This is a genomic window from Silvanigrella aquatica, assembly GCF_001907975.1.
Taxonomy (GTDB): domain Bacteria; phylum Bdellovibrionota_B; class Oligoflexia; order Silvanigrellales; family Silvanigrellaceae; genus Silvanigrella; species Silvanigrella aquatica.
In genome coordinates, this window is sequence record NZ_CP017834.1 from 1 (window position 1) to 389,960 (window position 389,960).

The window sequence follows — 389,960 nt, forward strand, 5'->3', positions numbered from 1 at the left end:
ATGTTAGAACGAGAATCAAATCAAATTTTTTCTGAAAAGCTCCGCGCCCGCTTTATTGAACTGGGACTTTCAAAACAAACTGCTGCTAAAATAACTAAACTTATAACTCCTGTAAAATTAGAAGGTTACACTTTGGTTTCCTATTGCGCAGAACCTTTTTATAGGGATCACATCATCTCCCCCAAAAAAGATGAAATTGAAAAAATTGTCCAAGAATGCTGGGGTAAAGAGTACACTTTTAAAATTGAATCTCCTAGTCATGAAGAAGATGTTCCCAAAATTAAAAATTCAAAAAATCCTTCCTCTGATTCCCAAATCACACTTTTCCCAGAGGAAACAAATTATATTCCAGAAAAGAAGAAAAAACTAAAAAATAAAGGTCATTTTGAAATACCCGCCTCTTCAAAAGCAGATGAAAATCCTTCTTCAGAAGAAAACTTTCAACCTCCTGTTAATACAGAAAAACCACGAACCCTTGATGCTACTCAAAATTTTGGAACATTTATTCGTTGCGAAAGCAACTTGGTTGCTTACTCAGCATGCGAGGCTGTGGCAAAAAATCCGGGTAACTTATCAAATCCTTTATTTATTTATGGAGCCACAGGACTAGGTAAAACACACTTACTCCACTCTGTGGGTAATGAAATTATTCAAAAAATTCCCAATGCAAAAATTCTTTACATCACAAGTGAAGATTTTGTGAATGATGTCATTCACAAAGGAATTCGAGTTGGCAAAATGGATGAAGTACGTGCAAAATATAGTGCTTGTGATGTTTTATTAGTGGATGACATTCAATTTCTTGAGAAAAAAGATGCTTGCCAAATAGAATTTTTCCACACTTTTAATGAACTTTATCAAAAGAGAAAACAAATCGTTATCACGAGCGATAAATTTCCTAAAGATATTCCAAATATTGAAGAGCGCTTAAAAAGTCGATTTTTACAAGGATTGCTTGTTGATATTGAACCACCTGGTTTTGAAGATCGCGTTGCCATTATTGAAACAAAAGCGAATTTAATTGGTTTAAAAATCAATCAAGAAATCTCTTTTTTAATTGCTACACATGCAAAAACAAATGTGCGAGAAATTCAAGGGCTGCTTAAAGATCTCTTAATGAATCAACACATGACTGGGAGAAGCCCCACAATTGATTCTGTAACCACGATTTTAAAGAGACGTTTTCCTACGGGAAACATGGAAGCCTCAATCGATACAACGGCAATTCAAAAAGTTGTTGCCAATCATTTTCAAATTAAAATGGCCGATTTAATGGGGCCCAGTCGGCAACAAAAATTTGTTGTCGCACGTCATATTGCTATGTTTTTAGCCAAAGAAATGATCGGTCTCCAAATTGTTGCCATTGCAAATGCATTTGGAAAAAAAGATCACACAACTGTGTTACACGCCATGTCTAAAGTAAAAGAATTACTTGATAAAGATGATGATTTTAGAGGAAGCTTTATACAAATTAAAAGAAAAATTGAACAGTTAATGCAATCTAATTAATTTGCACATATTTACCAGAAGCAGCTCTAAAAATTCTATCAAATATGGCATTTAATTCTTCATTATTTTCTGACATTAAATTTGGTAGTAATATATATTTTGCGTTTTTAATCGATTCTGCTTCTCGCAAAAATTGAAATAAATTACGACTCGCCTCTTGGGGATTTCCCGATTCAGAAAGATCAAAATATTTTAAAAATAATTTACCTAAATTTTTATGACTCGCATTAAAGTCAATCATAACAGCGTCTTTAAAGATATCACTTGAAAATAATTGACTATTTTTATCAATTAGTTCTTTTTTTTGCACTATAAAGGCTTCAAGAGAAGGTGCATAATGCGTAAGCAATTGACCAGGCGCTTCCATTCCAGATGAAAGATGCTCTCCTATATTGCTTATCTTAATTTCTCTTTTAATAATTTTAACCTCTACAGAAACACCCTTATCTTGCAAAACTTTTTTAATTTGCAATGAACTTATAGCTCCAGGACGTAATATAGATAGGCTTTTTTTTTCAGAAATTTTAACAACTGTGGATTCAATTCCAATATCACAACTTTGATTATTATCTAATATAAATAAGTTAGGGTAATCCCCTAAATCATCTAAAACATGCTGAGCTTTTGTGGGGCTCACATGCCCAAATCGATTGGCACTGGGAGCAGCAAGGGGCAATTGCGATTGCTTTAATAAACTTTGAGCAACTTCTCCGATGGGAATGCGCAACGCAATAGCATTGCCGCCTGCCGTGATGAGTTTTGAAATATTTTTAGAAGCATTCACGATTAAAGTTAAGGGACCTGGCCAAAAAGCTTCACCTAATATGTCAAAACATTGTCTTTGAAATGAGGTCATTTCTGTTAGACTTTCAGCTTGAACCATTGAGTTTATGTGAACAATAAGGGGATCGGATTTTGGCCTTCCTTTTGCATGAAAAATCTTTTCTAAGGCCTTATCATCCAGTGCATTTCCGCCTAGTCCATAGACAGTTTCCGTTGGAAATGCGACTAATTCTCCTCTTAAAAGAGCTTTTACACAATAACTTACTGATTCGTCAGAGAAACTTAAAATTTGTGCCACAATCCACTCCGATTTTTTATACATTTCGAGTTCTTAATCGACTTATCCACATGTTATCCACATAGAAAGTGATCACCCTTAGTGATCGCATTTTTTCCATATTTTAGAATGATTTTCAAGGTTTTTGCAAAAAGTTATCCACATCAAAATCAAAAGTTATCCACATACTCACATACAAAAAAGAGGACTAAAACCCACTTTTGGTTAGCAACATATTTCTCTTTTGGCAATGTGGATAACTCTGTGGATAAGATGTGGATAACCTGTGGATAACTCAAATGCCTCTTGATTAAGCAAACAGTTATCCACATAAATTTCCTTTTATCCACATTGTATCCACATGTTTTCCACATCTTATCCACATGATTTTGAGCTTTAAATTTTACCATTAGTGTATGAAAAATAACAGGTTGATCACTTTCAAACCCAAGTTATCCACAAGAAAGGGGGTAGCCTACTACTACTTCTAATAAAAAAGTTTTTAAATTTCTTATAAAGTGTATAAGAAGTGTGACTCAAGTACTCATGCTTGAACAGCTGTTGACAATAGGTTAAGCAAATTATTGCATAGGTGAATTTTTTCAAAGGTGGACACATGTTTAAAAAGAGCAGATATTTTTTTTCATCCGACGTCCAAAGTATAAGCCCTGAAATTTCTGCTGAGTTTGAAAGGGATAAATTAGCAAATGCGTTGTTATCAGTAAGTGCAGCTCAAATTGATCCCGATATCGGTTGGGTACAACTTACCTTTTCAGGCGATCAAAAGGTTGTTATTTCATCAATCAGTCATAACCTCGCAATCAAATGTGAAATAGCAACGCCTTATACAGGACAAGGAACTATCAAAGTATCAGGAAAACAGTTTTCTGATTATGTAAAACAACTCCCTTCATCAAAGGTTTATTTAAAAGCGGATTTACCTTCTCGTATTCAATTGAAATGCGGAAGAAGTTCTGCAAAAATACAGCTAGTTCATGATCAATCTCAAAGTAAAATTGATATTCCAGAAGCGGGAACACGAATCACTGTAAAAGGAAGTCATATAGATCGTTGGGTTTCAAGCTTTAAGGACTTTGTTTCTGTAGATGACAATCGTTTTTACGCAAACGGTGCTTTAATTTGGGCAGAAAAAAATTCTGAAAATACTCCAATTATTAACGCTGTGGCTAGTGATGCCTTGCGATTGGCAAAAGCAACTTTAAACGAAGGCATTCAAATTGACAATTTAGACTCGAGTCAAGTGCTTGTGCCAAGAAAAGCTCTTGAGGAATTAAGAAGAGTCGCTTCCTTAGAGCCTGAAAAGGAATTTTGTATCAAATGGCATGAAAAAGAGCTCTTTTTCTCTGTCGAATCAGAAGAATATACTATGTTTGCAAAGTGCATTGCGGGACAATATCCTCCGTATGAAGCGGCATTGCCTCAAAAAATAAATACTGAAATTCAGTTAGATTTAAAAGCAATTCAGGATAGCGTAAAACGTTCTTTGCTTTTTGCAGATAAAAATAAAGTGATGAAATTTCATTTTGAAAATGCTCTTTTAACGATGGCAAGTTCGACTCCTGGCCAGAAAGAGGGCGAGGAAGTGATAGAAATGAACGCATCTATAGCATCTCCTTTCGAAGTGAACTATAACGGTTCTTTGATTATGGGTATTTTAGGGGTTTTATCCGGTTCACGAGTCCAATTTGCTTGGGAAAACATGAATAGACCTGTTAAAATTACCGGGGAAAATCAAAGAGGGCTTGATGTCTTTTATCTTCTTGTACCAGCCCGTTTTTAAAATTGTTTTATAAGTTTTTAATTTTAGATTAAAGAAAAGAGCTATGTTTAATAAATCCAATTTATTCGTTTGCGATCCAGGAAATTATGAAAAAAAAGATGACGGATATGGTTCTTCAAATATCACTGTTTTGGAAGGATTAGAGGCCGTTCGTAAACGTCCTGGGATGTACATTGGCAACACAGGCACAGTAGGTCTTCACCATTTGATTTATGAAGTGGTTGACAACTCTATTGATGAGTTTTTAGCGGGTCATGGATCTCAAATTGAAATCACCCTACATCTCGATGGAAGCGTTACTGTTGCCGACAATGCGCGTGGGATACCTGTTGATAAACATCCTTCAGGAAAAAGCGCACTTGAAGTTGTTATGACAATTCTTCATGCGGGCGGAAAATTTGATAATGAAATTTATAAAACTTCAGGCGGTTTGCACGGTGTGGGTGCTTCTGTAGTAAATGCTTTATCGAGTTATTGCCGCGTAGAAGTGAAAAAAAATGGCGGCGTTTATGAGCAAGAATACAAATGTGGTATTCCTCAGTTTGATGTACGGAGAATAGGCGACACAACAGCCCATGGCACAACAACAACATTCAAACCCGATGGCACTATTTTTCAAGATACTACCGAATTTAGTTTTGATTATTTATGCTCACGACTTCGTGAATTATCCTTTTTAAACAAAGGAATTTGTATACGACTTGTTGATGAAGTCAAAGATAAATCTGAAGAGTTTAAATATGAAGGCGGGCTTGTTAGCTTTGTTGAATATTTAAATAGAAGTAAAGTGGTTATTCATCCTAAACCTATTTACATGAATGTTGATAAAGACGAAACTATCATTGAAATCGCATTGCAGTGGAATGACAGTTATTCCGAAAGTGTTTATTCCTATGCAAATAACATAAATACAGCGGAAGGTGGCGCTCACCTTACAGGATTGAGAGGCGCCTTAACGCGTGTTGTTAATCAATTAGCTTCAAATGACAAAGCTGTTCAAAATTTGAAGGAAGGATTATCTCCCGAAGACATTCGTGAAGGTTTGACGGGAGTTGTTCATGTCAAACTTCGTGATCCCCAGTTTGAAGGACAGACTAAAAATAAACTTGCCAATTCACGGATCAGAACACTAGTAGAAAGCTCATTAAATGAAAAATTGAGTGATTATTTTCATGAAAATCCTGACGTAGCAAAGAAAATTGTATCTAAAATTGTTGATGCAGCACGTGCTCGTATTGCGGCACGTAAGGCAAAAGAATTAACTCGTAGAAAAAGTGCGCTGGATTTAGGCGGACTTCCTGGTAAAATTGCAGACTGCCAAGATCGCGATCCGGCAAATTGTGAGTTGTTTATTGTGGAAGGGGATTCTGCGGGCGGTTCGGCAAAACAAGGGCGTGATAGAAAAACACAAGCTGTATTGCCCTTAAAAGGTAAAATATTAAACGTTGAAAAAGCAACTACAGATAAAATGCTTTCTAACCAAGAAATCCGATTGCTAGTTCAAGCTTTAGGAACGGGTATTGGACGGCATGATAATGATGTTGATATTTCTAAACTTCGCTATCATAAAATCGTCATCATGACGGATGCGGACGTGGATGGAGCCCATATTCGAACTTTATTTTTAACCTTTTTCTATAGACAAATGAAAGAAGTTATTAAAAGAGGACATCTTTATATCGCCCAACCACCTTTATATCGCTATAAGAAAAGTAAAATAGAACATTATCTTAAAGATGAAGGTGCTCTCGATAAATTTTTAGTTGAAACATCTATGCAGGACGCAGTAATTATTGATGCTAATGAAAAGACATTAGAATTATCTGTTGTTAAAAATATGCTTTCTTGTGTCGAAAGAAGAAATCGTATTACAAATATTTTAGCACGTAGAAGAAGTTCTGTTGTAGTTAATTATTTAGCAAATTATACTAAATTAACTCCTGAAATTTTTTATAATAAAACAGAGTTTGAAAATTTTGTAGAAGAATTAAAACTTCATGTTCTTAAATATGGTCATGTCTATGCAAAAGTTGATTTTGATAATGAACACAATAGATATTACGCTATTTTAGATATACAACTATCTGGTAAACCTTATCATTTTAAATTAGATTTTGACTTCATTAGTTCGTCAGAGTTTGAAGAGTTGAAAAGACTTTCTATGCAATTAGATTCTACTTTCTCTCTTCCTTTAAAGTATTCTCACGATAAAAAAGCTAAAATAATCCCATCTTGGGTAGATTTAAGAGAATTTTTACTTTCAGAAGGTAAAAGTGGAGCGTATATTCAGCGCTATAAAGGTCTTGGTGAAATGAATGCGGAACAATTGTGGGAAACGACAATGAAGCCTTCTACAAGACAATTTCTTCAGGTTACAATTGAAGATGCCATGGCTGCTGATGATATTTTTTCTATGCTTATGGGTGACGATGTTCCTCCAAGAAAAGAATTTATTGAATCAAACGCTTTGAATGTCAGAAACCTTGACGCTTAATTAAAGTAAAAAGTTGGAAAATAATTATGTTACAAGAAAAAATAGGTATTGTTTCAGCAAATATTAATGATGAAATGAAAAACGCTTATCTTGATTATGCGATGAGTGTTATTGTAAGTCGTGCTCTTCCTGATGTGCGCGACGGCATGAAACCTGTTCACAGGCGTGTTTTATATGCTATGTATGAACAAAATAATATGCACAATAAACCTTTTAAAAAGTCAGCGCGTATTGTCGGTGATGTATTGGGTAAATACCATCCCCATGGTGATAGCGCCGTTTATGGTGCATTGGTTCGTTTAGCACAAGACTTTTCTATGCGCTATCCGCTTATTGAAGGTCAAGGGAACTTTGGTTCTATCGATGGCGACTCTGCTGCTGCGATGCGTTACACCGAAATTCGTTTGGCTAAAATTTCCGAATCACTCATGGCATCGATTGAAGAAGATACCGTAGATTTTGGCCCCAACTATGATAACAGTGAAGTTCAACCTCTTGTTTTGCCAACTGTTTTACCACAACTTTTAATTAATGGACAAAGTGGTATTGCTGTCGGGATGGCCACAAATATACCTCCTCATAACCTAGGAGAGATCATTGATGCCTTAATTCATCTCATTGAAAAGGGCAAAACAACAGTTGAGCAGTTGATGCATTTTATTAAGGGTCCCGATTTTCCTACTTATGGAATGATTTGTGGACTTAAAGGAATTCAAGATGCTTACCGCACGGGGCGTGGCAGTATTGTTGTCAGAGGTCGTGCTGTTGTTGAATCAACTAAGGGAGGTCGTGAACAGATTATTGTCACTGAGCTTCCTTATCAGGTAAATAAACTCACTTGGATTGAAAAAATTGCAGAGCTGGTCAAAGACGAAGAAGTTCAAGGAATTTCAGACATTCGTGATGAAAGTAATAAAGAAGGCATACGCGTTGTCATTGAAATTAAAAAAGGTGAAAATGCTGAAGTTATTTTAAATCACCTTTACAAGAGAACACGCCTACAAGACTCTTTTGGTGTGAATATGGTCTGTATTGTAAGAGGTGTTCCGCGTTTACTTAATATAAAAGAAACTTTGGAATATTTCTTAGAGCACCGCTTAGAAGTGATTACACGCCGTACCACTTATCGCTTACGTAAAGCTGAAGAACGTTTGCATATCTTGGAAGGTTTAAAGATTGCTGTCGATAATATTGATAAAGTTGTTGCCACAATACGCGGTGCTGAGAGCCGCGACGATGCTAAAGAAAAATTAATTTCAGCTTATTCTCTTTCAGATAAACAAGTGACTGCTATTTTGGATATGCGTTTGGCTCAATTAACAGGCTTGGAACGCGACAAAATTATTGCTGAATATCAAGAAACATTAGCAATTATTGCCGATTTAAAAGACATATTAGAAAAGCCTGAAAGAGTGAAATCTATTGTTAAAGAAGAATTTATCAACTTAAAAAAATTACACAGCGATCCCAGACGTACAGAAATTGCAGTTGATGCAGGAGAAGTCGATATCGCAAGTTTAATTCCACCCGCTGATGTCTTTGTTACTTTTTCAAGTACGGGATATATTAAACGTGTTAATCAAGATGAATTTAAAACTCAAAACAGAGCAGGCAAAGGAAAAACAGGAGCTGCATTAAAAGAAAATGATGTCGTCAGGTTTACATTCCATGCTCATACGCACGATTATGTTTTAATGTTCTCAAATTTAGGTAAAGTTTATAGCTTTAAAGTTTATGAATTGCCAGAAGCTTCTGCTACGGCCAGAGGAAAATCTATAAATCAAATTTTAACAATGTCTAGTAATGAACAAATTACGGCAATGCTACCTGTTAAAGAATTTGCAGAAAATAAACATATTTTAATGGTAACAAGACAAGGAACTATCAAAAAAACCGAATTATCTTCATTTTCAAATATTCGTTCTGGCGGTTTAAGAGCCGTTACTTTAGAAGATGGTGATACTCTGGTGTCCGTAAAAATCACTTCTGGTAAAGATGAAATTGTGATTGCCACAGCAAATGGGCAAGCCGTTCGCTTTGATGAAGATGATGTTCGCAGTATGGGAAGAACCGCTAAAGGGGTGCGAGGCATCACTCTTGACGATGAAGACAAAGATTATGTTGTTGCTGCTGAAGTTGTAAAACCAGAAGAAAGTTTACTTGTTGTAACAGAAAAAGGTTATGGAAAACGAAGTAAATTAGAAGAATATAGGAAAACAAGCCGTGGTGCCAAAGGCGTTAAAGCAATTAAAATTAGCGAGCGCAATGGCAAAGTCATAAGTATGATGTCAGTTCCATCAGATGGTGATGTTATGTTTACGACGAATACAGGCCGCGTATTAAGAATTTCTGTTTCTTCATTAAGAGTCATGGGACGCGTAACACAAGGTGTTTGTTTAATGAGAATTCTTGAAGATGAAAAAATAGTTTCTGTTTCAATGCCAAGTGAATTTGATGAGACTCCTGTTACACCTATTGAGTCCAACGAAGAAGTTGAGTAAAAAGTATGAAAAAGTTTTTAATTGTTTCATTTGTATCTTTTTTAACGGGATTATTTTTTTTTATTTCTTGCGGTAGAAGACCTTTAGCTCCTCCTATAGGTAATAATTTATCTTTTCCAGGAGCGATGGCGGCCTTAAATTCAAATAATTTTTTGCTTTTAAATACTTCTGCAAATGGTGATTATTCTGATGGCAGTATCCAAACATATACTGTTGATAATTCAGGTAATGCTACATTAAGCAATGTATTATCTATTCCTGCACACGCGACTGAATTTGCTGTAAGTAATGATTCAAAATTGGTCGCTTTATCTTTTGATTCTAGTTATACAACAACACAAGTACAATTTTACAATTATACTTCTTCCACTAACCCAACATCATTGCCTAATATTACTCTTAATTTGCCTTCATCAAATGGCAAACAATCTGTAAAAAAATTAGGAATTTTTAAACGATCTGGCGACAGTTCTTATTATGTATATGGAACCATTCTGACCTTTCAAAACGATGATAACACTGGGGGCAATGTCCCTCCAAGAACATTTTTAGCGAAGGTAGCTAGTAATTTTTCTACAAGTCAATTATTATTTGTTCTTTCTTATGGATTAAATGATCCGAGCTCTTTAGCACAGCAGTCTTCTTCGTTAAATAGTGCCATTTCTTCAAATGTTGTTCAATATACCTTTGGTTCTATAGCTCCCACATATGATGCAACACATGATTTATTTATTGCCTTTCCTACGGGGACAATTGGAGGATACAATGGGTCTATAAATGAATATCCTGGATTACCCAATCCTCTAACTTATTTTTCGGGCAAAACTAATGGTAATGTAACATTATGTAATGGTAAAAACTGCCAAATTCAACCTGATTATCGTTCTACTTCAATGATAGTTGTCGATTTAAATGCATTGATTACAAGTGGAAATCCATTAAATAATTCAGCATTTTTTGTGCCACTAGGCTGGAATCAAAATGGAATGCCTTATGCATCCGTTTCAAAAGGGACTTCTATTATTGATCCAAATAACACTTCCAATAGTGATAAAAATTCATTTACTTTTCAAACTGGTTTTTGGTCGTCATACTGGGCAAACACCCCAAATAATGGAGCGGGTGCTGTGGGATGTTTTACTACTGCTGCATCATCAAATTCAAACCAATATACGGTATTGGGAGATAATACCCTCTTTGTTGTGAAATCAGGAACAAATGGGGGGAATGATTTATCGTCTAATGATGGGAAAGTAGGTAATGGTAATGAGGTGATGGCACTTACGGGATTGGATATTTTAAAAGCGAATATCAATTCAATTAGAGCATCTCGCGGAGGTGTTATTTCTTCGGGTGAATCCGATTTTGTAAATATCTCTAAATATCAAATAATTGATCCTTATAATACAATATATAATCCAACCCTAAAAAGCTCTTGGTTAATTGGTGATTCTTCTACTCAAAACGCAGGTCCTTTAACTCCTTTTATGTACTCAAGAACATCAAATGTTTCTAATTTTGATACGACTCCAACGGGTATTGGAAATATGAGTGTGTTAAATTTCGGTTCTAATCAATGCCTGCCTTATTGGGCAAGAAATACTGCAGTATCTGGATCAATGGGGCGAGATTCAGCTTGGTTAACCGCAAATCCGGTAGCGCTCGCGCAAGGTAGTAATTCGACATATCCTAAATTAAATAATGATCCGACACAGCCTTCAGTTTTTGCTTTCCCTACAGCATCTGGCGCACAAACGTGTACAGATGTGTTTGCAGGAACCACTTCGACACCAAAAATTTTCTGTGTGAATTATTTGAATTCTAGTATAACAAGATATTCTGTATCTCAATCGAGCACTGTATTTACTTCTTATTAAATTGGATGGTTGGTATGAAAATATTTATAGATTCAGCTGATATAAACGAAATAAAAGAAGTTGCAGAACTTGGCGTCTGCGATGGAGTTACGACAAATCCGACATTGATAGCAAAATCAGGACATGATTTTAAAACAATTCTGTTAGAAATTATAAATATCATTCCAGGTCCTGTCTCTGCTGAAGTGATTTCAACAGATGTGAAAGGTATGTTAAAAGAAGCTGAAGAATTAGCTAAAATAGCGAACAGCATCGTTATTAAATTACCTTTAACTCAAGAGGGATTAAAAGCCTGCAAACACTTAACAGGGAAAGGCATTAAAACAAATGTGACACTTTGTTTTAGTGTGGGACAAGCGCTTTTGGCTGCTAAAGCGGGTGCTACCTATGTTTCTCCTTTTATTGGCAGACTTGATGACATAGGAGAAGAAGGAATTCGCTTAATTTCTGAAATTCGAGCATTGTATTCTGCTCATAAAGTAGAAACCAAAATTTTAGCAGCGAGTATTCGCAATCCAAGACATGTTACCGATGCTATTATTGCAGGGGCGGATATTGCTACAATTCCTTATCATGTTTTGCTGCAGCTCTATAAACATCCTTTAACAGATAAAGGACTTGCTCAATTTATTGATGACTGGAAGAAATCAGGGCAAAAAAGTATTTTATCTTAATTCATATATAATAAATTAAAGTATAGTAAGTTAAAAAATGAGCGTATTTATATTTACAGGAAATCAAGGAAAACTATCTGAGTTTCAACAGATGTTTTTAAATAAACAAAATGTTATCGGTCTTAAAGAGTTAAAAAAAATTTCAGAAATCGGTATTGTTGAGCCTATTGAAAACTCAGATTTTTTTCTTTCAAATGCTTTCATCAAAGTATTTGCAGCAGTTCAATATGTTTTAAAAAATAAAAATCAATCATTATTTCAGGATATCGATAAAATTATAATTGATGATTCTGGATTATGTGTCCCCGCTCTTCATTTTAAACCTGGTGTGCATTCTGCAACATACGCAGGTGAACCTAAAAATGATATTCATAATAGATTAAAACTTATAAATGAAATAAATAAAAATAGTGCTGCCTATTTTGTTGGAAATGAAAAAAGATTACCTGCTTTTTTTGTGTGTTTTTTATTTGAGATTGTTTTTTCAAATAATCAAGAAAATTTATTATTTATCAATAATTATTCATTCAATGAAGCAAAATATTTTGTAAATCAAAAATTAATAGAAGTGGAAACCAATTTATTAGGCAATGTAAATATGAAGAGTGAAGGAGGTTTTTGTTCTGTAGAAATTCCTTTTTCTACATTTTATAAAGAATTCCCTTCCGATTTATTGATTCATGTTCATTATGGTTTTTGTATAGGCGAAGTTTCTACTCAAGAACAAAATCTCATTGAAGGGGCAGGACATGGTTATGATGCGCAGTTTTATTCCAAAATGAATTCGAATCTCTCATTTGCAAGCATAACTATGGAAGAAAAAAATAAATTGAGTCATCGTGCTTTTTCTATGAAGGCATTTCAAGAAAATTTAACGCAAAAAAAATAGAAACGAAATCATACTTAAAAATGATTTATTCCTCTTCTAATTCTGTTATGCGGGGGCCCCAAGAAGCTTGCTTTGCTTCGACAAGAGGAATATCTAATGATTTTTGATAAGAGCCATCTTTTGTCATAATATAAAGCTTTTTAGGTCCATTGCGGCTGCCATTGGGATTTCGATCTGATTGAAATAAAATAAACCTGCCATCGGGGGACCAAGTTGGTTTTTCGTTATCGCCTTGGTTTAAAGTTAAGCGCTCTATGTTGGATCCCGTGGCATCAATTCGAAACAAATCCCAGCGGTCAATATCCCTATCGTAGCTAGCAAATGCTAGAGTTTTGCTGTCGGGAGTCCAGCTAGCTGACGCATTGTACCATCCTGCGTAAGTGATTCTTGTGTTGGTATCATTGCCGAGATCTTTAATAAAAATCATCGGTTTACCAAATTTTGTGCTGGTATAGGCAAGAAGTTTGCCATTTGGAGAAAAAGAGGGTTCTACTTCAATAGAGCTGGTATCAATAAGTGTTTTCTTATTTCTTCCAAATTTATCAATTGTAAAAATATGAGTCGATTTTTCATCTTGAGATGTTGCAGAAAATGCAACGGTATTCCCATCGGGAGACCATGAAGCCCCTGAGCTGTTTTGCATATTAGAAACAAGTTTTGTTTCTCGTTTTGTAATTAAATTATAATTATATATTTCAGGTTTACCCGATTTAAATGAGGTATAAGTTATTTTCGTTCCATCAGCAGTCCATGTGGGGCTTAAATTAACAGAATTATTAGTTGTGATTTGTTTTAAATTGCCGCCATCAAAATCGGCAACATAAATTTGTCCATTGGCGTTCAATTGTTTTTTTCCAACAAAAACAATTTGTGACATAAAAGGTCCAGGAGTGCCTGTTAACGCGCCTAAAGTGACATCACCAAATCTTCTTAATGCGATATCTGTCGATTTTGAACTTAAATTCGTATAAAGTTTTCCTATAACTTGATTTTGTGATTTTACATCAAAAAGTCTAAATTCAAGGTTAAAACGTCCTGCATTTGTGGAAGCTGTAAATTTTCCAAACAACACATATTCAGCTTTTAAACTTGTCCATTGTGAAGATTGAAAAGGAAAAAGAGCTGCGTTATTGGGAGCGGTAAAAGCAGCTTGTGGAATAAATTCAAACCAATTTGTGAAAGCAAATAAATTCTGAATTCTTTTTGTAAACAAATTTAATTCTTGTGAACTTAATGAAATGTTTTTATCTTCTAAAACAAAAGTAGGAATAGCGATTCGAATTTTTTTAACACCCGGAGCACCCACATCAATGGTATTATCTAGTTTTCCTTCGGGAACAATATCATCTTTATTTGCTATTTTAGTGAATGATTGAGTTTCGGATTGATTTTTTATAATGGTTGCTGATTTTGAATCAAATGAACTTGATTTTTCACTAGTTGAAAAAGAGGAAGATGTTTGAGCAAAGCTATTGTTTGATATATTCATTATAATAAGAAAACTCATTAATAATTTTATATAGAACTTTTTCATATTCATACCATTCCTTTTTTATTGCACACTTTTAGCGGTATATATTGCTTCAAATCTCTTTGGTGGATTTATGTCTTTGGGTGGAGGTTCTGAGACAGGGAAAGCGCTTTCAAGAGAATTCAGGACCAATTGATCAAATTCACTGTTACCACTGGATTTTACAATTTGAGGTTTTCCAAGTAAATGTCCATAGGGATTTATTACAAATTCTACTTTTACTTTTAAGCTGGAAGGAAAAGTATTTCCTTCTGAAGTGCTCCAATTCAGCTTAAGTTGTCTTCCAATATAGGCTTTATAACTATTATAGCTTTTGCTGCTTACTTTACCTTCTAATACGCCAGAAGGGGAGTCAGAAAAAGGACTATCGGGTATGTCACTTGGAGATGAGAAGGGAGAAGTAGGAATATTATTTGGTACAACTTTTTTTGTTCCATCGGGTTTAGCAATATCTTTTTCTGTGATTCCTTCTTTTTTTAAACTTCCTTCCTTTCTTGAATCCATTTCTTTTCTTTTTAAATAGTCATCTAATTTCACTTTTTGTTTGTCTTTGTCAGGGATAGGGCCAATAGGTTTATTTATTTCTGACTTTTCTTTACTTTCTTTATTATCTTGAGGTTTTAATTTGTTTTGTTTTTCTTTAAATACAAGTGTTTCTTGGTTATTTAATGTAGGTGGTTGCTCTTGAGGTGCGGGTGAGGTATCGGGAGTTATATTTTTAGTTAATTGGGGAAGCTCGCGAATTGTTTTTTTTGCTTCGGTTTCGCCTAGATCTGTTTCGTTAATTTTCTGAGCAGTTTGAGCCGCATTTTCGCTTAATCCAAATGTGACTTCCACAATTTCTGGTTTTGGAGATTGCAAGTTGTTAAAATAAGAAGTCACAAAATAAAAAACAATCAATAAAATATGAATTGCTATTGCAATAACAAGGTGACTTGGTTGTGATTTATAGTATTCTTCAACTTCAATGGGAGAAAGAAATGGAATTTTTAAACTGTTCGCTTTAATGTCAATTTCCGGTTGAATTAATTTTTTATTGAGTGGCAGTTCTGATATTTTTAAATATTTAGGACCTGTTACTGGATAGTCGTCTATACTATCGTTTGTTGATCTTGAAAAGAGGACATTATTTTTAACTGTATAAGATGTTTTGCTAAATTTTAGCATAACTTTCTCATCAACTTCTGGAAAACGATAATTTTTGATTTCTAAATGAAAGTCTTTATCCATCATTTTTTATCACGTTTGTTTTCACCAACCATTCCAATTCTTTCCACTCCTGCTCGTTGTGCCGCCGTCATGGCAATCATAACTTTTCCATAGGGAACACCATCATCGGCACGAATAAAAAGAGCAGGAACTTCGGTTTGTTTAATTGATTTTTTAATTTCAGCGACTAAATTAGTTTCTCGAACTTGTGTTTTCCCTAAATAAAAATCACCCTTTTTATTAATTGATAATACAAGTGATTCTCCAGATAAGGAGAGAGGTTTTGTTTGTGTTGTTTTAGGAAGTTGAACATTAACACCCGAAATAGCAAAGGGGGCTGTTACCATAAAAATAATAAGTAAAACAAGACAAACATCGACAAAGGGAGTCATATTAATTTCAGAAATAAAATTTGTTTTACGTTTACTTTCGTGAAAACTGTTTTCATTATCTAATTGAAATGACATTTGTTTAAATACCTTTAATGGTTTGGTTCTTGATCAGATTTTATAGTATAATGTCTTTCTAAGATATTAATAAAATCTGAAGAAAAACCATCTAATAACACAAGATGCTTTTTTATTCTGTTGATTAAAATATTATAGAAAATAACTGCAGGAATAGCGACAAATAATCCAAGAGCAGTAGCTATTAATGCCTCTGAAATTCCAGGGGCCACCGCCGCTAAACTGGAAGCGCCGCTTGAACCAATATCGTGAAAAGCGCGAATGATTCCCACAACAGTTCCAAAAAGTCCAATAAAAGGACCTGCAGATGAACACACAGCTAAAATACTTAAATTGCTTCCAAGATGTGTTTCTTCGAGCATTTTTTGTCTTGAAAGGGTTCTTTTAACGGTATCAAAGGGAATAGAGCCTGTGGCGCCTCTTTTTTCCCGTGTTTGGAGGACACGGATCATTTCATTAAAGCCCGAACGAAAGACTTCACGAGCGGGGCTGTAATCCATATCTTTTACTCTTAAATTGAGTTCAGATAAGCTTTTTGCTTCCCAAAAGTTAGAGAGAAATCTTTCAGATAAATTATGTAAATTGCTTAAGGAGCGTAGTTTTCCAATGATGACAACCCAAGCCCAGACGCTCATAACGGCAAGCAATATCATGATTGCGAGACCAACGGGGCCACCATTAAGTATAATGGAAAACCAATCAATTTTTGAAGATTCTGCAACAGTATCCATTAAAAAAGCCTTCCAAAAATAAATTATAATTCATTTTGAGAAATTACTAAATCCTTTTGCATAGCAAACTGTAAAATAGCTTTAGCAATTTCTTCTTGAGTTGATTTTGTGGAATCGAGTGAAATCGCATCATGCGCCGCTTTTAAAGGCGCAATAGCTCTATTCAGATCACGTTCATCCCGTTCATGAATCTCACGAAGTAATTCCTTTATATCAGTTTTTTGGCCATTTTGATTTAATTCTTTCCATCTTCTTTCTGCTCTCTCTTTTGCTGACGCGGTCAAAAATATTTTAAGAGGTGCATCAGGAAAGACAACAGTGCCCATATCTCTTCCGTCAACGACGGCACCATGATTATTTAAAACAACTTTTCGTTGAATAGGTAGTAATCTTTTTCGCACGCTATCTTCTTGAGCCAGAATACTTGCAAGTTCCGAAACAAGAGGAGCTTTAATTTCTTGAGTGATTTCACGTTCACCGATAAATACTTTTCCTGTTGAAGATTCTTGCCGGTATCGTTCACTTATAAAAGATATAAATCTTTCAATGTTTTCTAAATCTGTGTCTTTTATATTTGCTTCATGAAAGAGGAGTGCCAGAGTTCTGTAAATAGCTCCTGTTGTGACATATATCCACCCTAACTTAGAGGCAACTATGCGGGCAACGGTGCTTTTTCCTGAACCTGCAGGGCCGTCAATGGTAATGACTTTTAGTTTTTCTGGTACATGACTAATTGAGTTTAGCATTTTTGAGCCTCTATTGAAGACCTAGAGATTTCTCCACATCTTCCCATGGTTCCTGCCACCCGGAAATGCATGGTTTTTCTGTATAAGGAGAAGGGATACTGGGCATTTCTTTAAAAGAGCCCATTTTAAAATACTTTTTAACTCTATCAGCCTTGAGTTCTTCTTTACTTAATTTTGAAAGTTGTTCTATATTTTTTTCTAAAACATTTCCAATCGATTGAATTGCTTCTTTGCTTCTCCAGTGTGCACCCCCAAGAGGCTCTTTTATAATGCCATCAATAACATTATTTTTTAAGGCCGTATCTGCAGTGAGCCCTAAAAGATTAGCGGCTCTGTCAGCTTGAGTGCCATCTTTCCATAATATAGAAGCGCATCCTTCGGGAGAAATGACGCTGTAAGTTGAATATTCCATCATAAATGTTTTGTTGGCAACCCCAATAGCGAGAGCTCCTCCGCTTCCTCCTTCGCCTATGACGATAGAAATAATAGGGACAGAAAGGCGGCTCATGACCATGATATTTTTTGCTATAGCTTCGCTTTGTCCGCGTTCTTCCGCTTCAATACCTGGGTAAGCACCTGGTGTATCAATAAAAGTAATAATGGGAAGCTGGAATCGTTCCGCAAGATTCATGAGGCGCAGAGCTTTTCGGTATCCTTCAGGCTTAGGCATGCCAAAATTACGCTTCATATTTTCTTTTGTGCCACGTCCTTTTTGATGTCCAATAATGACAACTCTTTTATTTCGAAATAGGGCAATTCCTGTTACCATAGCTTGATCGTCAGCAAAGTTTCTATCGCCATGTAATTCAATGAAATCCGAACATAATTGGCTAATAATATCTAAAGTATAAGGTCTATTCGGATGACGAGAGAGTTGAGTAATTTGATAGGGTGTTAAATTAGAAAAAATTTCTTTTGCTAAAAGTTCAAATTTATTTTCTAAGATTAAAATTTCTTCATTTAAGCCTTTTGTATCTTCGTTTTTATTTGGTAAAATTGCGGATTGTTGAGCTGCCAAACGGAGATCTGATATTCTATTGTAAAGTTCAAGAAGGGGTTTTTCAAGCTGTAAAATGTCCATATTGTTTTAATCCTCTTAAAGTACTGGTATGTCACAATGAGTACAGCTCAAAACCAACTTCGAGCATTGTTAAAGTTGGTAGCAAAATTGAGCCTAATGGTCAAAAAAACCGAGGTAGTTTGATATGAGCCAAAATGACCTTTTAAAACAACAAGAAGATTTGAAATATAATATGCAAGACATGATTGCAGATACGACAAGTATAAGTTGGGTTGATGGAGCCAATGGAAGATTATTTTACCGCGGAATAAATATTGCTGAGTTAGCTGCTCATGCTTCTTTTGAAGAATCAGCTTGGTTACTTTTAACGGGAAAACTTCCCTCAAAAAGCAGGCTTGATGGCTTCCAGTGGAGTTTGAGCAATATGTCTCATTCTCAAGAAAAAGTAATTAGAATTATAGAGGAATTTCCACAGCATTTAAGTCCCTTGTTGGTATTGCAAACCGGTTTGGCATCTTTAGCTTGTATTGATAGAAGTGATGATGATTTTGAGGAAGAAAATCAGATTGAAAAAGCAATGCGGATTATTGCTCAAACTCCTGTTATTCTATCAGCTGCTTACAGACATTATTTAGGTGTTCCTTTATTGGAACCGCGATCAGATTTAACTTTTGTTGAAAATTTTATATATATGCTTTTTGGCAGAATTCCGACTAAAAAGCAAAGCAGATGTATGGAAATTGCTCTTATTATTCAAATGGATCATGGTTTTACACCTTCGACATTTACAGCTCGTGCTGTTGCTTCTACGATGAGTAATTTTTATTCTGCGACTAGTGCTGCTGTTGGCGCATTAAGTGGTGTTTTGCATGGCGGCGCCAGTGAACTTTCTGTGGAAATGTTAAAAAAAGCAAAAATGAGTGGTAATGTTATACAATATACGAGAGATTTATTGAACTCCGGGGGTAAGATTATGGGTATGGGTCACCGTGTCTATAAAACTATTGATCCCAGGGCTATTATTTTGAAAGATATTTTATCTCAATTGACTTCAAAAGACGAAAAAGAGAGTGATTTGAAATTATTGAATCAAATTGAAGAAGAGGCGCGTAAGTTTTTTCAAGAAAAAATGCTGCCTGTTTATGTCAATGTCGATTTTTGGAGTGGATCTGTTTATAAAAAACTAGGAATTCATCCTGTTTTATACCCCGCAATTTTTGCTGCGGCGCGTATGGTAGGTTGGTGTGCTCATATATTAGAACTAAGACAAAACAATAAAATTTATAGTCCTAATTCAAAATATATTGGTCAAATTAATGTTCCTTATGTCCCTATTCATCAAAGATGAGAAAATTATTTGTTTTTTTAGGAGCGAATTGAGTGTATTTTTTATATGAATTTTTTCAGTATTTTTTATATTTTCTTATGTTGTTTTTTTCAAAAATTATTATGCATAAGAAATTTAAAAGATTTTGTGAACTCAGGAATCCGTCCCTATTTTTAAATGAAATACAGAATGCAAAATTAAGGATAGCTTCTGAAAATTTATCCCATAAAAGCTTTCCTATTTATTGGTTTCATGTAGCAAGTGCGGGAGAAATGGAACAAGCTATTCCTGTGGCAAAAAAATTAAATGATAAATTGGGAGCCCGGTTCTTTTTGACATATTATTCACCAAGTGCCGAACCTTTTTTAAAAAACTTTCCTGCGATTATTGGTAGTGCGGGATTGCCTGTTGATATTCATAAATATTACCAAAAATTATTTGATAATATTAAAATTGAAAAAATGTTTTTTGTTCGTTATGATATTTGGCCTAGTTTATTTAATTCATGTATAAAAAATAAAGTAGAACTAAATTTAATTTCCGCATCAGCTAAAAAAACAAGAAAAGGTTTATTAGGTTTTATAAGTGAAAGTTGGAATAAAAAATATTATAGTAATTTTACAAATATTTTTGCAGTATCTTTAGATGATTTTAATTATTTTTCTAAATATACTCCAAAAAATAACGTGTTTTTATCTGGAGATGCAAAATGGGCGCGAGCTTATGAAAGAGCTCTTTATGGTGGAAATAAAAATTTAATATCTGAATTTTCAAAATTTTATAGCTACTGTTCAGCACAAAAAGAAGTCTATTCAAAAAAATGCATCGTTTTTGGCTCACCTCATTTAGAAGAACATAAAATTGCTTTGAAGTGTGCTTCAATAAAAGAAAAATTTTTTATTATTTACGTTCCTCATAATGTGGATGATAAAGCTTGTCAAAGTGTGCTGGATGATTTTTATTCTTTGGGAATTAAAGCTGTATTATACTCTGAACTTATTATTAAAATTCAAAATGAAATTGTAATTAAAAATAGTAAAGAAAATACTGATAAAGAATTTATTAAAAATTTGGATATAGAACATAATGATTTAAAATTACCAAATCATATTTATAATTTAAAAAAATCTAATAAATTTTCCGCTGAACTTATGAATTATTGTGAAGTCATTATCGTCGACAAGGTCGGTTTTTTAGCTGAAATTTATGAGCTTGGTGACATTGCAATTGTGGGTGGTGGTTTTGATGGTCAAATTCACAATGTTTTAGAGCCTGCCGCCCATGGTGTTCCTGTACTTATCGGAAATGTATATTTGCGCGCTCGTGAAGCAGGTGAGCTTGTAAAAGCGGGAGGGGCTATTTCTTTTCAAAATAGAAATGAGTTGTTCCAATTTCTTGTTCACTGGGTTAGTTTGATAGAGAAGGGGACTGACTCAACCCATCCAGCTAAGCGTTTAGGACTTGCTAAAGCAAAGACGTTACAGCTGTTTAAAAGTATTCCTGATACAAGTGAAATTATCTTGCAAGCCTTTTTAAAAGGTAAAATAAATATCGGCTAGGTAACTTCATTTGTGTTTGGATTTTTGAACCTTTTTAAAAAAAGAATATGAGTCATGGTCGCTAAGCAATTAGTTATAAATAGCACCTCTTATGAGACACGAGTGGCTCTAATAGAGGGTGGTCAGGTTTCGGAATATTATATTGAACGAAGTCGAGATAGAGGTATTGTTGGAGGAATTTATAAAGGAAAAATAATACGTGTTTTACCAGGTATGCAAAGTTGCTTTGTTGATATTGGTTTAGAACGCGCTGCCTTCCTTTATGGAGGGGATATAAAACCTGAAGGTTCCCATGAATTGCCTGAATATTTTGATGAAGAAGGTAAGCATGAACATGCTCATCAAGGAGATGAAGAAGAAGGCAGTGAAACGAATCCGCCTAAAACTTTGCAAAAAAACTATAGAATATCAGATCTTGTAAAAGAAGGTCAGGAAGTTTTAGTTCAAGTAGCAAAAGATGCCATTAGCACAAAAGGTGCTAGAGTAACAACTTACTTAAGTTTACCTGGCCGTTACGTTGTTTTGATGCCGAGTATTAATCACATCGGTGTCAGCCGCCGCATCCAAAGTGAAGAAGAACGCAATCGACTTCGCTCCATAGTTCAAAAAATAAAACCAGAGGGTGCTGGCATTATTGTGAGAACAGCAAGTGAAAATGTTCCCGATGAAAAAATAATTGCAGATATCGATTTTTTAGTGAAACTTTGGGAGTCTTTGCGTGTTAAAAGTTTAAAATCAAAGTCACCTTGTTTAGTTCATGAAGATCTCGATTTGGTTTTCCGCGCTACACGTGATTTGATTTCAAGAGATTTAGATCGCATTGTCATCGATGATAAAAAACGTTACGAAGATCTTGTTCGCTTTTTGAATCGTTTTAGCGTGAAATTGGGTGCTCAAGTTCAACTTTATCAAGGTGAAACTCAAATTTTTGATGCCTTTGGCATTGAACAAGAAGTTTCTCGGGCTTTGGGTTCAAAAGTTTGGTTAAAATCTGGCGGCTATTTAATTATTGAACAGACAGAAGCACTCGCGGCTATTGATGTGAATACAGGTCGCTTTGTAGGAAATAAATCTCTTGGCGATACCATTGTTAAAACAAATCTAGAAGCAGTAAAAGAAATTGTCCAACAGCTTCGTTTGCGTAATATTGGCGGCATAATTATTCTTGATTTTATTGACATGGATCGCAGCGATGATCGCGATAAAGTCTTTCAAGCATTAGTAGAAGAACTCAAAAAAGATAAAGCTAAAACGACTGTATTGCGCATTTCTGAAATGGGTCTTGTTCAAATGACTCGAAAAAGAACTGAAGAAAGTTTAATGCAAAAATTAACTGTGGACTGCCCTTATTGTGATGGAAATGGTCACGTGAAAAGTCCTTCAACGGTGTCATACGAAGTTATTAGAGAGTTGCTTAGAGAGTTTTCCAGATCAAATCATGAAGGGTTTGTTGTAAAAGCCCACCCTCAAGTTGCTGATAGATTGCTTGAAGAAGATAAAATATTTATCGATGAATTAAAATCCAAACATTCAAGAAAAGTTGTGGTAAAATCCTTTTTAGATTATCATTTAGAGCATTTTGAAATTGCACCTATGCGATTTGAGTAATAACAATATTAATCTTTATTTAATTTTTGTAAGATAAAATATTGAAATATATTTCTTTTATTCTCTGTATACCCCATTGTATTTAATATTTTTAAACGATAATAATTCGCGATGTAGGGTATATCAGCCAATGTAGAAGTATGACCTAATACGGAGTCCAAAAAGTTTCTTCCAAAAAATAGACTGCCAAAAGAAAAAAATTACTTTTCAGGTTTTAAAAAGGATTGTAATATTAATATTAAGATTCTCCAATTTTGGTAATTAAAAATGAGTTCGGCAAATAGATTATAATAACTTTTTTTGGTGTAAATATGAAAAGAAAAATAAAATGTCACAGATCTGTAAGTGTTTTATTTAATAGAAATATTAGTCATTATATATTGGGATTGATAAAACAAAGCATGTGTTCTTATTTGTTTTTTTGTAAGTTAAGTCACCATTATTAGATAGTGCTAATCCTTTTGATATGCTTAAACCTAATCCTGTTCCTTTTCCTAGCTCTTTAGTGGTAAAAAAAGGTTGCATAATACGACTGACAATTTCATCGGGTATTCCACAGCCCGAGTCTTTAATTGATACATTTAAAAAATTTTCATTTTTACTGACATCTATTTCAACCCATTTTTCACTAAGTTCACTAATGGCATCTATTGAGTTATTTAATAAATTTAATATAATTTGTGATATTTCTGAAGGTCTACATTTTATTTTATAATCTACGAGACAGTTTAATCGTAGTTCTATGTTTTTATTTTGGAATTTTTCGTTACAAAAACTTATAGTATCTTCGATTATTTTTAAAATAGTTGAAATTTCCATTTCATCAAATTCAGAATTTCTGGAAAAAGATTGAAGTCCTTTTAATATTTTTACAATTCTATTTACAGTTGATTGAATTTGATTCAAATCTTGTATAAGATTTGGATCATCAATATTTTTCATTTTTAGCTTTGCTTTTATCAATTCTGATTTGCTAAATATAATAGCTAGCGGATTATTAATTTCATGAGAAATTCCAGCAGCCATTTCTCCTAAAGCAGCCATTTTGCTATTTTGGAAAAGTTTTATTTGAGTTTCTTTTTGCTTTGTAATGTCGAATCGAATTGATAAATATTTTTGAATTTTTCCATCATAATCTTTTATAGGAGTAATAACTGTTTGTACCCAATAAAAATTACCATTTTTATTTTTATTTTGAATTTCACCACTCCAAATATTTCCTGAGCTAATTGTCTTCCACATGCTTAAAAAAAACTCTTTTGAATGATATCCTGAGTTTATAATTCGATGATCCTGTCCTAGAAGTTCTTCTTTTTCATAACCAGAGATAATACAAAAATTCTCATTAATAGAAATAATTTTACCACGAGAATCTGTAATGGCAACAATAGATGAGGATTCAATTGCTTTAATAGTTTCTTCTAATTCTTTTTCTACCAATATTTTTTTTGTTATATCTTCTGAGATACCTAAAATAAAATTTTGATTCTTCTCGTGTTTAATTTTCAATGGAATTTTTCTTGTGCGTAATATGAGTTTTTTATTTTTTTTGCTTAAATTAATTTCTTCTTGAATTTCTATTGTTTTTTCTTCTGAAATAACTTTTTGATCTGTGAAACAATAGTTTTTATCATTTTCATGTGGTAGAATTTCAAAAGATGATTTACCTAAGACTTCTTCTCTGGGAAGCTCAAAAATAGTTTCAGCTCCTTTACTCCAGAGAATTATTTGAGAATTATTTTGAGTATCTTTTAAATATAAGGCAATAGGAATATTCTCTAATATGCTTTCAAAAATCATATCACGCCATTCAAGCTCATTTTTCGAAATAACTGCAATTTCTAATTCTTTTGCTAAAATATTAAGCCCGGTCGTAATTTTTTGAATAATTGTATCATCAATATTAGGTGTAAAATTTTTTTTAAAATTTAATGCACTTATTGCTTGAATTATTTCATAAATATTTTCTAAGTTATTTTGATAAATATATTTTTCTTTTAATATGTTTGTATAGTATATGAGTTTTTCTGTTATAATATTTATTTGTAGTTCTTTATTATTGGTTTTTATTTTGTTGAGATCTTTAAGGATATCATCTATATTAAATTCAGGTGATTTTTCTGTTAGACTCACTTTGTTTTTTACCTTTTATAGATAATTATATATAATTTAACAAATTTTATTTTATATTGATATATAATTTATTATTACGTCAAGTTTGTGATAAAAAATTTGTGTAGTAGGAATAATTTGCAGTTAGTTTAATATATGATCTTACTTAAGAAACCCCTGCGCAGGTAGGAGAACGCTCCATTTTACCATTTTTTTTATCCCACTCTTCTTGAGTCAGTGTATGAAGTGAGCAGGCGCGAATTTTTGAAATTTCTTCTTTTATAATTTCATTTACAAAACGGTGCCTAATTAAAAGGCTTTTGTTTTCAAAAGAAGGGGAAACAATCTCAATACGAAAATGGGATTCAGAGCCTTTTGGCACGCTGTGCCTATGGCTTTCATTTTCTACTTTTAAATAAATAGGCTTTAATTTTTCTTGTAATTTTGTTTCGATAGAGGATTTAATACTCATCATGTTACCTTGATAAGCCTATAGCCATTGGGGTTAGATATATCAAATGGTGCGGACGGAGAGACTCGAACTCTCACACCAAAGGCACTGGCTTCTAAGACCAGCGTGTCTACCAATTTCACCACATCCGCTCGTTCCCCTTCTGTATATGAGAATTTTACTTAGTTCAACCCTATTTGCTGATAAAAACTAAAAAAATTATTTTTAAATGCTAAAGAACTGAAATGAACGCTGTTTTCGTGTAAAGGCTTTTGGGCTTGTTGTGAGATTTAGAATGGCAATGACTTCAGTTGTTTTATGAGGAGTCACTGTGATGATGAGAGAGCTTAATCTTTCTAGCACCATAAATAAACCAAGTCCTGCTCCCGCCGCTTCTTGCTGCAGGCGAACCATTGCTTTACGGTCGCTCGCAAATAAAAATTTTAAGTATTTATAAACAGTTTCTTTGCTAAATGAGCCAAAAGCGTCTCTGACTCCTATAGCCAAATATGTTCCATCGAAGCTCCATTCTACTTGTACCGTTTCTTGGGGCAGTAGTGCGATGGGGACTCTCCTATCGACGTCTTGGAGTTTTGGGTTGGCATCCCAGATGGCATTCATCAGCAGTTCTTCTTGAACCTCAACTCCAAATTGAGCATAAGCATCCGTTGGTCGACCTAAAACGTGTGATAATCCTTTAATAAATTCATATAAGGCATCACGAAACCATTGTCTTTGATCGCTGTGGGATAAGACGTAGCGATGAACATAGGCTCCATAAGAAACACACTTATCAACTCCAAAATATTTTTTTTCTCTAATTTTTCTAATGGTACTCATGAGTTGTAAATGAGGGACATGCTCTTGGTTACAAGAAAGCACATGACCAAAAAGCATGAGGCCTTCGCTATCAACTATTTTGTCTTTCGTTTCTTCATCGACCAGTAATAAATTTTCAATTTTAATTGATGGAATGAGTTCATGTTCTTTAAGTTTTTTTTCTTCAATTTTATCAGTTATAAATAGAGTTTGTTTACAGCCATTTTCTCCTAATTTTTTAATTTCATTAAGCGTATTTTCTTTAGATGCAATAATAGGATTGATGGCGCAACTTTTAAATAAAGCAATTAATTCTACGCGATAGAGCTCACTATCGACATCGATTACAGCATCAAGATTAAAACTAACAGAATCCATGATAGAAAATCCTTAATTTATTTTAAATTTTCTATAAAATAAAAATATGATTCAAAATCCACATCAGACTCAATACTGCAACCCTCTTTTTCGCATTTGGGGAGGTCATATTCGAGTTTTTTTCCTAATGTATATTCCTTACCAAGTTTCATCACAAATATTTTTTGTTCACCGCAATTTTCGCAATATGCTGGTATTTGAAAGCTTTCAACTCTAGCATTATTTGATAAAAATTCTTTAACCATATTAAATTGCATAACAACCGATTGAGGGCAATTATAGTAAATGGGATTGATTTTTAATTTTCCGATCCAAACAATCCACTCTCTAACACCACAGCTGTTTATGGTTCTTACATTACTTAAATCAAATTTTACTTGACCTGATGGCAACCCAAAATCACCTAAGTTGCACGATTCAGTAATGTCTCCAGTGACAAAATATATGCCATCCTTTAACTGAACATCCACCTTGCAACCCCCTGAAACAAATCAAATAAATTAATTCAATAAATCTACTGTAAGCCGGGCAACGTATCTTCTATCGGTTATTGAGCCGTTGCTCAAAGGAACCGTTTCTCCATATGTGGCAACATCTAAAGTCGCAAAGATGATATTTAAAGATATCCCTGCACTAAAAGTCTGCATTCCATAACCAGCTCTTATGGATACGGGAGCATCTGCTCCCGTATAGGAGCCAAAACTCAATTCACACCCTGCACGTATCTTATCTCGGTCATTTACACGGGGATCATTAATTCTTTCTTCTTCAATAGAAATGAGGGCGCCAACATTTTTTCCTAAGTTTGGATTTATGCTGAATCCAGCTCTAGTATTCATACGTACAATCTCGTTAACTGAGGAACTATTTGTGGCATTATAAATGGTATCACCCATATCAAGGAACGAAATCCCAATTTTGGGGTTCCATGAGTTTTGAAAAGGAATTAAAATCCCCGAATCAAATGCGAGACCATCGGTATGGTTAAGGCTGCTTTCAGCATTTTGGGATGATTGAGTTATAAGACCATTTGAATTGCCTTCAATCGTATTTGAAACGGTTTCTCGTACCATGAATCTTGTCCCGAATCCTATTATTAAGTTTTTTAAAAGAGGCAGACTAAATCCGGCAACGGGGCCATATTGATCTTGATTGAAAACTGTAAAAGTTCTGTCATAAGTGAGAGGATTTGAGCTTGTTGAGTACGCACTTGTTTTGGGGGAGTTTAAATCTGTTGTATAGCCTGAAATATAGGAATCAGCGAGATAGCCTATTTGAAAATGCCCTATTACAAGGTTAGGAAATAAACTTGCGCGAACAAAAACAACTTGGTTTTTGTTCGCGTCGGCAACAGATTGTCCTATTATATTTGAAGGAAATTGATAGGAATTAAAATAATCGTTTATTAAGCCCGCAGTATATGCATTTGTTGATATTGTAATATCTGGAAATGAGGCATTTTTTACAATTGACTTTGATTTGTTTCTGTGATCAGTATATCCAATGCCGGCAGGGTTATCAAACAATGCGTTTTCGTCGTCAGCAACACCAACAAAGGCATTTCCCATGCCTAGTGGTCTTGCACCAAGGTGTGTGTCAATGGGAGGTATTTCAATGGGGTTGTTAGCAATAGCTTTGTATTGAATTAAAATTAAGATGAAATAAACTAAAAATTTAGTTTTTAATAATTTTATATTCAATACAATCTCCATTTGTTTTTATAGGTTGGTATATGTTCTCGGTCTTTTTTTATTTCAAATTAGATAACATTGTTATTGAGGTGTGTCGTGTTACCTCCAACTGACTACTGGGTTCGTGTGCCTGAGGGGCAGGCTCTTTTACACGTTGCCAAAGTCAGAAAAATACCTTGTCACGAGCTATTTTTAGCTGCGGCAGGAAAAGCAGCGGATCATAAATTACCTGCTGATGAACTTATTTTAATTATGAACTTTGCAAAAGCAGCATGCAAAACAAAAAATCCAGATATTATTTGGCAAATTGCACTTGTAGAATCAGGATTTAGAATGCGTATCGTACATATAGAAGGTAAAAAAGTATTAACGGGTTTAAACGCTGTTTCTTATTTAAAAAAGGGATTACTTAAAAATAAAAATGTTGACATTGGTCCCTTGCAAATAAACTGGAAAGCAAATGGATCTAAATTTAATCATTCGCCAATTGATTTTCTTAGTGGCTCCTTTTCTGTTGATTTTTTATCTCAAAATATTTTAAAGTCTTATGTGAGATCCTGTGGTATGAAATGGATTAATTGTTATCATTCTTATAATCAAGACAGAGGTTGGGGATATCGAAAAAAAATAGATTCTTCAGGCTTTAAACTAAAAAGTATTTTATCAACTTATTTATAAAATATAACTTCAATAAGCACGTATTTCTTAATTAAATTTTTTTAATAAAATTTCAATAATATAAATATAAATAACTTGTAATTTTTATAGTTTAATTTAAATTAATATTATGTTTGAAGGAGAGGTAAATGCCCGAGCCTAATTTCTTAGTCACTTTTTTAGTACTTATGGTTTTAGAGTTTATTTTAGGTTTTGATAATGTTTTAATGATTTCAATTATTTCTCAGCGTGTTGCGGAAGAAAAACAAAAATTGATTCAGTTTTTAGGATTGACTTTTGCAGCCTTAAATAGAATTGCTCTTGTTTTTTTTATATCTTGGTTTACATCCTTAAGTACAGTTCTTTTTTATATTAATAATCTTGATATTACAATAAAAGATCTCATTTTTTTTATAGGCGGAGCATTTTTAATATGGAAGTCTTTTAAAGAAATATATTATATTATTGAGTATAAAAAAAGTAATATGAACCAGCAAATTAATAAAACAAAAAAATATTCATTTTTAACTGCAATTTTTCAAATAATAGCACTCGACGCTGTTTTTTCAATAGATTCCGTTATTACTGCAATAGGTTTTACAGAAAATGTTGTTGCTATTATTTTAGCTATTCTTTTATCGGTTTTCTTTATGATGTTTTATGTCAATAAAATAAATATTTTTATAAAAAATAATGCTTCTATAAAAATATTGGCTTTGGGATTTATGTTTGTTATTGGTGTTGTTTTATTTTTAGAAGTATTTGATGCAAAAATACCAAAGTATTATTTAGGAGTCACTTTGGTGTTTGCATTAATCATTCAGCTTCTTCAATTGAGATATCAAGAAAATAAGAAGAAATTTAAGAAAAGAAGTTTTATTAGAACATTCTATAAAAAAGTTTTATAAAATGTTTAGCACTTCTTCACGTGATAGTGTAAATTTATCGCCTATCATTTGATTCAATTGATCTTCAGAAGCATTATCTAAAATTTGAGCTGCTGTTTGTGTTTTATCGATTAATGATTTCTTAATGTATTCATCTACAGTTTCTAATCCAACTAAATGAATGACCAAGCATTTTTCTGATGTTTGACCAATACGGTGGAAACGTGCTTGTGACTGAATGTAGCTTCCCGCATCAAAATTTAAATCCATATATATCATAGTATCGGCTTGCATTTTACCATCTTTTGGTAAAAGGGTGAGACCTTCTTTAGCGGATTGTGGTGTTGCTATAAATAAACGACATTCAGGATTGTTTTGAAATTGTTCGACACTTTGTGAGCGTTCTTCAATTGACATTTCTCCTGTGTGTGCCACAGCACCCCAATTTTCTGCATACATTTCTTGTAATGAATTGACATTACCAACAAAGTGGCTCCATAAAATAATTTTCTTCGTATCATCGGAAAAAATATCATTTAATATGTCATCAAGTTCGGAAAGTTTTGCATTAGGTCCTGTATATTTAGGATCAATTAATTTTGGATTTGAGGCGATCTGAGATAAACGTAACAAACGAACAACAATATTATTTGCCTGCATTGAATATTCTTCTGGACTCATATTTTCGATTTCACTGCGTACGGAGTCTCTCATTTTAGCATAAATTGTTTTTTGTTCTGCTTTTAATTCAATAGAGTAATCTTTATAAATTATAGGAGGTAAATCGAGAACTTCACTTTTTAAACGACGCAAGCTTGTGGCTTGAATTCTTTTTCTAAGCTCTTCTCCATTACGAACACCAATAAATTTTTCAACTTTAATTTTTTTTCTACCTTGGTTAATTTCAATGATGTCAATATAACAAAACGTATTTTTGAACGCAGGAAAACTTGAACCAAATGTATTTCCATTATCCATAACAAAATATTGGGCAAAAAGGTCAATAGGTCTATTCGCAATAGGTGTTCCAGTGGCAATGACGCAGCGCTTTGCGGCATTTCGAATGAATTTTGCACAAACTGTAGTTTGTGCAATAAGGTTTTTAATTCTTTGACTTTCATCAAATACAACCATTCCTTCGCCTTGCTGAATCCATTCTGATAAAGCTTCTTTTTCTAAACGTATTCCCTCATAATGAATAATAAAAATAGGCGAATGACTATTCATTAATTTAGCTCTTTGCGCAGGTGAACCTTCAATAACGGTGTATGGAATAGAAGTCGCTAAAGAAACTTCTTCTTGCCAAGTACGCACAAGAGATTTGGGAGCCACAATTAAGCAACGATCAATGGATTTATTTTGCAATAACATAGCAACAGAGGAGGCAATTTGAAAACTCTTTCCGCAACCCATTTCGTCTAATAAAGCACAAGCAGCATTTTGTAATAAAAACTCCATACCTGTAATTTGGTGGGAATAAGGTTTTCTTTTAAATGGGAATTTATTGATTTGTTGTTTGATAACATTTAAATTTTGAATTTGTTCAGCAGTAATATTTGTACTTCTTGCAGAATTGTCCAGCATTGCCTCGCTGCCAATGCTTGGTAAAAATTCAGAGCTCAAATCAAACTCTTCAAACCAGCTTTCACGTAAAATAAGTTTTCCCAGCTTATTTGGAGCAATATTTGCATAATATTTGCCATTAACAAACTCTAACAATGCGGAATAAGCTTCATCTGTGATTTTAAAACCTTTTCCTAAAATATCGAAAAGGTCATCGAAAGCGCCTATGAAAACCTTCCACGTACGGCTGTCTGGATCCCACTGTCTTTCATTTCTATCAAGACCTTTGATGCGATCGATAGTATTTTGATTGTAATTAAAGGTGATTTTAAAATTTCCGTTTTCTAAATCAACAATCGTATTGGTTTTTAAATATCTTCCTTCTTCGTAAATTTTAGAAATATTCTTGACTATGCGGTCGAGGTGTTTTGATTGTAATGCAGGCGCAAGATTAATTTTAGCATTTTTGAGAATTAAGGTGCCTACAATCTCTTGTTTTTCAAATTTTGGTTGTTCCAAGACAGTTGGTTTTATTTCATTTTTTTGTTCATTCATAATACCAAATGCAAGGCGTATAGGCCCTTTGGGTGGTTTTGGGCGATATGTATTCTTGTTGTTACCTTTAAATCCCATGTTTTAGTTCTCCAAAGCTGCTTATTAACAGTCTTAACGCAATGCAAATAATTTAATTCGACTCAATGTACTCTATTCCTGGAGGAGTATAAAACTCATTTTAACACCAGTAGACATTACCAACCGCATTCTTTAAATTACCAAATGGCACATGCCAATCAAAAAATGATGTGCTAATGAGTAAAAGGGCTTCTTGTCCCTTGGAGATTTAGTTATGGATAAAATTGTTTGTGTTGGCAAGAATTACATCGATCATGCAAAAGAACTTGGAGATGCCATACCGGAAAATCCTGTTCTTTTTATAAAACCAAAGAGCATATTGCGCGCGGCTATTGATCATGAAGAACTTTCTTTAGTCATTCCTCAGGTTTCAAGTTCGTTGCACTATGAAGCCGAAATTGTTCTCCGCCTTGATAAAGGTGGTTATCAACTCGATCTTAAGGAAGCAGAAAAAGCCATAGGTGCTGTTTCAATTGGCTTAGACATGACCTTAAGAGATCTTCAAGCAAAACAGAAAAAAAATGGTCACCCTTGGACGACGAGTAAGGTTTTTCCAGACAGCGCAGTAGTCGGTCCATGGCTGAGAGTTTCCGAGTTTTCTAATTATCTCGATGAAAAATTTACTTTTTCCTTAGACGATAAGATTAAACAAGAGGGCTTTGGAAAAAATATGATCATGAACCCTATCGAGTGTGTCTCTTACATTAGTAAATTTTTTCCGTTGGTTGCGGGAGATCTTATTTTTACGGGAACACCTGCTGGTGTCGGACCTGTTGTTGCGGGACAAAAAGGTGTCTTAAGTTTTGGAGCGATTCGCTATTCCGTTCTTTGGGGAATTTAAGTTTTATTTATCATATTAGATCTTTAATATTTATAAATTCTATAAATAATCTAAATATAAAAAATTATAAAATAGCATTCATTCTTCAGTTATAAAATGTTTGTGGCATAAAGCTCTTCATTTTTTTATTTTAATTTTTATTCAGGCCTATTTGTTTTATAAAAAAGGAATTAAATATGTTGAAGAGAATGGCATTGCTCCCAAATTTAGTGAAATACAGTACATTATATTTGGTGGCGGGATCACGAAGCCTCTTAAAGTAGGCCTAATTTAGAAATAAAAAATTAATCAAACTTTTTTGGAAATAATTCCATATTATAACTTGGAACAAATTCAATTAATTTAGAGTTTTGTATAATGGAGAGCGTAAAACACCATGTATTTTTTAAAATAATAATATGGGTGCATATAAAAGAATGTTGTAATTCATTCAAAGAGTGAAAATTTTGATTTTTATCAAGAAAAAAATAATTTTTATCGTTGCTTAAATAAATATAGTCTTGATGATAAATATTGTCTCTAAAGATTATATTAACGTGGTCTGATTTTCTGACTTCCATATCAACGGGAAGGTTTTTTTCTCTTAATTTCTGTATACCGGAACAATCATCTAGATCAACATTTTTAGAAGTTAATAAGATTACAGAGCCCTGATTTTCTTCTACTCCTATTATGTAATCCCAATTATTCCAAGATTTTTTTCCGACATATGTAGCAACTTGTCCTTTAGAATTAGCATTTGATTTTATTTTATACAGTTTGCAGTATTCTAGTGGACTTCCCTGAATATCGTATAAAATCTCATGAATTCCTATTTTTTCACCATATACTCTTTTGAGAGCTATTTTGTCAGAGTCACTAAATTCATAATTTTTCGAGAGGATACTCCCATCTAATTTAGCTAGAGTTGGTTTATTTGTATTACCACTAAATGCGTAGGAATCATAGTGCATAATAGATTCTGTGTCGTATTTGCTTATGTATGAAAGAGCACCTTTTTCAAATTTTTTTAAATTTTTAGATGAATTTTTCTTAAAATTTTCATTAATATTTTTTTCATTTATTATGATATAATAATCTCTATCATGACGACTTTGCTCATGCTCAAAGCCTAAAATATGCATAAATTTGTGCCTAATTATGCGAAGCGTTTCTTTATTATTATCTTTTTTAAAACATGAGTCAGGTAGATTTCTTTCATCTGTATAAGTAGAGCTTAAATTTAGAAAACCGCCATTGTATTCTATACTTCTGCCAACAGAAGCAAAGCAACCTACCAAGTCTCCATTTAACTTTGAGCCTGAATTGTTTGTTATATTTAAATAATATTTATTTTCAAGATTTTCTGTTTTATTATTTTTCAATTCAATAAAGCGGATTTTTGCAATATCTTTTATTTCATTCATAACAAATAATATTTTATTTTTATTCTCTTCGGAAAATGGATTTTTAGAATCAAAACGATAATATATTGTTCCATTCCAATGAAACGAATTTATTTTTAATACCCCATTTTGATATTTTTCTTTAATTTCAATATTAGGTAAAATATTTGCCGATCTTTTAATTATATTTTTTGATTTTAAAATTAAAATATCTCCTTCAATTATTTCAAATTTATCTTTATTAATAATTGCTTTTGCATAATTACATAAAGTTAAAACAAATAATAATTTTAAATATATACAAATTTTAAAAATTATCTTCATTGATATTCTCCTTAAAATAAGGTGATAAATTGAATTTTACTTTCTTCAAAATAATTTTTTTCTAAGTAACACCATCCCATTCGGGAGCCAAGGCATTGAATTGATTTTGCAATTTCATCTAGAAAAATGGGCTCTAATTTCATATCTAAATACAAATAACGAGTTAAACCATCACTTATATTTAAATAATTGTATTTATCATAACTAGGCTTATTAAATCTGAAAAAAATGGGGGCATTTTTTTCAACATCAAAGTGAAACAAATTATATTTTTTTAATTGATTTATTTTTTCACAACCACTGGGCTCATTTGGTTCAATAATAATTGTAGAATATTGATATTCCGATTTTATTATATAATCCCAACCATTTATATTCCAATGTCTTTTCTTTAAATAAGATATGACATAAGGGCTTTTTTCAATAAATCTAATTTTATAGGGAACGCAGTATTGAACTGGGTTTGCATTTGAATCGAGAAATACGTGATCTCTATTTGCACCATAAAGTCTTTTTAGAGTTATTTTATCTTGTATACTTAATTTTTCATTTTTAAGTATAATATCATCATTTGACTTTGTAATAACGGGCTTAGAATTTAATCTCGATTCTTTTGTTGCACAGGCAAATGAATCATAGTGCATTATTGATAAATAATCATAGTCATCCATGATGAGGTGATTTTCATCAGTAAGGGGTGCAAAATTTTTAGCCTGTTCTGGTGATTGGCAAATATTACGAGCATTCCTTAAATGAAGCTTAATATATGCCATTTGATCTGCCCTACTATGTTCATGTTCAAATCCCAATACATGTAAGAGTTCATGTATTATTATTCCATCTATAGGAAAACCTTTTTTAGTCATAAGGCATGAAAATTCTTCATCTTCAACGCTATAATTTGAGCTTAAATTGACCTGGCCTATACCATAGTGCATTCCAATAGGAGCGTAGCATCCACCACCTTCTTCAAAACTTCCCACTATATTGGTTATGATAATGTATGAGGGATAAGGATTTGTATTTAAATCTTTTTCTGTTAATTCAATAAATTTTATATTGCCTTCATTTTCAATTTTTTTCATAGCATTACGAATGATATTTTTTTCAGCAATGGAGTGCGAATCAGTATGGTCAAATATAAAAAAAACCTTACCGTCAGTCCATTTTGGATTTGCAAGTGAAATGAGGGATCTTTTTGAACGAACAGAATTATTATATTCAACTTTAAATAAATTTTTTTCCACAATTGCACGAGTATCTTTAGCAAATGAAAATGAAGATATTTTTAATAAAAAAAATATTTTAAGTATATTAATACATTTATTAAAAGACATTATATTTTCCTTTATGGTTTTCTTGGAATTTAAATATGATTCAAAGATCATTTATTAAATGTATTTATTTTTTTATCATTAAAAAAATAAATGTCAATATTAATTTATTAATAAATATAAAAAAAATAAATGGATATGAAAACTATAGCGAATGAATTGATGTGAATTTTTATCTTATAATTATTTAGATAAGTTATATAAAATTAATTATAAGTCAAAACGTTTTTTTGATAAGGAATAAATTTTTAAAGTCAGGAATATATTAATAATTTTCAAATTGGAAAAGTCACTATGGTTTTAAATCAATGGAGTTATTTTGCTCTTTATCAATTGTGCATATTTTTGATGGAGTTGATAAATGCTGACAAAGATAATCAACTAATTTTTTTCTATAGAGGTCATCTTTATATACAAATGCTGAACAATGGCCTCCCCATTCTATTTCCCAAAGCTCTTTAGGGTTTGGAGCTGTGTCATATAATTCTTTGCCAGATTCAAAGGGGACAACGGGATCGTTTGGGCTGTGAATAAATAACAAAGGAACATGAATACTTTGAATTGTATCTACAGGACTTAATTCGTCTGATACAAGAAAACTTAATGGCCATTGTAAAGGCCACGTAAGCCAAATACTTGAGAGTTTTTGCCGCGTAATTTTTCGATATGAGGCAAAAGAACTGTCAATGATAATGGCCTGAACACCTTCAATAGGATTATCTGCATAAGCGGGTAGGGCAACTGCGCCTCCTAAGCTCTGTGCAATGATAAATATATCTTTTGTTTTTGAATTTCTTCGTGCCCATTGAAGCGCTGTTTTGGCATCGAGAAATAATCCATTGCGCGAAGGAGTGCCCGTTGAAGAGCCATAACCACGATAATCAAATTCGATGATGTCAAATCCCTTATTTGTAAGCCAAGCTAAATACATAAAATGTGTGGTGATATTTTCCGCATTTCCATGGAAGTGAATGATTGTTGCTATGGGCTTTTTATTTTTTGCATGAATAAGCCATCCATTAAGTTTATTATCATCATTTGTCTCAATGGTAATATTGTCAAATTTTAAATTAAATTTTTCGGGTGTAAAACGGACTTCAGAATCTGGATAGTAAAATAGATGATTACATCCCATTAAATTAAAAGTAATGAGTAAAATAATGAGGATATAAATATTTCGAAAAAATAAAGTCATTTTCAAAATCCTAATAGAGAATTATAATCAATTCATTTCAATCTTGAGTCATTATTTTGGCATCTCTAAATTGAGCATCCTGAATTAGAGTAGCTTTTAAGTAATAATTTATACAGAATTTACAAGTATGTGCAAATTTAAAAAATTTGGAAAGGGGAAGGTTCGAATGATTCGAAGTAAATATTATCCACTAATTATAGCAGGACTTTTATCTTCAGCAGCAGTATTTGCTAAAACACCTTTTGGAATGGCTGGATGCGGTTTAGGTTCAATTGTTATGGGTTCAGATGGAAATCAAGTATTTGCTTCAACAACGAATGGCACGTTTGAATCTCAACTTTTTGGAATCACATCAGGCACTTCAAATTGTCTTGAACCTTCAAAGCAGGCGGCTTTAAGCGCTCAACAAAAGTTTATGGCTGAAAATTATTCCATTTTATCAAAAGAAATGTCTCAAGGAGATGGAGAAACTTTAAAAGCTTTTTCAAATACTTTTGGTTGTAAAAAAGAAGTTTTTGATCATTTTGCATCACTTATGCAAAGTTCATATTCTCAAATATTTATTGCACCAGGTAGTATGGCCGCTTTGGATGTTGTGCAATCTCAAATTAAAAATAATCCTCAATTGGCAAGCGGATGCTCTCTCGTAATTTAATTTATTTTATTTACATTAAGTCAATTAGGAGATTCTAATATGAAATTAAAAAAATTAATTCAAAATTCATTAATTGGATTTGTTTTTATGTCAACTTTTTATTCAAACTCTTGGGCTGAAAATCCTTTTGCAAAAAAAGGTGATTATAAAGATATGGATCAATGGGGTATGGGTGGATGTGGTTTGGCATCTTTATTTATAAAAGAAAAAGATATGTTACCCCAAATTGCAGCGTCATTTGTAAATGGAATTTCAGGATCTACTCAATCTTCAGCAATAACAACGGGATCTTCTAATTGTGTTGCCTCTCGAAATGACTTAGCAGCAAAAGAACAAGAAGTTTTTATTACTGTTAATTTATCAAGTTTGTCGAAAGAAGCAGCTCAGGGAAGTGGCGATCATATTTCCGCTTTAGCAGAAGTTTTTGGATGTCCTAATGAACAATTTGCTAAGCTAAGTCAAACAAAATATCAACAAATTTATTCCCAGAATGAACCAACGGTTGTTCTTAAAAACTATTTAAAGGAAGTTAAATCAGATCAAAATCTGTCTAAAATTTGCTTAAGAATTATTTGATAATGGGTCTACCTAAAATTAAATTAATTTTCTTAATATCTATATTTTTTATATTGATTTTTTTGTTTTTAGATTCAAAAAAAGTCAGCGGAAAAAATTTAACTTACACAGATGAATTAATTGCCGATGCGACTTCAAAAAAACTATGGGAAACGAGAGCGTGGAAAAAAATTTTATTTATACCTGATCGTTTTTTAAGTTTAAATCAAAAAAGTCTAATAAGTGAAAAATCTTTTTTTTTATCAGTAGATGGAAAAAATAATCCTGAACACGAATTAATTGCATCTTTGAATTCATTTCAGGAAAGTATTCCAATAAATCCTCCAAAAGACTATATGCATCCACAATGTAAACACCCTGCTCGTTTTTATTGGTTAGTAAATGAATTAAAAATCGATGATAAAAAATTTGTTTTTCAAAAGTGCCCAGAATTGCATAAATTTATTGATTATTTGGATTATGAAGGCGTTTCATTAGTTTTTTCAAATTATATTGCAGATGGACCCGGTTCTTTATTTGGGCATACCTTTTTAAGGCTTCATAGAAATACAAATAATAGTTCAGAATCTGCAATTTTAGATGATATCGCAAATTTTTCAGCATTTGTTCCCGCAATAAAAGGTTTATTATATCCTATAAAAGGACTTGCGGGGGGGTATCAGGGACGCTTTTCTGTAATGCCCTATTATCAAAAAATTCAGGAGTATAATAACTATGAAAGCCGTGATCTGTGGGAATATAAATTAAATTTAACAAAAAATGAAATTAGAATGCTTGAGCTCGTTCTTTGGGAAATGGGTTCAACTTATATTGATTATTACTATTTGGATGATAATTGTTCTTATGTCATGCTTGCTTTACTTGAAGCGGCAAAACCTGATTTATATTTAACTGGAAAAACTTTAATTTATGCCATTCCCTCAGATACGATTAGAATAGTTACAAAAACTCCTAATTTTGTAACAAATATTACATATAGACCATCTGTTCTTTCTCGATATTTAAATAGAATGGCAGTATTAAGTAAAAATGAAAATAATTTTGTAGAACAAGTTTTATCAAATTATGATTCTTTATCTAGTTTAGATTTTAAAAATTGTGATAAGTTTTGTAAAGCAAGAGTTATTGATGCTTCTCTTGAATATATAGATTATAAAGAAAAGCTTGTTGGTTCAAATGAGCCTATTATTTATCAAAATTTGAGAAATAAATTATTAATTGCTCGTGCAAATGATGCGGTAAAATCTGAGCCTCTAAAAAATGATCCTCAATCGAGCCCTCCCCATTTAGGTCATGATTCTGGTTTATTATCATTAAATTTAGGTTCTTCTTTTTCTGGAGATGTCTTTTCTGATATTCGTTTTCGTCCCGCTCTTCATGATATTGAAGCGAACGAAAATGGATATAGCAATGGTTTAGGGGTCGGATTTTTAGATACAATTTTAAGAGCAGATTATAAAAATAGTCTTATTTATTTAAAAAATTTTCATTTGTTAGAAATTACTTCCTTACCTGAACAAGTACCAAATATTGATTTTTTAGCATGGCATTTTGATACAGGATATGAATATGGATTTGGATATGGCGATGCTGCTTCGCAAGGAAGAGAATATTTAAAATTAGGAATTGGTTCTGCTTTATTTGGATTTCAAAACCAGTTTTTGTTATTTTCTATTGTAGAAGCAGATGTTGGTTATTCAAAAGATTTTGGAGCACATATAGGCCCCACTGTTTTACTTGGAGCCATGGCGAAATTGTCTCACTCTTGTAAAATAGTTGCAAAATCAGAGTTATCAAAAAGATTTAATAAAGATAGAAATATTGATGCTATGGAAAACTCTTTAAATCTTTCCTATTTTATGGTGCAGAATTTTGAAACTCAATTAAGTCTTACGAATAAAGAGGGCGTATCTGAAGTATCTTTAGGTCTTAGAATTTATTTTTAAGAATAATTGAAGCTATTTATTTTTTTAATCGGAAATATTATTTAGTTCTCTAACTCCCCGATTTTTATTCCATGTAACTTCATTTTTATTTATGATGATTTGAACCCATCTCGATAAGATAAATAATAAATCGGAAAGTCTATTGATAAAAGGAATAATATTTAAATTAATTTCTTTTTCTTTAGATAAAGTCACAGTTAAGCGTTCTGCTCTACGGCAAACCGTTCTAGCCAGGTGAAGATAAGAATTTAATAAAGTACCTCCTGGCAATACAAATTCGTGTAAGGGAGGCAGCTGATTTTGGCAATAATCAATTATTTTTTCCAATTGCTTCACATCTATTTCACTAATTGTGATCATGTTATCCCAACGGGCTGAAAGAGGTGTTGCTAAATCGGAACCTAAATTAAATAAATCATTCTGAATGGCAATTAACCATGAGTCTAATAGTTTTTGTTCTTTAGCGGGAATGGTATTTATATTTTGTCGGCATATTCCAATAATACTATTTAATTCATCAATTGTGCCATAGCTTTCTAGTCTTAAATCGTCTTTTGAAACGCGACTTCCATCGGCTAATCCCGTTGTACCTTTATCACCTGTTTTCGTGTATACTTTGACTAAGCGCATGTTTCATCCTTAATGATAAGGTGTTAAATACGATGCAAATTATCTGTTACGTAAATAGGGCTGTCCCAGCGCTCTTGGAGCTCTGCTTTTGCCAACAAAACCAGCTACAATGACTATTGTTAGAATATAAGGAATGATTTGTATGAATTGTGGCGACACTAAAAAATTCCAGAACTGTGTGACAAAAGGGATGTCAGCAGTGAGTTTGGGCATTTGAATGCCTTGTAAAAAAATTCCAAGAGCATCAAAAAATCCGAATGCCAGACATGCTAACGCGGCCGCAATGGGGCGCCAACCCCCTACAATGAGTGCGGCAAGTGCCATATAACCACGACCTGCCGTCATATTACGTGTGTAGCTACTGGATAGGCATATTGAGAGAGTTGCTCCACCCAATCCTGCTAAAAATCCAGAAAGTAACACACCGCTCCAACGGGTTCTAATTACATCAATCCCAGATGTTTGCAGAGCATCGGGATGTTCTCCAGCAAATTTGTGCCACATGCCGTAAGGAGAATATTTAAACCAAAGCCAAATAAGACCCATAATTACCCATGCCGCAATAATCGGGCCATGAATAAAGCGATTCCCCATAGGAATTTCTGGTGTAGAACCTGTATTTTGAAATAATATTTGCGATATAAAGGGGACTGTACCCGCTGCCAAAATTGTAATGGCAGTACCTGTTACAATTTGATTTGATTTGAAATTAATTACAAATAAACCGTATAATGCCGCCATTAACATTCCCGCGAGGCCACCACACAGGAAACCTAAAAAGGGAGAATGGGTGAGAGTCGTTACAGCAGCTGCTGTAAATGCCCCAGCAAGCATTTTTCCTTCAAGAGCAATATTGATAATTCCGCTGCGTTCGCTCATTAAACCGCCTAAAGCAGCGAAAATAAGAGGGGCGGACATGCGAATTGTAGAACCGCCAATTGAAGATAAGTTATTGAGCCATTCCGTTAATTCCATCACTATTTAGCCTTTTTTCGAGTTAATATCTTTTCCCATAAACCATCAGCGGAGACTGCAAGAATAATCAGAGCCTGTAGAACCAGAGCGAGGTCTGATGTGACATTTTGTGTATATATTTCAAGATCGCTGGCTCCTTTTTGAAGAATACCAAATAAAAGTCCTGAAAAAATGATGGCAATAGGATTACCTCTTGCCAAAAATGCAACCGCAATTCCGGTAAAACCATATCCTGGAGAAAAATCGAGTTTGAAACATTCGGAACGGCCTAAAATTTCTCCTACTCCCACGAGACCTGCCATAGCTCCTGCTACGACCATAGTAAGAATTTGAGTTCTAGAAATGCTGATTCCCGCAGTTGATGAGGCTGCATCATTTTCGCCTACGCAGCGAATCTCATAACCAAGAGGAGTTCTGTAAAGAAAAATCCAGGCTGTGATTGCTAAAAATATTGATAAAAATAAGGCATAAGTGACGGGTGCTCCTTCAAAATAAGAGAATGCTTCGAGAACATAATAATTTGAAATAGGCACAGTTTGTGGATTTTGAGTATTAGGATCTTTTAATAAGTAAACAGTTACGTAACTTGCAATACCAGCAGCAATAAAGTTAAGCATAATTGTTGTTATAACTTCATGAGCACCACGTTTTGCTTTTAAATAACCGGCAATTCCTCCCCAAATTCCACCAGCGGCAGCAGCACAAAGCCCTGCAAATAAAGGGGCAATATAAGGATTTACAGTTGGGAATTGCGCGCCTACGATGGCAGCGGCAAGAGCTCCCATAGTGAGTTGTCCTTCTGCGCCAATATTGAACATTTTGGCTTTAAAAGCCATTGCTACAGAAAGACCTGTTAATATGAGAGGCATGCTGTAAGTGAGCGTCATGCCTACATCGTAAGGAGTCCCAAATCCTGATTTTGCGAAAATAACAAAAACGTCCAGAGGATTTTCACCAGCAATAGAAGTAATAAGTAAGCCTAAAATAATTGCAAAAATAGTGGCGATAATGGGGCGCAAGATTTTCATTGTGTCTTTCTCCCCTCGGAAAGTCCGCCACACATTGCTAATCCTAAAGCGTGTTCATCCACTTCATTGCGTTTATATTCCGCAACAATTTCTCCTCCGTACATAACCAAAATCCTATCTGATAAAGTAAAAATTTCGTCTAATTCAGAGGACACAAGAAGAATTCCAACACCTTTGTCACGTTCTGCTACGATTTGTTTATGAATATATTCAATGGCACCAATATCAACACCGCGAGTAGGATTGGCAGCAACAATAAATTCAGGTTCTTTGCCAAATTCTCTAGCAATAATTATTTTTTGTTGATTTCCACCAGAAAAACCAGAGGCATTTAACTTAGAATTTCTTGGTCTCACATCATATTTTTCCATTTCGCTTTTTACGGTTTTTTGAATTTCTTTTATTTTTTGAAGAAATCCGTAGCGAAATTTTTTCTCCCAATGTCTTCCTAAAATATAATTTTCTTCGGCGCTCATATTCAATAATAAGCCATTTTTATGTCTATCTTCAGGAATAAAGCCAACAATGAGATCAAGCATTTCAGAGCTTTTTTTATGTTTAACGGCTTTTCCAAGTAAGTTGATATCGCCAGTAGCATGGCTATGTGAACTGGTTTTTTTTCCAAAATAATTTTGAGGATGAAATATAAGATCTAACAATTCAGATTGTCCATTCCCTTCCACGCCGGCAATACCAACAATTTCACCGCCACGGACTCTCATGGATAAATTATTTAAAAGATTTCTTTTAGAATCTTTTGTGAGATAATCTTTCAAAGTAACGTTTTTAAGTTCTAAAACAGGTTTGTTTAAGTTTGATGCTATAGGTATTTCTGGTCTTAAATTAACATTGCGTCCCACCATCATGGAAGCAATTTTTTCTTCAGTAGCTTCCGCTGTTTTTATTTCACCAACAACTTTTCCTGTTCTAAAAACAACAATATTATCTGTAAAATTTAAAACTTCTCTTAATTTATGAGTCACAATTATTATTGTTTTTCCTTCATTTTTAAGTTTCTTTAAATTTTCAAATAATTCATCGACCTCAATTGGAGTAAGAACAGCTGTAGGCTCATCAAGAATTAAAATGTCAGCATTTCTATAAAGTAGTTTTAAAATTTCAATTCGTTGCTGCATGCCAACAGGGAGTTTTGAAACTTTTACATTTAAAGGAACATTCAAACCATATTTGTTTGCAATGGCTTGTATTTCTTTACGCGCTTTTCTTCTATCAATGATATTAAAAGGAACAGGAAGAAATGGGATTTTAAGCGTATGCTCTTCGTCACCAAGGATAATATTATCAAGTCCTGTGGCCGTTTCTGCCAGCATGAAATGCTGATGAACCATGCCAATTCCATTTTTGATGGCATCTCGCGGAGATGCCCAATGCTGCGGCTTGCCATTTACAAGAATTTCGCCTTCATCTTCTTTATAAAGCCCGAATAGTATTTTCATGGCGGTGGATTTGCCGGCGCCATTTTCTCCTACTAATGCTTGAATAGAGCCTTTTTTGACAGAAAAACTGATTTGATCATTGGCAACAATGGAGCCAAATGACTTTGTGACCTTGCGAAACTCTATGGCGAGTGAAGTGTCCTCTAATTGATTTAAAGTTTTCATTTTCTACTTATCTTAATTGGGTTTAAAAATATAAATAAGGCTCATTAATTCTTTTTACCAACGGTATAATAATCTGGAACTTTAATTTTATTTTCAATGATTTCATTTTTAATACGTTCAATCTCTTTCAATTCTTTATCGGTATATAATTTCTCATTGTGTTTATCGTGGGACCAATCAATACCGCTGTCAGCAAAACCATATTTTATAACACCGGTTGTAAATTTATTCTCAACAAAGTCTTCAATGGATTTATATACTTTATCATCTACCTTTTTTTCCATACTGGTGAGTACGAGTCCTGGGGCAATATGATTTTGGTTTGAATCTACTCCAATAATAAATTTAGTTGACGATTTCTTATTTTTATTAACTTCCGCTACAGCATCAAAAACTCCTTGTGAGGAGCCTCCCGCAGCAACAAAAATAACATCATTGCCCTGGTTGTACTTTGAAAGTGCAATTTCTTTTGCTTTTGATGGGTTATTCCATGCTGATGATGTAACACCCACATAAGTTTCTGTAATTTTAATTTCAGAATTATATTTTTTGACGCCAGCTTCAAAGCCCATAGCAAATCTTTTGATTAGAGGAATTTCCATGCCACCAATAAAACTTACTTGTTTAGTTTTTGTTTTCATTGCGGCAATGTAACCTACAATAAAACTTCCTTCATGTTCTTGAAATGAAATTGATCTTACATTGGGTTCGTTTATTAAGGAGTCTACTAAAACATACTTTTGTTTAGGAAAGTTTTTTGCTAATTTGCCTACGGTATCAGCGTTATTAAATCCGACAGCAATGACAAGAGCACAATCTCCACTTGAGAAAGAGCGGATAAATTGTTGAGATTGAGTGTCTTCTCTTACGGTAACATACTTACTATCTGGCGATATATTTAACTTTTTATTATTGATTGCTTTTGTAAAACCTTCAAATGCGGATTGATTAAAGGATTTATCATCTTTGCCGCCTTTATCGAGAACCAAACAAATTTTAGGTTTTTTATTACTTGCTGCGAAAGAGGTAAGTGAAAAAGGTATTGCTAAGAAAAAGGAAGATGCAACAAAAAATTTTTTATTTAAGACATTTAAAAATTTCATTTCAGTTTTTTGCCTCTTTGCTAGTCGTTATGATTTTATCTAATACAAGCTCTTTTTTAATTTCATTTATTTTTTTAATTTCATTTTCAGAAAACAAATTTTTATTATATTTATCGTAAGCCCAATCTATACCTTCATTGGATAAGCTGTATGAATAAGTGCCTGTTGTGAACTTATCATCAATGAGCTCTTTTACCGCATCTACAACAGACTTTTCGACACCTTTTGTCATGCTTGTTAATATAATTCCGGGTTTAATCCAGTTTTGGTTTGAATCACATCCAATAGCATATTTTTTAGAATTTGGTTTGCTTGCTTTTTCTGCTGCGTTAAACACGCCTAGGCCTGAGCCACCTGCAGCATGAAATATTATATCTGCGCCTTGATTAAACTGATTTAAAGCCAGTTCCTGGGCTTTTGTCGGATTATTCCATGCTTCTACAGAGACACCAACATAACCAACCATAACCTTTATTTTAGGATTTACATGCTTTGCTCCAGCTGTATAGGCCGTTTCAAATCTATGAATGAGAGGGATATTCATGCCGCCAATCATACCAACAATGCCTGATTGGGATTTAATAGCTGCTATGGCGCCCATTAAAAAAGCTCCCTGCTCATCTTTGAAAACAACCGAGCGTACATTTTTGTAATCTACAGTGGTATCAATAACCACAAATTTTTGATCAGGATATTTAGGAGCTATTTTTTTTATGGCGTCGGCATTATTAACTCCAACTGAAAATATAACGGAGCATTTTCCTTTAATAAAAGAACGAACAGATTGATTTAACTGTCCGTCTTCTTTGGCTTCAATGACTTTGCTGTCTTTGGCAACAGGGAGAGTTTTAAAAGCTTTTTCGAAGCCGTTATACGCTTCTTGATTAAAAGAATTGTCGTCTTTTCCTGCTTTATCAAGAATCATACATATTTTAGGGGCTAGAGGCTTAGTTTCAACTTTTTTAGGATCAAGTAAAGCTTTGGCGTAAATAGAAATCGGTATTACTGATACAGAAATAGCAGGTAGTATTTTTTTCATAAAAGTAAACACCTTAACTGTTAAAGAATTTTATTTTTTGTCCAGCTTGTAATAGTCTGGCACAGTGATTTTACCAGTCATAATTTTTTCTTTAATACTATTAATTTCTTTAATTTGCGATTCTGTAAAGAATTTTTTGTTATGTTCATCGTAAGCCCAGTCCACACCGCCGTCTTTTAATCCATATACTGTATGGTTTGCTGTAAATTTATTTGCAACAAAATCTTTCACAGAATTGTAAACTGCGTTGTCCACTCTTTTTACCATGCTTGTGATAATCACATCGGGTTTAATCCAATTTTGATTTGAATCAACACCAATAGCGTAATACTTTTTCTTTTGTTTTGATTGTTTATTCATTTGTTCTGCAGAGTCAAAGACACCTTGTCCCGAATTGGCGGCAACTTGAAAAATCACATCAGTGCCTTCATTGTACTGCGATAGAGCTAGTTCTTTTGCTTTTGCAGGGTTATTCCAAGCATCATGAGTAACACCCACGTATCCTGTACCAACTTTTATTTTAGAATTGACGTATTTAGCGCCTGCTGAGTATCCTGTCTCAAAGCGACGAATAAGAGGAACATTCATCCCTCCAATAAATCCTATTTTTCCAGAAGTTGACTTCATGGCCGCAATAGCGCCCACAAGAAAGGATCCGTCGTGTTCTTGAAATGTAATAGAACGGATATTCTTTGCTTTATTTTTGTCTTCCATGTTGATGTCGACGGCTAAGAATTTTTTGCTAGGGTATTTTGTAGCAAGATCGGGGAGGTGGGCTGCGGGAGTGAATCCGATGGCGATGATCAAATCGCAATTCACTGAAGTGGCAAAGCTTCTAAAAAACTGAGTAATTTGTGAGTCATTTTGAGGTTCTACAAATTTGCTTTTTTCGTCAATTGCAAAATCTGTTTTGGCTTTGTTAAACCCCATTACCGCGGATTCGTTGAAAGAATGATCGTCTTTTCCACCTTTATCAAGAACCATGCATATTTTAGGCTTATTTAGAGGCTCTGTCTTTTTGGATGTTTTTAAAGAAGTTGCAAAAGAAGAAAGATGATTTAGGCTATATGTGCTTAAAATTGTAAAAATAAATATTCTTGCTTTTTTGATCATACGATAAGAAAACACGTGGGATCCTTTCGGAATTAAGTTTCTTGGTAAAATGAATTACTTAGCCATATAGGCAAGAACCTGAAAAGGCATAGCACAAATGAATCAAATGTTTCTAGGACTTTTTTTTGATTCCCTAATCCTTTAAACTTTTAGGTATTTTTTCTGTGGCAGAATCATTTATGAAAAAAAACGGATTGTGTGTTGACTAATCTTTTTTGATTTTGTACACCACAGAACACTCTGGCAAGCGAGTTTACTCTCGAACTGCTAAAGTCACACGCGCGGTTAGCTCAGCTGGATAGAGCACCAGACTACGAATCTGGCGGTCAGGCGTTCGAATCGCTTACCGCGCGCCATATTTTTTTCCCTTGGGAGCGATGGGTGAGTTGGCTTAAACCACGCCCTTGCTAAGGGCGCGAAGGGGAGACTCTTCCGAGGGTTCGAATCCCTCTCGCTCCGCCACCTTTTAAAAATAGGTGTGAATTGTTCTTCGATTATTCCAAATCTAAATCCAATCTAAACAATAACGACCTTTACTTTATGAGCAGATGTATTGACTTAGCAAAGCAAGCTGCTGATATTGGTGAAGTGCCTGTAGGCGCTCTCATTATAGATTCCCAAGGTCAAATTATTTCACAAGCTTATAATTTAAGAGAATCCCAGCAAGTTGCTACCGCCCATGCGGAGCTTATTGCTATTGAGCAAGCATGCAAAAGTCTTTCTCGCTGGAGGCTTCAGGACTGTACGCTCTATGTCACTTTAGAACCTTGTTTTATGTGCGCAGGTGCGATTATTCTAGCACGTATTCCACGAGTTGTTTTTGCCGCACATGATCCTAAAGCAGGAGCAGCGGGAAGCCTCGCTCATGTTTTGGATGACAGCAGGCTCAATCATAAGTGTGATATTGTAACTGGCGTTTGTGCAGAAGAATCCTCTGTTCTTTTAAAATCCTTTTTTAAAATGCGCCGAAAAAAATAAATCATACTTTTGATATCATGTCGTCTATTGTGTAAAAGACAGAGTCTCGATTTTGTTTTTTAGTAAATGTATTTTATCCTAAGGTTGGAGAATAAAATTGTGCAGCAGACTCAAGAATCATTAAAAAAAATCACAATAGGAGTTGTTCTTGCTGCGGGTATGGGCAAAAGAATGAACTCAAATATTCCCAAAGTTGCTCATGTTTTATTCGGAAAACCCCTTGTTATATGGGCTATTGAGTCCTTAATTCAAGCAGAGGTTTACAAAATAGTTGTTGTTATTTCACCTAAGCAAAAGATGGTTGAAGAAATTATTTCTAATTATTCCTTTGAAAAAAAGGTTGAAGTCAAATTTGCATATCAAGAAAACCCTTTGGGAACAGGACATGCGGCGCGTTGCGGGTTAGATGGTGTTGAGAAATATTTTGCTGGTGCAATTAAAAATCAATCTAATTTTAATATCCTCATTGCTTATGGAGATACTCCTGCGGTACAGGGTGCAACATTTATCAATTTTTTAAAATATCATATTGAGCAAAATAATTCTTTTACTATTCTTGTTTTTCAAGCGAAAAATCCTTACGGTTATGGAAGAATTATCACCGATAATAATAAGAATTTTGTTGCTATTTGTGAAGAAAAAGATTGCACAGATGAGCAGAAAAAAATCACATTGAGTAATTCCGGATTTTTATGCGCTAATTATAAAGAAATGAAAAAAATATTACCTTTATTAAAGAATGAAAATGCAGCGAAAGAATATTATTTAACTGATATCCCCTTGCTCTCAAAAAATGCCGGAGGAAAAATAGGTTATATGATAGGTCATGACGAAGCAGAATTTTTAGGAATCAATTCTCAAGAACAATTATTAGAGATGGAAAAAAAATTTCAAGAAAAATATTCAGAATAATAATATTTATAATTTAAAATAAAGAGGTATTAAAATGTGTGGTGTGATAGGATATGTTGGCTCTAATGCAACTCCTGACTTTTTTTTTAGAGGACTTGAGCGATTAGAATATCGTGGGTACGACTCATCTGGAATTGCTATGATAAATTCTGATGGTGTTTTTATTGAAAGAGCTGAAGGAAAACTAAAGAATTTAAAGCCAAAATTAGCTTATCTGCCCGAATATGCAAAAATAGGAATGGGTCACACACGTTGGGCTACACATGGTAAACCCTCTGAAGAAAATGCACACCCACATCGGTCGGAAAATATCATTCTTTTACACAATGGTATTATAGAAAATTACAAACCATTAAAAGAATTTTTAATATCTCAAGGCTATCAATTTCAAAGTGAAACAGATACAGAAGTGGCTGCTCATCTTTTAAATTATGAATTTAAACAAAATAGTCATATTAAAAATCCCTTAGAAAGAATGAAAAAATCTCTTTATTCCTTGGTCTCTAAAATTCGTGGCGCCTTTGCTTTTGGTATTTTATGTACAGATGTTCCAGATACTCTCTTTGCAGTGAAATATGGTTCTCCCGTTCTTCTTGGCCTTGGAGAAGGTGAGAATTATATGGCTTCAGGTTTAACCGCTTTAGTTGATCATACTTGTAATGTGATATTTATGGATGACAATGAAATTGCTTATGTGACCGCGAATAATATTGAAATAGTTGACTTTTCAGGAAATCCTGCAGAATCACACGTTGTAGAAGTGGAATGGCAAGGCCATATGATTGATCGTGGTGGATTTGATCACTATATGCTTAAAGAAATTCACGATCAACCAATTGCCGTAGCAAAAACCATTGAAAATAGATGTGATATTGAAAAGGGGCAAATTAATTTACGTAAGATGACTCTTTTTAATACAAAATTAAAAGAAATAAATCGTATTCAAATTATTGCTTGTGGAACAAGTTATTATGCAGGATGTCTCTCACGTTACTTTATTGAAAAATTTACAGGTATTCCGGTTGATGTAGAGTTAGCAAGCGAATCTCGTTACCGTACTCCAACTGTGAATGTCCACACTCTAAGTATAGCCGTTTCGCAAAGTGGTGAAACTATCGATACTCTTCAAGCCATAAAATTTGCAAAAGCGAATAAGGCACAAACCGTAGCAATGGTGAACGTTCCTGGAACTTCTATAGGGCATGAGTGTGACGATGAATGTATGCTTTATGCAGGACCAGAAGTAGGAGTGGCAAGCACAAAAGCTTTTTCCGCTCAATTAAGTGCATTAATTTTGCTTGGACTTACTATTGCTCAAGAACAAGAAAAGCTACCAAAAGAAAAAATTGCAGAATATATTAATGAGCTTGTTAAAGTACCAAGTTTCATAGAAAAAGTTTTAACTCTATCGAGTAAAATAAAAGAAATTGCGAAAAAATATTGTGATGTGAATAGTATTCTTTTTATTGGCCGCGGATATCAATGGCCAATAGCTCTAGAGGGCGCGTTAAAATTAAAAGAATTATCTTATATCCATGCTGAAGGTTATGCGGCGGGCGAATTAAAGCATGGTCCTATTGCGTTAATTGATGAAAATATGACTGTGGTATGCTTAGCGCCAAAAGATCAATATTATGAAAAAACAATTAGCAATATAGAAGAAATTCGTGCGCGTGGTGGTAAAATACTTTCTGTGGGTACAGAAGGTGACACTGAACTAAAAAATATTTCAAATGATTTTATTGGAATTCCGGAATGCTCCGAAATTGTTTTACCTTTTTTAACCACTGTTCCCATGCATTTATTTGCATATTGGATTGCTGTTCATAAGGGAACAGACGTCGATCAGCCAAGAAATTTAGCGAAAAGTGTTACGGTGGAATAATAGAAATTGTAAATAAACAATGACGATTTTATAATAGGATTTATTTATGGGCACAAAATATCGAGAAGTCATATTGCCTGAAAAGAAAAAAATTGTAATGATCGCTCATGATAACAAAAAAAAAGATTTATTAGATTGGGCTGTTTTACATAGCGATAAGCTTGCGGAGCATCATCTTTATGCTACAGGAACCACGGGTAAATTATTAGAGCGGGAAACGGGGTTTAAAGTAACTTGTTTTGAAAGTGGCCCTTTAGGGGGCGACATGCAAGCGGGTTCATACATAGCCGAAGGAAAAATAGACATGGTTCTTTTTTTCTGGGATCCTCTTGCAGCACAACCTCATGATCCCGATATTCGAGCTTTATTACGGGTGGCTGTAGTTTGGAATGTGCCTATGGCATGCAATCGTGCCACAGCCGATTTCTTAATTAACTCCCCCTATTTTTCTTCAGAGTACACAAAACAAGTTATAGATTTTACAGTGTATAAAAGCAGAAAAACAGATTGATTCTATTTCTTTAAAATAAAAAATCATTTAATATCTATCTATCCAAATAAAACTTTTTAGAGTTCATAGGATCAATCATATCATCCATTATTTTATTTATAATCTTTTGTCCTTTTGTTATCACATCATCTGTTGTGGGTTTATAAACGTAATCAGCAATAACTCCAACTCCTTCAATATATTGTTCCAAACGATTGTCATTTATGCGTTTTATTTTATTCCAAGCAAAGCGAATTTCACTTCCTCTAGGAAGAGCTTTTCCGTTTGGTATCATTGAAGTCGTTGTGCCTAATTCGTCAATAACAACGGGCTTTAAAAAATCTGCCCACTCAATAACATTAGCGCCTCCTCCTCCTGTGTGCATTGTTTCACTAAAAATTCTTGCTATTTTATAATCCTTAAAAATGGAAGTGAAAACATCGCATGCTGAAAAACAATTGCTATTTGTCAATACAGCAATGGGTTTATTCGTCAGAATAGGCTTTAATATATCGTTATTTTCTTTGCTATAATCAGAAGGTAAAGAATCATTTTCATCACCATCGTATCTATCAGCAGCTTGGAGCAAAACTTTTCTTTTAGATACATCATAGGGTCTTTCTTTAATAATTTTATCCATTAGTTGAATTGTATCTAAAATAGGATTAGGAAGGGGATCGTTTGAGCCTTTTCTTCCAAAATATCGTGACATTTCTAGGTTATAAAATGTATCTCTGTTTGTTTTTGAAACGAGAGGTTTTACTTTAATATTTTCTACAAAAGTTGAAGTAAACATATTTGCAATTAATTGAGGAAAACTTCCGTATCCTCCACCATTTTCACGGACATCAAATATGACACCAGAAATATTATTTTTATTTTTATCAATAAAATTTTTTATAGAATAGACTTCTTCATGAATTTTTTTACGGGATGTGACATAATCATTTAGGTCGAAATTTCCATTTGGAATAAAAGAGTTTATTCGTATAAGTGCAAAATTTTTCCCATTTCTTTCAATTATTTTTGATATAATATTTAAGTTCGAATCTTTATTATTTGAGTCATAAAAGTCACGAACCGATTCTTCAATGTTTTTTTTGTTATAATTCAAAACATATGAATTATAATTTAAATTATTGGTGATTTTATTTTGAACTAAATTTAATGATTTACTATTTTTTAATGTAGCACAATTAGGAGCGTTTGAAATATAACTTTGCCAAGGAAATGTATATACAACGATAATACCGTCGGATGCTCTTTTAATTCGTAAAGTAAAGCGACCTTCGGGGGGGTGCATATAGCCCCCATTTCTTGAAAAGAATTTTTGTACTGCTCTGGTTTTATAGGCATCTTTATTTGCCCCTCGACCCAAATAACCCAGAATTTCTATGGCATCTTTGCTTGACATTTCATCGCTGGAATAACCTTCGACACCTAAATTTCCAATGGATAATATTTCATCTAGAGGTTGCAGCTCATTAAAATTTTTAACATCATCGGGATCTGTAAAATTAGGATTATTTGTTAATTTATTGGCAATAACTAACTTTTCATTTTTTCCATTTTCATCGTATGAAAGTTTTGTACTAATAGGAAAACCCGATATGAAGCATCGGGCAGGGTAGGGGTAAATAAAACCGGTATGCAGATCTCTTATATTTCTAAAAATATCCATAGTACTTGTTAATAATTCTTCAGACGACATATTTTTATTTAATTTATTTGCTTCTTCAAGAGCATCGTAATTATAATCTTTTATTTTTTGAAGACGGTTGACATAATAATCATTAAAAACAATTTGCACAGAATTCACTAAATTGCTTTTTTCTTCGATAGAAAGCTGAGGAAGTGTCCATTTTGTAATTGAATTTTCAGACTTGTAATTTTGATTTGTGAGATCTTGATTACTATGATTTAAATTAGAATTATCATCATTTTTTTTACATGAAATTATGAATATTGATGCAATAATAATTGATTTAGTAAATTTTGGTGATTTTTTTTTGAACATGGGAGCCCCTATTTATATAAATTTATTTCAAGTTTAATAAGAAATTTGTAAAAATAATAGTATATTTAAAATTTTTATTTGTCAACAAGATTTATTTATTAAATAATAATAAATTTTAAGTTGTTTTTTGGAATATATTTTTATTTTTTTGAAGAATTCATAAAAACAAGGCTTTCCCAAGCATTTTTTCGCGTATAATTAAATACCTTTTCTAAATTATCAAAAGTATTTTCGCAGAGCTGAAAAATTTCTTTTGGCATATTATTGTAATCTTCGCTTCCATGCATCATCATAGCTGTTTTTATTTTCTTAATTTCTTCTTCTTTACTTTCATAAATTCTCTTTGCAATTGTTGATAGTTCAATCTCAAAAACCTTAGCAAAATTTAGTTCATCCAAGGGACGTTCGACGCGCCAAGAAGCAATTTTTGCAACTAATCTTTCCCTTATTTCTCTTTTATTACCGGTTGCTCCCATCAGAGTTTCCATTTCTTCCATGGTATTTTCATTGGGTTCTTCGTTTCTGCCAGTAATATCATTTAGAATTTTTTCTTTTTTAATGTAGGCTGTAACATTTCTCATGTATCTTTGTAGTGCTTTTACATATTGCAATTCATCATATAGGTTTAAAGCAGATAAAAATTCTTTATGAAAATGAATGGCATATTGTGTTTTTATATACTTGATAAATTCTCTATAATCATGATAACCACCGCGTGGTTCAAATTGTAAATAATCATAAATGGTGCGATCGCGTGTTAGTTTCTCAATCTCGTCAAATAAAGCAATTGCTGATAACGAATCATGTCTTTCATTTTGTGCTGCAAAATAAAGTAACATTTTCATTTCTCGTGGACTGGCACCAAATCTTCCTTCATAGGCAACGGAACTTTGACTTTCTTTTAAAATATCTTCTACGTTCTTTTTAAGTAAGCCTTTTTCAATTTCTGTATAAGTATTTGATGGTTCATTGCCATCATAAAGAGCTTGTTTGTCGTAAGGGTCAAGTCTTGCAATTAAATTTCTTAATCCCGGATCATAATAATCAGGATCAGGTTGTCTTAATCTTGTTAATACAGCCCATTTTGCAAGTAAAATAAGGGAGTGCGGGCCAATTTTTTTTGTTTTTTCAATTATTTTTATATCTTCTTCATAAATTTTTTGCTCAAGTTTTGCTGATAGAAGATAAGGAACTCTGACTAATTCAAATCTTCCTTTAAACGACGGCCAATCTGGTGAATTTTTAAATGCGTCTAAATGTTTTTCGTTTGTACTCGCCATCATAATCATATCAAGATCAGCAATCCCACTGGGTAAATTTATGTTCATTTTTTCTATTGTTGTTAAGAGATATTTAAATGCTTCAAGAGGGCGTTTCAATAAATCAGCAAATTCTATAAATCCTCTATTCGCATCAATTAATTCACCTTGCGGCTCAAAAATTCTTATATTTTGAAGAGCAGGTGGAATATTTTGCATATTCCGTTCCATTGTTACTTGTCTATCTTGAGCGTCAATAGCCATTTGAGGCTCAACGGAGGCAATACCAACGCGATAGCGGCTGCTATAAAAAAATCTTTCCACTTGAACATGGCGTAAAACTTTTTCAAGATCGCCTTTATAAGCAACTAAAAGTGAATCAAATATTTTTTTACTTTTAGCACCTAGCGCGCCTTCTTCTAAGTAAACAGGAATGTCTTCTGCATATAAATTATTTTCTGTAAATTTTTTATAGAGTTCAATACGTTCTTTTTTAGGCATAATGAAAAGAGGATTTTCTTTCATTTCACTCACTATTTTGCACATAATTTCATCATCTTCTAAATGAGCAAAACTTTTATTTCCATTTTTAGTGGGACTTTCATCGCCAAATCCAATGTGTTTGCTAAAATTATCGCCTAAACCTTCATAGCCAATTTTATCCGATGGAAAAATCCAATTAAATTTGTAGACAACGCCATGTTCTGTTTTGGAATATTCTTCAAGGGCATGGGCAAGAGCTTCGGCGGTCGATGATTTGCTAGAACCATTGGGGCCGTGAAGTAAGACAAGCTTATCGACTTTTCCTTGTCTGACAAATTGCTCTAAAACACGATATATATTTTCATGTGCCTCTTCCTGACCAATGATGGCGGGTTTGTTTTTACCCCTGACTCTCTCAAATAATTTGAAATGCCTTTTGGTGATATTATGAGCATATTTAACTTCACTCACTCCGAAATATTTAAACATATCGAGCATGTATTCTGCTGAATTACGTATTAATTTTCTAGGTTCTTTGCTAAATACTTCTAAAAATTCGTCATAGGAAAGAATATATTTTTGTTCTTTAAATTCTCTTTTCACGCTATCGGAAAGGTTGCTTATCAGCTCTTTGGAATGCATTGATGCCATTTCTTTTTTTCTCCTTCTTTCGATCTAAAAAAAAATGCCTGTATCTGTTAACCTCGAACCGTTCTCATGGAATGATAGAGTAAGAATTGATTTCTTGTAAGAGCACGATCCCTCTTTGGATCGTATTATTTGTCGAAAGGGGTAAAGGGTTGAAAAAGAAATTTGTAATAGACACAAACGTGTTGTTATCCAATCCAAGTGCCATTTTCTCTTTTGAAGATAATGATGTGTATATTCCTATCTCCGTTATTGAGGAGTTGGACACATTTAAAAAAGGACTCAGTGAGACTGGGAGAAACGCAAGACATTTTTCGAGAATATTAGATGATTTGCGTGAACGGGGTTCTTTAAGTATTGGAATTCCTCTCTTTAATGATCGAAAAGACAGTGGAAAAGTATATGTTGTTCTCGAATCCGATATGGCACTTTTACCGGCACATTTTGAAAGAAAGCCCGATAATTTAATACTGAGTGTCGCACTTATATTAAAGAAACAGGTTGGAAATATGCCTGTTATTCTTATTACAAAAGATTCAAATTTACGTATTAAGGCTGACGCTTTAGGTGTGAGTGTTTCTGACTTTGAGGCTGACAAAGTAAATATTGAAGAATTATATACTGGTATTGTTGAATTTGAAGTAGAATCAGAAATATTAAAAAAATATTTATCTTCTGGTTCTGTTTCTTTAGAAGAATATGAATTGATGCCCAATCAATATGTTATTCTTCGTGATGCTAAGGATCCACTCCAATTTGTTTATGGTAAATATGATCACGTGACAGGAAATCTTAAAAATTTAAATTTAGGTGGTAAAGACTTTGTCTGGGGAATTTATCCCAGAAATTTAGAGCAAAGTTTTGCCTTAGATTTATTGCTTGACGATGATGTTAAGCTTGTTACATTAGTGGGAACTGCTGGTACAGGTAAAACATTACTTGCGATTGCAGCGGGACTTGAAAAAACAACCGATGAGTCAAAATATCAAAAACTATTAGTGAGCAGACCTATTTTTCCCTTAGGTCGAGATGTTGGTTATTTACCAGGAACTCTCGAAGAAAAATTAAATCCTTGGATGCAGCCTATTTTTGATAATTTAGAATTATTATTAGGTGGAGTTTCGCAGGGGAGACAAAAACGTCTTTCGCAGAGTTATCATGAATTAATCAATCAAGGAATTCTTGAGGTAGAGCCGTTAACTTATATCCGGGGACGCTCCATTCCAAATCAATATTTTATTGTGGATGAAGCACAAAATTTAACTCCTCATGAAATTAAAACTATTTTAACGCGTGCTGGTGAAAATACAAAAATTATTTTAACAGGGGATCCCTATCAAATTGATAATCCCTATGTCGATGCCGCATCAAATGGTTTAACTTATGTTGTGGAACGGATGAAGCAGGAAGCCATTGCGGGACATGTTTCTTTAGTGAAGGGAGAACGTTCCGCCTTGGCAACTATTGCGGCGACGTTATTATAGTTTTATATTGAAACTATTTTCTAAAATATTTTATTTATCAAGACATGTTTGCTGCTTTGACTGAAACAATTTTATTTAATTCATCTGATAATTTTGTGAGTTCTTGCGAACATTTTAGAAGATGACTAGCATAATTGTCTGTCTGTTCTACAATTTTATTCATTTTTTGACTTGTTTGTTCCATTAAAACAAGAGCATTTGTCGCTTCTTTACTTCCTTTGGATTGTTCCATATTGGCAGTGCTAATTGTTTCTGCCATCTCACTGGATTCTGTTGCCATTTCAACGACACTTGTTAGCATTTCAAGAGAATTTTTTGTGTTTTTCAAACCAATCTCTAATGATTTTGAAACTTGTTCAATGGCAGTCGAAAAATTTTCTTTAAATATTTGGTTGAGTTCAACTACTCTTTGATTTGATGTTGACACTATAGATGAAATTTCAATGGAGGCGTTGCCACTTAATTTTGCTAAGTTTCCTACTTCTTCTGCGACTACGGCAAATCCTTTTCCGGATTCACCGGCACGTGCTGCTTCAACAGAGGCGTTAAATGATAATAGTTTTGTTTGAAAAACAATATCATTAATGACTTTTGTTTTTTCAGATATTTGATTTATTATTGAAGCCACTTCTTTCATTTTTTCTAAATTTATTGCGATTGTTTCTTTCATTCCATTTTGTGCAACTTTGATTTCTTTCATGGCTTCGTTTAGGGATTCTAACGAATTTAAACTTTGCTCAACAGTTTGTTTTGTTCTTGCAGATAATGAGGATGATTGTTTTGCAGATGCCGCTGTTTTCGCAATCATTTCGTTCATTTGGGTCATTGCTGCGGCCGTTTCATGGATTGATGAGGCTTGGCTTGATCCTGCAGAGTTGAGCACTTGAGAAGTCTCATTCAATTCGTTTGCTGTTGACATAAGTTCATCAGTTTCTTCTTTGAGTGTTTGTATCACCTGCTGAACGGGTAATATGACTTTGATAAGTTGTTGTGTTCCTGACCATAAAGAAACAAAAATAGCTAAAATCGTGGCAATAGCAAACCAAAGAAGATTTTCATTTCTGACTTTTCTTACTTCAATGGCAATATCGTCTGCATAAACGCCGTGACCAATCATCCAATTCCATGGTTTGAATAACTTAACATATGAAGTTTTTGGCTGTGGTTCAGCGGAACCCGGTTTAGGCCACATGTAATCGACAAAACCTGAGCCATAGTTTTGTACAGTTTGTACCATTTCTTGAAAAATTTTTTTCCCCGTAGGGTCTTTCATATCAGAAAGATCTTTTCCTATTAAATTAGGTATGAATGGATGCATAATCATTGTGGGATGCAGGTCATTAATCCAAAAATATTCATTGTTACCATATCTTAAAATTTTTAATTCTTCTGAAGCGAATTTTTGAGCTTGTTGTTCTGATATTTCACCTGATTTTTCTTTGTCATAATAAAATTGCAACGTATTAAACACAGCTTCTAGTGCGGTTTGAACGGAGTTTTTTTTAGATAATTCAATGCGCGCCTGATAAGAAGGTAACGTAAAAAAAAGAAAAACCAGCATTAAGGGTATGGCTGCTAAAACCGCAAAACCTATTGAAACTTTTAGTGAATGAATATTATTTAAAATCTGTTTTAGAATATGCATGATTATTACCTCGACAGTTTTTACATTTTAATGATATATATAAAAAATATTTCATTTAAACTGAAATTGGTATAATTTTGACAATATTTAAAATGAATTTAATTAATATTAGTTATTTGTTTGTAGTGATTAAATTTCCTAGAATTAATTCGGAAATTCTTTCCAGATCATCAAGAGTATAGTAGCTGATTTCAATTTTACCTTTATTCGTATCACCGGTAATTTTTACTTTTGTACCAAGAAGACCTTTGTATTGATCGCATATGTATCTCAGATCGGGAGATATGGAATCCGTAAGGGTTTTTTGATTTTTTTCAGAGCGCAGTGTTTTGACCAGATCTTCCGTTTGTCTGACCGATAATTTCTTTTTAACAATGATGGAATGCGCTTTTAATTGTAATTTTTCATTATCAAAAGAGCATAAGGCTCTTGCATGACCTGATGTAATCACCTTTGTATGTAAATCGTTTTGTATTTTCTCAGGTAGAGAAAGCAAGCGGATCGTATTTGCTATAGTCGCTCTGCTTTTTCCTATGCGTGTCGCAAGAGCTTCTTGAGAATAGTTATGCTCTTCAATGAGTTGCTTAAAGGAATGCGCTTCTTCCAATGCAGAAAGTGATTCTCTTTGAATATTTTCAATGAGGGCAAGCTCTAGTTTTGAATGGTCGTGGAGTTCTCTGACAATGCAGGGAATTTTATCAAGTCCTGCTATTTTTGCGGCGCGCCAGCGTCTTTCACCAGCAATAATTGTTACCTTATCGTTGTTATCTGTTGAAACAATAATAGGTTGCAAAATACCATAGGTTCGTATGCTTTGTGCTAAATCTTCTAGACTTTCAGGATCGAAATTGTATCTCGGTTGATTTTCTAAAGGCATAAGAGAATTTATTGAAATATATTCAATGATTTGGTTTTGGTAGTAGTTTTTAGATTGGTCTGAAAATTTTTGATTGAAGGTCATCGCTTTTTGCTTTTCGTAATTTTGGGGTTCTGATCCATTGGCAGTTGTGGTCATAATTTCATCTCCTCTGGACAAATGAAAAGTCTAAATCGAGTTCTCATTTGAATACAAGTGATTCAGGAATTACTTAAAAAATTTAGTGTAAACAATAAATTATAACGAAATGTTTCACGTGAAACATTTTTCTAATGCTAAATTCATTTTCGCATAGCTTGAAAATGAGGAGTACACCACGCGAATAGGTAAATATGACCTAGTTGGAAAATCTTTGGCTTATGAAAAATTAAAAAAATACAGATCATGCTAAATAATTAAATATTTTCATTATCTTATAGCAAAATGTTTCACGTGAAACATTTTCAAACTTTTTTAAACAGTCATTCCTTTTTTTCTTTCAACGGAGTCGAGATTTTCTTACCAAAATAAAAGAGAGGGGTAAATAAACAAATATTTTCTGTAGCTTGTGACGAAATGTTTCACGTGAAACATTTTCAAACTAGAACAATCGTAAGTTCATCGTGTCAATACCTCAGAGTTCATAGGGATGTCATACCGAAACATAACTAGATAAACGAATAGGTTTTATTATTTCAAAATAGAATTTTATATTGAATTTCAAAATGAAGATTTAAAAAGTCTTTTTTATTTTAGGATATTAAATTTCATGAAGAGTATCGGCGTTAGATGTGTAGAGCTGTTTCGTACATTGAAATATCAAATGTGAGTCTTAATTTCGTAAGGGGATTTCTATGACTTCACAAAGACCTAAACTCATCTCTATATTAATTAAAAAAAAGCTCTATGAAGAAATCGAACAAATCATTTCAATTATAAAGCAAGGATTTGATGTCCATGTAAGAACTGAATTTCAAGAGGTTGAAAAACTACTCATTGAATTGCTTGAAATTGAATTGAGCGTCAGCGGTCTAGAATATCGATTGATATCAGATCCTCAGTTTTTAGAAATAGATTTTGATCAACTGGCCTTCAGCAATGAATATTCTATTCAACCAACCGTATTTGTGAACGCCAAATCTTTAGAGAGCGGTTCGGGGTTTGTAAAATTTATGGTCAGATCTCCAGATCACTTATTATGTTCAACTTCTTCTGCAATAGAAAAAATTTTAAAACATTTTGGGATTTTAATTTATTTAGATGTTTTTGATTCGAATAAATTATCGCGTCTCAGACAAATTGCTAAGTTTATGGGATTGCGCGTTCTTGTTGATGCCGTCATTCAGACTGCTTATTTAGGAGGCTTTTTGGGGGATTCTGAAAAGGCCGGGTATTACCTCGAAAACCTACAAACTCAAAATGATGATTTTCATAGCAAAAACGAAATTTCTATTGAAAGGTGTGCAGAAAAATTTTTTTCGTATGTGCTCATACGTAGTGAAGAAGCGCATACTTTTTTAAAATCAAGTTTAAGCTACTATGCAGTAAGACATCAGGGTTTCACTATGACGCGAGCGAGCCAAGTTCTTCAAATTTCAAGGACGACTTTGCAGGAACACCTTAAATTAGCGGATCAACTTGGGGTGTCGAATTTTTTTGATGGTTATCGTGAAAAAACAATTTAATTGAAATTTTAATTGCAAATTATGTGAGCGAGGGCTTGCAGAAACTCAAAGTTCACAGTAATAACAAGGCCAGATAAAGGAACGAGCGGGTGCTGCTTGGGTTGCCGAACCTAAACAACACCGTTTTTGTTTTAGATATTTTATTTTCTTTGGATTATTCAGTGCTTCGCGCTGAATTTGCGCTGAGGTGGAGTAAATGGCAGGCTCTCTAGATATATATCCGTTTCATGATACAGAAGGTGCCATACGTTTTGGTATCCAGATTGGAATTTTTTTGGTCGGAGTTGTAGTTGCACAGAAGTATATTATTGCTCCTGCGGTGCGTCTTCATAATGAACGTAAAAAAAGAACAATCGGATCTGCGGAAGCATCGCGTCTGGAACATGATCGGGCTAGAAAACTCGAATTAGAATACTTGGCTCACCTCAAAAAGGGAGCTCAAGACGCTAAGAGTTTAAGAGATCAGGAAATTCTAGCGGCACAACAAGCAGCTAGTAAAATTATTGCGGACAATCAAAATAAAGCAGAATCGTACTTAAATGACGTACGTAATAAGCTTGAGCTTGAAATGGCAGAGGCGAAATCTAATTTACCAGGTAAGGTGAATGATCTCGTTTCTACAATTTACAAAAAAATTGGATTAGCTGTTTTACTTGCCTTTTTTGTAGGACAGTTTCATCATACTCCGGCAATAGCTGCGGGTGGTGGTGAGGTTTCTTTCTGGTACAGTATATTTTGGCCTTATTTTCAATTCGCTATATTTCTTGTCGCTCTTGTCTTTTTTGCGAAAAAACCCATAACAGCTATGCTTGAGAAAAATCGTAGCGAGTTAAAGGCGCGTCTTTCTGAAGCGAGAGAAGCTGCGGTATTAGCAGAGCGTAAATCAAAAGAGTTCGAAGTAAAAATTGCTTCGTTGGAAAAAGAAATTGCAGATTTAAAAGAGCAAAGTCTATTAGACGCTAAAATTGAACGCGATAAAATCATGACTGAAGCAACAATAATGTCAGAGTCTATTTTAAAAGATGCGGAACGAGCAGCGTTAGAACTTATCACACGTAGCCGTGAAGAAATTCGTCAAGAATTATTTAATCTTGCTCTTCGTCAAGTTGAAAAAACACTGACCCCTGAAAATCTGACGTCGCTTGATTCTAAATTCAAGTCTGAAACAATGGACGGAATTAAGACGCTGAATTGATTTTTAAATCTCATCAATTCAGTTTTTCTGTGGAGTTTTATTAAGTATGAATAAATTTTCAGGCCCTTTGGCAAGACGTTATGGAAATGCGCTTTTTGAATGCGCCATTGACGCGGCAAATAAAGAGGATTCCAGTCTATTTGATCAATATATAGATTGTTCTCGCATATTATTGTCCGTTTTTGATAAGAAAATGAGATCTTTTTTTATAAATCCAACTTTATCTTATGAAGAAAAAATCAGTCTTCTTGATACTGTTTTGGATAAAGTATTTTCTGGAGGTAAGAAAATACCAACAGATTTATTCGGTTTTTTAAAGATCATGCTTGAAAATAATCGTTTTTCTGAGCTTCCTGCTGTGTTAAAAAACTTTCTGCTTAAAGCGGATGAGCACAAAGGTGTTGCTCGAGTTAAAATTATCTCGGCAAGTCATCTTAACGACGCGGGAACGGTTGATTTTAGTTCTGTTCTTGAGTCTGCATTAAATAAAAAAATTATTATTGAGGCCGAAGTGGATGAGTCATTGCGCTCTGGTTTCATTATTAAAGTTGGAAATACAAACGTAGATGCGAGTTTGCGGTCTCGTCTTTTGAATCTTAAAGAGTCTTTGAGTTAGGAGTTGAATTCATGGAGCGTATCCGAGTTGATGAAATTAGCGAATTATTAAAACAAAAAATTCAGGCTTTTGGTCAAAAGGCGGATGTGTCTGAAGTAGGACGCGTTGTTTCTATTGCAGACGGCATGGCGAGCATTTTTGGTCTTGAAAAAGCAATGATAAGCGAGCTGATTCAATTTGAAAACGGGGTAAAAGGAATTGTTCTTAACCTCGAAGAATCAAGTGTGGGCGTTGCTGTTTTTGAAGGCGCCGATACAGTACGCGAAGGCATGCAAGTGCGTCGTACGGGCAAAGTAAACAGTATTCCCGTGGGACCACAGCTATTAGGTCGTGTCATCAACGCTCTTGGTGAACCGATTGATGGCCTTGGCGATCTCAACACGACTGAAACAGCTGTTGTTGAAACCAAAGCCCCTGGTATTATGGCACGTAAGAGCGTCCATGAACCTATGCAAACTGGAATTAAGTCCATTGACTCCATGATTCCCATTGGACGTGGACAACGTGAGCTTATCATTGGTGACCGTCAAACAGGTAAAACAGCGATTGCTGTCGATACGATTATCAATCAAAAAGGCAATGGTGTGAAATGTGTTTATGTCGCTATTGGACAAAAATACTCGACTATTGCTCAGGTTGTTGAAAAATTACGCCGCGCAGGAGCTCTTGAGTATACAACGATTGTTGTTGCGGGCGCTTCTGAAGCAGCAACTCTTCAGTTTATGGCGCCTTATACAGGCTGTACTATTGGTGAGTATTTCCGTGATCGCGGTGAACACGCGGTTGTTTTCTATGATGACTTAACAAAACATGCGCAAGCATATCGTGAGTTATCTTTGTTACTTCGCAGACCGCCAGGTCGTGAAGCGTATCCTGGGGATGTTTTTTATCTTCACAGCCGTCTTCTTGAACGTGCTTGTAAATTAAATGATGAGCTCGGTGCAGGAAGTCTAACAGCATTTCCAATTATCGAAACTCAAGCAAATGACATTTCTGCATATATTCCGACAAACGTAATTTCTATTACGGATGGACAAATCTTCCTTGAAGCCGACTTATTTAATGCAGGTATGCGTCCTGCTGTGAATGCGGGTCTTTCAGTTTCCCGTGTGGGTGGCGCTGCTCAAACAGCTGCTATGAAGCAAGTGGCAGGAAACCTTCGTCTTGAGTTGGCTCAATATCGTGAGTTAGCTGCATTTGCGCAATTTGGTTCCGATCTTGATGCTGCTACGCGTAAGCAAATCAGCCGTGGGCAAAGATTAACCGAACTGCTTAAGCAAGCTCAATATTCTCCATTGCCTATGGAAAAACAAGTTCTTACGATTTTCGCGGCAATTAATGGCTATTTAGACAATATTGAAGTGCGTTTTGTAGGTGCTTTTGAACGTCAAATGCTTAATTATTTTGAAGCTACACATAAGAAAATTTTAGATGAAATTGCATCCGGTAAGAAGATGAACAACGAGTTGCAAGCGGAAATTAAAAAAGCCCTTGACGATTTCGCAAAGAGGTTTGAGCCAAATGCCAGCAAGTCTTAAGGATCTTCGCAGTAAAATAAAGAGTGTTAAAGGCACTCAGCAAATTACAAAAGCCATGAAGTTAGTTTCTGCTGCGAAGTTTGGACGTGCGCAGCACAATGTGGTGAATTCAAGACCTTATGCTCATTCACTCGCACAGTTAACTTCTAAAATTGCAGGAGTTCTAAACGGTGGATGCAATCATCCGCTTATGAACGCATCTTCTTCGAAAGTGGCTGCGGTACTCGTTATTTCGTCAGAACGAGGTCTTTGTGGTGGTTATAATGCCAATGTGACTAAGCAAGCAATTAAAACAATTTCAGAACTCGAGTCTGAAGGTTTTAAAGTTGCGGCAGTGTGTATAGGCAAAAAAGCATTACAAATATTAAGCCGTAGACGTAAACTTCAATTAAAAAGCAAAGACGAGCCTCTTTATCTGACTGAAAATGATTATTTTAATAATCCGCAAGTTTTAGTTTCAGAAAACGGGCTTGCTTCTATCACGACACAATTTGATAAACCAACCCATGCTATGGCTACACGTTTATCTAATGCTTTTGCTCAACTTTACTCAGATGGTAAAATTGGAAAATTTGTTGTTGTATATAATAAGTTCCAGTCTGCTATGTCTCAAACTCCAACCTCTGATGTCGTGTTGCCTCTTCATATTGGAGCTACTTCCATTGAAGCTGAGCCCATTTTTGAGCCTGAAGTGGATGAGTTGCTTTCATTAGTTGTTCCTCGTTATATGGCTTCAAGATTATTCCAAACGCTTCTTGAGGCTATTGCTAGTGAGCACGGTGCACGAATGACCGCAATGGATAATGCCACGAGAAATGCTAAGGAAATGGAGCGCAAACTCCAAATTACTTACCAACGAGCTCGACAAGCGGCAATTACTAAGGAACTTATTGAAATTATAAGCGGTGCTGAGGCATTGTAATTTTAAAAAATTTGGAGTTTTTTATGTCAGGATTAGGAAAAATTATTCGAGTTATGGGACCAGTCGTTGACGTGCAATTTTCGCATGGAAACCTTCCTGAAATTTATTACGCATTACGTACAACAAATACTTCTATTAATAATGAAAATGAAAATCTTGTATTAGAGGTTGCTCAACATCTCGGTGAAAATACAGTCAGAACAATTGCAATGGATTCAACAGAAGGTCTTTGCCGTGGTGTTGCCGTGCGCAATACAGGTGAGCAAATTTCTGTGCCCGTTGGAGACGCCGTTCTTGGTCGTATTTTAAACGTTGTTGGTGAACCTATTGATGGTAAGGGTGCTGTTCCTTCTGAACACCACTATCCTATCCATCGTAAGGCTCCTGATTTCACACGCCAAAGTACAAAACTCGAAATGCTAGAAACAGGCATTAAAGTTGTGGATCTCTTAGCGCCTTATCAAAAAGGTGGTAAAATTGGACTTTTTGGTGGTGCGGGCGTTGGTAAAACAGTTCTTATTATGGAATTAATTAACAACATTGCGAAGCAACACGGTGGTTACTCTGTATTTGCGGGTGTTGGTGAGCGTACGCGTGAAGGAAATGACCTTTATCATGAAATGAAGGATTCCGGAGTTCTAGATAAAGTGGCGCTTGTCTACGGACAAATGAACGAACCGCCAGGAGCGCGTGCGCGCGTTGCCCTTTCGGGTCTTTCTGTTGCAGAATATTTCCGCGATGAACAAAATCAAGACGTGCTCTTTTTCGTAGATAATATCTTCCGTTTTACTCAAGCGGGTGCTGAAATTTCTGCTTTATTAGGTCGTATTCCTTCTGCGGTGGGTTACCAACCCAACTTAGCAACCGAAATGGGTGATCTTCAAGAGCGTATTACTTCGACAAATACAGGTTCTATTACATCTGTTCAGGCTATTTATGTTCCTGCAGATGACTATACAGACCCTGCTCCTGCAACTGCATTTGCGCACCTTGACGCTACGACAAACTTGGATCGTTCCTTAACAGAAAAAGGGATTTATCCTGCCGTGCATCCTTTGAACTCGACAAGTCGTATTCTTGATCCGCAAATTGTAGGTGATGAACACTACAATACCGCTCGTAAAGTTCAGCAAATTTTACAAAGTTACAAAGAATTACAAGATATTATTGCTATTCTTGGTATGGATGAGCTTTCTGAAGAAGACAAACTTGTTGTGGCAAGAGCGCGTCGTATTGAGCGTTTCCTTTCTCAGCCTTTCCATGTTGCTGAAGTCTTTACAGGAAATCCAGGATGCTATGTTAAAGTTGCAGACACCGTACGCAGTTTTAAAGAACTGTGTGAAGGAAAATGGGATCATCTTCCTGAGTCCGCATTTTATATGGTTGGAAGTATTGACGAAGCTGTAGAAAAAGCGAAGAAAATGGGCGTTTCTGTCTAATTTGGGGTGTTGAATTATTATGGTCGAAACAAAAGGCAATATGAGAGTTGTTATTTTAACTCCCAATAAACGTCTCCTCGATCTATCGGGTGTGACCGAGCTTTACCTACCGATTGAGAATGGTGTTATTGGGGTTTTGCCTGGCCATGCTCCTATGGTTTCTGCAGTAGGAACAGGAGTTGTTATTTATACACTAAATGACAGTTCAGGCTTTTTTAAAGTTGCTGGTGGAGTTGCTGAAATTACCGGTGGCTCTGTGAACTTATTAGTTGATGTCGGTGAAGAAGCTTCTCAGATTGACTTTGATAGAGCTCAAAAATCTCTTGAAAGAGCGCAAGGAAGACTTTCTGATAAAGCATCAGAAAATATCGACGTAAAAAGAGCGGAAGCAGCGCGTCTCAGAGCACTTGCGCGTCTTGAAGCTGCAGAATTGTATCGTGGTAAAAATTCCCAAGATAAGAAATCTGTATAAAAGATATCGATTTTTCTTTTGTCAGTAATTTTTTTGATTGGAGTGTGATTACTTTACAATTTTTATTATTGTTAGTGTGCTAGTATTAATGGAAGAGTTTAATAAAGCTCTTCCTTTTTTATTCGATGGATCTTAAAAGCGGTGTGAATAATATGGCCTCACAACAAGATTTATTAGATGAAGCTAACTACAAGGATAATTCTTCAGATATTGTTTGGCTAGCTATTGATTCGAGGTCAGCACAATCAGGAGTGGTTTCTGGAATTTCAAGATTTGTGATTGGATTAACGAGAGCATTAGCGGTTGAACTTGACAAAAGAAAGCATATTTTAACTCAAAATAAAAAACGATTAAAGATTTTAATTGTTTCAAAGTCTGAACCCGCCCCGTGGGTTGTTGAGCTTGTCCATAAATATCCTCAAGTAGCTTCTTTTTGGAGTGGCGGGCCTGGTTCTTTACAAAAATCATATGATAAACCTATTTGGTTATGGCCAACCTTTGCTCTAAAAAGAATTCAAAGGCTAACAAGTAATCATGTTATTTGGTTTGCACCTGCCAATTTTGATAGGCCATTATTTGTCTCAAGAAATAATATGGCGCAACGCGTGATTCAAGTTGTGCATGACAGTATTCCTTTTATGCCTGTAAAAGGAGTTGGTTTTATATTTAAGCGTCAGTTTCGATTTTTAGTCAAAAGAGCGTTATATAGATTGCCTTTTGTGACTACAGTATCAAATCACTCTGCAAAAATTCTTCAGGGATTGGTGAAAAAACGATCGGCACCTCTTTACGTTATCGGAGATGCGGTCGATCTGAGTTTTGGAAGTAAATCACGAATTACTGATGAGAAAAAACTATATTCAAAAAGAAAAAAATTTATCGAAAATCTTTCTCTTGAAAAAGACACAGAGAAATTAAATTATTTTATTGAAAAAGTTTTTCAAGGTGATTGGGTATTAGGAGTGGGTAGAAATCAAAAATATAAATGTTGGGATATTGCCGCACAAGCAGTTATGAAAGCAGCAACCGATGCCTCATTAAATTTATGGTTTATTCGCATTGGAGCTGATCAAAAAGAAATTTCAGGTTATATGAAAAAAGGCCCTGTTAGGGAAATTGGAAAAATTAAATTTTTTGAAAATTTAAAAATTATTGTTTTACCTGTTCTTTCAGATGCTGAATTAGCTGAAGTCTATAGATTATCTAATTTATTAATACATCCCTCCGTTGCAGAAGGGTTTGGACTTCCTCCTTTAGAAGCCGCATTAAGTGGAACTCCTGTCATTTTTCGAACCTCTACTGCTGTCGATCATCATTTTCCTGAGGGTACTTTTCCAAATAATTTTTGGTGTGGTATTGAGTCGGGTTATCTCAATGTTTGGTCAAAGCAAATTGAAAAAATGCTATTGGATAAAAAGGATTCTGAATTTTATAAAAATTTATTTAAAGCAAAATCAACTCGAGAATTTATTGTTGAGCGCGCCCATGGTAGAGCCTTTGAGTGGAGCGAATCAGCTGTTTCTTTGCTCAATTGGATTTTAAGAGATGAGGGCATTATTAAAAAATTTCAAAATTAAGTAATCTAGTTTTATTCGTTTAATAATAAAAAATGGAGTAGCAATGAAATGAAAACGGGGGTTTTATTTTGGGGCTTCAGAAACATAAATTTAGTCGCTGAATGTTCAAAACTACTAAAAAAAAACCATAGTATTAAAGAATTTTATATTCAAATATCTATTCATGAAAAAACAATTTCTCTTTTAGATATTTTTCCTGAAGAAATTATTCGCTCTGATTACGATGATTTTAATTTTTTTTATAAATGGATCTCTAGAAATCATAAAAAAAATATAATGATAATTATTGATTTCTGGCATTTTTTATCGAGTAAAAACTTTTTAAATCAAATAGAAATACTTAAAAAAATTTTTAATGAACCTTTTCATTTTTTAATTTGTTGCCCTCGGTTTTATCATGAGCCTTTAATTGATAATCATAACAAAAAGTTAATAAGTATTGTCGACAAAACATATGAGTATTTTAAAAACATTCAGCAGCTATATGAAGTTTCATTAAATAGTTCTTCATCAATTTCTATGTTTTCTTCTCCTCCCTGTATGACTCTTTTAAATACTTTGTGTGGCCAAGATTTATTTGAGATAAAAAAAATGAGTATTTTTAGTTTTGTGCCTTCTATTTTAAAATCTTTTCCTTCTTTATTTATTAGTCAAGAAAAGTATTTAGAAGGTATTGAGCAAAAAATAATGGAACTTTCTAATTCAATTTATGCTGTCAAAAATAAAAATGAAGAGAATTTTCCATTTTACAATTCATTAGCTGGAGATGTGCAAAATATTCATAATAAAATCCAGAATAATAATAAAAAATTGAGAGTAAAAGGTATATTATTAACTGTATCTTTGGAAAGATTTTACAATATAAGGTCGAGAGATGATGGAAAGTTTTTATTATGGCTTATTTATTTAGCTATTTTAGAATATAGGCAATCGATATCTCTCTCAAGTGCTGAGGAAAAAGAAAAAAAAGCAATGAGCTTATTTTCAAGCGTTACGGTGTGAATCATCTTTTCTGCGCATAAATGCAGGCGTTTCAAAATCAGAATCATCAATTTCAATATCAGATAACTCTTTAGCGAGTTTTAAAGCTGTTTCCGCGGCATCTTCCTGAGAGTGCTCCTCATTTTTTGTCGCAGAAGCGCCCATCACTTTATTTGTTTCATGTGATTTATGAGCTGCATTTTGTTGATTTGCCATATCGAAAGTCCATTTGGTCAACTCTTCAAGATCAGAACTGTTTTCATTTTTAGAGTTTTGTTGACTCTGTTGATTTTGATGCTGATTTGTCCAAGATGAAGTCATTGGATTTTCATGAACTTTTGATTGAGATTGAGAAGCAGAATTCTGTGTTATGGGAGATCTTGCTTCGGTATTTGAAATATTAGTGTTTCTAAAAAGATTACTAGTTTGTTGAGTTGTATGAGAATTATTTATTTCATGTGAATTAATTGGTCTATTATTTGCAATTGTGTTTTGTGAATTCATACCTGAATTATTGAATCCAGGTTGATGTTCTCTTCCGAATTGTTGCCTTTGAAAATGGTTCGGCGCACTTTGTTGTTGGTTGAATTGCGATTGAGAATGTTGTTGTTGCGGAATTCCTTGATTTGGACTCCTGACCTCGTAGGGATTTACTGCAGGAATATTTTGCGTAAAACCGGATTGGGGGCGTTGCGAATTCATACCAGCAAATGCTTGCTGAGGATTTTGATTTGTGACGTTTTGCGGAATGAATTGTCCTTGCGGAGGTAAATTGGCAAATCCGTGAGCCGTGTCAGGAAACGACACGCGCGCTTGATCAAAACCAGTTGCAATCACAGTGACACGGATAGTGTCGCTCATAGATTCATCAATAACAGCACCAAATATAATATTGGCTTCTTCATGTGCCGCTTCTTGAATGAGAGTGGACGCTTCACTAATTTCATGAAGAGTCATTGAGCTTGTTCCTGTGATATTAATTAAAATTCCAGTTGCGCCTTCTATATCTATGTCTTCAAGAAGTGGAGAATTAATAGCAGCCCGTGCCGCTTCAGCCGCTCTATTTGAGCCTGTTGCTGTGCCAATCCCCATGAGTGCCATGCCCATTTCCGACATAATTGTTTTTACATCGGCAAAGTCGACGTTCACTCGTCCTGGAATATTAATGATATCTGAAATGCCTTTTACAGCATTTAATAGAACTTCATCAGCAAGTTTAAATCCTTCAAGCATAGACATTTCTGGGGGAGCAATGCTAAGCAGACGCTGGTTTGGAATTGTGATGAGGGTATCCACCGATTGGCGTAAAGCCTGAATACCATGTTCTGACTGTTGCTTTCTTCTTTTACCTTCGAATGTAAAAGGTTTCGTTACGACGCCCACAGTCAGTGCGCCTAATTCCCGTGCTACTTGTGCAATAATAGGAGCAGCACCTGTTCCTGTTCCGCCGCCCATGCCTCCTGTTACGAAAACCATATCAGAGCCACTTAGCACTTCTTGTAAAATAGCTTTGTCTTCAAGAGCGGCATTGCGACCCATTTCTGGGTTTGCACCTGCACCTAAACCTTTTGTTAATTCTCTACCGAGTTGAATTTTAATGGGAGCGAGGTTTGATTGAAGAGCTTGGACATCGGTATTGGCAGCAATAAATTCGACGCCTGTTAATCCTGATTCAATCATTGTATTGAGAGCGTTTCCACCGCCACCACCAACTCCAATTACTTTTATGATAGCGTTTGATGAATATTTGTTATTTTTATCCGCTCTATCACTCATTTTTAAAATCCTCCATGTTTTTCATAACATATTAATATTAATAATTATCTTGAAGCAAATGGTTCTTTTAATCTATGCCATATTTTTGTTGCGAATGAACCAATTCCAGAAGATTCTTCAGTTTGAAATACTGAATTTTCACCATGAATTGTTGCAAAAAGAGTAGATAAAGTACCCACTCCTGCAGCCCAAATTGGCGATTTTAGTCCCTCTGTTGCTCCAGCAATATTTATGGGCATTCCAACGCGTGCATGTAATGAAAATATTTCTTCAGTTGCCAGCGCCATTCCACTTAAAAGAGCACCGCCTCCTGAAAGCACAATTCCTTTGGATGTCCGGGTTATAAGTTTTGATCTTTTTAAGTCAGCGTATATTGTATTTAAAATTTCTCTTACTCGGGGCTCAATAACGAGATTTATTTCTTTTCTTGTGACAAAACGTGTTGTGTTACCGTCAGTGCTGCCTATTTCAATTTTTTCATTTGCATCTTTTGTAGAAAACTCAATAGCTTTACCAAGTTCTTTTTTTACTCTCTCGGCTTCGGCTTGAGTTGTTCTTAATCCAATCGAGAGGTCTTTTGTAATATGATGTGATCCAATAGGATATTCTTTTGAATAAACAGGAATATTTCCTAAATAAACAGCAGCGTGTGTTAAATGAGCACCAATTGACAATGATATGCAGCCAAATTCTTTTTCATCTTTAGTTAAAATACCTTCTGCCGCAGCGAGAGGTTCGAAAGCAAAACTTTGTACGCGAACTCCCGCGTTATTACAGGCTCTTACAATGTTGTGTAAATCGGCTTGAGGATAGAATACTCTGTGGTGCATGATGGAAAGGGATGAGCCTTGCATTCCAATAGGATTTTGAATTCCATGTTTGCCGTCGACAGAATATGAGCTTGGGATCATATGAATAAAGTCATAACCCATAGGGGGTTTTTGATTTCTGACAGCGGCAGAAACTCTTTCCAAATCGGAAACTCGAATTTCTTCGCCTTTAATGGAACATGTTTCAATATGATTATCGAACTGAGCAGCGGTTCCTGCAATGCAAGCACGAACAGATTCAATTTCAATTCCTGATTGTCTTTCCACTTCATCGATGGCTTCCAAAATGGAAGCCGTAACGGCATCAATACTTGATACCACTCCTTTTTTTATTGCTCCATTGTTAGCAATACGAGCTGCTCCTAAAATTTGAAGGCGCGAAGAATCTTTATCGTTTGAAAAGAGATCATCGTTTGAGCTATGGGCAAATTTGTTTTCATAGCTCGCAGCAATAAGGCTCGTATGTGTTGAACCAAGGGAAAGTGAAATACAAATATTTTTATTAAGAGATGTTTTCATGTCAATTTAACTTTGCATGCAAAATGTTTAAAAAGCATTTTGTGAACGCGCTCTCTATAAACTTACACAAACAAAAATTAAAAGTCATTAGCAAGGATTAAAAATCACATTTGGCTAGATTTTGGATTTGGGGGTTGAAATTTAAAACTCGCCTTATCGGTAAAGTCGAGATCGATTTTATTAGGATAAATATTTTTATTTCCAAGCTCTTGAAGAATTCTTTTTAATCTTTCCATTTTTTCATTTATGTTGTTTTCTCCGAGCAGCGCTAAGAAAAAATCACTATCAATTTTGTCATTTTGAGGTTTTATTGTTTCAGTATTTTTTAATAATTTAGTATTGTTATTTTCAGTGTTTTTTTGAGATAATAATTGATTATTTCGATTTATTTTTAATGTGAATCCGGAGTTGGAATCCCAAGCGATTTTAGCCAATGAATATCCTGTCCCGATTTTGAGCATTTCAGAATTAATAAAGCGTGTTTGAGACATCAGCCATGGAAAATTGACTGAGCTATTTGTTTCAATATAGGAATTGTTCGAATCAATTTTATTGTTTTTTTTATTTTTTATATTTGAATTTTTGGATTTCCAATTTATTTTCAATTCAGGTGCTTCTAGCTTTAGTAAAGAAGCGTAATCTTGGGGTAAAGGATTTTTAGCAATAATTTTCATATTATTACTAATAATATAACGTTCTCCATTTTTTGCTTCGATAAGCATAATAGGAATTTGCATTATGGCATTTATTTGTAATTTTCCATCTAGTCCAAGTCGAATCCAGTATTGATCAATGATATCTTTTGAAGCTAAAATTGAGTTGATTCTATGAATAAATTCCGATCTTTTTTCATTTGCTTTTATAGCTTTATCAAGTTCTTGTTGTATTTCTGTATTTAAAATGTGAGTTATTTGCTTATTATCAGTTTCAATTTGAATGTGTGTGGGAAGTATTTTTTCACTATATGTTCCTACAAAATAAGTTCCAATTTTAATAAAAGAAAGACAAAGTATACAAATTGATAGAATGTAAGTCAAGCGTGGTTTGCTTTTAAAGAATAAAAAAACAAATGAAATTGATTTTTTTATATAAACGTATAAATAAAATAAAGCTAATAAATACCATTTATTGAAATTGGGTTTTTTTTGCTTCTTAGTTCCCTTGCGGCTTCTTAAATCAATTTTTTGAGAAGCAAGCAAATTAACTTTTCTTTGTTTTTTATTTACGCTCAAAATTTAATTTCTCCAATAACAAATGCCCAACTTGTCGGACATCTCCAGCACCTAATGTCAAAACGACAGCACCTTTTTGAGGATCTATTGATTTTAAAATTTCAAATACTTTATCGCTTGCATGATTTAAATTATCAGCAATTATAGTTGAATTTGATGTATTATTAAAACTATTTAATTTAATTTGATGTGCAATGTGAGGGGTATCAATGCCTTGAATTTCTTGTTCACCAGCAGAATAAATAGGTGTAATAATAACGCGGTCAGCATCGTGAAAGCATCGAGAAAATTCATCCATTTGATATTTAAGTCTGGAATAACGGTGTGGTTGAAAAATTGCTATGATTTCTCGATCAGGAAAGCTTTCTTTTGTACCTTTTAAAACGGTTTCAATTTTTTTAGGATTGTGAGCATAGTCATCCACTATTAAAAAATTATTGATATCACCAATAACTGTAAATCGATGTTGTACGCCTTCAAATTGAGATATGGATTTGCATATTTTATTTATATCTAAATCAAGTAAAGTTGCAACTGCAAAAGTAGCTAATGAATTTGTTAAATTATATTGCCCTGGCATTTTTAAAGTGACTTTGGGAAATGATTTTCCAAAAACGACAGGAGTATATGTTGTTATCATTCCGTTTGTTACTTTATCTGTTGCTGATACATCTGCATCTTGACGCAAGCCATACGTTATTAATTTCCGTCTAATTTTAGGTATTACAAGTTGCACAATGGGATCGTCTATGCAGGCGCAGACAGCCCCATAGAAAGGAACTTTATCAAGAAATGTTTCAAATGCTTTTACAATATCTTCGAGTTTATCGTAATGATCAAGATGATCTCTATCTATATTTGTAATAATGGCAATAGTCGGAGTGAGTCTTAAAAAACTTCCGTCGCTTTCATCTGCTTCAGCTACAAATAAATCACCTTTTCCTAGTTTAGCATTGCTTTCAAATGAATTTAATTTACCGCCAATGACAACAGTGGGATCGAGACCTACATCATGTAAGGAGGAGGCTAGAATACTTGTTGTCGTTGTTTTCCCGTGGGTTCCTGCTACAATAACACCATATTTTAATCTCATTAATTCACTTAACATTTCGCTGCGATGAATAATAGGAATACGAGAATTTTGCGCTTCTATGATTTCAGGATTATGTTTATTAATAGCGCTGCTTACAACTAATACTTGCGCATCTTTAATATTTTCTGGCTGGTGGCCAATAAATATTTTGGCTCCCATGTGTTTTAATTTTTCTGTAATTTGAGATTTTTTAATATCACTTCCTGAAACTTTATAGCCTGAGTTAAGGAGAACTTCAGCAATTCCGGACATGCCGCTACCACCAATACCAACAAAGTGAATTTTTTTAATTGCATTAAACATAATTTTATAAACCTTAAATCGAATTATTATTTTGAGTATAAATTCTTCTTGATATTTGTGACATAAGTCCAATAATAAAAAAGTTTGCTATTAATGCCGTGCCGCCATTTGAAATAAAAGGAAGTGGCAAACCTTTGTTCGGTAAAGCGCCCGCAACAACACCCATGTTAATAATGGTCGTTGTTACCAGCATGGCAAAAGCACCTGTAGCAAGAAGGCGATCGCGTAAATCTTTGCCATATAAAACAAGCCTTAGAATGGCATAATATAATACAGAATATAAAATTGCTAACACTAATATGCCAATAAATCCCATTTCTTCTGTAATAACTGCGAGAATAAAGTCGGTATGAGCTTCGGGAAGGAAAAATAATTTTTGTTGACTTTCCCCAATACCTCTTCCAAATAATCCGCCATTAGCAACAGCTACAAAGCTTTGAATGACTTGAAATCCTGAACCAAGGGGGTCTTTAAAGGGATCTAAAAATGTCATGATACGTGTTATACGGTAAGGTTCAGCCAATATAGCTGATGTCAATCCAAAAATTAATACTCCAAAAATTCCTGCAAAATATCTTTTTGGTAATCCATTCATAAATAATATGCTAACAATACCTGATATAACAACAACAGTTGTTCCAAAATCTTTTTGAGCAATAATGGAAATAGGAGCTAATCCAAGGCATCCCCATTCCATCCAATTAGGCAAACGAAAGGGCTCATTTTTTTGATAAAATCCAGGTTTTGAAGTGATAATCCACGTTAAATAAAGTATGGCAAAAACTTTTAAAAATTCTGAGGGCTGTAATGGAGGAAGAATCCATAGATTAATCCATCGAGGGGCTCCACTTACTGTGCGTCCAATATATGGAAGATGCGTTGCAAAAGCCATTATAACTAAACCAAAAAATATATATTTAATATATTTGTAGAATGTTTCCAATGGAAACTTAGCTCCAATAAGGGCAGCAATGAGGGCAGGTATTAAATAAAAAGTTTGTTTTTTTGCATAATAAAATTCTGTTCCAAAATGTTGCGCAGAATATACAGAAGAGGAGCTATAAACAAATAAAATTCCAAAACCAGTCAGAGCGATAACGGGAACCCAAAGGACATTCCCACCATAGGTCATCCAGGTACTAGGTTTAGAGACATCGAGTATATTTTCAATTTCTTCATTTTTAAAGTTTTTTTTATTTAATAATTCTTTTTCAGTTAAGTTCACGATGATTTTCCTTTAAATGAGAGAGAGCCCATTTGCGAAAAACATGACCTCTGTGTTCAAAATTTTGAAACTCATCAAAACTACTACACCCAGGGGATAATAATATGATTTCATTTTCTTTTGCTTCATCTAGAGCTAAATTTGCGGCAGAAATGAGATTATCAGAGGATTTTGCGATATAGTTTTTACTTTTCAATAATTCGTTTGAAATTAAATTTTTTGCTTTACCAAAAGGGTAAACTTTAACTAAATTTTTTGTAAAATAAGGGGTAATAGGTAAGTAACTATCGCCTTTCGGTTCACCACCAAGCAGCAAGCGAATGGGCGATTGGAAAGAGTTCAATGCCACAAGAGTGCTTTCAACATTAGTAGCTTTTGAGTCATTAATAATAAGTAGTTTTTTTTCTTTACGGTTATTATCCTTATATATTGTTATTCCATTTGAAATTTTTTCAAGACGATGTGGCAAATGTTCATATTTTGATGACGTCGCGCTCCATTGATTTAAAATAATATTTTCTGAAATGCCTATATGCAGAGCCATTAAACTTGCACAAAGAATATTTGTCATATTATGCTGACCAGGAAGGCATGAGTTTTCAATAGTCCATTTTTTTTGTAGATTTTTTAAATTAATTGAAATGTTAATATGTCCATTTTCAAAGTTATATTTTGCATAAACAAATTCAAAATTATTTAAAAAAACTAAATTTTCAAATTCTAAATTATTTAATTCTTGGTATGTAGGGCAAGGTAATGTTTTTGAAAATTCAAATTTATCGATTAAATTATTTAATTTAGATTTTGTAAAATTATTTTCATCTTGAACTGATTCCTCTAATAAAATGACACGAGCGCGTGGTAAACTTAGACCTAACTTTAAGACCAACTTCATAATTTTTTTATCAATTATGGCAATTCCTGAGTCGTGAGTTAATAAAATAAGACGCCATTTTGCTTTTAAATATTCTTCTAAATTTTCATAACGACTTAAATGGTCGTTTTGTAAATTTAGCAATGCTGTACATAAAGGTCTTATAGAATATGTTGTCTCAAGTTGATAGCTACTTAATTCCATTGCAAATAAATTTGTATTTGGAAACTCTAATAAAGTCTGTGAGAGTGAAGTCCCAATATTTCCACATGCTTTTGTATTATATTGAGATTGTGCAACAAGTTGTGCTAAATAATGAACTGTTGTGCTTTTGCCATTTGTTCCTGTAACAGCAAGACAAATATCATCTGTACTCATAAACCAAGAGGCCACTTCAATTTCACTAACGACTGGAATATTATTTTTTTTACAAAGTAATGATATTGGTTTACTTTGCATAATTCCTGGAGATAAAACCATAATATCGCATTCGTTTTTTATTTTTTCAAAGGAATGTCCATTTTGTTCAAAGGGAATATTTAATTCAATTAATTCATTTTGAATTTCATTTAATAATGGATTGTCATCAGTAATGAAAACATTAACACCATGTTTTTTTAATAACTTTGCAGCTGAAATTCCGCTTTTTGCAGCTCCAGCTATAAAAAAATTTAAATTTTTAATGTCATGGCGAAAACTCATTTTAGTTACTTTCTATCTTAATTTCAGAGTAAGAATACTTAAAAGTGCAAGTATAAAACTGATTATCCAAATTCGAACAGTAATTTTTTGCTCCGGCCATCCTTTTTTTTGATAATGGTGATGAACGGGAGCCATGCGAAATACTCTTTTGCCTCGTGTTTTAAAGGATGCCACCTGAATAATGACACTCAATGCTTCTGCTACAAAGATCCCACCCATAAGTACAAGTAAAATTTCGTGACCCGTGATGACGGCAACGGTTCCTAGAATCCCTCCCAGAGCCAATGCTCCCGAGTCCCCCATAAAAATTTGCGCAGGGAAGGTATTGTACCAAAGAAATCCTATAGAAGCTCCTATGAGTGCAGAAAGAAAGACGCTAATTTCTCCTGATCCTGGAATGGTGTGATAATAGAGATATTTTGAAACAACAATATTTCCTGTTACGTAACTCAGTATCATGAGAGTGAGAGCGCATGTGATTACGGGACCTATAGCAAGCCCATCTAAGCCATCTGTTAAATTAACAGCATTACTTGTTCCAACAATAACTAAAATAGCGAACGGTGCATAAAAGATGCCGAGATTAATTATCACATTTTTTAAAAATGGTATATTTACAGAAGTTGGGTATAATGTGTAAGAAATGGGTACTGACAAATGAAACGAAGACCATAAATGCCAAGAAATTGCTGCTGTTCCAAATATCAAAAGTCCAAGCATTTTCTTTTTGCTTGATAATCCTGCGGTGTTTTTTTGGGTTATTTTTAAATAATCATCAAGAAATCCAACATAGCCAAAACCAACTGTAACAATTAATAGTGTTATGAAATGCCGATTTGTAAGATCCATCCATAATATAACACTTAAAAGTGTTGCAAATATAATAATGATTCCCCCCATTGTAGGAGTACCTTTTTTAAGCATTTGCTCTTCAAGGCCAAGTTCACGAATGGGTTGTCCTGCTTTTAAAGATCTTAAAATTCGAATTGCTTTAGGATATAAAAACATGGAAACTACAATACTTGTAATAAGAGCCAAGATGGCGCGACTTGATAAATAGGAGAACGCTTTTAATCCAGAAAATTTTGGATTGATCATAATAAGTTTCATTATAAGTAAGTAGATCATCCTGTTTAGTTCTCCCCATGTAATATAGAAAGTGCAATTTGCGCATCAGAAAACGGGTATTTTGTATTACCAATAATTTGATAATCCTCATGTCCTTTTCCCGCAACAAGAATAAGATCAAATTTATTTGCAGAATGAATGGCAAGCTGAATTGCCTTTTTTCGATCGACTTCTCTTTTACAGTGATTCTGATTTACAATTCCCGCAAAAATATCATCAATAATTTTATTTGGTTCTTCTGTTCTTGGATTATCCGATGTGATTATCACTTCATCGGAGAGTGATGAGGCAATTTGTCCCATAAGGGATCTCTTTGTTTTATCTCTGTCTCCCCCGCAGCCAAATACGGTTATTAGTTTTCCGCGTCCTTCTTGATTTAATACCTTTTTGCAAACTTGAATGGCTTTTTCAAGGGCATCGGGGGAGTGTGCGTAATCAATAAGTACAGTAGGGGATTTGTTTTTGTTATTTGAGTGAATGATTTCAAGTCTGCCTGGAATATTTTTAATATGCTTTAATGTTTGAGAAATTTCGCGAAGGGAATATCCTTTACTCAGGCATGCCGCGATAGCACAAAGCAAATTATCAAATTGAAATTCACCTATAATTGCGGCGTGAAATTCTGCAGTTTCAATAGTTTGAAGTTGATTTTGTAACCTTAAAACTCCTGAAACTCCAGAAAGAGATGATTTTTGGTTTGTAATGCTAATATAATAGAGTGATTTATATTTTTTATCAAATAAAGATATAAAATGTTCAGCATTATCTTCAAAACCAACGCCAATTAATTTTCTTTGAGAACCGGCTGCCTTTTGTGCAAATTCCTTCCATTCCGAATTGTGGGTGCATATGATAGCAGTTCCTGTTTCTTTAAGAATTTCAGTAAATAATTTTAATTTTGCATTTCTATAGTTTTCCATATTTCCATGGTAGTCAAGATGATCTTGTGTCAAATTCGTAAAAATTGCAGCATCTATACTCCAGTTGCCTAATCTATTCTCCATCAACCCATGTGATGTGACTTCCATTATAATATCGCTTATATTATTTATTTGAGAAAGATTTAATATTTGTAAAAGTGAAGGATAATCAGGTGTGGTTACATGGCTTCCCTCTAAAGTTTCGGAGCCAAATTGAATTCCTAAAGTACCAATTCGAACATTAGTATTATTGGATAATATACTTAATATTTGTGAACAAATTTGTACTACAGAGGTTTTGCCATTTGTACCGGTAACCCCAATTGAAAAAAAATTATTTTTTTCAATTTTAAATTGATTTTCAAGTAATATATAAATTGATTTTTCAATGTTATGAACAGGAATAAAATTTTCGTGCGATAATATAAAGTCAATTTTTTCATTTGAATAATTGTGCTTAAATGCAAGTATTTTTATGTTTTCCGGATTTCCAATAATATAATTATCCGAATTTAAAATATCTTCAGCTAATAAATGCCCATCAAATTTTTTACCTGCGCGCGCAATATAGATAAAAGAGTTTTTTTTGTATTCATTCTTTTTTTCAGAATAGGAATTTAAATCTTTTGAATTTATAATTAAATTAAATTTCTTTGTATTTTTGCTTAAGCTTGGTTTATTTTTGATTATTAGATTAAATTGTTCAAATATGACAATAACTTCTTTTAAAGAAATAAGGGGGAGTTCTAGTTTTAACGGAAGCGACATTGAATTAAAATTCCTTTGTTTGTGTCTCTTTTTGTTTTGGCTGAATTAAGACTGTATTGTCAGATTTTTTTTGTATGTCAGAAATATTTTTCTTGTTTTTTTTGAGATAGGCATTTTCATAGCTTTTGACGTTATAAATTCCTTGTGAATTTAAGTACTCTACTGTTTTTTTTCCAATTTCTGCAAATACAGGTCCCGCAAGAGGGCCTCCATAGGCGGGTCTCACTCCTGCTTCATCGATGACAACAACGATGACTAGTTTGGGATCATCAGAAGGAATAACGCCTTCAAATACAGCTGTTCTTCCTGAGTAAGCATGATCTTTACTTGACCAAATTTGTGCCGTGCCTGTTTTTCCTGAAACTAAAATCCCCGGAATGCGCGCAGGAGCACCTGTTCCGCCTTCTTCTTCAACGACAGATTCCATCATTTCTGCAATGGTTTTGCTTGTTTTAGGATTGATATATTTTAGAGGAGGGCCAATTAAATCATTTTCATTTTTTTCATCGATAGCAATTAAGTTAACACCATGATCAACGCCATCGCCAACAATTATGGAAAGCCCATGGGCAAGTTGTAAGGGAGATATGGCAAAACCTTGTCCAAAAGCCATGTTTGCAAAATTCATTTCGCGCCATGTACTCACTTTTTTTATTCTTCCGCCCCATTCGCCTGGTAAACCTGTGCCCGGTTGACGTCCAAAACCAATTTTCATCAGTGCATCATAAAAGGTATCGCGCCCTAATTTTTGAACGACTTTATAAGCACCAATATTGCTACTTACTTTTAATATTTCTTCCGGTGTAATCCATCCGTGTGCGTGAGTATCATGAATGATTCCTCCGGGCAAAGTCATTTGACCATTTTCGGCATAAATTTTTGTATCTTGTTTAATTAATCCTAGGTCAAGTGCTTTAGAAATCCACATTGGTTTTACTACTGATCCTAATTCTATGGCATCCATAACAGGACGTAGTCGGCGTGAAGAAGGATCATTTTCAGGGGGGCTATTTAAGTCATAAGTAGGATAACTTGCCATAGATAAAATTTCACCTGTTTGTACATCCATGACAATAGCACTACCGCCTTTTGCTTTCGATTTGATCACTCCTTCTCTTAAGGCATTTTGAGCAAATTCTTGAATGGAAAGATCTATGGAAAGTTTGAGATTAGGTGCTTTTTGTTCTGGTTTAGAGGCATCATTTGGTGTTACCATGACAAGGCGTCCCCTGGCATCTTTCATGACTTCTGATTTAATGGGTTTTATATTCAAGCGAGAATTGTATATTTTTTCAATTCCTTCGAGACCATTTCCGTCTGTTCCTACAAAACCAATGAGTTGAGAAGCGAGGTCTTTTTCTGGATAAACACGTTTCGGCTCATCAATCACACCAATAAAATCTTGCCATTTTTTTAAAGATCCCATTTTATTAAATTCGGATTGGCTGATTTGTCTTCTTAGCCAAATAAAGTTCCTTTTTTCATCTGAATAAGCAATTAATGTGTTCAGGGGAACTTGAATTTGATGTGCTACTTTTTTTAATATTTCAACATCTTCTGGCATTTTTCTTGTTAATAAAAAAATACTCGGTCTAGAAATACTGACTGCTAAAACTCGTCCATTGCGATCGGTTATTGTGGCTCTTGGTTTTGCTAATGTTAAATTTGTTTCAAATTGCCTCGATCCTGTTTCAATGAGTCTTGTGCGTAGTGGAGTAGGAAAAAAAGTAATCCAAGCGTATCGGATGAGTATTAAAGTCAAAAATAAACAATAAATAGCGGCCATAGCGTAAGCACGAATATTGAAATTGGGTTCATTTTTTATTTTGGTTGGGTCAAAATAGTATCTTATTCTTTTAAATACACTCGATTCATTAATTGATTTTCCTACCATTTTGTTACCTTTAAATTAGTGTAACACTTGCTCTGATCTTAAAACGCGTTTGGGATCGGGTAAAATATATTTGGGTTTTCCAAAATTGTCTTTTTGAGAAAGCAAATTGTCTCGCACATTTCTCTCAGTTGATGCTAAATCAGATAGCAATTCAATTTGTCTTTGTCGCAATGATTTTTCTTTTGACTTTAAGGACGCGATTTCATAACCAACTGAATATGTTTTTGATCTCATTGTAATTACAATTACACCTACAATAATAGTTAAAAAAATAATTGCAATAATAGCATCAAATCCTTTGAAAAATTTTAGCATAGATCAAGACTCCACTTCTTTAGAAAATTCAAAACAGCGCAGTCGTGCGGAACGGGATCGGATGTTAATTTGACATTCTTCTTCAGAAGCTGTGATTCCGCCACGGGGGACTTCCTTCCCAAAGCTACTATTATGATTTTCTTCTAAATGAAGCTGCATATGCAAGGGGATAGAAAATTCTTTTTTATTGTTTTGTTTTTCAAGTGCATTTTTTCCTTTTTGCCAATTCCGCATGGCATGCTTTACAATGCGATCTTCAAGGGAGTGGAAGGAAATAAAAGCAACTTTGCTATGGAGTGCCATAAGCTTAGGCACATTTTGTAGGAGTTGATGAATGGATTCTAGCTCCTTATTGACTTCTATGCGGAGAGCCTGAAAAGCTCTTGTTGCAGGGTGTATGCGGCTGTTTGGATAGGCAAGAACTTGTTTGATGTATTTTGCAAGCTCAACTGTACTTTCCAGGGGCAATTTTTTTAATTTTCGATCTTGGACAATGGCTTTTGCTAATTTTCTTGCTTTGGGCTCCTCGCCATATTCGAAAAAAAGACGAATGAGATCTTCTTCGGAATAAGTTTCTAGTAAATCTTTTGCAGTAAATTCTTTACTGGTATCCATGCGCATATCGATAGGGCCATCGTGAATGAGTGAAAATCCTCGAGTTCCTTTGTCTAATTGGGGAGAACTCACACCAAAATCAGCATAGAGCCCATGTATTTTTTGCCCAGGAAAATTTGTTCTCATAACATCGAAAAGATTTTTAAAATTTTCATTAAATAGTGAAAAAGTAAAATTTTTATATGTGTTTTTTAGGTTTTTTAGCTTCTCATTTGAGAAATTTAATGCAGAAATATCTTGATCAAATCCAACAATATGCAGTTTAAAATTAGGAAATAATTTGTCATTTGCTATACGCTCTACTAAATGAGAAGCGTGTCCTGCGCCTCCTAATGTGGCATCGACTATGATCAATTTTTGTTCCGTATTATGATTCAATAACTTTTCTAAAGAGAGTATATTTTCTATTGTTTCGTTCTTTAATACGGTAATGTGATTGAATTCTTGATTCATTGAAAACCTCATTTTGGTTTCAAAAGTAATTGATTTGAGTGTCTTTTTTAACATTTAGTCAAAAACGTGGCACACTCATATATGCCTAAAGTATTCAACTTCATTTTATCAAGTCCGATAATGGCCAAGTAAAAGAAATTTACAGTTTGGGGATAAAATGTGCCATGAAGAATAATTTTATGCAAAGAATTGCGACTAAATATAGAAAATGTCAATCTATACTCATTGGAATACTCCTATCCCTAGCACTATATGGGTGTATGACTTCATCAGAAAATAATAAAGAAACTCCTCAAATTACAGCTGAAGTTAAAGAAGAGCCTAATAATAAATTATCTCCAGATTATGCGGAAGGCCTTGTTCCTCCTGCAAATCAAGAAATATTAATGCCCTACTATGTAAAAGCGGGAGATAATTTGGCGAAAATTAGTAAAAGAATTTACGGAGAAAGTAAATCTTGGAAAAAAATTGCAGAATTAAATCATCTTATAGACGCAAATAAAATTTATGCCGGTGATGTTATTTACTATACAGTGACTGATAGATCAAAAATATTTGCAGAAACATACGAAAATGCTCCTAAGGCAAAAATAATTGTAAAAAAAGGAGATACTCTTTATCAAATATCTAAAGTTGTATTTGGTAAAGCAAAAGACTGGCGAGTTCTCTGGAAAGAAAATCCACAAATCATGAATCCTGATAGGATTAAAGTAGGCACAGCTATTTATTTTAGACCAAAGGCTCTTACGGCAGATGCTAGTGCTATTATTAGTAATGAAAAAGGAAATGATAACAAAGAAACACCAATGCAAAAAAATTCAAGCGATGAAATTTTAAATTCAGATAATAACAAAAATAATAATCAAAACAACAGCGCTCTAAAAGAAGATGTTAAGACTGAGGATAAAGTCTCAGATGAAATTAAATCAGAAAGAGATAATAGTGCAAAAACAGATAGCCAGGAAGATAAAGATACTAAAAATAATTCTACAGATAAAAATGATCTCAATAGAGAGTAATATATAATATTCAAATTCAGTTTAATGTTGTTTTATGTCGCATTCATAATTGCAAAATAAGTAAAGCTGCAAAAATACTTATTAAAATTAAAAATGCCAAAGTAAATAAATGATTAAAATGACAAATAACTAAAAAGTAAGTTAGATTAAATTTCTATAAAATAGAATTTAGTTATGATTAATTTTTATTCATTATTTTTACTGTCTTTTTTGAAATTAATTACTCTTCTTGAGATGATATGATAATCAGCTAAATCTTTTAATTGGTCATTTTCATAAAGAGGTTCTGGTTTTGCATGAGGATTGATCACATGAAAGTGAGTGATATGCTCTTGTTGAAAAGTTCTTTTAATAAATTCATATTCATCAACGTAACGGATATCATCTATAATAGCAAGATCTAAATTTAAATGGTCTCTATTATAAACAATCAAATCAACAAGTTGTTTTGCCCAATAAATTTTATTTTTCGTTTTTTCTTCATCGCCTTTTTCATCAAGCATTTGGTGAACTGTTTTTCCTGTTTCCTTTACAATGGTAGAGTCTTTAAATCTTGGATTTTTATTATACCAATCGTATTTTGGGTATTTGACTAGAAGATCTTTACGAATCATATTGGCAATGGAAAATAATTCATGTTTTCCACTGGCAATTTTTTTGGACAAATAAGTTTTTCCGGCTCCATGTCCATCTCCAGAAATAAAAATTATTCTCATAATGTCTCCATTTAATATTAAATATCTTACAATAGGAATAAAAATTCATTGTTTGTTGAAGCTGGTTGTGAAGAACTGTTCTCGGTAAATTCGTTTAATGAAATAAAATTATTTTTAATATTATTTTTATCTTGGTCATGAAAGGAAATAATAATCTTCTTATCATTTATATTTTCTTGTATTTTATAATTATTTTTTTTAATGAACTCAAAAACTTTTTGCGGTGTTATATAACAATAATTTACAATACTTTGGTTTCGGTAATTTTTTAAATCTTTATTTTTTATAATATTTTTATCAAAAAATTCAATACATTCTAAATAATTTTGAGGCGTTCCAATATCAAACCAATATCTATTTTCTGGGTATGGAAGGTTTATTATATTTTTATGAAGCGAAATTAATTTGCGATAGTATATGTCAATGCTCGATTTTTTTTCAATGGGGACTTGATTTAAAATATCCCTGCTCAAAATTTGGTGGTTTGTAAATACTTTCGCAATACATTTTTCTTTCTCATCAAATTTTTCACCAAATCCTTTAATATATTTTTCATCTTGAGCAACCCATGTGGCATCTTTTCGTGCTTCTTTAATTTTTTTTGTACACATGAGAGCATAATCATCTGAGGATTTATTTTTCCATTTTTCAATCATTTCTTGCAAAGGAAAATCGGCAACAATATCTCCAGAAACAGCAATGACATCCTTTGAATTTTCTGATTTATTTTTTACTATTTCATGATAAATTCGGGCAATGCCGCCGCCGGTTTCTAATATTTCTTCTTCATGCCAAAAGACAATTCGCGAAGGGTCATAGCCAAAATATTTTGCTGCTGCCATCAATTCATTTTTGACTTCTATATGTAAATAATGAGTATTACAATGAACTTTTTCAAATCCAGCCTGAAAAAATAATTCGATATTTAAAAAAGCCGCTGGCTTACTGATAATAGGGCAAACAACTTTAGGAATGTAATTTGTAAGAGGTTTTAAGCGTGTTCCAAATCCAGCACATAGAACGATAGGTATAAATTGCTTTAAATCGTTTTGAGAAAACATGTATATCCTAAAATTTCAAAAATTATTTTTAATGAGTTTATTGAGTTTTTGTGACAACTCTCCTGAATATAAACTTTCAATAAGTTGAAATAAATGGGGCATCATACTTTTTAAATCTGTTTCTGCATGAGTTCGTGCTTCTGCCGAGAAGAGTATTTCAAGAGTATGCTTTATGTACTGCAAATAACCTGGTTTTCCTTTTTTTGTTGCAAGATATCCAAAGCTTCCAATGGCTTTAATGTTTCTTTGCAATCCCATAAGTAACAATTCTAATTGAAAACTTGTTTCGGAAATAGGGTTTAAATTATTTCTTTCTCGGGCATGATTCATTTTTTCAAGGTAAAAATCAAATAAATATTTTCTTGTTTCCCAAGTGATGTGTACATAGCTATCTCGTACTAAGCTAACAACATCATAGGAATGAGGACCCATACGGGCATCTTGAAAATCAATCCAGTATATTTTATTATTATGAACCATGATATTTCGCACATGGTAATCCCTGTGGCATAAAACTCTTTCACAAGCATCTAGTTTTTTTGCAAGTAAATTTAAATCTTCAAATAAGCCTTTATGCTCTTTATTATTTTCATTGATATTTAGGTCTAAAAAACCATTTAAAAAATGAGTTACAAAAAAATTCAATTCATAATATAATTTTTCAAAATCAAAGTATCTATTCATCGCGGGATGGTCAATATTACGATGAGGATATTGTGCTTGAATAAGCAAGCAAAGAGATTCTTTATAATAATCAATAGATTTTTGACAAGCAGGATTTTTTACATCTAAAATTGGAGTTTCTAAAGTTGAGCTTAAAAAAGTATCTCCTAAATCTTCTGTCCAAATGCAGGCGTTTGTTTCATCTATTTCGATTATATTTGGTAGAGGCAATTCCATTTGAATAAGAGCATTATGCATACCTATCCAACTGATAGGATCGCCTCCATAGCCTCCTTCCCATTTAGGAAATTGCATACAAATTGCTTTTTTATTGTCATTGATAAGTCTAAAAAATTTTCTATCACTTGCGTCTCCTGCAATAAGAATTAAAACAGGATCTTTATTTGCAATAATTTGATCGGGATTTAAAACTTTAAAATTTTGAATTTTTAGCATAATTTGATCCGATTCTATGTCAAGGGAAAGAATGCTTGTCATTTTGTTTCCTTAGTGTAGGACGGCTTGGGAAGCATTTAAGGTCGTACGCTTTTGCAAGTGATCCCTTATAGTAATTGTGTTATATAGATGTGTATTTCGTCAACCCTTGCGAAAGGTTTCGTAGTGGCAAGCATTTCTGTTCGTGGTGCGCAAGAGCATAATTTAAAAAATATTGATGTGGATGTTCCTAAAAATAAATTAGTTGTTTTTACAGGTGTGAGTGGTTCTGGAAAAAGCAGCTTGGTTTTTGACACTATTTATGCAGAAGCCTTTCGGCGCTTTGCCGATTCAAGCCAAACTCCAATTTATGTTATGGGAAGCTCAAATTGGTCTAAAATGGCGCGTCCTCGCTTTCGTGCCTTATCAGGACTCCCTCCTGCTCTCGGACTTTCTCAAAAACAAGGCGTTGCAGGTAAGCTATCTACAGTGGGAACCATTTCGGGGATAAGTGATCTCCTCCGCGTTTATTATGCCGCCTTTGGTGATGTCTATTGCCACAAATGCGATATTCCATTGCGTTCAATTTCTTTTCCAGATCTTTGTAAAAAAGTATTTGAGGACTATGAAGGAAAGAAAATTAAAATTATTGCGCCTATTTGTGAAAAGCGGAAGGGTGGATTTGCCGATGAAATTGAAAAATTTCGAGAATTAGGATTTTCAAAATTACGTGTTAATGGTGATAACTACGATTTACAAGATGATAATGAAAAAATAAAAATTGATGCGAAAAAATTAAATACTATCGATGTTATTATTGATTACAGCATTATTTCTCAAGAAAAAAAACAAAGAATAGAACGTGCTTTATTACAAGCGCTAGAACATGGAAAAGGAATTGTTAAAATAGAGTATTTAACTGAGGAAATAAAATTTAATACAAAGTCCAATTGCCCTCAATGTGGCGAAAGTGCTCCCAAATTAGATCCTCGTTATTTTAGTCATTCCTCTCTAGGAAAATGCTTAAAATGTGATGGCAATGGTGCTCAACATAATGCTTTATCTGCTGATTTATTTCCTTGTAAACAATGTTTAGGATCACGATTAAATCCCGATTCGCCCATTGTCAGGGTGTGTGGAAAAACTTTTAAAGAAACACATATGATGACCATGCAGAAACTTCAATTATTTGTCATGCACGAATTAAAATCTCATGTGCAAAATGATAAATCAAAATTGAAAGTTTATTCTGAATTATCGCGATCGATTTTTAGTATTCATCGTTTGGGATTAGGGCATTTGAATTTAAATCGTGCAGGGGGCAGTCTTTCGCCAGGCGATTTGCAGCGCCTCCGTCTCGCCTCCATGATCTCAAATAAGTTAACAGGAGTTTTGTATGTTATTGATGAGCCTTGCCAAGGTTTAACAGCTCAAGAAGTTAAGCAGCTGACTTCTGTTTTGCAAGAAATTGTAAAAGAAGGCGCAACGGTACTTGCCGTGGAGCATCACCCTGTTTTTTTAGCTTGTTGCGATTTTTTATTTTTAATGGGCCCGGGCGCAGGTGTGCATGGTGGACAAGTTGTTGCCACAACCACTGCCCTGCCGGATTTGGATGTATTTCTTGCCAAAGAACATTCTGTAGCAAATAAGACCAATTTTGAATCTCGAGAGATCTTTCAGGAGAAATTACCAAGACAAGCCAAGGCGAATTCAAAAAAACGAAATCATGCTGTTTCATCGCAGCTCCCTTCTAAGAATGCAGTTGCTGCTCTTATCTTTTCGGATGTTGCGGTCAGAAACTTAAAAGTAAAAAAAATACAAATAAAACAAGGTGTTATTACTTTGTTTCGAGGTGCTTCTGGGTTTGGAAAATCCTCCTTTTTAGAACTTTGCCTCCTTCCCGCCCTCTATTCTTTAGGAGGGAAAAACCCCGATGCGGAACAAGATATTAAAATTCCATTTAAAGAATTTTGTAACCTTAGTGCCTCACCCGATATTTGCGTAAATATTGTCGGATATGTGAAACCAGGAAGCGTTACGCGCAGCTCAAGGCGCAGCGTTGCTTCCGCACTTGAAGTGATAAAACCTTTAAGGGAGATTTTTTCACAACTTCCTTCAAGTCAAGTCATGGGCTTAATGGAAAGTCATTTTTCATGGAATTCAAAATTAGGACAATGTGAACACTGCGCAGGAAAAGGCTATATTGAATTGCCGCAACGATATGCAGAGCCTGTGCGTGTAGAATGTGAATTATGCTTAGGTGCCAAATTAAATTCGAGAAGTTTGTTACCTCGATTTAAAGGATTTAATTTGGCAGATGTAATGAATTTTACACTTGAACAAGCATTAGAAGTTTTTGAAAACCATCGCATTATAGCGAATCGGATATTTAGAGCATGCCAATTTGGTCTCGGATATGTGCAGCTAGGGCAAGGGATGGATTCTCTTAGTGGAGGAGAATTGCAAAGACTGAACTTAACAATTGAATTAAAACGTGCCAATTTAGAAGGAGCTTGGTTTATTTTGACTCATCCCAGTACGGGTTTGCATGGCCCTGATATTTCTATTTTAGGAGAACTTATGCGCGTCATGACAGGACGTGGAGCAACATTTATTTTAGTTGAAAATCGTGAAGAGTTTTTGCCTTTTGCAGATCATATTGTTGAGTTTTGAAATTAGATTTTTAGTGTGACTTTCTCTTTTTTAATCTGTGGCCATTTTTTTAATTTCTTGATTTATTTTCAATCATTTCGGTTAATTTATTTTTAAAACTATCAGGAGCATCAATATCAAAAATAATTGTTGGTTTATCGTTTCCTGTAAAAATACGAATATTTCCTGCACCAACTAATCTTTGAACAATACCTTGTTTTAACAAAATATCATTAATTTTATTTAATGGAAGCTCTGTTTCTGATTTGGCAATGATTCCATTTTCAATATAGACTCTTTGATTTGTGACAATATATTTTTTAGATTTATTTTGAAGCCATTTGTAAACAAAGGGCATAAACAGTATAAAAATAAAAAATAATTCAAGGGAATAATTTTTGTTGACATTATTGAATCGATTTATAATTAAATTTAATATTGTAATTATAAGGATAAGAATAGATAATCCTGCTAGAATTTTGCTTAATAAAAAAGCTGATCAATGAAAATGGGCTTCCGCCTCAATCTTTTCTCCATCTCTCAATCGAATAGGCATGATTGTCTCCTATACAAAAATGCAAACCTTAATTATTTCTTCAGAATATACTAAAGTATTTCTTTCGAAATTTGCAATATAAATTTTTACATATTTTTTAGATAAAAATTAGTATTTAAAAATTTTATAGATATTTTTCTTCTTTTATTATTTTTTAATAATTAAATCATGAAGATGATTTCGTTTATGGACTCTGCGCACTGGAGAAAATAAAAGAATAATCTGAAGCGTATTTTGCATTGTTACCTTTGACTTTCTCTTCACCCTTATAATTTTTTAATTGTAATAACTTTAATATATTTTGAGTCTCTAAAATAAAGTGATTTTTACTTTTTGACTTAGTGGAACTGACGTCAGCAATAGAAGCATATTGATGACAAAATAAGCAGCTTTTTGTTTCCTGGAAATAAGTTTCCATAGTGGTATTTGCAACTATGGTATCACTGGGCTGTTGATTGCCATCTGTCAGTGGCACAGGCGCTCCCGGTTGTATTATTTGGGGACTATTTGCCCATACTACATTCACAAGTTGATAATTTAAAAACACAGAATTTTTATTTGCTGGAGCAATCACTTGATTCCAAACCCATTTGTTTAAATCGGCAACAGGGTTGACAGTAGTGTTACTTATAGGTGTCATACGCATTACTTGAATAGGTGCCTCATAGGGATCTTGAGGATAAGTAGGAAAATAAGGTTTTTGAGGAGTGGCACTAGGTGGTTGCGCATTAGGGTAGCAATGGTAATGATCACTATTTGGATTGCAGTTTAAATTATAAAAAGTATACCAAGGTAACAAATTATTTTTATTATTTTTAATGTCTGGAGAGTTATTAACATGTTCAAAAGTTGCCCAAATAAATTGGGGAGAGCGTTTTGTTTTATGTATAATATGTAAACCTGTAAGTCCCACAGTTACTGTTTGTGGTGTTTTATTATTAGGATATCTTACGACGGCTTTTGATATCTTAAAATACGGCCAGGTTTTGGAGTCAGGTAATTCTACCCAAGATGCTTTTAATTCAATAGATCCTATTTTTCCATATTGAGAAAATGTAGCAGACCCATCTGGTAAATTAATCCCTTGTGTTGTAACAATTTTTTGCTGCGTATTCGCATTATAAAGTTCATTTTTATTAATATAATTAAATTCATCTTCATTGACTCGAATTTCATATAGTGCGAGTTTTTTCGCTTGGGAAGTTATCCAAGAGTTTGCACCCGCTTGTTCATAGGACTCTAAATTTAATATATCAGAATTGTTTTTATTTTTTGAAATAGAAGCTAATATTTTATAACCATGTTTTGAATTAGGCAAAGTAGATTTTAATTTTGATTTCCATTGTGGGGGTAAATTTTGTTTGCTGCACCAAGCTGCAGGTTTTTGTGCTTTTTTTAAAAATATTTCTGATGTTTCTTTATAAGTTTCCCATACCACAGGAGAGGAATTAAGAGCAACTCCAAAATTCTGAGGAGTTTGATTATCATCTGCTTCACAGGTTTCTGCATTTGCTACCCAATTTAATGAAATAAATTCTTGCCAAGCAAGACAGTTGGCATTTACCTGCGAATTGGGTGCTGACATATCAACAGGTATGTTTGGGCTTAATTTTGGCGGTAAAGTACAATGCCCAGGAACGGGTTCATCAGCTTGTGCTTGTGAAATTAAAAAATTTTTATTTTCATAAAATTTAATTGAAATTATTTCTAAAAATAAAAATATAATTAAATAATATTTTTTCATGATTTATTCTTCTCTTAAATACAGACAAAAATTTTTGTCTGTATTAGCTAAAGTTTAGGAATGAAAATGTATTTAAGTAACTGCTAATATTTTTATTCTTTATAACTTTGGAAAGACATTGATAAACCCAGGTGCAACTGTATCTTCAGGCATATTATTTCCTGGATTTTCAACTTGTATTCCGTAAATTCCTGTAGGAGTATTTTTATCTATATTAACAATTAATGTTAATAAATTATATGTATCGGGATAGGAGTTTCCCGGAGGTGCATAGGTGACTTCTTGCAATCCTGAAGTTTTCTCAACTGTAATTTGAATACTAGGATGCGATGCTTTCACTTTAGGAAGTGAATTATTTTCTCCTGTAACAGCAGTGCTACATATCAAAACTATTCTTAAATTCTGATCCCCTTGCCTCACGGGAACGGGAACGATGACCGAATTTGTCGCTAGTGACATGGGAAATCCAACAGGATTTGTTACTTTTGTATTATAATAGGCTTGCCATAAGTTTTCATACATCATTTGTATGGGTTGAGCTTGTGCTGCGGGTAAATTCTTGTCTGAAGTGGGGTTGTTTAAGCTAACGCAGCAACTTACAGGCTCCAATTCTTCTTCTGTTAATGCGCGTGCAAATAACCCGACATGAAATGTTTGTGCTATTTGACCAGCCCATTGAAGCGGTGATGTGATTCCATTTGCAGTTATTTTAATGTCACTCACTGTTTTCGTGACCCCTGCCTTTATCCAAGATTCAGGTATTTGAAATGCCGCGTGTAATATAAAGTTGCCCACAAAAGGACTGTTGGTAACGGGGTCAATTAAAATTTCATGACCACGAATGATGTGCCAGCAATCTGAAACTTTTGCATTTGTAGGGAGTTTGGGATCATCAAATAACTGATAATTGCTAAAATTTGGCATTTGAATATATAAGCCAATAGGATTTGCTAAGGAAACACGTGAGGAAGGAGGTCCTTCAACCACTTGATTGACAGATTGTCCAATAAAAGGGTCACTATTGCGGTAAGATTGTCCATATTGGCTGCAGCAAATCAATGTTTGTGGATTTATATTTCCTATGTTTCTTTGCACCGTAGCCGCGCCGGCTAATCCCACTTCGGTCTGTAAGGTATTTGGCGAACTTGTTAAATGCATAGCGCCGCCAGAAGAGTTGTTACCACGAAGAGAATATGGCCCCGAATTCCATTTATTTAAAGGATTGTAAGCTGGTTTTTGAGTAAAGGGATCTATGACATTTTTTCCAGTCGCAGGATCTTTTAAATAGAGATCCTCAACGTTGACTTGGATTAAATAAGCACTATTATCTGGCAAGCCATAATTTAATGTCTCTTGATATTTTTGTGCAACTGCTTGAGGGCTGACGCGCCATAATGTGTACCAATATTCTGGATTTTCACATACAAAATCAACACGAGTGATTTTATTTTCAGAGTTTCTTGTCACGCTCCATTCGCAATACTCGTCTTGCCATCCCCTGGGTCCGTAAGGACCATATTTTTGCAGATCACCCTTCCAATCAGGTGTGGGGCAAAGTTTAGTAGGGATATCTTTAAAAGTAATTGTTGTTCCTTTATCTTGGCAAAAGCCAGTATCTGCTAATTCTAAAAGTTGTTGTTGATTTAATTTATAATCATTTGTGGATGGTTTATTATCGCCAAGATAATATAAAATTCTGTGTGGAAAAGCTTCCCAAGAAACCGAAATAGCAGGTGTGCCTTTAGGAATGTCTGTTATACTTAAATTATAATAGTAATTTTGAAGTGAAGCAGGAACAAAGTTTCCCTCTTCATCGGTGTGTCCTTGATTCCAGGGATTTCCCGTAATAGATTGTTCTGTAAATGCATTTGCATTTAAATTCCATTGTTTATTTAATTCTTGTTGTAATTCACCATTGAGATCTTCTATAAATGCGGGCGTTGAAAAGGTGCTATAATTTTTATCTTTTTCTTCTGAGAGTTTTTCAAATTCAATTTCTTTCTCACCCTCAAACATATTTTCAGTCTTTATGAAATTATTACTCATAGGTTCTCCAGTAAATGGTCAGAAAAAAAAAAATAAAAAAGCAGACTAAAATATTAAAGCAGTTGCATTTATAAAAAGAAAAATAGGAGCGTCAATTTTTCAACGTCAATTTTGTCAGTTAATTAAATTATCTTTAAATAATTTTTTTTTAAAAATAAATATAAGTCATATAGGTAGAATTTTACTAAGACTTTTTTTCATTCAGTCGATTTATTTTCTCATCAAATTCAATTCTTAAAATAGCCTACCGAATGATGTAAAGCATTAAAGATTTTTATAAACCGCAGGAGGTTTGTATGTTCAATGGAAAACTTGTTTATTCCATTCCGAAGCTTGAAATTGATTCAAATTCTTTTTGGAGAGAAATCAATCCCTCTCCTAAATCATGCTCAAGCTTAATCAAACTCCTTGAGGTTTATGCCTCGCATGAAAACTGGGAGCAGGTGATAAATTTATCTTCAAGAGCCGTTCTGCATTTAAGTAAAAATTTTGATAGAGCTGATTTTTATCATATTTGGATTTGTGCACTTAAAGAAACATTTGATTCAAAGTCTTTGATTTCTTTGGGCAAGCATTTAATTAAAATGCGTGATTTTCATCCTGTTTTTTTGTCACTGGCATTAATTGCATTTCATTTTGCCTCTTGCCATAGATCATCACGAAAAATTTATCTATATTTGAATAAATGTAAAGGTGTTGAAAATAGATTTGCATTTGAAGCTTGTGGTTTGTATTTGGCAAGCTTAAAAAAATCAGATTTAAATAAACAAGGTATGATGTTGCTCAAAAAGGTATGCTCAGAAAAAAAATCGAGCTATTTTAGTTGGAGAAATTATTTAAGAGCACAGTCTGAAAATGATTTGTTACAGGAAATGACAGGTACATATAATGCTATTCATGAAAAATTTCCATTTGCTCAAGAGCCTTATTTAGTGGCGTCACTTATTGCCATAGATGAAAAGGATTGGAATGAAGCAATTAGAGTATTAGCTCAGCTAATAAAAGACAATCCAAATAATTCAAATGCTATATTAGCTATGGCTCAATGTTATGTAGAAGTGGAAGAATATGTCAAAGCTATAAGTTTGCTTACTTTAAAAAGTGACTTATTTTTAGATACGGATTACGATTTTCATTATTTGATGGGATCAACTCTAAAGAAAGTGATAGAGAAGGAATTTGATGCAGAATTGCAAAAAATTGCATTGAATCATTTAGAAAAGAGCTATCATATTTTAAGTCGTTTAGGCTTTTCTTTGCAAGGTATTAATGCGGAATTAAATTCATTGCGTGATTTATATAATATAACTTCACAAACTGATATGAATCTTATGAATATGCATCCAGAAAATGTTATTGAGTCTGAAAATTTGTACCAAGAAAGAAAAGCAGGATAAATTAGTAAGAGTTAATTAATTTTCTGTATTCATTTGTATTTAAAAAACGCGCTGCTTCATTATCTATCATTTTAATTATTTTATCATCAATTTTTTTGTTGTAAATAGCATATAATTCCATTTTTTTCAGGGGTTTTCCAATTCGAATGATTCTGTCAAAGTTAGATATTTTTTGCTTTTTATATTCTTTCATTTGATTTTCATTTGTAACAAATAAACTGGCGTCATTATTTATGACAGCTAATAAGCAAGATTTTTCGTCAAATTGACTCATTTTTTTAAGTTCGTTTTTATTAATCATATTTAAAAAAACGTCTTCAATATAATAGCCTACTGCTCCACAGTAAGTCCCATTTCTAAAATCATATGCGTTTTTAGTATTGCGATAATTTGAGTTTGAATAAATATATATATCAGAACTGGTTAGACTTATTTTGGAGTATTTGACCTCAGACGCCCTTTCTTTGGTGGGTGCATAAGGAAAGGAAACATCAAATTTTTCATGTTTAAGCATTTCATACCCTCTTGCCCACGGAAGAAATTCAATGGTATAAGGAATTTTAATTTTTTTTAAAATTGTGGTGTAAATGGAGGTAAACAGACCTCCATTTTTTAATTTTTCATCTGTGTAAGGTAAAAAATCATTTCCTGTGACAATTTTGAGCGGTTCAATACCGAAAATTTTTTGATATGAAATTAATAAAATAACAAATAAAATACATTTTTGGTATTTTTTAAAAAAAGTCATAGCTACTCCAGTTAAAAATTTATTTTTATTATTATAATTGTTAAATTGAAGAATTGCTATATTTAGTCAGAAAATTGAAATGATTTATTTATAAAATATCAATTAATGACTAAATTGAAAGGGTCTTATATTTGCTTTCAGTTTTTTACGTTCCGAAAGGAGATACTCTGAAAGCCTTTCATTGAATTTAATATCTTGTAATTTGGATTTCCAGTGACCAAAGTTCTTTAATAAGTCGCTGTCTTCGCTAAACGTCGCACCTAGATATTGAAAATAAAAAACAGAGCTTCCTAAAATAAAAGGACCAACCACTTGATTCATGCTCAGATTGGATATTTTTTCGCGAATGGGTGCGGGCAATTCTGCAACGGGGCGTGGAGGTAGAATACCTTCCGTTTGTGTCGCGTCAGAGGCCATAGAATATTCTTTTACAAGTTTAATAAAGCTTTCCCCGTCCTCAATTTTTTTAGATATTATTTTGATGAGTTCAGAGTTCAAAGGGTCGGTTTGTTCATTTTCAGGAATTTTAATGAGAAGACTTCTGAGTTTTACAGAACTGACTTGTTTAATGCTGCCTGTTTGCTGCAGATAAAAACTTTTTACTTCGTCATCACTGACGCTTACAAGAGAGCTGATCACGCGCCCAATAAGTTCTTGCTTCAGAACTTCATTTTTGAATTCCTGACGATATTCTTTCATTGATTTACCGCTTTTTGCAAGCTGGTTTTGTAATTCCTCTTCTGAAAATCCACGTTGTTTTAAGAAATTATCAATCTGTTTTGAGAGATCATCTTCACTGACATCAAGGCCGAGTTCAATGGCTTTAACTTGTAATACTTTTTGATTGATAATCGATTCCATGATTTGGCTTGCTTGTTGAGGAACGAGATTTCCGCCATAAAGTCTTCCATTTGGTGAAAGTCTTGTTTGTCCATTTGTAGAAATAAAAATGGCCTGTTGTAAGTCACTTAATAGAATGACTTGATCGGCGATTGTGGCAAGCACTCCGTCTAATGTGTTTGCATCAAACGGCGTTGTGGGGGCGAGAGAGGTTATTATTTGCGAAGAATTGGGGTGAATATCATTCTTTTTTGATGTTGTGCATGCTGAAAACAGGGAAAAAGAGCATACAATAGCCGTAAAAATTTCAATCTTTTTAATGTTCATCGATAACTCCGAAATAATATCCTACTTCAACAGGAACCAGGAATAACTCCGAATTTTATTTAAACCATTACTTACAGAAATGCAAAGGAACTTAATATTGTTCTAAAAAGGTGCTATTAATGCTTAATATTATTTTAAAAAGTCCTTTTAAAATAACTATTTATATGGATATTTAACAATATTAAAAAATAACTCCGATAAATTAATGTAGGAGTTATTTATGAGAGTTAATGTTTTTTCGCCTCTATCATATACGTGGGAAAGATTTGCGGAGCTTCAGCACCAGTATGCTATGGCAAGACGTAGAAGAGATGATAGACATTTTGATAAACTTGTCGAGACTAGAGAACACGATAGAATTAATGAATATATGGTAAATAAAGATATCATGTATAGAAAAGCTTTAGACAAAAAAATTAAAGATAAAATGGCTTTTAAAGAAGTTTTAAAAAAGGCTCATGAAAAAGAATTAAACAGAATAAGCTTTGAAAGAGACTATTTAGATAATTTATTTTTAATAGGATTAAAAATAAAAGAACATGTTAAGTATTTAAATTACCTTAGAAAAGCCTCTTTTGATAAATATTTATTAGAGCTCGAAACTGAAAGGGCGCTGCATTATAAAAATGACTTATTATACAAACATGAGTTCAAAAAAATAGATAGAAAAAGAAGAAATAATGAGAAAATCTAAAGAATAGATGTATTAAATAATCCTTCTAGCTCTGTAAAATCAACCCATTCTCCTTCACCTTTTTTGTTATGCAACCAGTATGAAAATAACTCCATGTCGGAACAAATATCATCTGTAAAAACAATAGGTGCAAGTGGGGAGATAATTTCTTCAATATAGTTTTCAAAAAGTCGTGTAAAGTAACGGGAGCTTTTTAATCTTTCGCTTTGCTCAAAAGGCAATCGAGTCTTTTTAACAACTCTTCCTCTAGCAACAATGGCGATATCAAACTCTTTAAAATCATTATTTGATATTAAGCAAAGCCCTGATTTGGGAATTTGTTTTTGGAAGTTAATGCCAATTGATTCTGTAATATGCTTGATTTCTCTTAAAAGATTTAAGCTTCTTAACCATTTTGAAAAGTTTTTAATTGCTTTAATTTTTTTATTTGATTTTTCTAAGCTTATTATTTCATCATTAATGTTTCCATTTAATAAGGATATAATAACGCGTAAATGAGCAAAACGCTCTTGCATAGTAAAAGTATTATGCTCAAAAGGAAAATGAGTTACAATCTCCTGAATTTCATTTAAGGCACTTTTTGGCTGTAAAAAAGGTCCAAAACAGTAACCGACTCCCTCTTTTAAGTGACCTATTCGAATACAGGTAGTCATATCATCGTCACGGCGTCGTGAAATTTTAAATTTCTCAGAACGTGAAATATTATTTATGCGTCTCGTTCTTGTAATTGGAATAACGGTATCATCCTGCTCACCAAAGGTAACGTAGAGGTTAGAGTTTTCTTTATTTTCACTTATATATGTGTCATCTTCTTCTGACTCTAAAAGATGAAGTTCGCCATGCTGTGGAATAAAAAAAGGAACTTTTTCGGGAAAAGCACGTGCATAGTCGAGCATGTCATCAGGAATAAATATTTGTAAAAAATTTTCACTGCGACTTTGACTTTTACGGGGATCAATGGAAAGAGAAATTCTTTTTAATTCTCTTTTTTCTTGCATTAAGGCATCGAGTAAACTGCTGCAGCGTTCAAATTTAAAGCCTGAAGCATCGACAATAATGCGATTCATTTCTCTATCCATGCCAATTTCTGTTAACTGCTGTAAAGATTTTCTTATACTTGGTGTTGCTGTTAAATATGAAATTTCATGGTGTGAATTTAATACAAATAATAGCCCGGGAGTGCCAGGAAAATTATCAACAACTGCAGGATTTATTCCCGGTCCTAATTTTCGAATGGTTTCTGCATCAGATTGCAGTTTTAAAATATCATCGCATGTTTTAATGCCATTTTTTTCACAAACATCCAAAATTTTCCAAAAAATATGAGTTGTCATTTCCGCATCAGCAAGAGCGTTATGTGCGTCAATAACAGGAATATCAAAAAATTCTGCAACTCCTGATAATGTTTTAGAAGGCGTCTCAGGAAGAATATTTGAAACTAATAAATGAGTACAAAAAAAGAAATTTTTAAAATCTTCGTTTTTAAATTCTTTCATATGGTGCGATAAATAAGCAATATCGCCTTGTGCGCCATGTGCAACCAAAATAGAATTGCCAATAAATTTCATGAATTCATCGAAAACTTCTTGAATCGTTGGCGCATTCACTACCATTTCATTATTGATCTTGGTAATTTTTTGCACAACGCTAGGTATATGTCTCTGTGGATTGACTAAAGTCTCAAAGCGGCTCACTTCTTTGCCATTTGTATATTTAATGGCACCAATCTCAATAATAGAGCTGTTTTGTGGGTTGCCCCCGGTTGTTTCTAAATCAAAAAAAACAATGTCCATTTGTGATGGTAAAAGATTGAGCCATTGTGGACGATTGGGATTTGCCATCATTTCTGAAGGAAGTGATGGTTCTTTACGTAGTGTCTTATATGCAGGCTTAAAGGAACGGTTGTTCTTATTTTGAAATGTCATTTGGTATCATTCCAGAGAATTAAAAGAATGGGAATCGCTTTCAAAAGCATGACGTAGCCCAAACCCTATTCTCTCCCATAATATCACTTGTCCGTCAATAACGCATTTAGCTCACTGATGTTAATGGTTTGGTACTCTGCCGCGAGAAAACTGTTTTTAAAAACGGACTGTGCTTCTTGTAAAATTTTTGTTTCTAAGTACTCATCTGAGCTTTCCGGTTCATGATGAAATATGGCGTAATATTTTACCTCGCCATTTTTGGCGATAGTTGCTCCCGCTTTGGCTGTAGAATGTCCCCAGCCAATATAATTTTTGTAATTGCTGTCTGAGTATGTGGAATCATAAATAAACAAGTCACAACCTCTTATGAACTTTTCAAGTTCAACATCTTTATGAGTGCCATGTTCATGATCGGTTGCATAAACGATGTTACTTTTGCCATCGGGGCTCCAAATTTTGTAGGCAAGGGCTTCTTGGGGGTGGTTTAAAGATTGAATTTCTATTTTAATATTTTCTATTTGTATGATTTTTAAAGAGTTTAATTCATGAAAAAATATGTTTTTTAAAGCAGGGAGTTGGAAAAATTCTATTGGAAAAAAAGGGGCGCTAAAAAATTTTTGCAATATTTCTTTTAAAGAATTCCCAAATTTAGCCTGCCCATAAATGTGAATTTCACAATCTTGTCTAAAAAAAGGGATGAATTTTGTAAGACCTATGATATGGTCATAGTGCATATGCGTTAAAAAAAGGTGAAAAATCCTGTCTCCGCGTAATAGTGCGTTCTCGGCACATTGTATAATTCCCGTGCCGGCATCTAATATAATTGAATTATTTTTTTCAGAAGCGATAGCAAGGACTTCAACACACGAGGTATTTCCTCCGTATTTTAGCATGTTTTCATTAGGAATAGGAATGGTTCCTCGGACACCCCAAAAAGTAACAAATTGTTCGATTTTAGAAGCTCCTTCAATTATTGACTTATTTTGTTTTTTTTGAGATTTGACCCTATTCGGGACTGGGACCACAAATTCTCCTTCCGCAATCCAATATTACATGCTAGGGCAGACTGTTTGAAGTTGGTACCTAGGCTTTCCGTCCTTCTGTACAGATGTGATATCCGCTTTATATTTGAATACTCTCAATATAAGACTGCCTGTTTCTAGGTATTTAGGTCAAGGAGTTGGTTAAAAATGTTTATACTTCGCATGCCAAAAAATTTATCTCAAAATATGCCCGAAGTGAGTCCGACCCCTAAAAGGGAAGAACTTTCTTCAGGAAATCATATTCCTTGGAAGCCCTCAACGGAGACGGCTTTGGCTCCTGCGCTTTTGGATATAGACTGGCTTACAGCACAGCCTTTATTGCCATTTTTAGCCCAAGTAGCGCCCGCCCATCTGCTTTATCGAAGCATTATGTCTCATGGCATGGAAGACTCCATAGAGGTGATTGAATGGGTTCGCGGAGAGCAACTGCAGAAAATATTTGATTTTGACATTTGGGAGCATTCATTTGAACTGCAAACAAATGATATTTCAACAAATAAATTTCTTTCTTGGCTGCGTATTTGGATGGAAATAGGTGCTGACTTTGCCGTTCATCGCATGATTGAATTGGAAGAAGAAACCATCGTCTTAATTTTTTCAAAATTATTTGAAATTATTCCTGAGGGAGTATCTCAAGTCACTGAAGATATGACAGAAAACTGGTGGAAAACAGCAGATAATAAATTTTATTTAAGAATGCGCGATGAAAATGAAGAAGCCTTTGAGCTTTTAAAGCCCTTTGTCGATGCTCTTTATCAAAATAATGTCCGCATTGCAGCCTCTGTTTTTGCGCATGCCGCTATGCTCGTGCGTCAAGAGTCTCTCGATTTTGGTGTGCGCTGGAAAGCAGCGCGTTTAGCAGATCAGGGCTTTGTCTCTAGAGAAGATGCCTTAAAAATACTGGCTCCGAAAAAAATTGAGTCCTTAGTTAAATCCATAAAGGAAGCAAAGGAATTAGAGGAGAAACGGAGAGAAGCATATGAAAAATATCCTTCTAAGCAAACCGCTGCTATTTCTCAAAGTGATACAAATAATCCCGATTTATTTGATAATATCGTGCATTTTTTAAGCTCTTTAGAACCAGAAGAAGGTGTGCGCTATATGCAGCTTGCTTTAGGTAGTGAGAAATTAAAGCAAATTACAGGTTCGCAAAATATTGATCCTTCTTATTTTTATGAAGATGAAGACTTTATTTCTGAGTCTGCAGAAAATATTATTCAACTCTGCAATAATTTATTAATGCGTACTGAATTAGTAAACACAAGAAAAATAAATAAACAAAATCTTCTTATTGAGCAAGCATTTTGCGAACTGGCTCAAACAAATTTAACAGAAGCAGTTTACTTAAAAGACCGGGTGGCCAGATTATCTAATGTCTTTGTTTCAGGAATAATGAATTCGATTGATAATGATTCTTTAGCGCGTTCCCTTTCTGTGGTTCGTGGTATATTAAATATAGGATTGGAAATTTGTTTATTAAGTCCTCATGAATACGGCTTGAATTTAGAAGCAAAAGTTGATGAAGTTGAGCAAGCTGTTTTATGTATTCAGCAACTAGGACCAGAATATTTATTTCAACTAGGATGGAACATTTTAATTTCTTTACAGCTGGACTTAGCAAAAGAGATTGTAAAACTTGATTTAAATCATCCTAATTATAAAAACAAATTAAAGTCGATGCGCAAAATAAACTTGAGCGATGCTTCTTCTTTAACGATCTCTTTGGATAAACTTGTTGAAAATCAAAGATATCCTGATATGAGTGCCTGGCTCAGTTCCGTGGAATCGGAGCTTCCTACGGCATTATTCTTGGTACTTGAATCATTGTTTGGTAGGGTTCCCATGTGTTCAGAGCTTCTTTTCGATGAAAAAATAAGTGGAGCGATGAAAGTTACGACAACTTTTAAACCTTTTGAGACTCTTAATGAAATAGAGAAAGCAAAAGCTTTTATTCATAATTTTCATTATAACTTATTGGTAGAGTAAATTAATATATGCAAAAATTGACATACATTTCTATTGAAAAAGTAGATCCTATTTGGACACAAGATGAACTTTTGAATATTCAAAAGATTTTACTTAAAAAGCATATGGTTTATCTTGATAATGAAACATTTGAAATTGAAGCAGGCGTAACACAAACGCAAATTCAAATTCGTGTTTCTTTATTAAGAAATGATAAAAGCTTATATTATCCTATTGAATGTGTTTTTGTAAAAGAAACAACAGAAAAAATAAAAGAGTCTGAAATTGCCGTAACAATCATGGATTATCTTGATTTATATTGGTCTAGTTATTTCTTAGAAGAAAGAAATATATTTATTCCTCTCGATTGGAGTAAACACGAATTTGAGGGCATTTCTTTTTATATAAGAGGATTTGTTCGAAATCTTCAATTAGAGGCTTCAGCCGATGATTTTTTACAAAAACATGGACATGGTGAATACGATATTCAATCTATTTCTTCAGAGACTTAGCACATGAAAAAAAGAGTTTTAGTAGCCATGTCAGGTGGTGTCGATAGTTCCGTTGCTGCGGCTCTGCTCGTGGAACAGGGCTATGAAGTCATAGGTGTGACAATGCAATTATGGGATTATTCACAAAATGAATCCAGTTGCGATCCCAATAGTAAGTTTGACACTTGTTGTAGCCTTGATGATGTTGCCGATGCTAGGCTTGTTGCACATAAATTAGGAATTCCATTTTACGTCTTTGATTACCAAGACGATTTTAAAGAAAATGTGGTCGATTATTTTACCGATGAATATTTAAAAGGGCGTACGCCAAATCCTTGTGTTGCATGTAATACATTTTTAAAATTTGATCATCTTCTCGATCGTGCGCAAAGACTTGGTTGTGATTTTGTTGCTACGGGGCACTACGCTCAAATTCATTTTAATGAAATTTACGGGCATTATAAATTGTTAAAAGGCAATGATTCACAAAAAGATCAAAGTTACTTTTTATACTCACTTACTCAAGAACGCCTTGAAAAAGTTTTATTTCCGGTGGGTAATTTATCAAAACCAGAGGTGCGTGTTATCGCAGAAAAGTATGGTTTGGTGAATGCGGCAAAAAAAGAAAGTATGGAAATCTGTTTTATTCCAAATAACGATTATGCAAAATTCATTTCTAATCGTGTTCAAGACTCCGATCTTATTAAAGGAGACATTCGACATGAAGAAGGACAATTGCTAGGAGTGCATGATGGTATTCATCAGTTTACTGTTGGGCAAAGGAAAGGATTAAAAGTTTCTTTTGCAAATCCCTTATATGTAACTCGTATTGATTCTGAAACAGGGACAGTGTTCGCTGGTGAAGAAAAGTATCTGTATCGCTCTGGATTTTCCTTTAAAAAGTTTCATATGGTGCGAGATTTTGGAAACGACATCGATTTTGAAGTTAAAATTCGCTACCGCTCCGCTCCATGTCAAGCAACTTTAGAAAAAAATGGGGATTTTGTATCTTTAAGGTTTAAAACGCCTCAAAAATCTGTAACACCAGGACAAATAGCCGTTTTATATTGTGATAATGAAGTTGTCGGGGGTGGATTTATTGATAAGGTCTTCCTCTAATGTTGGAAAAACGACTCACACTTTTGAGAACTCAATTTCGAGATTTAAACTTTGCTAAATTAAGTCGCGTATTTCCGCAAATTGAAGCAAATATTGATAAACTTGGTGAAATTCAAGAACATAGATATCTCGATAAAAAATTAGCAGCTATTTCTTTAGTCCATCGTTCTTCATTAGTTTATTGGCCTACAGATAAATCAGGTATTTATTCTAATGAAAGACTCGAGTTTTTAGGTGACGCATTTTTAAGTTTCTTCATCGCCTCAGAGGCTATGATTGAGCATAAAACATTGCAAGAAGGTGATTTATCCCGTTTACGCGCTGCTTTGGTGGGTACCGAAAATTTAGCTTTAAAAAGTAGGGATTTGGGTATAGGAGACTGTTTGCTTGTAGGTAAAGCAGAAATGAATTCAAATCCTCAAAGACGCGACAACGTGTTGGCCGATGCTTTTGAGGCTGTTACCGCAGCTTTGCTTCTTGACGCCGGCGAAGAAAAAGCACATATGTGGCTGCTCAAAGTTTTTTCAGATGATCTGAAAACGGGTCAAGATATACTTTTAAAATTTGATTCGAAAAGTAAGCTTCAGCAGTGGACGCAAGGAATTATTGGAGTTCCCCCTGTTTACAGGACAATTGGGACTGAAGGCACTCCGCAGGAAACATTTTTTATTGTTGCCGCTTTTATAGGAAATACGGAAATTGGCAGAGCTTCTGCCGCCAGCAAACGAGAAGCTAGTAAAAAAGTAGCTGAACTCATAGTAGAAAAAATAGAATCAGGAAAGTTAACAAAAGATATGATAATTAGTTTTTTTGGAAGGGAAAAATGATAAAAAAATGCGGATATGTGGCTCTACTCGGTAGGCCAAATGCAGGTAAAAGTACCTTTCTAAATGCCGTATTAGGCACAAAGCTGGCTGTTGTCAGCAATAAACCACAAACAACTCGAAATAAAATATTAGGCGTCTTTACGGAAGCGGATAGCCAAGCTCTTTTATTGGACACTCCTGGGATACATAAAACTCAGGGATTGCCAAAAATGAACCAAGTTATGAATAAAGTTGCTTGGAGTGTGCTGAGTGATGCTGATTTAGTTTGTTATTTAATTGATGTCACTCAAGGCTGGTCAAATGAGGATGCTCTTTGGCTAGAATCGATTTTAAAAAAGTTCGAGAATAAGCTTCTCCTCCTTGCAACTAAGACAGATAAGGTTAAGATAGAGGAAGTAGAGCAAGGAAGGCTAAATATATTAAATCGATTCCAAGACCTTTTTGAAGGAATTAAGGCGTCGGGTGAGTTAAAATGTCAACTTATTGGAGATCAGCCCCAGCTTATTTCCTCTAAAAGGCCTGAAGAAATCACTTCAATAAGACAATTTATTTTATCCCAAATGCCTCAAGGTGAGTGGCTGTATGGTGAAGATGATCTCACTGACAGACCACAACGCTTTGTTTGTGCGGAAATTATCCGTGAACAAATATTCCGTCAGCTTGGTCAGGAATTGCCATACAAAATAGCTGTTGTTATTGATTTATTTGAGCATAAAAATAATGTAACAAATATTTCGGCAACGGTTATTGTCGATCGTGATTCCCAAAAAGGAATTGTTATCGGAAAACGAGGTTCTCGCTTAAAAAGCATTGGGACTGAGGCAAGAATTTCACTCGAAAAACATCTTGATAAAAAAGTGTTTTTAGAGCTTTTTGTTAAAGTAAAGCCCGGATGGACCGAAAATATAAATATGCTTTCAGAATTTGCTGATTTGCAAGAACCTAGTGATTCAAAATAATTATTTTTCAATAATGTTCACTAGCATAATAGGCAAGTTTTTCCTTGCAAGTTACGTTTGAGATACTTGTTTTGTGGAATTTATTATGGGATTATAATAGAAGTGAGACACTCTCTCCTTCTTTACGTCCAAGTTTCTATTTAATTGCATAGGATTTTTTATATTGAGAATCTGCCTGTAAAACTAATTTATTAAATATTGTTTATTATTGTTACTTTATATTGGAGTATCGTCGTGATTTATTTTCACTCTCGTAGGTCTATTTCTTTGTCACTTTTTGAAGAGTCTTCTAAAAATGCGACTGCGGAAGGCACGCCTGTGAAACGAGGAAGGGGGCGTCCCCCAAAATTAAAAGCTGTTGTGTCCGAAATTTCAGATAAAAATGAATTTATTCCAGCGTCTGTTTCCTCTGAAATAGAATCTCATCATGACCCTATTAAAGAAGTGGAGAATGTTGTGTCATTAACCTCTGTAGATGAAGAAGCAATCGTAGATGAAAATGAAAGCAATTCTGAATTAAATTGGGATTCTGCTCCCGAACAAGCATTCGAAACAGAAGAACAAACTCAACAATTTGCTGAAAATTATGAAGAAGAATATGTTGAAGAAGAGGAACATCACTCTTCTGAAGTGAGAGATTTTTCACAAAATAATGTGGCCTTAAGCTTTTCTTGGTCACTTATGAATCAACTACGGCAGATGTCTAAGATGGAAGGTATTGCCGTTGAAGATTTATTAGTTGAACTTGTTGCCGAAGGTGTTGCGAAACGTGTGTTTGAAGATCAAATGCGCCCTGCTCCAAGTCACTTGATGACCAGAACAGGTTATGTGCATTCTGATGGTACACAAGCTGCTCCGCAACCCCACTTAAGTCATCATATGATGAACAACAATAGGCAACAACCCAATAATCTTCAAAATAGAAATAGATTTGGATTTCAACAAAGAAATAATACGACACAGCATCCACAGCAGATGATGAATCGTAACTCTGTGAACAATAGAAATTATCAACAACATAATAGCAATAATCCAAGACAAACAAATAATAATAATAATCAAAATGGATTTCGAAACCAATATAATAATAACGTGAATAATAATAACAATAATAACAATAATAATAATACGCAGCAGCAACGTTTTAATTCACGGCCTAATTATCAAAACTCACAAAGGTTTTATGAAGATCAATCTTCAAATTCACAGCAAACGGGTAATAATTACAGACAACAACGAGATACCAATAAACGTTAAATAATATGTCAAAGAAAATAGCTATTACTGGTGGCATTGGATCTGGGAAATCATCTCTCGCCAAAATTCTTGCTCAAAAGGGTTACTGTGTTTGGGATGCAGATGTTTTTTCTAGAGAAGTTTTATTTTTCCCAGAAGTTCAAGCTAGAATAAAAGCAATTTTTGGGAACTCAGTATTTATTGGCGATGGTCAATTAAATCGTGAATTAGTAAGGTCTCAAATTTTTGCAAATGCGAAATTAAAAAAATCGCTTGAAAAAATTATTCATCCGGCAATTCACGATCTTTTTAATTCAAAATATAGAGAACTGCTTAAAGTAGCGTCTACAGCTTGGGTTTTTTATGAAGCTTCTTTAATACTTGAAAAAGGAAGAAAATCTTTTTTTGATTTTTGTGTTGTCGTTGTTGCAGATGAGAATGTGAAACTCAGGCGCTTAAGTGAAAAGAGAAATTTGCCAGAAGCCGAAGCGAGAAAAATTATGGCTACGCAAATGTCTGACAGTGAAAAAATTTCCCATGCGGATTATGTTATTGATAATTCAGCTTCTCTTGATTTACTTGAAAAAAGTGCAGAAAAATTGATTCTTTATTTAAGTGAAAAATTTTCTTCCCCATAAAACATTGACACATACAATATGTAACTGTGACTTCAATATTGTCATGCATTTTTGTATCCTTTTTATAAGAATTTAATTTTTTTAAAAGGATTTTTAAAAATGTTTGAAGTTTCTTGTGCCGCCTGCCAAGCTTCATTTGAATATAGCCCTGATGATTATATTCATTTATGTCCCTTTTGCTCTGCAGGTTTTATAATAGATCCTGACGAAGGAGCAAAAGATTTAATTGGCGATCACTATATAATTCCTTCTAATATTCAAAAACAAAATGTTGATGAAATTTTTGAAGAATGGATAACAAAACGCTATCACAATCCCTCAAGTATAAAAAGTGAGTTTACTATTTTAGGGTCATATGGAGTGATGTTACCTTATTGGGTTGTTTCTGTTGAAGCTCACACCTTTTGGAGTGGCCACAGTGCGAAGAAAAATTTATATCCAGGCCGTGTGAGAGATTTAGCTTCGGGCTTTTTAAAGGAAGAAGGACGCTTCAGTAGACGCTATCGATGGGCTATTTTGGCAAGAAAATCACCAAAAGAGCATTGGGGAATGGAAAGACTGCACCATCCGCGTGAAACGGTCATGGTAGATTGGGAGGGCTTCCCTCTAGACGAAACAATGGGTGCTCCTGATGAAGGGGTAAAGCCCATTTACGAGTCAAAACTTCCTTTTAAATATGAACAAGCAACTGATATCGCAGTGGCAAGTATACAAACAAAAGAATCTTCGGCTGTTTCTAGAGCAAAAGATCAAATAAACGAATACCATAGACGTATGACGAAAACAAAAGTGGGTACCTTGTATGAGCATCGTACGGAGATAGAGGTTGTTGGATTGCATGTGGTGCACATCCCTTTCTGGTATATTCGCTATTCCTTTGCGCCTAAAAGCATGTTTAAATTTTTTACGACGGCAAGAGAACGGCGTCTTTTAGTACAAGGTTATACAAAAGCAGTTCTTGATGCCGAATTACCACTAAACTCATCAGATAAAGTGATGACAAATATGTTTATTGCAGGAACATTAGGATTTATTTGTTTAACTTTATCTGTATTTGTTAATTCTTTATTTTATATTTTATTTGTTATTTTTATGTTGGTTGTGATTTTATCTACTTGGAAAATTATTTCACGTGAAAAAGTGGATACGGACAACATTAAAGGGAATGAAAATCAAGAACCAGCAGGTGGTTGATATTTTTATATATTTATTCTTTAATATCATACATAAAAGAAATATTTGAATAATTTTCTTTAAAATGATTCATATGAATAGAACCGTTTATTCGTGCTAATGAAGTGCCCGTTTCGGCGTTAACCATAAGTCCAATTTCACCATGAAGCCAGTCTAAAATCATAGATGAACCTGTGCCAATTAAGTTTTCAGTTCTTTCAAAAACATTTTTTTGGAGAGGAACGGGAAGTGACATTAAAAAAGAAATATATGGATTTTGTGGGCTCCATTTTCTTTTAGTTCCATTTATTTTAAATCGTGCCGTAACATGAATTTTATTTTCTATTTGTGTGTACATTGCTTTTTCTACAGTGATTGAAGCAATATCTTCAGCTGGTGACATTTGGCTAATAATAGGAAAATAGTTTCCAGATTGGATTTTTATATTATCTTTAGAAGGGAGTTGATGAATTACTGTATTATAATTCCCTTCAAGTAATTTTTGCTCTTGTTCAACTTTAATAGCTTGTTCAAGAGTTGCAATTTTACGATTTGTTTCCAGCATAAATAATTTTAACTGTTTACTTAGACATTCGAATCGATCCTTTTTTAATAAGCTATCGCAATTTTCAATTTGACCATATGCGTTTAAAAAAATGATCGAAGAAAAAATAATCAGCATAAGATATTTCATAAGAGATCTCCTAAAAGGGTCTTATTTGACAGGTTTTAAGATTATCGAAAGAGTATTTATTTTTACAAAAAATTATTCAAGTTTTTAAGATAACCAATAATTTATTATTTTATTTTAATATAATTGGTTAAATACATTTATTGTTTTTTTAATTCTGTTTGTAATTAAATTGTAATTTATTTTTAATAATTATTAAATCATTTATTTAATATACAAAATATTTGCTTAATATGAGCTATTAAAAAGTCAGCTATAATTCAAAGGGAATTCTAATGAAATCAAATCTTATTACGAAATTCATTCCTTTCATGCTCTTGATAACAGTGTATAGCCAATCATCCTCTGCAAATGAACACCGAATTGGATTATCGCTCGGAGGAATAGCATGGGGTAATGGGTTGCTTAGCCTAAGTTACGATCAATCCGGTTTGTTTACTCAAAAAAATTGGTCACTAGGTGCTGAATTAGGAACTCTTTGGCATGGTTTTGTCATAGCTCCGCGAGCTCTATATTGGCAAAATAAAAATATGTCTGGTTTTTATGGGGGACCGAAAGCTTTAGTGGGTTTTGCTAGCAGCAGAAACTATCATTATTACTGCTATAACTGTGAAAATCGCAACCACACCTTTGTCGGATTGGGTGGAGAAGGGGGATGGTTGTATCGCTTTAAAACAGAGCCCAAAGGGCTCGATTTAGGTGGTGGCATCGATGTCGTAGCTACAAACTACCATATTTGGGCTTCTTTAAAATTTACCGTGGGTTACTTAATTCCATAAGAATATTTTCTAATTGATCTTTGCTTTCAAAAAAAATCCTAATTTCTCCATTGCCCATTTCATGGAATGAAACGCGGCAGTGCACTTTGAGCCTTTTTTTTAATTTTTGTTCGGCGTTAAGTGCTTCATTTAAATTATAAATAGGGTTTATGTTTTTTTCTAAGAGATGCACCTTTTTTTTATTCATAATCTGTTTATTGGTTCTTTTTAAGTTTGGCTTTGTTCCTGCTCCTTGTTCAATCAGTCTTTCAACTTCTAAAATTAATTTTTTAAATCCTTCTTTTTCACATTGTCTTCGCTTTGCAGCAAAGGTATCAATGAGTATCTTTCTTGTAAAAATATCGGGGTAAGTCTTAATCTTAGTTTGAATGTCACGGGGAATGCGCGCAAGCCATATGGCTCTACTTATGGTTTGAGGATTTTGCCCGCTTTCTTTTGCAATGTCTTTGACAGAATTGCCCGAAATCCAGGCTTTTCTCCACTCTTCTCCTATTTCGAAAAATTTAATTCCTGATTGCTTTTTTGTCATGCTTCTCTCCTCTAAAGTCATCTTATATTCATCTTTTTTGACTTTCAAGTTTCAAATTATCTTTAATTTACAAGGATTTTTAAATACAATGGGATTATAGTATGAGTTTTACGTTCCTTTTTTTACGGGAAAATTTAAATTTTAAAACAATTTGCTATATTTTAGTGCGGGGTGAATTTTAGCCGATTTATTTAAAGTAACAAAAATTAAAATTCATTATTCCAATTTGTTTCTTTAATTTTATTTAGAATTATTGAAACACTGTCTAAACATACAAAAGTAACAGAATTAATTTCGTCATTTATATTAAATAATATTCACATTATCAATTACTTTCATCTTAAGATTGAGTCGTTTAGATTTAAAAAAATTAAATCGAGATCTTGAATTATAATTAAAATTGTATTAATAATTTTTTTATTTAAATAAATGTTTTCCTAATTTTTATCAAAGGAAAAAACTTTATGGTTCCATTATTAACTTCTAAATTAAACCCTGTGCTAGGGACATTTCAGCTCTGGGGAATTGCTGTGGGCTTAGTTATTTCTGGAGAATATTTTGGTTGGAGTTATGGTTGGGGTAGTGCAGGTACATTAGGGTTTTTAATTACGACATTAATAATTTCAGTTATGTACTTTACCTTCATTTTTAGTTTTACGGAGCTAACGACAGCCATACCCCATGCCGGAGGGCCTTTGGCTTATGCAAAAAGAGCTTTTGGGACTTATGGGGGATTTATTGCTGGTTTTGCTACTCTTGTTGAGTTTTTATTTGCACCACCGGCAATCGCGTTAGCAATTGGTTCTTATTTAAGTGTTCAATTTCCAGAATTCAATGTGAAGTGGATAGCCACATTTTGTTACTTTATATTTATGGCATTAAATATTTTAGGGGTTAGTATTGCAGCAACGTTTGAATTGTGTGTTACATTATTAGCTATTTTTGAATTATTTATTTTTATGGGAGTTGTTTCGCCTAGTTTTTCATTATCTAATTTCATGCGAAATGGTTGGGCAGGGCAAGATCATTTTAGCTTATCTGCTTTGGGAGGAATTTTTGCGGCCATTCCCTTTGCCATTTGGTTTTTTCTTGCCATTGAAGGAGCTGCTATGGCGGCAGAAGAAGTTAAAAATCCAAAGAGAACAATTCCCATTGCTTATATTTCAGGAATTTTCACATTAATTATTCTTGCCCTTGGCGTTATGATTTTTGCAGGAAGTGTGGGCGATTGGAGGACTCTATCAAATATAAATGATCCCCTTCCCAAAGCTATGCAAATTGTTGTGGGAAATCAAAGTGGTTGGTTGCATATGTTGGTCTGGCTCGGATTATTTGGTCTTATTGCTTCTTTTCATGGAATTATTATGGGATATTCTAGGCAAATATTCGCTTTAGCAAGAGAAGGTTTTTTACCTTCTTTTTTAGCAAAAATTCATCCTACATTTAAAACTCCTTATTTGGCTATTTTATCGGGAGGGATATTTGGAATAGCTGTTATTTTTAGTGATGAATTTATTGTTATTAGTGGGCAAGCGCTAAGCGCAAATATTGTTGTTATGTCGGTTTTTGGTGCCATTGTTATGTATATTATTTCTATGCTTTCTTTATTTCAATTGAGAAAAAAAGAACCTCACTTACAAAGGCCTTATCAAACACCCTTTTATCCTTATTTTCCTATTATCGCACTTATTTTATCTTTTATAAGTTTATGTTCACTTATTTACTTTCACTTATTGCTAAGCCTTATTTTTTTAGGGTTATTTGTTTTATGTGGAATATGTGTCATTGTATTAAGTACAATACAAAAAAACAAAAAAAATAAGGTTGAAATAGCTATTTAATATTTTCTATTTAGAATTACTTTTATGATGATCTATTATTTTATTATAAATTTCAAGTGATTCTTTTTTACTTAAAGCGCTTTTTTGAGCTAAAATAAATATGAAAAGACTCGTTATAGCAATAATAATAAATTCCATTTGCATACTTATAATTGCTTTACCTCCGCCATAAGTACCTAAATAGGAAATAACACCTGAAATGATGAGATATAAAATCAACCAAATAAAAGATTTAAAATGTAATTTTTCATGATTTGTTTTTTTATTTCTCAAATGAGAGAATGAAAAAATAATAATTCCAATTAAAGCAGCGAACTCAAGTTTCCATACGGTGCACCAACCAGTCCATTGCAGCATGAGATTGCATATATAGAAGGCAATAAAAGAAATCACATTTGCGTAAGGCAGTTTAAAAGGTCTTTCTAAATGAGAAAGATGATTTCTAAAAATAGGTAAACAAAGAGGACCGCTCGCTAAGGTTAAAATGATAGCAGCAGATAAAAAAGCAATCATGGATTGCCACCCCGAAAATGGTAAAAATAGCAGCATGCCAACGACAAAGTTTGTAAAAATAGCAATCCAAGGAATAGAAAAGCGGTTTACCTTAGAAATGATTTTAGGTGCATCACCCTGTAAACTTATGGAGTATAAAATGCGTGAGGAAGATGCTATAAATCCAACAGCAGTACCAAGTGGAGAAATTATGGCATCAAAATATAAAACTTTGACCATAAATGTGAATCCCAGAGCTATAAAAATTCCCGCAAGAGGCCCCGCATCTCCCGAAAAACTAATTTGATCCCAGCCATTTTTAATAGCAGAAGGTTCTATGGCAAGAATAAATCCAAGTTGTAATATAGTATACAGCACCATACATGCAAAAAGAGAGCCGAATAAGGCAAATGGGATTGATTTTTGTGGATTTTTTGCTTCTCCTGCTAAGAAAATAGCGGTTTGAAATCCAAAAAAGGAAAAACTTACTCCACCAGATGCAATTGATGAAAGAATTCCAGAAAATCCAAAGGGAGCAAAACCAGAGTCGGTTAAATTCGTGGGATGAATTTGAGTTGTTAAGAGAAGATAAGCAGCTCCAATAGGGATAATGAGTTTCCAAATGACTACAAATTTATTGGATTCCGCCATAATCTTAACGCCAATCATATTGATAATAGAAAGTACTGCCATAAGTGCTGTGGCAAGTAAGAGGCCTTTTCCTGTGAGAGTTTCTGTGTTGCCCACCTTTTCAGAGATGTTGGGGATATAGGTTGAAGCATATTGAAATATGGCAAGAACCTCGATGGGAGCAACGACAACAGTCCACAGCCATGTGATCCAAGAGAAAATGGAACCTGTCATTTTTCCATGACTTATATGTGTATAAGCTGTAGAACCTCCACTTAAAGGTAACATCGTGGACAATTCTGCTAGAGTCAGGGCAATGATCGCGACGCACAATCCTCCTATTATCCATGCAAAAATTCCTGCAGGACCTGCTAGTTTTGCGGTATAAAAAGAGCCAAATAGCCATCCCGATCCGACTATGGAGCCAATGGATAAAAAGAGAAGACTGGTTTTGGAAATGTTGCGTTTCAATTGCATATTCTCACTTGCCTTTTGAAATGTTTGTAGAGTGTTTAGTCCTTTTTAGGTTAAGACTAAAACGACTTTGAAAGGCTTGTATGCAATAAAATACTTGGCCTGTCATCCAAATCGTTCGTTTTTTTGAATAATGTTATTTAAGTAAGGAATATATATGCTAAAATCCAAGAGCGCAAAAATTACAGCATCGTATAATGGAGAGCGATTTGATATTGCGGCAGCTGCACTTTTCGAAGATTTAAGTCGTAAGAAAATCAAAGCCATAATTGACGCTGGTGGAGCATATATTAACAAAAAAAGAATAGTTGTTGCTAAGACATTGGTGAAAATTGGTGATAAAATAGAAGTATTTTGGGAAGAAAAGAGCGAAAACTCGGAATCTCAAATTGCTAAAAGTGCCTTTCATTTAAAAAATACAATTGGTACTTTTATAGATGATAAAACACTTATTTTTGAAAATAATGATTTTTTTGTTGTCAATAAACCTGCAGGCATATCTTCCCAGGCAACTCTTTCTTCTAGCAAAGATACTATTTTACATGCTCTCTCTGTTTATGACTCAAAAACATTTGATTTGAAAAAAATGTTTTTAGTACATCGCTTAGATAAAGACACTTCTGGTTTAATGATTATTGCTAAAAATAAAGAAACTCAAAATAAATTTGAAGAAATTTTTAGAGATAAAAAAATAAATAAATCTTATGATGCGCTTTGTTTTAACATACCCAAAAATTTAGAAGGTGAAATTAAATTTTCTATTGCAAAAGATAATTCAAGAAAAAATAGCTATTTTGCTATAACAAATCCAAATTCAAAAATGAAAGATGCGAAATCGGCAGAAACAAATTTTGTAGTTCAAAAAATATATAAAAGTAGTAATATTTCTTTCATTAGATGTAATCCAAAAACAGGAAGAACTCATCAAATTAGAGTTCATTTATCTGCAATAGGTTGCCCTTTATTAGGAGACAAAACCTATTCACAAAACATTTATGGACATAAATATGCACAAATTGCGCTAAGACATATGCTTCATGCTATTAACTTGAGTTTTGAATTTAATGGTGAAAATTTTGATTTTACAGCTCCATTACCAGAAGATTTTGAACGTATAATAAAAATTTTAGAATCTACTCAATAATTTTATATCTGATATTTTGTCGCTTCAACTTGAAAATACTCATAGATAGTTTTATTAAAATGTATCTTGTTTATTTGTTTATTGGAAAGGGCAACCTTACAAAAACATCATCTTGGTTCATGAAGGGGAGGATTCCATAATGGCTTATAAGCTCATCACTGTCCCACAAGGCGGTTCTCATATTAAAGCAGATGCAAACGGAAAAGTTGAAGTTCCTGATAATCCGATAATTCCTTATATTGAGGGCGATGGAACGGGACCCGATATTTGGAAAGCATCTCAAATGGTTTTTGATGCTGCTGTTCAAAAAGCTTATGGTGGTAAAAAGAAAATCCATTGGATGGAAGTTCCTGCCGGAGAAAAATCATTTAATTCCAATGGAAATTGGCTTCCTGATGAAACAATTGATGCTATAAAAGAATATCGTGTTGCTATAAAAGGCCCTTTAACCACTCCTGTCGGTGGCGGTATTCGAAGTTTAAATGTAGCTCTTCGTCAAATTCTCGATCTCTACCAATGCGTGCGTCCTGTGCGTTGGTACACCAATGTGCCTTCTCCTGTTAAAGAACCACAAAAAGTAAATATGTGTATTTTCCGTGAGAATACCGAAGATATTTATGCTGGTATTGAATTTAAAGCAGGTTCTGACGAGCAAAAAAAATTACGCGAATTTTTAGCAAATACTTTAGGTAAAAAAGTGCGTGAAGATTCTGGTTTAGGTATTAAACCTATCAGTGAATTTGGTTCAAAACGCCTTGTTCGTGCTGCTATTAATTATGCAATTAAAAATAAATGCAAAAGTGTTACCATTGTGCATAAAGGTAACATTATGAAATTTACAGAAGGTGCATTTCGCGATTGGGGCTATGAAGTTGCTAAAACAGAATTCCGAAATGAATGTGTCACTTGGGAAGAGTGCAATGGCAATGTTCCTGCGGGTAAAATTTTAATTAAAGATGCTATTGCGGACAATATGTTCCAACAAGCTTTATTGCGTCCTGATGAGTATGAAGTTCTTGCGTGTACAAACTTAAATGGCGATTATTTATCTGATGCTCTTGCTGCACAAGTGGGCGGTCTAGGCATCGCTCCTGGAGCAAATATTGGTGATGGCTATGCCCTTTTTGAAGCAACTCATGGAACAGCTCCAAAATATGCAGGTCAAGATAAAGTCAATCCAGGTTCCGTTATATTAAGCGGAAATATGATGTTTGAATATCTCGGTTGGAATGAAGTTGTTACATTAATAGAAAAAGCATTTGAAAAAACTTTGGCACAAAAAGTTGTGACTTATGACTTCGCTCGTCAACTTCCTGGTGCAAAAGAAGTAAAGTGTTCCGAATTTGCAAAGGCAATTATTTCAAATATGTAATTTTTATGAAGCTTGGAGTGTTTTGAAGCTTTTAAGCAAAACAAAAATTTTATATAATAAATACTCTCGCCTGCTTCCGTGGGCGAGTTTAATTTGGGGAATTGGTTCTAGTTTTTTGTTGACTCGAGATTATTCCAAAGCAACACGATTGGGAATATTTACCTGCGCTTTTTTTATTCTTATTATATTAATGTCAACTTGGTATAGTTACATCAATAGCATATCTTCTCAAAATCGATTAAATAAATTGCATTTAGGTTTGCATAAGAAAAAAGAATTATTTGAGTTTATTGGCCTTACAGCAACGCAATACTTCATTCAATATATTTTTATGTTCTGTATCCCTTTTCTATATTTTAAAGAAGAATGGATATGGCTCTTTTTTTTAGTATTTTTTGTTGGAATGACTTTATGGGATCCCTTTTGGGTTCGATTATTTAAAATCCAATTTTTTAGACTGCTTTTACGCTTAATAGCTTCTTGTTTGGTTTTTGGATTTTTATATGCGGTATTATTTCCTACTTATTTAGATTTCTATTATGTCTTTTTTTCAATAATTTGTTTTATTGCTATTTTCCCTTGGAATTCTTTTGTCATAAATAGAAAGATTAAAGTTTCTGAAATGAGTGCTTCCTTTATATTAACGCTGATTATTGCGTGTCATCCTTTTATTCCCTCCGATTATCAATTTCCTGTTATTTCAATATGGATTGAAAACAGTAAGTTTTCATTTAATAAACCAGGAAAGGAAACTTTTAAAATCATAAAAGGAAACATAATTTCAAGAAATGAATTGATGCTCAATTTATCAAACGGAAAAAAACTTTGTGCTATTACTCCTGTTGTTGCTCCATTAGGCGTTTTTTCTGTAGTTTATCAAGAATGGTACGTTGACAATAAATTCCTTGAAAGTATTGTTCTACCTAAAATATCTGGTTCAGAAATTCTAGAAAAATATAATACCTTCTCATGTAAAAAATATTTTATGAAATTAGAAAATGCTAAAAAGTTAACAATAAAAACATATTTAAAAAATGGTATTTATGTAGGAACTCAGTCTCTCATCATCTCAGATTGAGCTTCTTCTAATGCTTTCATGTCATTCTCGCTTAAAGAATATCCAATGCTATTTAGCATCTCGGCATACAAGGAAAAATCATGAATTTCTTGTGCGAATTCTTCTTTAAGTTCTTCATCTGTCAAATGTTTTTCCTCTAAAAAACATTGCAAGCCTTCTTGAGTACAAAGCGCTGCTAATAATAAAGGCAAATGTCCCAATGTACTTCGGCCTAACAATTTTCGTTCGAAATCTCTAAGATTGTCTTGAATATGTGAGCCATTCATGATGACGGCCTCAATGCTACGGTGACCTAATTTTTGTTCACATAGTTTAGGTGAGTCAATACTATTATAAAATTCACAAATTAAAGGGCGCATGCCATATATCCCACAGTGTCCTGCAAATTGCGATGTGTTTTCTTTTACAAAAAAGGGACAAGGTAACAGCTGGGCGAGGAATTTTTTTTGATCGCGATCTAAAAAAGGCAGCCGACCCTTACTTTGCACAAAATTAAAATACTTCTCAACATAGTGAAACAATTTTTTAGCAAGTTCTTCTAGAGGTGTACCTTCTGCCAGAACTCTGTTTAATAAGACAAACGCTTCACCAGCAGTGACAGGGACTAAAGGAAAGTGACAACAGGCACCACAGCCTTTTGTGCAGCCTAATTTTTCCGAAGTCTGTGAAGCCAAAAATTCTGCTGTTTTTTGAGATGCAGCATGCTCATGAGTTTCATACTTTGTCATGACAAAAGGAATCAAATGCTGAATTGCTGTTGAATACTCCATATCCACCTCCACGAAGACTGCTTAGCACATCTCGCCTTTAACTTGGTTTAGTACAAGAGTTCAAGACATTTTATTATGGCGAATTTAATTTAAATTTTTAAACAGGGCTCAAATGATTTTAGGTCAGATTTTTTTTAATTTGTTTTGAAAACATAATTTCACGTATTAAATATTTATATAGATTACCAAAAATATTAAAATTAATTATTTTTGTTGTATTGACAAAAATTAACACATATTTTAGATATGTGAGATGTGAAATTCATTTCACGCATAATATTTTAAAAATTTTATTAAAATTAATTATTAAAAGCAATTGTATATGGGGGCATGTATGGCTCAATTTTTACGTTATTTTAAATTTATTTTAGTACTCCAATTGCTAATAAATTTTAAGGCTTATTCCACTGTAAACATAATTTCTTGGTGGGATTATTTAGATAAAGAGACATTATCTAAAGTCGAAAAGCAATGCAATACCACTATTTCGAATGACGAGTACTACTCCAGTGAAGAGCTTTTAAGAAGAATAAAAAATCATAAATATTCCATTGTGATATTTCCAGGTGATGTCTACAATTTAATTTCGGAAAATATCATAAAAAATGGGATAGATATGTCAGATGTGGTTGAAAAATATGATCCTAAAATATTGAAAATTTTTAATGAAATAAAGTTAAATAGAAATGTAGGTATGTTTGCCTTAACAACGACGGGATTTTTATATAATCCCAAGCAAATTGAAATTGAAAAGACAGATTTTGTAGAGGAAGTTTTTAAAAAAGCTAAAAATAAAAAAATTGTTTTGATTGATAATTATTTAGAGTCATTATACCTAATATCAAGAAATAATAAAATATTAAACTCTGAAGAAGGTATTCAGAAGTTTAGCAACTTAATTGAAGGAACTCATCATATCATTTCTAATGATTATACTAAAATTATAAAGCAAAACGATTTTGCCTTTGCTTATTCCTGGGCAGGAACTGCCATTGAAATGATTGCAAAAAATCTTGATTTAAAGTATATATTATTACCCGAGGTATCATATATTGCTGCGGATTTTATTGCCGCAAATAATAATAACCAACAAACCAAATGTGTGCTAAAAAATATTGCTTCGCGAAATGTGCTCGACCCCATATTAGCAAGAACATTTTATTTTTCTCCATATGGCTTGCCGAGTAAAATAGAAAATAAAATATTTGCAAGAGAGTATGAAAATTTTATTTATAATAATCATAAATTAAACTGGTTGCCCTTCCCATCAAAAGCAGATTATGACAAACAACTTAATTTATGGCAAAAGATTAAAATATCAATGAATAATAAAATTGATTGATATGTTATTCTATTTTTCGGAATTCGTATGAAAAAAATAATAATTTTGTTATGTTTTTTTTTAAGATTTATGCATTTGCATCTGTGAACATCATTTCGTGGTGGGGTTATATAGATTATGAATTAATTTCACAATTATCTTTAGAATGTAAATCTAAAATATCATATGATGAATATTATTCTATAAAAGACTTTTTGCGACGTTATAAAAAACATAATTATTCTATTATTATTTTTCCAGCACAAATTTATAATTTAATTTCACAAGAGATTAATGACAAAGGTATCAACTTGAATGACATTAGAAATGAGTATCATCCTGAAATACTAAACTTGTTCAATAGACAAGTTTATACAAAAAATGTAGCCATTTATTCATTGGGAATTACAGGCTTTATTTATAACCCATTGCATATTCATATTGATAGAAATGATGAAGTTAAAAATATATTTCAAAATGCAAAGGATAAAAAAATTGCGGTTATTGATGATCCTATTGAATCCCTTCATCTTATATCTCAATCTACTGAAAATGGAAACGACTTTGAAGTAGAAAAAAATTTTAACAACTTAATAAAAGGAACAAAATATTTAATTACAAATGACACAATAAAAATAGTGAAAGACAAAAATTTTGCCTTTGCCTACTCCTGGGTTGGCACATCACTAAAAAGAATGTCTGAAAATCCTCATTTAAAATTTACTTCAATTCCAAAATTGTCATATATATCAGCCGATTTTATTGCAACATTGGACAAAAATAAAGATACCGAATGTGTGGCAAAAAAACTTGCCAGTAAAGAATTTTTAGATCCCGTTTTAACAAGAACATTTTATTTTTCTCCTTATGGTATTCCGGAAAAAATCCAAGATAAGAAATATTTATCAGAATATGAAGATTTTATTGATAATCATCATTTATTAAAATGGCTACCTGTACTTAAAAAGGAGGATTATCAAAAGAAAATAAATTTATGGGAAAAAATAAAAATTGATATGAGCAATAAAATTTAACTGGAGGAAAAATGCAAATAAAATCAAATAGAAAAGTATCACTAACAGTATTTGTGTCATCGTTTTTAATACAAAACGCTTATGCAAATGTAAGCATCGCTTCTTGGTGGGGTTATATTGACAAAGCTACAATCGAGAAATTAGAGAAAAAATGCCATACAAAAATCACACTTGATGAGTATTATACCAATGATGAGTTTATAAATAATTATCAGAAAAAGGATTACGCGGTCGCTATTTTTTCCGGATCTGTATACAAATATATTATTGAGGATGTTGAAAAAAAAGGAATTTCCTTTGAGAAAATTACTAAAAACTATGATAAAGCGGTATTACATGAATATGAAAACAGAAATTATTCAAAAAAGGCCGCTCTATTTTCATTTACCTTAAGTGGATTTTTGTACGATAAAAACAAGCTGAAAATAAATGAAAATGACAGTGTTCAGAAAATATTTCAAACAGCAAAAAATAAAAAAGTGATATTTCTTGATGAATCTATGGAGTCCTTAAAAACGCTTTCCACAATTAAAAATATTTCAAGTGCGACTGAGGGTGCTTTGACCTTTCATGCACTTGTAAAAGGCTCACATACTGTTATTACCAATGACATAGAAAAATATGTGAATGATGCTGATTTCGGACTAGCCTACGCTTGGGTCGGTGAAGCCTATAAATTGATAAATAAAAATAATTCATTGGAATTTAAACCTGTACCTGCAATTTCTAATGTGTCTTTGGATTTCATTGGGACATTAAATAAAAATGAAGATACAGCCTGTGTAGCAGAAGCATTAGCAAGTAAAGAAACTCTGGATTCGTTATTGGCTCGTGATTATTATTTTTCTCCCTTTGGAACCATGGAGCCACAAACAGACATTTTATTTAAAAAAGAGTCAGTGCGTTTTTATGAAAATTTAGGCATTTCAAAATGGATGCCTCATCCTAGTAAAGGTGAATATCAAGAAAAAAGTGCATTATGGAAAGATATTAAATTAGAGTTAAAAAATTAAAATAATTATTTAAGGTTAAAAATATTATTATAAAAATTATAAAAATAAATATAAAATTATTATGAAAATAACTTACCAATAATTTAAGTATTACTTAATAGAGATGTCCAATAAAAAATTTGAAATATTGACAAAAATTTATTGATTTTATATGGTTGAATTAAATCATATAAATTTTATTTTATGGTTTAACACAAATTGAGGGATTTTATGAAAATAAAAATGTTATTGCTATTTATACCAAACTTACTTTTTTTTACAAATGCTTATTCTTCTGTGAACATGATAGCGTGGTGGGAATTTATAGATAAGCAGACAATTTCAAACTTAGAAAAAAAATGCAACACGCAAGTTTCTATGGACGAATATTACTCTGCAGATGATTTCCTGCGCCGTACAAAAAAACAGCATTATTCTGTTCTCATATTTCCTGCGGAGGTTTATAATATGGTAGCAGATGAAATTTCGTCCCAGGGTTTAAATTTTGAAGATGTGACTAAAAATTATCATCCTAATGTGCTAGCACTTTTTAAACAGCAAAATTTATCAAAAAATATTGGTATTTTTTCTATGGGCATAACTGGTTTTTTGTACGATCCTAGCCAAATTCAAATTTCTGAAGATGAAAATATTCCTTCAATATTTAGTAAAGCAAAAAATAAGAAAATTTCATTACTTGACGATCCTATGGAATCTTTGCATTTGGTGAATAAGGATAAATCTTCGTCAAATGTAAGTAAAGACTTTGCGGAATTTAAAAATTTAATTAAAGATAAATATTATATTATTACCAATGATGTCGACAAAATTACAAAAGAAGAAAAATTTGCCTTCGCATATATGTGGATTGGTGATGCTGTTCGCTCTGTCAATAAACATCCTCATTTAAAATTTGTTTCCATTCCGAGTCCGGCCTATATTTCTGCCGATTTTATTGCCACATTAGATAAAAGCAAAGAAACCGAATGTGTAGCTAAAAATTTAGCGAGTCAGGAATTTTTAAATCCTATTTTAAATAGATCCCATTATTTTTCACCTTTCGGGTCAACAGAGTCCTTTAAAAATAAGGAATTTAGTGCAGCATATGTGAACTTTATTGATAATCATAAAAAATTTATTTGGTTAAAGGCGCCAAATAAAGAAGAGTATAAAAATTATATCAAACTTTGGGAAAGCGCCAAAATTGAAATGAATAATAAGCTATAATTTTGGTGCATAATTTGAGAGTAATATGATATTTAGAAAAAGTTATGATGAAAATGTAAATTTAAATAAGATTAAAAAAAATTTAAATATCATAACGTTCATCTCTATATTTTCAATTTCATTCTTAATTATAATTATTTCTCTAATTGGCACATTTCAACTTCGCAATCAAAATTTAAAACTCATTTCTGAAAAAAAAGAACAGGTTTTTAAAATTTATTTACAAGACCTGTTTCAAAGATTATTATTGCTTTCAAATTCTCCTCCTTTTATAGATTATTTATATTCAGGAACCATTTCCCGGCAAGAATTAGAAAATGATCTGTTAAAAAACATGGGGCATTATGTTCGAGAAGAAATTATCGGCTACCAAATTTATGATCCTTCATTTGAAAGAATAATTTCAGTAGGGAGAACAACAGGCTCTGAAATACTTTTAAATTTATGCTATATTAATAATAGTTTAAATGCAAACATAGGCCGTTGTGTGGCAAAAATTCATGTTTATTTAGATCACGAATTGGTGCTAAAAAAAATTAAGGAGATAGAACCTTCTGCCTCAATATGTACTGACTGTTCTGCTTTTCAAATAAAAGATCATCAGTTTATTAATAATTTTGAAATAATAGGTACGAAGAATTTTAAAATTCCATTTACTCTACATATTAATGACTATAGTCAAATGCTAGTTTTTATTTTAGCTTCATTATTTTTGATGATGATAATTAGTGGTTTGAACTTTTATTTTAATATTAAATTTATTAATAAATATTTATATTTCCCCTTAAAAAAACTTTTTGATTATGTCAAAATGGGTTCAAAAAATGACAATTTCATATTAGAGGAAGTAAAAGAAATTGTTGAAAAAATAGATGAACTTAAAAATGAAATTAGGCAAAATGAGAAAATTAAAAAACAAGATGAAATTGTAAAACTGGCTCAAGTGGCACACGACATCAAATCTCCATTGGTCGCATTAAATGCTTTTGCGGCAAATGCCTCAGAGCTTCCAGAAGAAAATAGAATATGGGTTCGTAATGCCATACAACGCATGCAAGACATTGCAAATAGTCTGATATTGAAGCATCAAGAAATTAATAATAATGCGGATGAGACGATTATTGATGAAGCCTTGGAGCCGTATTCTGTGCAGTTGTTAACTTGTCTTATAAACGCCCTGGTTTCTGAAAAAAGAATGCAGTATCGCGATTTTCTTGGTGTAGAAATTCTCGAAAATTTTAGTTCCAGTTCCTATGGTTTATTTGCCAATATTCAGCCTAAGGAATTTAAACGTGTTATTTCCAATTTAATAAATAATGCGGTGGAGGCTTTAAATGAAAAAGGAAAAATTACTTTAGATCTTCAACTTTCCTATGATAAAGTTATTTTTAGCATCACAGATAATGGGCGTGGTATTCCTCCCGATGTTCTTCCTCTGCTGACTCAAAGAGGGGCGACCTTTTCCAAAGAAGGTGGTAGTGGTTTGGGTTTATTTCATGCGAAAACCGTATCGGAGCGTTGGGGAGGGCAATTTGAAATTTCATCGGAAGTGAATGTGGGAACAAAAATTTTAATTACGCTGCCCAAAGCTTCTGAACCCCAATGGTTTATTTCCACATTAAATATTTATTTAAAGTCTACAGTTGTGATTATTGATGATGATGCCTCCATACATAATATTTGGAATGAGCGTTTTCAAAATATTTTAAAAAAAGAATATCATATTAAAATCATTCATTTTACAAATCCAACTGAAGTTATAAAATGGCATACAACAGAAAAGGAAGGTGATTTAAAAAATATTTTATATTTATGCGATTATGAATTTATCAATCATAAATACAATGGAATTGATCTCATAAATAAATTAAATATTTTAGAAGACGCTATTTTAGTAACCAGTCGATTTGAGGAAGAAGGTTTTCGTGATAAATGTGAAAAACTAGGAATTAAAATGATTCCTAAAAACTTATCTTATTATGTTCCTATTAAAATTATTGTAGAAAAAGAAAAGCCTCATGCCATATTAATAGATGATGAACTTTATGTACATTCTATTTGGAATTTATCTGCAAAGGAAAGAAAAATAGTTTGCTATCAAAATCCAAATATATTTTTAAATGAAATAGATAAATATGATTTTGAGACTCCTATTTATATCGATTCTTGTCTCGCAAATGAAATTAAAGGTGAAGAAGTCTCAAAAAAAATATTTGATTTAGGATTTACAGAAATTTATCTTGCCACTTCTTTCGATAAAAATCATTTTCCAAAAATGCATTGGATTAAGGGTGTTAGGGGCAAAGATCCCCCTTGGGTCAAGTAATAGTTTTTAAATTATAAAAGTTTTTCATTATAAAATGATTTTGAATCTAGATAATTTCTTACTTCACCTTCACTTCTTACATTATCAAGTTGATTAAAGTCCAGGTCTGCTATGATCCAACAACTCTCATCTATTTGGCATCGTGCTAAAATACCATTTTCAGGAAATCCCGTATCGGGCGGGGCGTAACATGCGGAGTAACCTTGACTGTTTTCAATAAGTTCACAACCTGTCACGTGGCAGGTGATTGAGGACACTAAAACAAACATTTGGTTTTCTAAAGCACGTGCTTGCGCTCCATTCTGAACGCGCGTCATTCCTCTCAGTCCATCGGTGCAAGAGGGAACAAGTAACAGATTCATACATTTAGCTTGTGCATAATGTTGAATGAGTTGTGGAAATTCGGAATCGTAACAGACTTGAATACCTATATTTGCTTGTTGAACTTGAAAAATTTCCATTTGCTTTTTTTTGTTTTTTAAACCAATGGTATTTCTTTCATAGGGTGTTGGGGTTAATTTATCTTGATAAGCGAGCATTCCTTTTTTAGGAGAAATAAACCAAGTTCTATTATACAGTTCATTTTCTTCTATAATAGGGAAGCTGGGTGTTACAATATTTATGTTTTTTTCGAATGAAAGGCGTTCAAAAAAACTTAAAAATTCACTTTTCCATTCTTGCATATTTAATATTTGTTGATGCAGAGAAAGGGACAAATAATTTTCTTGCGTAAATACCAATTCCATAGAACCATATTCTGGTAAAAGAGCAAGAAGTGGTGTTTCTTTTGTCAATTCATCAAACAATTGAATTTGTTTGTTTTTCCATTGAGAAAGAGTTTGTATTTTTTCTACAATATATTGTGCTGCCGCAATTTTCATTTGGAACGATATCCTTTTTTAAAGTGCAAAATTAAAATCTTTTTAATTTTTTAGTCCAAAATTGCATTGCTTTTTGAGATTCTGTGGCTTCATCAAATTCTTTCCAGGAAAATGTGGTGACAATACCTTCGGCTGGTGCATATCTATGACTCAGCCAAAGTGATTCAATATCAAAATAATTTGTTGGCTTTTGATTTAAATACTTTGGATTCTTATTTCTATCAACATGGAAAAATGTAATTAGATTCACATTTTTGAAAGATAGTGCGAATAACTCACGGTGCATAAAAAAGCGGTGGCCTGTTCCTAATCCTCGAAATTGTGGTATGATCACACTGTCACCAAAATACATAATATTATTTAAATTATAACCTCTTTTTAAAAAAGGAGCTTTTGCTTCTTCGTAGGAATCACTTAATAAAATGGCCGTAGCTGCGCCAATCATTTCATTTTCTTTAAAGGCGGCAATAACAGTGGCATTGGGGCTCTTTAAATAATTGCTTAAGTATTCTTTTTCATAACTCAAACTGCCATCGTAAAAATAAGGATATTCTTTAAATACTTCTATACGTAATTTTGCCATTTCATCGATGTGACTTTTAATATCCTCTTTGTAAAGAGGCTTTATCATAATATTATTTTTAAGCGGCATAATTTGTTGCAGCCATTCTTTAACATTGTAATAATTTGAAACGCGCGTTATTTTTCCATTATGAATTTCAAAAAAACAACCTACACTCAATAAATACTGTTGTTCGCTTGCAGGAGGTAGTCTTGGTGCAGTTTTTTTATAAATGCCCGACACAAAAAATTCAGAAGACACTCGAGATCCATCTTCAGAAACCTGAATAGATAAATTATCTATTTTTTCATCATAATATTGATCCATATTATACATGAATTCTAAAAATGTTTCTTTGCCAATTTCAATTGAGCCATTATTGATGTCATGAATAATCTTTTCGCTCAGGAGATCTACCATTTCTTTATATTTTTTATTATTAAAATTTGCATAATATAATTTAATCAGTTGGAGTGAGTCTTCTTGCTTATTCATGAATACATCCTTATATTCTGTAATAAAAAAGTTGAAATATGCAGTCCATTAATAATCAGGAATGCACTGAATAAATTATATTTACTTTTTATTTTATGCAATATTAAAAAAAGCTATTTCCAGTGGGCTTGGTTAAAATAAGCGGTTCATTGTCTGTTACGACAATAGAATGCTCAAATTGTGCGGCACGATGATTTTTGCTAATATATAATGTCCACCCATCTTTACTTTCTTTGGCAAAGTGACTTCCATTTGAAATAAAAGGTTCCACTGTGATAACGGTTCCTTTTTTTAATGTTCGTTTTTCTTTTTCTTCAAAAACGGAGGCGATAAATGTGGGTTCTTCATGTAGGGATTTTCCTACACCATGGCTCCCTAAATTTTCAATAATAGTATAATTATATTTTTTAGCTGTTTTTTGGATTGCTCTGCCAATGGAAGAAATTTTTTCATCACTTTTTGCCGCTTTAATCCCAGCGTACATAGCCTCAATGGTGGCTTGGCAGAGTCTTTCATAATGCGGATTGACCTCAGCTAAGGTAAATGTTCCACCGGTATCAGCAAAATAACTATCAAGTTCTGCAGAAACATCAATATTAATAATGTCTCCCTTTTGCATTTTTGTTTGGGAGGGGATACCATGGGCAATATGATGATTGATAGAAATGCATGTATATCCAGGAAAATTGTAAGTTAATTTAGGAGCGGAACGTGCACCAAAGCGATTTAAAAATTGGTTGCCCAGCTCATCTAGTTCTAACGTCGTCATACCTGGTTCTGCTTTTTGTTTCATATAAACCAAAGTATCTGCAACTATTCCTCCTATTTTTAAAAGTTTATTCAGATCCTCTTCTGTTTCAATAATCATATAAGCACCATATTTAATTTGAAAAATATTGAAATAATGTCTATTTTCCCCCAATTTCTTCCTATATAGTATTTAAAGGGGTTCTGCTACCCATGCGTCAGAATTTAAAAGGGAGCTTTCTAGGCATATGAAATATCGTTCAAGGCTTTATATTCTTTTCGTTTGGGTATTTTTTGCAATTATTATCGCAATTGCAGGAACGTGGATTGAAAACCATATTGTAAGTGATGGTGCTGCTTTTAGTAATAAATTTTTTGGCAGTTCTGTTTTTTTATTTTTTTCAGCAGTGAATATCAATGTCATTTTGCTTTTATTATTTGTATTTTTAACTTTTCGCAGCGGTGTTAAGTTAATTGTCGATAATTCACAAGGTGCCTTTGGGAGTAAATTAAATACAAAACTAGTGACTGCATTTTTATTTTTTTCATTATTACCTACTGTTGTTCTTTTATATGTTTCAACAAAGTTCGTAAATACAAATTTTGAAAAATGGTTACCTTCTAATTTTGTGGAAGCAACTGAAGAAACACTAAATAGTGAAGCTATGTATCAGACACAAATAGCTTCACTATTTTCAAATCAAAATCCAGTCAAAGAAAATTTTTTAAATTTTGATTTTGTAAAAGATAAAAGAAAAGATAAATTAATATATATTTCTAAAAAAGAGGAAAAAAATGAAATATTAATTACAGAAGCAATAGAAAAAAATTATTTACAAATTAAAGAAAAACCAAATTGGTTTGAATTTGGTAAAGAACGAATGATATTAATCAGGTCAAATTCAACTTATGTTTTTGGGATAATATCTCCTAAAATGCTTCATCCGCAATGGCTGATGCTAAAATCAGAATATCCTGAATCGCAAAGCGCTTCAAAAATATTAAAACTTTCCTACTATGTTATGTTAGGTGTTATTACGCTACTTATTGTCTTTTCGGCAACATGGTTAGGTTTTACAATTGCGCGAGAAATAACAGTTCCTATGCAAATCTTATCAAATGCAACGGAAAGCGTGGCTCATGGAAATTACTCTGTGAAAATTGATGATATTGTTTCTGATGATGAAATGGGGAAACTGGCATTAAGCTTTCGTTCGATGGTATCTGACTTAAAACTAGAAAAAGAAAGAGTTGATATCTACTCAAATGAAATCAAAAGAAAAGCGGACGATTTATTAATTAAATCGGAATATAATGAGGTTTTGCTAAGAAATGTAAATGCGGCTGTTATTGCTCTCGATCAAAATTTAGTAATTGAATCCTGGAATCACCGTGCTGAGAATTTATTTCAAATTAATGAATATGATGCTATTGGTAGGCATATTTCTCACATTATAGATCCAAAAATATTTCACACAGCTTTTGAGCCTCCTTTAATTGAAATATCGGAATCTCCTAAAAAAAGAATTGAATTGGAATGGGCCGGTAAAATTAGTGATTTTGATTATCAATTGCAAATTGCCGTAAGCATGTTACTTTCACCTCGTGGTCAAGTTGTGAAAATTATATTTATTAATGACATTACAGAGCTTGCTAAAGTGCAAAGAATGGCTGCTTGGCGTGATGTGGCAAGAAGAGTTGCTCACGAAATTAAAAATCCGTTAACACCCATTAAGCTCGGCGCTCAGCGTATTGAAAGAAGATTTTCAAATCATTTTGAAGGAATCGATCACTCTATTTTTAAAGAGTCTTTACAAATAATTTTACAAAGTACAGAAAGTATAAAAATTCTTGTCGATGAATTTATTAAATTTTCGAGAATGCCTCAGTCGTATTTGCAAGAAGGTAACATTGCGGAATATGTTTATATGTCCTTGCAAGGATTTGTCGGAAATTCTGAAAATGTACCTATGGTTTTTGAATTAAAAATTGATAATCAAGTTATAATTGTAGAGAATGAGGAGAGGTTAGAAACTTTGCCGATCATTAAATGTAATTTTGATAGAGACCAAATTGTAAGATTGTTGGTTAATTTGATTTCAAATGCAGTTACTGTGTCCCAGGGAAATGGATATTCCGTGATTGTTTCGTTAAAATTTCAATCTGGGGATGATTCTGTGAGAATTATGGTAAGAGATTTTGGAGAGGGATTATCTCCAGAAGTGAAGCAAAGATTATTTGAACCATATTTCAGCACAAAAAAAACGGGCACGGGTTTGGGGTTGGTCATTGCGAAGCAAATTGTAGATGAGCATTTTGGTAAAATATATGTTGAAGAAAATCATCCAAAAGGTACAGTCTTTATCGTTGAAATTCCTGCTGTGAAACCGAGGAGCAATGGGGTTAATTTAATTTGAATACAACAAATATTCCAGGAAAAATACTAGTAATTGATGATGAAAAAGATATTTGTTCTACATTATCTGGTATTTTGAGTGATGAAGGTTACAAAGTTATCACGGCAAATTCTGCAGAAGCCGGACTTAAATTGGCAAAAAGAGAGTGGCCCGATGTTTGTTTTTTAGATGTCTGGCTTCCTGACTCCGATGGAACGGAAACTTTAGAAAAGCTGAGAGCCGTTAATCCTGACATCTATATTATTATGATGAGCGGTCATGCAAATATTGAAACTGCTGTGAAATGTACGCGTTTGGGAGCCACTGATTTCATAGAAAAGCCTTTAAGTCTTGAAAAAGTACTGTTAAATGTTCAAAATATTTTGCATTTAAAAGATCTTAAATTTGAGAATCAAAATTTAAAAAACAGGGTTGAAAAAAAGTATACTCTTCTTGGAAATTCGCAAGAATTAAGGGAAATTGTAGCTACTGTTGAAATGATTGCAAAAAAAAATACGACAATATTAATTACGGGAGAGAACGGTACTGGAAAAGAAAATGTCGCACGATTAATACATGAAAAATCGAATCGTTCTACAAAACCATTTGTCGCTATAAACTGCGCTGCTATTCCCGATGAGCTTATTGAAAGCGAGCTTTTTGGCCATGAAAAAGGAGCCTTTACGGGCGCCCATTCTGCTAAAAGAGGGAAGTTTGAACTTGCTCATAATGGGACGTTATTTCTTGATGAAATAGGCGATATGAGTTTAAAGACGCAAAGTAAATTATTGCGCGCTCTGCAAGAGCAAAAAATAGAGCGTATTGGTTCTGACGAAACAATTTCTGTTGATGCAAGAATTATTGCAGCAACAAATAAAAATCTTGAAGAAGAAATTAAAAAAGGAAATTTTAGGGAAGATTTATATTATAGAATAAATGTTATTCCCATTATTTTACCTCCATTAAGGCAAAGAAAAGAAGATATAGAGCTTATTTCATCGCATTATTTGTCCTTATTTTCTGCTGAAAACAGCATAAAAAATAAATCACTTTCTCAAAGTTCTATTAATATATTAAAATCATATTCATGGCCAGGTAATGTGAGAGAATTAAAAAATATTATGGAGCGATTGTCTATAATGGTTAAGTCTGATGTTATTGAACCTAGCCATTTGCCTTCACCTATCAACACAACTCGTCAAGAAAAAAATGAAGAATTTGAAAGTTTATTTCTACCTCTAGATTTTAGAGAAGCAAGAGCTCGTTTTGAGAAAGTATTTATTCTAAAAAAACTGGAATCTTTTGATGGTAATGTTTCAAAAACCGCTGATGCCATGGGTATGGAAAGAAGCCATCTGTATAGAAAAATGCGACAATTCGATTTGATTGCTGAAAATGAAAAAAACTCAGAAGAGGAAAAAGTGGAATGAAAACATTAATAAAAATAATAATTTTATTTATAATTTCTGTTTTCGCCATTCATTTCATGTATTCTAATAATATAATCGATGTCAAAAATTTATTAAAAGCTTTTGAAAGCCATAAAAAATTAATTTTATTAGTCGCTTTTATTCAGATTTTAAATTGTTTATTTATGACTTTTCGTTACTTTAGTTTATTGAAGATTTTTAAAATTAAAGTTGATTTTCAAAATGTTGTTGCAGCTACTTTTGTAAGCAATGGCATTGGTCAATGGCTCCCAGGTTCTATGGCCTTTATTGAAGTGTTACGAATTGGATTAATGCTTGGTGCTGATAAAGATTATAATTTTAAAGCCAATCAAATTGAAAAGTCAGAGGTGAAAGAAAATTTAGAGGAATTAGCAATACGTTCAAAGCTTGCCGCGGTATCTATTATGGACAGGTTAATTGGTCTTTTAGTGATGCTTATTTTTGGATTGATTATGACAGCACTAATCTATTTAAAAACGGAACAAGGAAGTATAGCATCAAGTAATTTAATAGCTTTTTTTATAGTTACCTTTTTATTTTTCATATTTCTGCTTGCTTTACCTCTTTTCTCAGGACGGCAATTTTTTAGGAAATTGTTCACAAGAATAGAACGTATTGTATTATCTTATTTAAGAAATAGCTTTTTAAATAAGTTGATTAGAAAACTCTTTGTTGAAACCAATTCATTATTGGATGCTCTTGCTTTAGGGAGTCGCAAAATATCCTATTTTTGGAAGCCTGTTTTTTTTAGTATCATTTGTTTGCTTTTGGCGAGTTCAGGGATGTTTTTTTCAGGAATGGCAATTTCAGGTCGCGTCCCCTTTGAAGCAATTTTAGCGACAATGTCTATACTATCAATAGCTTCTATTCTTCCTATTGGGCTTGCTGGTATGGGGGGAATGCAAATCATTGCTGCCATTGTCTTTTCTCTATTTGAAATTTCTTCTCAAAACGCAGTTTCTGCTCAATTGCTTCAGACCGCTGTCAATCTTTTGGCTATATCCCTAATGGGCATATTATTTGCGAGATTGAGTGCAAAACAAATACGTGCCATTGTATTATCTAAGAAAAGTGAAAACTTTCTCACCAATAAAAATATGTGATGACGCCCCTATTAGGGGATCATTTTTTAAAAAATTATTCACCATTTTTAGAATTTTGTGCTATAATAACTATATAAAGAGTTTCTATGGATAATGTATCTCGTGTCAGGTTGTTGTAACTCTAAGTGTTTGAAATATTTAATTTTATTTTTAACGGTGCGAAAGGATTCACATCCTTAATATATGTTTAAGAAAGGAGGTGGCAAAATGCAAGGAAAAGTCTTTGAAAACAACTTCATAGAAGGCATGGATTTTGAAAAAGTAGAAAATCTAAGACAGATTTACGAATGGATTCAATTGCATACGGAAATTTGCCATCTTTACGCGCAGTTAAGTGATGAGCAGGAAAAAGCCAAATTTAAGGACAAAGTAGAAGCCTCCATGAATAGAGGTAAACTGCTTTTAGAAACAGTATTTTCGGACTCTAACCAGCATCATAAGCCACCTTTAATCCCACTTTCTGGTATGAACCGATTTGCCAATAATATTGCAAATCATGATTTGAGAGCCATAGGAAAACATGAAAGTGTGACAAATGTTTTAACAAATTCTTTTAAGTCAGAGCTAGGAACAGTGGCAAATGTGAAAAAAAGACCTATGCCAAGTCGTACTTATCTCAGGAAAAAATAATCTTTTAAAATCGGATACCAGTTTTTGATCATTTATAGTTTGCAGATGGAGTCTTTTTGATTAAGAAAAGACTCCATTTTTTTTCATGCTAAACTCGTTCTTGATTGCTTCCGGAGCTATTTTTTATTTTTTTGGAATGTATTAATGAAGAAGATATTAAGTTATATTATAATATTTTTTGTGTCATTTTTAATATTAACCTCTTTATTTAAATTAATTAAAAATTTATCTTTATTTCAGGAGAAAAAAACAACGTTTTCTTTTGGTTCAAATAAAAATATTGAAAATGTGCATCGTCAATCAAAATGGGTTCAAAATGATTATTTTTTGCCAAATCATGCTTGGCAATATTTCAAGTTAAATGATGAAATTAAAGTTGGAAAAAAATATTATTTGATTCAAAAAATATTCGATAATAAAATGTGCTTTTTTGGAGTTTTTTATCTTAAAAAGCTTCATAATGAATTCATAGTATTAAAATCTGAGCAAAAATATAAAGTATCTAAAATAGAGCAATATGCGAAAATAAAGTCAATTCGTATGATTACTTTATTAGCAAGTGAAAATGATGCCGTTTCTTTGCGTCAACTTGAAAATTGTAAAGATTGGACATACATTGAAAACTTATAATTTATTTATAATTTTAGTTGTGGTATTCTCAAGTAGGAATATTTTTGCTAGTCACTTCCCAAATTATGAAAATAAAACAATACATGTGATTTTAAATAAATGTAAAACCCTTCCTCATAAAAAAATTCTTGAAATTTCTTCTTATAATAGCCAAATATTAAAAGTTGAAAAAGACTTTATTACCAATAAAATATGTCTCAAAGGAAATAAAGTTGGTTCTACGAAATTAAGCATGCTATTATTGGGAAGTTCGGGAGAAGATACTTGGCATGTCCAAGTGATTTCCCCCCTAGCGAAAAAAAAGGGTAAGAGTAAAAGGCTTAAACCCAGCTCTAAAATTTCCAATTTTGATAAAGAACTTGGAAATCCCTATTCTATGCCGGGATGGCAATAAGAAGACCTTTTTGGCGCTTGCATTCGCTTTGTGCAATTGATAATGCCTAAGAGTCTGTTATTTTTCAATGAATTTAGATTGTTTTTGGAGAGAGAAAGTTGTTTGGATTCAGTGGCGGCGAAATACTTCTTATAGCACTCATTGCGCTTATTCTTTTTGGAAATGATAAGCTACCGGATAATATGAAAAAAATGATTAAAGGCTTAAATCAAGCGAAAAAAATGGCAAAAGAGGTGCAAGTCTCATGGCAGGATGTCAAAACAGATGTTCAAAGAAGTATAAATTTTGAAGAAGAAAAAGAAGAAATGCGGGCATTAATGGAATCCGCAACCATTGATATCAATGAAGAATCCTTCGCTAAAGAACACTATCCTATTCCTGCTAATTTTGCTGTTCCACAGGAAGAAATTGATGCTTTTCAGGAAGAAATTAACGCAAATAATCCTGAAAACGCAAATCATTTTAATGTCAATAAATTGGAAAACTCTGAAGAACTAAATATCGCTTACTTATCTGTCAATGACTTTATGATGTCATCTGAATTTGTAGGCCCGCGTCCTTAAATAGCCATTTTCATGACAATTTTTTTTTAATATTTATTACCGATAATTTTTTTAGGAATGCTTCAAAATATTATTGCGGGATAATTCATGGATTTGAAATTAAAAGCTTTGTATATTTTATCCCTAACAATCCCTACCATTATTTTAATTCTATATTTTTTCAATTCTTTTAAGAAAAGTTTTCATAAAAATAAAAAAAAGATTCGCATCATTATTTTTAATAGACGATTGAATAAAGTTAGAAACTTTGAAAAACTATCTGAAATGATTATGAAAGATATTTTGGAAGCATTAAAAACTGAAAATAATTCACATGAGCAAGCTAAAGCGCTACTGCCTTTACTCCTTGATATTCGAAAAACTGGAGAAAAATTGCTGGCGCAGCAACATTTTTATCATACTGTTTTATTTCCCTCAGGAGAAGCCCGAATTAAACCGAGGGTAGAACGATTGATTCACGTTGAAAAATTGTTAAAGTCACTTCCCAGGAAGGGCGTTTCAAGTGAAAATTTATATGAAAAGTCCCAATAATTAGAAGGATGTTTTTAAATTATGGAAAATGTTAGTAATTTTCCCGTCAGAATGAAAAGAAAGCCCGATGAAGTTTGGTATTGCAGAGAATTTTGGAATGGAGATTCTCGGGATGGACAGTTTTTAAATGGTGATGGATATCATTATTTTGAAATGCTTGGTGACGGAATTGTGCAGAAAGCTTATGAATACTATGAAAGTGACGAGGGGGAGGAAAAAGTCACTCCTACCCCGGAACTTGTTGGGATTAATTGGTTTGAGTTTTTTGGATTTGAGGACGAAGAGCTGTTAGAGGTTGTTTTAGAACATGAATTTGCTCATATAGAACAATTAGTTAAAAAGTCTTAAGGCAAACCCCTTGCCATCAATCATTTGGGCATTAAATTTTTATAAAATCAAGTTCATTCAAATGTTCTTGATTAGGAATTGGAGAACCAAATGAAGTATTACGATATTTTAGGTGTAAATAAAAATGCAACTTCTGATGAGATTAAAAAAGCTTATCGTAAGATGGCTATGCAGTATCATCCTGACCGAAATCCGGGCAATAAATCGGCGGAAGATAAATTTAAAGAAATGTCTGAAGCTTATGCTGTCTTGTCAGATCCAGAAAAAAAACGTCAATACGATATGTTAGGAGATGCGCGCTTTACACAGCAGCAAGGCGCTGGATTCCAAGAAGATATTTTTAAAAACATGGATTTTGATAGTATTTTTAGAGAAATGGGGTTTTCTGGGTTTGGTGGTTTCAATGGAGGCGGGCGTTTTAGTGGCTTTGGCGGTGGAAGGACTTCACAGCAGCAGCAACGGTCAAGTGCGCGCCGAGGTGGCTTTCGATCTGAACCTGAGGATTATTCTCGTTTTGATATTGAGCACGATCTTGAAATTGGATTTATGGATGCTTACAACGGAGCTGAAAGATATGTGAGTTTCTCCTTGAGTAATGGCGAAAGCATTTCAACAAGGATAAAAGTACCTGCAGGAATTGAAACGGGTAAAAAGTTAAGAGTACGCGAGCACGGACGTACGGCTCCCGATGGCCGTAAAGGGGATCTTTACTTAAATGTAAAAGTGATGCCTCACCCCGAATTTGTTCGTAAAGAAAATGATATTGAAGTTGAGACGAAAACTTCATTTTCTTTACTTTGTTTAGGTGGAACGCTCGATGTCAATACGCCTCAAGGAATAAAACAAATTAAAATACGTTCAGGAATGCAAAATGGAATTAAAGTACGCATGAGAGGTCTGGGATTTTCTATTATGGGAACCTCTGAAAGAGGTGATTTATACGCAATACTTTCCGTTAAGGTTCCAACTTCTGATGAAATTACTGATGAGAATCGTGAGATCTTTGAGAAACTGCAGAAAGCTGGTTTTTAAAACTTAACTCTGTTAAGGTTCCATTCACGTTTATAAAATTGATTTAAATATAAAATCATTTTTATTAATTTACTCTTAAATGAAAAGGATAGCGTATGACAATGAGTTACGTTATTGAAGAAGATATTAATTCTGTTAAATCGAGATTGAGTAATCTTATAGCACAAGAAATTAAAAAAGATTATGTAAAAACTTCATGGAATAAGAATGAACTTATTATCAAAATAGAAAAAATGGGGACAAGTGAAATTTCCATTGAACTTAAAGATGATAATGGTACTGTGAATATATGTGAAGTCAGGCGCAAAATTGCAATGATGCACAAGCCTTTTGCCAGTGAAGTTGAAAAAATGGTTGATGACATACTGGGCAATAAGTTAGGAGCACAGAGGGCTTAATTCAATTGAGTCTCAATATTTTATTTAAGAAGTTGCCTTTTCTTAAGGAAGCTGTTGCTTTTTTTATTGCAGCTTCTCTTTCATCATGCACATCAATAAATACTTCAAACCTATCAGACAATGAAAAAGAAATTCTTGTAAAAAACGAAATTCAAGAATTGTATCTTAATAAGGTACCTAAGGAAGACTTTGCATATTTAGATTCCATTTATTTGGTTTTAAATGCTTACCAAAAGCTTAAAGAAAATAAATTTGATAACGCAAAAAAAATATCAGAAAAAATACTGAATACTGAGGGGTTAACGGCATCAATATACAAATATGCATTTAAAGCTCATTCTGTTTCAATGGTTCTTTCCATTAACGACAATTCTGAAAAAGATTCCATTTTAAAAAAGCTAGATTTTATAAGTTTTCAAAATAGACAATGCAAATATTTATGCGATAGCGTTGGTTGGAAAGAGCTTGCCAAAGAAGATCCTTATCTGTTTTCGCCGCTAGGTTATAATAATATTTTATTATCTGATGATACATTTGCAATAATCAATCATGAAAGACCGAGTTGGTTAAATAAGAGTATTTTTTCAAGTATTCAAACAAATGTGACATATCAAAAAAATTTAAAATATAAGAATATTGCTTTAATAATAAAAGAAGATGACTTAATTAAAAATAATGTTCAAAATCATGATCATGATTTTGAACAAAACAATGAAACAAGTGATGAAAAAGAAGCAATGTTACTTTTTTTAAATGGTGAATTTAATAAATCTATTGAATTATTTTTAAAACTTGCGAGTGAAACAAATGATTCTGCTTTTAAATCGATTTATTATTATTGGATTGGAAGGTCATACACGGCTCAAAGTAATTTTATTGAGGCTAAAAAATATTATCTTATGTCAGGTGCTGAAAATCCTCTAGGATTGTATGATGCATTATCTGGACAAATGATTAAAAGTCCTTCTGGTAGAGCCTCTTTATTAGATCATACTCCCTTTCGGTCATGGGAAGAAGAAATTTATACTTGGATGAGCTATCCAAGCTTTTCTTATAATAATAAATTGATTAATTCATTAAAAGCATCTTCCTTATTTTTTGCTAAAATTAGAATTGAAAATAAAATTTCTAGAATTGATGATTACCAAAAGTATATTTTATCTAATAATAGCATTGATATTATGATGCTAAAAGATGAATTAAATTGGCTTACAAAAAAGTGGGAAATAGAATATATAACCTGGCCTAAAAGAGGAAGTCCTGAAATTATTGGAAATAATATCACTTGGCTAAATTATGTTTCTGGAAACTATTTGCAATCTATTCGGCTAGTTTCTAAAATTAAAGATACTTTAAATCGTTATTCTGAAAATAATAATTTTCTTTATTTTTTATATTATCCTCAATTGCACAAAGACGAAGTTATAGAAGCCATTTCTGATTGCAACGTAGATCCTGATATGATGTATGCTATTTTTCGGCAAGAAGGTTATCTATTTCAAAAAGTTCAAAAAGAAAGTATCTACCATAAAGTATGTAATTTCAGAGAAAATCTTGAAAAATATAAGTATAATCTTATTTCTGCACTGAGCGCCTATCGAGCCGGGTTTGCAAAAACAGATTTATGGCTTCATAATAATTTAAATATAAATGATGACGCTGTCTTTATGGAATTTATACCAGATACAAAAATAAAGGATTTTGTCCAAGGCTCTATGAGAAATTATTATAACTTTAAATGGATTTATTTTAAAAAAAATTAATTTAAATATGAGAGAGAAAATGGCTGATTTAAAAATATTATTAATCGATGATTCTAAATCAATTCAAACATTTGTTGCAGAGTGTTTCTCAAATGATCCCGATACTAAATTCTTGACTGCCAATAACGGAAAAATGGGATTGGAAATTCTTGAAGAGGAACCTGATGTTGATATCGTCTTTTTAGACTGGGAAATGCCTGTTATGAATGGAATTGAAACGTTAGATGAAATCAAAAAGCATCATTCCAAAGTTATTGTTATTATGATGACTTCTAAAAATGGTGCTTTTGATATTCAAAAAATGTTATTACATGGAGCAACAGATTATATTATGAAGCCTTTCACACGTGACAATATCTTTGATAAATTACAGGAAATTTTAACAAAAAGATCTTTAAAAAAGTAATTAATATTTAAAAATTATGTTAAATGAATAAAAAATTTATTTAACAAATTAAAAATGATTGGAATTTTCGATGGCTTGGTTGTATTTGTTAATAGCGGGTGCTTTAGAAATTGTTTGGGCTATTAATTTAAAAAATGTGGATGGAATTTCTAAACCAGTTCCTCTTTTAATTATGTTTTTCTCAATGGTATTAAGTTTTATATTTTTAAGTATGGCTCTAAAAAACTTACCTATTGGTACAGCCTATGCTGTTTGGACGGGAATTGGAGCTGTGGGTGTGGCTATTTATGGAATTCTATTTTTAGGAGAATCAGCCCATTTTTTAAGAATATTATGTCTATTTTTAATCATAATTGGTATTATTGGATTAAAATTTATAGGTACGGTAAAGTAACTTACTTTACCGTATCCATGGCAAAAGGGAATTTTTCTTTTTCAACAAGTTTTTGAGCAATATCTTTAATTACATCATCGTGATTGACTCGAATATTATAAAGACTTTGATTTACTCTTGCTTTGGCATCACGAATGATTAATTTTGCCATGGATAATTCTGTTTGATTTTTTTCAACACCACCATGTTTTTCAAGAACCGAATTAATTCGAGATAAAACCGAAGCAATAACATAGGTATCTATAGCAATATCTGCAAGACGAGCTAATTGTAGCTGTTCATCGACTAGCTTATGTCCATAAGAGCGAATTAACTTTGAAGATGTTGTTGCAAGTGCTTGTGTTGCTGCAGACAATCTTTCACATTCTTTTTCAAGAGCAGGGTGAAAGCCTTCTAATTGTTCTGCCACGACATTCTTTTTAACTTCACTAAAGGCAAATTCAGATAGAAATCCTATTTTTTCTATTGCGCTATTTAAGAAATCTAAGTTTTTTGGTCCTTGGAAAGTTTGTAATTCTTTGTTGAGTCGTTGATATTGTGAAGCTGTTTCTTTAAGTCCTGTCATCGCAATAAATAATCTTAATATTTCATTTGTTCCTTCAAAAATAAGTCCAATACGGCCATCTCTCAATTTTCGTTCAATGCCATATTCAACCATATAGCCATTGCCACCATGAATTTGCATTGCTGTATTTATTGTTTTCCAGCCTGCTTCTGTAACAAATACCTTACAAATAGCAGCCTCAATACTATAATCGGAGTCACCTGAGTCTACTAAATTTGTTGCAAAATAAGTGGCCGATTCCGATGCATAAATATTCATGGCCATATCAGCAAGCATGGATTGAACCAATCCAAAATCGGAAATGGAATGTCCAAATGCCTTACGATTTTTTGTATAAACAATGCATTCATCCATAACTGATTTCATGGCTCCTAAAGCACCGCCAGCAAGTCCCATGCGACCTTGATTTAAAATTCCCATGGCAATTTTAAATCCGTCACCTGGTTTTCCTAAAATATTTTCTGCTGGTACTTTAACGTCTTTAAAATACACTTCAACGGTTGAGGATGCTTTAATTCCTAATTTATGTTCTTCTGGACCATTAGAAACTCCTCCCATATCTCTTGTAACAATAAATGCGGTTATTTTGTCTTCACCGTTAATTTCTTCTTTTGCAAAAACGGTAAAAAACTCAGCAAATCCACCATTGGTAATCCATAATTTTGAGCCATTTAAAATATAATGATCACCATTTTTTACCGCACGAGTTTTTATTCCAGCGGCATCAGAACCTGCTGTGGGTTCTGTTAAAGCAAAGGAAGCTACCGTTTCTCCTGTTGCCAGTTTGGGCATATATTTTGCTTTTTGCTTTTCGTTACCATAAAGATAAAGACCTTTTAGGCCAATAGAGCTATGCGCACCTGCTGTTAATGTAACAGATGCATCGTGTTTATTTAATAATTCTAATGTGCGTGTATAAAGAGTTTGAGTAAATTCACTTCCTCCAAAGGCTTCTGGAATAATTAATCCAAACAATCCCATTTCTTTCATGCCTTCTATGATTTCTGGAGGTAATTTTTTCTCCTGGTCAAATTTCAGGCTATTTACATTTTGTTTCATCCAATCATTTATGGAATTTGCCATCAACATATAATCATTTTCTCTATTTGTATTAAAAAAAGGATAATGGTGAAGGGATTTTTCTGGAATATGCCCATTAAAAATGTTTTTCATAAAACTAAATTTTGTATTACCTGACATTTTACCTCCAATTGATTTTAAAAGATTTTCTCTATTAGAATACCCTTTTCTTTTTTTAAATTATCTGATCCCTTAGCTTAGAGCAAATTTAGGAATTCCTTTATTGCATCGCATGCCAAATTGTCTTGTATTTTAACTTAAGCCATTGCAGCTTTTTTAAATTACACATAGTTTTAAGGAATGGAGAATTTCCCGTTTCGTTAATTTATATGGAGATAGATTATGGCTATGTTCGACTTGAATGAAACACAGAAGCAATTATATGAAATGGCAAAAGACTTTTCTAATAAAGAAGTCTGGCCAAAAGCAAAAGAATTAGATGAAACAGCGAAATTTCCAATGGACTTATTAAAAAAAACACATGAATTAGGAATGCTAAATGCTTTTGTGCCCGAAGAAGTAGGCGGGCTTGGCCTTGAGACATTTGGACACTGCCTCATTTCTGAAGCTCTTGCCATGGGTTCAGCTGGATTTTGTACGGCCGCTCTAGCGAATGATTTGGCATCTGTGCCCGTCATTTTATCTGAAAATAAGTTGGTCTGGAAGGAGTTTCTCGCTCCTATGGTGGACGAATGCCTTATGGCTTCTTATTGTGTCACAGAACCAGGAGCGGGCAGTGATGTGGCGGGAATTAAAACAACGGCTAAAAAAGTAAAAGACAAGTACGTTATAAATGGTTCAAAAATGTGGATTACCAATGCTAATTATGCAAATTGGTTTTTTGTATTAGCAAAAACCGATCCCGCGGCAGGTCATAAAGGGATGACGGGTTTTGTTGTTCCTGCAAAAACGCCGGGTGTTACAATTGGAAGAAAAGAAGACAATATGGGGCAGCGGTGCAGTGATACTCGCGGCGTAACATTTGATAATGTTGAAATTCCTGAAAAATACTTGCTTGGAAAAGAAGGTGATGGATTTAAGCTTGCTATGGGGGCGTTTGACAGAACTCGTCCAGCGGTTGCGGCTCAGTGCGTTGGGCTTTCCCAAAGAGCTATGATGTGTGCCATTGATTACGCAAAGCAGCGCTCTGCATTTGGAAAAGTTATTTCGGAAAATCAAGGCATTAGCTTTATGATTGCCGAAATGGCGCGAGATATTGAAGCAGCACGGCTTCTTGTTTGGAAGGCAGGCGTTGAAGTTGATGAAGGGCGTAAGAATACTTATTTTGCTTCACTGGCAAAAATGTTCGCAGCTGACGCTTGTATGAGAATCACAACCGATGCTGTGCAAATTTTTGGGGGATATGGATATAACAAAGAATATCCCGTCGAAATGCTTATGAGAGATGCTAAAATTTTTCAAATTTTTGAGGGAACTTCTCAAATACAACGCTTGATTGTTGGAAGATTATTATTGGGAAATTAAACTTTCCTTTGTTTAAAATCTGAATTGTGTTAGACACTCTCCGGTTGAGCTAAGGGTTTTTTGACTTTAGGGAGTGTGTAATGAAACCATCAGAAGCTAAAATTGGTATTGTTGTAGCAAGGTTTAACGAAGTCATCACGTCAAGGCTTGCCTCAGGCGCGCGCAATCTTCTTTTACGAAGAGGCGTGAAAGCAGAAAATATCATTGAAATTGAAGTTTCCGGAAGCTTTGAAACTCCTTTAGCCGCACAACTTTTAATTGATCAAAAAAAGGTTCACGGTATTGTGGCCTTAGGGGCAGTTATCAAAGGAGCAACAGATCATTATAATTATGTTTGCTCAGCAACATCTTCCGGCCTTATGAATGTTCAGCTTTCACGTTCGGTACCTGTTTGTTTTGGTATTTTGACTTGCGATACCATGGAGCAAGCGATTGACAGAGCCGGCGGTAAAGCAGGAAATAAGGGAGCAGATGTTGCAGATACTGTTTTAGAAATGATCATGCTAAAATCTTCTCTATTAGGAAACTCATTTTTATGATTGAAAGCACAACTGCTTTAAAACCAGCAGATTTTAAACAAATTCGAAGATGTGCGGTACAGTTTATATACCAGCAGGATGTCAACCAACAATTTGTAATGCAAAGACAAGCGTTAGATCAGTTTATGAGACAGTTTGAAGTTGCGGAACAACAAAAAGATTTTTTAAGATCTCTTTTAAATGCTATATTTGATCAAAGTAAAACAATTGATGCTCTTATTGAAAGCAAAGCTAAAAATTGGAAAATATCACGTATTGCAAAGGTTGATTTAGCTGTTTTGAGAGTCGCTACGATTGAGCTTTTAGAACGCACAGATACAGATGTCGGTGTTATCATTTCAGAAGCTGCTGCTATTGCTCAAGAATATGGATCTTCAAATTCGGCAGCATTTGTAAATGGAATTTTAGACGCGATTGCTAAGTCTGTACGTACGAATTAAAAGCATTTTTAACATTTGCATATAAGGCAAATTTTTAAATGAGAGAAATTCATTTGCTGGAAAATAATGAAGCCTGTGCGCGTTTCGTGGTTTCACGAGCTGCGCAGGGTTTTTCGCCTGAAACTTTTCTTGGTATCGGCGCTTTTGCAAGTCATGTTCCAAATATAGGAAAAGGTATAGTCGTTCGATCCAGCCCCGCATTTTTTGAAAATGAATTATCAGACAGTATTGTTCAAGGTCACTTTTCTGCGTTTGAAAAAGAATCTTTATTAATGCAGGTGACAATGGGTGAAATAGGTAATTTTCCTATTTCACGTTGGTTTTTAGTGGGACAGCACTTGAGTATTTTTGATGCTCCAAAAGTTGATGTCAAAAGATATTTGCCAACATTAGATCTTATTAATGCGCGTAGTATTGAAGATTTTGTTCAAATTTATCTTGGCAATTTATTCCCTCATATTCAAGAAATAAGAGCTCAATCTGTTTTATTTCTATTCGATATTAATATGTTTAGTCATTATCTAAAATCATTTTTTACTTGGTTATCTTCTTATTTACGTATGTCTGAACTAACAGGTCTTATTATAAATCCACTAGATTCCGAAGTGCAAAAAAAAATAACCTCAGAATTTCTTTGGTATTTGGCAGATTCTGCTTTGCATCCTTGTATTGGGTTGTATCCTTCTACACAAATATGTTTCCATTATCTTATTCAATCTGCACGTAGTATTTCAAAATATGGGAATTTTTCAGAAGAGCTTATATTTAAACTTTGATAAAAAGTGAGTTTTTCATGAGACAAAAAGCTGATGAGAAAAGAAAAGCATTGCGTCATAATGTCGAATTTATTGTTTCAATATATAAAAACGGGAAACTTGTTGCGCCAAATAATCGTATAAAAAATTTATCAGTTCTTGGTTGTTTGATTGTAGTTGCTAATAAATATAAGTTTAAAATTGGCGATAAAGTTATATTAAAAATAGAAGAACAACAGTTGCTAAAAAAATTTAATTTATTGCTTGATTCTATTCATGCAATAGTAAGACATTTTGACAATCATAATGAAGCTTATATGGGATTAGAATTCATGAGTATAAATGATGATGAAAAAATTATTATCGAGAAAATCATTGAAAATAAATCATTACTAAAGAGTTTTCCAAAGTCATGGCAATTAAAACTATAATATACTTCAAATTATTTATTATTCCTTAATTTTTATGTTAAAGGCTATGATAATATTATCTAACCAAAATATATCTGATGTAATATTGTTGGGGTCGTAAATATACTTAAATCCTTTAATAGAGTAAATTTCGGGAAAAATTAGATTACTTTTTTCATAATCATTAAATAAATTTTTTATTTTTGCAATTTTAATATAATTATTTTTTAGTGTTTTTTGAGTATTTAAAATCTCATCAGATTTCGTAATAACCCATAAATCATTGTTTTCACGAAATAATCCTAAATTGTTTATATCTGTTAGAATAATATCTTGAACTTCTAAATCGTCGTTATAAAATGGTTGTAACTCAGTATTTTTTTCATAAATATTTATAATGTCATAATTTTCGTTTTGATTTAAAAAATCTATTTTATTTATTATGTAAGTATCTGAACCTATTCCTCCAATAAGTTCATCAACTCCTTCGCCGCCAGCTAAAATATCGTTCCCGGCTCCGCCATATATTTTGTCATTTCCTTTATTCCCATATATAAAATTATCTTCTATTGAACCAATAAATAAATCATTGTATTGAGATCCAAATAAATGAGTAATGTTTTGAGTTTCTGGAAGATTATTTTTTGATAAAATATTATTATTATTTATTAATTTTTCATATATTTTTTTGTAATTATTATTATTTATTATAGCGCTATCTTTTTCAATTTGTAATTCATTTTGCTTGATAAAAATAAAATTATTATCAAGAATTTTATTTGATTCAATATTTAAATTTTTTAGTGAAATTATATTTGTTCCTTTTCTTCCTATAATTTGATTTATAAAAATATTATTACTTATATAAAAGTCATTTATTTCAAAGTAGTCATTATTATTTCCACCAATTAAATGGTAAAAATGTTGTCCCTTATTAATTGAAAAATAATTTTTAAAATTTTCATCTCCTTTAATATATGATATTGATTGACCATGCTTGAATTGATCATTTATACCAACATAGATTAAATTCGAGTGCTGACTAAGTGGGACGTCTTTAGCTAATTCATCATCTAATTCGATTGTTTTCATTGAAGAAAATTCTTTAAATAAACTTGTATCACAGTAAAAAGTGTCGTCATAATATTTATAAGAGTTTATCCAGTAATAATCATTATTTTTATCGGAAATTTTTTCATATTTCTTGATATTAAATGCATTCTGATTTTTATACATATAGACATTTAGTTCATTATACAAAGAAGTCATTTTCAGATTTTCTGGATAAATATTATGACTCTGGCATTGATGAGTTTGATCTATTAATAATTCACCTCCAGAGGTATGACTGCTACAGCCCGATAAGTTGCAGTTACTTATAGTAACTTTTCTTTCAGAAAAAGGATAATGAAAGCTTATTTTTGGAATAATGATTTTTGTAAAATAAAAATCATTATTAGTGTTTTTATTATACTCATTAACTTGATTTTTTATTTTACTTTCTATTGCTAAGACGGCATTTGCATAAGAGACACCAGGAATGTGACTATGATCAAATTGCATGCCAAAGGTCATAAGACTAAAAGCACCTAAGATGGAGGTTGTTTTTTCATCGACTCCCAATTCAATTAAATCTTGATGCATTCTTACAGTAGAGTAAATACTATGTCCTGAGATTAACATAAAACTGGTAAAGCCTCCTATAACTCCTGCAAGTGGAGAAAATGGTGTTAATATAACGGAATAAAGAGTAATATGTGAGTCCGCTAATAGAACAGCTCCAGCAACTTGTAAATCTCGTTTCTTTTTTCCTGCTTCTTTTGAAGATTCTTTAAAGTTATTTATTGCTTGCCAGACATTTAAACCCGCTGCCATTAAATTAAGAGCAATCTGACCGGATGATAATTTTCTTATAATTTTAGGATATGATTTTAATAAATCTCTACTTCTAATATTATCTATAAATAAATCACTATTAGTAAAAGCAATTTCTAAGCTATCGTGTGAAGTGCCTGCATGATCTCCTTCAACCAGCATTTGTTCAATATTCTGAATTTTACCGGTTAGAAAGAGGAAATTAAATCCAGTACTACTTCCTAAGAGAGCTTTATTTAGAGAATTGCTGTTTTTTTGATTAAAAATGGAGTTTGGATTTTTAGAATTTGCAATAGTTTCTGGGAATTTATTTAATTCAAATTGTTTTGAATAACTTTGAATATCTTTAGTTTTATTTTCTTGGCTATTTAGTTTATAATAAATTTCTCTAAATAATTTTAAAATATTGTTTCTTTCGTTAATTTCATCTATAGAATCTTTTTTAGAATTATTTAGAATATTTTGAGAAATATATTTAAAAATTTCAGAAATTACTAATTTTTTTGATACTGAAATATTTTCATAATTTTCAATATCATTTATAAACTGATCTCTATTAAAAAAAATAGTAATTTTTTTGTTTTCTGGTGTTATTATGTGAAATTTATTTTTTTTGTTTTTAACAAATTTAAATACGAATAAATGTTTTTTATATTCAAATGTATTATTTAAATTTATCTTATTATCAAATATCGTGTGATTGATAATGTTATTTTCAAATGTAATATAATTTAATGCTGCATGAAATGATTTTTCATTTGATTCATTCTTTAATACTGATATTTTTTCAATAATTTTTAACTCTATATCTTGACTAAATTCAATAATATCAGAGTAATTAAATAATGCTTCTATTTCATTTGATAAATCTTTAAATGAAATTTTTTCATAATTACTCAAATTTTCTAAATAAAATTCACCATGTTTTTCTTGATTTGTAATAAAATTTAAATGTCGGATCATATTTCTGAAAAATAGCATATCTTTTTCATTATTATTTTTTTTAAGATATATTAGATGTTGCTGTATCTGTTCTAAAATTTTGATATTTTTATCCCTAATTTCATTTTTATTTGGAAAAATACTATTTAAATATTTTAAATAGTAAATATGATATGGCGATAAAGTTAAAAGATTATTTCTTACTTTATTGATTATTTCTTCTCTACTAATAAATTCATATTTATTTAATATGAAATAAATATTTTTCCATACATATACGTCCGATTCTTTTTGAAATAGTTTATTCAGCAATTCTATTCGACAATAAATTTTATCTAATGATGTGTCATTTTCTGAAATTTTAGTATCATATTTGCCATTAATTATTCTCTTGATATTGTCATTAATAGAAAAAGTATAGTCATCATATTTATCTTCAAAATAATTTTTTTTATTAATATCGATTTTGTAGTTGTTAAAAAGATCAGAAGAATCATTTAAACCATAGGAGCTTCCAATCAGCAGCGATAGTTCTTGAATTGTTAAAAAAATTTCTCCTATTGATTTTATTCCATATGAAAATTGAAATTCATTATAATAGTTATTCACAATATTTTTAATATAATCATGATTTTTATCATTAGATTTATTATTATTAATAAATTGGATCCAGTCTTCTAGAGTGTATTTTTCATCTTTCTTTAAATTCATGCTTTCAATTTCAGATAAAAATTTTGAGATATTATCAGCAGTTTTCAATAATTCTTCTGTTATTCCAATTGAATTATTAAATTTATTATTATTAAAATTAAAGTACAATTTATTTTTAAAGGTATATTCCATTAAATCTGTATTATTTTTGCTTGTATATGCTAAAATTTTAAAATATATTTGATAAATATAAGTTTCATTTTCTATGTTATATGAGTTATATAATTTGCTAAGATTTTTTTCTTGATCAATTATAAATTTTTTTAAGTATTCTATTTTATTAATTAAATCATGATTATTTTCAATATAATATTCACGTGATTTTGTTTTTGAAATGTCTTTAATTACATCGGTTATATTTTCTGGTAGTTGAATTAAATAATTGGATATATATATTTCTTTTTGTTTTATTCTTCTTCTTTCGTGGCTCATATCAGATAGAAATATTTCAATATTTTTATCTGAAAAATTTATAGATAGTTCACCAAATTTTTTAATAATTCTTAATTTTAAATTTAAATTATATATAATTGAATTTATTAAATAAAATGGAATTATCCTTTTTTTATTTGATAAATTAACTAAAGATTCTTTTAAGCATAAATCTTGTATAAAAATATCTAGAAGAATTTCATTCATTTTTATTTTTAAATCTATATATTCTTTATTAAAATTATCTTGTTTTATTTCTAAAAAATTAAGATAACCAGGATAAAATGATATTTCATATGCAGAAAATGCTAATTTATTATTTGTAAAATTTTTAGAGAAAAATTCTGCTAAATTTGTGTGTTCTTTTTTTTGAAATGATTCTTCAAAAAAGAAAGGAGAATATGAATTAATTAAAGGAATATCTTTATCCCTTAAAATATTAAAAATCACTGAATTATTATATTTATTAATTATATTATAACTGTTTACTATTGATTTTTTTAAAGATATTAAATCATCAAAATAAATTTTTTCGCTTAACCAGTTAGAACTTAATTCAAAATTATTTTTTCCATTATTTAAATTATTTTTAATTATGACATTATATTTTTCTTCTATATAATTAACTTCTTCATTTTTTGTGCTAATCGCTTCAAATGTATCATAATTATTTTCAGAACACCACGTTTGCATTTCATAAATTAAAATTGTAAATGCAGCAATAACTTTTGCAATTTTGATCATTGGTTATTCCAATTCCAAGATTATTTATTTTTATTTTTTAAAACAAAGTAATTTTAAGTTAAAAGCATATTGATGCACAAATTTACGTTACATTAACTCAACTTAGAGAAAATTTAAAGTCTTTTTATAAAAAATATTTCAATTTAGATTTGGTTATTAAATATTGTAAACCTCAAAGCTCTCTTCTTCTTGAATTCCCAAATCAGAATTATCTGTTGGTGCTTTTAGTAGTTGGAGTAAATCATCACGTGAGAGGTGTTTAAAGACTTCTTCGTCTTCCTCAACAAATCTTTCAAAGATCATTTTTTTACGGCTTATAATTTCATCAATACGCTCTTCTAGCGTTCCTTTGGTTACTAGCTTGTAGACTTGCACGTTGCGCACTTGCCCTATTCTGTGAATACGATCTGTTGCTTGATTTTCTTTTGCCGCATTCCACCATCTGTCAAAATGGATGACCACGCTTCCTGCTGTAAGGTCGATTCCTGTACCTCCTGCGAGCAGTGAGCCTATAAACACTTTCACGTTATCATCTTCTTGGAATTCACGGACGATTTGGCCTCTGTGCACAGACTGTCCCGTTAAGGTGACATGTTTAATGTTTTTCGCATTTAATCTTTCAGATAATTTTGCAACCATTTTAGCGTATTGTGAAAAAACAACGACTTTTTGATTACTTTCTAAAGCTTCGCTTAATAATTCATCAAATACTTGAAGCTTGCCACTTCCCACATGAATGTATTGTGGATCAATAATTCCAGGATCGTTACAAATTTGTTTTAATAAACTTATTAAACTAAAAATATGGATATAAGGTATTGGGCTTTTATCGTTTTGCAGATCGTCAATAAGTTTTTTACCTTTAAGATTTATAGCCTCATTGTACAGTTGTTTTTGTAAAGTGTTTAAATGACAATATCTAATATCTTCAACTTTATCAGGTAAATCAGTTAAAACTTCGAGTTTATTTCGGCGCATTTTGAAAGGATGAATGAGGCGGTGTAATTCTATGTCTGCAATAGGATCAGATTTTTGCTCATTTATCATATATTTCTTTTTAAATTCGGTATCTGAGCCTAAATAACTAGGAGCAATATAATCAAAAAGATTTTTAAGTTCCATTAAGTCGTTTTCAAGTGGTGTTCCTGTTAAGCATAAACGCATATTGCTATTTATTTTGCAGGCTGCTTTGTATGTTCGTGTGCTTTGATTTTTAACAAGATGTGCTTCATCTAGAATAACTAAATTCCACTTAAATTGCATAATAATTTGAATATCTCTCAATAAAATTCCATAACTTGTTACAAAAGCGTAATTCGTATTTTTATTTTTTTGAATTTTTGTGAGATGATTTTTTCTTAAGGGACCGTGGTAACAAATGCTTGTGACATTGGGAATGTATTTGTCCATTTTATCTAGCCAATGATCGATTACGCTTGTGGGGCAAACCACTAAGGTAATGGAGCCTTCATTATTTTTTGTGATGCTAGAAATAAGTCCCATTGCCTGATGAGTTTTTCCCAAACCCATTTCATCAGCTAAAAGACCACCCAATTGATTTGTATATAACCACCATAACCATTTTAAACCATCCTCCTGGTAGGGGCGTAGCTTTAATTTAGTTTCTTTTAAGGAGGGAAGCTGTAATTTATCACGTGCTATGAGACCCGATCGGATTTTATCAATGACCGAACTTTTGCCTTTTACTTTGCTTTCGCTGCCAAATTGTTCATGAAATCGGACAAACTCTAAAGTTGAGAGTTTGATTTGACCATCGTCTTGTACTTTATTTTTAAGCCAATCGAGTTCAGAAGTTATTTTAATAAAACCTTTTTCAGTTTCTAAGTATTGTTTTCCTTCTGCTCTTGCTTTTAAAATTTGAAATAAGGTTCCTGATGTTGCACTAACATTTTTTTCTTCCGAATTTGAATTAAATTTAGCATCTATCAAAATAGAGCCATCAAGTGATTTATTTAAAGTAAATTCAGGTATAGTGATTTTTTTATATACTTTTATTTTAGATAAATTATCGCTAATGACAATATCAGCAGTTTCTTTAAGTCTTGAAAAATCGCTTTCAATTAAATTTGCCGCTGTGTCACCTTCGACTACGCCCACTTTAGGATATTCTTGCCATCTAGAAATTTGAGTTGTATTCATTTTATCTTGAAAAGGAATGTACCCAATTTTTTTAATAAATAATCCTATTTTACCAATGTGGATTTGGTTTAAATCTGAAACAAATAATTTCTTTATGATCTTATTATCTTTAATAAGAGCAATGCTTTTTTGAATTGAAAAACCCGATTTTCCATTACTTTTTACATTAAAATATCTTTTTGCTATCACATTATGGCTGATAAGTTTCAATACATTTTTAGAAGCTTTTTCAAAATATTTAGAATTAAATAGGAGTTTACAAGTATCATCAATCCCAAATCGATAATTGATTTTTTTTGAGCTATCGATTTGGACAACAGCGTTTAACCAAGGTTCTTCTTTATCAATATCTATAGATACAAGTTCTGTAACAGAGGAAGAAAAAATATTTTCTAAATTGTTACTTTCAAGCATTTGTTTTGCATCGTTAATAATTTCCCATTTTTCTTGAGAACTAAAAATAGTATCTTTTTTTTCGGGAGCAGATTGATTTTGATGCTTTAAATTTAAAGAATTTAAATGAAGTTCAGAACCTCCTGTTCCCAAATTCATTTTTTGTAAATAGGGTGCTTTTTCTTGATCAAGATAGATACAAAATGCAGCAATATGTTGACATTGCTCGGCACGCCTCCGATTGGCTTGGCATGTGCATTCCATCCATTGTACAAACCTGCCATGGGAATGAAGTTTCATACGGACTTCATAATTTTCGCCTATCCCAGCTTTAACTCTACAGCTAAATAATTCGCCGTAAGCTTGAAAATTATGTATTCCGCCCGATCTATAAATTGAAATCCCATTTTGCCAATTGCTAGAAGGGAATTGTGTAAATACAAAGTCTATAAAAGAATGAGAAGTCATTTTTATTCTGTCTAATAGTTACTTTAAAATCCACGATGAAACATAGATTAAAAAGTGATAATTTAAAAAAATAAGGAAGTCGTTAATTGCTTCTACTTGCAACCCTACTGTCACTACGTTCAAATTTGAGATAATCGGCCAATGTCGTTTGAGCAACGGAGCTCGCACGAATGACCCAATTTTGCGGACTCGCCACCACAGTCCCTATGGCAATGCTGTTAGGACTATTTAAGGGAGCAATACCACTAAACCAGGTATATAGAACATCTCTATTTTCAGGGTCGAGCAGAGTTCCTGTTTTTCCACCAATTTCATTAGCGTCTGCACGTGTTCCCGCTTTATGAAATGTTCTCCGGCTTGTTCCTGATGATATTGTTGCGAGCATCAATGTTTCAATTTTTGACGCGGTTTGAGCAGTTATAACACGGCCAATTTGCATTGGCTTAGCACGATAAACTTCCTTCCCATCAGAATTATATGCTGCTTCAATAAGATAAGGAGCCATCATGATACCATGATTGTTGACGGTTGCAGATAAAAGAGCGGCATGAATAGGATTTAAACGAGTTGCACCAAAGCCAGCTCCTGCTTCGGCAACTTCTTGTGGTGTTGCGGTATCGGGATCGGGCAATAGAAACATGCTTGTTTGCAATTTAACATCGCTTGGAATGGGTTTATTAAATAAAAACTTTTCAGCCATTGATTTTAAGGAAGAAAGACCTACGTCATAAAGAGCTATGCGTGCAAAAGCGGTATTGCAACTGGAACCAAACGCTTTGGCAAATGTTAATCTTTGAGAATCTCGTGCGGGATCGGCGAGCCAATTGCCATTTCTTAAAGAACCACAGCCTCCCCGAAAAGCGATTTCATCGTAGGGGTTTAAATTTCTTTTTTCAATGGCAGCAGCTGCGGTAATGATTTTCATAAGGCTTGCAGCAGGAGCGCGGGAACTTACGGAAACAATGGCGTTACGATTGCCTCCATTTTGGGATAAAGCAAGTATTTTACCTGATTTAGGGTCGAGAATTGCTGTTGATCCATTGAGAATGCGAGATTGGCTTAAATATTTTTCTGAAGCATCCTGTAATTGGGGGTCAATGGTCAATTCGAGTTTATAGTTTTTATAATAGGAATAAACTTTGCCATTTTTAATAAACATTTTTGTTGCAACTTCAGGCCAATCTATTTGCCCAAAAGGCGTGTTAAATGCAGCGCCATTGTTGTTCAGGGATTCTCTGGGGTCAGTAAATGCTTTTACTTTGACAGCATTTTGTGAGTATTTTGAACGAATTAAAGAGCTGCCTGAGTAAGATGAAAAGAGAATAGGTTGAGCTGTTACGAATATGGTTTTACCCTCACCTTTAGCAAAATTTTCAACTGCTACTCTTTTATGTTTTGAACGTGATTTTGATTTGGAATAGTAAATTTTTTTAGGCTTTAAATGAACTTTTAACTTCTGATTTTTTTTAGATTTTTTAGCGCTCGCAATCTTATTTTGATTAGAATATAAAATTGTTACGTTTTCTGCAAATGCTACTTGAAAATTTGAAAAACATATTCCAATTCCAACAAAGGGAATGAGGATGTTTCGAAAGGCTTTTTTTACAGGTATGTTATTTAAAAAATCCATCAGAAATTCCTCAAACTACATTTTATGAATTGTATCACAAACACGGTTCATTTTGGATCGCGTTCCTCAAATATTCAAATCTTTTTTTGTGAGAATCCAGCAATTTAAAGTAAATACGACGAGTTTCTTTTGAAACACGATAGGCATTACCCTCTTTGATTGGAATTCCCATGATTCCCTATTTTGGGGTATCTCAAAAACATCTTGATAACTTGAAATACCATGACCAACAAGTATTTTCGGCATTTCTGAGAAAATTGAAAGATAAATATGAGCATTTTTACCAGAAAGTTCTAAAATTTGGCTCAAAACTCTTTTGCGCATCTCTGCCATTTCTGAAGTTGATAAAGGTAAAGAGACCTTTTTAAAAACTCCAATTATGGTTTTTCCTTGTGGAATAAGCTGCTTATCAATTTCATCTTTATCTACTTCTGAAAATTGAAGATTTTCAAAGGGAATGGGCACTTCAATAACTTCAATACGAGGTAACAAATGCGAGGGGATCATCCATGATAAGTAAACAAAAGGAATGGAGCTATAAAGGCCTTTACTGGCTTCGCCTTCAGATGGAAAAACGGGATAGATCATGGGAAATTTTTTAATTTGATCATGATTGTCACCGCAATAACACATTTTTTTCCTTGATATAAGGAGGTTATCACGAAAAAGATAAGCCAGTCTTTCAAACGGCATAAGTTGCGTATGAGGGAGGCGGCTCAGAATATGGTTTGCTGCAATATGTGCCACATTTGTCATTCTGTTGTCCTAATACATTTTGTAACTAACATTTTTTAATGCAAATTTATACTTTTATATTACGAGCTTTTACAGCATTTTTCAAAATGAACCATATGAAATTTTGAGGTGAAGAGGTGTTTTCAAAAATGAAAGATACGAAGGTCTTGTCGTCAACCCAAAGTGTTGATAACGTTTCAAAAAAATATAAAGGAGTGCCCTTTTCACTCTTGGGAAGCCAAACATTTTTTCAAGGCAAAGTCATCCTCAAGGGAGAAGCTCGTCTCGCGGGGCATATTGAAGGTACAATTATTTCAGAAGATGTTCTCATTATTGAAGAATCTGCTTTAATTAAAGGGGAAATCCACGGCATCGTGGTTGAAGTCAGTGGGGTATTTGAAGGAAATTTGCATGCTGCTGAATTGCTGCGTCTGACGCCTACGGCGCGCGTTGAAGGCGATATTGCTGCTTACAAATTAGTAGTCGAAGAGGGGGCCAAGCTCTTAGGAAAATTATCATCTTTAGATCCTCCTAGGCATTTAAAAGATGATATTACTTTAACAGTTGTGTCTTAGACTCATCATATTCTTCTTTGAATCAGATCATTGTGGGGTTCTCTGTTAAGGGAGATTGAATTTGAATTCTGAAAAATCTGCCGGAAAAGATTCTATCAAAGAACTTTACAGTGAATCGAAGCATAGAATACGACTCATTTTAGCAATGTTGGGGCGTTATGCGCCTGATAAGCCTAATTCTCTCCCGGATGACAAATCTATTGCCACGATATCTAATTTAATCAACAGCATTATGAGTGCGGCTCAATTTGAATCTGAAAATAACTATCGCAATGCCATAGTTGATATTTCAAATTGGATGAATTGCGCTTTTAATAAGGAATATTTAGAAAAAAATGAAGCGCTTTATCCAAATCCTTTATATGCTGTTCGCAAAGGTGGTGAAATTCTTCACTCTTTGTTACATCGAGATTTGAGAAGAAAACAATTTTCATCTGAAGAGGATGAAATGTATAGAAATTATCTTACGATGATTTCCTCTCTTCCTGACCCCCGAAATAAAAAATTGGATCAAGAATCCGTCGATGGTATGATAGATGATTTATTAAAAACAAGTTGAAAATGCTTCTCAATATAATGAAATATTTAACTCAAAGTTGATTTTGAATAAGATCTTCATTACAGTTAATTGCTGTGTTTATTCCAGTCTTTCTAATAATCTTCAATCGGAAAATAAACATGAAAAACATTAAATATTTCTCTAGGTATGCTTGGTTCTTTCTTGCCTTTAATTTTTACGTGATTTTAGGGGGAGCTTATGTTAGAGCTACAGGATCGGGAGCGGGTTGTGGTGAGCATTGGCCATTGTGTAATGGCAATGTTGTTCCGCAGTTTTCGACTGCGCATACCATGATTGAATATACCCACCGCGTATCGAGTGGTATTGTCTTAATTGGTGCGATTATTTTGTTAATTTGGTCGTTTAAGGTAACTGAAAAGCAGAATCCTATTCGCACTTCCGCTGTTGTCGCTTTTGGATTTGTTATATTTGAAGCACTTTTAGGTGCTGGTCTTGTTTTACTTGGTCTTGTTGCAAAAAATGATTCTTGGTTTCGTGCTATTGTTATGTCATTACATTTAGTTGGTACATTTATGTTAATTGCTTCAATTGCATTAACAGCAGCATGGTCTTCTGGGTTTGGTACTTTCAAAAAGAGCGCGCAAAGTAAAAAGATTTTACCCATTTCATTTATTATTATTGGTATGTTTATTGTTGGAATGTCTGGTGCAATTACAGCGCTTGGAGATACTATATTTAAACCTAATTATATTGGTGAAGGTCTTATTAATGATATTCATAGTGGAGATCATTTTTTAAAATCTCTTCGAGTTTATCATCCAATTTTTGCAGTTATTATTTCATTATATACCGTTTTTACAAGTTGGAGTATGGTAAATAAAAATTCTTCAATTTTATTAAAAAGGTTATTTTTAAGTATTGCTCTTATTTTTTCTATTCAAATTATTTCAGGTTTTATTAATATTGCTCTTATGGCACCTGTCTGGATGCAAATATTTCATTTATTAACTGCAGATTTGACCTGGATATTTTGTGTTTTATTTAGCAGTCAGGTTCTGTCCGAGGAGATACCCGTTGAAAAATCGTTCCAACACGCTTAAAATATTTATTCTCATTTTAATTGTTTCGCTTTCTACTTTTTCAACTGATACGTATGTCCCTTCCTTGCCTCACATGGTAACAGATTTAAATACGACGCAGCCCTTAATACAATTAACCCTTAGCTTTTATATGATTGGTTTTGCTATTTCCATGTTAACATGTGGTTCTTTATCCGATCGTTATGGCAGACGCCCTATCCTTCTTGGCGGAATTTCAATTTATTTTATAGCAACATTAGCTTGTATTTTTGCTACAAATGTTTGGATACTTATTATTGCGCGTTTCTTTCAAGCTCTTGGCGGATGCTGTGGTATTGTTATAGGTAGAACCATTGTCCGTGATGCTTTTGAAAAAAAGGATCAAGTCAAAGTATTTACCTATATTGCTACAGGTATGGCTATTTCGCCTGCTATCGCACCTATCGTGGGAGGCGCCATGCAGAATTATTGGGGATGGCGATCTACTTTCATTTTACTTCTGGTGATTTCCTTTTCAATATTATTGCTTACTTATTACAAATTAGAAGAAACGAATCATAACTTAAACCCTAAAGCAACGTGCCCTATTAATTTATTTAAAAGTTATGTTAGTATGATAACAAATAGAGCTTATATGGGTTATACTTTAGCAATTACTTTTGCATGGTGCGCTTACTTCTCTTTTATTTCGTCTTCTTCATTTATTTTTCAAGATGTGATTGGAGTTTCACCCATTATTTATGGAGTGATATTTGGATTTGTTTCCTTAGGCTATATATCGGGAACGGTTTTAGCAAGAAAACTATCTAATAAGTTTCAAATAGATAATCTTATTTTTATAGCGACCTTATTTTGTTTTGTGGGTTCTTCTATTTTATTTTTATTTGCAATATTCAATTTTATTTCGGTATTTGTCATTTTATTTCCTATCATAATTATGATGATTGGTATAGGTATTATATTTCCTTTAACCCAAGTTGGAATGATGGATATTTTTCCAAAAATGCTCGGTATTGCATCAGGTTTATTTTTCTTTATTGAAATTATGACTGGTGTGTTAGCTGGTTATGCAGCTGGCTCGTTTAAAGCCCAATCCCAACTTCCCATGGCTTCAGTCATGCTCATTTCATCTGTTTTATTAGTGACGTCATTTTATTTTTTAATACTAAGGAAGAAATTAAATTTTATAAAATAATTTAATTTAAAAATATAATAAAAAAATGTCCTAAAGAAACATGATTTTCTTTAGGATTAAATTGAAATATTTTTATTTAAAATTAATTTACGCGATTTTAATTCCTACAGTTAAGCCTTCTCCTGTAGGAAGTATAGTAGCTCTAAATTTCGGATTACGCATAATACGAGCATTAAAATCTCTTAAAGCATTTACTTTTTGAGCAAGTTCTTTGTCTTGAATATTAGTATTATGAATATTACCCCAAGCAAATGTATTGTCTCCAATTATGAGTCCGCCAATTTTTAAATTTTTCTCAGCCCAAGTGAGATAATCTGGGTAGGATACTTTGTCGGCATCTATAAAAACAGCATCAAAAGGGCCCTCTTTTTCTATGGTTTTTAAGTTTTCGAGAGCAGGGCCTACGTATTGCTTTATCAAATGTGAAACATCGGCTTTTTGAAAGGATTCTGCTGCTTGAGCCGCATGTTTTTCTTCAAGCTCAAATGTATGTAATACGCCGTCTTTTTGAATACCACGGGCAATTGGTGTGATCCCCGAAAAGTGGACGGTTAAATTTCATAATTTTTTTCATACTCTAATGGTGCAAGATAATCAAGGGCAGAGTGCGCACGAATTCGATTATAAAACACCTCAATATATTCTATAATCGAAGATTTTGCTTCTTTTCTAGTAAGAAAATTGCATCGATGTACCAATTCTTTTTTTAGAGTGGAAAAAAATGTTTCTGTAATAGAATTCTCATAGCAGCTATTGCTCATGCTTTGATGAAAATGATTTAATTTTAAATATTTTCTAACTTCTTTACTTGAATATTGTGATCCTTTGTCACTATGAAAAATTATTCCATTTGGAAAATGAGATCTTTTTTTGTATGCCATGTTTAGTGAATTCAAAACAATTTCTCTTTTTAGATTATCTTGCATGCTCCAACCAATTATTGCTCTTGAAAAAGTATCCAATATTATGCACAAATAAACCCAGCCCTCTTTCGTTGGAATATAAGTAATATCGCTGGTCCAAAGTTCGTTGGGCTTATAGGAAGTAAAATCCCCTGAAATTAAATTCGGAAAATGTATCGCTTGCCTATCAACCTTTGTTGTTGTTTTAAATTTAGGTTTGCCGACCCCATTCAGATTTAGTTTCTTCATAATCTTGGATATTCGTTTTTTTCCAACTTTAATAAATGACTTTTTAAGTGTTGATAAAATTCGCCGTCTTCCATATGTACCCCTTGAAGAAGTATGTATTTTTTTTATTTCTTCTTCAAGGCTAAACTCAAATTGATGATTTTTATCTTTACACTCAAGCCATTTATAAAATCCACTTTTAGAAACGCACATTACTTTGCAAAGTAAAAGAATAGGATAATTAAGCTTCTCTAGCAATATAAACTCGTATTTTAATCGAGTTGCTTTGCAAAGAAGCTTGCCGCCTTTTTTAGGATTTCATTTTCCTTTTTTAAAAGCTCGTATTCTCGCTTTAGCTTTTTCAATTCGTCAGAGTTTTTCTTTATATTTGAATTTTCCTTTTCGCCAATAGAACGCTTCCAGCTATTCAGAGTGGGGTAGGAAACCTCAAACTCCCTAGCTATCTGAGCCATGCTTTTAGGGCTATTTTCTAAGACTTCAAGGACTTGGTTTTTAAACTCAAGAGAATATTGACTTTTAACTGATTTCTTCTTTACCATGGGACAACCCTTCTATATGAACGCCTAAGTTCATAGCATATTGTCCACTAAAAGGAATCACTTTAATTTATTACTCTCTATTGATCAGTATTGACTTTCAATAGGATTAGTTATTTAACTCTTTTTTCTTTTAAGAATGAGAGGAATTAAAATGAAATATATTTTAATCTGCATGCTAATATTAATATTATCTTTTAATAAAAACACTTTGCATGCATCGGATTTTAACATTGAAGAAAACTCAGGATTTTTAAATTTACCATTTGAATTAAAAATACAAATTTTTAATAATTTAGATTATAAAGAATTATTAGCCATGGCAGAAATAAATACCTCTAATAAACAAGATATTGTTGAGTATTTAAGTTATATTTACAAAGTTAAAGACAATAAAAGGGGAGTTTTAATAAATAAAAAATTTGGTGAGCTATCTAAAAGTTTTATTTTGAATTTAGCTAATTATATAAGCGGTGAGTCAATAACACATATTGAAGGAACAACTCATAATTTATTAAACGAAATTCCTATTTATTTTTCAACTTTTCCCGCAGAAAAATTGAAAAATGTAAAATCTGTTAAAATAATTCCCGATCAAGCTATTCTGCTTGAAATTAAACAAAAAAATTTAAAGAAAAATATTGAAAATCAAAGACAATTTTCACAATATATTATCAATAATAGACCCGATTTAAATAGAGATCGAGGGCTATTACAAAAAGCTGATTTAGAAATATATTCAATCTATAAAGATCTCCCTGTGGTAAAATATTTTGAAGATAAGGTTTACTTAATTGACGTATTAAAAGAGAAATTTCCTACTTTAGAAAATTTATATATTGAGCATGAAAATACAAATTCAATTGATCATTTGATTTCAGGGTTTAATAATGAAAATTATCCACTTCTTACTTTGAGACCTTTGTTTCGAATCAATGCCAAATATAATTATCTTTATATTCTCAAATTTTATGATACTCAATTTTTAGATAAAATAGGTCAATTCAAGAAACTTAAAAAGCTTACATTAATGAATATGCCCAAAAATGTTTATTTAGATTTTTTAAAAGAATTAGATAAACTTGAGTCCCTTAAAATACAAGGCGGAAACATTCTACTGAAAAATTTAAAAAACTTAAAATCAATACAAAATATATATTTAAAAATATCATTAGATGATAATGCATCCTTTTTCTTTAGGCAGTATCTAAGAAAATATGAATTTTCATCATTTTTAAATATATATTATAAAAGGAAAAATAATTGGAATCAAATCATTGATGTTGATTGCTTAGAACACGATTTTTATCGCTTTGAATCGAGACTTTCTTTTTAATGACAAATTATATTCAGTCTAGGCGCTTTAACTTAAAGTTCTCTGATTGAGCTCATACCCTAATGATAACTTATTTTATTTGTTTATTTATAAAAATTTTTCTATAATTTAATAATTTTTAAATTTACAGATTAATCCTAGTTTTTACATTTCTTAATAATCATCTGCGGCGAAAATTTTTTTAAAATTTAAGAAATTCTGAGATTATATGTCTCATTGTTGACTTTTTATAAAATAAATTATTTAAGTATATTTTTAGTTTAATAGATAAAGGATTGAAAATGAAATTTATATTAGTAATCCTAATGAGTTTTTTTTTAACATATAATATGAATCTATTGTATGCTTCAGATTCTAAAGTTACAGAAAATTTAGAATTATCAATGCAATTAACATTCCAAGAATTTCATAAGTTAGATTATGAGGAACTTTTAAATTTGGCAAACACAAATTTAACTAATAGAAAAGATATTATTGATTACTTAGAATATACTAGTAAAGCAAAACATCAAGAAGGAAAACAAATAGATGGTATAAAAATAACGAAATTTTCAGAAAATTTTATTTTAAATTTAGCTTATTATTTAAAGGATGAGCCAATTCCATATATTGAAGGGACAACCCGAAATTTATTGCTTGAAATTCCTCTTTATCTAAAAATTATTCCATCAAAAATATTGAAAAAAATAAAATCTGTCAAAATAATTCCAGATCAAAAACTTATAATTGAGATATATAAAGAACATCAGAAAAGTAAAATTCTAAATCAAGATGATTTTTGGAGTTATATTTACAATAAGAGGTATGATTTATTTCTTAATAAACATAATTCAAGAGAACATGCTTTTGAAATTTATAGAATTTATTATCATCTTCCAGTAGTTCGATTTTTTGAAAATAAAATTGGCTTAATTGAACTATTAAATGAAAATTTTCCTAATTTAGAATTTTTATATATTGAACATGAAAATATAACTTTAATTCATAATTTAATTTCAGGTTTTAGTCTTCCAAATATTGAAAAAAAAATAATACAATATATAAGTAATGATCCCTTAGATAGATATCCTATGTTGGGTTATTATGCATATGTGCTCGATTTGAATAATAAATCTTTTTTGGGTAAGTTAGAAAATTTTCAAGAATTAAAAGACATTAAATTAATCAATCTTCCTAGCAATGTTTATTTAAATTTTTTACAAAATTTAAATAAAGTTGAAGTCATTGATATAGAAGGAGGATTTATTAGATTAAAACATTTAAGAAAATTAAAATCAATACGAAATATTTCTTTAAAAAGTCATCGAATTGATCCTTCAGAATCTAGTCCCATTTTTTTTTCGAAGCAATGTTTAGTAAAATATGAATTTGTAACATTTCTAAATAAATTTTATAAAGGAAAAATTTCTTGGGATAAAATTATTGATTATAGCCTTTTAGAATCAGACTATAATACCTTTAGGAATGGCAATTATCAGCTTGATGATCCCACTTGCAAATGTTCTATACAATAAAATTAATATTATCCTTTGTCACACTTTTAAATTACCAATAATCCGCTTGTATTTTAATATCAGAAAAGACGCGGCATAAACAAGCAAGGCGCTCCTTTTCTGATTTTTGATTTTTTATGAGCGTTTCCTTTTCAAAATCATTTTTCTCAGAAATAGAATTCATATCACTAGAGATTACTTTAACGTGACAAGCGCCGCACACGCCTACACCCGAGCAAGCCGCTCCAATGGGAAGTCCTCTTTTTCTTAGAAAAACCCAAAGATTTGTCCCCGCCCTCATATCAAACTCATCTATGGTTTTACCCAGTTTATTTAATACGGTAATTTTAACTGATTTAGATAATATTTCAGCAGAAGGGATTTTTTCCATGGCTCATTCTTTCATAATCTAAAAATTTGCAGGTCTTTTTTCAATAAATGCTTGCATGCCTTCATGAGATTCTTCTTTTAGAAAAAGATTGCCAAATTCTTTTGATTCTAAAGCACAACCCGATTCTAAATGACAATGCAATCCCTGTCTTATGACTGTTTTGGCAATGCGTATCGCTGTGGGGGCATTTTTAATAATTTTATCAGATAATTGATCTGTGAAAGAATTCAGTTCTTCCTGTTTTACAACGTGATTGACGAGAGCGCATGAAAGGGCATCGGCAGCGCTGTATTTTTCTGCCGAAGAAATCCACTCAATAGCTTTTGAAGCTCCTATACGGCGAGCTAGACGCTGTGTGCCACCAAATCCAGGAATGAGTCCTAAAGTCACTTCTGGTAATCCGAATTTTGCTTTTTCAGAGGCAACTATAAAATCACATGCTAAAGCAAGCTCAAGACCTCCTCCTAAAGCAAAGCCTTGAACGCGGGCAATGACAATCTGAGGAAGGTTTTCTAATAATGAAAATGTTTTGGAACCAAATTCAGAAAAATCTTGTGCTTCTTTGTTACTTTTAAATTCTAACATTTCTTTAATATCTGCGCCTGCAACAAAGGCTTTTTCTCCTGCACCGCAGACAATGACAACTTGAATATCAGCATTGTTTTTTAACAATAAACAGTGGTCATGAATTTCTTTCAATACTTGAAAATTTAATGAGTTCAGAAGAGTAGGTCTATTAATTTGAAGAATAGCTTTTTTGCCATTGAATTCTAAGCTGGTAAATCTATCGCTCATAATTTCTTCTCCTAATAAAAAATGCCATAAGAAAAACTCTATGGCATTTTTACTTCATTAAAAATAATCAGGCAATTTTTGATTATTTTTAATTTTTAGAAGCTAATTCACTATTAATCACTTTTTCAAATTCAGCTTTAGGTAAGGATCCCATTAACTGAATTCCATTGATATAAAATGCGGGAGTAGCATTTATCCCAAGACTTTGTCCGTATTCCATTTCCGCATTAATTTTGTCCCGAACGGAAGTATCTTTACGACAATTATTAAACTCATCTAATTTTAAGCCAATATTTTGAGCAAGTTTATTATATGTTTCTTCACCTAATTTATTATGATTTTCAAATAAGCCATCGTGCATTTGCCAGTATTTATCTTGTTTATTAGCACATTCTGCTGCAATGGCAGCAGGAATGGCTTCGGGATGAATTTGAACCAAGGGATAATTTTTAAAGACGTAACGAACTTTGCCTTTGTATTTTTTTAATACTTCTTCAACTGTTGGTTGAGCTGTCGCGCAATAAGGACATTGGAAATCGGCAAATTCGACAATGGTAATGGGAGCGTCTTTAGGGCCTTTTGAAGGTGAATTGCCGATATCGATGTTTACTTTTGGAGTTGAGGGTTTACTTGCTCCGGTGACTTCAATATCGCCTTCAGATACGGCTTTTGCTACCAAATCTCTAAAGTAGGAACCAGCCGCTTGATTTTGCAAATAAGGCTTAACTAAGGCTTCCTGTTGTTCGAAAGTTTTTCCTTTAAGCTGTGCATTATCAGCATTTTCTTTAATAAATTGTTTAATTTGCTCAAGAGATATTGATGATTTCTCTTGAATAAACATTCGTTCAGCAGCGCTTGCGTTCGTTAAGTTTTTCTTCTTCATATAGTCTTTAACAATTTCATCGAAATATCTTTTTGCTAAAATATTTTCTATGGCTTTATGGGTTTGACTTTCTGCTTCAAAAAGAGCTTGTTTTTCCTGAGTTGTCAGTTCCGTTCTTTTCAATGTAATGCCATTGTATTTCCCAAGAACATCAGAAGTCGCAGCTGAATTTTTATTATTTCCTGGAGCAGATGATGAGAATCCAGGTAAATTATTTGCAATTTTTTTGTAATCGTGAAAAAATAAGGGAATTGAGCCAACAATTGCTGCGGCAATAAATATTCCGCCAATTATAAACTTTCCTGAAGACATGAAACACTCCTTTAAACGCATAAAAAATCACGCCCAATCTTTCTTATGCACTTAAGAAGGGCGAATCAAGCATAGACTACATATTTTGCACATTTTTGATATTTTCAGCAAGCTCCTTCGCGTATCTCATTTCTTCGTTTTTACCGTCGAGTTCAGGTAATTTTTGAGCTTTTTTGAAAAGCTCTAAGGCTTCCTGTTTATTTCCTGTTTTTTCTTTTAATACTCCTAAATACATTGTATTTATTCGAAAATCAGGGCAGGAATCTATTGCTTTTTCAAAATATTCTTTCGCAATTTTTTTATCCCCAAAGGAAATGATGCCGCCAGGAACTTCTTGATAGTATCTCCCCAGAATTCTTAAAGGACCGCACCACTGATAGGTGGGGTCAATTTTTACGGCTTCAAGTAAGGCGTCGCGTCCTGGTTTGGCGTTATTGAGAGCAGAAAAAATTCCTTTTTCAAGACCATAAGAGCCCAAATTTATAGCATACCAGTAATGGCCTTCTACCCTTTTAGGTTCCAACTCTCTTGCTATTTCACCTGCAGTATAACCCATTTTAAAAACTTTTAATTTTTCTTCTTTTTGTGATTTTTGAATGAGAGTAAAATTTCCTGAATAATAGACTAATCGGGCAAGGCGCCAATTGATTTCAAAATCACGAGGCAATTTCGGATCACTCAATAAAAACTCAGCTATTTTTTTAGCACCCTCTTTTGTTTGTCTCTGCTCCCATAAATCATCAAGGAAGGAAACGCTTAACTTATTTTCCTGAATCGTCATTTTCATTTCATGAGAATTTTCTTGAAGAAGCGCTTTATTTTCTTCTGCAAAAGCATTGTAAAATATTGTATTTATGCTAACAATTGAGACTAAAATCTTTAATTGAAATGAAACGTTCATGCTAACTCCTCTCAAAATGGGGCATTTCAATGCAATCAAGTTATATTTTTTTTAAGCATCTGTAAATAATGAAGTGTTTCAAATTGAAAATGTGATTTTTATTTTCTTCCTATTTTTCAACTCATCTGATCACTTTCTGAACAACAAAAGTTTTAATGTTAATTTAATCATATCTAAATTTATTGAGAGTTAAATATTTAATTCTCTCATTTCTTTTAACTTAAAGGATTTAGGTTTGGAACAAAATAAATTATTAGATATTAAGGTTGATTATGTTTTTAAAAGAATTTTTGGAGAAAATGAAGATATTTTTATAGATTTTGTAAATAAAATATTATATTTAGAAAATGAAAATAAAATAATATCGGCTCAATTTATAAATACGGAGATGAATAAAAACAGTCTTTTAGATAAATCATCCAGGTTTGATGTCCTAGCTCATTTAAATGACGGAAGTTACTTAAATATAGAAGTGCAAATGTGCTGTACCCATGAATATGATAAAAGATGTTTGTATTATTGGGCAAAGTTATATGAAAATCAATTAAAAAAAGGAGAAGATTATAATTTGCTGCGACCTGCAATATGCATTCATGTTTTAAACTTTAAACTTTTCAATGAAAAAGATTCTTTTTTGACAAAACTTAATGTTGTGGATATGGAAACTCAAAAAATATTTTCCAATGATTTTCAAATCATCTTTTTAGAAGTTCCCAAACCACTCAAAGCATCATATAATGAACTTGCAAACTGGATGCGCTTTTTGAAAGGCGCTCAAAAAGAGGAGATTATTGCCATGGGTAATCCCGTAATTTTAAAAGCACAAGAAAAGTTAGAATATTTAAGTCACGATCCAGAAACCAGAGCCTACTATGATTCCAGGCAAAAATATTTGCATGATTATGCCACAGAAATTCGTTATAGGGAGGAGAAAGGCCGTCAGGAAGGCCGTCAAGAAGGAGTGGAAGTGGTGGCTAAAAATCTAATTTTAAAAGGCATGCCAATTGATTTCGTTGCTTCAGTGACAAATTTATCTATGGAAGAAATTAAAAAAATTTCAGAAAATTAAAGAACTCTCATTTCTGCATTGAACTTTGCGAAGTGGGAGAAGTATAATAGGTAGAAACTTTTTTATACACCGAATTTGTTTTAAATATTCTTCAATAGAGTTTTTTATAGAGTTCATGATTATCATTTTATTAAATTTTTATTTATAAAATTGAAACAAACTTCTTTAAACTCCTTAGGTTTTTCCCAAGGAATCCTGTGTCCCGCATCTGCAATAATTTTTATTTCAATTGTATTAATTAATTCTTTCATTTCCATAGTGACATTTGCAAATTTACTGTCTTTATCACCTGCAAGCCAAAGAATTGGGATATGTAATGATTTTATTTTCTCTCTTAAATTTTCTTGTTTTCCTAAAGAAAAATCCGTCAACATGGATGCCACTTCATTTTTATTAAATTGTTTTTCGTCGCGGGTGAGGATATTTTTCATATTCGAAAATACCCCTTGAGAATTCCACGACTCCATTACATTTTCCCATTTTTCATTTAAAAAGCGATTAGCCCAAGCAATGTCATTTGCAATACGCGCTTGTTTTTCAGCTTCATGAGAAAGCCCCGGATTTGCAGAAACAATAATAGCAGCATCCCATTTATTGCTTTGAATTAAGGCGTGAAGAGCAAGTCTTCCCCCCAGTGAATATCCTATAAGAATATTCTTATTCTTTATAGGCTCTTTAAAAACAGAAGAGTTGAACTTCATTGCCCATAAAACAAACTTTGAATTTTCGTTATTGGAATGAGGTGACATATAATCTGAAATGGAATGAAATTTATAATTATATTCATTCATGTCTTCTTTAAAAGAATCCCAGTCGGAGGGAAATCCTAAAAATCCGTGAATAAAATGAACTTTTATCATGAGATTGTCCTATTTTTATGATTCCAATTTAAGATTATATATCTTCACTAGATTATTATTTTTTTCCCTTTGATATTATTTCTAATACCGTTTCTTAAAGAAAAGCTTAATTCGTAATAGACAGATCTGGCCTCACAGGTATATAAACTGAAAATACCTTTTTGTCTAATTTATTTTGATTCAGGGTTTAAAGATTAATTAAAAATGGATTTCAAATTTTACCAATCTAATATTGAATACGGAATAATAAATTTCATCTTTTTAATTGTTGCATTCCTTATTGTAAAAGTAAAAATAAATAAATGGGTGGGATACCGTACTTGTAAAAGCATGTCTTCTTTATCCAATTGGCGCATTTTAAATAAAAAATTAGCAAAGTATATTGCTATAACGCAGATAATTAGTTTATTTCTCAATTTTATTTTGTTTTTATTAAAGTATATTAATATAAATTTGGGAAAAGAAATATTTTTATTGCTCGATATTTTATTGTTAATTTATTTTGTCTTTAGCATATTCTTTTCTTTTGCATTAACGACTCTTCAGGAAGATAAACTTTGATTTTAATTTAAAAAATAATTTTAAATAGCTTGCTCAGTTTGTTTTTTTAATTTGTCTTTAATTTGGATTTTAAAGTTTTCTAAACTTGTTTTGTCGAAATGAGGTTCATTTTCAATTTCTTGTAATATTGATTTAAAATTTAAACCGTCCTCATTTTTTTCTAAACTAGATTTAATTTTCTCTTTAGCAGAATCAGAAAAATTTATCTCAATTTTGCGAATCATAAAAAAGCAAGGGTCGAAAAAACCTACATTATTGGTTAGCCAAGGATTTTCATCTTTAAGGATGAGAGAAGTTCCTGTTAGTTTAGTTCTAAAATTTCCTGGGAAGATACTTCTTGTATCGTGTGGGGTTTTCAGTTTTAATTTAAAATTACCTTCTTTAAATTCCCCATTTTCAAATCGGCTACCGCAAGTGCTTCTCGAATAAGAAACTCTAAATTCCATAGGCAATGTAAATACTTTTGTTTTAGTTAGTGCTTTATTTGTATAATTAGAAAAGTCACAATTATAATATTTATTTTGTGACTTTAAGCATGAAGGTTGAATCAAATCTTCATTTAAGAAAGGCTTAATGTCTGTATTATGCATAATAAATTCGGAATTATCCTTAGGAATAGCCTCTTCAAGACTCTCAATTGGTGCTTCTTCATCGACTTTTTTTGGTTCTTCGATTTTCTTTTCTTCAATTTTTTGTTCTTTATTATTGGCTTTATTTTCTTTGTCGCCATTTTTTCTACATGAAAATAAAAGTTGTGAGATAGCTAAAATAGTTATGGGAATTAAAAGTAAATTCTTTTCTTTCATGATAGCACCCTGTTTTATTGTATAAATATATTTATCTATTATTTTCAAAATAAATGAAAATAATACTTAATTTTTCTCATGATAAAATTTAAAAATCAAACTCCTAAAAAACTTATTTATATTTACTTTTATCTATAAAATGTTATATTTTTAAAAGCTGCGCTAAAATTTTTTCCATTAAATTATCCAGAAAATATAAAAAATATTCATGAAACGGGAAATACATATTTCATGAATTGCAATAAAAAAATCCCCAATCACATTCTATGAAAGGAGATTTTCTAAATCTAAAAAACAAAATTTAATTAAACATGTTTTTTAAGTTCTTCTACTTTGTCGAGCTTTTCCCATGGGAAGTGGCTGCGGCCAAAGTGACCATAGGAAGCGGTTTCGTGGTAATTGAAGCCGTTGGCTTTAGGATTTAAAAGATCGAATGTTTTTACAATGCCTGCGGGAGTCATATTAAATACTTTCTGCACCGCATTTTCAATTTTAACGCGGTTTACTTTTTCAGTGCCATAGGTATTTACATTTACGCTGACAGGTTGCGCCACACCAATAGCATAAGCAATTTGTACAAGAGCTTTGTCAGCTAAGCCTGCGGCAACAATATTTTTTGCAATATAACGACCCATATAAGCAGCAGAACGGTCCACTTTGGAAGGATCTTTTCCTGAAAAAGCACCGCCGCCGTGAGCGCCGTGTCCGCCGTAGGTATCAACAATAATTTTACGACCAGTTAAGCCGCAGTCACCTTGTGGCCCACCGATAACAAACTTTCCAGTAGGATTAATATGATACTTAGTATTGGAATCAAGTAAATTTGCAGGAATTGTTTTTTTAATTATATTTTCAATAACGAAACTGCGAATTGTTTCTTGGTTGACGTCATCGGTGTGCATTGTACTGACAACAACGGTATCAATTCTTTTCATTTTACCATTGTGATATTCAACAGTCACTTGAGATTTGGCATCAGGACGTAACCAATTTACACTGCCTTCTTTGCGTGCTTTAGATAAATTCCGCAAAATAGAATGGGCATATTGTAAAGTAGCAGGCATAAATTCTGGTGTTTCGTTAGTAGCATAACCAAACATCATACCTTGGTCGCCGGCGCCTTGTTCTTTATGTAAACCTTCGCCTTCATTTACACCTTGTGCAATGTCGGGAGATTGTTGATCGACAGCAACAATGACGCCACAGCTTCTGTATTCAAATCCATTGTTGGGATCGTCGTAGCCAATTTCTTTAATGACATTGCGTGCGATGTCAGAATAACTTTTTATTTTACGATTTAATTTTGCTTCGTTTGCATGAACTGTTTCTGGATTTAAAGTAATTTCTCCAGCAACAACAACCAATCCTGTTTTGCAAAGTGCTTCACAAGCAACGCGTGCTTTGGGATCGAAAGTTAAGAGTTCATCGAGAATTCCATCAGAAATTTGATCGGCAACTTTATCGGGATGTCCTTCGCTGACGCTTTCCGATGTAAAATATGTAATTTCTGGTGAAGAGGAATAAAGAGAGAGCGAGCGTTGAAACATATTCAATTTCCTTTCATATCAACCGCTGCAAAACAGTTACTTTATCACTTCAAAAGTAACAAAAAAGTCATAGAAAATTTAATTACGGGCAATCCATAAGCCGGATTCTGTTTAAAACTACAATTTCTCTTGACGTTACGTTGCCGCAACATTCTTTGCAGCCAACCCGAGTGTAAAACGAGCCGAGCCAGCTCTCCACCCCTATTTGGCTTTGCTTCGGATGGGGTTTGCCAGACTGACTGTCACCAGCCAAGTCCGTGAGCTCTTACCTCACGTTTTCACCATTGCCAGCCTTGCGGCTTCGGCTGTGTGTTCTCTGTTGCACTTTCCGTCGGGTCGCCCCGCCTGGTCGTTAACCAGCATCCTGCTCTATGAAGTCCGGACTTTCCTCACTCCTACCAAAAGTAGGTCGCGCTGTAGTTGAATTACCCGAATTGACACCATTAATATCTCCACAAGGTCAAAGCAAGGAAGTTTTCAAAATATTTTTATAATTTTCATAGAACAAGGATTTTCAATATTAATTATTATTTTCGTATTTATTAAAGCAATTTATCCTCTGTAGCATATTTCTCTTTTTAATTAAGAAAAGTTTCAAAAAGTTGCATTAAAGAGCAACTGTCGAGGTTAACTTTCTTTTCTTAATCTTTTTCTTAGTGTAAACAATCGATCGTGGCCTATTTCGGATATTTTTTCGTGTGAAAGGTGATGCTAGTGGAAATCAAGAATTTTCAAGAATTTATTATAGCTCTTTGCAATTATTGGGTTGATCATGGCTGTATTTGGAGTCAGCCTTACGACGCAAATATGGGCGCAGGAACCTTTCACCCGCATACTTTTTTAAAAGGCGTTGGCCCTGAGCCGTGGCGTTCTGTTTATGTACAACCTTGCCGTCGCCCCGTTGATGGTCGTTACGGAAAAAGTCCATATCGCTTTCAGCATTATTATCAATTACAGGTTTTATTAAAACCATCTCCATCAAATATAGTTGATATTTTTCTTAAATCACTTGAACATGTTGGTGTAAATTTAAAAAATAACGACATTGGATTACTTGAAGATGATTGGAAAGGTCCTACATTAGGGGCTTGGGGTTTAGGCTGGGAAATCCGTGCCAATGGACAAGAAGTCACACAATTTACTTATTTTCAACAATTAGGTGGTCTTGATATCGATGTTGTTTGCGGAGAAATTACGTATGGCTTAGAGCGTTTATTTATGTACTCCAAAGGGTATCATAATGCTCTCGATATGCCTTTTAACGATCATTTTACCTATGGCGATATTTTTTATCAAAACGAATATGAGTTCTCTCATTTTAACTTTAATGAAGCAGATACTGGAGAACTCTTTAGGCATTTTGAAAAATGCGAAGAAAAAGTAGCACAACTTTGTGAAAAAGATCTGGTTTTACCTGCATATGATTATGTTTTACAAGCTTCACATGCGTTTAATTTGCTGGATGCGCGTGGTGCTATTTCTGTTACAGAAAGACAACGTTACATAGGTCGCGTTCGTGATTGTGCTAAAAAGTGTGCGGTACAATACCGCGCAGCAAGGGAAAAACTTGGTTTTCCTATGTTAAATAGACTCGATACGGACGCAAGAAAACCCATTTACCGTAATGGAATTATTTATAATGTAACAGAAAATAAAGAAACAAATCATTATAAAAATATTTCTGACTTTGCAAACAAAGAAAAAATAAATGTTTTATTTGAATTGGGCGTCGAAGAAATGCCTCCAAGCTTTCAATTAAATGCAAAAGCAGAATTGGAACAAAAAATTCATGAGTTTGTGAATTTAGAGAAATTAAATTGGATTGAAATTAAGGATAATATTAAAGATTTACCTAAAGCCATTCATGGTGGGTATAAAGTAGAAATCTCCTCAAGAAGAATTAGCATTCAGTATAACAATATTCCAAAAGAAGAAGAGTCTAAAGTTTTAGAAATTTGGGGACCTGTGGAGCGCATTGCAAAAAGCGCAGATGGTTCGCTCAGTCCTGCGGGAATGGGTTTTTGTAAGAAAAATAATATTGAACCTTCCTCTGTTACTTTTAAAACAAAGAGCGACGGTACATTTATTTATGCGCAAAAACATCTTTCAGGGCGGGATTTTCCAAGTCTTTTGTCTGAAAAATTTAAAGAATGGTGTTATGAACTTAAAGCGTCTTTAAAAATGAAATGGCTTCCTGCGGAAGTGAGTCCTCAATTTATTCGTCCTGTTCGCTGGATTGTAGCTTTAGTTGAAGATAAAGTCATACCTTTTGAAATGTTTGGATTAAATACAGGGCGCAAAACATGCGGTCAACGCATATTGCATTCTGAAGAAACGGTTATTTCATATGCAAAGGATTATGAAAATATTCTTAAAAATATTTTTGTCACTTCTTCTGTTAATGAAAGAAGAATCCACATTTCTGAAAAAGCAAATGAACTTGCTCAAAAAGTACATGGTAAACTTCAAAATGATGAATCCTTACTTCAAAAATGCGTGGGTTTATTTGAAAATCCTTCTGTATTTATTGCTGAGTTCGATAAAAAATATTTGCGTTTGCCAAAACCTCTTATTTCGAGTGTGTTACGTGAGCACATGAATTATTTTTCAGTAGAAACAACGGATGGAAAAGAATTATTACCTTATTATATTGGTGCTGCAAACTACAAATGTAACAACGAAAAAGAGATGATTGAAGGAACCAAAACAGTTGTTATAGGCAGACTTGAAGATGGCGCCTTTTATTATGACACTGATTTGAAAACTCCCATTTCCGAATTTCGCAATCGCTTAAGCAATCAATTGTTTCAAGCAGGAATGGGATCGTTGTTAGATAAGACGGAACGATTAAAGAAAATAGTAGCTTTAATTGCCCATGAATTACCACAAAAATTAGATATTTCTATTGTTGAAAAAGCGGCAGAATTATGTAAGGCCGATTTAAAATCAGGTTGTGTGCAAGAATTTCCCGATGAGATGCAAGGCGTCATGGGCGGTATTTTAGCAAGGGAACAAAATGTTTTAAATAATCAAGAAAAATCGAACATTGCTGCACGAGCTATTGAGCAGCATTATATGCCAGTGGGAGCTCAATCTCCACTTCCATCATCGCAAGAAGCTGTTATATTATCCCTTGCAGATAAAATCGACTCCTTATGTATGATGATTTGTCACGGCGCTGAAGTTAAAGGCAATAAAGATCCTTTTGGAATGAGGCGATTGGCATTAAGTGTTGCTCGTTTATTAGGAATAAAAGGCGAAGACAATAGCATTTCCGTTTCTTTAGAAAGAGTTGTTGATATTTGCCTTTCTGTTATTTCTGAAAATAATAACGTGACAAAAGAAAATAAATTAAAAATTCATTCTTTTATTTTAGATCGTATGAAAGCAGCATTGGATGGCGAATTTGATCCGCGTTCAGTAGAAGCCCTTTCTGTTCAGCTTATTCAAGAGCCGTTATATAAAGTAAGAATATTTGCAAATGAAATTGCAAAAGCACTGAGTCAATCTGGTCAGGGCTCATTAATGGAAGCTTTAATTCCATATAAGCGCGCAAAAAACCTAACTCAGGGATGGAATTCTGCGGAAGTTAATATTTCATTATTCAAAACCCAAGAAGAAATAACATTGTACGAAAAATTAACAGGCCTTGAGGTAAGAATTCAATCTCATATAAAAAATGCAGATTACAAGCAAGTTCTTATTTCTCTTGCGAGTCTGACAGAACCAATGGCTATCTTTTTTGCAAATGTCATGGTAAATGATCCTGATGAAAAATTAAAAAAGAACAGACTCTGTCTACTAATGAAAATATGTTCTTTGTACGAAGATGTAGCCGATTTTTCACTTATTCAGGTACAATGATTTATGACTAGTGTAAAAAGTTATCAAACGTATGGGAATGTTAAAGTAATTGAGCAAAAAAATGCAATTGCTTTAACAATTGGAAATTTTGATGGAGTTCATTTAGGGCATTGTTACCTTATAAATGAATTAAAAAAAATATCAAATCATAATCCCATTGTTGTTTTGACGTTTGATCCACATCCTGTTGCCTATTTTTCTGCAGATAACCCTAAACCACTTCTAAATACTTTATCGGATAAAATAGAATTATTAAGAAAATCTGGTGTGGATGCTGTTATTGTTCAAAAATTTACAAAAGAGTTTTCGTTATTATCTGCAGATGAATTTTGTAATTGGCTAAAGCAAAATTTTAATATTAGCGCAGTTATGCTTGGTCATGATTTTTGTTATGGTAAGCAACGGAAAGGTAATTTTGAGCACATGAAAGCTTTCGCGGAAAAAGAACATTGGGATATTAGGCAAACTCCTGCATTTAAGTTATACGAAGATCAAGTAGTCTCATCATCTTTTGTTAGACAAGTTATTGCACAAGGACAAGCCGAAGAAGTTGAAAAACTTTTAAGTCGTCCTTATTTTCTTCCAGGAGTGGTCGTCAAGGGCGATCAGCGCGGCCGATTGATGGGTTTTCCTACGGCAAATTTAGAGCTGGATGATGCACTTGTTATTCCAAAATATGGTGTTTATGCTTGTTACGTTGAAATTGATTCCGATGGTGTTTTACTACCTGCTGTCATGAATTGTGGAGTAAGGCCTACAATTGCAAGTGGCTTAAAATTGCAAATTGAGGCACATATTCTCGATTTTTCAGATGACATTTATTCACGAAAAGTGAAATTTCATTTGAAAAAATTTATTAGGGGTGAAATGAAGTTTACTGGGATTGAGCAACTTAAAGAACAAATAGCAAAGGATGTGCAAGAAGCACGATCATTTTTTATGGATAATCGCAATGACAAAGTTAATCAGTTCTGAAAAAAATATAGAAAAAATATTACCCCATTTTATTACGCATCAAACACCTAAAGAATTTTCAGTTCATAAACAAATACCTCTTGATGATCCCGATCTTTATATTAATCGGGAAATTTCTTGGCTTTCATTTAATGAAAGAGTATTAACGGAAGCTGAAAATAAAACGGTTCCTTTACTAGAACGTCTTAAGTTTTGTGTTATTTTTTCATCTAATCTTGACGAGTTTTTTATGGTCAGGCTTTCGGGTTTATTAAGGCTTGTGGCTCAGCCAAGTGCTCATGATTATGATGATGAAGAATCTGAAGAAACACTTGATGAAGTGGCTATAAAAGTAAGAGGATTATTAAAGCGAATTTCTAAATGTCTGCATTCTCAAATATTGCCTGAGTTAGCAAATTATAATATTTCAATTGCAGAAGTAACAGAATTAACTCGCACAGAAGAAGAAAAACTCGATTCTCATTTTGAAAGCCAAGTTTTTCCTGTTTTAACTCCTCTTGCGATAGACCCTGCTCACCCATTTCCATATTTATCAAATTTATCCTTATATTTAGCGGTGACATTTGAAGGTATTTCTGAAAATGGAGAGCCCCTACTCGCATTGGTTGAAATTCCGCAAAAAATTTCACGGCTCATTCCTATTTCGCAGAAAACATATAAGCATAGATATTTTTTATTAGATGAACTTATTAAAAACTATATGCCTTCCTTGTTTCCTTGGACTAAAGTAACAGGGGCTTATGCTTTTCGGGTAACAAGAAATCTTGATTATCAATTACTAGATAATGAAGTTAAAGATTTAATGAAATCTATTGAATTTGAGTTAAAAGATCGCGAGCAAAAAGAAGTTGTTCGTTTAGAATACGAAAAAAATATGCCCGATTGGTTACGCAACAAACTCGCCGCTGTTCTTGATCTCGATTCTTCTGATTTATATGAAATTGAAGGCATGATTAATATTCGTGATTTAGCTCCTCTTTTAAAAATAGAAAGAGTAGACTCACATTTAAAAGATGCGGCTTTTAATCCTCGTTTAAATTTAAATTTAGCCGATGCAAATAGAGATATTTTTGAAATTATTCGTGAGCGTGATATTTTATTGCATCATCCTTATGATTCGTTTGCCAGTGTCCTCGATTTTTTAAGAAGTGCTGCAAAGGATGATAAAGTTTTAGCGATCAAACAAACACTTTATCGTTCTGGGGGCGACTCTCCTATAATTGAAGCGCTTTCAAATGCGGCGGAGCGTGGCAAGCAAGTTACTGTTGTTGTGGAATTAAAAGCACGCTTTGATGAAGCAAATAATATAGAATGGGCAAAAAAATTAGAACGTGCTGGTGCCCATGTTGTTTTTGGATTTATCGATTTAAAAACTCATGTAAAATGTACATTAGTCGTTCGCAAAGAAAAAAATAATTATCTGCAAAAATATGTGCATTTATCAACGGGTAACTACAACAGTTCAACTGCAAAACTTTATACAGATATTGGTCATTTGACTTCGGATCCTATTATATGTGATGATATTGCAAATTTATTTAATTTTATAACAGGCTTTAATATTCTTCGCGATCAGGATATTACAAGCTTAAAAATTCCTCATTTTGAAAAAATTAAAGTTGCACCATTCCGTCTACGTGAACAAATTATTCAAATGATTGATACTGAAAAAAGAAAACATTCTAAAGAAAACCCAGGTCATATTATTTTTAAAATGAATTCTTTAGTTGATATTAAATTATGTCAGGCTCTTTATCGCGCAAGTCAAAAGGGTGTTAAAATTGACTTAATTATTCGGGGTGTTTGTATTTTAAAACCTGACATTATTGGTGTCTCTGAAAATATCAGTGTGATTAGTGTCATTGATCGGTATTTGGAGCACTCAAGAATATATTGGTTTAAAAATGGCGGTGATCCCATTATTTATTGTGGTAGCGCCGATTTAATGGAAAGAAATTTGGACAGGCGTATTGAGGTGCTTTGGCCGATAGAAGCATCCGAATTAAAATCTAAATTAACAAATATATTAAATAATTATCTTCTTGACAATTGCAAAAGTCATGAAATGCAGTGTGATGGCACATATATTAGAAATCAGCCGTTACCAAATGAAAAGGTCTTTCGCTGCCAAGATAAATTTATTGAAAATGCAAGACGGTATGGTATTAAATCTATAGCGTATGATTTGGCGATTAAACCTCTTCTTGAGAAAAAAGATTTTGATCGCATTCCTGAAAGATTTATTCCTTCTTTGGTTGTTGAGGAAATTAAACCAAAAAACATCAAGAAAAAGAAGAAAAAATAATGATTAATTTCCCCGAAAAAAAAATATTTGAAAAAAAAAGAATTGCCGCTATTGATGTCGGATCAAACAGCATTCATATGCTGATTGTTGATATGGAAACAACGAATTCCTTTACGATTATTGCTTCTGAAAAAGATCAAGTCCGTTTAGTTGCGTCTCTTGATGAAGATGGAAATTTAACAAACGATGCCTTAAGTCGTGCTATATCTGCTTTAAAGAAAATGAAAGAAATTGCGGATGGGCTGCGTGCACAAATTCGTGCTGTAGGAACAAGTGCCTTGCGTGAAGCAAAAAATGCTGCTGACTTTGTTGCAAAATTATATAAAAAAACAGGAATTGATATTGAAATTATTTCGGGGCATGAAGAGGCTCGTCTTGTTTATTTAGGTGTGCAGCAAGGGCTTCCCATTCAATCAAAATCAACACTAATTGTCGATATCGGTGGTGGTTCTACAGAAATTGTGGTGGGGCAATGGGGTGAGGAGCGCTTTGCTACCTCTCTCAAGCTGGGCTGCGTGCGTTTGACTCAGAATTTTATTCATACGGATCCTCTGGGAGACGAACATTTAAGAGCTCTCGAGCTTTATATTAATACACGATTGGAACCTGTTTTGTCTGAAGTTGAGCGCATTGGATTTGATTATGCTGTGGGCTCTTCAGGGACAATTAAAGCTGTGAAATCTTTGGTGTTAGGGCTTACAAATTCGCCACCCCTGCAAACAATGCATGGCTCAACATTAACTGCAAAAGAAATTTGGGTCGCTAAAGAAGCTTTATTAAGAGCGCGATCATTAAAGGAACGGAAACAACTGCCTGGTCTCGATGCTAAAAGAGCAGACATAATTGTGGCTGGTTTATTTGTATTAAGTTCTATTACTAAAATATTGGGTATTCGTGAATGGACTATTTCATTAACAGCGTTACGTGAAGGTATTTTATTTGATACAATGCTGCGCGATGGTGTTTGGTTACAAGGCGATACCAGTGATGTGCGTTGGCGCTCTGTGCGTTCTTTTGGGCAGAAATTTCATATTGATGAAGCACATGCTTTTCATATTACTTCTTTTGCCGTAAGTTTATTTGATCAATTATCTTCTAGGCATTCTTTGCCAAGTGCTTGGCGTGAGTTTTTAAGATCGGCTGCTTATCTTCATGAGTGTGGTTTATTTATTGGCCACACAGGGCACCATAAACATACCTTTTATTTCATTCGCAATGCGTCTTTGCCTGGTTTTACGACGCGTGAAATGCAAATTATTGCGACTATTGTACGTTATCACCGAAAGCGTATGCCAAGAGATAATGATGAAGTTTATTGCGATTTCGATAAAGAAATTCAGAAGGCTGTAAATATTTGCGCGTCCATTTTACGACTTGCTGTTTCTTTAGACAGGGGGCGTCAGGGTAAAATACAAGAGATTGTGATGCAGGATATCTCGCTATCAAAAATGTGCTTATCCGTGCATTTGAGAGCGAATCATGATATTGAACTCGAGATGTATGAGGCTACTATTGAGAAAAAAGCATTCGAAAATATATTCTCATGTTCTCTCGAAATCGTTTTGCAACAATAATTCTAAGTTATTTGGAAAAGGTTGGACGTCTTTTGAAGTTTAAAAATAAATTAAATTTTTTTATTATTACCATATCTGCATTTTTATCTTTTCTTTGTTATGCTGAAGAAAATAAAAGTTCTCATTCATTAAATTATTTTACTGATGAGTTGTATTCAAACGAATGTCCTCGAAATGGTGCTGTGGCAGGACGAATTTCTATTCAAGGTAGTGAATATTATAATTCCTCTTATTTAAATGATGCTGTCATACGCATTGCGGGAATGGATTACACCAATAATCAAAATAAGGAATATGAGTACTATCCCAATGCCAATGGATGTTTTTCTATTGATAATATTTTTCCCATTGGTAGTTCCATGTATTTATATGTAGATAATATTGATTCTCCTGATAATAAAGACTCCTTATTTAAAAATTATTTCCCTGTAAATGTAGGGTATCGGACAAACTTTTACGAAGTGAATTTAAGCCTCAATTCTTATATTGGTAATTTATCACAAGCATTTAACTATGGTTCTAAACAGTTTTTTGAAAAGACGGGTTTGTGTGGTGAGGCAATTGGATTTGCTTCAGGAGATATTTTAGGTACTGAAGTCTATATAAAAAATGCAATTGGAAAAATATTTAAACCTAAATTTTTTAATGAAAAAAACTTACCCGACCCTTCAAGAAATAATTTATCATTATCTGGTCAATTCTGTTTTTTTAATTTAGATGCCTGCGATAATAATGGTTCAAATTGTAGTATAAATTCCAATTATGAATTAATTTTCACCTTAAAAAATGGAATGACTCGTTCCTTTGATTTATTTCTTCCGCCATTTTCTTTTAGTTCTTCAAATTATTTTGATTTAAATTTAAATATTTCCAGACCTGTTGAGTTATACTCGCTTGCACATTCACTAGATAAAAATATAATTTATACTCCAGTTTATAATTATTTTATTAAAACAAGCAAAGAAAACAATGATAAGTATATTCATATTTTAAATGGTCAAAATCAACTTGTTTATTTTCCAGTCGGAAATGAATTTGTCAAAATTAGCTATAAAACAGATTTGAGTCAAAGCGATCGTTTCTTTATATTAAAGCCACGCTCTGAACTATTTACAGCAAATATGGAGCCTTTATTAGTTCATTATAATCCCGGATATTCTTTACAAGATCAAAACACACCATTAAAATTAAAAATATTTGATCCCGATGTTTTAAATTTAAATCAAAATATCTTAAGTAAAATATATTTAAATGGCTTTGGCTCAGTTTTTTTTAATTTTGATTTTTCGCAATATGAATTGAGCTCTGAAGATATATCTGTTCATTTGTATGATTTTTATGGAAAAGAAATCTACAATTTTTACCCTCTTTCTTCCTCAGAGGCGAATTATATAAGTGGATTCTACTTTGCTTTAGAGCCTGGTTTTTATCGTTTGGCTGTGATCAATAATCAGGATAATAAAAATGAATTCTTATTATCCTCAATAGTTCGTTCTATAGCAAATAAAACCCAAGTTGTTACGAATCAGTTTGACAGTTCATCTTCATCAAGTTCTGAACATCAATTTCAAAATAATGCGACTGTAGTTGTTGATAATCTTATGAATTATGGGCAACAAACCTCAAATGTGGATGTGCTTCCGTATAATGAAGAAGCTTATGTTACACAAATCGATCGTATTCATCCTGATGAAGAAAATTTAACAGGAGTACATGCATTACAAATTGAAAAAGCTTATAGCAGCAAAAGTTTATTTAATAGAATGAGTGCGGAAGAACTTTGTAATGTGAAAAATTTTGTTTCTGAGTTTAAAAATGAAGCATATCATATTCATGATTTAAAGGAGAGGTTTAATAATAATATTCCTGCTCTTATTACTATCCTAAATGAGGAAAAGTTATTAAATTGGGTCGATTCAAATATATAATTTTTAAAGCTTATATAAATTGGGTAAAAAAATAATTCCAGCATTTTTCATATCATCAAATATTCTTCTTTATTGAAAAAGTCTTTTGAATTGAAATAAATATGCCAACTAGAATTAAAATGAGTAATATATAACTTGAATTTTTATACAAATTAAGATTTGAATTTAATAAATTGAGACTTTTTGAACCAAAGTAATAGCCCATTCCTTCTCCCATACCCATGAAAACAGCATAAATAGCAAATATGGCTACTCTAGAATCCTCTGGTACTAATTCTGCACACAATGCTTGGAAGGCAGGGACAAAAAGTGTTTCAGATAAGGTAAGTAAAACAACACCAAAATAGAGGTTAATAATATTATAATTCATTATAATAGAATAAAATCCAAGTAAAGAAAATATAAGAGACAAGGAGATCTGGTAATAATAATTTTTTGTAAATTTATGAAAAAATTTATTAAGGTGAACTGACAATATAATAATCATAACTCCGTTTAGGGTTGGAATTGTCCAAATATATTGAGGGAGCTTTAAAGTTTGAGAAATAATAATAGGGGCAAGAGTATAAATTTGAGCGCAAAAAAACCAACTTAATACAATTAAGAAGTAAAAATGAAATAAATTTTTACTCCTTAATAACAAAAATATATTTTTAAAATAATTATTTTGTTTTTGAAATGATATATTTTTTAAGCTAAATAAAGTATAAATAGATGATAAACATAAAAAAATACAGATGCTAATAAAAGCAAATTCTTTGTTGTAATAAATATAAATAAAATTAACTAAAATAGGTCCCAATGTGGCTGCTATATTTGTAGCTATGTGAATAATAGAATAGTTAATTGTAGATTGATTTGTTTTTTCTTTTAGAAACGAAGTTAGAACTCTTATAAAGATGGTATTGCTGCCATAAAAAAATCCAATAAAAATTAATGCTAATAGCATAATTGAGAAGGAATGGTAAAATGTCAGTAAAAAGTAACCCAACGCGCCCACAATTTGCATAACTGCCAAAAGCACAGAGGGTTTTAATAATTCGAGTACAGGTGCGAAGATTAAACGCCCCCATCGCGCCGTAATTGAACTCAGCAGCATAGCTAAGCTGACTTGGGAAGTTGTAATATCTTTAAATTCGCTTAAAAATAGAGCTAACATACTTAGGGGGGCTAAATAGCCAAATCCTGAAACCAATTCTTGGGCAAATAATTTTTTAAGATAATGTTTTTCTTGATTGGGCATAGTAGCTCCTTATTTTATTTAAAACATTATCTTCTTCTTTTATATTAGGCAATTCATGGCTAGAATTAAAATGAAAATCAGAATTTTTCATCGATACCATTTTTATTTTCAATGGCATTGCGTGCTAATTCGTCGCACATATCGTTATATTTATTTCCGGAATGGCCTTTTACCCATTGCCAAGATAAGTTGTGTTTTCTTTGTAAAAGGCATAGTTTAAGCCAGAGATCTTGATTTTTAACGGGATCTCCAGATTTGGTTTTCCAACCGTTTTTTTGCCAGTTTTCAAGCCAACCTGCTGTAAAAGCGTTTTTGACATATTGGCTGTCAGTGATAATAAGAACAGGCATGGGTCTGGTGAGACTTTCTAATCCCATGATGACGCCCATCAGTTCCATTTTATTATTTGTTGTGTGCTTTTCATAACCAGAAATTCTGCGTTTAAGCTCGTTATAGAGAAGAACGCAGGCCCAACCACCGGGGCCGGGGTTTCCAGAGCATGCGCCATCTGTGTACAGTGTAACGTGTGAGGTCATAATTAATGTGCTCGCGTTTCATTTTGCGTCTTGTGCGCAAATTAAATTGATTACATGTTGAAGTGGAAGATATACGAATGCAAGCTGATATGCCAACAGAGCAATATAACCTGAATCCAAATTATCCTATGGTGGATGGCATTTCTGCCCAACTTGTGCCGCAAAAAAATGAGAACATCACTTTTCCCAGAACAGTTTTTTCACTAGGCATTTATAATGAAGTGCTCACAAATTCAACTAAAGATAATTACAGTGCTTCAGGCTATGGCGTTTCTTTTGGAATGCAGCACAAAATTAGAGGTATTTGGAAAGGCGGCCTTGATATCCGTTGGTCTGATTGGCTTGCGAACAGTACTCCGGGTTCGACATTAAGTCCTTTGGGAATTTATTCTAAAATAGAAGGCGATCCTCCTATTGATTTTTTGGTGGGCAAGGATTGGGGTAAAATCATCCAACCTTTCTTTACGGGAGGATTGGGATATACTTTGTTTTTTAATAGCCGTTCTTGGCTTGCGGTTCAGTCGAAAACTTCTTTAGGACAAGTTTCTGTGACATATGGAGTGGGCTTTCGAATAACGTTGCCAAAATCCTTTGCACTTAGGACTTCTGTCGAAAATTGGCGGGGCGTGCAAACTTCAGATTATTCTGCTCAAATTTATCGATTGGAGATTGTATTTGGAGATGTGGACAATATTTAAAATTATTTTACTAATATTAATAATTCCCTTTCAAGTGTTTGCACAAAATTTGAATTTGATAAATCCCGTTGCTAAGAATATTCCTGATGATGTGCAAAGTATATTTAAAAATCGATCTATTATGAGTTGTGGAGAAAGAACAGGGCTTTCCGTATATACTTCATTAGATATTCAAGCAATATTAGCAATTTCAAATATGCTTTCTTCAGAAACGATTCCCCTAGAAACAAATTGGGAGACATTTTCGCCGCTTCTAGAAAATGTAACATCTGCTTCCTTAAATGAAAAAGATGTTTTGAAGTATCCGCATGATGTGCAAAGAATTATTTATTACTGTTTGACATGGGACGAAAGTTACAGACTTAAATTATATGATATTTCACAAGAAGTTCTTGATAGCATTGCAGCAAATGTGATTAAAGAAAAGCCTTGGAAAGTTTTACCTAAAACAATTGCCGATAGAATAAATAAATTTAGCAGAGCATCAATTCGTGATTTTGTTTATTTGATTTTACGTTCTAATATTTATTTTTCAATTCGCGGGGATTTTAGTAAAAATCCAACATTATGGGCAACTTCTTTTATTTGGAGAACTCCTGTAACAAGTTTACAAAACAAAGAATCTTCTGACAAACAAGGGGATTAAAATATTAATAAAGAAATAATTTATTCATGGAACGGAAATATATTTAAAATTGAGTTAGATGATACCCTTGTTTTTCATGACGATAAGACAAGAAAATTAAATTTAATTGAGTTTTCCAACTGTTTTTCTGCTACAACTCTGAGTGAAGAAATGTTTCGTATTTCTTCTGCAGATGTTTTTTGTGCAAGTAAAAATTTAATAAAATCATTTTGTGATGACGCGCTAATTCAAAATCAAAGAGATTGTTTTTCATCTTTTTTTATTTACATAAATTCAGGGGTACTTGTAGGATATTTAAATGTCCAAATTGTTTTTGATATTGTTGAAATAGATTATATTTATGTTGATAATAATTTTAAAAGACAGGGGATCTCAAATAAATTATTTTCCTTATTTCAAGATGTGTGCCAGCATAGCGACTTTCCTCGAATATCTAAATTTATTTTAGAAGTTAGTGATAAAAATATTCCAGCGTTGTCTTTATATAAAAAATTTAATTTTAAGGAAATTTCAATAAGAAAAAGTTATTATAAAAATGGGGATGATGCTGTGATAATGGAGAAAATATTGTGAAGGTCGGAATTTTTCATACCGCTTTTTTAGGTGATATCGCATTATGTGGATTGCTTATTGAAGCATTGCACAAAGCAAATCACGAAGTTTATTTAATCACAAGAAAAACAGCATTGCTGTTGTATAAAAATGATTTTCGAATTAAAGAATGCATTATCGCAGATAAAAAAAAAGGACTTGGAAAATTAAAATCCATTTTTTCCATAGCAAATAATATCAATAATTTAAATTTAGATGTTTTACTTGTTCCGCACAAGTCTATGACTTCAGCTTTCATTGCATCTTTAGCTAAAGTTCCAAAAAAAATTTCATATTCTGATACATCATTAAAAGCAGTTTATACAGAATTAAGAATATTTGATAAAAATAAACATGAATGTTTGCGCTGTTTAGACTTAGCGCCAGAATGGCTTGTGAATAAAAATATTTATAATGAAGCTGTTAAAATATCTCGACCTATCTTAATACCAGGTAAAAATTTATCAAAATTTTTATCCCAAGAGCCTCATTATTTTGATAATAACTTACCCTTTTTTATTGTCAGTCCTGGTTCGGTTTGGGAAACTAAAAAATATCCTGCCCTTCATTTTGCAAAAGCTATTTTTTCTATTTTAAATATGAGTAAAACATTAAAGTGTATTATTTCTGGAACAGTTCAAGATAAAAAAGATATCGATGAAATTTTAAAATTTTTTGAAGTATTTCCTGAACTCAGAGTGCGCATTGTAGATACTTCATCGTATTTGCCTTTAGATGAGTTTGTTACATTAACATCCCGAGCAAGTTTTGTTGTTGCGAATGATTCAAGTCCAATACATATTGCAGCAGGTTCTAACATTCCTACTATTGCCATATTTGGTCCCACAACAGGAAAATTTGGTTTTTATCCTACCTCTGAAAAGAATATGATTCTTAATTATAAGGATGAAAATGGGAACACTCTCTCTTGTCATCCTTGCACTCCTCATGGGTCACATATTTGTCCTAAAAAACATTTTCGCTGTATGCGTGATCTTTCTCCCGACATTTTGGTAGAATCAGTTCGAAAGTTGTTACCTCATTTATTTGTATAAGGGGATTCATTTTATGCGATCCATTATCAGTAGCTTTCGTATTTTGAGGCCAAATTATGAAGTTTCACAAGAAGTGGGGTTGCAATGGATTTCCAGAGCACATGCCTATGCTAAATATTTAGATAGCAGTTCATTTGTAAATAAAAAAACAATATTTGATTTAAATATTCTAATGGAAAATATTACAAATCGATTTGCATGTAAGCCTGATAAAATTGCGAATCGTGGAACTTTTATTGCAGATTATTTGCATAATAATTGGGAAGAAATGCAATTTTTTGATTTGAAAAAAAATACGGCAGGTTCACAGTTGCAAGAAAGAATGAGTTTTTTTTCTGAAGTAACAAATCAAGTTTTTAATAAATTTTATTCTGATATTGATGAGGCTCCACAGCATATTATTCATGTAACCTGTACAGGTTATGTTTCTCCTTCTGCTGCACAACTCATTGTTGCAAATAAAAACTGGGGAAAATCGACTAAAGTCACACATGCTTATCATATGGGCTGTTACGCTGCATTTCCCGCCTTGCGTATTGCACAAGGTTTTTTATTGCAAGATAAGCAGTTGCTAAATTCAAATGAAAAATCTTCTCAAAATCGTGTCGATATTGTTCACACAGAATTGAGCACATTGCATTTTAATCCTTCCTTACAAGATCCCAGTCAATTTGTAGTTCAAAGTCTTTTTGGTGATGGATTAATATATTATTCCTTATATGATAAAAATTCATTTCTTTATTCAAATTGTCTAAAAGGTTTGGAAATTATTGTAAATCATGAAGAAATTATTTCAAATAGCAGCGATGCAATGAGCTGGGAAATTGGTAGCAATAGTTTTCAAATGACACTTTCTGGTAAAGTTCCTTCTATGATTGCTGAAAATATTGAAAATTTTATTGGAAAAATGTTTTCCTTTACCGATGTTTCCTTTGAAGAAGTAAAAAATAATTGTATTTTTGCAATTCATCCTGGTGGACCTAAAATTATTCAACATATAAAAGATATTTTAAGTCTTTCTAATGAAAGTGTACAATTGAGCGAGTCTATTTTAAAAATGTATGGTAATATGTCTTCGGCAACACTGCCCCATGTTTGGGATTCTATTTTAAATTCCGACATTGAAAAAGGAGCATTAGTTGTAAGTCTTGCATTTGGACCTGGATTGACAATTTCGGGTTCTATTATGAGAATCGTATGATATATTTTGAAATTATTTCTCTTTCATTTGTGTCATTTCACGCATTTTTAATGATAATTGATGAATTTATTTTCCATAGAAAACGAGTCCTTCCTAAGTGGGAGCGTGTGGGGCATCCGATCGATTCTCTTTTTTTTCTAATATGTTTTTTTATTGTTTTATTTTTTCCCATGAATATGAATTCAATTTTATTTTTTACTTTATTTGCATGTATTTCATGTTTTATTATAATTAAAGATGAAGGTGTGCATTTGAAATATTGTTCGAAATATGAACAGTACATTCATGCCCTTTTGTTTGTATTGCATCCAATAATATTAATTATTTTGTTTTTATCATGGTCATCATTTTCTGTATCTTATTTTCCTATTTTTGAAGTCTTTAAATCGTTTTTTTTAAAACTGTTAATTTACTTTCAATTTTTTTCTGCTACCATTTTTTTATTTTATCAGATTGTATTTTGGAATTTTATTTTTAAGGAAGCAGAATATGTTTCAAAAAGAAGCCATAAATAATGATCTTTATAGGGATTTAGGAGAGAAATGGTATTATGGAAATGACTATATTGGATTGTTAAGAAGTGAATCAAAAACGCGAAATCCTTGGATTTTAAATCAAATTCAAAATCAATTTCAGAAAAGTGTTGAGTTACTTGATATCGGATGCGGTGGTGGACTGTTGACAAATGATTTTGCAAAGCAAAATTTTAATATTACGGGTGTTGATATTCATGACGAAGTTCTACAAATCGCAAAAAATTATGACCCCAATAAAAAAGTAAAGTATATTAAGGCCAATGCGTTAAGTTTGCCATTTGAAAATGAGAGCTTTGATGTGGTCTGTGCTCTTGATTTTTTAGAACATGTTGACAATTTTCATTTAGCTTTATCAGAAGGTGTTCGTGTATTAAAGAAAAATGGTTTATTTTTTTTCCACACATTTAATAGAAACATTTTATCGTGGATTTTTGTAATTAAAGGCATGGAATGGTTTGTAAAACGCACACCTAAAAACCTGCATGTATTTCATTTGTTCATTAAGCCTGAGGAACTGATAAATTGTTTTTCGGATTTAGGTTGTCAAAAAATAGAGTTGCATGGGCTTAATCCAAAAATATTTTCTAGATCATTTTTTAAATTAATTCGCTATGGAGTTGTCGACAAAGACTTTAAATTTGAAATCAGTTCATCACTAAAAATGGGATACATTGGTTATGTTAAAAAATTATAATTAAAATAATGAGTTTAAATTTTTATTCTTGTATTTTTTTTAAAACTAGGAAAAAATAAAATTATTGGTCTAAATGACTTTAATTTTTAATAGCTATAAAATATTGCAATGAGTTTCTTGTTTTAAGTAAATGATAATTTTGTTCAATATCTCCTGATAACAAATTTAAGTTTATAACTACCATAATCCTAATGTGGAATGATTTTAAAATTTAATAAGATATCCAAAATAAAGTATAAAACAATATTATTATTTGTTAAAAAGTATATTTATAAAAAAATTATAAACAAACAAAAAATATCAATATAATAGATGTTGTAAATATTTGACTTTAAAAAAATTATACTTTAAAAAAAAATCCGATAATTCTTTTTACTGAATTATTAAAATTAATATTTTAAAATAAAAAAAATTTAAAAATATTAATGTGGGTTGTCTAAATAATAAATTAATTAGATATAATATTATTTTATTTAAACATGAGCAGAGAGCAGGATATGCGGGAAATAATTAGTAATTATAAAAAAATTGAGTTAACAAAATATTCAAGAATAAAAGATTTTTCTCAATGTTTTTCAATATATGCTATAGCAATATTTTCAATATTTTTTGCAATATATTTAGATAATTTAATTATCTGGATTTTATATTTCTTTTTTATGGGATTTATGGGTATTAGTTTTCTAAGTTTTTCTCATAACTGTATTCATGGTTTTTTTTTCAAAAGCAAATTTTTGAGACATGCTTTTGGCTCTATAAATTCAATTCCTTTATTGGTTAATTATTCTATTTATAATTCTTCACATATAGAGCATCATAAGTATACAAATATGGAAGAAGATGTCCAGCAAAAAGTAGAAATAACTTCATTATTTAAATATTTAAGTTATTTTCCATATTTAACATTATTTATTAATCATATTAAAATCGGCTTATTCGCATTACTTGGTAAAAAACTATCTTATAAAAGACTCGAGAGTGAAAGAAAAAATATTATCATCAATTTTTTTATATCATTTATTTGGCTTTTATCGTCAATTATTTTGACTCTACATTATCCTTTACTCATAAAAGTATATTGGATACCACTATTTATATTTCATCAATTGATATTTCTTTTTAGACTATCAGAACATTATGGATGTAATTTAACAAATAATCGATGGGAAAATTCTCGTAGCATCACTTCTAACTTTATAGTAAGATTTTTAATGATTAATAATAATTTTCATGCCGAGCATCACTTCTATCCTAGTATTCCATTTCAAAATTTACACAAATTGCATCTTGAAATTGGAAAAAACTTTAAATATATTGAATCCTCATATTTTAAATTTCATATTCATTTGATTTATAGATGTTTTAATTTACGAAAATTCAATAAAAATAAAATAAATTAAAAAAATTTAAAATACTATAATATGAAATTTAAAAATTTATTAATGAAAAATATTTAATAATGTAAACTCATGAAAGGTAGATTTATGAAAACAGAGCCCCTTGATTTTCAGAAAACCAAGAAATATAAATTAACTATGATTCTTTTATGTATTGGGTATTTTATTGACTTTTATGATTTAACTATATTTTCTGCAAGTTATGTAGATGTATTTAGAGATTCTTTTAATATATATGAAAAAGCAGATATTCAACAGTTATATTTAAAAATATCTAGTTTTTATACACTTGGGATATTCTGTGGTGCTATATTTTTTGGAATTATGGGTGATAAAATAGGTCGTACCGCAATGATACGCTACTGTATTTTAATATATTCCGTAGCGATGATTCTGAGTATTTTTACTACTTCTATTACTCTATTTACTATTTTACGTTTTATTTCAGGGGCAGGTTTAGCTGCTGAATTTGCTACTTCAAGTGTACTTATTAATGAATTATTGCCATCAAAGTCAGCTGCAAAATATACTTCATTGTTATATTTTTGTGGAATATTAGGCGGTATGACAGCAACTTATTTGGGTTCTATTTCTTGGCAAATGATGTATTTATTTGGTGGTTTGTCTGGAATTATTTTATATATTGCTAGAAAAAAAATATGCGAATCTATTTTATTTCTTAACTTAAATAAAAATATTGCCAAAGGAAATCCTTTTCAACTATTCCATGGTATTCCAAATATTTTAAAATTTTTAAGACTACTTTTTCTTATAATTCCTTTTAATTTTCTAATTTCAATTATGTTTATTTTTCCAAGATTTATGAATTTAAGTACTGATTTAAGTGTTTCTAATAAAACTTTATTAACTGGATTTTTTATTGGAAATTTAATAAGTACAGTATCTTGTAATTTAATAATAAATAAATTTAAAGATTTTCGAATATTTGTTCTAATAAATATAATTATATTTTCAATTGTTATGCCATCTTTTATATTTATCCCTGAAAAGTTATTTTTCCCTTATACTATTTTATTAGGTCTATTAGGTGGTGGATTACCTACAGTTTGGATTCAAATTGTTGTTAAAAGTTATGGTACAAATTTAAGAAGTACAGCTGCGAATACTTTATTTGCATTTGGGCGATTAAGTGGTATTTTGTTTAATACAATAATTGGTTTTTGTTTAGTAACCCCAGAAAATTTTCATTTTAGTGTTACAATAATGGTTGTTATAATTATGATAATTGTATTAATAGCTTTATTAAATACTAAAAATAACTATGATGTTAATATGGAATATTTAGAGAGTAAAAAGTTAGTTGCAAACTCTTCTAAATAAAAATTTAGAAGAATATTTTAAATATATTATAATTAAATTCAATTAATTTTTTTAGTCATTTTCTTATTTACAAAATCACCCAAAATAAATTTTTCAATTTCTTTCGTTGTTTCAATTAATTTTTGACCTTGCTCAACGAGTTCATGTGAAGACTCTGCGGTTTCACCAACGGATATTTGATTTTTTTGTGTTGCCCTATCTATTTCTGACATAGCGGTGGTTATCTGTCGAACACCAATATCTTGTTCCTTTGTAGCAGAAGATATTTGTTCAATTACAGAAACCATTGTAATAATGTCTTGCGATATTTTTGTAAATGATTCTTCCGCTTTGCCTGTTACAACTTTTCCTTCGGTTATTCTGTCTTTTGTGATATTTAATATTTTATTGACTTCTTCTTGGCTTTTTACAATTAAAGCTTGAATTTCTTTTGCCGATTTTCCACTGACTTTGGCTAAATTACCCACTTCTTCAGCGACCACAGCAAAGCCTTTTCCGTATTCTCCTGCGCGTGCCGATTCTATGGACGCATTCAAAGATAATAATTCTGTTTTCGAAACAATATCATTTATAACAGAAGTTTTTGCATAAATTTGGTTAATAATAGCAGCTATATTTTGTAATTGATTATTTGATTCCTGAATTGTTTCCATACTCAAGGACAAATTTTTCATAGTCTTTTGGCTATTTTCAAGTTTTATAGTGGCGGCTTTTGCTACCTGAGTTGATTCTTGCGCATTTTCAGCGGTTTTATTCACCATACTTGTAATTTGATTTATTGCCGCAGTCGTTTGATGAACAGAAGCAGCTTCCTGTGCCACAGATTCTTCTAATGATTGTGAACTTTTTTTAAGAATATGTGAAATGCTCATGGTGTGGTCACCTTGCTTTTTAAGCTCTTCAATATTTAATTTTATTTTTTTTGTTAATTTAATAATAATCGATATGATAATGAGGCTTGTCACGATTGAAAATACCATGACACATGTCATGGTGATCATGGTTATTGTCGTTAAATAGGCACCTTGCTTTGTGGAATTGCGACCACCTTCAATGTTATAATTTGATTCTTTATCAATGTTTCCAATTAATTTAAATAAAGTAGGCCGCCCGACGGCATAATAATGATTCAGGGCTTCAAGCCCTTTTCCTTGCTTTACTAAAGCAATTTCAATTTCATAGGCATTTAAATATTCTTTATATAAGCTCATTGTTTGATTATAAATTTCATGTTCTCCAACAGCAATGAGACCTAGAGACTCATATTCTTTGAATGCTTTATCTAATTGATTTTTGAATGTTTGAAGATCTTCAAAATTTTTTGCCATTTTATCACGCTGATTAGCAACGCTATCTGCAATAACTAAAACTTCTCTACGAGAAAGATTGCCGACATATAAATTGATTTTTGAAAAAGCTTCAATGCTCGGCATCCAGCTATTTCCTGTTTCCTGGGCAAAGGATTGTGTTTTATCAATCATAAAAATACAATATAAGCAGGAAAATAAAATCAATGTAATAAGAACAATGATTGATGTGATGATTTTAAAAGCGAGACTTTTTTTTGTCATTTATGATTTCCTAAATAAGGAAACTTATTTACATTTGTTATTTTATTTTAATTTTATAAATTATAAGGAGGAAATTTTTTCCATTTGACAGAGTTATAACAGGAATTAAATTTTTATTTTTGTAAATTTATAAAAAGGGACGCCACATTTTAAATGAAATTCTAAGCCGTTTTGTCACTACCCAAAATTAACAATTCTATAGTATGAGTTGTCTGTTTTAATTTTTGCCCCTGATCTACGAGTTCATTTGAGGATTGAGCTGTTTCGTTAACGGCGATTTGGTTTTTTTGTGTAGCGCGGTCAATTTCAGACATAGCTGTGGTAATTTGTCTGACGCCAATGTCTTGTTCTTTTGTGGCCGCAGAAATTTGGTCAATAACCGAAACCATATTCACAATGTCTTCTGAAATATGCATAAAAGATTCTTGTGCTTCCGATGTCACGGACTTTCCTTCAGCAACGCGGTCTTTGGTTATATTTAAAATTTTATTGACTTCTTCTTGGCTTTTTGTAATGAGTTCTTGAATTTCTTGCGCCGATTTACCGCTTATTTTTGCTAAATTACCCACTTCTTCGGCAACCACAGCGAAGCCTTTACCATATTCCCCGGCACGAGCCGATTCAATGGAGGCATTTAAGGACAACAATTCGGTTTTAGAAACAATGTCATTAATAACCGAAGTTTTTGTGTGAATTTGATTGATAATTTCGGCAATGTTTTGCAATTGACTGTTGGATTCTTGAATGGTTTCCATGCTGTTAACCAGCTTTTTCATGGTTTCTTGGCTGCTCTCCGCTTTACTCGAAGCGCTCTTGGCCACATTATTCGATTCCTGCGCATTTTCAGCGGTTTTATTGACCATGCTGGTAATTTCGTTAATGGCCGCCGTAGTTTCGTGTACCGATGCTGCTTGTTCCGTTACGGAGGCAGATAGAGTTTCAGAGCTATTTTTTAAAGTGTGCGAAATTTTCATGGTATTTTCGCCTTGTCTTTTGAGCTCTATAATTCCTAGTTTAATAGTGTTTGTTAATTTAAGAATAATTAAAACAATAGCAGTCATAATAATTAAGGATAATGTTATTACAATGGACATTGTCCAGTTAGTGAGAGATGTTAAATAATTTCCTTGCTTTGTTGCATTCTCGCCGCCTTTGGCATTGAAATCGGCTTCTTTATCCACTGCTTCTAGAAATTTAAATAAGTTTTTTTTGCCTGTTGTATTATAATGATTAATAGCTTCAGCTGCTTTGCCTTCTTTCACTAAATTGAGCTCTTTATTCATGTCTTCCATATAGGTTTTGTATGTTGCTAAAGTAACATCGTAAAACGGTTGTTCCCCAGGGCCAAGTAAACCTAATGTAATATAGTCTTTAATTTCTTTATCCAGGTTGGTACTGAATTTTTCAATGTCAGCAAAATTTTGTTCGCGTCCTTCGGTATCTTTTATGGCGGCATTGGCCATAACCAATATGCTGCGCCGTGACATATTTCCTGCGAGCACGTTAATGCGTGCAATGGCCTCAATACTGGGCATCCAGCTCGTGCCCACATCGTTGGCGTAAAATTGGGCTTTGTTAATCATTGTAATACAATAAACGCATGAGAAAAGAATTAAAAAGCCAAGTATAGAAATGGAAGTGATAATTTTAAATGACAGACTTTTATTGCCCATAAGTAGTGCCTCTTTGCGAAGTTCGTGACTACAAACACACCATCGGTTGAATTTTAATGAAATTAAGTCGTTTTAATTTTTTTTCTACTTCAATTAGGAAGCGCGTTTCGTTGAACCCATTATCAAGAGTTCAATTTCACTTGTGGTTTTAATAAGTTTTTCACCTTGCTCAACAAGTTCATTGGAGGAATGCGCTGTTTCGTTAACCGCAAGTTGATTTTTTTGTGTCCCACGATCAATTTCAGACATAGCTAATGTAATTTGTCTTACACCAACGTCTTGTTCTTTAGTGGCCGCAGAAATTTGTTCGATAACAGAAACCATATTTATAATGTCTTCTGAAATATGTAAAAAAGATTTTTGAGCCTCATTTGTGACCGCTTTTCCTTCAGCAACCCGATCTTTAGTTACATTAAGTATTTTATTCACTTCTTCCTGGCTTTTGACAATGAGCTCTTGAATTTCTTGTGCCGATTTTCCGCTGACTTTAGCCAAATTTCCGACCTCTTCGGCAACCACGGCAAAGCCTTTGCCGTACTCACCGGCACGCGCCGATTCTATGGAGGCATTTAAAGACAACAGCTCTGTTTTTGAGACAATGTCATTAATGACCGAAGTTTTTGTATGAATTTGAGTGATAATTTGAGCGATATTTTGTAGTTGACTGTTGGATTCTTGAATGGTTTCCATACTAGAGACTAATTTTTTCATTGTCTCTTGGCTGGCGTCAGCTTCATTGGAAGCTTCCTTGGCTACTTTAGCAGATACTTCCGCATTTTCAGAAGTTTTATTGACCATACTCGTAATTTCATTAATAGCGGCCGTGGTTTCATGCACCGAAGCTGCCTGTGCTGTGACAGATGCTGAAAGCGATTGCGAACTGTGTTTTAATGTTTGTGAAATTTTCATGGTGCTGTCACCTTGTTGTTTTAATTCTTCAATTGCAGTTTTAATTTTTTGAGTTAATTTAAGAATAATACCAGTAATAACTAAAATAATGACTATGGAAGAGATAATCACAATGGACATAGTCCAATTTGTCAGAGCCGTTAAATAACTGCCTTTTTTGGAGGACGTTTCAGCTCCGTCTTTGTTAAATTGTGTTTCTTTGCTTTCGGCTTCAAGTAATTTAAATAAGTTGACGTTCCCATTTTCTCTAAAATCTTGCATGGCCTCTTGCTTTTTTCCTTGTTTTAAAAGATCTTGTTCATAATTTATTGATTGTATAAAAAGATTATAATATTTCATGACTTCATCGTAATATGGTTTTTCTCCAAGATCGACAGATAATAAACCACTTGTATCATACTCTTTTAAATTTTTATCTAGTTTTGCTTTAAATGTCTCTAAACCTTCTTTTAACTTATCTATATCTTTTAAATTATTGTAACCATACTCACTTAAAATAGTCACATGACGTCTTGAAACATTTCCAACTTGCGTAGTTATATCGGCAAAGGCATCAATGCTGGGGAGCCAATTTATAGCAAGTTCATTAGCATATAGTTGGGTTTTATTGATCATAAAAATACAATATATGCTTGTGAAAAGTATGAGAATGCCAAGTAAAAAAATGGAACTCATAATTTTAAAATTGAGACTTTTGCTATTCATTTAATTGCCCCATTAAAAAATAATTGAAAGAGAAATGATATCGGATCTATTTTATTTTTATTAAGAATTTATTTTAGAAAATTTCATAATTAATATCTCAATTTGTGTTGTTTTTGTAATCAATTTGTAATATTTTTTCGCAAATAAATTTAATTTATTTTCTATTTTAGTAACAAATTTATTTGTGAGAATTTCACTTATAATCTGTGGGACATTTTGCGACTGATTATTAAATTAATGTATATGCTGAATGATATTAGATTTTTTTGTTTTTACTTAGCTTGAGTTCGCCTTATTTTGAATTTTTTGTATCAGAATGAGTATTAGCATGTTCAATTTTAAAATCCCTTGTTAGAGGAAAAAGTGAATCAGAACCAAACCACTTATTAAAAATTTCTTTTGCTCTTCCTGATGTTTCCATATCTTCTAAAATATCATTAATTAATTTTAATAAATCATCGGAATTTTTTCTGACGCCAATTCCATAGGGCTCGGAAGAAATATCAAAATGGGTTATTTCAAAATCAGGCTTACTTTTTATATTTGCAAGAATGCCAACTAAAACTGATTCATCTGTTGTGATTGCAAAGATTTTCTCAAGGTAAAGAGCATGTGCTGCTTGGGAATAATCTTCTAATCCTAGAATTGTTGCTTTAGGAAGATATTTTTTCGTATTTGATTCCGCTGTAGAGCCTTTTGAAGTAATAATTATTTTTCCATCTAAATCTTTTAATTCGGCGACGGTACCCTTGCGAACTAAAAATTTTTGTTTTGAAACAAAATATTGATAGCTAAAGTCAATTTGTTCTTTTCTTTCTTTAGTCATTGTCATTGTACATATTAAAACATCTACTTCCTTTTTTAGTAACAAGGGGATTCTTGTGGATGAATTCACTGTTTTAAAAACAGCTTTGACCTTCAGTCTATTTGCAATTTCATTTGCAAAATCTATGTCATATCCTTCTAATATTCTTGTTTTTTGATCAATTTTCTTAATATAACCAAATGGAACTAAATTATCTTTTACGCCAAAAACAATCTCATTTTTATTCTTAATTTCTGTAATAGCATCTGAGTATGCTAAATTATTATAGAAGAAAAATAGATATGCGGCATTAAATAATATAATAAATTTTACAATAAAATAATTAAAATTAATCATAAATCACCTTTAATTAATATTTCAATTTCTTTTGCAGTTGAGTCTAATTTAGTGCTTTCCTCAACTAATTTAATTGCAGAGTTTGAGTTGGTTTCAGCTGTTTCCTTACAGTATTGAGTCGATTTATCAATATCTCCCATTGATGTAGCAATTTGTCTTATACCAATCTCTTGTTCTTGTGTGGCTTCTGATATTTGCGAAATAGTGTTTGTCATTGTTGAAATATCATCGGCAATTTTTTGAAAAGCAGTTTGTGCTTCTGTCGTTACTAATTTTCCTTCATCAATTTTTACTTTTGTCACTCCTAGAATCTTATTTACTTGTTCTTGACTTTTTGTAATTAATTCTTGAATTTCACTTGCTGATTTACCGCTAATTTTTGCCAATACGCCAACTTCTTCTGCTACTACAGCAAATCCTTTACCATGTTCTCCAGCCCTTGCTGATTCAATTGAAGCGTTTAGAGATAGTAATTCAGTTTTAGCAACAATATCGTTAATTACAGTTGTTTTAGAATTTATTTGTGAAATAATGGCAGAAATTTCCTGTAATTTATTATTTGATTCTTGAATATTATGCATCGCAAAAACAAGTTTTTTCATTATTGTCTGTCCCTCATTTGCTTTTGAGGTGGCACTTTCTGCAATTTTTCTAGATTCAATAGAGTTTTCAGATGTTTTATTCACCATGCTTGTAATTTGATTGACAGCAGCTCCTGTTTTTAAAACAGCATCTCCTTGTTCAATAACTGTTTTAGACAATGAATTTGAATCTTTTTTCAAGAGCATGGCAATATCATTTGTTGAAATACTTTGTTTCTTTAAATTTTCGATTCCATTAATAATAGATCTTGTTGAAATATTTACAATTCTAAAAATTATAATTGAAATAATTAAACTTAATGAAAATATAATAATCATACCAATAATAGTTACTTTAGTAAAATAAGCTCCTTTTCTAGTAGAATTAAGTGCTCCTTTATAATTGATATCAGCTATTTCAAAAAAACTAGACTCAGCATTTTTCATTAGAGGTATTGCTTTTGTCTTAATTAAAAGAAGAGCTCCTTTTTCATCATTTTTCCCTGAATTTTTAAAAATTTCATTTACCAAAGATCGAATCTCGTCCCACATTGGTAAAAATTTTTGCAATTCAGCGCGCTCTTCCGGTCCCGTTATTTCTGTTTCATATATAGCAATTAAAGCATTTACTGATTTTATTGTATCATTTATTACCATTAATTGATCATGATAGTTGTCTTTATCTGATATGGTTAAAAGCTCAAATTGAAGCGATTTTAATAATACAATTTGAGCGACAATTCGCTGAGCGGTATCCACACTTGGCAACCAGCTTAGACCCGTTTCATCAGCAAATTTATTTGTTGTTATAATCATTGAAATTGTATAAATTGAAGTCATAAATATGAGACTAAGTAAGATAAATATTGAAGTGTAAAGTTTAAATGGTAAGCTTTTCTTTTTCATTTTTCCTCTTTTTGCAAAAACGTAAATATTTTATATTAATTAAATTTTAAATAATTTAAAATTTAGTGCATGCCATAAGTGACAACTAAACTGAAAATCAAGTAAATATAATATAATATTTAAAATATTAACGGAGCTTAAAAATTTTTCAAAAATGTATGCCTATTTATTTTGAAAGATAAACTTTTGATTCAAATAATACCCTTCCATTTTACCTTTAGAAAACTTTAGCTCTAACATCGGAAGGATTTGCTATTAATTGATTATTAAATTTAAAAAAATATTTTACTGTTTATTTTTTGTCTTTTGAAAACGTAATACGCCATTTTTTATTTGTCGATCTTATTAGCATGCTATAAGCACAAGGAACTATAAAAAGAGTGAGCAAAGTGGAAGAGATTAATCCACCAATGACAGTCACTCCCATGGCATTAGCACCGCTGCTACCGGGACCTGAATGAAAAAGAAGAGGTAACATTCCAGCAATCATTGTTAAGGTTGTCATAAGAATAGGTCTGAAGCGGATAAAAGCTGCCTCTAATAGTGCGTCATCAACATTGTAATCTTCTCGTAATTTTTGCTGTGCAAATTCAATAAGCAAAATGGCATTTTTCGTAACGAGTCCCATTAACATAATTATGCCTATCATGCCGTAAATAGAAAGTGGATATTGAGTTATTAAAAGTGCTATAAAAGATCCGGAAAATGCTAAGGGAACACTCAACATAATAGCAAAAGGTGCAATGACATTCTCAAATTGTGAGCACAAAACCATGAATATAAATAAGGTTGCTAAAAGAAGTGTGGTCGAAATTGTTTTCACCATTTTTTGAACATCTTCTGCTTCCCCGCTGAAACTATTTGTGACTCCCAATGGTTTTGTTTTATTTACAAATTCTTGGATTTTTTGGGTCACTCCATTTAAATCTTTTCCAGAATATTGCGCTGAAATGGTCATTTTTGTATTGCCATTAAGGTGTGAAATAGAGGGTTCAATTTTGACATTTTCAAACGATGCCACACTTGATAACAAAACGGAGGAATTATTTGCAGAAGGAATATGAACACTCGTGATATCGGCTATTGTCTGATTATTTTCCATAGGTAACAGCATTTTTATATCAAAATATCGACCATTTGCATAAAAATCACCAACACGAACGCCGCCGTATAATAATTTTAAAGTGTTTGCCATATCATTTATATTTACTTCTAAATCGGCTGCTTTTAAATTATTAGGAATAATGCGTAATTCATAAATAGGATCTTTTGCCGAACTATTTATCTGGGTGACATTAGGAATTTCACTCATAAATTTAATAATATCTTTAGAATATTCATTCATTAATTCAGAATTACTTGACATCAAATTAACTCGAATGGGTTCATACCCGCTATCACCAAATCCTAATTTTTCAAAGGGAGAACGAATAAATTTTTGGGCATCCTTTGTTAGGTGTTCTGAAAATTCATTTTTTGTAAAATTTCTTTTATCGGTTTTTACAAGCATAATATTATAAAGAATATTATTTGAAGTGGTTCCTTCACCTGCTGCAATATTCATAACGACATTTTCAACTCCAGGATAACTGCGAATATATTCTTCTAATTCTTTACCGCGCTCTATTGAAATATTTAAGGGAGTTCCATGTTGTAAATCTAACTTGAAATTGACCATACTATTATCTTCTTCTGGTGAAAAAGCAATGGGTACAAATTTAAGTAAGACAATACTTATTATGAATATAATAACCGCACTAAAAATTGTTGTTTTTTTATAATTTAAAAATTTCCTTAAAGAATTTTGATAAAATAATTGAATTTTTTCAAATTTTTTATCAAATAAAGCGGCATACTTATTTTTTCCGTCTTCTTCATTTTTAGAATCCTTTAATATTCTGCTACTCATCATAGGAACAATAGTGAAGGCTACAAAAAGTGAAATTAGAACGGCTGTGGCAACAGTAATGCCAAATTCAAAAAAATATTTTCCAAGAAGTCCGTCCATAAAAGCCACGGGAACAAAAACAGCAACAATAGCAAGAGTAACGGCAATGGCAGCTAAGCCAATTTCGTCGGTACCTTCATCGGCTGCTTGAAAAGAGCTTTTTCCGAATTTTTTATGTCGATGAATATTTTCAATGACAACAATAGCATCATCAATTAAAATACCAACTGACAAAGTCAGCGCCATTAATGTAATACTATTTATGGTAAAATTAAGAGCATGTGCAATAGCTAAAGTACCAATTAAGGATGTGGGAATGGCAACGGCACAAATTAATGTATTTCTCCAATCATGAAGAAAGATAAAGACAATTAAAACAGCAAAGAAAGATCCCGTTAATAATTCAAAAATACTTGAATGATAAGATTCAACAATATATTCAGAATTATCCTGAGTAATAACAATATTTATTTTATTATTATTCTCAAATTTAATTTTTGCAACTTTTTGTTTAATCTCTTTTGCAATATTAACAATATTTCCTTGGTGGTCTTTAATAATAGAAAGAGTGATTGTTTTATTTCCATTGAGTTCGCTATAATTTGATATTTCGGCATGAGTATCTTTAATAGTAGCTATGTCCTCAATACGGATAAGAGATTTATCATTCATAATAATCGGCATTTTTGCAATTTTGTCTATGCTATCGGGAATATTATAAGTTGAAATGCTCTTGAATTTACTTTCTCCACGCAGATTACCAGAGGGTTTATTTACAATCTGATCTTTTATTTTATTTTCAATCTGATTTGGAGAAATTTTCATGGCGTTTATCATTGAGGAATTTAAAAGAATTTGAATTTCTCTTGTTTCATCTCCTGTTATTTGAATGGCTCCCACTCCCTCAATATTTTGCAATTGAGGTTTGAGAGTATCTCTAACGAAATAAGATAAATCTTGAAATGAAATAGAGGAAGAAGAAACATTAAGAGAAAGAATGCTCTTATCATTGCTATTTATTCTTTGAATTTTTGGAGTTTCCGATTCTTTAGGGAAATCAATATAACTAAGTTTATCACGAACATCAGAAAGAGCTCTATCAATATTTACATTTAAATTAAATTCCAAAAAAACGTCGGCTCCATCTTGGAAGGCATAGCCATGCATATTTTTTAAATTAGAAAGACCTTTAAATTGCTCTTCCATGGGTTTTAATAATATTTCTTCGGCTGTTTTAGGATTCACGCCTTTATATTTTATATTCACACTTATAAAGGGCATGTCGACATTGGGATTGTCCTGAATTCCAAGTTTAGTAAATGACATCAATCCAAAAATGATAATTAAAAAATTGATCATTACTGTAAAATAAGGTCTTTTTATAGAAATTTTAGAAATTAACATGAAGGACTCTTTATTAAATTGATTTGAGCAAGATTTCTAAAAATACACCGGGAGCTAATTTATCGGAAAAGGAAGTGACATCGGCATAAATATCAAACGTTCTTGTTATTGGATCGATTACTTGAACAACGCGATTAATTGTTGCCTCACCTTTATTTCCCGTAATAGGATTTTTTACTTCTAATTTCATTCCTACTTTTAATTGATTAAAATAGGTAATTGGAATTTGGGAATACAATTTAAAATTATTCATTTGAGAAATTTGGAATATAGCACTTCCTGTTGATACGTAGTCACCTACAAATTGTAAGGACTGAGTAATAATACCTGCATAAGGAGCGGTCAATTGAGTTGATTTTAAAGTATATTCTTTTCCTTCAAGTTGAACCTGAGCAGCATTCAATTCAAGTTTATTTAATTGCAATAAATTTTTTTCTTTTTCTAATGTAGATAAATTTACAATTCCATTTTTGTATTGTTGTTCTATTCTTTGGACATTTTTTTCTTGCTGTATAACATCTAAGTTCTTTTTTTCTACTTCAATTTTTGCCATTTTGACATCAATTTTTGCCTGATTATCTTCTAATGATGCTAAAATTTGTCCTTGTTTTACTTCATCACCTGGATGAACGTATAATTTTGTAATTGATCCTGATGTTAAAAATCCTATTTTACTTTGATTTTCCGCTTTAATTGTAGCAGAAATTCTGGGGGTATTTTCGGATTGTAAATTGGTATCAATAATTTTATTTTCTTTTGGTGTTATCTTTTTAGAAGAATCTTGATTTTTATTTGTATTTTCTGCAAGGGCAATGCTCTCTTCTTTTTTATTTGTTTCGATAACTGGCAGTGTTGCTTTATTTGTGTTGTTTTTTGAGCAACTCATAAAAGATATTAAAATTAAAAAATAGATAGTAAATAAATTGAACACTTTTATTTTTTTCATAATTCACCCTGTCGTATTTGCATTAGGTAATTGTCCAATAGCCGCTTGTAATTGAATCCAAGAAAAATCTATATCTCCTCGTAATTTAGAAAGTGAAATTTTTGCGCTTATATATGAATTTTGTACTTGAATAAGTTCTGATGCCGTTAAGTTTCCTGTTTTGTATTTAATTTGCGAAAGTTTATAGGCCTCTTCAAGGGCTTCTGTCGCTAATTTAGATTTGGGTAATATTTGAATATTTGAATTTAAATTATAATATGCCTGAGAGATTTCATTTCTAATATCAAATTCTTTTTTAGTTTTATTTAATTTTAACTTTTCTCTTTCATTAATTTGTGACATTCTCTTTTCTGTAGAAAGCCCCCCATCCCAAATACTCCAGGAAAGTTTTAATCCAAAGTTTAGAGAATTGCTTGGTTCTGGTGCATTTATATCAATAGATTCCAGAGAATTATTTCTTTGGTAGGCTGCAAACGCATCAATTTTAGGAAAATATTCAAAATTTGTTTGTTTTATAAAATTATCTTGAGAAATAATTTTCTTATCAATTATTTTTAAATCACTTCTATTTTTTTCATTTTCAGAAACTAATATATTGAGTTCTGGCATTTTATTTTGATATGTTTCCCATTGTGATTGAGAGTGACTTTGAAATTGTATAGAAACATCACTATTTAATTTTAATAAATTTTTTAATTCTGAGACTCTATTTTGAAATAAATTTTGCGCCATTTCAAATTCAACTTCTGAATTTGTGAACTTTGCTTGCATTTGTAGAACATCAATTTTTGTTTTACTTTCGTCACCACTTTCAAATAGAATCTTGGTATCATTCCATTGTTTTTGAGCATTTTCTAGGTCATTCCGTTTTATTTCCATATCCTGGAAGGCTTGCTGTGCTTTGATAAAGGCCTGGGCTCCATCTGTGCGTGCCTTAATTTTGCTGTCTTCAGCTTGGAAAGTAGCAGCATCATACTGTGCTGAATATTGCTGAATTTTGTAAAAACTTTGCCATATTCCCGTTATGGGTTGTTCTACTTTGAGGCCTGCGCTAGAGGCTTGGTTTGATTGTCCCGTATTAAAGTTTTGAATATTTTGAGGAAACCATTCTGCATTTGCATTTGCTGAAATGTTAGGACCAAAATTAAAATAGCTTAGGGTATGAAGGTTATCATTGTAGTTAAGCTCTATATTTGCAGACTTAACTTCCGTTGAATTGTCTTCTGCAAGTTCCATAGTCGATTGGAGCGAGAGCGTTAAGGTGTTATTTTCTTTGATAATTTCTTGTGCAAATATGTCTATAGGATTCAAAAAAAATGGCAAAATAGTACAATAAAAAATTGTTTTGAAATACATAATTTTAAAACCAACACTATAAAATAGATAATTTTTAAAAAGAGATCATAAAATAGATAATTCTATTTTGACCAGTTATTTCTATTAGATTTTCTCTTATAATGCAAGCTTATTAATTTGAAGTCTTTTTGATCAAAAAATTAAATATTATTTTAATTATTCCATGAATAAATAAAATACAGGAAGGATCTCATTTTGATTTGACTAAATTTAGCTGATATTCAAGAGCATTAATAAGTATTTTTTGGTCAGATATTTGTTTTTTTAAATCTCTTAATTCAGATTCTTTTTCAGCAATAAAACTTTCAAAATAGACAAGATCATTTTTCTTTTCTTTTACTTCCGTATCTTGAACAAAAATAAAATATTTGCCGTCGCGTATTTCTGACTTTAGCTTTCCCGACTTTAATTTTCGTCTCAAAGTAATTTCGGAAACTTGAAGTAACTGAGCGGCATCATTGAGTTTAAGCCATTGTCCATTTTCATTATTTTTTTTTAATTTAATAGCCATAGTTATTGCTCTATAAATTTAATAACGTCTTCGATTGCGTATGGTTTTTGAAAGCATGCAAAATTTTTATTTTCTGATTTGTATTTTTCTATGCGACTGTCTGCAGTATCATCACCCGTTGCTAATACAAATTTTCCAGAAAAATTTGATTTTAAATCTTTATCATAAAAATCAATTCCATTTTCCCCTTCTAATAAAAAGAGATCGCATACAATACTTTTAATTTCAGGATGTTTTTTTAATAATTCTCTTGCCGTGGTTAAATTTTGTGCTCCTTCAGCATCAATTCCTTTGCGCTTAAATCTTTTAATTGTCATATCGAGTAGGTCAGCATCGTCATCAATTATTAAAACTTTCATTATAAGGTAACCTCATGTTCCTTGTGGAAAGTGCACTCTTGATAGTGTTAGCTTACCACATTGCAAGAGCTAGTTTAAAAGGATACCCTGATGATGGTTGTTCCCATGACATCATCTTGGTACTTAGAGGAGGAAGGTCACATGGGTTTAAAAGAAGATGCCTTAAATTATCATAGTAGAGGTCGCAAAGGTAAAATTGAGACAGGCATTACCAAGGAATGCAAAAATCAAAAAGATATCACGCTTGCTTACTCTCCCGGTGTTGCTGAGCCTTGTAAGGAAATCGCGCGCGATCCTTCTCTTGTCTACGAATATACTGCAAAAGGAAATCTTGTTGCTGTCGTAACAAACGGGACGGCTGTTTTAGGTCTGGGTGCCATTGGTCCTTTAGCGGGAAAACCCGTTATGGAAGGGAAGGCTGTTCTATTTAAAGTGTTTGCTGACATCGATTGTTACGATATCGAATTAAATGCAAAAACACCCGAAGAAATAATTTCTGCTTGTCGCATGCTTGAACCTACGTTTGGTGGGATTAATTTAGAGGATATTAAAGCTCCCGAATGCTTTGAAGTAGAAGAAAAACTTCGTGAAGAATTAGACATTCCTGTATTTCACGATGATCAACATGGAACTGCTATTGTCAGTGCTGCTGCCTTATTAAATGCCTGTGAAATTACGAAACGTAAAATTTCAGAAATTAAATGCGTTCTCAATGGTGCAGGAGCTGCTGCCATTGCCTGTGCTCAAATGTATTTAAACATCGGTGTTAAACGCGAAAATTTAATTTTGTGTGACTCTAAGGGTGTGGTCTATAAAGGTCGCATAGAGGGCATGAACAAATATAAAGAGCGTTTTGAAAATGATACCAAAAAGCGGACTTTGGCAGAAGCCTTAGAAAATGCCGATTTTTTCTGTGGTTTAAGTGTCGCAGGAGCTGTTACTAAAGAAATGGTAAAATCTATGGCAAAAAATCCCATAATTTTTGCTATGGCAAATCCCGATCCGGAAATCACGCCTAAAGACATTATGGAAGTGCGTAATGACGCCATCATTGCTACAGGGCGTTCCGATTATCCCAATCAAGTAAATAATGTTTTGGGTTATCCTTATATTTTTAGGGGGGCATTAGATGTTCTTTCTAGGCGCATTAATGAAGAAATGAAAATGGCCGCAGTTCAAGCGATTGCGGCGCTTGCCAAAGAAGATATTCCTGAAAGTGTCACCAAATCATATGATGCCAATTTATCAGGTTTTGGTAGAGAATATTTAATTCCAAAACCATTTGATCCCCGATTGTTACTTCGTGTGGCGCCAGCCGTAGCAAAAGCGGCTATGGAAACAAATGTGGCAAGAAAAAAAATAGACATAGAACAATATGTCGATCATTTAGAGTCTCGATTAGGTGTTTTGCAATCCGTAACAAGAAAAATAAAAAGAAATGTTATTGTCGCAAATAGGTCAAGTGGAAAGAAAATACGAGTTGTATTGCCCGAAGGAACAAGCCCTAAAATACTAAAAGCTGCTGAAATTGTTCGTTCAGAAGGAATTTGTGAACCTATTTTAATTGGAAGTATTCCTAAAATAAATGAGCTTATTAAAGAAAATAAATTAGAAAAACAATTGTCAGGAATTCATATTATCGATCCTACCGAAGACAAACGTTCCGACAAGTACTCTTCATTATTATTAGAAAAACGCGCTCGCAAAGGCTTAACTCGTATGGGTGCCTATGAGCTTATAACAGGTGATCATCATTATTTTGCAAGTATGATGGTGAATTTAGGTGAAGCAGAGGCTTTTTGTTCGGGAGTTCATCATAATTATGGTGATACTTTAAGGCCTGCTTTACACGTAATTGGCACGCAGCCTGATAAAGTTCTTGCTGGTATTTATATGTTACTTTGGAAGGAAAAGAGCATATTTATTGCTGATACCACTGTTAATATTCAATCGAATGCAGAGCAACTTGCGCAAATTGCTATTCAAACTCATGACATTGCAAAAATATATTTAAAGGAACAGCCTCGTGTTGCTATGCTCAGCTTCAGCAATTTTGGGAGCGCAAAGCATCCGGAATCTGAGAAAGTTTGCAAAGCAACAGGCATTGTGAAAAAATTGCGCCCCGATATTGAAATTGATGGTGAAATGCAAGCCGATTTTGCTTTATCCTCTGAACTTCTTGAAAGATCCTATGGTTTTTCAACATTAAAAGGTCCCGCTAATGTTCTTATATTTCCCGATTTAACATCAGGAAATATTGCTTATAAAATATTAGGAAAATTAGGTGGCGCAACAACGATTGGACCCATACTTACAGGAATGAAAAAACCTGTTAATGTTTTAGCAAGAAATTCGGATATTGATGAAATTGTAAATTTAATTACATTTACCGTGCATCATGTGCAAAATGGAGTTTAATTTTAGGGTGTATTTATTTTTTTAAGGCAAATATTCCCTTGTTAAATTTCTTTGTCCATTTCCAATAGGAACGACATCATCTTCAATGCGAATACCGCCAAACGGGATTAATTTTTCAATTAATCCCCAATTTATTTTGTCTGCGTGTTTATTATTTTGTTTGAATTGATTTAATAAAGTAGGAATAAAGTAAATTCCAGGTTCTATTGTAACGACGACAGATTCTTCTAAAGTACCAACAAAACGTAATGAACGATATAAAATATTTGGTGGATTTTGAGGTGCAGGGTGTCCCAATTCATCCAGTTGTTTTCCACCAATGTCATGTACTTGAATTCCAAGCATATGGCCTAATCCGTGTGGAAGAAAAATTTTCGTAATGCCATCATGCAATGCTGTTTCGTAATCTCCAGAAATTTTTAAAATTCCTAAATTTTCTAATATTTCAGCAATGCGTATATGGCATTGCTCATGAAGCGAAGGGAAATATAATCCTTTTTTTACAGCACTGCATAAATTCTTTTGCAATTTTTCTGTTTCTGAAATGAGTTCTAGAAATAAAGGATCGCAATTTTTATTTCCATAGGTACGTGTGATGTCAGAGCCATAATGATAGTAAGAAGCTCCTGAGTCAATTAATAATACGCTCCCATTTCTTTTTTTATCGCGACCATGATAGTGCAAAATAGCACCATTTTGATCGAGTGCCACGATGCCTGTGTAAGGTAAATCTGTATCGACGCATTCTATTGCATTTAAATATTGCATGTGAATTTCATATTCAGAAGCACCTGATAAAAACGCTTCCTTGGCAGCAAAATGTCCTTTCGCTCCCATTTTATTGGCTTCAGATAGGCACTGTATTTCATAATTTGATTTAAATCTGCGATACCAATTAAGGCGTGCTTCCATAAGTTCGCAATTTATTTTTATATTTTTAGTTTGTGCGTATTTTGTTTCGTTACCTAAAAATACAGCATAATTTAAATCGCCTAAGGATTCCCATATTTTATCGACAGAACCTACTTCAATAATATCGAATTCAGAAGCCCAAAAAGGATTTCCAAGTTTTTCATGCGCATGCCAGTAATCATCAGGTGAGTAATAGACAAGAAGTGGTTTTTTTCCTGGTTCAAATTTTAAAAGGTGATGCGGCCCTTTGGCGGGGCACCAATGTGCAAAATGAGGATTGGAGCGAAATGGCGCATTGTTGTCGTCAGAAAAGTACAAAAAAGGTTCCCCCGCCCCTAAAAGGAGCGAACGGTAATTGAGTGCCGTTAGAGCCTTTTCGGCATCGTGCATGCGCTTATGTATATGCTCTTTATATAAAGACTCCCAGTTTGTCATATAAGTAACCTTTCTTATTTATTGAACTTTCAATTTAAATATCGTTCATGAACAAGTATTAACATATTTTTTTAGTAAATGTGATTGGATTCTTTAAAAACTTTCATAGATTTATTTATTGTTATTTTTTAATATTTAGAATATTTTTATAATTCGATGAGTTTTTTATTTATGTCGTGAAATAGTTAGGTTTAATATGCAAATTTCTGAAAGGTATCGTGCCGAGATTTTTTTATAACCCGTATTTGCTATCTTTTTTGGTTATGCCATACTGAGCGAGACAATGACCCCAAGATCATTGCTGGGAGGCTTTCTCATTATAATAGCTGTGGTTTGGATTTATTTTTTTCAAGTCGGGAAAAATGTATTGAAGTCAACTAAATTTTTTGGTGAATAAATGATCAATTTTAACGACGATGACAAAAGAGTTTATCTTTTAAAAACTCTTTCCCTCTACAAAGAAAAAATATTAGATGGACTTTTTAACGATAGCCTATTTATGCATGAGCAACAGTTATCTACATATTATGAAATGACAAGTTTTATTCAGGAAAACTCGAATTGCTTTTTTAGAGAATGTGTCCCTGGTCATATTACGGGCTCGGCATATATTATAAATGCAAGTTTTACAAAAATGTTGTTTACCTATCATGCGAAATTAAAAAAATGGTTACAATTAGGCGGACATTGTGATGGCGAGTATTTGGTTCACAATACCGCTCTTAGAGAGGCTCATGAAGAGTCAGGTTTAAAACAATTAAATTTAATCAACATTTTAAATTTTCCTGAAATTTATCATGTTAATGAACTAACTGAAAATAAATTATCAGCTCTTCCCATTGATATTGATATTCATATTATTCCGGAAAGAAAAAATGATCCCAAGCATAAGCACTATGATGTGAGTTATCTTATTCTTGCAAATGAAAGTGAAAATATTATTATTTCTGAGGAGTCACTTGATCTCAAATGGATTGATTTTAAAGACATTAAGCTTTATACAAATGAGACAAAAACTTTAAGACAAATTAATAAAATTCAAGCTTTAATTCAAAAATAAAATATATGATGAATAGGAAAATTAAAAATGAAAGCAGTCGCTCTTGATCTTGATGGAACGTTATTAAATTCTAAGCATAAAGTAACCGAAAGAACTAAAAATATTTTAAATAAACTCCACCATTCGGAAGTTAAAGTTGTATTAGCAAGTGCCCGTCCAATAAAATCTGTATTAAAAATTGCAAATGAAATTGGATTTATAAATCAGCCTATGATTGGTGGAAATGGGGGAATTATTGCAAGTAGTGATAATGAAATTCTATATAAAAAATCAATTTCAAAAAAAGATTTTATACAAATTAAGGTTTTGGTAAATAATTTTGTGAAAGAAAATAAAACTATCGATTTGACCATGCATATTTATTCAGATTTTAACTGGTTTGTTCCTTTTGATACCTCCATGGCCAGAGAGGAAGCACGAATTATAGGGTTTAATCCCAATGCTATAGGTGAAGATGCTTTTCAGGCTACAGAAGCTGAAAAAATTATGTTTGTCGCCAATCCAAATGATTTAAATATTTTTTCTGAGCAATTGAAAAGAACTCTTCCGCATTTAAATTCGGTTTTATCAAAAGCAGATTCTTTGGAAATCAATGCGGAAGGCGTATCTAAATTTTCAGGTGTGGCTCAGTTTGCATTTTTAAACCATTTCGATGTGAAAGATATTGTTGCCATGGGCGATGGAGATAACGATGCTTTGATGCTCGAGACATGTGGATTTGGTGTGGCTATGGCAAATGCTTCCTTATTAGCAAAAAAAGCAGCAGATAAATTAACATTATCAAATGATGAAGATGGTGTTGCTATTTTTTTGGAAAGTTATTTTGCACATTTTCTCAGGGATTAATTAGTAAATTTTTATTTATTTGTTTTTTTTATGATAAAATTGCTTCCCAATTTAATTGATATAAAAGGTGTAATTTAATCATAATATCTAAAATATGTTGACATTTTAAAAAATAAAAAATATACCTACACTGATTGTAAGCCTTCAATTTTTCTTTGCTAATGCATAACGTCTAAAAAATCATTTAATTAAAAAAGGATTTCCTATGAAACTCAAAATAATTTTAATGATTTTTCTATTGATTGTTCTCTCTAGCTTTCACAAAAATCTATCAAATCAGGGAATATTAAATGACAAGGAATCTGTTGTACGCATACCTTGTCATATTCATTCCGATGAATCAGAATGTTTTTCAAAACATGTCAGCAGTGTGGCGCTTAACTCTTCAAAATAAAATAGTTGTAAAACATTATCCGACAACAAAATTTAAAATACGATTAGCAACATAAATGGTTTTGCGAATTATTTTTCCTTCTATTGTTGCTTTGACGTTGACATTTTCCATTGCCGCTGCAACAGCTTCTTCCTGAGATGCATTCATCGCGATGGAGATTTCGCCACGGTGTTTGCCATTGACTTGAACACCAATTTTAACTTCATTATCAATTGTTAATTCGGGATTGTATTTTGGCCATTCTGCTAAAGAAGCAAAAGGATAATTTTTGTCTTGAGGGGATATTTTTTCTTCTACAACACATTTGTACCAAAGCTCTTCAGCAAGGTGCGGTGCAAAAGGTGAAAGTATTTTAATAAATTGTGTTAATACTTCTTTGTTTTTACATTGTGATTCTGCAACGGAATTTAAAAATATCATCATTTGTGCAATAGAGGTATTGAAACTTAAATTTTCAATGTCTTCTGTTACTTTTTTAATTGTCTTATGCAGAATTTTCAAATCCTGTTGTGTTGCGGGCTCATCATTTAATAAACTTTTGCCGTTGTCCGATAGGAAAAAACGCTCCACGCGGCTTAAAAAGCGATGAACTCCCGCTAGATTGCTATCATCCCATTCTTTAGTCTGAGTTAATGGTCCCATAAACATTTCGTATACGCGAAGGGAATCGGCGCCATATTGATGAATAACATCATCGGGGTTAATTCCATTTCCTTTTGACTTCGACATTTTAGCGCCATCTTTGCAGATCATACCTTGATGCACTAATTTTTGAAAAGGCTCATCTACAGGACAAACGCCTGCATCATATAAAACTTTTGTCCAAAAGCGTGCATATAAAAGATGTCCAACAGCATGCTCCTGGCCACCAATATAAAGATCCACGGGCATCCAGTATTTTAATTTTTCGTAATCCCCAATGCATTTATTATTAAAGGGGTCAATATAACGAAGAAAATACCAGCTGCTTCCTGCACTACCAGGCATGGTATCGGTTTCGACAAATTCCAATTCCCCATTTTTATTTTTCCGTTGTACCCAATTTGTTATGGCAGAAAGCGGGCTTTTGCCATCGCCAGTGGGTTCATAACTGCTGACTTCAGGCAAGGTTAAAGGTAATTCATTTTCCTCAAAAGCACGGATGACATTGCCTTTAGAATCTTTTAATACGGGAATAGGTTCTCCCCAGTATCTTTGACGGCTAAAAATCCAATCACGTAATTTATAAGTGATACTTTTTTCACCAATTTTTTTATTTTCAAGATATTCGGTTATTTTATCTTTGGCAGCATCAACAAGAAGTCCATTTAAAAATTCCGAATTTATAATTTCACCATCTTCCGTATAGGCTTCTTTTTCGATATTAAAGTCTTTATTTGGAGAGGCAATCACTTGTTGGATTTTTAACCCAAATTTCTTGGCAAATTCATGGTCACGGGAGTCATGTGCAGGAACGGCCATAATGGCGCCTGTACCGTAGCCCATTAACACATAATCGCTAATCCAAATTTGAACTTCTTGTCCATTTACAGGATTAATAGCAAAGGCGCCCGTAAAAACACCAGATTTTTCTTTATTTAATTCGGTACGATCGAGATCGCTTTTGCGCGACGTGACTTCACGATATTCTGTTACTTTAGAGAGTTGTTCTTGAGTCGTGATTTTTTCTACTAAAGGATGCTCTGGGGCAAGCACCATATACGTAGCACCAAAAAGAGTGTCGGGACGCGTGGTAAAGACTTCAATTTGTTCTGTTTCATAATTTTTAACAGAAAATTTAATTTTAGCCCCTACTGATTTTTTAATCCAATTGCGTTGAATTTCTTTAGTGGATTCAGGCCAGTCAATTTTATTGAGATCTTCTAATAAGCGTTCAGCATAGGCTGTGATTTTTAACATCCATTGTTTCATGGCAACGCGGTAAACAGGGTGATTGCCACGTTCGCTTTTCCCATCGACAACTTCTTCATTAGCAAGCACTGTCTTTAAAGCGGGGCACCAATTTACGAAAACTTCTGCTTGATAGGCTAGACCTTTTTTATACAAAAGAGAAAAAATCCACTGCGTCCAGTGATAATATTTGGGGTGGCAGGTGGCAATTTCTTTATCCCAATCATAGGAAAACCCAAGATTTTGTAGCTGATTTTTGAAATTATTAATAGAACGATAAGTTAACTTTGAAGGGTGTTCTCCCGTATCAATGGCGTGCTGTTCTGCGGGAAGGCCAAAGGCATCCCAGCCAATGGGATGCAGAACATTATAGCCTTTCATCCGATAGTAGCGCGCTACGATGTCTGTGGCCGTGTAACCCATGGGGTGACCAACGTGGAGACCCGCTGCACTGGGATAGGGAAACATGTCAAGCGCATAGAATTTTGGCTTGGAGGCATCTTCTATAGTTTTAAAGATATTTTTGTTTTTCCAATGTTTTTGCCAATTTTGTTCTAATTCTTTGTGTTGGTACGACATGAATTTCCTCGACAATGGGAGTGGTGAATGCCCCGTGTTTTTTAGTATTTAGGAGCTATTAAATCAAAATCTTTTGTAACAAAGAACATTCCCTTGTGGAAGAGCCTTTTTCTATATCAATTGTTTTTACCCTGTTTCTGGCAAAAATGAGAATATGACAAAATTTCTTTTGATACTCTTTTGTCACATCTTTGTCACAAAATGTTTACAATGTCGTGACGAAATTGTATTGTCGGAGATGCTTCGGCTTAAATCGTCAACAAAAATGGGGAACTAGAAATTACCATGCGCATGTCAAAAGAAAAAATCGAGTCCTTTCGTAAGCTTAGAGATAAATCGGGATCGCGCTTTTACGAATTCTCAACTTCATGGTGGGCCATGAGCTTCTTCATTTGTATTGTAGGAGGGTGTGTGCTTTGGAATGAATTCATTCCTGTAGCCAGTTTGAAGTTTGACCCCTACCCTTTTAATGGATTGAGGACGGTTTTGGCTTTAATAGGAGCCATTCAGGCTCCTGTTCTCCTACTGTACAGTAGAAAGTCCACCGATTATCGTAAAAAATTACTCGAACAAGACTATGAGTTAGAAAAAAAGATCTATAAAAAAATTGAATTTATTGAAGCGGAATTAAAAGAAAATCGCCAATTGTATTTGCAAGAACTTAAAAATGTTCAAATATTATCTAAAAAAATCAGACAAAAGAAAAGAAAATTAAGAGAATTAGAAAAATCTGTCATTGCTAAAAAAGATTACGTTGCTTCTGTAGAATCAAAAACACGAGAAGGTCTACAATCGCAAAAATCAGAAAATAATGAGAAAAATATTACAGCTTAATGGAAAATAAGATCTATTTACCCTGAAATATTTCACTAAATTCATAATTTTTTTGTTTCGATATCCCTGAGCAGGTTGGACTTACCTTTTTTAAGTTACAAGGTTTATCTCTTTCTAATGACCAGAAATGAAGAGCTCCTAAGGACACTAAATTTTCAAATCCTTTCAGTTTTTTAGCATTATCTAATGTAAAAACTTCGCCTTTAATATCATTTAAACCTATCATAGGAGTGATTTCAATTTGCTTCCAAATGTCAACTTTATTTTTTCTAGGATAAATTGCGCTTAATAATTTAAAAGTATTATATGCTGAAGATTGAATATATTTAGTCATATTTCCTGTTTCTTCAGGTGAAAAATTCATAGTCATTAAATTTACGGAAAACTCAATTTTTAGCATTTTGGCTTTTTTTATGATGTCTTTAGTCTTTCTCTCAAGACCTGATATTTTAACAGGAAATGTAAATGAAATTAAAATTTTTGGAAATTTATTCTGCATTATTACAATTGCTTTAAGAATTTTTTCTATTGCCGCAGGATTATTTAAAATATTTCCCTCAAGATCAAAATCAAATCCGGTGGGTTTATACAAAGTATAAACCTTAAAATAGGCATTAAATAGATCGTTTTCTGTTATACATTCTAAGGCTAAATTGAAGCCATCTATACCACCAAATGAAATTTTATATAAAATATTTTCATTTTCTAAAATATTTATCTTATCATTGAATTCTTTCCTATTTATTACGTTATTTTTGTCTCCATCCCAGGCTGGATTGCAATTATGAGAATCTTGAATAAATGAAAGAATTAATCCCTTTATATTTTTCTCTTTTAAAATGGTAATTAATTGCATCCACTTTGCATTGTCTTCATATTCAGAAATTTGAGTATAAGGGCTAAAATGTGGAAAATTAATATTTTGAATGCTTTCTTTATCCATAGCATATAAATTGAAATATAAATAAAAATTTGTTAGTGAAAAAAGTAATTTTTTATATATCACTTTCATTTTAAAAGTTTCCAACTAATATTTTTGCCATGGAATTTATATTTAAAGATATTTTAGGATTTTTATTTGATTTGGTATAGTATGAAATATTTTGAAAATAAGAAGCTAATGAATTACTCACGAGATGAAGAGAAGAATTTGACTGACTTATGTCATCTATATTAAAAAGAACCTCTGGACTATCAAAAAATAAATGGTATGAATTTAATTCGAAATTAATCATTTTTTTTATATCATATATTACTGAAGAAAACTCTTCTAAATAAGGCAAGCGAGATATAAGTGATGGTTTCATTTGTAAAAAAACCAAGCGACCTAATTCAAAAGTATCATTTGAAATTTCAATATTTTTGAAAAAAGACCTTCCATCTTGTACTGAAATAACTAATATATTTTTACCTTGGCTGAGGATATTCAAAATATCTTTTTTTATTTCCAAATCTTTTTCAGAAGAATTAAAGGCTATAAAGATTTCAATATTTCCATTTGAACTTTTTATACGATTATTTAATATATGTAATAAGTTTTTAACATCATTAGATACCTGCGTAATATCAATAGGCTTTGGCATATACTTTGTAGCGCCTAATTCATTGGCCCGTCGCCTTGTGTTTTCTTCTTTATCTCCACTTACGCAAATAATAGGAATTGATGACAAAATGGGATGATTTCTAAAAAATGTTAATATTTCAAATCCGTCAACATTAGGCATATTTAAATCAAGTAAAATTAAATTTGGATTTTCTTTTTCTGCTAAAACCATGGCATTTGTGCCTGAAAGCTCGCTAATCACTTCAAAATGCCTTGAAAGAGCTTTTGAAATAATTTTTTGAGACACTTCATCATCATCAATGTATAGAATTTTCTTTTTAACAGGGGGAGCTGTTTCTTCAAATTTTTTTTCTGAATTTATGTTCTTGTTTTCTTCTGTCATGTCAGTTTCCTTAGGTTTAATTATAATTTAGATTTTAATAAATTTCTTTTTAGTCAAATTCTTGTCATGAGCAAAATATATCTATTATTCAATTTTTTAAGATCCCGATAACTCATTGATAAAATTTATTTTTTAATAAAAAGGATTTTATGTCTAAAATTAAATTAAAAGATAACGAAGTTTTATATTTAATAGTCGTTGTTCTTTTTATTTGTTCCTTTTCCATTTTTATCTTCTTCAAAAATTTTGATTTTAATGACTTGGTAGGAATTGAACTTTGGTTTTTCAATGGCATGAAATTTTATATGCTTTTTTTATTCTCAAGGCTTGTTCTGCATTTAATGCTAAGTTTTGCAAATAAATTTTTCTATAAAACCCCAGAAAAAATTAAATATTTTCCTTTAGTCACAGTTATTATCCCATGTTTTAATGAAGAAAAAGTAATTAATAATGCGGCTAAATCCGTTTTAGGAATGAGCTATCCTAATATTGAAATATTAATTGTCGATGATGGGTCAAGCGATACAACAATTGATGTCATAGCTCTTTTAGAAAGAAAAGGAAAAATTAGAGCCATTCATCAAGAAAATGCAGGTAAAGCCAGTGCATTAAACCGGGCTATTATTGAGTCCCATGGGGATTTTGTTTTGTGTATGGATGCGGACAGTGTCTTAAATTCTGATGCCATTGAAACAGGAATGAAATATTTTGAAGTTGATCCTGCTATTGCGGCCGTAGCTGGTAGTGTTGAAATTGGAAATGTAAACAATGCCATTACCTCTTTTCAAAGGCTTGAATACGTTTCGGGTTTGAATTTATTTAAAAGCGCTCAGTCTTTTTTAAATATGGTCATTGTTGTTCCGGGACCTATTGGCTTATTTAGAAAGTCATTTCTTCAAGAAGTCGGTGGTTATCGTTCAAATACATTCGCTGAAGATTGTGAACTTACGGTTCGTCTACTGATGGCAGGACTTAAAATTATTTATGATCCTGGCATGGTTGCTGTAACAGAAGCACCTGAAGATTTTAATTCTCTTATTTCACAACGGTATCGTTGGACACGTGGTATTATTCAAGCCATTCGAGAAAATATTATTTGGTTAATCAAGCCGCATAAGAGCTTTAAAAATTTTACAATTATATTTTATATGATTATTGAATCTGTCTTTATTCCTAGCGCAAATTTCTTATTTGGTATGTTTGCGATTGTTCATACCCTTATTTACCACACAAATTCATTTATAGGATATTTCTTTTATCAACTCGTTATTCTTGATATGACGGTTACTTTATTTTGTGTTGTTACCGAAAAAAGGTCGTTTTCGTTAATATTATATTCTGCCATTAATCGTATTACATATGGATTTTCAATGGAAGTTGTTAAATTTTTCTCAATTTTAGACGAGCTTTTAAGTTTGCCAATGACATGGGCTAAATTGGATAGAAAGGGTATGTAAAAAAGTATGATAATTCAAAATATATTAAGTATATTTGTATTATCGCTATGCTTAGCAACGCTTTTTATTACCTTAGTGACATATTTTTTATATCGTGTGAAGCAATTATTGAAGTTCAATCAAAAAAATACAAATATAGTATTAGAGAGCATTTTTTTTAAAAAATATGCACCTTATATTAAAATAAAGGAGAAAGAAAAGGATAATGAATTTGATAATAAACTGAGTGATCGAAAAACATTAACATATTTTTTTGGAATAATTAGTGGAATCATTTTTTTATCTTTCCTTGTTGGATATTTATTTAGCTATTTTAAACTTGGTGAAAAAACCATTGATTCAGCAAAATATGAAGAACTTATATCTGGAGGACTTTTAAAAGAATATCAATTGAATACATTGATTGAAAATCCTGATTTAGTAGAGTATATATCAGATAAAAAAATTGATGATTTGAATTTGGTTTTTAAACAATTAAATAATTATAAAATCGGTATTTTTAAATCAAAAGGTAAAAATGAAAATTTGAAAAATCACTCTAATGCTGTCAATCTATGGGTCGAATTTTTTAAGAGAAAAAAATTAAATTTTAAAATAATAACAGATTTAAAGAAAAATAATGAAATAGATTTATTGTTAATTCCTCAGCTTAATTCGATTAAGTATGTAACGAGAAAAGAAATAGAAAAATTATTTAATAATGAAATTGGATTGTTTGCTACAGGGAATATTGGATATTTTGATGGCTTAGGAGTAAAAAGTGACAAGAATTTAAGCGAAAAAATATTTGGCGTTGAATTTAAAAAAAATGATGACAAAAAAAATAATTCCCCCACTGTTTTTGAGGGCAATAATGTTCCTTGGTGTGATATTTCCCCAGGAATGCAACTCAATATCTTTCCTGTTGACAACAATTTTATAGCAATTTCTAAAACAGGCATATCCTCAAGTTTTGAGTCAAATACACAGTCACAAATAAAAAAATATTCAAATTCGGAAAGTATGATTATACGTTCTAATTTTGTAGAGCATCCTAAAATGCGGGCAGCTTGGTTTGCATTAGATCCTGTTACACCTGATAAGGTGAAAGCTAATGAATTATTTTATTTAGATTTGTATATTGCTCATGCTTTGCAATGGGTTTTGAAAAATCCCATGGCTGTTGTTTCTACTTGGAAAGGTGAGTTTAATTCCGTTTTTGTCCCTTCTATTGAAGTTGATGACGATTCAGATAATGCAGAAAAATATAAGGATTTATTTAAGGACTATGATTTTCCAGTAAGTCTTTTTATTTCTGCAGAAAGATTACAAAAAAAATCTGCTTTGGTTGAAGATGAGAAAAATAAAATTATCGAAATTGCTTCTGCCAGTGAAAATGATGCTATATTGCAGGGAAATACTTTGCAAAATCAGTTTGAAAATATTCAAAATTCTCGTTTACTACTCGAAGAGTTTTGGCATAATAAAGTATATGGTTTTAAACCTCCGCAAAATCGCTTTGATACCACCACAATGAATGCAGTGATTCAAAATAAAATGACTTATATTATTGGAAATCAAACTTTATTTAGATTTTCTCCCGTACTCATGAACGAGGGATCTTTTATTTATTTTCCAAAATATAATTTAAAAGAATTAACTATGTATAAAACTTCTAAATTTCATAATTCAACAATGATATTTAATGATTTTCAAAAAAGATTTCATGAAGTAGAGGTTTTAAAAGGAGCTGGTTTTTTTAATTTTCCTTCAAAAAGCCTAACTACAAAGAGCTTAGAAAAGGGGATTGATCAGTTTTTTAAATATTTAAAAGATAAAAATGTTTGGAAAACTAATTTTATTCAACTTGCGCGATGGTGGATTGAAAAACAGAATATTTATACTACATTTTATCAAAACAATGAAGAAAATAAATTATTTTTAGAGGTTAATAATTCTAATCCCTATGATGTAACTGATATTTTTGTTTTTATTGATACTAATAGAGAAATTATCGATGGGGATAAAAATAATAGTATTAAGATTATAAAAAATAATAAAAATAATGTTAAAATGATTTTGATTAAAAAAATGCTTAAAAATTCAAAATTAAATGTTTATTTTAGGTAGGTATAAAATGTTAAAATATATTATATTATTTTTAATTTCTATTGATTATGTAATTATTTACGCTGATGAGCCCGCAATATTTAATACACAGTATAACTATAATCAGTCTTCTGATAATATGTTTATGCATAGCAGTATTATGCAGTTTCGGAATAACCGAAGAGATCCAATGAATCCTTACGACAATGAATATCCTGAGGCCTGGGATTTTGCAGGTTCTGTTGTATCGACTCAAGGTTATAATGGCACGACAAACTACAATGGCCAACGTGCTTTATTTTCTATTGGTAGAAAGTTTTCACCGGAATTTGAATTAGATTTTTCTGGTGGAGACCATCGCGTTTATGATAACTTAAATACGGATATTGGTAATATATTTGTAGGGGAATTAAAAGCATTTTTAGTTATTCAAGACGTTTTTAGTGGTTTTGTAAGTGCCAATAGAGATTTTGCATATACGTATACTATTCAGCCTGGTGGGATTAATTATAGATTAACCGCAGATTCTTTGAATACTGCTCTAAACATAAATTTTACTCCCGAAATTATAACACGAATTATTGAAAATTATTTTTATTTATCAGATCAAAATCAAAAGTCTATTACTAATGTTTCTTTATTGTATGGATTATTTATTGATGTTCCTTGGATTTTAGTAGGAATTGGATATGAAAATACATCATATAAATATACAACATCAAATTACTGGTCACCTTCATCTTTCATGGCCTATGGATTTCGATCGGAAGCAGATTTTCCCATTGTAAAAGAGGTATTATTTTTAAATTTAGAATTTCATTTAAATAGAATTTGGGATAAAGACAGTTGCACTCGTGGTAATAGTTTAGGATTTTCTAGTCGTGTAACTTATGGAGATAGGAATAGTAATAATATTTATGTATTTTATAATCGAATTAATTCTATTCAAGATGGAAATTTATGGTTTTCAAATGAAGCGGGTGTGGGCTTAAATATTATGATTTGATTTAAATAATTTTAATTTTATTCTTCACATTGTTTATTTAGCCATTTCGTATTATTTTCAGGAAAGGGATATCCTTCAAATTTTAAATTGTGCGATCTTCTCACTTGTTCATAAAAAGGAAGACCACTTGCCATAGGAATTGCGGAATCTTCTTGAAAAATAGAATCGTTAAAGGCCTTAGAAGCTGATACAAACTTTACATTCATTTTATTGATTTTATCTAACACTAATCCTAAATAGTTTGCATTTAAAGAGTTGAAATGAAGTAATAAAACCTGTGGAGTTTTTCTGTTTTGACCATAAATATATTTTGATAATGCTTCATTATACTTTAAAACTTCAACTATATTTTTAATATATTTTTCAACAAGTTCATTTTCTTTTTCTTTCAAATTTAGTTTTTTACATCTTAAATAGGCTTCATTAAAGTCCCAATCGCTAGAATCAATTGAGACTTGAGCAATTTTATAATTTCTATTTTTAAAATAACTGCGAACTGAATACCTTTTATCAAGATTTTCACCTTCCATTAAGTAAGGGTAGCGAAATACTTTGAGTTCAGAAACCGATGAAGCATGGTCAATTAAAACGGATTCATTGCGTTCTATGTCTTTAATGTATTCTTCAGCGCTTACATTTTTTAAATTTAAATGTGCAAATGTATGATTGCCAATTAAATATCCTGCTTTTTTCCAATCAGTTAATATTTTCTTTTGCATTTCAGTATTGTAAAGTAATGTGCCATTTGCAAATCCATAAACTTCAGGCACCTTTTTTTCTTTTAAAGTTTTTATTAACTTATCCGACACTTCTTGACGAGTCATAAAGGGAATGTCGGGGCCTGCAGCTGGTAAATCATCAATAGTGATTCCTAATTCTACAGTATTTTTAAATTTAAATATATTTTCTTCAGTAGCTGATAATTCAATAGGAAAAAAAATTAATATTGAAAAAATAATAAAATAAATTAAATTCATTTTAATGAACCCTTTATTTCATTTAATTCCTTTGTGACTAATTCATATTCTTCTTTTAAGGTAGAAAAAATATTTTTTGCGTCATCAACCCTATTTGTTGCTTTTAAATCTTCCAATGACTGACAGATATTTCCAAGTTTTTCAGCTCCAAGGGCGCGCACGCTCGATTTAATAGAGTGAGATTCTTTAGAGGCAGCAACGAGATCATTTTGATTTAAAAAATTATCGATGTTTACTATTTTTTGTGGGGTTGTTTTTAGAAGAGTATCAATTAAATCCGCCAAAAAATCGGGTTCGCCGTCTTCTTGAAGCATTTTTAGACCTTCTATGGTCTGACTATTGATATGCTTTATATTATCAGTCATGGGCACATCCTTTTTTATATTTAAAATTATCATGACATGTTTTTAATAACAATCAATTTCTCTCCTCACTACAGTCTTCATGTTTAGCAACGGCGATTGCTCCTGCTGCGGCCATGGCAAAAGCCATGAGAGCTCCAATAATGGGAATATAGTTCCAAAATCCGAGTCCAATGCACAATCCCCAATTTTTTAAACCAAAACGGAGTCTTTTTTTTAGAGGTATATTCATTAAAAGTAAGGTACGATCGATACTATTCCAGCCTAAATACCAAATGGCCGCAAAGAAAACGAGGGGTGCAAATATTTGAACAAAAAGAGAAATAATAACAAGACATATAATGACGACGGCTTTCGTAATTTCGGAAATGATGCTGTCAATAAAATCCATAAAGGTTTGTTTTGGAATATTTCTACCTGATGTTTTTTCATATGCTTTTTGTGCAATTATGTCGTATAATGGACTGGCAACGGCATTGACAAAGGCGGTGCCAAAAATACCGTAAAGAAGTACCCCGATTATCCATATGACAACTTCAATCAAAACCGGATTAAACAGGGGAGCCACGAAAGTTCCTTCCCAACGTAATTCAAGGGAATGAAAAAGAGGTTTAACCCATTTGGCAATGACGATACTTCGGATAATCCAGAAGTATATAAAGAGATTAATGATATGAGGACCGATGCCTAAAAGTAACAAAACTTTATTGCGTAAAAAAAATCTGACAGAATAGACAGGGGCTTTAAAGCCTAAAAAAATTTGGTGGAACGGCGAATGGGTCATATTCCCCTCCTTTTCAAGCATAGAATAGTGTGACTTATGGAGACTCTCAATGGTATCTTCGACAGATGTAAGAAATAAAGATTCTTTAAGCAATAAACTGCAAAAAAATGAAGCGGAAGATAGAGAGTATTTGAAAGAATATGTGCACATATTACTTCTTGGAGTCACATTTTGTGTTTTTGTCTCAATTATTACTTATAATCCAGCCGATCCCAGCTCCTTTAATATCAGTTCTTATTCCTTAACAAATACAGCTCATGTTTCTAATACGTTTGGACTCTTAGGTGCTTCAATCGCTGATTGGAGCTTTCAAGTTTGCGGATTGGGTTCCATCGTTTTTTCTATGATATTTATTGTACAGCTGTTGAATACTTTTAGAAGACCAAGGCAACGTAGTCGTTTTGGCTTGCGCGTTTTTGGTTATCCTCAATTGATTATTTGTTACCTAGGATTGATGTCACTTATTTCTCCCGTGTTTCATTTCCGCGGTGTTGATGTTTACTCTGGTGGAATTATTGGTCATATGATTGCTAAGTTTTTTGTGACCTATATAGGAAATATGGGTTCTATTATAATATTATCAATTGGAGTTTTAGCAAGTTTAACTCTTGCTCTAGGCATTCGTCCTCTGGCTTCATTTGCTTATCTTTTATCTCTTTTTCCTTCTCGTTCCGCTAAAAACTTAGCGGGTGCTCTTGGTGAGCAGGGGGCTGAAAAAGAGACTTTGCCAATGTCACATGAAGATATTTTCAAAAAAAGTTTTGAAAATAAAAGGCAAATTATTAATGTTGATGATAGAAAACAAATTCATTCTATAGCTCATGAGAATGCAAGTAACAATAATAATATTTTAAATGATGTTACCTTTTCTAAAATATCAACAGAATCTAACTTTTCAATAAATAAAAAAGATTTTGAATTATTAATACAAAAACTTGAATATCATAAAAATAATTTTAAGAAAAATCCTGAAATTGAACAGCAAAAATTGAAAGTAGAGGCGCGTCTTATAGAGGATAAATTGGCAACCTTTGGCGTTAAAGGAAGTGTTATAAAAAGCCAAAATGGTCCTGTTATTAATTTGCATGAATTTGAACCTGCTTCAGGAATTAAAGTAAATAAAGTTCTTTCTTTACAAGATGATCTCTCTCTTGCTTTAAAAGCGCAAAGTGTTTTAATTGGGCTACAACCAGGAAAAAGTTCTTTAGGCATTGAACTCCCTGCACAAGTAAGAGAAACCGTTTCTTTAAGAGAAGTTATGGAATCACCTTTATTTCAAAATGCAAATATTCCACTGCCTGTTGCCTTAGGTAAAAATATCGATGGTTCTCCGTTAATTGCTGATTTGTCTTCTATGCCTCATTTGCTAGTTGCAGGTTCTACGGGCTCTGGTAAAAGTGTCTGCATAAATATAATGCTTATGAGCTTAATGATGAGCAAAACACCGCGACAATTACGTTTGCTTCTGGTCGATCCTAAAATGCTGGAACTGTCTGTGTACGATGGTGTGGGGCACTTGTTAATGCCTGTTGTTACGGAGCCTGATAAAGCGGCCGGAGCTCTAAAATGGGCAATAGATGAGATGGAGCGCCGTTATAAGCTCATGAAAAATTACCAAGTCAGAAATATCATGGCATACAATAATGCTGTGACAAATGGTGAAATTAAACAACTCGATCCGCAACAGCCTAAAGTAGATCAATTGCCTTATATTGTGGTGGTGGTTGATGAATTAAGTGATTTAATGATGACTTCACCAAAAGATGTTGAAGACAGTATTCAACGACTTGCTCAAAAAGCCCGTGCTGCTGGAATTCATTTGATTCTTGCAACACAACGTCCCAGTGTGGATGTTTTAACCGGGGTCATTAAAGCCAACCTGCCCTGTCGTTTGAGTTTTCAGGTGGCTTCGCGGCATGACAGTAGGACAATTATTGAAAATATGGGTGCTGAAAAACTACTTGGAAAAGGCGACATGTTGTTCCTTCCCCCTGGTATTAGCAAGGTCATTCGTGCGCAGTGTGCCTATGTAACAGATAAAGAAATTAATGTTATTGCAGCAGAATTGAAGAAGTTTTATCCTCCCGTTTATGAAACCAACGTCATTCAAGAAATTGAAAGGGCTTCCCTTGGTTTAAGACAAAAAAATGACAAAGGGAGCGAAATAAGTCCACTTACTTTATCGAATGATAATGAGACGATTGATGAAAATACACTTTACGAAAGAGCTGTCGAGTTTGCGAGGGAAGTAGGTAATGTCAGCACTTCAAGTATTCAGAGAGAATTCCGAATAGGTTATAACCGTGCGGCTCGCTTAATGGATAGAATGATTCTTGAAGGTGTGGTGGGACAAGCAGAGTCGTCTGGCAAACCAAGGCCTGTTATCAAAAGATTTTAGATTCTGAAATTAAAGGATTGTGGAGTATGAATATGACCCAAGCCGCATACCAGATTGATAAAAATGCACTTGGCGTTACCTATGAAACTGCGGCACTTGTGGGGAGTCGCTTGCGTCAAGCTCGCGAGATGAAAAGGCTTTCACCGTCACAGGTTTCGGCGCGCATTAAAATCAGAGATCGTTACATTGAAGCCATTGAAATTGGTGATTGGGATGTTCTTCCTCCGGGATTAAATGGGAGGGGACTTATAAGGCTTTATGCCCGTGAATTAGCTGTTGCCATTCCTGAATTTGAAGCTTTTCATCATCTGCAAACTGTGATGATAGAAAAACAGTCGGAAAGTCTTATGGCTTCCGTATCTAAAAAATCAAAATACAACCCAGCCGCTGAGGAATCTGCGGAAGTGATCCGTTCTATCTCGAGGAGTGATTTTAAAAAAAATTCTAATTATGATTCCTCCTATGAATCTACTCCGTCGAGTTTTGATGAGTCCCATTCTTTACCAAATCAGACTTCAAAAGCCTATACAAGACCTGTTTTTAATCAAAGAAATACTTCAACAACGCCGGCATCAATTGTAACCCCAAATATTTATGAAGTATTAGGTCTTGAAGTTGAGCATAATAAAACATCTCATGCCAAGCCTGAGTATGAAACACGTGAAGTGATTCATACCAAATCAAACTTACCTAATGCGGAACCTATTAAAAGGAATTATTCAGAAGTTGTTTCTGTGCCAGCAGCTGCACTGGAACAAGAAATAAAACCATCACATGTTGTAGTTCATCAAGAAAGTTCTGAAGTTTTTCAACAGATTAAAAAAGAAGTTCCTTTTTCATTTCATAAAGAACCCAAAAAAGAAGCGGAACCAAAAAAGAAACTATTTGAATTAAATCCATTACAAGTTGTTGTTGTATTGGGCGTTGCAATGGTTTTTATCTTTGTGAGTTTATTTCTTTTTTCTAAAAATTCAAATCAAATTAAAGAAACTAATTTATCTGCTAAGCAAATTGAAAGCGATATTGGTGAAAGTGAGCCCCTTTCAAATTCATTAGTCAATTCAAATATCCCAGCAACAACAAAAGATGCTAAGGCTGCCGAATATCCTCCACAGACACAAACAGTTGCGGAAAAGGGAAAAAATGAAAATGCCTCCTCTCCTCAAAAAGTATCAAACGTTCTTGAAGTGGAACGTATTGCAAAACTAAATATCATTTCAAAAGTGAATCTTACGATTGAAGCAGACGGGCAACAAATTTTTTCAGGAATTCATGGTTCTGGCGTTCTCGATGTTCCCTTTAAAAATAATGCTGAAATCGTGATCTCAGATGCTTCCAAAGTGAATCTAATTTATGAAGGAATTGATCATGGTGCTCTGGGGTATGCGGGAAGAAAAAGAAAAATTATATTAAATGCTAGACCGTACGTAGAATAAAATCATATCTTAATTTAAAAATAAATTTATTTATAAATATTTTGGTTATCTACTTTCTTTTTAATCAATTTTACTAATCTAAGACATCATGAGTATTTTTTATCAAAAATTAAAATAGCATTAAAAATAATTATTTGACTTTTTAATGATTAAATGAGAGATTACTTCTCTTATTGAGGACTTTTCATAGGGATAAAAAATGTACAAAATAACAAAATGTATACTCATTTATTCTTTTTTAATAGCATTTAATGTATATTCTCAATATTTAACTGAAAATCAAGTACAAAAAATTAATCAAAAATGTTTAAAGAATAATCAAAGTCAATTTGAATTTGCAAGAAGCCATGGATTTATCGACGTTACTAAAGAATTATTGCTAGAGAAGTGTATAAAAAATTACAAGGAAGTTTCTTTTTTTAAAAGCTATAACCAAATAAATAATATTAATGAATTATATTATAATACAATTTTGAAATTAGAAAATAGAATTTCCTATTTGGAATCTATAAATTGTTTTGGTGATAGCGAATTGACAAGGCAATATTATTGTTTCCAATTGCAGTTAGGCTCTGTTCAGCTTGCCAGAAATGGGGGAAAAAGATTTCTAAAAAGAGCTCTCATTACAGTGAACAACTTACTTGTAAACGATTGTATTAATCCTGTGCAATAAAAACAATTTTTTTGCTTTCTGAAATGCACACTTGCCCTTTGCCCTTTCTGATTGTTATAACGCTTTTTAGCTTAGAGGGGGGCTGATTTTATGTCGACAAATACACATTCTCATAAACAAATTGAAGTTCTTGCTTCTCAAATACTTTATCATAAAAAACTTTATTATAGCGGACGTAGCATTATAAGTGATGCTGAATTCGATGCCATGGAGGAAAATTTGAAAAAAATTTCCCCACATCATCCCGTATTATCTATGGTAGGATATAAGTTTGAAAATTCGGGCAAAAAAATTCCACATCAACTTCCTATGTTATCACTTGCTAAAACGTATTCCATTGAGGATTTATTTGAATTTTTATGCAAAAATCCTTGCGTCATTATGGATAAAATTGATGGTATGGCTCTTGCTATTGAGTATGACGAGCAGGGGAGATTTTTAAGAGCATCAACAAGGGGCAATGGTAAATTCGGCGAAGATGTCTCTGAGCACGTTTTTCATATACAAAATATCCCAAAAAAAATTGAAATGAATCCAAAATGGGTTGGTTGTACCTTTGAAGTTCGCGGTGAAGTCTATTTCCCTTTGTCTAAGTTCAAAATGTTTGAGGATCGCTTTGATAGCTTTCGCAATGCTGTTCCTGGAACCTTAGGTAGGAAAGAGGTAGAAGAGGCTGTTGATGTCTTAAGAGTTTTGCAATTTTGTGTTTATGATATACTAGTATTTGATAATAAAAATCAGCATATTTCAGCTAAAGAATTTCCAAATATATTTCATATTGAGCCCGATTATTTTGAAAAAATGAAATTAACACAAAAAATAGGATTTTCAGAAAATACTGAACATATTGCTCCCTTTTCGGCTCCTCAATCTGCAGCGGATTTATCACAGGATTTAGAAAAATGGTATGAAAAATCGAGAGACTATCAAATTGATGGCATTGTATTTCGTTTTCGTGATGAAATAATTTGGGAGAATTTAGGGACTACAGCACATCACCCAAGAGGAAGTCTTGCATTTAAGCAAGCGGGCGAAACGGCGCAAACGGAAATTCTAGCTATTGAAGAAAATATTGGACGCAGTGGTAAAATAAGTTTTCGTGCAAAATTAAAAACAGTAGAGTTATCTGGTGCGAAAATATCTTATGCTACGTTGCATAATGCGGAGTTTATTGAACAAGGTAACTATTCCGTAGGTGCAAAAGTGGAAATCATCCGTAGCGGAGAAGTGATTCCTGCTATCGTGAAGTTGATAGCGCCTTCCGGCACTCCCTTTGTTCTTCCAAAGGTATGCAAATGCGGCTTTCCTTTAAAACGTCAGGGTCCCGATTTAATGTGCCTTGAAAAAAGATCTTGTAACTTTAAAGATCAAGAAAGCTTGGTTTATTTTGTTTCTTCGCTCGATATTATGGGCGTATCTGACAAAATTGTCTTAAAAATAAGAGAGGCCGGACTCGTCCAGGAACCTGCTGATTTTTATAAATTAACAGTGGAAGATCTCTTACAGATTGAGGGTTTTGCTCAAAAATCTTCTGAGAACGTCATAGCTGCTATTCAAAATTCAAAAAAAATACCTTTAGCCCAGTTTTTAACTTCGTTGGGATTAAAGCGCGGTGGTGCTGTTAAATGTCAAGAAGTAGCAAAAAAATGCGTTACTTTAGAAAATGTTTTGAATTTAAAAATGGAAAGTTTACTAGAGGAAAAAGGTTGGGCGAAAAAATCCGCAGAAGATTTTGTTGAATCCCTAAAAGACAAAGAAAAATTAATTCAAAATTTATTAAAATATGTTGAAGTGCTTGATGATGAATCTGGTATTCAAGTTTTAAGTCAGAGTGATCATCCTTATTTTGGCAAACATATTTGCATTACAGGGTCACTTTCGCGTCCTCGGGATGAGTATAAAAAAATGCTTGATAAAGTTGGTGCTAAATTAGTTTCTGCCGTGAGTGCCAAGACAGATTTTCTTGTATGTAATGAAACATCTTCATCTTCAAAATATAAAGATGCAGTTAAGCATAATGTTACAATAATTACAGAAAATGAGTTTGCTTCAAAATTTTAAATTTGCAAATTTCATGCGAGCTAAAAATAGTTTTTTTTGTTTATAGCAATCCATTGAAATCCATAAAAAGAGAAGAATCGTATTTAAATATAAAAGTCCATTTAATGTAAAAAGAGGATTTTGTTTATTAAATGGGTTTATATTTGCATAGGGATTATCGAATGCAAATGAAATTTGTTTTAAAAAAAACAATGAGATATCAAGACATTTAATAATAATGGGATAGAATAAAAATTGATCAGGTATGAATAAAGCGAGTAAAGATAACGGTGCAATAAAAAAGCAAACTACAGGGAGAGCTAATATATTTGCTAAACAGGAATTCATTAAATTGATTTCTGAAAAAGGATAAAGGATGAAACCTGTAAAAAAAGAAGTTAAAGTTGTACTTAAAACAGTTTTAAAAATAAGATGATTTTCTTGAAGTAAGTAATTTGAGAAATAAATCGCCATTTGTGCTACTGTGGCTCCTAATGCAGAGAGTAAAAAAGAATAATTAATAAATACGTTTCCGAAAATAAATGAGGTTAAAATGATGACTGAAATTTTTGAAAATGTCTGATTCATAATATAAGGAAATTGTTTAAATATAGATATGTATTGAGCTTGGATTGTAGGCAATTGAATAAAGTAAAACAGCGAAAAGACTCTTATAAGTGCCCCTGTACAGCCAAATAGGGAGCAAATTAAAAGTGAAATGAGTAATGAAGAAGTCAATTTTACATAATATATGACTTTTATTAATAGAGATGGCTTTACAATATTTTTTAGAATTGTAAATGTGATTTTAGATAAAAAATAGCTAAATAGCATAGCTAAGGGAACAACTTGTCCTCCTGAGATGGCGAGGAGGTGCATGAGTCCCGAGCTTTGCAATGATTTTGCTTCACTGAAACTCAATTTTCTAATATTTCCAAGAAAATTAAGTGCTAAGTTTTTTTCAATCATGTTTTCAGATATGAGCATGGCTTTGTTTTCAGCCCATGAAGATAAATTTATAATTAATTTAAACAAACCATTTTCCTTAATAAATAACGGTAAATCATTTAATAAAATGATAATAGTGACATAGCTTAATATTGAGAAAAAAATAGATTTTGCAATTTGATTTTTAATAGATAGATTTAAGTGTTTTTCTTTTGCCATAAAAGTGAAGCTCCCGAGTTGTAAGAGGAGTTGTGATTTTGCCTTACCTTTTTAAGGTTTTACTGCTAGAGTTCAAAAATGAATCAAAAGCGGCAAAAAAGAATTCATTTGTATGTGGCAAAGCAAATTTTTTATCGCATAATGAACTTAGGGTCTATTCAGCTTGACGGCACAGGTGTTTTTTGCAAATTATATAAAATGAGTCGCCATAGCTCAGTTGTATAGAGCACTTCTTTCCTAAAGAAGGGGTCGCAGGTTAGAGTCCTGCTGGTGACGCCATCTTAGTCCCGTGTTATGTCTATGAATGAGTGCGTACGAATGAGGGGGGCTTATGTTTTTTGCTGACTATTCTGAAATAGAGGAGTTTTTAGAAAGACTCCACCACACGCCTGCGATCTACTCTTCTGCTCCGACTCCAAATATAGCAATTAACAATGATTTGAATAAGTTAGGAATCGATGCTATGAAGTTGTCCTCAGACTTTGCCAATGCAAAGTTAAAAATTGAAGACAAGGATATGAACCGTGAATCTGCAGAGAGAACCCGAAATTCATAATATCCCTCATAGTTCTTTAAGTCTTTTTAAACAGCAACAAAATGAAAATTCATCTGCAAAAGTAGGTTTTGTCTTTCAAAATTCTAATAATTTTCACCATTTTTTACCTAAACCTGAAGAGACAAGAGTTTATCAAGAACTTTATCCCAATTTTATCGATAAAATGATGTATTCGTTTGAATCGGAATCTGTTCATCGGCGCAATCTTGAAAAAGAGGCTTCCGAACACAAGAAATTAATGAGTGAAAAACTTGTGGACTCACAAGTATTAAGTCAAATGAAATATTTAGAAATTGAATATAGAGAGCAGAAACATCGTCATGTCAAATTTTACGTGGCGCTTTGTATTGGTTTGATAGTTTTTTTTAGTTCTTTTTGGTTACAAATTGAAAATAAAATAGCCTTTATTGGCTTATATATCTTATTAGCGGTTTTAGGAATTTCTCCGAGCCATTTATTTATTAAAAAAAATAATACAGAATTGCCAAAGTCAAATAAGATCTAAATAGGCATAGAGTTGTGCTGTAATGACAATCATTTAATAGCTGGTTTTTAAATTAAGTATTATTATCAAGATCCTCTTTGCTGGAACTTTCTTCAATGACCTCATTGCATTTGCGACAAGTGTATTTGATTTTAGAAGGGCGTGTTGTAATGCCAAATGTGACGAGAAACCATCCTATTCCCGAATACTCGGCAACAGGTGTGACCATGTGGTGATGCCTATCAAAACCATCACGACAAGTTTTTACAGTTGATTTAACAAGGTTCGATTTTGCTTGATTTTCGCTCATTGTGATATACCCCTACTTAAAAAACACAGGCATTAATTTATTAAGCTATACTCTGTTTTATTTGAATGATCTACTCGAAAAAAAATGCATTCATTAAAGAAAAAACTTATTTATTATGAATAAATAAGTTTTTGCAAGCTTTTAAATTTTAATTAGACGGCTTTTTTGTGAGTAATTTCGGAAGTGGTCAGCAATGATTTCTCAGATTCCATTTTTTTAGATATTTTTGTTATTGGTTTATCATCGCGATTTGGTAATTTTATATCATAAATTAATTTGAAACTTTTTAATACCTTGATCATGATCCAAGTTTGGTCAAATTGCCACCATTCCCATCCGTGTTTTGCGGCACGGGGTTGCGCGTGGTGGTTATTGTGCCAACCTTCACCGAAGGCAATCAGTCCTACCCACCAGTTATTACGTGAATCATCGTTGGTATTATTAGGACGTGTCCCCCATTTGTGAGTTGCTGAATTCACAAACCATGTTACATGGTAACCGCTTACAAGTCTGACAAAGACGGCCCAAACTGTGAAGCTGATAGCACTGTACCAATCGAAACCGGGAGTATTACCTAGAAAGCCACCTAAAGTTAATATAAGCAGACCAACAACAATTTGAATTAAAATCATATTATTTTCTAAGAATAAGTAATATTTGTTGCGTGCAATGTCGGGGCAGTAATGTGAAACTTCTTCAACTGAGTTTAAGTCCGCACGACGATTGAAGATAAACCCAATATGTGAGTGCCAAAAGCCTTTATTCATATCATGAGGATCTTCTGGTTTATCGGAATAAGCGTGGTGCACGCGGTGCTGACCTATCCAAGAAATAGGCCCCCCTTGGCAAGCTAAAGTACCGCAGAAAGCCACGAAATATTCTAAAGGTTTTACAGCTTTAAACCCCTTGTGGGAGAGTAACCTGTGGAAACCAAAGGTAATTCCTACCATCCCACACAAGTAGTGCATAATGACAAAGGCAATAAAAGCAGGCCATGTAAAGAAAAACCAGCATAATGTCAATGCAATTGCATGCACTGCTGAAATCCATAAGAAATTTCGCCAGTTGAACTTCACGATAGAAGCCGATTCCCTTAATTTCATAAACACCTCAATAACTTGAATTAACGGCTCAATGCCGCTGTCACTTTATCTATTTTATAATTAAATAGGCTTTATCAACGTAAAAGTATTGTAAAGATGGTATCTGTTTGAAATTATTGAATTAAATTATCCGTAAAGAAATGAAAATACAAAGAGTGCATGCTTTTTCAAAGGAATAATGATCATCTCCCTGCATAAATTAAATATTTAAAATAGGAGTAAAGCATGAATTTATTGCAGAGTTAAATAAGGGTCTTTTAAAATCGAGTAGCATTGATCCATCTGAGGTTGTTGCTTCAGGAAAAATAATAACATTGAAACCACTAATTAAAATATTTGAAATGTTTTTTATTTCTTCTTTAGAATTTAATTTAAATATTAAAAGAATAAATTTATTTTTAAAAATGATTTTAACTAAAATAGATATTATAAAATAAGATATTACTGTTTGAAATATAAGAATAATTTTGTAAAGAAATAAAATAAAGTTCATTTGAATTTATTGCTCATTGTTTAACCTTTTTTAAAGGATTTATTTAATTATTTTAAATATGTGACAAATATTTAAAGAAATATATATGTCATATTATCTCTTATAAAAAGCTGATTAAACTTATTATCATTGATGAATTAATAATTTTTTTCATTCAAAAATCCACATAATAATGTGATACAGAAGCAAAGTTATATTAGAAAATAATACCTCTATTTAAAAAATATTTCTTAATTATTATCTTTTTCTATTTTAAGATGAAATTGTAAAATTTTTATCGCGAAAAAAATATTTTACAAATGACACTATAAATAATTTAAGATTGACATTTGATTTTTTGATGCTTGTTGAGTGGACTGCATGACCTATCTCAAACAATATTTTCCATTGCGTAAATAATGTTTTATAAGCATTTACCAATGTTTTGTTGTTGACCCATATATGAGCGGCCTCTGCGCCTGCTCCATTAATCTCAACAATTTCAAGATCTCTTCCTTCTTTTAAGCTTTCTTGATTTTTGTATTTTAAATCGATACGGCCAAAATAAAATTCTGGAATTTGTTTAGAGATGCGATCAATTTCTAAAGTTAATTTTTCAGTTATTAAATGCGTTCCATTTTGAAAAATAGTGCCTTGGCAATGATTTCCGCATTTCGATAAATAAATTTTTTCTCCTTGGCAAGGTATTTCATTGAGCTTATCCTTGAGACGTGAAAAATATATAGATGATATGATGCGTGCTCTTTTATCGCTAAGAATCAAATTTCCAATATTCTTATTTCCGTCACCAATAATAAAGGGAAAAACCTTATTAGTTATAGAGAATATCATTCCCATTTTTTCAGCAGGATATCTTATATAAAAAATATCTGCTTCATTTTCATATGCACTGAATTTTTGAACTACAATATCAAAATCACTGGTTAAAATATAATTATTGAGTTCTTCTTCGTTTTGAATAATACGAACACCAAATCCTCTTTGACCGAAATCTGGTTTTAATACTAACGGATAATAAAATTTATTATCTGATAATAATTTGCAAACATGAGATAATGATTTTGATTTATTTAATTTAATGCACTTTAGTGTTGATGAATCATCACTATCTAGATATTTTAGAAAATCCCACTTCGATTCTCCTATTAAGCCACCATTGATGATATTTTTATTTGCATAAAATGGTATCAATATGCTTTTGTATTTTAAAGACAAAAAAATGTAGATAAAAAATGAGGGGATATATAAAATAAATGACGGCCAAAATTCAAAATATAAAAATTTTCTCCATGAATACAAAAGTGATTTTAATTCCCAATAACTCGAAATTTTTTGAATTATAAATTTTATAGTATGAAAAAATAGAACAATAATTATAAATCCTATAAACCAGTGATTTGTGAAAGTTTTAAATAACTCTTTTCCACTAATTAGTGCAATTATAGTCCATGAATTTACAGTTATTAATGTGATAATTATAAAATTTAATATGGGATATTTTAGTATACCTGCGCCAATATATGTTGGCATTCTTGTTCCCGGAATAATTCTGGATACAATAATTGAAAAAGTCATTAAATTTTTTGTATTCATATTTTTTAATTTTTTTAAAAATTTAACTTTTTTTTCTAAATTAAATTTTAAAATTATAAAACCTATAAAATACAATCCGAGATCGCCAATTGATATACCTAAAAAGCATGCTAAAAATGCTTCGGCAAATGAAATTTTACCTTGATTAATTAAAATAATGCTTGAGGCAATTGCTATATCTTCAAGAATAAATGTGCCGATAAATATAGAGTAAAAATAAAGCATTCGTGAACTCTTTTAAAAAGAAAAATTTTATATATTAATTTTGACACATTTTTAAAAATAAAATCAAGTGTCACCTTATTGATTATTTTTTTGATAAATATAGATAATTTTGAAAGTTTAAAAAAGAAAGAAGTTATGCTCGATTGATATAATGCTGTATCCTATTTTTACATTGGCAAAGCAATTTAAGGAAAAAAAATTTAGAAAATCTACTTAAAGGAAACAAAATATTTCAATAAAAGAAGATTGAGTTTATCTATCTTTATTTATTTTATTATATAATTCCTTCGAATTTAAATTATATTTTTCCGCAATTTCTTTGCACGCTATTTTAAGAGGTAGTCCTTTTTCTGATAATCTTTCTGCTTCTATCGCAGCTTCTTCTATAGATTTTGCCATCATCTCATTTTTGGGTAAATTTAGAGTAATTACAAATTCTCCCTGAATTTCATTTTGTTCTGAAAAATAGTGAATTATTTCTTTAATGAGTCCTATTTTATGTTCTTCAAATTTTTTAGAAATTTCTCTTGATACACATATTTTTATTTCTTGTTCATGAAAAAAAATGTCTAAATTTTTTAAGCTTGCTAATAATCTTTTAGGACTTTCAAAAAAGACAGCAAGACAAGGAGTAACAGCCTGCCATTTTTCGAACTCTGAAAACTGTTCTTTTTGTGTTCTTCCTAAAAAAGCAGAAAAAAGATAGCGTGGCTGAATAAATCCACAGGCCGCTAATGCGGCAGTCATGCTACTCGGGCCAGGAATACTTTGAACTAAAACTCCCTTTTCATGCGCTTCTGCGACAAGGAGGGAGCCTGGATCGGAAATACAAGGTGTGCCTGCGTCGGTAATAATGGCCGCAGATTTTGTCGCTGAATTTAAAATTTTATCGATTAAATAACTGCATTTATTTTTTTCATTGTGTGTATGAAGGCTTTCGAATTGTGATTTAATTCCAAAATAACTTAATAATTTTCCGGAATGCCTCGTGTCTTCGCAGGCAATAAAGCTTACAGTAGATAAAATTTCTTTTGCTCTTGGAGAAAAATCATTTAAGGTACCAATTGGGGTAGCTACAATATACAGTATACCAGTTGTCATTATATTCCTTTTGAGTATTCAAACACTTCGGCAAAAAATTTGCCTTTCTCATCGCGTTTTAGTTTGCCAAAAGCATGTTTGGCATCATGAGTAAAAAATATATTTCCATTTTTCGCAATGAGATCTTCCAGCAAATTCTTTTTTTCATCGATGAGGAGCTCAGGGTAGCGATCATAGCCCATGGTGATGGGTAAATGAACCCAAGCAAATCCTGGAATTAAATCGCTGGCAAATACCAAAGGTCCTTCTTTTAATTGGATTTCAGCTAGCATAAGACCAGGAGTGTGACCATTTGAAAAATGAAAGGTAACAAAAGGTTCTAAATCACTTTTACCATTATTTTCTACTAAAACGAGACGATTTGATTTTTCTAATAATTGATTTAATTCCGTAATATAAGATGCTTTATCACGAGGATGGGGGCTTAAAGCTCGTTTCCACTGATCATGTCCCACATAAAATTTTGCATTTGGAAATAAAAGCCTTGTTTCTCCATCACCAAAAGCGGACAAAATACCACCCGCATGATCAAAATGGAGGTGTGATAAAATAACGGCATCGATGTGTTCGTGAGTCAGTCCCACTTTGTCTAAATTTTTTAATAAAACATGCTCTTTTTCAATAATTCCATAACGATCTTTTAGTTTTGGATCAAAAAAGGAGCCGACTCCTGCTTCAAATAATAAATTTTTACCATTATAATTTTTTATTAATAAAGCACGACACGCTAATGGAATTCGATTTGCTTCATCGTATGAAATCCAATTTTGCCACATGGCTTTGGGAGCATTGCCAAACATGGCTCCGCCATCTAACATTTGCGTGTTGCCTTCTATTGATAAAATCTCCATGAGATGAGAACTCCATTTATTTATAATTTTGTGGGATCTTCGTATGTATCTATATAAGGATCTACGCTTTCTAGATAAGGAGCTATTAATTTTACAGGAATTTCAGATTGAATAATGACCCATTTTCCATTTCTTTGAATATAAGGACCTGGCATGGGAATAAGTCCTCTTGGTAACAAATAATTTCCGAATGAAATGGCTTTTGTAATAAATATTCTAATTGTATTTAGAGTCTCAGGATTCAGTTCTTTTCCGTCATGAGTAAAAAGGTCTCCTGAAGGTGAATAAAGACGAATTTTTGGTATTAATTTTTCGCCATCAGTATCCAAAGTGAGTGAAGCATTTTCTGAATATCCAGTTAATTTGTTGATGGTATTTTCAAAGTTTGAAAAAATAATTTCTCCTGATGGTGAAGCGAAAAAATCGGATAAAATAGCAGATTTTTTTCTGAGACGTTCTGAAAAATCAATGATTTTATTTTGAGCTAATATCATGTCAAATAAAAAAGAAACGCTCGAATAATTTTTTGTGGATTCTGTTGGTAATAGAAAATCAGCGCCAGAAGACGAAACTGTAGTTAAAATATTATTAGAATCAGTTGGAGTTGAATTACTAGTTACTTTTGTAACAAATGTTTTTTGATTAGAAAAAACAAAGTTTTCTCCTTGGATAGACCAAAACATATCTAATTTAATTTTAAAATTGTTATTTAATAATGATAGAATACTTTCAACATTTTTTCTAAAGTTATTGCGATGAATACTAAAGCGACCACAGAAATCCCATGGATTTATTTTTTGTGAACAAATTGAATTTAAAAATTCAACAGGATCATTTATTGAAATTATAATTTGTGAATAATTTATTTTATTTTCAGCGTCATATTCCATGGCTTCTGAAGAAATTTCAATAGAATGATCAGTTAAAAATTTTTGAATTGATAAAGGAGCATTTTTAAAAATAAGACTTTTTAAAGTGCTTGAAGATAAATGAAAACTTTTTTTCAAATTTGGTTCGATTGCCAATAATATGGAATCTTTAAGGGAAAGTTGGAGTTGTGTACTTCCTCCAAATAATATGGTTTTCCCGTTCCATAATTCCTCAATAAGTGATGTTAGGGGTTGTGCAAAAGGGCTACCTTCTTCTTCTGCTGTCAGCTCCGGAGGTTTGTCACTTTGGATGGATGCTAAGGGAACTTCATCTGGAAAAATAATTTTATCGTATATTTCATTTTTTATAGGACTCGGGTCGAAAAATTCATTTTCAATTGAAGATTCGGAAGAAGTTAAGAAATCATTCAGAATGTTTTCGAGTGTTTCAAAAGATTTATCGCTATATTGTGGTTGTAAATCAAAAATAAAAAAACCTCGAGCTCCGACATCTCCCAACGGGGGAAGTGATTGTTGCGTTCTGGGGTTATTTTCTAGACCGATATTTTTTGAAAATTCATAGAGTTGTCTGTCGGTATTAGCCGTGTAGTTGAAAGCAACAGCAAAAGCGGGCTTGCCTATTCTTTTTGCAAGACTAGAAAGAGGTGGTGTTTCTGACTTCAAATTTTGATATAAAAAAATTAAGGTAACGAATGTTACTGTAATTAAAAAGCTTATTACTATGAAAATAAATTTTATAAAATTAGAATGTCTTTTCATATCTTCATTTAATTTCCTAATTATAATTATCGGAATAATTCAAATAGTTTTCTAGCCGCATCCATCCGCTTTGCTTCTTCTGAATTGGGATCAGTTTGTTTATATTCAATAAGTTCCATGGGAATTGCGGAAAGAAATCGTGAGGGTTTGGGTTCCATGTCTTTTGTCGATGCCCTACCCTTTTTCCGAAAACCGCAATGAGATATAAAGAGTCTATATTTTGCACGCGTGATGGCAACATAAAAAAGTCTTCTTTCTTCTTGAATTCCTGATTCGAGATCCAGACTTTTCTCGTGAGGTAGGATACCATCTTCCACGCCAATTAAAAACACATAGGGGAATTCTAAACCTTTAGAGGAGTGAATTGTCATGACTTGAACTTTATTTGTTGTTTCTTGAGCTATGTCAAACCGTGTTTTGTCCAAATGTAGAGCATCAATAACGGATTCTAAGCTTTCTGTTTCAAGATCCAGTTTTTCGATAACTTGCAGGACGCGGTTCACAATATCCATACGAAACTGAGCGATTTGCATATTGGCAGAAGACATGAGGATGTCCTTTTTCAGCCCGATGTTTTCGTAACAGTCTCTCAGTGCAGAAGAAATATCAACTTTTCTTTCAGAGTTTTTTAATTTCTCTCCAAAAGCATTCCAATAGTTTACAAATTCTGAAATTCCTTTGTGTGTATGAGATAATTTTTGAATTGTAGAAATAATTGTGTCTTGAGATTGGTTTTTTTTATTTTTAATATACTGCTCTTTAATTTTTTCTAACGTAGAAATTCCAATGCCTCTGGCTGGAATATTCATGATTCGAAAAAGGCTATTCATGTCATTCGGGTTATAGGCGAGCTTTAAATATGAAAACAGATCGCGGACTTCTTTTCTATCAAAAAAAGGAGTTCCTCCATGAATGGTATAAGGTATTTTTTTTTCAATAAACACTTGTTCAATCGGAATAGATTGACTATTTGAACGTACAAGTATGGCAATATTTTCATAATTTAATTGCGGCTGATTTCTTTTTAGTGATTCTATATTTTCAGTAACGTATAGAGCTTCATCGCGTTCATTTTCACAAGATTGAATGACAACAGGGTGTAAATTAGGCTGCTCGCTCCAAAGTTCTTTTCCCAAGCGCTCCGTATTTTCTCTAATGACACTATTGGCGGCATTTAAAATATTAGGGCTGCAACGATAGTTTTGCTCTAATGTTACTTTACGTGCTTCTGGAAAAGTTTTTAAAAAATCTGATATAATAGATGGTCTTGCGCCTCGCCATGAATAAATACTTTGATCATCGTCTCCCACAACGCATACATTTCGTGATTTTGAAGATAACATGCAGATGAGTTGAAATTGACTAAAACTTGTATCCTGATATTCATCAACCATTAAAAATGAAAATGCTTCTTGAACTGTTTTAAGTAAAATAGGATTATTTTTAAATCCAAGGACAGTTAAGTAAACAATGTCATCAAAATCAACTAAATTAAAAAGACGCAATCGTCTATTATAGGAATGAAATAATTTTGAAATAATTTTACCATCAAAAACATTTTTTTGTTTATTAAAATCTTCATTGGTAAAAAGATTGTCTTTATAAAATGATATTTTTTGTGCTGCGCTTTGTAAAGAAAGAATTTCTTCTAAATTGTGTTCTTTAATTGATTCTCTTAATAAGTTTAAACTTTCATTTTCATCAGCTATGGAAAAGTTTTTTTGCAGATTAAATTCATTATGATATTGTCTGAGAATTTTTAAGGCAAAAGAATGAAATGTTGAAAGTTCTACTTTACGAGCTGCTTTTTCGCCAATCATGGAACAAAGGCGAGCTTGCATTTCTTTTGCTGCTTTATTGGTAAAACTGACCGCAACAATGCTTTCGGGGCGAATGCCATCGTGAATCATCCAAGCTATTCTGGACGTAATTACCTTGGTTTTACCTGTTCCTGCTCCTGCTAAAACAAGCAAAGCGCCATGGGATGATGTGACCGCTTTTTTTTGTTCTTCATTCAATGATTTTAAAATATAATCCATAATATCCAAATTTAATTAAAATATATTTTTGCTAATTTCTAAAAATAAAATAAAGAAGTTCACTACCAAAAGTGCTTACAGCAAAGGCTCCTACTGCTAAAAAAGGACCAAAAGGGATCGCTGTTGCTAAGCCTTTTTTTGAAATAATTCCCCAAATAATTCCAAAAAAAGCTCCTATTATACTTGCAAAAAATAGAGAAAAAATAGCGCCCTTCCAACCTAGAACAGCACCTATAAATCCTAAATATTTCACATCTCCCAATCCCATTCCTGCCTTATTCCTGATAATTTCATATAATTTTGCGATGAAAAACAGACCGCCTGCGCCTACTCCAATTCCAAGAAGACTTTCATACCAACCCATTTGTGGATTTAAGCTACTGATAACAAATCCAATCATAATTCCAGGTAGTGTAATGGCATCGGGTAAAATTCGATATTTTATGTCAATTAATGAAAGTGGAATACCGGTATATATAATCCATAAAGAAATGAAAAAAGGCACATAGTTTGTATAATGAAATTTGCTAAACTGATATGAATATGATGAAAAAATATGAGGTAGAGTATCAAGAATGACCAATGGATTTAGAAATTTATAGAAAACAAATGTGGTTATTATTCCTGTAAATAATTCGATAATAGGATATTTTATAGAAATTTTTTCATGACAATGCCCGCATTTTCCATGAGTAAAAAAATAACCAAGTACAGGTATTAATGCGGTATTTGATATTTGAGTTTTACAACTTGGACAAAAGCTTCTTGGTTTAATAATTGATATTTTTAAGGGAACACGATATGCAACTACATTTAAAAAACTTCCCATGCTTATGCCAAATAAAAAAACAAATACTCCAAAAATAATATTTAATGTATTTAAATCTACAGACATTTATTTTTCCTTGACAAAATTAGAAAATTCAATCAACTATGCTAATCAGTCCGTTGTCGCATCGTTATTTTAATGCAAAAAGCGGAACAATAGAATTGAACACGAGAATAATATGAAATCAATCTCTAAAAATAGAAAAGCTTGGCACGACTACTACATTGAAGAAAAAGTAGAAGCTGGTCTCAGTTTAAAAGGCAGTGAAGTAAAAGTTTTACGGGGCGGGCACGGTAGTGTTGTGGAAGGCTACGCCATCATTCGGGAAGGACAGGCCTGGCTTTTGAATGCCTATATCCCTACCCTTAAAAATGCCAGTTATCTTAATCACGCAGAGCGTCGCGAAAGACGCTTGCTTTTGAATCGCAAAGAAATTGAAAAGCTTGACGCCGCCACTAGGCAAAAAGGCTATACCCTTATCCCCCTGGAAATTTATTTTGATGATAATAACAGAGTCAAGGTGCAACTGGGGCTTGCAAAAGGGAAAGCAAATCACGATAAGCGCGATTCGGAAAAAGAAAAAGATGCTAAAAAAGAAGCGCAAAGAGCCATGCGACGGTAGTAAAACTCAAAAATATTTTAATCAACTTCTACATTAATTGTAAATACTTTATCGCTGTCTAAACTATTTGCTGTTGTCGACTCCCCTTTATGGCGAGCGATGATTTTAATTGTTGTTTTTCCCTTGCCCAGAAACGAAAACTTATACACGGCATTTCCGGAAGCTCCCATTAATAAGCTAGATGGAGTGCAGCATTTGCTGCTTCCTTCATATGTTACCATGGAATTAGAATAACGCGGTTCAATATAACTATAAGCAGTTGTACTAATATCACGGATAACGACCGCGATTTTATCTCCTTTATCTGCTTCTATAGAGACAGTGTCTTTATCGACGCCATCAATAATTTCATATCCTTGGTAATCTGCTTGTTTTGGTAATTCATAGGTACGGGATGAGGATGTGCATCCAGCAAGTAGGAAGGGAGCGGATAAACATAAAGTAGCAAGAGCGGTTAATTTTTTCATTTTATTGCTTCCTGTCTAGTAAAAAAAGAATTAAATGAACATAAATTATCATCATAAAAAAAGATAAATTGATATAAAAAAAATAAAGCCCACCAAGTTCAATTGTGAAAAGGGGGCGGAGTCGCTTTTTTTAGCTAACACTACAAGTAAGTTTTGAAAGAGATTCTTTTCCTGTTAGCATAACAGAATCCCAGGAGCGGCGAGCTTCATCTCCTTGAAATTCTTCATCATAAGTTTCAAGAAGGTCTTGAATGCCATCGGCATCTTCAAGAAGGCTTAAAGCATTTACGGCGGAACGGAAATACCGCGCGGCTTCATTGGGATGGCGCTTTACTTTGAGGCAAAGACGTCCCATTTCTTCGTACCACTGAGCTTTTTCTTCGGGTAAGGCATACTCCCCGCTTTCACCCAGCAGATAAATGTAGGAATTGAGGGCGCGTACGTGATCCCTTGCTGCGATCATTTCAGCAATTTTGGGAGAGAGAGATTGAATGGTTTTGCGGGCGCGAACCTGCTCTCTTCGTTTATCTTCCAAGCTTTCCTGGGAGTTTCTCTCAATAATACGTTCGCAATAAGCTTTAAGGAGGCGCAGATCCTCTGGAAGAACTTGGTCACGTTCTGTTTCCAGAGTAGGGTTAATTTGGCGAAAAAGACCCAATAGCTCTGGTGGTTGAACATGCAAGTAGCTTGCAAGGACTTGTATAGCCCATGGCCTTTCATCCGGCCATACTCTTTCAGCTCGTTCCATTTGCCTAATCAGTTCGTGCATATCCATAGCTTCTCCTTGATGGCTTTTCTTCTTAGTAATAACAATACAGCAAACAACAAGCTCAAAAAACATTCAGCAACAAATACATGCGACTTTAGATCGCAATGGTCAAGACAATTTTTTGGCTGAGCCTGCTTTTAGTAAATTTTAATCCTTGAATGTAGGAAGCTTATCAGGATATTTGCCTGCTAACTATAAATTTCCTCATGTCAAACAAATTTATATCTCATGGTACTGATGAGTTTGTATAATTCTTTTTTCAGATAAATTTTTGATTGAATTTGATGCTATTTGAGGGCGTGTCGCATTTGATACAAGAGGACAAGGAACTGGCTCATAAATGATACACAGTTTGAGCTCTATGATATCCAAACGCTTGAATTAGAGTGCAAATCAGAATATTTAAAGTTGGCATGAAAATTGCTTGGTAGGAAAAGTTGTTCTTTTTATCTTTTCAAAGGACTTTTTGAAAAATAAAAGCAATGTGTTTTAATTTCTTTTGGAGAAACATAAATGTACACACTGTTAAATACCATTAAAAATATGAGTCAATCACCTAATTATAGTTCATCAGCAAATATGACTAAAGCGATTGCCGAAAATATTTTTAAGGATCTCAGGGCTTATGGCCTTGGCGACAAAGACATTGTTGCTATCTCTTCTGAAATTTTAAATCGACTCACTGACGATCTCAAAAGCCGCAACGAGAGAAACCAAGCTGAAAGCTAAAAAATAATAAAATGAAGGAGCTCAGTATTTTTATTACCAAGCTCCAAAGGTAGGACAGATTTTTTAGAATCTGTTAGAAACGGGTGCAGGATAATTGTTTATATTATCCTGCTTTTTTGAGGTGCTTTTCAGAAGATTTTCTAGCAACAACTTTTTTAGCAGTTGCTTTTCTCTTAGAAGCTTTTTTCGTCCTTTTCTTACGTGTTGGTTTCGCAACTAAGGAGAGTTTTGATTTGCGTTTTTTAGCGGAAGTCTTGCGTTTTCCAGCTGTTTTACGTTTACCAACTGTTTTACGTTTACCAACAGTCTTTCTCTTAGTCTTTCTTTTTTTAGGCGCTCCCGCTTTTTTAGTTGTGCGTTTTGCCTTAGTTTTTCTGCGAGTTGCTTTTTTAGCAGTAGTTTTTCTTTTTTTAGCTACTTTAGCTTTTGCAGACTTTCTACGTTTTTTACCGGTTGTCACTTTTTTTGCTTTTGAAGCACCGGCTTTTTTTCTTTTCCTTACGACCATATGATTTCCTCTCCCATCATCACGGATGACGTAAATTTCATGCCACATAGCGTCTCACGACGCGCTCTACGCAAAAAAGCGTCTCCCGACGCATTAAATTTGCGCTTCCCTTTCCTATCGACATCTGCGAAAATATCTTGAGTTTATTTAACGAGTCTCCTTGCCCTTCTAACGAAATTTTGGCAAAAGTACGAAAAAATACAACACACTAGTATGAAAAATTTATAGTAATTATAGGTATTTATATGAGAAATGAGATTTCTGAGCATAATTCTTCAGCCCCGGATGGGAAAACAAAATTTTGTTTTTTATTTGGTTCTCACATTGAGCATTCTTTGTCACCTGCAATTCATACCCGCTGGTTTCATGTTAACAATTTGAATTGTATTTATCTTCCGATGCAAATTCAGAATGAGTATCAATTTTTAAATATGATGAATTGTCTAACTCAGAGTCAGAATTTTTTAGGTGGAAATATAACATTACCATTCAAAAATTCAGCTTTGAAATTAGATTTTATGCGGTGCTCTGAAAACGTTAAAGTAACTCAAGCGGCAAACACAGTTTATAAAAACTCATTAGATGAGTGGTATCTTGAAAATACAGATATTGCTGGCATTGAATTTTCCCTCAATTCTTTGCTGGTTCCAAATTCAGATTTTGAAATGATTGTTTTAGGAGGAGGTGGTGCAGCATCTTCTGTCATTTATAACGGAATTATAAATAAGTATTGTTCACGCATTGTGTGTCTGACAAGAAATCCTGTAAAGACTCTGCAAAAGTACCCTTTTCTTGCAAACGAAAGAAAAGTTAATTTGTACGCATTGAACACGGAATCCTTGTATCAATGGAGGGCAGTGAAATCTCAATCCATGAAGAGCACTCTTCTTATTAATACGTTGCCTTTAGGTATGACAAACCAAAATACTAAGGGAGTATATGGAGAAGAAAATTATTTTGCCATGTCTCTCATTCAGTGTCTTGATAAAGAAACAGATTGTTACTTTGATTTGATTTATAAGGATACAGAAACAATAAGATTTGCTCAATATAAGGGTATTAAGTGTATCAATGGAAAGTTAATGTTAGAAACTCAAGCAAAAAAAAGTTTTTTTCTTTGGACAGGTGTGCTTCCTATGAATTGAGCAAAAGATCGGCGACGGATTGAAGCGTTTCCTCCTTTTTACAGAAAGCAAAACGTATCCAAGGTAAGCTCTTTGGTGCTTGTTTGTAAAAAGCAGAAAGAGGAATTGTTGTTACTTTATATGTTTCAACTAATTGCTTAGTATAAATGATGTCCGAAATGTCTCCTGCTAAATTTTCGTAACTCGCTGTCAGAAAAAATGTTCCTTCTGAATTATGGACAAGAAATCCGGCTCGTTCTAAAATGGACTTTAAAAAATTACGTTTTTTTAGATAACTTTCATTTTGTGAAAGCAGGTAATTTTGAAACCATTCTTTATTTTCCATGACACGCGCTAAACCTAATTGCGTGTAGGGACTGGTGCAAAAAACAGTAGCTTGATGCACTAAACGAACGCCATCTGTAAGATAAGCGGGAGCACATACCCATCCCGTTTTAAGACCTGTGAAGCCGAATGTTTTTGCTGCTGAGCTGATACGTACAACCAAATGCTGAATTTTTGGAAGTGTGCATAAAGAAACATGACGTGCGGGGCTATAGACCATATTTTCATAGACTTCATCGCTTAATACTATAGCATTTTTCTTTAATATTTTAGATGCAATGCGGTCGATTTCTTCTTCTGAAAATACTTTTCCTGTTGGATTATGTGGCGAATTAAAAATAGCAACAGAAAAACCTTGCGAACATGCAGCATCAAATTCTGACCAATCTATAGACCAGCCCCCTCCTCGGACACCAACGGGTGTATCAGGAGCATGAAGACGTACAGGAACAACTTCACCTCCCGCATTGGCTATGGCCTGGTAGTAAATATCGAAGGCTGGTTCGAAAACAAGAACGCGATCTCCAGGGTTGACAAAGGCATTTATGGCACAAAAAATCGCCTCTGAAGCGCCGCAAGTTACAGTAATTTCTGTTTCAGGATCGTAAATAACGCCTGTGGTTGATTCTACGAAGTAAGAAATTTCCTTGCGTAAAGCGGCTTCACCATGAGATGGTGCATATTGGTTATGGCACGAAAGGACTTCTTTTGAAATGGCATCTAAAAGTGCTGTAGGGCCGTAAAAATCAGGAAAACCTTGTCCTAAATTTACGGCATTATGCAAGTTAGAAAGTGCTGTCATTTCTGAAAAAATGCTTTTCCCGGTGGAGTTCCATCTTTTCGCAATTCTGTTAGGGCTTTGCATTTTTATATACCTTTAACTTAAATGGATGATTTTATTTTGAAGTTATAAATCATCGTGATTTTATGATTTATTTTAGACGCACGAGAGAAAATTCTAGGTCACATAGAGACATTCTTTTCGTGTTTGTAAAAACTAAATAGAGACCAGGGAGCTAATTTAAATCAAGAATCTTAAAAAAATCAACGTGCAACAAAAAAAATTATAATGGGATAAGGATTTGAGGCAGAAGTGGAATTTAAAAAAAATTCTTTAAATAAATTTGAATTTAATATGATTGAGAAACTATTAAAATTAGATAATTTAACGAAATTAAATAGTGGAAAAATATTATTAAATTTACAAATTTCAGGTGGCATGGACAGTATGTGTCTTCTTAATGCTGTCAGCAAAGTTTTAAATTCAAAATTTTTTATTACCCAAAATACATTTGAAGTCATTGCACAACATTTTAATCATAAAAAAAGAGGCATAGAGTCTGATGAAGATGCTGTCTTGGTTGAGCAAGTCTGTCTTAAATTAGGCATACCTTTTTATTTAGAAACTTATGATAATCATAAAATTGAAAATAAAAATTTTCAAAATGAGGCTCGTAAGTGGAGAAAATCAAAAGCTTTAGATTTAACTCAAACAATAAATTCGAATTTGACGTATGATCGCTGTTTTATTGTTACTGCTCATCACGCACGTGATCATGTGGAAACTGTGGTCATGCATTTGTTACGCGGTTGTTCTCTTAATGGGCTTTTAGGAATTCAAGAATTTGACGATCAAAAGATTTATTTTAGGCCATTTTATAATATTGAATATGAAAAAATAAAAAAATATTGTGATGAAGAAAGTGTGTCTTTTAGAGTAGATAGTTCAAATTTAACTGACGAATATGAAAGGAATTATATTCGCAACCAGATTCTGCCGCATTTTAAAAATGTAAAAAGAACTTATGAAAAGTCCTTTCTCTCTATGTCTGCGCATGTGCAAGAGCATTTAGAACTTGTATCATCAAGAAAAGATTTCATTAAGGGGCACAAAATAGTGTTTTTTAAAGGTATGTTATTATCTGAATTATATGAGCAGTTTATTATGAAAGAAAAAGATTTAATGAGAATTTTAACTCGAAATGTAATGAATAATATTTTTCATGAATTGGAAGTATTTAGTAAAAATGGGATGCTACAAAAAGAAATTAATTTAAGGGGGGATTGGATTGTTCAACTTATTAAAGGTAATGATAACATAGAGATAGATGTTTTTCAAAAAAAAACTAATAAATGAATTATGTAAGCGGCTTGACTTACCGAACTAACGTTGCAAATTGTGCAGTAGGGTGTAGAGTTCGCCTGTTTAGTGGCATAAGATACTTATGAGCCTCCAACCAGACTCGGGGCTGAATAAAGTGAAAGTTAAGGAGCTCGAATGGGTAAAGAATCCTGGGTGAAAGCTGCGTTGGTGTGGGCAGCAATTATTATTTTGTTTGTACTTTCTTTTAAGTTTTTATATAAGCCACATGAAGATGTGCAAAAGACATACCCTCAATTTCAGAGTTATGTCGAAAAAGCTGCGGGTGATCCTCAAAGTATTCTAAGCGTAAGCATTCGCTCGGATAATTTACGAGGCGATGAAATTACAGCAAAGCTAAAAGACAATACCTCTGTAATCACTTACGCACCTGCGGATGATGGCGTTCGCGCTCAATTGCGTAAAGATCTTGAAGGTAAAAAAATTCCTATTAACTATGAAAAGCCGGATGAAGGCAGCATGTGGATTAATTTTTTAACCATGTGGCTTCCCCTCATTATCATTGTTGTTTTTATGCTTTTATTCTTGCGTAACATGCAAGGTGCGGGCGGAAAAGCAATGTCTTTTGGTAAAAGCAGAGCTAAGCTTCAGTCGGATAGTGCTAATAAAGTAACCTTTAAAGATGTTGCAGGAATTGAAGAAGTTAAGCAAGAATGTTCTGAAATTGTAGCGTTCTTAAAAGATCATAAAAAGTTCCAAGATATTGGAGCAAGAATACCCAAAGGTGTTCTTATGATGGGAGCGCCAGGAACAGGTAAAACCCTTCTTGCACGCGCTATTGCAGGAGAAGCTGGAGTCCCCTTTTTCACTATTTCGGGTTCCGATTTTGTGGAAATGTTTGTTGGTGTGGGCGCTTCTCGTGTACGCGATTTATTCGAAAATGCAAAGAAAAATTCCCCTTGCATAATCTTTATCGATGAAATTGACGCTGTGGGCCGTCATCGCGGTGCCGGTGTCGGTGGCGGGCATGACGAACGTGAGCAAACTCTAAATCAACTGTTGGTTGAAATGGATGGATTTGAAGCAAACGATGCTGTGATTGTCATTGCCGCAACAAACCGTCCTGATGTTCTTGATCCTGCTCTTTTAAGACCTGGTCGTTTTGATAGACGCGTTATGGTCGGTCTTCCTGATGTTCGTGGACGTAAAGAAATTCTTGGCGTTCATATGAAGAAAATCAGGCATACAGAAGATATTAATGTTGAGAGAATTGCTTTAGGAACTCCCGGTTTTTCAGGTGCTGACTTGGAAAATCTATGTAATGAAGCCGCCCTTATGGCTGCGCGTAATGGCATGAAACGCGTTACAGAAAAAGATTTTGAAGCCGCAAAAGATAAAATTTTGATGGGACCTGAACGTCGTAGTGCTGTTTTACCTAAGGAAACAATTAAGGTTACAGCTTATCATGAAGCAGGACACGCACTCGTGTCACATTTCCTCAAATCACGTGAAAATGTGCACAAAATCACTGTCATTCCACGTGGGCAAGCTTTGGGTGTGACAGCTTATTTGCCTAAGGAAGACGTCTATGGATATTCAAAAGAAGATCTCCTGACTAAAATAGCCTTTGCTATGGGCGGTCGTGCCGCGGAAGAAATCAAGTTTTCTCAGTTTACCACGGGCGCTTCAAACGATATTCAGCAGGCAACAGAGCTTGCACGTCGCATGGTTTGTCAATTTGGTATGAGCCGCTTAGGGCCTATTAATTTTGGTCAAAAGAGTGAAAATCCATTTTTAGGGCGTGATTGGGGTGAAAGCCGCAACTATTCTGAAACTTTGGCGCATGAAATCGATATGGAAGTTTCAAAAATTATTAACACCCAGTATGAACTCGCTAAACAAGTTCTTATAGACCACATGGATGTTTTTGAGCGTGTTTCTAATATATTGCTTGAGGTAGAAACATTAGACAGCGAAGAGTTTTTAGCTGTTGTAGATACCGAGGCCACTTCGGAGCAAATTAAAGAAATGCAAGCAAAGAAAATCTCAAGTGGGAATAGCGAAGGTGATCAGGGAGGCACAAAAGCAGAGCAAGCCTCTACTATAAACTCCTTAAATACGACGCCAACGCCTGCTTAATATTAAGCTATTGTGGCAAAAAGCCTCAGTTTTCCTGCAAATTGGAAGCTGAGGCTTTTTCAATTTTAAAGGTGCTGACTTGTCATCAAATTAAAAAAAAGGAAATAAATGAATTTAACAGGTGCTCATAAATTTGAAGAGCTATGCCGTAAAAACAATTCGATTTGGATGGGAATTATTAACTTAACACCTGACAGTTTTAGCGATGGTGGTTTGTATAATATTAAGCAAAAGGCATTGAATAGAGCTCAGGAGTTAGTAAATAAAGGAGCAAAAATTATAGATTTTGGTGGGGTATCTACAAGACCATTCCCCCAAGAAATTAATGCAAATACGGAACTAGAGCGTGTTTATGAAGTGATCTTTTCTGCAAGAGCTATATTGCCAAAAGATATATTAATAAGTATTGATTCCTATTCTCCTCTTGTTACAAATAGGTTAGCAAAAGAGGGATTAATTGATATTATTAATGATCCCTTTTCTTCTTCTTGTGAAGAACAGATTGAGCTAGAAAATAATTCCTATATTAAAATTAATAATGCCTTTGTCGCCGCAAAATATAAATTAGGTTATATTATCATGCATATGCAAGGTAAGCCTAATAATATGCAGCTGAATCCACAATATCGTGATTGCGGTCATGAAGTGATTTCTTTTTTAAAAGAAAAAATTCAATTTGTCGAAAAAGAAGGAGTTTCATTTATTGCAGTTGATCCGGGTATTGGTTTTGGAAAATTATTAGAACATAATTTAGAATTATTATCGAAAAATTTTTTAAATAATCTTTCTAAATTAGGCAAACCTATTTTAATTGGGCTGTCCAGGAAATCATTTTTAGCAAAACTTTACCCTGAATGTATTGAACCTGTCTCAAGAGATAAAGTCACAAAAGAATTTGAATGGAAATGTATACAAAATGGCGTGAAAATAATTCGTTCTCATGTTATGCCTTCTGAACTGTGATTTGATGAATTGTTTAACGAAACAGGAAATAAAAATGGACTCAAATGAACTGTGGCATGTGATTCAAAATCAAATTGACACTATAAAAAAAGAAACAGATGCATCACACCATCCTATTTTAGAACGGGCATGTGATTCTATAAAACACGCCGTAGATAAATTTTTTGCAGAACAAGTTGCTATGGGGCTTCCTCACCCCCACCCTCGCAGTCGCATATATCGTTCGGAGCCTAAATTTTGGAATATTCGTGATACAAATTCTTTAGAAATTTTAAATTTAATTCTTAAAAAATCTAAAAAAGTAAAGAAGCCAGCGGCCTGTATTTTTGATTTAGATGGTACTTTATTTGATGTAGGATATCGTACAATTGGAATACTTAAAGAATGGTTAAATTCTGAAGCTGCTGCCAACTTTGAACAAAGTCTTGTGCAAAAAGTGGCAAAAATTAATTATAGTCACGTTGGTTACAGTTTGTCTCATATGTTTGAAAATTCAGGATTCGATTTAAGAAATCAGCAAATCGCAGCCCTTTTCTCTTCAATTGAAAGAGTTTGGAAAAGAAAGTTTTTTGATGGAGAAAGTCTTGTCAATTACGATCAAATAATAAATAATTCAAATATATTTGTGAATGAAATATATAAAAATAATATTGAAATTTTTTATCTCACGGGTAGATATGAGCATTCTATGTATAATGGGACATTAGAGCAATTGAATAAATTTAATTTTCCACTTAAGGAAAAAAATCTTATTTTAAAAGCAAATCCATTTGCAGATGATCAATTATTTAAAGCAGAACAAGTGCGTATTATATCTGAAAAATATGAAGTAGTAGCTAATTTTGAAAATGAATATTTAAATTTGGCTTATATGGCATTAGAAATAAAGAATGCTTTAAACATTATTGTGGACTCTCAGCATTCGGGAAGACCTACTCCCGAATTGGATATGATCATTTATCGCATTCCCCATTTTGACAAATAATATTGAGGGAATATATGAGCAGTAATAGTAAATATAATTTTGATGAAAATTTGAATCGTATAGGTACAAATTCTTTTAAATGGGATGGCAGAAAAAAATTTATTGGTTACCCAGATGTTTTACCTATGCATGTGGCTGATATGGATTTTTCATGTGCTCCAGAAATTTTAAAAGCAATTCAAGAGCGCGCAAGGCATCCTTCTTTTGGTTATGCTCTTATTTCCTCCGACTTTTTTATTCCTTTAATAAAATGGTTAAAATATTTTCATCAATGGGAAGTAGAACCGCATTGGTGCTTGTATAGTCCTTCTATCGTAACAACTCTTAGCTTAGCTATTTTTTCATTAACAAATGAAAACGAGGGTGTTATTATTCAGCCTCCGGTATATCCTCCTTTTATGGAAGTGATCAGAAATAATAATCGTCAAATTTTATTGAATCGTTTAAAGCAAAACTCAAATGGAAAATATGAAATTAATTTTGAGGAATTTGAAGATCTATGTAAAAATAAAAAAGCAAAATTGTTTATATTATGTAGCCCACATAATCCCGTTGGAAGAGTATGGCAAAAGGATGAGCTTTCAAAGCTTGCGGAAATATGTTTGAAATATAATGTCACTCTCATTTCAGATGAAATTCACAGTGATTTGATATATTCACCTCATAAACACATAAGTATTGCCTCCTTAAATAATGAAATATCATTAAACACTATTACATGTATTTCTCCATCGAAAACATTTAATTTACCAGGAATTTCTTCTTCTGCTATTGTTATTAAAAATAAAGAACTAAGAAATAAAATAAATGCCGCTTTTGATCGTTTTCATCTGACACTTCCCTCAGCTATGGCTATTGTTTCATTTGAATCCGCTTATAAATTTGGTTATTCTTGGCATAAAGAGCTCATGCCCTATTTGGAGCAAAATCGGAATATTGTTAAAAACTGGGTTGAATGCAATTTTAAAAACGTGCTTTTTTATATGCCGGAAGCTACATATTTAGGTTGGATTTCATTTAAAAATTTAAAACTAAATGACGGAGAATTGAAAAAACGCATGCATGAAGTTGCCAATGTGGCCTTATATCCAGGGTCTAAATTTGGTGAAGGAGGTGAAGGCTTTATGCGCTTGAATTTTGGTTGTCCAAAAAGCCAATTAGAAGAAGCTTTAAGTAGGATGGAAAAAATTTTTTAATTTAAAAATAGCATTAAATAATTAGAATAAAATGATATTAATTCCAGATCATCAAATGCTCGTCTTCTTTTACTCCTATAAAACTTTGCAAAGATATTCTATAATTTTCGGTAAAATTTCTTACGGCATGAGGTTTTCTCGTATTTATAATGACGAGTTCTCCCACTTCAGGTTTAACAAGGACAGATTGAGGTAAAATCTCGCGCCAATTTATTTCTGAAGAGTCTTCAATGAATTGATCAGTAGGAATTCCTGGAACATCCCATAATTCAAGCTCTCCTCCTGTATTGGGCATTGCTATATAAATGTTTGCAGAAAATTGTCCTCGTATTTTTACGCCTTTTTGTTGGAGTCCATCGTAGTGCGGCTGTTTTTCAACCATGTATGATTTTTCGGGGCGTTTCATAATACGTGCAATACCAACATGCATTTTTTTTCCTTCAAAATTAGCAATGCTTGCTCCTGGACTCCAGATTTCATCAAGCTCTAATCTGAGCTTATCAAAGGGGGCAATATTTGGAGCACATTCTTGCCTTATTTCACGAATTGCAGGAATCGCTTTATTAAAATAATTTTTGTAATTAGGGCTGTTTTTCAAATGACCAAAAGTGGTATTGTAAGAAACTCCTACTCTGTCAACGCCATAGTCAACCAATTGGATTTCATCATTTACTTTGAGATCATGGGGGTGGCATTCCAGTTTAGGATGATTCAGATAAAAATTTGTCAGCTTTTCTGACAAATAATTAGAAATATAATTTGGAATTCTCAATGCTAAAATTTCTTCATTAAACAATTTTTTAAGTAGATCTTCTGTAATTTTATCATTTGTAATAATTTTGCTATTCATTGATGATTTATAGTTTTTTGATATAGCCTTACTATGAATTAATACTTTGTAGTTTTGGGGGGTAATTTTGTTACTAATTATTGATTTTTGATTTTGCGTTATATTATTCATTTAATCTCTTACGACTCCTGTGTTTTAAAATGTTTATATTATTATTTCTATATATCTTGTTATTTTTATTAATAAAGAATTATTTTTTTAAATATATATTTTATTGACTAAAATCAATTTATAATAAAAATAAATAATTAAAATTTTTATTTATTTTTAATAAAATCGTAATATTTATTTCATAATATTTTAATTATTTAAATAAATTTATTAAGATTATGTTGATCAATTTTAATTTATAATATAAAAATAGTTTAATATTTTTTATCTTAATATAAGAAATATTTCTGATACTTTATTTTTGTACAGTGATTTTTTTAAAAAATATAAAATATTATATAAATTATTCAATTATTTCATCTGTCAGTAAGTTGAGTTTTGCTTAAAATTTAAAAAATGAGTATGGTATGTCAGGTCATATATCTAAAAATATATTTGTATTTTTCGTTATTTTTTTGTTAATTTATGAGTTTAGTGTTTATTTATCAAATGATATGATTATGCCTGCCATGATTGATATTGTGAATGAATTTTCGGTAGGTGACGAGTATATTTCTACTTCTCTGAGTGTATTTATTTTAGGGGCGGCTAGTTTACAAATATTTTTAGGACCTCTGTCCGATCGTTATGGACGCAGAAGATTTATGTTATTTGGAGTCTTCTTTTTTATATTAGGATGTTTCATAAGTGCTTTGTCAACATCCATTTATCAATTTCAGATATCAAGATACATGCAGGGAATGGGGGTGTGTTATATTGGTGTCATTGGGTACACAATAATTCAAGAAATGTTTGAGGAAAAAAAAGCTGTAAAAATAATATCTCTCATGAATGCAATCTCAATTTTAGGCCCCTTATTTGGGCCTTTAGCGGGGAGCTTATTTTTGGAATATTATAACTGGAGAGGAATTAATATTGTTATTGCTTTTATAGCAATAATCTCATTATTTGGGTTTTATTTTTCTTTTCCTAATGAAGAAAAATTGTCATCTTTTTCTAAAATTACCAAGGAGAATTCTAAAAAAATATCAATTTTTTATATAATAATAAATTATATCGATATATTAAAAAATAAAAAATTTATAATGGGAGTTATTTCTTTTGGTCTGATTAAAATTCCATTTGTTGTTTGGATAGCTATTTCTCCCCTATTATTAATTAAAAAGGCGGGATTATCCAATGTGGAGTATGCTTTATGCCAAATCCCTTTTTTTGGTGGCGTGATTATTGGCATTTTATATCTCCAAAATCTTTTAAAATTTTATTCACTTAATAAAATTATTATGATTGGTAGTGCTATTTTAGGGAATGGTCTTATCGCTGCATTTCTGTTTTCAATCCTATTTCAAGAACATTTCCTTACTATTATTATTCCTTACTTTTTATACTCCGTAGGTTTAGGTATTGTAAGTTCTCCCATTAACAGATTAGTCTTATTTTCTTCTTCTGCGACAAAAAGTTCTGTAGCCGCTTTATTGAGCTTTATTGCAATGCTTATAGTGATATTAGGGATCAAATCTATGGAGTATTTTTATCAGAATCAAAGTAATATTGCATTAGGAGCTTTTGGTTTTACAGTATTTTTTTTGTATTTATTTTTTATAAGTTTATTTCTTAGAAAAAAAGAAAATGAAGAAGTTATTTCTGAGGAGGTAAAAGTTTGTCATTAAATAACTTATATAAATTTCTTTTTAATTTTAAAGAAAAATTTCTTGTTGCTAATTTGACGCTTTTTATTTCAACAATATTTTTAATGCTATTTGTTAAATGATGCCGTTTGTAAAATTTTAACGTGGGGTTTCAAATGCATTTGACACAATTAACAAAAATATTTTTATTATTCATAACCTCATTTTATATGATTTCCTTCGTTTTTGCAGAAGAATGGTATGGTCCTACTTTGGGGCCACTCGCACAAAAATCTAAATTTATTATTTATATAGCATCAGATTATCAAAATGGAGGTGTGACTGCAGTTTATCGTGGGTTAGAAGATGCTTCAAAAAAATTAGGTTGGAAATTGGGAATTATGAATGGGAATGGCAGCAAAGAACAAATTCAAAAGGATCTTCAGGATGCTGTAAAACAGCAACCTGATGCCATTGTTTTGGGAGGATTTCAACCTACAGATTTTTCAGAAAATATAAAACAGGCTAAAGCAGCACATATCACTCTTGTGGGATGGCATGCGGCGGAGCGTCCTGGAACTCACCCCGATCTTTTCGTAAATGTAGCAACAGATTCAAATGAGGTTGCGACAGTAGCAGCTCGTTACGTTATTAATGAATCTAAAGGAAAAGTAGGTGTTGTTATTTTTAATGACAATAGATTTGACGTCGCAAATGCAAAAACAAAAGCAATGAAAGAAGAAATTCAGAAATGTAAAAGATGCAGCGTTCTTTCTATTGAAAATATTCCTATTGCCAATGCCGCATTTGAGGTATCTCTAGTTGTGCCTAAATTGATTAAAAAATTTGGTAAACAATGGACTCACACTTTAGCAATTAATGATATCTATTTTGATAATATGAATACTCCTCTTAATGAAGCTAAAAGAAAAGATATTAAAAATATTTCTGCTGGAGATGGTTCTAATTCTGCTATTAGTAGAATTAAATCCGGTTTATCACAGCAAGTGGCAACGGTTGCAGAGCCTCTGCGCACTCAGGGATGGCAAATAGCAGATGAACTCAATCGCGCCTTTGCAAGAGAAAAACCAAGCGGATTTGTAACAAAACCCATTCTGGTTACAACAAGTTTTTTAAAAAATTTAAATAATAAGAGTATTGAATCAAATATAGGATACGAAAAAGCCTATTTGAAAATTTGGAAAATAAACGAGAAATAATATTAGTGAAAAAAATAAGGTTATTTTCTTTTAACAAGAAAATAACCTTGTGATGGTGAGGAAACTCGTCTTATTTTTTATTTGCTGCAATTAAATTTAAGGCACTTCCTGCTTTAAACCAGCCAATTTGTTGTTCATTGAAAGTATGATTCAACATAATGCTTTCTGTTTGCCCATCAGCATGTTTAATGGAGAGAGTTAATTGCTTGCCTGGTGCGAGATCTTTCGCATTTAATGAGAAAGTATCGTCTTCACGAATTTTATCATAGTCCGCAGGGGTTGCAAAAGTTAAGGGCAGCATACCTTGTTTCTTTAAGTTTGTTTCGTGAATACGCGCAAAGCTTTTTACAACAATGGCCTTTCCGCCGAGGTGACGTGGCTCAAGAGCGGCGTGTTCGCGGGAACTTCCTTCGCCATAGTTTTCTTCACCGACAACAAGCCAGCCAATGCCTTGAGCTTTGTAGTCGCGCGCCGTTGCAGGCACGGCTCCTGTAACTCCAGAAGCTTGATTTTTAACCTTATTTGCTTCTCCATTAAAGGAGTTGATAGCGCCAATAAGAAGGTTATTAGAAATATTGTCGAGGTGACCGCGGAATTTCAACCAGCTACCTGCCATAGAAATATGGTCAGTAGTACACTTTCCTTTTGCTTTAATTAGCATGCGTAGATCGTTAAAGTCTTTATCTAGGCTCGGAGCGTTAAACGGGCTGAGAGCTTGTAAACGGTCGCTTTTTGGATTGATGGCAACGGTTATAGAGGAGCCATCTGCTGCGGGTGCAACGTAACCATGTTCGTCTTTTACAAAGCCTTTATCAGGAAGATCGAGTCCTTTTGGCGTTTGCAACATGACTTTTTCGCCCTTTTCGTTTGTTACAGGCTCTTTTGTGAAATCAATACTGAGATCACCCGCAAGTGCAAAACCAATTACGGTTTCAGGAGATGCAACAAAAGCGTGGGTTTTAGGATTTCCGTCGTTACGAGCTGTAAAGTTACGATTGAAACTTGTAATAATGGAATTTTTTTCTTGAGAACCATGGCGCTTCCATTGTCCAATACAAGGTCCACAAGCATTGGCCATGACGTTCGCGCCCATTTTGTCGAGGGCGCCCAATTGACCATCGCGTTCAATTGTCGCACGCACTTGTTCACTGCCTGGTGTGATTAAAAATTCACATTTTGCTTTGAGATTTTGTGTTGCTGCTTGTTTTGCAACGGTTGCTACGCGATCAATATCTTCGTAAGAAGAGTTTGTACATGAACCAATTAAAGCAGCACTTAATTTACTTGGCCAACCATTTTCTTTCACTGCTTTTGCAAATTGTGAAATAGGAGTGGCAAGGTCGGGAGTAAAAGGGCCGTTAATGTGTGGTTCAAGGGTGTCGAGGTCAATGGTAACAACTTGATCGTAGTATTTTTCCGGATTTTTTTCGATGTCTACATCTGCTTTGAGATAATCGGCAACGCCGTCTGCAAGGTTCGCAATTTCAGCTCTATCTGTTTTTTTAAGGTAATCAGCCATGCGCACATCATATGGGAAAATAGAAGTGGTTGCTCCAATTTCTGCTCCCATGTTGCAAATTGTGCCTTTGCCTGTGCAGGAGAGAGTTGCTGTGCCTGAACCAAAATACTCCACAATAGCGCCTGTACCGCCTTTTACTGTGAGAATTCCGGCAAGTTTTAGAATGATGTCTTTAGCTGAAGCCCAGCCTTTTAAAGAGCCTGTTAACTTTACGCCGATGAGTTTTGGAAACTTAAGTTCCCAAGGAATCCCAGCCATAACGTCCACGGCATCGGCGCCGCCAACACCAATAGCAATCATGCCAAGGCCACCGGCGTTTGGTGTGTGTGAGTCTGTACCAATCATCATGCCGCCTGGAAAAGCATAATTTTCAAGAACAACTTGGTGAATAATACCTGCGCCCGGTTTCCAGAAGCCAATACCGTATTTTTTTGAAACGTTGGCAAGGAACTCATAAACTTCTGAGTTTTCACGGTTTGCTGTGGCAAGATCTGTGGAGGCGTTGACTTCCGCTTGAATGAGGTGGTCACAGTGAACGGTGGAAGGCACGGCAACTTTAGGAATGCCTGCGGACATAAATTGTAAGAGTGCCATTTGAGCGGTGGCATCTTGCATAGCCACGCGATCGGGATAGAAGTCGACGTAGTCTTTGCCTCTGCCGAAATTATTGAGATCTGTGCCTTTTCCGCCATTTGCTGGTTTTAGGTGTGCATAGAGAATTTTTTCGGTCAAGGTCATGGGACGGCCAAGAAGCTTGCGCGCAGAGTCCACATTAGATTTGAAATTTGAGTATACTTTTTTAACCATATCAAGATCTTGAACCATAGAAAAAACCTCCTAAAAAACAGAAAAAAGCGTGCGTCTGCAACAACGCACTCCTTTTATCAAGATATCTCCTTGTCGGTAGGTATGAAACAAAGTGTGACACAATAATTTCTTACGACCTATAAAAAAACTCAATATCTCTGAGGTGGTAGATGAGGCTAAAAAAAAATTTCAAAAACGCTTGACTCTTTTCTTCTGAAAGCATACTTACCCGTTCACGGAAGAAATGGCCCTATCGTCTAGAGGCCTAGGACACCGCCCTTTCACGGCGGTAACACCGGTTCGAATCCGGTTAGGGTCACCATTACTCTTCAGATAAAAAAAGCCAACCTTACTAGGTTGGCTTTTTTGTTTTCATCGTATTTGTTTAATGCCCATAAATTTCAAGTTTCCAGCCATCTAAGTAGAATGTTTTATCCAAAGAACTGTTTGAAATAATAATTTTCCATTTTCCCTGTGATTGTTCTGCATAAAAAGCATTAGTTAAATAGGCTCCTATGTCTTTATAAGCAGAGGAATTATATTCGTTAACTGTGTACGATGCATTTTCAACTTTTAATTCGTCTGTGCTTAATCTAATCATAGAATTACCCGGATATAAAATTGTACTGCGTGTGCCGAGCTGTTTAGAAGAGATGTGGTCTGGAGAAACAAGTTGGATTGCAACACTATCCGCTTTTTCTGCATTAATATAAGGAGAAACTCGAACAGCATCAATGATCAGGTTTTCTTTAATTTCTAATTCACTTATAATACCTGAATTTGGAGGTATAACTTGATAATTAGTATGAAGCATATTTTTAATATGTACAATAGTTTTTCCTTTATATGGTGAAGGAATTTCATCGCGCTTCATTTTAAGAGCCATTTTAACTGCTTTATCAGCGTCCACAAGACCAAAACCATAGTAATTATGAAAAAAATAACCCGCCTTATTTTTAACCCATTCTATTTTCCAGAGATCCATAAAATTGCTAGAAAAATCTCCAATAATATTAAGAATTTTTATGCAATAGGGAATAGGATCGGGAGCAAGTATTTCTCTATTTGCAGTTTTAGCTAAAATATATTTTACATCCCAATAGCTTAAGTTTGGATTTGCTTCGAGTATTAAAGCAATGACACCACTGATCATGGGTGCTGCCATTGATGTGCCAGCAGCTTCTGTTGTATAAAAACCTTTCTTATTTTCTGGGAGCAAGCCTTTATCGAAATCTGTTTTTGCATTTTCATTTTTACTCTCTGGCATGGTTGTCGTTAAGATACGAATTGGGGTTGAAGTCTCTGCTTTGGAAGAGTGAATGAGATCTGAAGCTTTATCACCTGCAAACCCTGATATCCAAATATTTGAACCAATACTTGACCGATCGAATAGTATACCTTGGTGGTTTATACCTCCTACAGTAATGCGGTAAGGGTTTGATTTTTCAATGTCCATTGATGATAAATGTGGTCTAATTGCCTTAAAATAAGTTTTTGCTAAAGGGGAAAGTTTTTTTGAACTCTCAAGATTTTTAAATTCAAAATTATCAACCTCATTTTTGATAGAGGGATTTTTATTAAGATATTTTTGTGCTAATGCGTTAGCGCAAGTATAATTTCCAGAAGATCTTATAGTAAAAAAATTTTTTTCACTTATTTCAAGACTGTCAATATTTTCGTGTAAAAAATTAAATTCGAATCCTGAATATCCGAGGCTTTCACTGACGATTTGAACTTTATTTTTTTCTATATGATTATACAGCTTCAAAGCCATATCTTTATAAGAAATTTGATTTAAATTTTTTAAATAGGACATTACATTTGCAGAAGCTATTTTTGCATCAGGAGCAACGCCACGAAATCCATTTTCTTTTGTATAAGCGCCAGCTAAAATTCCTGCTACTTTAGTACCATGAGGATTTTCTTTTTTGTCTATTTTCGGTTTACTTACCTTTTTGCTACCTAAGGAAGAATCAGAAAAATCTAAAGAATAATTTTCTAGCAAATTGGGAGCCAAATTAGGATGATCAAAATAAACTCCAGTATCAACAACAAGAACTTTTACACCTTTTCCCGTATATTTTTGAGGGTAAGAAATATTAAGGTCAATTCCTTCTTTTAGCTTTTCATTAAAATAAGTCATTTGTCCTGTATTTTTTAAATACCACTGTTGATTAAATAAAATATCGTTCGCTGTTTCATTTGAATTTAATTTAGAACTGAATTGAGTAGAAGGAGTAACTCCTGAAATGGGTATATTGGAATTAGGATTTTTAAGCTCTTCTTTGGAGCAGCTATTAAAAAAAAATAATAATAAAAAGAATTTAAAGTTTCTAAAATTCATATTTTTTTTCCTAAAAGTTAAATTAATTCAACACAGGAAATCCATCAATCACTTCTATATTCACACTTTTTACAGTCGGACTTTGTTTCAAGATCTGAAATGTCTCGGAAATATTTTTCCCTTTTTTCATTCTTACGATCAGAATGTTGCTATTGGGATAATATGATATAAACTTGACTCCATGAATTTTTGAAAATTGTTTTGGGTTGTTTTCAAATTGAGCAAGTGTTATAATAAAATAACCATTGATAATCCCAATTTCTAACGTGTTTTTATCGATAGACACTAATGAAAAATTGGGATTGAAATTCTTGGCAGTGCCTTTCATTCCAAAATCACCTTCATTTATATAGTAAAAATGATCATCTTCCCAAAGAATTTTAGTATCAAATTTATTTATCTTCTTTTTATCGATAGCTAATGTTTTAGGGGCGAGAAACCATTCCTTTGTTCCAGGAACCGTTTTTTTAGAATTTGCTTTTAAATGGTTTTTAAAAGCAAATTCAGTATACTTCGTTTTATTTCGGTCATTTATTTTCTGAGGCTGTAAATCTTTAATAATTTGACTATCTTTTTTATTTTTCTCATTATCATTTAATGGGGTTTTTACATTGTCTTGTACTTGATTTGTCAGATTTAAAATGGTATCTGGTTTTTTGTCATTTTCATTATGCACATTTACTTTGTTAAACTTAAAAATGATAATAATAAAAATTATAGATAAAATGATAAATATTATAGTTTTTAATTTCAATTCAGCCTCCTTATTAATCTTATGAATATGATATGTCTAACAATGATAATTTGTCATCTTTCAAGATTTTGACATAATTTTAGGGAATATTTCTTGCTCATAACAAAACATAATTTTGAGAATTATTCTTCAGTTTTATTGAGGAATAATTTCAATGTCCATAAATCTCAAGTTTCCAGCCTTCTAAGTAGAATGTTTTATCCAAGGAATGATTTGTAATAATAATTTTCCATTTTCCCTTTGAGCGTTCTTCGAAAAAAGCATTTGTTAAATAGGCTCCTGAATTATCATTGAGATCCTTTTTATAATCGTCAACAGGGTAGGGCATATCTTCAATCACTGATTCATCTTCACTAAGCTGAATCATAGAATTTCCTGGGTATAAAATGGTACTATGTGTTCCGCGTTGCTGAGAAGTGGTTTCGTCAGGAGAAACAAGTTGGATTGATATGCTATCTGCTTTTGCCGCTAAAATATAAGGAGTAACTCGAACGCCGTCAATGTTGATATTTTCTGTAATTACTAATTCACTTGTAATGCTTGAATTGGGGGGAATAATTTGATTAGAATTATTCTGAATTTCAAGAGAATTCTGAATGCGTTGAACTTTTTTTCCTTGATAAGGTGAAGGAGTTACTCCATTTTTTATATTAAGAGCCATTTCAATTGCTCTATCCGTATCGACTAAACCAAAACCGTAATAATTATGAAAAAAATTTCCGGCTTTATTTTCAACCCAGCCTGTTTTCCAAAGATCCAAAAAATCACTTGAAAAGTCACCAATGATGCTGAGTATTTTAATACAACTAGGCAAAGGATCTGAAACAAGTTTGTTTCTATTCGCTGTTTTGGCTAAAATATACTTTACATCCCAATAGCTTAAGTTTGGATTTGCTTCTAACAATAAAGCAATGACGCCGCTTATCATGGGAGTGGCAAATGATGTGCCTGAAAGTTCTGTATTGTAATATCCTTCCCTATTTTCTGGGAGAAGGCGTTTATTAAAATAGGTCCCTCCATATGGCCGATTTATTGGAATAGTTGTTGTTAAAATTCCAACATATTTGGGATCGATATTCAATGAATCCTTGCTTAAGGTTGTTGACGAAGAGCCTCCTGAAAATCCTGATATCCAAATATTCGATCCAAAAGTAGAAGTATTATTAATTACTCCTTTATGGCTTATACCTGCAACAAGAATGCGGTAGGGATTCGATGCTGTTTTTTCCATTGTTGATATATGTGGTCGAATTGATTTATAATAATTTTTTACATTGTGAGGCAGCTCTTTCAAGCTTTCGTTATTATGGAAATTAAAATTCAGAAATTTAGCATCAATTGATGATTTGTTTTTATTATAAAATTTATTGGCTAAATCAGTCGAGCATGTTTGGTTACCAGATGCTTTCACAGTAATAAAATTTATTTCACTCATTCCGATAAAATCGCTATTATTGTGAGAAAAAGTATAAGAATAGGCCGCTGTACCATAGCTTTCATTTATTATTTGAATTTTATTATTTTCGACATGGCTATAAAGTTTTAAATCCATGTCTGAATATGAAATTTGATTATGGTCTATTACTTGAGATAAACGATTTGCAGAAGCTATATTTACGTTTGGTGCGACTCCACGGAATCCATTTTTTTTGGCTATGAGATCCTCCCAATATTCCTGCAACAAATGTTCCGTGGGTGTCATTAATTTTGTCTTTAATTTCTGGTTTATTTACGGGTATTTTACCTAGAGAGGAATCTGAAAAATCTAAAGAAAAGTTTGCTAATAAATTAGGAGCCAAATTAGGGTGGTCAAAATAAACGCCATCATCTGCAACTATTGCTTTAACTCCTTGTCCTGTATATATTTGAGGATAAGAAATATTAAGGTCAATCCCATTTTTTACTCTGAGATTAAAATAAGTCATTTGTCCTGTATTTTTTAGGTACCACTGCTGGTTAAATAATATATCAGGAGATAAACCTGTGTTACCATAGTTATTTATTTTATTATTTCTAGAGCAATTTAAAAAAATGAGAGAAATAAATAAAAATTTAATAATGCTTTTTGCTTTCACGTTATTCCTTTTTTTGTGTTTTTAATATGATAAAATAAATAGTAAATTTAATATTGAATTATTTTATTGATAGCCTCATTTTTGAAATATTGAGATGTCTCATTGCAGTGATTATCTGAATTTACTCATACAAGCAATCTATTTTATTATAATAGTATGAAGTAAATGTAAAGAGCTATTTTTATACAGCATTTTTTTATTAAAATTGATTTATTTCTTTTCTAAAATAATCTTTAGTAATAATAATTTCTATTAATATGTGGTGAGGAGTAATTTGGATTGAGTCTATTTATATTGAACGACTTTAATTATAAAGTATTATGTATTTATAATGTAAAAGTGTTAATTATTACAAAAAAATATTTATATTATTATAATATAAGATGAATAGATAAAGAATATTTATTTTTTAAATACCATTGTTGATTGAATAAAATATCGCCTTTTGCTTCATTTGATTTAGAGTTGAATTGAGGAGGCGGAATGACTCCTGAATGTGGTGTATCTGGGCATGAGTTTTTAAAATCTTCTTTGGAACAGCTATTTAAAAAAAGATATGAGAAAAAGAATATAAAATTTCTAAAATTCATTTATATTTCCTAATAATTAAACTAATCTAATATGGGAAATCCATCAAGCACTTCAACATCTACGTTTTTTATAGACGGACTTTGCTTCAAATTATGAAATGTCTCAGTAATATTTGTACCATTTTCCATTCTTATAATCATTGTGTTGCTTTTGGGGTAATATGAAATAAATTTTACACCATGGTTTTTTGCAAATTGTTTTGGATTATTTTCAATTTCTTTAAGTTTTAGAATAAAATAACCATTGATAATACCAATTTCTAAAGTATCTTTATCAATAGCTACCAGAGAATAATTAGGATTGTAGTTTTTTCCAGTACCTTTAATTCCGTACTCTCCTTCATTTATATAGTAAAAATTTTCGTCTTCCCAGAGAATTTGGGAATCAAATTTTATTATCTTCTTCTTTTCAATTGCTAAAGTTTTGGGAGCAAGAAGCCACTCATGAGTTCCAGGAACAGTTTTTTTAGAGATTTTTTTTAAGTAATTTTTAAACGATATTTCATTATATTTTGTGCTATTTATAACAGTTTTTAAATCAGTAATATTTTGAATATTATTTTTGTTTAAAACTTCGTTATTATTTTTTTTATTGTAATTTATTGTCAAACTTTCAATTTCATATGAAGGGAAAATATTGTTATAAATGGCCTCTATTTTTTTATCATCCCAAAAATTTTTTTTTATTTTATTAAATTTAATAATGATAGCCAGAAAAATTATAGAAATAAAGATAAATATTATTTTTTTTAATTTCAAATAGGCCTCCATATTAATATTATGAATATAATATGTCTTGCTATGATAATTTGTCATGTCTCAAAATTTTGACATAATTTTAGCTATCAAAAAAATAAATTAATTTATACCAAAATTAATATAAATATTATTCATAAAATGATATTTATATTAATTTTATTTCTGTTAAGATATTTTAGATCAGAGAAACTGGTTTGAATTCCATTGTAATAAGGATAAAATAATGACCAATGTAGAAAAAGTTTTATACCGTGCTCAAGCAACGGCAACGGGCGGACGAGATGGTAAGGCAAAATCATCAGATGGTATTTTAGAAGTGAGTCTTACGACTCCTAAAGAATTAGGTGGTGCGGGGGGAGTAGGAACAAATCCAGAGCAATTATTTGCAGCGGGATATTCTGCCTGTTTTCTTGGAGCTATGAAATTTGTTGCCGGAAGCAATAAAATAACTTTGCCTGCGGATACTTCCATCACAGGAATTGTAGGTATTGGTCCCATTCCAAACGGCTTTGGGGTTGAGGTTGAGCTTAAAGTTTTTTTGCCTGGCATGCAAAAAACGGCTGCTGAGGACTTAGTGCAAAAAGCTCATATTGTTTGTCCGTATTCCAATGCAACACGAAATAATATTCAAGTGAAATTAACGGTAAATGTTTAATATATATAGTTCAATCTTATCCGCCGAACATTCCATAATAATTTTTTATTTTACGAAGTAGAATTTTGGTAATAAATATCATTATAAAAAATAAAGGTAATAAATAATAAATAAATTCAAATTTTTTAAATTCAAAAATATACACCGGTAGAGCGGCACTTAATATCAAGGGAAAGCTTATAAGTAAGGTATAAAATACTTTTGAGTTGTAAATTGTGGGGGGAATAAGATTTAAACTAAAAACTTCGTGATGAATATATTCAACAGGAAGTTCTCTTTGAGCAAAAAGAGATAAAAAATTAAGCATAAAAATATAAATTAAATTTATAAAAATGAGAGTTCCTAAAATAAGAATAAGAAGTAATATTTCGTATATGCTGTGGAGTATTCCAATTTGAAAAGAATAATATAATATATATAGTAAAAACAAAAAAGAGAGTATTAATTTAGCAGGGGAAAAAAAGTAAATAAAAATTAAAAAATATAAGGGTATAGGGCAGCAAAGATAAGGAGCTATTTTTCCTGAAAATATCATTCTAAAAAAATCTGAGATAGATTTATTAAAAGATTCAATAGAAAAAAATATAAAAATATAAAACAAAAAACTTAAATAAAAACTATTTTTATTCCAATTTTCTAAATGATTAATATAAGAAAATATTGTGCTGAATAAAATCAATTGGAAAGAATAAAATATACAATTTGAAAATAAATCTCCAAAAAAATCGATTTTGTAAGAAAATTCTTTTTTAAAATTATAAATCATAGTGTGTATTAATAATTTAATATTCATTTATCCGCCGCTTGAATTATAAACATTTTTAGAAAGAGAAAGTAATTTATTAATAATTATTTTAAATAAAAAGTAATAAAATATATACATTATTGATAATTTAATGACTTTATGAAAACTGGGGTTTATAGCCATATCAGCAACCCCTGAGATAACAAGTCGAAACGGATTGTATTCCAAAAGAGGTTGCAGAATATTTGGCCAAAACTCTAAGGGAAGTATGATTCCACCAAGACAAAAAGTGAGTACGAAAAATGAAAAAGCTAAAAAATTGCTATTAATAACCCAAAAAGCTAAAATTCCAAAAATATAACCCATTTGAAAGCATATGTACTGGGAAAAATATAAAAATAAAACAAGTGGAAAAAAGTAAATAATATGGCTATAGATAAAAAAGGCGGGTATGAGAAAAATACATAATATTATAAGATATATTATATTTTGCCCATAAAAAAAGTTTTTATAATAGCTAAAATGAGTCATGGGTTTTACTAAGTAGCTATCAAATTCGCCACTTTTTATTTGTCCAGATATGATGTCAATAATATGCCAAGGATTATTCATTCTGCCCAAAATAACCGTAATAATAACATAAAATATAATTTTATCAAAAGTAAAATTATAGAATATTTGGTTTACATTACTATTAAAGGCATGGCTCCAAAAGCAAATTTGTATTAAGACAGGTACTGATATTCCAATAATAATATCAGTTAAAAACATACCACTATCAATATAAGTGCTTTTCATACTCACATTCATAAATTGGTAGATATTTTTAATTTTTAATCTATTCATATTCGAATTCTTCTTCGTTATTAAAATTTGCGGCTATATTAAACATATCTGCAATAATGTCTTCAAATGTCATTGCTTTAATTTCAAAAGAAACAATATTATTTGCCAAAAGAAAATTCAGAGTCTCTCTTTCATTTTCTTTTGGAATGGTTAATTTATATGAGTTTATGGTTTCTTTAAAAATTATATCGTTATTTTTTAAAATAGGATTAAAAATTTCTTTATTAATATTTAATTTTTTGACAATAATTTGGGTTTTATTTTTATAAGTGTTTTTTGTTTCAAAAGTTTTTTCAGAAAAGGCAATTTCACCATTAGATAAAACATGAATATAGTCACTACAATTTTCAATGTCAGTTGAGTCATGTGAGGTCATTATAAAGGAAGTTTTATTATGCTGTTTTTCATAATTGATAAACTCTCGTATTTGATTTTTTGACTCAATATCAACTCCAATAGTGGGTTCGTCTAAAAATACAAGCGCAGGAGAATGGAGTAAATTCATTAAAATATTTGATTTTACTCTTTGACCAAGACTCATAAACTTGACTTTAGATTCCATGCATTCTGATAAATTTAAAATATCTAAAAGATAATTTAATTTTTTATAATATTGTGCTTCATCAATATTATAAATTATTTTATGCAAAATTAAACTATCTATTAAAGGAAGATCCCAAACTAATGAGTTTTTGTGCCCAAAAACAACGCCAATATTTTTTAAAAAATGAGATTCTCGTAAATGGGGTTTAGATTGGCAAACGATGAGATCGCCACTAGAAGGGATTGTAATGCCAGTTAGTATTTTAATAAGAGTGGATTTTCCCGCGCCATTTCTTCCTAAAATAGCAATTGATTCTCCTTTATTTAATTGAAGGGTACAATTTTTTAATATATATTTTTTTATGTAATTTTTCTTGAAATAGAGCTTGATTTTTTTAAAAATATTTCTATTCTCATATGATTTCTTTTCAAGAATATATTTATTTATTTTATTTGCTATAAGTAAATTTTCCACAAAGACCTCTAAAATTTTTTTATATCAACCACTTTTTCCTTGAAATTCTAGCCAAAAAACAATTATTATTATTTTTATTGAAAGTCAAAAAAATTATAAAAAAAAATAAATGGTGAGCTATTAAATCAAACTGCTTATGCAACTGAGGCATTTTGTAAATAACATAAATATTGATATATTTGATTGAGGTTATAAAATGTTTTTGCTACAGGTAGTGCTTACTGTCGTTCGACCCTTTCGTCTAGTAGGTCAAGGACACCATCCTTTCACGATGGGAACATGGGTTCAAATCCCGTAAGGGTCACCAAATAGTCATTATAAAGGAAATAAATTTTAAATAATTAAGCAACTGAAGAAGAAGTTGGGGGTTGATTTTGTGGGATGATAAGGTCACCCACTTGGGCTTCAACAAATATTCTGAAAAGCTCTCCATCCAATTTTCCATTTTTAACTTCAGCAGCCAAAATATTTAAAGCTTTGTCGTAGGGAACGGCTTTTTTGTAGGGGCGGTCTTGGGCAACTAAGGCATCGAAAACATCTGTAATGGCCATCATTTTTGCTTGGACAGGAATGTTTTTATCCTTTAATTTCCGTGGATATCCAGAGCCATCAAGTCTTTCATGATGACCATAAACGATTTCAGGAATATCACGTAACTCATTTGACCAAGGGATTTGAATTAAAAAATTGTAAGAATGTGTTACATGACTTTCTATTTCTCTGCGCTCTGATTCACTTAATGATCCTCTTTTAATACTTAAAATATTAATTTCTTTTTCAGTTAATAGAGGTAAGGATTCTTCACCTACAATGATTTTGGTTGCTGCAATTTCAGAAATTTTTTCAAAAAATTCTTGGCTGAGTAATGCGGGTTCGTTGACATCAACAATGACATCCCAAAATTTGACGAGTTTATTTGTAACATTTTCTATTTCCAGTTTATATTTATCTATGTCTTTTTGATTTGGTGGCTCATTTTTTAGCATGAGATTTTTTATATAAGACTCTAATAAATGAATATGTAATTTGTCTCGAATAGAAAAAAATCGCGTGTGAATTTTATCTAATTCGTGACTAAAAAGTTTTTTTTCTTTATTTAATATATGTTCTCTTACGCCAATTTTTCCAAAATCATGTAATAACGATGCGTAGCGTATTTCTTCAATTTGAATTTTAGAAAATTCAAAGGATCCATAAATTCCAGTTGAGGTTTTATTCAGTGCTTCCGCAAGGCCTACTGTTAAGGTTGCGACGCGTTCGCTATGACCTTTTGTTGTAGGATCTCTTGATTCTATGGCAATAATACTTGCTGCCGTAAAAGATTCAAAAACTTTCTTTAAATCATTAATTAATTTTGCATGTTCAAGAGCAATTCCTGCTTGATTTGTAAATGATTCCACTAAATTGAGATCATGTGAATTAAATTTTGTGACATAGTTATCAATATCTAAGTGTTTATCTAAAGTATTTGCCTCAGAAAGTCTTTTATTAATTAAAATCACAAAGCCATCGACTTCTCCAGAGGGGAGCTGAATGGGAAAAGCACAATAAGATTTTATTTTGTATGTTTTATGATCAAATTCAACTTCGGGAAGGTGGGGATTTTTTTTGAATCCAACTATTTTGTTATTTTTTTTATCAGAAATAATTTCATCAAACCAAGAAACACTAACTTTTTCTTCAACCATTATTTTTGTTAAATGAGAGTGGTCAATATCGAGTGGCTGTTTTTTTAAAAATAATTTTTGACTATTTAATATTTTAGATTTTTGAATAAATTTTAAAGGTTTATTAAGTATATGAGCCGTATTTGCTTCTTTTGGTTCAGCAGGAGGATCAAATATATTATCTTTTATAAGAATAAAACCCGCATCTGCTGTTGTAATTTCCATGCTCTTTTTTAATACGAGATCTAAAAATTCTCCTGCAAAAAAAGATTTGTGAGTCATAGCCTGACTGATGTCTTTCATGGCTTGGCTTTCCAAATCTCTTAATACAGAAAATGAAGATAAATAGTCATAACTTGAATGTAAAAATAAAAAGTATATTGCATTTTTGACTTCATGATAAAATTGCTGCTTTGTAATAGGATATTTTAAATCGGCTAAGATGTTAAGATCTTTATAAATCGAAAGAATTTTTTTTCTAAGTAATATTGTAGGAATTTCATTTTTATTTTCAATTAATATAAAGCCTGTATGTTTAGAGTTGGTGCCATATTCCATAAATTTTTTTAATTCATCTCTATTATTATAATATTGCTGTGGAGTTAAAATAAATAATTTTAAATTTTCGGGATCTGACTTTTGAATTAAAAATTCTTCTTGAATGTTACTTTCTTTTACATTGACTCTGAGTTCATTAATTTCTGATAAAGATAATTTGATATCAAAAGGTTTACAAAACAGAATCACATCAATGTTATGAAACGGTGAAATCGACACAATATTTCTCCAGGCCTGCTAAGCTTTAGAGCATAAATCCATGTTTCATTCGGTTATTTTCTTAAATAGGAATAGGAAATTATTATATATTTTCTTAAGAATTTGAAAGTAGGAAGAAATGTTTAGGAATCAAACCGAGCTAAATTATGAAACGATGTGAAACTGCTTTGAAAGGCTAGCTTGACGGTATCTATGGAGCCATGTCTATTTTTTCCAATAATAATTTCAGCAATCCCTTTATCAGGGCTGTCTTTATTATAAACTTCGTCACGATAAACAAATAAAATTTGATCGGCATCTTGTTCAATAGAGCCCGATTCACGCAAATCTGAGGGTCTGGGGCGTTTGTCGGGGCGTTGCTCTAGGCCACGATTGAGCTGAGAGAGGGCAATAACGGGGCAACTTAATTCTTTTGCTAAAGATTTTAAACCCATACTGATAATTGATATTTCTCTTTCTCGGTTTTGTGCCCCTTTTGCTGATGTATTTGCAGACATCAATTGCAAATAGTCTACAATAATCATGTCTAAACACCCTTTTTCGCGTTTCACTTTGCGGCAGCGGCTGGCTAAATCGATAATGCTGATTCCTGGGGAGTCATCTAGTAAAAGTTTATCTGTTTGAAAGGAAGCGGCTTCAGGGTATAAACGTGCCAATTCTTCGCTGGTCATTTTACCATCGCGAAATTTATGGGATTCAATTTTTGCTGCTGTGGCAAGCATTCTTTGCATTAACTGGGCATTGCTCATTTCAAGGCTGAAAAAGGCCACCGTTTTTTGATGCAAAAATACGGCGTTGCTCGCAAAATTTAAAGCCAAAGAGGTTTTTCCCATAGCGGGACGAGCCGCTAAAATAATTAAGTCTGAAGGTTGAAAACCTGCAGTGATTTTATCCAAGTCCGTAAACCCACTTGGAATCCCTGTAATTTTACCCGGATTTTGGAATATTTTTTCGAGATCGAGAATGGTTTCTCGAACAACTTGAGCTGAAGGAATTAAGCCCGTGGTAATGCGGGATTCTGCTAATTGGGTAAATTTCGATTCCGCATAGCTGAGGAACTCATCTACATTAGCTCCGGCAACTTTTTTGCCACGCGCTACAATTTCGGCACAAGCCTCAATAACAATGCGAAGTTCCCAGTATTTTTTGACCTCATCAAGCCAATAGCCTAAGAGCTCAGGTCTGGCATTAAACTCAAGAAGTCTACGGACACCTTCCAGATCTCCTACTTTAAGATTATCGCCTTTTTCTCTGAGTTTGCCATAGACTAAAGTCACATCTGCGGGTGTGTTCTCTGCTACAAGTTCCCGCATAGCAGAAACAATAATTCTATGCTGAGGGTCAAAAAAATAGTCTGGTATGAGTTTGTCTGTAAATCCAAAAATGCTTGAAGGTGTGGCGAGAATAGTTCCAAGAACCGCCTGTTCTGCCTCGCGGGAATGAGGAAGGCCGGCGATACTAGGTGTATTTTGTAAGGAAGTGTTCATGGACAAACCTATCAAATGTGGAAACCGATAGCTTTTTAAAAAAAAGCTATCTGGAAGCTATATTAGAATTCGATAGAGATGAACACGGCAAATCATATTCAAAAATTACCTAGCTTCTACAGAGATTTCTTCCAAGCGGTTATTATTATTATACGTTGCTCTTGACTGAGAATTTTCTGAGCTTCTCAATGCTTTACGTAGATCTTTGGGTTCAATAGAAAATTCTTTTAATTTTCTATGTAAAGTATTGCGGTTGCAACCTAACACATCGGCTGCTTTGCTCTGATTTCCTTTTGTTTTCTTTAAAACTAAAGCAAACAGGGGTCTTTCCACATGAGCTAAAACAGTTTTTAAAATGTCATTTGGTGAATCTTCATCAAACTTTTCAAATAAATTATAAAGTTTCCAATAGACAAGCTTTTCAAGGCTGGTTTCTTCTATAAATAGCTTGAATTCGTCAGGACAGGATGAAAAGCTAAGAAGTTTATCATTCGCCATTGGTGAGTTGTCGTTTTCATCCGCCGGTCCTTGGACAGTTGCTCCCTCTATTGTTCTATTTAGGTTTTCAGAATTCATGTAATATTCCTTTAAAACAAATATAAATTCCCAGTTGTAGCAGAACAGTGTCAACGCGGTGGGACAATGCCTCAACCTAAGTCAACTCCAATCATAGGCTCAGGACTGGTTTAACACGAGTTACAGAAGTGTCAACCAATGTAGCACTCCCCTTCTTTTTTTGACCTTGCCTAAGTAAGAAAATCGTCTTAGGCTAGGCCGCTGCCAAAATTGAAGGCAAAGGATATAAAGGAAAAAGAGGATTTTTTATGGGTTTTAACTGTGGGATTGTGGGTCTTCCAAATGTGGGAAAATCAACCTTATTTAATGCCGTGACACGAACGGCAAATGCTCAAGCGGCAAATTATCCCTTTTGTACAATTGAGCCAAATGTGGGTCGCGTTGCCGTACCCGACGAGCGTTTAGATAAAATCAACGGAATTATAAATGCGAAGAAGGTCATTCCTACTTTTATGGAGTTTGTTGACATCGCAGGGCTCGTAAAAGGAGCCAGTCGTGGTGAAGGTTTGGGAAATCAATTTTTAGGGCATATTCGTCAGGTCGATGCTATCGTTCATGTTGTCAGATGCTTTGAAGATTCCAATATCACCCACGTGGATGGTTCAACCGATCCCGCTCGTGACGTTGATACCATTAATACGGAATTAGTTTACTGTGACTTTGAAACAGTAAACAAAAGTATTGAAAAAATGGCACGTTTATTAAAAAATAACGATAAAAAAATCCTTGTTGCAAATGAATGTGCGCAAAGACTAAAAGCTCACTTAGAACTTTTAAAGCCAGCAAGATCATTCCAAACTTTAAACGAAGATGAGGACAGCTACTTACAAAGTCTTCACTTAATTACACGCAAACAAGTTCTTTATGCAGCAAATGTTAATGAAAATGAACTTTCTGATAATGGCAACAGCTCAAAACATGTGAAAGCATTAAGAGAAATTGCTGAAAAAGAAGGCTCTAAAGTTGTTGTTGTTTCTGCACGTCTTGAAGAAGAATTAGGACAGCTTGAAGCTGAAGATGCAAAGTTATACATGGATGATCTTAAAATTTCCGAGCCAGGTTTAGATAGGCTTATAAAAACCGGCTATTCTCTTCTCGGACTAATGACTTATTTTACAGCAGGTGTTCAGGAAGTACGCGCTTGGACAATACCTAAAGAATGCAAAGCGCCCCAAGCAGCGGGTGTCATTCATACGGATTTTGAAAAAGGATTTATTTGCGCAGAAGTATATGCGTACGATGATCTTGTTCGATTAGGAAGCGAAGCTAAAGTAAAGGAAGCTGGGTTATATAGAAAAGAAGGTCGTGATTACGTTTGTAAAGACGGTGATATTATGAACTTCTTATTTAATGTGTAACAACGCCTCTTTTTAAACAGAGATGTTCAATGGGACAAGTTTCGCATTTTGGGTTTCTTGCGGTACAGTGGTATCTTCCTTGAAATATTAATAAATGATGGGCTTTTATAGCGTATTTCTTAGGAAGTGCCTTTAAAAGCCCTTCTTCTATTTCCAATCTATTTTTGGTTGCAGGAACAAGGCCAATGCGTTGAGAGACACGTTCCACGTGGGTATCAACTGCCATAGTTGGCATGCCGCATAAGACATTTAATATTACGTTGGCTGTTTTGCGTCCTACGCCGGGAAGCTGTTCCAAATCAGTCCTATTGAGAGGAACTTTTCCATCAAAGTTTTCTTGTAGCATATTTGCTAATTTTAAACAATTTTTAGCTTTTGTGGGAGCAAGTCCAATGCTGCGAATGGTATTTAAGAATTTTTCCTCACCCATTTTTACCAAATCTTGTGCTGAAAATTGAGGATATTGAGTATATAAAGGATTGAGTGCTTTATTCACAGATTTATCTGTTGCCTGAGCACTTAAGACGACAGCAATTAATAATTGAAAGTGATTATTGTGCTCGAGTTCGCATTTTGCATCGGGCCAGGTTTTGTTTAATATTGAAAAAACTTCTTCAATTTTCTTTTTTTCCATTATTTTGAATTCTTTCACTTCGCATAACCCCATTCTCGTAATGCATTTTGCAGGGCGGCTCCTGCGCCTGTTCCTTCTATCTGTTCGACCTGTTCGCTGGAAAGGGTTTTTTGAATAACGACGGGTTTATCTTTGGAAGAATAGTTTAATTCAATAATTCCATCGGGCGGGGGAAAAAAGGAGCAAGCTTGATTTTGTAAAGTATCGACTAGTAAATGTGACTGAGTTTTATTGCCATTGGGACAAATTAAGGGAGTTATATCCTGAGCTAATTTAATTTCGCTGGGGGTGGTATCGCCTAAGTTAATCCAAACTCCTTCGTCATTGTTTATTTTTCCTGAGAAAGTATAACTTATTTTATTGAGCTCTTTTTTCTCAATTACTTTAATTCCTTCAGGAATTAAAGTAACGACCGGATTGCTCCCCTTATCATTTCTATTGAGAATAATTTCTAAATTAAAATCCCCTGAATATTTTGCGGTAAAGCGTATAATTTTATGTGAAGGAGAATATCTATAATAAGCATTTCGTAGATTTTTTAAATTTTCTCCAGTAATCATGGGCAAAAGTTTTTCAGTATGCTCTTTTAAATTAACAGAAGAAAAAATCTCGGGTTGATACCAACTGATTTTTTCACTCCATGGATTGTGAGTTAAATATAATTTGACACTATCCGGAGTCAATTGTCTTACATATTTCATAGGATTATTTGCAAAACTTTCACCCCAGTATAAAAGACCAGCATATTTATGGCCTTCAAAATAGATACTTTTTCTTTTATTTAGATGCTCTTCAAATGTGATATTTGAATTTTCATTTAAAGCGGGAGTTAAATTTATTCCGCGCCAATTTTCATTTGGCTTTGTACCGCCTGCAAGTTCATATAATGTGGGAAATAAATCTACATGAGCCGTCGGTGTTGTAATTTCAGTTCCCTTCAAATGATTATTTTTTGCAAGATGTAAAATTAAAGGAACACGCACTTCTTCATCGAGTAATGAATTTCCTTTATCAGCATAAGCACCATCAAGATTTTGATTAACTCCTGAAAAATAATACCAAGGTTGCACATCTAATTGCGCACCATGATCTGCTGTTATAATTATGTCAACATCTTTTTCTAATCCTAAATCCTTTAATTTTTGCATGATATTTAAAAATTCATCATCCCAGTAGCGACTTACGCCATTGTATAGTTGTTTTTTTTGATTTAATCCAAAGGGTTTTGAAAGTAATTTTTGAAAATCAATTTTTTCTAATGGTGGTTTATAAGGCCCATGAGCGGTATTATAATGTAAATATAAAAAGAAAGGAGCGTCGCCATAATTTTCAAGCCAATTTCCCATGTTTTCTGTTATTTGACGGGCTTCATATTCAGGAATTTCAGAAATGATAGCATTGTGAAAACCTAAATCAACGCCGCCTTGCATAGCCTCAGAAAATAAAGAAAGCCAACCAATGCCGCCGACCCTATATCCTAAATTTTGCATTGAAGTTGCGAGCGTAGGAATTTGTTTATCGTAGAAATTTTTGCGCATAGCAGCATCGGCTGCATAGGTAAATGCAACTGATCCAACATCTCTCGAATATCGCGAAGTCATTAAGGGAATAATACTGGGTACAGTCATATTTGCCTGTGCTCTGTGTTCTAAAAATTTAATTCCTTCTTTTTTCGCATATTCATTTAAATTCGGCATGATATCGGGATCATAAGCTGTTTTAGTTCGCAAAGTATCAACTAAAATAAAAATAATTCCTCTTCTTTTTGGAGGTTGAATCACTGTTCTTTCAAAACTGAAATCACCTAATGCAAAAATACAATTATTATTTGTAAGATCTTTTCCTTTAGAATTGGGATAATTTATTTTAAAAGATTTCATGTAATCAGGATCAGTTGTTGGTTGTAGATCTTTATTATCTTCTCCATTATGAGCTTGTTTGATTTCTTTGACTTCAGCTCTTATCTGTTTTGGAGGTGATTTTAAATTAACAATAAATTCTTCAGCTTTTCCAATATAAGGAGTGCTATTGGGAACAAATCTTTCATTCCAAGATGCCGAAAGAGATCCGGGAGTTCTAGGTTTAAATTTTGGTTGCGTTGTTTGGGTAATATTTGCAATAATATTTCCAGATTGATCTTGAAGTTCAATTTGACATTGATAACTGGAATCATCTTTTGATGGAAATAAATAATATTGAATGCGAAGTCGATTTCCATGTTCTACTTCTATTGGAACATTTTTTAATTGAGATATATATAGAGGAGAAGATTCTCCAACTATAAATCCCCGAATAAGATTTAATTTTGCAGGATAATAACCAATTCCTAAATGAACTAATCCGGGAGGTGAGTTTGGCTCCATTACGGGAGAAACATTAACACCACGTGAATTTTCAGGATCAATATAATTAAAATGATTTTTTATATAATAGGAATCTTCCATGTTTAAAAAAGGAGCTTCTGTATATAACCAATCTGTTCTAATATTGGATTTTTCATTCAGCTTCATTTTTATTGGAGTATAACCGACTCTTTCAGGAACAGGAAGTATGCCTCTTATAATAATGAATATTAATATTGGAATAGTAATAATGAAAAAGGCAACAATGGTTTTAAATACAATCAATAACCAAAAACGATTTTTTGATAGAATATGAATTATTTTTTCAAATAATTTTCTTAACCATAATGGTCCCTTACGGAAAGAATATCTTTCACCTTTTATATCATAAATAAGAACTTGTCTTTCATAAGCTCCTAAAGCACTTGCGGGCATTCTATTTTTAATTTTAACCAATCCAGGTAATTTTATTCCGCGAAGCGCCAGTGATAAAGCAATGCGTCCATAAAAATAGACAAGAGATAATTTTAAAACTCTTACGGGTCTTAAAATAATACGAATATAATGTCTTTTTAATCGCAATTTTTTCATTGGCTAATATTCTCCGCATAGAAAAATGAACCATTACCATTGGGTACAATTTCAACGCCGCGGGAAGTTAAATATTTGTTCATATGATTTAACATTTCTAATGCAATTATTTTGTATTTATTAGATTCTAAGGAATCTTCAATTAAATTGTTTTTAGCGCTGTGATCCGTTCTTAAGTAAAGTGACAAATTAACACCTATTGGTGTGGTTCTCGCAATAAGACGATATGTTTCGTTAACCCACGCTCTTTCTTTTACTCCTGGAATAGCTTGTGAGTAAGTGGGACGCACAATAAATTCAAAATTCATACCTGCATCGATGTCAAGAAGAGCTGTGACACCGGGGTACATGATTCGAGGAAAGTGTTCCGGAGTTTGATTTCCAGAAGTGAACCAAATTCCTGTTTCCATGTAAGCTGAATCTGATGGAAAATCCGGTATTTTTTCTTTAGTATCGAGTAAGGGTTCTCCATCTAAGCTTTCTTCATTTAAATTCACATTAATTCTTCTTGCAATTGTGGGTGCAATATCAATAGAGCGAACAATTTGTTTGACATCATTATCTTGTAAAACAGTTTGTGCATTGCCATTTAAAAATATCACAAGTGGTGTTACGTTAGAGAATTCTCCTGCAACTCCATCTCCGTGCCCCATACCTAATTGGCCTTCATATAAATTTTCCCCGTGATCACCAAAAATAAGAATAACAGAATTATTGAGCCAACCTTTTACTTGTAATTGCTCATATAGAGTTTTTAAAGTGTGATCAATGGCATTTAACCCACCATCGTAAAGAGCGATAGTTTGTGTTTTTACTTCATCTGAAATATTTAATTTAATATTGTCGCCTATTACATTTTGATCGGGAGTTTTTCTAAAAATCAAGTGATTATTATGAATTTGATTTTGGAATTTTGCATACCAAGGCCCTGGAGAGGCATAAGGAAAATGAGCTGATGAAAAAAATGTTGTTAAAAAAACAGGTTTTGAAACATTGGCAACACGGTTTAAACTTCTAGAAATTGTATTTGCAACGAGTCTAGGATCGGCAATTTCGGGAGTTTCTAATAGAGAAGGTAATACGCGTTGCATATTTGGTAATGTTAGAATGGCTTGAATCGGACTGAGGGCTGCAAGTATTCCATTTTCAACAAGTGCTTCTAAATTTGAAGTAGGAGCATTCACTTCTGTTGCTCCAAAAGGATATCTTGGAAAAATATCACCAGCAAAATCGGAGACAAATATTGTGGAATAACCACTGTCTTTTGCAGCAGAAAAAATAGTTTCTTTTTTTTCAATTTTAGTGCTGCGTGGCGGAAACATGGAGCGTACCCCCGTTTTTGAAGCATATGTTCCTGTGGCAATTTCAACCCAACTTGGAAATGTTCTTGGAATTCCTACAAGCATAGGTTTAAAAAGCGCTGCTTTAGGTAATTTGCTTTTTAAAAAGGGCATGACATGTGAAAAATTTTCATCAGCAAGTCTGTCATAACGCAGGCTGTCAATGGCAAAAATAAAAACATGGGGTCGAGCTTGTTTTGTTGAGTTTTTAGGAAGATCAATTCGGAATGAAGATGAAATATTATATAAAAAAACAGTTCCAAAAATAAAGAATATTAAAAATGACATACCTTGAATAGAAAATATTCGAGATTCGTTATCAAGTTCATCAATGTTAATACTTGAACGCGCTTTTTTTACAATTCTACTTTGCTTTGTTAAATATCGCATGTGAATCATAAGATTTATAAAAAAGGCGAAAAAACTAACAATAAAAGGTAACCATTCTAATAGAGCTCTTCTTTTTGAGTCTTCTTTTAGAGTAGAAATGAATTGAATAAAATCTCTAAAAAAGTTTAAATTTTGAGTTATCAACCAGTTTTCACTTACTCCCGGATAAAGAGAACATACTCTAATTATAGCTGAGAAAAAGAAAATAAACCCGAAAAATAATTTATATTTTATAGAAAATGAAGAGGAAACAAACTGCAATCCTAAACAAATTACTAATGTTACAAATAAAATTTTAAAAAGAGATATTAATACAAGATTAGGTTGACTTTTAATTATAATAAAAAAAATAGAAGAAGTGTTTTCTCCCATGTATGAAAAATGAGATGAAAATAATAAAGAAACAAGAAAAAATGGGATAAGAAAAACTAAACTTTCCAGTAGATACCGAAACCAAAATATTTTCCAAATTTTTACCGTCAACATCTTAACACCTTTATCTCTTAAAAAGTAACTCGCGTGCTAAACTCCCAAAAGTATCCTTTAAATGGCACTTGCCTATAAAAGTGTACTCACTTGGAGAGATACATGAAGTTACCAAGGATTTATGAGCATTTTCGCCAGGGCCAAATCTTTACAATAGAAGAGGCGCGTGAAAAGCTAAAAACGACTGGAAACACCTTACGCAAGAGATTAAGTGAACTTGCATCAAGAGGATATATTTTTCCCATTCGGCAAGGGCTTTATCGTGTTACGAAAATAGGAGAAAGACCCGATCTTGATAAAAGTTCTCCGTTTGCTATTGCCGGAAAGCTAACTCCCTACTCTTATGTTGGCTTTCATTCCGCGTTGCAACTCCATGCGCGAGAAGTTCTGAAAGAAAACGATACCATTTATGTCGTAAGCCCGACAAAATTCAATTCTTTTCGCTTTGAAGGTATCCATTACTTTTGGTGTCAAAGTCCAGAGCCACATGGATTAGAAACGCATTTTTTGACTCATAATGGGCTTGAGTTTGCTATTCTGACTTCTAACTTTGAAAAAACACTAGTAGATTGTCTCAAGAGACCCACACATTGTCCTCCTTTTTATGAACTGGTGAGACTTTGTCGTAAAAGCGGCTATTTGCCTGATATTGAAAAAATTTTAAAATATGCAGCGGATTGTAATGTCCAAGCGCTTTTCAATCGTTTGGGTTTTTTGTTTGAGAAAAATTTATCGCATTGGGAAATTGAAGATAATTTTTTCAAATTTATTGAGGATAGGATGAGTCGGAAACAGACAGAATGGCCTATTCCATATGATCTACATAAAAATACTTCGGAATCTCAGGTGGTTGGGCATAGCCCGGGAGGAGGAAGCTTAGGTGGAGGTGTTTTAGATATGAAAAACCGCTGGAAAGTTCAGTTTTCCCAGCAAAGTCAATAAATTATCTAATTTTTGTGCAAAAAATAAAATTTTTTTTGGAAACAACTTGACTCGGCAAATCACTTTCAGTAGATCAAAACTTACTCTCAGGTGCGGGAGTAGCTCAGTTGGCTAGAGCATCGCCTTGCCATGGCGAGGGTCGAGGGTTCGAGTCCCTTTTCCCGCTCCAATAAAAAAGCCCCGGTTTTGAATTTCGAAACCGGGGTTTTTTGTTTTCAGATTTTCACTGACAGTAAGAATTTTGGGATGAGCTTAATTCTATAATAAAATTGTAAAAGTTATAGCTTACGCCAAAAAGCGTGAGGTAAATACGATCAAGACCCTTCGATTTTTCAAGGTATGCGTGAAATTCGCTTATGAATTGATGTAGTTGGGAGCTGTCTTTGGGAACCCACCACGCAAGATCTTTGTTATCTCCACCGGGTAAAAAACTAATCAAATAAATTTGGCCGTTGGCAAGAAATTTTAAAATATTCATGGTTTCAGAAAAAGCACAATTCTTTCCTTTATCATCGATCATCCCTTGTACAAGACCTCTTTTAGGAGTGATATAAGTCATTTTATTTTCTGAAATTTTGAGTCCTTTATATAAACGGTCTATGTAGCTATCTTTAATAGAAATAAATTTTATGGAAGGATTTTTTAAGGTCTGTAAAATTTTTTCATTGCTATTTAAATTAATATAATGAGGATCAAAGTCACAAATTAATGAAAATTTAGATTTTGCAATATTTATTGGCGTTGCTTTTATGTTACGCCAATTACTTGTACTTAGCAATTCAAAATAGGCGTCTACTTTTTCAAAAAGTTGAGGTTTTTCTGAACTATTTGTATTAATTTGATTATGCTTATTTTCCCAGAAATTGGCAAACGAGTTTACGTAGATAAAATTTAATTTAAGTCTTTTATTTAGTTTTATTGAGGAGAATTTTTCGAAATATTCTTTAATCAATTTATTTTTCTTAATGCTGAGATTTGTGTCAAATTCATCTTTTTGAGGTTTTAAAACAGCAACATTCAGTTTACCGCTTTTAATTATTTCTTCCATAGTTCTAGAATAACAATTGTGAGAAAAAATAAAATTTATTATTATAGCAACATTTAAATTAATAAAAAATTTTAAATTTAATAATTTCATATGTCAATTTTCCTAAACTAGACTTTAAAAAAAAATCTGGTAATTTTTTTTATGGGCACAAATTTAAAATATATTAAATTTAAGTATGGATAAATATGAAAGTCAAGAAAGCCATATTCATTTTTTTAATTTCAGGAGTTTTTTGGGGTGTAATCACTTTTTTTATTTTATATACCTTTAATCCTGGAGATATTCCCATGAATCAAAAATCATCGTTTATAGATAAAGGGCTCAAAAAAAGCAGTCAATATAGTGATGAGCAAATTCAATTTATAAAAGATTTTCAGTCTTCGTTCAATGACAGGTGAAAAATATCAAAGATAATAGTGTATAAAAAAAATTGACATTAAAAGACAAATAATTGACATGTTATTTTTGATTAATATCTGAAAAAATAATTTTATTCTTTATATAATATTTATTTTATTAATCCAAATATTTAGGGAATGATTTATTTTGAAAATTAAAAAAAATAATATTTTACAAATATTTCTTTTTATTATATGGATTTTTTTTAGTTTAAATTCTTGCATTTTTAAAAATAAAAATGCTAAATTAAATAAAAATGAAGTTGATATTTCAAGTCTAAGTAATACAGATAAGTATTCTATTAAAACCCAAATTGGGAGATCGGCTTTTCTGGATATTCCAATTACAAATGTAAATAATGATATTTTGAAATTTTTAGATGTTGTTTTGCAAAATAATTTAGATAGTATGAAAATATATAGTGAAGATTGTAGCAATATTTCATTACAAAAAAATGCAAATTGCAATGTAGTTATAAAATTTAATCCGACATATCCCCAAAAAGGAATTGCTAGGCTCAGTTTGATTTATAGTAATAAATATAATAAAAAATTACAATACGATATTTTTGTAAATTATAACTCAATTCAGCCAAAATTATTTTCTGAAAATATTTATATAAGTTCAATTTCTGAAAAAAATATTATTAAAACTATTAAATTTTTTAATAAAGGAAGTGATAAAGCGAATATTATATTTACAGAGTTTGAAAATAACCCAGAAAATTTTAAAATTACTTCAAATAAATGTTTAAATCATGTAATAAATATAGAGGATTATTGTGAGATAGATATTTCATATCAACCAATAAAAGCTGAAACTGGTGAATTAGAATTTAAGATAATATATTTAGATAGTGATCTACATCAATTTGATGACAATTTTACAATCTATTATTCTTCGTCCGAACCTTTGCTTTATTCTGAAAATTACGAGTTAAAATCTCCTTTAGGAAAAGAAGTAAAAAAAGATATTGTTATAAAAAATATAGGAAATGAAAAGGCAGTTATTTTAAATACAAGTTTATTTAATAATAAAAATTCACTTTCCTTGCTGCATAGTAGTTGCAGTTTTGGCCAAAATTTAAAGGTTGGAGAATCTTGCAATATATCAATAAAATTTAAGCCATTGACAATAGAAGATAATGGAGTTTCTTTTTTTAAAATTGAATATTTATCAAGCAATAAAATTACTAATGAAAAACTAATTAATTTAAATTACTCAGCGAAAGATGCGCTAATTGATTCTGTTGATTCTTTAAACATATTCGATAAAAATGGCTTTTCAAGCAGAATTATAAAAATAATAAATAATGGAAATTCTACTGTAAAAGTAGATTCTTTTCGCTTGATTTCTGATATAAATGATTATTTAATAAATTATGAAGAGAGCAGTTGCAATTTATTTAACATGACTCCATATAGCTTTTGCTCTATAAAAATTGCAAATTATAGTAATGATCATGTATTAAAAGATTTTAATATGGATTTGCTTTTTAACTATATAGATAGTGATGAAAGTAAGTATTTAAAGTTATTTCATTTGTCTCATGTTGATGACAGTCAAGATTTGGTAGAGCCGCTTCGCTCTATTGCTTCTATTTATTCAGAGGTCGGTATTAAAAAAATTTTCAAAATAAAATTATATAATAAAGGAAATGATAATGCTAAAATAAATTCAATATCTTTATCTGGAAATTCTAAGTTTTTAAGTTTAGAGAAATCAAATTTAAATTGTGAGCATGCCATTGTAAAAGGAAATGAGTATTGCAATATTGAAATCGTATATCGCCCTTTAAATCATTTTACAGGTAAGGCATTTTTAAATTTAAAATATACTGGAGTAAATAATAAAGTATACAATAGAAGTTTTGAAATTCAATTATCTTCATTTCAAAATAAAAATTTATTATTAGATTTAAATGGAAAGGCTGTTAAATATTGTAGAAAATATGAATTTGTTAAGGCTGATAATGATAAAGAATATTTGAAAAATCTGGTTTTAAATAATAAAGAATATTTTGTCATGTCAGATAAGGGAGAAGCTACTTTTTTTGAATTTTTACCTAAAAATGTAACAAAATGTTCATCTGATTTGAGCGAAAATTATGTACATACAAATGATATAGTAAATATTAAGGGAGAAAAAACAATAATAGGAGTCTCGTCTACTAATAAATATATCACTGTTGGTATAAATTCTCAGTTTAGAATTAAAAAAGTTTATGATCACTTTACAGGTTATTCTATATTCATATTAGATGTACAAAATAAAAAGAACTTTATGAGTGTTGGATGTAGTAAAAACAATCTTTGTGGGGTTGTTAATAATAAATATTTTATGGCTTTAAAGACATTGCACTGAAAAATTATTCTTAATTTAAGTTGTTAAAACTAAATAATGTTAATCCGACTTTAGGGCATCCCTTTTGTCTTTTTGCTTCAGCAGAATCGAAATAAACGAATCGTGTTCCATCTTTTGCAGTAATTAATTTATTATTAAGTTGTGTATAAAAACTTCTAATTTCGGAATCTATAAATTTATTTTTATTTTCAGATATAAATGAAATAGGATGTGTCGTTGGTTCGTAAATTTCTAAATCACAAGATGCTGATGATGTGACAATAAGGGGATTTATTTTGTAACTTTCTTGTGTATAGCCAGAACCTTTCAGTGATTCATATAAAATTCTTCCATCGGTATTTGGAATTGTAAATCCCAATATTTTGGCAATCGTGGGTGCAACATCTACGTTACCTGTAGGGACATAATTTTTCATAGCGTTATTAAAATTAGGACCCATTGCGAGAAGCGTATTGTGAACATCAATGCGACCAAAGGATCCATGATCACCACGAAGAGCATAATCGCTTGTCGAGTCAAACTCAACTCCAGGTAATCCATTTACAATCACATTGGCATTGCTTGTCATACTGACAACAATATCAGGATTTCTACCCGATTTATTTTCAAGTTTTACATATGAAAGAGGAAGAACTCCACGAGGAAAATGCGTGCCTAAATGGTAACGGCTTTCATCTAAAAATAGGGCTGAATATTCCTGCCTTCTTTGGAAAAAATTAACGAGAACTTTCATTACTTGAGGATTATGGCTTGGGATATAAATATAATCTGTTCCTCCGTTGGGAGCGATGATAACTTTTTCAATACCATCTTTATTCGATAAATCTTTAGGCACACGATAGCTTGGAGATGTGTAAGCTATATTTTCTTTTTTAGAATTTTTACATTTTCCATCGGGGGCATTATATCCTGATGATTGTGTATTAATAGAGCCATCGCCATTCCTTATTGCACCCATATATTTATTAAAGAAACAATCTCCTCCGTCGTATGCTACAATAGAATTCCCATTTTCAATTTTTAATTCTGCCTTTGTAATGAGATCAGCGGTGCGAATTGTTCCCGAAACAGGAAATCCTTTTGTAATTAGTAATTTTGTTTTGCTATCGGTGTGGGTCTTTTTATCGGCCGCAATTTTATGTCCAATTGTGCTTTTTCCACTTTCATCATCTTTTATAAAATGCATGGGATACATTAATTGAGGATACCCCTCCGAGTCATTTCTTTTTGTTGCTAAAATATTGCTGTGGGAATGATCGGAAACAATAATAATATTTGTTTTATCATATATTCCCATTTCTTTAAGTTTTTCAATTAAACTTCCAAGAATTTTGTCATTAGATGCAATGGCATCATAGTAAGGTAACGTTCCAGGACCATAGAGATGTTCAGTTGAATCAGGATTTCTTAGCCACATGACGCTTAAATCAGGTAATTTTTTGGGTAAAATATAATTTATAAAAATATTAGCCATATATTCATTTTTTTTATTAAAGGGAGATGTTTTTGCTTTAGAAGGATCGGAAACTTCATTGCTATCTTCTAAGTAAAAAATATTTTCTGAGGCCGTAGGGTCTCCATTTTGAGGTGATAATGTTAATTGTCCCTTCGAATAAGCTTGTGGTGTTAACTTAGGTAAACTTATATTTTCAGCTTGCAATTCTTGAGCAAATGATAATGGCCAAACATGATTTTCATCTAATATATAGCCACCTGATCTAAAATCTTGAAAGAAAGCAGGGCCTGATTTTCCAACAACGACAGTTTTGAGGCCTTTTTTTTGCGCTTCCTGTAATAACGTTGTGACTTGAACAAGTGGTTCATGGGCATGTACATGATTTGATTTAGGTTGATCTAATGCTTTTAAAATCTTATAATCTTCTGTAAAAATAGGTTCATAAAATTCTTTTGTTATATTTTCACCTTTTGCATTTGTTGCTATGCCGTATTCTTTTTTTGTGCGCCAGGGTTGATAGAGTGTGTTCCCATAAAAACCACTTTTACCTGCATAATCTCCCGTTGCAAAAACTTGCGCATTATTCATTGTAAATGTGGGATAGGCAGAGTGATTATCCTTAAATTCGACACCATTTGAAGCTAATTCAAGTAAATTAGGGATTTTATTTTCAGCTTTTTTATCTGTTAATATATCAGGTCTTAAGCCATCCCAAACATAAAGAATGACATAGTTTTTAGTTTTTTCTTTTTTATTATTTATGGATTGAGTTTGACATGATACAAATGTAATTCCTATCGATGTGAAAATTATTTTTTTAATTATAGCTAAGTGTTTCAATGTGTTGTACCTCCTTCAAAGAATGCGGGGAACATATCTTTTTTTTGTAGAGGACACAAATTGAAATTATGTTTTTATATTTTCAAACGAAATCTAATGGAAGTATTTATAAAAGTATGAATTAATTGCTGTTGGTAAGTTGCTTTGTAATTTTTTCTTTATTTAATGAATTCATTTTTAAAAGTCTTTTTATAAGATTTTTGCATTTGTTTTTTTGGTTTATTTCTAGCAAAATTTGCAAATGTTTTTGATAGCCTTGGTATATATAAGAGTTTTTTTGATTTGGCAAACATGAACTCACATGCGCTCCTTTAAAAATAGGCTTACTTTTGAGCGTTTGAATTTGAACTACAATATTTCCTCTCATCATGCAGAAAATATTGGCTGGGGAATTAGGAGTCGAACCTAAACATACGGAATCAGAAACCGGTGTCCTGCCATTAGACGATTCCCCAAAATAATAATTTGCAAATATATTCTAATGACTATAAAAAGACAAGATTGCATGAGTTATTCTTGATGAGAATTTAAAAGTGTTGAAATTATAGTGTTATAATTTTTTAAGTAAGATATTTAATCTGTGATTTGCTTCACTTAAAGAATTTTTATAATTTGCTGAATTTAGTATACTCTGGGAATAATTTCCATTTTCTCCAAGCCATTTTCCTCCTACGCACATGTTATGAATAGCACCTGTAGTATCGCCCATGGCTAAATTCCTTGTTACATTATGTGCAGGCCACATTGAGGGATGATCTGTGTCCCAGACTGTAAAATTTGCTAGAGCCCCTTTTTCAAGAATCCCTGCTTTAAAATGATTATGAAAACTTCCTGGTTGTGCTAAAATTTTATCTAGTAAAAAATCACTATTTGAAAACGAATTTTGTAATTTTTTTATTTCAACTCTTTTATTTGAAAATTCTTTTTTATTTTTTGATGACATATTTTTTATTATTTTTGTATTTATTTCAAATGTATTTAAAAGAGAGGGAAAACCAGAAACAAAGCGGAGTTCTTTTTGTAAATTCATAGAATCATTACTTGCAACACAATCTGTTGCAACAAACCAATTTATTTTATTTTTTTGCCAATCAATAATGTTTGCTGGTGATTGAAATATCATTTGTGAGAAGGGGCAAAAAACAAGAGCACAGTTTTTATTTTTTAAGTACTTAAAATCTTTTTTATTTAAGTAAATTCCATGTACTAATAAATTTTTAATTTTGCTTTTGAAAAGACCAAGGGAATGCAAATATTCTACAGGAGTTTTTTTAAATTTTTTATAAATTGTTTTTACTTCTTCATAGGATTGAGAAACATGACAATGGATGGGAATGTTTAAGTTTTCAGAGCCGCTTTGAATTTTTTTCCATAATCCTTCACTGACGGTATCTGTTGCATGGGCACCAAAAGCGGCATATATGCCTGCCTTTTGAAATGTAGGATGTGAATGAATTTCATAAGTTTGATCGAGCATTGATTGAAAGTAAGACGATCCAGGTCCTGTTATGTCTTGCAATGTCGGTGCCACAACGGCTGTCAGACCTACGTCATGGCATGCTTCAGCGACCTCGAAGCCATGATAATAATGATCCCAAATGAGACCATTGCCATTTAAAATATTTTCATAGGCACCCATGCGTGCAAAAGCTCTGATATCATTTGCATTTAATAAAGATTCGCATTTAAAAAAAATATCTTCAATAAGATTTTTTGCTTTTGAATGATTGCTTAATATGGATCTAAAGAAATTCATTGCAATATGAGTATGGCAATTAATAAAGGCTGGGGTAATAAGTCGATCGCCAAAATCATGTATCTTTATTTTGTTTTTTTTCTTTTCATTTATGATTGACCCTTGGTAGGATTCTAATGTCAGCTTTGTTACATTTGTAATTTGATTTCCTGTAATTTCAAGAGAACCAGGAAAGACAAGATATTGGGAGCCCTCTTTAAGGAGGATTTTTTTGGAAAAAATTTTTTCAATAAAATTCACATTAAACTCCAAAATGAAAATTTTCATTCATATATTATGAGTACAAGAGATATTATGAGGAAATTTATTTGTTATGCAATGTTTTTATATATTTTTCTTCTTCATTTAAATATTTTTTCTGAAGAAGCAGGATATATTTGGATGCCATTATCTTGGACTTTATCTTTTAATAAAGGAGTTTCTGACGAAAGTCAAATAAAATTTAATTCAATCAAATTATTATTTAGAGATACTAATAAAAAAAATGAAATTATTACTGATATGAAAATAAATAATAAAAAAATATTAAAAAACATTGTTCTTGGCAAAAATTTAAAAACAAAGACATTTTATACACAAAAATTAATGAAGTTTCCTCAGGGAAAATATGTGTTTGAAGGTGCTATTTTAGAGCGTGTCGATAATCAAGGAAATTTGTCAAGTGTACAAATTAAAATAATTAATCCATTTAATAAAAATACTGACAAACATATTCAGTTTAATGTTGAATTAAATAAAATATCACCATTTCCCGCTATGGCAGTTGAAACTAACTTAGGAGTAAAAAACGGGATTATAAGTCAATTTTCTCATATAGATTTAATTGAAGATGAAATGATTTCAGTATCTGAAATATTGAATCAAATGAAAAATATAAAAAAATTATTTTTAGAAAATAAAATAGGTTTTAATATTGCAAATGAAAAATTTCCTCCACTACAAATCATGGGGCTAAGTGTTAAAAATAGTAAGTCAAACTTTTTGGGTTTATTAATTGATTTTCCTTGCAATATTAAAGGTAATTTAAAATATGTATGGGTAAATAAAAATGAAATTTTGCAGTATGTTTTTTTTAATAAATTAGAAAATAAAAAACAAGGGTGCAAAATTCATAAATATTTTCCTGAAAAATTTTATTTGCCAAATGGCAATTGGACGTTACAGTCAATGTCATTGAGTATAGCGAAAAATAAATATCGTGATTTCTACACATGGTCATTGATAAATAAGGAATTAGAAACCAAAAATTATTTTAAATTAAATGACATATTTTTTTCATATTTGAGTATAAAAGAAAGAGCTTTGTTGAAAAATATTGAGATAAAATTATCGGGAAATAAAGACCGATTTGGTATTTATTTCTTAGGGACTTCAGAAATAATAAAAGAAATAAATACAAATAAAAAGGAACAAATAAATTTTTATTTTAAAAGAAATTATGAAATTATTGATCTTAAAAAACAGTTTGGCTCTAAAAAAATATATAATGCTTATTCTGGTGAACTTATGAAAAAGGATCGCATTATAGGCGATATACAATTTAAGATTATTCTCCTTGGAAAAAACAATGAAAAAAATCAAATATCTTTTTTTTCCGATCAATTAAAAAAATATGCAACCTTTGAATTAGCAAAATGTGTTACAAACCAGGAAATTATAGATCCTCTTTTAGTTTTAAATGGTCATATTATGATTCAAAATTATAAATCAAATACAAGAAAAATTGATGTTTCAAAAAAAGATTTTAAATTTATGAATGTTGATGGAATTTCTCAAATAAAAATTCTTGATTGTATGGAAGGTAAGCTGAAAGAATTTCAATTTTCTAAATCTTTTAATATTCCATTTCGTGCCAAGATTTTGTTTGAAAGCTATTAATATAAATTATGTCCTACAATTTATTGTATTTTAAATATAAAAAATCTGAAAATATTAATAAATCCCATTATCCTATAGTGTTAATTCGTGGACTGGGACGCTCTATGAGTTTTTGGCTTTCTTTCGAAGCTGAACTTTTAAAATATTCCGACATCATACTTATTGATTTGTTAGGTACAGGTGGTAGTCAAAATAAAACAGGACGGTTTACCATCAAAAAATTTGCTGAAGACGTTTTATATACTTTGAAATATTGTCAAGTTTTTCATTTTCATTTAGCAGGAATTAGCTTGGGGGGTATGGTCGCTCTTGAAATGGCAAAATTAATGGATAAACAGGAATGGAAAGAACTCAAATTGCATTCAAATTGTATTATGTCCTCATCTTCAGGAGATATGGGACATAAACGTATATTTTTTATTCCTTTATTATTTCTTATTATATCTTTTTTTACTTCAATTTTAAAAGGATTTCCTAGTCATAAATTATTTTCAAAATTTTTAGTCTCAAATAAAACTTTGGAAAATAATACAGATATAGTTAAACAATGGGATGAAATTTGGCAGAAGGAAGGCTTTTCTCATTTGTCATTTATTTTGCAGATATTTGCTGCAGCAAATTATAAATCAAAATTAAAAAATAGAAAAATAAATACGCCTTTTTTATTTTTAGTTTCTAAAGAAGACAAATTGGTTCCATGGTTAAATTCAGTGTTACTTTGGGAAAAAATTCCTCAGGCTGAACTTCGTATTTTTAGAAACTTAGGTCATGATTTAACAACAGATGATCCTGAATGTATTTCTAAAATAATATATGATTTTATGAAGAGAAACGAAATTTAGATCTTAATATGGATTAGGTTTATCGGCTTTATCGTGGAAGTGAATGGTGCCTCTATCGCCCCAATAAAAATCAGCTCCTAATGCGAGCTTTTGAAATACTTGAATAGCTTCTTTTTTGGATTCAAAATCAACATAAGCTTCTCTATATTCGCCAATATTTAAATTGATATATTTGATAATTACTCTGTATTTTCCATTGTGTAAAATCATAATATCGACCCAGTTTGCGCTAAATCCTGTGGCGTATATATTATCTGCAAATAGGATTCCTAAAAACACACAAAATAATAGTAAAATTTTTTTTAAATTTTTCATGATCATAAATTTGACCCAATAGACAATGAGTTTTTATTCCTGTTTATGTATCGGTAGATGAATTAAAAAAATGAGATTATAATTAAAAAAGTCATTGATTTAGCCATGTTGTATATGGGTATTGCATTCTTCTTTCTAGGCAAAAAAAATTAGCAAATGGTTTAACTTTGACAACCGTCATTGTGTTGGTTATAAATATTTTATTTTTTGAAAAAAATATTTATAATTATTATTCACAGCTCTTAATTTTAACGGATAAAATTGTAGGTTTAATAATGAAATTAATTAGATTAATAATTATATTACTATTGTTTTTGCATGTTTCAATGAATGCGTTTTCTCAAAGTACTTTAAAGAGAAGTTCAATTGATATTCTATTTGGAGGAGGACCTACCACCTATTATTTTGATAATGGCTTAAATAACTCTAACAAAGCAGCAAACGTTTTTGTTTTAGGTTTGTATTCATTAAGTCCATCAACAGTCGTCTCTCCTATTATTGGATTTGGATTAAACACAACAATCAATTTTGGAAGCTTTGATGTACCTCCTTCCGATTCTCAATTACAAATTAGAAATTTTATATTTCTATCTAGTTATTTTTTTGGCAGCCTTGGTCTTAAATTTAATCCAAGCCCTAAAATTTCTTTTTATACCCTTGGTAATGTGGGAGCGGCATATCAAAATAATGTCTCTGGAAAATTGTATGATGGTAATAATAATTATTTAGGAGATTTTTCTTATAATATTAACAAGCATTATTATTTTGGAGCTTCTCTCATTGCAATGTTCCGTATTTCTAATAACTTCAGCATTGGTACAGATTTTATTTATAATAGACATATTATAAATAATTCAGATCTTACATATCAAAACAGTTCAAATTCATCAACTAAAGTTGACCAAAGTGGTAATAATTTTCATGAATTATCCGGAGATATTGTTATTCGTTTTAATTTTTAATTTGCTATTATTGAAAATTGAAAAAAAAGGAAGGTTATAACAACCTTCCTTTTTATATTTTAAGCAATAGGGGAGCTATTAAATAAATAACTTTTATTAAGCCCAAGGGCGTGCGCCTTCATTAGAAGGAGTTTTGCCTATGGCGTCTTTACGACTGAGTTTAATGCGTCCTGTGCGATCAAGTTCAATGACTTTAACCATGACTTCATCACCTTCTTTGACCACTTCTTCTGTCTTGTTGACGCGTGTGGCAGAAAGTTGTGAAATATGAACAAGGCCTTCAACGCCAGGTTTAATTTCAACAAAGGCACCAAAATCTGCGGTTTTCTTGACAATACCAAGATAAATTTCACCAATTTCAGGATCTGTGGTGAGGTAATTAACCATGCGTTTTGCTTTTGCTGCAGAATTGCCATCTGTTGATGCGATGCTGACAATACCTTCGTCATTAACTTCTAACTTACAGCCTGTATCAGAAACAATTTTCTTGATATTTTTTCCGCCAGGACCAATTAAATCGCGCACTCTTTCGGGCTTGATTTTAATTTGTTCAATGCGTGGTGCCAATTGACTTAAATCGTTTGGACGTGAAATGGAACGTAACATTTTATCCAAGATAAGTGTGCGGCCTTCTTTTGCTTGTGCAAGAGCTTTTTCAAGAATTTCCATGGAAATTCCAGAAATTTTAATATCCATTTGCATTGCGGTAATCCCATTTTTACCACCAGCAACTTTAAAATCCATATCGCCAAGATGATCTTCATCACCTAAAATGTCAGATAAAATTGCGAATTCTTTTCCTTCTAATATAAGACCCATAGCAATTCCTGCGATAGGCTCTTTTAAAGGAACACCGGCATCGAGCATAGATAAGGTACCAGAACAAACTGATGCCATAGAGCTGGAGCCGTTACTTTCTGTGATTTCGGAGACTATACGAATGGAATAAGGAAAGCGATTTTTAGCTGGTAAAGTTGCTTTTAATGCGCGTTCTGCAAGATTTCCATGACCGACTTCGCGACGAGCTGGTGAGCCTAAGCGTTTTACTTCGCCCACAGAGTAGCCTGGCATGTTGTAGTGAAGCATGAAAGTTTTTTCTTCTAAAACATTCATGATGGATTCGCTTCTTTGCGCATCATCGCTGGTGCCTAAAGTAACAACGCCGAGAGATTGTGTTTCACCGCGTGTGAATAAAGCGGAACCATGTGTACGTTTTAAAACGGCAGTTTGGCATTCAATATTACGGATGTCTGATGTGGAACGTCCATCGACGCGGCGGTTGTCTTTAATAATGCTTTGACGCAAGGTTTTGTATTCTTGCATTTCAAAAAGGTAACTAAATGCTTTTGCAGATTCTGCATTGCCTTCTTCAACAAGCTCCGTTTTCGCTTCCACTTTAACAGTATCAATCGCTTTTTTACGTTCTGCTTTTGTCGCAATCGCATAAGCGTCACGCAAGGATTTCGCATATTTTTTAGCAAGAACAGATTTCATGCTTTCGTTATCAGGTGCTTCAGGAACAGTGCGTTTTTCTTTGCCGCATTTTTCACGAATTTCTTCTTGTAGTGCGCAAAGTTTTTTAATTTCTTTATGACCTAATTCAATGGCTTCAAGAATTTGTGCTTCAGTTAAGAAATTTGCCGCAGCTTCGACCATTAAAATGGCATCTTTTGTACCTGCAACAACAAGATCGAGGTCATGTTGAGGAAGCTCGCTCTCTACAGGATTAATGACAAATTTGCCGTCTTTAAATCCAACGCGCACGCCGGCAACAGGTCCTGCAAAGGGAATGTCAGAAATATGCAACGCACAGCTTGCGCCTAGAATAGCGAGTTGTGCTGGTGATATTTTGGGATCTAATGAAACTACTTTAGCAATAATTTGTGTTTCTACTAAATAAGTTTCAGGAAAAAGAGGACGAATAGGGCGATCGATGAGACGGCTGGTAAGAATTTCACGATCGGAAGGTCTTGTTTCTCTTTTAATATATCCGCCAGGAATGCGTCCTGCAGAATAAAACTTTTCAATATAATCTACTGATAAAGGAAAAAAAGAAGCCGTTTGTTGGGCTTCTTTTGCAGCGGTTGCTGTAACGAGAACTTGAGTTCCTCCGCAAGTGACTAATACGGCGCCACCTGCTTGACGAGCAATACGACCTGTTTCGATAGTAATTTGCTCATCGCCAATCCGAATGGATTTTTCTATAATATTAAACATGAAAAAACCTTAAAAAATCGAAATAACTCTAACAAAAAAATCGGGAATTTGAAGAGTTATTTATTGTAGTTTATCCTCACGGCCAATCCGAGAGTCCCAACGCACCATGCGTCAGCTTAAGTGTGTCCCGTTTGTCGAGGAGTCATACTAACAGATATTTCGCCTAATAAAAAGCATTTCCTGTAAATTTGGTTGAATCTAGATGCATTTGATGGTTTAACAACTCCGGCGTTTTTTGTCTTTTACGAATTATAAAATAAATGATATTTTGGAGCTACTTCCTATGACTCTCTACAAAGTTTTACATTATCCACATGTTCTTTTACGTAAAAAGGGAACGCCTGTAGAAAATTTTACCGATTCCCTGCGCGAGTTTATCAAAAATTTTATTGCGACGATGTACGAATTTGACGGAGGTGGTTTGGCCGCTCCCCAAGTCGGTGTCTCAAAAAGAATTTTTGTCGTTGATTTTAAACCCGCCTTTGAAAGTGATAGCTTTGAACGTAAAGAAGGAGACTTCAAGGTTTATGACAAAGATCACAAAGAAATACCTGCCGTATTTCCAATGGTATTCATTAATCCTGAACTTGTTGAAATGTCTGAACCGATTAAAGTGAACTGGGAAGGCTGCTTGTCTTTTCCCAATGCCGAGTCACACAATACAAGCAGATTTTTAAATGTAGAAATTCATGCACAAAATGAAAATGGCGAAAAGTTTATCGTAAAATCATCACATCTTTATGCCAGTGTTTGTTTCCAACATGAGTACGATCATCTTGATGGGATTATGCTTGTCGATAGATGGAATAAAACTAGTTTTACTGAATCTGATGTCATTGCAGATATAAAAGATTTCGAAAATGATCCTGCGGAAAGAAAAAGAATGAAAAAAATAAAAGTAACAGAGGCGAGTAAAATAAAATTCGACTTTTTGTGATATTTATTTAATTTTTTTATTTTAACTTTTATAAATTCATTTAATATTTATGCCAGTTAAGAGTTAAAAAGATCCAATTAAAAAAAGAACATGTACTTAAAAAGGCATGCAGAAAATCGTCCGAAAACATGAACCATTAGTCCTTTTGTTGATCGAACTTTTGATGCAATTTGAATTCCGCTTGTTTCAATTAACCAGTTGAAAAGTATTTCTATGGATTGCCTGATTGAACTAACAGATTTAGAATAAGCTTTTTCATCACTGGAAAGAGTTTTTTTACTTCTAGAAAGTTTTATCGGAGTATGCAAAACAGAATTTTTCTTAGCTAATTGTTCTTTTGTAGATTGATCACAGTAAGCTCGATCAGCAAAGAGTTGAGAGTGTTTAAAATTCAAAAGTTCGTTCTTCATAGCGGTTAAGTCATGAGTTCCTGCTCGAGTTACTTTAAGTGAAGTGTGAGTCGCAAGTTTGTTATTTTGGAAAAGAGCAGTAAGGTGTAGTTTTAATCCAAAGTAAAATAAATTCTTGGAAGAGCAATACCCAACTGAAGAGATATCTTTGGCAGTATTACACTTGTGCGCACGAAAACCTTTAGCTAGCACAATAGGCAAAGAGTCAACAAGTATAAAAGACTGAGAGAGATTTGAACTTATTATTTTGTAAAAGAAAGTTAGAAAGTTCAGGAAAAAGTTGATTGAGGTTATTTAGTCTGAATAAAAATCCTTCATATGAAGGTAAGTGTGGAAACCATTCAAAAAGAAAATTTTTTGTAAATTTATAAATGGATTTAACATTTTTAAATTCACTTAAAACTCCAAAGATATAAATAGTAACGGTTTCTTCATCGCGGAACAAGGGATTTGAGTTAGGACTTATTTTTAAAAAAGAGTGAGGAGAGAGTTGAGAAAAGAAGTTGCAGGTTGTAAGGTAAACGGTGATGAGTTGGTTCTGCCAATCCATTGGTAGCTCCTTTGTTCTTATTTTTTTTCGCAAAAATTATTTAACAAATTGGAGCTATTTATTCAATCCTTACAATATCTTTCTCAACTCTTAATTCGCATTAATTTGGTGTCAGTTTTTTCTCGTGGTTTTTATTTTATAGATAGTTGCTATTTAAAATCGAGGAAAAGAAAAATGTCTAATACCTTTTTGCCAGGTCAAATTGATGATTTCGTATTATATTTGATAAAGAGATTGAATGTGCAAAAAATTAAGAATCTGAATTTAAATATACTAAATTAGGGTGTATTCTCAAATATTGAATAAGACTTAATTTTTGGCATGTTTCCCGCAAAATTTGGATTACCAAATCTAACGAAAGCGAGAGAACACGTTAAGGACAATGACAACAGATTAAATATGGTCAAAGCGGGCTCCCTTACTCAAAGAATTAAAATAAGGATTTTTTTGGAAACAGTTTTCTGGAAGTTAGGACAGGAGCGCCATGGAGAGATCTTTCATCGGAATTCGGTTCTCATTCAACTCAATTCAACTTATAGAAATAAGCAAAGCAGAAATACTAATAGCAGACAGAGCTTATCATGCAGAAAACATAAGAAAGTAATGTAAGAAAAAAAAATACAATTGATATAACAAATGACGAATTTGAAAGCTACTTATATAAAATTAGACATTTAATTGATAATTTATTTGCAAGATTAAAACATTTAAGTCTTGTTGCTACAAAATAGGATAAAAAGAAAAATAATTTTTCTTCTATGATATACCTAGGGTCTTTTTATTTGTTCAAAAATTTGAGAATACACTCAAGTTATTAAGATTTAATTTTTGGTTATTTTTTTAAAATAAAAATTTATTTTGGTATGCTATATAATATTGTATATATTTATTATTATATAATGATTTTTAAAATTGACTTTTATTTATAAATTAATTAATTGTATTCGTGTTATTTGTTAAATAAGAATTTTTATTTTCTGATTATAATATTATTATTTAATATAATAATGAAAAATAAATAACTATATTATACAAATACATGTTTAATATAATATTTGAAAAAATTTTAGCGCTCCTTGCTGAGAGTGATTTAGAATATGAAATTGTAAGAGTTTGAAAAAAGGTAACTTATATGAAAGAGCAACCTATTATTATTCACGATTCCGATGGTACAGAAACATTTTGGGAAATTATAAATACTTTGTACCCTGAAATTTCTTCTGATAATCAGCTTATGGCTCTTTATGAAGCAATTTATATGTCAAATAAACACACAAAAGAATTTGATACATATCATGGAGAATCATTTAAAAATCCCGAAAAAAAATTAAAAGAAAAAACATATCTTATTCTTTTGCACAAGGAATCTCTTTTATATCAAATTATTTTTCAATCTCTTGATCCCGATATAAAAATGGTAAAACACTTCACAGAAAAATTTATAAAAGAATTTGATTATCTTGAAGATGATAATTACCAAAATAATAGAATTAGAGAAAATTTAAAACAAATTGGTATTCTCAATGCTTTAGGGACATCGCAAGCTTTCCTGGAAATAGGTGAAGAATTTAAACAACGAGATTATATAACTTCATTAATATATAAAAGCAATAAAGATCCAATTCAAAAAAAGGGTCCTAGAAGTGAAATTCCAAAAGATGAAAATTCTTTTTTAGATGCATTAAAAGATAATTTTAATGAAGTTAATTGGAAAGCTGAAAGTACTAAATTTATTATAGAACAATCAACATCTGCAGTTGGATCCATAGCAAATAAAATAAAGGAGCTAGATTATTTATTAATAAGCTATGTGAATGCAGACAAAAGTGAGAAACATCTTATAAAAACATTAATAACCGATAAGCATGCAGAACTTCAGAAACTAATGCCAATTTATTTTCAGAACAAAATAAAGGCAATTGCTGAGAAAAGAACTCTTAAAGGCAGTACAAAAAATATTGGTGCAAAATCGTTACATAATATAAAAACTACAATAAAAAAAGCAGGAAGTGCAAGAAATTATCAAAATTTAGATTTAAAAATAACAGATGAGAGCTACAAAAAACTAATTAATGATTATGTGCAAAGTGAAGCTAAATTAAATAAAATTAAGAAAAACGACATAAAAATTAAAGAGCTTAAAAAGCAGGGAGTCGCACCTGAAAAAATAAAATTAAAGGATCATACAATCTTTGAAAGGTATAATGCAGAAAAAAATAAAATAAAGGCTGTAAATAAACTGGAAAATGCCGCTCCTAAAAGCCAATTTGTTATTAGTAATTCGGAATACAGTCGAATTATTAAGGGAATGAATTATGTAAGTAAAAGTGGAAACATATTTGCATATGGAATTGATGCCTATTTAGGCTATGATGAAGTAAAAAAAGCCTATGATAACGGTGAAGATTGGCACAGAAAAACAGTGGAAGAAAGTACGAAGTTTGGAGTTGGGGTTGGGGTTGGAGTTGCGCTTGGTGTAGCAACTTTTCCAATTTTGGTATTAGCAGGGTCAGTCGGAATAGTCGCCACTATTTTGGTTGGTGGAGCCATTGCTATATTTAGTGCCAATATAGGTACAGGTATAGGGAATACGAGTGCGATTTATGCAACTGAGCAATATGACAAATTTAAAAATAAAGAAGAAAATTTAAAATTATTAAATGAAGTAGGAAATGTTTATGTTCCTTTATATTAATAGTGTAATTAAAGAACTCACAATTATTGAATTTATATATATGTTGAGCACTTTTCTTTTCCTGACATGTATTATATTTTTTTTAATAATGCTTGTAATAGTAAGAATAGTGGTATTACCGAGTATTGAAAAAAGACACGAAATTAATTTTATTATACCTTTTATGAGTGAAGGAATATTTAGAATTAATGTGGCAGCTCATGTTGCTACATTTGTATTTAATAGGTTTGTTTTTCAAAAATTTATTAAAAATAATAATACAGAAATAGTGAAATATTATTATACTTCATTGCATATTCGTCAAATGAAATACCACATTAAAAATGAAAGTAAATTAAATATTATTTTATGTTTTATTACTGTATTTTCTATTTATCTTTTTTTCTTGTTTTTTTTCATCGCTTATTATTGTCATAATAACAAATAATATCTTAAATTAGCGAGCTAATAATTTTTTAAATACTGAATTTAATTAAAATAAATTTGTTATTGCAAATTCAGAATATAAAGAGATATTAAATTAAATGAGTTGTGTTGCTAAGGCAGGAGAGGTTGATAGTCAGATGCTTAAATTTTAGAAAAAAATAATTTTAAGAATTAGAATAATTTATTTAAAAATATTTATTATGATAATTAGGATGTTTCTATGAATCAAAGTTTAATATTAAATGCTTTGGATTTTAATTTTAGAATAAACACTCTAATAATAACCCTGATTTTTCTTCATATAAATTAAGAAATCAACAATCTGATTTTTATTTTCTGGCGGTAAATAAAGGAACGAAGGCATTTCTGAATTGGGGATACCTTCGTTTAATGTTTTTAGTAAACTTTGTTCTTTAAAACCGTTTATAAATTTGCTAGCAGGATGGAAAAAATCAGGAGGCCTTTTTCTTAAGGTAACAGAAGAAGGACCATCTCCTTTTCCAAGCGGTCCATGACAAGATGCGCAATATTGCAAATAATGATATCTACCTTTCACTTGTGAATCTGTTAAATTCATTTTTTTCTGTTCCTCTTGAGATAAAGCCCAAGGTGCAGGTTCATTATGAAATAATTTTCCAAAAGGATTTTTATCAAAATAAGCAGGCATAATCATAAAACCTACAACTAAAATAAAAAATAAAATTGCTATGGTAAAAACAATTTTTTTCATTGGAAGTGGTTTCCCTTTGTTTTGATCCTTATTGTGTTGTGGCATGATTCCTCCTTCGTGAGATTTCTATGAAACATCTTCTCGCTCTGTTCTTTTAGCTATAAAAAAGCCGAAAGTGAACATTCGTTCTGAAAGAAGCGATAAAGCTCCTTGTGTCGTTCAATTTTAACATGCTATGGTTTGCAGCCGACGGCCTTTTGCTTACGACTCGTTTAGGAAAGTTTTTGGAGAAATGAATGAGAATATCAAACAAAAAAATTCAAATTAAAAAATTAAAATCTGCAGCACTTCGTACTTTTATTCTTGCATCACCAATGATGTTTCCTAATATTCATGCCTCTGCTTCGACATCACTGATGGTGAGTGGTCATGCGGGTGTGGTAGGTCAAGCGACTTATGGAACTCCACCTTTGGGAACAAATTATTCTACCATTCGTGTTCCTGTAGGTTTGATATTTGAAGCAAGACCTACAGATAATTTTTCTCTATTTTTAGGAATTGATTACGCTTATAATAATTATCCTGGTCCTAGCGTCTATTTAGGGCAAAATTCCACAACATCTTCAAGCAATTCTGATGGCACAGGAACTCCTTTGCCTTTTTCCAATTCAACAAGTGGTTCGCCTTATTCGCAACAGGTTGATAAGCCCGTTCTGACTCAGGCTTATATATCTTATCAAACGCCTGTTGGTCTTTTGCGCGCCGGCAGAATGCCAAGGCATTGGGGTCTTGGTATTTGGCGAAATGCGGAATGGACTCCTTATGCTAGTTTGCCTTCCACCACAGACTCTGTTGCATTTACTGCAGATTTTAATGCATTTGATATTACTTTAAATTATGAAAAATATGGTGAAGGAGTCGGTGGAACTTCTGCCGATGCCGAAGCAAATGCTTTGAACGTAGAAGCGCGCTTAAAATCAGATCCTGCCGATGCTTCTAGTTCAGGAGTAAGCCAAGAACTTGGTATTTCCTTTACAAAGTTTTCTCATAATAAATCAAATACGAGCATTAATACTTTAGATGTTTATGCAAAATTTTATCTGACGAGTTTCTATCTGGGAGCAGAAGTTCTTTATCCTACTGGAAATACTCAAAGCCCTAATTATCAATCTTTAGGTGGGGCTCAAGCTTGTGGTACACAAGTGAATGGAGCCACCTCAGGTTCATTGACTTGTGTCAGTCAAAAAATTTCTTCTTTAGCGGCATTGCTTAAATTAAAATATCAATTTGATACGGACAGTCGTTCTTCTCTTGCAGCAACAGAAAAAGCACAAAAAATTCTTGGTACAGAAGAGCGTAAAACATCAAATGTCATGGGAATTTGGGCGGGTTATGCCAGCGGTGGAAATAATCAGTTTAATGCTCCGGGGACAACGGGAAGTAATAATGATATTACGGCAATTAGTATGAATTCAAACATTCAACCTTCTCTTTTAATGTTTAACAATACTCTACCTGCTGTGAATGGTATGCCTGGCGGCGCTATTACGAACTCCTCTTTTGCAAGAGTAGATTATACCTATGAAAATCCTAGTATCGGCGCTATTGGAGCCATATTTGTGTGGGGTATGCTTAATAATTTAAATCAAAATTACAACGCACAAAATTCCTTATGTACAAACACATCTCCCTCAGTTGATCCCACCTCGCCAAACAATGTGCTGTGTGTTGGTGGCGATAAAAACTTAGGTTATGAGGCAGATTTAACTTATCGTTACACAACTTTGGATAGAGTGACTTTTGGTCTTGATGCGGGATACTGGTATGTAGGTAATGGGTGGCAAGTATACAATCAATCTTTAAATCACAGCACTTATGGTGTCAGAGCATCTATTGCAACTGAATTTTAATGAGAATGCGTGTTAGAAATATTACCATAGGACAATAAAGTTTTCGGGGTCTTGTTTTTTACCATTCATTTCTATTTCATAATGCACATGGGATCCTGTGCTGTGCCCTGTGTTACCCACCGCACCAATCACATCACCTTTTTTTACTTTCGCTCCTTCTTTAACGTAAATAGCGCTGGTATGGGCATATCTTGTGACCATTTTTTTTTCATGAATCAATTCGACGAATTTTCCATAATCTTCAGATCGGTTGACTCTCAGGACAGTGCCATTTGCTGTTGCGTATATTGGTGTTCCTATTCTTGCTGCAATATCAACTCCAAAATGAATGCGTCCGGGTCCACCAAAGGGGCTAATACGCCATCCAAAAGAGGAGGTTAAGCGTCCTCTTACGGGGGCAATGTCAGGTATGCTTTGTAATTTTAAAGCCGCTTTTTGTGCTTCGACGAGAAATTTTTTTAATTCCTCGAGTTGTTTTGATGATTTTAACTGTGATTCTTGGGCGAGGTCAAACAGAGATTTAAGTTCTAGGCTTTCATATTTTAAACCTGTTACTTTGTTAGATATTTCAAATTCTTCTTTAGTGAGAGGCCCAATTCCATTCTGATTAAAATCTTGATTCTGATTTTGTTCCGATGTTTTTCTACTGGCTCCGCCTTTTCTATCATCTGTTCGTGTAGTTACTTTTCTTATTTTTTCTGAATAATATGTGACTTGATTTACTGTACTTTGAATATTTCTCATCTTTGAGTGCAATGCTTCCACTTCGCTTTTTAATCCTAAACTTTCATCGCGAATGTGTTCAAGTTCCAGAGCATCTCTTTTCATATTAATATATATAACAGTCATTGTAGCTGAGATTGTGATTAAGGTACTTGTTAATAATATAATAAGGAGTGGTATGAATGAAGGTATTCTGAATATATGTGTTTTTCCCGTTTTTTTAGAAACAAATAATACGGTATCTTTATCAAAAAGAGAGCTTTTTGATTTGTTTTCATACTTGTAATTGTGCTTTTTTTTATTGTCTTTTGAAAAGAGCACTTTTAAGCCTCCAGAAAGGGATGTTTTCCCTACTGTTGGTTCATCGGCTTTTAAAAAAGATTAGCGAAGAAATAAGTGCCTAGATATCCGAGAAAAAGACTAGGAAAGGATTTTTGTGTGGCCTGGCCGGCGCGATTCGAACACGCGACCATCGGATTAGAAATCCGATGCTCTATCCAGCTGAGCTACGGCCAGAACACACGGTTATCTGGTTAGCATAGGTCAAATAGATTTGTAAAGCTTTTCAAAGGAATTTCAGTTCTGAAAATTTCGATTTACATAACCGCCAAGTTGTCCTGTGGGGTAAGAATAACCAAAAAATTTAAAGTTTAATGATATTACATATGTCGCTTGGCTTTCTGGAATCCCTGCCGCTTTGTTTCTTGCAAAGACAACATCTAAGCAGTCTTGCAAATTCATTAATGAAATATTTTGAGAGGATGCGTAGGCACGACCTGCAGATAAATCCGTTGTCACAGCTGTGGGGTCAGTGCTCTCAGACCATTGGTAGCCAAATTGCAGCCATTTGAGGGGAGCGTAGGTCATGCTTGCTGTTTGCTGTGTCTTTTTAATGAAGCTATTGGAAACAGAATTTGTGGGGTCAATAACAAACTGTTCATTATAGGAGTAATTTAATCCAAGCCCATAAGGAAGAGTGGCATTAACATTACCGCCAAATGTGTTTATACGGTGATAATATTGACTATATGAAGTGTTTAAATTGACTTGAAAAGGAAGGATAGGATTTAGATTTACAACTGCTGTAGCTACAATGTCTGTGTAACTTTGTGGGGGAACGGGTGAGAAAGTGGTTCCGGCATTGGCATTGATCTCGTCGGCGGTTTTATTCGCCAATAAATTATATCCAGTCGAAACCGTTATTGACAAAGGGGTCATTTGCCATGCGATTTTTTTTGTAAAATAGTTTCCTTTAGGCCAGATATAATTTTGTTTAAATTCAGAGTCAGAAATTTTTTGTGCGTAATTATTAAGCTCTTTTTTTGCCCAGAGATCAAATATCTCATTTGCTTCTGCGTCAGAAGAAAATTGAAAAATTCCTTTGGAATCTGGGGAAATATTTAAATCATTTTCTTTAACAAGCTCATTAAAAAAACTTAAATTCGCTACACCTGGATCTTGGTTTAAAGGTAAATGAGTAATCGGTTCTTTTGATTCTACCCATTCTTCTTTTTTTATTGTCCAAGAAGTTGTTGCTCCTAAAGTTACTGTAGCCGTACTCACGACATTGTCTTGTGCATACCATAATTGATAAGTATTAGGTAAATTAACACTTCTTTGCACTTCAGGGATGTAATTAATATCTAAAAAAGGAGTGAAGTTCTGAGTTATATTTTGAATGCCCGAGTTTTCATTAGAATTTAGATTTAATTTTGCATATATTGGAAGATCAAGATGTCCTTTATATTGTAAATAACCTATGTAAGGTTGTATTTTGCTATAAGGGGCAGAATCTGGAAAATAATACTGAGTACCCGATGCAGTTGTAGAAATATCAGCGTTTATATAGTCATTAACTGGTAATGGTAATGAAATTGTTGACGCCGTAAAAGCTCTGTTACCTTGTGCGTAGGGATCTTTTACATTTTTAGGCCCATTAGGAACATAACTTCCTGTTTGAGAAGTAGACGGTGCTTGAGGAGAAAATACATTTTGAGAAATGGGAATAAAGTTGTGTCCATTGGAACGGTAAATATTTTCAAAAGAAGAATTATTACTAAACACAAAGGGCGTATTGAAATAGCGATCAGGTAATAAAGTAAACTCTAAAAGAGGCATTCGAATTGGCGTAGATGAAAGATTCATTGCAAATAAATCCTTCATTCCCTGTCCTCTGACAGAGAGAACAATATTATCTCCGTAGTATTCGCCATTCACTTCTTGATTTAAAAATCTTCTCGATGCAGAGGATGTATCACCATATACTGTTGCTGTTGGGTTTATATTTGAATTATTTGCAGAATAATCCGAAAGGTAAGTATTATCACTCACGAGTTGCGCATTGATTTTTAAAGAAAATCTTTCTAATAATGGCAAGTTAATCGAGTTTCCAGAATACCATCGGCTACTTAAATTGCTGCCTCTAAATCCGTTATACATTGAAATTGTTGCAGGATCAGTTGTGTTTGCGATGGCTTGCTCAACAAGAGTGCTGTTGGTTGCCCAGTTATTTTGATAAGTTTTATCTTTAATATATTTTACTTCAGTTTTTAATTGACTGTCTTTTTCTAATTGCAGTCTAAATTCTCCAGAAAATTGAGAACCTCTTTGAGTAAAATATTCATAAGTAACAGTGCTGTCAGCACTGTTACCAAGAACAATAAAAAAAGGCACCGTTGTTGCAGAACCCGCGTTATTACTTACGTATGAACTTGGAATTAAAAAACCAGTTTCTCTTTTAGTTTTAATTGGAAATTTAAGCCAAGGAGAATATATTATGGGGATTGAAAAAAAATCGACAGTGACGTCTCGCATGGTAATATAATTATCAACTTCAATATGGGCTTTTTCAGAACTAAATTCATAAATAGGAGGTTCATTTAAGGAACTACAATTGCAAGGAGTTACAATGGCATTATTTAATATTAATGTATTTGAATCCTTTTGCAAAATTTCTGATGCGGCAATTTTAACATAGCCTTTAATTGCCGAAAAATTTGCAATTTGATTTACAATTTGAGGATTTTCTTTATTAAATTTCTCAACTGCTTGGCGTCTTTCTAAAAGTTTATCACGTTCTTTTTCAGGAAGAGCTGCTAGGATAGCATTGGGCTGATATTGTGTTCTTGCAAGTCGTGCAAGAAGTCGGCTGTATTTTTTTGCAAGATCACTTAATTTAGAATTTAATTCAGTGTCTTTTGATTTTTTAATATTTTTTAAATTTTGAATTTGAGAATATTCTTCTCTTATGTATTTTAGTTGATTTTCAATTTCTTGAGTTCTGTTCTCTTTTGCTTTTTCAAATGCGACTTCTGCCATAGAAAGGCCCAGAGTTTCTTCTGATACGGCGTCATCTGTTACATTAGGGTTGGAAAATATTTGCGCATCGTCCATGCGTAACTGTTTTGTGTTGATATCATAAAGGACTCGTGCAGCTACTGCTTTTTGCTTTTTATTAATTAAATTAACATTACCTTCAGCTGTGATTAAACCAATACTTTTTTGAATAATAATTTTATTAGCTGAAAGATAAATATTTCCGAGCAATATTACGGCATCACCATCTAAAATAAAAGATTGTGAGTTTTTATTTATCATTAAATTATTGGCATCATAATAAACCAAATTTGGAATTTGGCTACTCGAAAAAATATTTTGAGCAAAAATATTTTTATGATGAAAAAGAGGATGAATTAAACAAAGCGATGATAGACATGTTAAAAGATATTTAATTGAAGACTTTTTTTTCTTCACTCCATTCCCCGATGAAATTCCAAACCAAACCTATCCATAGCCATTCCAATGAATGCAATTGAACCCGTAATAACAAGGGGTAAATCAGGGAATTGATTCATCGCTGTTTCAAGGGCTAGTTCATAATTCGGAATTGTAAAACAGGATAGGTTTTGATAATTTGAAATTAATTCTTCTTTATTATTATTTTCATTTATATAACTTAAAAATTCACTTGCAATTTGTGCGCGATTTGATGGAACTTCGGTGAATATAATTGAGGACGCTATTTTGGGAAGTAAATTTAATGTTGATTTCCAATCTTTATCATTTAAACTCGCAAAAATAAGGACGCATTTTTTATTTGAAAATATTGATTTTTCATATTCATTTAAAAAATACTTAAACCCGTCAGGGTTATGTGAGGCATCAAATATCACACTTCTGTTGTGAATCATTCTAATGTCAAATCGACCAGGCCATTCTGTATTTAATATTGCTTGTTCCAGAGAAATTTCATTTAATGGAATGAGCTTTTGAAATTGATTTTTAAACTCTTCTTTTATTTGTTCCACAGCACAAAGAGCAGTCCTTAAATTTATCAGATTGAGTTTTGCAAAGTGATAGCTTATATTATTATCGACACGTGCTATTTTTTGTAAAAGATTTTCATATAAGTTAGGTTGTTTATCCTTAGCATGGCATACTATCGCACCCGTTATTGCTGTGGTTTCTTTTACGCCCATTAAAGCCTCTTTATTAAGGGTTTCACTGACAATAAAGGGGCGATTTCGTCTTGAAATAAAAGATTTATCTGCTGCAATTTTTGTTAAGGTTTCACCTAAAAATTTCGTATGTTCTAGACTCACGCTGGTTAAAACACTGACTATAGGAGAGAGACAATTTGTGCTGTCATAATGACCACCTAAACCGACTTCACAGACAAGAAACTCAATTTGTTGATGTAAAAAAATTTGAAATGCTGTTGCTGTTGTGAGCTCAAAGAAACTCGCATCAGGTAAATATTTTTTTGATTTTTCTATAGTAATAAAAAGGAATTCTTCTAATAATTTTTCATCAATGGGTTTGCCATTGATCCGGATACGTTCTGTTGGATGAATTAAATGTGGTGAAGTGTAAAGCCCCGTTTTACAGCCATGCTTTCGCATGATCGATTCGATAAACGCGGAAGTAGTTCCCTTTCCATTGCTGCCTGAAACTAAAACCGTAGGTATATTGATAATGCCATTGCACAAATCATCTTGTAGTAAAATTTGTAAACGGTGAGCCCCACGAATGATCGTGCCCCAAGACCTATCAAAATAAGCGTCGAGAGAAGATTTTTTTTCAACCTTTTTTAGGCTTGGTAAATGATATTTCATATTTTTTTAAACTTATTAGTGCGAATTATTTTGAGACATTGCTACATATAATGTTTAATGTTCTCGTAATAATTTCTTTCATTTCTTGTCTTCTAATAATGCGATCGACAACACCATGCTCAAAACAAAATTCAGCTGTTTGGAAATTATCTGGTAATTTTTGGCGAATGATATTTTCAATGACGCGTCTTCCCGCAAAGCCAATGGTTGATTTGGGTTCGGCGTAATTAATATCCCCGAGCATTGCAAAACTTGCGGCAACACCACCGGTGGTGGGATCGCATATAACACTTATAAAAGGAATGCCTGCTTCTTTATGTAAAGCCACGGCAGCCGAAGTTTTTGCCATTTGCATTAAAGAAATGAGACCTTCATGCATACGTGCGCCACCGCTACTACAGACTAAAATAACTGGCATATTGAGTTTGCGTGCCCGCGTGAATAGGCGATAAATGCGTTCGCCCACAACAGAGCCCATGCTGCCACCCATCCAAAAAAAGTCGAGAACACCAATAGCGATGGGACGGCCATTTATTTTTCCGGCTCCCGTGATAATGGCGTCATACTTTTTTGTTTTCTTTGCCATATTTGAAAGGCGCTCCGCATAAGAACGTCCATCATCAAAATTCAACGGATTTGTGCTGCAAAGAGTGTGATCCCACTCAAAAAATGTATTATTATCTATGAGAAGTTCAATGCGTTGTTCGCCGGGGAGCCTATGATGATAGCTGCATGTGGGGCAAACAAGATTGTTTTCTTCAAGATCGGATAATAAAACGATCTCAGAGCATGTGGGACATTTTTCCCAGACGCCACTCGGTAAGGCTTTTTTTTCAGATACATCTTGAAGTTTTGCTGGCTCGCGTGACAACCATCCCATGTAAGTAACCTCCTCGACAGAATACGGTGGGTAGTCCATAACAAAGAGCGAGCATAAGGTCAAAAACGCGCGCTCGCTTTATGAAAGCCAATGCTATCATAAAAGTGAAATTAAGCTTTCTTTGAAGGATAAAAGTGAGTGATTAAGTTTCTTAAAAGAATTATTATATTTTTCATAGTTTCATTTGCATCCCTAAATATCATGATGTTTTTCGTTTTGAATAGCCAAACGGTTCAGCATGCAATTGTGGAATATATTAATCTAAATTATTTTCACAAGCAAAAGTTAGAGTTAAGGCTAGGGTCATTGAGTTTAAATTTATTGAATGGATCTTTAAATTTAAATGAGGTTTCTATTAAAGAAAAAGAAGTTAAAAGTGATAAGGGTCAATTGTTTTTATTAAGTCTGAATCAACTTACTGTTTCTTTTGATGTTCTATCTTCATATATAAAAAGAGCACCTGTCGTTAAAAAAGTGATTTTACGTGGTGGTCATTTAAGTATTCCTTATGATGACTCGGGAAATTTTATATTGCCTGAATTTTTAAATTCTGAAAAAGCTGAAAAAAGCTCGGAGCCGTTAAATATACCAAAGCTCTTAAAAGAAAACATCGGTAAAATTCCTTTTGAAATTGAAGGTATTAATTTAGCGGTTCAATTAGGAGTAGATAGTCAACCAAATTATCAAAAAATATCATTTTCACATTTAGAAATTAGAAAAGAAAAAGATGCTAAAAATATACCTTCAGTCAAATTAAATTTAGCTATAACCGATACCTCATTGCGTTTTCCCTGGCTTTTAAAAAGAATTTCCATTTCTTTACTCAATATTGACTTTGTCGTGAATGCTAATGGCGGCTATTTTTTTCATAATATTGAGCTAAAAAGCAATCTTGCAAATCTTTCAACAGATGCGAAGGGATTGATAGCAGCCGATCTTATGCGTTCAAATTATTCTGCAAATGTTAAATACCTAGATATTAATGCAAAAGAAGTTTTTGAGCTTCTTGAAATGGAGGCTCAGGGTCGCGCCGTTCTGACAGGAGTTGTGGTTTCAGGAAAAACACTTAAAGATGATCCCTTGTTCAATGGAAAAGCAAAATGGCATGATTTTAAGTTAAAACATTTTGAAATTTACTCCGGTCAAGCAGAAGTCTCTTTTAAAGATAGAACCATTCATTATGATAAAGCCGAAGTTCGGACGCCGCAAAAGGGAGTTGTTCGTGCAGAAGGAAAATATCAACTATTTGATAAATTCTATTTTGAAAATACAGCATATATTGAAAATTTTTCTTTTGCTGAACTTCTAATCGGGTTGGGAGTTCCTTTTTCCCCTATGGACTTTAGAATAAATTCTCAAGATATGCATGTTTCTGGTTATATTATGAGTCCTAATGAAGATAAAGGATTTGAAATTTTTGCCAAAGGAAATGGTAAAGCAAATAATATGATTGTGACTTCTTTTACTGATCAATCAGCAAGAGAGCCTATTCCAAAAATGGATTTTAATTTAAATTTATCGTCAAGTCTTTTAGGAATTCACCTTGATAACACTAAAATATTAGCTACAAAAAATAATTCGGGTGATTGGGGATCTGTCATCATAAAAAAAGGATTTATTGATTTTATCCCTGAAGAAGGAATTGGTGTACATACTAAACTTGATGGTGAAAATATAAATTTATCTTCCTTAGCCTATTTTCTTAAATTTCCTTCAAAAGGCATTGGCAATTTTAGTGGAGAGGTAAATGTTAAACCAGGCTCTACAGATGTTGTGTTTACTGCAAATGCAGCGGCAAAAAATGCAGAATTATTTGGAATTAAATTTTCCGAATTTGAAGGTAAAATAGGATTGAATTCAGCAAATGCTTGGGCAAACGATTCTCTATTTGTATTAAGCAATATGGACAAAAGTAAGTTTTCAAAAATTCATGTTTCAGACTTGCAGGTTGCTTATTCCGATTTAAAATCAAAAATTAAAGCTTATGCTAATAATGTAGAAATGGAAGTTTTTTCCTATTCGGTTGCTTACTGGTTAAAACCTCAATTTTCTAATGCAACAGGTTTGGTTAAAAAAATATCTACTGAAATGGAGGGATTGTTATTACACCCCTCTACTTGGGATCTTTCATTAAATACAAATATTCATAATTTAAAAATTGTAAATGGACATATTAAAGAGTCTAATATATTACTGAAATGCAAAGAAGGAGTTTGTTCAAATTCTTTGCTATCATTTACTGACATTAAAAGTAATAATGAAAATTCTAATCAAAACAATGGAACTTCATTTGCCATATTTGAGTTATCAAACTTTTCATTTGATAATTCTTCATTTAGAGCAAAAATAAGCAAGTTTCCATTAAGTTTTTTTTCTTCAACTAATTTAAAGCAAAATTTAGATGGTTACTTAAATTCTAATATTCAATTAAATGGGAAGTGGAAAAATTTAGAAGGATTTATTGATATTCATGGTGATAATGTCATATATAATGACTTAAATATTGGAGATTTTTCGTTAACAGGAAATCCCACAAATCAAAAGCAAATGAAATTTAATTTAAAATCATTTAGCAATCAATTGTCAGCTACATACATTACTCCACAGACATTTGAAGGCTCTTCTACTTTAGAAATTGATTTTTTAAATTTTGATATGACATCTATTTTAAGTGATGATATTAGGTCAAGAAACAATTTATTTTCTCAGTTATCTGGTAAATTTAAATTAACAGGACAATCTCCTTTTTCACCTCAAATTCAAAGTGATTGGTATCGTTTATGGAGTGGTACAGGTTCTATCGAGTCAGGAATTTTACAATTTGGAAGAATGATTTTTGATGTTTCTAATAATAATCAAATGTCATTTGATGGCAATGAATTTAAAATGTCGCCCTTATCTTTAAGTGGCCAACTTGGAAAAGTTGAATTTGGCCAAAGTCTTATTAATTTTAAACATAAGTCATTAAGTAGTAGTGTATCTTTTGATTTAAATTTAAATAAAATTGAGCAAGTTAATGATTTTTTTGGTCCATCGGAGGGCTCAGTTTTAGGGAAATTTATTTTAGAAGGTGGGTTTAAAGAACCTAAATTTTCGGGAAGTTTAAATATAGATGCAAATACGTTGTCATTAAGAAATTATCAGCCTGCTTTTACAAATTTAACAGGTCATTTTGTATTTAATGGAAATAAACTTGAGCTCCAAGGATTTGATGCTGAAAAAGGAGGAGGGACCGTAACAGGCGCGGGTAGCATTGATTTTTCAAATATTTTTAAAGAAAATTCGGAGCCTCCTGAACTCTCATTTCGTTTTTCAGCAAGAAGAGCTGATTTAAGAGTTCCTGTCCCCATTTTTCAGATTGCAGATACAAATTTTGATGCGGATCTTTCTTTAACAGGTGCTGGTAAGCCTTATTTTATCAATGGTGATGTCAACTTTAAAAAGTTAAAACTATTTAAAGATATTCCTTGTAATGAAATTGCAAATCAATTTATTGCGCAAAGTAATTTAAATAATCAACAGAGTTCAGAAATAAAACCTTTTGCAAATTTGAATGTTAATTTTCAAGCAATAAATACATTTTCAATACAGAGTCAGTGTATCAGGGGGAAATTTTCAACAGCACCTAATTTAATGGTAACAGGTGATACAAATAATCCTATTTTAGTTGGAACTATCTCAACTGATTCTGCAAATTTATTTTTATTGCGCAGTCGTTTTGAAATTAAAAAAGCGGATTTTACTTTTGTTGAACTTCAAAAATATGATCCCAATGTTGATATTCAAATGGAATCACGCATTTCAACATTTACTATTTTTGCTAATATGAATGGAAAATTCAGTAGAGCTCGTCTTGACTTAAGTATACAGCCTTTGAATTTACCGAATGGTGATCGTTTGACTCAGGCAGACATTATTTCAATTATATCTACGGGACAAATTCCTACGCAAAGTTCAAGTGCCAATTTGCTTTCTGCCTCTACAGGCGTATTTTCTTTTTTTGGAGGAGGAAGTGTTGCTGATCTGGGGTTTTTAAATAATACCCTAAGTACAGTGACGGGGGGATTGGTAGATAATGTGAGTATTATACCTACAACACAAAATGGGCAATTGAGTTGGAGAGCAACAGTGAGTCGTTCTCTTTCCGAAAGGTTGAATCTTGGTGTAAGTTATCAAGGTGCGGGAGGAGATGTGGGCGCATCACAATCAGCTTATGCAACATTTTTACTAAATGATACCATTAGTCTTTTTAGCTCATTTTCTTCAAGTACTCCTAGCGCTTCTCAGATACAGACAACAAATGAATTTACGGGCGGCTTGAGGTTTCGATTTGGTGGGCAATAAAATAAAAAAATCTATTCTTGCGTTTATTCTGCTTTTTTTTACTTTTTCAATTTATTCTCAAACAGGAAAATATAAGCTCTTAGATCCCGCTATGGAATCTAATCCTATTGAACTCCATTTGATAATAGATGATGTTGAAACACCTTTTTATGCAGATATGTTAAAGGATCTTTCTACTGTTCCTTTGGATGAGCTTGATGATGCTATTATTACAATTTTAATTGATACAAAGTTATATCAAAATGTTGAAGTTGAAAAAATTATTACTAAAAATAGTGAAAGTATTTTCATCGCAAAAGCGTATACTATAAAGAGAATTCAAGATGTTGTTATAAATGGTTTATCATCTTCTGAAAAAACAGAGTATTTAAGATTATTATCAACTCAAAAGGGACAGCCTTATAACGAATCAACAGTTAAAGCAGATGCGGCCAAATTACAAAAAAATCTTATTGAGCACGGTTATTTAAATGCAAAAATAGATTCTATTACAGTAAATGAGTTATCTAAAGAATATATTCAACTAGTTTTTAATGTAAATAAACAAAATCCTTGCCGGGTTGATCAGGTCTTAATTAAAGATTCCTATTCAAATATTTTAAATTTTTTAACTGTACCTATTGAAACGGGTTCTCTATGTGACATGAAAGTGATCAATGAGCAACTTGAACTTATTAAAGAAAATTATTTGGAACAAGGATTTCTTGAAGCAAAAGTAATTATGAAGGAAATTTCTTATTCTGAAAATAAAGAAAGTGCAAAAATTATTCTTCAGATTGACAGGGGTGCTCGCACTACTTTTCAAATTTTTGATCAAGATAGCGGCGCTTTAAATCAAGAGTTTTTAATTACAAAACAAGGTTTAACATATTCAGACATTATTCTTATGTCTGATAGTGACCTTATTGTTATATTAACAAATTTTTATCAAAAGCAAGGTTATGCCTTTGCAAATGTTTTAGGACCTGAGAGGATTGTCGATCAAAATGGAAATACAACTTTAAAATTTTTATTGAAAAAAGGGAATTATGTAAGAATTGGTAAAATAAGTTTTATCGGTGTATTACCAGATACAGAAGAAAATGTTATAGATAAATTGAGATTAAATAAAGGTATTTTTTCATCCACAATTCCTTTTGTTCAAGATAATCTTTTAGGTTACAGAGATAATCTAAAAAGTTTATATTTGGATAATGGATATATAGATGCCCAAATTTCTATTCCCGATTTTATTCCTACAAAAGATAATACGGAAATGAACTTGATTTTTAGAATAGAAAGAGGAACTAAATATATCATTAATGATATTCAAAAAAATGGAATTCCAAATAATTTTCAATTAGATAATAAAAGATTAGATAATATTTTAACAAAAGGTGATTCCTTTAGTTTTCAAAAACTACAAAATTTAATTGAGGAATACCGAAGACAATTTTTAACTCAAGGTTATTTATATGTTCAAATTCAACCAAATCAATCTTTAGTAAATGATTCTTCAGATTTGAAAAAAATAAATTTGACTGTCAATTTCAATCCTGGAACTGTTGTAAGAATTCGTAAAATATATGTAGATTCCGATATCATCGGAAAAGAAAATGCCATCATACGGGCATCTAACTTAGAAGAAGGTGACATATTTGATCAAGAAAATTTTGAACAAGCACGCTTAAAATTATTAAGACATGATTTATTTTCATCGGTATCGATTGATGCCTTAGATTTGAATGCCATTGATAGAAAAGACACTCGTCTTGATATTTTGATACATGCTCGTGCTAAAACAGGTTTTTCAATTGGCTTATCTCCGGGATGGTCTAACTTTCGCGGCTATGTTTTTGGCACCGATTTTTCATTAAATAAATTAAATGACCAAGGGTTAAAATTCTTTTCTAATGCTTCTGTATCACAGGAAAAGCAACAGCAATCCTTTGCCTCAAATCAAACAACACAAATTTTAGGACGTCAGATCAATTTAGGTTTATCGGAATCTCTTTTTAAAGTAGGTCCCGTGGTAACACCTCTCGATATGAGTTCTATTTTAGGTTATCAAGTTGCAGCAGAATCTTTAACAAATAGGGAATATTTAACGTTACAATTGATTGCAGATTGGAAGCCCACATTTTTTGGATTAAACTGGAATTTAAGAGAAACATTCATTTATGAAAATTCAAAATCGACTAGTGCCGAAAGCGCCGTCGTTCAAGCTTTAGATAGTCCTTCGATTGTGATTCGTGAGTTGTTATCAAGTATTTCATTAGATACGAGAAATAACCCCGCATGGCCGACTTCGGGTTCCTTTTATAATGCTCAGTTTGGCATGGCGCGATTTGGTTTTGGATCGGATGTGCAATTCAATCGTTATAATATATCAGTAGATACCTTTTTCCCAATTTATAAAAAGTTAAGTGGTGCTATCTCTATTGGTGGTAAATTCATCACAAATACAGAAAACAAAGATGGAAGCACGGTGACACCACCTGCATCGAGGCGTTCTACGCTCACCGATGCTGCTTTAGTTCGTGGATTCCCTGAAACATATGGGAGTACCGCTCCGGGACCTCTGCTATGGATTCACTATGCTAACAATGGGGTATTAAACTGTAATGCGCAGTTGGCATCTCTGGGGGCAACAAACTTGATGTATTTAAAATCGGAAGCGCGTTATCGTTTTAGTGAAATCTTTGGAATGGTTGGCTTTGTTGACTCTGCCGCAAATTATTTTACCCAAAGAGAAGTCAATCAAATCAATGCGCAAATCGCTTCACAAGTGTCTGGAGCGCAGTCTTCCACAACCCAATGTGTTCCCGATAATGCCTCACTTGTGGCACCTCATACAATCAATTTGCAAGGCGTCAATATGCTGGAGCAATATTGGCAACAAGCCTATGTTTCAGCGGGAATTGGAATGCGTCTTATTTTAGGAAATTATGCGACTTTAAGTTTAGATTATGGTTACCCTTTAAAAGATCCCGATGCTCACTGTGAAAGTCCTTCCGATGCGCTAAATGGAAGTAGCGCTCCTACTTGCATTTCTCGTATTCAGGAATCCTCATATTTGTGGGGTAATGTAAATTTTAAAGGAGCTCTTCATTTGCGCATTGGAGCTCAGTTTTAAGAGCTAAAAAATGGCTTTTCTTTTTTAGTAGAATAAGCGAATGAAATGGGGGCATTTCGTTTCAAGTTTTTTTGGAGATTTCATGGACTCTCATTCGCCTTTTTTCCCTCATTCGCGTCTCACGCCTTATGGAATTGATTTTCCATTTTTAATTGCCCCTATGGTGGGTCTTTCGCATGTTGCTTTTAGGGAGTTAGTGCGGAGCTATACACCTAAAAATATAAATGCGTTACGTTATACCGAAATGCTTTCTACTCGTAAAATTCCTAATGAAAAACTTGAAACAACCAATGAATTAAAAACAGCGCAAAATGAAAGTTTTTTTATCCCACAATTATTAGGTAACGAAGAAAAGTTTATTGCACCTAGTATTGAAAAACTGATGATAAAAAAACCTTGGGGCTTTGACATTAATATGGGTTGTCCCGTTTCTCACACTCTCAAACACAATTGGGGGGTCAGGTTGATGGGCGACAAAGATTATGCGGCATCCATTGTTCGCATGGTAAAAAAACATTCTCCTGTTCCCGTCAGTGTTAAGTTAAGAGGAGGCATTTCTGAAGAAGAAAACTTTAATTATCTCCTCGATTTTGTGTCCTCTCTTCAAAATGCAGGTGCCGATTTTCTGACTATTCATGCGCGTACCAGAGCACAAAAACACAGTGGAGAAGCCAACTGGAAACTTGTTTCTCAGGTGAGGAGTGAGCTTTCTATTCCTGTTGTAGCGAATGGGGATATCCAAACGGCTCAGGATGCTGTGAGTTTGCTGAATGATTTTAATGTGGACGGAGCTATGATTGCTCGTGCTGCCACCGCGCGCCCTTGGATATTATGGCAAATATCGGAATTGCTTGGTAATTCAGAAACGCCTTTGGGATATGAAGGTCTGAAAGCGCCTCAAACTTCCGATGAAGAGGGAGCGGAATACGCGCGTGCATGCTTGAAACTGATTTCCATTTTGTGTGATTACTTCACAGAAGAAGAATATATATTAGAAAAATTTAGATTTTTTGCTGCAACAGGAGCCCGTTGGTTTCAATTTGGCCATCATTTTTGGCGATTGACAATGCGCGCAAAAACAGTGAGCGAACTCAAAGAAACTGTATATGAATTTTCGCAAAATTGTGAAAATCCAATGACAAATCGCATAAAAATGCTTTGATATTTCTGAAAATCTGTCAAAATTTCACCCTTTATAGGAAAAATGAATCAATACCCTCATCTTTGTAAGTGAAATAATAAGAAAGATGTTGAGGTATTTATGAAAAATTTTATAAATAAAAATAAAAAAATAAGTAGCATTGCGTTACTCATGCTCATTCTCTTTTTTTCAAAAAAAATTTCTGCTGAAACGAATTATATTCCTCCAGAGCCATTTTTAATTATTGGTGATAATTTTAATACAAGTTCTTCAGAAGAAATATCGAAAAAAATTTCATCATTACAAGATCAAAATAAAGATATGAGAGCAAAAATTCTCTCTTTACAAGATTTATTGGTTTCTCGATACAAAGATCGCATTGAACTTAAAATTGAAATTATTTCAGAACAGACCCGTGAATTACCACAATTTGGCATTATTGAGCTCTATGCATTAATGAATAATATTGAAATCATAAATTATTCAAAACCAGTATTTTTTGAGAAAAATAGCCGTTTGCCCATTTTTAGCGGTCCTTTGCCCGTAGGAACATATGAAGTTAATATTCATGCTCTGGTAGGACAACAAAATAACAATTGGCCTTATACATTGCCGCAAGGGAAATGGTCATTAGATAAAAAAATTTTCATTAATGGTACTTTGAATCAGGTAATTCATAATATTAAAGTTTATTTAAAGCCTAATAAAGAAACAAAAATTCCAGAATTTGTATTAAAGTCAGAAGTAAATAAGGAAGAAAAGGAATGAGAAAAATATATTTATTTCTCATTTTAAGTTTATTCTATTTCAAAAATATTAATGCCATTCAAATAGATTTATCTCCTTCTGAAAAAAGTATATTCTCTGAAAATGAAGAAAACAGATCATCGCAATGGAAATCATTAAGAAGTGTGGATGCTTTACTCAATTCGATGAAAGGGCAAATTTTTGGTTTATCCTATATTTCAAATGTAGCTGATCCCAATTCAAGTGACTATGAATTTCAAAAATCTCCTTTGGGTTTGAGAAATGATTCCATTCGCGTCAAAATGAATTTACAAAAAGCAGAGGATCATGTTTATTTACAGGATCCCGAAGCCGCTATTTATAGCGTAGAAAAAGAATTAAAAGATATTGATCCAAGAAATAGAGGTTATATCTCTTGGGCTTACAAAATTTTATTTGAAGCTCATAGGTTGCGTAAAGATCATAATAAAAGTACACAAACATGTTTAAAAATGCTTTTTATTGGAGGTCAGGATGAGAGTTTATTTCCTGATAAGTGGCGTTTTTCATGTTCGTTAGAGTTTTTTTATGAAGCTATGGCTCGTAAAAAGAATGACGATATAGCCTCCTTGAAAACCGATTTTTTAATTTGGAGTAACTCTCCTGTTGTTAAACGTGAATCAAAATATATGATTTTAAGTGCCGTATATGTAGGACTCGGTTTAAGAAAAATATATTCCAATGATAAGAATTCAATTCAGTATATTGAAGAAGCCATTGAACATTCAAATTCAGGTAATCCTTTTATTGGTCGCGCCTATTTAGCATTATCATTGCTAAAATATGAAATGGGAAACAAAAAAGAATCTTTGGCTTTGTTACGTTTTTTAACAGGTGAGTTTAAAGGATATGAGGAACATTATCGTTATTTTGAAAATGACGAGGTCAGTCGTATAGTTTCAAGGTTGTGTTTGGCAAGATATCACGCCTCTTTAGGAAATTATTCAGCTGCAGAAACATGGTATAAAGATATTTTTCTTGCTTATAAAATTTCAGGAGTAGATTTACTAAACAAAGAAAAAGTAAAAGCGTATTTAGAGTATGCACATATTTTGTATATGAAGAAAAAATACCTTGAAAGTGCAATTCAATATAAGCACGCTATTCAAGAAAGTGGTAAAGAAGTTTTAAGTATTGAAAATAATAATTTATCTGGGACACAAAGAAAAATAAGAATTTCAAATTTTGTTTTAGCAAAGATATTATCAAAAACATCAGGTCACAATTTTCAGGCAGAGGCACAGCTTCTCGATCTTTTGAGTCAGGCAGATGCAGATATTCAATTTCTAAAAAAAGTTCAGGAAAACTATAAAAAATCTAAAGAAGAAGGTGTCGAAAATATTTTAGCTTTGGCAAGTCTGGCGCAGGAGTATGGTATTCAGACTCAAGTTGTTGAGACTGCGTTGCGTTTTCGTAAAGCTTACTATCATTTAGAACAAGAAATTGCAGTAAATCGTTCTGATTTGGCTAATGCACTTCATGCGGCAGATTATACTTATACGGGAATAAATGATGTTAGAGCTATATCAACTTTAAGCAAATTATCCGATATTGTTGATACCTTTAAAAATATTATATTGGAATTAGACTCTTTTGATTATAAAAATTGGAATAGAAATAATTCAGGGCTCGAATTTGCAAAAAAAAATCGGGAAGAATTATTAAAAAGATTTATTTCTATGTATGACGATATTAATAAATATAAAATTAAAACACAAGTTGAAGACAGTTTATTTGAACCAAAAACTCCATTAGCTTTGGCAAATTTGTCTAAAAATATGAATAAAATGAATGCAGAAATGGCAAGTGTCAAATTTCTATACTCAGCAATGGATAATAAAGTGCCAAAGGTGAAATTAAATGAAAACGCCTATTTATTGGAGAATAGTTACTCTAAATATGCAATTGATAAAATGTATCAAAACTTTTCAAAAATTGCGATTGATGAAAGATATTTTCAATTATCTCATAGTTTGAAAGGCGCTCCCACTTTTATTTTTGAAAAAAAATCTGAAGTTATTCAAAAAACAATGGATAATTTATATAAATTACACAAAAATTTTAGGAATGAAGCTTTTTCTATTGGTGATATTGAATTGAATAATTCTATTAATGAAACCTGGAGTAATCTCATTGAAACATATAAACAACTTTTAATTGCCGTATCAAATATTAAAGATAGAATGATTACCGAAAGAAAAGATATTTTAAGTAAAGCAGATTATATTAAAAATTTACTTACAGATGAAGAAAAAACATTGGATTTATTGAAATTATCAATATTAAATGAGTATGTTAAATTATCTAAGAACTTAGCTGATTCGGTTTTGCCTAGAGCAAATGAATTTAAGCAGTATGTAAATATAGGTTTATCAGAACATAATAAAGGAGTTTATGATATCAAAAAAGAAAATGATGAAGAGATAAGAAAAACAACTGAAGAAAGAGAAAATTGGCTAAATACATTAAGACAAACATTGAATATGGATTTGATAAGATGAAAAAAATTATTTTATTAGCAATTTTAATTTTTCAATTTAGAATATATGCTGATGATAATTATTTTAAGCCCGTATTTAATGATGAAAATAATTATCTTAGCAAAAAAGAGAAATTTAACTATGAAAATAACTTAGAAATTAAGAGAATTTTTAGAGATATTTTTGATCTTCATTTTGAAGTATGGAAAGAAGAATTTAAAAGGCAAATAAACTCAAGTGAAAAAAAATTTAATTATCAAGATAATTTAAAATTAGATAATAACAAAGCAATTGAAGATGAAAAAATAGAAAAATCATTACATATTTTATATGGAATAATTGATTCTGAAAATAATTCATTAGCATATGCAGAAGCTTGTTTTAAACTCGCCTTATTTGGTTATTATACAAAAAAATTAAATGCCGTTCAAGCTGTTGGAATTCTGGAAAATGGACTTAAAACCCCTTTCCTGGCTAAGGATAATAAAAAACTATATGTTAGAATGAATTTATTTGCAGGAAGTTTATCTATTGCAAGTGAAAACTATTCTGCAGCAAAAAAATATTACAATTCGATTTTAAAAATGTATTTAGATCCTGATGAATTTCGTGAAGAAAAAATGCGGGCATTTATTGGTTATGGTGATGCTGAATTTGAATTATTCCATTTTGGAGAAGCTTTAAATGTTTATAAAAAAGGATATGTATATGGTAAAAAATTTATTGAAATTAATGAAAATGCGTATGTTCTATTAATTGGAGAAATTAAGCTAAGACTTCTATGGGCGGCATACAGAAATGCAAATTATGCTGCTGCAATAGAATTTGCTCAAGACTTTGCCAGAGAAAAACAACGTTATGATAATTTAATTTCACAGCATGTATTAGAGGATGTTGTTAGAGTTGCTGCTATTTCATTATATGAAAGACACAATCTTGATTCTTATTTGGCACTAGCTAATGACAAAGGAGCAGGGGATTTTGGGAAAAAAATGATTATCAATTCATTTTATTATTTCACTTATTCAGGAAATCCAAAAGAAGTTGAAACATATGCTAAACCAATAGAGCAATTATTTTATTCGTCAAGACTTTTACCTTATTTTATCAAAGCAAGATTAATAGCTCTCAATTATGATAATAACAAAGATAAATTAAATGAGTTAGCGTATTTGGGAACTGCATTTATTGAGAAGAAATCAATATGGTTTAATCGTTTTTCATTAAATAAATTTGAAGAAGAAAATCGCCAAGAAATGATTAAAATTTATTCTATTGATGCAGGCAATTATTATTATAATTTGGGCATGATAACCAAATCGCGATCTGCATTTTTAAAAAGTGCGCAAATTTATCATTCGCGAATTTTAGAAAATTTTCCAGGGGATTTAAGAGGTGTTTTATTCCAATCTTTTGCTCAATCATTAATGATGGGTGAAGATTATAAACTGGCATGGGAAGCTATTGAAGAAAGTTTGAAACAACCTTTGACTGAGGATAATTTAAAAACAGCTTGGTTTTTGATGGTTAATATTGCAAGAGTACAGAGCCAAGACGCACGGGATACCAGTGCCGATGAATTTAAAAAGTATGAAAATGCAGTTGATGGTTATATTGCCCATTTTCCTGCTGATTTTCAAGCTCGTATCGCTCTATTTGAAAGTGCTAAAAGAGCAGAGGAGTTAAATGACTTAGCCAATGCGCGCAATAGGTATGAAAAAATACTATCTTGCCCTCCTCTCTTTTTTAAAGAGCAGGATCAAGAAGAAAAAGATAAAGTTTCATTGGCTTTAGCTCGTTTATTTCAAAAAATGGATGCTGAGGATAAAAGTGTTGCTGATGGAGCGGGAACTCTCGAAAAAATAGCGCAGGATAATAAAATTTCAGACACTGTTCATAAAGTTGTCATGCTTGCCAACTATAATTCTGCTATTGAATATGCAAAAAAATTAAAAACAAATGGGGAAATGTTGAAGTCGGCTAAATTTTTAGATCTTTGGTCTAAAAATTATTTGAACAATCCCAATGTTGGTGACGCTCTCATACAGTCGATGAAGGAGTTTGCCGCGCTACAAAATTGGGAGCATGTAAATACATTAGCTTTATATTTTTCAATGAATTTGCCTTCCAATAAAAGAATAAATGAAGCTATTTTTTGGCAAGCAAAGTCCTCAGATAAATTATTGCAGTTTTCTTTAGCATCTCTTCTATATGATAAATCATCTTATAACGACGATATTTTTCCCAGTAATGAACAAAAAAAGTTTGCACTCAAAAGAGCATCAGAAATATATCAAATGCTTAATAAATCTGAAGATGCGGCACGCATGTTAGAAAAATTATCCTTGATTGATTTTAAGAGCAAAGAAAATAATAATGAAATTGCAAAAATTGAAATAGAATCAGCAAATAAATATTTTGCATCAAAACAGTACATAATTTCTGGAAAATTGTATCAAAAAGTATTACGTAGAAATAATATTGAAGAGAATTTAAAAAATTCTGCAAATATAGGATTAATGGCAGTAAATTTATACCTAAATAAGAACAGAAATATATCGGAAAATAAGTTAGATAATTTTATTAAATTATTACTTGAAAAAAATAAAATCTCATTAAAAAATGAAAATTTAAAATTAATAAATAATGCTGTTTTTTTAGCGAATAATTTTGATGAACAAGAGTTTGATAAAGCAAATGATAAAAATTTTTCGCAAATTAGCTTAAAAAACATAAAAAATATGATAAATAGTAAAAATTTCATAAAAAAAAGATCGGATACACTCCGCAATTATAAACTCCTAAAAGAACCTTTTGTTCATACAAATTTAATCTTAGGAAAAATGAGTCTTTCACTCTCTGACTCTTATTCTCTACTCTATAAAGGAGGAGAGAGAAAAGATATTTATTTGCTAAGTTCAAATCAGCTAAAAAATGAAGCAAAAAAATATTTATACGAAGGGCTCACTCAAGTTGAAAATAATTCTGATGATCAAATTGGTATTTCTAATTTGTTAGATCGCTATACAAATAGAAAATTTCATGTTTTTCCTGAAGCAAAAATACAGGATGAACAATCACCCTCATATATTTTAGAAATACTCCCCCTCTCTCTTATTGATGTTCGAGCGGTAGCAAATGCGGGGGAGTTTAAATGAAACTTTGTTATTTTCCCATTATTATTCTTTTATTGGTAATTATAAATTCATGCGTTTCTCATGAAGAAATTGACCCTTACGCGATAGAAGTGGATTCACAATTGCTGAGTCTTCCCTATGATGAAACGTTTTTTTACTATCCTAAAACAACAATCCGATATCAGCGAAAAGCAATGAATGATAAATATATTCCACTAGATGTAGTCAATTATTTATATCCTATGCCAGAAATGGATAAACTCTTAAATGAAAAAGTGAAGGAATCAAAAATTTTACAAACCATTCCCAATGAATTAGATGTTGTTGCAGATAGTATTCATGATTTACAAAGAGGAGATACCCAAAAATCAATAGAAAAAAATAAAAATATATTAAAATATTTTGAAAAGACGAGATCGCGTACATTAAATGAAGATTTTAGCATAAGCCCTTTTCGTGAAGCTTCTTTAGCATTATCTTTGGCTTATTTGCAAGAAGGTGACGATAAAGAAGCCTTACCTATTCTGGAAAAACTCGTGCTTTATTCAAATAAATGGTCTCCTATTTATATTGTATTAAGTGATTATTACTTCTATAAAAAGGCTTACTCTCTTTCTTTAGATGTTGCCGAACGTGGAATCGATTTGAGTAGTGAAAATTCATCTTATTTGTATGTTCTCAAAGCAAAGGCCTATCGTGCTTTAGGCAATAAATTATTGGCAAAACAAACCTTAGTGAGAGCTCATGAATTATTTCCAAATAACAGCGATATTAATTTGTGGACTGGGATTTTAAAATTTGATGAAAATAATATTTTCGAAGCATGTAAATTTTTTAATACTGCTTATGATATTGATAAAAAAAATCCCTATGCTGCTCATAACTACTCTTATTGTCTTATGCAACAAAAAAAATATGAACAAGCAAGTCAAATTTTAAGTGTTGCTCTCTCAAATTATCCTTCTCATGCTCATCTTTATTATTTAATTGGAGTGCTTGAAAATTTGCGAAATAACTATTATGCCGCTCAGAAATCATGGCAAACTTATTTAAGCCTGGTAGACGAAAGTGATCCGAATTATAAAAAAGTGTTATTTAAAATTTCACAAATGGACTCACAAGAAAGAGCTCTTCCCGATGAGCAAAATCTTCCTTATCCACAGCTGCCTAATTAAAAGCAATTGACTTTTTATTTATTGATTTGTAGTATTTAGCTCGCCAGCACGCTCAATTCGTGTTTGATGTTTGGGAAAATTGAAACCGAAATGCGTGTTATCGGATGGTGATTTTTGTTGATTTGCGTTTTATCTCTTTATTAATTGAGAGGACGCTCCTTGGAGGCATGTCTCATGGCTAAGAAGTTATATGTAGGAAACCTTCCTTTTAGTTGCACTGATGCTGAGCTTTCCCAAGCTTTTAATCAGTATGGAAATGTAATGAGTGCTCGTGTAGTTACAGATCGTGAAACAGGACACAGTAAAGGATTTGGTTTCGTCGAAATGGAACAAGAACCAGATGCCCTCAAGGCTGTTGAAAATTTAAATGGAAAACCATTTATGGGTCGTCCCCTCACTGTAAATGAAGCGCGCCCTCGTGAAGAAGGAAAACGTGAAGGTGGTTTTAATCGTCGTGGTTATGACGCAAGAACTTAATTAATAATTCTATTTATTTTAAGTTGATTTTTGAGATCTACAAATTAATGTAGGTCTTTTTTTATGCTTTCATTTTAAATTTATGAAAAAATATTTTTTAATTATTCATGGACAATTTTTTCAAAAATAATTTTAATATAAGGACTGTTAAATGGAAAAAATAAATTCAATTTTAGTAGTTTGCTTAGGTAACATATGCAGAAGTCCTTATGCAGAATATAAATTAAAGGAACTATTAAAAAATAAAAATCAACAAAATATAAATGTCTCTTCAGCGGGTATTTATGCCATGGTAGGTGAAAAGGCTCATGAATTATCTATCCAAGTAGGTCAAGAACGTGGTTTAAATTTGAATGCACATATTGCCAGACAACTTAATAATAAATTAATTTTTGAAAATGATCTTATTTTAGTTATGGATACAGCACAAAAAAATAGAATTGAAGAAAATTATGCAGCCGCAAAAGGTAAAGTAAGATGCCTCGGTGAATTTAGAAATCAATCTGTTCAAGATCCCTATGGAAAACCCTACTCCGCTTATGAGGAAATGGCTCATTTAGTTGATGATTGCTTAAATGATTGGGTAAATGAAATTCTAGTTTAGACCGAGTTTTCTAAACTAGAATGATGTGAGTTTGATTTTTTAATTAAGGTCTTATAGGTTCAGTTGCCTAGGCTCCAAAAATTTGTGTAGCAAAATAATATGTTTTATCTTTACCATTAATATTAAATGTTTCTTCAGTAATAATTACAACAGAGCCTTTATCAGTCAAATCATCAAAGGGTATTTCAGAATTTCCTAACGTAATTTGTTCGCCGCAGGGGAAATTGACATCATGATTTTCAAAAGCATTTTTTAATGTATCTTGAGTTGTGTCCTCATAATTATTTTTGTTATATAACACAACGATCTTGCATTTATTTTCTACATCAAGAATTTCGCCAGAATGTTCAGCTTTTGGTGAGTAAGATATATGGTAATTGTTACCAACTTTAGTGGGGTTAAAGGTAAATTTGGATTCTTTTTCTAAAGTTCCCTTTGTTAAATCGAGAACTCTTAAAGAAATTGGTTTGGGTTGAGGAGGTTCCTCTGAAGGTTTTGTTTTTTCTGGAGCAGCAGGTATATTTGCTGTAAGTTCAGCGAGTGCTTCTTGCAATTCTTGAGCAGTTTGTTGAGCACTTTCGAGAGCACTTTGTGCGAGCTTTAATTTTCCATCTTTTGCTTTTAATTCGTCATTTAGGCGATTAAATGCATCAGTTTCTTCTTCTGTAAGAAATAAATCGTTTGCCACAGTGTCATACTCTTTTTGAGCAGTCTCAACGGCCATTGCAAGAGTCCCATCCTTCAGGAGGAGCGCCTTAGCAGCATCAACTTCAGTCTGAGTAACATGTCTTAGTGTCTTATATGCAAAATAACTCGTCCCCTCTAAGGTAACAATTAAATAAGATTTTTGTGCTAAATTATAAAATGGCTTAAATTTTTCTCCAGAACTCATTATTCTTTCGCTACAATTTGTCCTTTCATTGATAAAAATACTGCGAAGTTGTTCTTGCGTCGGTAATATTTCAGTATTCATATCTTCAGGAAAAGGTAAAACTTTACAGTGAGAAGCTAAATTTAATGATCCTACAGCTTCTAAAGCAAAAATATTATTAAGGTAGCGACTTATTTCAAAGGAACTTGTCGATTTTACTTCAGCATGTGTTGTTAAAAGTTTTTTGACAGAATAAGGAAGCGTCTGTTTAGTTGCTTTTATTGATGCTTTTTTATTCATATTTCTGTTTGGAACTTGATTTGGCGTAAGAGCAGCTGCTTTAGCATCGGTTAGAGATTTTCCGGCACCAATCTCTGCAGTCATATGATAAATGGCAGATGCTCCATTTACAGTTTCTGCATTAAAATAAATTTCTTTACTATCACTCGTAAATTTTACATTTTGAGCAGAGGATACAATTTTATTATCTACTATATTTAGTGACAGAGGATTATCTGTTTCTACGTTATAGGTTTTTTCATCCATTGTGATTGATTTAATTTTAATGCTACATTTAAGATCAGAAAAATATGTAATATTTAATTGACTATGAGTTAATTTGAAATCTGGAAGCGAGATCGTACCACAAGTCACATTTCCATTTACTTCAAAAGGTGTATCTACAGGAGTACCAGTTACTCCAGAAAAACGCGTCGTAAGAACTGACTTTTTCTTATCATCTTGAGATATTTTTGGTATATTTTTATTATTTTCTTTACAACTATAAACGGCAGAAAAAGCAATACTCATTCCTGCAATAAATAAACTTTTTTTTAGCATAAAAAACTCCTTTTATTATATTTAACAAATCCCAATGTTTTTTATAAAATATAGATTAAATTTTAATTCTATAAAAAATTCTAGTTTAGATTGAATTTTCTAAACTAGAAAAATATGAGCCTCATTCTGTTAACAGCTTGTTTACATACAGCTTATGTAAGGCGCTGGATTATACGGTTTCTGGTGGTGTGTTTGCGTTAAGTTCTTCTAGTGCTGCTTGCAATTCCTGAGCTGTTTGTTGAGCAGTTTGGAGTTCACTTTGTGCGCGACTTAATTCTTGCTCTTTTGCTGTTTTTTCATTATTTAGTTCAGTAAATTCATCAGCATGTGAGTCAAGGGTTTTATCGCCTAAATTTTCTATCGCAGTGTCAAGCTCTTGTTGAGCACTCGCAACGGCTTTTGCAAGACGCGCTTCAGGAATGAGGAGCGCATTAGCAGCATCAACATCAGCCTGAGTGACATTTCTTAGCATTTTATGCGGAAAGTAATTTGTTCCTTCTAACGTAACAATTAAATAAGAGTCTTTTGATAAATCATAAAATGGTTTAAAGCTTTCATCAGACATTATTTTTTCGCTACAAGGTTTTCCAGTATTAAAAATAGCATTAAGTTGTTCTTGTGTCGGTGATGATCCAGTATCATTAACGAAGGGTAAAACTCTACAGTGAGTTGCTAAATTTAATGTCCCTATTGATTTTACTGCAAAAATATTATCAGCATAGTGCTTTACTTCAAAGGAGCTTGTAGAGTTCACTGTAGCATTCATTTTGAAAAGTTTTTTGACAGAAAAAGGAAGTGTCTGTCTAGGTGCGCCTGTTGGCGCTTTTCTATTCACATTACTGTTTGGAATTTGATTTGGCGTAAGAGCAGCTGCTTTAGCATCTGTTAGAGATCTTCCTTTGCCAACTTCCGCGGTCATATGATAAATGGCAGATGCTCCATTTGCAGTTTCCGCATTAAAGTAAATCTCTTCCTCAGCATACGTAAATTTTACATTTTCAGCAGAGGATACAATTTTATTATCGACTATATTTAATGTCAGAGGTTTACCTTCTTCCGCGGTATATGTTTTTGTATCCATCATGATTGATGTAATTTTAATGTTACATCTAAGATTAGAAAAATATTCAATATTTAATGCAGCATTAGATAATTTGAAAGGAGGAAGTTCAGCAGTACCACAAGTTACATTTCCATTTACTTCAAATGGTGTATCTACAGGAGTTCCTGTAACTCCAGAAAAGCTAGCAGTAAGAACTGACTTTTTCTTACTATCTTGGGATACTTTTGGTGTGTTTTTATTATTATCTTTACAACTATAAACAGCAGTGCAAGCAACGCTCATTACTGCGATAAGTAAATTTTTTTTTAGCATAAAATACTCCTATCTATTAATAAATAATATTTGTAATTAATTAAAATTAACAATTACAAATATTATTTATTAATTATAATTTCTTAAATTATAAGTCAATTATATTATTTTTAAATTTATACAAATAAATATAAAATACTATAATAAATAAATATGATCGTCGTGTTTTAATATAATTATAATATTATATTAAAAATAATTTAAATAATATTATTATATAATATAATCATAATTTTAAATTAATAAGAAAGTAAAAATCCATTTTTTTTAAAAAAATGGAAATTGAAAAATAAACTATTTTTAATTTATTTTTCAATATTTAATGATGTTTATCCAGAATTTTTTTAATAGTCAGTAATGATTTAAAATCAACTTTTCTTTTTTTTGATAGATATTTATATCAGAATGAAAATATCTTTGTGATGACATTGAGCCTAAAAATATTCTTAACAACATGTAATAATTTATAAATTTTTTTATAATTGGAAATTAAATGGTTTTTATGATATTTATACATTTAATTTCTCAAATTCGGGGTTGAATTTGAATTTCGCATTAAATAAATATCCATTGGAAATTATTCATGACTCATAATAAGAAAAAATTTAGAGAAAATTTTATAGATTTAAAAGATAGTTTTTTAAGGTTTTCAATACCATGGCTATGTGCTGTCACGGCCTCATTTTTAGCATGCTATACGCAGTTTGTGAAAGACACACCTACAACCCACTTTAATGCTTTATTTTCGTTACTTATTGGAATTCCTTTTTCGCTTGGAGTGACTTTATTATTTGAAAGTAAAAAAATAAAAAATAGTCATTTTATAGCCGCTATTCTATCAGTATTAGTTATTACTTCCCATTTTTTAATCACAAAATCAGAAACAAACAGCAATTACTTTGTCAGCAATCTTTCTGTTTTGCTTATTTTTAGTTCATTTTTTTCTTTCGCACCTTTTTTAGAACGTGCAGGATGGCATGGGTTTTGGAATTTCAATTATATTCTCTTTCAACGTTTTGTATTATCATTTGTTTATTCAGGTTTTTTATCATTGGGATTTATTTTTGCACTCCTTATTTTAAAATTCATAATCAATATTTCCATTGATGAATCTTACTTTATGTCATCTCTATTATTCTCATTTATTGGTTTCAATATTTTATTTTTTGTAATAGGTCTACCTAGAAATTTTCAAGAACTCAATAAGACCCCTGAATATCCAAATTGGTTGAATATCCTAATTCAAAATTTAATCATTCCATTTACTTTATTATATAACGCGATTATGTATGTTTATTTGGCAAAAATTTTATTTTCCTGGAGTCTTCCCGAAGGAAAAATAGGCTGGTTGGTTTCCTCATTGAGTGTCTTAGGAATTATCTGTCATTTTTTTCTTAAGCCTTTAAAATTTGAGGAAAAGAAAAAATGGTGTATATTTTTTGAAAGATATTTTTATATTTTATTACTCCCCTTATTATATATGCTATTTGTAGGATTATATTCAAGAATAAATGAATACGGAATTACAGAAAATCGGTATTATCTATTTGCATCTGGTATTTGGCTTGTTTTTATTTGTCTTTATTTTATAATTTCAAAGTCCAAAAACATAAAAATAATCCCAATATCGTTATCTATTATTTCCTTATTAACTTCTTTTGGTCCCTGGAGTGCATCTCATGTGGCACTTACGAGTCAAATAAGCAGCTTCAAATCGATATTGGAAAAAAATAAAATACTTGTGGATGGAAAAATATCTTCTGCTTCTCACGAGATATCATTCGACGAAGAAAAAAGAATTAGTGGAATAATCGATTATATTATAGATTTTCATGATTTTAAATCTTTCAGCTTGCTTTTACCTTTAAATGATTTTAATGAAATCTTAAGAAACAAAGATTTAACTGATAAGAGTCAGATTAGTCATATAAGAGATTCTTTGCTAAATAAAATGAATTTAAAATACATTTCCAAATGGAAAGAAAAAAATGGAAATGAAATAGAGTTGCGATCTACGTCATTTCCTCGTTTTCAAAGTATAAATGAATTTCAAAATTTTTTAGGTTTTAACTTGAATGAATCAAATTCTAGTTTAAGTAATGATCATATTAAAATTAACCTGAATAATCAAAATTCATCTTTAACTTTGTATAAATATGATAAAGAATTAATTGATATACCTTTAAGTACATTTATAAGAGATACAAAAAAATTATCTGAAGAACACAATTATATGGAAGAAGATTTTTATGTCATTTTAAATGCAAAAAATAAAAATGCAAAGGTAAAAATATATTTTGAATCAATAGATTATATAGAGAATAGAAATTCAATTGATATCAACTCATTAAAGGGTTTTATGTTTATTCAAGAAAAATGAAATATTAATAAATCTATTTTGCCCTATAATTTTTTTTTAATTTTAATTACAAATTTTTTAGATAAAAGTTAAATAGATTATATAATTGACAATTGAAGTGAATTAAATTATGTAATCTATTGTCAATACTAATATGCATTATTTTTTTATTATAACTTCCTATTTTAGGAGAATTTTATGAAAAAAATTGAATTAGAAAGTTCTGCTATGTCTAATTTGATTCCAAAAATCACTAAGAAAAAATAAATTATTTTATTTTTAAAATAATTGAAAAAGGAGGTTTGCAATTTTGTATTCCTCTTTTTTATTTTATAAGAAGGGATATTAATGGAATATATTATGAATGAAAATATTTTCATAGTATTTAAAGATAACAATACTATCTGATCCGAGCCACATAAATTGGACACATTGCTATGCCACCATAGATTCAAAATCCTTTGGACTCAAGTAACCAATTTTTGAATGTAACCGTTCTCGGTTATAATAAACCTCTATATATTCAAAAATATGATTTACTGCTTCACTTCTAGTCTGGAATTTCTCTCCTAAAATTGCTTCAACCTTAAAGCTATGATTCCAGCTTTCGATTGCCGCGTTGTCAAAACAATCACCTCGTTTACTCATACTACAAATGAGAGAATTATCCTTAATCAATTTCTGATAAATAGTTGAGCAGTATTGACTTCCTCTATCAGAATGAACGATAACGCCAGTTGGATAACCTCTTTTTCCTAAAGCCATTTCAAGTGCATTAACAACAAGTATTGCTGTCATCCTGTCTGATATAGACCAGCCAATAATCATTCTTGAGTAAAGCTCCATTACTGTTGCAACATAAATCCAGCCTTCTTCTGTCCAAACATAGGTAATATCGCAAACCCATTTATGATTTGGAATATTCGCTTCGAAATTCTGTTCAAGAAGATTTGGAGCCACAGGTAATGAATGTTTACTATTTGTTGTTGCTTTAAACTTTCTTGCGGCTTTTGCTCTCAAACTTTTTGCCTTCATTAATTTTGCAACATGGTTAACGCTTACAAGAATTCCTCCTTTTTTAAGCCGCCTTGCAATTCTGCGATAATCAGCTCGTCGATTTTCTTTCAAAAAATAAAATTCGATTTTTTCGGACAAAAAATTATTTCTTTGCTTTCTCTTTGTAATTGGCTTTGAGAGCCAATGATAATATCCACTTGCAGAAACCTTTAAAACGCGGCACATTGTTATAATAGAATACTCCTCCTCTAAGCGGGCATTTTCACGTTTTAATCTTGAATATTCTGCTTCTTGGAGCTTTTTATTTTCTAAAGGTTGGCCACATTGATCTCGTTTGGTACGCCAAGAATAAAGCATTGGTGATGGGATATCGAGATCTCTGGCTGCCTGAGCCACACCAACCTTATCTGATAAGGCTAAAGCCCTGTCCTTGAATTCAGGGCTGTACTTTTTACGAACACTTTTCTGACTTGAAACCTTATCTTTCATCAAACACCTCGCTAAAAATTGCGTCCAACAAACCTGGGTCAGATCAGTATCTATGGTGAAAAATTTATTTAAAGTTTTAACTTTTTCTCATATTTCAAAGTGAAATGACGATGATATAACCAAGTTGGTATAATTTTAATTAATTTTTATCAAGATTTAACTATGAGTAAAATTTTAAAATTTATTTTAATAATGATATTAATTTTAACTCAGCAATTCATATACAGTGCTGGGTCTTATTTAGTTTGCACAGATGATAGAGGAAAAAGTAGATGGGCAAGACCAAGTACGCATGAAAATTTTAAATGGGTAAGTAAAAGTACATTTGGATTTAAAATAAGAGGTATTTTTAGAATTAGAAATGACTCTGATCCCTATGTTGATGAAGAAGTCGAACATATTTTAAATAGAATTAATAACAATAAATTATCTGCTAAAGAAGACGGAATAAAAATCTGTGAAACTTTAGTTTCGATATGCAAAAATACTTTTGGTAGACAATATAAGTCTGTTGGCGTGAGTTCTAGTAATTCCAAACCTCCTAGAGAGATATTTTTGATTAACGCCAACGGAAAAATATGCACTGATAATATTAATCTTCAAAATTACAAAGACTATTTTATTGTTAGAACAGATAATAATAAGCAAATTCTTAGGGATTTTATTCGAGCAATAGATATTTCAAACAATTTTAAGTTTGAAAAAGCAGATAAATATCTCAATCTTGAAAAGATTCTTCCTTTAAGTGGCGATTATTATAAAGTGGATATTAATCCAAGTAACGGCGAATTTCGTGATGCAAAAAGAATTATTGTCGATTGGAATTCGGGAAAAAGGTGGATGACATTGGATCATTATCATAGTTTTATTCCTTTGTACCCTCCTGTAAATACAGATTATTTTCCCTAAATAAATTATTTTTTCCAATTTTTTATCTATTGACCAGCAAATATTTCCTACTGTCATTTATTTGGCTGTTTTAGGATTTATGAATTGAATTTATTATTTCTCAATGATGTGACGTCACATCATTGAGTTTAGCAGAATTAGGCTTGCCCAAGCTTTAAAACCTTTTGAAATTCGTCAAAAGTAGGTGTTTTTTCGAAAGTTTCTCTCTTTTTAAAGTCAATTCCTTGTAAATAATGCTGTAAAAGATCACCAGCAAGCCACAAACCAAAAATAGGAGGAAGGTAGCTAATTGTTCCAAGCATCACGCGTTTGTGTTGGCACGCACCAAATTCTTTTTCAATGGTGGGGCAAATGCACTGCCATTCTGTACCGGGGACAGCTTGTTCGGGATCGATGGCTTCCTCTGTAGAATAAACAACGCGCACACCGCTGGTGATTCCCACTTCCCTCAATTTCAAGCGAATTTGCTTAGCAAATTTATCTACTTTGGTTTCTGAGATATCGGCACATTTGATTTGTGAGGGATCCATGCGGCTTGCGGAGCCCATGGAGCTCCAAATGGGAATATTTTTATTTTTACAGCGAGCAATGAGATCGACTTTGGGAATAAGGGTGTCAATGCAATCAATAACAGCATCCACAGGTTGTCCTGCAAGTCTTTCCGCTTCTTCAAAAATAAAGTCGCCCTTATCAGGGTGATGATGCTCGTCAATGCCATGGTAGATTGCAAGGGGGTTTATTTTTTGCAGTCTATCAACCAGAAGTTGAACCTTTTTTTTACCAACGGTATCTGTGAAGGCATGAATTTGCCGATTGACGTTGGTAACGCAAACTTCGTCGTGATCGACAAGTGTGATTTTCCCTACGGCTGAACGCGCAATGGCTTCGGCTGCATAGCCTCCGACTCCGCCGGCTCCGACAATGAGAACATGAAGATTTCTAAAGCGGCCGAGTCCTTCTTTTCCCACAAGAAGTTCTAATCTGCTAAAACGGTGATTTCGGAATGCCATGGAATGTCCTTACTATGCAAAAAAGTAAACAAGCTTTTTTCAGCTTTTATCTTTATTAATGTATAAAAATTTAGAAATGCAATTCATTTTTTAATTATTCAATGAGATTTTGTGGTGGTTTCTGGATATTGAGCTTTTTCCATCCTTTAAAAGTGCGTACTAAAATAACCGCAACTCCTAAAAGGAAACAGGGCACAGAAATAAGCCATCCTAAGAAGGGTATGAGGCCAAAGAGCCAGGCAAGAGCAAAAAAGAGGACAGAAAACCAAAAGGTTTGAATTTGCCAGCGAAAATGCCCATCCAACCAACTTCCTTTTGCTTGGTGACGAAATAGGTAGCACATAAGGAGTGGGATTAGGGCAAATAACCCGGCAGTAAATATAGAAACCAATTGCAAAATATAAACTGCTGTAACGATATTTTGTGTCGAATTTTTAACAGGCACATGGGAGCTTGAATTATTAAAGTAATTATTATGTTGCATATTCATCCTCAGACAGGGCAGATGTGGCGCCCACATGTTTTGAACTATAGCGTGGTTCTGAGGGTTTTGAAAGAACTTCAGAGAGCCTTGCCATTTCTTCAGAAAGATTTTGGAAGGCGCCTAAGAGGCTCCATTTATCGGATTGTTCTAAACTTTGAACATTTAAGTTTTCTAATTGAATTTTAACTTTTTCTAAATTATCGCTGATGTGTTTGATATTTGTTTTATTTATATTTTGCTTTGAATCATTTTTTTCTTTAGCAAGACTATTTGAAACAATGTTTCTTAACGATTTCACACTGACACTGGAAGGAAGCGCTTCGATGATTTTGTTTCGTTCTTGCGAAGGAACGGGAAGTAACGCTTTGAAATGTTCAAATCCAAAATCTGTTCTTTGCTGCGAATAGGTTTCAAATTCATCGGCAACACGAATATATTGATTTGCAGTAGTATAGTTCATATTTAAATTTTCATCACAAAAATTTTTCCATCCCACTCTGTTTCCTTCATAAAAGCGCTCTTTAATTTCTCCAATTAATTTTCCTTTTAAAAAGAAGGCTTCAGTTTGTGCATTGTCAATGCGATGTAAAAGTGAAATGTATTCGTTTTTATCCCACTTGTTTCTTTCTTGTTTGAGGCGGTCAAAATTGTATTGAATTTTTGTTACGGTAAATTCTGCATCTTTACTGTGCGGAGTTTCATTAAGTGGTTTGGTATTTAATTGGTAATCTTCTAAAACTTCAGTATTTTTATTTTGCACATTTTCAACTAAAAGAGGTTTTTCTTCTATGGTGATATGTTGTGGAGTTATTGTTTTCGTTTCTATTTTTTCGGCTACAGGTTGTTCAGGCTCTGTCCGTGAAAAAAGTCCACGAAGTGCTTTTTTAGGTTTTGAAGTATCCATTTGGTATTTTCCTTTCATTTTTTTAAGAAATTAAATTCTCAAAGTATTTTATAATCTGTTTTTAATTTTAAATGATGTGACGTCACATCAAATTATTCGACAGTAGTTTCTATATTCTTATTTGCTGTCACATCGGGTGTTATTTGCGAGATATTTTGTAAACAGATTTCTTTGCTTAAAGATAAGTAATCTTCAGCTCCAGTGCAGGAAGGATCGTAAGTTAACACAGATTTTCTTGCTTTAACGGCTTCGGCAAGTTTCACATTTTGTCTAATACATGTCTTAAAGACACAGTTACTTAACAATTCGATATTCATAACCTTATCAACAATTTCTCGAGAAAGTTTTGTTCTTGAGTCAAACATCGTAACAACCAAACCTGTGATTTTAAGTTTTGGATTTAGTTCTTCTTTAATGAGACTGATAGTTTCTAATAATAAATTTAAACCATCAAAAGCAAAAGGATGTGCTTGTAATGCAATTTGTACTTCATTTGCGGCATTTAAGGCATTCACACTGAGCAAGCCCAGACTGGGTGGAGTATCAAGAATAATAAAATCATATAAGGAGTGCAGAGGAAGTAACGCCTTTTTAAGTCGATTTTCGCGACCAATTTCTCCGGCCATTCTGCTTTCAAATTCGGATAACTCAATAGAGGCAGGAGCAATATGTAAGTTTTCATATTGAGTTTCAAGAATGACATCTTCTAAATTTGTTTTTTTAGGTTCAACTAATAATTCAAATACACTTTTTTCTATTTCACTGGTGTCAATGCCAAGGCCTGTTGTCGCATTGCATTGGGAATCGAGATCGACTACTAACACTCTCTGTCCTAATTTTGCTAATCCAGCCGCAACATTGATGACTGTTGTTGTCTTACCGCACCCTCCTTTTTGATTACAAACAGATATAATCCGCACGCTTTGGGGCTTATCATAATTTTTTGTTATTATTTTTGGAATATTAGATTTTGTTGCGCCAATTCTTTTTACTTTTTTTTCTGACATTTAGACTCCTTAATGAAGACAAATTGCGATTTGTGACGTTGTGATTGTGGAATCGTTTTTAAATTATGCTTAATATGCAAAAGGTTTTGCTTCCCTTTAAAGAAGAAAAGCCTTTTATATTATACCTTGCAAATAACCAGATTGTTCTGCTGTTACTTGCTAAGTAACATGCCACAATAACGTCAAAATATTGACAGGCGGAGTTTAGCCCATTCTTAAGGAACTATCATGTTTTACCCACGATTATTTTCTATTTTAGGGTTTTTAAGTGTTGCTTTGGGAGCTTTTGGTGCTCATGGTCTTAAAAATAAAGTAACAGAAGCTATGCTAGAAAATTGGAAAACAGCAACATTATATCTTTTTATCCATGTTCTTGCGGGATTGATTTCCTTTTATGTCACAAACAAAAAAAGATCACAATTTTGCTTTGCCAGTGGTGCTATAATTTTTGCAGGATCTTTATATTTACTCGTTTTATTAAATATACCGATTCTAGGAGCAATCACTCCGATTGGAGGAAGTTTGTTCTTGTTAGGGTGGGCATTTCTATTTTGGGATGTGAAAAAGCAAATTTCAAAATAACGGGCTGTTTACTTGGCTGAGGATTTATGGAAAAAGATAAAAAAAGAAAAGATGACACCCCTAAAAAAGAGAATTTGACACAACGTTTTGTATCAAAATTATCCTATTTCTTGACGCGAAGCTTTTATTTTAAGGGTAATCAAAATGTTCATGTTCAAGAAAAAACTTATCACTGGTTTAGTGTTTTAAGCCTTACAGGAGTTGATTATTTTTCTACACTGGCTTACCAGCCTGGCATTGCTTTAATGGCTGTAGGAGCTATGGCTCCTTTTTCATCACTTCTTCTTGTGCTTGTTACTTTATTTGGTGCGGTTCCTACGTACCGTGAAGTGGCGAAAAGATCCTATACTGGTCAAGGTTCCATTGCCATGCTTGAAAATTTATTAAGCGGATGGAGTGGCAAATTTTGTGTTTTAGGATTAATTGCCTTTGCCGTAACGGACTTTTTTATAACGATGACTTTGTCCGCATCGGATGCCGCAGCGCATATGGTTGAAAATCCTTATATCAATCAATTTGTAGGTCATAACAATTTAAGTGTAGCCATATGTATGCTTTTAGCTTTGGGTGTGGTCTTTTTTATAGGCTTTAAAGAAGCCATAGTCGTCGCTATTTCTTGTACTATACCTTTCTTATTTTTAACATTAATAGTTATTATCCGTTCTGTTTTTGTTATTATTAAAGAACCTGTATTGCTATATAATTGGATGTCTGAACCTATTTTTAAAACAGATTGGTTTGGTTTATTCATTATTTCTGCCCTCGCCTTTCCGAAGCTTGCTCTGGGTTTGAGTGGTTTTGAGACGGGTGTTTCTGTTATGCCACTCATAAAAAATAATACAAAAGAACATCATAAAGAGAATGAGCATATTTCATATGTTCCTTTAGGAAGAATTAGGGGTACAAAAAAACTTTTGCTTTGTTCTGCCTTAATTATGTCTGTTTATTTAATCACCTCAAGTATTGTGACATCGGTATTATTAAAACAATCTCAAGTTGTTGACGGCGGAGAAGCAGCAGGGAGAGCTCTTTCTTATTTAGCACATAAATATTTAGGTGATATATTTGGTACATTTTATGACTTTTCGACGATTATTATTCTTTGGTTTGCAGGTGCTTCGGCTATGGCGGGACTATTAAATATTATTCCTCGTTATTTGCCACGCTTTGGAATGGCTCCGCAATGGGTTGCTTTAAGGAGACCTTTAGTCGTTATAATTACTTTTATCAGCATACTCATTTTAATTGCATTTAAAGCAAATATCAATGCACAAGCAGGGGCTTATGCCACAGGAGTATTAGCACTCATTTTGTCGGCAGCAATTGCTGTTACTTTGTCGCTTAAAAAAGAAAATAATTTTAACCCTTCAGGTAGATTAAAATTAAAAATATTATATTTTGGTTTTGTTTCTTTAGTCTTTGCTTTTACTTTGGGCGATAATATTAAGGCACGTCCTGATGGTCTTATTATTGCATGTCTCTTTTTTATATTAATATTGCTTGCAAGTGCTGTGAGCCGTTGGCGTCGTGCTTTCGAATTGCGCGTTGAGTCACATAATATCGTGGGAGGCACATCGGAAGTTTTATGGAATCAAATTAAAAATAAAAAAGTGAATTTAGTTCCTATTTCTTCAGGCGATAAGAAATGGTTTAAACGCAAAGAAGAAAAGATTAAAAAATATTATAAAATTGATGAGCCTTTAGCATTTCTCGCTGTTTCTTTAAGAGATGATCGCAGCGAATTTAAAACCCCGCTTGTCATTAAAGTATCGCGTATGTTTAATAATACGAATAATTTTTTAATTGAAGTGTCGGGTGCAGTCGCTATTTCAAATACGGTTGCTTATATTAGCGAACAAATCGATCCCATAGCTATTTATTTAGGCCTTGCTCGAAAAAATGCTATGGAGCAAGCTATTTCTTATGTTTTATTTGGAGAAGGTGAAATTGGAATTTTGACCTATAAGGTTCTTGTTCAGTATTGGGAATCAACCGAAGAAGATGATGTGCGGCCTGTTATCTTTTTAATGTCTGAGTAATTTAAATCATACATTAATTAGGTTAATTTATTTTATCTTATATAGTTTATTTGTTTAAATTCATTAACAATTATTAAATAAATAAACTGTATTTAAAGTATTATGATAATATTTTTTTGCTTCATTTTCGATTTCGCTCTCTAGCCATTTTTGAGGAACGGATTCTATAATAGGGATTGCCACTGTTGTGATTTTTTGTTCATGGCATTGTTGAATGAATGATTGAATTGTTTCTCGCATAGATTCCTGTTTTAGTTTCTCTTGCCAATTATTTCGAATGGTCATTGTCATAATATGATTCGTGCCAAATAAGGCATTTATTTGATAATGGTAACAGCGATAAGGTTCTAAATGTTTTCTTAAACAGGCTCTTGCATAATCTCTATAATAATCAGGCCAAATTCTTTTGATTTTTTTTGATAACAGATCGTGGCTCAAACCTATACTATTTACAGGATGAGCAACTGCTTCGGGATATAAATCAAAAATGTTTTCAACAATTTGAAATAGCATTATGACTCCCTTATTTTTGTAAACGCATAGTAACAAAATGAATTATCATTGATAATAAAGAAGCGCTGCCTCCTACCCATAAACCATAGCCCACTCTTATTTCTTTTGCTGATAAAGAAACAACACCAAACATTTCTACAGGTAGGCTTTGAGCAATCACAGTTTGATAAGCAATGCGAATTATTTCATAGCAATAAAATGTAAATAATGTAATTGATGCCAGAAAAGCTAAAAATAAAAAAACTTTTCGAATTTTATCTGTTTTGAATATGATGAAATTAAAAATAATGAGGCATAGAGCGCTTATAAAAATAATGTAGGTTGGTTTGCCACCAATATCAATCCCTGTTTTCGAACCCACCCCATAGGACATCCAAGGTAACAGAGGAGCCAGTAAGGTGACAAAAGCGAGGATAGTAATAGTATAGAATTTGATTGCATTTACTTTTGTCATAGCATCACCTGTCATCGTACTTTTTTTTATGAAGCAGCAGAAAACTCTCTAACTGCCATTCAAAGCTACCATAATTCTATTTTGAGGCAAAAAGAAGATTTTAACCTCCACGAAGAAGTAATTTTGGTGTGCTATATGACGTTTCTAAGAACTTTTTGCCACTGTAGGTCGAGCTAAGCCATGTTGTATTTGTGCGAAGATGTTCCCATACGCTTTCAAGAGAATTTTTCTGTGAATTGTAAAAGCAAAGTTGTACGCATTGGGGTGTTGTTACAATGAGGGGGTCTTTTCCTTGGACAACGTCGTGGCAAGACATAATCGTACTTTTTATTCCCCGTTCAAAGGAAGAAGAGGGTTTCCAGTAATAAATAGGCCCATGCTGCGCTTGAAATCTTTTTGAATAACGTAATTCTAAAAGAATGAAATCGTTTTGCATGGGAAGTGGAATCTTGCCAGAAGAATCGGCGAAACAAAATAAATCGTGGTCACCATATATTTTGATTCCTGGGGCGCTGCGTAAATACAAAAAGGGTTCATCAATAATCACTGTATGGCTAAATTTTCCACCTTTCTTGTAGTGTGGATTTTCTTCAAAATATTCTTGCGATCGGGATTCAAACTGATGTTTTACTTTCACGAGATTTGTCTGGTGATTTGTTAAAATCTTGTGTTTTACGGTTTGGTAAACGGTATTCCAGAGAAGCTCAGAATATCTTCTAAATTCGTTAAGGGTTCTGACATTTTGAGGGAACGGTTTATAATGGACAACAGCACCAATATCATGTCGTGTGATTTTGGGATGCAAAATATGATCTTCAATCTTGCTGGTTTTATTTTTAATTTCCTGGGGTTTTGTTGGATGTCCCGCTTCATTGTTCATAAAAGCAACTAATGATGTTGGTCTTGTTACAATAGAAGTATTATTTTTCTTAGCAATAATAAAGGATTCTTGAATAGCTCCTTTGACCATATTTTGAAGGATATATTCTTGTTCTGCATATTTTTGCAAAGTTTGTAATGGGAAATGAATATTACAAAGTTTGTTTTCAAATAAATCTCTGTCATATTGAATATCTTGATCTGGAAAATGGGATACTTGTACAACTGTGCCAAAGGAATTTTTTCTAAATGCCATCCATAGCCTCTCAGCAATAAAATAATTTGATCCTTATTTTGTTTTCAAAAATATTTTTTCTAAATAAATTTATTTAAAAACTAACTCATTTTTGAAAATCGCAATAACATATTTTTTATGTTTATTTTTTTCAATGTTGTAATATATAAAATTTGATTTTATTATTTATGACAATTGGTTAGGCTGAGATTTATTTTTTTTGTAGATGAAATTAATGATCAAGAAGAATTGAGAATGGTGACAAGGAGTGGACTTGAACCACCGACCTGAGGATTATGAGACCTCCGCTCTAACCAGCTGAGCTACCCTGCCACAATCGTGAATGAAGCAAATATTATGATACCTGATAAAAGTCAAGCTTGCATAAGGGGAATTCCATCGAATAAAAAATACCCCTCCATACCTCTTCTATACAGAGGAGGAATCCTCTCCGGAAAGGGTTTCTTGTTTTTTGGTTTTACGCACGACTTTTGCTTTATTTGTCGATTTTTTCTCTGCTTTTTTAGGAGCTTTCGTCTCATCTTCGCCTAACAAGGCTTTGCGAGAAACAAATTTAAATTCAAAATTTCCATTCTCTTTTAAGTGAAGAGCGGCGGCAAAAGGTCTTCCTTTTTTAGACTTAAAGTCGGCAATAGGGGGGGTGGATCCTGTTAAAATAAAAGATTTGTAATCTTCAAGGCTCATTTCTCGTCCGCAAAGTATCCGTGGCATTCGTGAAATAAGGTTTTTTTTAGGCTTAGTTTTTTTCTTTTTGGGTTTTTCCTCAGAATTGTCTTCAGAGGCCTTTTTCTTTTTGCCTTTTTTGGGCTTTGCTTCTGCAGTTGTTTCAGGAATTTCAGGTGTTTCTATTTTTACACCAAATTCACATAAATAGGCATTTTCTGTTACTTTGACGAGTCCAGGCATTTTTAAAAATGTTTCAGGCATTTTTTCTTCATGTAGGACAACAATGTCATGCCCTGTTGCGGATTCCTTTGGGGTTCCATCAGCCTCGCAAAAAATAATGCCTTTAATAGGAGAAAGGGTTAAATATTCTTCATAATGCGAGGTGCCTGCTGAGTTGCTAAATTCGAATGGTCCCACAATTTTTTTGCTCAGAACCTCTTCAACAATGCTTCTGTCGATATAGCGTTGGTTTTTTTCTTTCCAAATAATATAGGTGCATTCCCCTTCTTTTTTCTCTTTGCTATTGCCTGCAAGATTGCACTTGTAGCCCCAAAAGCCTTCAAATACTTTGCCTTTTTGGCATTGCGGACAACCTCCCAGAGGAGGGTCATTCTTATATATGGCGTCGTATTCAAAGCTACGCGCTTTATGTACTATTTCTGTTGTAAAATCGAACATTTCTTGCATGAAGTCGGAGCGTTTTTTTTGTCCCTTTTCCATTTTACGCAAATCGAATTCAATTTCACCAGTGAGTTCGACTTTGGAAAGGGTGTCAACGGGAATACGACTGAGGACGTCGACCAGGCGGATGCCCTTGGAAGTGGCTCTTAAACTTTTGCCGTAGCGGCTGACATATTCTTTCGCAATAAGATTTTCGATGATTTCTGCTCGTGTGGCTGGAGTGCCAATCCCTTTATCTTTAAGGACTTCCGCAATTTCTTCATCGATCACCGATTTTCCGCAATGCTCCATAAGCGACAGCAGTTTTGCTTCGGTTAGGCGTGCGGGGGGTTTGGTCGCATTGGTTTGCGGTGTCATGCTTTCGGACTGAACGGGAGTGACGGCTTCAGGATTTTTTTCGTTTAGTTTGGGAAGCTTGCTTTCCTCTTCGGTATCGAGACCGTAAACTTCTCTCCAACCGGGCTCTTGTAAATCTTGTACGCGTGTTCTAAATTGTTGCGCACCTACTTTAGTAATTCGTTCGACCTTTGCCCAAACAGCATGAGGCATAAAAGCCGCAATAAAACGTTTTAAAACGAGATTATAAATGCGTGCGTCGTCACCATCTAATTTTTCGGAAGGAAAATGACCTGTAGGGATAATGGCAAAGTGATCAGAGACAAGACTATTATTAAAGATACGTTCTTTATTTAATAATCCTGATTTTAATATTTTTTTACATGCACTGGTAAATTCAGTAGGAATTGCTGAAAATTCCTTTAAAATTTCATTGACAGAATTGACATAATCTTCAGGAAGGTAACGCGAATCCGTACGAGGATAAGTTAACAATTTATGTTTTTCATACAGTCTTTGTGCCGCTTGCAAAGTTCGTGAAGCGGACATGCCAAGTTTTCGATTCGCTTCTCTTTGCAAGAGGGTTAAATCAAAAAGTTGTGGAGCAATTTCTTTTGATTCTTTTCTTGTTTCAGAAGCCGTTGCGCTCTTCTTATGCAGGGAAAAATCGTTTAATATTTCATCAAGGCGTTCTTGTGAAAATATGCGATCTTCTTTTTCAGAATAATATTGGAGATCGTCTTCATCCACAGCGGTTGGTTTTTTAAAGTGGGGATCATACCAAACACCCGAATATTCGTGGGTCGCAGTTGAAAACCGACCTTCTAAAGTGAAATAAGGAACGGGTCTGTGTTTTAAATGTTCCAATTCTCTTTTTGCAATAAGAGCAAGGGTAGGGGTTTGAACGCGTCCTACAGACCAAACACCTTTTGTGTTTCTTGTTTTCAATCTTTTTGTAACAGCGCGGGTGGCGTTCATTCCTATGAGCCAATCGCTTTCGGCGCGGCATCGTGCGGCATCACCGAGATTGTCATATTCAGAGCCAGGTCTTGCTGTATTAAATTCTTTGCGGATGGACTGGGGGGTCATGCTTTGTAGCCAGAGACGTTTGATAGGTTTTTTTTGCCCACAGAAATCAAATATTTCTCTAAATATGAGCTCACCTTCACGGCCGGCATCGCAGGCATTTATAAATCCCACAACTTCTGATTTTTTGGCGAGACTTTTTATTTGATTGAGACGTTCTGTTTGACCTTTTTTAGGTTTGTATTGAAACTCGGAAGGAAGAATAGGCAAATCCTGGAGAAGCCAGCGCTTGTATTTTGGATCCAATTCTTCAGGTTCCAGGAGTTCCAGAAGATGGCCTACAGCCCAGGTGATGTCGTATTTTGGAGACTCATAGTAGTCGCCTTTTTTTTCAAATCCACCAAGAGCTTTTGCGAGATCCCCAGCTACTGATGGTTTTTCTGTTATGACGAGCCACTTTGAAGCTTTATCCATATATCACCTTGTCCGTTATACGCCCCAGAAACTAATGGGGGGTTATTTGCTGTAAAATGCTTTGGCCTAACCCTGCTATGTCTGAATTTTCAGATTTTGAGAGGCTGAGTGCCGTTGTCGTCAAAGCAGACTCATAGTCTACTTTAGGGACAGAAAGCAAAACCCATATTGTATAAAATCTTTCTGAACCATTGTCAGTATCCTTTTCGAGATACTCCCAGTAAATATCCTTAGGTAGGGCAGGCTGTTTTCCTATAGCAAGTCTACTTTGGCTAACGACCTGAGATAGTTCATTAAGAAGAGAGTCTCTCTCTTTATTTGCGTTATTGGAAGGGGTCGGCAGATTTTTGAGCAAAGTTTTTTGAATTTTGCTCATAATCAAGTAGGAAGTTTGGATGACAGCCGCCGTTTGAGCTTGCTTAAGACCTAAATTTAAATTGTAAATTCCTGATTTTTTATAAATGAGAGAGACAGAGTTTTTATCCATGTTGTCTTGTTCATTTTCTTTGACCCATGCTGGAGTTTCTTTTTGGCTTTGTTCAAGAACTCTTTCTCGGTGAGATGTGACAATACAACTTTGCGTTAATAAAATAAAAGGAAGAATTATTGTTGTGAAACGATAGCATAATGTATTTTTCATAACAGAAGACTTCCTTTAGCATGATTATTTGGAATTAAATTAATAATAAAAAATCATTAATTTAGATATTATGCAAAACGGGATGTAAGTTCAAGCACATCTGCACAATTAATAGGCATTTTTTGCTTGTTTAAGGGAAATGAAATGCTTGTTCCTTTTTTCAGTTCTGTGTTTCCATTCCAATCCTGGATTGCAAATCCGGCTTCGGGCATGATGACGTGAAAAGGAGCCACATCCCAAATTTCAACTTTAGGGTCTATAAAGGCGCGTACAGAACCTCTAAGCAGCATATAATACCCCAATGCGTCAGGATATGTGCGCGATTTCTTCTCACTCCCAAATAGAACATTAAGAATATTTTCTTTTTTTTCAATAAAAAAACGATAAGGATCTGCTGTTGCAATAATTTCAATATGCGAACTTCCTACCAAGGCGGATCTTTCATATTTTTCATTATTAATATAAGCGCCATGGCCTTTTCTGGCACTCATTGTGATGTCTAAGGCGGGTAATGAAGCAAATCCGATAATAGGAGTTTTTCCTTTTAAAACAGCAATGAGTGAAGAATAAAAAGGCACATTATGAACAAAACTGAACGTGCCATCGATGGGATCGAGAATCCAAGTATAAGAATTTTCGTCTTCACCCATTTGACCACCTTCTTCTTCGCCTAAAATATGATGCGAAGGATGATTTTTAGAAATTATTTCTCTTAATTTTTTTTCAATTTCTTTATCTGCCGCAGTGACCCAAGTTTTATCACTTTTCAAACTTTGGGGATCTTTTCCGTGTTTATATTCAAGGCTCATTTGAGAAGCGCGTTCAGAACAAATTTGCGCTGTTCTAAAAATGCTGTCGATTGATTCCATACAAAAATCCTTTCTTTTCGTATTGCTCAACATCTTTGCGAGTATTAGTGTATCTTGAATCAAAACGCAAAAATGCGTTTGTGCAAAGGAGCTTCCTATACATGTTAAATGAGCAATTACATGAAGAACTCAAATTTCTCCAGACAAATAGAGCTTTTTTGGGCAGAGAGTTTTTAACCTGGCTTTGGTTTAAGAGTGAAACTCAAAATCATAAACTGACAATTGGAAAATATGGGACATTTCATCTTTATATCGATGATAAAATTGTGCTCAGCAGTGCGAGCGGTTCTGTAAGAGAAAATAGTTTAAAAGGCGGGACACCCGCCTATGCTTTTGAGGCAGGGAGTGCCTTAGGCACAGGAAAACTTGTAAATGAAGCAAAGTTCATTTTACAAGATTCTGAAAGACAATGGACATTCTCATTATTGGGCGACGACTTATCTTTAAGAACAGTACGATTACCAACAATTTCCGAAGCAGATTCTCATGCGCATATTAGCCAGCGAATTGTTTATTCTCAATTATTATCAAACTTAGTTGACGAGCTTTTTAAAACATTTATGGAATTAAGGATATCTGATAATTTTCACAATGAGCTAGTGAAAATAAGAGAATGGATCGACAATAAAGTAACAATCGCTTAAGATTCATTTTAGTTTCTGATAAAAAAAACAGGTTCGATTAAGGAACCTGCTTTTTAAATTCATGTGAAATAAATTATTTAGGTTGTTCTGCAGGAGCAGCTGGAGCCGCAGCAGCATCAGCCGGAGCTGCAGGCGCAGCAGGAGCGGCAGAGGCATCAGCAGGCATTGCCGGAGCTGCTGCCGTAGCATCAGCAGGCATTGCAGGTGCAGGAGTAGCAGCAGCATCAGCCGGAGCCGCAGGTGCAGCAGCAGGTGCATCAGCAGCTGGAGTTTCTGTTTTAGAACCGCAGGTGCTTGTACATCCAGAAAGTAAGATTGCAGAAAGGGCTACAAGTGGGATTGCTTTAAATGCCATTGCTATATTCTCCATATTAAAAAAAGAGAGTTAAAAATAAAAAACAGCCATGAACCCTGGTCTGTTTTGTAACCTAATTCGAGTTTTGGCCTACCTGGTAACTATAACGAAATATATTGTGATATGTAAATAGTCAAGTCCAATTTTTATTTGCATAAGGACATCTTACTATGTTGAATAATTTAAAAATAGAAAACATCCTTAAAAAAATTTTTCATAATAAAGAAAAATGGTTTAATTTGAATATATAAAAAAAAATTTTGTATTTAGACTCAGAAAAGGATCGATTATTAAAAGAGTCAAAAAATTGGTTAGAGATTTCAGCGAGATCAAAATCTGAGCATAATAATGAAAGTTTAATGAGGCAAGAATCTCTTTCAGGATCCTTAATAATGATGTAACAATTAAGATATTTAAAAAGTGCTCTTCTTGTTTATGGTAAACCATCATTCATTAAAATGACAAAAAATAAAAATTCGCATTTTATAGCCAAAATGCTTCCCAAAAATTTTAAAGAATCAATTCTCTGGAGAAATTTCACAGCCGAGGTACAGATCCAAAAAGGAAATATTGAAGCAAAAGTTTGTGTTGTTAAGTTAAATCCTGTTACCTACTTAGAGTAGTGTCTTATTCTTTGAATATTTCTTCATCTATGGATAGGTGGATGTCAAGATAACAAAAATAAAAAAAAGATTGCTAAAAAACTTCTAAAATATCAATATTCCCAGAATTATTTTGATTTTTTGAAGCTCATTGCCTCTGCGATTCTAGGATAAAATTGCTTTTTCGCTTGATACTTTGTTTAAAATAACCTAATTTTAAAAATCTTTAGAGCCGCATGTGCTCTAAGGTATCTTTTGGGGGTGAACTGGTTTCGACGGAGAGAGTTGAGCGAAAGGAGCATGCAGGGGTTGGTTACAGCGCCTCTTTAAAACGTTGTGGCAGCCAGAAGTGGCAACAATACTAAACTCGCTCTCGCTGCCTAATTAAGCACAGAGCCGGTGACTTGGGTGCGGCAGCACGTGCATCCAAAATCGCCGCTAATTTACGTGCGGGTATTCGTCAGCTTCTGTTCGTAGCTGAGCATCCCTATCAATCGAACTGGCTTGTGTAGTAGGACGTCTTTCTCCGGCTATCAAGTAAGAAATCTTGAAAGAAGAAGCATGTGGCGCCAATTGTGATGCCTATCCGGACCCGGGTTCGATCCCCGGCACCTCCACCAAATTAAAACCCGCATTAAAGCGGGTTTTTTAATGCCATGAAGAATAATTTTTAATAGTATTAAAATTTTCTTGCTAAAAATATTCCTAAAAAAGTTGCTAAAATTCCTAAGGTAGGACTTAAAAAGCTATATAAAAAACATTGTAAATATTTAGCACTCTCAAAAAGTTTGACGGCATCTAAGCTAAATGATGAGAATGTGGTAAATCCTCCCAGAAAACCGACCATGATCCCCAGTCTAAGTTCCTGACTCAAATGTGCTTTTTCAATACCAAGGACATAAATAATACCAATTAAAAAAGAGCCTATGACGTTGATAGTGAATATATCCAAGGGAAGTTGGATATGAAAAAGTTTTTCCATTAGCGTAACAAAAAAGTACCTACAAAAAACCCCAATGATTCCAAAAACTCCAATATAAATGATTTCCATACAGACCTCTTTTCTGTTGTTAACTAATTTATTAAGTAATAATAGAGGTTTAATCTAAAGAAAACAAATGAAATTTTTGAATTTTAAATATTGAAAAAAAATCTAAAATATGTAAAAAATACTCCTACAAAAAGAATAATGGTTCTTTATTGTAATCTAATTTATCTAAATATTGAGTTTAGTTATGAATAAAATATCGTGGTTATATATAATAATTATGACGCCTGTTTTTATGGTTTCATGTAATACTTCTGAAAAAATAAAAACATCTCAAAATTATTTATTTGAAAAAGCTTCTTGGCAGGAAGTTTCAATAAATGAAAAAATGGAAAAAAAAGAATTTTTTAAAAAAGCATTACAATTAAATTTAAATTGGCTTAATCGGAAAAAAGAAAACTCTATATTTAAATTAAAAGATATTTCTTTTACAACAAAAGATTATATTTGTTCAAGCTCTTTATTGATAAATGAATTAGATCAATCTTCAAACATTAAATTTGCTATTAAAAAATATTTTGATTTATATAAAATTAAGATTGATAATGATAAAAAAGTTTTATACACAGGGTATTATATTCCTTATGCAGAAGCCAGTACCGTAAAAACTTCACAATATAATATTCCTGTATATAAAACACCTCATGATATTGTTACCGTAAATTTAGAAGATTTTAATCCTGATCTTAAAGGAAAATTCATTCGAGGTCGGGTAGATAAGAATAAACTGGTTCCCTATTGGAGCCGTGAAGATATTGCAGATAAGAAAAAGCTTTCAAATAAAGAACTTGAAATAGCATGGGTAAAAAATAAGAGCGATCTCTTTTTTATTGAAATTCAAGGTTCAGGACTGTTGATTTATCCTGATGGGAATAAAAAATTTATTCATTATTCCGGCCAAAATGGCCGTGAGTATAAGGCCATTGGTTCCTTATTACTAAAAGAAGGAAGTCTCACAAAAGAAAATGTTTCCATGCAAGCCATTCGCGATTGGTTAGAGAAAAATCCTCAAGAGGAGCAAAGAGTTCTTAATTTTAATAAATCCTTTGTTTTTTTTAATCTTGAAGATGATGGTCCTTATGGAAATATTAATGTGAAATTAACGGCGGAGCGTAGTATTGCAGCCGATCAACGCGTATTGCCTGCAGGAACATTAACTCTTTTAAATTTTGAAATGCCTGATGTTTCAAAAATCAATAGAGATTCAGTCATAAAAAATGAAATTCAAAACACCCCATTTTCTCAGTTTTCATTTGTGCAAGATACGGGTGGTGCCATAAAAGGGCCTGGAAGAATTGATGTATTTTGGGGTGAAGGAACTCGGGCAGGAGACATTGCAGGGATTACAAAGCAAGAAGGAAATTTATATATTCTTGCTCCCAAATTCAGTTGTGCTTATTTAAATTTACAAAATAATATTGTCATTAAATGATTGGAGACGCCCTCTCCAGTTAATTCTATTATGATCCAATCTTTTTTTAATTTCAGATAAACTATAGCGGCGATCTTTTTCAAGGATGAGATCATAATAATGAAATTTTTCAAGTTCATCCTCATTTTGTTTGTAATTTGAGCAAAGAATTATGTCTTTATTAAATTTATTTTTTCTTATTAATTTTGAAAAATTAATATTCAATATATTCATATTTCCATACATAATATCGGTAATAATATATTCAAATTTATTTAGATTATTTAAATTATTATCAATAAATTCATCAGGGTCATTATAGGAAAATAATTGGCAATCCTTGCTTAGTGAGTGCTTCCAGATGTTATGATAGAAATCTTCATCATCAATTATGGCAACATTAATCATTATTTTATTTCCTCTAAAATTAAAATGAATGAATTGGTAAAATCATTATGAATTCTGTACCGGTTGATTTTTTGGACTTGTACTTAATCATACCGTTGTGTGCTTCTGTTATTTTTTTACATATAGCCAAATCTAGGCCAAAATTATTTTTTGTCTTTTCAAGGTAAAATAAATTTAACGCAATTTTTATTTTTTTTTCACATATGTGGTAATTTTTATTGGAAAAACTAATTTGAATATAAAGTTTCCCTTTAAAATCTACTTTCATTGTTTCAATATTGATTTTATTTTCCGGTAAATCAGTATCTATAATATACTTTAAAATTTTAGTAAATGCAATTTCAATTCTATGCTTATCCATAGAGAGAATGACAGATTCATCAAGGCTTGCAATTTCAGTAAAATTAAATTTATTATTTTTCAATTTTTTAATTGAATTATTAATAGCTTCTGTTAGTAAATTATTTTCATTATTTAATTGAAAATTTGTGCTGAAGTGCACAATGTCTTCTATAAGTTGTTCTAAATGAATTTTTGATTTTTCAATTTCATCAATTATTATTTTATTAATTTGATTATTTTCTAATGAATTCTCATTGGGAGAATTATTATTTCGGAGAAGCATTGCCATAAGGTTAAAAGGTTTTCTAATATCATGGTTAAAAAGCTTAGCAATATGGGCAATAAAGCTTTTTATTTGATTTTTTTCGATTTCAAAGTTCTCATTATTCTTTTTAGATATGATAAAAAAGCCAATTAAAATAGATAAGGTAATTAAGAGTAGTAAAAATACTAATATGTTCAAATACTTTATATTTAAGCTTGAGCTTAAACGACAGTAGCTTAAGGATCCAATTATTTTATTTTCGAAATAAATAATTTCATTATTTATTTCTTCGCTACAACTTTTAATTGTAAAGCTAGAGTCTAAATTTTTATTTCTAAAATTATAAATTTCTTTGTTGTCATTACTTTTAAGTTGAAGATAATTGACATGATTTAAAATTGTAGATTCTTGTATAATATGACTAGATAATACATTGTCATTTTTTTTCATCGCGTTAGAAAGATTTTTAGAAAGTTGCTGAGCCGTTTTTGTAATAAACTCTTCTTTTTGCTTAGCTGTATCTTGGAAATTTATTATAAAATATAGAAATGAAAATATAATTATAGTAGATAGTGAAAATAATAAAATTATTTTTTTTTCTTCTTTATTAAGTTTTTTTAGCATAATTTTCTTCTTTAAAATACTTTTTTTCGCTTGCGTGAAATTAATATTTCACTATTACTAATATTTTTAGTATTTTAAATGTATTCTCCTTAAAGAAAGTTGACTATTCAATTAAACCTAAAAAATTTACTTATTTGTGATTTTTTACTTCAATAAAAAATCACAAAATTAGACGAATTAATAGAAGTTTTTAATCGCTAATTTCTATTGAAGTAGAGAATATTTCCATTTCTTTATGTATTAAAAAAACAGGAAAAATTCACAAATTTTTCATATTATTTTTGAAATAAGATGTCAACCAAACATTTTATAATAATTTTAATATAAATATCTAAAAAATATGTTAAAATTGAAATCGATACAATATTAAGCATAACTTGGGTATAAATTATTAAAATGATTTTTAATTTAATGGTAAGCTAATTTGCCACTTTAAATTAAGACATAGTCAAATATTATAAATTATATTGGGTAGAAAATAATTCTTAAAAATATTTTGCTTTTAAATCAATTTAGTTTATTTGATTGTAGATATCTGTATTTGCTTATTCATATAAGGAGATATGCCTTGGCTAAGAAAAAATACACTTCAAATCTGATTCAAGAAATAATAAATGAGATTGAAGATGATGATGAATTATTCTCTAAAGATCGTGAAGAAATAAAAAAACAACTTTCTCACTTTTTAATAAATTTTAGAGCAACAAATCGGCTTACTCAAGCACAAATGGGAATTAAATTAGGTTGTTCTCAGCAACAATATAAAAGAGTTGAAGACGGTGGTGAGGAACGAATCGCTAACGCGATTTCTTATATTAAAAAATTTGCTGATTTAAATGGCAGTAAAAGCATCTCAGATTTTGTTGCTTATCTTGTTAATGAGCCGCCACAAATGCGAGCGAGTAACTTATCAAAAAATGAACAAATATTGCTTTCATGTTTTGCTAATGTGGATCGAGAAGACAGAAGAATTTTTATTGAGACTTATTGTAAAAATACAAATGGCAATCGTCTTGCTAAAATTATAAAAATATTAAGCCTAATGCCTGGTATTAGTGATGAATTTCTTGATTTATATATTTTTGCATTGCTGGAAAAAAAATCCGATCCTGACTTCATTGATTTAGATGAAAAGCATAATATATATGAACGCTTACGAAATAAATCAAAAAGAGGTTATAGAAAAAAACAAGAAGAAATCATGGATAATCAATAGAAAATCGCTCATTATAATTTATTAATATGCAATTCTTATTTAAACAAAAAATATAAATAATAAAAACGATTAATTATTACGACATGTTTACAAAATTAAATATTTATGTATTATTTTAAAGTTCCATTTCCCTTGCACTGCCTTTTTTTACAAATTAAATACGGGAGATATCTCATGCTTGATCAAGAACTGTCAAAATATGATATTAAAAATCCTTTTAAAAGCCGTTATTTTAATTTTATTGGAGGAAAGTGGGTTGCTCCTTCAAATGGAGAATATTTTGAAAATATTTCCCCCATTTTTGGCAAACCATTCACTAACATTTCGAGATCCTCTTCCGAAGATATCGAAATTGCGTTAGATGCCGCTCATTCTGCAAAAGACGCTTGGGGAAAAACATCGGTTACAGAACGCTCAAATATTCTATTAAAAATTGCCGATCGCATGGAGGCAAATTTAAATTTACTTGCCCTTGCAGAAACAATTGATAACGGAAAACCTATTCGTGAAACTCGAGCTGCCGATATTCCTTTAGCAATTGATCATTTTAGATATTTTGCGAGTTGTGTGCGTTCTCAAGAAGGATCTATTGGACAAATTGATAATGAAACCGTTGCTTACCATTTTCACGAACCTCTTGGTGTTGTTGGGCAAATCATTCCATGGAATTTTCCTATTTTAATGGCTGTATGGAAATTAGCACCCGCTATTGCTGCTGGAAATTGTGTTGTCTTAAAACCTGCGGAACAAACTCCGGCATCGGTATTATTATTAGCTGAACTTATTCAAGATTTATTACCACCCGGTGTTTTAAATATTGTGAATGGATTTGGATTAGAGGCTGGAAAGCCTCTTGCTTCAAGTAACAGAATTGCAAAAATTGCATTTACGGGTGAAACCTCAACAGGTCGCATGATTATGCAGTATGCATCGCAAAATTTAATTCCAGTTACTTTAGAACTTGGTGGCAAATCTCCTAATATCTTTTTTAAAGATGTCATAATGCACGACGATGCTTATTTAGATAAAGCGATAGAAGGATTTGTGATGTTTGCTTTAAATCAAGGCGAGGTCTGTACTTGTCCTTCGCGTGCGCTTATTCAAGAATCCATTTATGAAGAGTTTATGGAAAAAGCGTTAAAGCGAGTCAAATCCATTCGCCAGGGAAATCCACTTGATCCTGCTACTATGATAGGTGCTCAAGCATCTCAAGAGCAATTAGAAAAAATAATATCCTATATTGAAATCGGTAAAAATGAGGGAGCTCAAATTCTTACGGGAGGAAAAAGGAATGTTTTGAAGGGCGCTTTATCAGAAGGATATTATGTTGAACCTACTGTTTTTAAAGGTAACAATGATATGCGTATTTTTCAGGAAGAGATTTTTGGACCAGTCGTTTCTGTAACGACATTTAAAAATGAAGAGGAAGCTTTGCATATTGCAAATGATTCTAATTATGGGCTTGGAGCGGGATTATGGACTCGAGATGCTGCTATGGCATATAAAATTGCCAGAGAAATTAAAGCGGGAAGAGTTTGGACAAATTGCTATCACCTTTATCCTGCCCATGCGGCATTTGGTGGTTATAAGCAATCTGGTATTGGACGTGAAAATCATAAAATGATGCTCGATCACTATCAGCAGACAAAAAATATTTTAGTCAGTTATAATCAAAATTCTTTAGGATTTTTCTAATAATAAATAAATTATTGCAAAAAATAAAAAAAGGGGATTTTTCGCCCCTTTTTTTATTTTAATTTGGAAATTAAAAATTGCTCCCCAATAAAATATATAATCATATCTCATATTTATTTGACAAAAATTTTTTTTGATATTATATAATTTGTAGCATTATTATTAAAAATGATTATTTTTAATCGAAAATATTATTTATACTATTTACATAAAAATTTAATATTATTATAAGGATTAAATATGATTGTAAAATCATTTTATAAATTTTTTATTTTTATTTTTATTTACTCGAATATTAATACTCATGCTCATGAATTAGGATCATATCTTTTTTGTGTTAATCAAAATAATCTTTATGATTGGAAGTGGGCTCCAGAAAGCTCAGATGGAATTGAAAATTTTAATCAATTGGCGACGTCCCCTGATAATAGAGGTACTTGGATAAATGGAACAGGGGGGCATAATAAATATTTTAATCAAGAATTGCGAGTTTTACAAGATTTTAATTCAGTTGAAGAGGCGCGCGACTTTTGTAGTCAGTTGCAAAAAAAATGTACAAATGCTTATGGAGGTGAATTTAAGTATGTTGCTGTAGCCTCGTGGTCTGTTTCTGTTTTAATTTGGACTTATATTAAAGTGTTCTATTATGAAAATAAAGACAATAAAAGAATTAAAAATGGAGTATATTGTCCTAATTGGCATTATTTAAATTTTTAATTAAATTTTTTCTTTCAAAATAAAAAAAATCTAGAGAAAAGTATTTGTTGGAGTTGAATTTTAAGAAAATTGAAAATAATATAACTATTCAAAGTTCATTATTTATTATCCTCCAAGTTCCTAATTCATTGTCCTCTTTTTATAATGTTGAAATTATAAATCAAGATGAAAATATAGCTTTATTAAGTTTGGATTATAAAATGAATAACAAATTTAAAAATAAAAGTGAGATTGTTTTTGATAAAAATAATATTTCAGCTCAAGTAATTAATGACAATATTTTGATTTATAACTGCATATATTTATAATTTTCTATTAAAATATAACCTACCTTTAAAAGTAGCAATATTAAATTGACATTTAAATTAAATTAAATTAGGGTTCACTTCTAATAGTTGCTTTAATAAAATTATAAATATGCGAGGAAGATCTATGAAATTAAGTCTTATTTCTTTAATTAGTTTTTCATTTTTTGGTATTGCAAATGCTTCTAGTACAGAAGTATTTGAACTCAATTTAGATACTCAAGCAGCATCTGTTCCGGGTGGGGTAACAGATGCAACTTTAGTTTGCAGCCCTGCAAATCATTTTGTAGGTGTTGCTTGGGGACTTGTCATTCAAACACAAGCTCTAGCACCCGAATATTTTGTAAAAGGTGCATATTTAACCTCAAGAGAAGTTTATCCAAATGCTCCAACGGAGGTCATAGCTGTTAATTTAAAAGAGCAAACTCTTAAAAATGCTTATTTTGATTCTGCAGAAGGATACAAAGTAACTTTAGATAAAGTCACATTTAATGCGAAAGTGCATAAAAATAATAATTTATTTTTAAACTGTTTTAAAAGAAAATAATTAATTATATTTTGCAAAGGGATGATCTGTAAATCCTTTACTATTTTCACTTAAAACTGCCTGCAGAGCAATCATTGTCGCATTATCAGAACATAACGCAGGTGGTGCAAATATTATTTTTTTATCAAATGAAGAAAATAGTTCTCTGAATTTTTTATTTTGAGCCACGCCGCCCGCAACTAGAATTGTTTTAATATCAGGATAATCAATAATGGCATTGTGAACTCTATCATGAAGCTGCATTAAGGCTGCTTGCTGAAAAGCGTAAGCAATAGATTGTTTTTTTTCTTTCGGTAAGTCTTTTCCTGTAATTTTACCTTTTTTTATTCCTGTTGCTTTACGAATGCATTCCATGACCGCTGTTTTTAAACCACTGTAAGTAAAATGATATTTATTTTCCCTATTTGCGGGTTTGCTGGGAAATTTAAATTCTTCTGTATTGCCAAACTCTTCAGCAGACTTTGCCAAGTTCTCAATAAGGGGGCCTCCTGGATAGCCTAGGCCAAGCAGTTTGGCAACCTTGTCAAAAGCTTCGCCACAGGCATCATCTAGGCTTTTTCCCAATAGGGATTTCGATGTTGCTGATGAAAGAATACTTAAATGACAATGTCCTCCGCTCACGGTTAAGGCAAGTGCGGGATATTGAATTTGGCTGACATTTTTGCATACCCCAAGATCATGTTGTGGTGAAAATTCATTCAAAAGAAGAGCGGGAGCAAGATGTGCATCAACATGATTCACTGAAATTAAGGGAATATTGAGTGATAAAGCAAGTCCTCGTGCATAAAGCACTCCGACCATCAGAGCTCCGATGAGACCGGGTCCCATGGTAACGGCGACGGCCGTTAACTCTTTTTGAGATATTTCTGCTTTTATTAAAGCAGAATTGGTTATGTCATATATTTTAGAAAGATGATCTCGTGCAGCCAATTCGGGAACAACTCCTCCAAAGGGGGCGTGACTTTCAATTTGAGATTCCACTTCGTGTGCTAAAATCGTGATCGAATTTATGTTACCTTGAGTATCCTTAACGCATTTCAAAATGGATACTGCGGTTTCGTCGCATGAACTTTCAATGGCCAAAATAGTTTGTTGCATAGATTAATTATTGTGCCTGAGCTTGTGAAGAAGTTGATTGGGTATTGATTTTTGAGAGTCTTCCTGCTGCGGCTTTTCCTTCCGCAAGATTTGGATAAGATTTTGCGCATTCTTGATAATAGGATTTTGCTATTTCATTGTTTTTTAAGTAAACGTAACTATCTCCAGCAAGTAAAAGGGAAAGTGCATATTTAGAGGAATTTGGGTAGAGTTCAATATAATTTGAAAGATCTATAGCCGCACCCTTATAATCTTTTAATTTAAATTTTGACTCTCCACGATAGGCAACAGCAATCTGCATCATGTCATCGGTAGCATCGGCGGAATGCAGTACGGAACTGCTCAGTTCAATAGTTTGTTTGAAGTTACCTTGTTCAAATGAGTTTTTTAAGCTTTTATTTATTTCGGCTAAAGAAGTTAATTTTGGAGGTAGTTTTCCTTTTTTATTGAGACCAATTTTAGAAGTGGCAGCGATTTCAATTCGAGCAATTTGGCGCTGAATTTGTGTTAAGGAATCGGATTTATTGTTTAATGAAATCACATTTTGCTCGGAAGCATTCCCCCCCGCATTTTCTTCAATACGTTTTATTTTTGCTTTTAATTCGTCAACTGTGCCTTGCGTAAGTTGCAATTGTGTTTGCAAACTTTCAACTTCATTTTGAGAAGACAAAGCAGTTTGAGTTGTATTTGTAATTTGCTGATCTCTCTTATTTATTTGTTCTTGCAGTTGAACGATTTGTCCTTGCAGTTGAGATAAAGATGTTTGGAGTTGATCTTGTCGCGAAGAAGTCATGCAGCCCTGAAAAATAAGACTAGAAGCCGTTAAGGTAAGAAATACCTTAAGGTTCGATTTTTTTAATAATTTATTGTAATTATTTGTTAAATTGAATTCAGTAAGATTTGTATTTATGTCTCTCATTGATTTCTCCAAAAAGTTTTGCCAGGTATTCTGATTAAGGCAAGGGGTTTGTTTTTCAAAATGAATATTGTATTTATTGGATACAAGAAACCCCGAATGGCTAGTATATATCTTACTTTTATAATTGTTCAAACTCTATTCTTTGTCAGACTTTTCTTCATTACCCAATTGGTCATCTGGGGGAATATAATCATCGGGATTGTCGTATAAAATTTTTAAGTCGACTCTGCGATTTAACGCGCGATCTTCGGGCGTGTCGTTTTCAGCAATAGGTCTGGTTTCGGCAAAACCAGCGGGATAAATACTTCCTTTTGGAAATAGCCCTGTTTCCAAGAAGTACTTTGTAACGTTTGTCGCACGCAGACAGCTCAGTTCCCAATTTGAAAGGCCATTTCTCTCAAAGGGAAGATTGTCAGTGTGTCCTTCGACACGGATCATGCGACCTATGCCTTTTAAAACTTCTGCAACTCCACGTAATAAATCTTTGGTTGCTGGTTTCAACTCATAAGAGCCCGGCTCAAATAATACTCGAGAAAGCAAGGTGATACGAATACCATCAGGATCACGGGCAACGTAAATAAGTCTATCTACAGGTTTTTTTTCTCTATCTGGAAATTGTTTTGCTCCATAGAGTCTTTGCGCTAGTTTTTGCTCCATCTGTTTTGCTTGGGCGGCAATGATAGCTGCTCTTTCTCTTACAATTCGTTGAAGAATTTGTTCGCGGCTTGTATTTCCTTTAATGTAACGAAATATGCTTTCTCTGGAATCAGGACCTCTTGGGATGGTGCCTTCTTCCTTCGGCACCTCTTCTTTTATACCGAATGCGACCTGCATTGATTCTGTAACTTGTTTTACTTTTGAAGTGTTGACAACTGCAATGGCATAAAGAACCACAAACAAAGCAAACAGAAGTGTCATCATGTCTGCAAATGCGACAAGCCAACGTTCATGGTTTTCAAATTCGGGGCACTTTTTCTTCTTTGGCATTAGTGGTGAACCATCCCGTGAAGTCTTTCAACAAGTACTTTTGGTGCTGTTCCTTGTGCAATACCAACAATTCCCACAGCAATCATTTCGCGAAATACTTTTTTATGGTGACACATTCTTTTAATTTTTTTTCCAGCAGGTAATGCGAATAGATTTGCAAGGGCAACACCATAAAGTGTCGCAATAAATGCTGTTTTAATTCCAGGACCAATTTCCGGTGGATTATCAAGGTTTAACATTACCACCATAAGTCCTAAAACCGCTCCCAGAATTCCAATTGTGGGCGCAAAAGCTCCCATGTCCTCCCAAAATTTTGCTGCAATTTCCTCTTCTTCATACATCATATCAATTTCTGCATAGAGAACATTTTCAATGACAATGGCATCTGTGTTCATGGAAACCATTTCGATGCCTTTTTTCATTAGCTCATCTTCTAATTTGTCAATCTCTTTTTCCAGGGCGAGTACGCCATCTTTACGCGCCATTTGGGCGAGGCGTTCGATTGTGGAAATAGCTCCTTCTGAGTCAATAACAGGGCCATTTAAGAATAAACCCAGCGATTTAAATGAAAAAATAACATCTTTTAAAGGGTATGCTGTCATAACGGCCGCTGTTGAGCCAACTCCCACGATCATAGCCGCAGAACCTCCCCAAAGCATCCCTACTTGTAACCCTTTGAGAGCAGCAGTACCTACAACGGCAATGGCGCCCATAATAGGTCCTATAATGCTTGAAATTTCCATTTGTAAACCTCATTCTTCGCTTCAATGAGAATCAACTATTTGAAATAATTAAAAATCCTTTTTAATAAAATAGCGTTATTATTAAGATTAATTGAAAAACAGTGTAATTAAATGACAAATTTTGACATTCTTAGAATAAATTGCATTGAAAAATTTCACATGTAAAAATTTTTAAATTTATAAAAAAAATGACTTATAAATAGAAACTTTTTTCCGATTAAATAATGCTATTTGGTTTGTTTTAATGTGGAGCTCTTATGAGTGAGCCTGTTGAAAATAATAGGACAAGTCCTAGATTTATAAGTAAAGCCATTGTCCAAATTCATTCGGATGATGACTCTACTCCTGTCATGGGAACAATAAATAATATTTCAGCAGGAGGAGTGAGTCTCAATCTAGAGGTAGATAGTATAAAAAGAGGTTTTAAAGTTGGTAATTTTGTTACTTTTGAAATGCCTGTAAGAATGTTTGGCATAGATAAAGAAGACAATCTCAAATTAAGAGCTGAAATTAAAAGAGCAACTAATTTAGGTAAGACAATTTCATGTCAATTTCAGAATTTAAAAGATTCTGAAATTGCTGTTCTTAATAAAGGACTCAGGATAATAGAAATTGTAAATAAAATTACAAGTAAAAATGCTTCATAAATGTGAGCTTTTTCTATATTCTAAGTTCAAAAATAGGTTGATAATTTATGTTTGAGTTATATCAGGATAATTATTTTTTACCTTATTATTATACTGCTTCACCATATTATAATATTTCTAATCAAATGCAAAATAATACTCCTGTTACGAATGACGAAATTAAATGGCAATTAAGTTTATACTCATTAATTTATGATTGGGACAATTTGAGTATTGCAAGTAGTTTCACAATAAAAGCTTTTTGGCAGGTAAATACATCAAGACCCTGGTTTCGTTCCGCAGATTATAATCCCGAACTTTTTATTGCGTATAAATTTTCAAATGAAATAAAAACAACTCTAGGCATTAGTCATGAGTCAAATGGAAAAGGTGATCAATTCGAAAGATCTTGGAACAGACTTTTCGCAAATTTTAAGTATACTGATGATCATTTTTTATTTGAATTTATGCCTTGGATTATCCCAATAAAAAATAATGAAGCTGTAGAATATCAAAATGATAAAATAGAAGATTATTTAGGTCGTGAAAAAATAACAATTGGTTATAAAATAAATTATTTTGAAACAAAATTATCCATTCAAAATATTGAAGATTTAACAAGGATTCAATATACTTTCTCAGAAAGCATTCAATTTTCTAATCACTATGCGATTTACTTTCAGTATTTTTATGGTTATGGGCAAAGTTTGCTTGAGTACAATCATTTTACACAAGCTTATGGCATTGGTATTCAATTTATGGAAGACAAATCCAATACAACTTGCAATTGTAATAAAAATATTTAAAATTAATTTTCATTTAAGCGAAAATGTTCGGCTTTTTTATCTGTGATAAAAATCCTTGTTGTACTTCCTTCTTTGTCGCAATAAAGATAATTTGGAGCAGAAAACCAATCAGGTCCGACTAATATGTTTGTTTTATTATATATAAAATTTAATAAGACGTGAATGTGACCTATAATTAGGGTATCTAAATTCTTTTTAAATTGAAATTCGTAATCGATTAAATATTGAGTCAGACAATGCTTTAAAAACTCGGGCTGAAGTGCATTATAAGCTCCTCTGTTTCTGCTTTTTTTTGCATATTTTGTGCAAATAAAATGCATGATCCATCCCGCAACAAAGAAATTTGCGATTTTTTGAAATAAATAAGATTTGAAAAAAGATCTTGGTTTATGATATGTAGGAGCACAAACAACGTTGTCACCGTGTCTTAAAACGACTGTTCCTAATTTCTTATGGTGAAATTCAATAATAAAATCTCCATAGTCTGTAAAATATTGATCAAGACGTTTAGAATGAAAATGTTCAAAACCAAAATCGTGATTTCCTTCAATAAAGTAAGTTTTAACACCAAAATCTTTTAATTTTTTGAATTTCTCAAAAACGTCTTTCCACAAATTTAAAAAGAATTTTTTTGAAACTGTAATGAAGTCAAAAATATCTCCAAGTAAAAAAAGAGCATCAATTTTTTGTTTTTTATTTTGAATATTTGATATAATTTGATCAAGATTATTTAGAAAAATTTTTGTAATTTCATCATTTGGATCACGCAAATGCACATCAGAAAAAACAATAAAGTTTTCTATTTCTACAATTTTAACCGTTCTCACGTTACTACCTTTGTTACGCCGCTTAGTTTTAAGAGTATGTTGAAATCATCTGCAATGAAGCAATCATTTTCTAGGAATTTATTTCTTTTTTCTTCTCCACAGGACAGGCATTGATAATGAATCATAAAACCTTTTTTTTTGTGCTGTGAAAATGCAATGGGTTTTAATATTCCTTTACACAATGAGGCTCTGTCTCCAGGATTATTGTCGACATGAATACTATATAAACATTTTGGACAATGATCACGACACGTGCTTTGTGCTGGAGGCACAGAATAATGGCAATTTGAACAAGAAAAGGATTCATTTATTTTTGTAAATACAGGTTGTTCAAGGGACATTAGGAATTGCTTCTTATATTGATAAGTGCTTTTGTAGCTTCTTCTTGGCTTGCAGTAGGGTGTTTCTCTAGCCATGCAATGAAATTTAAAATAAAATCTTTGCTGACTTGTCCTGCCACACGGTATTTAACAGTAGAATCGGGAGCTATAAAAAATGTTTCAGGAGTTCCTGTAACGCCATATTTTAAAGAAATGAGTCCTTGTTCATCTTGAATAACCGGAAAACTTTGTTTGTAATTGTTTTGCCACTGTTTAATTGTTTCTTTATCATCTTGAATATTAATACTTAAAAAATAAGGATTTTCATTGCTTTTCAATGTCACTGTTTGATAAAAATTTTCAATTTCAGGCGCTTCGTTTCGACATACATTGCAATAAGAAGACCAAAAGTTAACAACGACCCATCGATTATGATGGAAAATATCTTGGGAATTAAATGATCCTCCTTGCGCAACAGGTGCCGAAATGGTGGGAGCCTGTTCTCCCACAAGCTGGCTTGGTGTAAAGTTGGGATCTTGCTTTAGTGCATAAATCATCAGTGCTAAGAAAAAGGATAGAATGGCAGCAGAAATAATTAATGATTTTTTATTTGCGAATTTAGAACTCATTTTAATTCTCTACTTTTTCAGAATTTTTATTTATATTTTGATCTTTTAATATGCTATCTAAAAGTTTTGCTTCTTTCATTTGCTTATGATCTTTTTGGGTATCATAAACTTCACTATGTTTAACCATTAAAAGATTTGCAATAATTTGCTTTTCTTGATTTTCATTTGGGTTTGATAAAAGGCGACCTTCTACAACCACTCCTTGACCTTCTTTAAATAGATCTGGAGGAATTCCCTTGTAATGAACATGAAAATTGTGACCTTCTAGGTCTGTTATTTTAAACTTTAAATCACTGTTTTTAGCGTCCCACTGTTTTGTACCTGCTAAAACCAATCCTGAAACACGAAATAATTTTCCTTCAAACTTCAAAGGGCTAGCATACACTTCAGCTGGTGTATAAAAAGTAACAGAAGATTCGCTTCGCGTTGCTTGATAAATAATTAAGCTTAATGAGCCAACAACAATGAGAATTCCTGCTATTTGGCCACCATTTAATTTCATGAGTCAGATCCTTTACCTGATAAATCACTCTCACTTGATTTATCGCTAAAATTAAAATTACTATCATCATTATTTTCAAAATAACCTTCATTTCTCATGTCTTTTAAAGAGTTAATTAATGAAAAATAAGAATATCCAATATAAGATAATAATATGATAGCAACAACAATATAACTGGGATAAACAAAAATTTCCCAACCCCAATTACCATATTCTTGATTCATTGCTGACCTCTTGCAGATTCCAGTGTTTCTTTAGCGGATATGGATTGTCTTCTCATTTTATAAATTGCAATACTTAAAATAAACATAGCAACATAATTAAATAACAAAACGAGACTAATATCTGTGGAAGCATTTTGTGATTTTTCTACAAATGTTTGAGGTTGATGCACAGATCTCCATAAATTAACACTAAAATAAACAACAGGAACATTAATTGCTCCTAAAATGGCAATCACAGCGGAAACATTGCGTCTTGCCTTAATATCGGGAGTAAAATGGCGTAACACTAAATAGCCGCAGCAAACAAGAAACATCACAAGACTTGAGGTAAGTCTGGGATCCCAATCCCACCAAACTCCCCAGGTGGGTCTACCCCAAACGCTTCCCGTGATTAAAGTTAATAACGAAAACACGGTTCCTAATTCAAGTGAGGCATGACTACTGCGATCGAAAATTTCAGATTTTTTGGAGTATATTAATGTTAAAATAGCAAAAATAGCACTTAAAAATACCCAAAAAAAAGCACACCAAGCAACAGGAACGTGGACAAAAATAATGCGGTAAACGTTACCTTGATCGGTATCGGCTCCAATTTGAAATAATGCAAAATACCAGCCTATTATTTGAATGAAAGTAAATAATAGAATGAGAAAATTCCATCTTCTCATTGGTTTTAATATTTTATTTGGAATTTTACTTTGTATAGTGTTTTCAACGTTCATATTTTAACTATTCCTGTAAAAGCACTTCGCTTAATAAAAAGCCTAGTGCTGTAAATATAATGGGATAAGTTATTAGGATAGTCCACCATGCCTCAGGACTAAATGCTCCTAGCAATGAATTATTGCCAACTTGAACCGTTAAAGAAACAGCGGCAAGAAGTATTCCGCTTTGTAAGGGGAAAAATAGCATAGGGAGCAATATTTCTTTGGCTAAGCTGCGCGCTGTTATGCACGAAACGAGCGCTCCCAAACTTGCAGTACCCGCATTAAAAAGCAAGCTTACCGGCATTATAATTTTAAGGAGTTCATATAAAATAGAGCTAGGGACATTAAATAAAATAATCCAAAAAAATGTGACAGGTACTTGTAATGATAAAATTTGAAAAAAGGAAAATGAAATTTTACCCGCAAGTAATGAGGAACGCGGAATACGCGATGAAAGCAAAAGATCAATCGCATATGATTCTTGTTCCGGAGCAAAAATACGACCTACAGCCAAAACCACGATAAACTCATTGATAATCCATAAGGATCCAATTTGAATATCGATTCGTTTTAAAGCTTCTGTTCCCAGTCCAAAAGGAAAAAGAATAAGAAGGCAGCAAGCAAAAATGAGGGTGCCGAACCAAGTTGCCTTACGTACCCAAAGGGAACGAAAACTTATTTTATTAATAAAAATAAAGTGATGTAACCAAGTTAAAATAGTGATTTTTTTTTGTTGTGTCGCATATGTCATTTTAGAGTAAGGCCTTCACATTGATTTTGTTTTTTTGTTCTTTGGGAACATATTTTTCAAGTGAAATTTTATTTTGACACCAATTAATAAGCTTTTCATCATGTGTCGCAATAATAATTGAAGAATTATGAAAGGTTTTTAATGAAGATAATATTTCAAGGCACAACTGGCAGCCTTCTTCATCAAGACCATTTGTAGGTTCGTCTGCTAAGACAATATTAGGTTTCATGAGAGTGAGGGCGGCAAAACTCAGTCGTCTTTTTTGCCCTGTAGAAAGGCTTCGGGCAATTTGTTTTTCACGATCCTTAAGTCCAACTAGTGATAATGCTTGTTTATATTCAGGAAGAGTAAATTTTAAGCCAAAGGATTTTACATAAAATTCTAAGTTCCATAAAACGGAATGATCTAGGAGCAAAGAGGGGATATTGGAAAGAAAAATAGAATAATGTTCATATTTAATTTCTTTTGTGGGCCATAGCTTTTCATTCATGATTTTTATCACTCCCTCATGAGGTCGTGATAAACCAGCTAAAATGCGCAATAAAGAAGTTTTGCCACAACCATTTGATCCTGTAATCGCAAATGTTTCTGAGGAATTTACGGTTAAAGAAAATGAGGATATGAGTGTTTTATAACCCACTTTAATTTCTATATTCTCACATGAAAGATAAGGATTCATGTTACTTTATTATCTTTCTTCCGCTTCATTTTGCAGTGCCATAGTGTCAAGAATAGTGAACGAAGAGCCCTGTGTTTCCATGATTCCCGCATGTTTTAAATCTGCAATAGCGCGGCTTACGGTTTCTGGCGTGACATCGGCGAGTTCGGCAATGTCTCGCCTATTTAAGGGAGGTTCAAAACTTTGCGCTCCTTCATCTGCAAATAAATTGTAAAGCTCAAAAATAACAGATGCAACTCGGTTTTTTGCAGGACGATAAAGATCCGACTCAATTCTTTTTTCCATTCGAGAGAGCTCGTTGCAAAAAATTTTCATAAATTGCATTGATACAGCTGGACTTCTTTGAATTAAATCGATGACAATGGTTTTTTCAATAGAAAAAACCTCGCTATCTTTTAGCGCGACAGAAGTGCGGCCGTACTTAAACTCACCAAAAACTTCTCGAATTCCCACTATTTGTCCTGCTCTTACAATGCGTGTGATGACACTTTCGCCTTCTTGGCTCTCACGCACAATTTTTAAACAGCCATTGGCAACACCGTAGATGGAACGAGGGGTATCACCTGAAATAAAAAGATTTTGACCCTTTTTTAATCTAATTACGGATGAGTTTTCTTGGAATAAAAGGAGATCTTCTTCTGAAAGAGAAGGAAACAAACGGCGCAGAGTATATGTTCCCTTAGTTTTTCTTTCCATGTTTTAAAGCTCCGATGGCAAAACCTTTGCAAGGTCCGAGTCTATGGCATCTCGTATGTTTTTTAAATCGATTTGTGGTTTAGATTTCATTCCATTGACAATAATTGCAAAAGAAACCCAATCCCCATTACGAAGACGGCTGTAGCCACCTAGTGCGGAAACGTGAACTGGTTCCGTAAGAGTGCCTGTTTTGGCTCGCAACCTTCCTTGAAGATGTTTTTCAGAGGAGGAGGCAAATCTTTTTTTCAGCGTTCCCTCTTCTCCAATTACTGGTAAAGCAGCAAGATACGCTGGAAAACCTCTACCATTAAAATACATTTGATCCAACACGGAAATAATGTCTTTAGCAGAAAGTCGATTATTGGGAGTTAATCCGCTTCCGCTTTCTATAATTATAGGTGAATTTTGGTTTTTTTGATCATGCCAAGGAGAATTTTGAATGATATTTTTTAAATATTGCTCTAATATTTTACCTCCTGCTTTAAGATCTCCTTTGTTTTTAGAATTTGTCTCATTAATTAAATTCAGAGTTAGCATATCCGCAATAAAATTATTACTTACTTGAAATAAACCGCGCAGTTGCCAATCAAGAGGAAAACTTTCTATTTGAGAAACAAGGACATCATTTTTGGTAATATTTGATGTGTCAATATCAATCATCCCCGATGTTTCAACGCCAGCGCTGTTTAAAAATGCGTTAAATGTTTCACCAGCGTATAAATTGGGATCGGAAACGGAGCGATAAATTCTTTGTGGCGTACTTCCTAAAGCAATATTTCCAGACACGATATAAGTGTCTTTGCCATTTTTTGATGTTCTTGAAACGGATAATTGTGTGTTAGAGCTTTCTTTCGTCGTCTTTACAGAACCTAAAATTTTTACATTTGACATGGCATAAGGCTCAAGAGCAATGTGCGCAGTGTGTCCTTCTTCTTGTGCGGGGCTTATGACAAGTGCAAGAACACTAAAATTGACTGCGGCAGAAGAAAGAGGAGAATCATAAGCATTTTGACTTTTTGTTTTACCCGCAATACGATTTTCGTCATCTGTTACTTTTCCATAAAAAGAATTATTAACAATAATTTTACCTGTAATTTTTTTAATACCATAGCGTGCAACGTCGGTAGATATAAACCATAGTTTTTCATTGGTAAGCGAGGGATCTCCTACTCCATAAAAAATCAAATCGCCATTTAATATTTCTTTATTAAGTTTGCCACGCATAAATACTTTGGTGGTAAATGTCTTATCAATTCCCCAGGTATCAATAGCCTTAGAGGCTAAAATGAGCTTTGTAACAGATGCTGGAGAAAGTCGTTTTTCAGAATTTAATTCCGCAATAATTTTTCCATCGCTTAATCTAACTGCCATAGCAGAAACTTGATTGCCTTCTTTTTCTAATTTTTTTAATGCAGGAAAGGAATCGTCTTGGGCATAAGCGCTATTCTGAGAAATGAGTATAATTAAAATAAAAATGGTTTTATTTAATAAGTTTTTTTTCATTTTCTTTAAATTCCTTTTTAAATATAAAAATAAAAAGTTCTCTAAGCAAAGCTTAAAGAACTTTTAAATTATCTGAACTTACAAATAAAATAAAGAATTAATTTTTAGACAAATAGTTGCTTACGCCTTCTTTGGTTGCCTTCATTGCATCTTTTCCTTTATTCCAATTTGCAGGACAAACTTCGCCGTGTTTTTCGAAGTGTTGCAAAGCATCAACAAGACGAAGAGCTTCGTCAACGTTACGGCCTAAAGGAAGATCGTTGACAAGTTGGTGACGCACAACACCGCTTTTGTCAATTAAGAAGAAACCGCGGAAGGCAACTCCTCCGTCACTTAAGACATCATAGTCACGTGCGATAGTGCGGTGAATGTCGGACAGTAAAGTATACTTGACGCCTTCAATGCCGCCTTTATTTTTAGGAGTACTCAGCCAGGCATAGTGAGAGAATTTGCTATCAATGCTGCAACCCATAAGCTCAACATCTCTTTTTGCAAATTCTTCCGCTTTTTCTTGAAAAGCATGAAGCTCTGTTGGGCAAACAAAAGTGAAATCTAAGGGATAGAAAAATAAAGCAACATATTTCTTACCTTTGAAATCAGAAAGAGAGACTTCCTTGAAATCTCCATTTACAACAGCATCTGCTTTAAAATTTGGAGCTTGGCGACCTACTAAAACACTCATGGAACCCCCTTTAATAATGAATTAAACTTAAGAAGTTAAGAGGATGTATTCCTCATTGCAATAGACTATACTTAAGCGATTGATTGTCAAGATATCTCATTTTCTTAAGTTTTAAAAAAAGATTTTAAATTCACATTTCATTTTTTTTAAATTTTTTGAGAAATGTATTTTTTTAATAATGAATGTACTGAGTTTTTTTAAAATACCTATTATTATTTTATTTTTTTACGATTAAAATTTTAATTTTTAAATAACTCATTTTGACTCCCAAAAAAAAATATAAAATTTAAATTGATTTTTTTGTAATTAAATGTATATATTGATGCATAACAGCTTCGCTAATTGAATAATATACAGTAAAATTTTTATACATTAATTTAATTGTTTATAAGGAATTTTTTATGAAATTAAATAAATTTTTATTTGTGTCTTTTCCTATATTTTTTTATAATACAAATCATGCTTTTGCTTCTTTAGGATCATATTTATTTTGTGCTAGTCAGCAAAATCAATATGATTGGAAATGGGCACCGCCTTTGCCAAATGGTCTAAGAAATTATCCGCATAATATTGTTAAGCCTGATAATAAAGGAACATGGATTGTGGGTTCAGGAAAAACTTCAATGTACTTTCACTCTATTTTGGATATGGATTATACTTTTGAAAATATGGAAGCTGCAAAAACATTTTGTGATTCTTTAGCCGCTGTTTGCAAAAGTGCACATGGAGAAAATTATAAGTGGATTGGTACGTCGGGATACGCTGTTGCCCCCAATTCTTGGTCATATATTTTAGTTCATTATAATGTGAGATCAGGAGGAAATTCTCGATCTGTCTGTCCTAATTGGACTTACCAAAATTTTCCTAATAAAGGAGTTTTAGATGGAACTCCACAGATATTAATTGATTAAAAATCCAATTTGCACGTTCTAGTTTGTAAAATAAAAATTTGAACAAAAAATACAAAAGTAAGATGATTGTTGCATATTATAACTTTTTGACAGTCACTTCTTTTAATATATCTTTTTTAAGCATTTTAATAATTCAATTTATATAATATTATACTCTGGACTTGAAAAATAAATAAGACACATGCACAACACTTAGAGTTGCGTATGAACGAGTGAATGTTCTTTTGTGTGGTGACGAGGTTGCTCTTGAGTCTGTCGTTTTTTAAAAATAGAAAGCTATCTTCAGAAGAAAATTCAAATAATTCTAAAGATGTACCGAATTGGTTGAAAAAGTTGCCAAATAGGCTGACTTTTTTACGCATCTTATGCATTCCTGTAGTCGTATATCTTATGTCCCTTGGTGAAGTTGCAACGGAGTCCGAACACTTTGGTTTAATTAAGCCTATTGTTCCTAGTATGACAGATATTGCGGCAGCTCTTGTTTTTGCTCTGGCTGCTATTACCGATTTTTTTGATGGATGGATTGCAAGAAAATTTCAAGTAGAAACTGTGTTAGGAAAACTTCTCGATCCTCTTGCCGATAAGCTTTTAGTTGTCGCGGCTATGGTAATATTAGTTGAAAAGCATAGGATGGATGGCCTTGTTGCTGTCATTATTATTGTGAGAGACTTAGGTATCAATGCCATTAGACTTGCTGCCGTTGACGATGGTATTCAAATTCCTTCAAATATGATCGGAAAAACCAAAACCACTTTTCAAGATTTAGGCATTATTGGTTTAACTGTTTGTGGTACGTTATGGTTTATTCCCTTTCATTATATTGGTCAATTATTTATTTTATTAGCACTTGCTGCAAGTTTAATTAGTGGGATTCAATATCTTTATGACTATGCAAAACAATTAAAGAAGTTGTAATTTTAAACAGGGACAGGATCTTTTTCAATTATCGGTTTTTCTGCTATTCTTGCCATCCGCAATCTTCTACTTACTTTTTCAAGTAAATTCATGAGAACTTCTATTTGCATAGGAGTCATATGTTCGATAGAGCATCCCGCAATTTTTCCATCAATTGAAATTCTTCTCACTCTTCCGGAAAGAGGTAAAAATTCGCCATATTGAGGGTGAAATAATTTAAATTCAGAAAGAGGTAATTTTATTTTTACTTGTTCATTGGTGTTCATGAGTTCATCATTATTTATTTTGATTCCAAAGCCTACGAGACTTAAATCACTGAGCATAAAATTATATAGTTTATCATTGTTTAATCGATAAACTGTAATTGGAATGTCGAGGGAGAATCTTCTTGCTCTCCGCCCTAAAGTCAATGATGCTCTTTTTAATTTTTTACTTATTTCTATGAAGTCGATTGGTTCATTAAAATAATCATCAAATTCTTCATATAAGGCAAGGGTTTTTCTATATTCCTGAATTAATGTTTCCTCGCTTTGAGCTATAAAAAATATGGGACATTTTTTTCTTTTTTTGCACTCTAAACCATATTCAACAGAAACTTTATCGCTTCCAAAAATTGAGGAATCGACAAAAATAATTTCTATATTTTTAACAAGTAAGGCTTTTAATCCTTCATTGGGATCTTCAATGCGAATGAGAACATGCTCAGGAAGAGCATGTTGAATCGCTTTTTCTATTGTTCTAATTCGAGATTCATCTTCGCGAGATAATTTAAATACAAATAAAACATACCTTTTTTTCTTTTTCGGTGTGATATCAAATATCGATTTGCCTTCGGAGTCAAACACTTCCATAAAAAAACCCCTTCAATTTGTGCTTCTTAATCAGTTTAAGAAATTTGAAGGGATTCCATATAGGCAAGGAAATGTTTTCCGTTAGGAATTATTTACCAGAAGCCACTTCCATAATTTTAGTTAAACGTTTTGCAAAGCTCCCTGGGTTTTTAACGGGGCTACCTTCGGATAAAAGAGCTGTTTCATACAAAACTTCTACCCATTCTGTTAACAAGGTGTCTTCGGAATTCTTATTTTTTCTTTCCGCAAGATTTTTAATTAAATTATGGGAAGGATTAATTTCTAAAATACGCTTATTATTTGCACCCATATCTTGTCCTGATGCTTTCATAATGCGCTCCATATGAGCACTCATTCCGTTTTCATCAGCAACTAAACAACATGCGCTTTCGCGAAGACGTTTTGAAATTTTGACCTCTTTAATGTCATCAGAGAGTTTTGTGCGGAAAAGATCTAACAATCCAACGAGTTCCTCAGCAGGTGCTTCCTCGTTCTTTTTATCTTCTTCGCTTTCTTTTCCAATGCCCGTAAGGTCAAGATCACCTTTATTAATGGATTTTAAATTATATTCACCATGTTTCGCATAGCTCATGAGGAACCATTCATCGATAGCATCAGTTAAGAACAAAACTTCAATGCCTCGTGATGTCAGTGCTTCTAGGTGGGGGCTACGTTCAAGAGCTTCATAACTTGGACCTGTTAAATAGTAAATTTCTCTTTGTGCTTCTGCTTTACGTTCAATATATTCTTTAAAAGAAACCCAGCCTTCTTTTCCTGTTTTAGAGGATTTAAAGCGCACAAGCTCACTCAAAGTTTCGTGTTGTTCGTGGTCAAAATGAAAGCCTTCTTTTAAAACCGCGCCAAAAACTTTATAGAAATTTAAATATTTTTCTTGTTCATTATTAGCTAAATGCTGCAAAGAAGATAATGTTTTTTTGATTATTTGTTTTTTAATTTGCGGTAATTTATTATTTTGTTGCAAAATTTCGCGAGAAACATTGAGAGGAATTTCATCTGTTTCGACAACGCCTGCAACAAATCTTAAATATTCGGGTAATAATTCTTTACATTTTTCAGTAATAGAAACTCTTTTTACGTATAAATGTAAGCCATGATTATCTCTTGTGTAAAGATCGAATGGTGCTTCGCTTGGAACATAAATGACAGCATTAAAAGGAACTAAGCCTTCGACGCTGATATGTTCCCATAGGAGGGGTTCTCTCCAATCCATTGAAATTTGCTTATAAAGTTCTTTATAATCTTCAGGTTTATTTTCGCGTTTGTTACGAGCCCAAACAGGGGTTGACTTATTAAGACGTGTTTCCTCCTGTTTATCTTCTTTTGTTTCTAAAAGATAAACAGGATAAGTTACGTAATCGCTGTATTTTCTGACAATACTGCGAATTTTCCAATCATCAGCAAACTCTTTTTCTTCATCTTTTAAATGAATTTCAATGCGAGTTCCTCTTGTTTCTTTAGAGCTCTCTTCAATTGTGTAAGAACCATCGCCTGAAGAAGTCCATTTATAAGCAGATCCACCATGAGCAGAGCGGCTTTCTACAATTATTTGTTTTGCAACCATAAAAGCAGAGTAAAATCCAACGCCAAATTGTCCAATTAAGTTGGAATCTTTTTTGTCTTGTTCTGATAATTTTTCTAGGAATTTTTTAGTTCCAGAGCTGGCAATTGTTCCTAAATTATTCATGAGCTCTTCTTTGCTCATGCCAATTCCATTATCTTCAATATTTAATATACTATTTTCTTTATCAATGCTTAAAGTAATAGAGTTCTCTTTGTCAGATTTCAGCAAATTATGATTTGTAATTTCTTCAAAGCGTAACTTATCGACGGCGTCACTTGAGTTAGAAATTAATTCTCTTAAGAAAATTTCTTTATTGGAATAAAGTGAGTGAACCATAAGATTCATCAATTGTTGCACTTCTGCTTGAAAGGAATGGACTTCTGCTGTCATAGATTAAATCCTTATAAGTTATAAATAATATAAAGTTATGAAACCATGTGGTCTTGCTTTAGGAACCAGCACATAAGGAAATTAAGCGTGAGAGAGTCGAAGTCAATACCTAAATCATAAAGTGCTATCCGCTTTTAGTCGGAAAGTTCATCCTGAGAGGGAGATATCACCCATCTGTCTCCCCAGGATGACTTTCGGGCGCGTTTGTAGAGTAGACCCTGTTTCTTTGAATAAGTTATAGATTCAAATCCTTTTTTTGTGCAGAGATGCAATTTTAAATGACCGCTGTTGATGTCGGGATTGCGCACAATACGCCCTTCATAATTTGCTATCTGTCCTTTTGTAAGAATGAGATAGGAAAATTTTTCATCCTCATATCCTTTTTCACCTTCTTTTAGCATTTTATGTAAGGAACTGCGTTGAACCCGTGCTGAAAAATGACACCAATCTTCATTTTGAAACGCCGGGCAAGTCAGCATGTGAGGACAGGGAGATAAAATTGAAGCGTTATTTTCAATAAACCACTGTCTTGCTTTATGAATTGCGTGAAAGGCCTGAGGTGTTCCCGGATCAATCAAAACTAAGTATTTTTTGGTTTTTTCCCAGACAAACTTTAAGAATTGTTGCTGATTTTTTTCACCGATTTCATTAAAGGAATAAGAAGCAATGACAAGGTCTGCAGGCTCGATTTTTTCTATATTTTTTGTAAAATCGGCAATTTTCCAATCCGCATTTTTTAAGAGAGGGTGATTTTGGGAAAGTTTTTTTCCCAGTTCTGCCATTTCTTTATTTTGCTCAATGAGTGTGAGCTTCTGGATTGACGGAAATCGCTCACTACATGCCCAAGAAGCTGTCCCTGGCCCCGCTCCTACGTCCAGTAGTGAGTTCAACTCGTTCTCATTTTCAAGTTCAATTTCATTTAGCACATGATAAACAGCTTCGTAGGTAGCGGGCATTCTTGCTGCTAAATATGAGATTCTTTGTTCTGTATTTTGTAAGCTAAAATGAATGAGATTTCGATTTATTCTATACTGATCTGAAAGTTTAGAGTAAGCCGATTGTAGCTTTTGAATAGGGGCTTGCGCGAGTTCATTTTGCAGAGACAATTGTAATAATGGGGGGAGCGACATATTGAAATTCCTGATCGCATAAAAAATAAAGGGCGTTTTTCCCTTTTTAAGGGAAAGTTATCTCTTACTTTTTCATTTCAGATTCAATTTTGTCAATCGCATTTTCTGTGGCTTCTTTTGCGTTGTTTTCCGTCTTTTTCATACCCTTCGATACTTTAGAAAGTATCCAATGCACTGGTTTTGTATCAACAATCTTGTCGTAGCCAATTTCAAATAAGTTTTTTCCGCTTGATAAAGGTATGGAAAAAATAAAGAGCCAAATAAAGCCATAAATAATAAATACAAATAATTTTTTAATAAAACTTTTAAACATCTTGACTTCCTTTATTGCTTTTCAATAGTTTAGCATAAGTTAAGTTTACTTAAGAAAGTAACTTAGTTTTTTAAGACTCTTGATTAGGACATTGTTAATCATGCTTTATGAACCCTCTTCCTCATTGCGTCCCGTTGTTCAACTTCAAAAAAACAGTTCTGACTTTTTTCTGAGTTTCTTCAAAAAGTATGAAAATAATATGGAGTGCCGCTTAGGGTGTTCAAAGTGTTGTTACGTAGATTTATCCATTTTTCAATCTGAGGCTTATGTGATAGTAGAATGGGTCAATTTTTTGTCATCAGAAGAAAAACAAAATCTTTTAAATGAATTATGTGAATCTGAATCATCACCCCAAAAAAATACTCTTGGAAAAACGAGCAGTCCTTGTGCTTTTTTAAACAACGGCAAATGCACAATTTACGATGTCAGACCCAACATTTGTAGAACACAGGGACTGCCGTTGCAATATAAAATTTCAGATGTCAAAAATCAAGTTCAACTTGCCGTAGACGTTTGTCCTCTGAATTTTACGCAAGAAAACTCAATGCCAGAAAGGCCAGAGTGGCTTGATTTAGACAGATTAAATGCCTTGCAAAGTATCGCTGAGAATTTTTTTCAAAAAAATAATCAAGATGCAAAATTAACTGAATTGGAAAATTTAGTTAATAAAGAGGGAAGAATCCCTTTAAGAAAATTAAAAAAATTCATTGTTGAAATGTTAAAAAAAGAAAAATTTTAATATTGACTCTCAAAGGCATAAAAAAATCCTCCCTTCCATACAGAAGGGAGGATTTTTGAGCGCTAAGCAATTGCATTGCTAAGAACTTTAGGCTTTAGTTTTACTTACTTACCGCCAGTTCTTGCAGCACGACGACGTCTAAGCAATTTTCTCTTCTTACGACCCACTTTACGACGACCTTTTGGATGCTTACGACGATGACGTGATCCGTGCATACCAACCTCCTGAAATAGTTAAAAAAAATTATGACAAATTAAGGCAATTTCATTTCGCAATTCTTCATTATGAAGCATCACTGGAACGATGCCAATATCACTCGGTATTCTATTTGGCAAGGAAAATTTTCTAGCAATAGATTTTTACTCGTTTTTTAAGCCCTTTCGTGAGTTTTTATTATTTGAATCGTACTTTTTTTAGGCTTGGGCTTTTAGATAATATTGTGATATCGATAATATTGAACCTATGTTTCTTGTTTTTTAGATTCTTGAGTAATTGTGGAATGAAAGACAACATGCGCATAAACCTAAAGTTTAGATTTAACTCAGGATCTTTATTAGCATATTTCATTATATCTGCTATTGGTTTTATCATTCTCTATGCTATTATTTGGACTTTATCTGTAAGGGCAGAACGGATCGCCAATTTAAGGCATGATGTTTCCCTTATCATGGGAGGGATTACAGGTAGTATATTGGGCACGGCGGAGCTCGATTCCCAAGGGCTACAGGATCAATCCCAGTCTCTGATGCAGGAATATCTCAACTTTACTTTTGATTCGAAAAAGAATCAAAGCCAAGAAAGGGTAGCTAGAGTCTCAGTCTATTTCCTAAACCCCGAGCGTCAGCTTATTGGGGAATGGATTTCACCCGATGAACCTCCTCACGAGTGCCAGGAAAAAAGAACAGAGTATTTTCAGCCCGCAAGATCTCCTTATCCCTATCTTGTGGAATTGAATATCAATACCTGTGCTCGCAATTCTCTAGGCTTATTTGAATATCATAGTATTTCATTACCTATAATGGTATCTCTCGCTGTAATTTTATTTTGGGGAATTTGTATTTTTGTCATGCTGCATTCTATTAGGTATGCAGGAAAATTACTTGAGCAAACAGAAGATGTTGACGAATTGTTAGAAAAGACAGATAAAATAAACTGGCTTAATGTAAAAATACTTGCGCAAAAAGCAGTTCAGGTAAGAGGAAAAAATCTACAGTTTTATCAGACACTTATTCTTGATGCGCAACATGATATCGCTAAAATTTTAGATGCCGTAAATAGAAAATATAATGAGCAAGATCTTAATTATAACGTCTCGGCAATTCGTGGAATTATGCAAAGACTTGCTATAGAAATAAGATCTACCAATGAATTATACCAGGAATTTAATGCAGCCAAAGACTTAAATTCAGATGAAGTTTTACAATATATAAAAACTCATTTTTTAGGGTCAGATATAGTGAATAAATTGCCAAAAAATATTATAACTACTATATTGGATCTCACTATTTTTGAAAGAATTATTGTCAATCTTTCTTCTAATGCAATTAAGCATTCTACTTTTCCTTCAAAAGTGCTTCTTTATTATGAAAAAAATTTTTTATCCATAAGGGTTTATTCTAAAATTTCTTTTGTATCGGCACTTAATATATATTTTGCTAAGTTTACAAATAGAATAGATTTAAAAAATATTGATTCGCCCGTTTTCTTCCGGTTTTTTGGCCGCTCAGGAAGAGGTCTTTCTATTATTAAAAGAGGATTAGCAAAGTTAAAAGGACGAATGATCTTTACCATTGAAAAAAATATTGTTGAAACCGGATTTGATATTCCCTGTCGCTTGGTCGAGGAAAAAAGCAATGAATTGCCTGAATTTATTCTCAAGCGGAAAAGAGTTATTTATTTCAAAAACGAAGAACTTGTTCAGTCGACAATTGAATGTGGTTTGGAAAATTACCTTATCAATCATTTGGAGTTAAACAAAATTATTAATTTAGCTCAAGAAGGAGAAAAGGTTGAAGTTGTTTCTGATGAGGATATCAACTTGCCTGAGTCATTTATCCTAAAGCTTATTACTAAAAAAGAAAGAATAGAAGGACTTGCATTTAATTGGATTGGAGACTCTAAGTAATGGTATCTAAAGTATTTCCAATATCGCGCTGGCTTGTCGTTGATGATACTCCTGAGGATGCCGATGATATTGTTCTCGCAATTGAAGGGCTTGGCGGTAAAGCAGATATTGCCGATAGCATAAAAGCGGCAGAAAAACTTTTAAGAAAAAACATTTATGATGTTTGTGTTGTAGATTGTTTTTATAAAGGAACAAATAAATGGGGGATTGATCTTTTACCCGATTTACGTTCCACACTTCCTGGTTTACCTGTAATTATGATATCTAATTCAGACGATTTAGATTTACCCGCCAAAGTCATTAGAGCGGGGGCTGATATGTTCTGTCCTAAACTTAAAGACTCCTTTTCGCTTACAAAAATACTTGGTGCCTCTGCATTACAGGCAACAACAATTAGAAAATTAAAAATCATGGAGTTCGATTCTCGATTTTCAAAAGAAATTTTCTTATTAAAACAAACTTCCGATGCCTTTGAGCATTCTATGCGCCGCAAAGAAGAAAGATTATTAATTTGTGGAGCATCGGGTACGGGTAAAACGGTAGGCGCGCAATTATTTGCGCATAAGTTTTTAAAACAAAATTACGGCAGTCTTTCACGAAATATTGTTTATCATGATTGCGCTTCAAAATCAGATGAAGCGAATTCTTTGTTACTTTTTGGGGATTCAAAAAGCATTGGAAATACTTTGCAATTGAGTCTTTTTGAAAGAGCAGTAGGCGGTGTATTAGTGCTTGATAATTTACACGCTCTTTCCTATGAAAATCAAAATAAACTTAAAAGTATTTTTGATTCTGAATTTGTTCCTTCGGTTTTAGGAGATGGAAGTTTATCCATAAGTCTTATTAAATTTATTGGTACTTATTGCACTGATTATCAGAAAAAAATAGTACCGGGCTTTTTGGAAGCGTATGCGCATAGAGAAATAGATCTGCCTTCGATTTCAGATTTAAATCAAGATTTGGTGAAAGTTATTCAATTTATTTTCGAACAACTCTCTCAATCAAGTGAAGATTTAAAAGTCTCGTCCAGCCCTGAGGTGATTAGCAAAATTCTTGATTTGGCTGCCAATCATTCTTTTCCTGCAAATTTTAGAACATTGCATCAAATTATAGAAAATGCTCTTTCGAAAGCACTTGCCGATCATCGTAGTCAAATTTATCCCTCAGATATTGAAATTATTGGAAGTATGCGTTCTTCTTCTGGTAATGCGTCTATGGGCAATTCGGGTACGACAAAAAATTATGGTGATATTTTAGAAGGTCGATTTGGAGAAGCGTTATTAAAATATATTTCTTCGGGAGAAAGTTTTGATGAAGCTAAAGATATCTTAAGAAAAATCATGATTAATGTGGCGTCAAAAAAATATGGAGGTAACAAATCTAAAATAGCTACTTCTTTAGGGATTTCAAGGCAAAGTCTATACGATCATGAAGAAGTTGAATAACTGACCTCCAAAAGTGGCAAAATATTTTAAAAATGGTTATAAAACTCTTTTCATAATAATCCAAATTGAGGTTTGCTGATATGCTAAAGTTCTTAAGCGATTTTTCATCTCCTAGTAAACTTGTTCAGACAACTTGGCCACAGTTAAAAAAAGTCCCAGGTGGAAATAAAATATTTTCCTCTATAATATCTCACTATATTCCATATACCGGTTCAATTTCTCCTGTTGTTTTAAGTATTGAAAATTCATTTGTCAGAATACTTCTAAAAGATAAAAAATCAGTTAGAAATCACTTGAATAGTATTCATGCTATAGCTCTTGCAAATTTAGGTGAGTTTTCTTCTGGCTTATGTCTTATATCGCAGTTACCTCATAATGCTCTTGCGATTTTAATTAAAATTGAAGTTGAATATTTAAAAAAAGCAAGGGGCAATTTAATTTCAGAATGTTTTTTTCAATATCCTGTTGAAACCAAAAATGATGAAGAATTAAAATTGTACGCTAATATTACAAATGACAAAAATGAGATTGTTACTAAAGTTACTGCTACTTGGAAAGTTAGATTGAAATAAATTAATATAATAAATAGAGAATTATTATGAATTTTGAAACAGTATTTACGAAACAAGTTGGTATTGAATTTCCTATTATTTGTGGTGCGATGTACCCTTGTAGTAATCCTGAATTGGTTGCCGCTGTGTCGGAGGCGGGTGGGATTGGAATTATACAGCCTTTATCTATGGTTTTTGTTCATAAACATGAATTTCGTGATGGTCTAAGATTAATAAAAAATCTTACAAAAAAACCTATTGGAATGAATATCATTACTGAAAAATCCTCTAAAATATACGAAAATAGAATGAGAAAATGGCTAGATATTTCTTTAGAGGAAGGTGTTCGCTTTTTTGTAACGTCATTGGGTAATCCAAAATGGATAGTAGATCTTGTGAAACCGCTAGGCGGTGTTGTCTATCATGATGTGACGGAAAAAAAATGGGCTGAAAAAGCAATTCAATCCGGGGTTCAAGGACTTATATGTGTAAATAATAGAGCTGGTGGTCATGCAGGGCATCTCGGTGCTGAAAAAATATACAAAGATCTTCTGGAGTTTCAGGTTCCTATTATATGTGCTGGTGGTGTGGGAGAAAAGAAAGAATTCCTAGAAGCGCTGAACTTGGGGTATGCTGGAGTCCAAATGGGTACCCGGTTTATAGCAACTAAAGAATGTCATGCGCACGAAGATTATAAAAATGCCATTATAAGAGCAACTTCAAATGATATTGTGCTTACTGAAAAAATTTCAGGAGTACCAGTCTCAGTTATTAATACGGAGTACATTACGCGTATTGGTACGAAGGCTAATTTTATCACAAAATATATGCTTCAGCATAAAAAAATGAAACACTGGATGCGACTGTATTATACTTTGCAGTCCGTTTGGAAATTGAAAAGAGCATCTCTTGAGGGTGCCGGCTATAAAGACTACTGGCAAGCGGGTAAGAGTGTTGATGGGTGTAAATCTATTCTGTCTGCAAAAGAAGTCATACAGGGACTAATATCTTGAAATTTTAAAATATCTTGTCGACTAAGTCGCTTTTAGAAGTAAAATTTGAACGCTTTTTAAGCAAGTAAAGCACAAAAATCTCCTCATTTTATAGCGCTTGCCAAGTGTGATTGCATAAAAAAATAGCGAAAAATAATTCAAATATTTTTATTAAAAATATTTGACAAGGTTCGGTTTGTAATGCAAGGTGACTTTCTCGCTGCTAGCGATTGAACCTCCCAAAAAGGTGAAAAAGCCCAGCAAAGAGAAGTAATTTGACAAGAGAAGAAAGCAAAAACAGAGTGCGGTTCCCGAGCAACGTTGGATTAGGAATGTAAAAGTTTTTAAGAAGAGGTTGTTAAGGTTCCGTAAAAGAACCGTCAAGATAGTAAAAAAATCGTGGGACTAGAAATAGTTCAACGTAAGTAAATTAGAGCTAAGAGTTTGATCCTGGCTCAGAACGAACGCTGGCGGCGTGCCTAACACATGCAAGTCGAACGGAGGTAGCAATACCTTAGTGGCGCACGGGTGAGTAATGCATGGGAATCTGCCTTTTGGAGGGGGATAACTACGGGAAACTGTAGCTAAGACCGCGTAAGCAGCAGCGATGCTGGAAATGCCGGGACCTTCGGGCCGGCAGCCGAAAGATGAGCCCATGTTCCATTAGCTAGTTGGCGGGGTAACAGCCCACCAAGGCGAAGATGGATAGCTGGTCTGAGAGGACGATCAGCCACACTGGGACTGAGACACGGCCCAGACTCCTACGGGAGGCAGCAGTGGGGAATATTGCGCAATGGGGGAAACCCTGACGCAGCAACGCCGCGTGAGTGATGAAGGCCTTCGGGTTGTAAAGCTCTTTCGGTTGGGAAGAAGGGGAGTTGTTTTAATAAAGCAGTTCTTTGATGGTACCAAAAGAAGAAGCACCGGCAAACTTCGTGCCAGCAGCCGCGGTAATACGAAGGGTGCGAGCGTTGTTCGGAATTACTGGGCGTAAAGGGTTCGTAGGCGGGAATGCAAGTCAAGTGTGAAATCCCCAGGCTTAACCTGGGACGTGCATTTGAGACTGTGTTTCTTGAGTTTCGGAGAGGGTGGTGGAATTGCTGGTGTAGGAGTGACATCCGTAGAGATCAGCAGGAACACCGGAGGCGAAGGCGACCACCTGGCCGAATACTGACGCTGAGGAACGAAAGCGTGGGGAGCAAACAGGATTAGATACCCTGGTAGTCCACGCCGTAAACGATGATAACTAGGTGTTGGGGGAGTTGACCCCTCCAGTACCGTAGCCCACGCGCTAAGTTATCCGCCTGGGGAGTACGGTCGCAAGACTAAAACTCAAAGGAATTGACGGGGGCCCGCACAAGAGGTGGAGTATGTGGTTTAATTCGAAGCAACGCGAAGAACCTTACCTGGGTTTGACATACCGTGAAAAGCGCAGAGATGCGTAATAGTAGCAATACACACGGATACAGGTGCTGCATGGCTGTCGTCAGCTCGTGTCGTGAGATGTTGGGTTAAGTCCCGCAACGAGCGCAACCCTTTCCCTTATTTGGCATCATTAAGTTGGCAACTATAGGGGTACTGCCGGTGATAAACCGGAGGAAGGTGGGGATGACGTCAAGTCCTCATGGCCCTTACATCCAGGGCTACACACGTACTACAATGGCCAAGACAAAGCGAAGCAAAGCCGAGAGGTGGAGCCAAACGCAAAAACATGGTCTCAGTTCGGATTGTGGTCTGCAACTCGACCACATGAAGTTGGAATCTCTAGTAATCGCAGATCATCAGGCTGCGGTGAATACGTTCCCGGGCCTTGTACACACCGCCCGTCAAACCACGAAAGTTGCATAAGCCAGAAGCAGGTGGGCTAACCGTAAGGGGGCAGCCTGCCAAGGCTTGTGCGATGATTGGGGTTAAGTCGTAACAAGGTAGCCGTAGGGGAACCTGCGGCTGGATCACCTCCTTTCTAGGAATTTCGAGTTCTCTGTAAAGAGACTCTATTCTAGGTCAAGGGAACCGCACTCTGTTTTTGTAATCTT

General features: G+C 32.6%; 324 protein-coding genes, 10 tRNA genes, 1 rRNA gene and 2 other RNA genes. 163 read left to right on the forward strand and 174 right to left on the reverse strand.

Going from position 1 to position 389,960, the window contains the following annotated elements:
- Entirely contained in the window at nucleotides 1–1,509 is a 1,509-nt protein-coding gene (gene dnaA, locus AXG55_RS00005; RefSeq protein ID WP_148696103.1) for a chromosomal replication initiator protein DnaA, read from the forward strand.
- Here the strand turns inward: dnaA and AXG55_RS00010 are convergent.
- Nucleotides 1,502–2,614: an L-threonylcarbamoyladenylate synthase gene (locus AXG55_RS00010; protein ID WP_148696104.1), complete on the reverse strand. Its 1,113-nt coding sequence runs from the start codon at nucleotides 2,612–2,614 to the stop codon at nucleotides 1,502–1,504. The genes dnaA and AXG55_RS00010 overlap by 8 nt on opposite strands.
- Before the next feature lie 571 nt (nucleotides 2,615–3,185).
- Here AXG55_RS00010 and AXG55_RS00015 point away from each other — a divergent pair.
- The 6 genes from AXG55_RS00015 to AXG55_RS00040 are packed head-to-tail and all read left to right on the forward strand — an operon-like array spanning nucleotide 3,186 to nucleotide 12,805.
- Entirely contained in the window at nucleotides 3,186–4,370 is a 1,185-nt protein-coding gene (locus AXG55_RS00015; protein WP_148696105.1) for a DNA polymerase III subunit beta, read from the forward strand.
- A gap of 43 nt (nucleotides 4,371–4,413) precedes the next feature.
- Entirely contained in the window at nucleotides 4,414–6,864 is a 2,451-nt protein-coding gene (gene gyrB, locus AXG55_RS00020; protein ID WP_148696106.1) for a DNA topoisomerase (ATP-hydrolyzing) subunit B, read from the forward strand.
- A gap of 26 nt (nucleotides 6,865–6,890) precedes the next feature.
- Nucleotides 6,891–9,365 carry a DNA gyrase subunit A gene (gene gyrA / locus AXG55_RS00025; RefSeq protein ID WP_148696107.1) on the forward strand — a complete coding sequence of 825 codons (2,475 nt, stop codon included), beginning with the start codon at nucleotides 6,891–6,893 and terminating at the stop codon, nucleotides 9,363–9,365.
- A 5-nt stretch (nucleotides 9,366–9,370) separates the two neighbouring features.
- On the forward strand, nucleotides 9,371–11,242 hold the full coding sequence (locus AXG55_RS00030; RefSeq protein ID WP_148696108.1) for a hypothetical protein: 1,872 nt from the start codon (nucleotides 9,371–9,373) through the stop codon (nucleotides 11,240–11,242).
- 14 nt (nucleotides 11,243–11,256) lie between these two features.
- Nucleotides 11,257–11,916 (forward strand): fructose-6-phosphate aldolase, encoded by a 660-nt coding sequence (gene fsa / locus AXG55_RS00035; RefSeq protein WP_148696109.1) that lies wholly within the window; start codon nucleotides 11,257–11,259, stop codon nucleotides 11,914–11,916.
- Nucleotides 11,917–11,953: 37 nt separating this feature from the next.
- The gene (locus AXG55_RS00040) at nucleotides 11,954–12,805 is read left to right on the forward strand and encodes a non-canonical purine NTP pyrophosphatase (RefSeq protein WP_148696110.1); all 852 of its coding nucleotides are present in this window, start codon (nucleotides 11,954–11,956) and stop codon (nucleotides 12,803–12,805) included.
- A 25-nt stretch (nucleotides 12,806–12,830) separates the two neighbouring features.
- On the opposite strand, the gene AXG55_RS00045 is transcribed toward AXG55_RS00040, so the two are convergent.
- From AXG55_RS00045 to AXG55_RS00070, 6 genes are read right to left on the reverse strand one after another with little or no spacing between them, the layout of a single operon-like run.
- Entirely contained in the window at nucleotides 12,831–14,339 is a 1,509-nt protein-coding gene (locus AXG55_RS00045) for a DPP IV N-terminal domain-containing protein (RefSeq protein ID WP_233231261.1), read from the reverse strand.
- Nucleotides 14,340–14,357: 18 nt separating this feature from the next.
- A complete protein-coding gene (locus tag AXG55_RS00050) occupies nucleotides 14,358–15,569 on the reverse strand; it encodes a TonB C-terminal domain-containing protein (RefSeq protein WP_148696112.1) in 1,212 nt (403 codons plus the stop codon).
- Nucleotides 15,566–16,012: an ExbD/TolR family protein gene (locus AXG55_RS00055; RefSeq protein ID WP_148696113.1), complete on the reverse strand. Its 447-nt coding sequence runs from the start codon at nucleotides 16,010–16,012 to the stop codon at nucleotides 15,566–15,568. The genes AXG55_RS00050 and AXG55_RS00055 overlap by 4 nt, the downstream gene beginning before the upstream one ends.
- A 14-nt stretch (nucleotides 16,013–16,026) precedes the next feature.
- Nucleotides 16,027–16,743, reverse strand: coding sequence for a MotA/TolQ/ExbB proton channel family protein (locus tag AXG55_RS00060; RefSeq protein ID WP_148696114.1), 717 nt, complete (start codon nucleotides 16,741–16,743; stop codon nucleotides 16,027–16,029).
- A 23-nt stretch (nucleotides 16,744–16,766) separates the two neighbouring features.
- On the reverse strand, nucleotides 16,767–17,489 hold the full coding sequence (gene cmk / locus AXG55_RS00065; RefSeq protein WP_148696115.1) for a (d)CMP kinase: 723 nt from the start codon (nucleotides 17,487–17,489) through the stop codon (nucleotides 16,767–16,769).
- Between the two features lie 10 nt (nucleotides 17,490–17,499).
- Nucleotides 17,500–18,570: an acetyl-CoA carboxylase carboxyltransferase subunit alpha gene (locus tag AXG55_RS00070; RefSeq protein WP_148696116.1), complete on the reverse strand. Its 1,071-nt coding sequence runs from the start codon at nucleotides 18,568–18,570 to the stop codon at nucleotides 17,500–17,502.
- A gap of 124 nt (nucleotides 18,571–18,694) precedes the next feature.
- Between AXG55_RS00070 and AXG55_RS00075 the strand changes: the two genes are divergently transcribed.
- From AXG55_RS00075 to AXG55_RS00085, 3 genes are read left to right on the forward strand one after another with little or no spacing between them, the layout of a single operon-like run.
- Complete coding sequence (locus AXG55_RS00075) at nucleotides 18,695–19,858, forward strand: citrate/2-methylcitrate synthase (protein WP_148696117.1); 1,164 nt, start codon at nucleotides 18,695–18,697, stop codon at nucleotides 19,856–19,858.
- Nucleotides 19,859–19,890: 32 nt separating this feature from the next.
- Nucleotides 19,891–21,396: a 3-deoxy-D-manno-octulosonic acid transferase gene (locus AXG55_RS00080; RefSeq protein WP_148696118.1), complete on the forward strand. Its 1,506-nt coding sequence runs from the start codon at nucleotides 19,891–19,893 to the stop codon at nucleotides 21,394–21,396.
- A 54-nt stretch (nucleotides 21,397–21,450) separates the two neighbouring features.
- Nucleotides 21,451–23,004 (forward strand): Rne/Rng family ribonuclease, encoded by a 1,554-nt coding sequence (locus AXG55_RS00085; protein WP_148696119.1) that lies wholly within the window; start codon nucleotides 21,451–21,453, stop codon nucleotides 23,002–23,004.
- 366 nt (nucleotides 23,005–23,370) lie between these two features.
- Here AXG55_RS00085 and AXG55_RS00090 read toward each other — a convergent pair whose 3' ends face one another.
- The 6 genes from AXG55_RS00090 to AXG55_RS00115 all read right to left on the reverse strand — a co-directional run bounded on the left by AXG55_RS00090 (nucleotide 23,371) and on the right by AXG55_RS00115 (nucleotide 28,464).
- Nucleotides 23,371–25,137 carry a sensor histidine kinase gene (locus tag AXG55_RS00090; RefSeq protein ID WP_148696120.1) on the reverse strand — a complete coding sequence of 589 codons (1,767 nt, stop codon included), beginning with the start codon at nucleotides 25,135–25,137 and terminating at the stop codon, nucleotides 23,371–23,373.
- Nucleotides 25,138–25,282: 145 nt separating this feature from the next.
- The gene (locus AXG55_RS00095) at nucleotides 25,283–25,588 is read right to left on the reverse strand and encodes a BolA family protein (RefSeq protein ID WP_148696121.1); all 306 of its coding nucleotides are present in this window, start codon (nucleotides 25,586–25,588) and stop codon (nucleotides 25,283–25,285) included.
- Nucleotides 25,589–25,635: 47 nt separating this feature from the next.
- Nucleotides 25,636–25,719: transfer RNA gene (locus tag AXG55_RS00100), tRNA-Leu, on the reverse strand.
- Between the two features lie 73 nt (nucleotides 25,720–25,792).
- Nucleotides 25,793–26,764, reverse strand: a complete 972-nt coding sequence (locus tag AXG55_RS00105) for a hypothetical protein (protein ID WP_148696122.1) — start codon at nucleotides 26,762–26,764, stop codon at nucleotides 25,793–25,795.
- A gap of 17 nt (nucleotides 26,765–26,781) precedes the next feature.
- Nucleotides 26,782–27,234, reverse strand: a complete 453-nt coding sequence (locus AXG55_RS00110) for a hypothetical protein (protein ID WP_148696123.1) — start codon at nucleotides 27,232–27,234, stop codon at nucleotides 26,782–26,784.
- Between the two features lie 30 nt (nucleotides 27,235–27,264).
- Nucleotides 27,265–28,464, reverse strand: a complete 1,200-nt coding sequence (locus tag AXG55_RS00115) for a Tim17/Tim22/Tim23/Pmp24 domain-containing protein (protein ID WP_148696124.1) — start codon at nucleotides 28,462–28,464, stop codon at nucleotides 27,265–27,267.
- Nucleotides 28,465–28,551: 87 nt separating this feature from the next.
- Between AXG55_RS00115 and AXG55_RS00120 the strand changes: the two genes are divergently transcribed.
- Entirely contained in the window at nucleotides 28,552–29,133 is a 582-nt protein-coding gene (locus AXG55_RS00120) for a lysozyme family protein (RefSeq protein ID WP_148696125.1), read from the forward strand.
- A 128-nt stretch (nucleotides 29,134–29,261) separates the two neighbouring features.
- Complete coding sequence (locus tag AXG55_RS00125) at nucleotides 29,262–30,020, forward strand: TerC family protein (RefSeq protein ID WP_148696126.1); 759 nt, start codon at nucleotides 29,262–29,264, stop codon at nucleotides 30,018–30,020.
- Here the strand turns inward: AXG55_RS00125 and AXG55_RS00130 are convergent.
- Nucleotides 30,015–32,195, reverse strand: a complete 2,181-nt coding sequence (locus AXG55_RS00130; RefSeq protein ID WP_148696127.1) for a DEAD/DEAH box helicase — start codon at nucleotides 32,193–32,195, stop codon at nucleotides 30,015–30,017. The genes AXG55_RS00125 and AXG55_RS00130 overlap by 6 nt on opposite strands.
- A 214-nt stretch (nucleotides 32,196–32,409) precedes the next feature.
- On the opposite strand from AXG55_RS00130, the gene AXG55_RS00135 reads away from it, so the two are divergent.
- Nucleotides 32,410–33,036, forward strand: coding sequence for a fumarylacetoacetate hydrolase family protein (locus tag AXG55_RS00135; protein ID WP_148696128.1), 627 nt, complete (start codon nucleotides 32,410–32,412; stop codon nucleotides 33,034–33,036).
- A gap of 284 nt (nucleotides 33,037–33,320) precedes the next feature.
- Here AXG55_RS00135 and AXG55_RS00140 read toward each other — a convergent pair whose 3' ends face one another.
- The 3 genes from AXG55_RS00140 to AXG55_RS00150 form a co-directional block, all read right to left on the reverse strand.
- The gene (locus AXG55_RS00140) at nucleotides 33,321–34,745 is read right to left on the reverse strand and encodes a M12 family metallopeptidase (RefSeq protein WP_148696129.1); all 1,425 of its coding nucleotides are present in this window, start codon (nucleotides 34,743–34,745) and stop codon (nucleotides 33,321–33,323) included.
- A gap of 11 nt (nucleotides 34,746–34,756) precedes the next feature.
- Complete coding sequence (locus AXG55_RS00145) at nucleotides 34,757–36,082, reverse strand: M12 family metallopeptidase (protein WP_233231262.1); 1,326 nt, start codon at nucleotides 36,080–36,082, stop codon at nucleotides 34,757–34,759.
- A 289-nt stretch (nucleotides 36,083–36,371) separates the two neighbouring features.
- Nucleotides 36,372–37,274, reverse strand: coding sequence for an alpha/beta hydrolase (locus AXG55_RS00150; RefSeq protein WP_148696131.1), 903 nt, complete (start codon nucleotides 37,272–37,274; stop codon nucleotides 36,372–36,374).
- Between the two features lie 166 nt (nucleotides 37,275–37,440).
- On the opposite strand from AXG55_RS00150, the gene AXG55_RS00155 reads away from it, so the two are divergent.
- The 3 genes from AXG55_RS00155 to AXG55_RS00165 all read left to right on the forward strand — a co-directional run bounded on the left by AXG55_RS00155 (nucleotide 37,441) and on the right by AXG55_RS00165 (nucleotide 40,451).
- Nucleotides 37,441–37,929 carry a DUF3015 family protein gene (locus AXG55_RS00155; RefSeq protein WP_233231263.1) on the forward strand — a complete coding sequence of 163 codons (489 nt, stop codon included), beginning with the start codon at nucleotides 37,441–37,443 and terminating at the stop codon, nucleotides 37,927–37,929.
- Nucleotides 37,930–37,968: 39 nt separating this feature from the next.
- A complete protein-coding gene (locus AXG55_RS00160; RefSeq protein ID WP_148696133.1) occupies nucleotides 37,969–38,505 on the forward strand; it encodes a DUF3015 family protein in 537 nt (178 codons plus the stop codon).
- 62 nt (nucleotides 38,506–38,567) lie between these two features.
- Entirely contained in the window at nucleotides 38,568–40,451 is a 1,884-nt protein-coding gene (locus AXG55_RS00165; protein WP_233231264.1) for an Lnb N-terminal periplasmic domain-containing protein, read from the forward strand.
- 24 nt (nucleotides 40,452–40,475) lie between these two features.
- Here AXG55_RS00165 and AXG55_RS00170 read toward each other — a convergent pair whose 3' ends face one another.
- From AXG55_RS00170 to AXG55_RS00200, 7 genes are read right to left on the reverse strand one after another with little or no spacing between them, the layout of a single operon-like run.
- On the reverse strand, nucleotides 40,476–41,081 hold the full coding sequence (locus tag AXG55_RS00170; protein WP_148696135.1) for a cob(I)yrinic acid a,c-diamide adenosyltransferase: 606 nt from the start codon (nucleotides 41,079–41,081) through the stop codon (nucleotides 40,476–40,478).
- A gap of 39 nt (nucleotides 41,082–41,120) precedes the next feature.
- On the reverse strand, nucleotides 41,121–42,056 hold the full coding sequence (locus tag AXG55_RS00175; RefSeq protein ID WP_148696136.1) for an ABC transporter permease: 936 nt from the start codon (nucleotides 42,054–42,056) through the stop codon (nucleotides 41,121–41,123).
- 2 nt (nucleotides 42,057–42,058) lie between these two features.
- Nucleotides 42,059–43,084 carry an ABC transporter permease gene (locus AXG55_RS00180; RefSeq protein WP_148696137.1) on the reverse strand — a complete coding sequence of 342 codons (1,026 nt, stop codon included), beginning with the start codon at nucleotides 43,082–43,084 and terminating at the stop codon, nucleotides 42,059–42,061.
- On the reverse strand, nucleotides 43,081–44,706 hold the full coding sequence (locus AXG55_RS00185; RefSeq protein ID WP_148696138.1) for an ABC transporter ATP-binding protein: 1,626 nt from the start codon (nucleotides 44,704–44,706) through the stop codon (nucleotides 43,081–43,083). Before AXG55_RS00185 ends, AXG55_RS00180 begins: the two co-directional genes overlap by 4 nt.
- Before the next feature lie 44 nt (nucleotides 44,707–44,750).
- On the reverse strand, nucleotides 44,751–45,809 hold the full coding sequence (locus AXG55_RS00190; RefSeq protein ID WP_148696139.1) for a BMP family lipoprotein: 1,059 nt from the start codon (nucleotides 45,807–45,809) through the stop codon (nucleotides 44,751–44,753).
- A gap of 1 nt (nucleotide 45,810) precedes the next feature.
- Complete coding sequence (locus tag AXG55_RS00195; protein ID WP_148696140.1) at nucleotides 45,811–46,848, reverse strand: BMP family lipoprotein; 1,038 nt, start codon at nucleotides 46,846–46,848, stop codon at nucleotides 45,811–45,813.
- 30 nt (nucleotides 46,849–46,878) lie between these two features.
- Entirely contained in the window at nucleotides 46,879–47,976 is a 1,098-nt protein-coding gene (locus AXG55_RS00200; protein WP_148696141.1) for a BMP family lipoprotein, read from the reverse strand.
- Nucleotides 47,977–48,240: 264 nt separating this feature from the next.
- Between AXG55_RS00200 and AXG55_RS00205 the strand changes: the two genes are divergently transcribed.
- The 6 genes from AXG55_RS00205 (at nucleotide 48,241) to AXG55_RS00230 (ending at nucleotide 52,247) form a co-directional block, all read left to right on the forward strand.
- A tRNA-Arg gene (locus AXG55_RS00205) sits at nucleotides 48,241–48,317 on the forward strand.
- A 15-nt stretch (nucleotides 48,318–48,332) separates the two neighbouring features.
- Nucleotides 48,333–48,423, forward strand: a tRNA-Ser gene (locus AXG55_RS00210).
- Nucleotides 48,424–48,444: 21 nt separating this feature from the next.
- Nucleotides 48,445–48,939: a tRNA adenosine(34) deaminase TadA gene (gene tadA / locus AXG55_RS00215; protein ID WP_272866909.1), complete on the forward strand. Its 495-nt coding sequence runs from the start codon at nucleotides 48,445–48,447 to the stop codon at nucleotides 48,937–48,939.
- Between the two features lie 99 nt (nucleotides 48,940–49,038).
- The gene (locus tag AXG55_RS00220) at nucleotides 49,039–49,851 is read left to right on the forward strand and encodes a sugar phosphate nucleotidyltransferase (protein WP_233231265.1); all 813 of its coding nucleotides are present in this window, start codon (nucleotides 49,039–49,041) and stop codon (nucleotides 49,849–49,851) included.
- 34 nt (nucleotides 49,852–49,885) lie between these two features.
- A complete protein-coding gene (gene glmS, locus AXG55_RS00225) occupies nucleotides 49,886–51,736 on the forward strand; it encodes a glutamine--fructose-6-phosphate transaminase (isomerizing) (RefSeq protein WP_148696144.1) in 1,851 nt (616 codons plus the stop codon).
- A gap of 46 nt (nucleotides 51,737–51,782) precedes the next feature.
- Complete coding sequence (locus tag AXG55_RS00230; protein ID WP_148696145.1) at nucleotides 51,783–52,247, forward strand: methylglyoxal synthase; 465 nt, start codon at nucleotides 51,783–51,785, stop codon at nucleotides 52,245–52,247.
- A gap of 34 nt (nucleotides 52,248–52,281) precedes the next feature.
- On the opposite strand, the gene AXG55_RS00235 is transcribed toward AXG55_RS00230, so the two are convergent.
- Both AXG55_RS00235 and AXG55_RS00240 read right to left on the reverse strand, forming a co-directional pair.
- Nucleotides 52,282–54,243: a S41 family peptidase gene (locus AXG55_RS00235; RefSeq protein WP_148696146.1), complete on the reverse strand. Its 1,962-nt coding sequence runs from the start codon at nucleotides 54,241–54,243 to the stop codon at nucleotides 52,282–52,284.
- 140 nt (nucleotides 54,244–54,383) lie between these two features.
- Entirely contained in the window at nucleotides 54,384–56,636 is a 2,253-nt protein-coding gene (locus AXG55_RS00240) for a hypothetical protein (RefSeq protein WP_148696147.1), read from the reverse strand.
- Between the two features lie 149 nt (nucleotides 56,637–56,785).
- On the opposite strand from AXG55_RS00240, the gene AXG55_RS00245 reads away from it, so the two are divergent.
- On the forward strand, nucleotides 56,786–58,117 hold the full coding sequence (locus AXG55_RS00245) for a PhoH family protein (protein WP_148696148.1): 1,332 nt from the start codon (nucleotides 56,786–56,788) through the stop codon (nucleotides 58,115–58,117).
- Nucleotides 58,118–58,154: 37 nt separating this feature from the next.
- Here the strand turns inward: AXG55_RS00245 and AXG55_RS00250 are convergent, their stop codons facing one another.
- Entirely contained in the window at nucleotides 58,155–59,762 is a 1,608-nt protein-coding gene (locus AXG55_RS00250; protein WP_148696149.1) for a cache domain-containing protein, read from the reverse strand.
- Nucleotides 59,763–59,874: 112 nt separating this feature from the next.
- Nucleotides 59,875–60,777, reverse strand: coding sequence for a ParB/RepB/Spo0J family partition protein (locus AXG55_RS00255; RefSeq protein ID WP_148696150.1), 903 nt, complete (start codon nucleotides 60,775–60,777; stop codon nucleotides 59,875–59,877).
- Between the two features lie 695 nt (nucleotides 60,778–61,472).
- On the opposite strand from AXG55_RS00255, the gene AXG55_RS00260 reads away from it, so the two are divergent.
- From AXG55_RS00260 to AXG55_RS00300, 9 genes are all read left to right on the forward strand, one after another.
- Entirely contained in the window at nucleotides 61,473–62,303 is an 831-nt protein-coding gene (locus tag AXG55_RS00260; RefSeq protein ID WP_148696151.1) for a hypothetical protein, read from the forward strand.
- Between the two features lie 274 nt (nucleotides 62,304–62,577).
- On the forward strand, nucleotides 62,578–63,498 hold the full coding sequence (locus tag AXG55_RS00265) for a F0F1 ATP synthase subunit B family protein (RefSeq protein ID WP_233231266.1): 921 nt from the start codon (nucleotides 62,578–62,580) through the stop codon (nucleotides 63,496–63,498).
- A gap of 46 nt (nucleotides 63,499–63,544) precedes the next feature.
- A complete protein-coding gene (gene atpH, locus AXG55_RS00270; protein WP_148696153.1) occupies nucleotides 63,545–64,114 on the forward strand; it encodes an ATP synthase F1 subunit delta in 570 nt (189 codons plus the stop codon).
- A gap of 11 nt (nucleotides 64,115–64,125) precedes the next feature.
- Complete coding sequence (atpA, locus tag AXG55_RS00275; protein ID WP_233231267.1) at nucleotides 64,126–65,652, forward strand: F0F1 ATP synthase subunit alpha; 1,527 nt, start codon at nucleotides 64,126–64,128, stop codon at nucleotides 65,650–65,652.
- On the forward strand, nucleotides 65,636–66,574 hold the full coding sequence (locus AXG55_RS00280) for a F0F1 ATP synthase subunit gamma (RefSeq protein WP_148696154.1): 939 nt from the start codon (nucleotides 65,636–65,638) through the stop codon (nucleotides 66,572–66,574). The genes atpA and AXG55_RS00280 overlap by 17 nt, the downstream gene beginning before the upstream one ends.
- 23 nt (nucleotides 66,575–66,597) lie before the next feature.
- Nucleotides 66,598–68,013 (forward strand): F0F1 ATP synthase subunit beta, encoded by a 1,416-nt coding sequence (gene atpD, locus AXG55_RS00285; RefSeq protein WP_148696155.1) that lies wholly within the window; start codon nucleotides 66,598–66,600, stop codon nucleotides 68,011–68,013.
- 19 nt (nucleotides 68,014–68,032) lie between these two features.
- Complete coding sequence (atpC, locus tag AXG55_RS00290) at nucleotides 68,033–68,485, forward strand: ATP synthase F1 subunit epsilon (RefSeq protein WP_148696156.1); 453 nt, start codon at nucleotides 68,033–68,035, stop codon at nucleotides 68,483–68,485.
- A 152-nt stretch (nucleotides 68,486–68,637) separates the two neighbouring features.
- A complete protein-coding gene (locus AXG55_RS00295; protein WP_233231268.1) occupies nucleotides 68,638–70,062 on the forward strand; it encodes a glycosyltransferase in 1,425 nt (474 codons plus the stop codon).
- Between the two features lie 48 nt (nucleotides 70,063–70,110).
- On the forward strand, nucleotides 70,111–71,064 hold the full coding sequence (locus tag AXG55_RS00300; RefSeq protein ID WP_148696158.1) for a hypothetical protein: 954 nt from the start codon (nucleotides 70,111–70,113) through the stop codon (nucleotides 71,062–71,064).
- On the opposite strand, the gene ftsZ is transcribed toward AXG55_RS00300, so the two are convergent.
- The 11 genes from ftsZ to rsmH all read right to left on the reverse strand — a co-directional run bounded on the left by ftsZ (nucleotide 71,047) and on the right by rsmH (nucleotide 85,690).
- Complete coding sequence (gene ftsZ / locus AXG55_RS00305; RefSeq protein WP_148696159.1) at nucleotides 71,047–72,819, reverse strand: cell division protein FtsZ; 1,773 nt, start codon at nucleotides 72,817–72,819, stop codon at nucleotides 71,047–71,049. The two genes, AXG55_RS00300 and ftsZ, sit on opposite strands and share 18 nt — an antisense overlap.
- A 44-nt stretch (nucleotides 72,820–72,863) precedes the next feature.
- Nucleotides 72,864–74,168, reverse strand: coding sequence for a cell division protein FtsA (gene ftsA / locus AXG55_RS00310; RefSeq protein ID WP_148696160.1), 1,305 nt, complete (start codon nucleotides 74,166–74,168; stop codon nucleotides 72,864–72,866).
- A gap of 104 nt (nucleotides 74,169–74,272) precedes the next feature.
- Entirely contained in the window at nucleotides 74,273–75,400 is a 1,128-nt protein-coding gene (locus AXG55_RS00315) for a hypothetical protein (RefSeq protein WP_148696161.1), read from the reverse strand.
- A complete protein-coding gene (gene murC / locus AXG55_RS00320) occupies nucleotides 75,387–76,796 on the reverse strand; it encodes a UDP-N-acetylmuramate--L-alanine ligase (RefSeq protein WP_148696162.1) in 1,410 nt (469 codons plus the stop codon). Before murC ends, AXG55_RS00315 begins: the two co-directional genes overlap by 14 nt.
- Nucleotides 76,797–76,809: 13 nt before the next feature.
- The gene (locus AXG55_RS00325; protein ID WP_148696163.1) at nucleotides 76,810–78,021 is read right to left on the reverse strand and encodes an FtsW/RodA/SpoVE family cell cycle protein; all 1,212 of its coding nucleotides are present in this window, start codon (nucleotides 78,019–78,021) and stop codon (nucleotides 76,810–76,812) included.
- Entirely contained in the window at nucleotides 78,008–79,597 is a 1,590-nt protein-coding gene (gene murD / locus AXG55_RS00330; protein ID WP_148696164.1) for a UDP-N-acetylmuramoyl-L-alanine--D-glutamate ligase, read from the reverse strand. Before murD ends, AXG55_RS00325 begins: the two co-directional genes overlap by 14 nt.
- Nucleotides 79,598–79,609: 12 nt before the next feature.
- On the reverse strand, nucleotides 79,610–80,725 hold the full coding sequence (gene mraY, locus AXG55_RS00335) for a phospho-N-acetylmuramoyl-pentapeptide-transferase (protein WP_148696165.1): 1,116 nt from the start codon (nucleotides 80,723–80,725) through the stop codon (nucleotides 79,610–79,612).
- A gap of 5 nt (nucleotides 80,726–80,730) precedes the next feature.
- Nucleotides 80,731–82,413, reverse strand: coding sequence for a UDP-N-acetylmuramoyl-L-alanyl-D-glutamate--2,6-diaminopimelate ligase (locus AXG55_RS00340; protein ID WP_148696166.1), 1,683 nt, complete (start codon nucleotides 82,411–82,413; stop codon nucleotides 80,731–80,733).
- A gap of 4 nt (nucleotides 82,414–82,417) precedes the next feature.
- Nucleotides 82,418–84,307, reverse strand: a complete 1,890-nt coding sequence (locus AXG55_RS00345; RefSeq protein WP_148696167.1) for a peptidoglycan D,D-transpeptidase FtsI family protein — start codon at nucleotides 84,305–84,307, stop codon at nucleotides 82,418–82,420.
- A 15-nt stretch (nucleotides 84,308–84,322) separates the two neighbouring features.
- Nucleotides 84,323–84,622 carry a hypothetical protein gene (locus AXG55_RS00350; RefSeq protein WP_148696168.1) on the reverse strand — a complete coding sequence of 100 codons (300 nt, stop codon included), beginning with the start codon at nucleotides 84,620–84,622 and terminating at the stop codon, nucleotides 84,323–84,325.
- A 3-nt stretch (nucleotides 84,623–84,625) separates the two neighbouring features.
- Complete coding sequence (gene rsmH / locus AXG55_RS00355) at nucleotides 84,626–85,690, reverse strand: 16S rRNA (cytosine(1402)-N(4))-methyltransferase RsmH (protein WP_233231269.1); 1,065 nt, start codon at nucleotides 85,688–85,690, stop codon at nucleotides 84,626–84,628.
- 164 nt (nucleotides 85,691–85,854) lie between these two features.
- On the opposite strand from rsmH, the gene AXG55_RS00360 reads away from it, so the two are divergent.
- Nucleotides 85,855–86,709 carry a LysM peptidoglycan-binding domain-containing protein gene (locus tag AXG55_RS00360; protein ID WP_148696170.1) on the forward strand — a complete coding sequence of 285 codons (855 nt, stop codon included), beginning with the start codon at nucleotides 85,855–85,857 and terminating at the stop codon, nucleotides 86,707–86,709.
- 185 nt (nucleotides 86,710–86,894) lie between these two features.
- Here AXG55_RS00360 and AXG55_RS00365 read toward each other — a convergent pair whose 3' ends face one another.
- The 3 genes from AXG55_RS00365 to AXG55_RS00375 are packed head-to-tail and all read right to left on the reverse strand — an operon-like array spanning nucleotide 86,895 to nucleotide 89,647.
- On the reverse strand, nucleotides 86,895–87,425 hold the full coding sequence (locus AXG55_RS00365; protein WP_148696171.1) for a hypothetical protein: 531 nt from the start codon (nucleotides 87,423–87,425) through the stop codon (nucleotides 86,895–86,897).
- Nucleotides 87,426–87,451: 26 nt separating this feature from the next.
- Complete coding sequence (locus AXG55_RS00370; RefSeq protein WP_148696172.1) at nucleotides 87,452–88,486, reverse strand: nucleotidyltransferase family protein; 1,035 nt, start codon at nucleotides 88,484–88,486, stop codon at nucleotides 87,452–87,454.
- A gap of 15 nt (nucleotides 88,487–88,501) precedes the next feature.
- Complete coding sequence (locus AXG55_RS00375) at nucleotides 88,502–89,647, reverse strand: aminoglycoside phosphotransferase family protein (RefSeq protein ID WP_148696173.1); 1,146 nt, start codon at nucleotides 89,645–89,647, stop codon at nucleotides 88,502–88,504.
- 123 nt (nucleotides 89,648–89,770) lie between these two features.
- On the opposite strand from AXG55_RS00375, the gene AXG55_RS00380 reads away from it, so the two are divergent.
- Entirely contained in the window at nucleotides 89,771–92,257 is a 2,487-nt protein-coding gene (locus tag AXG55_RS00380; protein ID WP_148696174.1) for an excinuclease ABC subunit UvrA, read from the forward strand.
- A 49-nt stretch (nucleotides 92,258–92,306) separates the two neighbouring features.
- Here AXG55_RS00380 and AXG55_RS00385 read toward each other — a convergent pair whose 3' ends face one another.
- The 3 genes from AXG55_RS00385 to AXG55_RS00395 all read right to left on the reverse strand — a co-directional run bounded on the left by AXG55_RS00385 (nucleotide 92,307) and on the right by AXG55_RS00395 (nucleotide 96,582).
- A complete protein-coding gene (locus tag AXG55_RS00385) occupies nucleotides 92,307–92,594 on the reverse strand; it encodes a PH domain-containing protein (protein ID WP_148696175.1) in 288 nt (95 codons plus the stop codon).
- Between the two features lie 382 nt (nucleotides 92,595–92,976).
- Nucleotides 92,977–94,536, reverse strand: a complete 1,560-nt coding sequence (locus AXG55_RS00390; protein WP_148696176.1) for a hypothetical protein — start codon at nucleotides 94,534–94,536, stop codon at nucleotides 92,977–92,979.
- Between the two features lie 99 nt (nucleotides 94,537–94,635).
- Nucleotides 94,636–96,582 (reverse strand): hypothetical protein, encoded by a 1,947-nt coding sequence (locus AXG55_RS00395; protein ID WP_148696177.1) that lies wholly within the window; start codon nucleotides 96,580–96,582, stop codon nucleotides 94,636–94,638.
- A 296-nt stretch (nucleotides 96,583–96,878) separates the two neighbouring features.
- Between AXG55_RS00395 and AXG55_RS00400 the strand changes: the two genes are divergently transcribed.
- Complete coding sequence (locus tag AXG55_RS00400) at nucleotides 96,879–97,979, forward strand: tetratricopeptide repeat protein (RefSeq protein WP_148696178.1); 1,101 nt, start codon at nucleotides 96,879–96,881, stop codon at nucleotides 97,977–97,979.
- A gap of 1 nt (nucleotide 97,980) precedes the next feature.
- Here the strand turns inward: AXG55_RS00400 and AXG55_RS00405 are convergent, their stop codons facing one another.
- Together AXG55_RS00405 and AXG55_RS00410 are read right to left on the reverse strand one after the other, a co-directional pair.
- Nucleotides 97,981–98,727, reverse strand: coding sequence for a substrate-binding periplasmic protein (locus AXG55_RS00405; protein WP_148696179.1), 747 nt, complete (start codon nucleotides 98,725–98,727; stop codon nucleotides 97,981–97,983).
- 102 nt (nucleotides 98,728–98,829) lie between these two features.
- A complete protein-coding gene (locus tag AXG55_RS00410) occupies nucleotides 98,830–99,894 on the reverse strand; it encodes a SurA N-terminal domain-containing protein (RefSeq protein ID WP_148696180.1) in 1,065 nt (354 codons plus the stop codon).
- 220 nt (nucleotides 99,895–100,114) lie between these two features.
- On the opposite strand from AXG55_RS00410, the gene AXG55_RS00415 reads away from it, so the two are divergent.
- Nucleotides 100,115–100,588, forward strand: a complete 474-nt coding sequence (locus AXG55_RS00415) for a hypothetical protein (RefSeq protein WP_148696181.1) — start codon at nucleotides 100,115–100,117, stop codon at nucleotides 100,586–100,588.
- Here AXG55_RS00415 and AXG55_RS00420 read toward each other — a convergent pair.
- On the reverse strand, nucleotides 100,585–102,513 hold the full coding sequence (locus tag AXG55_RS00420) for a 3'-5' exonuclease (protein WP_148696182.1): 1,929 nt from the start codon (nucleotides 102,511–102,513) through the stop codon (nucleotides 100,585–100,587). The genes AXG55_RS00415 and AXG55_RS00420 overlap by 4 nt on opposite strands.
- 83 nt (nucleotides 102,514–102,596) lie before the next feature.
- The gene (locus AXG55_RS00425) at nucleotides 102,597–103,538 is read right to left on the reverse strand and encodes an MBL fold metallo-hydrolase (RefSeq protein WP_148696183.1); all 942 of its coding nucleotides are present in this window, start codon (nucleotides 103,536–103,538) and stop codon (nucleotides 102,597–102,599) included.
- A gap of 165 nt (nucleotides 103,539–103,703) precedes the next feature.
- Here AXG55_RS00425 and AXG55_RS00430 point away from each other — a divergent pair, with 165 nt between their 5' ends.
- From AXG55_RS00430 to AXG55_RS00465, 8 genes are all read left to right on the forward strand, one after another.
- Nucleotides 103,704–105,542: a DUF6178 family protein gene (locus AXG55_RS00430; protein ID WP_148696184.1), complete on the forward strand. Its 1,839-nt coding sequence runs from the start codon at nucleotides 103,704–103,706 to the stop codon at nucleotides 105,540–105,542.
- A gap of 8 nt (nucleotides 105,543–105,550) precedes the next feature.
- On the forward strand, nucleotides 105,551–106,033 hold the full coding sequence (locus AXG55_RS00435) for a hypothetical protein (protein ID WP_148696185.1): 483 nt from the start codon (nucleotides 105,551–105,553) through the stop codon (nucleotides 106,031–106,033).
- 3 nt (nucleotides 106,034–106,036) lie between these two features.
- Entirely contained in the window at nucleotides 106,037–107,131 is a 1,095-nt protein-coding gene (gene mnmA, locus AXG55_RS00440; RefSeq protein ID WP_148696186.1) for a tRNA 2-thiouridine(34) synthase MnmA, read from the forward strand.
- Nucleotides 107,131–107,958 (forward strand): ribonuclease III family protein, encoded by an 828-nt coding sequence (locus tag AXG55_RS00445; protein WP_148696187.1) that lies wholly within the window; start codon nucleotides 107,131–107,133, stop codon nucleotides 107,956–107,958. Before mnmA ends, AXG55_RS00445 begins: the two co-directional genes overlap by 1 nt.
- On the forward strand, nucleotides 107,955–108,917 hold the full coding sequence (era, locus tag AXG55_RS00450) for a GTPase Era (RefSeq protein ID WP_148696188.1): 963 nt from the start codon (nucleotides 107,955–107,957) through the stop codon (nucleotides 108,915–108,917). The genes AXG55_RS00445 and era overlap by 4 nt, the downstream gene beginning before the upstream one ends.
- A gap of 234 nt (nucleotides 108,918–109,151) precedes the next feature.
- Nucleotides 109,152–110,174: a hypothetical protein gene (locus tag AXG55_RS00455; RefSeq protein WP_148696189.1), complete on the forward strand. Its 1,023-nt coding sequence runs from the start codon at nucleotides 109,152–109,154 to the stop codon at nucleotides 110,172–110,174.
- Nucleotides 110,175–110,179: 5 nt separating this feature from the next.
- Complete coding sequence (gene coaE / locus AXG55_RS00460) at nucleotides 110,180–110,791, forward strand: dephospho-CoA kinase (protein ID WP_148696190.1); 612 nt, start codon at nucleotides 110,180–110,182, stop codon at nucleotides 110,789–110,791.
- A 99-nt stretch (nucleotides 110,792–110,890) separates the two neighbouring features.
- Nucleotides 110,891–111,985 (forward strand): hypothetical protein, encoded by a 1,095-nt coding sequence (locus AXG55_RS00465; protein ID WP_148696191.1) that lies wholly within the window; start codon nucleotides 110,891–110,893, stop codon nucleotides 111,983–111,985.
- Nucleotides 111,986–111,998: 13 nt separating this feature from the next.
- On the opposite strand, the gene AXG55_RS00470 is transcribed toward AXG55_RS00465, so the two are convergent.
- Nucleotides 111,999–112,658 (reverse strand): hypothetical protein, encoded by a 660-nt coding sequence (locus tag AXG55_RS00470; protein WP_148696192.1) that lies wholly within the window; start codon nucleotides 112,656–112,658, stop codon nucleotides 111,999–112,001.
- 272 nt (nucleotides 112,659–112,930) lie between these two features.
- Between AXG55_RS00470 and AXG55_RS00475 the strand changes: the two genes are divergently transcribed.
- On the forward strand, nucleotides 112,931–113,434 hold the full coding sequence (locus AXG55_RS00475) for a hypothetical protein (protein ID WP_148696193.1): 504 nt from the start codon (nucleotides 112,931–112,933) through the stop codon (nucleotides 113,432–113,434).
- Here the strand turns inward: AXG55_RS00475 and AXG55_RS00480 are convergent.
- Entirely contained in the window at nucleotides 113,409–113,963 is a 555-nt protein-coding gene (locus AXG55_RS00480; protein ID WP_148696194.1) for a hypothetical protein, read from the reverse strand. The genes AXG55_RS00475 and AXG55_RS00480 overlap by 26 nt on opposite strands.
- 464 nt (nucleotides 113,964–114,427) lie before the next feature.
- On the opposite strand from AXG55_RS00480, the gene eat reads away from it, so the two are divergent.
- Nucleotides 114,428–115,804 carry an ethanolamine permease gene (gene eat, locus AXG55_RS00485; protein ID WP_148696195.1) on the forward strand — a complete coding sequence of 459 codons (1,377 nt, stop codon included), beginning with the start codon at nucleotides 114,428–114,430 and terminating at the stop codon, nucleotides 115,802–115,804.
- A gap of 6 nt (nucleotides 115,805–115,810) precedes the next feature.
- Here eat and AXG55_RS00490 read toward each other — a convergent pair whose 3' ends face one another.
- Nucleotides 115,811–117,403, reverse strand: a complete 1,593-nt coding sequence (locus AXG55_RS00490) for an APC family permease (RefSeq protein WP_148696196.1) — start codon at nucleotides 117,401–117,403, stop codon at nucleotides 115,811–115,813.
- Nucleotides 117,404–117,557: 154 nt separating this feature from the next.
- On the opposite strand from AXG55_RS00490, the gene AXG55_RS00495 reads away from it, so the two are divergent.
- The 3 genes from AXG55_RS00495 to AXG55_RS00505 all read left to right on the forward strand — a co-directional run bounded on the left by AXG55_RS00495 (nucleotide 117,558) and on the right by AXG55_RS00505 (nucleotide 120,994).
- On the forward strand, nucleotides 117,558–118,544 hold the full coding sequence (locus tag AXG55_RS00495; protein ID WP_148696197.1) for an RluA family pseudouridine synthase: 987 nt from the start codon (nucleotides 117,558–117,560) through the stop codon (nucleotides 118,542–118,544).
- 139 nt (nucleotides 118,545–118,683) lie between these two features.
- A complete protein-coding gene (gene icd, locus AXG55_RS00500; protein WP_148696198.1) occupies nucleotides 118,684–119,916 on the forward strand; it encodes an isocitrate dehydrogenase (NADP(+)) in 1,233 nt (410 codons plus the stop codon).
- Between the two features lie 22 nt (nucleotides 119,917–119,938).
- Nucleotides 119,939–120,994 (forward strand): hypothetical protein, encoded by a 1,056-nt coding sequence (locus AXG55_RS00505; RefSeq protein ID WP_148696199.1) that lies wholly within the window; start codon nucleotides 119,939–119,941, stop codon nucleotides 120,992–120,994.
- Here AXG55_RS00505 and AXG55_RS00510 read toward each other — a convergent pair.
- Nucleotides 120,970–121,764, reverse strand: a complete 795-nt coding sequence (locus AXG55_RS00510) for a YkgJ family cysteine cluster protein (protein ID WP_148696200.1) — start codon at nucleotides 121,762–121,764, stop codon at nucleotides 120,970–120,972. The genes AXG55_RS00505 and AXG55_RS00510 overlap by 25 nt on opposite strands.
- Before the next feature lie 334 nt (nucleotides 121,765–122,098).
- On the opposite strand from AXG55_RS00510, the gene AXG55_RS00515 reads away from it, so the two are divergent.
- From AXG55_RS00515 to AXG55_RS00535, 5 genes are all read left to right on the forward strand, one after another.
- On the forward strand, nucleotides 122,099–123,106 hold the full coding sequence (locus AXG55_RS00515; RefSeq protein WP_148696201.1) for a type 2 periplasmic-binding domain-containing protein: 1,008 nt from the start codon (nucleotides 122,099–122,101) through the stop codon (nucleotides 123,104–123,106).
- Between the two features lie 50 nt (nucleotides 123,107–123,156).
- A complete protein-coding gene (locus AXG55_RS00520) occupies nucleotides 123,157–124,119 on the forward strand; it encodes a type 2 periplasmic-binding domain-containing protein (RefSeq protein WP_148696202.1) in 963 nt (320 codons plus the stop codon).
- A gap of 11 nt (nucleotides 124,120–124,130) precedes the next feature.
- Nucleotides 124,131–125,132 (forward strand): type 2 periplasmic-binding domain-containing protein, encoded by a 1,002-nt coding sequence (locus AXG55_RS00525; protein ID WP_148696203.1) that lies wholly within the window; start codon nucleotides 124,131–124,133, stop codon nucleotides 125,130–125,132.
- 210 nt (nucleotides 125,133–125,342) lie between these two features.
- Nucleotides 125,343–126,338 carry a type 2 periplasmic-binding domain-containing protein gene (locus AXG55_RS00530; protein ID WP_148696204.1) on the forward strand — a complete coding sequence of 332 codons (996 nt, stop codon included), beginning with the start codon at nucleotides 125,343–125,345 and terminating at the stop codon, nucleotides 126,336–126,338.
- 25 nt (nucleotides 126,339–126,363) lie between these two features.
- A complete protein-coding gene (locus tag AXG55_RS00535) occupies nucleotides 126,364–128,664 on the forward strand; it encodes a sensor histidine kinase (protein ID WP_148696205.1) in 2,301 nt (766 codons plus the stop codon).
- Nucleotides 128,665–128,675: 11 nt separating this feature from the next.
- Here AXG55_RS00535 and AXG55_RS00540 read toward each other — a convergent pair whose 3' ends face one another.
- The 3 genes from AXG55_RS00540 to map form a co-directional block, all read right to left on the reverse strand.
- On the reverse strand, nucleotides 128,676–129,545 hold the full coding sequence (locus tag AXG55_RS00540) for a nitrilase-related carbon-nitrogen hydrolase (protein WP_148696206.1): 870 nt from the start codon (nucleotides 129,543–129,545) through the stop codon (nucleotides 128,676–128,678).
- Between the two features lie 31 nt (nucleotides 129,546–129,576).
- Entirely contained in the window at nucleotides 129,577–130,602 is a 1,026-nt protein-coding gene (locus AXG55_RS00545; protein WP_148696207.1) for a nuclear transport factor 2 family protein, read from the reverse strand.
- Nucleotides 130,603–130,705: 103 nt separating this feature from the next.
- Nucleotides 130,706–131,470: a type I methionyl aminopeptidase gene (map, locus tag AXG55_RS00550; RefSeq protein ID WP_148696208.1), complete on the reverse strand. Its 765-nt coding sequence runs from the start codon at nucleotides 131,468–131,470 to the stop codon at nucleotides 130,706–130,708.
- A 127-nt stretch (nucleotides 131,471–131,597) separates the two neighbouring features.
- Between map and AXG55_RS00555 the strand changes: the two genes are divergently transcribed.
- From AXG55_RS00555 to AXG55_RS00620, 14 genes are all read left to right on the forward strand, one after another.
- Nucleotides 131,598–133,766: a sensor histidine kinase gene (locus AXG55_RS00555; RefSeq protein ID WP_148696209.1), complete on the forward strand. Its 2,169-nt coding sequence runs from the start codon at nucleotides 131,598–131,600 to the stop codon at nucleotides 133,764–133,766.
- A complete protein-coding gene (locus AXG55_RS00560) occupies nucleotides 133,763–135,175 on the forward strand; it encodes a sigma-54-dependent transcriptional regulator (RefSeq protein ID WP_233231270.1) in 1,413 nt (470 codons plus the stop codon). The genes AXG55_RS00555 and AXG55_RS00560 overlap by 4 nt, the downstream gene beginning before the upstream one ends.
- The gene (locus AXG55_RS00565; RefSeq protein ID WP_148696210.1) at nucleotides 135,172–136,299 is read left to right on the forward strand and encodes a lysylphosphatidylglycerol synthase domain-containing protein; all 1,128 of its coding nucleotides are present in this window, start codon (nucleotides 135,172–135,174) and stop codon (nucleotides 136,297–136,299) included. The genes AXG55_RS00560 and AXG55_RS00565 overlap by 4 nt, the downstream gene beginning before the upstream one ends.
- 207 nt (nucleotides 136,300–136,506) lie before the next feature.
- Nucleotides 136,507–136,929 carry a hypothetical protein gene (locus tag AXG55_RS00570; protein ID WP_148696211.1) on the forward strand — a complete coding sequence of 141 codons (423 nt, stop codon included), beginning with the start codon at nucleotides 136,507–136,509 and terminating at the stop codon, nucleotides 136,927–136,929.
- 144 nt (nucleotides 136,930–137,073) lie between these two features.
- Entirely contained in the window at nucleotides 137,074–137,559 is a 486-nt protein-coding gene (locus AXG55_RS00575; protein WP_148696212.1) for a hypothetical protein, read from the forward strand.
- Nucleotides 137,546–137,953 (forward strand): hypothetical protein, encoded by a 408-nt coding sequence (locus AXG55_RS00580; protein ID WP_148696213.1) that lies wholly within the window; start codon nucleotides 137,546–137,548, stop codon nucleotides 137,951–137,953. The genes AXG55_RS00575 and AXG55_RS00580 overlap by 14 nt, the downstream gene beginning before the upstream one ends.
- A gap of 98 nt (nucleotides 137,954–138,051) precedes the next feature.
- Nucleotides 138,052–138,516 (forward strand): twin-arginine translocase TatA/TatE family subunit, encoded by a 465-nt coding sequence (locus AXG55_RS00585; protein WP_233231271.1) that lies wholly within the window; start codon nucleotides 138,052–138,054, stop codon nucleotides 138,514–138,516.
- Between the two features lie 93 nt (nucleotides 138,517–138,609).
- Nucleotides 138,610–139,047 carry a hypothetical protein gene (locus tag AXG55_RS00590; protein WP_148696215.1) on the forward strand — a complete coding sequence of 146 codons (438 nt, stop codon included), beginning with the start codon at nucleotides 138,610–138,612 and terminating at the stop codon, nucleotides 139,045–139,047.
- Between the two features lie 21 nt (nucleotides 139,048–139,068).
- Nucleotides 139,069–139,395 (forward strand): hypothetical protein, encoded by a 327-nt coding sequence (locus tag AXG55_RS00595; RefSeq protein WP_148696216.1) that lies wholly within the window; start codon nucleotides 139,069–139,071, stop codon nucleotides 139,393–139,395.
- A 90-nt stretch (nucleotides 139,396–139,485) separates the two neighbouring features.
- Nucleotides 139,486–140,427, forward strand: a complete 942-nt coding sequence (locus tag AXG55_RS00600) for a DnaJ C-terminal domain-containing protein (RefSeq protein WP_148696217.1) — start codon at nucleotides 139,486–139,488, stop codon at nucleotides 140,425–140,427.
- Nucleotides 140,428–140,522: 95 nt separating this feature from the next.
- Nucleotides 140,523–140,825 carry a hypothetical protein gene (locus tag AXG55_RS00605; RefSeq protein ID WP_148696218.1) on the forward strand — a complete coding sequence of 101 codons (303 nt, stop codon included), beginning with the start codon at nucleotides 140,523–140,525 and terminating at the stop codon, nucleotides 140,823–140,825.
- A gap of 5 nt (nucleotides 140,826–140,830) precedes the next feature.
- Complete coding sequence (locus AXG55_RS00610; protein ID WP_148696219.1) at nucleotides 140,831–142,588, forward strand: hypothetical protein; 1,758 nt, start codon at nucleotides 140,831–140,833, stop codon at nucleotides 142,586–142,588.
- 19 nt (nucleotides 142,589–142,607) lie between these two features.
- Entirely contained in the window at nucleotides 142,608–142,994 is a 387-nt protein-coding gene (locus AXG55_RS00615; protein WP_233231272.1) for a response regulator, read from the forward strand.
- Between the two features lie 70 nt (nucleotides 142,995–143,064).
- On the forward strand, nucleotides 143,065–143,388 hold the full coding sequence (locus AXG55_RS00620) for a DMT family transporter (RefSeq protein WP_148696221.1): 324 nt from the start codon (nucleotides 143,065–143,067) through the stop codon (nucleotides 143,386–143,388).
- A gap of 1 nt (nucleotide 143,389) precedes the next feature.
- Here AXG55_RS00620 and AXG55_RS00625 read toward each other — a convergent pair whose 3' ends face one another.
- Nucleotides 143,390–145,153, reverse strand: a complete 1,764-nt coding sequence (locus AXG55_RS00625) for an acyl-CoA dehydrogenase family protein (protein WP_148696222.1) — start codon at nucleotides 145,151–145,153, stop codon at nucleotides 143,390–143,392.
- A gap of 222 nt (nucleotides 145,154–145,375) precedes the next feature.
- Between AXG55_RS00625 and AXG55_RS00630 the strand changes: the two genes are divergently transcribed.
- The 5 genes from AXG55_RS00630 (at nucleotide 145,376) to AXG55_RS00650 (ending at nucleotide 148,683) form a co-directional block, all read left to right on the forward strand.
- Nucleotides 145,376–146,518 carry an acyl-CoA dehydrogenase family protein gene (locus AXG55_RS00630; RefSeq protein ID WP_148696223.1) on the forward strand — a complete coding sequence of 381 codons (1,143 nt, stop codon included), beginning with the start codon at nucleotides 145,376–145,378 and terminating at the stop codon, nucleotides 146,516–146,518.
- A gap of 80 nt (nucleotides 146,519–146,598) precedes the next feature.
- On the forward strand, nucleotides 146,599–147,057 hold the full coding sequence (gene ribH, locus AXG55_RS00635; protein WP_148696224.1) for a 6,7-dimethyl-8-ribityllumazine synthase: 459 nt from the start codon (nucleotides 146,599–146,601) through the stop codon (nucleotides 147,055–147,057).
- Entirely contained in the window at nucleotides 147,054–147,497 is a 444-nt protein-coding gene (gene nusB, locus AXG55_RS00640; protein ID WP_148696225.1) for a transcription antitermination factor NusB, read from the forward strand. The genes ribH and nusB overlap by 4 nt, the downstream gene beginning before the upstream one ends.
- Nucleotides 147,498–147,535: 38 nt before the next feature.
- A complete protein-coding gene (locus AXG55_RS00645; RefSeq protein ID WP_148696226.1) occupies nucleotides 147,536–148,273 on the forward strand; it encodes a hypothetical protein in 738 nt (245 codons plus the stop codon).
- 17 nt (nucleotides 148,274–148,290) lie between these two features.
- The gene (locus AXG55_RS00650; RefSeq protein ID WP_148696227.1) at nucleotides 148,291–148,683 is read left to right on the forward strand and encodes a PilZ domain-containing protein; all 393 of its coding nucleotides are present in this window, start codon (nucleotides 148,291–148,293) and stop codon (nucleotides 148,681–148,683) included.
- Between the two features lie 18 nt (nucleotides 148,684–148,701).
- On the opposite strand, the gene AXG55_RS00655 is transcribed toward AXG55_RS00650, so the two are convergent.
- From AXG55_RS00655 to AXG55_RS00670, 4 genes are all read right to left on the reverse strand, one after another.
- Nucleotides 148,702–153,366 carry a calcium-binding protein gene (locus tag AXG55_RS00655; RefSeq protein WP_148696228.1) on the reverse strand — a complete coding sequence of 1,555 codons (4,665 nt, stop codon included), beginning with the start codon at nucleotides 153,364–153,366 and terminating at the stop codon, nucleotides 148,702–148,704.
- Between the two features lie 156 nt (nucleotides 153,367–153,522).
- Nucleotides 153,523–156,387: a DEAD/DEAH box helicase gene (locus AXG55_RS00660; protein ID WP_148696229.1), complete on the reverse strand. Its 2,865-nt coding sequence runs from the start codon at nucleotides 156,385–156,387 to the stop codon at nucleotides 153,523–153,525.
- Between the two features lie 82 nt (nucleotides 156,388–156,469).
- A complete protein-coding gene (locus AXG55_RS00665) occupies nucleotides 156,470–158,017 on the reverse strand; it encodes a penicillin-binding transpeptidase domain-containing protein (protein WP_148696230.1) in 1,548 nt (515 codons plus the stop codon).
- 66 nt (nucleotides 158,018–158,083) lie between these two features.
- Nucleotides 158,084–158,773: a hypothetical protein gene (locus AXG55_RS00670; protein WP_148696231.1), complete on the reverse strand. Its 690-nt coding sequence runs from the start codon at nucleotides 158,771–158,773 to the stop codon at nucleotides 158,084–158,086.
- Between the two features lie 128 nt (nucleotides 158,774–158,901).
- Here AXG55_RS00670 and AXG55_RS00675 point away from each other — a divergent pair, with 128 nt between their 5' ends.
- The 4 genes from AXG55_RS00675 (at nucleotide 158,902) to AXG55_RS00690 (ending at nucleotide 162,121) form a co-directional block, all read left to right on the forward strand.
- Nucleotides 158,902–159,327, forward strand: coding sequence for a bactofilin family protein (locus tag AXG55_RS00675; protein ID WP_148696232.1), 426 nt, complete (start codon nucleotides 158,902–158,904; stop codon nucleotides 159,325–159,327).
- 61 nt (nucleotides 159,328–159,388) lie between these two features.
- Complete coding sequence (locus tag AXG55_RS00680; protein ID WP_148696233.1) at nucleotides 159,389–159,886, forward strand: hypothetical protein; 498 nt, start codon at nucleotides 159,389–159,391, stop codon at nucleotides 159,884–159,886.
- A gap of 119 nt (nucleotides 159,887–160,005) precedes the next feature.
- On the forward strand, nucleotides 160,006–160,947 hold the full coding sequence (locus AXG55_RS00685; RefSeq protein WP_148696234.1) for a COX15/CtaA family protein: 942 nt from the start codon (nucleotides 160,006–160,008) through the stop codon (nucleotides 160,945–160,947).
- The gene (locus AXG55_RS00690; protein WP_233231273.1) at nucleotides 160,922–162,121 is read left to right on the forward strand and encodes a multidrug effflux MFS transporter; all 1,200 of its coding nucleotides are present in this window, start codon (nucleotides 160,922–160,924) and stop codon (nucleotides 162,119–162,121) included. Before AXG55_RS00685 ends, AXG55_RS00690 begins: the two co-directional genes overlap by 26 nt.
- A gap of 87 nt (nucleotides 162,122–162,208) precedes the next feature.
- Here AXG55_RS00690 and AXG55_RS00695 read toward each other — a convergent pair whose 3' ends face one another.
- From AXG55_RS00695 to AXG55_RS00705, 3 genes are read right to left on the reverse strand one after another with little or no spacing between them, the layout of a single operon-like run.
- A complete protein-coding gene (locus AXG55_RS00695) occupies nucleotides 162,209–162,655 on the reverse strand; it encodes a class I SAM-dependent methyltransferase (protein WP_148696236.1) in 447 nt (148 codons plus the stop codon).
- Between the two features lie 17 nt (nucleotides 162,656–162,672).
- Nucleotides 162,673–163,509, reverse strand: coding sequence for an IS3 family transposase (locus tag AXG55_RS00700; protein WP_148696237.1), 837 nt, complete (start codon nucleotides 163,507–163,509; stop codon nucleotides 162,673–162,675).
- A 14-nt stretch (nucleotides 163,510–163,523) separates the two neighbouring features.
- A complete protein-coding gene (locus AXG55_RS00705; protein WP_148696238.1) occupies nucleotides 163,524–163,811 on the reverse strand; it encodes a transposase in 288 nt (95 codons plus the stop codon).
- Between the two features lie 151 nt (nucleotides 163,812–163,962).
- Between AXG55_RS00705 and AXG55_RS00710 the strand changes: the two genes are divergently transcribed.
- Together AXG55_RS00710 and AXG55_RS00715 are read left to right on the forward strand one after the other, a co-directional pair.
- Nucleotides 163,963–165,144 (forward strand): F-box protein, encoded by a 1,182-nt coding sequence (locus AXG55_RS00710; protein ID WP_148696239.1) that lies wholly within the window; start codon nucleotides 163,963–163,965, stop codon nucleotides 165,142–165,144.
- Nucleotides 165,145–165,425: 281 nt separating this feature from the next.
- Entirely contained in the window at nucleotides 165,426–166,658 is a 1,233-nt protein-coding gene (locus AXG55_RS00715) for a hypothetical protein (protein WP_148696240.1), read from the forward strand.
- A gap of 31 nt (nucleotides 166,659–166,689) precedes the next feature.
- Here AXG55_RS00715 and AXG55_RS00720 read toward each other — a convergent pair whose 3' ends face one another.
- From AXG55_RS00720 to AXG55_RS00735, 4 genes are all read right to left on the reverse strand, one after another.
- Complete coding sequence (locus AXG55_RS00720; protein WP_148696241.1) at nucleotides 166,690–167,028, reverse strand: 2Fe-2S iron-sulfur cluster-binding protein; 339 nt, start codon at nucleotides 167,026–167,028, stop codon at nucleotides 166,690–166,692.
- Nucleotides 167,029–167,046: 18 nt separating this feature from the next.
- Nucleotides 167,047–167,823 carry an enoyl-CoA hydratase/isomerase family protein gene (locus tag AXG55_RS00725; protein WP_148696242.1) on the reverse strand — a complete coding sequence of 259 codons (777 nt, stop codon included), beginning with the start codon at nucleotides 167,821–167,823 and terminating at the stop codon, nucleotides 167,047–167,049.
- Nucleotides 167,824–167,911: 88 nt separating this feature from the next.
- Nucleotides 167,912–169,018 (reverse strand): DsbA family protein, encoded by a 1,107-nt coding sequence (locus AXG55_RS00730; protein WP_233231274.1) that lies wholly within the window; start codon nucleotides 169,016–169,018, stop codon nucleotides 167,912–167,914.
- Between the two features lie 76 nt (nucleotides 169,019–169,094).
- Nucleotides 169,095–169,919: a hypothetical protein gene (locus AXG55_RS00735; RefSeq protein WP_148696244.1), complete on the reverse strand. Its 825-nt coding sequence runs from the start codon at nucleotides 169,917–169,919 to the stop codon at nucleotides 169,095–169,097.
- 235 nt (nucleotides 169,920–170,154) lie between these two features.
- Between AXG55_RS00735 and AXG55_RS00740 the strand changes: the two genes are divergently transcribed.
- Nucleotides 170,155–170,988, forward strand: coding sequence for an Rpn family recombination-promoting nuclease/putative transposase (locus AXG55_RS00740; protein WP_233231275.1), 834 nt, complete (start codon nucleotides 170,155–170,157; stop codon nucleotides 170,986–170,988).
- A gap of 122 nt (nucleotides 170,989–171,110) precedes the next feature.
- Here the strand turns inward: AXG55_RS00740 and AXG55_RS00745 are convergent, their stop codons facing one another.
- On the reverse strand, nucleotides 171,111–171,848 hold the full coding sequence (locus tag AXG55_RS00745) for an alpha/beta fold hydrolase (RefSeq protein WP_148696246.1): 738 nt from the start codon (nucleotides 171,846–171,848) through the stop codon (nucleotides 171,111–171,113).
- Between the two features lie 204 nt (nucleotides 171,849–172,052).
- On the opposite strand from AXG55_RS00745, the gene AXG55_RS15095 reads away from it, so the two are divergent.
- On the forward strand, nucleotides 172,053–172,409 hold the full coding sequence (locus AXG55_RS15095) for an SdpI family protein (protein ID WP_148696247.1): 357 nt from the start codon (nucleotides 172,053–172,055) through the stop codon (nucleotides 172,407–172,409).
- Between the two features lie 20 nt (nucleotides 172,410–172,429).
- On the opposite strand, the gene AXG55_RS00755 is transcribed toward AXG55_RS15095, so the two are convergent.
- The 3 genes from AXG55_RS00755 to rnpB all read right to left on the reverse strand — a co-directional run bounded on the left by AXG55_RS00755 (nucleotide 172,430) and on the right by rnpB (nucleotide 175,195).
- Nucleotides 172,430–173,215 (reverse strand): hypothetical protein, encoded by a 786-nt coding sequence (locus AXG55_RS00755; RefSeq protein ID WP_148696248.1) that lies wholly within the window; start codon nucleotides 173,213–173,215, stop codon nucleotides 172,430–172,432.
- Nucleotides 173,216–173,520: 305 nt separating this feature from the next.
- Entirely contained in the window at nucleotides 173,521–174,762 is a 1,242-nt protein-coding gene (metK, locus tag AXG55_RS00760) for a methionine adenosyltransferase (RefSeq protein WP_148696249.1), read from the reverse strand.
- Between the two features lie 80 nt (nucleotides 174,763–174,842).
- An RNA gene (rnpB, locus tag AXG55_RS00765) (RNase P RNA component class A) lies at nucleotides 174,843–175,195 on the reverse strand.
- Between the two features lie 281 nt (nucleotides 175,196–175,476).
- Here rnpB and glyS point away from each other — a divergent pair.
- The 5 genes from glyS to AXG55_RS00790 are packed head-to-tail and all read left to right on the forward strand — an operon-like array spanning nucleotide 175,477 to nucleotide 185,408.
- Nucleotides 175,477–178,626: a glycine--tRNA ligase subunit beta gene (gene glyS, locus AXG55_RS00770; protein WP_233231276.1), complete on the forward strand. Its 3,150-nt coding sequence runs from the start codon at nucleotides 175,477–175,479 to the stop codon at nucleotides 178,624–178,626.
- Nucleotides 178,627–178,629: 3 nt separating this feature from the next.
- The gene (locus AXG55_RS00775; protein ID WP_148696251.1) at nucleotides 178,630–179,601 is read left to right on the forward strand and encodes a bifunctional riboflavin kinase/FAD synthetase; all 972 of its coding nucleotides are present in this window, start codon (nucleotides 178,630–178,632) and stop codon (nucleotides 179,599–179,601) included.
- Nucleotides 179,579–181,906 (forward strand): polyphosphate kinase 1, encoded by a 2,328-nt coding sequence (gene ppk1 / locus AXG55_RS00780; RefSeq protein ID WP_148696252.1) that lies wholly within the window; start codon nucleotides 179,579–179,581, stop codon nucleotides 181,904–181,906. Before AXG55_RS00775 ends, ppk1 begins: the two co-directional genes overlap by 23 nt.
- Nucleotides 181,906–183,480, forward strand: a complete 1,575-nt coding sequence (locus AXG55_RS00785; RefSeq protein ID WP_148696253.1) for a Ppx/GppA phosphatase family protein — start codon at nucleotides 181,906–181,908, stop codon at nucleotides 183,478–183,480. Before ppk1 ends, AXG55_RS00785 begins: the two co-directional genes overlap by 1 nt.
- Nucleotides 183,481–183,512: 32 nt before the next feature.
- Nucleotides 183,513–185,408, forward strand: coding sequence for a peptidase associated/transthyretin-like domain-containing protein (locus tag AXG55_RS00790; protein ID WP_148696254.1), 1,896 nt, complete (start codon nucleotides 183,513–183,515; stop codon nucleotides 185,406–185,408).
- A gap of 55 nt (nucleotides 185,409–185,463) precedes the next feature.
- Here AXG55_RS00790 and AXG55_RS00795 read toward each other — a convergent pair whose 3' ends face one another.
- Together AXG55_RS00795 and rnhA are read right to left on the reverse strand one after the other, a co-directional pair.
- Nucleotides 185,464–186,651 carry an MFS transporter gene (locus AXG55_RS00795; protein ID WP_148696255.1) on the reverse strand — a complete coding sequence of 396 codons (1,188 nt, stop codon included), beginning with the start codon at nucleotides 186,649–186,651 and terminating at the stop codon, nucleotides 185,464–185,466.
- Between the two features lie 77 nt (nucleotides 186,652–186,728).
- Complete coding sequence (rnhA, locus tag AXG55_RS00800; RefSeq protein WP_148696256.1) at nucleotides 186,729–187,187, reverse strand: ribonuclease HI; 459 nt, start codon at nucleotides 187,185–187,187, stop codon at nucleotides 186,729–186,731.
- 77 nt (nucleotides 187,188–187,264) lie between these two features.
- Here rnhA and AXG55_RS00805 point away from each other — a divergent pair, with 77 nt between their 5' ends.
- The 8 genes from AXG55_RS00805 (at nucleotide 187,265) to AXG55_RS00840 (ending at nucleotide 195,346) form a co-directional block, all read left to right on the forward strand.
- Complete coding sequence (locus AXG55_RS00805; RefSeq protein ID WP_148696257.1) at nucleotides 187,265–187,885, forward strand: hypothetical protein; 621 nt, start codon at nucleotides 187,265–187,267, stop codon at nucleotides 187,883–187,885.
- Nucleotides 187,869–188,531 carry a hypothetical protein gene (locus AXG55_RS00810; protein WP_148696258.1) on the forward strand — a complete coding sequence of 221 codons (663 nt, stop codon included), beginning with the start codon at nucleotides 187,869–187,871 and terminating at the stop codon, nucleotides 188,529–188,531. The genes AXG55_RS00805 and AXG55_RS00810 overlap by 17 nt, the downstream gene beginning before the upstream one ends.
- Nucleotides 188,532–188,681: 150 nt before the next feature.
- A complete protein-coding gene (locus tag AXG55_RS00815) occupies nucleotides 188,682–189,104 on the forward strand; it encodes a GNAT family N-acetyltransferase (RefSeq protein ID WP_148696259.1) in 423 nt (140 codons plus the stop codon).
- Nucleotides 189,101–190,177 (forward strand): glycosyltransferase family 9 protein, encoded by a 1,077-nt coding sequence (locus AXG55_RS00820; protein ID WP_233231277.1) that lies wholly within the window; start codon nucleotides 189,101–189,103, stop codon nucleotides 190,175–190,177. The genes AXG55_RS00815 and AXG55_RS00820 overlap by 4 nt, the downstream gene beginning before the upstream one ends.
- Nucleotides 190,178–190,190: 13 nt before the next feature.
- On the forward strand, nucleotides 190,191–191,378 hold the full coding sequence (locus tag AXG55_RS00825) for a 3-oxoacyl-[acyl-carrier-protein] synthase III C-terminal domain-containing protein (RefSeq protein ID WP_148696261.1): 1,188 nt from the start codon (nucleotides 190,191–190,193) through the stop codon (nucleotides 191,376–191,378).
- 489 nt (nucleotides 191,379–191,867) lie between these two features.
- Nucleotides 191,868–192,608, forward strand: coding sequence for a bifunctional 2-polyprenyl-6-hydroxyphenol methylase/3-demethylubiquinol 3-O-methyltransferase UbiG (gene ubiG, locus AXG55_RS00830; RefSeq protein WP_148696262.1), 741 nt, complete (start codon nucleotides 191,868–191,870; stop codon nucleotides 192,606–192,608).
- Nucleotides 192,609–193,105: 497 nt separating this feature from the next.
- Nucleotides 193,106–194,008, forward strand: a complete 903-nt coding sequence (locus AXG55_RS00835; protein ID WP_272866910.1) for a fatty acid desaturase family protein — start codon at nucleotides 193,106–193,108, stop codon at nucleotides 194,006–194,008.
- Between the two features lie 84 nt (nucleotides 194,009–194,092).
- Nucleotides 194,093–195,346, forward strand: coding sequence for an MFS transporter (locus AXG55_RS00840; protein ID WP_233231279.1), 1,254 nt, complete (start codon nucleotides 194,093–194,095; stop codon nucleotides 195,344–195,346).
- Nucleotides 195,347–195,384: 38 nt separating this feature from the next.
- On the opposite strand, the gene AXG55_RS00845 is transcribed toward AXG55_RS00840, so the two are convergent.
- From AXG55_RS00845 to AXG55_RS00890, 10 genes are all read right to left on the reverse strand, one after another.
- Nucleotides 195,385–196,917, reverse strand: a complete 1,533-nt coding sequence (locus AXG55_RS00845) for a HAMP domain-containing methyl-accepting chemotaxis protein (RefSeq protein ID WP_148696265.1) — start codon at nucleotides 196,915–196,917, stop codon at nucleotides 195,385–195,387.
- Nucleotides 196,918–197,078: 161 nt separating this feature from the next.
- The gene (locus AXG55_RS00850; protein ID WP_148696266.1) at nucleotides 197,079–198,590 is read right to left on the reverse strand and encodes a HAMP domain-containing methyl-accepting chemotaxis protein; all 1,512 of its coding nucleotides are present in this window, start codon (nucleotides 198,588–198,590) and stop codon (nucleotides 197,079–197,081) included.
- Nucleotides 198,591–198,683: 93 nt separating this feature from the next.
- Nucleotides 198,684–200,204: a HAMP domain-containing methyl-accepting chemotaxis protein gene (locus AXG55_RS00855; protein WP_148696267.1), complete on the reverse strand. Its 1,521-nt coding sequence runs from the start codon at nucleotides 200,202–200,204 to the stop codon at nucleotides 198,684–198,686.
- A 292-nt stretch (nucleotides 200,205–200,496) separates the two neighbouring features.
- A complete protein-coding gene (locus AXG55_RS00860; protein WP_148696268.1) occupies nucleotides 200,497–201,366 on the reverse strand; it encodes a transporter substrate-binding domain-containing protein in 870 nt (289 codons plus the stop codon).
- Entirely contained in the window at nucleotides 201,363–202,853 is a 1,491-nt protein-coding gene (locus tag AXG55_RS00865; protein WP_148696269.1) for a HAMP domain-containing methyl-accepting chemotaxis protein, read from the reverse strand. The genes AXG55_RS00860 and AXG55_RS00865 overlap by 4 nt, the downstream gene beginning before the upstream one ends.
- Before the next feature lie 292 nt (nucleotides 202,854–203,145).
- Nucleotides 203,146–206,205 carry an efflux RND transporter permease subunit gene (locus AXG55_RS00870; RefSeq protein ID WP_148696270.1) on the reverse strand — a complete coding sequence of 1,020 codons (3,060 nt, stop codon included), beginning with the start codon at nucleotides 206,203–206,205 and terminating at the stop codon, nucleotides 203,146–203,148.
- Nucleotides 206,206–206,218: 13 nt separating this feature from the next.
- On the reverse strand, nucleotides 206,219–207,151 hold the full coding sequence (locus tag AXG55_RS00875) for an efflux RND transporter periplasmic adaptor subunit (RefSeq protein WP_148696271.1): 933 nt from the start codon (nucleotides 207,149–207,151) through the stop codon (nucleotides 206,219–206,221).
- Nucleotides 207,152–207,154: 3 nt separating this feature from the next.
- Nucleotides 207,155–208,507, reverse strand: a complete 1,353-nt coding sequence (locus tag AXG55_RS00880; RefSeq protein WP_148696272.1) for a TolC family protein — start codon at nucleotides 208,505–208,507, stop codon at nucleotides 207,155–207,157.
- A 190-nt stretch (nucleotides 208,508–208,697) separates the two neighbouring features.
- Nucleotides 208,698–209,018, reverse strand: coding sequence for a MerR family transcriptional regulator (locus tag AXG55_RS00885; RefSeq protein ID WP_148696273.1), 321 nt, complete (start codon nucleotides 209,016–209,018; stop codon nucleotides 208,698–208,700).
- Between the two features lie 2 nt (nucleotides 209,019–209,020).
- Nucleotides 209,021–209,377 (reverse strand): response regulator, encoded by a 357-nt coding sequence (locus tag AXG55_RS00890; protein WP_148696274.1) that lies wholly within the window; start codon nucleotides 209,375–209,377, stop codon nucleotides 209,021–209,023.
- A gap of 90 nt (nucleotides 209,378–209,467) precedes the next feature.
- On the opposite strand from AXG55_RS00890, the gene AXG55_RS15080 reads away from it, so the two are divergent.
- Nucleotides 209,468–211,795, forward strand: a complete 2,328-nt coding sequence (locus AXG55_RS15080; protein ID WP_233231280.1) for an NADP-dependent malic enzyme — start codon at nucleotides 209,468–209,470, stop codon at nucleotides 211,793–211,795.
- A 21-nt stretch (nucleotides 211,796–211,816) separates the two neighbouring features.
- On the opposite strand, the gene pepQ is transcribed toward AXG55_RS15080, so the two are convergent.
- Complete coding sequence (gene pepQ, locus AXG55_RS00900) at nucleotides 211,817–213,142, reverse strand: Xaa-Pro dipeptidase (protein ID WP_148696275.1); 1,326 nt, start codon at nucleotides 213,140–213,142, stop codon at nucleotides 211,817–211,819.
- Between the two features lie 397 nt (nucleotides 213,143–213,539).
- On the opposite strand from pepQ, the gene AXG55_RS00905 reads away from it, so the two are divergent.
- The 3 genes from AXG55_RS00905 to AXG55_RS00915 all read left to right on the forward strand — a co-directional run bounded on the left by AXG55_RS00905 (nucleotide 213,540) and on the right by AXG55_RS00915 (nucleotide 215,442).
- On the forward strand, nucleotides 213,540–214,202 hold the full coding sequence (locus AXG55_RS00905; RefSeq protein ID WP_148696276.1) for an NUDIX hydrolase: 663 nt from the start codon (nucleotides 213,540–213,542) through the stop codon (nucleotides 214,200–214,202).
- 27 nt (nucleotides 214,203–214,229) lie between these two features.
- Nucleotides 214,230–215,048, forward strand: a complete 819-nt coding sequence (locus AXG55_RS00910; protein ID WP_148696277.1) for a Cof-type HAD-IIB family hydrolase — start codon at nucleotides 214,230–214,232, stop codon at nucleotides 215,046–215,048.
- A 205-nt stretch (nucleotides 215,049–215,253) separates the two neighbouring features.
- Nucleotides 215,254–215,442, forward strand: a complete 189-nt coding sequence (locus AXG55_RS00915) for a hypothetical protein (RefSeq protein ID WP_148696278.1) — start codon at nucleotides 215,254–215,256, stop codon at nucleotides 215,440–215,442.
- A 15-nt stretch (nucleotides 215,443–215,457) separates the two neighbouring features.
- On the opposite strand, the gene leuS is transcribed toward AXG55_RS00915, so the two are convergent.
- Nucleotides 215,458–217,911: a leucine--tRNA ligase gene (gene leuS, locus AXG55_RS00920; RefSeq protein WP_148696279.1), complete on the reverse strand. Its 2,454-nt coding sequence runs from the start codon at nucleotides 217,909–217,911 to the stop codon at nucleotides 215,458–215,460.
- 285 nt (nucleotides 217,912–218,196) lie between these two features.
- Between leuS and AXG55_RS00925 the strand changes: the two genes are divergently transcribed.
- Nucleotides 218,197–218,745, forward strand: coding sequence for a DUF1003 domain-containing protein (locus AXG55_RS00925; RefSeq protein WP_148696280.1), 549 nt, complete (start codon nucleotides 218,197–218,199; stop codon nucleotides 218,743–218,745).
- Nucleotides 218,746–218,758: 13 nt separating this feature from the next.
- Here AXG55_RS00925 and AXG55_RS00930 read toward each other — a convergent pair whose 3' ends face one another.
- Both AXG55_RS00930 and AXG55_RS00935 read right to left on the reverse strand, forming a co-directional pair.
- Complete coding sequence (locus tag AXG55_RS00930; protein WP_148696281.1) at nucleotides 218,759–219,757, reverse strand: glycoside hydrolase family 18 protein; 999 nt, start codon at nucleotides 219,755–219,757, stop codon at nucleotides 218,759–218,761.
- A 1-nt stretch (nucleotide 219,758) separates the two neighbouring features.
- The gene (locus tag AXG55_RS00935; protein ID WP_148696282.1) at nucleotides 219,759–220,691 is read right to left on the reverse strand and encodes a response regulator; all 933 of its coding nucleotides are present in this window, start codon (nucleotides 220,689–220,691) and stop codon (nucleotides 219,759–219,761) included.
- 149 nt (nucleotides 220,692–220,840) lie between these two features.
- Between AXG55_RS00935 and AXG55_RS00940 the strand changes: the two genes are divergently transcribed.
- Genes AXG55_RS00940 through AXG55_RS00950 form a run of 3 tightly spaced genes read left to right on the forward strand, consistent with a single transcriptional unit; the run spans nucleotide 220,841 to nucleotide 225,242 of the window.
- Entirely contained in the window at nucleotides 220,841–222,148 is a 1,308-nt protein-coding gene (locus AXG55_RS00940; RefSeq protein WP_148696283.1) for a glycosyltransferase family 2 protein, read from the forward strand.
- A 6-nt stretch (nucleotides 222,149–222,154) separates the two neighbouring features.
- Nucleotides 222,155–224,257, forward strand: coding sequence for a polysaccharide deacetylase family protein (locus tag AXG55_RS00945; RefSeq protein WP_148696284.1), 2,103 nt, complete (start codon nucleotides 222,155–222,157; stop codon nucleotides 224,255–224,257).
- Nucleotides 224,258–224,264: 7 nt separating this feature from the next.
- A complete protein-coding gene (locus tag AXG55_RS00950; protein WP_148696285.1) occupies nucleotides 224,265–225,242 on the forward strand; it encodes a hypothetical protein in 978 nt (325 codons plus the stop codon).
- Between the two features lie 17 nt (nucleotides 225,243–225,259).
- On the opposite strand, the gene AXG55_RS00955 is transcribed toward AXG55_RS00950, so the two are convergent.
- The 3 genes from AXG55_RS00955 to AXG55_RS00965 are packed head-to-tail and all read right to left on the reverse strand — an operon-like array spanning nucleotide 225,260 to nucleotide 227,365.
- Entirely contained in the window at nucleotides 225,260–226,219 is a 960-nt protein-coding gene (locus tag AXG55_RS00955) for a polysaccharide deacetylase family protein (protein ID WP_148696286.1), read from the reverse strand.
- Nucleotides 226,216–226,584 (reverse strand): Hpt domain-containing protein, encoded by a 369-nt coding sequence (locus AXG55_RS00960; protein WP_233231281.1) that lies wholly within the window; start codon nucleotides 226,582–226,584, stop codon nucleotides 226,216–226,218. Before AXG55_RS00960 ends, AXG55_RS00955 begins: the two co-directional genes overlap by 4 nt.
- A gap of 52 nt (nucleotides 226,585–226,636) precedes the next feature.
- Nucleotides 226,637–227,365: an EI24 domain-containing protein gene (locus AXG55_RS00965; protein WP_233231282.1), complete on the reverse strand. Its 729-nt coding sequence runs from the start codon at nucleotides 227,363–227,365 to the stop codon at nucleotides 226,637–226,639.
- 49 nt (nucleotides 227,366–227,414) lie between these two features.
- Here AXG55_RS00965 and AXG55_RS00970 point away from each other — a divergent pair, with 49 nt between their 5' ends.
- From AXG55_RS00970 to ligA, 4 genes are all read left to right on the forward strand, one after another.
- Nucleotides 227,415–229,763 (forward strand): DNA translocase FtsK, encoded by a 2,349-nt coding sequence (locus tag AXG55_RS00970; RefSeq protein ID WP_148696289.1) that lies wholly within the window; start codon nucleotides 227,415–227,417, stop codon nucleotides 229,761–229,763.
- Between the two features lie 26 nt (nucleotides 229,764–229,789).
- On the forward strand, nucleotides 229,790–231,199 hold the full coding sequence (locus AXG55_RS00975) for a helix-turn-helix domain-containing protein (RefSeq protein WP_148696290.1): 1,410 nt from the start codon (nucleotides 229,790–229,792) through the stop codon (nucleotides 231,197–231,199).
- Nucleotides 231,200–231,398: 199 nt separating this feature from the next.
- Complete coding sequence (locus AXG55_RS00980; RefSeq protein WP_148696291.1) at nucleotides 231,399–231,872, forward strand: hypothetical protein; 474 nt, start codon at nucleotides 231,399–231,401, stop codon at nucleotides 231,870–231,872.
- A gap of 90 nt (nucleotides 231,873–231,962) precedes the next feature.
- Complete coding sequence (ligA, locus tag AXG55_RS00985) at nucleotides 231,963–233,933, forward strand: NAD-dependent DNA ligase LigA (RefSeq protein ID WP_148696292.1); 1,971 nt, start codon at nucleotides 231,963–231,965, stop codon at nucleotides 233,931–233,933.
- Here ligA and AXG55_RS00990 read toward each other — a convergent pair.
- Nucleotides 233,922–235,079, reverse strand: a complete 1,158-nt coding sequence (locus tag AXG55_RS00990; protein ID WP_148696293.1) for a ComEC/Rec2 family competence protein — start codon at nucleotides 235,077–235,079, stop codon at nucleotides 233,922–233,924. The two genes, ligA and AXG55_RS00990, sit on opposite strands and share 12 nt — an antisense overlap.
- A 202-nt stretch (nucleotides 235,080–235,281) precedes the next feature.
- Here AXG55_RS00990 and AXG55_RS00995 point away from each other — a divergent pair.
- The 3 genes from AXG55_RS00995 (at nucleotide 235,282) to AXG55_RS01005 (ending at nucleotide 236,140) form a co-directional block, all read left to right on the forward strand.
- Nucleotides 235,282–235,358 (forward strand) — tRNA-Arg (locus AXG55_RS00995).
- Nucleotides 235,359–235,410: 52 nt separating this feature from the next.
- A complete protein-coding gene (locus AXG55_RS01000) occupies nucleotides 235,411–235,635 on the forward strand; it encodes a hypothetical protein (RefSeq protein ID WP_148696294.1) in 225 nt (74 codons plus the stop codon).
- Complete coding sequence (locus AXG55_RS01005; protein ID WP_148696295.1) at nucleotides 235,604–236,140, forward strand: hypothetical protein; 537 nt, start codon at nucleotides 235,604–235,606, stop codon at nucleotides 236,138–236,140. Before AXG55_RS01000 ends, AXG55_RS01005 begins: the two co-directional genes overlap by 32 nt.
- Nucleotides 236,141–236,192: 52 nt before the next feature.
- Here the strand turns inward: AXG55_RS01005 and AXG55_RS01010 are convergent, their stop codons facing one another.
- From AXG55_RS01010 to AXG55_RS01050, 9 genes are all read right to left on the reverse strand, one after another.
- Nucleotides 236,193–236,429: a hypothetical protein gene (locus AXG55_RS01010; protein ID WP_148696296.1), complete on the reverse strand. Its 237-nt coding sequence runs from the start codon at nucleotides 236,427–236,429 to the stop codon at nucleotides 236,193–236,195.
- A 152-nt stretch (nucleotides 236,430–236,581) separates the two neighbouring features.
- A complete protein-coding gene (locus AXG55_RS01015; protein ID WP_148696297.1) occupies nucleotides 236,582–237,532 on the reverse strand; it encodes an acyl-CoA desaturase in 951 nt (316 codons plus the stop codon).
- Nucleotides 237,533–237,731: 199 nt separating this feature from the next.
- Complete coding sequence (locus tag AXG55_RS01020) at nucleotides 237,732–238,025, reverse strand: lysophospholipid acyltransferase family protein (RefSeq protein WP_148696298.1); 294 nt, start codon at nucleotides 238,023–238,025, stop codon at nucleotides 237,732–237,734.
- 252 nt (nucleotides 238,026–238,277) lie between these two features.
- Nucleotides 238,278–239,843 (reverse strand): VTT domain-containing protein, encoded by a 1,566-nt coding sequence (locus AXG55_RS01025; protein WP_148696299.1) that lies wholly within the window; start codon nucleotides 239,841–239,843, stop codon nucleotides 238,278–238,280.
- Between the two features lie 252 nt (nucleotides 239,844–240,095).
- Nucleotides 240,096–240,944 carry a 16S rRNA (cytidine(1402)-2'-O)-methyltransferase gene (gene rsmI / locus AXG55_RS01030; protein WP_148696300.1) on the reverse strand — a complete coding sequence of 283 codons (849 nt, stop codon included), beginning with the start codon at nucleotides 240,942–240,944 and terminating at the stop codon, nucleotides 240,096–240,098.
- The gene (locus tag AXG55_RS01035; protein ID WP_148696301.1) at nucleotides 240,944–241,795 is read right to left on the reverse strand and encodes an MBL fold metallo-hydrolase; all 852 of its coding nucleotides are present in this window, start codon (nucleotides 241,793–241,795) and stop codon (nucleotides 240,944–240,946) included. The genes rsmI and AXG55_RS01035 overlap by 1 nt, the downstream gene beginning before the upstream one ends.
- A 20-nt stretch (nucleotides 241,796–241,815) precedes the next feature.
- Nucleotides 241,816–243,444 (reverse strand): hypothetical protein, encoded by a 1,629-nt coding sequence (locus tag AXG55_RS01040; RefSeq protein WP_148696302.1) that lies wholly within the window; start codon nucleotides 243,442–243,444, stop codon nucleotides 241,816–241,818.
- Nucleotides 243,445–243,470: 26 nt separating this feature from the next.
- Nucleotides 243,471–245,483, reverse strand: a complete 2,013-nt coding sequence (locus AXG55_RS01045; protein ID WP_148696303.1) for an ATP-dependent helicase — start codon at nucleotides 245,481–245,483, stop codon at nucleotides 243,471–243,473.
- A 31-nt stretch (nucleotides 245,484–245,514) separates the two neighbouring features.
- Nucleotides 245,515–246,378 carry a prepilin peptidase gene (locus AXG55_RS01050; protein WP_148696304.1) on the reverse strand — a complete coding sequence of 288 codons (864 nt, stop codon included), beginning with the start codon at nucleotides 246,376–246,378 and terminating at the stop codon, nucleotides 245,515–245,517.
- A 94-nt stretch (nucleotides 246,379–246,472) separates the two neighbouring features.
- Between AXG55_RS01050 and smpB the strand changes: the two genes are divergently transcribed.
- Nucleotides 246,473–246,934, forward strand: a complete 462-nt coding sequence (gene smpB / locus AXG55_RS01055) for an SsrA-binding protein SmpB (RefSeq protein ID WP_272866917.1) — start codon at nucleotides 246,473–246,475, stop codon at nucleotides 246,932–246,934.
- Between the two features lie 17 nt (nucleotides 246,935–246,951).
- Here smpB and AXG55_RS01060 read toward each other — a convergent pair whose 3' ends face one another.
- Nucleotides 246,952–247,401 (reverse strand): protease inhibitor I42 family protein, encoded by a 450-nt coding sequence (locus tag AXG55_RS01060; RefSeq protein WP_148696306.1) that lies wholly within the window; start codon nucleotides 247,399–247,401, stop codon nucleotides 246,952–246,954.
- Nucleotides 247,402–247,531: 130 nt separating this feature from the next.
- Entirely contained in the window at nucleotides 247,532–248,176 is a 645-nt protein-coding gene (locus AXG55_RS01065; protein WP_148696307.1) for a hypothetical protein, read from the reverse strand.
- 507 nt (nucleotides 248,177–248,683) lie between these two features.
- On the opposite strand from AXG55_RS01065, the gene AXG55_RS01070 reads away from it, so the two are divergent.
- Nucleotides 248,684–248,899 (forward strand): hypothetical protein, encoded by a 216-nt coding sequence (locus AXG55_RS01070; RefSeq protein ID WP_148696308.1) that lies wholly within the window; start codon nucleotides 248,684–248,686, stop codon nucleotides 248,897–248,899.
- A gap of 103 nt (nucleotides 248,900–249,002) precedes the next feature.
- On the opposite strand, the gene AXG55_RS01075 is transcribed toward AXG55_RS01070, so the two are convergent.
- Nucleotides 249,003–249,407, reverse strand: coding sequence for a hypothetical protein (locus tag AXG55_RS01075; protein ID WP_233231283.1), 405 nt, complete (start codon nucleotides 249,405–249,407; stop codon nucleotides 249,003–249,005).
- A gap of 245 nt (nucleotides 249,408–249,652) precedes the next feature.
- Between AXG55_RS01075 and AXG55_RS01080 the strand changes: the two genes are divergently transcribed.
- Complete coding sequence (locus tag AXG55_RS01080) at nucleotides 249,653–250,552, forward strand: shikimate dehydrogenase family protein (protein ID WP_148696310.1); 900 nt, start codon at nucleotides 249,653–249,655, stop codon at nucleotides 250,550–250,552.
- On the opposite strand, the gene AXG55_RS01085 is transcribed toward AXG55_RS01080, so the two are convergent.
- Nucleotides 250,542–251,741: an aminotransferase class I/II-fold pyridoxal phosphate-dependent enzyme gene (locus AXG55_RS01085; protein ID WP_148696311.1), complete on the reverse strand. Its 1,200-nt coding sequence runs from the start codon at nucleotides 251,739–251,741 to the stop codon at nucleotides 250,542–250,544. The two genes, AXG55_RS01080 and AXG55_RS01085, sit on opposite strands and share 11 nt — an antisense overlap.
- Before the next feature lie 228 nt (nucleotides 251,742–251,969).
- Between AXG55_RS01085 and tilS the strand changes: the two genes are divergently transcribed.
- The 5 genes from tilS (at nucleotide 251,970) to AXG55_RS01110 (ending at nucleotide 258,260) form a co-directional block, all read left to right on the forward strand.
- Nucleotides 251,970–253,013 carry a tRNA lysidine(34) synthetase TilS gene (tilS, locus tag AXG55_RS01090; RefSeq protein WP_148696312.1) on the forward strand — a complete coding sequence of 348 codons (1,044 nt, stop codon included), beginning with the start codon at nucleotides 251,970–251,972 and terminating at the stop codon, nucleotides 253,011–253,013.
- Between the two features lie 141 nt (nucleotides 253,014–253,154).
- Nucleotides 253,155–255,116: an ATP-dependent zinc metalloprotease FtsH gene (gene ftsH / locus AXG55_RS01095; protein ID WP_148696313.1), complete on the forward strand. Its 1,962-nt coding sequence runs from the start codon at nucleotides 253,155–253,157 to the stop codon at nucleotides 255,114–255,116.
- A 108-nt stretch (nucleotides 255,117–255,224) separates the two neighbouring features.
- Entirely contained in the window at nucleotides 255,225–256,079 is an 855-nt protein-coding gene (gene folP, locus AXG55_RS01100) for a dihydropteroate synthase (protein ID WP_148696314.1), read from the forward strand.
- A gap of 34 nt (nucleotides 256,080–256,113) precedes the next feature.
- Nucleotides 256,114–257,064, forward strand: coding sequence for an HAD family acid phosphatase (locus AXG55_RS01105; protein WP_233231284.1), 951 nt, complete (start codon nucleotides 256,114–256,116; stop codon nucleotides 257,062–257,064).
- A gap of 14 nt (nucleotides 257,065–257,078) precedes the next feature.
- Nucleotides 257,079–258,260 (forward strand): MalY/PatB family protein, encoded by a 1,182-nt coding sequence (locus tag AXG55_RS01110; RefSeq protein ID WP_148696316.1) that lies wholly within the window; start codon nucleotides 257,079–257,081, stop codon nucleotides 258,258–258,260.
- A gap of 37 nt (nucleotides 258,261–258,297) precedes the next feature.
- Here the strand turns inward: AXG55_RS01110 and AXG55_RS01115 are convergent, their stop codons facing one another.
- On the reverse strand, nucleotides 258,298–259,221 hold the full coding sequence (locus AXG55_RS01115; RefSeq protein ID WP_233231285.1) for a 2OG-Fe(II) oxygenase family protein: 924 nt from the start codon (nucleotides 259,219–259,221) through the stop codon (nucleotides 258,298–258,300).
- Between the two features lie 407 nt (nucleotides 259,222–259,628).
- On the opposite strand from AXG55_RS01115, the gene AXG55_RS01120 reads away from it, so the two are divergent.
- Both AXG55_RS01120 and AXG55_RS01125 read left to right on the forward strand, forming a co-directional pair.
- Nucleotides 259,629–260,891 carry an MFS transporter gene (locus tag AXG55_RS01120; RefSeq protein ID WP_148696317.1) on the forward strand — a complete coding sequence of 421 codons (1,263 nt, stop codon included), beginning with the start codon at nucleotides 259,629–259,631 and terminating at the stop codon, nucleotides 260,889–260,891.
- 134 nt (nucleotides 260,892–261,025) lie between these two features.
- Entirely contained in the window at nucleotides 261,026–262,069 is a 1,044-nt protein-coding gene (locus AXG55_RS01125) for a substrate-binding domain-containing protein (RefSeq protein ID WP_148696318.1), read from the forward strand.
- A 70-nt stretch (nucleotides 262,070–262,139) separates the two neighbouring features.
- Here AXG55_RS01125 and AXG55_RS01130 read toward each other — a convergent pair whose 3' ends face one another.
- A complete protein-coding gene (locus AXG55_RS01130; RefSeq protein WP_148696319.1) occupies nucleotides 262,140–264,413 on the reverse strand; it encodes an aconitate hydratase in 2,274 nt (757 codons plus the stop codon).
- Between the two features lie 228 nt (nucleotides 264,414–264,641).
- Between AXG55_RS01130 and AXG55_RS01135 the strand changes: the two genes are divergently transcribed.
- Nucleotides 264,642–264,717: transfer RNA gene (locus AXG55_RS01135), tRNA-Glu, on the forward strand.
- Between the two features lie 63 nt (nucleotides 264,718–264,780).
- On the opposite strand, the gene AXG55_RS01140 is transcribed toward AXG55_RS01135, so the two are convergent.
- The 6 genes from AXG55_RS01140 to AXG55_RS01160 all read right to left on the reverse strand — a co-directional run bounded on the left by AXG55_RS01140 (nucleotide 264,781) and on the right by AXG55_RS01160 (nucleotide 270,917).
- Nucleotides 264,781–266,739: a S8 family serine peptidase gene (locus AXG55_RS01140; RefSeq protein ID WP_148696320.1), complete on the reverse strand. Its 1,959-nt coding sequence runs from the start codon at nucleotides 266,737–266,739 to the stop codon at nucleotides 264,781–264,783.
- Nucleotides 266,740–266,761: 22 nt separating this feature from the next.
- Nucleotides 266,762–267,493 (reverse strand): hypothetical protein, encoded by a 732-nt coding sequence (locus AXG55_RS01145; RefSeq protein ID WP_148696321.1) that lies wholly within the window; start codon nucleotides 267,491–267,493, stop codon nucleotides 266,762–266,764.
- A gap of 151 nt (nucleotides 267,494–267,644) precedes the next feature.
- Entirely contained in the window at nucleotides 267,645–269,174 is a 1,530-nt protein-coding gene (locus AXG55_RS01150) for a S8 family serine peptidase (RefSeq protein ID WP_233231286.1), read from the reverse strand.
- Nucleotides 269,065–269,568: a S8 family serine peptidase gene (locus AXG55_RS14760; RefSeq protein WP_233231287.1), complete on the reverse strand. Its 504-nt coding sequence runs from the start codon at nucleotides 269,566–269,568 to the stop codon at nucleotides 269,065–269,067. Before AXG55_RS14760 ends, AXG55_RS01150 begins: the two co-directional genes overlap by 110 nt.
- A gap of 371 nt (nucleotides 269,569–269,939) precedes the next feature.
- The gene (locus tag AXG55_RS01155) at nucleotides 269,940–270,158 is read right to left on the reverse strand and encodes a hypothetical protein (RefSeq protein ID WP_148696323.1); all 219 of its coding nucleotides are present in this window, start codon (nucleotides 270,156–270,158) and stop codon (nucleotides 269,940–269,942) included.
- 21 nt (nucleotides 270,159–270,179) lie between these two features.
- A complete protein-coding gene (locus tag AXG55_RS01160) occupies nucleotides 270,180–270,917 on the reverse strand; it encodes a hypothetical protein (protein ID WP_148696324.1) in 738 nt (245 codons plus the stop codon).
- A gap of 223 nt (nucleotides 270,918–271,140) precedes the next feature.
- On the opposite strand from AXG55_RS01160, the gene AXG55_RS01165 reads away from it, so the two are divergent.
- Entirely contained in the window at nucleotides 271,141–271,572 is a 432-nt protein-coding gene (locus AXG55_RS01165; protein ID WP_148696325.1) for an organic hydroperoxide resistance protein, read from the forward strand.
- 16 nt (nucleotides 271,573–271,588) lie between these two features.
- Here the strand turns inward: AXG55_RS01165 and AXG55_RS15100 are convergent, their stop codons facing one another.
- From AXG55_RS15100 to AXG55_RS01180, 3 genes are read right to left on the reverse strand one after another with little or no spacing between them, the layout of a single operon-like run.
- Nucleotides 271,589–272,365 (reverse strand): ABC-2 family transporter protein, encoded by a 777-nt coding sequence (locus tag AXG55_RS15100; protein WP_148696326.1) that lies wholly within the window; start codon nucleotides 272,363–272,365, stop codon nucleotides 271,589–271,591.
- On the reverse strand, nucleotides 272,366–273,163 hold the full coding sequence (locus AXG55_RS01175; RefSeq protein ID WP_148696327.1) for a hypothetical protein: 798 nt from the start codon (nucleotides 273,161–273,163) through the stop codon (nucleotides 272,366–272,368). It lies immediately after the preceding gene.
- Complete coding sequence (locus AXG55_RS01180) at nucleotides 273,156–274,181, reverse strand: ATP-binding cassette domain-containing protein (RefSeq protein WP_233231288.1); 1,026 nt, start codon at nucleotides 274,179–274,181, stop codon at nucleotides 273,156–273,158. Before AXG55_RS01180 ends, AXG55_RS01175 begins: the two co-directional genes overlap by 8 nt.
- Nucleotides 274,182–274,411: 230 nt before the next feature.
- Here AXG55_RS01180 and AXG55_RS01185 point away from each other — a divergent pair.
- Nucleotides 274,412–274,488, forward strand: a tRNA-Glu gene (locus tag AXG55_RS01185).
- Between the two features lie 34 nt (nucleotides 274,489–274,522).
- Here AXG55_RS01185 and AXG55_RS01190 read toward each other — a convergent pair.
- From AXG55_RS01190 to AXG55_RS15005, 3 genes are all read right to left on the reverse strand, one after another.
- Nucleotides 274,523–276,625: an HD domain-containing phosphohydrolase gene (locus tag AXG55_RS01190; protein WP_148696329.1), complete on the reverse strand. Its 2,103-nt coding sequence runs from the start codon at nucleotides 276,623–276,625 to the stop codon at nucleotides 274,523–274,525.
- A gap of 122 nt (nucleotides 276,626–276,747) precedes the next feature.
- Nucleotides 276,748–278,112, reverse strand: coding sequence for a replicative DNA helicase (gene dnaB / locus AXG55_RS01195; RefSeq protein WP_148696330.1), 1,365 nt, complete (start codon nucleotides 278,110–278,112; stop codon nucleotides 276,748–276,750).
- A 105-nt stretch (nucleotides 278,113–278,217) separates the two neighbouring features.
- Entirely contained in the window at nucleotides 278,218–278,688 is a 471-nt protein-coding gene (locus AXG55_RS15005) for a helix-turn-helix domain-containing protein (protein ID WP_148696331.1), read from the reverse strand.
- A 248-nt stretch (nucleotides 278,689–278,936) separates the two neighbouring features.
- Between AXG55_RS15005 and ychF the strand changes: the two genes are divergently transcribed.
- Nucleotides 278,937–280,046: a redox-regulated ATPase YchF gene (ychF, locus tag AXG55_RS01205; protein WP_148696332.1), complete on the forward strand. Its 1,110-nt coding sequence runs from the start codon at nucleotides 278,937–278,939 to the stop codon at nucleotides 280,044–280,046.
- On the opposite strand, the gene nth is transcribed toward ychF, so the two are convergent.
- Genes nth through AXG55_RS01220 form a run of 3 tightly spaced genes read right to left on the reverse strand, consistent with a single transcriptional unit; the run spans nucleotide 280,036 to nucleotide 285,829 of the window.
- Entirely contained in the window at nucleotides 280,036–280,698 is a 663-nt protein-coding gene (gene nth / locus AXG55_RS01210) for an endonuclease III (RefSeq protein WP_233231289.1), read from the reverse strand. The genes ychF and nth overlap by 11 nt on opposite strands.
- Nucleotides 280,695–283,613, reverse strand: a complete 2,919-nt coding sequence (locus AXG55_RS01215) for a sulfatase (RefSeq protein ID WP_148696333.1) — start codon at nucleotides 283,611–283,613, stop codon at nucleotides 280,695–280,697. The genes nth and AXG55_RS01215 overlap by 4 nt, the downstream gene beginning before the upstream one ends.
- The gene (locus AXG55_RS01220) at nucleotides 283,610–285,829 is read right to left on the reverse strand and encodes a sulfatase-like hydrolase/transferase (protein WP_148696334.1); all 2,220 of its coding nucleotides are present in this window, start codon (nucleotides 285,827–285,829) and stop codon (nucleotides 283,610–283,612) included. The genes AXG55_RS01215 and AXG55_RS01220 overlap by 4 nt, the downstream gene beginning before the upstream one ends.
- Nucleotides 285,830–285,931: 102 nt before the next feature.
- Here AXG55_RS01220 and AXG55_RS01225 point away from each other — a divergent pair, with 102 nt between their 5' ends.
- On the forward strand, nucleotides 285,932–286,771 hold the full coding sequence (locus AXG55_RS01225; RefSeq protein WP_148696335.1) for a type IV toxin-antitoxin system AbiEi family antitoxin domain-containing protein: 840 nt from the start codon (nucleotides 285,932–285,934) through the stop codon (nucleotides 286,769–286,771).
- A gap of 92 nt (nucleotides 286,772–286,863) precedes the next feature.
- Nucleotides 286,864–286,940 (forward strand) — tRNA-Gly (locus AXG55_RS01230).
- A gap of 54 nt (nucleotides 286,941–286,994) precedes the next feature.
- Here AXG55_RS01230 and AXG55_RS01235 read toward each other — a convergent pair.
- The gene (locus AXG55_RS01235; protein ID WP_148696336.1) at nucleotides 286,995–287,909 is read right to left on the reverse strand and encodes a hypothetical protein; all 915 of its coding nucleotides are present in this window, start codon (nucleotides 287,907–287,909) and stop codon (nucleotides 286,995–286,997) included.
- A gap of 95 nt (nucleotides 287,910–288,004) precedes the next feature.
- Between AXG55_RS01235 and AXG55_RS14765 the strand changes: the two genes are divergently transcribed.
- Entirely contained in the window at nucleotides 288,005–288,217 is a 213-nt protein-coding gene (locus AXG55_RS14765) for a hypothetical protein (protein ID WP_233231290.1), read from the forward strand.
- Between the two features lie 148 nt (nucleotides 288,218–288,365).
- Complete coding sequence (locus tag AXG55_RS01240; protein WP_148696337.1) at nucleotides 288,366–290,582, forward strand: hypothetical protein; 2,217 nt, start codon at nucleotides 288,366–288,368, stop codon at nucleotides 290,580–290,582.
- A 10-nt stretch (nucleotides 290,583–290,592) separates the two neighbouring features.
- Here AXG55_RS01240 and AXG55_RS01245 read toward each other — a convergent pair whose 3' ends face one another.
- The 4 genes from AXG55_RS01245 to AXG55_RS01260 all read right to left on the reverse strand — a co-directional run bounded on the left by AXG55_RS01245 (nucleotide 290,593) and on the right by AXG55_RS01260 (nucleotide 294,874).
- On the reverse strand, nucleotides 290,593–292,878 hold the full coding sequence (locus tag AXG55_RS01245) for an alkaline phosphatase family protein (protein ID WP_148696338.1): 2,286 nt from the start codon (nucleotides 292,876–292,878) through the stop codon (nucleotides 290,593–290,595).
- Nucleotides 292,879–292,999: 121 nt separating this feature from the next.
- Nucleotides 293,000–293,179, reverse strand: coding sequence for a hypothetical protein (locus AXG55_RS01250; protein ID WP_148696339.1), 180 nt, complete (start codon nucleotides 293,177–293,179; stop codon nucleotides 293,000–293,002).
- An 80-nt stretch (nucleotides 293,180–293,259) separates the two neighbouring features.
- A tRNA-Gln gene (locus AXG55_RS01255) sits at nucleotides 293,260–293,333 on the reverse strand.
- 95 nt (nucleotides 293,334–293,428) lie between these two features.
- Entirely contained in the window at nucleotides 293,429–294,874 is a 1,446-nt protein-coding gene (locus AXG55_RS01260) for an amidohydrolase family protein (RefSeq protein ID WP_233231291.1), read from the reverse strand.
- A 54-nt stretch (nucleotides 294,875–294,928) separates the two neighbouring features.
- Here AXG55_RS01260 and AXG55_RS01265 point away from each other — a divergent pair, with 54 nt between their 5' ends.
- Together AXG55_RS01265 and AXG55_RS01270 are read left to right on the forward strand one after the other, a co-directional pair.
- Nucleotides 294,929–296,512 carry a hypothetical protein gene (locus tag AXG55_RS01265; protein ID WP_148696341.1) on the forward strand — a complete coding sequence of 528 codons (1,584 nt, stop codon included), beginning with the start codon at nucleotides 294,929–294,931 and terminating at the stop codon, nucleotides 296,510–296,512.
- A gap of 8 nt (nucleotides 296,513–296,520) precedes the next feature.
- A complete protein-coding gene (locus tag AXG55_RS01270) occupies nucleotides 296,521–297,354 on the forward strand; it encodes an alpha/beta fold hydrolase (protein WP_148696342.1) in 834 nt (277 codons plus the stop codon).
- Nucleotides 297,355–297,357: 3 nt separating this feature from the next.
- Here the strand turns inward: AXG55_RS01270 and AXG55_RS01275 are convergent, their stop codons facing one another.
- On the reverse strand, nucleotides 297,358–297,675 hold the full coding sequence (locus AXG55_RS01275) for a hypothetical protein (RefSeq protein WP_148696343.1): 318 nt from the start codon (nucleotides 297,673–297,675) through the stop codon (nucleotides 297,358–297,360).
- A 269-nt stretch (nucleotides 297,676–297,944) separates the two neighbouring features.
- Between AXG55_RS01275 and AXG55_RS01280 the strand changes: the two genes are divergently transcribed.
- Nucleotides 297,945–298,631, forward strand: a complete 687-nt coding sequence (locus AXG55_RS01280) for a hypothetical protein (protein WP_148696344.1) — start codon at nucleotides 297,945–297,947, stop codon at nucleotides 298,629–298,631.
- A gap of 96 nt (nucleotides 298,632–298,727) precedes the next feature.
- Here the strand turns inward: AXG55_RS01280 and pnp are convergent, their stop codons facing one another.
- The gene (gene pnp, locus AXG55_RS01285) at nucleotides 298,728–300,848 is read right to left on the reverse strand and encodes a polyribonucleotide nucleotidyltransferase (RefSeq protein ID WP_148696345.1); all 2,121 of its coding nucleotides are present in this window, start codon (nucleotides 300,846–300,848) and stop codon (nucleotides 298,728–298,730) included.
- A gap of 283 nt (nucleotides 300,849–301,131) precedes the next feature.
- Here pnp and AXG55_RS01290 point away from each other — a divergent pair, with 283 nt between their 5' ends.
- Nucleotides 301,132–301,785, forward strand: a complete 654-nt coding sequence (locus AXG55_RS01290) for a peptide deformylase (protein WP_148696346.1) — start codon at nucleotides 301,132–301,134, stop codon at nucleotides 301,783–301,785.
- A 77-nt stretch (nucleotides 301,786–301,862) separates the two neighbouring features.
- On the opposite strand, the gene AXG55_RS01295 is transcribed toward AXG55_RS01290, so the two are convergent.
- Together AXG55_RS01295 and AXG55_RS01300 are read right to left on the reverse strand one after the other, a co-directional pair.
- A complete protein-coding gene (locus AXG55_RS01295; RefSeq protein WP_233231293.1) occupies nucleotides 301,863–302,387 on the reverse strand; it encodes a transposase in 525 nt (174 codons plus the stop codon).
- 13 nt (nucleotides 302,388–302,400) lie between these two features.
- On the reverse strand, nucleotides 302,401–302,745 hold the full coding sequence (locus tag AXG55_RS01300; protein WP_148696348.1) for a hypothetical protein: 345 nt from the start codon (nucleotides 302,743–302,745) through the stop codon (nucleotides 302,401–302,403).
- Nucleotides 302,746–303,946: 1,201 nt separating this feature from the next.
- Here AXG55_RS01300 and AXG55_RS01310 point away from each other — a divergent pair.
- Nucleotides 303,947–305,440 (forward strand): hypothetical protein, encoded by a 1,494-nt coding sequence (locus AXG55_RS01310; RefSeq protein WP_148696349.1) that lies wholly within the window; start codon nucleotides 303,947–303,949, stop codon nucleotides 305,438–305,440.
- A gap of 700 nt (nucleotides 305,441–306,140) precedes the next feature.
- Here the strand turns inward: AXG55_RS01310 and AXG55_RS01315 are convergent.
- Complete coding sequence (locus AXG55_RS01315; RefSeq protein ID WP_148696350.1) at nucleotides 306,141–306,641, reverse strand: c-type cytochrome; 501 nt, start codon at nucleotides 306,639–306,641, stop codon at nucleotides 306,141–306,143.
- Nucleotides 306,642–306,832: 191 nt separating this feature from the next.
- Here AXG55_RS01315 and AXG55_RS01320 point away from each other — a divergent pair, with 191 nt between their 5' ends.
- Nucleotides 306,833–308,446, forward strand: a complete 1,614-nt coding sequence (locus AXG55_RS01320) for a hypothetical protein (protein ID WP_148696351.1) — start codon at nucleotides 306,833–306,835, stop codon at nucleotides 308,444–308,446.
- A 21-nt stretch (nucleotides 308,447–308,467) separates the two neighbouring features.
- Here AXG55_RS01320 and AXG55_RS01325 read toward each other — a convergent pair whose 3' ends face one another.
- The 5 genes from AXG55_RS01325 to accD all read right to left on the reverse strand — a co-directional run bounded on the left by AXG55_RS01325 (nucleotide 308,468) and on the right by accD (nucleotide 315,163).
- Nucleotides 308,468–309,490, reverse strand: coding sequence for a M23 family metallopeptidase (locus AXG55_RS01325; RefSeq protein WP_148696352.1), 1,023 nt, complete (start codon nucleotides 309,488–309,490; stop codon nucleotides 308,468–308,470).
- Nucleotides 309,491–309,608: 118 nt separating this feature from the next.
- A tRNA-Arg gene (locus AXG55_RS01330) sits at nucleotides 309,609–309,685 on the reverse strand.
- A gap of 60 nt (nucleotides 309,686–309,745) precedes the next feature.
- Nucleotides 309,746–312,922 (reverse strand): LptA/OstA family protein, encoded by a 3,177-nt coding sequence (locus AXG55_RS01335; RefSeq protein WP_148696353.1) that lies wholly within the window; start codon nucleotides 312,920–312,922, stop codon nucleotides 309,746–309,748.
- Complete coding sequence (locus AXG55_RS01340) at nucleotides 312,919–314,283, reverse strand: bifunctional folylpolyglutamate synthase/dihydrofolate synthase (RefSeq protein WP_148696354.1); 1,365 nt, start codon at nucleotides 314,281–314,283, stop codon at nucleotides 312,919–312,921. The genes AXG55_RS01335 and AXG55_RS01340 overlap by 4 nt, the downstream gene beginning before the upstream one ends.
- A 25-nt stretch (nucleotides 314,284–314,308) precedes the next feature.
- On the reverse strand, nucleotides 314,309–315,163 hold the full coding sequence (gene accD / locus AXG55_RS01345; protein ID WP_148696355.1) for an acetyl-CoA carboxylase, carboxyltransferase subunit beta: 855 nt from the start codon (nucleotides 315,161–315,163) through the stop codon (nucleotides 314,309–314,311).
- A gap of 306 nt (nucleotides 315,164–315,469) precedes the next feature.
- On the opposite strand from accD, the gene AXG55_RS01350 reads away from it, so the two are divergent.
- The 9 genes from AXG55_RS01350 (at nucleotide 315,470) to AXG55_RS01390 (ending at nucleotide 332,422) form a co-directional block, all read left to right on the forward strand.
- The gene (locus tag AXG55_RS01350; RefSeq protein WP_148696356.1) at nucleotides 315,470–319,507 is read left to right on the forward strand and encodes a translocation/assembly module TamB domain-containing protein; all 4,038 of its coding nucleotides are present in this window, start codon (nucleotides 315,470–315,472) and stop codon (nucleotides 319,505–319,507) included.
- The gene (locus AXG55_RS01355; RefSeq protein ID WP_237243999.1) at nucleotides 319,497–322,622 is read left to right on the forward strand and encodes an outer membrane protein assembly factor; all 3,126 of its coding nucleotides are present in this window, start codon (nucleotides 319,497–319,499) and stop codon (nucleotides 322,620–322,622) included. Before AXG55_RS01350 ends, AXG55_RS01355 begins: the two co-directional genes overlap by 11 nt.
- An 82-nt stretch (nucleotides 322,623–322,704) precedes the next feature.
- Nucleotides 322,705–323,784, forward strand: a complete 1,080-nt coding sequence (locus AXG55_RS01360) for a tRNA dihydrouridine synthase (protein WP_233231294.1) — start codon at nucleotides 322,705–322,707, stop codon at nucleotides 323,782–323,784.
- A 99-nt stretch (nucleotides 323,785–323,883) separates the two neighbouring features.
- Nucleotides 323,884–324,531 carry a hypothetical protein gene (locus AXG55_RS01365; RefSeq protein ID WP_148696359.1) on the forward strand — a complete coding sequence of 216 codons (648 nt, stop codon included), beginning with the start codon at nucleotides 323,884–323,886 and terminating at the stop codon, nucleotides 324,529–324,531.
- Complete coding sequence (locus AXG55_RS01370; RefSeq protein ID WP_148696360.1) at nucleotides 324,528–327,050, forward strand: hypothetical protein; 2,523 nt, start codon at nucleotides 324,528–324,530, stop codon at nucleotides 327,048–327,050. Before AXG55_RS01365 ends, AXG55_RS01370 begins: the two co-directional genes overlap by 4 nt.
- Nucleotides 327,047–330,187: a hypothetical protein gene (locus AXG55_RS01375; RefSeq protein WP_148696361.1), complete on the forward strand. Its 3,141-nt coding sequence runs from the start codon at nucleotides 327,047–327,049 to the stop codon at nucleotides 330,185–330,187. The genes AXG55_RS01370 and AXG55_RS01375 overlap by 4 nt, the downstream gene beginning before the upstream one ends.
- Nucleotides 330,184–331,341 (forward strand): tetratricopeptide repeat protein, encoded by a 1,158-nt coding sequence (locus tag AXG55_RS01380; protein ID WP_148696362.1) that lies wholly within the window; start codon nucleotides 330,184–330,186, stop codon nucleotides 331,339–331,341. The genes AXG55_RS01375 and AXG55_RS01380 overlap by 4 nt, the downstream gene beginning before the upstream one ends.
- 174 nt (nucleotides 331,342–331,515) lie before the next feature.
- Nucleotides 331,516–331,818: an RNA recognition motif domain-containing protein gene (locus tag AXG55_RS01385; RefSeq protein WP_148696363.1), complete on the forward strand. Its 303-nt coding sequence runs from the start codon at nucleotides 331,516–331,518 to the stop codon at nucleotides 331,816–331,818.
- Between the two features lie 151 nt (nucleotides 331,819–331,969).
- Entirely contained in the window at nucleotides 331,970–332,422 is a 453-nt protein-coding gene (locus tag AXG55_RS01390) for a low molecular weight protein-tyrosine-phosphatase (protein ID WP_148696364.1), read from the forward strand.
- 67 nt (nucleotides 332,423–332,489) lie between these two features.
- Here AXG55_RS01390 and AXG55_RS01395 read toward each other — a convergent pair whose 3' ends face one another.
- A complete protein-coding gene (locus AXG55_RS01395) occupies nucleotides 332,490–334,133 on the reverse strand; it encodes a hypothetical protein (RefSeq protein ID WP_148696365.1) in 1,644 nt (547 codons plus the stop codon).
- Nucleotides 334,134–334,302: 169 nt separating this feature from the next.
- Nucleotides 334,303–335,508: a coiled-coil domain-containing protein gene (locus AXG55_RS01400; protein ID WP_148696366.1), complete on the reverse strand. Its 1,206-nt coding sequence runs from the start codon at nucleotides 335,506–335,508 to the stop codon at nucleotides 334,303–334,305.
- Between the two features lie 583 nt (nucleotides 335,509–336,091).
- On the opposite strand from AXG55_RS01400, the gene AXG55_RS01405 reads away from it, so the two are divergent.
- Entirely contained in the window at nucleotides 336,092–337,888 is a 1,797-nt protein-coding gene (locus AXG55_RS01405) for a DUF4153 domain-containing protein (RefSeq protein ID WP_148696367.1), read from the forward strand.
- Between the two features lie 414 nt (nucleotides 337,889–338,302).
- Here AXG55_RS01405 and AXG55_RS01410 read toward each other — a convergent pair whose 3' ends face one another.
- The gene (locus AXG55_RS01410) at nucleotides 338,303–339,373 is read right to left on the reverse strand and encodes an IS3 family transposase (protein WP_148696368.1); all 1,071 of its coding nucleotides are present in this window, start codon (nucleotides 339,371–339,373) and stop codon (nucleotides 338,303–338,305) included.
- A 162-nt stretch (nucleotides 339,374–339,535) separates the two neighbouring features.
- Here AXG55_RS01410 and AXG55_RS01415 point away from each other — a divergent pair, with 162 nt between their 5' ends.
- Nucleotides 339,536–340,282, forward strand: a complete 747-nt coding sequence (locus tag AXG55_RS01415) for a ribonuclease domain-containing protein (RefSeq protein ID WP_148696369.1) — start codon at nucleotides 339,536–339,538, stop codon at nucleotides 340,280–340,282.
- A gap of 137 nt (nucleotides 340,283–340,419) precedes the next feature.
- Here AXG55_RS01415 and AXG55_RS01420 read toward each other — a convergent pair whose 3' ends face one another.
- The 4 genes from AXG55_RS01420 to AXG55_RS01435 all read right to left on the reverse strand — a co-directional run bounded on the left by AXG55_RS01420 (nucleotide 340,420) and on the right by AXG55_RS01435 (nucleotide 343,687).
- The gene (locus AXG55_RS01420) at nucleotides 340,420–341,292 is read right to left on the reverse strand and encodes a tRNA threonylcarbamoyladenosine dehydratase (RefSeq protein WP_148696370.1); all 873 of its coding nucleotides are present in this window, start codon (nucleotides 341,290–341,292) and stop codon (nucleotides 340,420–340,422) included.
- 94 nt (nucleotides 341,293–341,386) lie between these two features.
- Complete coding sequence (locus tag AXG55_RS01425) at nucleotides 341,387–341,776, reverse strand: DUF4870 family protein (protein ID WP_148696371.1); 390 nt, start codon at nucleotides 341,774–341,776, stop codon at nucleotides 341,387–341,389.
- Complete coding sequence (locus tag AXG55_RS01430; RefSeq protein ID WP_148696372.1) at nucleotides 341,766–342,680, reverse strand: hypothetical protein; 915 nt, start codon at nucleotides 342,678–342,680, stop codon at nucleotides 341,766–341,768. The genes AXG55_RS01425 and AXG55_RS01430 overlap by 11 nt, the downstream gene beginning before the upstream one ends.
- Before the next feature lie 92 nt (nucleotides 342,681–342,772).
- The gene (locus AXG55_RS01435) at nucleotides 342,773–343,687 is read right to left on the reverse strand and encodes a ParA family protein (RefSeq protein WP_148696373.1); all 915 of its coding nucleotides are present in this window, start codon (nucleotides 343,685–343,687) and stop codon (nucleotides 342,773–342,775) included.
- A 228-nt stretch (nucleotides 343,688–343,915) separates the two neighbouring features.
- Between AXG55_RS01435 and AXG55_RS01440 the strand changes: the two genes are divergently transcribed.
- Nucleotides 343,916–344,269, forward strand: a complete 354-nt coding sequence (locus AXG55_RS01440) for a DUF423 domain-containing protein (RefSeq protein ID WP_148696374.1) — start codon at nucleotides 343,916–343,918, stop codon at nucleotides 344,267–344,269.
- A 26-nt stretch (nucleotides 344,270–344,295) separates the two neighbouring features.
- Complete coding sequence (locus AXG55_RS01445; RefSeq protein WP_148696375.1) at nucleotides 344,296–346,308, forward strand: APC family permease; 2,013 nt, start codon at nucleotides 344,296–344,298, stop codon at nucleotides 346,306–346,308.
- Between the two features lie 63 nt (nucleotides 346,309–346,371).
- Here AXG55_RS01445 and AXG55_RS01450 read toward each other — a convergent pair whose 3' ends face one another.
- From AXG55_RS01450 to AXG55_RS01480, 7 genes are all read right to left on the reverse strand, one after another.
- Complete coding sequence (locus tag AXG55_RS01450; RefSeq protein ID WP_148696376.1) at nucleotides 346,372–346,821, reverse strand: macro domain-containing protein; 450 nt, start codon at nucleotides 346,819–346,821, stop codon at nucleotides 346,372–346,374.
- A gap of 10 nt (nucleotides 346,822–346,831) precedes the next feature.
- The gene (locus AXG55_RS01455) at nucleotides 346,832–347,275 is read right to left on the reverse strand and encodes a hypothetical protein (RefSeq protein ID WP_148696377.1); all 444 of its coding nucleotides are present in this window, start codon (nucleotides 347,273–347,275) and stop codon (nucleotides 346,832–346,834) included.
- Nucleotides 347,276–347,375: 100 nt separating this feature from the next.
- Nucleotides 347,376–348,410: a hypothetical protein gene (locus AXG55_RS01460; protein ID WP_148696378.1), complete on the reverse strand. Its 1,035-nt coding sequence runs from the start codon at nucleotides 348,408–348,410 to the stop codon at nucleotides 347,376–347,378.
- 235 nt (nucleotides 348,411–348,645) lie between these two features.
- Nucleotides 348,646–348,722: transfer RNA gene (locus tag AXG55_RS01465), tRNA-Met, on the reverse strand.
- Between the two features lie 96 nt (nucleotides 348,723–348,818).
- Complete coding sequence (locus tag AXG55_RS01470; RefSeq protein ID WP_148696379.1) at nucleotides 348,819–351,593, reverse strand: DNA topoisomerase 3; 2,775 nt, start codon at nucleotides 351,591–351,593, stop codon at nucleotides 348,819–348,821.
- 31 nt (nucleotides 351,594–351,624) lie between these two features.
- Entirely contained in the window at nucleotides 351,625–352,233 is a 609-nt protein-coding gene (locus AXG55_RS01475; protein ID WP_148696380.1) for a hypothetical protein, read from the reverse strand.
- A 68-nt stretch (nucleotides 352,234–352,301) separates the two neighbouring features.
- Complete coding sequence (locus AXG55_RS01480) at nucleotides 352,302–353,102, reverse strand: inositol monophosphatase family protein (protein WP_233231295.1); 801 nt, start codon at nucleotides 353,100–353,102, stop codon at nucleotides 352,302–352,304.
- A gap of 101 nt (nucleotides 353,103–353,203) precedes the next feature.
- Between AXG55_RS01480 and AXG55_RS01485 the strand changes: the two genes are divergently transcribed.
- Nucleotides 353,204–353,746 (forward strand): hypothetical protein, encoded by a 543-nt coding sequence (locus AXG55_RS01485; protein WP_148696382.1) that lies wholly within the window; start codon nucleotides 353,204–353,206, stop codon nucleotides 353,744–353,746.
- Between the two features lie 73 nt (nucleotides 353,747–353,819).
- Here AXG55_RS01485 and AXG55_RS01490 read toward each other — a convergent pair whose 3' ends face one another.
- Nucleotides 353,820–354,101, reverse strand: a complete 282-nt coding sequence (locus tag AXG55_RS01490; RefSeq protein ID WP_148696383.1) for a hypothetical protein — start codon at nucleotides 354,099–354,101, stop codon at nucleotides 353,820–353,822.
- Nucleotides 354,102–354,960: 859 nt separating this feature from the next.
- On the opposite strand from AXG55_RS01490, the gene ssrA reads away from it, so the two are divergent.
- Nucleotides 354,961–355,323, forward strand: a transfer-messenger RNA (tmRNA) gene (gene ssrA / locus AXG55_RS01495).
- A gap of 59 nt (nucleotides 355,324–355,382) precedes the next feature.
- Here the strand turns inward: ssrA and crcB are convergent.
- Nucleotides 355,383–355,754: a fluoride efflux transporter CrcB gene (gene crcB / locus AXG55_RS01500; RefSeq protein WP_148696384.1), complete on the reverse strand. Its 372-nt coding sequence runs from the start codon at nucleotides 355,752–355,754 to the stop codon at nucleotides 355,383–355,385.
- 184 nt (nucleotides 355,755–355,938) lie between these two features.
- Between crcB and mltA the strand changes: the two genes are divergently transcribed.
- Nucleotides 355,939–357,183, forward strand: coding sequence for a murein transglycosylase A (gene mltA, locus AXG55_RS01505; protein ID WP_148696385.1), 1,245 nt, complete (start codon nucleotides 355,939–355,941; stop codon nucleotides 357,181–357,183).
- On the opposite strand, the gene AXG55_RS01510 is transcribed toward mltA, so the two are convergent.
- Nucleotides 357,157–357,570 carry a response regulator gene (locus AXG55_RS01510; protein WP_148696386.1) on the reverse strand — a complete coding sequence of 138 codons (414 nt, stop codon included), beginning with the start codon at nucleotides 357,568–357,570 and terminating at the stop codon, nucleotides 357,157–357,159. The genes mltA and AXG55_RS01510 overlap by 27 nt on opposite strands.
- Nucleotides 357,571–357,589: 19 nt before the next feature.
- Nucleotides 357,590–358,801 (reverse strand): sensor histidine kinase, encoded by a 1,212-nt coding sequence (locus tag AXG55_RS01515; protein WP_148696387.1) that lies wholly within the window; start codon nucleotides 358,799–358,801, stop codon nucleotides 357,590–357,592.
- Nucleotides 358,802–359,369: 568 nt separating this feature from the next.
- Between AXG55_RS01515 and AXG55_RS01520 the strand changes: the two genes are divergently transcribed.
- From AXG55_RS01520 to AXG55_RS01535, 4 genes are all read left to right on the forward strand, one after another.
- On the forward strand, nucleotides 359,370–360,017 hold the full coding sequence (locus AXG55_RS01520) for a helix-turn-helix domain-containing protein (RefSeq protein ID WP_148696388.1): 648 nt from the start codon (nucleotides 359,370–359,372) through the stop codon (nucleotides 360,015–360,017).
- A 174-nt stretch (nucleotides 360,018–360,191) separates the two neighbouring features.
- Nucleotides 360,192–361,712 carry an aldehyde dehydrogenase gene (gene adh / locus AXG55_RS01525; RefSeq protein WP_148696389.1) on the forward strand — a complete coding sequence of 507 codons (1,521 nt, stop codon included), beginning with the start codon at nucleotides 360,192–360,194 and terminating at the stop codon, nucleotides 361,710–361,712.
- A 240-nt stretch (nucleotides 361,713–361,952) separates the two neighbouring features.
- On the forward strand, nucleotides 361,953–362,429 hold the full coding sequence (locus AXG55_RS01530; protein ID WP_148696390.1) for a hypothetical protein: 477 nt from the start codon (nucleotides 361,953–361,955) through the stop codon (nucleotides 362,427–362,429).
- Nucleotides 362,430–362,861: 432 nt separating this feature from the next.
- Nucleotides 362,862–363,281, forward strand: a complete 420-nt coding sequence (locus AXG55_RS01535; protein ID WP_148696391.1) for a hypothetical protein — start codon at nucleotides 362,862–362,864, stop codon at nucleotides 363,279–363,281.
- Here AXG55_RS01535 and tsaD read toward each other — a convergent pair whose 3' ends face one another.
- The 4 genes from tsaD to AXG55_RS01555 form a co-directional block, all read right to left on the reverse strand.
- Nucleotides 363,282–364,379, reverse strand: a complete 1,098-nt coding sequence (gene tsaD / locus AXG55_RS01540) for a tRNA (adenosine(37)-N6)-threonylcarbamoyltransferase complex transferase subunit TsaD (RefSeq protein ID WP_148696392.1) — start codon at nucleotides 364,377–364,379, stop codon at nucleotides 363,282–363,284.
- A 7-nt stretch (nucleotides 364,380–364,386) separates the two neighbouring features.
- Nucleotides 364,387–365,298: a tetratricopeptide repeat protein gene (locus AXG55_RS01545; RefSeq protein ID WP_148696393.1), complete on the reverse strand. Its 912-nt coding sequence runs from the start codon at nucleotides 365,296–365,298 to the stop codon at nucleotides 364,387–364,389.
- Nucleotides 365,299–365,433: 135 nt separating this feature from the next.
- Nucleotides 365,434–366,285 (reverse strand): OmpA/MotB family protein, encoded by an 852-nt coding sequence (locus tag AXG55_RS01550; protein WP_148696394.1) that lies wholly within the window; start codon nucleotides 366,283–366,285, stop codon nucleotides 365,434–365,436.
- Nucleotides 366,285–367,028, reverse strand: a complete 744-nt coding sequence (locus AXG55_RS01555) for a motility protein A (RefSeq protein WP_148696395.1) — start codon at nucleotides 367,026–367,028, stop codon at nucleotides 366,285–366,287. Before AXG55_RS01555 ends, AXG55_RS01550 begins: the two co-directional genes overlap by 1 nt.
- A gap of 257 nt (nucleotides 367,029–367,285) precedes the next feature.
- Here AXG55_RS01555 and AXG55_RS01560 point away from each other — a divergent pair, with 257 nt between their 5' ends.
- On the forward strand, nucleotides 367,286–367,675 hold the full coding sequence (locus AXG55_RS01560; RefSeq protein ID WP_148696396.1) for a PilZ domain-containing protein: 390 nt from the start codon (nucleotides 367,286–367,288) through the stop codon (nucleotides 367,673–367,675).
- Between the two features lie 47 nt (nucleotides 367,676–367,722).
- The gene (locus AXG55_RS01565; protein ID WP_148696397.1) at nucleotides 367,723–368,460 is read left to right on the forward strand and encodes a phospholipase A; all 738 of its coding nucleotides are present in this window, start codon (nucleotides 367,723–367,725) and stop codon (nucleotides 368,458–368,460) included.
- A 2-nt stretch (nucleotides 368,461–368,462) separates the two neighbouring features.
- Here the strand turns inward: AXG55_RS01565 and AXG55_RS01570 are convergent, their stop codons facing one another.
- From AXG55_RS01570 to AXG55_RS01620, 11 genes are all read right to left on the reverse strand, one after another.
- On the reverse strand, nucleotides 368,463–369,287 hold the full coding sequence (locus tag AXG55_RS01570) for a UDP-2,3-diacylglucosamine diphosphatase (RefSeq protein WP_148696398.1): 825 nt from the start codon (nucleotides 369,285–369,287) through the stop codon (nucleotides 368,463–368,465).
- The gene (locus tag AXG55_RS01575; RefSeq protein ID WP_233231296.1) at nucleotides 369,284–369,628 is read right to left on the reverse strand and encodes an RNHCP domain-containing protein; all 345 of its coding nucleotides are present in this window, start codon (nucleotides 369,626–369,628) and stop codon (nucleotides 369,284–369,286) included. The genes AXG55_RS01570 and AXG55_RS01575 overlap by 4 nt, the downstream gene beginning before the upstream one ends.
- Nucleotides 369,628–370,236: a TlpA family protein disulfide reductase gene (locus AXG55_RS01580; protein ID WP_148696400.1), complete on the reverse strand. Its 609-nt coding sequence runs from the start codon at nucleotides 370,234–370,236 to the stop codon at nucleotides 369,628–369,630. Before AXG55_RS01580 ends, AXG55_RS01575 begins: the two co-directional genes overlap by 1 nt.
- A gap of 1 nt (nucleotide 370,237) precedes the next feature.
- Complete coding sequence (locus tag AXG55_RS01585; RefSeq protein ID WP_148696401.1) at nucleotides 370,238–370,738, reverse strand: cytochrome c maturation protein CcmE; 501 nt, start codon at nucleotides 370,736–370,738, stop codon at nucleotides 370,238–370,240.
- Entirely contained in the window at nucleotides 370,735–370,962 is a 228-nt protein-coding gene (locus AXG55_RS01590) for a hypothetical protein (RefSeq protein ID WP_148696402.1), read from the reverse strand. Before AXG55_RS01590 ends, AXG55_RS01585 begins: the two co-directional genes overlap by 4 nt.
- On the reverse strand, nucleotides 370,959–371,684 hold the full coding sequence (ccsA, locus tag AXG55_RS01595) for a cytochrome c biogenesis protein CcsA (protein WP_148696403.1): 726 nt from the start codon (nucleotides 371,682–371,684) through the stop codon (nucleotides 370,959–370,961). Before ccsA ends, AXG55_RS01590 begins: the two co-directional genes overlap by 4 nt.
- A 7-nt stretch (nucleotides 371,685–371,691) precedes the next feature.
- On the reverse strand, nucleotides 371,692–372,420 hold the full coding sequence (locus tag AXG55_RS01600) for a heme exporter protein CcmB (RefSeq protein ID WP_148696404.1): 729 nt from the start codon (nucleotides 372,418–372,420) through the stop codon (nucleotides 371,692–371,694).
- A gap of 1 nt (nucleotide 372,421) precedes the next feature.
- Nucleotides 372,422–373,099: a heme ABC exporter ATP-binding protein CcmA gene (gene ccmA / locus AXG55_RS01605; protein ID WP_148696405.1), complete on the reverse strand. Its 678-nt coding sequence runs from the start codon at nucleotides 373,097–373,099 to the stop codon at nucleotides 372,422–372,424.
- Between the two features lie 9 nt (nucleotides 373,100–373,108).
- A complete protein-coding gene (locus AXG55_RS01610) occupies nucleotides 373,109–373,795 on the reverse strand; it encodes a Crp/Fnr family transcriptional regulator (RefSeq protein ID WP_148696406.1) in 687 nt (228 codons plus the stop codon).
- A 3-nt stretch (nucleotides 373,796–373,798) separates the two neighbouring features.
- Complete coding sequence (gene dacB, locus AXG55_RS01615; protein WP_148696407.1) at nucleotides 373,799–375,298, reverse strand: D-alanyl-D-alanine carboxypeptidase/D-alanyl-D-alanine endopeptidase; 1,500 nt, start codon at nucleotides 375,296–375,298, stop codon at nucleotides 373,799–373,801.
- Between the two features lie 97 nt (nucleotides 375,299–375,395).
- The gene (locus AXG55_RS01620) at nucleotides 375,396–375,980 is read right to left on the reverse strand and encodes a peroxiredoxin (protein WP_148696408.1); all 585 of its coding nucleotides are present in this window, start codon (nucleotides 375,978–375,980) and stop codon (nucleotides 375,396–375,398) included.
- Between the two features lie 401 nt (nucleotides 375,981–376,381).
- On the opposite strand from AXG55_RS01620, the gene AXG55_RS01625 reads away from it, so the two are divergent.
- Together AXG55_RS01625 and pgsA are read left to right on the forward strand one after the other, a co-directional pair.
- Nucleotides 376,382–376,891 carry a hypothetical protein gene (locus tag AXG55_RS01625; protein WP_148696409.1) on the forward strand — a complete coding sequence of 170 codons (510 nt, stop codon included), beginning with the start codon at nucleotides 376,382–376,384 and terminating at the stop codon, nucleotides 376,889–376,891.
- A 246-nt stretch (nucleotides 376,892–377,137) separates the two neighbouring features.
- A complete protein-coding gene (gene pgsA, locus AXG55_RS01630; protein WP_233231297.1) occupies nucleotides 377,138–377,806 on the forward strand; it encodes a CDP-diacylglycerol--glycerol-3-phosphate 3-phosphatidyltransferase in 669 nt (222 codons plus the stop codon).
- A gap of 2 nt (nucleotides 377,807–377,808) precedes the next feature.
- Here the strand turns inward: pgsA and AXG55_RS01635 are convergent, their stop codons facing one another.
- The 4 genes from AXG55_RS01635 to AXG55_RS01650 all read right to left on the reverse strand — a co-directional run bounded on the left by AXG55_RS01635 (nucleotide 377,809) and on the right by AXG55_RS01650 (nucleotide 382,072).
- A complete protein-coding gene (locus AXG55_RS01635) occupies nucleotides 377,809–378,657 on the reverse strand; it encodes a PilZ domain-containing protein (RefSeq protein ID WP_148696411.1) in 849 nt (282 codons plus the stop codon).
- 88 nt (nucleotides 378,658–378,745) lie between these two features.
- Nucleotides 378,746–380,629, reverse strand: a complete 1,884-nt coding sequence (gene htpG, locus AXG55_RS01640; RefSeq protein WP_148696412.1) for a molecular chaperone HtpG — start codon at nucleotides 380,627–380,629, stop codon at nucleotides 378,746–378,748.
- Nucleotides 380,630–380,763: 134 nt separating this feature from the next.
- Complete coding sequence (locus AXG55_RS01645; RefSeq protein WP_148696413.1) at nucleotides 380,764–381,759, reverse strand: small ribosomal subunit Rsm22 family protein; 996 nt, start codon at nucleotides 381,757–381,759, stop codon at nucleotides 380,764–380,766.
- Nucleotides 381,760–381,823: 64 nt separating this feature from the next.
- Nucleotides 381,824–382,072 (reverse strand): hypothetical protein, encoded by a 249-nt coding sequence (locus AXG55_RS01650; RefSeq protein WP_148696414.1) that lies wholly within the window; start codon nucleotides 382,070–382,072, stop codon nucleotides 381,824–381,826.
- 100 nt (nucleotides 382,073–382,172) lie between these two features.
- Here AXG55_RS01650 and AXG55_RS01655 point away from each other — a divergent pair, with 100 nt between their 5' ends.
- The 6 genes from AXG55_RS01655 to AXG55_RS01680 all read left to right on the forward strand — a co-directional run bounded on the left by AXG55_RS01655 (nucleotide 382,173) and on the right by AXG55_RS01680 (nucleotide 389,887).
- Nucleotides 382,173–382,811, forward strand: coding sequence for a YkgJ family cysteine cluster protein (locus AXG55_RS01655; protein WP_148696415.1), 639 nt, complete (start codon nucleotides 382,173–382,175; stop codon nucleotides 382,809–382,811).
- Between the two features lie 511 nt (nucleotides 382,812–383,322).
- Entirely contained in the window at nucleotides 383,323–384,936 is a 1,614-nt protein-coding gene (locus AXG55_RS01660) for an ATP-binding protein (RefSeq protein ID WP_233231298.1), read from the forward strand.
- Entirely contained in the window at nucleotides 384,936–386,381 is a 1,446-nt protein-coding gene (locus tag AXG55_RS01665) for a response regulator (protein WP_148696417.1), read from the forward strand. Before AXG55_RS01660 ends, AXG55_RS01665 begins: the two co-directional genes overlap by 1 nt.
- 80 nt (nucleotides 386,382–386,461) lie before the next feature.
- Nucleotides 386,462–386,953 (forward strand): DUF4442 domain-containing protein, encoded by a 492-nt coding sequence (locus AXG55_RS01670; RefSeq protein WP_148696418.1) that lies wholly within the window; start codon nucleotides 386,462–386,464, stop codon nucleotides 386,951–386,953.
- Nucleotides 386,954–386,979: 26 nt separating this feature from the next.
- Nucleotides 386,980–387,945 (forward strand): NAD(P)H-dependent flavin oxidoreductase, encoded by a 966-nt coding sequence (locus AXG55_RS01675; protein WP_148696419.1) that lies wholly within the window; start codon nucleotides 386,980–386,982, stop codon nucleotides 387,943–387,945.
- Between the two features lie 411 nt (nucleotides 387,946–388,356).
- A 16S ribosomal RNA gene (locus AXG55_RS01680) occupies nucleotides 388,357–389,887 on the forward strand.
- Nucleotides 389,888–389,960 lie beyond the last annotated feature (73 nt).

Coding starts and splice junctions, on each gene's coding strand:
- AXG55_RS00825 (WP_148696261.1), top strand. CDS start 190,191: ATGCGATCCATTATCAGTAGCTTTCGTATTTTGAGGCCAAATTATGAA.
- AXG55_RS00530 (WP_148696204.1), top strand. CDS start 125,343: ATGAAAATAAAAATGTTATTGCTATTTATACCAAACTTACTTTTTTTT.
- AXG55_RS01665 (WP_148696417.1), top strand. CDS start 384,936: ATGGTATCTAAAGTATTTCCAATATCGCGCTGGCTTGTCGTTGATGAT.
- AXG55_RS00810 (WP_148696258.1), top strand. CDS start 187,869: ATGTGGACAATATTTAAAATTATTTTACTAATATTAATAATTCCCTTT.
- AXG55_RS15095 (WP_148696247.1), top strand. CDS start 172,053: ATGGATTTCAAATTTTACCAATCTAATATTGAATACGGAATAATAAAT.
- AXG55_RS00930 (WP_148696281.1), bottom strand. CDS start 219,757: ATGAAAGTGATATATAAAAAATTACTTTTTTCACTAACAAATTTTTAT.
- AXG55_RS00130 (WP_148696127.1), bottom strand. CDS start 32,195: ATGGGATTTAAAGGTAACAACAAGAATACATATCGCCCAAAACCACCC.
- AXG55_RS00070 (WP_148696116.1), bottom strand. CDS start 18,570: ATGGACATTTTACAGCTTGAAAAACCCCTTCTTGAACTTTACAATAGA.
- AXG55_RS00850 (WP_148696266.1), bottom strand. CDS start 198,590: ATGGGCAATAAAAGTCTGTCATTTAAAATTATCACTTCCATTTCTATA.
- ftsH (WP_148696313.1), top strand. CDS start 253,155: ATGGGTAAAGAATCCTGGGTGAAAGCTGCGTTGGTGTGGGCAGCAATT.
- AXG55_RS00890 (WP_148696274.1), bottom strand. CDS start 209,377: ATGAAAGTTTTAATAATTGATGACGATGCTGACCTACTCGATATGACA.
- AXG55_RS00400 (WP_148696178.1), top strand. CDS start 96,879: ATGTTCAATGGAAAACTTGTTTATTCCATTCCGAAGCTTGAAATTGAT.
- fsa (WP_148696109.1), top strand. CDS start 11,257: ATGAAAATATTTATAGATTCAGCTGATATAAACGAAATAAAAGAAGTT.
- AXG55_RS01125 (WP_148696318.1), top strand. CDS start 261,026: ATGCATTTGACACAATTAACAAAAATATTTTTATTATTCATAACCTCA.
- AXG55_RS00160 (WP_148696133.1), top strand. CDS start 37,969: ATGAAATTAAAAAAATTAATTCAAAATTCATTAATTGGATTTGTTTTT.
- ubiG (WP_148696262.1), top strand. CDS start 191,868: ATGTTTCAAAAAGAAGCCATAAATAATGATCTTTATAGGGATTTAGGA.
- AXG55_RS00945 (WP_148696284.1), top strand. CDS start 222,155: ATGATAATTCAAAATATATTAAGTATATTTGTATTATCGCTATGCTTA.
- tsaD (WP_148696392.1), bottom strand. CDS start 364,379: ATGCAACAAACTATTTTGGCCATTGAAAGTTCATGCGACGAAACCGCA.
- AXG55_RS14765 (WP_233231290.1), top strand. CDS start 288,005: ATGAAAGTCAAGAAAGCCATATTCATTTTTTTAATTTCAGGAGTTTTT.
- AXG55_RS00880 (WP_148696272.1), bottom strand. CDS start 208,507: ATGTATTTCAAAACAATTTTTTATTGTACTATTTTGCCATTTTTTTTG.
- AXG55_RS00565 (WP_148696210.1), top strand. CDS start 135,172: ATGAAAACATTAATAAAAATAATAATTTTATTTATAATTTCTGTTTTC.
- AXG55_RS00410 (WP_148696180.1), bottom strand. CDS start 99,894: ATGAACATTAAAAAGATTGAAATTTTTACGGCTATTGTATGCTCTTTT.
- AXG55_RS01360 (WP_233231294.1), top strand. CDS start 322,705: ATGGACTCTCATTCGCCTTTTTTCCCTCATTCGCGTCTCACGCCTTAT.
- AXG55_RS00980 (WP_148696291.1), top strand. CDS start 231,399: ATGTACAAAATAACAAAATGTATACTCATTTATTCTTTTTTAATAGCA.
- AXG55_RS00720 (WP_148696241.1), bottom strand. CDS start 167,028: ATGGAAAAAATCCCTTCTGCTGAAATATTATCTAAATCAGTTAAAATT.
- adh (WP_148696389.1), top strand. CDS start 360,192: ATGCTTGATCAAGAACTGTCAAAATATGATATTAAAAATCCTTTTAAA.
- AXG55_RS00470 (WP_148696192.1), bottom strand. CDS start 112,658: ATGAAATATCTTATGCTGATTATTTTTTCTTCGATCATTTTTTTAAAC.
- AXG55_RS00955 (WP_148696286.1), bottom strand. CDS start 226,219: ATGAATTTAATTTATTTTATTATTTTTTCAATATTAATTTTTTTTCCT.
- dnaB (WP_148696330.1), bottom strand. CDS start 278,112: ATGAACACTTCCTTACAAAATACACCTAGTATCGCCGGCCTTCCTCAT.
- AXG55_RS00905 (WP_148696276.1), top strand. CDS start 213,540: ATGATCAATTTTAACGACGATGACAAAAGAGTTTATCTTTTAAAAACT.
- AXG55_RS00430 (WP_148696184.1), top strand. CDS start 103,704: ATGTTTATACTTCGCATGCCAAAAAATTTATCTCAAAATATGCCCGAA.
- mnmA (WP_148696186.1), top strand. CDS start 106,037: ATGAAAAAAAGAGTTTTAGTAGCCATGTCAGGTGGTGTCGATAGTTCC.
- AXG55_RS00545 (WP_148696207.1), bottom strand. CDS start 130,602: ATGAATAAGCAAGAAGACTCACTCCAACTGATTAAATTATATTATGCA.
- AXG55_RS01395 (WP_148696365.1), bottom strand. CDS start 334,133: ATGCTAAAAAAAAGTTTATTTATTGCAGGAATGAGTATTGCTTTTTCT.
- AXG55_RS00405 (WP_148696179.1), bottom strand. CDS start 98,727: ATGACTTTTTTTAAAAAATACCAAAAATGTATTTTATTTGTTATTTTA.
- AXG55_RS01565 (WP_148696397.1), top strand. CDS start 367,723: ATGTTTGAGTTATATCAGGATAATTATTTTTTACCTTATTATTATACT.
- AXG55_RS01290 (WP_148696346.1), top strand. CDS start 301,132: ATGACTCTCTACAAAGTTTTACATTATCCACATGTTCTTTTACGTAAA.
- atpD (WP_148696155.1), top strand. CDS start 66,598: ATGTCAGGATTAGGAAAAATTATTCGAGTTATGGGACCAGTCGTTGAC.
- AXG55_RS00975 (WP_148696290.1), top strand. CDS start 229,790: ATGAATATGACCCAAGCCGCATACCAGATTGATAAAAATGCACTTGGC.
- AXG55_RS01625 (WP_148696409.1), top strand. CDS start 376,382: ATGAAATTAAATAAATTTTTATTTGTGTCTTTTCCTATATTTTTTTAT.
- AXG55_RS00300 (WP_148696158.1), top strand. CDS start 70,111: ATGAAAACGGGGGTTTTATTTTGGGGCTTCAGAAACATAAATTTAGTC.
- AXG55_RS01675 (WP_148696419.1), top strand. CDS start 386,980: ATGAATTTTGAAACAGTATTTACGAAACAAGTTGGTATTGAATTTCCT.
- mraY (WP_148696165.1), bottom strand. CDS start 80,725: ATGATCTACTTACTTATAATGAAACTTATTATGATCAATCCAAAATTT.
- AXG55_RS01425 (WP_148696371.1), bottom strand. CDS start 341,776: ATGCAACATAATAATTACTTTAATAATTCAAGCTCCCATGTGCCTGTT.
- AXG55_RS01065 (WP_148696307.1), bottom strand. CDS start 248,176: ATGGATATGCACGAACTGATTAGGCAAATGGAACGAGCTGAAAGAGTA.
- AXG55_RS01115 (WP_233231285.1), bottom strand. CDS start 259,221: ATGAATAATATAACGCAAAATCAAAAATCAATAATTAGTAACAAAATT.
- AXG55_RS01575 (WP_233231296.1), bottom strand. CDS start 369,628: ATGTCCCTTGAACAACCTGTATTTACAAAAATAAATGAATCCTTTTCT.
- AXG55_RS00845 (WP_148696265.1), bottom strand. CDS start 196,917: ATGACAAAAAAAAGTCTCGCTTTTAAAATCATCACATCAATCATTGTT.
- AXG55_RS00445 (WP_148696187.1), top strand. CDS start 107,131: ATGTTGGAAAAACGACTCACACTTTTGAGAACTCAATTTCGAGATTTA.
- AXG55_RS00630 (WP_148696223.1), top strand. CDS start 145,376: ATGGCTATGTTCGACTTGAATGAAACACAGAAGCAATTATATGAAATG.
- AXG55_RS00730 (WP_233231274.1), bottom strand. CDS start 169,018: ATGTCTTCAGGAAAGTTTATAATTGGCGGAATATTTATTGCCGCAGCA.
- AXG55_RS00775 (WP_148696251.1), top strand. CDS start 178,630: ATGACTAGTGTAAAAAGTTATCAAACGTATGGGAATGTTAAAGTAATT.
- AXG55_RS00420 (WP_148696182.1), bottom strand. CDS start 102,513: ATGACATTTCAAAATAAGAACAACCGTTCCTTTAAGCCTGCATATAAG.
- AXG55_RS01480 (WP_233231295.1), bottom strand. CDS start 353,102: ATGGAATCAATCGACAGCATTTTTAGAACAGCGCAAATTTGTTCTGAA.
- AXG55_RS00990 (WP_148696293.1), bottom strand. CDS start 235,079: ATGGCAAAAGAAAAACACTTAAATCTATCTATTAAAAATCAAATTGCA.
- AXG55_RS01415 (WP_148696369.1), top strand. CDS start 339,536: ATGAGTAAAATTTTAAAATTTATTTTAATAATGATATTAATTTTAACT.
- AXG55_RS01315 (WP_148696350.1), bottom strand. CDS start 306,641: ATGCCACAACACAATAAGGATCAAAACAAAGGGAAACCACTTCCAATG.
- AXG55_RS00570 (WP_148696211.1), top strand. CDS start 136,507: ATGCAAGGAAAAGTCTTTGAAAACAACTTCATAGAAGGCATGGATTTT.
- AXG55_RS01105 (WP_233231284.1), top strand. CDS start 256,114: ATGGACTCAAATGAACTGTGGCATGTGATTCAAAATCAAATTGACACT.
- AXG55_RS01620 (WP_148696408.1), bottom strand. CDS start 375,980: ATGAGTGTTTTAGTAGGTCGCCAAGCTCCAAATTTTAAAGCAGATGCT.
- AXG55_RS00145 (WP_233231262.1), bottom strand. CDS start 36,082: ATGTCTTTTAATAAATGTATTAATATACTTAAAATATTTTTTTTATTA.
- AXG55_RS01535 (WP_148696391.1), top strand. CDS start 362,862: ATGAAATTAAGTCTTATTTCTTTAATTAGTTTTTCATTTTTTGGTATT.
- AXG55_RS00015 (WP_148696105.1), top strand. CDS start 3,186: ATGTTTAAAAAGAGCAGATATTTTTTTTCATCCGACGTCCAAAGTATA.
- AXG55_RS00075 (WP_148696117.1), top strand. CDS start 18,695: ATGAGCCAAAATGACCTTTTAAAACAACAAGAAGATTTGAAATATAAT.
- AXG55_RS00235 (WP_148696146.1), bottom strand. CDS start 54,243: ATGTTCAAAAAAAAATCACCAAAATTTACTAAATCAATTATTATTGCA.
- AXG55_RS01410 (WP_148696368.1), bottom strand. CDS start 339,373: ATGAAAGATAAGGTTTCAAGTCAGAAAAGTGTTCGTAAAAAGTACAGC.
- murD (WP_148696164.1), bottom strand. CDS start 79,597: ATGAGTTTTCGCCATGACATTAAAAATTTAAATTTTTTTATAGCTGGA.
- ligA (WP_148696292.1), top strand. CDS start 231,963: ATGTCGACAAATACACATTCTCATAAACAAATTGAAGTTCTTGCTTCT.
- AXG55_RS01130 (WP_148696319.1), bottom strand. CDS start 264,413: ATGGTTCAAGATCTTGATATGGTTAAAAAAGTATACTCAAATTTCAAA.
- AXG55_RS01470 (WP_148696379.1), bottom strand. CDS start 351,593: ATGGATAAAGCTTCAAAGTGGCTCGTCATAACAGAAAAACCATCAGTA.
- AXG55_RS01440 (WP_148696374.1), top strand. CDS start 343,916: ATGTTTTACCCACGATTATTTTCTATTTTAGGGTTTTTAAGTGTTGCT.
- ychF (WP_148696332.1), top strand. CDS start 278,937: ATGGGTTTTAACTGTGGGATTGTGGGTCTTCCAAATGTGGGAAAATCA.
- AXG55_RS01650 (WP_148696414.1), bottom strand. CDS start 382,072: ATGTTTAAAAGTTTTATTAAAAAATTATTTGTATTTATTATTTATGGC.
- AXG55_RS01000 (WP_148696294.1), top strand. CDS start 235,411: ATGTTTTTTGCTGACTATTCTGAAATAGAGGAGTTTTTAGAAAGACTC.
- AXG55_RS00370 (WP_148696172.1), bottom strand. CDS start 88,486: ATGTTTTCTCAAAACGATTTAAAGCAATTTATACCTATCGTTCTATGT.
- AXG55_RS00030 (WP_148696108.1), top strand. CDS start 9,371: ATGAAAAAGTTTTTAATTGTTTCATTTGTATCTTTTTTAACGGGATTA.
- AXG55_RS00970 (WP_148696289.1), top strand. CDS start 227,415: ATGGTATCTTCGACAGATGTAAGAAATAAAGATTCTTTAAGCAATAAA.
- rnhA (WP_148696256.1), bottom strand. CDS start 187,187: ATGACCTCACACGTTACACTGTACACAGATGGCGCATGCTCTGGAAAC.
- AXG55_RS01220 (WP_148696334.1), bottom strand. CDS start 285,829: ATGTTGACGGTAAAAATTTGGAAAATATTTTGGTTTCGGTATCTACTG.
- AXG55_RS00045 (WP_233231261.1), bottom strand. CDS start 14,339: ATGAAAAAGTTCTATATAAAATTATTAATGAGTTTTCTTATTATAATG.
- AXG55_RS00555 (WP_148696209.1), top strand. CDS start 131,598: ATGAAATATCGTTCAAGGCTTTATATTCTTTTCGTTTGGGTATTTTTT.
- metK (WP_148696249.1), bottom strand. CDS start 174,762: ATGTTTCAACGCTCGCTCTCTCTTTATTCCTCTTCACCAGAAATTACA.
- AXG55_RS01120 (WP_148696317.1), top strand. CDS start 259,629: ATGTCAGGTCATATATCTAAAAATATATTTGTATTTTTCGTTATTTTT.
- AXG55_RS01550 (WP_148696394.1), bottom strand. CDS start 366,285: ATGCCAAAGAAGAAAAAGTGCCCCGAATTTGAAAACCATGAACGTTGG.
- AXG55_RS15080 (WP_233231280.1), top strand. CDS start 209,468: ATGATGGTTGTTCCCATGACATCATCTTGGTACTTAGAGGAGGAAGGT.
- AXG55_RS00175 (WP_148696136.1), bottom strand. CDS start 42,056: ATGGAATTAACGGAATGGCTCAATAACTTATCTTCAATTGGCGGTTCT.
- AXG55_RS00710 (WP_148696239.1), top strand. CDS start 163,963: ATGAAATATATTTTAATCTGCATGCTAATATTAATATTATCTTTTAAT.
- AXG55_RS00195 (WP_148696140.1), bottom strand. CDS start 46,848: ATGAAAAAAATACTACCTGCTATTTCTGTATCAGTAATACCGATTTCT.
- pepQ (WP_148696275.1), bottom strand. CDS start 213,142: ATGACAAACTGGGAGTCTTTATATAAAGAGCATATACATAAGCGCATG.
- AXG55_RS00615 (WP_233231272.1), top strand. CDS start 142,608: ATGGCTGATTTAAAAATATTATTAATCGATGATTCTAAATCAATTCAA.
- AXG55_RS00230 (WP_148696145.1), top strand. CDS start 51,783: ATGGGCACAAAATATCGAGAAGTCATATTGCCTGAAAAGAAAAAAATT.
- AXG55_RS00870 (WP_148696270.1), bottom strand. CDS start 206,205: ATGTTAATTTCTAAAATTTCTATAAAAAGACCTTATTTTACAGTAATG.
- AXG55_RS01275 (WP_148696343.1), bottom strand. CDS start 297,675: ATGATCATGAAAAATTTAAAAAAAATTTTACTATTATTTTGTGTGTTT.
- ftsZ (WP_148696159.1), bottom strand. CDS start 72,819: ATGAGTGATAGAGCGGATAAAAATAACAAATATTCATCAAACGCTATC.
- ppk1 (WP_148696252.1), top strand. CDS start 179,579: ATGACAAAGTTAATCAGTTCTGAAAAAAATATAGAAAAAATATTACCC.
- AXG55_RS00535 (WP_148696205.1), top strand. CDS start 126,364: ATGATATTTAGAAAAAGTTATGATGAAAATGTAAATTTAAATAAGATT.
- AXG55_RS00645 (WP_148696226.1), top strand. CDS start 147,536: ATGAGAGAAATTCATTTGCTGGAAAATAATGAAGCCTGTGCGCGTTTC.
- AXG55_RS00715 (WP_148696240.1), top strand. CDS start 165,426: ATGAAATTTATATTAGTAATCCTAATGAGTTTTTTTTTAACATATAAT.
- AXG55_RS00295 (WP_233231268.1), top strand. CDS start 68,638: ATGGCCTCACAACAAGATTTATTAGATGAAGCTAACTACAAGGATAAT.
- AXG55_RS01435 (WP_148696373.1), bottom strand. CDS start 343,687: ATGTCAGAAAAAAAAGTAAAAAGAATTGGCGCAACAAAATCTAATATT.
- AXG55_RS00345 (WP_148696167.1), bottom strand. CDS start 84,307: ATGGTAGGAAAATCAATTAATGAATCGAGTGTATTTAAAAGAATAAGA.
- dnaA (WP_148696103.1), top strand. CDS start 1: ATGTTAGAACGAGAATCAAATCAAATTTTTTCTGAAAAGCTCCGCGCC.
- AXG55_RS01155 (WP_148696323.1), bottom strand. CDS start 270,158: ATGAATTTTAGAAATTTTATATTCTTTTTCTCATATCTTTTTTTAAAT.
- AXG55_RS01475 (WP_148696380.1), bottom strand. CDS start 352,233: ATGAAAAATACATTATGCTATCGTTTCACAACAATAATTCTTCCTTTT.
- AXG55_RS01380 (WP_148696362.1), top strand. CDS start 330,184: ATGAAACTTTGTTATTTTCCCATTATTATTCTTTTATTGGTAATTATA.
- AXG55_RS00050 (WP_148696112.1), bottom strand. CDS start 15,569: ATGATGGATAAAGACTTTCATTTAGAAATCAAAAATTATCGTTTTCCA.
- AXG55_RS00925 (WP_148696280.1), top strand. CDS start 218,197: ATGCGCATGTCAAAAGAAAAAATCGAGTCCTTTCGTAAGCTTAGAGAT.
- AXG55_RS00365 (WP_148696171.1), bottom strand. CDS start 87,425: ATGAGAATAATTTTTATTTCTGGAGATGGACATGGAGCCGGAAAAACT.
- AXG55_RS01370 (WP_148696360.1), top strand. CDS start 324,528: ATGAGAAAAATATATTTATTTCTCATTTTAAGTTTATTCTATTTCAAA.
- AXG55_RS00475 (WP_148696193.1), top strand. CDS start 112,931: ATGAAATCAAATCTTATTACGAAATTCATTCCTTTCATGCTCTTGATA.
- AXG55_RS00665 (WP_148696230.1), bottom strand. CDS start 158,017: ATGGATTTTTTAAATAACATACCTGTAAAAAAAGCCTTTCGAAACATC.
- AXG55_RS00785 (WP_148696253.1), top strand. CDS start 181,906: ATGATTAATTTCCCCGAAAAAAAAATATTTGAAAAAAAAAGAATTGCC.
- AXG55_RS01110 (WP_148696316.1), top strand. CDS start 257,079: ATGAGCAGTAATAGTAAATATAATTTTGATGAAAATTTGAATCGTATA.
- ftsA (WP_148696160.1), bottom strand. CDS start 74,168: ATGAAAACATCTCTTAATAAAAATATTTGTATTTCACTTTCCCTTGGT.
- AXG55_RS01530 (WP_148696390.1), top strand. CDS start 361,953: ATGATTGTAAAATCATTTTATAAATTTTTTATTTTTATTTTTATTTAC.
- AXG55_RS00595 (WP_148696216.1), top strand. CDS start 139,069: ATGGAAAATGTTAGTAATTTTCCCGTCAGAATGAAAAGAAAGCCCGAT.
- AXG55_RS00435 (WP_148696185.1), top strand. CDS start 105,551: ATGCAAAAATTGACATACATTTCTATTGAAAAAGTAGATCCTATTTGG.
- AXG55_RS00350 (WP_148696168.1), bottom strand. CDS start 84,622: ATGCTAAAATTTTTCAAAGGATTTGATGCTATTATTGCAATTATTTTT.
- AXG55_RS00795 (WP_148696255.1), bottom strand. CDS start 186,651: ATGCCCAATCAAGAAAAACATTATCTTAAAAAATTATTTGCCCAAGAA.
- AXG55_RS01490 (WP_148696383.1), bottom strand. CDS start 354,101: ATGGCATTTAAAGCAATCCCACTTGTAGCCCTTTCTGCAATCTTACTT.
- coaE (WP_148696190.1), top strand. CDS start 110,180: ATGTCAAAGAAAATAGCTATTACTGGTGGCATTGGATCTGGGAAATCA.
- AXG55_RS00950 (WP_148696285.1), top strand. CDS start 224,265: ATGTTAAAATATATTATATTATTTTTAATTTCTATTGATTATGTAATT.
- AXG55_RS01320 (WP_148696351.1), top strand. CDS start 306,833: ATGAGAATATCAAACAAAAAAATTCAAATTAAAAAATTAAAATCTGCA.
- eat (WP_148696195.1), top strand. CDS start 114,428: ATGGTTCCATTATTAACTTCTAAATTAAACCCTGTGCTAGGGACATTT.
- AXG55_RS00840 (WP_233231279.1), top strand. CDS start 194,093: ATGAAAACAGAGCCCCTTGATTTTCAGAAAACCAAGAAATATAAATTA.
- murC (WP_148696162.1), bottom strand. CDS start 76,796: ATGTTTAATGCAATTAAAAAAATTCACTTTGTTGGTATTGGTGGTAGC.
- AXG55_RS00040 (WP_148696110.1), top strand. CDS start 11,954: ATGAGCGTATTTATATTTACAGGAAATCAAGGAAAACTATCTGAGTTT.
- AXG55_RS00415 (WP_148696181.1), top strand. CDS start 100,115: ATGAGAGTTAATGTTTTTTCGCCTCTATCATATACGTGGGAAAGATTT.
- AXG55_RS00670 (WP_148696231.1), bottom strand. CDS start 158,773: ATGACAAATGTGGCACATATTGCAGCAAACCATATTCTGAGCCGCCTC.
- AXG55_RS01600 (WP_148696404.1), bottom strand. CDS start 372,420: ATGACATATGCGACACAACAAAAAAAAATCACTATTTTAACTTGGTTA.
- AXG55_RS00250 (WP_148696149.1), bottom strand. CDS start 59,762: ATGCATATTCTAAAACAGATTTTAAATAATATTCATTCACTAAAAGTT.
- AXG55_RS01175 (WP_148696327.1), bottom strand. CDS start 273,163: ATGAATAGATTAAAAATTAAAAATATCTACCAATTTATGAATGTGAGT.
- AXG55_RS01485 (WP_148696382.1), top strand. CDS start 353,204: ATGTTAAATGAGCAATTACATGAAGAACTCAAATTTCTCCAGACAAAT.
- AXG55_RS01400 (WP_148696366.1), bottom strand. CDS start 335,508: ATGCTAAAAAAAAATTTACTTATCGCAGTAATGAGCGTTGCTTGCACT.
- AXG55_RS01215 (WP_148696333.1), bottom strand. CDS start 283,613: ATGAAAAAATTGCGATTAAAAAGACATTATATTCGTATTATTTTAAGA.
- AXG55_RS00935 (WP_148696282.1), bottom strand. CDS start 220,691: ATGACAGAAGAAAACAAGAACATAAATTCAGAAAAAAAATTTGAAGAA.
- AXG55_RS00125 (WP_148696126.1), top strand. CDS start 29,262: ATGCCCGAGCCTAATTTCTTAGTCACTTTTTTAGTACTTATGGTTTTA.
- AXG55_RS01365 (WP_148696359.1), top strand. CDS start 323,884: ATGAAAAATTTTATAAATAAAAATAAAAAAATAAGTAGCATTGCGTTA.
- rsmI (WP_148696300.1), bottom strand. CDS start 240,944: ATGACAACTGGTATACTGTATATTGTAGCTACCCCAATTGGTACCTTA.
- AXG55_RS00260 (WP_148696151.1), top strand. CDS start 61,473: ATGACTTCACAAAGACCTAAACTCATCTCTATATTAATTAAAAAAAAG.
- AXG55_RS00395 (WP_148696177.1), bottom strand. CDS start 96,582: ATGAGTAATAATTTCATAAAGACTGAAAATATGTTTGAGGGTGAGAAA.
- AXG55_RS00180 (WP_148696137.1), bottom strand. CDS start 43,084: ATGAAAATCTTGCGCCCCATTATCGCCACTATTTTTGCAATTATTTTA.
- AXG55_RS00660 (WP_148696229.1), bottom strand. CDS start 156,387: ATGACTTCTCATTCTTTTATAGACTTTGTATTTACACAATTCCCTTCT.
- AXG55_RS00620 (WP_148696221.1), top strand. CDS start 143,065: ATGGCTTGGTTGTATTTGTTAATAGCGGGTGCTTTAGAAATTGTTTGG.
- AXG55_RS00575 (WP_148696212.1), top strand. CDS start 137,074: ATGAAGAAGATATTAAGTTATATTATAATATTTTTTGTGTCATTTTTA.
- AXG55_RS00060 (WP_148696114.1), bottom strand. CDS start 16,743: ATGGATACTGTTGCAGAATCTTCAAAAATTGATTGGTTTTCCATTATA.
- AXG55_RS01010 (WP_148696296.1), bottom strand. CDS start 236,429: ATGAGCGAAAATCAAGCAAAATCGAACCTTGTTAAATCAACTGTAAAA.
- mltA (WP_148696385.1), top strand. CDS start 355,939: ATGAATAAAATATCGTGGTTATATATAATAATTATGACGCCTGTTTTT.
- AXG55_RS01265 (WP_148696341.1), top strand. CDS start 294,929: ATGAGGAAATTTATTTGTTATGCAATGTTTTTATATATTTTTCTTCTT.
- AXG55_RS00240 (WP_148696147.1), bottom strand. CDS start 56,636: ATGGCATCAATGCATTCCAAAGAGCTGATAAGCAACCTTTCCGATAGC.
- nusB (WP_148696225.1), top strand. CDS start 147,054: ATGATTGAAAGCACAACTGCTTTAAAACCAGCAGATTTTAAACAAATT.
- icd (WP_148696198.1), top strand. CDS start 118,684: ATGGCTTATAAGCTCATCACTGTCCCACAAGGCGGTTCTCATATTAAA.
- AXG55_RS01025 (WP_148696299.1), bottom strand. CDS start 239,843: ATGCTTTATTTTTACTCTATATTTATCGGCACATTTATTCTTGAAGAT.
- AXG55_RS00520 (WP_148696202.1), top strand. CDS start 123,157: ATGTTTTTTTTTAAGATTTATGCATTTGCATCTGTGAACATCATTTCG.
- AXG55_RS01455 (WP_148696377.1), bottom strand. CDS start 347,275: ATGACAAAAGTAAATGCAATCAAATTCTATACTATTACTATCCTCGCT.
- AXG55_RS01610 (WP_148696406.1), bottom strand. CDS start 373,795: ATGGAAAGAAAAACTAAGGGAACATATACTCTGCGCCGTTTGTTTCCT.
- AXG55_RS00385 (WP_148696175.1), bottom strand. CDS start 92,594: ATGCCCTTTGTTTACAAATGGCTTCAAAATAAATCTAAAAAATATATT.
- glmS (WP_148696144.1), top strand. CDS start 49,886: ATGTGTGGTGTGATAGGATATGTTGGCTCTAATGCAACTCCTGACTTT.
- dacB (WP_148696407.1), bottom strand. CDS start 375,298: ATGAAAAAAAACTTATTAAATAAAACCATTTTTATTTTAATTATACTC.
- ccsA (WP_148696403.1), bottom strand. CDS start 371,684: ATGAACGTTGAAAACACTATACAAAGTAAAATTCCAAATAAAATATTA.
- AXG55_RS01405 (WP_148696367.1), top strand. CDS start 336,092: ATGACTCATAATAAGAAAAAATTTAGAGAAAATTTTATAGATTTAAAA.
- AXG55_RS00095 (WP_148696121.1), bottom strand. CDS start 25,588: ATGAGTATTAAATCCTCTATCGAAACAAAATTACAAGAAAAATTAAAG.
- AXG55_RS01375 (WP_148696361.1), top strand. CDS start 327,047: ATGAAAAAAATTATTTTATTAGCAATTTTAATTTTTCAATTTAGAATA.
- AXG55_RS00625 (WP_148696222.1), bottom strand. CDS start 145,153: ATGTCAGGTAATACAAAATTTAGTTTTATGAAAAACATTTTTAATGGG.
- folP (WP_148696314.1), top strand. CDS start 255,225: ATGAATTTAACAGGTGCTCATAAATTTGAAGAGCTATGCCGTAAAAAC.
- AXG55_RS00600 (WP_148696217.1), top strand. CDS start 139,486: ATGAAGTATTACGATATTTTAGGTGTAAATAAAAATGCAACTTCTGAT.
- AXG55_RS01040 (WP_148696302.1), bottom strand. CDS start 243,444: ATGAAAAGACATTCTAATTTTATAAAATTTATTTTCATAGTAATAAGC.
- AXG55_RS01015 (WP_148696297.1), bottom strand. CDS start 237,532: ATGAAATTAAGGGAATCGGCTTCTATCGTGAAGTTCAACTGGCGAAAT.
- AXG55_RS01075 (WP_233231283.1), bottom strand. CDS start 249,407: ATGGTCGTAAGGAAAAGAAAAAAAGCCGGTGCTTCAAAAGCAAAAAAA.
- AXG55_RS00085 (WP_148696119.1), top strand. CDS start 21,451: ATGGTCGCTAAGCAATTAGTTATAAATAGCACCTCTTATGAGACACGA.
- AXG55_RS01060 (WP_148696306.1), bottom strand. CDS start 247,401: ATGAAAAAATTAACCGCTCTTGCTACTTTATGTTTATCCGCTCCCTTC.
- AXG55_RS01560 (WP_148696396.1), top strand. CDS start 367,286: ATGAGTGAGCCTGTTGAAAATAATAGGACAAGTCCTAGATTTATAAGT.
- ccmA (WP_148696405.1), bottom strand. CDS start 373,099: ATGAATCCTTATCTTTCATGTGAGAATATAGAAATTAAAGTGGGTTAT.
- rsmH (WP_233231269.1), bottom strand. CDS start 85,690: ATGAATCAAGAATTCAATCACATTACCGTATTAAAGAACGAAACAATA.
- AXG55_RS01225 (WP_148696335.1), top strand. CDS start 285,932: ATGAAGTTACCAAGGATTTATGAGCATTTTCGCCAGGGCCAAATCTTT.
- AXG55_RS00055 (WP_148696113.1), bottom strand. CDS start 16,012: ATGTCATTTCAATTAGATAATGAAAACAGTTTTCACGAAAGTAAACGT.
- AXG55_RS00875 (WP_148696271.1), bottom strand. CDS start 207,151: ATGAAAAAAATAAAAGTGTTCAATTTATTTACTATCTATTTTTTAATT.
- AXG55_RS00885 (WP_148696273.1), bottom strand. CDS start 209,018: ATGGCTATTAAATTAAAAAAAAATAATGAAAATGGACAATGGCTTAAA.
- AXG55_RS00150 (WP_148696131.1), bottom strand. CDS start 37,274: ATGACTTTATTTTTTCGAAATATTTATATCCTCATTATTTTACTCATT.
- AXG55_RS00815 (WP_148696259.1), top strand. CDS start 188,682: ATGTTTCGTATTTCTTCTGCAGATGTTTTTTGTGCAAGTAAAAATTTA.
- AXG55_RS01660 (WP_233231298.1), top strand. CDS start 383,323: ATGCGCATAAACCTAAAGTTTAGATTTAACTCAGGATCTTTATTAGCA.
- AXG55_RS00190 (WP_148696139.1), bottom strand. CDS start 45,809: ATGAAATTTTTAAATGTCTTAAATAAAAAATTTTTTGTTGCATCTTCC.
- AXG55_RS01050 (WP_148696304.1), bottom strand. CDS start 246,378: ATGTCTGTAGATTTAAATACATTAAATATTATTTTTGGAGTATTTGTT.
- AXG55_RS00835 (WP_272866910.1), top strand. CDS start 193,106: ATGCGGGAAATAATTAGTAATTATAAAAAAATTGAGTTAACAAAATAT.
- AXG55_RS00525 (WP_148696203.1), top strand. CDS start 124,131: ATGCAAATAAAATCAAATAGAAAAGTATCACTAACAGTATTTGTGTCA.
- AXG55_RS00490 (WP_148696196.1), bottom strand. CDS start 117,403: ATGCAATTGAAACGCAACATTTCCAAAACCAGTCTTCTCTTTTTATCC.
- AXG55_RS00010 (WP_148696104.1), bottom strand. CDS start 2,614: ATGTATAAAAAATCGGAGTGGATTGTGGCACAAATTTTAAGTTTCTCT.
- AXG55_RS00650 (WP_148696227.1), top strand. CDS start 148,291: ATGAGACAAAAAGCTGATGAGAAAAGAAAAGCATTGCGTCATAATGTC.
- AXG55_RS01300 (WP_148696348.1), bottom strand. CDS start 302,745: ATGGATTGGCAGAACCAACTCATCACCGTTTACCTTACAACCTGCAAC.
- AXG55_RS15005 (WP_148696331.1), bottom strand. CDS start 278,688: ATGAATTCTGAAAACCTAAATAGAACAATAGAGGGAGCAACTGTCCAA.
- AXG55_RS01515 (WP_148696387.1), bottom strand. CDS start 358,801: ATGCTAAAAAAACTTAATAAAGAAGAAAAAAAAATAATTTTATTATTT.
- AXG55_RS01555 (WP_148696395.1), bottom strand. CDS start 367,028: ATGGAAATTTCAAGCATTATAGGACCTATTATGGGCGCCATTGCCGTT.
- gyrA (WP_148696107.1), top strand. CDS start 6,891: ATGTTACAAGAAAAAATAGGTATTGTTTCAGCAAATATTAATGATGAA.
- AXG55_RS00375 (WP_148696173.1), bottom strand. CDS start 89,647: ATGACAAGCATTCTTTCCCTTGACATAGAATCGGATCAAATTATGCTA.
- AXG55_RS00865 (WP_148696269.1), bottom strand. CDS start 202,853: ATGAAAAAGAAAAGCTTACCATTTAAACTTTACACTTCAATATTTATC.
- AXG55_RS00605 (WP_148696218.1), top strand. CDS start 140,523: ATGACAATGAGTTACGTTATTGAAGAAGATATTAATTCTGTTAAATCG.
- AXG55_RS01580 (WP_148696400.1), bottom strand. CDS start 370,236: ATGAGTTCTAAATTCGCAAATAAAAAATCATTAATTATTTCTGCTGCC.
- AXG55_RS01235 (WP_148696336.1), bottom strand. CDS start 287,909: ATGAAATTATTAAATTTAAAATTTTTTATTAATTTAAATGTTGCTATA.
- AXG55_RS00480 (WP_148696194.1), bottom strand. CDS start 113,963: ATGACAAAAAAGCAATCAGGAATTAAATTTTTCGAAATAGGAGAAGAG.
- AXG55_RS01585 (WP_148696401.1), bottom strand. CDS start 370,738: ATGAAATTAAATGGTGGCCAAATAGCAGGAATTCTCATTGTTGTTGGC.
- AXG55_RS00390 (WP_148696176.1), bottom strand. CDS start 94,536: ATGAAAAAATATTATTTAATTATATTTTTATTTTTAGAAATAATTTCA.
- AXG55_RS01590 (WP_148696402.1), bottom strand. CDS start 370,962: ATGAATCAAGAATATGGTAATTGGGGTTGGGAAATTTTTGTTTATCCC.
- AXG55_RS01390 (WP_148696364.1), top strand. CDS start 331,970: ATGGAAAAAATAAATTCAATTTTAGTAGTTTGCTTAGGTAACATATGC.
- AXG55_RS00170 (WP_148696135.1), bottom strand. CDS start 41,081: ATGCGCTTAGTCAAAGTATACACGAAAACAGGTGATAAAGGTACAACG.
- AXG55_RS01020 (WP_148696298.1), bottom strand. CDS start 238,025: ATGAACTTTATTTTATTTCTTTACAAAATTATTCTTATATTTCAAACA.
- AXG55_RS00910 (WP_148696277.1), top strand. CDS start 214,230: ATGAAAGCAGTCGCTCTTGATCTTGATGGAACGTTATTAAATTCTAAG.
- AXG55_RS01635 (WP_148696411.1), bottom strand. CDS start 378,657: ATGGAAGTGTTTGACTCCGAAGGCAAATCGATATTTGATATCACACCG.
- AXG55_RS00280 (WP_148696154.1), top strand. CDS start 65,636: ATGCCAGCAAGTCTTAAGGATCTTCGCAGTAAAATAAAGAGTGTTAAA.
- AXG55_RS01460 (WP_148696378.1), bottom strand. CDS start 348,410: ATGGCATTTAGAAAAAATTCCTTTGGCACAGTTGTACAAGTATCCCAT.
- AXG55_RS01385 (WP_148696363.1), top strand. CDS start 331,516: ATGGCTAAGAAGTTATATGTAGGAAACCTTCCTTTTAGTTGCACTGAT.
- AXG55_RS01545 (WP_148696393.1), bottom strand. CDS start 365,298: ATGAGAGACATAAATACAAATCTTACTGAATTCAATTTAACAAATAAT.
- AXG55_RS15100 (WP_148696326.1), bottom strand. CDS start 272,365: ATGAATATTAAATTATTAATACACACTATGATTTATAATTTTAAAAAA.
- AXG55_RS00915 (WP_148696278.1), top strand. CDS start 215,254: ATGAAACTCAAAATAATTTTAATGATTTTTCTATTGATTGTTCTCTCT.
- AXG55_RS00965 (WP_233231282.1), bottom strand. CDS start 227,365: ATGACCCATTCGCCGTTCCACCAAATTTTTTTAGGCTTTAAAGCCCCT.
- AXG55_RS00360 (WP_148696170.1), top strand. CDS start 85,855: ATGAAGAATAATTTTATGCAAAGAATTGCGACTAAATATAGAAAATGT.
- pnp (WP_148696345.1), bottom strand. CDS start 300,848: ATGTTTAATATTATAGAAAAATCCATTCGGATTGGCGATGAGCAAATT.
- AXG55_RS00510 (WP_148696200.1), bottom strand. CDS start 121,764: ATGGAGTATTCAACAGCAATTCAGCATTTGATTCCTTTTGTCATGACA.
- AXG55_RS00855 (WP_148696267.1), bottom strand. CDS start 200,204: ATGAATAGCAAAAGTCTCAATTTTAAAATTATGAGTTCCATTTTTTTA.
- AXG55_RS01035 (WP_148696301.1), bottom strand. CDS start 241,795: ATGGAGATTTTATCAATAGAAGGCAACACGCAAATGTTAGATGGCGGA.
- AXG55_RS00495 (WP_148696197.1), top strand. CDS start 117,558: ATGCTAAAATCCAAGAGCGCAAAAATTACAGCATCGTATAATGGAGAG.
- AXG55_RS01045 (WP_148696303.1), bottom strand. CDS start 245,483: ATGGATTATATTTTAAAATCATTGAATGAAGAACAAAAAAAAGCGGTC.
- atpA (WP_233231267.1), top strand. CDS start 64,126: ATGGAGCGTATCCGAGTTGATGAAATTAGCGAATTATTAAAACAAAAA.
- map (WP_148696208.1), bottom strand. CDS start 131,470: ATGATTATTGAAACAGAAGAGGATCTGAATAAACTTTTAAAAATAGGA.
- AXG55_RS00745 (WP_148696246.1), bottom strand. CDS start 171,848: ATGATAAAAGTTCATTTTATTCACGGATTTTTAGGATTTCCCTCCGAC.
- atpC (WP_148696156.1), top strand. CDS start 68,033: ATGGTCGAAACAAAAGGCAATATGAGAGTTGTTATTTTAACTCCCAAT.
- AXG55_RS00135 (WP_148696128.1), top strand. CDS start 32,410: ATGGATAAAATTGTTTGTGTTGGCAAGAATTACATCGATCATGCAAAA.
- leuS (WP_148696279.1), bottom strand. CDS start 217,911: ATGTCGTACCAACACAAAGAATTAGAACAAAATTGGCAAAAACATTGG.
- AXG55_RS00515 (WP_148696201.1), top strand. CDS start 122,099: ATGGCTCAATTTTTACGTTATTTTAAATTTATTTTAGTACTCCAATTG.
- AXG55_RS01340 (WP_148696354.1), bottom strand. CDS start 314,283: ATGAAATATCATTTACCAAGCCTAAAAAAGGTTGAAAAAAAATCTTCT.
- AXG55_RS00860 (WP_148696268.1), bottom strand. CDS start 201,366: ATGATTAATTTTAATTATTTTATTGTAAAATTTATTATATTATTTAAT.
- AXG55_RS01085 (WP_148696311.1), bottom strand. CDS start 251,741: ATGCAAAGCCCTAACAGAATTGCGAAAAGATGGAACTCCACCGGGAAA.
- AXG55_RS01280 (WP_148696344.1), top strand. CDS start 297,945: ATGAAATTAATTAGATTAATAATTATATTACTATTGTTTTTGCATGTT.
- ribH (WP_148696224.1), top strand. CDS start 146,599: ATGAAACCATCAGAAGCTAAAATTGGTATTGTTGTAGCAAGGTTTAAC.
- AXG55_RS00675 (WP_148696232.1), top strand. CDS start 158,902: ATGAAAGATACGAAGGTCTTGTCGTCAACCCAAAGTGTTGATAACGTT.
- AXG55_RS01655 (WP_148696415.1), top strand. CDS start 382,173: ATGCTTTATGAACCCTCTTCCTCATTGCGTCCCGTTGTTCAACTTCAA.
- AXG55_RS00140 (WP_148696129.1), bottom strand. CDS start 34,745: ATGAAGATAATTTTTAAAATTTGTATATATTTAAAATTATTATTTGTT.
- accD (WP_148696355.1), bottom strand. CDS start 315,163: ATGGGATGGTTGTCACGCGAGCCAGCAAAACTTCAAGATGTATCTGAA.
- atpH (WP_148696153.1), top strand. CDS start 63,545: ATGAATAAATTTTCAGGCCCTTTGGCAAGACGTTATGGAAATGCGCTT.
- AXG55_RS00755 (WP_148696248.1), bottom strand. CDS start 173,215: ATGAAAGAAAAGAATTTACTTTTAATTCCCATAACTATTTTAGCTATC.
- AXG55_RS00805 (WP_148696257.1), top strand. CDS start 187,265: ATGCAAGCTGATATGCCAACAGAGCAATATAACCTGAATCCAAATTAT.
- AXG55_RS00255 (WP_148696150.1), bottom strand. CDS start 60,777: ATGACCACAACTGCCAATGGATCAGAACCCCAAAATTACGAAAAGCAA.
- AXG55_RS01645 (WP_148696413.1), bottom strand. CDS start 381,759: ATGTCGCTCCCCCCATTATTACAATTGTCTCTGCAAAATGAACTCGCG.
- era (WP_148696188.1), top strand. CDS start 107,955: ATGATAAAAAAATGCGGATATGTGGCTCTACTCGGTAGGCCAAATGCA.
- AXG55_RS00705 (WP_148696238.1), bottom strand. CDS start 163,811: ATGGTAAAGAAGAAATCAGTTAAAAGTCAATATTCTCTTGAGTTTAAA.
- htpG (WP_148696412.1), bottom strand. CDS start 380,629: ATGACAGCAGAAGTCCATTCCTTTCAAGCAGAAGTGCAACAATTGATG.
- AXG55_RS01450 (WP_148696376.1), bottom strand. CDS start 346,821: ATGCTATTTCAAATTGTTGAAAACATTTTTGATTTATATCCCGAAGCA.
- cmk (WP_148696115.1), bottom strand. CDS start 17,489: ATGCTAAACTCAATTAGTCATGTACCAGAAAAACTAAAAGTCATTACC.
- AXG55_RS00940 (WP_148696283.1), top strand. CDS start 220,841: ATGTCTAAAATTAAATTAAAAGATAACGAAGTTTTATATTTAATAGTC.
- AXG55_RS00655 (WP_148696228.1), bottom strand. CDS start 153,366: ATGATCAAAATTGCAAAAGTTATTGCTGCATTTACAATTTTAATTTAT.
- AXG55_RS00185 (WP_148696138.1), bottom strand. CDS start 44,706: ATGAAAACTTTAAATCAATTAGAGGACACTTCACTCGCCATAGAGTTT.
- AXG55_RS00540 (WP_148696206.1), bottom strand. CDS start 129,545: ATGAAAATTGCGGCAGCACAATATATTGTAGAAAAAATACAAACTCTT.
- AXG55_RS00105 (WP_148696122.1), bottom strand. CDS start 26,764: ATGGATTCTGTTAGTTTTAATCTTGATGCTGTAATCGATGTCGATAGT.
- AXG55_RS01080 (WP_148696310.1), top strand. CDS start 249,653: ATGAGAAATGAGATTTCTGAGCATAATTCTTCAGCCCCGGATGGGAAA.
- AXG55_RS01670 (WP_148696418.1), top strand. CDS start 386,462: ATGCTAAAGTTCTTAAGCGATTTTTCATCTCCTAGTAAACTTGTTCAG.
- AXG55_RS00155 (WP_233231263.1), top strand. CDS start 37,441: ATGATTCGAAGTAAATATTATCCACTAATTATAGCAGGACTTTTATCT.
- AXG55_RS00685 (WP_148696234.1), top strand. CDS start 160,006: ATGAAAAACATTAAATATTTCTCTAGGTATGCTTGGTTCTTTCTTGCC.
- gyrB (WP_148696106.1), top strand. CDS start 4,414: ATGTTTAATAAATCCAATTTATTCGTTTGCGATCCAGGAAATTATGAA.
- AXG55_RS01430 (WP_148696372.1), bottom strand. CDS start 342,680: ATGGATACTTCAAAACCTAAAAAAGCACTTCGTGGACTTTTTTCACGG.
- AXG55_RS00735 (WP_148696244.1), bottom strand. CDS start 169,919: ATGAACGTTTCATTTCAATTAAAGATTTTAGTCTCAATTGTTAGCATA.
- AXG55_RS00340 (WP_148696166.1), bottom strand. CDS start 82,413: ATGTCGCTTCCGTTAAAACTAGAACTCCCCCTTATTTCTTTAAAAGAA.
- crcB (WP_148696384.1), bottom strand. CDS start 355,754: ATGGAAATCATTTATATTGGAGTTTTTGGAATCATTGGGGTTTTTTGT.
- AXG55_RS00725 (WP_148696242.1), bottom strand. CDS start 167,823: ATGAGCGATAGATTTACCAGCTTAGAATTCAATGGCAAAAAAGCTATT.
- AXG55_RS01140 (WP_148696320.1), bottom strand. CDS start 266,739: ATGAATTTTAGAAACTTTAAATTCTTTTTATTATTATTTTTTTTTAAT.
- AXG55_RS01445 (WP_148696375.1), top strand. CDS start 344,296: ATGGAAAAAGATAAAAAAAGAAAAGATGACACCCCTAAAAAAGAGAAT.
- AXG55_RS01165 (WP_148696325.1), top strand. CDS start 271,141: ATGACCAATGTAGAAAAAGTTTTATACCGTGCTCAAGCAACGGCAACG.
- AXG55_RS01270 (WP_148696342.1), top strand. CDS start 296,521: ATGTCCTACAATTTATTGTATTTTAAATATAAAAAATCTGAAAATATT.
- AXG55_RS01070 (WP_148696308.1), top strand. CDS start 248,684: ATGTACACACTGTTAAATACCATTAAAAATATGAGTCAATCACCTAAT.
- AXG55_RS00960 (WP_233231281.1), bottom strand. CDS start 226,584: ATGACTGATAATATAAAGCATATCAATAGTCAGACCATAGAAGGTCTA.
- AXG55_RS01420 (WP_148696370.1), bottom strand. CDS start 341,292: ATGGCATTCCGAAATCACCGTTTTAGCAGATTAGAACTTCTTGTGGGA.
- AXG55_RS01510 (WP_148696386.1), bottom strand. CDS start 357,570: ATGATTAATGTTGCCATAATTGATGATGAAGATTTCTATCATAACATC.
- AXG55_RS00465 (WP_148696191.1), top strand. CDS start 110,891: ATGTTTGAAGTTTCTTGTGCCGCCTGCCAAGCTTCATTTGAATATAGC.